We start from the raw sequence: 454950 nt of genomic DNA on the forward strand, positions 1-454950 counted from the left end.
CGGGTCTCCCCTAGTAGGCCGATATGCAAACAATCCAGACGCCGATGCGCCCAAACCGCCCACATATCCCTTCATAAAAACAGCAATGTCAAAGAGCGTTCCAGACACAAAACAAGCCGCACGCTGCTACCAGCGTCGCTTCCCGCCTTGCCTCCAGAGTTTTTTCGCTGCGGCTTCTGCCGCAACTTCCGTCCCCGTCGCACCGTCTTTCGGCGCCGCGTCGTCTTCGGTGAGCGGTTATCTACGTATCTCGCCGGGGGGCCGCAAGAGGAAAATGACGGGAAGATGACGATTTTTTCGGCAACCCAAGAAAACTTGGGGTTTGGACGGGGGCCGGGGCGCTTTTTCGCTTGGCCCCTTCCCCGCCTGCCCCGATGATTTCGCCTCCAGGTTGCCGGTGAGCGCGAATCCGGCCCGAGTCAGCCGGAATGCACCTCCTGATTCATCCACAGGTTATCGCGCGGATGCCCGCGATTCAGGCGAAACCCGGCCCTGCATGGGTCACCCGTCCCCCCGCCACGGTCAGCGCGATTCCCATCCCGCCGATGCTCTCTGCCGCCGTCGCCTCGATATCGCCGTCCAGCAGCACCATATCCGCCGCCATCCCCACCCGCAGCGTGCCTGTCACATCGTCCCAATGCCCGGCCCAGGCGCCCCCCGCCGTATAGGCATGCAGCGTCTCCATCAGGTTCAGCCGCTCATCCCCTGCCCCGTCATAAGGCACGCGCGTCAGCGCCGCCTGTATCCCCCGCAGCACCGAGACATCCGTCACCGGCCAGTCGCTGGCATAGGCCACCGGCGCGCCGTGATCCTTCAGCGTCTTCCACAGATAGGCGTCGCGCCACCTTGCGCGGTCAAAGACCGTGTCCATCGTGGACATCGGGAAGTCCATCGCCCCCGGCGGATGGGGCGGTTGCACGCTTGCCGTAATCCCCAGCGACCCCAGACGCGGCACATCCGCCCGGTCGATCAGCTCGATATGTTCGATCCGGTGGCGCATGTCGCGCAATCCGTTGGCCCGCCCCGCCGCCTCATAGCCGTCGATGGTCTGGCGCACCGCCGCATCGCCGATGGCATGGACGGCGATCTGCAATCCCCGCCGGTCGATCTCGGTGCAGATGGCATTGAACCGCTCCGGCGGAAACAGCGGATCGGCCCGATGCCCCGGGTGACCGGGATAGTCGTTGAGCATATAGGCCGTCCGGCTGTCCACCACGCCATCCATGAACATCTTCACGAAACCCGACCGCACCCAATCGCCATCGAATTCCGCCGCCATGGCGCTGGCCCGGTCCAGTTCCGACATCTCCATATGCGGTTTCATGTGGAAGGGCACGCGCACCCGCGCCGTCAGCCGCCCCTGTTCCTCCAGCGCGGCCAGCAACGCGCAGGTATAGCGGTTGCCGTCCATGTTCACCATCGTGGTGATCCCATGCGCCGCGCAATGCGCCAGCCCCGCCACCACCTTCTCCAGATCGGCGGCAAAGGTCGCCGCATCCGGCCAGGGCTCCGGCTCGCCCCCCGTGGCGATGCCCAGTTGCAGATGCGCCTCGCCCCCCAGCGCCAGCACAGGACCGAAGGCCTCGAATTCCCGCAGCTCGCCCGTGGCCGTGCCATCCGGCGCCATCACCACCTCATGCCCATGCGGCATCTGCGCCCCGTGCAAGAGCCCCGCCTTCTGCAAGGCCAGCGTATTGGCCCAGACCGTATGATGATCCGGCGCCATCATCGCGATGGGCCGGTCCGCGATCACCCGGTCCAGATCATGCCGCGTCACCGGCGCGCCCAAAATCTCATAGGCCGCCCCCTGCGCCATCAGCAGCGCGCGGTCGGGGTTCTGCGCCGCATAGCCCAGAAACGCCGCCTTCAGCGCGTCAAAACCCATGACGCCGCCGATCTGCAACTGCACCAGCTCCGCCCCGCCCAGCACCAGATGCAGATGGCTCTCCACGAAACCCGGCAGCAGCGTCCGCCCCCCCGCATCCACCACCCGCGTCCGGGGCCCCGCCAGCGCCGCCACTTCCGCGCCGCCCACCGCCGCGATCCGGCCCGCCCGCACCGCCACGGCTTCTGCGAAAGGCCGCCCGGCATCCATCGTGATGACCCGTGCATTCTTCACGATCAGATCAACGTCCATCCCTGCCCCCATCTTCATCTTGGTCAAAAATACTCTGGGGGGAGCGTCGCCGAAGGCGGCGCGGGGGGCAAGGCCCCCCATCTCCCGCCAGACACGCTCAGCCCCGCGCCGCCACCCGCTCCGCCATCACGCAGAGCAGTTCGAACATCAGCGAAATCCCCAGCCAGGCCGTCCCCCCCGACGGATCGAAAGGCGGGCTCACCTCCACAAGGTCCGCCCCCACCACATCGACACCCCGCAGACCCCGCACCACCTCCAGCGCAGCCCATGAATTCGGCCCGCCCACCTCCGGCGTCCCCGTCCCCGGCGCGAAGGTCGGATCGACGAAATCAATGTCATAGGTCACGTAAGTGGGCCCCGCCCCCACAATCTCGCGCGCCTCGGCCATCACATCCTCCACCCCCCGGCGGTGGAATTCGCCGATGGGGATGATGCGGATGCCGTTGGCCTCTGCGAAATCCCAATCCTCCCGCCCATAGGCCGTGCCGCGAATGCCGATCAGCACATAGCGCTTCGGGTCCAGAAGCCCCTCCTCCACCGCCCGGCGGAAGGGCGTGCCATGGGTATAGCGCCCAGTCCCGAAATAGACGTCGTTCAGGTCGGTATGGCTGTCGAACTGGATCATCCCCACAGGCCGCGCCTTGGCCACCGCCCGCAGGATCGGCAGGGTGCAGAGATGATCCCCGCCCCCGGTCAGCGGCAACACCCCCGCCGCCGCCACCCGGTCATAGAAGGCCTCCATCCGCGCCAGCGAATCCATCAGGTCCCCCGGATTGGGCGGCACATCCCCCAGATCGGCACAGCGCGCCAATTCGAAGGGCGCCACCCAGGTCGCCCCGTTCTGCGCCCGGATCATGGTGGACAGGTCGCGCAACTGCCGCGGCCCATGGCGGGGGCCGGGGCGGTTCGTCGTCCCGCCATCCCAGGGCGCCCCGATCAGCCCGATCTGCACCTCGGCCAGACGCGGATCGTCCAGGCCCACATGCGGCAACCGCATGAAGGTGGGGATCCCCGCGAATCGCGGCAGGTCAAAGCCCGAGACCGGCGTGAAAAACCCCTGCTCCGCCATGGCGACCCCTTCCCCGGACGTGATTCCCACCCCCATCCAATCGCCCCCGCGCCGGCTTGTCAGGTCCGGAACCGACATCCCCCTTCCCCGCCCTGCCGATTTCCCCGCCCCTTCCCCCCGCCCGACCCGACCCTCTTGACCTCCGCCCCCGCTTCCCCCCTTATCGACCCATCGCCCGGAGGACCGCATGTTCAGCAAGACAGACCCGATCGCCCCGCAGCCCGCCCCCGCGCGCAGCCCCGCCTCCGGCGCGGCAACCAATGCCGGGAAATCCGTCCTCGCCTCCGATCTGCGGATCACTGGCGAAATCACCTCCTCCGGCGCGGTCGAAGTGTTCGGCGATATCGACGGCACCCTCTCGGCGCGCAATCTGCTCATCGGCGGCGAAGGCGCGGTCAAAGGCACGGTCAGCGCCGAAACGGTCGAGGTGAAGGGCAAGCTTGACGGTCGCGTCTCCACCCAGGCCTTCACCCTCCGCGCCACCGCGCAGGTAGAGGCGGATGTGAACTACACCTCCCTCGTCATCGAATCCGGCGCCCAGATCGAAGGCCGCTTCACCCGCCCGAAATCCTGATCCCGGCGCAGGTCTCGCACAATCGCCTCCGACAGCGGCCCCCCTGCGGGGTCGTTTTGCTGTCGGCCGCACCCCTCCCGCAGGACTGCACCCTTTGGGATCAGGCCGCGGCCCTCCCCCCGCCCTCCTTCGCGGGCCAGACCTCCAGCAGGCCGCACAGGATCACCAGCGCCCCCCCGACCATCTCGCTCCCCGACAGGCTCTCGCCCGCGAAGATCGCCGCCGTCACCGCGCCAAAGACCACCTCCGTCATCAGCAGGATGCCCACCCGCGCCGGATCAAGCCGCACCGTCGCCCACATCAGCGCGGCAATCGACAACACCCACCACAGCCCGCCCGTGAACAGGACATGGCCCGCAATGCTGGCCAGGTCGCCGCGCGCGATCTCCGGCAAGGGCTCCAGCAGCGGCGCCAGCAGAAGCGAAGTCACCGTCGCGCCGAAGGCAAAGAGAAAGGCCGAAGGCAGCGGCGTCACATCGGATTTCAGCCGCATCCCCGCCGTGGCAAAGGCCCAGATCAGCCCGCCGATGAAGGCCATCCACTCGCCCAGGTTCGACGGAACCGGCAGCCCGCCATCCCCGCCCAGCATGATGAACAGTCCCAGCAACCCCACCGCGATGGCCACCAGCCGCAGCCGCGGCACCTGCAACCGCAGCAGATAGCGCGCGATCAGCACGCTCCAGACCGGGCTGAAGAACCACAAAAGCACCACCAGCGCGACCTTGCCGTAAAGAAAGCCGATGGAATACAGGGCGAAGGCCGCCCCCCCGAACATGATCGACACGATCCCCAGCGCATTCCTGCCGCGCAACGCGCCCTTGTCCGCGATGACGAAGGGCAACAGGAACAGCGCCGCCGCAAGGGTGATCGCCCCCGTGCCCCAGGCCCCGTCCAGCCCCAGATCGGCCAGCGCCCGCACCGGCACCCAATAGACGCCCCAGAAGATACCCGTCAGCAGCACGACCGCCGAGGCGAGAAAGGTGATGTTCATCGCACGCTCCGCCCTCTCCCGACCGTCCGGGCCGCCAACGATCCCGGCCCGCCCCCGGCCAGTCTATGCTCCCGGATCGGCCAGCGGTCCGCCGCCCGCCGACAGGACATGATCCCGTTGCGACAGCAGGCCGCCGCCGCAGCGCCCTCCCCCGTCACCCCGCCCCGCCCCCCGGCGGTATCGAATAGGTCATCGAGGCCCGCGCCACCGGCTCCGCCATCCCTTCGGAAAACAGCAGCGCATCCCCCACCGCCAGCACCCGGCCCAGCTTCAAAAGCCGCGCCTCCGCCCGCACATCCCGCCCCGCCGCGGGCTTGCGCATGAAATCCATGCTCGCATTCGTCGTCACGGCCAGCGCCACGGGTCCCAACCGGCTCAGGATCGCCAGATACAGCGCCACATCCGCCAGCCCGAACATCGACGGCCCCGACACCGTCCCCCCCGGCCGCAGATGCCGCTCCGCCACCTTCAACCGCAGCGTCACGCCGCCCGCATCGGCCCGGTCCACCGCGAAATCCGCCGCCACCTGCCCGAAATCCCGGATGAGGAAGGCCGTCAAGGCCTCGCGGTCCATCTTCAGGTCCATGCGCTTCCCTCTTCCCGTTCCTGCCCCTATCGTCTGGCAAAGCCAAAGGGGGGATGCAATGACCGATGATCTGATCCAGCGCGAAGATGCAGGCGGCATCGCCACGATCACCCTCAATTCCCCCCACAGCCTGAACGCCCTCTCCGTCGCGATGCTCGCCCGGCTGACAGCGGAACTGGACCGCCTCGCCGCCGACCGCGCCACCCGCGTCGTCATCCTGCGCGGGGCGGGCCGCGCCTTCTGCGCCGGCCATGACCTGAAGGAAATGCAGGCCGCCCGCGAAACACCCGACCGCGGCGCCGCCTTCTTCCGCCAGCTCTTCGAGGATTGCGCCGCCATGATGCAGCGCCTCCCCCTCCTGCCCCAGCCCGTCATCGCCCAGGTCCATGGCATCGCCACCGCCGCCGGTTGCCAGCTTGCCGCCTCCTGCGACATGGTCGTCGCCGCCGAAGATGCCCGCTTCGGCGTGAACGGGGTGAATATCGGCCTCTTCTGCTCCACCCCCATGGTGGCGCTCACCCGCAAGGTTCCCCCCGCCGTGGCCTTCGAGATGCTCACCACGGGCGAATTCCTCCCCGCCCCCCGCGCCCGCGAGGTGGGGCTGGTGAACCGCACCGCCCCCGCAGCCGACCTTTCCGCCACGACGCGCGCCCTGGCCGAGACGCTCTCGGCCAAGCTCACCGCCGCCGTGAAGATCGGCAAGCGCAGCTTCTACGATCAGATGGGCCTGCCGCTGGATCAGGCCTATGCCCTCACCGGGGCCGCGATGGTGGAAAACATGCTCTGGCGCGACACCGATGAAGGCATCCGCGCCTTTCTGGAAAAGCGCAAACCCGACTGGGCCTGAGGCCGAGGATGGGCGAAACCGCCCATCCTACCCGCCATGCCGCGTAGGATGGGCCATTCGGCCCATCCGCGCCGGAAGAGTCCTTGCCAGCGCGTTACCCCGCCGCGCGTGGCCACAGTTTGCGGCACAGAATGCGGCACAGCCTGCGGCACCGCCACAGCGCCATCCCTGCTCACAGATCGTAGATCGCCGCGAACTTCTCTTCGATATAGTCCAGGAGCGGCCCCTCCGTCGGCTCAAAGCCGCAGGCCGCGGCGATCGTCGCCCGCGGTTCCCGCAACCCCCCGTGGCGCTGGAGTTTTTCCCGCAACCACCCGGTCGCCGGCGCGGCGTCGCCCCGCGCCAGATGCGCGTCAAGATCGGGAATGTCGGCACGCAGCGCGCGGTGCAGGCAGCCCGCATAAACATTGCCCAGGCTATAGGTCGGAAAATATCCGAACAGTCCCGCCGACCAATGCACATCCTGCAACATCCCATGCGACGGCCGATCCACCGCCACCCCGAAATCGGCGGCGAACCGGTCGTTCCACGCCGCCTCCAGATCACCCACCGCCAGGTCGCCCCGGATCAGCGCCCGCTCCAGATCGAAACGCATCATCACATGCAGGTTGTAATGCACCTCATCGGCCTCGGTCCGGATGAAGCCCGGCTGCACCCGGTTCACCGCCGCGTGGAAATCGTCTGCCGACGTGATCCCGAATTCCCCGAACCGCTCCCGCATCTGCCCGAACATCCAGCCGGTAAAGGCCCGGCTGCGGCCAAGCTGGTTTTCATAGATGCGGCTCTGGCTCTCATGCACACCCATAGAAACGCCCGATCCCAACGGCGTCAGGCGATAATCCTGATCTATGCCAAGCTCATAGCAGGCATGACCCACCTCATGGATGGTCGAGTAGAAACAGTTGAACGGGTCCGTCTCCGCCACCCGCGTCGTGATCCGCGCATCATTGCCCGACCCCGACGAAAACGGATGCACCGCCAGATCCAGCCGCCCTCGCTCCCAGTCATAGCCAAAGGCCGTGGCCAGATCGCGGGCAAAGCGCATCTGCGCCTCTGCGCAGAAATTCCCTGATATACCAACGGGTTGCCGCTCGGCCCCCAGAACCTTCCCGCGCAGCGCCACCAGCCGGGGCCGCATCCGGTCGAACATCGCGCCGATGCTTTCCGCCGTCGCGCCCGGTTCGTAATCGTCAATCAGCGCATCGTAAGCATCGCCCCCCTGCGCAAGGGCGGCACCCTCTTCCTGCCGCAGGCGGATCACCTCCGCCAGCACCGGCAGAAACCCCGGCACATCCTCCCGCGCCCGCGCCTCGGCCCAGATGCCCTGCGCCATGGACGTCACCCGCGCGATCTCCTGCGCCAGCCGCGCCGGCACCTTCGTCGCCCGCGCATAACTCCGCGCAATCAAACGGATTTGCGCCGCTGCCACCGCATCCGCAGGCACCGCCGCCGCCAGCCAGTCGGCAATCCGCGGATCGGTGCGCCGCGCATGCAACACCCCCTCCATCGCGGCCATCTCCTCCGACCGCTGCTCCGCCGCGCCGCGCGGCATCACCGTCTCCTGGTCCCAGCCCAGCCGCCCCGCCACCTGCGCCAGCGCCTCGGTCTCGCGCTGGAACGCCATCAGATCGTCATAGGCCGTCATGCCGTCCCCTCCCGGATGGATCCCGCAACGGGATAGCCCGCCAGATGCCGCGCCCGCAGGATCAGCACCCACAGGATCACCGCCCCGATCTGATGGGTGATCGCCACATGCACGTGCGCCGCCGTCAGCACCGCCGCCACGCCCAGCACCATCTGCGCCACCATCATCGCCATCACGCCATGAAACGCCGCCCGCGTCGCCCCATGCGCCGACTTCCGCCCCCGCAGCCAGACAACCACCGCAAAGACGAACAGAAGATAGCCGCTCATCCGGTGCATGAACTGCACAAGCCCCGGATTTTCAAAGAAAGCATGCCAGACCGGCAGGCTCCCCCCGGCCCCGTCCGGCACATAGAAGGCATCCGCCGGGAAGAACTGCCCGTTCATCAAGGGCCAGGTCGGGAAGGCCCGCCCCGCATCAATCCCCGCCACCAGCGCCCCCAGCAGGATTTGCAGGAAGGCAAAATGCATCAGGCCCGTGGACATGGAGAAAAGCTTCGCCTCCCGCCCCCGCCGCGCCTGCATCAACTCCGCCTCAGACCGCCCCAGCAGGAAGACATACCAGGCAATCAGGCCAAGGATGACGAAGGCCAGGCCCAGATGCGTCGCCAGACGATAGGATTTCACATCCAGCATCGTCCCCGTCAGGCCCGAAGACACCATCCACCAGCCGATTGCCCCCTGAAGGCCCCCCAGCACGCCCAGCCCCAGCAGCCGCCCGGTCCAGCCCGGCGGGATCTGCCGCGCGACCAGAAAGCCCAGGAAACCCACCGCCCAGACCAGCCCGATCACCCGGCCCATCTGCCGATGGCCCCATTCCCACCAATAGATGACCTTGAACTCCTCAAGGCTCATCCCCTTGTTCTGCAACTGATATTCCGGGATGGCGCGATACTTCTCGAACTCCGCCTCCCAGGTCGCCTGATCCAGCGGCGGGATCGCCCCGGTCACCGGCCGCCATTCCACGATGGACAGCCCCGAATCCGTCAGCCGCGTCATGCCGCCCACGGCGATCATCGTCGCCACCAGCAGGAAAAGAGAGATCAGCCACAGCCTGATACCCCGCCGCGCCCCCTGCGCCTTGGCGGCGATCATGCCCCCCTGCGGCGGCGGGGCGGATGCCACCCCCTGCCCCACCTCTTCAAAGATGCTGCGCTTGCCTGCCATCTCGCCGTCTCCCTCATTCGGCGCGGAGGGTATGCCCACCCCCCGCCCCCTTCAAGGGGCTGCGGCGAACTGCGCCTCTCTTCTCGTCCCCGGCTTCATCTTGGCGAAAAATACTCCGGGGTCGCCACTGCGGCGCCACGGGTTCTAGCCCAGTGGCGACGGGGGCTGGCCCCCGGTCCGACGCTCTCCACCCGCGCCTCACTCCCCCTGCTTGCGCAGCTTGTAGGCGATCTGCCGCAGCATCCCGTGGAAGGTCTGCACCTCGGCCCGCGTCAGCCCGAGCCGCGCGAACATGTTGCGCATGTTCAGCTTCATATGCGGCGCCTTCTCCGGCGGATAGAAGAAGCCCGCCGCCTCCAGCCGCTCTTCGAAATGGTCCGACAGCCGCTCCACCTCCACCCGGCTGGCGAAATCGGTCCGCGCCAGACCCATCACCTCGGGCGGCACCTCGCCCATCTGCCGCCGCCATTCATAGCCCAAGAGCAACGCGCATTGCGCGAGGTTGAGCGAGGGGAAATCCGGGTTCACCGGCACCGTCACGATGGCATTGGCCGGCACGATATCCTCGTTCTCCAGCCCTGCGCGCTCGGGGCCGAACAGCACCCCCACGCGCTTGCCTTCCGCAACCATCGCCCGCGTCATCTCCATCGCGCGTTCGGGCGTCACCACAGGCTTCACCAGTTCCCGCCCCCGCGCCGTGGTGGCAAAGACGAAATCGCAATCGGCAATCGCCGTGGGGATGTCGGGGAATATCCCTGCCAGATCCAGCACCCGCCCCGCACCCGATGCCATCGCCACCGCCTTCGGATTGGGCCAGCCGTCGCGCGGGTCCACGATCCGCATCCGCTCCAGCCCGAAATTCAGCATGGCCCGCGCCGCCGCCCCGATATTCTCGCCCATCTGCGGGCGGACAAGGATGAAACAGGGCGGGATCGTCTCGGTCACTTGGGCGGCCTCCGGGCATCTCTCACCCGCGCCAGATACGCGCCCCTCCCCCCGCGGACAAGCCCAAGCCACCCTCGCCTTCCCCGGAAATCTGCGCTATTCCCCCCCAAACCCATGCCGGAGCGCCCTATGGCCGACCAAGACCGCCCGCAGATCTACCTCATCACCCCGCCCGAGCTGGACCTCGACACCTACCCCGACCAGTTGGCCGCCGTGCTGGACGCCACCGAAATCGCCTGCCTCCGCATCGCCCTTGCGACCCGCGACGAAGACCGCATCCTGCGCGCCGCCGATGCCATCCGCCTCACCGCCCATGCCCGCGACGTGGCCGTGGTCATCGAACGCCATGTCCTTCTGGTGGAACGCCTCGGCCTCGACGGCGTCCATCTCACCGATGGCGCGCGCTCTGTCCGCAAGGTCAGGAAGGACCTGCCCGATGCCATCATCGGCGCCCATTGCGGCACCACCCGGCACGAAGGCATGTCGGCGGGCGAGGCCGGGGCCGATTACATCTGCTTCGGCCCCATCGGTGCCACGCCCCTGGGCGATGGCTCCCGCGCCGACTGGGACCTATTCGAATGGTGGTCCGAGGTGATCGAGGTTCCCGTCGTCGCCGAAGGCGCACTGACGGCGGAACTGGTGGAAAAATTCGCCCCCGTCACCGATTTCTTCGCCGTCGGTGAAGAAATCTGGTCCAAGGACAACCCGGCCGCGGCACTCAAGACCCTGCTCGCCCCCTTGGGATGACGGCGGGGAGACCCCCGCCCTACAAGTGCCTCCCCTCCCCTGACTCCTGCCCAAACACCAAGCCTGGCCAGCGCCAAATGAAAGCCCCCCGTAGGGCGGGGTTCACCCCGCCCCCTCCGCACACCCCGTAGGGCGGGGTTCACCCCGCCCCCCCCCCCGAACGCGCGCAACACCTCCTACAACCGCCCCTCCAGCCCCTTCCTCACCTCCGCCTCGCAATGCGCAGCCAGCGCCTTGCGGTCGGGAAAGGCATCCACCGGCACGGGGTCATGGAACACCACCTCCACCCGCCCCTGCCGCTTCTGCGCCAGCACCATCAGCAGATGGCCCGCGAATTCCATATCCCCCCACCAGCCATAGAAACGCGGATCGCACCCTTCCGGCGCGCGATAGGCCAGCGTCACGGGCTGCACCCACATCACCTCTTCCAGCCCATGCGACCAGAAGGCGGCAAAGAGCGTGGACTTGAACGGCAACACCCGCACCGCATCCGTGCTCGTGCCTTCCGGGAAGAACATCAGGTGATGCCCCGCCCGCAGCCGATCCTCGAAAATCTGCTGCTGCTTCTTCGCCTCGCTCCCCTTGCGGGCGATGAACACCGTCCCCGTCGCCCGCGCCAGCCAGCCGATCGCGGCCCAGCGCTCCACCTCCGACTTCGCGACGAAATACCCCCGCTGCGCCGCATTCAGCGCAAAGATATCCAGCCATGACGCATGGTTGGCCACCACCGCGCCGCGCTGCCGCATCACCTGCCCCCGCACCACCAAAGGCAACCGCAGGATGACGAAGGCCGCCTTGCAGACGAATTGCGTGATATGGGGCGTCCAGGGCCGCTGCACCCCGAACAGGGGCCGCTCCATCAGCCGCAGCAACAGCAGGATCACCAGACAGCCATAGGTCACCCCACCCAGCAGCCCGCCCCGCCACAGCACCCGCAACCACCCCGCCGGGGTGATCGCCGGCACCGCCATCCGGGCGTCTTTCCAGCCGTCATCCTCTGCGGCAGAGCTCAATCCCGACCCCTCACACCCTGCCCCGCGTGTAATAGCCGCGATGCCGCTCGGACATCCGCGCCGTATCCATCACCAGACAGACATCCGTGGTGTTGAACGCCCGGTCGATGAAAGCCCCCTCGCCCACGAACCCGCCCAGCCGCAGATAGGCCTTGATCAGCGCCGGGGTCGCCGTCATCGCGTCCTTGCGATCCAGCGCCTCAGCCGGCAGCAGGTCCATCCGCTGATACCCCGCCCCCCGCGCCACCACGCGCAGCCCCGGCGGCGCCAGATGGTGATGGTGCAGATAGGCCAGCGACGGCGTCAGCCGCCCGATATCCGTGCCGTGGAAGCTCGCCACCCCGAACAGCACCTCGATCCCCCGCTCCAGCACGTAATCGGCCAGCGCATTCCACAGATGGAACATCCCCGTCCCGCCGCGATGGTCAGGATGCACACAGGACCGCCCTAGTTCCAGAAGCTTCCGCCCGCTCTCGCGCAGGGGCGTCAGGTCATATTCCCCTTCCGAATAGAACCGCCCGCCCGCCGCCAGCCGGTCCGAGGGCAGAAGCCGATAGACCCCCACCACATGGTCCAGCGCCGCAGGATCGCGCCGCGTGTCGATCAGCAGCAGATGATCGAAAACCTCGTCGAAATCATCCCGCTCCAGCCGCGCCGCATGGTCCACCAGCGGCCCATCCGCCCCCAGTTCCTCGACGAAGACGATATAGCGCAGCCGCTGCGCCGCCCGCAGGTCGGCCGCATCCCGCGCCAGACGCAGCGCATAGACGGATTCCTCGGAAATCATCCTGTCTTCCGGCACCCTGCCACCCTCCGTCCTCCTGCCGAGGATGTACGCAGTGCCCCGGCGCATTGCAACGTCCGCAACAGCCCCGCGCGGCATCCTGACCGGGGATTGCAAAAGCCGCGCGACGGTCCATCATCTGCCGGGATCGAAGACCACCGTCAGGTCCACCCGGCGGGCGTCGATCACCACCTTGCCCTGATGCTCGAAATTCACCGTGACCCGACCGCCGATGTTCGATTGCACCTGCCCCAGCCCCCAATCCGGCTCTCCGGGATGGCGCACGAACATGCCCGGTTCCAGAAGTTCATGCATCCCCAAGTCCTTTCCCAGTGCCGGAGTGTTCCATGTTTCCCCAGCCCGATCTCACCGCCCTGCTCGGCTCCCGTCTCTGCCATGATCTTATCGGTCCGATCGGCGCCATCGGCAACGGGGTGGAACTGCTCACGCTGTCCGGTTCCGGCACCTCCGACGAGGTCGCGCTGATCGCGCAAAGCGTCGCCACCCTCAACGCCCGCATCCGCTTCTTCCGCGTGGCCTTCGGCATCGCCCGCCCCGACCAGACCCTCTCCCGCGCCGAGGTGCAGTCGATCCTCGCCGATCTCCACCCTTCGGGCCGCCTCGCCATCGACTGGGCCAGCCCCGCCACCCTCGCCCGGATCGAGGTGAAGGCCGCCTTCCTCTGCCTGCTCTGCGCCGAAACCGCGCTCCGCAGCAACGGCCACCTCCGCGCCCTGCGCGACGAGGTCGGCTGGTCCGTCACCCTCACCTCCCCGCGCCTGCGCCACGATGATGGGCTCTGGTCCCGCCTCCTGACCCCCGACGCCGCCGGGGGCGATCCGCTCGACCCGTCCGAGGTGCATTTCCCCCTCGCCGCCGCCGCCATCGCCGCCCTCGGCCGCCGCCCCGATCTTGAACCGGGGCCGGGATGGCTCCGCCTCAGCTTCTGATCGTCCCGTCCCCGGTCACCAGATATTTGAAGCTGGTCAACTGCTCCGCCCCCACCGGCCCGCGCGCATGCAGCTTGCCGGTGGCAATGCCAATCTCCGCCCCCATCCCGAACTCGCCCCCATCCGCGAACTGGGTCGAGGCGTTGCGCATCAATATCGCGCTGTCCAGCCGCTGGAAGAACCGCGCAGCCGTAGCGTCATTCTCGGTCAGGATGCTTTCGGTATGCTGGCTGCCGTAACGGCGGATATGCGCAATCGCCCCGTCCACCCCCTCCACGATCCGCGCCGCGATGATCATGTCCAGGAATTCGCAGCCGAAATCCTCCGGCCGCGCCTGCACCGTGCCGGGGATCGTGAGCAGATCGCCCTCCGCCCGCACTTCAACCCCCCGCTCCAGCAGGTCCGTCACCAGCACGCCACCATGCTTCTCCCAGAAGGCCCGGTCGATCAGCAGGCATTCCGCCGCGCCGCAAATCCCCGTCCGCCGGGTCTTGGCGTTCACCACCACCGCCCGCGCCTTCGCAAGATCGGCATCGCCATCGGCATAGACATGGCAGATGCCCTCCAGATGGGCAAAGACCGGCACCCGCGCCTCGCGCTGCACCAGCCCCACAAGCCCCTTGCCCCCGCGCGGCACGATCACGTCGATCCACTCCACCGCCCGCAGCATGGCCTCCACCATCCCCCGGTCCCGCGTCGGCACCAGTTGAATCGCCGCCTCCGGCAAACCCGCCGCCCGCAGCCCCTCCACCATGCAGCCATGGATCGCGCCAGAGGAATGGAAACTCTCCGATCCCCCCCGCAGGATCACCGCATTCCCCGCCTTCAGGCAGAGGGCGCCTGCATCCGCCGTCACATTGGGGCGGCTCTCATAGATCACCCCCACCACCCCCAAAGGCGTGCGCACCCGCTGGATATGCAGCCCCGTGGGCCGATCCCATTCCGCGATGACCTCGCCCACCGGGTCCTTCTGCGCCGCCACCGCCCGCAACCCCTCGACGATCCCGGCAATCCGCCCCTCGTCCAGCTTCAACCGGTCCAGCATGGCGGGCGACAGGCCCTTGGCCAGCCCGAATTCCATGTCCCGCGCATTGGCCGCGATGATCTCATCCCGCCGCGCCCAGACAGCCTCCGCCGCCGTCTCCAGCGCCGCCCGCTTGGCCTCCGGCGCCGCATAGGCCAGTTCCGCCGCCGCCGCCCGCGCCGCCGCCCCGATCCCGGCCATCATGTCCGCGAAACTGCCGTCCATGCTCAAAGCCCCTTCATCTTGGCTGAAACACTCCGGGGGTCCGGGGGCTGGCCCCCGGTCCGCCACCGGCCTCCTCAGACCACCATATCATCCCGATGGATCAGCGCCGCCCGCCCGGCATAACCCAATATTCCCTCGATCTCCCCGGACTTGTGCCCAGCAATCGCCTTCGCCTCCGCCGCCGTATAGCGGATCAGCCCTTTGCCCAGCACTGCGCCGTCGGGTCCAAGGATCGCCACCGGCTCGCCCCGCCCGAAGGTCCCCTTCACCGCCCGCACACCCGCAGGCAGCAGCGACTTGCCCGCCCCCAGCGCCGTCACCGCCCCCGCATCCACAACGACCTCGCCCCTCGGCTTCATCGCGTTGATCCAGCGTTTCCGCGCCAGTTGCGGGTCCGCCCCCGGCACGAACCATGTCCGCGCCGCGCCCTCGGCCAGCGCCTTCAGCGGCCGCAGCACCGACCCTTCCATGATCGCCATGGCACAGCCACCGGCCACCGCCGTCTTGGCCGCCATCAGCTTGGTCTTCATGCCGCCCTTGGACAGGCCCGAAATGGGATCGCCCGCCATCGCCTCGATCTCCGGCGTGATCGTCTCCACCACCTCGAACCGCACCGCCGCCGAGTCTTCCTTCGGATTGGCCGAATAGAACCCGTCCACATCCGACAGCAGGATCAACTGATCCGCCCCCACCGTCACCGCGATCTGAGCCGCCAGCCGGTCATTGTCACCAAACCGGATCTCATCCGTCGCCACCGTGTCATTCTCGTTCACGATGGGCACCACGCCCAGACCCAGAAGCGTCTCCATCGTCGCGCGGGAATTCAGATAGCGCCGCCGATCCTCCGTATCCTCCAGCGTCACCAGAACCTGCGCCGTGGTGATCCCATGCGGCGCCAGCACCTCCTCATAGGCCCGCGCCAGCCGGATCTGCCCCACCGCCGCGGCGGCCTGCGATTGCTCCAGCGTCAACTCCCCCGCCGGCAGGCCCAGCACCTTGCGCCCCAGCGCAATGGACCCCGACGACACGAGCACCACATCCGCGCCGCGCACCTTCGCCTCGGCCACATCCATCGCCAGCGCCGACAGCCAGCCCTGCCGCAGCCCCGTCGCCCGGTCCACCAGCAGGGCCGACCCGATCTTCACCACGATCCGCTTCGCCGCGCGCACATCCGGCACGGCCGCGCGCGCCCCGCTCACGGCTGCCACGGCCCCGTCTCCTTCTCCGGCTCCGCCCCCTGAATCTCGGCATAGATGGCGCGCAGCACATCCTGCAACCCCATCCCCGCCGCGCCCGAAATCACATGCACCTTCCCGCCCGACGCCTTCTCCAGCGCCTTGCGCCGCGTGGTGATCGTCTTGGCGTCCAAAGCATCGCATTTGTTCAGCGCAAGGATGCGCGGCTTGTCCCCCAGCACCTCGGAATAGGCCTCAAGCTCATGCACGATGGTCCGGTAATCCTTGGTGATGGTGGATGACGTCCCATCCACCAGATGCAGCAGCACCTTGCAGCGTTCCACATGGGCAAGGAACTGCATCCCCAGCCCCCGCCCTTCAGAGGCCCCCTCGATCAGCCCCGGAATATCCGCCATCACGAATTCCCGCCCGTCCACGCCCACCACCCCGAGGTTCGGGATCAGCGTGGTAAAGGGGTAACCCGCGATCTTCGGGCGGGCATTGGACACGGCGGCAAGGAAGGTCGATTTCCCCGCATTGGGCAGCCCCACCAGCCCGGCATCGGCAATCAGCTTCAGCCGCAGCCAGATGGTCCGCTCCACCCCCTCCTGCCCCGGATTGGCCCGCCCCGGCGCGCGGTTGGTCGATGTCTTGAAATGCAGGTTCCCGAAGCCGCCATTGCCCCCCTTGGCCAGCAGCACCCGCTGCCCCACGGTGACAAGGTCCGCGATCACCGTCTCCTCATCCTCGTCGATGACCTCGGTCCCCACAGGCACCTTCAGGATGATATCCTCGCCCGATTTCCCCGTCCGCTGGCTTCCCATGCCCGGCTGGCCGTTCTTGGCAAAGAAATGCTGCTGATAGCGGAAGTCGATCAGCGTGTTCAGCCCCTCGACAGCCTCGGCCCAGACCGACCCGCCATTGCCGCCATCGCCCCCGTCAGGCCCGCCGAATTCCACGAACTTCTCGCGCCGGAACGACACGCAGCCCGCCCCGCCGCCGCCCGAGCGGATATAGACTTTGGCAAGGTCAAGGAATTTCATCTCATCAGGCTTTCATCAGGGCCGCCCGCGGCGACATTGCACCAAGGCGATAGTGGACAAAGGCCAAAGGCTCAAGCCTCCGCACCGAACGCCCCTTCATCTTGGCCCAAATACTCACAACCCCGCCCGCCAGAGGCGCCACGCGGCGGGCGTAGGAAGGGGGGGCTGCACCGCCCCCCAAGCCTCAATCCAGCTTGCGGATATAGGTCCAGGTCGGCACGCGCGCATTGCGCGCGACCGAAAACGTCTCGGCATCGCCCAGATACTGGAACCCGGCATTGGTCAGCACCCGCGCCGATCCCGCATTGTCCTGAAACACCTCGGCAAAGATCGTCCGGCTGCCCTGCGGATTGGCCGCGATCAGGGCGCGCACGGCCTCCGACGCGAAGCCGGTGTTCCAGAAGGCGGGCGCCACCCAATAGCCGATCTCGGACTGGCCGCGATCATACTTCGTCTCGTCCATCCGCTTCAGGCTGATCACGCCCAGCACTTCGGCAAGGCCCGAGGCCGCGCCATCCATGACCCAGACATCCTCATCCCCGCCCGCCTGCATGGCGCGCGTGACGAAAGCCTCCGCCGCGCCGGGTGGCAGCGGATGCGGAATGGACCGCGTCGCCTCGGCCACGCGCCGATCCCCCGCATACATCGCGAAGAGACCCGCATCCGATTTGCGCACCGGCCGCAGGATGAACCGCCCGGCAGCAATCGCGCCATCCGGCAGCGCAGCGATCTTGTCCAGCATCATGGCTTCCCTCCATCCGAAGCGCATGTCGGGGGCACTTCGGCCCCGTTCAAGTGTTACGGCACGAAAGGCCGGGAAATGAGCCCGGCTTCCGGCTTTTCCGTGACGAAGGCCCCGCCCCCGTCCCGGCCTGTTTCTCTCTCCTCCGCCCGCCCCACCGGCCCGCAGGCCGGAAAAAGCGAAGGGGACCGGCCTTTCAGCCGATCCCCCATCTACATTCCGAATGTAAAGGTTCGGCTTACTCGGCTGCCTCCGCAACCGGGAGGACCGAAATGAAGGTGCGGCCCTTGAGGCCTTTCTTGAAGGACACCTTGCCCTCGGTCACGGCAAAGATCGTATGATCCGTGCCCATGCCGACGCCCTGGCCCGGGAAGAAGGTCGTGCCGCGCTGGCGGACGATGATATTGCCCGGGATGGCGGCCTGACCGCCATAGAGCTTCACGCCCAGACGACGACCGGCGCTGTCGCGCCCGTTGCGGGAAGAACCGCCTGCCTTTTTATGTGCCATGGGGTGTTACTCCTTATTCCGCAACGGCTTCCGCGGCCTTCTTGGCGCGCTTCGGTTTCGCAGGGGCCTCGGCGGCCACGGGGGCGGCTTCGGCGTTATGGGCGGCGCGGCGCGCATCGGCGGTGCCGGTCGCGGCAGCAACGCCCGACTTCTCGGCGCCCGAGGCCAGCACTTCGGTCACGCGGACCAGCGTGAGCTGCTGACGGTGCCCCTTGGTGCGCTGCGAGCTGTGCTTGCGGCGGCGCTTGACGTAGTGGATCGTCTTCTCGCCCTTGATCTGGTCGATGACTTCCGCCACGACGCCCGCGCCCTTCACGGTCGGCGCGCCGACGGTCACGGTGTCGCCACCCACCATCAGGACCTCGTTGAACTGGATCTTGTCACCAGCATTGGCGGCCAGCTTTTCCACGCGCAGAACGTCACCCGCCTGCACCTTGTACTGCTTGCCACCGGTCTTCAGGACCGCGAACATGGGTCTTCCTCTTCCTTGCTCCGCGCCCTGTGGCCCCCATTTCTGGGCGTTCCGGGGTTTCCCCGCCTCGGACAGCGCGCCCTCACGGGCGTCATGAAAATGTGAACCCGGCCAGACTCGCGCCTCGCCGGGATGCGCGCTTATCGGGGCAAGCGCCCGCGAAGTCAAGCCCGATCCGGGCCCTGCTTTGGCTCAGATATCCTGCCCCTGCATCTGCCGCGCCACCGCCAGACCCAGCGCCTTCGAGACCGGCGTGAACACGTCGTCAAAGGCCGAAAACAGCGCCGTATTCAGCACCTGCCCCGCCGGGCTGGAGGAAAAGTCGATGTATTGCTGCAATTCCTCATCCGTCAGCGGCCCATAGGCCAGCGCCAGATAGGGATAGATCCAGTCCGAGGTCGAGGCGCGGATCTCCGGCTCCTGCGCCCAGGTGTCCGACAGCATCTGCTCTTCCGTCATCTCGTCGCCGAAGGCACCGCCCTCCGCCATCCCCTGATAGAAGGCAAGATTGGAATTCAGCGCGCCCATCACATTCGATTCGACAAGGTCATTCGCCGCCACGAAGGCTTCCAGCAGATCGACTCGCGCGCCCCCTTCTGCCGCCATTTCCTCCCAGGCGACCTTGGCCGCCTCTTCCGCCGCCTCGTCCAGCAGCGCCCGCCGCGCCTCGATCTCCAGATCCAGCACCTTCTGCCCCAGATCCGACCCGAAGAAGGCCCGCGCCTCCTCCGTCGCCGCCTCCTGCCCCTCCAGCGCAAGGTTGAGCGAGGCGCCAAAGGCCTCCTGCATCCGCCCGCCATCATAGATCAGCGCGACCGTCGCCTCCCAGCCCGAACCGCCCGCGCCGGGGAACATGTCCGCCTCCAGCGTGCGCCCGTAGTCGATCCCCTCCTCGCGCAGCAGCGCAACGATGTCGGCGATCCGCATCGTCTGCATCAGCCCGGCCACCTCGGGCCGCAGATCCGCCCCCTGCGCCTCGGCCTGCACCTCGGTCTCGGTCGCCGCCTCGGCCTCCGTCTGCGCCTGCGCAGGCAGCGGCAGGACAGGCATCAGCCCCCCGCCCATCAGCGCGGCCAGCGCAACAGCACGACACAGCGCCCCGATCCCGGACCCCATCGCTTCGGCCATGACCACTCTCCTTTCCTGCAACGCCCGACGGCTTGCCTCACAGCTAAGGAATGCCGCCCCGCTTGCCAAGCCACGGCAAGCCACAACAACGCGAGCCACGCCCGCCGTCGCCGCAAATTCTGCCCGATGCCCACGAAATCGGCCTTGCAAGCCCCGAATGACCCCGCTAGACACCCCGCACTGACGACCCCCCTAAAGCACGGAGAGGTGGCGGAGTGGTCGATCGCGCCGGTCTCGAAAACCGGAGTAGGTGCAAGCCTACCGTGGGTTCGAATCCCACCCTCTCCGCCAACGCAACCGGTGTCGAACTTTCTCTGGACGCAGGTGGGGTTCCTTTCGGACCGTTAACGCATTCTTGACTATGATCATGTCCAATGACCGCCATTTTCGGGGGGCAGGGACGGAATGCGGCACGAGAGCAAGTTCTCATCTTGGATCAGGGCGGGCGGACAGAGCACCTTCGTCTCGCCATTGACCAGCCTCGTCATTCTAGAGCGCAAGTCTTCTGTCGTGCCCGACCGATTGCTTGACAGCATCATTGATGATGCACTCGTGGCGGCGGTCAGTCGACTGAACCAATACCTCCCTAGCGGAGTCTCTGTCGACGTCAGCTCCGTCGAACTGACGCCCATCCGTGATCAACTTCGCGCCGAGGTCGCAACCCGTTTGACCGAAACAGGTGTGGCTGTTGGCCCGAATGATCCGGTCATAACTGCAATCATTGCCCGATATGCGGAAATCCTGAACGGCTTCCTTCAGGCAGAAGGCCTGCACGTTGATCGCTATATCTGGCGAAGCAGGGACGATTCCCGAGTTCGCGCGATACATGCGGCAAACGACGACCACATCTTTTTCTGGTCCAACCCTCCTGAAGGCGGTCATCCGGGTCAGAGCTGGAACTGCCGTTGTACCGCCGAGCCGATCATTTATCCTAGCGCCATCCCCGAGGGCGCGACCTGCGACATCCTTACCGGAGACCGACTGGCATCCGTGTTCCCTGACGCGGACAGTGAAAAGCTCTCAGCGATCGCGCGCGAGTTGGATTTGAGAGTCGTATCGGGGCAGCTCGATATACGGGAGCGCCTCATTCATTTTCTTGCTCAGATGCGGCATGAAGCCGGCGACGATGCGCGACTTGTCGAAGGTCTGAATTACAATCCCCAAGGACTGAGAAACACCTTCGACTATTTCCTGGATCATCCCGATGATGCTGATCTATATGGAAGAATGGACGTGCATCCGGCCGACCAAGTGTCCATCGCCAACCTTGCCTATGCCAACCGCCTGGGCAATGGTGATGCAGATAGCGGCGATGGTTGGGCCTACCGTGGCCGCAGTCTTTTTCAGCTAACCGGCCGTGCGAACTACCGAGCCTTTAGCGAGTGGCACGAAGCCAACTTCGGGGAAGGTATTGGTTTCGAGACCGAGCCAAGTCGCGCGGCCGAACCGGTCTATGCGGTGAGGTCCGCAGTCTACTTCTGGCTTAGCCACGATCTGCCGGGCCTTGCCGACGCGGAGCTTACCGACGAGGCGACCAACACGATCACGGCACAGATCAATCGACGAACCAGGATCTACGAAGATCGTCGAGAGTTGATGCGGAGCATTCGTGACGGAGGGAGGTTTGACGACATTTGCCGCTTCTCCGTTGCCAGCCCAAGATTCGAGGATGCGGAGTGAGATCACAGCTCGTCATGGCTTTTGTTGGTGGTGTCTACGCGGCATCCCTTTCCGCTCAAGAGCTTAGTCACTTTCAGACGCTTTTTGACGAGGACTCCGTGGAAACCCGGACGCTCATGATTCGATTGGACCCTGTGAACGATGATGTGCGCTTTGCCGTGACCCTGCGCGACAAGGAAACCGGGCTGGTCATAAGGCATGAATTCGACGGTCAAGGCACAAATGATCCTTCACCATTACTATTTGAGGAAAGCTATCTATGCGGCACCCCTGTCATCCTGCTGACCGTGCAATACCCCTGGCGCCACGCCTTGCCAGAATTCGTTCGTGTTCTCGATACCTTCGCACTCCGTCGAAGCGACTTCGCCTTCATCGATGTGGCATTCGGGCCATTGACCGATATCGCGCTGGCCGAGGACTCGGCCTACGACCCAGCAGACCTTGAAATGCTTCCGCCGATCCGGGTGCACTGCCTCACCGGTCAGGTTGAAAAACCCTTCGAATTCTTTCGGGAAGGAAACAAGTAGCGATATTCCAGCCCAGAGAAGGTTGGACCGCAGTCGCTTCCGCACCGCCAAGTCACCCGCCGTTCCTGCCGCGCCCCGCCTCGGCCTCCGCATGGGCGGGGCTGCGTCCCGGCCTCACTCGCCCTTCGCCCGGCGACCGCTTCCCAGCCAGAATGTCTTGGCCAGGATCACCACCACCACCACGCAGATCAGGATCACCGAGATCGCCGCGATGGCCGGGTCGATGTTGTCGCGCAACCCCATCCACATCAGCCGCGGCAGCGTCACCGCATCGACCGAGGTGATGAACAGCGTCACCCCGATCTCCTCCCAGGACAGCACGAAAGTCAGCAAGAGCGCCGACAGCACGCCAAAGCGGATGCTGGGCAGGATCACCGAAGTAATCCGCCGCGTCAGCGATGCCCCCATCCCGCGCGCCGCCAGGTCCATCCGCCGGTCAACCTGCGTCAGCGCCACCGTGATCAACACCACCGCATAGGGCGCCGTCATCACCGCATGGGCCAACGCCACGCCCGCCCAGGTGTCATAGGCGATCACGTCGTTGAACTGGCCCAGCGTGATCAGAAAGAAATAGAGCGTCAGCGCCGAAACCACCGGCGGCGCCACCATCGGCAGCAGGGCAATCCCCATCAGCAGCCCCGCAAAGCGCGGCTGCACCATCCAGATGCCCAGGCTGAAGGCCAGCGCCATCCCCGTCGCCAGCACCGAACTCACCACCCCGATGCCGATGGACAGGCCAAGCCCCTGCCCCCAGGCCGGGTTCTCGATCAGCACCCGGTAATGCCGCAGCGACCATTCCCCCTCGGGCAGCGAAAGAAACCGGCTCGGCGTGAAGGAAACGGGGATCACCGCGACCAGCGGCATCAGCAGGAAGACAGCGACCAGCGCCGCAAGACACAGGGCAAGGCGTCCGGGCGGGGTGGTCATCGCGGCCCCGCCCCGCGGGCATGCCGCATCATCAGCGCCAGCAGCGCCCCCACAGCCACCATCAGGATGACCGAGATGGCCGCACCAAGACCCCAGTTCGGGCTCTGGAAGATGCGCAGATAGATCAGTTCCGCCGCCATGACCGACCGCCCGCCCCCCAGAATGGCCGGGGTGACGAAAAAGCCCAGCGCGAAGACAAAGACGACCAGCGCCGCCCCCAGGATGCCGGGGCCGGTCATCGGCACGAAGACCTGAAGGAAGACCCGCGTCCGCCCCGCCCCCATCCCCCGCGCCGCCAGCAACACCCGCTCATCCACCGCCCGCATGGCGGAAGCCAGGGGGAAGGCCGCGAAGGGAATCAGGAAATGCACCATCCCGACCACCACGCCGAATTCGTTCCGCACCATCGTCAGGGGTTCCGTCAGAAACCCAAGGTTCTGCGCCCAGCTGTTCAGGATGCCCCGGTTCGACAGCAGCGCCAGCCAGCCGAAGGCGCGCGTCAGCACCGAAATCCAGAAGGGGATCAGGATGCACAGCTCGATCACCAGCCGCTGCATGGGCGTCCCGCGCACCCAGATCAGCGTGATCACATAGGCGGCGGCGACCGTCACCACCGTCACCACAAGGCAGACGCGGAAGGTCCGCAGGAACACAGATTGCACCAAGGGATCGGTCAGCGCCGCCTGATACTGCCCGATCCCCGGCTCCGGCAGGGTCACGCTCCAGGCCGCTACGCCAAGAAAGGGCAGCACATAGGTCAGCAGCATGAACCCCAGCAGGGGAAACAGCAGCCAGACAGGGCGGGGCAATCGGTGCATCACGGGGAATTCCGCAAAAGGGGGGGCACCCCGGCGCCGGGCCGGGATGCCCCTTCGCCTCAGGCCGAGATGATGGCGAGATAGGCGTCCAGCGCCGCCCCGTAATTCGCCTCATACCACTCCATGTTCAGCGGGATCTGCTTGGCCGCATTGGCCGGATCGACGGGGTTGAACCGCGCCTCCTCGGGCGGCAGCAGCGCATCGGTCGCCGGGTTCGCCGGACCCTGCGCCAGCAGGTTGAACATCACAAGCTGCCGCGCCGGGTCCTGGGCCGAGGCGATGAACTTCATCGCCGCCTCCGCCCCGCCCGGATTGCCCTTGATCACCGCCATGGACCCCGGCGCGATCAGGCCCTGATCCCAGATGAAGGTGATGTCGCCGCCCGAATCCTGCTCCAGCAGCTTGGCCCGCGTGGACCAGACCAGCACCATCGAGGCATCGCCATTCATCAGCATCGACTGGCTTTCCGCCCCGCCACCCCAATAGCCCGCGACATTGCCCTTGAAGGCCTCAAGCTTCTTGTGCGCCCGCTCGATGTCCAGCGGATAAAGGTCGGCCGGCGCCACGCCATCGCCCATCAGCAGGGCCTCCCACATCCCGGCCCCCCATTTGTACATCCCGCGCTTGCCGGGGAACTTCTCCACATCGAAGAAATCCGCCATGCTCTTGGGCGGGTTGTCCCCGTATTTGGTCGCGTCATAGGCGATGATATAGCTGTAGAAATAGCTCGACGCCGCATATTCCCAGCCAAAGCCCTCGCGCGTCTTGGTCTTGTCCACGACCGTATAGTCGATCGGCTCCATCATCCCCTTCTTGCCCAGCGCCTGTGCCGAGAAGGGATCGGCATCCACGATGTCCCAGGCGGGCTTGCCGCTTTCGAACTGCGCCTGGATGGCCCCCTCGCTGGGGCCGGAACCGTCCTGCTTCACCGTGATCCCGGACTCCGCCAGGAAGGGCGCGCCATAGGCCGTGTCATAGGCCGTCATCGCATCCCCGCCCCAGTTGACGAAGACCAGTTCGCCCGACTGGGCAAGGACGGGCGTGCCGCGCAGCGACACCGCAGCCGTCCCCATCAGCGCGACGGCAAGCTGGGTAAAGCTGCGGCGCGAAATCGCCCCGCTGCGGGCCTTCTGGGCGAGGATCTCGATCTGGTCGAGTTCGAACGGAGTATTCATGGCAGTCTCCCTTGTTGTGCGTTTGTTCTGGAGCCGGGTGGGTCCGGCTTTCGCGGCGGTCAGAGAAAGATCCCCTGGTCGGTTTCCCAGCCAAGCCAGCACTGCGCGCCGGGCGCGAGGTCTGGCGGAAGGCTGGCGGTGGGGCGGGACAGGGACAGGGGAACCCCGCCCGCCGTCCGGAAGGCAAGGTGGGTCTCCGCGCCCAGATAGGTCTGGTCGATAAGCGTGGCGGGAATCGCGTTGCAGTCGGTGGGGGCGAAACGGAAAAGGCTCATGCATTCCGGGCGCAGGGCCAGGGTGGCGGTGGGCGTTCCCAAAGCCGCCGCCAGCACCAGCGGCCGGCCCTCGAAACTGGCGCGGGCGCCGGGCACGTCCGGGCGGACGCCCTCAAGCGGCAGAATGTTGATCGACCCCAGGAATTCGGCAACGAAACGGTTGGCGGGGCGTTCATAGATTTCCCGCGGCGGCGCGATCTGCTGCAACCGCCCGTGATCGAATATCGCCACCCGGCTCGACAGCGCCAGCGCTTCGGACTGATCATGGGTCACGAAGACGAAGGTGGTGCCAAGGTCCCGGTGCAGGCGGCGCACCTCGTCCTGCATCTGCCCGCGCAGGTTCTTGTCCAGCGCGGAAAAGGGCTCGTCCAGCAACAGCACCGGCGGGTCATAGGCCAGCGCCCGCGCCAGCGCCACGCGCTGCTGTTGCCCGCCCGACAATCCCGCGGGCCGCTTGTGACAATGCCCGCCCAGCCCGACCATCTCCACCATCTCGGCCACCCGGCGGCGGATCTCGCCCGCCGACCGGCGCTGCACCTTCAGCGGAAAGGCGATGTTCTCCTCCACCGTCATATGCGGAAACAGCGCATAGCCCTGGAATACCATGCCGAAGGCCCGCGCTTCGGCCGGGGTCTGCGTCATGTCCCGCCCGTCCAGCGTCAGCCGCCCGCGCGTCGCGGCCTCGAACCCTGCAAGGATCATCAGAAAGGTCGTCTTGCCCGATCCGGACGGTCCCAGAAGCGTCAGGAACTACCCCCGGCCGATGGTCAGGCTGACATCGCTCAGCGCCGCAAATGACCCGAAGGTCTTGCAGATCCCTTCGGCACCGATCTCGGCGGCGCCGGCCCTTGCACCCGCCTTGACACCCACCTCGACGCTCGTCGCGGCCCTCGTGCTGGACACCCGGCGACCCCCATCCGTTCCCACAGCCTTGGGGAAATCCTAAGGGGGCAGGCCAAAGCCGCACAAACGATAGTTTTTCTTCTTAACGACAAAGGAAATTTGTCGTCACCGCGCCGCAGCCGCCATTCTCGGCGGCGGAAAGCCCTGCGCGCGCTCCGCCCGCAGCCAGGTGCGGAAGGCCATCACCGTCGGATTGTCCACCATCGCCAGCGGCACGGCCATGTAATAGGCCTTGGGCGACCGCACCTCCTGCTCGAAGGGCCGTACCAGTTGCCCGTTCTGCATCGCATCCTGCGACAGCACCACATCGCCCATGGCAATCCCCTGCCCGGCCAGCGCGGCGGAATAGACAAGATGCATGTCCGAAAACACCACCCCCGTCGCCGCCATCTGCGGATCAAGCCCGACCGAGGCGAACCACAGCGCCCAATCCGCGTAATCCGACAGATGCAGCAGCCCCAGCCGCAGCACATCCTGCGGCTCGGGCATCCCGCCCAGCCGGTTCACCATCGCCGGGCTGCATACGGGGGACGACACCACATCAAGGATATGCTCGCTCTCCATGTTCGGGAACTCGCCGTTTCCATAGGTGATGAACAGATTCACAAGCGGGTTGGACACCTCGCCCAGACGGCGCGGCGTGATGATCGACAGCGCCACATCGGGATGGGCCGCCGTGAACCGCCCGATCTTGTTGCATAGCCAGCCCGACGCAAAACCGGGCGCACAGCTCACCGTCAGGCTGCCCGCCACGCCGCGCCCGATATTGCGCGCCGCCGCTCCGGAAATCGCCAGCAGCGCCCGCCGCACGTCATCGGCATAGGCGCGCCCCTGCGCCGTCAGTTCCACCCGCGTCCCCACCCGGTTCAGCATGTGGAAATCCAGATCCCGCTCCAGCATCCGCAGCTGATGGCTCACCGCCGACCGCGTCAGGTTCAACTCCTCCGCCGCCTGCCAGACGGTGCCATGGCGCGCGAAACTGACAAGGGCGCGCAGGGCCTGGGTGGATGGAACTCTCATCGCCGTCATGCCTCTCCTGATCCTCCCACTATGGGCAGCTTCCGCCAGCGGGCAAGCGCTTAGGTGAAAACCGTTTGCCGAGCGCTGAAAAAGGTTTCACTTCCTTTGGCGCAGGCGCGCCGATTAGGCTTTGCGGGAAAGGATCGGCCGATGACCCCCAGCCCCGCCCAGATTTTCGCCATGGACGAGATCGCGCGTCGGGCCCCCGACCTGTCGGACTGGACGGCCACGATCTTCGGCTTCGGCGAAACCGCCTGGCGCGAATACCGCTCTGCCGCCTGGTATGTCGAACGCCTCCGCGCCGAAGGCTTCACGGTCGAGGAAGGCTCCGCCGGGATGCCCACCGCCTTCTGCGCCGACTGGCGCAACGGCGACGGGCCGGTGATCGGCCTCTATGCCGAATACGACGCGGTCCCGGGCAATTGCCAGGCCGCCTCCACGCGGCGCGAACCCCGCGCCGGTCTGGGGTTTCAGGCGGGCGGCCATACCGATCCGCATTCCGGCCTCGGCATGGCCGGGCTCGGCGCCGTCCTCGCCATCAAGGCCGCGATGACGGCCCATGGCATCCCCGGCGGCCTGCGCTTCACCGGAGAACCAGCCGAAAAGGTCCGCGGGTCCAAGCCCATCCACGCCGCCGCCGGATACTACGACGGGTTGGCCGCGATCCTCTCCTTCCATCCCTTCTACATGCTGCCCATGTGCAATACCGTCCGCTGGGACACGCATTGCGGCGCGGCCTATGCGATGATCTACCGCTTCCTCTGCGACGCGCCGGAAGGCTGGGGCCTTCACGATGGCGCGCCGATCCCGCAATCCCATTCCGCCGTGCGCGCACCGGGGGCAAATGACGCCCTCATGCTCATGTACCAGACGTCGAAATCCCTCCGCGAGTCCATGCTGCCCCATCAGGGCGGCTGGTCCATCTCCGAAGCGATCCTTACCGCCGGTCAGGCCACGGCCGACAACCTCCCCGCAGGCCTGGCCGAGTTGCAATACATGATCCGCACCCCGACCATCGCGATGGCCGATCAGGTGACGGCGGTGCTGGATCGCAACGCCGCCGCCGCCGCCGCCATGACCGGCTGCCGCTGGGAACGCCACTGGGTCTGCAAGTCGCGCCACGGGCTGGCCAATCACGCCATGGCCCGCACCGTCTGGAAAGCGATGCAACTGGTCGGGGCGCCGGTCTGGGACGAGGCGGCAAAGGCCATCGCCCGCGAGATGCAGGTCAATCTCGGCATGGTCCCCATGCTCGAACCCTTCCTCGACGAGATGACCCGCCTGATCGACCCCGAAGAGGCCGAAGCGATCCTGCGCCGCGACCTGCCGCCGTCACAGCTCAATTCCACCTCCGACGACTATACCGACATGACCTGGCACGCCCCCACTGCGCGCTTCTATGTCGCCCGCCCTGCCCTCAAGGCCCCGCCCGGCACGGCCTATCCGGCCTGGGTGATGAACGCCCTCGGCGGCATCCCGGCCACGATCGACCCGATGGTGCAGACGGCGGCCAAGATCCTCGCCCTCTCCGCCCTCCACCTGCTCGAAGATGCCGAGGCGCGCGAAGCCGCAATGGCCGAATTCCTGCACCGCACCGGCGGCGGCGTCGGCGGCAGCGACTGGACCGCCCCGCTCTGCGACTATCCTCCGCCCATCAATTTCCGCTGGCCTGAATATGTAACCACCCCGCGCGGGCAGGACTGGTGGATTCCCTCCGCCATGCCCGGCGCCTGAACCAGGAGAGACCTCGATGCAGACCTATCGCCACGGCTCCGAACCCTTCAGCCTGCAACGGCGCAATCCCAGGGGCGGCACGAAACCGCTCGAAGGCTGGGGTTTTCGCAACGAAACCGATCCGCTGACCGATGTGCTTCTGGGCAGCCCCGCCCATCTGCGCCACCTCTCCACCTCGTCCCTGTCGCGCAAGCACCTGCGCGAGGCGCCCTGCAACATCCAGGTCGGCCAGGCCCAGCATGCCGAGCTTGTCTCGGCCTATGAACATTTCGGGGTCAAGGTCCATATGCACAAGCCCAGCCCGGAACTGCCGATGCAGGTCTATGCCCGCGACAGTTCCGTGATGACCCCTTATGGCGCCATCATCACCGCGATGGCCAACTGGTGGCGGCGCGGCGAAAACTACGCCGCCATCCGCACCTATGAGGAACTGGGCATACCGATCTATGACATGGTCACCGCCGGCACCTTTGAAGGCGGGGATTTCAACGTGATCGAGGAAGGCTGCGTCCTCATCGGCTGCGGCGGCGCCCGCACACAGGAGGAAGGCGCCCGCCAGGTGCAAAGCTGGTTCGAGGCTGAAGGCTGGGAAACCCGCCTCGCCTTCATCGACGAATACTATGTTCACATCGACCTGATGGTCGTTCCAATCGCGCCCAAGCTCACCGCCGTCTGCCTCGACTGCACCGAGCCGGGCATCGTGGACTGGCTCAAGGCGAAAGGGCATGAAATCATCGACGTGCCCTTCCGCGATACGATGGCACTCGGCTGCAACTTCATGTCGCTCGGCCGCGACAGGGTGATTGCGCCCACGATCTCCAAGACCTTGATCGGGCAGTTGCGGGCGCGCGGCTTCGAAGTCGCCGCCATCGACATGTCGGAAATCTCCAAGACAGGCGGCGGCATCCACTGCATGGCCCAGGCCCTCCGCCGCGAAGCCGCCTGATCCAGGCACGGCGGCCCCCGCCCCCGGGGGCCGCCGCTGCGACGGCGCCGAAGCGGTTAAGTCAGACATTTCCGCCGCCCCCGGCCCCGCACGACGCCAAAGCCCCGCGCCGAACCCTGGGCAACACGGCCCGGCGCTTTCCTCATCGCGACGTCGAAGCCCTTGATCGCCGTTGAAAAACGCCCCGATTAATGATTGTGTCAAAACTGTGGCCGCGGGCTAGCCGCGGCACGGTGCGCGTTTGTGCTGGTATGCGTGGGGGCGAACGGCTTGCGCCATGTGATGGACGATGTGATCGTGGTTCCCGACAGCGCGGGTGCAGACCTGCGCCGCCATCTGGGCCTTGCCCCTTCCGCCCCCTTGCGTATCAGCTACATCCCCGGACCGGGTGACGTCGTAGGCACCTTCGATCAGTGGCGCGAAGGCCGCCACGAAACGCGGGTGCCGATCATCGCCTATTCCCTGATGTTCTACGAACTCATGCACAGGCTGGAAGCCGACTGCCAGATCATATCCCTCGCCCCCCCTCCCGCGCCGCGATCGCCAAGACAGGATGGACGGTTCCGCTTCGACCAGGTGCAAGAGCGCGCCGCAACGAACCGGTGGCAGTGGATATGGAGCCAGCACAGATTCGCCCGGGACGTCACCGCACAGGTCGCGCGATTCAGGCCGCATATCGTGCTCAATTCGACCCACACCCCTGCCGCCGCCTGGAAGGGCATGGCCAGGGGACGGAAGCTGATCCTGTCGGCGCATAACTCCTTCTGGCCTATGGGGCGGCCGCCCGCCGATCCGAAAAATCGCCTGCGGCGGGCGCTTCTCGCCGGGCAGGCCGCCGCATTGGATGGCGCGGTCTGCACCTCTCACGAATGCATGCGCCAGATCGCTGCGCTGACCGGAGGGCGGGTCAAAGGAGAGGTCGAACATCCCCAGATCGTGGATCGCTATCCGCTGCAACGGCGCGACAGACCCAGCAACCTTCTCTTTCTCGGCCGAACCGAACCCTCCAAGGGTGTCTTCCTGCTCCTCGATGCCTTTGAAAGGCTGGCCGGGAAGCATCCGGATCTGACCCTGACCTTTGCCGGCTCCGGCAGTTCCGAAGCCGCGCTCCGGGCACGCTGCGCGGCCTCGCCCCATGCCGGGCGGATCACCTTTCTGGGCAGGATCGGCTCGGCCCGCGTCCATGCCGCCATCGCCGCCTCCGACTTGGTCATCTGTCCCACGATGACATCTTTCAACGAAGGCCTCGCCGTCGTCGGCTTCGAAGCGGCCGCTCACGGCATCCCCTCGGTGCTGAGTTCGGTCGTCCCTGCGGCCGAGCTTCTCGGCGATGCCGCCTCGGTCTTCACCGCCGATGATGGCCAGGCCCTGGAGGGTCTCCTCCTGCACCTGCTGAACGATCCCGACACCTACCGCCGCAAATGCGCCGCGACGGCGCTGGTTCGGGAAAGGCTCTATGACCGCTCCCTGTCCTGGGGATCGGCCCTTTTCCGCAGCCTGATGTCCCTCTAGCCGCGCGCCCGGTCCCGAATCACCGCACCCCCGGACCGCACAGCCGCCCCCGCCAGGGCCCTCATTCCCACCCCCTGCAAGGGCCTTCCTCACGCCAGCCCGCCCCGAATTGGGGCCTTTCCCCCAATTCTCCGTAAACTTGCGGCAATATCCGGGCCATCCGCCCTATACCCCGCGACACAGCCCTCCCGCGCGCGCAGACCTAAACGGAAGTCAGAGCCGGATTGTCTTGCACCGCCCCGCGCCCGTCCGGCAGGCTAGGACAAAGGCCGTCTCGCCGCACCGTTCCAAGGGGTTTTCATGCACCGGTTCTTCGCGTTGCTCTCCGCAGCCATCTTCGTCCTGCTGCTCTCGACCGTCGCGCTGTTCCTCATGATCGTCGACTCGCGCGCCTCTGCCCCGGCGCCGCTGCCCGCCTCGGTCAGCCTGCACCTGCCCCCCCGTCCCGGCCGCAGCCGCAACACCCTGATCCCGCAGCCATTTCCGCCCCCGGCGCCACCTTTCGGAGACCGCCACCCCCCCCCGCAAAGGCGCAAGGAAAAAGGCCCGCCCCGGGGTCGCGGTGGCGGGCCTGTCGAATCAGGATGGAGGCAAGCCATCCCGGACAGGTCATTTATGCGAATGATTTGCATAATCATCAAGCCAAAACTGCGCCGCTGCATTTTTCTCATTCCGGCAACTTCCGCCACTCCCCGGGAAGGGCCGCCCGGCCGCCCTTCCCACCGCGATGGCCAGCCCCGCCTCCAACCGCGCTTCGCCAGTGAACAGGGGCTAGACCCTTGATCGCGCGCCTATTTCCACCGCAGCGTCAACTGACGACGCGCCAAAGGCGGGGGTCCGTGGCCTGATTTCCACCCCGACAAACAATCCCCGGTTGTTTTGATCTGGCGCAAAGCCACCCTCACGGCGGCCACGTAAAGATTCCTGAACAGACGGTTCTTCCCACGCCTTCCGGCCAGATGGACCGCCCCGAAACCGGATCGCCACAGGATCCGCCCGCAGGAAGACCGCATGACCGCCGAACAGACGGGACAGAACCGCCAGACCCTCCGCCATCCGCAGCGCGGACGCGGCCCGGATTGCATCCTCCTTCCGGCAATCCTCGCCCTCGCCGCCGCGCCGGGCCGGGCCGCAGCCTTCGCGCCCCCCTCGCCACCACCAGCAGCCCATGGCTCGCCCTCTCCCTCGCGCTCATCAGCCTCGCCACGCTCGGCGCGGTGCTGGTCCTGCGCGGGCGGCTGCGTCGCCTCGACCGTGCCCGCCGCGAGGTGGCCGAGGCGCTGCATCACCGCACCCGCGAACTCAATGGCCTCCATGCCGTCTTCCTCGCCACCGAAGACCTCTCCCGCCCGCCGCAGGATGTGCTGGCCGCCGTCGCCCTCGCCCTCGAAAACGGGATCGGCGCGCCGGGCCAGTTCGGCTTTCGCCTGCGCCTCTTCGACACGGTCCATGATCCGCGGCCGGGCGATTGGTCCTGGCTCTTCACCTCGCCCATGATGATCGAGGGCGTCGAGACGGGCGAGATCGAGGTCCTCGCCCCCAGCGGCCAGTTCGCCCATCTTCACCCCGAGGAACGGCTGCTCGTCGATCTGGCCGCCTCCCGCCTTGCCGGCCGCACCCTGGGCGCCCTCGCCACCCGCCGCCTCGCCCGCAGCGAGGAACGCTTCCGCCAAACCTTCCGGCATTCCGCCCAGGCCACCGCCCTGCTGCAAGACGGCGTCTTCACCGAAGGCAACGCCGCCGCCCATGCCATCCTCGGCTATCGCAACGGCGCCACCTTCCTCGGCCTGCGCCCCGACCAGATCTCCCCCGACCATCAGCCCGACGGAACCCGCTCCGCCGAAAAGGCCGCGCAGATCATCGACCGCGTCCTGCACGAAGGCAGCGTCAAGTTCGACTGGGAACATCTGCGCGCCGACGGCACCCCCGTCCTGATCGAGGTGCTGCTCACCGCCGTCCCCGATGGCGACCGCGTCGATATCCTGTCGATCTGGAACGACATCACCGTAACGCGCGAGGCAGAGGCCGCCCTCGCCAATCACCAGCGCACGCTCGAGGCGCAGGTCGCCCGCCGGACCGAAGACCTCTCCGCCCGCACGGATGAACTCCAAACCATCCTCGCCACCGCCGACAGCGGCATCGCCCTGATCCGCGACGGCCGCATCGCCACCTGCAATCCCGGCCTGTCCTCCCTGCTCATCTGGCCGCAGGATCAACTGACCGGGGCCAGTACCCGCCTCTTCCTGCCTGATCCCGACGAATGGTCGCGCCTGCGCGCCGAAGCCCTGGCCAGCATGGGCCGCGGCGAAACCTATCACGGCAGCACCGAACTGCGCTGCGGCGACGGCTCGCTGCGCTGGGTCCATCTGCGCGCCACCGCCATCGACCCGCGCGATCCCGCCGCCGGGGCGGTCTGGGTCCTCACCGATGCCGCCCGCGAACGGGCCGCCGCCGCCCAGCTTGCCCATGCCCGCGACATTGCCGAACAGACCGCGCGCCTGAAATCCGAATTCCTCGCGCAGATGAGCCATGAGCTGCGCTCCCCCATCAACGCCGTGATCGGTTTCGGCGACCTGCTCCTCGGCTCTCCCCTCACCCCGCATCAGCGCAACTATGTGGTCAAGCTTCAGGCGGCAGGCCAGCACCTGCTGTCCATCGTCAACGACGTGCTCGATCTGTCAAAGGTCGAGGCGGGCAAGCTCCGCATCGAACGCACCGAATTCGGCCTTGCCCCCGTCCTGCGCGCCGCCTGCGACAGCATCGCCGCCGCCGCCGCCGACAAGGGGGTGGAACTGATCCTCGACGCCGATCCCGCCCTGCCCCCCCGCCTCATCGGCGATCCGCTGCGCATCACGCAGATCCTGATGAACTACCTCTCCAACGCGCTGAAATTCACGACCTCCGGCGAAATCCGCCTCGACGTGGCCGCCGAAACGGAAGGGATGATCCGCTTCACCGTCTCCGATACCGGGATCGGCATGTCCCCCGAACAGATCACCCGCCTGTTCCAGAGCTTCTCGCAGGCCGAAGAGTCCACCGCCCGTCTCTACGGCGGCACCGGCCTCGGCCTCGCCATCTGCCGCCAGCTCGCCGATCTCATGCAGGGCGAGGTCGGCGTGGACAGCGCCCCCGGCGAAGGCAGCCGTTTCTGGGTGCGCCTGCCGCTCGACCCGGCCCCCGGCCCGGCCCTGCCGGTGCCGAAACCGCTGCGCGACCGCCGCCTCCTGATCCTCGATGACAATCCGCGCGCCGCCCTGGCCATTTCTCGCCCCCTCGCCGCCGCCGGGGCGCGGATCACCACCGCAGCCGATCTGACGGCAGCCATCGCCGCCCTGCGCCGCGCCCGCGTCGATGCCCTCTTGATCGACAGCCGCATGCCCGATGCCGATGGCCACCTCGCCGCCGCCCGCCTTCAGGCCGCCTGCGGTGCCGCGCTGCCGCCGCTCGTCCTCCTTTCCCATCGGGGCGGCCATGCGGCAGTGGAAGACGCCTATGACCACGGCTTCCGCGATCTCGTCCTGAAACCCGTCGATCCCGATATCCTGATCCCCCGCCTGACCGACATCTTCGCAGGCCAGGACCTGCGCGGTCGCCGAATGCCGGGGCAGGCCCCCGATTTCACCCCCGACCTCCCGCCGGACCCGGTGCCGCCCACCCCTTTCGCCGGCCGCAGCGCGCTCATCGTGGACGACAATCCGCTCAACCTCGAAGTGACCGCCGCCCTGCTGCAACATCAGGGTCTCAGGACCCTCACCGCCACCAACGGGGCCGAGGCGATCGAGACCCTGCTCGACCATGACATCGACCTGATCCTGATGGACTGCCAGATGCCCGTGATGGATGGCATCGACGCCACCCGCCGCATCCGCGCCCTGCCCGGCGCCCGCGCGGGCCTGCCCATCATCGGCCTCACGGGCCAGTCCGATACGGGCGACCGCGACCGGGGCCTCGCTGCGGGCATGTCCGATTACCTCGTCAAACCCGTCGCCCCCTCCGCCCTGCGCGCCGCGCTGGCCCGGCATCTGGAGCAGGCCCCCGCCGCCGCCAAGGCGGCTCAGGTCTCATAGGGCCAGGGGGCCTGCGAAAAGGTGCCGCCATCCACCCACAGCGTCTGCCCCGTCACATAGGCCGCCGCCTGCGAACAGAAGAACAGCACCGGCCCGGCAATATCCTCGGGCGTCCCCACCCGGCGCAGCGGCGTGATCGGCGCCCATTGCCCCGCATAATCCCCCGCCTCCGCCGCCGTCCGCTCGGTGGCAATCGCCCCCGGAGCCACGCAATTCACCCTTATCCCATGGGGGCCAAGCTCGCTCGCCGCGACCTTGGTGAACTGCTCGATCCCGCCCTTCGACGCGGTGTAATCCACCAGCCGCGGAAAGGCCCATTTGTTGCAGCCCGATCCGAGGTTGACGATGGACCCCGCCACCCCGGCCGCGATCATCAGCCGCGCCGCGGCCTGCGTGTTCAGAAAGGTGCCGCGCAGATTGGTGCGCATCACCGCATCCCACTGCTCCACCCGCAACTCCATCAGCCCGGCCCAGCTCTGGATGCCCGCATTGTTCACCAGGATCGCCGGCGCCGCCCCCGCCCATTCCGCTGCGCGGGCGTGAAAGGCAGGCACCGCCACCTCATCCCCCGCATCCACCTCCACCGCCAGACAGCGCCGCCCCAGCGCCTCCACCTCCGCCACCACCCGCGCGGCCGCCTCGGCGCTGCCCAGATGCGTCAGCGCCACATCATGCCCCGCCCCCGCCAGCGCCAGCACAAGGGGCCGCCCGATGGCCGAAGTCCCCGCCGTCACAACCGCCAGTGCCATGATCCCCCCTCAGCCCAGCATGTCCCAGACGAACCGCGCGCAGACCACCAGCAGGAAAATCCCGAACCCCGTCTCCAGCACCCGCTTGGGCAGGGTATGCGCCAGCTTCACCCCGAACCGCGTGGTCAAAAGCGTGGTGGGAATCGTCAGCGCAAAGGTCAAAAGGCTCACATAGCCCAGCGCATCCGCAGGCAACCCCGGCTTGCCCCAGCCCGCCAGCATGTAACCGATGGTCCCCGGCAGCGCGATCAGCACGCCCACCCCCGCCGCCGTCGAAATCGCCCGGCGGATATCATAGCCATGCAGCGTCAAGAGCAGGTTCGTAATCGCCCCCCCGCCGATACCCATAAGCGCAGACAATACCCCGATCACCCCACCATAACCGACCAGAACCTTCCGCCCCGGCAGACCCTCGGCCAGCCGCCAGCCCTTCCCCCCGGTCAGCAGCTTCGCCGCATTGGTCAGCGCCACCGCCACGAAGACCAGTTGAAACACCACCGGCTCGGCAAAGCGCGCGATCACCGATCCGGCCAGCACGCCCAGCACAACCGGCACCGCCCAGAGCTTCAGCAGATCCATATCCACCGTCCCCCGCAGGAAATGCCCCCGCGCCGAATTCAGCGAGGTCGGGATGATCACCGCCAGCGACGTGCCCACCGCCATCGGCATCCGCACCTCGTCGGGGTAATCCAGCACCCGGAACAGCTCAAAGAAGATGGGCACCGAAATCGCCCCGCCCCCGATGCCGAACACGCCCGCCAGCAGCCCGATCAGCGCGCCCGCCACGATCAGCGCCCCGATCACCGGCAAAAGCGCCGCCAGTTCGATCCCGTCCATGTTCCGCCGTCCCTTCCTGCTCCGGCCCCCGCAGGAAACCGCCCCGATCAGTCTTAGGCCGCGCCTCCGGCAAGGACAACCGCTTGCCGAAGCCGCCCGTCCCGCTACGCTTCCGCCCGCAGGCAGAAGGAGACGCCCCATGACCGTGAACACCGCCCCCATCTCGGCGGGCGAGGCGCTCGCCCTCCTCCGCGCCGCCCATCAGGCACAGGCCGCAGGCAGCCTCACCGCCGCATGGATGCTGCACGGCCGCCCCGGCATCGGCAAATCCGACATCGTGGCGCAACTCGCCGCCGAAACCGGCGCGCAGCTCTTCGACCTCCGCCTGACGACCATCGAACCGCAGGATCTGCGCGGCCTGCCTTTCTACGATCACAGCACCCGCCGCACCGTCTGGTATCGCCCCGAAGACCTGCCCGACGATCCCGCCCGCCCCGCGATCCTCTTCCTCGACGAACTCACCGCCGCCGCGCCCAGCCTGCAACCCACCGTCTATGGCCTGCTTCAGGAACGCCGCGTCGGCCGCCATCAGCTTCCCGCCTCCTGCTTCCTCGTCGCCGCCGGGAACGGCACCGATGATGGGGCGATTGCCTATGAGATGGGCACTGCCCTCGCCGACCGCCTGATCCACCTGCATCTCCGGGCCGAGGCGACGGACTGGCTCACCCGCTACGCCGTCCCGCGCGGCCTCCACCCCGCCGTCATCACCTTCATCCGCACCCGCCCCGACCTTCTGGAAAACTCTGAAGACGCGCTTCGCCGCGGCCTCACCATCGCCTGCACCCCGCGCTCATGGGTCCGCGTCTCCGATATCCTTCAGGCCATCCCCGACCCGCGCCTCCGCGCCCCCATGATCGCCGGCACTATCGGCGACGCCGCCGCCGCCGAATTCCTGCTGGTGGCCGAGGAAATCGCCGCCACCGTGCAGGTGGCCGACCTGCTCGATGCACCGAAGGCAAAACGCCCCGACCTCTACCCCCAGACGATGACCGGCCTCACCGCCCTCACCTATGCCCTGATCGGCACCGCCGACGCCGCCACCATGCCAAAGGTGATCGAGGTGATGGCCGACCTCCGCCACCTCCCCCGCCTGCGCCCCGATGCCCCCTTCGCCCGCCTGCCTTTGGCCGAGCTTTGCACCCACGGCTTCGAACTCCTGATCCAGAAGGCCCTGACCCAGAACCTCACCGACGCCTTCCGCACCTCCCCCGCCTATGCCGAATACCGCGCCGAACGGCAGGCGCAGGGGTTGGAATGATGGGTCTCGAATGATGGGGCTCGAATGACCACGCGCCACAGCACCCGCGCCACCACCGCGCTCCGCGCATTGAACGAACATGATCCGGCCATGGCCGCCCTCGCCCTCTGGTGCGACCACCGCGACCGCGACCACGGGCCAGCCGCCGAAACCACGGGTCAGTGCATCCATTACGGCCCCGAATTCGACACCCTCCCCCGGCACGAACAGATGGGCCTTGCCGCCCATCACATCCTCCACGTGGCCCTGCGCCACTCCCCCCGCCTCGCCGCCCTCGCCCTCCGTCTGGGCGACCGCTTCGATGCCCGCCTCTGGCAGATCGCCGCCGATGCCATCGTGAACGAAACCCTGCTCGCCGCAGGCTATGCCATCCCGCGCCCCGCCCTTACCCTGACGGGGCTGCTCGCCAGCGCCCTCGACACCACCGCCGCCCCACGTCAGGCCTTGGCCGATTGGGACGTGGACCGCCTCTATCATCGCCTGCGCGATACCACCCCCGGCGGCACGGGCGACGCGCAATCCCGCGCCCTCGCTTACGCCACCGCGCAGGGCTTCCAGCCCGACCTCAAACCCGATACCGGCCCGTCTGACGTCCCCGACCCGAAGACCGAGGCCGACTGGCACCGCCACCTCTCCCGCGCCCTCGATGCAGGCCGCATGGCAGGCCGCGGCATCGGCGCCGCAGGCCTGCGCCTTGCAGATATCCCCATCCCCGAAACCCCGTGGGAGGTGATCCTGCGCCGCCTCCTCACCCGCGCCACGCTGGACGCGCCCCAGCCCACGCACCGCCGCCCCGCCCGCCCCTTCATCGCAGCCATGGCGCAGGCCCAACAGGACCAGACCCCCGAACCCGCCTTCCAGCCCGGCACCGCCCGCCAAAGCCCCGCCCCCCGCGTGGTCATCGCGCTCGACACCTCCAGCAGCATCACCGATGACGCCCTCGCCCTCCTCATGGCCGAATGCACCGCCATCGCCCGCCGCACGCGGGCCGAGCTTCACCTCATCCCCTTCGACGACACCCCCGCCCCGGCGATCAAGCTCGACCCCGCCACCGCCGCCACCCAACTCCGCTCGATGAACGCCCCACGCGGCGGCGGCACCGCCTTCGCCCCCGCCTTCGCGGCGGCGGCGGCCCTCAGCCCCTCCATCCTCATCGTCCTCACCGATCTGGAAGCCCCGCTCCCGCCCCGACCCCGCTTCCCCGTGATCTGGGCCGTCCCCGACGCCCGCCACGCGCCCCGCGCCCCTTGGGGAACGATCCTCGACCTCGCGCGCTAACCGATCAGCGCCGCCAGCCGCGCATGGGCCGAAACGCCGCGCACGTCAAAAGCCACGTCCCGCAGACAGTCCCCCGCCGCCAGATTCACCCGCAAGAGATCGCGCTCCCCGAATTCCGCATCGAACAGCCCCGCCAGCAGCGCCCGTTCCTCGCCGGACAGCCGCACCACCTCTGGCCCGGAGTCCGGCCCCGCCTCGCTCTGCACCGAAACCAGCGTCAGGGGCGGCAATCGCCAGATTTCCGACTGCTCCACCACCAGATGCAGCCGCCCCTCCGCCAGCCCCCGCCCCGCCGCGATCTTCGACAGCACCGCCACCGCCCGCACGCGCAACAGGTCCAGCCCCCGCTCCACCTCCGCCGCGCTGGCCAAAGCCTTCGCCTTGGCCTTCGACAGCCGCAACACCTTGGCCTCGAACAGATAGACCACGATCAGCATCGGCAGCGGCGCCTGCGAAATCGCCAGCGCATAGCGGGGAAACAGCACCGCCCCCAGCAGGAAGGGCAACAGCGCCACCAGATAGCGCAGCACCTCCACCTCGAAGACCAGCCGCAGCCACAGGCCCAGCCCCGCCCCCCGGCGCGGGAAGACCATCACCCGCCCAAAGACGCGCCGCGGCACCTGCCGCATCTCCAAGGCTCCGGGATTCCAGATCGTCTCAGGTGTCAGGATGAACAAGGGGCAGCCTCCGACGCCGGAACTAGCGCCACAAGGCGCAGAACCCACCCCTCAGTGCGCCCCGTAATACAGCCCCACCACATGCTCGGCCTCGGCAAAGAACAGCCAGCGCTGCGCCAGCGCGCCCAGCAGATGCACCGCCACCGCCACGATCACCGCCGCCACGCCGGGAATGAACATCAGCGCCAGCACCGGCAGCATCACCGAACAGACCATCGCGATCATCCGCACCCGATCGGCATGCTTCCGCCCCACGACAAAGATCATCTCCCGCATCAGGTAATTCCCCCCCGTATGCGGCTGCTCAAAGACCGACACAGCCCCGATCCGGCCCAGCCCCGTGGCGCTCTCCATGCTCGCCCCCGCCCTGGCAAAGGCGCTCTTGCCGAAATGCCAGTGCAGCGCCAAGGCAATCCCCAGCAGCACCAGCATCCAGGCCGCATAGGGCCGCACCGCCCCCATCACCAAAGCCCCCGACAACGCATAGGCCAGAAACACCGCCGGCACTGTCCAGTGATGCCAGCGCGGCACCGCCCGGATCTGGGCATAGATCATCGACGTGCAATAAACCGTGACAAAGGCCATCGCCGCCCCCGCCATCCCGAAACCCCGCCCCCATTCCAGCCCCAGCCAATCCGAAACCGCCTGCGGCGCAAACAGCAGCAGCGTGACGACCGAAGCCCAGGCCTCCCGCGACAGCCAGCTTGTCCGCCACTGGGTAAAGGCCAACAGCGCCCGCTGCGGATTGCCAAGATGGAAGGTCGAGGCGACCAGCCCCGCCACCGCCAGCCCATAGCCCAGCGCCCAAAGGAAAAAGGCCGCCATCCCCGCCGACCCAAACACCCCCAGCAGCGCGAGAAAGCCGAATCCCAGCCCCGACAGAACTGTGAAGATGACAACGGAAGGCGCAGGATTCATTCAGATTTTCCCCAGAACCCGGTCCAGCCATCCAGCCAGCCCCGTGGCCTTGATATCCAGCAGCGGCGCCAGCAGTGACGCCTCCTCCGGCCGGTCCTTCTTCCTCGGCGGCAGATAGCGGTTCACCGGCTTCGTCCCCATCTCGGGCATCAGCGCAAACCCCTCCCGCTCCGCCGTCAACCGGCTGACCTTGCTCTCGGGGTCCGCGAAATCCCCGAAATGCCGCGCCCCCGTGGGGCAGGTCCGCACGCAGGCAGGCTCCCGGTCCTCTTCCGGCAGCGCCTCGTTATAGATGCGGTCCACGCAGAGCGTGCATTTCTTCATCACCCCCGCCGCCTGATCCAGTTCCCGCGCGCCGTAAGGGCAGGCCCAGGCGCAAAGGCCGCAGCCGATGCAGGCATCCTCATTCACCAGAACGATGCCATCCTCCGCCCGCTTGTAGCTCGCCCCGGTCGGGCAGACGGTGACGCAGGGCGCATCCTCGCAATGCAGGCAAGACCGCGGGAAGTTTATGATTTGCGCCGCAGCATCAACAAGTTGCACCGCATAGCTGTGAACGCGGTTGAGGAAGGTTCCCGAAGGATCGGCCCCATAGGGATTCTGGTCCGACAGAGGCACGCCATAGCCCTGATCATTCCACCCCTTGCAGGCCGTGACGCAGGCATGACAGCCGACACAGGTATCGAGGTCGATGACCAGACCCAGCTTCTTCTCGGTCCGCTCCGGCAACCCGGTCATCGCAGGCCTCCCCAAATCTTTTCGAAAAGATTTGCAAAATTCTTCGAAGAATTTTGTCTCTCCCCCCTCATGCCCGCGCCCTCCCCTTCGGCACCACTCGCGGCAGCATGTCAAAGGCGGGCTCCGCCCACTCTTGCGGCCCAACCCGCTCCACCCGCACCCGCAGGTCGAACCACGCCGCCTGTCCTGTCACGGGGTCCGAATTCGACACCCGCCCCTCGCCCGGCAGCAGTTCCGAAATCAGATGGTTCAGCAGGAACCCCTGATTGGCCTCCGGCGCCGCTTCGTCCAGCGCCCAGGCCCCCCGCCGTTTCCCAATCGCGTTCCAGGTCCAGACCGTATCGGGGTTCAGCGCCGCCATATGCGCCACCGGCACCACGATCTCGCCCGTGGGGGAGGTCACCCGCGCATAATCCCCTTCCGCAAACCCCTCCGCCTCCCAGATCTTCGACGGCAGGTAGAGGTAATTCTTCCCATGGATCTGCCGCAGCCAGGCATTCTGCGACCCCCAGCTATGATACATCGCCATCGGCCGCTGCGTGATCGCATGCACCGGAAAGCCCTCTGCCGCCGCCTCGCCAAAGGGCGGATACCAGATGGGCAAAGGGTCCATCGCGACCTTCAACCGTTCCCGCAGATGCTCGGGCGGTTGCAGGAAGCCATGCCCCTCCGCCGCAAGCTGGAACTTCCGCATCGGCTCGGACCAGATGGAAAACAGATAGGGCTGGGGCGTTTCATAGAAGGACGTCGCCACCGCCCAATCCTGATAGGCCGCATTCCAGGGTTTGTAATACTGCGCCCCCTCCGGAACATGGGCCTGATAAAATCCGCCATTCTCGATATAGCGCGCAAGCTGATCCGGGTTCGCCTCACCCCGCCCCTCGCTCTGCCCATCCGCGCCCCGGAACCCGATCAGCGGCCCCACACCGGGCCGGCGGATATGGTTCACCATGTAATCGGCGTAATCCCTGAACTTCGCCGTTCCATCCAGGTTCGTCATCCCCGGCAGGCCCAGCCTCACCCCAAGGTCCAGAAGCACCGACTGGAACCCCCGCACATCCCTGTCCGGCTCCACCACCGGCCAGCGGATCGCATCCCCCGCCGCATCCGGCTCGGAAATCGGGCGGTCCAGCAGCGAAATGCAATCATGCCGCTCCAGATAGGTCGTGTCGGGCAGGATCAGATCGGCATAGGCCACCATCTCCGACGCATAGGCATCGGAATAGATGATGCGCGGGATGACATACTCCCCGTCCTCCCCCTTATCCGTCAGCATCTCCATGACGCGGGCCGAATTCATCGACGAATTCCACGACATGTTCGCCATGTAGAGGAACAGCGTATCCACCTTGTAGGGATCGCCCGCATGGGCATTGGGGATGACCATATGCATCAACCCATGCGCGCTGAACGGGTTGTCCCAGGTGAAGCCCTTGTCGATCCGCCAGGGGCTGCCATCCTCCTTCAGCGCCAGGTTCTCCGGCCCCCGGACATAGCCCAGATGCGGCCCGCTCAGGGGTTTCCCCGGCGCCGCCACGAAATGCGGCGTGGGATGCGCCTCCACGGGCTTCGGATAAGGCGGCTTCAGCCGATACCCACCGGGAACCTCCACCGTCCCCAGCAGGATCTGCAACAGATGCAGCGCGCGCGCCGTCTGAAACCCGTTGGAATGGGCCGAAATCCCCCGCATCGCATGGAAACTCACCGGCCGCCCGGTCATGGACGCATGACGGTCCCCCCGGAAATCCACCCATTCCACCGGCAGTTCAAAGGCCTCATCAAAAGCCACCCGCGCCAGTTCTGCCGCCAGCCCACGTATCCGCCCCGCAGGCACGCCGCAGCGATCCGCCACCGCCTCCGGCGCATAGTCCTCCGCCAGATAGCGCTCCGCCATATGCTGGAACACCGTCCGATGCCCCTGCCACACCGCCCCCAGGTCCGGCTGCACCCCCGCCCCGTCCCAGGGCGCAGGCATCCCCGTGCGGCGATCAATCACAAAAGGCTGGCTCTCCGCATTCTTCAGGATCAGCCCCTTCTCCGGGCCTTCCGCCTCATTCACCAGAAGCGGCGCATTGGTCCAGCGGGCGAGGTAATCCAGATCAATCTTCCCCGCCTGCAGCAGGCAATGGATCAGCGACAGGATCAGCAGCCCATCCGTCCCCGGCGTGATCCCCAGCCATTCATCGGCAACCGCATTATACCCCGTCCGCACCGGGTTCACCCCGATGACCTTCGCCCCCCGCGCCTTCAGCTTGCCGATCCCGATCTTGATCGGATTGCTGTCATGATCCTCCGCCACCCCGAACAGGACGAACAGCTTCGTATGCGCCCAGTCCGGCTGCCCGAATTCCCAGAACGCCCCGCCGATCGTGTAAATCCCCGCCGCCGCCATGTTGACGGAACAGAACCCCCCATGCGCCGCATAGTTCGGCGTGCCGAACTGCTGCGCCCACCATCCGGTGAAACTCTGGCTCTGATCCCGCCCGGTGAAGAAGGCCAGCTTCTCCGGCGCCTCCTCTCGCAGCGGCTTCAACCACGACACCGCCGTCGCCAAAGCCTCTTCCCAGGAAATCTCCTCGAAGGCCCCCGATCCCCGCGGCCCCACCCGCCGCAGCGGCGCGCGCAACCGGCTCGGCGCCGTCACCTGCATGATGCCGCTCGCCCCCTTGGCGCAGAGCACGCCCTTGTTCACCGGATGGTCGCGGTTCCCCTCGATATAGGTCACCTTCCCGCTCGTCAGATGCACATTGATCCCGCAGCGGCAGGCACACATGTAGCAGGTGGTCTTGCGCACCTCGTCCGAAACTTTCGGCGATGTCTCCACCCTCGGCTGACCCATCACGCCCCCCCCGCCATCAGATGCATGGCCTCCATCGCAATCTGACGCTCTTCCTCCGCCGCGACTATCCAGACAGCGACATCCGCGCCTTGCGGATGCAGAACCCCCGCCCCCGCCGCATTCGCGCCCGCGTCAAAGCGCACCCCGGCAAAGGCCAGCCCCCGCAAAATCTCCGCCCGCACGGCCGCATCATTCTCCCCGATCCCGCCCGTGAAGGCGACCGCGTCCAGCCCCCCCATCGCCGCGATCAGGCTGCCCCCATGCCGCACCGCCCAATAGCAGAAATGCGCGATGGCAAAGCGCGCCTCCGCCGTCCCCGCCCGCGCCAATTCCCGCATGTCCGACGCGCCGCCCAGACCCAGAAGCCCGCTCTCCCGGTTCAGGATATGCGCCGCCCCCGCCACCCCATGCACCTCGGCCAGTCTCAGAACGGCATTCCCGTCCATCCCCCCGGCCCGCGTCCCCATCGTCAGCCCATCCAGCGGCGAATAGCCCATCGTCGTCGCCACCGACCGCCCCTTCACGATCCCGCAAGCCGATGCCCCATTGCCTAAATGGAACGCAAGCAGCCGCTCAGGCACCGATCCAGATCCTATTTCTTGCACTTTTCGAACAAGTGACGCGTAACTGATCCCGTGAAACCCATAGCGCCGCAGGCCCAGCGCTTCTGCCTCCGCAGGGATCGCATAGCGCGCCGCCACCTCCGGCACCGTCGCATGAAAGGCCGTGTCGAAACTCGCATATTGCGGCAGGTCCGGCACCAGCGCCGCCAGCGCCCGCATCCCCGTCAGGTTCGCCGGATTGTGCAAAGGCGCCAGCGGCACGCAGGCCTCCACCTCCGCCAGCACCGCCTCCGTCACCCGGCACGGCGCCACCAGCCCCGCCCCGCCATGCACCACCCGATGCGCCGCCGCCCGCAGGGAGGCCACCGGAACCCCCGCCTCCTCCATCCCCTCGAAGATGAGCGCCAGCGCCGCCGCATGGCTCCCCACCACCCGCGCGCCGACCAAAGGCCCTGCCTCCACCCGCGCCCGCGCCCCGCCGATCTCGGTCACCCGCCCCGCAAGGACCTCGCCCAGCCCCGCGTCAAACACTGCCACCTTCAGCGACGAAGACCCCGCATTGACGACCAGCACCGCCATCACATCACCGCCTTCACCAGCCCCATCCCCGCCAGCCCCGCCAAGAGCAGGATGGCAAAGCGGCGGAAATCCTGCGGATCGGTGGCCAGGAAATGCCGACTGCCCAGCCAGTTCCCCAAGAACGTCAAAGGCAGCGCAATCAGCGACGCCCACAGCGTGTCCCAGGTCACCAGCCCCGCATACCAGTAAAGCGGCGCGGAATAGAGGTCCAACAAAGGGAAATAGGCGATCAACGTCGCCCGGAACACCGCCGCCCGCATCGGCTGCGCGGCAAAGAAGGCCGCTACCGGCAGCCCCCCCATCCCCGGCGCATTGGCCAGCCCCGACACGAACCCCATGCCCAGGTTCGAACCGCCCCGCGCCTCGCGCGCCATCCGCCATCCGGCCAGCAGCACCAGACACATGACAAGGACATAGGCCGAAATCACCGCCCGCGCCGCATCCTCCGATATCCCCGTCAGCAGCCACAGGCCCAAGGGCAGCCCCACCGCCGCCCCCGCCAGCATCAGCCCCACCCGCCGCCAATCCACATCCGCCGCGATCCCCCGCGCCGCCTGCACGCTCATCGCCGTTTCAAGGATCACCACCACCGCCACCATGTTCAGCGGGTTCATCACAAGGGATGAGGCCGCAATCACCATGGCCGAATAGCCGAAGCCCGAATAGCCCCGGATGAAGGCCGCGCCCAGAACCGCGACCGCCATCCAGACTGTCCCGACAAGGGACAGATCAAAGGGCATCAGACTTCCTGCGGGCGCATATCCGCCTTGCTGATCCCCGCCACTGCGACGGGCTTCTTCATCGCATCGCGCCGGAAGGGCTCGCCCAGTTCCTGATTGATCAGCGCCTCGATCAGCGTCGTCTTGCCATGGGTCATCTGATCCTCAACCGCCTTGGCCAGCGCGTCGCGCAACTGCTCCATCGTCTTGGCCTGCACGCCCTGCAACCCGCAGGCCCGCGCGATCCCGGCATAAGACACCTGCGTATCCAGCTCGGTGCCCACGAAATTGTCGTCATACCACAGGGTCGAATTCCGCTTCTCCGCGCCCCATTGATAGTTGCGGAAGACCACCATCGTCACCGCAGGCCATTCCGGCCGCCCGATGGCCGTCAGTTCCGTCACCGCGATGCCAAAGGCCCCGTCCCCTGCAAAGCCCACCACCGGCACATCCGGGCAGGCGATCTTCGCCCCCACGATGGAGGGCAGACCATAGCCACAGGGGCCGAACAGGCCAGGTGCCAGATATTTCCGCCCTGCCTCGAAGGTCGGATAGGCATTGCCGATGGCGCAGTTGTTCCCGATATCCGACGAAATGATCGCCTCCTTCGGCAGCGCCGACTGGATCGCCCGCCAGGCCATGCGCGGGCTCATCCAATCCGGCTTCGCCGCCCGCGCGCGTTCGTTCCAGCTCGTGCCGGGATCGTCATCCTCATGGTCCATGCTGGCCAATTGCTGCGCCCAGCGGCTCTTCGTCGTGGCGATAAGGTCAAGCCGCGCCTGCCGCCCCGCCTCCCCGGCAGATGCCGACAGCTTCGCCAGGATGCCCTCGGCCACCTTTTTCGCATCCCCCACGATGCCCACCGTCACCCGCTTCGTCAGCCCGATCCGCGCCGGGTTGATATCCACCTGGATGATCTTGGCCTCCTTGGGCCAGTAATCCAGCCCATAGCCCGGCAGGGTGGAAAACGGATTGAGCCGCGTCCCCAGCGCCAGCACCACATCGGCGCGGCTGATCAGCTCCATCCCGGCCTTGCTGCCATTATAGCCCAAAGGCCCGGCAAAGAGCGGATGGCTCCCCGGAAAGGCGTCATTGTGCTGATAGCCCACGCAGACCGGGGCCGACAGCCGCTCCGCCAGCGCCATCGACGCCGGGATCGCCCCCCCGATCACCACCCCCGCCCCGTTCAGGATCACCGGGAACTTGGCCGCGGACAGCAGCGCCGCCGCCTCCGCCATCGCCGCCTCGCCCCCCGAGGGCCGCTCGAACTCCACCACGGCGGGCAGGTCGATGTCGATGACCTGCGTGAAGTAATCCCGCGGCATGTTGATCTGCGCCGGGGCCGAATGGCGCTTGGCATTCAGGATCACGCGGTTCAGCACTTCCGCCACGCGGTTCGGATCGCGCACCTCCTCCTGATAGCAGACCATGTCCTTGAACAGGGCCATCTGCTCCACTTCCTGAAACCCGCCCTGCCCGATCGTCCGGTTCGCCGCCTGCGGCGTCACCAGCAACAGCGGCGTATGGTTCCAATAGGCCGTCTTCACCGCCGTCACGAAATTGGTGATGCCGGGGCCGTTCTGCGCGATCATCATGCAGATGCGTCCGCTGGCGCGGGTGAAGCCATCCGCCATCATCCCGCCCGATCCTTCATGCGCGCAGTCCCAGAAGGTGATGCCCGCCTTGGGAAACAGGTCCGAAATCGGCATGAAGGCCGACCCGATGATCCCGAAAGCATTGTCGATGCCATGCATCTGCAACACCTTCACGAAAGCCTCTTCCGTCGTCATGCGCATGCGCCGTCTCCCTCACAATTCCGTCCGGCCCCGCAAGGCCGCTTTCCCCTTCTTCTACCCCCGCGCCGCACCGCAGGCTTAGGGCCAGAAGAAAAGGCCGCTTAAGTCCAGTTGCCCCTCCTGCCCCCTCGCCCCGCAACCTCCCATTAAGGTTAACGCCCCCTGACCCCACCGCGCGTGGCCACAGTCTGCGGCACAGAAAACGGCACAGAACAGGGCACGGCCCCGGCGGCCGGAACCCATGGATAAACCCAACGCCCGCAATACCTTGCAGAACGCCCCTCACACTTTCTGTCGAAAAACATCCTCGGGGGGTCCGGGGGGCGAAGCGCCCCCGGTCCAAGGCCAGACACCCGCGCGCCCGTCACCCCTCCCGCATCGCCTTCGCCACCAGCGCAATGCCTTCGGGGATCTTCGCCACCGGGATCGAACTATAGGCCAGCCGATAGAAATTCCGCCGCTCCGTGCCGGGGTGAAAGAACACCCGCCCCGGCTCGATCAGCACGCCCTCCCGCCGCAGCCGCAGGGCCAGCGCCTCGGTATCCACAGCCTCCGCCGCCTCCATCCAGAAGGACGACCCGCCAAATCCCCCCTGCCCCGCAACCCGCAGCCCATGCAGGGAAATCGCCTCCTCCATCGCCTTCCGCCGCTTGGCGAAAGCGGCCTTCATCCGGTTCACCAGCGCATCGTAATGTCCCAGCGAAAGGAAATGCGCCGCCGTCCGCTGCAACTGCCCCGGCGGATGGCGCAGCACCTGCGCCCGCAGCGCCCTTGCCTCGCGGATGAACGGCTCCGGCCCCACCAGCCAGCCCAGCCGCAGCCCCGGAAAGATCGACTTGGAGAAAGACCCCGCATGCACCACCCGCCCCCCGGAATCGAGGCTCTTGATCGAGGGGGAGACAGGCGTCAGAAAACTCATCTCGAACTCGTAATCATCCTCCACCACAAGGAAATTCCGCTCCTCCGCCGCCCTGAGCAGCGCCGTCCGCCGCGCCACCGGCATGGTCGCATTGGTCGGGCTCTGATGGCTCGCCGTGGTAAAGACCACATCCACCCCCTGGGGCAGCGCCTCCACCACCAGCCCCCCCTCATCCACCGCCACCGGCGTCACCCGCGCCCCCGCCTGCGCCACCATCGCGCGGAACCCCGGATAGCCGGGGTTCTCCACCACCGCATGCCCCCCGGGCCGCAGCAGGACCTGCGCCGCCAGCCACAGCGCATTCTGCGCCCCCATCGTGACCAGCACCTCGGAAGGCCGCGCCTCGATCCCCCGGCGCGGCAGGATGTTGCGCAGGAGGTACTCGATCAGCAGCGGATCATCCCGCTCATAGCGATCCGCCGTCAGCGTCTCGAACTCCCGCCGCCCCAGCGATTGCAGCGCGCAAAGCCGCCAGTTCTGATGGTCGAACAGCGCCGGATCCGCCTGCCCGTAGATGAAGGGATAGGGATAGGCCCGCCAATCCTCGGGCCGCTCCACCCGCTCCATCCGGGAAAACCGCCCCGCGCAAAGCGCCTCCCAATCCACCGTCCCCGCCGCCCGTGGCGCAGGGCGAAACTCCGGCTGCACCGGCACGCCGTCGCTGACGAAATAGCCAGACCGCCCCCGCGCCGTCAGGTAATCCGCCGCCACCAGTTCCGTATAGGCCAGCGTCACGGTGATCCGGCTCACCCCCAGATGCGCCGCAAGGCCCCGGGATGAGGGCATCTTCTCCCCCGTCCGGAACCGCCCCGTCAGGATGCCATCCGCCACCATCGCCCGGATGCGCTGCTGAAGCGTCCCGCCCCCGCCCTCGGCCAGATAGAAACGCTCCACCGGTATCGCCATCTGGACCTATCCCCCATCCAATCTGGCCATAAGGCGCGCCCCTCCTGCAGGCGTCAAGCCCGGTGGAACCGCTGCCGGGGGACTGTCTGCCCCCCACGGCCCTGCGGGCCTCCCCCCGAGAGTGTTTTTCCCAAGATTAAGACCCTGTCGCTTCATCTTGGCCCAAATACTCAAGAAAAACCTGAGCCGGAGCGCGTCCGCGCGCAGGCGAGGCAAAAGGAATGCGCGGCCCCTTCTTCAGGGGCCGCGCGCATTAACCTTAACGCCGCGTGAGGATCAGCCGAAGACGCGGGTCAGCGCGCCGTCGATGGCCCCGGTGATATGGTCGATGTCATCCTTCGTGGCGATCAGCGCCGGCGAGAGGCAGAGCGTGTTGTTCAGCCCCGGCAGGCTGCGGTTCGTGGCCCCGATGATCACGCCCTGCGCCATGCAATCGGCCACCACCGCCTGCACCTTCTTCTCGTCGGCCGGTTCCTTGGTCGCGCGATCCGCCACCAGTTCCGCGCCAAGGAACAGCCCCTTGCCGCGCACATCGCCGATGACCTTGTGCTTCTCCATCAGCGCCGCAAGGTTCGACAGGCAATAGTCGCCCATCTTCACCGTGTTCTCCAGAAGACCCTCGCGCTCGATGATGTTCATGTTCTCCAGCGCCGCCGCAGGCCCGCTGGTGCAGCCCCCGAAGGTCGAGATGTCGCGGAAATAGCTCATCGGATCGGTCGGATCGTCCTTGAACATCTCGAAGACCCGCTCGGTCGTCACCGTGCAGGAAATCGCCGCATAGCCCGAGGCGACGCCCTTCGCCATGGTCACGAAATCGGGCTGGATGCCGTAATGCTGGTATCCGAACCAGGTCCCCGTCCGGCCCACGCCGCAGACGACCTCGTCAATCGCCAGCAGGATGTCGTATTTCTTGCAGATCTCCTGCACCCGCTCCCAATAGCCCTTCGGCGGCACGATCACGCCGCCCCCCGCCGTCACGGGTTCGAGGATCAGGCAGCCCACGGTATCCGGGCCCTCGCGCAGGATCACCTCTTCGATGGCATCCGCCGCGCGCTCGCCATAGTTCTCCACATCCCATTGCTTGCGATACTCAAGGCAATGCGGCACCCGGACAAAGCCATCCGGGAAAGGCCCGTATTGCATCGCCCGCTGGTCCTGCCCCGCCGAGGCAAGCGCCGCGATGGTCGTGCCGTGATAGTCGCGGTCACGATAGAGGATCTTCCACTTCTTGCCGCCATGGTGCCGATGCGCGATCTGGCGCACCATCTTGTAGACCTTCTCATTCGCCTCGGAGCCCGAGTTCGAATAATAGACCCGCGTCATCCCCGGCATCTTCTCGATCAGACGCTGGGCAAAGATCGCGCCCGGCACGGACCCCGCCGCGCCCGCGAAATAGTTCATCTTGATGAGCTGGTCGCGCACCGCATTGGCGATGCTCTCGCGGCCATAGCCGACATTCACCGTCCAGACACCGCCAGAGACCGCATCAATATGCTCCTTCCCCTTGGCATCCCAGACCTTCATCCCCTTGCCTTCGACGATCACGCGGGGATCGACGCCGGTGTCATACTGCTTGTGCTGGCTCAGGTGATGCCAGACATGGGCGCGGTCGGCCTCGACCACTTCGGAAATGTCGTTGAACCGGTCCAACCCTTCCATGGGCGCGTCCTTTCCTGAAATGCGGCAAGCCCCCGGCGCAGGCGGGGGCGATCCCTTGCATCATCCCCTACCACGGCCCGCACCGATAGGGCCAGAGGGCAAGTCGCCATAAGGCCAGATGGCCGCGACTCACCCCCGGCATGGATTGGTTAACACCAGATCGCCGCGCGCTCCGTGACCACAGTTTGCGGCACAGAACACGGCACAGATCCCGGCACAGGGTCCACCGCCCCTTTGCGACCGTTACTCCAGCGTTCGCAAGGGGTTAGGCGGTGCGGGAAGAAATCGTTTGATTTTCATATGCGAAACCGTATGAACAACCCCAGCCGCCCCGCATCTCGGAGGCTGGCGAAACCCTGGTGACCGGGCCCCTCTGGCGAAAGTCCTGCGACGCTTTCGCGATGTCGGCACTGTGGAGCAACAGTCGCAAGGACCTGACCGACCCGCAGGATCGACCCGACGCATACCCGCGCCGCGCCCCGCCCGTCTGCCATCTCCGCCTCGGCAAGGGATATACCCATGACCACCCCTTCGGCACAGAAATCGACGCTGCAATACTTCACCTGGGCTTTTATCGTCACGGCTGCGGGCCTCGCGCTTGGCGCATGGCTGGGCTGGTCAAGCACCGGCACCCTCTCGGGCATGGCCTCGATCTTCTTCATCTGCTGCGTCCTCGCGGTGCTTGAAATCTCGCTCTCCTTCGACAACGCCATCGTGAATGCCAACAAACTCAAGGACATGCGCCCCGAATGGCAGCGCGCCTTCCTGACCTGGGGCATCCTGATCGCGGTTTTCGGGATGCGGATCGTCTTCCCGCTCCTGATCGTGGTGCTGGCCGCCAATATCGGCCCCTGGCAGGCGGTCGTCCTCGCCTCCACCCAGCCCGAGGAATACAGCCGCATCATGCATGAGGCGCATCTTCCCATCGCGGCCTTCGGGGGCGCCTTCCTGATGATGGTGGGCCTGACCTATTTCTTCGATGCCGAAAAAGACGTGCATTGGGTCCGCTGGCTGGAGGAGAAGGTCGCCGCGACCGCCACCATCCGCGGGATCGAGGTGGGCGTCGTCCTGATCACCATCCTCGTCTTCTCGAAATTCCTGCAAGGTGCTGAATCCACGGCCTTTGTCTCTTCCGCCATCTACGGCCTCGTCACCTTCCTCGTGGTCGAGACGCTGGGCGGCCTGCTGGACAAGTCGCAGGAAACCATGTCGGCGGCGGCCAAGGGCGGCCTCGGCGCCTTCCTCTATCTCGAAGTGCTCGACGCCTCCTTCTCCTTCGACGGGGTGATCGGCGCTTTTGCCTTGTCGAACAACCTCTTCGTCATCGCCATCGGCCTTGGCATCGGGGCGATGTATGTCCGCTCCATGACCATCATGCTGGTCGAAAAGGGTACGCTCGCCCAGTACCGCTTTCTGGAACATGGCGCCTTCTACGCCATCCTGATCCTGTCGGTGATCATGTTCTGCCAGACCCTGGTCCATATCCCCGAGGTCATCACCGGCCTTGGCGGCGCGATGCTGATCGGCCTGTCGCTCTGGTCCTCGATCCGCTGGAACAGGACCAATGGCGGCGTGGCGCTCGACCCGCGCTGAGCGGGCCCGAGGGCAGGCGCTCAAAGCGATTTGAGCGTCTCGCCCCGGCGAATCCTTGACAGGCCCGCATCTGCGCCCCTACCCCTCCCAAAGCGCTTTCAAACCTTGGGAGGGGTCCATGTCCATCCGCGTCACCGTCTGGGGCGAGAATGTTCACGAACGCAAGAACCGCATCGTGGCGGATCTCTACCCCGACGGCATGCATGCCACCATCGCCACGGCGCTGAACCGCGATCCCGATGTGACGGCCACCACCGTCACCCTTCAGGACCCCGACCACGGCCTGACCCCCGAACGGCTGGCGCAGACCGATGTCCTCATCTGGTGGGGCCATGCCGCCCATGGCGAGGTGCAGGATCACATCGTCGATCGTGTCTGCGATGCCGTCTGGTCCGGTATGGGCGCGATCTTCCTGCATTCCGCCCATTTTTCCAAACCTTTCAAGCGGTTGATGGGCAGCCCCTGCAACCTGACCTGGCGTGAGGCGGGCGAACGCGAACGGCTCTGGCTCACCTCCCGCAACCACCCCATCGCCGCGGGCCTGCCCGACAGTTTCGAACTGGAACACGAGGAAATGTATGGCGAACCCTTCGGCGTGCCCGAACCGATGGAAACCGTCTTCGTCTCCTGGTTCCAGGGCGGTGAAGTCTTCCGTTCCGGCCTGACCTACAAGCGCGGCGCGGGCAACATCTTCTACTTCCGCCCCGGCCATGAAACCTACCCGACCTATCATGACGCCAATGTCCAGCGCGTGATCCTGAACGCGGTGAAATGGGCGCATAACCCTGCCGCCCGTCTGGCCGATCCCAATGCCGCCCCGAATGTCCCGGTCGAGGTCGCGCCCGAACCGATCACCGAACGCGGCCCCCGCCTGCATCAGGCCGGCGAAGAAGGCTTCCGCTGATGCCCCGCACCATCCGCCTCCTCATTCTCGGCACTGGAGGAATGGCCGCCAACCACGCGGAACATTTCGCAAAAATTCCGGGCGTGCAGCTTGTGGCGGGCGTCGATACCCGCACCGAACAGCTTGGCCAGTTCTGCGACCGTTTCGCCATTCCTCACCGCTTCACCCGCCTTGATGATGCGCTGGCCTGGGGTCAGTTCGATGCGGTGACCAATGTCACCCCCGATGCCGCCCACCACTCGACCACCCTGCCGCTTCTGGCGGCGGGCAAGCATGTCCTCTGCGAAAAGCCCCTCGCCACCACCGCCGCCCATGCCGCGGAAATGGCCGAGGCCGCCGCCCGCGCGGGCGTCATCGCCATGGTCAATCTCAGCTATCGCAACGTCCCCGCCCTTCAGAAAGCCGCCCGGATGGTGGCCGACGGCGCCCTCGGCCCCATCCGGCATCTGGAGGCCTCCTATCTGCAAAGCTGGCTCGTCCAGCCGGCATGGGGCCCCTGGGACCAGCAGGCGCAATGGCTCTGGCGGCTGTCCACCGCGCATGGATCAAAGGGCGTGCTGGGTGATGTCGGCATCCATATCCTCGATTTCGCAACCTTCGCCGCAGGGCTCGACGTGGCCGATCTGTCCTGCCGCCTTGCCACTTTCGACAAGGCCCCCGGCGACCGGATCGGCGACTATGTCCTTGATGCCAATGACAGTGCCACGATCCAGCTCCGCCTTACGAACGGCGCGCTCGGCACCGTCACCGCCACCCGCTTTGCCACCGGGCACCTGAATGACCTGCGCCTCCGGCTGCATGGCGACAAGGGCGCGCTCGATGTGGCCTTCGAAAAGGGGAAAAGCCGCCTCACCGCCTGCCTGCCCCCCGATCTCGAAAGCGGCACATGGCGGCGCATCCCCTGCCCGCCCGTCCCCACCGTCTATCGCCGCTTCATCGCCGCGATCCGGGGGCAAGGCCCCGCCATCCCCGATTTCGCCCGCGCCGCGCGCCTGCAACAGATTCTCGACCGGGCCGAGGCCTCCCATGCCGAAGGGGCCCGCGCGCTGCCAGTCTGACCTCAGGCCAGTCTGACCTCAGGCCAGTCTGACCTCAGGCCATCCCCAGCAGGAACAGCAGCGGCACCACCGCCAGCATCATCCCCAACGCGTCGCCCCCGCCGAAGTCGAAATCATCGTCATCCTCTGCCCCGGCCCCATCCGGCATCGGCACAAGGGGAAGGTCATCCCCGTCCCCCTCCCCATCATCATCATCGCCCGGCCCCACCGCCGCGGCGTCAAGCATCACGATATCCCCGTCGCTGAACCCTGCGATCTCGGCCAGCCCGGCATCGGTCTTGGCAAAGGCCACGCGCACCACCTCGCCGGGCACGGAAAACGCGATCTGCACCCCGTCAGCCACCTGCCGCACCACAGCCGCCTGCCGTTCGCCCAGCGCGAAACTCCGCCCCTCGGCGCTTTCATCCACGTCGGGATTGTCGGGAATGTCAAACCGCGCCATCCAGTCGTCGGGAACGGCAGCGCGAAGCGAATCCGCCGCCACCTGCCGATAGGTCGTTCCCAGTCCCGGCAGTTCCAGCTTCACCCCGGCGGGCACCACCTCATCCGCCGCAAGGAACACCACCAGCTTGTCGTCATTCTCGAATCCATAGGCCCAGACGGCCTCCCCGGCCGCATTCGGCGCCCCGAAGTCCAGCGCCCGCGTCCCGCCCACGCTTTCGGCCATCATGTCCAGCATCCGCTGGCCGATGAAGTCCTGCGGCACCCCGTTGATATCGTTGAACGAAGTCCGCCCCGGATGGATCACGTCGGTCCCATAGACCGCCGCATGCGTCATCCCCTCGGCCCCGTATTCCGTCAGCATCTCCAGGATCAGGCGCGGATGCTCCGCCCCGTAATCACGCGCCGCCATGGCCTGCTGCCAGAAATTCTCAAACGCGGTCGTGGTCCGGCCCTCCAGATCCACATCTCCCGGCCCCAGCGACCCGCCCGCCGCCGCATCCGCCGCCAGAAAATCCCGCAACGCCTCGTCCCGCGTATAGGACCCCACGCCCCAGGAACTCAGAAACAGCCCCGGCCCCTCCTGCCCCAGCGCCGCAAGCTCCGCCCGCCAGGCCTCCATCACCTGCTGCACATCGTCCAGGCGTCCGTCGATCCCCTCCGCCTCCAGGGCGAAACGGCGATGGATGACATGATCCACCTCGCGCAAGGAGGCCTCGGACAGGCCCGCCCTGACCTCGGCATCTTCGCCAGGCGTCCGCCCCGCCTGCACGGCAATGTCCAGGTCCATCCCCGTCGTGTTCACCGCAGGATCGGCCAGCGCCGCCGAAATCTCCTGCACGAAGATCTCCGCCATCGCCCCGTATTGCTGCGCCGCCAGCGCCGGATCGGGAAAACTGGTATAGAACTCGCTGCCCACCTCAAGGATCAGCCGCTCCGGCGCAGGCCCATAGGCCCCGCCCAGCAGATCGCCCAGAAAAGCTTGCAGATCACTGCGCAGCGCCGCAGCCTCGCCCAGATAGCGCAGCGAGGGCAGCACCACCGCCAGCCCCGCCCCCCGCGCCACCGCCTCGGCCATCATCTCCCCCAGATCGGGGCGCGGCAGGGCCGGGTTGAACAGGCCCGGATATTCCATCCCATAGCGGTCGGGATGCATCTCGGCCAGAAACCCGCCCGGCCAGACCAACAGCCCGACCTGCTGATCGGCAAGCTGCGCCTCGAACCGGTCAAAGGACCGAAAGCCGGTATAGAGATAGCCGAACATCTCGGGGCCCCAGAGGGCACCACCGGCCACGGGTGCCGAAGCGCCCAGATCGAAAGTCATGGCCGTCATGCGCCGCCTCTTGGTCCGCCGTGCAGGGGTCTTGCCCCTTCCCCTTGCGAAAACCGTGCCGCCCGCCTCGCGCCAAAACCGCGCGCCCGCCTGTCGCCGCCGGAACAGACCGGCTTTCCCCGCCCCGCTTCACTGCGACCTGCCAGACAGGAGCCGCCCATGCGCATCACCCGCCTTGAAACCTTCGGAAACGAATTCCTCGCCTTCGTCCGCGTCACCGCCGAAGACGGCCTGACGGGCTGGGGTCAGGTCTCCACCTACAATGCCGACATCACCGCGCAGGTCTTCCACCGCCAGATCGCGCCCCATGCCCTCGGCACCGATGCCACCGACTTTGCCGACACCCTCGCCCTCATCGGGGAACGCGAACACAAATATCCCGGTTCCTACCTGCGCCGCGCCATGGCGGGCCTCGATACCGCGCTCTGGGACATGCAGGGCAAGCGCCTGAGTCAGCCCGTCGTCGCCCTGCTCGGCGGCACACCGGGCCGCCTGCGGGCCTATGCCTCCTCCATGAAGCGCGACATCACTCCGGAAGACGAGGCCGCCCGCTTCCGCGCCCTGCGCGACACGAAGGGCTTCACCGCCTTCAAATGGCGTGTGGGCCGCGAATGCGGCCGCGACCAGGACGAATGGCCTGGCCGGACCGAGGCGGTCATTCCCACCGTCTCCCGCGCGCTCGGCGACGGGATCGACAAGCTGGTCGATGCCAATTCCTGCTATTCCCCCGCCCGCGCCATCGAAGTGGGCAAGCGGTTGCAGGACGAAGGCATCGGCCATTTCGAGGAACCCTGCCCCTATTGGGAATATGACCAGACCGCCGAGGTGCGCGCCGCGCTCGATCTCGACGTGACGGGGGGCGAACAGGATTGCGAATTCGCAAGCTGGGCGCTGATGATCGCCCGGCGCTCGGTCGATGTGCTGCAACCCGATGTGATGTACATGGGCGGCATCACCCGCACGCTGGAAGTCGCCCGCATGGGCGCGGCGGCGGGCCTGCCCGTCACGCCTCATGCCGCCAACCTCAGCCTCGTCACCATGTGCACCATGCACCTGCTCAAGGCCCTGCCCAATGCCGGGCGCTATCTCGAACTCTCCATCGAAGGCCCCGACTACTATCCATGGCAGGAGGGGCTCTTTCTCGGCGATCCCTACCGGGTGGAGGATGGCCATGTCACCGTCCCCGACGCGCCCGGCTGGGGGGTGGACATCAACCCCGACTGGCTGTCACGGGCGACATGGCAGGAAACCGCGCTCACCTGACGGGCGCGGAAGACGGCAGGAAAAAGGGGCCGGGCTCCGCCATCGCGATGCCCGGCCCCATCTGTCTTGTCCTTTTCACTGCAAGGGTTTGCCCAGTCGCATCTCCAGCAGCGCCACGAATTTCTCGCGGAATTCCGGGCGGCCCGAAAGGATCGTCATCACCTCGTTCGCGCCCCAATCCTTCACATCCACCTGGCCGGTTTTGGCCCATTGTCCGATCAGGATCTGAAGTTCAGTCAGTTCACGGTCATACATTTTCTGTCTTTGCCACGTCGCCGGACGTGATCCGGCGCTGCGCCCCCGGCCGGTATCCCGGCCGGGGGCGTGTTTCATCAGAAGGAGAAGGACGAGCTGTCGAGGGTATGCGCCCCGCGCAGCGTGAGCGAGAAGTCGGCATCCGCATCGCCGTCGGTGAAGCCGTCGATGATCGTATCGACCCCATCCGCCGTCGCCACTTCGCGGATCACCAGGCTGCCCGCCGCCGTGGTGCCCTGGCCGGCCAGCGTGAAGGCCTGGTTGCCAGTCGTGCCCACCATCGCGTCGATCCCCGACAGGTCGATCCGGTCGCCCGGCTGGAAGTCGGTGATCACGTCGCCATCCGCCGCGCCGGCCGAGGCGAAGACGAAGACATCCTGCCCGTCGCCGCCCGTCAGCACGTTGATCGACAGGGACGCCTTGATCACGTCATTGCCCATCCCGCCGGTGGCGTTCTCGATGCCGACCAGATGGTCGGTCACGCCGCCGATGCGCGCCGTCCCGATCGCCGTATAGGCCCCGAGGTCGATCACCGCAGCTTCCGTCAGCGCCGATAGGTCGAGCGTATCGCTGCCCGCCCCGCCAAAGAGCATGTCCGCCCCGTCGCCGGACTGCGCCAGGAACACATCGTCCCCTTCGCCGCCCAGCAGGACATCGCGCCCTGCGCCGCCTTCGATCGTGTCGCCACCCGAGCCGCCGACGCCGACATCATTGCCGCCATTGCCCAGCACGATATCCGCCCCGCCCTTGCCGAGCAGCGCATCGCCCTGCTCGCCGCCGACGATCACGTCATCGCCCGCATCGCCGACCATGACACCCGCCGAAGAGCCCGGCATCAGCACCACACCCTCGACAACCGGCGCCGTCGTCCCGCCGCCCGTGCCGGAGCCGGAGCCCGAACCCGGATTGTCATCATCGTAATCTTCGTCATCCGATGCCGGAGCCAGCGTCGGCAGCGCCGACATCGACCCCGTGAAGGTCACCGAATGCGTGCCGTTCGACATGGTCACGGTGCCGTTGCCATTGGACGTCGGCACATAGCTTGCCGGGTCCACGCCCGCCGGAACCTCGATCACATCCTGCGGCCGCAGCGTGCCGACCACCGTGTCCACACCTCCCGCCGAGCGGAAGACGATCCGGTGCGCCGAACCGAGAGACGAGATGTCCACCGTGTCGTTCCCGACATCGCCATTGATCGTGATGGTCGAGAAGTTGAGGCTGGTCGTCGTGAAGTCGCCGATGATCTGAACAGTATCGCCGCCAATCGCGCCCCCATTCGGGGTGCCGTTGCCGTCATTGGCCGTGACATTGCCGTTGCCGTTGATCACGATCTCTTCGATCTCGGCCAGTTGCGCGATGACGTTCGCCTGGCCCGGCGTCAGCCCACCGTTACGGGTGATCACGATTTCTGCGCCCGATGCCACCGTCCGTCCGCCACCCAGCGCGAGCCAGGCCGTGGCCGTGTAGATGCGGAACGTCTCAGGCAAGCCGTTGCCGTTGATCTGGAAGGTGTCACCCAGCGCGCCCTCGGTTCCGCCGTTGATGACGTCGGTACCATCCGTGGGACCCACAACAACGGTTCCACTGCGCCAGATGATGGTATCATCGCCAGCCCCTGCGTTGACAATGTCATCGCCAGCCCCGGCCGTGATCACGTCATCGCCCGCCGTCCCCGTCACGGTCTGGCTGCCGACACCGGTCGTGATCGTGGTCCCCACAGCCTGCGTCGCCGCCGAAGTCACGGTTTCGACTGTCCCCTCACCATCGGTGAAGGTCACCTTGGCCCGCAGTTGCAGACCCGCCTGCGCCGCAAGGGGCGTGAAGGTCGCCGCCGTCGCACCGGCAATCGGTGTCCAGGTCACGCCATTGGCAGAGGATTCCCAGGCAAAGGTCAGCGGCGTCGTGGCCGGGTTGAAGCCGTTCGCATCGGCGATGGCCAGCGCGCTTGCGGTCAGCACCTGCCCCGTCTGGGGCGTGGTATCGCTGATCGTCAGGGCACCGGTCGGCGCGACGTTGGAGTCCACCACCGCCGTCGTCGCCGCAGAGAAGAGCGTCTCCAGCGTGCCGAACCCATCGACAAAGCTGACTTCCAGCCGCAACTGCGTGCCGACCTGTGCCTGCGAGGGCTGATAGGTCGCTGCGGTCGCCCCGGCGATATCCGTCCAGGTCAGGCCATCCGTCGAGGATTGCCACTGGAAGGCAAAGGTGCCCAGACCATTCTCATCCGCGATCGAAGTCAGATCGGCGGTAAGCACCTGGTTCTCCGTCGGCGTCGTGTCGCTGATCACCGGCGCCCCCGTTGCCGGGATCGGTACCGGCGGGTTGCCGCCTTCATCGGCGTTGGAATAGACCGTCTCGATGACGCCATCGGCATCCTTGAACCGCGCAACCGCACGGATCGCCAGACCCTCCTCCGCCGCCGAAACCGTGTAGCTCGCGCCGATCACCGGGGCGAATTCATCCGCCACGATCCGCAGGATGTCGGTGAAGACACCGCTGCCAGCCGCCGTTTCGACCTGCCAGGTGAACTCGACCCCGGCCGCGATGGCGCCTGTCGGATTTTCCACCGTCCGGTTGTCGCGGTCCGTGACCAGGGCCGTCGAAGCCACCAGCACCTGACCCGCCACCCCGACAGGCGCACCATTCAGGACCGGCGCACCATTGGCGGTAACCGAAACCCGGCCCTCGGCGATGGAGTTTTCATGCTCCGCGATCTTGATCGTGCCATCGGCAAAGAGGACGCGTTCGATGTTCTTCACGCGGTCCACGCCATCCGTGCCACCGGCACGCGTGTCGGTGATCGTGATCCAGCCGTCGCCATCCGTATCGGTGGCCACGCCGGTCAGTTCGTTGAAGCCTTCCACCGTGTAATCGGCCAGATTGCCCGAATACTCGGCCACGTCCACGTCGCCGACCTGCTGACCATTCGCGATTTCCCGATAGATGCTCAGCTCGCTCGCCTTGATCTCGCCGGTGAACATCTTGTCCTTGATCGCCGACATGCCCGACACGAAGTAGGACGGAGAGCCGTCGCTGGGCGTCACCAGGATCTTGGCGTTGATATAGCGGTCACCGTCGATCAGGTCATTGCCGCCCCGGCCTTCGATGATGTCGCTGCCGCGGCCACCCAGGATGATATTGCCCGAGCTGAAGCGGATTTCGCCAGCCTCATTGACATTGGTCAGGAAGGCATCCAGCCCGTTCACAAGCTGGACGTTGATGTCCATCAGCGCATGATCCGCCGTCAGATCGGTCTGGTCGTCGCCCCGCAGGATATCGGAATTCGCCGAACCCGACAGCGCCTCGGTTTGCGAGTAGCGGTCAAGAACCGTCGCCGGAGAGGCAGCCACGGCAGGCGGAGCGAAGAGCCGGTTCATCATGTCGGCCAGCACACCTTCCGGCGTATTGGCATGGCTGGCCCAGTCGAACCCAAGCTGACCGAAGTACTTGTTGGTGCCGCTGCCGCTGATCATGATGTCGTCGCCGGTTTCGGCGTCGAAGTCGTCATTGCCGCTGCCGCCGATCAGGACGTCATGGCCGACAATCGGGCTGTCCACGCTGCGCTTGACCGGCAGGCCCTGCACGAGGTCGCCATTGTCGCCCAGCAGCAGGTTGTTGGCTCCACCGGCTTCCAGCCAGTCATTGCCTTCGCCGCCCATGATCATGCCGCCGCCGACGCTGCCATGGCCAAAGTCATCGTCCTGACCCAGCAGCATTTCGTCGAAGTCGGGGCCGCCCCAGACAAAGTCCTTGCCCGTGTCGGTGATGATCAGGTTGAAGCCCTGACCCGCATTCACCACGTCATCGCCTGCGCCGGAGCGGACTTCATCATCGCCGAACTCGTCCGTGATGATGTCGTTGCCTGCACCGCCGAAGTGGAAGTCATTGCCTTCGCCGCCTTCCATGCGGTCATTGCCACCGTCACCCCAGAAGGTGTCGTCGCCCTTGCCGCCGATCAGGATGTCGTCGCCCTCGGTGCCGCCCAACACCACATGTTCGGCCCCGGTAAAGCGGACATAGTCCAAGGTTCCATCGCCGTCCGTATCGCGACGGATGACCTTGGGCAGGATCGACTGAAGGATGAGATCGCCCCCCCCCGTCGGGTCCGCGCTGCCAAGCCCGGCATTGAACTGCTTCGTCTGATCGACCTCGATGTAGAAGTCGGGGGTCGAGAAGACATCGCCCGGAAGGTGCGTCGCGGTCGTGTTCCGGTGGATCATGTCGGAGAACTTGTTGTTTTCCAACTGTGCCGTCAGGTTCAGGTTCGCAAGGCGGTTCAGGTAGTAGAACCGGTCCGCATCCTGAAGCGCCTCAAGCTGCACCTCGAAGACGAAGTTGAAGGTCGATCCCAGCATCCCGCCGAAGACCATCTTCTTCTCGGCCAGACCACCGATCCAGAAGTCCACGTTGTTCAGGCCGCCGAGGCTTCCCCCGGCCCAGTCCCCCGTCGCATTCAGGAATTCGAGCCGGTCAACGGGCGAGGCATCGCTTGCGAAGACGATGTTGGCTGCCGCCTCCCGCTTCGCTTCCAGGGTCGTCGCGGCGAGGATGGTCTCATGGGTGCCATAGGCCGCGATGAAGTTGATGATCGAGACCGGGTTCTTCAGGTTCAGCGCGAAGTCGAACCAGCTTTCATAGGGCTTGATCTGGCTGTCCTGCGACCCTGCAAAGAACTGCTTCCGCGCCTCGTTCAGCGACGGCACGCCAGTTTCGCGGCCACGGGCGATGTTGATCGCCGCAAGGTCAAGAGGCAGGCCGACAAGGTTGTTGCGCAGGGCTTCGGTCACGAATTCGTCGATCTCGTTGCCGCGCTGGCGAGTCATGCCGCGCGCCAGGGCGCCAGCCGCTTCTTCGGCATCAATCCCGCTGGTTGCGAACTCAACCGGGTTCAGGAAGGCCGAGATCAGGTCGATATGGTCCGGATTGTAGTCCGCATCATAGCGGTCCACGCTTTCATTCAGCATGGAATGGCCAAAGCGATAGACGGTATGGGCGAATTCGCCAAGGATGGCGGGGTCAAGCTCGCCGTCATAGTTGACGAAGACGTTCACGAAGGGCTGCACCTTCCGGGCGAACTCTTCAAAGACGAGGTGCTGATACTGCATCTCGGTGACGAACTTGGCCGACTGGAACAGCCGCGCCCCGTTCCAGGCAAGCGACTCGATCGTGGCCGCAGCCAGGTCCCCTGCCGCGCTCAGCGGCGTGGCCAGCCATTCGTTCAGGAAGGTCGTCGCAGCGACGATGTCGCCCGTGCCATCAAGAATGGCCTGCGCATCGGCAAGAAGGATATCCTTCATCAGCTCGACCTGACGGTTGTGCTCGGAATGGAACACATGGTGCACCGCGGTCAGGGCGATGTTCTCGTTGGCACGGCCGTCGCCGGCGATGTAGTGCCGGTCAAGCAACTCGTCGTCATAGGTGCCTGCTTCCTGACGGTCCGACGCCACGCTGAATTCAGTGTTGCCATCCGCGGTTTCGCCCGCATCCGGGTTCGCGTTATGGGCGATGTCGTCAAGGAAGGCCACGCCGGCAGAAACCGCACCCACCGTGTCCACGGGTTCGGCAAGGTTGCCTTCGATCAGAACCCGCTGACCATCCACGATCTTGACGATCTGCGGCAGACCATTCGCCCCCGGAATGAAGTTGCCATAGGGATCAGTGGCCAGCAGCGGCACGGAATGGACGTTCATGTCGTCCAGCCGGATCCCGAAAAGGTTCAATGCCTGCGCCTTCACATCGGCCCAGGTCGCCATCCCGCCACCGGACTCGGTGTTCCCGTTCAGCAGCCGCCCGGTCGAAACCAGCACGCCGTCAACAACGTCGTATTCACGCAGGAAGGCCTGATGCGACGGATGCGAGGTATAGGTCTGGTTCTGATCGACGAAGGGCGTGACCTTGTTCACCGCTTCCCCGTTCTCGGTCAGCGTCGCACGCGTCACCACCATGAAATTGGTGTTCGGCGTCAACGGGTTGTAAAGCGGGTCATCCGGCTGGAGCGGGATATAGACCGTCCCGAAACCGCCCTTCTGCACCAGATCGAGGCCATGGTCGAAGAACTGGCCGAAGATCGTCATCCACGAGTTGAAGGGGGCAGACAGCCCCTCATCCGGCGCGACGTTCGGCACGACGATCGTCAGTTTGGCCAGATCGCCGGAGGTGCTCGCCTCATAGGCCAATCCCGCCGTGTCCAGCGCGGACATGATATCCGCTTCCAGGGTCGCGGCATTGGTCGCATCGCCAAGCTCGACAGCCTGCTTGTAGGCCGAGAACAGTTCCTGGATGGCGGCCGCATCGGTATAGGGATCTTCGCTGCCCGCCACCTGGAAGGCCGAAATCAGGACCGCCGGGTTGTTCATCGTCTGATCGACGATCAGGTTGGAAATGATCCGCGGATCGGCATCGACGACATCGCCGGCCTGGATGGCACGCGGCCCCAGCGTCGGGTCATTCGGAAAGCGGATCGCATAGTCGTTGTTGTTCAGATAGGTCGCGGGAAGATCGCTCCCGTCCGGGCCAAGCCCGTTGTTCAGCGGGATATAGCCCGCCGGAACGCCCGGGAAGCCGAAATCGACCGGCTGGAAATCGGGCCCGAGGATCGGCGGACCGAAGCGCATCCCGTCATCGCCCTCGTTGACCCAGGTCGGTGTCGTCGCACGGGGAAATTCCTGCCCGGCCGACCCATAGGTGCCCTGCCCGGTCCCGAGGTTGTTGTTGCTGCCATCCACGCGCCGCAGACCCCAGGGGAGTTCCGAAGTCGGAAGATAGGTCCCCAGGATCTGCTCGCCGCGCGCATCGGCCTCAGCGATCTTGATCTGCTGAAGGATGAATTCGAGGTCATTCCTATTAACAGTAACCATGGCGTACGCCTCTTTCCTGAATTGCAATGAAGCCGGCGGCACGGTGCGAACCGGAATGATTTACATTCGCAAGTTGGGGATGCCCCTACAAACGTCGATGGTCCAACGTATCGTGCGTCAGCAGTCCAAGGCGGGATCAGACCTAGGTTAGAGGGGGGCCGACATCGCGCGCGCCCAGCGGAACGCCTCCCATGGCCCGGACCGCGCCGTCGCAAAACCCTGAAGTTCCTGTCTTTTCAGGCATGTCGGGGCAGCCTCACGCGCGACCACGCGCCTCGCGGGCCTGCGATCACCAGACACGGCCTCGCCGTCCGGTCCCCGCCCAAGGGCCACCGAGGGCAGCTCCATCACCTTCTTTCTGGCTGGACAGTGCCGTGACAAGGCCTTCCCAGCTGCCCCCTCCCCTAACCTAAGTCTGATCCGGTCTAAGACTGGTGACGCACGATATGTCGGACCATCGCTGTTTGTCGCGACAGCACGGAATTGCGAATGTAACTCATTCCCGTTCGCAACAGGCGGCCGGTTTCGTCGCAACTCAACCAAGAGGCGTGGCCGGGTTCGCCCTTCCGGCAGTGAATGTGAGACTGAAATGCCGAACTTCGTGCTTGTCGACGACCATCCGATCATCCTCTCCGGTCTCGCCGCCCTCTTTCGCACCCGGCCTCACTACCGCATTGTGGAAACTGGCGCGACAGCAGAGGAAGCGCTCCGCCTCGTGCGTGAGGTGAAATGCGAAATCCTTGTCACCGATCTGAACCTGATGGGCGAAGAGCTTGAAGGGATACGCCGCATCCGCGCCGAACGACCCGACCTCAAGATCATGATCTTCACCGAAGCCACCTCCCCGAGGACCTGCCTGCAAGTCATGAAGGCCGGAGCCGACGGCTTCGTCCTCAAGGGCAGTTCAACCGACGACCTTGCCGCCGCGATCGAGACAATCCTGTCAGGGCAGGAATTCATCTCCCCGCCTTTGGCGACAAGCATCACGCAGGAAAAGGAACTCGAAAAGCAAAGACGGCAGAAGCTTGCCTCCGTGGCGCTGAGTTCGCGGGAAAATCAGGTGGCGCATGAACTGCTCAACGGGGCGTCCAACAAGGAAATCGCCGTCAAGCTGAGCATTTCCTACAAGACGGTGAAGTTCTACATGAACCAGATCATGCGCAAATTCGATGTGCGAAACAGGCTGGAAGTCGTGCTGGAACTGCAACGGATGAACAGTTCCGCGCCCAGCCGCTCCCTCGATCCGTCGCGGTCCGTTCCTGCCCCATGCCGCTCTGTAGGGCCAGATGGCGCGCTCCACGCCGAAACCCCGCGCCCGATCCGCCGCCGCATTCATTAGCCCTTCACGCGGCGCCGGGTCGGCTGCCCCATGGGCGGTCCAGAAAAAAGGTGGGATGGTTCTGCTCTGGAGGCGGGTACCGGAATCGAACCGGTCTTCACGGATTTGCAATCCGCTGCGTAACCTCTCCGCCAACCCGCCGAGAGCATGGTTGACCTATACGACGCGCGGGGCGCGCGCAAGACCCGCGCGCCGCCATTTCATCCCTTACAGCGTCGCCAGCGTCTGCCCGCCATCCAGCAGGATGTTCTGACCCACGATGAAGGCCGCCTGCTGCGAACACAGAAAGGCGCAGGCCGCGCCGAAATGCGCCGGATCGCCATAGCGCCGCGCGGGAATCGTCGCCGCGCGCCGGGCGCGGGCCTCTTCCATCGTCACCCCTTCCGCCGTCATCACCCCCTTGTCCAGGGACACGGCCCGATCCGTGTCATGGATCCCCGGCAGAAGGTTGTTGATGTTCACCCCATGCGGCGCAACCTGCCGCGACGTGCCCGCGACATAGCCCGTCAGCCCTGCACGGGCCGAATTGGACAGTCCCAGAACCGCGATCGGAGCCTTCACCGATTGCGAGGTGATGTTGACCACCCGTCCCCAGCCCTGCCCGATCATCCCCGGCAGCAGCGCCTTCATCAACGCGATGGGCGTGAGCATATTGGCATCCAGCGCGCGGATGAAATCCTCCCGCGTCCAGTCCGACCACATCCCCGGCGGCGGGCCGCCCGCATTGGTGACCAGGATATCAACCGCCCCCGCCGCCTCCAACACGGTCTCGCGCCCGGCATCGGTGGTGATGTCGGCCGCCACCGCCACCACATTCACATTGTGCCGCGCCCGGATCGCCGCCGCCGTCGCTTCCAGCGCCTCGCCCCCCCGCGCATTCAGCACGAGGTCCACCCCCGCTTCCGCCAACGCCTCGGCGCAGCCCCGACCCAACCCCTTGCTCGACGCGCAGACCAGCGCCCGCTTGCCCCTGATGCCCAGATCCATCCCGGTCTCCCTTGCCTTTGTCCCCCAAGGCGTAACCGCCACTGCCTGCCCCTGCAACCCGCCTGACCTACAACCCGCCTGCCCCAGCAACCCGCCTGCCCAGTGGACGGCAGGCCCGCTTTCCGCTACATGCCCGCCATGCTGGACAACCGCCCCACCCTTCCGCCCGAAATCGCCCGCCGCCGGACCTTCGCGATCATCTCGCATCCCGACGCCGGCAAGACCACGCTCACCGAAAAGTTCCTCCTCTTCGGGGGCGCGATCCAGATGGCGGGCCAGGTCCGTGCCAAGGGCGAGGCGCGGCGCACGCGCTCTGACTTCATGAAGATGGAACAGGAACGCGGTATCTCCGTCTCGGCCTCGGCGATGTCCTTCGACTATCGCGACTACCGCTTCAATCTGGTGGATACGCCCGGCCACTCGGACTTTTCCGAAGACACCTACCGCACCCTGACCGCCGTCGATGCCGCGATCATGGTGATCGACGGCGCCAAGGGCGTGGAATCCCAGACCCAGAAGCTTTTCGAGGTCTGCCGCCTGCGCGACCTGCCCATCCTGACCTTCTGCAACAAGATGGACCGCGAGTCGCGCGACACCTTCGACATCATCGACGAAATCCAGCAGAACCTCGCCATCGACGTGACCCCCGCCTCCTGGCCCATCGGCATGGGGCGCGACTTCATCGGCGCCTATGACCTCCTGCATGACCAGCTGGAGATCATGGACCGCGCCGACCGCAACCGCGTGGCAGAGTCCGTCAAGATCGAAGGGCTCGATGACCCCAAGCTCGCCGATCACATCCCCGCCGACCTCCTCGCCAAACTGCGCGAAGAGGTAGAGATGGCGCGCGAACTCCTGCCCGCCTTCGACCGGGCGAGCTTCCTCAACGGCTCCATGACGCCCATCTGGTTCGGCTCGGCCATCAACTCCTTCGGCGTCAAGGAACTCATGGATGGCATGGGCGAATACGGCCCCACGCCGCAGCCCCAGAAGGCCGCCGAACGCCATATCTCCGCCGATGAAGGCCCGGTGACCGGCTTCGTCTTCAAGGTGCAGGCCAATATGGACCCCAAGCACCGCGACCGCGTCGCCTTCGTCCGCCTCGCCTCGGGCCATTTCGAACGCGGCATGAAACTCCTGCATGTCCGGTCCAAGAAACCCATGGCCGTTTCCAACCCCGTCCTCTTCCTCGCCGCCGACCGCGAACTGGCGGAAGAGGCCTGGGCCGGCGACATCATCGGCATCCCGAACCACGGCCAGCTCCGCATCGGCGATGCCCTGACCGAAGGCGAGGCGCTGCATTTCACCGGCATCCCCTCCTTCGCACCGGAACTGCTTCAAGGCGTGCGGGCGGGCGATCCGATGAAGGCCAAGCATCTGGAAAAGGCCCTGATGCAATTCGCCGAGGAAGGCGCCGCCAAGGTCTTCAAGCCGATGATCGGGTCGGGCTTCATCGTGGGCGTCGTCGGCGCCCTGCAATTCGAAGTGCTGGCCTCTCGCATCGAACAGGAATACTCCCTCCCCGTTCGCTTCGAACCCTCGCAATTCACCTCCGCCCGCTGGGTCTCCGGCCCCAAGGCCGAGGTGGAGCGTTTCGTCAATGTCAACAAGGGCCATATCGCCACCGACAATGACGGCGACATGGTCTATCTGACACGCCTGAAATGGGACATCGACCGCGTGGAACGGGATTACCCCGACCTTCGCCTCACCGCGACCAAGGAAATGATGGTCTGATCGGCGGCGGCCTCCGTCACCCCCGCGCTTGCACCTGCTTCAGCATCGCCGCCTTCGCGCGGCGGTTCTTCACGCGGCGCAGCCGCGGCATGACGAAAAGCACCAGCCCCGACAGCCCGAACACCACCAGCGCCCCGGCCGTGATATCCGCAAGCCAGGTGCCGAAGGTCGTCCCCACCCAGCCCCGCTCATGGATCGACGACAGCACCCGCGACCAGCGAAGGCGCGTATGCAGCCACTCTCCATCCGGCGCATAGGTCCGCGTCACATAGCGGCTGTCGGTCCAGGCAAAGCCCGTCGCCCGATCCACGATCACGTCATAGTCCCCGGCATCGAAGGTAAAGACGTCGCGATGGCGGAACCGGTCCTCCCCGTCATCAAGGAACAGATCCGCCCCCGGCGCGATCCGCAGGGCAATCGCCTCTGCCGCGGCCTCGTCGCGCGGCGCGGCCAGGGGCGAGGCATCGAAACCCGCCGTGTCGTAATGCTCCGTCGGAAACAGCGACAGGACCAGCTCGTCATGGTTCATGTAAAGCCCGGTGAAACCGATCGCCACCACCCAGGGAAGGATCAGCACCCCCAGCCAGGAATGCACGCTTTTCACCATACGCTCAAAGGACATCGGTCCCTCCGTTCCCGGGCAGCGAAGGCGACAGGCCGCCCCGCTCTGGCGCCATCCTGCGCGCATCCTCAGGCGCGCGCCATGCGACCGGAGGTGCAGCCCCCCCGGCTGTATCCGGAGTTTAGGCAACATTCAGGTGTCTGACGGCGATTTCTGCCCAATCCTTGACCCATGCACATATTTCCTCTATGTGCCTGTCAGGCCTTAGGGGCCGACACCGACGCCGGGGCGCCCGGACAGCAGCGTCCCTTCACCCATGCGGGCCGATCCCGCATCTTAAGGACGCTTATGACCAAATTCTCCGACCTCGCGCTCGATCCGCGCGTACTTCAGGCCATCGCAGAAGCGGGCTATGAAACCCCCACCCCCATCCAGGCCCAGGCCATTCCCCACGCGCTGCAAGGCCGCGACGTCCTCGGGATCGCCCAGACCGGCACGGGCAAGACCGCCAGCTTCACCCTGCCGATGATCACCCTGCTCGGCCAGGGCCGCGCCCGCGCCCGGATGCCGCGCTCGCTCGTCCTCGCACCGACCCGCGAACTCGCCGCCCAGGTGGCCGAAAACTTCGACATCTACGCCAAGCATACCAAGCTGACCAAGGCGCTGCTCATCGGCGGCGTCTCCTTCGGCGAACAGGACAAGCTGATCGACCGCGGCGTCGATGTGCTCATCGCCACGCCCGGCCGCCTGCTCGATCATTTCGAACGCGGCAAGCTTCTTCTGACCGGCGTGCAGATCATGGTGGTGGACGAAGCCGACCGCATGCTCGACATGGGTTTCATCCCCGATATCGAACGCATCTTCCAGCTTACCCCCTTCACCCGCCAGACCCTGTTCTTCAGCGCCACCATGGCGCCCGAGATCGAGCGGATCACCAACACCTTCCTGTCGAACCCGGCCAAGATCGAAGTGGCGCGCCAGTCCACCACCTCGGCCACCATCGAACAGAAGCTGATCCAGTTCCAACCGACCCGCAAGGATCGCAGCTTCACCGAAAAGCGCGCCGTCCTGCGCGCGCTGATCCGCGCCGAAGGCGAAAGCTGCACCAACGCCATCATCTTCTGCAACCGCAAGATGGATGTGGACGTGGTGGCGAAATCGCTGAAATCCCACGGCTTCAACGCCGCGCCCATCCATGGCGACCTCGAACAGTCACAGCGGATGCGGACGCTCGATGAATTCCGCGACGGCACGCTGCATCTTCTGGTGGCCTCCGATGTGGCGGCCCGCGGCCTCGACATCCCCGCCGTCAGCCATGTCTTCAACTTCGACGTCCCCTCCCACCCCGAGGATTACGTCCACCGCATCGGCCGCACCGGCCGGGCTGGCCGTCAGGGCAAGGCCTTCACCATCGCCGTTCCCTCGGATGACAAGTATCTTTCCGCCATCGAGTCCCTCGTGAAACAGGCGATCCCGCGCGGCGATCTGCCCGAAGGGCTGGACCTCGCCGCCGAAGGCTCCGACCGGCCGCGCGAAGATCGTGGCGGACGCAGCGGCGAACGTGGAGACCGTGGCGGCCGCGGCCGTGGCCGCGAGCGTGGCCCGCGCGAAGACCGCGCCCCGCGTGAAGACCGTCCCGCCCGCGAAGACCGCGCCGCGCGTGAACGCCGCGAGGAACCGGTAATCGAAACCGCCGAGATCGTGGACCTTGTCGAAGCCGCCGCCCCGCCGCCGCGCCGCGACGATCGCCCCCGCCGCGACGACCGTCGCGATGATCGCCGGGATGACCGCCGCGACCGTTACCGCGACCGCGACCGTGACGACCGGTCCGGTCCGCCGGTCATCGGCATGGGCGACCATGTGCCGGATTTCATCCTGCGCAGCTTCAAGATCGCCACCCCGTCGACGGATGAGGCGGAAGAGGACAGCCCCGCCAACGGCACGGACGGCTAAGCCGTCCGCGAAGATTTTTCGTACGAAAAATCTTCGCCCCCTGCCGATGCGGAACGCGAAAGGCCGGCCCCGCAAGGGACCGGCCTTTCGCTTTGCCGCAACGGCGGTTACTCCGCCATCAACCGGCTGACCACAACCGTCACTTCCGGCTTCTTGCCGATCTCTTCCATCCCCACCTGCCGCACGATGCGCCGCAGCGCCTCGTCCAGCTTGTCGTCATCCGACAGGATCTTGCGCCCGGCCCCGTCGAGGAAGTCGTTCAACTCCCCCTCGATCACCTCGGCCAGCACGCCCGACCGGCCCTTCTCGGGCAGGCCCATCGCCTCGACCCAGGCCTCTCCCAGCACCTCGTTGTCATCGTCCAGGATGACCGTCACCATCACATGCCCGTTCAGCGCCATGCGGATACGGTCGCGGATCACCCCGTCCAGCGCGCCCACGATGGCCGTGCCGTCCAGATAAAGCCGCCCGGTCTCCACATGCCCCACCGTCACCGGCGTCTCGCCCGTCAGATCGACGATCATGCCATTCGTGACCACCGCCGTGGCGATGCCCGCCTCGGCCCCGATCCGCGCATGTTCGCGCAGATGCCGATGCTCACCATGCATCGGGATCAGCATGTCGGGCAGCAGCAGCCGATGCACCTGCTCCAGATCGGGTCGGTTCGCATGGCCCGAGACGTGGTATTTCCCGCCCCCGTCATCCATCACATCGACGCCCATTTCCGAGAAGTTGTTCACGATGCGCAGCACTTCGCGCTCGTTTCCGGGGATCGTCTTGGACGAGAACAGGAACAGGTCCCCCGCCTTCATCTCCATTCCCAGATACTTGCCGCGCGACAGTTGCGCCGAAGCCGCGCGCCGCTCGCCCTGCGATCCCGTCACGATCAGCATCAGGTTGCCGCGCGGGATATCCGCCGCATCTTCCGGGCTGACGGTCCGGGGAAAATCCGTCAGCACGCCGGATTGCTCTGCCGCCGTCACCATCCGCTTCATCGCCCGCCCCATCAGGCAGACCGACCGGTCGGCGGCCTTCGCGGCCTCGGCCAGCGTCTTCAGCCGCGCCACGTTCGACGCGAAGGTCGTCGCCACCACCAGCCCGCCCCGGCTTGCCACCAGATCGCGGATCGGCTCGCGGATCGAACTTTCCGACCGTCCGGGATGCAGCGAAAAGACATTGGTGGAATCGCACATAAGCGCCTTCACCGGCCGCTCCTTTGCGATCTCGGCAAAACGCGCATCATCCCAGGCCTCGCCCACCACCGGGCTCGGGTCCAGCTTGAAATCGCCCGAATGCACCACCCGCCCCGCCGGCGTGTCGATGATCAGGGCCGCGCTTTCCGGGATCGAATGGCTCACCGGCACGAATTGCACCTTGAACGGCCCCACCTCCACCGTCTCGGGCCGCGCCTCCACGATATTGATCGCCTCGACGGGCAGTCCCTGCTCGTCGAATTTCAGCCGTCCCACCGTCGCGGTGAAACGCCGCGCATAGACGGGCTTCTGCAACCTTGGCCACAGATGCCCCAGCGCACCGATATGGTCCTCATGCGCATGGGTGATGAAGATCGCCTCCAGCCGGTCGATATTCTCTTCCAGCCAGGTCACATCCGGCAGGATCAGGTCCACCCCCGGGGTCGAGTCCATGTCCGGAAAGGTCACCCCGATATCGACAAGGATCAGCCGTTCCTTGTTCGCAGGCCCATAGCCATAGACATAGGCGTTCATCCCGATCTCCCCGGCACCGCCGAGGGGAAGGTAGATCAGCCGGTTCACAGTCATGCGCGTTCCAATTCCTTGTTGTATGCGTCGATGAGCATCAGACCATGCATGGTCAGATCATCCTCGACGCTGTCAAATAGCGCGGTATCCTGCGCGAAAAGGGAGGCAAGGCCCCCCGTCGCAATCACCTTCATCTCGCGGTCGCGTTCCTTGCGCACTTCGCGCACGATCCCTTCGACCAGCCCGATATAGCCCCAGTACACGCCCGATTGCATGCAGGCCACCGTATTCGTGCCGATGGCCTTGGCCGGACGGCTCACATCCACATGCGGCAGGGCGGCGGCGGCCATGTGCAGCGCCTCCAGCGACAGGTTCACCCCCGGCGCGATGACACCCCCGATATAGGCCCCGTCACTGTCCACCACGTCAAAGGTCGTGGCCGTGCCGAAATCCACCACGATCAGGTCGCCGCCATGCCGGTCATGCGCGCCCACAGTGTTGACCAGACGGTCCGGCCCCACCGTCGTCCCCTGATCCACGCGCGGCGGCACCGGCAGGCGGCATTCCGGCTTGCCCACCACCAGCGGGCGGCAGTCGAAATAGCGGTTGCACAGCACCCGCAGATTGAACACCACCCGCGGCACGGTGGACGAGATGATGGCATCGGTGATGGTGGCCTCGGTCTTCGTCAGCATCATCAGCGAAGACAGCCAGACGAAATACTCATCCGCCGTCCGCTTGTGATCCGTGGCGATCCGCCAGGTCGCGATGAACCGCGTCCCGTCCCAGATCGAAAAGACCGTATTCGTGTTCCCGCAGTCGATGGTGAGGAGCATCCCTTCCCCCCTGTCAGAAGAAAACCTCCGCCGCCGGAATGGCGACGGAACCCCGGCTCTGGCGCAGGATCAGCGCGCCACTGTCGTCGATCGTCTCGAATATCCCTTCGCGCGTCTCGGTTCCGGTCCGCGCCCGGATCGCCTCCCCCAGCCGCGCCGCATGGGCCAGCCATTCGGCACGCAAGGGCGCGAAACCCTCGGTGACGAAAGACGCCTCCCACCGGGCATAGGCCGGGGCCAGCACCTCCAGAAACGCCTCCGGCGTCACCCGCACCCCCGTTTCCGACAGCAGCGACACAGGCCGCACCGCCCCCGCCTCCACCAGCGCAGGATCGGGCGCCGCGATCAGATTCACCCCGATCCCGATGGCCAGATGCTGCACCCCCTGCCCGGCCCCGCTGCTCTCCAGCAGGATGCCCGCCACCTTGCCGCCGTTCAGCAGCACGTCATTGGGCCATTTCAGGGTGAAGGCCGCCCCCAGCCCCGTCACGGCGACAAAGGCCTCGCGCAGCGCCAGCGCCGCCGCAAAGGACCGCAGCGCCACCTGCGCCGCAGGCTCCGTGGGATGCAAAAGCAGCGTGCCGTGGAAATTCCCCCGCGGGCTGGCCCAGGCCCGCGCCCGCCGCCCCCGGCCCGCCGTCTGCTCGCCGCCCAGAATCCAGCAAGGCCCCGCGCTCTGCGGGGCCAGCCGGAAGGCTTCGGCATTGGTGCTGTCCACCGTGTCGAGAAGGCGGCGACCCACCCCCTCCGGCCAGGGCTCGCCTGACACCTTATCTGACAAGGGCTTCCGCCGCGACGGCGGCCACGGGCTCGATCCCGAACAGGTTCACGATGCCCGCCACCATGATGACCGACACCGCCACCAGCATCGCCCATTGCGCAGGCGCCATGCGGGATTCCACGCCCTCCGTCTCCTTGCCGAAATACATGAAGAAGACGATGCGCAGATAGTAGAAGGCCCCGATCACCGACGCCACCGCCCCGGCCAGCGCCAGCCATGTCATCCCGGCATCGACCGCCGCCTGCAACACGTAGAACTTCCCGAAAAAGCCCACCATCGGCGGCACGCCCGCAAGGCTGAACATCAGCACCAGCATCGCCAGCGCCTTCATCGGCTCCTTCTTGGAAAACATGTTCAGGCTGTCGATGCTGGTAACCGGACGCCCGTCCTTCTCCATCGACAGGATGAAGGCAAAGGTGCCCACATTCATCGTCACATAGATCGCCATGTAGATCAGCATGGCCTGCACGCCTTCCGCCGTGCCTGCCGCCAGACCCACCAGCGCATAGCCCATATGGGCGATCGACGAATAGGCCATCAGACGCTTGATGTCGCGCTGCCCGATGGCCGCCACGGCCCCCAGGAACATCGACATCACCGCCAGCGCCGCCAGAACCTGCGTCCAGTCCCCCGGAATCGCGCCAAAGGCATCCCAGGACAGCCGCGCCAGCAGCGCCATCGCCGCCACCTTCGGCGCCGTGGCAAAGAAGGCCGTCACCGGGGTCGGCGATCCTTCATAGACATCCGGCGTCCACATGTGGAAGGGCGCGGCCGATACCTTGAAGGCCAGACCCGCCAGCATGAAGACCAGCCCGATCAACAGGCCGATCGGCGCGCCCTCTTCCAGCGTGGACAGGATGCCCGAGAACAGCGTCGTCCCCGCATAGCCATAGGTCAGCGACGCGCCATAAAGCAGGATGCCCGACGACAGCGCGCCCAGCACGAAATACTTCAACCCCGCCTCGGTCGATTTCACGCTGTCCCGTCGCACGGCGGCCACGACATAAAGCGCCAGCGACTGCAATTCGAGCCCGATATACAGCGCCATCAGATCGCCCGCCGACACCATCATCATCATCCCCACGACGGCCAGCGCCAGCAGGATGGGATATTCGAACCGCAGCAGATCGCGCCGGATCATGTAATCCTGGCTCATGATCAGCACCGCCGCCGCCGACACAAGGATCGTCACCTTGGCGAACCGCGCGAAGGGATCGTCGATGAACATGCCCCCAAAGGCCGTCCGCTCCCCCGCCCCGCCCGCACCGATCCATAGCGCCAGCGCCAGGAACAGCCCCGCCGTCGCCCAGGAAATCAGGGGCGCGGCCTTGTCCTTCGTCGTATAGACCCCGAACATCAGTGCAGCCATCGCATAGACGGCCAGCACCACCTCGGGCAGGACGGTCGAAAAATCTTGCGGCGTCATCTCGAACGTCCCCTCAGTTCTGCGCCAGTTGCGTGCCGTCCACGACGGGCAGCGCAGCCTGGTAATCGGAAATCAGCGCCCCGACACTCGGCCCGATGATGTCGGTCACCAAAGACGGATAGACGCCAAGGATCAGGGTCATCGCCACCAGCGGCGCAAAGATCGCCCGCTCGCGCCGGGTCATGTCGGTGATGGATTTCAACGCCTCCTTCACCAGCTCGCCCATGACCACCCGCCGATAGAGCCACAGCGCATAGGCCGCAGACAGGATCACCCCTGTCGTCGCCACCGCCGCCACCCAGGTATTCACCTGGAACACCCCCATCAGCGTCAGGAACTCGCCCACGAAACCGGACGTCCCCGGCAGGCCCACATTGGCCATGGTGAAGAACATGAAGATCAGCGCATAGGCCGGCATACGGTTCACCAACCCGCCATAGGCGTCAATCTCGCGCGTGTGCATCCGGTCATAGATGACCCCCACGCACAGGAACAGCGCGCCGGAGATGAAGCCGTGGCTGATCATCTGGAAGATGGCCCCGTCGATCCCCTGCTGATTGGCCGAAAAGATCCCCATCGTCACATAGCCCATATGGGCAACCGACGAATAGGCGATCAGCTTCTTCATGTCCTGCTGGGCCAGCGCGACCAGTGACGTATAGACAATGGCAATCGCCGACATCCACAAAACCAGCGGCGCCAGCAGGTCCGACGCCACCGGGAACATCGGCAGGCTGAACCGCAGGAAACCATAGCCGCCCATCTTCAGAAGGATCGCCGCCAGAACCACAGACCCCGCCGTCGGGGCCTGCACATGGGCATCGGGCAGCCAGGTATGCACCGGCCACATCGGCATCTTCACCGCGAAAGAGGCGAAGAAGGCCAGCCACAGCAGCGTCTGCAACCCGCCCACGACATGCACGCCCAGAACCTGCATGTCCTCCGACCCGAAGTTATGCGCCAGCAGCGACGGGATGTCGGTCGTGCCCGCATCCATATACATCGCGATCATCGCGACCAGCATCAGCACCGACCCGAGGAAGGTGTAGAGGAAGAACTTGAAGGCCGCATAGATGCGCTCCTTCCCGCCCCAGATGCCGATGATCAGGAACATCGGGATCAGCCCCGCCTCGAAGAACAGGTAGAACAGCACAAGGTCCAGCGCACAGAACACGCCCAGCATCAGCGTTTCCAGCAGAAGGAAGGCGATCATGTATTCCTTCACGCGATGCTGCACATCCCAGCAGGCCGCAATGGTGATCGGCATCAGGAAGGTCGTCAGCATCACGAACAGGATCGAAATCCCGTCCACGCCCATCTTGTATTTCAGGCCCAGGATCCAGTCGTATTCCTCCACGAACTGGAACCCGGTGTCGTTCGGATCGAACCCGAACAGCACGAAAAGCGAGACGAGGAAGGTCGCCGTCGTGGCCAGCAGGGCCAGCCATTTCGCATTCCGCTGCGCCGCCGCGTCATCCCCGCGCAGGAACAGCGCAAGGATGGCCGCCGCCACCGCCGGAATGAAGGTGATGATGGAGAGGAGGTTTTCCATATCAGTGCGCGCCCCCCGAGAGCGTCATCCATGTGATCAGGGCAGCGATGCCCAGAACCATGGCAAAGGCATAGTGGAACAGGTAGCCGGACTGCGCGCGTGACGCGAGCCGGGTGAAGAACGGGATGATGCCCATGGCAACGCCGTTGATCGTGCCGTCGATCACCGCGCCGTCGCCCTTCTTCCACAGGAACCCGCCCAGCCATTTCGCCGGCCGAACAAAGATCCAGTCGTAGATCTCGTCGAAATACCACTTGTTCAGCAGGAACAGATACAGCGGGCGCTGCTGCTCGGCCAGTTTGCCGGGCAGGTCCGGGCGGCGGATGTAGAACTGATAGGCCAGCAGGAAGCCAAGGACCATCGCCACGAAAGGCGACACCTTCACCCATTTCGGCACCAGATGCGCCTCGTGCAGCACATGGTTGTCCGGCCCGATGAAGATCGCGCCCTGGCCGGGTTCCGGCTGCGGGAAGGCATGGGCCTTCTCGCCCTCGCCATGCCCTTCGCCCTCGGTCGCCGTGGTGGCCGCATGACCTTCGCCTTCGGCCGTCGCATGGGCCTCGCCCTCGCCATGCGCCGCATCCGCCGCATGTTCCGCCACCGGCAACCCGAACCAGCCACGCACCTTGCCTTCGTCCCCGAAGAACACGTTGTACCAGATCATCCCCGAAAAGACCGCGCCCAGCGCCAGCACCCCCAGAGGGATCAGCATCACCGTCGGGCTCTCATGCGGCTCGTGATGCCCATGGTCATCATGCCCGTGCCCGTGCCCATGATCGTCATGCCCGTGATGCCCATGCCCCTTCGCCCGGCTCTCGCCATAGAAGGTCAGGAACATCAGCCGCCAGGAATAGAAACTCGTGAACCCCGCCGCGACCACCAGCAGCCAGAAGGCGTACTGGCTGCCTACATAGGCGCTCTCGATCACCGCATCCTTCGACAGGAAGCCCGCGAAACCGTAATGCGTCAGCGGAATGCCCACGCCCGTGATGGCCAGCGTCCCTATCATCATCGCCCAGAAGGTCAGCGGGATCTTCTTCCGCAGGCCGCCGTAATTCCGCATGTCCTGCTCATGATGCGTGGCATGGATCACCGACCCCGCGCCAAGGAACAGCATCGCCTTGAAGAAGGCATGGGTGAAGAGGTGGAACATCGCCACCGAATAGACGCCAACCCCCGCCGCCACGAACATGTAGCCAAGCTGCGAACAGGTCGAATAGGCAATCACCCGCTTGATGTCGTTCTGCACCAGACCGACGGTCGCCGCGAAGAAGGCCGTCGTCGCCCCCAACACCGTGATGAAGGCCAAAGCCTGCGGCGCGAACTCATAGACCGGCGACATCCGGCAGACGAGGAAGACCCCCGCCGTCACCATCGTCGCGGCATGGATCAGCGCGGAAACGGGCGTCGGCCCCTCCATCGCGTCCGGCAGCCAGGTATGCAGCAGAAGCTGCGCCGATTTCCCCATCGCCCCGATGAACAGCAGAACCCCGATCAGGTTCGCCGCATTCCATTCCCCCCAGAGGAAGGTCAGGTTCGTCTCGGCCAGCGTCGGCGCCGCCGCAAAGACATCGTCAAAACGGATGCTGTCCGTCAGGTAGAACAGCGCAAAGATCCCCAGCGCAAAGCCGAAATCGCCGACCCGGTTCACCACGAAGGCCTTGATCGCGGCCGCATTGGCCGAGGGCTTCTTGTAATAGAACCCGATCAGCAGATAGGACGCGACCCCCACCCCTTCCCAGCCGAAGAACATCTGCACCAGATTGTCAGACGTCACCAGCATCAGCATCGAGAAGGTGAAGAACGACAGATAAGCGAAGAACCGCGCCCGATAGGGCTCATCATCCTTCCAGTTCTCGTCATGCGCCATGTAGCCAAACGAATAAAGGTGCACGAGCGCCGAAACCGAATTCACCACCACCAGCATGATCGCGGTCAGACGGTCGATGCGGATCGCCCATTCGCTGTCCATGCTGCCGCTCTCGATCCAGCGCATCAGCACGACCTTATAGGTCTCGCCATCGAAGGTCAGGAAGATGACCCAGGACAGGATCGCCGCCAGAAAGACAAGCGCGGTGGCAATCACCTGCCCCGCCCTCTCGCCCAGGATGCGCCAGCCGAAGCCGCAGATCAGCGCGCCGACCAGCGGCGCAAGGAGGATGATCGTTGCCATGGCGGCTTAACCCTTCATCACGTTGACGTCTTCCACGTCGATCGTCCCGCGGTTGCGGAAGAACACGACGAGGATGGCAAGGCCGATGGCGGCCTCGGCGGCGGCGACGGTCAGGACGAACATGGTAAAGACCTGTCCGACCAGATCGCCCAGATGGGACGAGAAGGCGACAAGGTTGATGTTCACGGACAGAAGCATCAACTCGATCGACATCAGGATCACGATGACATTCTTCCGGTTCAGGAAGATGCCGAAGATCCCGATGACGAACAGCGCCGCGGCGACCGTCAGGTAATGTTCAAGTCCAACCATTCTCGTTCCCTCCGGGCGGGTTGCCCGTTCAGTTCGTTTGCGCCGCCCCGGCGGCCAGTTTCGTGCAATGCTCCGCGCCCTGCCCCGCAATGCGGGTCACCGGCACGCCGGCGGCGGCCAGTGCGGCCTCGGTCTGCGCCAGATCGGCCAGCCCGACCCGCAGCCGCAGCCGCGCCTGCTCCACCTGGGTGCTGTAATTGTAATCCGCGCCCCGCCGCGCCTGATCGGCGCTCTGCCGGATCACGCCCGCCCGCAGGGTGGAAAGGCTGCCGCAGTCTATGATCTCCAGCGCCGTCTCGTTATAGCTGTCGCGCCGCGGCCCCTTGCAGACCTCGACATCGGTCCGCGTCACATAGCGCCCGGCCGGATCGCCCAGCTTGGCAACGGTCCCGTCCGCCTCGCATTGCGTGGCAAGGCCCATATCCACGGCCTGCTCATCCGAGATGCAGCCCGCCAGCGCGACCAGCGCGCCAAGCGCCAGAGCCGCGGCCATGCCGCGCCCCGCCTTGTCCGACTTCGTCCACTGTCCAACCATCTTCGGTTCCCTCGGGCCTTCGGCCCTATTCTTCTGTCGGGATGGGCCGATGGCCCATCCTACATCCCGTAGGGTGCGTGCTTGCACGCACCCCACCGCATCACAACCCCTGCCCCGGCTTCACGTCCTTCAACTCCATCGCCTTGGCCGGGTCACGCCACATCTGCGCCAGCACGTTCTGCCGCTTCACATCCTTGCGGTGACGCAATGTCAGCAGGATCGCCCCGATCATCGCCACCAGCAGGATCAGGCCGGACGCCTGGAACAGGTAGATGTACTTGTCATAAAGGATAAGCCCCAGCGCCTTGGTGTTCTCCACCTGCGCGGCATCCGGTGCCACCGCCTGCCGCAGCCCCAGCGCGCCATCCGCCTGCACCCAGGCGCCCACGCCCAGCGCGATCTGCATCAGCATCACCACCCCGATCAGAAGGGCAAGCGGCATGTATTTCGCCATCTCGCCCTTCAGCTCGGCAAAGTCGATGTCCAGCATCATCACGACGAACAGGAACAGCACCGCCACCGCGCCCACATAGACGATGATCAGAAGCATCGCCACGAACTCCGCCCCCAGCAGAACGAAGAGCCCCGCCGAAGACAGGAAGGCCAGGATCAGCCACAGCACCGAATGCACCGGGTTGCGGCTTACCGTCACCAGAAGCCCCGCCGTCACCGTGACGATGGCAAAGGCATAGAAGGCGTAATCTGCAACGCTCATGCGTCTTTCTCCTCGATCTCGCCGAAGACGGACTGGGCAATCTCCAGCGCCTTCTGCATGGCGGGCAGGCCGCCGAACATGCTCATCTGCCAGATCACCTCGGCGATCTCGCGCTGCGTGGCCCCGGCCTCCAGCGCATGGCGCACCGTCAGCTTCAGTTGCGGCTCGGCCTGCGCGCCCAGCACCGTCAGCGCGGCGATGGTCACCAGAAGCCGCGTTTTGGCATCCAGACCCTCGCGGTTGAAGGTCTTGCCGAACCACATCTCCATCATGTCCTTCGACATGGTGGGGAAGAACTGCTCGAACCCCTTCACCTGCATGTTTTCCAGCGCAGGATTGAAGGCGCGCACCATCTCCTGGCTGCTCTCCATCATCTGCTGGAACATCTTGGTGAAGGCGTCATTCATCACGGGTCACCGGTAGGGCGCGTCAAGTTCAAGATTGCGCGCGATCTCGGCTTCCCAGCGCGCGCCGTTTTCCAGAAGCTTTTCCTTGTTGTAGAAAAGCTCTTCCCGCGTCTCGGTCGAAAACTCGAAATTCGGCCCCTCGACGATGGCATCCACCGGGCAGGCCTCCTGGCAGAAGCCGCAATAGATGCACTTGGTCATGTCGATGTCATAGCGGGTGGTGCGGCGGCTGCCATCCTCGCGCGGTTCCGCGTCGATGGTGATGGCCTGCGCCGGGCAGACCGCCTCGCACAGCTTGCAGGCGATGCAGCGTTCCTCGCCATTCGGATAGCGGCGCAGCGCATGCTCTCCCCGGAACCGCGGCGACAGCGGCCCCTTCTCATGGGGATAGTTCAGCGTGGCCTTGGGGGCGAAGAAATACTTCATGCCAAGGGCAAAGCCCTTGATGAAGTCCTGCAACAGGAAATAGCGCGTCGCGCGGGTCCAGTCGATGTTTGCCATGATTACGCTCCGATCTTCTGTTCCAGATGCTCAACGCGCTTGTCGATCTGCCCGATCACCGTCGCAAGGCCGAAAAGCATGGTCTGCTGCCCCAAGAGGTCGCTCCGCACATCCCCGATTTCAGACCTGACATCCTGCAAATCCGACCGGATGCTGCTCAGATCCTCACGGATCAAGCTGCACTGCTCCAGCACGAGGTTGTTGATGTTCTCGCTCATCTCACCCCCCGATCGCCCAGCGCGCCCAGAAGCCGCCGAACACCTCGAATTTCGCAAGGAATGCCACGATCACGACCCAGGCCAGCGACAGCGGCAGGAACACCTTCCAGCCGATCCGCATCAGCTGGTCATAGCGGTAGCGCGGCGTGATGGCCTTCACCATGGCGAACAGGAAGAAGAAGAAGGCCATCTTCGCCACCATCCACCACCACCCGTCCGGCAGCCCCGGAATGGGCGACAGCCAGCCACCGAAGAACAGCAGGCTCATCAGCGCGCACATCAGGTAGATGGCGATGTATTCCCCCGCCATGAACAGCAGGAAGGGGGTGGAGGAATACTCCACCATGAACCCCGCCACCAGTTCGGATTCCGCTTCCGGCAGGTCGAAGGGCGGGCGGTTCGTCTCGGCCAGCGCCGACACGAAGAACAGCACCACCATCGGCAGATGCGGCAGCCAGAACCAGTTGAAAAGCCCCAGATCGCCATCCTGTGCCGCCACGATGGCCGACAGGTTCATCGACCCGGTGGAAATGATGATCCCGATGATGATCAGCCCCAGCGACACCTCGTAGGAAATCATCTGCGCCGCCGACCTGAGCGAGCCGAGGAACGGGTATTTGGAGTTCGACGCCCACCCGCCCATGATCACGCCATAGACCTCAAGCGAGGACATGGCAAAGACGAAGAGGATCGCCACGTTGATATTGGCCAGAACCCAGCCGTCATCGAAGGGGATCACCGCCCAGGCCATCAGCGCCAGCACGAAGGACAGCATCGGCGCCAGAAAGAAGACCGGCCGATCCGCGCCCGCCGGGATCACGATCTCCTTGAAGACGTATTTTGCTGCATCCGCCACCGTCTGGAGGATGCCCCACGGCCCCACCACGTTCGGCCCGCGCCGCATCTGCACCGCGGCCCAGATCTTCCGGTCGCCATAGACGAGGAACAGCATCGACAGCATCACGAACCCGACGAGCAGCAGCGCCTGCGCCGCCACCAGAACCGCCGTTCCCGTCCCCGTTGCGAAGAATTCGTTCATGATGCCTTTCCCTCAGACAGTCGGTATCCCAAGCGATCCGCAATCGCGCACCGTCACTTCGGCGTCGATTGTCCGCAATCCCTCGGGCAGCGCGGCCGAGATGGTATAGACCGCATCCCCCCGCCATGTTTCCCCAGCCCGCGCCACGGTCGTCCGCACATGACGTGCGAAGCCCGCGCCACGGATCAGCGCATATTGGGCCGCCGCGCAGCGCGCATAGGCCTCCACATCCCCGTTGCTCCGCGCGCCGGTCATCGCCACGCGGAAATTCACCAGATCGCCGTCCAGCAGGATCGTCTCGATCCCCTGATAGCCGGGGTCGAATGTCCCCCGCCCCGCGACCTCCGGCCCGGCTGCGGGCGCGCAGGCCGACAGGGCCGCTGCCGCGACCCCTGCCCATGCCATGCGCCCCATCATCCGTGCCATTTCTTGCCTCACTCCGCCGCCAGCGCAGGCTTGGCGCGATCCGCCGCCATCGCCGACAACTCGCCCATCAGGGCCGAGGCGCGGGCAATCGCATTGGTCAGATAAAAGTCGCGGATCGCCAGCCGGAACTCGGCCTTGGCCGGGGCCTTCACCTCCAGCGCCTGCCATTCGGCCTCCGCCACCTCATCCACCCGGCCCAGATGCGGATGTGCCGCCACCAGCGCGCGGCGCAGCGCCGCCATGCTGTCCCAGGGCAGCGCCGCGCCCAGTTCCGCCGACAGCGCCCGCAGGATCGCCCAGTTCTCCTTGGCCTCGCCCGGCGCGAACCCGGCGCGCAACGCCAATTGCGGGCGGCCTTCGGTATTCACGAAGAGCCCGTTTTCCTCGGTCCAGGCCGCGCCCGGCAGGATGACATCGGCGCGCATCGCGCCCCGGTCGCCATGGCTGCCCTGATAGATCACAAAGGGGCCCGGCGCGATCTCCACCTCATCGGCGCCAAGGTTGTAGATAACCTCCGCCCCTTCGGTCGCCGCGGCCAGACCGCCCTCAGTCACCGCGCCCACATCCATCGCGCCCACGCGCGACGCCGCCGTATGCAGCACCAGAAGCCGCGCCCCCGACGCCGCACACAGGGCCATGGCCTGAGACAGTACCGCCTCGCCATCCGCCTCGTTGATCGCGCCTTGGCCAAGGATCACCACGCCCGGCTTGCCATCCGGCCCGGCCTTCTGCGCCTCGGCCACCAGCGCCACCAGCGCCGCCCTGTCCGTCCCCGCATGATGGTAGTCATAGGTCAGATCGACCGCCGGACCCACCACCGCAACTGTCGCGCCGTTCAACCACGCCTTGCGGATACGCGCGTTCAGAACCGCCGCCTCCACCCGCGGATTGCTGCCGATCAGAAGGATGGACTTCGCCCCGTCGATATCCTCGATCGTCGCATTGCCCACATAGGCCGACCGGTTGCCCGCAGGCAGCCGCGCCCCATCCGTGCGGCATTCCACATGCCCGCCCAGACCCTCGACCAGCGCCTTCAGCGAATAGACAGCCTCTACCGGGGCCAGATCGCCCACCAGACCGGCAACCTTCTTCCCCTTCATCGCCGCCGCAGCCGCCGCCAGAGCCTCGCCCCATCCTGCCTTCCGCAGCTTGCCATTCTCGCGGATATAGGGCGTGTCCAGCCGCTGCCGCCGCAACCCGTCCCAGACAAAGCGCGTCTTGTCGGAAATCCATTCCTCGTTCACGCCGTCATGGTTGCGCGGCAGGATGCGCATCACTTCGCGCCCCTTCGTATCCACCCGGATATTGGACCCCAGCGCATCCATCACGTCGATGGTTTCGGTCTTGGTCAGTTCCCAGGGCCGCGCCGTAAAGGCATAGGGCTTCGAGGTCAGCGCCCCGACCGGGCACAGGTCGATGATGTTGCCCTGAAGGTTCGAATCCAGCGTCATGTTCAGATAGGAGGTGATCTCGCTATCCTCGCCCCGCCCGGTCTGGCCCATCTGGGTGATGCCCGCCACCTCGGTCGTGAACCGCACGCAGCGCGTGCAGGAAATGCAGCGCGTCATCTTCGTCGCCACCAGCGGGCCGAGGTTCAGGTCATCCGACGCCCGTTTCGGCTCGCGGTAACGCGAGAAATCCACGCCATAGGCCATGGCTTGATCCTGCAAGTCGCACTCGCCGCCCTGATCGCAGATCGGGCAATCCAGCGGATGGTTGATCAGCAGGAATTCCATCACGCCCTCGCGGGCCTTCTTCACCATCGGCGATTTGGTCTTCACCACCGGCGGCTCGCCATTCGGGCCGGGGCGCAGGTCGCGCACCTGCATCGCGCAGCTTGCCGCAGGCTTCGGCGGGCCACCCACCACTTCCACAAGGCACATCCGGCAGTTGCCCGCGATGGACAGCCGCTCGTGATAGCAGAAGCGCGGGATTTCCACCCCCGCCACCTCGGCCGCCTGGATGATCGTCATCGCCGGATCGACCTCGACCACGATCCCGTCGATGGAAATCGGCTTCAGATTAGACATGCGCCTCGTCCTTCCGCATCAGCCGCGCCACGGCGGCACGCAGCCAGCCCGCCGCCCCAAAGGCCGGGCGGACCGCGTCATCCTTCTTCTGTTCCGTGAAAACCGCCACGCCCTTCATCCGCGCCTCGGTCTCGCGCAGGGCCAGCTTGGGGTCGATATTGCCGTAACACATGATCCCTACTCCGCCGCAACCTGGGTGCAGCGGTGGTCCTTCCACAGCCGCGCCTCTTTCAGGAAGGCCCAGCCAAAGGCCTCTTCACTGTCCCCATGCGCCTCAAGATGCGCCAGCCGCGCCAGCGCCTCTTCCAGCGTGGGCCGATGCCCCGCAGGCACCCACCACATCACGAAATGCATCTTCCCCAGCACCTCGAACCATTCGGCCCGCCGCTCGTAAAACGCCCGATGCACCGTGTTCCAGACGAAATTCTCCAGCGTCTCGACGCTTTCCCAGACCGTCAGGTTCGACACGAATTGCGGATCGCCACCGATCTTCGCCTCCGTGTTCCCCGTCCCCGGCGCGCCCGACCCTTCCATCATCCACACGAATCCCGGCATCCGCTTGCCCAGACCGTTCACCCGGTCCAGCGCCGCCATGAACTCGGCCACGCGCGGGTCATCCGTCGGCGCCAGCAGGCGGCCCACATTCAACTCGGCCAGATGCATCCCTGCCCGCGTCATGCGCAGCCCTCCACGAACACCCAAGCCCCCGCCTCGAAGCGGTCATAGATCGAGGTCCGCAACGTGGCACCCTCGGCCGCGCAGGTCTCCATCGCCACCCGTCTGGCCGCCGCCCCCTCGTGATAGGCAAAGGGCAGCCCGCCATTCGTCACCCGCAAGGGCGCAGCCGGCACCCCCGTCCCCGCGCCTTGCGGGGCCGCGCAGGCCCCAAGGGCCAGCGTCAGGGAAAGGGCTGCCGCCATCCGCCTCACTCCGCCGCCACCGCCGACAGGCGGCCCGTCTTCTTCGCCTTGATCCGGTCCTCGATCTCGTCCCGGAAGGCCCGCACAAGACCCTGGATCGGCCAGGCCGCCGCATCGCCAAGGGCGCAGATCGTGTGGCCCTCCACCTGCTTGGTCACGCTCAGCAGCATGTCGATCTCCTCGACCTCCGCATCCCCCCGCACAAGGCGATCCATCACCCGCATCATCCAGCCCGTGCCTTCCCGGCAGGGCGTGCACTGGCCGCAGCTTTCATGCTTGTAGAACTTCGACAGCCGCCAGATCGCCTTGATGACATCGGTGGACTGATCCATCACGATCACCGCCGCCGTCCCCAGACCCGACCGCTGCTCGCGCAGCCAGTCGAAATCCATGATCGCGTCATCGCATTGCGCCTGCGTCAAGAGCGGCACCGACGACCCGCCCGGAATGACCGCCTTCAGGTTCTTCCACCCGCCGCGCACGCCGCCGCAATGCCGATCCAGCAATTCCTTCAGCGGAATGGACATCGCCTCTTCGACGACACAGGGGTTATTCACATGGCCCGAAATGCCAAAGAGCTTCGTCCCCGCATTGTTCGGCCGGCCAAAGCCCGCAAACCATTCCGGCCCCCGCCGCAGGATCGTCGGCACCACCGCGATGGATTCCACATTGTTCACCGTGGTCGGGCAACCATAGAGCCCCGACCCCGCCGGGAAGGGCGGCTTCATCCGGGGCATGCCCTTCTTGCCCTCAAGGCTTTCCAGCAGCGCCGTCTCCTCGCCGCAGATATAGGCCCCTGCCCCGTGATGCAGATAGAGGTCGAAATCCCAGCCCGACTTCGCCGCGTTCTTCCCCAGAAGCCCGGCGTCATAGCATTCGTCAATCGCCGCCTGAAGCGCCTCGCGCTCGCGGATATATTCGCCGCGAATATAGATGTAGCAGGCATTCGCCCCCATCGCGAAGGACGCGATCAGGCACCCTTCGATCAGGGTATGCGGATCATGCCGCATGATCTCGCGGTCCTTGCAGGTGCCAGGCTCCGACTCGTCGGCATTGACCACCAGATAGGACGGCCGCCCGTCGCTCTGCTTCGGCATGAAGGACCATTTCAGACCGGTCGGGAACCCCGCCCCGCCGCGCCCGCGCAAACCCGACGCCTTGACCTGGTCAATGATCGTGTCGCGGCCGCGCTTGATGATCTCGGCCGTGCCATCCCAATGGCCACGCTTCTTCGCCCCCGCAAGGCTGCGGTCATGCATCCCGTACAGGTTGGTGAAGATGCGGTCCTGATCCTTGAGCATCCCTAGCCCCTCAATTGCCCCGGCGCTTGCGCCAGATTCCGTATGTAACGACCAGCGCCCAGAAGAAGGCCGCCATCGCCGCCAGATCAAAGAGGAAGACGAACCGCGTCTCCCACCCCATCTGCCCGCCAAGGTATTGCGCCCCCATCCACAGGATCATCGTCCCGGCGATGACAAAGGCCACCAGCCTTGCCTGCCGGGCGATGTTCAATTCCTCTGGCGTAGGTTTGCGCATCCCCCCGGCCTCAGTAATCGTTCGTCTTGGCGCGGCGCAGGAATTCCTCCATCCCCACCTCGCCGATCAGCCTGGCCTGCGCCACCCACTTGTCACGGGTGACCCGGCCCTTGAACCCTTTCAGATTGCCATCCATCCAGGCCACTTCCGCCGGCCCCCAGGCCGCGATCTGGTCGATGTGATAGATGCCCAGCTCGTGCAGCAGCTTCTCCATCGCCGGACCCACGCCTTCCAGCACCTTCAGATCGTCGGCCTTGCCGCCGCGCGGGGCCGACAGGCCGGCAGGCTTCGCCTCGCCCGAGGCAGAAACCGCAGCCGGAGCGGCCACCGCAGCCGGGGCCGCCGCAGCCATGACCGGAGCAGCAACCGCAGCCGGGGCCGGGGCCGCAGCCGGAGCCGGTGCAGCCACAGCCGGAGCCGGTGCAGCCGCAGCCACAGGCGCCTCCGCCTCATGCCCATGGGCCGCCGCCTCCACCTTCGGAATGCGGTCTTTCGCACCCCATGGCATCCCCATCACAAGACCCGCGCCCCCCGTCACCAGCGCAGCAAAGAACCCGGATGTCGTGTAATCGAACTCACCCACAACCTTCGACACACAAAAGGCAATCACCCCCAGCCCGGCGGCGATGATCCAGCCGCTCAGTGAAGGCGCGTTCAGATTTTCAACACGTTTCATGGCTTCGTCCCTGTCTGGCGGGGGCTGCCCCCCCTGTTAAGGTCTTCCGTCAATCCTTGTCAGTCTTCTTCGCCCGCGTGGCGCGGGGTTTCGTCCCGGTGGCATCCGGCGCAACCTTCGCGTCTGCCGTCTTCGCGGCGGCCTTCGGCGCTGCCTGGGCCTTGGCGGCAGGCTTGGCCGCAGGGGCCGCCTCCGCGGCAACCGGCTCCGCCACCTGCGCTTTGGCCGCAGGTTTCGCCGCCTTGGCCTTGCCCAGCCAGGGCGTCAGGATCGGCACTTCCGTCCCGTCAATCCGCTTCACCGTATCGCCGATATCCACCGCGAGTTGGGCCGAGGCATTATGCGGCTTCCGCCCCGCCGCGAACTCCTTCAGCGAGGTCAGCCCCGACAGGGGCTCTGCCGCGTAACGGCCATTCTGCGGCCCCGGCACCGGCACCTCCCCCTTGGAGAAACGCGCGATCAGATCCCGCAGCTTCTCGGCGGTCAGGTCCTCATAGTAATCCTTGCCGATCTGGGCCATGGGCGCATTGGCGCAGGCGCCCATGCATTCCACTTCCTCCCAGGAAAACTTCCCGTCCTTCGAGAGGGTATGCGGCGCCGGCGCGATCAGCTCCTTGCAGACCGCGATCAACTCCTCCGCCCCGCAGATCATGCAAGAGGTGGTGCCGCAGATCTGCACATGCGCCACGCTGCCCACAGGCTGCAACTGGAACATAAAATAGAAGGTCGCCACTTCCAGCGCCCGGATATAGGCCATCCCCAGCATGTCGGCGACATGCTCGATCGCCGGACGGGTCAGCCACCCCTCCTGTTCCTGCGCGCGCCACAAAAGCGGGATGATGGCGCTGGCCTGACGGCCCTCGGGATACTTCGAAATCTGCCCCTTTGCCCATTCCAGATTGGCAGGCGTGAAGGCAAAGCTGTCCGGTTGGACGGGATGCAGGCGGCGCAGCATTAGCGGTCGATCTCCCCGAACACGACATCCATCGTGCCGATGATGGCGGATACGTCGGCAAGCTGATGCCCCTTGCAGATGTAATCCATGGATTGCAGGTGCAGATATCCCGGCGCGCGGATCTTGGCGCGATAGGGCTTGTTGGTGCCATCGGCCACCAGATAGACGCCGAATTCGCCCTTGGGCGCCTCGACGCAGGCATAGACCTCGCCCGCCGGCACGTGGAACCCTTCGGTGTAAAGCTTGAAGTGGTGGATCAGCGCCTCCATCGAGGTCTTCATCTCCCCCCGCTTCGGCGGCGTCACCTTGCCCCGTGCCAGAATGTCGGTCTTGGCCGCAGGCTCGCGCAGCTTGGCGCAGGCCTGCCGGATGATGTTGGTCGACTCCCGCATCTCCGCCATCCGGCACAGATAGCGGTCATAGCAATCGCCATTCTTGCCGACCGGGATCTTGAAGTCGAATTCGTCATAGCATTCATAGGGCTGCGCCCGCCGCAGGTCCCAGGCAAGGCCAGACCCGCGCACCATGACGCCGGAATAGCCCCAGTTCTGGATATCCTCTTCGCTGACGATCCCGATATCGGCATTGCGCTGCTTGAAGATGCGGTTCTCGGTCAGCAGCCCGTCGATATCATCCAGCACCTTGGGGAAATGATCCGCCCATTCCTCGATATCGTCGATCAGTTGCGGCGGCAGGTCCTGATGCACGCCGCCGGGCCGGAAATAGGCCGCATGCAGCCGCGCCCCGCAGGCGCGTTCGTAGAAGACCATCAGCTTCTCGCGCTCTTCGAACCCCCACAAGGGGGGCGTCAGCGCGCCCACATCCATCGCCTGCGTGGTCACGTTCAGCAGATGGTTCAGCACCCGCCCGATTTCCGAATACAGCACGCGGATCAGGCTCGCCCGGCGCGGCACTGCCGTCCCGGTCAACCGCTCGATCGCCAGACACCAGGCATGTTCCTGGTTCATCGGCGCGACGTAATCCAGACGGTCGAAATAGGGCAGGTTCTGAAGGTAGGTCCGGCTCTCCATCAGCTTTTCGGTGCCGCGATGCAAAAGCCCGATATGCGGATCGCAGCGTTCCACGATCTCGCCATCCAGTTCCAGCACCAGACGCAGCACACCATGCGCCGCCGGGTGCTGCGGCCCGAAATTGATGTTGAAGTTGCGGATCTTCTGTTCGCCCGTCAGCGCGTCGTCAAAGCTGCCGTCCATCGTCCTACCTCGCTTGGCGTTCGGCCCGCCCGTCACCGGACAGGCCCGCGCCCTCAGGCCTTTTTCTCGTCACCGGGAAGGATGTACTCGGCCCCTTCCCACGGGCTCATGAAATCGAACTGCCGGTATTCCTGCACCAGCTTCACCGGCTCATAGACCACCCGCTTCTGCGCCTCGTCATAGCGCACCTCGGTATAGCCCGTGGTCGGGAAATCCTTGCGCAGCGGATAGCCCCGGAACCCGTAATCCGTCAGGATGCGCCGCAGGTCCGGATGGCCCGAAAAGAGGATGCCGAACATGTCGAACACCTCACGCTCGAACCAGTTCGCGCTGGGATGGATCGCACTCAGCGACGGGACCATCTCCTCCTCGCCCACCGCCACCTTCAGCCGGATGCGGTGGTTCTGATACATCGACAGGAAGTGATAGACGAGATCGAACCGCTCCGCCCGGTTCGGATGATCCACCGCCGTGATATCGACCAGCGAGGTGAAGCGGCAGGCGCTGTCTGTGCGCAGGAACTCCACCAACGCCTCCAGATGCGCCAGCGACACCTCCAGCGTCAACTCGCCAAAGGCCACGCGCGATCCCAGCACCGCATCGGGCTGCTTGAAGCCGATATGGGCGGCCAGTTCCTCAAGGGCTTCGGACATGTCTCGCCCTCCTCAGCGCGTGATGGTGCCGGTGCGGCGGATCTTCCGCTGCAATTGCAGGATGCCGTACAGCAGCGCCTCCGCCGTGGGCGGGCAGCCGGGCACATAGACATCGACCGGAACCACCCGGTCACAGCCGCGCACCACGGAATAGGAGTAATGGTAATACCCCCCGCCATTGGCGCAGGACCCCATGGAGATCACGTAACGCGGCTCGGGCATCTGGTCATAGACCTTGCGCAGCGCGGGCGCCATCTTGTTGGTCAGCGTCCCGGCCACGATCATCAGGTCCGATTGCCGCGGCGAGGCCCGCGGCGCCGTGCCGAAGCGTTCCAGATCATAGCGCGGCATGGAGGTATGCATCATCTCCACCGCGCAGCAGGCCAGACCGAAGGTCATCCAGTGCAAGGACCCGATCCGCGCCCAGTTGATGATGTCCTCGGTCGAGGTCAGCAGGAACCCCTTGTCCTGCAATTCCCGGTTCAGCGCCTGGACCGCGACCTCATGGTCGCCGCCCGCCTGGTTCGGTGACGTGCTCACTCCCATTCCAGCGCTCCCTTCTTCCATTCATAGGCAAAGCCGACGGTCAGGATCGCGAGGAAGACCATCATCGACCAGAAGGCCGTCATGCTGATCTCGCCAAAGGCCACAGCCCAGGGGAACAGGAAAGCCACTTCAAGGTCGAAGATGATGAAAAGGATCGACACGAGGTAGAACCGCACGTCGAACTTCATCCGCGCATCGTCAAAGGCGTTGAACCCGCATTCATAGGCCGAAACCTTTTCCGGGTCCGGCCGCCGCACCGCCAGCACCGCCGCCGCCAGCATCAGGACAAGGCCAAGCCCCACCGCCAATGCCAGAAGAATGAGTATGGGAAGATACTCTCGGAGAAGTGGGTCCACGAGGCGCTCCTTCGGCTGGCGACATGCGAGCTGTGGCCACGTCCGGGCCACTTGTTCTCTTGGCGCTCCGTTTACTCTGCCCCCCGCCCGCGGTCAACCGAAGCCGGGTCGAAAAAGCCCACATGCGACAAGGGATTCCATGAATTGTATGCAACGGCACACCGTTCCCGCCTCACCGGACGCCCCCCGCCACCGCCGCCGCAGCGCCGAGTCGGCGCCCACGGACCGGGGCCGCGGCACAAAGCCGCTGGCCTTGCCCGGCGCCTTGCGCTTCACTCGGCCCCAGCCGACCGAGAAAGGAAGACCCATGCCCCGCACCGCCCGCCTCGCCCTGCTCCTCGCCACGTTCCTTCCCGCCCCCAGCCTCGCCGAAGAGGTCGGCCGCGTCGGGGTGGATTGGGTCGGCAATGATATCCTGATCGAGGCGCTCGCCGATCCCGACGTGCCCGGCGTCACCTGCCACCTCGCCTATTTCGACCGTTCCACGCTTGACCGGCTGATGCAGGGCAACTGGTTCGAAGACCCGTCAAACTCCTCCATCGCCTGCCGCCAGACCGGCCCGATCACGCTCGGCGACATCGACCGCAGCGAAACGGGCGAGGAAATCTTCTCCGAACGCCAGTCGCTCCTGCTCAAGACGCTCTCCGTGACCCGCATCTTCGATGCGAAGAACAACACGCTGATCTATGTGGCCCATGCCCGCGAAGTGACCGAAGGCTCGGCCAAGATGTCGATCTCGACTGTCCCCCTCTGGCGCGCGACCCAACCCTAGGAACGCAAAATTTTCCCCGAAAATTTTGCACAAAGGCGAAAATTCTTCACAGAAGAATTTTCCGATCCTGCCCGGCAGGATCGACCGGAAAAATTTTCGTACGAAAATTTTTCGCCCCGGCCTCAATCGGCCAGTGGCACCGCCACCGCCGCCTCTTCGCCCGTCTGCTGCACCGCCAGGACCTCGGCCCTGATGATCCGCGCGATCAGAGTGCAATCCTCGGGGGCAAAGGTCAGCGGCACCCGCATGTCGATCAGCCCCGCCAGCACCCGGTCGGTCGCCGGCAGCGGTGCAGGCTCGGCATAGCGCCAATGCTCATAGCGGCTGGTAAAGGCCACCGGCTCCGCCGCGCCGAACCACTTCAACTCCACCCCCCGCGCCGCGCAGCGCGCGATCAGCGCGCGGATGCGGCCCTCCGGCCAGTCCGGCAGGCGGAACTGGAAGGAAGACCCGACATAGGTCTCTTCCTCCGGCCGCGGGATCAGCCGCAGCCCCGGCACATCCTCAAGCCCCGCTTCCAGCGTCCGGTAAAGCCGCCCCCAACGCGCCACCCGTTCCTCCAGCAGGCGCAATTGCGGCCGCAGGATCGCTGCGCGCAGATTGTCCATCCGGCCCGAGATGTTGGGAACGTCCAGCCGCAGCCCCTCGAACACCTCCACAGGCGGGGCCGCGCGGTGCCGGGCATAGAGCATATAGGACCCCGACAGCAGCACCGCCCGCGCCGCCACCTCGGCCTCATCGGTGATGATGAACCCGCCCTCGCCGGAATTCACATGCTTGTAGGTCTGCATCGAATAGCATCCCACCCGCCCATGCCGCCCCGAGGGCACCCCCCGCCAGCTTGCCCCCATCGTATGGGCGCAATCCTCGATCACCGTCACCCCCAGCGCATCGCAAAGCGCCATCAGCCGGTCCATGTCGCAGACATGCCCCCGCATATGCGACAGCAGCAACACCTTCGCCCCGCTCGCTTGCGCCTGAACCTCCAGATGCCGGAAGTCGATGGTCAGATCTTCCGTCACCTCCACAAACACCGGCCGCGCGCCGACCGAGGCAATCGCCCCCGGCACCGGGGCCAGCGTGAAGGCATTGGACAACACCGCCTCTCCCGCCTTCACCCCCACGGCGCGCAGCGCGCAGGCCATCGCATAGCCGCCCGAGGCGACCGCGAGGCAGTATTTCGCCCCGGTCAGCGCCGCGAATTCCTCTTCCAGAAGGGCAGTTTCCGCCACCTCTCCCGGCGCGGTGTTGTAGCGGTGCAGCCGCCCATGCCGCAGCACCTCCAGCGCCGCCGCGATCCCCTCTTCCGGGATCGGCTCCTGCTGGGTGAAACTCCCCGTGAAGCGTTCCGAACCCTCGCCCGCCCCGTCCATCAGCGCACCAGCCTTTCCGCCAGTTCCGGCAGATCATCGAAATGATCCAGCACCGCCTCCGGGTCAAGGCGCGTGATCCCCCGCCCCTCGGGACCAAAGGTCACAAGCGCGACAGGCACCCCCGCCGCGATCCCCGTCCTGCGGTCCGTCTCGGTATCCCCCACCAGCATCGACCGCGCAACCACACCGCCCGCCCGCTGCACCGAGGCCAGATAGGGCGCGGCATCGGGCTTCCGCACCGGCAGCGTATCCGCCCCCACCAGCGCATCAAACAGCCCCCGCACCCCCAGCCGCTGCATCAATGTCTCGGCCAGCCCCTCGGGCTTGTTGGTGCAGATGGCCGTGGCGAAACCGCGCTCCCGCAGCAGCTCCACCGCCGCCACGGCACCGGGATAAAGCCGCGTCTCGCGGCAGATGCCCTCGGCATAGGCGGCCAGCAGGCGGGGATATTGCGCCTCCACCTGCACCTCTGACCCCGCAATCCCCAGCCGCGCGAAGCCCAGCCGCAGCATCGCCTTCCCGCCATGGAAGGCTGTCAGCGCATCGCCCCCGTCCAGCACATCGCCATGCCCCAGATCGCGGAAACAGGCATTGGCCGCCGCCAGCAGATCGGCAGAGGTATCCGCCAGCGTCCCGTCCAGATCAAAGACCACCGTCCGCCGCCCCTGCAACACCGCGAAATCCTCCGTGAAGCGGGCCTCTCTTGCGGCCCGGCCCAATGGGGGTAAAACGGGCGGCAAAAGAAGGAAAGGGGCAGCATGCCGGTTTCGCTCATCGTTCTCGCCGCGGGTCAGGGCACGCGGATGAATTCCGACCTGCCCAAGGTGCTGCATCAGGTGGGCGCCGCCCCTCTCCTCCACCATGCCCTCGCCGCCGGCCGCGCGCTGGAACCGGAGGTGACCGTCGTTGTCACCGGCCATGGCGCCGAACAGGTGGCAAAATCCGCCCGCGCCTTCGACCCCGATATCCAGACCGCCCTCCAGGAAGAACAGAAGGGCACCGCCCATGCCGTCCTCCAGGCCGCGCCGCTTCTGGAAGGCGTGGCAGGCGATGCCCTCGTCCTTTACGGCGACACGCCCTTCATCCGCCCCGAAACGCTTCAGGCCATGCTCGACGCCCGTCGTCGCCATGCCGTCGTCGTCCTTGGCTTCCACGCCGCCGATCCAGGCCGCTATGGCCGCCTGATCGCCGAAGGCGACACCCTCCACCGCATCGTCGAATGGAAGGACGCGACCGAGGACGAACGCGCCGTCACGCTCTGCAATTCCGGCGTCCTCTGCGCCGATGCCGCCACGCTGATGCGCCTCTGCGCCGCCGTGGGCAATGCCAATGCCGCAGGCGAATACTACCTGCCCGATATCGTGGCCCTCGCCCGGGCCGAGGGCCTCTCCGCCGGCCTCATCCTCTGCGACGAATCCGAAACGCTGGGCATCAACACCCGCGCCGAACTCGCCCGCGCCGAGGCCGCCTTCCAGTCCCGCGCGCGGACCGAGGCGCTGGAAAACGGCGTCACCCTCACCGCCCCCGAAACCGTCTTCTTCGCCCTCGACACCCATGTCGGCCGCGACGCGATCATCGGCCCCAACGTCCTCTTCGGCCCCGGCGTCACCATCGAGTCGGGGGCCGAGGTGAAAGGCTTCTGCCATCTCGAAGGCTGCCACATCAGCCGCGGCGCCACTGTTGGCCCCTTCGCCCGCCTGCGCCCCGGCGCCGAACTGGCCGAGGATGTCCATGTCGGCAATTTCGTGGAAATCAAGAACGCCATCCTTGAAGAAGGCGTGAAGGTCGGCCACCTCACCTATCTCGGCGATGCCCATGTCGGTGAACACACGAATATCGGCGCGGGCACCGTCACCTGCAACTATGACGGGGTGATGAAGCACCGCACCACCATCGGCAAACGCGCCTTCATCGGGTCCGACACGATGCTCGTGGCCCCCGTCACCGTGGGCGACGGCGCGCTCACCGGATCGGGCTCCGTCATCACCGAAGACGTCCCGGCCGAGGCCATCGCGCTGGGTCGCGCAAAACAGGTCACCAAACCGGGGCTCGCCCCGAAATTGTTCGAAAAATTAAAATCCATCAAGGCATCCAAGCCAAAAGGGCAAGAATAATGTGCGGAATTGTAGGGGTTCTTGGCAACCACGAAGCGGCGCCGCTGCTGGTCGAGGCGCTGAAACGGCTCGAATATCGCGGCTATGACAGCGCCGGGATCGCCACCGTCAACAAGGGCCGGCTCGACCGCCGCCGCGCCGTGGGCAAGCTCGTCAACCTCTCCGACCTGCTGGTCCATGAACCGCTCGCCGGCAAGGCCGGGATCGGCCATACCCGCTGGGCCACCCATGGCGCGGCCACCGTCGCCAATGCCCATCCCCACCGCGCCGGCCCCGTCGCCGTCGTCCATAACGGGATCATCGAGAACTTCCGCGAGTTGCGCGAAGAACTCGCCGCCGCCGGTTACGTGCAGGAATCCGAAACCGATACCGAAACCATCGCCCTCCTCGCCCAGCTTCACATGGACAAGGGCGCAACGCCCGTCGAGGCCGCGCGCCAGACCCTTCACCGCCTGCACGGCGCCTTCGCGCTCTGCTTCCTCTTCGACGGGCAGGACGATCTGATGATCGCCGCGCGCAAGGGCAGCCCGCTCGCCATCGGCCATGGCAAGGGCGAGATGTTCGTCGGCTCCGACGCCATCGCGCTCGCCCCCCTCACCGACCGCATCACCTATCTTGAAGAGGGCGACTGGGCCGTCATCACCCGCCACGGCGCGGAAATCTTCGATGCGCAGGATCGCCGCGCCAACCGCGCCGAAACCCGCATCCAGATCGAGGCCACCCGCATCGAAAAGGCGGGCTACAAGCATTTCATGGCGAAAGAGATCGCCGAACAGCCCGTCGTCATCGCCGATGCGCTCAAGCATTACATCGGCCCCGACGGCAGCACGCTCAACCTGCCCGCCGAGGTGGATTTTGCAGCCGTGGACCGCATCACCATGGTCGCCTGCGGCACCGCCTCCTATGCCTGCCACGTCGCGAAATACTGGTTCGAACAGATCGCAGGGCTTCCCGCCGAAATCGACATCGCGTCGGAATTCCGCTACCGCGAACCGCCGCTCTCCCCCACCTCCTGGGCGCTTTTCGTCAGCCAATCCGGCGAAACCGCCGACACGCTCGCCGCCCTGCGCTATGCGAAGGAAAAGGTGGCCAAGGTCGTCTCGGTGGTGAACGTCCCCACCTCCTCCATCGCGCGGGAAAGCGACCTGTCGCTTCCGATCCTCGCTGGGGTCGAGGTCGGCGTCGCCTCCACCAAGGCCTTCACCTGCCAGCTCACCGTCCTCGCCCTCCTCGCCCTCAAGGCGGCGGTGGATCGCGGACGAATGGATGCGGCGGGCCTTGCCGCCCACCTGTCCGCCCTGCGCAACCTGCCCGGCCTGATGAACCACGCGCTTGGCCTCTCGCAGGCCATCGCCGACATCGCCGAAGACCTGGCCGAGGCGCAGGATATCCTCTTCCTCGGGCGCGGCGCGATGTATCCCATGGCCCTCGAAGGCGCGCTGAAACTCAAGGAAATCAGCTATATCCACGCCGAAGGTTACGCATCGGGCGAACTCAAGCACGGCCCCATCGCCCTGATCGACGCCCGCGTCCCCGTCATCGTCATGGCCCCCCGCGACGCGCTTTTCGAAAAGACCGTCTCGAACATGCAGGAAGTGATGGCCCGCCACGGCAAGGTGCTGCTCATCTCCGATGCCCAAGGCGTGGCCGAGGCGGGCAGCGGCACATGGGCCACCCTCACCCTGCCCGAGGTGCCGCCCGCCTTCGCGCCCATCCTCTACGCGGTCCCGGCGCAACTGCTCGCCTATCACACAGCCATCGCCAAGGGGACGGACGTGGACCAACCCCGCAACCTCGCCAAATCGGTGACGGTGGAATGACCCACCCCACCCCCGACAGCGCGCTGGCAGAGCTTCAGGCGCTGGCCGATCCCGTGAAGGCCGCCGAAATGGCGGCCTATCACAAGGCCCCGCGCAGCTATCTCGGCATCGCCGTCCCCGCCATCGAGGACCGGGTCGCAGACTGGCGCGCGGCGCTTTCGGTCGAAGACCGCACCGCCCTCGCCGCCGCCCTGTGGGAGACCGACATTCACGAGGCCCGCATCGCCGCCGCAAAACTCCTAACGCAGGCCCGCCTACGCCCCGACGGCCCGGCCTGGGATCTGATCTGCCGCTGGGCTGAGGGCTTCGACGGCTGGGCGCTGGCCGATCACGCCACCATCGCCGGGCAGAAGCGCCTCCTCGCCGATCCCGCCCGCATCGAAGCCGTCGAAGCCTGGACCCGGCATCCCAATATGTGGACGCGCCGCGCCGCCCTCGTCATAACCCTGCCCTATGCCAAGATGAACCACCCCAAACCGGGCGACCTGGCCATCCGCGACCGCGCCCTGTCATGGGTCGAAAGCTATATCCCCGATCGCGACTGGTTCATCCAGAAGGCCATCGCCTGGTGGCTGCGCGACCTCTCGAAACACGACGCCGCCCGCAGCCGCGCCTTCCTCGACGGTCCCGGCACCGCGCTCAAATCCTTCGCCCGCAAGGAAGCCGCCCGCCATCTGGCCTGACCGCCGCAACAGGAAAGGGCCAGCATGAGTTTCGCAGGCATCGACTTCGGCACCTCCAACTCCACCCTCGGTCTGGCCGATGCCACAGGCGCGCGCCTTCTGCCGCTGGAAGGGGAGGACGTCACCCTCCCCTCCGCCGTCTTCTTCCACAGCGATGATCCGCAGGTCGATTTCGGCCGCGCCGCCCTCACGGCCTATCTGGAGGGCGAAGATGGCCGCCTCCTGCGCGGCCTCAAATCCACCCTCGGCTCCGGCCTCATCAACGACCGCACCGCCATCGGCGCCCGCGCCATCTCCTTCCGCGACGTGCTGTCCCGCTTCATCGGCCATCTCCGCACCCGGCTCGACGCCGCCGCCCCCGGCATCGACCGCGCCGTCTTCGGACGCCCCGTCCATTTCGTCGATGACGACCCGGCAGGCGATGCCGCCGCGCAATCCGTGCTGGCCGAGATCGGCCATGCCTGCGGCTTCCGCCATATCGAATTCCAGTATGAACCCGTCGCCGCCGCGCTGCATTACGAACAGGGCCTGACGACCGAGGAACTCGTCCTCGTCTTCGATATCGGCGGCGGCACCTCCGACCTCTCGCTCCTCCGCCTCTCGCCCGCCCGCGCCCGCGCCCCGGACCGCAGCGCCGATATCCTCGCCACCGGCGGCATCCGCGTCGGCGGCACCGATTTCGACCGTCTCCTGTCGCTGGCCGAGGCGATGCCGCATCTCGGCTACCTCTCCACCTCCAAACAGGGCGCAGGCATCCTGCCCCGCCATTATTGGCAGGATATGGCCACATGGCACCGCATAAACGCGCTTTATGCCCCGCGCGTGATGGCCGATCTCAAAGGTCTGCGGCACGAGGCAGACAGGCCCGACCTCATCGACCGCATGATCCATGTCGTCACCCACCGCCACGGCCACGCCATCGCGATGGAGGTGGAACGCGCCAAGATCGCCCTCTCCGACTCTGACGCCACGCGCCTCATGCTCGCCCCCCTCACCACCGGCCCCAACCCGATGATCCGGCGCGATGCCTTCGACGCCGCCCTCGCCGCCCCCGTCGCCCGCATCCGCGCGCTCATCGACAGCACCCTGACGGACGCCGCCCTCACCCCCGACCGCATCGCCACCGTCTTCCTCACCGGCGGCTCCTCCCAACTCCCCCTCCTCCGTGCCATGGTGGCCAAGGCCCTGCCGCAGGCCCGCCTCGCCACGGGCGACATGCTCGGCTCCGTCGGCACCGGCCTTGCGCTCGACGCCCGCCGCCGCTTCGCCTGATCGCGCTTGCACCCGTCCGGCACTCCGCTACGCTCTTGGCAAAGGAGAGCCCCCATGCCCGTCAAGAACCGCTTCGCCGAACTCCTCCCCGAAATCACCGCCTGGCGGCGCGATTTCCACGAACATCCCGAACTGCTCTTCGACGTCCACCGCACCGCCGCCAAGGTGGCCGACCTCCTCCGCCAATTCGGCTGCGATGAGGTGGTGGAAGGCATCGGCCGCACCGGGGTCGTCGGCGTCATCAAGGGCAAGACCGATACATCAGGCCGCGTCGTGGGCCTGCGCGCCGATATGGACGCGCTGCCGATCATCGAACAGACGGGCGTCCCCTACGCCTCAAAGACCCCCGGCAAGATGCATGCCTGCGGCCATGACGGCCACACCGCCATGCTCCTCGGCGCCGCCAAATACCTCTGCGAAACCCGCAACTTCGACGGCACCACCGTCGTCATCTTCCAACCCGCCGAAGAAGGCGGCGGCGGCGGGCGCGAGATGGTCGCCGATGGCATGATGGATCGCTGGGGGATCCAGGAGGTGTACGGCATGCACAACATGCCCGGCATCCCCGTCGGCCATTTCGCCATCCGCAAGGGCGCGCTGATGGCCGCCGCCGACCAGTTCGAAATCACCGTCACCGGCAAGGGCGGCCATGCCGCGAAACCCCATGACTGCGTCGATACCACCGTCGTCGCCGCCCATATCATCGTGGCCCTGCAAACCATCGCCTCGCGCAATGTCGATCCGCTGAAACAGGTCGTCGTCTCCGTCTGCACCGTCGAAACCGACTCGACCGCCCATAACGTCATCCCCCAGGTGGTGAAGATGAAGGGCACCGTCCGCACCATGGACCACGCCGTTCAGGATTTCGTCGAACGCCGCATCGCCGAAATCGTCTCCGGCACCGCCATGGCGCTCGGCGCCACCGCCACGGTCAACTACGCCCGCGGCTACCCTGTCACCATCAATGCCGAGGCCAACACCGACTACGCCGTCGAAGTCGCGCGCCAGGTCTCCGGCAACGTGGACCCCGACACCGCCCCCCTGATGGGGGCCGAAGATTTCAGCTTCATGCTGAACGAACGCCCCGGCGCCTATGTCTTCGTGGGCAATGGCGACACGGCGATGGTCCACCACCCCGCCTACAATTTCGACGACAATGTCATCCCCTTCGGCAGCAGCTGGTATGCCGGCATGGTCGAAACGAGGATGCCCGCCGCATGATCGGCGGCATCCTCACCGCCGCCATCGGCGCGCTGCATGTCTATATTCTGGTGTTGGAGATGTTCCGCTGGGAACATCCCCGCACCCGCCGCGCCTTCGGCACGAGCGAGGATTTCGCGCGCGCGACAAAGGTCCTCGCCGCCAATCAGGGCCTCTACAACGGCTTCCTCGCCGCCGGCCTCTTCTGGGCCGTCCTCGCAGGCACCACCACCGACGGCCGCCCCCTCGCCCTCTTCTTCCTTGCCTGCGTCCTGATCGCGGGCCTCTACGGCGCGGCCACCGCCAGCCGCCGCATCCTCTTCATCCAGGCGCTGCCCGCCGCCCTCGCCCTGGCCGCCGTCACGCTGCGCCTCTAGTCATAGGACAGCTTGGTCGCCTTCCCGCGAAAGATCACATAGGCCAGCACCGTATAGCCAAGGATCATCGGCAGCACGACCAGCGTGCCGACAAGGATGATCGACAGGCTCTCCGTCGCCGCCGCCGCCTCCCAGATCGTCAACTGCTCCGGCACGATATAGGGGTAAAAGCTGTAGGCCATCCCGAAGAAGCCCAGCACCATCAAGACCACCGCCCCCGCAAAGGGAAACCAGGAAAAACTGTCATTCGCCGTGGGCAACCGCCGCAACGACAGCCACAACAGCGCCACCAGCAGCCCCGACATCAGGGGCAAAGGTGCCAGCGCCACGATCTCGGGGAAACGGAACCACTTGTCGAAGATCCGCGCGCTCACCAAAGGCGTCGCGACCGACACCGCGCCCATCCCCAGCACCATCCCCCAGATGCCGCCCTTGGCCCAATCCACGGCCTTCCGCTGCAACACCCCGTCGGTCTTCAGGATCACCCAGGCTGCCCCGATAAAGCTGTAGGCCACGGCCAAAGCCCCCGCCGTCAGCAGCGAAAACGCCACCTTGGCCCAGGTCCATTCCAGACCCATCACATACATCCCCAACATGAAGCCCTGCGCCAAGGCCGTCATCAAGGACCCGGCCCAAAAGGCCACATCCCAAGGCCGCTTGTGCCCCAGCGGTGCCTTGGCGCGGAACTCGAACGCCACCCCCCGCAGGATCAACCCGATCAGCATCACCGCCACCGGCAGATAAAGCGCCGTCAGAATATCCCCATGCGCCACCGGAAAGGCCACCAGCAGGATGCCGATGGCCAGCACCAGCCAGGTCTCATTCGCATCCCAGAACGGCCCGATGGAGGCGACCATGCGATCCCGCTCCGCCTCCTCGGCAAAGGGAAACAGCAACCCGACCCCAAGGTCGAACCCGTCCAGCACCACGTAAAGCAGGATCGACACGCCCATCAGCGCGGCAAAGATCAGGGGCAAGGCCTGCGGATCAAACATCGCGCTCACTCCGCAGGCTGCATGCCGGGGCTGGCCACCGGCGCATCATAGCGCCCGCCCTTCCGCGCCAGATGGAAGATCACCCCCACATAGGCCGCCAGCAGCGCCAGATAGACCGCCACATAGGCAATCAGCGTCGAAAGAACCATGCCCCCCGCGATATCCCCCACCGCATCCTTCACCGTCAGCACCCCATGCACCAGCCAGGGCTGACGGCCGATCTCGGTCGTGTACCACCCCGCCAGCGTCGCGCCCCAACCGGCAAAGGTCATCCCCGTCAGGCCCCAGAGATACGGCTTCGGCAGCCCCTCCACCCCGCGCCGCCACAGCATCCAGGCACCCGCCCAGCTTGCCACCAGCATCAGCATCCCGATCCCCACCATGATCCGGAAGGACCAGAAGACCGGCGACACGGGCGGATGCAGCACCGTCCCATCCTCGGCAACAAAGTCATTCAGCCCCGGCACCACCCCCGCCGGGTCATGCTTCAGGATGACGGATGCCATCGACGGAATCCCGATCTCGAAGGCATTGCTGCGCGTCTCCTCATCCGGCAGCGCGAACAGCAGCAGCGGCACATTTCCTCGCGTCTCCCAGTTCCCCTCCATCGCCGCCACCTTGGCCGGCTGATGCTCCAGCGTGTTCAACCCATGCATGTCGCCCGCGAGGATCTGCACCGGGATCAGCACCGCCCCCAGCGCCACGCCGAAGCGCAGCCCCGTCGCCACCTCCGGCGCACGGTCCCCGCGCAGCCAGCGATAGGCCGACAGACCGGCGATCAGGAAGGCCACCGTCAACCCGCTCGCCAGCAGCATATGCGCCAGACGATAGGGCATCGACGGGTTGAAGATGATCGCCCACCAATCCACCGCATAGACGATGCCATCCCGCACCTCATGCCCCACCGGCGTATGCATCCAGGAATTCAGGACAAGGATCCAGAAGGCGCTCATCGTCGTCCCGAAGGCGACAAGAAAGGTCGCCAGCGTATGCAGCCATCCCGGCACCCGGCTCGCCCCGAACAGCATGATGCCCAGGAACACCGCCTCAAGGAAGAAGGCCGTCAGCACCTCATAGGCCAGCAAGGGCCCCGCCACATTCCCCACCACTTCCATGAAGCCCGGCCAGTTGGTGCCGAACTGGAAGGACATGGTGATCCCCGACACCACGCCCAGCGCGAAGGACAGCGCGAAGACCTTCACCCAGAACAGGTAAAGGTCCATCCACTTGCGGTCCCCGGTCCGGTTGAAGCGCAGCTTGAAGAACAGAAGCACCCATCCCAGCGCGATGGTGATCGTCGGGAAGAGGATGTGGAAAGAGATATTCGCCGCAAACTGGATGCGGGACAGCAATAGCGTATCCATGAGTCACCTTTCACAGTTACGGCCAAGATAGGCCGCCCCGCGCGCGATGCGAGGGGTCTGCGACCGGCTGCCCCATGCGACAGGCTGTCAATACGGCTTGCGGTTAACCCGATCCTACCCCGCCGCGCGTGGCCACAGTTTGCTGCACAGAATGCGGCACAGCTTACGGCACAGCCATTTTGCCGGAAATGCAACGATTAACCAACAACACCAAGGGCTTGGAAAAAACCGCCTCACCCCCCGGTATGGCTCATATGCCGCGACACCTGCCCGCTCACCGTCTGCCGCGAATAGTCGAAATCATGCCCTTTGGGCTTCCGCGCGATCGCCGCCCGGATCGCCTCTTCCACCAGCCCATCCTCGGCACTCGCCCGCAAGGGCGCCCGCAGATCGGCCATGTCCTCCTGACCAAGGCACATGTACAGCTCCCCGGTGCAGGTCAGCCGCACCCGGTTGCAGCTTTCGCAGAAATTATGGGTCAAGGGCGTGATGAACCCCACCTTCTGCCCCGTCTCCTCCAGCCGGACATAGCGCGCAGGCCCCCCCGTCCGCTCCGCCAGATCGGTCACCGTAAAGCGTTCGGCATAGCGCGCCCGAACCTCCTTCAGACTCCAGTATTGCCCCAGCCGATCCTCGCCACCCAGATCCCCCATCGGCATCACCTCGATCCAGGTCAGGTCATGCCCCTCCGCCGCGCACCAGTCGGTCAGCGAGAATTGCTCCTCCTCGTTGAACCCCTTCAGCGCCACCGCATTGATCTTCACCCGCAGCCCCGCCGCCTTGGCAGCCGCGATCCCCTCCAGCACCTGCCCCAGCCGCCCCCAGCGCGTGATCGCCGAAAACTTTGCCGTATCAAGGGTATCAAGCGAGACATTGATCCGTCGCACCCCGCATTCCGCCAGCTCGGCCGCATATTTCGCCAGTTGCGACCCGTTGGTCGTCAGCGTCAATTCGCGCAAGGCGCCCGTCTCAAGATGGCGCGACATGGCCCGGAAAAAGGTCATGATCCCCTTCCTGACCAAAGGCTCCCCCCCGGTGATGCGCAGCTTCTCCACCCCCAGCCGGACAAAGGCCGAACAGAGCCGGTCCAATTCCTCCAGCGTCAGAAGTTCCGCCTTGGGCAGGAATGTCATGTTCTCCGCCATGCAATAGGTGCAGCGGAAATCGCAGCGATCCGTCACCGACACCCGCAGATAGGAAATCGGACGGGCAAAGGGATCAATCAGGGGGGCAGCGCGCGCGGTCATGCGCAAAACCTTAAGGTTTCCGCCCCACCCTCGCAAGGCAGGTCACAAGCGACCCGACCCCGACCTTCGTCCCGCCCTGCCCGTCGCCCTGACCGTCGTCCTTCACCACCAAAGGTCCATAGGAAATCCCTGCCCCGCACAACCCATTAAGGTTAACGCCCCCGCCCTTTCACCTTGGCCCAAATACTCAAATCGACGCCCCCACCCGCGCCACGCCAGGAAGCAAACGGCCCAAGTCCCGCGACCACCAAACGGACCGGGCAATCCGGCCAATCCCAATGCCAAGCGTTTAGGAACCCTTAAGATTAACGCCCCGCCCCTTCACCTTGGCCCAAATACTCAAAAAACCCCCAACCCCAGGCACAAGGCCGAAAGGATCAGAGCGACGGCCCCGGCACCAAGGCCGACCCATCCGAAAACCGCGACAGGCGGAACCGCGCAAGGTCATGCCCCACCGCCTCCCCCGCCACCAGATCGGCCACCACCCGCCCCATGCCGGGCCCGATCCCGAACCCATGCCCGCTCATCCCCGTGGCGATCACCAGCCCCGGCACCGCCGCCACCCGGTCCACCACCGGCACCACATCCGGCATCGTGTCGATCATCCCGCCCCAGGCCGCCCGCAGCTTCGGCCGCCCCAGCCCCGGAAAGGCCGTCGCCATCGCCGCCTGCACCCGCCCGATCCGCTCCATGTTCGGCGCCGGGTTCAACACCCGCATCGCCTCGAAGGGCGACACCTCGTCGCCGCCCCAGCGCCGCTTCGTCCCCCAGGCGTCGGGATAGCCCGCCGGGGCCGCCGCCTTGAATGCCGTTGACCGGAAATCCTTTTTCAGAACAGGTAGATAGGTCCCGAAATTGCGAAACGCATCCGGCCCGACAAAGAAATCATGCCCCGATCCCGGCGCGATGGAATAGCCACCATCCTGCCGCCGCCGGAAGGCGAAATCATCGTCACAGGCATTGCCCGCAAAGACCTCCGCCATAGGCTCCGTCGCCGCCACACTGGCCAGCACGGCCAGTTGCGGGATGGCCACCCCTTCCGCCCGAAGGAACAGCGACGACCAGGCTCCCCCGGCCACCACCACCTGATCGCAGGCAATCCGCCCCTTCTCGGTAAAGACCCCCGTCACCCGCCCGCCCTGCACGTCCAGCCGCCGCACCGCGCAGCCTTCCAGAACCACCGCCCCCCGCGCCACCGCCCCTTCCACCAGCGCAGGCACCGCCGCCCAGGGCTCCCCCCGCGCATCCGACGGCGTCAGCAATCCCCCGGTCCAGCCCTTCACGCTGCCCTTCAACCGCTCCGCCACCGTGCCGGAACTCACCATCTGGCTGTCCACGCCAAAGGCCCGCGCCTCGGCAAGCCAGGCCGCGAAGCCTGCCATCTCGCGCTCGGTCTTGGCGAGGTACAACACCCCCTCCTGCCGAAACCCCAGCCTTTCGCCGAACTCCTGCGCCAGCGATTTCCAGATACGCATACTCTCCATCATGATGGGCAATTCGCCCATGTCCCGCCCCTGCTGGCGGATCCAGCCCCAGTTGCGGCTGGATTGCTCTCCGGCGATTCTGCCCTTTTCACAAAGGGTTACGCGCAACCCCTTCTCGGCCAGAAACCAGGCCGTCATCACCCCGATGACCCCGCCGCCCAGCACCACCACGTCACAGGCCCTGGGCGCCTCCCCCCCGAACCGGATGGGGGACGCCTCGGAAATCGGAAACCGCATCATGCCGCCAACTCCTCCAGCAGCCGCTCCATGAAGCGCTGCCCTGCCTGAAACTCGCTCACCGCCAGCCATTCATCGGCCTGATGCGCCTGCGCGATGTCACCCGGCCCGCAGATCGCGGCGGAATAACCCGCCTCCTGAAACTGCCCCGCCTCCGTGCCATAGGACACGACCCCCACCGCATTCCCCCCCGTCAGCCGCCGGATCAGCGCCTCGGCCTCCCCCTCCGTCTCCGGCACCAGCGCAGGCACCCCGAAGAACCGTTCCAGATGGATGCCCGCCTCCGGGCGCACAGCCTTCATCCGCGCCTCCACCCGCGCGACTTCGGAAAGGAAATCAGACACATGCGCCTCGATCTCCTCCCCCGGCACCACCCGCATCTCCAGCGCGAAACGGCATTCGGCCGCGGTGATGTTATGCGCCGTCCCGCCCGAAATCATGCCCACATGCAGCGTGGTGAAGGGCGGATCGAACCCCGCCGCCACCGGCGAAACCGCCTGCGCCTGAATCCAAGCATTGCGCTCATTCGCCCATTGGATCAGCCGCGCCCCCTCCATGATCGCCGACACGCCAGAGGGCAGCAGCGAGGAATGAACCTCGAACCCTTTCACATGGACATGGAACCCCGTCCCGCCCTTGTGCCCGTTCACCACCTGCATCCCCGACGGCTCGCCGATCACCGCCACGGCCCCCTTGGGCAGCACGCCCTGCATCGCCGCGATCATCGGCGGCGCGCCGGTGCAGCCCACCTCCTCGTCATAGCTCAGCGCGATCTGCAAGGGCCGCTTCACCCCGCGCCGCTGCGCCTCCACCAGCGCCCAGATGGCCAGCGCATCGAACCCTTTCATGTCGCAGGTCCCGCGCCCGTAAAGCCGCCCCTCCCGCTCCACCACCGTCCAGGGGTCCGATGTCCAATCCTGCCCGTCCACCGGCACCACATCCGTATGGCCCGACAGCACCACCGCCCCCTCCTCCCAGGGGCCGACATGGGCGAACAGCGCTGCTTTCGTCCGATCCTCGTTCCAGTGGCGATGGGCCGTGATCCCCTGCCCGGCCAGATAGTCCTCCACCCAATCCACCAGCGGCAGATTGCTGTCCCGGCTCACGCTGGGAAAGGCCACCAGACGATCAAGAATTTCACGAGGGGTCAGAGGGGCAGAGACAAGCGGGCGCGCGGACATTCGATGCTTTCCTGTGCAACCCGCCCACGTTGGCGGCTTGCCGCCGCAGGGTCAAGGGTGACAGGCCCGCGCTGATGATGACGCAAGGTAAGCCCGCACAAGCGGCTTGCGGGAGGGCGAAAAATCTCTAACACTCACCCCAACACGCCGGGACCAAGGGCAAAGCCACCCGGAAAAACAACAATAATCATGTGACCTTGGGGGGTCTTTTCATGCCCGACGGGGCTTCGCCCGTCCTCGATGTGCGGGGACTAAAGACCGTTTTCAAGACCCGCGGTGGCGAGATTCATGCCGTGAACTCCGTCAGCTTCCACCTGCGCCCCGGTGAACTTCTGGGCGTGGTGGGGGAAAGCGGTTCGGGCAAATCCGTCACCATGATGTCCCTGATCGGGCTCCTCCCCTCCCCACCCGCCGAGGTGCGCGGGGGTGAGGTGCTGCTCGGCGGGCGCGATCTCCTGAAACTCGCCCCCCGCGACCTTCAGGCCGTGCGCGGCGCCAAGGTCGGCTTCGTCTTCCAGGACCCGATGACCAGCCTCAACCCGGTCTTCACCGTGGGCAACCAGATCATGGAACCCCTGATGAAGCATATGGGGATGACCAAGGCACAGGCCACCAACCGCGCGGCGGAACTGCTCGATCTCGTCGGCATTCCCGATGCCCGCAAACGACTGAAATCCTACCCGCACCAGTTTTCCGGCGGCATGCGCCAGCGCGTGATGATCGCCATCGCCCTGGCCTGCGACCCCGATGTCCTGATCGCCGACGAACCCACCACTGCGCTGGACGTCACGATCCAGGCCCAGATCATCGAACTGGTCAAGGACCTGCGCCAGAAGCTCGGCATGGCCATCGTCTGGATCACCCATGACCTCGGCGTCATCGCCGGAATCGCCGACCGCGTCATGGTCATGTATGGCGGGCAGGTCGTCGAACAGGCCCCGGTGAAGGAGCTTTTCGCCAATCCCCGGCACCCCTATACCCGCGCGCTGCTGAAAACCGTGCCCGCCCTCACCGGCGCCCGCGCCGCGCGGCTGGAGGTGATCCAGGGCCAGCCGCCCATCCTTCAGGGCGAACCCGTGGCCTGCCCCTTCCGCGCCCGCTGCGCCCATGCCCTTCCGCGCTGCGAGGCGGAAAACCCCGCCCGCCGCGCCATCGACGGCCTGCCCGTCGGTCACGGCCATGATGTCGCCTGCCACTGGTCACCGGAGGCGGCCCATGCCTGAACCCCTCGTCAAGGTCCGCGACCTCAAGATGCACTTCCCCATCCATGCGGGCATCCTGCGCCGCAAGGTCGGCGCGGTGAAGGCCGTCGATGGCGTCAGCTTCGACATTTTCGAAGGCGAAACCCTTGGACTCGTGGGCGAATCCGGCTGCGGCAAGTCCACCGTGGGCCGCGCCCTCCTGCGGCTTTACGAACCGACCTCCGGCTCGGTCGTGATCGGGGGCGAGGATATCGCCACCCTCGCCCCCGACGCGCTGCGCAAGAAACGCCCCACCATGCAGATGGTCTTTCAGGACCCGCAGGCCAGCCTCAACCCCCGCATGACCGTCGCCGCCATCATCGGCGAACCGCTCGACGAACACACCGACTGGGACGAGGCGAAGAAGACTGAACGCGTCTATGAGCTGATGGATCAGGTCGGCCTCAACCGCCGCTTCGCCAACCGCTATCCGCACGAATTCTCGGGCGGCCAGCGCCAGCGTATCGGCATTGCCCGCGCCCTTGCCCTCAATCCCCGTTTCATCGTCTGCGACGAACCCATCGCCGCGCTGGACGTGTCGATCCAGGCGCAAGTCGTGAACCTCTTGGAAGACCTGCAAGACAGGCTCGGCCTCACCTATCTCTTCATCTCCCACGACCTTTCCATGGTCCGCCACATCGCCGATCGGGTGGCGGTCATGTATCTGGGCCAGATCGCGGAACTTTCCCCCCGCGACGCGCTCTATGCCGCGCCTCTGCACCCCTATGCACAGGCCCTTCTCTCCGCCGTGCCCGAAGCCGACCCCGCGGTCGAAGCGACGCGCCAGCGCATCATCCTCAAGGGCGACGTGCCCTCCCCTGCCAATCCGCCCAAGGGCTGCAACTTCTGCACGCGCTGCCCCAAGGTCATCCCCCTCTGCCGCGAGGAAAAGCCGCGCCTCTCCGAGGTGCAGCCGGGCCGCTTCGTCGCCTGCCATCTGGTCGCGGCAAATCAAGATACCGCCGGGGGGCATGCATCCCCCGGCCCCGAGGTGCGCGAGCACAACCAACAAGGAGAACTGTCATGAACTTCAGAACCGCCCTTCTGGGCGCTGCGGCGGCCTTCGTGCTGGCCCCGGCGGCCCATGCCGAACGGGGCGCCGACGGCGAGGTCAAGGTATTCTACTACCAGGCCGTCTCGACGCTGAACGCCTACCTGTCCTCGGGCACCAAGGACGTCGAGGCGGGCTCGCTCGTCCTCGAACCGCTCGCGGGCTTCGATCAGGACGGCCAGCTCTTCCCGCGACTCGCGCAGGATATCCCCACGGTCGAAAACGGCGGCGTCTCCGCCGACCTGACCTCGATCACCTGGAAACTGAAGGAAGGTCTCCTCTGGTCCGACGGCACCCCCGTCACCTCGGCCGACGTGAAATTCACCTGGGAATACTGCACCCATCCCGAAGGCGGCTGCGCCCAGGGCGCCAAATATGAAGGCGTGAAATCAGTCGATACCCCCGATGACCTGACCGTCGTCGTCACCTTCGAAAACCCGAAACCCTATCCCTATCAGCCCTTCACCGGCGGCACCGCGCCGATCCTCCAGAAGGCGCAGTTCGAAGCCTGCATGGGCCCGGCCGCCCAGACCTGCACCGAACAGAACTCCAAACCCATCGGCACCGGCCCCTTCATCGTCACCGACTTCAAGGTGAATGACGTGGTGACGCTGGAAGCCAACCCCAACTACCGCGACCCGGCCAAGCCCGCCTTCGCCAAGGTCACGCTCAAGGGCGGCGGCGACGCGCTGGCGGCGGCTTCGGCGGTCATGGAAACCGGCGAATTCGATTACGCCTGGAACACCCAGATCAACCCCGAACAGCAGGCCCAGATGGAAGCCGGCGGCAAGGGCACCTTCGTCAACGCCTTCGGCACGCTGGTCGAACGGATCGAGATCAACATGACCAACCCCGACCCGGCCCTGCCGGAAGGCGAACGGTCCACGATCAAGCATCCGCATCCGATCCTGACCGATGCCAATGTCCGCAAGGCGCTCTCCATCGCCATCGACCGTCAGACGCTCGTCGATGTCGGCTATGGCGGCGCGGGCCGTCCGACCTGCAACCTCGTCCCGGCCCCGGCTTTCCAGGCCTCGGACAACACCGCCTGCCTGACGCAGGATATCGAAGGTGCCAAGGCCCTGCTGGAAGGCGCCGGCTGGACCGACAGCGATGGCGACGGCATCCGCGACAAGGATGGCAAGAAGCTCAGCCTTGTCTATCAGACCACCGTCAACCCGGTCCGTCAGGACTTCCAGGCCCTGATCAAGGGCTGGTGGAACGAGATCGGCGTCGAAGTGGAACTGAAGGCAATCGACCCGTCGGTCTTCTTCGGCGGTGACGCGGCCTCGCCCGACACCTTCCAGAAGTTCTATGCCGACGTCGAGATGTATGCCAACAACTTCGACGGCACGGATGCCGAGCCCTACATGTCGCAATACCTCTGCGACAAGATCCCGGGCCCGGACAACCAGTGGCAGGGCGAGAACATCAACCGCTTCTGCGACCCGGCCTATGACGCGCTGGTCAAGGAGCTTTCCACCACCTCGGGCATCGAAGCCCGCGGCGCGCTGGTGATGAAGCTGAACGACATGCTGACCAAGGACAGCAACATCGTGATCCCGCTGGTGGACCGCGGCCGCTTCTCGGCCAAGTCCAACACGCTCGAGGGCTTCGTTATGAACTCCTGGGACACCGAGCTGTGGAACGCGCAGGACTGGACCCGCGCGAAGTGATCTGACGCTTCAGGGGCGCGCGGCGGCTTGGCCCGCCCGCGCGCCCCGCCCTTTCCGCCTCTTTCCCTGCCAGTATCCTTGGGACGTCCATGCTGACATTCACGCTCCGGCGACTGCTGACCGCGATCCCGACGCTGCTTCTCATCAGCCTCGTGATCTTCCTTCTGGTCGATCTCGCCCCCGGCAGCCCGCTGTCCGACGTCCCCCTCACGGTGCCCCCCGAGGTGCGCCAGAAGATGCTGGAAGCGATGGGCGCGGATCAGCCCGTGCTGGTGCGCTATCTGCTCTGGCTGAAACAGTTCTTCTGGATCGAACCGCTTTACGGCATCGACGCCCTCTTCGGCACCGATTTCGCCCAAGGCGCGCAGCGCATCATCAGTTGGCAGTCCAAGATGCCGGTGATGGACACGATCGGCGAACGCCTGCCCCAGACCCTCACCGTCGTCGGCACCGCCTATCTGATCGGCGTGCTGATCGCGCTGCCCATCGGCATCTATTCCGCCTATCGCCAGTATTCCTGGTTCGACCAGGCGGGTACCTTCTTCGCCATGGCGGGCTTTTCCGTCCCCACCTTCTTCACCGGCAACATCCTGATCCTGATCTTCGCGGTCAATCTGGGCTGGTTCCCCACCATCTACGACACCAATCTCGAAGTGGTGGACTGGGCCAGCTTCAAGCAGATGCTCGCCCAGATGGCCCTGCCCGTCATGGTGCTCGCCCTCTTCAACGCGGCCGAGATCAGCCGCTACACCCGCTCTTCCGTCCTTGAAAACCTTGGTCAGGATTACGTCCGCACCGCGCGGGCCAAGGGGATGGGCGAAGGCAAGGTCGTGCTGAAACACGTGCTGCGCAACTCGCTGATCCCGGTCGTCACCGTCATCGCGCTGGGTCTGCCCACCGTCTTCGGCGGTGCCATCGTGACCGAGCAGATCTTCAAGATCAACGGCATCGGCGCCATGCTGATCGGGGCGATCAACGTCTCCGACCTGCCCACGGTGCAGACCGTCACTTTCATCTTCGCGGTGCTCATCGTGATGTTCAACCTGATCGCCGACATCCTCTACGGCATCCTCGACCCGCGGATCCGCTATGACTGACACGACCCTCAATATCGAAAAGGTCCGCGGCCCCTGGGCCGACGTCTGGGCACAATTCCGCAAGCACAAGGGGGCCATGGCCGCCCTCGTCATGCTGGGAACCCTCGCCATCTTCTGCCTGCTCGGCCCGCTGGTCTGGCGGATCGACCCGAACTTCATCGAAAGCGACACGGTGAAGATGTTCAAGATGCGCAACCAGGGGCCATCCTTCGCCCATCCGCTCGGCACCGATCAGCTTGGCCGCGACATGCTGGCCCGCATGATGTTCGGCGGGCGCATCTCGCTCGCCGTCGGCACCGTGGCCATGCTGGTGGCCATCTTCATCGGCACCACGGTCGGCGTGATGGCAGGCTATTTCCGCCGCATCGACGGCCTGCTGATGCGACTCACCGATCTCTTCCTCGCCCTGCCGCTCCTGCCGCTGCTGCTGGTGATGATCTTCCTCTTCCGCGATCCCATCGCGGGCGTGCTCGGCCCCCGCCTCGGCACCTTCCTCCTCATCGTCATGGCCATCGGCCTGACAAGCTGGATGCAGGCCGCCCGCGTCGTGCGGGGTGAGGTGCTGGCGCTCAAGGAACGCGAATTCGTCCTCGCCGCCCGCTCCATCGGCACGCCTTCGCGCCGCATCATCACCCGCCACATCCTGCCCAACGTGCTCTCGCCCGTCCTCGTGGCAGCCACGCTCGGCATCGCGGCGGCGATCATCACGGAATCCGTGCTCTCCTTCCTCGGCCTCGGCTTCCCGCCCGATTTCCCGACCTGGGGCCGCCTCCTCTATGACGGCATCGCCGAGATCCGCACCTATCCGGAACGGGTGCTCTGGCCCGGCCTCGCCATCTCGCTCACCGTCCTGTCGGTGAACTACATCGGCGACGGCCTGCGCGACGCCCTCGATCCCCGCATCCGGGGCCGCTAGGGCGCAGGCAGGGGCCGATAGGCCGTCACCCGCCCCCGCCAATAGGGCTTCGTCCCTTCGGGCAGGACCCAGGACACCTCGCCGCGCATGGGGACCATCACCCCATCCCGCCGCTCATAGGCCCACCAGCGCCCTTCCCAGGGCGTCGGCACCATCTTCCCCGCCACCGTCCGGCCCCGCGCCTCGGCCCGGATCGACGTGACCAGATCATCCGCCCCGAAACGGAACAGCAACCGCACCTCCACCGCCCCATCCACCAGCCGCGCCTCGGCGCTGCGGTCATCGACGGCCCGCCACTGCACCCCATTGCCGGGCAGCAGAACGCCCGGATACCAGGGCGCCTCGGCCAGCCAGCGCAAAAGCTCGCCCTCCGCGATGGCTCCCCCACCCTCCAGCCGCGCCAGCGGCACCAGACCCAGGATCGCCGGCACCAGAACCCCCTCGCCCGCCACATAGGCGTCGATCACCCGCACCGGCAGCCCCGGCGCCATGACCACAGCCCCATCCCAGACGAAACCCGGCCGCCCCAGCGTCACCGTCTGGCGCGAGGTGAAGCGCTTCCAGTTGTCCACGCCTTCGCCCATGTTGAACCGCCCCTCATGGGCCATCTCCACCCGGCCCGGCAGATCACCCCCCGCCGGCAGCACCTTGCGCAGATAGCGCGCCACGGGCGGCGGCAGCCCGTCCAGCGCGGCAGGATCGAACCGACGCACCGCCAGACCGCGCTCCTCGGCCAGCATCCGCCGCAGCAGCGCCTCCACCTGCCCGGACCAGCGCCAGGCGCCCAGCGCCACGGCACCGCCCCAGATCAGCAGCAGAAGAAGGACCGCCCCCACGCCCAGTTTCGCCCAGACCATCGCGCACCCCCCAAATCGAACCGGGGGTAAGTCTGGCACAAGACGCGCAGCCGCGCCTTGATCCCGCGCAAGTCTCAGTCGAAATGGTTTCGGATACGCCGCACCATCAGCCAGACGCCGACCAGCACGACAGGCGTCAGGATTGCCAGCAACGCGCCATGCGACAGATGCACCCGATGCGCCAGCGGCTCCAGAGCATAGGCCGCCAGATTCACCGCGTAATAGCTGATCGCCACCGTGGACAGGCCTTCAACCGTGCGCTGCAACCGCAATTGCAAGTCCGCCCGCTTGTCCATGCTTTCCAGCAGCTTCTGGTTCTGCGCCGACCGCTCCACATCGACCCGCGTCCGCAAGAGTTCCGCCGCCCGCTGCGCCCGCTCCGCCATGCTCTTTAGCCGCGCCTCGGCGGATTTCACGGTCCGCATCGCGGGGTCATAGCGGCGCATCATGAATTCACCGAAGGTCTGCCGCCCCTGTATCCGCTGCTCCCGCATCACCTCGATCCGCTGGTTGACGATGGCCTCATAGGCCGCCGTCGCGCCAAAGCGGAAGGAGAACTGCACCGCAAGGCTCTCCAACTCGGCCGAAATCGTCAGCAATTCATGCAGCGCCGCCTCGGGCGACCGTTCCGTCGTATCCAGCGCCGACACCAGCGCCATCAATTGCGGGTCCAGCGCGTTCAGCCGCGCCGTCAACTGCCGCGCCCGCATCAGGCCCAGCATCGACATCGACCGATAAGTCTCCACCTCGCACAGCCGCTGCACGATCCGCCCCACGCGGCGGCTGCCCGTGCCGGGCCGCACGAAGACGGCAAAGCGCATATGCCCCGCCGGATCAATCCGGAAATCCCCCGCCACGATGGCCGCCCCATCCACCACACGGCTCACGGCAAGGCTTTCGGGAACGAACCATTCCTCCAGCTTGGCCATGACCGCATCGTCATCCTCCGGCAGTTCCTCGATCCGGATCAGCACCGAACAGATGCGCTTGCCCGGCGCGGCGGTCAGCCAATCCTCGGGAAAGACCTCCGCCTCTGCCGGGTCGAAGGGCCGCTTGGAAAGGCCGGGGCCGAAGGCGGAATAGGTGACGAACTCGGTATGGCTTTCCCATTTCAGGTCATGCCGCCCGATGGGGCCGGAAAAATGGGTCGCATCCGGCTGCGGATGGGCCGAGGCATGGCGATCCAGCAGCGCCAGAAGATGCGCGCGATCCTTGCTGCGGTCGCGGTTCGCGGCGTCCACCGGCTCCTTGATGGCCATATAGACGGCATGGCTCGGCACATCGAGCGACGGGAACGGCCGCGCGTGCAGCTCGTTCACAAGGGCATAGCGCAGCGGGTGGTCGGGGATCGTGGGCATGGTCGTCCTGCGTCTCTTTCCCGCGAGGTAGGGCGCGCCGCGCCGCGCTTCCAGTGAATTGCAGGAATACAAGGGTATGCAACCCGGATGTTGCAGAAAAGCCCGCCGCCTGTGCAGCCTTGCGGCCCTGATGCCGCGAAAAAGGCCCCGGTCTTGCGACCGGGGCCCCGTAGGATGGGCCATGCGGCCCATCCCGCGTCAGTCGATCATCGGCAGAAGCTGGTCGATGGATTTCTTCGCATCGCCATAGAACATCCGCGTGTTCTCCTTGAAGAACAGCGGGTTCTCGATCCCCGAATAGCCCGTCCCCTGCCCGCGCTTGGACACGAAGACCTGCTTCGCCTTCCAGCATTCCAGAACCGGCATCCCGGCGATGGGGCTGTTGGGGTCTTCCTGTGCCGCCGGGTTCACGATGTCATTCGACCCGATCACGATGGCCACGTCCGTTTCGGGGAAGTCCTCGTTGATCTCGTCCATCTCGAGAACGATGTCGTAAGGCACCTTCGCCTCGGCCAGCAGCACGTTCATGTGGCCGGGCAGACGTCCCGCGACGGGGTGGATGGCGAAACGCACGTTCTTCCCCTTCGCCCGCAGCTTCCGCGTCAACTCGCTGACCGATTGCTGCGCCTGCGCCACCGCCATGCCATAACCCGGGATGATGATGACGCTGTCCGCATCGTTCAACGCCGCCGCCACGCCTTCGGCATCAATCGCAATCTGCTCGCCCGTCACTTCCATCGCGGGGCCCGTCGTGCCCCCAAAGCCGCCGAGGATCACGCTGATGAAGGACCGGTTCATCGCCTTGCACATGATGTAAGACAGGATCGCACCGGAAGACCCGACCAGCGCGCCCACCACGATCAGCAGATCATTGGACAGCGAGAAGCCGATCGCCGCCGCCGCCCAGCCGGAATAGCTGTTCAGCATCGACACGACCACCGGCATGTCCGCCCCGCCGATCCCCATGATCAGGTGATAGCCGATGAACAGCGCGGCCAGCGTCATCACCAGAAGCGCCAGAGTGGAGCCAGACTGGAGGTAAACGAACAGCAGCACCAGCGAGATGATCGCCGCCCCCGCATTCAGCGCATGCCCACCGGGCAGCTTCTTGGCCTTGCCATCCACCTTTCCGGCCAACTTGCCAAAGGCGATGACGGAACCGGTGAAGGTCACGGCCCCGATGAAGACGCCAAGGAAGGTCTCCACCCGCAGGATGGCCACCTCGACCGCGGTCTTTTCGGCAACCTTCGCGGCAAAGCCCGTCAGCGCCTGCCGCGCTGCCTCGTCCATTCCGGCAATCGCGGTCAGTTCGATATGGGTGTTGAACCCGATGAAGACCGCCGCCAGACCCACAAGAGAGTGCATCGCCGCCACAAGCTGCGGCATCTCGGTCATCTGCACCCGCTGCGCCACATACCAGCCGATCACGCCGCCCACGGCGACCATGACCAGCGAAATCAGCCAGTTGCCCGCACCCGGCCCATAAAGCGTCGCCGCCACGGCCAGCGCCATGCCGACGATCCCGTACCAGACCGCGCGCTTGGCGCTTTCCTGGCCGGACAGCCCGCCAAGGGACTGGATGAAAAGAACAGCCGCAACGACATAGGCGGCGGTGGTGAATCCGTATTCCATCGCGCGCTACTCCTTACGACTTCTGGAACATGGCGAGCATGCGCCGGGTGACCATGAAGCCCCCGAAGATGTTGATCCCCGCCATGAAGACCGACAACGCCGCAAGGATGACAACCAGCCAGTTGCCCGACCCGATCTGCATCAGCGCACCAAGGATGATGATCGACGAAATCGCATTGGTCACCGCCATAAGGGGCGTGTGCAGCGAATGCGACACGTTCCAGATCACCTGCACGCCGACATAGACCGACAGCACGAAGACGATGAAATGCGACATGAAGCTTGCCGGAGCGTACAGCCCCGCCGCAAGGATCAACCCGCCACCGACCACAAGCATCGCCACCTGATCACGCGTCTGCTTCTTGAAGGCAGCCGCCTCCTGCGCCCGCTTCTCCTCGGGCGTCAGTTCCTTCGGCTTCTCCTTGGGCTTGGCCGCCGCGATAGCCGCGATCTTCGGCGGCGGCGGCGGATAGGTCACCGCGCCCTCATGCGCCACGGTCGCGCCGCGGATCACGTCATCCTCCATGTTGTGGTGGATCACGCCGTCCTTCTTGGGCGTCAGGTCCGTCAGCATGTGGCGGATATTGGTGGCATAAAGCGTCGAGGCCTGCGCCGCCATCCGGCTGGGGAAATCGGTGTAACCCACGACGGTCACGCCGTTTTCCGTGACGATCTTCTGATCCGGCACCGTCAGGTCGCAGTTCCCGCCGCGTTCGGCGGCAAGGTCCACGATGACCGACCCGCGCTTCATCATCTTGACCATGTCCTCGGTCCACAGCTTCGGCGCGGGCCGGCCGGGGATCAGGGCGGTGGTGATGACGATGTCCATCTCGGGCGCAAGCTCGCGGAACTTCGCCAATTGCTTCTCGCGGAACTCGGGGGAGGACGGGGCCGCATAGCCCCCCGTCGCAGCGCCATCCTGCGTCTGTTCGAATTCGAGGAAGACGAAATTCGCCCCCATCGATTCGATCTGCTCGGCCACTTCGGGCCGCACGTCGAAGGCATGCACGATCGCACCCAGGGACACGCTGGTCCCGATCGCCGCAAGCCCCGCCACGCCCGCACCGACGATCAGAACCTTGGCCGGGGGCACCTTGCCCGCCGCCGTCACCTGCCCCGTGAAGAAGCGGCCGAAATTGTTGCCCGCCTCGATCACCGCGCGATAACCCGCGATATTGGCCATCGACGACAGCGCATCCATCTTCTGCGCGCGGGAAATCCGCGGCACCATGTCCATGGCAACGACCGTCGCGCCGGCATCCGCCACCTGCTTCAGCAGGGCCTCGTTCTGCGCCGGCCAGAAGAAGGAAATCAGCGTCTGCCCCTTCTTCAGCAGCGCCGCTTCCGACGCTTCGGGTCCGCGCACCTTCACCACCACATCCGCCGCCGCGAAGACGGCCTTCGCATCCGGCAGCACTTCGGCCCCCGCCGCGCGATAGGCCTCGTCCGAGAACCCGGCCTTCGCCCCGGCCCCGGCCTCGATCACGCTCGTATGGCCCAGCTTGGCCAGCGCCTGAACCGAATCGGGCGTCATCGCCACCCGGTTCTCACCCTCGAAAATCTCTCTCGGTGCCCCGATCTTCACGCTATTTCCCCCGGTTTACGCTGCGGGTGCAGCAATTCGCTCTTTCTGACCGCGCCTTTACCACTGCGCAAGAATATTTCAAATCCCCGACGAACATCTTTTCGTCCATTGCCCAACCACCACGTTTCTCCTCACAGCCACCGCCGCACCCGCGCCGCCCAGACGTCGAAGGCCGCCCCGAACCCGGCGCGCAGCCGCGCCTCTTCCTCCAGGATGAACCGGTCCCGGATCACCCTCATGAACAAAGGCACCAGAAGCAGGCCCACCGGCACATCCAGCCACAGGATCGCCGCCAGCAGAAAGGCGACATCGCCCAGATAGATCGGATTGCGCGACAGGCCAAAAACCCCCGTCGTGACCAGAGCCGTCGCCGCACGATGCGGGATCACCGTCGTCCGCGCCCGCCCCATCTCCCACAACGCCCCGGCAAAAAGCCCCGCGCCCATCACCCCGAACACCGCCGCCAGCAAATCCCCCGTCCCCCCGAACAGCGGCATAGGCAACAGCCGATCCAGCAGCCAGACGGCCCCGATGAAAGCCATCAGCCAGACAGGCGGCAGATCGACGACTTTCGGCACCCGCGCATTCCCTTCCCCTGTCGAACGCCCTTTCTTCCCCGACACTCCGCGAATGGCAAGATGCGATCCTCCCCCAAGGCGGCAGCAGACAGCGCGTTGCCCGGACAACAGGCAGTTGTGCCGCCGCGCCGAAGCAGGCATGGAAGGACAGACGAACGGAGACCGCAATGACCACCGACTTCACCGCCACCCGCGCCGCCTTCGACCTGCCCGAGGGGATCATCTATCTCGACGGCAATTCCCTCGGCCCGCTGCCGAAGGCCGCCGCCGCCCGCGTCGCCCGCACCGTGACCGAGGAATGGGGCAACATGCTCATCACCGGCTGGAACAAGGCCGGCTGGATGGACCAGCCCGCCCGCATCGGCGACCGCATCGCCCGCCTGATCGGCGCCGAAGCCGGAACCGTGGTCATGGGCGACACGCTGTCGATCAAGGTCTATCAGGCCCTCGCCTCCGCCCTCGAACTCAACCCAACCCGCCGCGTCATCCTGTCGGATACCGGCAACTTCCCCTCCGATCTCTACATGGCCGATGGCCTCGTCCGCACGCTCGGGAACGGCTACAGCCTCCGCACCGTCGCCCCGGAGGAGGTGCTCGATGCCATCGACGACAGCGTCGCCGTCACCATGATCACCGAAGTCGATTACCGCACCGGCCGCCGCCACGACATGGCCGCGATCACCGCCAAGGCCCATGCCATGGGCGCGCTCACCATCTGGGACCTCGCCCATTCCGCAGGCGCGCTGCCGGTCGATCTGGCGGGAGTCGGTGCCGATTTCGCGGTGGGCTGCACCTACAAATATCTCAATTCCGGCCCCGGCGGCCCCGCCTTCATCTATGTCGCCCCGCGCCATGCCGAAACCGCCCGCCCCGCCCTCTCCGGCTGGCTCGGCCACGAATCCCCCTTCGCCTTCGACCTTGCCTATCGCCCCGGTCGCGGCATCGAACGGATGCGCGTCGGCACGCCCCCCGTCCTGCAACTTGCCGCACTCGAAGCCGCGATGGACATCTGGGATCAGGTCGATATGGCCGATCTCCGCGCCCGCTCCCTCGCCCTCACCGACCGCTTCATCGCCGGGGTGGAAGGCACCTGCCCCGACCTCGCCCTCGCCACCCCGCGCGACCATGCCCAGCGCGGCAGTCAGGTCAGCTTCCGCCACCCCGACGGCTATGCCATCATGCAGGCGCTCATCGCCGAAGGCGTCATCGGCGATTTCCGCGCCCCGGATATCCTGCGCTTCGGCTTCACCCCGCTCTATATCGGCTTTGACGAGGTGGATCGCGCCGTGGCCATCCTGGCCCGCATCATGGCGACCCGCGCCTGGGACCGACCCGAATTCAAGACCCGCGCCAAGGTCACCTGATGCCCCGCCCCGCCGCCCAGCAGCGTTCTTCGCGCCATCCGCTCTGCCGCCCGGCAGGCTGGATCGCGCTCTGGCGGCGCATCGGCAATCTCTCGGTCCAGAATGGAAGGGACCACCGCTCTCCCTGATCCCCCCAACCCAAGGAGAACGAGATGACCGATACCCCCTTCGACCCGTCCCGCGATGGCGCGCAAATGTCCTTCGACGGCCGTATGTCCTATGGCGACTACCTCCAGATCGACCGCATTCTGGGCGCGCAGCATTGCCTGACCGATGCCCATGACGAACTCCTCTTCATCATCCAGCACCAGACCTCCGAACTCTGGATGCGCCTCGCCCTGCATGAACTCGATGCCGCGCGCCGCTGCCTCGATGACGACCGCGCGCCCGAAGCCTTCAAGATGCTCGCCCGCGTCGCCCGCATCTTCGAACAGCTCAACTCCGCCTGGGACGTGCTGCGCACCATGACGCCATCGGATTACTCGCGCTTCCGCGATGATCTGGGCCAGTCCTCCGGCTTCCAGAGCTGGCAATACCGCCTGATCGAATTCGCCGTCGGCAACCGCAATCAGGCCATGCTCAAACCCCATGCCCACCGCCCTGACATTCTGGCAAGGCTTCAGGCGGAACTCGCCCGCCCCTCGCTCTATGACGCGGCCCTCGCCCATGTCGCGCGCTTGGGCCTGCCCGTCCCGCTGGCCATCCTGACCCGGGACCCCTCCCATTCCTGGACGGCCGATGACGGCGTCCGCGCCATGTGGGAACAGGTCTATCGCGATCCTGCGCGCCACTGGCAGGCCTATGAACTGGCCGAGAAACTGGTGGATTTCGAGGATTACTTCCGCCGCTGGCGGTTCAACCACGTCACCACTGTCGAACGGGTGATCGGCTTCAAGCGCGGCACGGGCGGCACGTCGGGTGTGTCCTATCTGCGACGGATGCTCGAAGTCCAGCTTTTCCCCGAGCTTTGGCAGGTCCGAACCACCCTTTGACGCTTTGACGCATGGCCGCCCGCTGGTTAGGATGGGAACAAGACATCCCGGCAGGGCGACCTCGCCCTGCGCCCACTCATGGACCACCGATTTATGCGCGCCCCTTTCCTTGCCATCCTCAAGACCTTTGCCGCTGTCGGCCTGATCGCCCTGCTCTCCGCCTGCGTCCAGCAAGGCGGCACTGCCGTCCCAAAGGCCAAACCCGGCGAACCGAAAGAGGTGCAGGGGGCCTATCTGGCGACCAAGGACGCCAATATCGACATTCCCGCCCTCCCGGTCGAGGAAATCCCCCAGCAGTTCCGCCGCCAGTCGGTCTATTTCGAAACCGCCGAAGCGCCCGGAACCATCATCATCAACCCTTCCCAGCGCGTGCTGCATTATGTGACGGGCAAGAACCAGGCGATCCGCTACGGCATCTCGGTCGGCCGCGCAGGCTTTGAATGGGCCGGCACCGCCATCGTCAGCGAAAAGAAACCCTGGCCGACCTGGACGCCGCCGCCGGAAATGATCGCCCGTGACCCGAAACTCGCCAAATGGGAAAAGGGCCAGCCCGGCGGTCCGACCAACCCGCTCGGTGCCCGCGCCATCTACCTCACCACCAACGGGGTGGATTACGGCTATCGCATCCACGGCACGCCGGAATGGCGCTCCATCGGGCGCAACGCCTCGTCCGGCTGCATCCGCATGATCAATCAGGACGTGATCGACCTCTACAACCGCCTTCAGGGTGGCGAAAAGGTCGTGGTCCTCACCCGCGATGGGCAATATCCGACGCGGCTGATCCTGCCGCCGCCGCAGCCGGTCAAGAAGGTGGAACCCGTCGTCGTGCCCGCGGCCATGCCGGCCTTCAACCCGCTTCTGCAAGGCGTGCCTGCCGCGCTTCAGGCTCCGGCAACCACGACGCCCACCACCACGGCACCGGCCACGACGACGACCACAACCACGTCGGGCGGCTGACCCGCGCTCCGGAATGCACAAGGGCCGCTGCGGCATCCCGCAGCGGCCCTTTTCCATTCCGGCCCGACCTCAGGCCAGCCAGCGATCGTAATCCGCCACCAGCAGATGCTTCGGCGCGACATCCTCCTCGATCTCCGAAAACCGGCCGATCTTCTTCGAGACGAAAACGTTGTCGGTCACGTCATCATTCACCGTGGACACTTCGCCGATCAGCACATCGCCCCCCTCTCCCCAGAAGGCATGCCAATCCCCCGGCAGCAGCGTCACGCTCTCGCCCGGCGACAAAAGCAGCACATCGCCGCCCTTGAAGGGGCGCGGCACGCCATCGCAATAGACCACCCCGCCCTGCGTCTCGGAAAAGGACCCGTCCGGGTTCGATCCGTTCAGCCGCACCGCCAGCTTCGCGCCGCCGCGATTGATGATGTCCTCGGCCTTGATCACATGGGTATGGCAGGGGGAATGCTGATCCTTCCGCGAAATCAACAGCTTCTCGGCATAGCACATGCCGCCCCCGCGTTGCAGGTCCGCCAGCTTGCCATTCCGCAGCGTGAACAGGAACAGCCCCAGCTCGTCAAAGGCCCCCTGCCCGTAATCGGTGATGTCCCACCCCATCCGCGCGGTGATGATCGCCTGCGCATCGCCCTTCTTCGCCTTGAACTCCTCCGGCGACCAATAGGCGAAGGGCGGCAGGACAAAGCCGTAATGACGGATCATCTCATCCGCCGCCGCCATGACCTCGTTGATGCGCGACCGTTTCATCCCGTCCTCCCCCGTGAAACCGTTTCCACCATCTAGACCGATGGCCTTTCCGCCAACAAGGCCGTTCTGCGCCAGAACCGCACCGTCAGCGCCGCCCCGGCCCCTGCCAGCGCAAGGATATAACCCGCCCAGATGCCCGAAGGCCCCATGCCGCCCCAATGCGCCAGCATATAGCCCAGCGGCAGCGCCACCGGCCAATAGGCGATGGCCGACACCATGGCAGGCCAGGCCGTATCCGACAGCCCGCGCAATGATCCCAGCATGGCCGACTGCACCGCATCGGAAACCTGCATCGGCGCAAAGACAAGGAAGATCGCCGCCGCCACCGCCACCACCTCCGGGTCATCGGTCACCAGCCGCGCGATGGCCTCCCCCTCCAGCGCCAGCACCACGGCCGCCGCCACCAGCCACACCCCCGCCACCGCCACGGCGGCCAGCGCGATGGGCCGCAACGCGCCAAGGTTCTCCGCCCCCCGCTCCTGCGCGACGCGGATCGCCACCGCCCCCGCCACGCCCAGGGGCAGCATGTACAGAACCCCGCCCACCGCCTGCGCCACCTGATTTCCCGCCAGCGCCACCGTGCCAAAAGCCCCGATCATCAGCGTCGCGATGCTGACCGACGCCGTCTCCACCACATACATCGCCCCCAGTGGCGCGCCCTCGCGGAAGGTGATCCCCATTTCGCGCAGCTTCACCTGTCGCCGCAGCCGCAGCCGCCGCATCGACGGCGCATAGCGCCACCAGAAAAAGGCCACCAGCAGGGCCAGCGTCTCGGCCAGGAACGAGGCGAGCCCCGCCCCGGTCAGCCCCAGTTCCGGAAGCGGCCCGATCCCCCAGATCAGCGCATAGTTCAATGGCACGTTGATCGCCACGCCCAGAAAGGCGAAGGCCGTGCCAAGCCATGGCTTCTCCACCGCCTCGAAGGCCGATTTGAACACGGTCAGGATCGCGAAGGGAATCAGGAAGGCGCAGATCCAGAACCAATAGGCTCCCATCGCCGCCACCACCTCTTCCGGCTGGCCAAGCAGCGGCAAGAGCGGCCACAGCGCCGCCATCACCAGCGCCGACCCCACGCCCACCAGCGCCCCCAGCGCAAGGCCCGATCGCAGGATGCCCGGAATGGCCAGCCCCTCCCCCGCGCCCCAGGCCGCCCCGATCCGCACCGACAGGGCCGAGAGCAGGCCGTAGATCGCCGCATAGAACAGAACCGCCACCGCCCCCGTCAGCCCGACCGCCGCCAACGGCACCGGCCCCAGCGGCGCCAGCATCACCGAATCTGTCACCCCGATCAGCGTGCTCGCCGCCAGCCCCATCACGATGGGCAGCGCCAGACCCACGATCCCGGGCACTTCCCGCCAGATCGCCCCGATCAATGCCCGCCCCTGCACTTGCCGCGCCCTTCCGTTTCACATACGATCCGTATGTGAATTCCCTAGCTCACATACGGCCCGTATGTCAATCTCGCCCCAACCTGCCCCTCCTTCCCTTCCCCGCCCGCAGGGCAGGGCCGAGGCCGCCGAACAGACCGCCGCGCGCCTCATCGCCACGGCTCGGCAGGCCTTCGCCACGCAGGGCTTCGCCCATGTCTCGCTTGACGCGCTCGCCGCCGAGGCGGGCGTCACCCGCGGCGCGCTCCACCACCATTTCCAGAACAAGGCCGGGCTGTTCGAGGCCGTCTTTCGCGCCGTCGATGCCGAAATCGGCCGCGAACTGGACATCATCTACGAGGCCGAGGATGACCCCTGGCGCGGCCTGACCGCCTGCTACCACGCCTATCTCGACCTTACCCTCAGCCCGGACCGCGCCCGCATCCTCTTCCGCGACGCGCCCGCCGTGATGGGCGCGCAGGCGATGGACATCTTGATGCAATCCGGCTTCGCGATGATCGTGGAAGACCTCACCTGCCTCATCGCCGCAGGCCGCCTGCGCCCGCTCGACCCTGTCGCCGTGACACATCTTCTGAACGGCGCTGTGATGGCACAGGCGCTCTGGCTGGCCGGCTGCGATGGCGGGACCGAAGCGCAGCGGGCCGCCGCCCATGCCGCACTCGATGCCACCTTCGACGGCCTCACCCTGCGCCCGTGAACGGTCCCCGCAATCAGGCCCGCCGCGCCACCGCCGCAGGCCCCGCCCGCCGCGCCTGCGCAAACTCTGCCACCGCCCTACCAAAGGCCGTGAACAGCGGCCGCGATACCGGATCGCTCGCCGCGTTCCATTCCGGATGCCACTGCACCGAAAGGGTGAAACCCGGCGCATCCTTCACGTAAATCGCCTCGGGCGTCCCATCCGGGGCCACCCCGTCGATCACGATCCCCTGCCCCGGCCGGGCGATCCCCTGCCCATGCAGCGTATTGGTCATCACCTCTTCCGCCCCCATCAGGCGATGGAACACGCCCCCCGGCGTGAACCGCACCGGATGGCGCAGGGCGAACTTCTCCTCGATCGTCCCGTCGGGCGGCATCCGATGGTTCATCCGCCCCGGCAGGTCGCGGATCTCCGGGTGCAGCGTGCCGCCCAGCGCCACGTTCACCTCCTGAAACCCGCGGCAGATGCCCAGAAACGGCTGCCCCCGCGCCACGCATTCCCGCACCAGCGGCAGCGTCACCGCATCGCGGCAGCGGTCAAAACTGCCATGGGCAGGCGTCTCCTCCTCGCCATATTCGCTCGGATGCACATTCGGTCGTCCGCCCGTCAGAAGGAACCCGTCGCACAGCTCCAACAGCTCTTCCACCGCCACGAAGGCGGGATTGGAAGGGATGATCAAGGGCAGACAGCCCGCCACCTTCGCCACCGCCTCGGAATTCATCGTTCCTCCGGCATGGACGGGATACTCGTTGTTGATCATGTTCATATTGCCGATGATCCCCACGACGGGGCGGCGGCCTGCGGCTGTCATGGCACGGTCATCCTTCCTTCATGGTAAGGATAGGCGTCCTTTCTGCACAAGCAAAGGGTCCAGCCGCCGCAACCCTGTGCGCCCGCGCAGGGCGCCGGTGCGCGCTGCCCGGCCGGGCAGCATTCCGCCCGCAGCGGGGCAGCCCGCGAAAAGTCACAGCGCCGTGTCTTGCCTTCCAGCAGGGGGAAGCCTCGACACATCGTTTCTCTCACGAATTCCAGAGGATGCCATGACCCGCCATTTCCCCCTCGCCGCACTCCTGGCCCTGACCCTCGCCGCGCCGCTCGCGGCCCAGACGACCGATCATTCCGGCCATGACATGGGGTCCGACCATGCGGCCCATGGCATGGGCACCGACAGCCCCGCCACCACCGCCTTCCGCGAGGCGAATGCCCGCATGCACAGCGGCATGGACATCCCCTTCACCGGCAATGCCGATATCGACTTCATCCGTGGCATGATCGCCCACCATCAGGGCGCCATCGACATGGCCCGCATCGTGCTGGACCACGGCACCGACCCCGAGGTGAAGAAACTCGCCACCGAGATCATTGCCGCACAAGAGGCCGAAATCACCTGGATGCAGGACTGGCTGGCAAAGAACGGCGGCTGACCAAGGCGGCCGGCAAAGGCGGTCAGACGACCGCCTTCCCCACCACCTCCGCCGCCGCGGCAAGGCCGCCGGGGCCGAAGGGGATGCCCAGGCTCACCATCCCCGCCTCCATCACCGCCAGCGCGCCAAGGGTCATATGGGCATTCACATGCCCCATATGCGCCACCCGCAGGAAGCCGTGATAGGCCGGGTCCGTGGCCGGGGCCATCCCCAGCCCGATCCCCAGCGTCACGCCCGCCTTGTGTTCCGTCCATTCCCGCAGCCGCGTCGCATGGGGCGCGCCCATCCGCGCCGCCGTGACCGACCGGCCCCGATGCACAGGCTCCGCCACGTTCAGCCCGATCGCCGGATTGCCCGCCGACCAGCAGTCAAACGCCGCCCAGACCGCCCGCGCCAGCACCTCATGCCGCGCCCAGACCGCCTCCAGCCCCTCTTCATCCAGGATCATCGTCAGGCTTTCGCGCAGGCCGAACAGGTGATGCGTCGGCGCGGTGCCGTTCCAGTATTGCCAGAACTCGCCCGCATCGGCGCGCGGCGTCCAATCCCAATAGGGCGTCCGCAGGTCCGACACCCGGCACCGCTCCCGCGCCTTCTCGGAAAACCAGACGAAGCCGATCCCCGGCGGCACCATCAGCCCCTTCTGGCTGGCCGCCACCATCACATCCACGCCCCAGTCATCCATGCGGAATGCGTCACAGGCCAGCGAGGCGATGCAATCCACCGCCAGCAGCGCGGGGTGCCCCACCGCATCCATCACCGCCCGCAGGGCCGGGATATCCGTCCGCACCGTGCTGGCCGTATCCACATGCGTCGTCAGCACCGCCTTGAACCGATGCCCGCCATCCGCCCGCAGCGCCGCCTCCACCCGCGCGAAATCGACGGGCGAGGACTTGCCGAAATCCAGCACCTCAACCTCGACCCCAAGCGCCCGCACCGACTCGGCCCAGGACAGCCCGAACCGCCCCGTCGCCAGAACCAGCGCCCGGTCCCCGCGCGAAAACAGGTTCATGTTCGCCGCTTCCCACACGCCATGGCCATTGGCGATATACAGCGCCACATTCTGCACCGTCCCCGCCACCCGCCGCAGATCGGGCCAAAGCGTCTCCACCATCTCGGGCAGCCGCCCCTCATAGATATTGGGCGCCGCCCGATGCATCGCCGCCAGCACCCGGTCCGGCATCACCGAAGGGCCGGGGATCGCAAGATAGGGGCGGCCATTCGACAGGGTCATCGCTCTCTCCTTCGGGAAACACTCCATGGCTATGCCTGCCGCCGGGGAAGGTCAACCAAGCTGCCCCGCCCAGTCCCACCGCTTGCCGCCCCGCCCCATTCGCGCTAGTCACATCCCCCAAGGGCCCCGCTGGCAGGGCCGCAGCCAAAGGCCCAGCCGCTTGCGCGAACCCCACCAGACACAGCCCATCGACCGGACCGGAGACGGCGACCCCGCCTATGCCTCCCGCCCGCTCTTCCGCAGGCTCTGGCAGGGCTATCTGCGCCCGCATCTCTGGCTGATGATCGCAGCCTTCCTCGTGATGGCGATCGAGGGCAGCACGCTCGGCCTCCTCTCCTGGATGATCGAACCCCTGTTCGACCGCGTCTTCGGCCCCGAAGGCGAAGGCGATATCCTCTGGGTCGGCCTCGCCATCCTCGGCCTCTTCGTGCTGCGCGCGATCACCACCATCGTCTCGCGCTCGCTCCTCACCATCGTCTCGGTCCGCATCGCCTCGGCCATGCAGGTGGACATGCTGGCCCATATCCTGCGCCAGTCGGGCAGCTTCTTCCAGAACCACCCCCCCGGCGCGCTGATGGATCGGGTGCAGGGCGACACCACCGCCGTCCAGGGCATCTGGCAGACCGTCATCGTCTCGGCCGGCCGCGACATCGTCGCCCTCATCGGCCTTTTCGCCGTCGCCATCGCCATCGACCCGCAATGGACACTGGCCGCCCTCATCGGCGCGCCGCTCCTCATCCTGCCCGCCGTGATCCTGCAACGCTATCTGCGCCGCAAATCCGTGCAACTGCGCGAGGCGACCGCCGCCCGCTCCACCCGGCTGGACGAGATCTTCCACGGCATCAACGCGATCAAGCTGAACCGGCTTGAGGCCTACCAATCAGGCCGCTTCCTCACCACCGTCCGCGCCCTCAACCGCGCCTATTCCAAATCCATCGTCGCGGCCCAGACCATGCCCGCCATGATCGACATCGTCACCGGCATCGGCTTCTTCGCCGTCCTCATGCTCGGCGGGCGCGAGGTGGCGTCGGGCGACCGCACGGTGGGTGAATTCATGTCCTTCTTCACCGCCATGACGCTCACCTTCCAGCCGATCCGCCGGCTGGGAGAGGTCGCGGGCACCTGGCAGATCGCCGCTGCCTCGCTCGAACGCATCTTCCGCCTGCTCGACACCGATACCGAGGAACGCCGCCCCGCCGCCTCCCCCCTTCCCGCCACAACCACCAGCCCCGGCCTCGAATTCCGCGACGTGCATTTCGCCTATCCGGGCGTCCCGGTCCTGAACGGCCTCTCCTTCACCGCCCGGCCGGGCCGGATGACCGCCATCGTCGGCCCCTCCGGCGCGGGCAAATCCACGATCTTCCACCTGCTCACCGCGCTGGCCGAACCCGATGACGGGGAAATCCTCATCGACGGCCGCCCCGCCACCACCCTTTCCCTCCCCGATCAGCGCGCCCTCTTCGCCACCGTCTCGCAGGACACAGCACTCTTCGACGAATCCCTGCGCGACAACATCCTTCTCGGCCGCCCCGGCATCCCCGCCGACCGCTTGACCCAGGTCACCGAGGCCGCGCAACTCTCCGACCTCCTCGCCACCCTGCCCGGCGGGCTCGACGCCCCCGCAGGCCCGCGCGGCTCTGCCCTCTCAGGCGGCCAGCGCCAGCGCATCGCCATCGCCCGCGCCCTCGTCGCCGACGCCCCCGTCCTGCTCCTGGACGAGGCCACCTCCGCCCTCGACAGCCGGTCCGAGGCTGCCGTGGCCGACGCGCTCGCCCGCCTCGCCAAGGGCCGCACCACGCTGGTCATCGCCCACCGCCTCTCTACCGTGCGCGAGGCCGACCATATCCTCGTCCTCGACAAGGGCCGCGTCGTGGAACAGGGCCGCCATGATGACCTGATCGCGCAAGGCGGCCTCTATGCGGGCCTGCACGCCTTGCAGTTCAAGGACTGACCCCTATCTTGGCCGCCGAAAGGATACCGCAGATGCATGGGGAAGAGGCCACCGACCGCAGAATCATCACCCTCGAAGGGGCCGATGCGCTGCATTTCCTTCAGGGCCTCGTCTCCAACGATGTCCGCCCGCTGGAGAAAGGCCCCGGCCTCGTCTGGGCCGCCCTCCTCACCCCGCAGGGCAAGTATCTGGCCGATTTCCTGATCGCCCGCCTGCCCGACGGAACCCTCCTCCTCGACCTGCCCGAAGCGCTGGCCGACGCGACCCTGCGCCGCCTCACCCTCTACCGCCTGCGCGCCGATGTCCGCCTGACACCCTCCCCCCTCCATGTCCAGCGCGGCCTCGGCCCCGCCCCCGACGGCGCCTTCGCCGATCCCCGCCACCCGGCCCTCGGCTGGCGGCTCTACACCCCCACCCCCGGCCAGACGCCGCAGATCGACTGGGACGCGATCCGCGTCGCCCATGTCATCCCCGAGGCGGGCCGCGAACTCATCCCCGATGACAGCTACATCCTCGAAGCCGGGTTCGAACGCCTCCATGGCGTCGATTTCCGCAAGGGCTGCTATGTCGGTCAGGAAGTCACCGCAAGGATGAAGCACAAGACCGAATTGCGCAAAGGCCTTGCCCGCATCCGCATCACCGGCGATGCCCCCTTCGGCAGCCCGATCACCGCCGAGGATCGCGCTGTCGGAACCCTCTTCACCCGGTCGGGCGACCGCGCCCTCGCCCATCTGCGGCTGGACCGTGCCACCGGCCCGATGCAGGCCGGAACCGCCACAATCACGCTGGACCCCGACGACTTGGCATGACCTTTGCCATGGTCACCGTGACGTGACGGGAAAAAGGCGGAAATGCGTTGAAGAATTATGAACTCTGCCTATATCCAGCGGACAGTTCACCGCTGATCCGACGATATATTGTATGGATACAGGAAAGTAATGCACCACATGCATGCCTGACCTGCTAAAAGGACAATACCGAATCGTGACCAAACGGTCATATTCGCCGGACGCCAGAAAAGACAAGAACAGGACAACGACGAGATGGTCGATTTCGTTGATGGCACCGCCTTCAATTACGAACAGGGTCAGCGGGCGCGCAAGCTCTTCGCTGCCGTGGTTCTCGCTGCGCTCGATGATGCGATCGCAGATGACAAGAAATACGGGAACGGCCCGGAACAGATCGCCCGTTGGGCGCGGTCGCGCGACGGGCGCGAGGTTCTGTCCTGCGCCGGGATCGACCCGAACGAGCGGGTCGTGAAAGGCCTGATGGATTTCGTGGCCAAGGGTGTCCGCACCTCCGTCGCGCTCTCGCGCGAGGAATCCGAACGCCGCCACGCGCTTGAGGCGGAACAGGCCGAAGCGGCCTGATCCCCCGCGCCTTGCCCCGGGCCCCGCAGGGGGCCGGAAACGAAAACGCGCCCCTCGGGGCGCGTTTTGCTTTTCCCTGCTGGCCCCACGGCCTATTCGAAATCCCGCACCGCCAGCGCACGTGCGATCTCGGCCCGCACCAGCTTGCGCACATTGCGCGTGATCCGCTCGCCCAGCGCCCCCTGCAATTCCTCGCGGATGATGTCGCGCACCAGATCGCGCAGCATCTCCTCGTCGAAATGGCGGTCGTCGTGGTCATCCTCCTCGAACCGGGCAAAGACCGTCGCCGTCGCCTCTTCCTCCAGTTCGCGCCGGATCTCCGCCTCGGCGGCATCGGCCCAGCCCGCATCGGCGCGGGGGGTGGCAGAAGGCGCGGCCACCGGCTCCGCCGTCACCACCTCCTCGGCCTCCGCTTCCATCCGCGCCCAGTCCGGCATCGCGGCAGGGCTCTCGCCCGCCATGTCGGCAGGCACAGGCCCGCCCAGATCCGTCGGGTCCTGCGGATGCGGCATCGCCAGCCCCTCCTCGCCACGCAGCTCCTCCTCCGTCGCCTCCGCGGCCGCAGGACGGTCGATCACCATCGGCTCCACATCCGACCAACCCGGATCATCCGGCTGCTCGGCCTCCATCGGCGCGGATTCGCCCGGCGCCGCCCAATTCGCCTCCGGCGCATCGGCGGCGGGCCAGTCCTCGGACACCACCGCCTCGACGATCTCGATCTCGCCCTCCAGCACCTCGGGCAGTGGCGCCTCCGCCGCTGCCTCGATCACCGGATCGGCAGGCTGTTCCACCGGGGCCACAGGCGCCTCCGACCAGGCCTCGCCCGCAGCTTCCACCGCAGCCTCCGCCTCCGTCGCCCAGTCTGACCGCGACGGCACCACCGCCTCGCCCACCGGCTCCCATTCCTCCTCCGGCATGGCGCGGGTCACACGGTCCACGACCGATGCCCCCCGCCCCTGCCGCACCGACTGGAAGGACGGCATCGCCGCCTCCGGTTGCGGGGCCGCGACCGGGGCCTCCGCCTCCGGCCCGATCCGCAGCGCAGGCGTCAGGATAAGCTTCTCGGCCTCTGCCGCAGGCGCGGCCACGGGTGCCGCCACAGGGGCCGCCGCGGGGGGGGCCACTTCGGCCGCCGGCTTGGCGCCGGGACGCAAATCCTCCGAAACCAGACGGCGGATGGAGGACAGGACATCCTCGATCTCGACGGAACTCAACCGTTCGGACATTTCGGTGCAGACCTCTCGGATGCGCAATGCGTGGATGCGATTCTATCGCCCACAACAGTGGCGATATCAAGGAAAGGCAACGGGCGGCACCGCAGCGCCGCCCGGCCGTGGCGTTCCTGCCAAAGGATCAGTCGCCGATCTTGTCGAGGATGCGCTGAAGCTTCTTGCCCTGCGGGCTGGTGATCGGCGCGTTCTTCACGGCGTTGTAATAGAGCGCCGGATCATAGGTCGGCACGCCCAGCCCCAGATGCTCCACCGACAGAAGGCCCATCGTGGACAACAGGTTATAGACGCCGATATAGCGCTGCGCCTCGGCCTGCAACTTGGTCGCCCGCGCGTCCAGCAATTCCTGTTCGGCGTTCAGCACATCCAGCGTCGTCCGCGCCCCCAGCGTGGCTTCCTCGCGCACCCCTTCAAAGGCCGTCTGCGCAGCCTCCACCTGAAGCGTGCCCGCCTGGATCGAGGCCGCCGCCACTTCCAGCGCCGACCAGGCATTGCCCACATTCTCGCCAACGGTGATCGTCGCCTGCAACAGCCCGGCCTGCGCGGCCTCCTTGTTGGCCAGCGCCGCGCGATGCGCCGAAGACAGCGCGCCGCCCGCATAAATCGTCTGGTTGAACGACAGCGAAACGCTGTCGCGCCGCGTGTCGGTGTCGATATTCTCGGCGATCCCGGCTTCCAGGTTGATCGACGGCCGCATTTCGGCCCGCGTCGCCTCGACCCCCAGTTCCGAGATCGTCACCTGACGCTGCGCCTGCAGGATATCCGGATGGGTCCGCAGCGCGATCATCCGCGCCTCGTCCAGCGATCCGGCGGTCTTCGGCAGCCGCGGCAGGCCCGCCAGATTGCCCGGATAGGCCCCGGTCACCGCCCGATACCGCTCCCGCGCCACCGCGAAATCGCCCTGCGCCGCCGCCAGGCCCGACCGCGCCGCAGCCAGACGCGCCTCGGCGATGGCCACATCCGTGCGCGTCACCTCGCCCACCTCGAACCGGTCCTGCGCCGCGCGCAGTTCCTGCGTGATCAGCCGGACGTTGTTCTGCCGCAGCGACACGATCTCCGCCTGCAAGCGCACATCCACAAAGGCGCTCACCGCCGAAAGCAGAACCTGCGCCTCCAGATCCTTCAGCGCCTCGCGCGTCGCCAGCACCGTCTCCTTGGCGATCTCGATCCCGGCGCGGTTGCGCCCGAAATCGAACACCGTCCATTGCGCCGCCAGCGTGAAGGTCGTCTGCAAGTCATCGGACCCTACCGTATCGGGGTCCGTATCGGTCGCCTGCGCCTCTGCGACGAAGTTGATCACCGGGCGCAGCGCCGCCACCGCCTGCGCCACATCCTCATCCGCCGCGCGCAGCAGCGCCTCGTTCTGATCCAGCAGCTTGGAATTCTTGTAGGCCGAGACCAGCGCATCGGCGAGCGTCTCTGCCTGCACGCCCCCCGCACCCAGTCCGAGGACGGAAACCGCCACTGCCGAAAGGAATCTGCGCATCATATACCCTGCCTCTTCAGTGGCGTGCCGCAAACCGGCCCGCGCCTCACGTCTTCCCCGCGCCAAACCCTGCGGGGCAACAACCGTCACGTCACAGAACAAATCCGCGTGCCGCGGCAAAACCCGGAAGAACCGGCGCCGCCGCATTGAACACCTGGCGCCAGGTCACCGCGCCGTCGATCTTGTATCCCACCCGCGCCACGCCCAGCGCGCCCTCCATGAAGACGGCACCGATCCGCCCGCCTTCCTTGAGCTGATCAAGGATCGCCTGCGGCACCACCTCAACCCCGCCCTGAATGGTGATCACGTCAAAGGGCGCATGGCGCGCATCGCCCGCCGCCAGCGACCCGACGACGACAGCGGCATTGTCCACGCCTTCCGCCGACAGGCTGCGCTGCGCCTCGGCGGCCAGCGCCTCATCCTCTTCCACCGCGACCACGGCATCGGCCAGACGCGCGATCACCGCCGTCGAATAGCCGAAGCCGCAGCCCAGATCGAGCACCAGCTCCGTCGGTTGCACATCCAGCGCGTCCAGCATCTTGGCCAGCGTCCGCGCCTCCAGCACCACCCGGCCCGCGCCGATGTCCAGATTCTCGCCCACATAGGCCGCCTCGCGCTTCGCCTGAGGCACGAAAACCTCGCGCGGAACCGTCAGCATCGCCTCGATGATCGGAAACTTGGTCACGTCGGACGGGCGCACTTGCGTGTCCACCATCATCACCCGCCGGGTCGCGAAGTCACTCATCGTCCTGAACTCATGCGTCTGGTCTAATTCGTAAACTTCTCTGCCATACTTCACCCGGGGGGGCAACGGGCCAAAGGTCCGAAGGCTGCGAACCGTTTGCGCCTTGTCGCAGCGCAGCAACGCTTTGCGACGCGGCAACCGGCGTGCCGAGGCCCCTTGCAAATCCGGCGCAACCGGGGTTCCCTGCCCGCGCCGAAAAGGGAGGAACGGATGAAACTGTTGCGCGTAGGTCAACCCGGGGCCGAAGTGCCGGCCATTGTCGATGCCGCAGGCCGCATCCGCAGCCTTCAGGGCATCGTGCCCGATATCGCGGGCGAGACGCTCACCCCCGAAGGCCTGGCCCGCCTCCGCAGCCTTGACCTCGCCACCCTGCCCGAACTGCCCGCCGATGCCCGCATCGGCCCCTGCGTCGGACGGGTGGGCAAGTTCATCTGCATCGGCCTGAACTATGCCGATCACGCGGCGGAATCGAATCTGCCCGTGCCGAAGGAACCGGTGATCTTCCTCAAGGCCAACTCGGCCATCATCGGCCCGAATGACGATGTGCTCATCCCCCGCGGCTCGAAAAAGACCGACTGGGAGGTGGAGCTGGGCGTGGTCATCGGCAAGCGCGCCTCCTACGTGACAGAAGCCGAGGCGATGGATCACGTCGCGGGCTATTGCGTCATCAATGACGTCTCGGAACGCGAATTCCAGATCGAACGCGGCGGCACCTGGGACAAGGGCAAGGGCTGCGACACCTTCGGTCCCCTCGGCCCCTGGCTGGTCACCACGGATGAAGTGGCCGATCCCCAGAACCTCTCCATGTGGCTCGAGGTGGACGGCCACCGCTATCAGAACGGCTCCACCCGGACGATGGTCTTCGGCGTGCGGCATCTGGTGCATTACGTCAGCCAGTTCATGACCCTGCATCCCGGCGACGTGATCTCCACCGGCACCCCGCCCGGCGTCGGCATGGGCCAGAAGCCCGATCCGATCTACCTCAAGGGCGGCGAGGTGATGCGCCTCGGCATCGAAGGGCTCGGCGAACAGCGCCAGACCGTCGGCCATGCCTGAACGGGCAGGATGGGCAGCATTGCCCATCCTACGCCACAGGCCGCCCGCGTAGGATGGGCGATCCCGCCCATCCCCCCCGAACTCAGACCAGACGCAGCCCCGGCCGCGCCGCCGCGCGCCGCCCGGTCGCCTGCCGCACCATCGCCGCGATGTCCTTCGCCGACAGGCCCGCCCAGTCATACATCTGCGCCGGGCTCGCCTGGTCGATGAACCGGTCGGGCAGGGTCATGGTCCGGATCGCCCGCCCCTTCTCCAGCCCGCCGCTATTGGCCAGATGGTGCAGCACCAGCGCGCCGAAGCCGCCCGTCGCCCCCGTCTCCACCGTGATCAGCGCGGGATGATCCTCGACCAGCAGGTCGATCAGCGCCGTATCCAGCGGCTTGGCGAAGCGCGCATCGGCCACGGTGATCGAAATCCCCTCGGCCTCAAGCATCTCCGCCGCCGCCAGTGCCTCGCCCAGATGCGCGCCATAGGACAGGATCGCCGCATCCGACCCCACCCGCAGCACCCGCCCCTTGCCGATGGTGATCGGCACGCCCCGCGCGGGCAGGTCCACACCCAGCCCCTCGCCGCGCGGATAGCGGAAGGCGATGGGTCCCTCGTCATGCGCCATGGCCGTGGCCACCATGTGGACGAGTTCCGCCTCATCCCCCGCCGCCATCACGGTAAAGCCCGGCAGATTGGCCAGAAATCCGATGTCGAAGGCCCCCGCATGGGTCGCCCCGTCCTGCCCCACCAGCCCCGCCCGGTCGATGGCGAAGCGCACCGGCAAGCCCTGCAACGCCACGTCATGCACGATCTGGTCATAGCCACGTTGCAGGAAGGTGGAATAGATCGCGCAGACAGGCTTCAGCCCCGCCGCCGCCATCCCCGCCGCCATGGTCACCCCATGCTGCTCGGCAATCCCCACGTCAAACACGCGGGATGCGAAGCGCCGCGCCATGATGTCCAGCCCCGTCCCCGAAGGCATCGCCGCCGTGATCGCCACCACCCGCGGATCGCGCGCCGCCTCTTCCGTCAGGGCATTGCCGAAGACCGTGGTATAGGAGGGCGCGTTGGACTTGGCCTTCGCCTGCTCCCCCGTCTCCGGGTCGAATTTCGACACGCCGTGATACTTGTCCGCCGCCGTCTCGGCAGGGGCAAAACCCTTGCCCTTCACCGTCACCGCATGGATCAGCACCGGCCCCGTCGCCCGCGCCCGTGCCGCCCGCAGCGTCGCCAGCACCTGCCCCATGTCATGCCCGTCAATCGGGCCGACATAGGAAAAGCCCAGCTCCTCGAACAGCGTCCCGCCGCCCGGCATCCCCGTGACCAGCGCCCGCGCCCGCCTGGCGCCATCCCGCACCGGCCCCGGCAGATGGCTCTCGAACTCCTCCGCCGCCGCCTTGAACAGCGCCAGCGGCCCCTTCGCCGCAATCTCGTTGAGGTATTTCGACAAAGCCCCCACCGGCGGCGCGATGCTCATGTCATTGTCGTTCAGGATCACGAACAGCCGCTTGCCCAGATGGCCCGCATGGTTCATCGCCTCATAGGCCATGCCCGCCGTGATCGCCCCGTCGCCGATCACCGCGATCGTGTCGCCCACCGGCATCCCCATCTCGCGCCCCACCGCAAAACCCAGCGCCGCCGAGATGGAGGTAGAGGAATGCGCCGCCCCGAACGGGTCGAATTCGCTCTCCGACCGCTTGGTAAATCCGGAAACGCCCCCGCCCTGCCGCAGCGTCGCCATCCGCTCCCGCCGCCCGGTCAAAATCTTGTGCGGATAGCACTGATGCCCGACATCCCAGATCAGCTTGTCCCGCGGCGTGTCAAAGACGGCATGGATGGCGACCGTCAGCTCCACCACCCCAAGCGACGATCCCAGATGCCCGCCCGTCCGGCTGACCACTTCAATCGTCTCGCGCCGCAACTCCCCGGCCAGCCGTCCCAGCTCCGCATCCGAGAGCCCCTTCAAATCCGCAGGCCCCGCCACACGGTCCAGGGTCGGCGTCCGGCTGTCGATGGTGGTCATGGCTTACCCCTTTCCGGGATGAAAAAAGTGCCGTGCAGGGGAAACCTACACGGCACCAGGTCCCTGTCGCCAACAGGAAGGGAACCGGGCTGTGGTTGCGCCCCGGATCCGGGCCGGCGAATTGGCCCGAATGATGGCGGGTCGGGCGGCTTTGCTCCGCCCGGACCCATGCTTGGATCAGGCGATCCCGGTCACGGCGGGGGCCGTGATCAGGAAGGCATTGGGATCGGGTGCCAGCTTGCTGTCTTCCGGCAGAAGCAGGCCGATCCCCCAGACCGCGAACAGAAGTGCCGCCACGGACAGGACGAACAAGGCCGCCCATCCCGCTCCGGCCATCATCTGGTACAAGGCCCAGGACCGCAGCGCCGCACCCGGCTTTTGCTGAAGGAAGTCGTTGTCAGACATCATTTCCCCCTCAATCCAGCGGCGCGTAGCCGTGGTCCTGTGCCCAGACGTACCAGTTGTCCACGACCGTCCCCGTAATCAGGATGCCGATCCCGCCTGTCAGCGTCACCAGCACCGCAAACCACCAGGCCCAGCGGTGAATACCTTCCATCGTCGCGTTGAAGCCCATGGTCCAGCGCCAGAACAGTGCCGCACGTTCCGATGCGGTGCCCCGGTCTGCGATCTGCTCCAGTTCCCGGTCCCCGCCGAAGCGCGACACCGCAAGAATGGTGGCGCCGTGCATCGCGAACAAGAGGGCCGAGCCGTAAAGGAACACGATGCTCAGCGCGTGGAACGGGTTGTAGAACAGGTTGCCATAGGTCAGGCTGAAGTTGTTGGTCCAGTCGAGGTGCGTGAAGATGCCGTAGGGCACTGCCTCGGACCACGATCCCATCAGGATCGGGCGGAACAGGCCCAGCACCAGGAACAGCCAGATCGCGCTGGCAAAGGCCCAGCTCACATGCTTGCCCATGCCCAGAGCCTGCGCCCGCAGATAGGTCCGCACCCACCAGGACAGGACCGAGATCAGCAGGAAGAAGGACGCGATCAGCCACAGACCGCCCTCCGCGATGGGCGCGAAGCCCAGACCGTATTCAGACGACGGCGGCTCAAGCGAGAACCAGAACAGGTCCCGCAGAAAGACCGCCGGGTTGAACCCGGCCTGATACCAGAACCACGCCCCGCAGAGCATAAACCAGACCGCGCCGGACATCAGCGAGATCACGCCCATGGTGCCCAGATAGACGGGCCCGAGCTGCGCATTTCCGAACCAGCCCGCAAGGGTCGAGAAAGAGGCCCCCTTGGTGCGGTTCGACAGTTCGACTTCTTCCACCATCCCCATTTCGGGGGCAGCCTGCACCTGAACCTGGGTGAAGATGTTCTGATACTCAGCCATTTACGCCTCCTGCGATGTCGGCCCACCACGGCAGTTGCAGCCACCAATCCCACCAGACAACCCACTGGTCGAACCAGATCGTGCCCGAGATGATGATGCAGACCGCGCTCCAGAAGCCGGCGTTCAGCGCCAGCAGAAGCCCGAGGCGGTGGATGCCCAGCGTGCCGACCGAATAGCCGATCAGGTCGCGGAAATAGGTGTCCTCGTGATCCGGCGTCCGCATCTCCTTGCCCTTCTCGGGATTGGCGGCGGACAGGATCAGGGCCCCATGCAGCGACAACGCCAGCGCGTTCGTGAAGAAGAACGACACCGCGATCATGTGGGCAGGGTTGTAGTGGAAGTTGCCGTAGGTATAGCCCGTGTTCGACACCCAATCGAGGTGCGTCCAGATGCCATAGGGGAAGCCGTAGCCCCATGCCCCCATCATCAGCGGCCGGAAGACCACGAGTGTCGTATAGGCAAAGATCGCGACGCCGAAGGCGAAAGGCACGTGAAAGCCCATCCCCAGCTTGCGACAGATCTCCACCTCACGCAGCGCCCAGGAAATGAAGGCACCATGGGCGCAGATCGTGATCAGCTGCCACAGTCCCCCCTCCATCAGGGGCGCAAAACCCAGCCCGTATTCCACGGGCGGGGGATCAATCGAAATCAGCCACGGGTTCCAGACGCCTTCCATGGCCGTGCCATAGAAGATCAGGATCGTGCCAAGCGCCGCGAAGAAGAATGTCGTGACGCCAAAGAAACCGACGTAGAACGGCCCGACCCAGAAGTCGAACAGGTTCCCGCCGATGAGCGTGCCCCCCGGCACGCGATATTTCCGTTCGAAGCTGAGCAGTGCCATGCTTCCCTCTCCGCTGTGTTGCGACCGGCGGTCCTTTGGTGGCCGTCGGATTTGCCCGTTCGGGTCGCCGCGGGCGAAGGGTCCTGCCCCCCGCCCGCAGCAAGGTGCCTTACGGCGTCACTCGGTTGCCGCGGGTGCGGCGCCACCGACGGCGGCAGCGGTCTGGAACCAGTTGATGCCGTTGCTCAGAACCACCAGGTGGATCATCGCAGCCAGCAGGAACAGGAAGACGCCCTGCGCGACGAAGACGCGACGGGGATCGAAGATGAGCCAGATCTTGTAGAATTTGGACATGTTTTGATCCTCCTCAGAACCACGGGCGCCAGATGTACGTGGCGATATGGGCGACGACTGCGATGGCCGTGAACAGCCAAAGCCCGCTCATATACACCGAGTGCAGTTCCTGCGCCTGCTCGTCGGTAAGACCTGTGAAGCTCAGGTCAGATTTATCAGCCATTCTATCCTCCGGATGGGCAGACTGACGCCGCAATCCCTGCGGCGGGGTTCACGGTCAGGCGGAATGCCCTTCCGAGTTCTCACCACCCCGCGATGGTCTGCGGGAGGGCGAAGGCGTGACGGGTCGGGCGCAACCCGGAGAAAGCTGTCCCCGCCCCTGCGGGCGGGCGTCCGGCCTCAGGGCCGGAAGATGTTCGGCGTGATCGACCCCGCCTCGCGCCAGGCGCGGGCCAAGGGGCCATGCACCGGCAGCCGCCGCTCAAGGATCGTCTGCACGACCCAGGCGATGGCGGCGAAGGGGATCGCCACAAGGAAGATCAGGGCGAAATAGACGTAGAACTCGGCGCGCGGTGCGCGGTGGGCGTGATGCCCGTTCTCGCCTGCGGTATGATCGCTCATGCAGTCCCTCCTTGTGCTGTCGTTGTCAGTGGCGCGCCCCTCAGGGCTTCCACGGTTTCCTTGACCACCCGCTCCGCCCCCTGATCGAGCGCGGCCTTCTCGGCCGCATCCCGCAGGGTCCGCGCAGCGGAGATCCGTGTCAGGATCGGATGTTCGGAAACGATCCGGTCCAGTTCTGCCTGCGCATCCGCATCCCAGGGGAAATCGCGGCGCAGGGTGGTGGGCGTGGCCGCCGCCGAGTCCATCTCGGACCCCAGCGGCAGGATATGGAACAGCGCCTCGAACAGACCGTTGCAGACCTCCTGCAACAGCCAGACGCAGCCGCCATATCCCATGACCGGCGTGCCGGTATGGCGGCGGATCGCGGCGCCCGGAAAGCTTGCCGCGATGAAATGCGGCTGCGGGCCATGGCCGGCCTTCAGCTCGGCCAGATACATCTTCTCGTTGATCGACCCCATCAGGATCAGCGGCCGATGCTGGCGGATCATCGCCCGCACCGCCTCGTTATTCGTCTTGGCCCCCGCCTGCCGCGCCACGGCAAAGGCGCAAGGCAATCCAAGATCGCTTTCCAGATAGGCCCTGATGCCCCGCGCATAGGTCTCGTTCGCCACGATGGCGAAATTGGCCGTGCCAAAGAAATCCTGCGTCACGCTGCGCCACAGGTCCCAGACCGGCTTCAGCGTCGAATGCTTCTCCCGCGCGATGAACGGCTCGGGGTCCAGCCCCAAGAGCTCGCCCAGTTTGCGCAGGAACTTCGTCGTGCTGTCCAGCCCGATGGGCGCCTGCAGGTAAGGCTTGCCCAGCACCTCGGCCAGACCGCGCCCGAATTCCCGATACATGACGATGTTCACATCGGCATTCACAAGGTTCCGCATCTCGGCCAGATGCGCGCCCAAGGGCAGCACCATGTTGACCTCTGCCCCGATGCCTTCCACCAGACGGCGGATCTCGGCCAGGTCCGACGCCATGTTGAAGACGCCATACATCGGGCCAAGGATGTTCACCCGCGGCCGGTCGCCATCCTCGCGCTTTTTCTCCACCGGCATCCGGCCCTTGGTCATGCCGAATTCCGTGAAGATCCAGGTCATCGCCCGGTCGGCCGCCTGCCACTGATCCTCGTCGATCGTGCGCGGCAAGAACCGCTGGATATTCGTGCCCATCGGCGTGACGCCGCCGCCGATCATCTCGGCGATCGACCCCGTCACCACCACTGCAGGCAGCGCCGGGTCCAGCGTCTTCCACGCCCGCCGCATCGCGCCCTCGGTGCCGTCGCGGCCCAGTTCCTCTTCGCCCAGCCCCGTCACCACGATGGGCAACTCATGCGGCGGCAAGGCATCCGTGTAATGCAGCACCGACGTCACCGGCAGGTTTTCGCAACCCACCGGGCCGTCGATCACCACCTGCAATCCCTTGACGGCGCAGAAGGCATAGACCGCCCCCCAATACCCGCCCGCGCGATCATGATCCTGGATCAACATCAGATCATCGCCTCCGCTTGCGCGGCCTTGGCGGCCTTTTCCAGCTTCTTCTGATGCGCGGCGCGGAAGTCGGGCCGCAGGTTCGGCGCACCTTCCCAGATGCCCGCCGTATCGCCGGTGCCGACGCCCTCGAAGAACTCTTTCATCCCGTCCATGCGCGCCTTGTTCGCCATGGCGGCATTCACCACCTGCGCCAGGGACCCCGCCCCCGCCGGCCCCATCAGGGGCCGCGCCGAAATCAGGTTGGTGAAATACAGCGCCGGGATGGCCAGTTCCTTGGCCTTCTGCACCACCGGGGTCGTCCCGATGGCCAGATCGGGCCGGAAGGCCTCCATCGCCGCGCAATCATCCTCCAGCGATGCGCGATACTTCACCACCACGCCCCGCGCCTCCAGCCAGTCGCGATCCGCCGCCGACCAGTCATTGCGTGCGCAGGCGCTGCCCACATAGGCCACATCCGCCCCGCTCTCGACCAGCAGCCGCGCCACCAGAAGTTCAGACCCTTCATAGCCCGACAGGGTGATCCGCCCGGCAATCGGATTGTCGGCCAGCGCCGCCTTGATCGCCGCGCCGAACCCGTTCTGCGCCGCCGCCACCCGATCCGCCGCCACGCCATAGGCGGCACCTATGGCCGCCAGCCAATCCATCGTCCCGTCATGGCCCACCGGGGCCGATCCCACGACCGTCCGCCCCGCCGCCTGAAACTCGCGGATCGCCGCCGTGTAGAAGGGATGGATCGCCGCCACCACGCCGCAATCCAGCGCCGCATAAAGCTCGCGCCATTCGCGGCACGGCACCACCGGCCCCGCCGCCAGACCCAGCGGTGCCAGCATCGCGCCAATCATCATCGGGTCCGCCGGGAACATCTCGCCCAGCAAAGCGACCGTCGGCCGATCCGACCGCCCGCGTTCGGGTGCCGCCACCGGCCCCGCCTCGATCTCGCGCCGCGCATAATTCAGCATCGCGCCCGCCAGCACATCCTTGGCCTCGGCATGGGTCGGCACGCCAAAGCCCGGCACGTCGATTCCCACGATGCGCACACCGTTGATTTCATTGGGAAGCAGCTTCAGCGGCACGCCGCTCGCCGTCGGCACGCAAAGGTTCGTCACCACCACCGCATCATAGCGTTCCGGGTCGGCCAGCTCATGCACCGCATCGCGGATGTCCTCGAAGAGCTTGCCGGTCACCAGCGTCTCGGAATTGAAAGGCACATAGCCCACCGACCGCCGCGCACCGTAGAAATGGCTCACAAAGGTCAACCCATAGACACAGCAGGCCGATCCCGACAGAACCGTCGCCACCCGCCGCATCCGCAACCCCACGCGGAGCGAGCCGAAAGCCGGGCACATGCTCTGCGGCTTGTCATGCGGGCCTTGCGGATAGTCGGCGGCATAGCGGTCGAGGATCTCGGAATTCCCCGCCGCCCGTGCCGCAGCCTCCATCTCGGCCGCCCCGGCATGGCATCCCAGCCCGTCCAGATTGGGGCCATCCGCCACAACCGCAGCGCCCGCCCCCACCTCGGGGCGCAGCCCCTCGGTCACGGGCGTCTCGGCAGCCTGGTCATAGCGGATCTCGCCAGCCATCACTTGGTCCCCTTCCGGGCCAGGGCGCGCAGCGCCTCTTCCAGTTTCTCAAGGGCGGAAAGGTCAAACATCGTCATAGACCACTTCCAGGGACTTCACCTCGCCCGCGAACTTGCCGCGCATGTCGGCATCATTGGCAGGCTCCAGCACGAAATCGGCCCCCGTCGTCTCGGCATCGAACAGGCCCAGCAGCCCATCCTGCGTCAGGGGCTTGGGGCGCAGCGGCGGCGCCTCGGCCACGTTCTCCGCCAGTTCCGTGAACAGCCCGCCCCATTGCGTCGCATGGGTGCCGACGATCTGGTAATTGGCCGACTTGCGCCGCAGGTCGTCATCCGCCGGGATCGAGGCCAGCACCGGGATATTCACCGCCGCCGCAAAGGCCGCCGCCTCGCCCGTGCCGTCATCCTTGTTGATGACCATGCCGGCGACGCCGACATTCCCGCCCAGCTTGCGGAAATACTCCACCGCCGAACAGACATTGTTGGCGACATAGAGCGATTGCAGATCGTTCGACGCGACCACGATCACCTTCTGCGCCATGTCCCGCGCAATCGGCAGGCCGAAGCCGCCGCAGACCACATCGCCCAGGAAATCCAAGAGCACATAGTCGAAGTCCCAGTCATGGAACCCCAGCTTCTCCAGCAGTTCGAACCCGTGGATGATCCCGCGCCCGCCGCAGCCCCGGCCCACTTCCGGCCCGCCCAGCTCCATCGCAAAGACCCCGCCCCGCTTGAAGCAGACATCGCCGATCTTCACCTCTTCCCCCGCCAGCTTCTTGCGGGTGGAGGTTTCGATGATCGTCGGGCAGGCCTTGCCGCCGAACAGCAGCGAAGTGGTGTCCGACTTCGGATCGCAGCCGATCAGCAGCACGCGCTTGCCATTCTCGGCCATCATGTGGCTCAGGTTGGCCAGCGTGAAGCTCTTGCCGATCCCACCCTTGCCATAGATCGCAATGATCTGCGTCTTCTTGGTCGGAGGGTCCGAAGGCACCTCCAGCGAAGGCTCCTCATGCGCCTCGTCGCGCAGGCGGGCGTCGAAATCCTTCAGGTTGGGAACGTCGTTCATGCCGTGGCCTTCCAATCGAGGATCATCTTCAGACAGGCCGCATCGCCAAAAGCCGTTTCATAGGCCTCGGGCGCGGCGGATGCCGGACGGGTGTGGGTAATCAGCCCCGACAGCGACAGCGCCCCGCTTTCGATCAGCGCGCGGGTGGCGGTCAGGTCATCCGGCTGCCATTCGCTGGCAATGCGGATGCGCGCCTCCTTCATGAAGGCGGGCGGGAAGGCAAAGGACACGGGCTCGGTATAGAACCCTGCCAGCACGGCCTCGCCCCCCTTGGCCAGCCGCATCACCAACTGGTCCAGCAGGCCCTTGGCCCCCGAGGCGTCATAGATCGCGCGGTAATCCCGGCGCGGGTCGTCTTCGGGCGCGATGCAGGCATAGCCTGCCGCGCCCTCGCGCCGCGCCGGGTTCGTTTCCCAGACCGTCGGCGCAGGCGCACCCGCCGCCAGCGTCAGCCGTGCCAGCAACCGGCCCAGCGTGCCATGACCCACGATCAGGTCGGGCAGCGCCGTGTCGAACCCCGCCAGCGCATGCCGCGCCGTCGCCGCCAGGGCCAGCAGCGCACCCTCGGCACCCATGCCGCCGTCGATCCGGGCCACGCGATGCGCGGGCGTCACAAGGTGACGCGACGCGCCCCCGAACAGCCCCTTCACATCGCCCGCAAAGCAATTGGCCCCCGGCACGAAGACCGTCTCGCCGACGCGATAGCCGCTCTCGGCCCCCGCCTCGACCACCACACCCGCCGCCTCATATCCCGGCACCAGCGGATAGCCCATACCCGGAAAGGGCGGCATCGTGCCGGTGTAGAACAGCTTCTCGGTGCCGGTGGAAATGCCGGAATGGGAAATCTCGACCACCAGATCACCCGCGCCCGGGGCGACAAGGTCCAGCACCTGAAGCGAAAGCTCCCTCGGGCCGGAAAGGATGACTGCGGTCGTTCTCACGTTTCTTCCCCCTGCGCCGCGACTCTCCTGGATGGGCGAGAGTCCTTGGCTGTGTGTAAGGATAGACTGACAACCAGCAGTGTCAATTTAATTAGACACTTTTTTGTGCTTTGTCGTCCGAAGGCTTCACCGCCGTCACGACCGAGGTGACATAGGGCCGGAAACCCTGCCGGAACTGGCAATCCACAAAGCCCGCATCGCCCAGCATCCGTTCGATTTCCGGGCCCGACCGTGTCCGCCCGGTCTGCATGGCCAAGGTGTACACGGAAAAGTACACATCCGTCGCCGGATCGGGCCGCGCGCCCCCCGCCATCGGCTCCGACACCACGATCCGCCCGCCATCGGGCAGCGCGGCCCAGACCGCCCGCAAAAGCTGCGTCACGGTGGAATCGGCATGGTCATAGAGAACCCGGATCAGCGAGATCGCATCCGCGCCCCCTGGCAGCGGATCGTCGCGAAAGGACCCCGGCACGATCTGCACCCGCCCCCGCATCCCCGCCCCCGCAAAGCGCGCCTCCGCCCCCGGCACCACGGCAGGCAGATCGAACAGCGTCATCCGCAGCCCCGGCACCGCCGCGCCCACGGCCGCCAGAAAGGCCCCCGTCCCGCCGCCCACATCCATCAGATGCCGCACGCCCCGGAAATCCACCAGGCGCAGCGTATCCGCCGCCACCAATCCCTGACTGTCGGCCATCAGCGCCGAATAGCGCGCGGCCAGGTCCGGGTCCGCCGCGCCCCCCGCGCCAAAGACATAGGGCCAGAACCCCGCCAGTTCCGGCTGCGTCTCGCCCCTGAAAAACGCCACCGGGTCCGCCAGATCGCGATAAAGGACGGGGTGATGCCGCACCATCGCCTCCAGCCCCGGCACGGCCAGGAACGCCGCCCCCCGCACTGTCAGCCGCCAGACCCCCCGCCGCTCGGCCATCAGGCCCAGCCCCGCCCCCGCCTTGCACAGGATCGCCATCCGCTCCATCGGCACGCCCGCAGGCCCGGCCAGCGCCGCCAAAGGCGCCGGCCCCTCGGCCAGCCGATGCAACACCCGGAACTCCACCAGCGCCAGCAAGGCCTGCGACTGCACGAACCCCTGCACGATGTCGAACAGCGCCGCCCCTTCGGCCCGCGCGACATGCTTCAACCCCGGCACCCGCGCGCAAAAGGCATGAAACCGCGGCGACAAGCCCAGACGCACCGCCCAGGGCTGCCGCGCCCGCGCCGGGCGGGCGGCAGGCCCTGCCGCCGCGTCGCTCATCCCCGCACCGGTTGCAGATCGACGGGCGTCATCCGCTCGGCATAGGCGCGCACCATCGCGGCCAGCATCGCCTCGCCGGGGCAGGACGGGATCGACGCAATCGCGCCCCCGAGAATGTCCTTCAGATGCGACACCGCCCCCAGAACCCCCAGTTCCTGCACCGCCGAGGGCCGCGCATGGGCCAGATCCTGCCCCGCAGGCTTGCCCATCTCGGCCTCGGTCAGCAGCGCATCCTTCAGATCATCCGCCACCTGGAAGGCCGCGCCGATCCGCGCGCCCAGCTCTTCCCAGGGCTCCGCCTCCTGCCCCGCCGCGATGGCCCCCATCTGCGTCGCCGCGATGAACAGCGCCCCGGTCTTCGCCCGGTGATAGGCGGCGACATTCACCTCCGCCTCGCTCTCCCATCCCTGGCCTGCGCAGATGCCGCCCGGCATCCCCGTCCTTTGCGCCAGCACCCGGATCAACTCCACCGCCCGCGCCGGATGATCCCCCGCCGCCCGCGCCAGCACCTCGAAGGCCAGTACGATCAGCGAATCCCCCGTCAGCACCGCCAGAGGCTCGCCATAGGCGCGATGCACCGTAGGCTTGCCGCGCCGGATATCGGCATCGTCGAAACAGGGCAGATCGTCATGCACAAGCGAGGCGCAATGGATCAGTTCCAGCGCCGCCGCCGCCGCATCCGTCAAGCCCGGGCGATCATCGCCACAGGCCCGCGCCACGGAAATCAGGATGGTGGGCCGGATGCGCGCCCCGCCGGGAAAGACTGCGTGATCCAGCGCCCCCCGCAGCTTCGGCGGCGCCTCGGCATTGCCCAAGGCCCCCTGCCCCAGCGAAAGCGCCGCAGCCACCGCCGCTTCGATCCGCGCGTCCATGCCGCCGTTCACACCGCTCACGCCCATGGCCGTCCCCTTCGCTGTCCTGCCGGGCAGTCTGTCACTGCCACTGCAAAGTGTAAACTAAATCTTACACCTTGTTGTAATTCAGGATGGACAACCTCAAGGGCTTCCCTAAACTCCCGCCATGGAACAGGACCGCATCATCGTGATCGGCGCCGGGATGGGGGGGCTCGCCGCCGCCATCCGCCTGGCCGCTTCCGGCCTCAAGGTCACGGTGCTCGAGGCCGCCGCCACGCCGGGCGGCAAGGCCCGGGCGATTCCCTCCCCCGCCGGCCCTGTGGATACCGGCCCCACCGTCCTGACGCTGCGCTCCGTCTTCGACACGCTCTTCGCGCTGAATGGCGAAAGGCTCGACGATCACCTCACCCTGATCCCCCAGCCGCTCCTCGCGCGCCACTGGTGGCCCGGCTCCGACGCGCTCGACCTCACCACCGACCGCGAGGCGAATGCCGAGGCGATCCAGGCCTTCGCCGGCCCGCGCGAAGCCGATGCTTTCCTGAAATTCGACGCCCTCGCCGAAGACCTCTTCACCGCCTTCGACGCGCCCGTAATGCAGGCCGCCCGCCCCGACCTGCCCGCCATCGCCCGCGCCGCCCTCGCCCGCCCGCGCCTCTGGCCCGCCCTCCTGCCGGGCCTCTCGCTGGAACGCTGGCTGAAAGGCCATTTCCGCGACCCGCGCCTTGTCCAGCTCTTCGCCCGCTACGCCACCTATGTCGGTGGCCGCCCCGGCCGCTCCCCCGCCGTCCTCTCGCTCATCTGGCGGGCCGAGGCGCGCGGCGTCTGGGCGGTCGAAGGCGGCATGCACCACCTCGCCGCCGCCCTCGCCGCCCTGGCCGAACGCATGGGCGTGACGGTCCGCTATGCCACCCCCGCCACCCGGATCCAGCGCCAGAATGGCCGCGTCACCGGCGTCCAGATCGCCGATGGCCACACGCTCCCCTGCCGCGCCGTCGTCTTCAACGGCGACCCCGCCGCCCTCGCCGACGGCCATCTCGGACCTGCCGCCGCCGCTGCCCTGCCCCGCAGCGCGACCCAACCGCGCAGCCTCTCCGCCCTCGTCTGGGCCTTCGCCTCGCAGGCGACAGGGCCAAGGGCCCCCGACCTCATCCACCACAACCTCTTCTTCACCGAAGACCCCGCCGCCGAATTCGGCCCCATCGGACAGGGCCGGATGCCCGCCGCCCCCACCCTCTATCTCTGCGCCGAAGACCGCGCCCGCGGCCCTGCCGCCGGCCCCGAACGCTTCGAGATCATCCTGAACGCCCCTGCGGGCCTGCCCGCCCTGCGCCCCGAGGATTTCCAGACATGCCGACAGATCACCTTCGACCGCCTGTCCCGCATGGGCCTGACGCTGACACCGCCGGGGCCGGAGGCACTCACCTCACCCGCTGTGTTGGACCGGCTCTTTCCGGCGTCGAAAGGCGCGATCTATGGTCGCTCCCCCGAAGGGACGATGGCGAGTTTCCAGCGCCCCCCCGCCCGGACCGCCCTGCCGGGGCTCTATCTCGCGGGGGGCGGGGCGCATCCGGGGGCGGGCGTGCCGATGGCAGCCCTCTCCGCGAAGCACGCGGTCGAGGCGATCATGCAGGACCGGACTTCCGCGTCGAGGTCGGCCCCGACGGCTATGCCTGGTGGTATCTCGACGGGGTCTCGGATGACGGGCGGCGCGCGGTCTCGGTCATAGGCTTCATCGGCTCGGTCTTCTCGCCCTGGTATGCCTGGAGCGGGCGGCGCAACCCGCAGAACCATGTCTGCCTGAACGTCGCCACCTATGGCCCCGGCGGCCGCTTCACCATGACAGACCGCGGCACCGCCGCACTCCGGCAGGAAAAGCACACCCTCACCATCGGCCCCAGCCGGATGCACTGGACCGGGCGCGAGCTGGTCATCGACGTGGACGAGGTCTCCTCGCCCCCCCTCATCTCCCGCGTCAGGGGCCGCATTACCCTCACCCCCTCTGCCGTGACGGGCGTGGAACTCGCCCTCCACCCCCGCCACCAATGGCGCCCCTTCGCCCCCACGGCCCGGATCAGGGTGGACCTGACCCAAGGCCAGAACTGGGAGGGCCACGGCTATTTCGACGCCAATTTCGGCAGCGCGGCGCTCGAGGCCGATTTCGATTTCTGGACATGGGGCCGCTTTCCCATGCAGGACCGCGCGCTCTGCCTTTACGATGCCACATGGCGCGACGGCACCCAGCGCGACTTCGCGCTCGAAGTCACCCCCTCCGGCGAAGCGCGAGAGGTGGCCGCGCCACCCCGCACCGCCTTCGCCCGCACAAATTGGCTCGTCCGCCGCGAAACCCGCGCCGATCCGGGCACGAAACCCCGCCAGGTCCTGCCCATGCTCGACGCGCCCTTCTATTCCCGCAGCCTGGTCGAAACCCGCCTGATGGGAGAGGTCACCCAAGGCGTGCACGAGGCGCTCGATCTCACCCGCTTCCGCCAGCCGCTCCTGAAACCCATGCTCGCCGTCCGCGTCCCAAGACGCGCAGGCTGGACCTTCTGACCCAAATTTCTTCGAAGAAATTTGCAAAATTCTTCGAAGAATTTTGTTCGGCACCGCCGAAAACCGTTGCGCGACAGGCCAGTTGACCGCGCGCCGCGTGGCAACACATTGCGGCACAGAATACGGCACGGTTTACGGCACACCCGTTTTCGGCCAAAGCCTTGAAATCTCAGGCCGCCACGTTGCGATACCACACCGACCGATTAAGCATCCCCGCCACCGTCACCCAGACCAGATAAGGCGCAAACAACACCCCCGCGATGGCGTCATGCTGCCAGAAGGCAACCATCGTCGCCGCCACGGCCAGCCACAGAAGGAAGATGATCACCAGCCCCGCCCCGATCCGCCGCAGCCCGAAAAAGACAGGCGTCCACAAGGTGTTAAGCGCGATCTGCACCGACCAAAGCGCCAACGCCTGCCCCGTGTCGGGCAGCATCGCCACCCGCGCCGCCGCCGCCGACATCGACAGGTAAAGCACCGTCCAGGCCACCGGGAACAGCCAGTCCGGCGGGGTCCAGCGCGGCTTGGCAAGCCCGCGATACCACTCGCCCGGCTGGAACATCGCCCCCGTCGCCGCCGCCGCCCCGCAGGCCGCGAGATAGGTCAGAAACAGCGTGAAATACTCCATCGCGCCCTCCGCATGGTTGCAGCGCGCGATCTAACCCGCCTCGGGGTTTCGTCCAAGAAAAACCTTGCGGCGCAAGGCCTTTAGGCACGGGGCCTTCAGGCCATGCCGCGATCCTGCGCCTCAAGCTGCGCCAGCACCGCCAGCAGCGCATCCGAACGCCCCCGCCGCGCCTCTCCCCGCGCCGCCGCCCGCACCAGGAACGCCACCTCCGGCTCCGGCGCCGCATGCAGCACCGCCGCCCGAGGTTTCACCGCCGACACCGCCGCCTTCCCCGTCGCCACCGCAAGCAGCGCCAGCTTCCGCCCCCGCCCCGTCCGCGCCCGGCCCGTCACGCTGTCGCCCCGCGCGCCGCGCACACAGGCCCCGATCGCGCCATAGATCAACCCCGCCGCATGGATGCCCGGACGGCAGGACAGCGGCAAGGACGCCACCCCCGCCTCGGCCCGCAGATACAGCCGATCCGCCTCCTCCAGCAGCCGCAAGGTCACCCGCGCCACCCCCGGCCAGGCCTTCGGCCGTGCCAGAAAGGCATCCGGATCAATGCCTTCCGCCCGCAGCCATCCCATCGGCAGATACATCCGCCCGGCCCGCGCATCCTCGCCCACATCCCGCGCGATATTGGTCAACTGCATCGCCAGGCCAAGGTCACAAGCCCGCGCCAGCGCATCGGCATCCCTGACCCGCATCAGCACGCACATCATCGCGCCCACCGCTGCCGCCACCCGCGCCGAATAATCCATCACCCCCGACAGCGTCTCATATCGCCGCCCCACCGCATCCCAGGCGAACCCTTCCAGCAGCGCCTCGGGCAGGGCGCGGGGCATCTCGAACCCTTCCACCACCGCCGCAAAGGCCCGGTCCGCTGGCGCATTGGCGGGCGTCCCGCGATAGACCAGATCCAGCCGGTCGCGCAGCGCCAGCACCGCCCCCGCCTTGTCGGCCCCCTCATCCACCGCGTCATCCGACATCCGGCAAAAGGCATAAAGCGCCAGCGCCGGGTCACGCACCGCCCCCGGCAACAGCCGCGACGCCGCATGGAAGGACAGCGATCCGGTCCGGATCGCCTCGCGGCAATGGGCCATGTCGCGCGGGTCGATCATTCCGCAGCCATCCTCAACTCCTCGCGCTGTTTCAACAGCTTGGGCGCATCCGGCACCAGTTGCCCCAGCACTTCCGCCGTCCCCACCACACCCGGCAGGCCCGCCCCCGGATGCGTCCCTGCCCCGGCCAGAAACAGCCCCGGCAATTCCTCGGATATGTTATGCGGCCGGAACCATGCCGATTGCAGGATGCGCGGCTCGATGGAAAATCCCGCACCGTACGGGGACAGGTAACGGTCGCGAAAGGTTTCGGGCGTAAAGGTGATCTCCTCGGTGATGCGGTCGCGGAATCCGGGGATCAACCGCTCTTCCAGCATCTGCGCCATCTTGGCGCGATAGCGCGGCTCTTCCTCGGCCCAGTCCACACCATTGTCAAACCCAAGATGGGGAACCGGCGACAGCGCATAGAAAGTATCATCGCCCTCGGGCGCGCAACTCGGATCGGTCACGCTCGGCCGATGCACGTAAAGGCTCATGTCATCCGCCAGTTTCCCGCGGATGAAGATATCCTTGATATGCTCGCGATAGCGCGGCCCCACGACGATGGAGTGATGCCCCACATCGCGCCACATGCCCTTGGTGCCCTTCGTCCCGAAATACCAGACATACAGCCCCATCGACCAGCGGGCATCCTTCACCTTCCGGTCGGTCCAGCGCTTCCTCGGCAGGTTGCGCAACAGCCGCGTATAGGTATGCCCCGCATCGGCATTGCTGACCACCAGCCCTGCGCGCATCACCTCGCCCGACAGCAGCCGAACCCCCGCCGCGCGCCCGTTTTCCGTAACGATTTCATCGACTTCCGTGTTATGGACAACCTCGCCCCCCTGCGCCGCGATCACCCGCGCCATGGCCTCGGCAATCGCCTGCACGCCGCCCATCGCGTAATGCACGCCAAAAGCCTTCTCCAGATGGCTGACAAGGATATACATCGACGTCACGTTGAACGGGTCGCCCCCGATGAACAGCGGATGGAAGGACAGGGCGAAACGCAGCCGCTCATCCTTCACCCGCCCCGCCGCATGGGCATAGACGGACCGGTCCGCCCGCATCATCCCGAACTTCGGCAGCACCTTGAGCAGATCGGCCAGCCGATGCATCGGCCGCCGCCCAAGGTCCTCATATCCGAACCAGTAGCGCGCCTCGCTGTCCTTCAGAAACTTCTCGTAACCCCTTGCATCACCGGGGGAAAGCCGCGCCACCTCGGCCTTCATCGCGGCCTCGTCCTGCCGCGCGGTGAAGGTGGACCCATCCTGAAACCGGATCTCATAGAACGGATCCATCGGCACCAGCCGCACATCCCGGTCAAAGTCCCGCCCGCAGACGGCCCAGAGATCGCGCAGACCCTGCGGCACCGTCACGATGGTCGGCCCCAGATCGAACCGGTGCCCGCCCTGCGTGATCGACGACCCGCGCCCGCCCACCCGGTCCAGCCGGTCGATCACCGTGACCCGCCAGCCCTTCGCGCCCAGCCGCATCGCCGAAGCCAGCCCCCCCAGCCCCGCCCCGATGACGATGGCATGATCCGCCTCGTCAGGGGCGGCAGGGGCAAGGGCGGGGCGAGGGCGCGGCATATGTTCCATGGACTCGATGATAGAGTGTCTAGTTTGATTTACAATATCACAGTACATCTCGTCGCAGAACGCCGTTTTCGCTTCCCCTTGGCAACACAAAATGTCAGAATAAGTTTACACCATCCGACAGGAGGGTCGCGCCATTCCCGTTACCAGCCTCAGCCTATTCCGCTTCGACGGGCTTCTCCCGCGCCTTTGGGTCATCGGGCAGATGGGCGCCGCACGTCTTGCCCTGCGCCGCGAACGCCGCGCGCTGTTCTGGAAGCTCTGCGGTTCCGGCACCGGCGAAGGCTTCACCCCCCGCCCCAACTGGGGCGTCTGGGCCATCCTCGCCACCTGGCCGGATGAGGCGACCGCCCGCAGCGCCATCGCCGACAGTCCCGTCTGGCAGACATGGCGCGCAAGGGCCGGGGAAAGCTGGACAATCTTCCTCGACCCGCTCTCGGCCCGTGGCCGCTGGGCGGGGGTGAACCCCTTCCTTCCCGAAACCCCGGGACAGCAGGCCAGCGGCCCCCTCGCCGCCCTCACCCGCGCCACGGTCCGCCCCTCCCGCGCGTTTAAATTCTGGGACCGCGTCCCCTCCATCTCGGCCACCATCGGCAGCGATCCCAATGTCGCCTTCAAGATCGGCATCGGCGAGGTGCCGCTCCTGCATCAGGTCACCTTCTCGATCTGGCCCGACACCGCCAGCATGGCCGCCTTCGCCCGCGGCGACGGCCCCCATGGCCGCGCCATCAAGGCCGTGCGCGACGGCAACTGGTTCGACGAAGAGCTTTACGCCCGCTTCCGCCTTCTGGGCAGCATGGGGAGCTGGAACGGCGGCGACCCGCTGGCCAGCCTGACCAGCGCCAAGGCGGCATGACCCCGGAAATCCCAAGATGACCCAAGACCTTACGGTAAGAACATGAAGCAACCCTTCCCCTTCTCCGCCATCGTCGGGCAAGAGGCGATGAAACAGGCCATGGTCCTGACGGCGGTCGATCCCGCCATCGGCGGCGTCCTCGTCTTCGGTGATCGCGGCACGGGCAAATCCACCGCCGTCCGCGCCCTCGCCGCCCTCCTGCCGGAAATCGAGGCCGTCGAAGGCTGCCCCGTCAACTCCGCCACCCCCGCGCAGGTGCCCGACTGGGCGCAGGGCGCAACGGGCCGGATCATCACCAAGCCCACCCCCGTCGTGGACCTGCCCCTCGGCGTGACCGAAGACCGCGTCGTCGGCGCGCTCGACATCGAACGCGCCCTGACGCGGGGCGAAAAGGCCTTCGAACCCGGCCTCCTCGCCCGCGCCAATCGCGGCTATCTCTATATCGACGAGGTCAACCTGCTGGAGGATCACATCGTCGATCTCCTCCTCGACGTGGCCCAGTCCGGCGAGAATGTGGTGGAACGCGAAGGCCTCTCCATCCGCCACCCCGCCCGCTTCGTCCTCGTGGGCTCCGGCAACCCCGAGGAGGGCGAGCTTCGCCCCCAACTGCTTGATCGTTTCGGCTTTTCCGTCGAAGTCACCTCCCCCCGCGACGTGGAAACACGGGTCGAGGTGATCCGCCGCCGCGACAGCTACGAGTCGCATTACGGGGCCTTCATGGAAACCTGGCGCCCGCAGGATGCCGCGCTCCGCGACCGCATCCTCGCCGCCCGCGCGGCGCTGCCGAAGATCAGCACGCCCAACACCGTCCTGCATGATTGCGCCAGCCTCTGCATCGCCATCGGATCAGACGGGTTGCGCGGCGAACTCACCCTCCTGCGCGCCGCCCGGGCGCTGGCCGCCTTCGAAGGCGACGATGCCGTCGGTCGCCTCCATCTCAAGGCCGTCGCCCCCATGTGCCTCTCGCACCGCCTGCGCCGCGATCCACTGGACGAGGCCGGATCGACCACCCGCGTCATCCGCGCCGTGGCGGAGGTTCTGCCCTGACCACGGAGGATCCCTGGAGCCGGGTCGAAACCGCGCTCGCCTGTCTCGCCCTCGATCCGGGCGGGCTGCGCGGCCTTTGGCTGCGCGCCCGCGCGGGCCCGGTGCGTGACCGGGTGACGGCGGGCCTCGACGCCCTGCCCCTGCCCCGGCGACGCCTGCACCCCACCATCGCGGATGACGCGCTTTTCGGCGGGCTGGACCTTGCGGCCACGCTGGCCACCGGGCAGCCCGTGATGCAGGCAGGCCTTCTCGCCCAACCCGCCGCCCTGATCCTGACCATGGCCGAACGCTGCCCACCGGGCCTTGCGGCCCGCCTTGCCACGGCGCTGGACAGCCCCGCCCATGCCCTCATCGCGCTGGACGAAGGAGCCGAGGCAGACGAAACCCTCGCCCCCGCCCTTGCCGACCGTCTGGCGCTCTTCCTCGACCTGACCGACATCTCCCTGTCGGAAAGCCGCGACATTTCCCTTGATCCGCAACGCCTTGCCGAGGCCCGCGCGCGCCTGCCCCGGCTCGCCCTGACGCCCGATCACCTGGACGCCCTCACCCGCGCCGCCGCCGAACTGGGCATCCCGTCGCTCCGCGCGCCGCTTCTGGCCGCCGCCACCGCCCGCGCCCATGCCGCATGGGCGGGACAGGACACCGTCACCGAAGCCGACCTCGCCGCCGCCGCCACCCTCGTCTATGGCCACCGCGCCACGCCCCTGCCCGATCAGGCCGAGGCCCCACCCGACGAACCGCCGCCCCCCGATCCGAACCCCGATCAGGGCGAAGCCCAATCCGAAGACCAAAGCCAGTCGATCCCCGAAGAAATGCTGGTCGAAGCCGCCCTCGCCGCCCTCCCCCGCGACCTGCTGGAGGCACTGGCCGCCGGCCGCGCTGCCCGCGCCGCCAAATCCGCAGGCGGCACCGGGGCAGAACGGGGCGGCAACCGCCGTGGCCGCCCTCTGCCCTCGCGCCCCGGACGCCTCACCCCCGGCGCGCGCATCGACCTTGTCGCCACCCTGCGCGCCGCCGCCCCGTGGCAACCGCTCCGCCGCGCCCAGACGCCCGGCCGCGACGCCGCCCTTCTGGTCCGCGCCGCCGATATCCGGCTGAAACGCTTCCGCGAAACCTCCGACCGCGTGCTGATCTTCGCCGTCGATGCCTCCGGCTCCGCCGCCTTCGCTCGCCTGGCCGAAGCCAAAGGTGCCATCGAACTCCTCCTCGCCCAGGCCTATGCCCGCCGCGACCACGTCTCCCTCCTCGCCTTCCGGGGCCATGCGGCGGAACTTCTCCTTCCCCCCACCCGCTCGCTCGTGCAGACCAAACGCCGCCTAGCGGGCGTCCCCGGCGGCGGCGGCACCCCCCTCGCCTCCGGCCTGCAACTGGCGCTGGCGACGGCGGCACAGGCGAAACAGCGCGGCCTGACCCCCACCATCGCCATCCTCACCGACGGGCGCGGCAACATCGCCCTCGACGGCACCGCCGACCGCCCAAGGGCCGAGGCAGAGGCCACCCTCCTCGCCCGCCAGATACGCCTTTCCGCCACCCCCGCCCTCGTGATCGACGTGGCCAACCGCCCGCAGCCCGCGCTGCGCACGCTCGCCCAGATCATGGATGCCCCCTACCTCGCCCTCCCCCGCGCCGATGCGCGCCGCTTGTCCTCGGTTCTGGGCGAAGCACTGGAAAGCTGACATGACCGCCCCCCGCAGGCCCTCGCCCAGCATGCCCCCGGACCGCATGCCGCCCGACTGGCCATTCCGCGATCAGACCCGCCGCGTCACCGCGCGCCCGCATGACTGGTGCGTCATCGACACGGGCGACGGCCCGCCTCTCCTCCTGCTGCATGGCGCGGGGGGCGCGGGCCACAGCTTCCGCAACCTCATCCCGCTCCTCTCACCGCATTACCGCGTCATCGTCCCCGATCTGCCGGGCCAGGGCTTCACCCGCTCCGGCGCGCGCAGCCGCTATGGCATCGACGCGATGGCCGAAGACATGGCCACGCTCTGCCAGACGCTGGACATCGCCCCCCATGCCATCATCGGCCATTCCGCCGGGGCGGCGCTCGCCCTGCGCCTTGCCCCGATCCTGGCACCGAAGGGCATCGTCGGCATCAATGCCGCCCTTGGCACCTTCGACGGCGCGGCGGGGGTGATGTTCCCCCTTCTCGCCCGCGTCCTCGCGGTCACCCCCTTCATCCCGCATGTGGTGGCAAAGCTCTGGGGAAACCCGGCAACCGTCGCCAAACTCCTCACCGCCACCGGCTCCCCGCTCGATGCCACGGGGCAGGCGCAATATCTGACACTGGTCCGCGACCCGGCCCATGTCGATGGCACGCTCGGCATGATGGCGCAATGGCGGCTGGAGGATCTGATGCGACAGCTTCCCACCATCGCCACGCCCACCCTGCTCATCGCCTCGGCAGGCGACCTCGCCGTCCCGGCCCGCATTTCGCGCGACGCGGCCCATCACATGCCCGCCGCCACCTATGTGGAACTGCCCGACCATGGCCATCTCGTCCATGAAGAGGCAGCCGAGGCCGTCGCCGCCCCCCTCCTGCCATTCCTCGCCGATCTGCGTCAGGACTGACCGTCCTGCCCCGCAAGCCCGTCGCGCCAGCCTCGCAAGGCGGGGTCAGCGCCCGGCGACCAGACTGCCGAAGATACGGTCCATATGGCCGTCCAGATAGATGCGCAGCCAGGGCGTGAACCGCTCCGGGTTCCGCAACACCTCTGCCGACAGGTCATACAGATCGACCCAGCGCACCGCCGCCACCTCTTCGGGATTGGGCACCACCGTCAGGCCAGGCCCGGCCTCGGCCACGAAGATATCCACCAGCTCATGCTCGACCATGCCGCCACCGACATCCGCGCGATACTCCACCCGGTCGGCAAAGGCGGGAAACAGCCCTTCGATCCCCAATTCCTCGCGCAACCGGCGCACTGCGCAGGCGGCGGGGTCCTCGTCCCAGCGCGGATGGGTGCAGCAGGTATTCGCCCAAAGCCCGGGCGTATGGTATTTCGTCAAGGCCCGCTGCTGGATCAGCACGCGCCGCCCCTGCATCACGAAGACGGACACGGCCTTGTGCCGCAGCCCCTTCAGATGCACCTCCATCTTGCCCACGGGCGCAAGACGCCCATCGACCCAGGCGGGAATGTTCTCTTCAAGGGCCGAAGCCGTGGGGGCCAGCATCGCCATGACCTCAGGTCCAGACCGGCGAGACGAGCCGCAACAGATGCGCCATGTTCTTGATCCCGATCTTCACATGGGCCATGGGCCGCGCCTTCACCAGCTTCTTGTTCATATAGGCCTCGAAGGTCAGCTTCTGCACATCCACATCATGGCAGAGGCTGACAAACCTCTCGCGCCGCTCGTCGCTGCGATAATAGGCATCCTGCATCGACCGCAAGACCCGGAATACCGTCCCATGCTCCCGCATGAACAGTTTCCGCGCGATCCGCAGGTCCGACGCCTTGCCCGAGGCCAGCACCGCCTGCGCCGCCGTGGCGGCCACCCGCCCCCCGGCCATCGCATAGAAGATGCCCTCGCCCGAGGATGGCGCCACCACCCCCGCCGCATCCCCCGCCAGCACCACATCCCGCCCATTGTCCCAGCGGTCCAGGGGCTTCAGCGGGATCGGCGCGCCCTCCTTCCGGATCGTCTCGCATTCCGTCAGACCCGAGGCCGCGCGCAGATCCGCCGTGGCCTTCTTCAGGTCCACGCCATCAAGGCCGGTGCCCATGCCCACACTCGCCTGCCCGCCATGCGGAAAGACCCAGCCATAGAAATCGGGGCTGATCCGCCCGTCATAGATCACGTCGCAGCGGTCGGGGTCATAGTCGGGCGAAGGTTCGGGCGCCTTGATGATCTCGTGATAGGCGATGACATAGGGGATCGTGCTCCCGCCCGGCACCTCTGCCCGCGCCACCACCGACCGCGCGCCATCCGCCCCGATCACGATCTTCGTCGCCGACCGCCGCTCCTCGCCCGTGGCCTTGTCGCGCCAGATGACATGGGTGCCGCCCGCGTCCCGCTCCACCCGCAGGAAGGTGCCGGTCAGCCGCTCTGCCCCCGCCTTGCCCGCCCGGACGCGCAGGTATTCGTCGAAATGCTCGCGGTCCACCATGCCCACGTAACCATTCTCGATCGGGATATCGACCATCCGCCCCGTGGGCGAAATCATCCGCGCCGTGGTGATCTTGGCCACGATCTGCGCATCGTCGATCTCGAAATCCTTGATCGCCCGCGGCGGGATCGCCCCGCCGCAAGGCTTGATCCGCCCCGCCCGGTCCAGCAGCGCCACGCTCTTCCCGGCCCGCGCCAGATCCTCGGCCGCCGTCGCGCCCGAAGGCCCGCCACCCACCACGAAGACATCATATCCCATGGGTCACTCCCCCGGTATCAGTTGCGCATCGGGCAGGCGCTGACCGCCCCGCCCTTCGATCACCCGCAGCGCGATCAGCGCCGCGATCACAAACAAACCCGCTTCGGCCAGAAAGACCGCGCCAAAGGCATCCTGAACCGGCATCACCAAGCGCAGCGCATCCGCCGCAGCCGCACCGACCAGCCCGCCGAACCCCGCCGCCAAAGCCTGCGCCGCGCCCCAAAGGCCCATGCGCGTGCCTTCCCGCGCATCCCGCCCCTGCCCGGCCAAAGCCATCATCGACCCGATGGCCGCCACAGCGAACATCCCGTTGAAAAAGCCCAGGGCCACCACCGCGGGCACCAGCGCGCCCCCCGTCTGCCCAAGGCCCGCCACCGCGATCAGGGACAGCGCCGATCCGACGCAGCCCCCCGTCACCCACATCCGCAACGTGCCAAGCCGCAGCCCCGTCGCCGCGATCCCCACCAGCAGCATGCCCACGAACACGCCGCCATTCTGCGCGCCCGAAAGCTGCGTGCTCTCCCCCGGCGCGAAACCGAAGACCAGCCCCGCATAGGGCTCAAGGATCAGTTCCTGCATGAAATAGGCGGTCATCGACAGGAAGATGAACAGGGTAAAGACCCGCGCCTTCCGCTCGGCCCAGACCTCGGCCATCCCCTCCCGGAAGGGCAGCGTCTCTGCCGCCCGCTCCGCCACCACGCGCCGCTCGATCCCCCAGACGGCCAGCACCGTCAGGATCACCGCGCCGAGGGTCACCACGCCCACGATCTCCAACAGCAGCGCAGGCGTATAGGGGTCCAGCAGCGCGCCCACCGTCCCCGCCGTCACCGCGATGCCAAGGATCATCATCAGCCAGGTGATCGTCGCCGCCGCCGCCCGCCGCCGCGGCTCCGTCGCCGTCGCCAGCAGCGCCAAGAGCGACGTCCCCGACGCCCCGACCCCCACCCCGATCAGCGCATAAGCGACAACCGAAAGCGCCAGACCAAGGGCAAAGCCCGCCGGGAACAGCACCACCGCCACCGCCGCCAGAAAGGCCCCAAGCGACAGCGCCGCCATCCCCCCGATGATGAAGGTCGTCCGGTTCCCCCTGGTGTCCGATCGGAACCCCCAATTGGGCCGCGTGATCTGTATCCCGTAATGCAAGGCCACCAGCAGCCCCGGCAGCACCGCCGGCAGCGCCAGTTCCACCACCATCAGCCGGTTCAGCGTCGATGTGGTCAGCACCACCACCGCGCCCAGACACATCTGCACCAGTCCCAGCCGGGTGATCTGGAACCAGCCCAGCTTCATGCCAGCCCCCGCAGCGCAAAGGCCGAAATCATCATGCCGGTGACATAGAGCACCACGCCCGTCCCGTTATACCAGGGCGCCTTGCCCTTCGGATCACGGAACAGCACCCGCATCGCGGCGACCTGCACCACCAGCACCGCCAGCACGCCAGCCGCATGCAAGGGCTTGCCCCACAGGACCAGCAGCGGGATCACCAGCGCCTGCGCCATGCCCATCACCGTGCAGGCGATCTTGGCCGCGACCTCCGGCCCCAGCACCACAGGCAGCGACCGCACGCCGTGCTGCCGATCCCCCTCCAGCGCCTTGAAATCATTCAGCGTCATGATCCCATGCGCACCAAAGGCATAAAGGCCCGCGATCACCACGACCTCGAACCGCGGCGCCGCCTGCAACAGGACTGCCGCCCCGGTGAACCAGGGCAGCCCCTCATAGGACAGCCCCACCAGCCCCGGCCCCCACCAGCCCGACCGCTTCAGCCGCACCGGCTCCGCGCTATAGGCCCAGGCCGCCACGACACCCGCCACCGTCGCCCAGAACCCCCAGGTCCCCAACAGCGACCCGACCCAAAGCGACAGCACGGTCATCGCCAAGGCGATATACAGCCCCCAGCGCCCCGGTATCCGCCCCGACGGGATCGGGCGATCCGGCTCGTTCACCGCATCCACATGCCGGTCGCACCAGTCATTCGCGGCTTGCGACATCCCGCAGACGATCGGCCCCGCCAGAACCATGCCCAGAAGGACCATCCCCCAATTGCCCGCCAGCGGCACCCCGGCCGAGACGGACCCGCAGAGATAGGCCCAGATCGGCGGAAACCATGTGATCGGCTTGATCAGCCGCAGCATGGCGCGCGGTTCGGGAAGGCGACGAGGCTGTATGGAAATGCTGACAGTCATGCGTCAACTACATAGTACATTGAAGAGTCGGGCAAGTGTCCTGACGCCGCATGTGTCAACTTTTTCTGACACACGCCCTTCATCTTGGCCCAAATACTCAAAATCCTCCGCCCGCCATCCCGCGCGAGCGTCAGGCATGGGGCAGCACTTCAAAGCGGCACAGCCCGTCCCCCGCCGCCACGCAGGCCACCTCCCGCACCACGCATCCTTTCCAGACCAGCCGCGCGAACAGCCGCTCGAACACCGCCGCATGCCAGTGGCAGGCGGCATGATCCGCCCGCAGCCCCGCCGCCAGCGGATTGCCCGCCACCTCGAAGGTCAGCGGCGTCCACCCCGCGATGCGGAACGCCCCCGACCCTGCAAAGGTCCAGCTATGCCGCGCAATCGCCCCCGCCAGAAGCCGCGCCCCCAAAGGCGCGGGCAGCGCCCGGATCACCCATTGCGCCCCCCTCGGGATACGATGCTTCAGGATGTAACTCCCCGTCGCCAGCCCCGCGAGGCGCAACAGCCCCTCCGCCCGCTCCGGCACCGCCATGCGCAGCGCCAGATGCACCGCCGCGGCGTCACCCTCGGGGATCATGCCCAGCGCCGGGTCTGGCACCGCCACCACCGCCGCCGCCATCACCTGATCGCGGAAGGCCCGCCCCTCCACCCGGTCCAGAACGGCCACCAGTTGCGTGATCGCATTCGGCCCGATCCGCGCCTCGGCCGCCGCGACCGGGGCAAAGCCGCCGTCCACCTCACGCCTCCTCGTCCATCTGCTCCTTGCCGCCACCGCAGGCCGCAACCTCGGGCATCTTGAAGGCCCGCCGCTCTTCCGCACGCTCGGCCATCTGCGCCTTCACCGCCGCCCGCCGCTCCGCCGCCTTGGCCGCCCTGTCCGCAGACGCCTCCCAATCCGCCATCTGGGCATCCGCAATGGTCCGCGTCTCGTCGAAATGGAAATCCACCTTCCCCTTGGTCTGCGGCCCCCAATAGCCCGCCTTGCCAAGGTCATAGAAGGTCCGCCCCACCCCGGCCTTCAGAAACGCCTTCAGGCAACCCAGCAAATAGCGCCGCCGGAACCCCGTCCCCCGCCACGGATAATGGAACAGCGCCTTCCGCATGTAGAAGCGGCGGTAATTCTTCATCACCCCGTCCAGCAATTCCCCCCGCGTCAGCGCGGCAGGCTTCATGATCGGCGTGACGAAATTGTATTTCGAGAAGTCGAAGACCTCCACCTGATCCCGGATTTCCTGAAACAGCGGGGTAAAGGGCCAGGGCGTGTACATCGACCAATTGGCAAGGTCCGGCTGCCAATCCCAGGCCATCTGGAAGGTTTCCTCCAGCGTCTCCTTCGTCTCGTTGTCCAGCCCCACGATGAACTGCGCCTCGACGAAGATATCCGCCTCGCGAAGCAGGCGGATCGCCTCCTTGTTCTCGGCGACCGTGGTCTCCTTGTTGAACATGTCCAGCTTCAACTGCGCCGCCGCCTCGGTGCCAAGCGACACATGCACCAGCCCCGCCTCGCGGTAGAACTTCAACAGGTCCCGGTCGCGGTAGATATCCGTCACCCGCGTATTGATCCCCCAGGTCACCCGCTTGTTCAGCCCCCGGTCGATCAGCTCCTGACAGAATTCCACGAATTTCTTCTTGTTGATGGTGGGCTCCTCATCGGCAAGGATGAAGAACCCCACCCCGTGATCCGTCACCAGCCGCTCGATCTCATCCGCCACCTTCTTCGGATCGCGCACCCGGTAATCCCGCCAGAACTTCCATTGCGAACAGAAGGAACAGGTGAAGGGGCAGCCCCGCGCCATGTTCGGGATCGCGACCTTCACCCCCAGCGGCACATAGATGTATTTCGACCAGTCAAGGATCGACCAATCCGGGTCAATCGCATCCAGATCCTTCACCGTGCTCGCCGCCTGCGTCGCGACGATCTCTTCCCCATCCCGGAAGGCCAGCCCCTTGATCCTGCGCCGATCCGCAGGCCAGCGCCCATCCCGCACCGCCTCCATCAGGTTGACAAGGATTTCCTCCCCCTCCCCCCGCACGATCACATCCACCCAGGGCGCCTCTTCCAGCACCTGCCGGAACATGAAAGTGGCATGGATGCCGCCCAGCACGCGCAGCGCCGAAGGCACCACCTCCTCGGCAATCTTCAGCACGCCCTCCGCCTCATAGATCGCGGGCGTGATCGCCGTGACGCCCACCACATCCGGGCGCAACTCCGCGAACCGAGCGCGCAACTCCTCCGGCCCGATGTGATGCGTCATCGCGTCGATGAAATGAATGTCCTGAAACCCCGCCCGCCGCAGATGGCCGGTCAGATAGGCCACCCAGGCCGGCGGCCAGTTGCCCGCGATCTCGGCCCCGCCGGAATGATAGTTCGGATGGACGAAAACGATCCGCATCTTGGCCTCCGCATCACTGTCAATTCAAGTTGACAGTTTTTGCGCGCGCGGCCTTGACACAGGTCAAATCCAACCGAAAACAAAGGGAAGAAAATGACAGCGAACGCCGATCAGGAGGGGGGGAACGATGCAAGGAAAACAAGGCCGCAGCCCCGCCATCTCAGCGATCTCTGCCTTCCCGTGGCGGGAAACGGCCCTATTCGCCGTCCTTGTTCAAAAGCCCGTATTTGCGCAGCTTCACATACAGCGACTGCCGCGACAGGCTCAGCATCTCGGCCGCCGCAACGCGGTTGTTCCGCGTCAGTTCCAGCGCCGTCTCGATGCACATCTTCTCGATCACATCGGTGGTTTCCGCCACGATGTCCTTCAGGGTGCTGGACCCGACCAGTTCCATCACATTGCGCACCCCGTCATCGGGCTGCCCGATCGGGCGGCGCAGCGTATCGGCCCGGCTCGCATCCCGCACCACAAGCGCAAGGATCGGATTGGGCCGGTCATTCAGCCAGGTCGCGGAAATCTCCACCGCGATCTGCCCCATGAAATCGGTCGTCAGCCGCGTCGCATAAAGCCGCAACTGCCCCGTGCGCTTCACATTGTCCAACAGCACCCGCAGGTCCACCGCCCCGCGCGCCAGGAAATCGGTCAGCGACCGCCCGCGCACCGCCGCGATATTCGCGGTATCCGTCAGGTTCAGGAAGGCTTCGTTCGCGGCGCGGATATTGCCGTCGCCATCGGCAAAGACGATGCCATCAACCCCCTCGTGATAGAGCCGCGCCAGACTGTCGCCCAGCTCATCCGTCGCGGCCATCCCGGCCTCGGAGGTGTCGATCTGGCACAGCAGCACGCGCTCACCGGCAGCGCGGAACACGGTCGGGGTGATGAAAACCCGCTTCTGTGACCGCTTCGCCGTCAATTCGATGGGGGCCGAACTTTCGGCAACCGCCATATTGGCCAGGCTTTCCAGGAACTCGCCGCGCCGCCGCCCCTCGAATTCCTGCGCCACCGCCACGCCGATCAGATCGGCCCGCTGCCCGCCCAGAAGCTGCGCCGCAGCCGGGTTGATATCCGTGATCCGCCCCGAAGACATCGACACAATCAGAACCGGATCGCGCATCACCTCCATGACCACGCGATAGCGCGTGTCCATCTCGCGCTGCGTCTCATAATCCCGTTCCAGCGCAAGCTGCGCCTGAACAAGCTGCTGCTGCACTTCCGCAATCGGCCGCAGATCGCGGCCAAGCATCAGGATCGAGTCGTCCGATCCGATCCGGTGCAGCGAATAGCGGACCGGAAACTCCCAATTGGACTGGTCGGAATGGTTCAACTCGACCGCGATATTCCCATGCCGCGCACCATTCATGCCGGTGATCCGCGCATCCAGCTTCTTCAGGCTCTCGGGCGCCAGCACATCCTTCAGATGCGCCCCCTCCCAATCCGTCAACTGGCCAAAGCTGCGGTGATGCGGGTTTACAAGGACCGAAATGATCCGTCGCGCAGGCGACACCAGAAGGGCAATGTCGGATGCCGTCGCAATGATCTCACTCAAGAGATCCGGCGCGATCAGCGGCAACTTCCCGCCATTCAGCAAATGTCTTCCGTCGGTCGTCACACTCTTTCCGATCCTCGGCCGCTTTTGGCTTTCGCGACCTCGAAAAAGGGTTAACTCGTTTCCAGTTCCGGCAACATTCCTGACATCACGCCCATCCCTTCCAGGGCAAGCACAATGTCATTCGTCACCACATCGGCACCGGTCAACCGCATTACGTTTTCATCAGCCCCGGCCAAAGCACCGCCGATGGCCACCCTCAGACCGCCATTACTTGCTTCCTTAAGCGTTTTCACAAGTTTCCGGCAAGTTTCAAGCCTGTCTTCGCAGGCGATAGAGATAAGCGCACCATCAAATGCGCGTTCGGCAACATAGTCGGCAAGTTCCGGCAGTTTCGGCGCGATCTGAACCGAAACCGAAATTCCCATCCGTCGCAGCCGCCCGGCAAGAACCATGGCCCCCAGCGTGTGCTGCTCGCCCTGCGGCAGGATCAGAAGCAGGGTCGTTGTGTCGGCCGGCTCGGCCATATCCGCAGACCAGTTGCTGCCGATCTCGCGCAACACGGCCTGAAGCCGCGCCACGCCCATGGTCACCTGCGCAAAGCTCAGGCTGTCCGTTTCCCAGGCCAGGCCCAGACGCCGCGCCGCCTCGGGAATGTACTGATCCGCCAGCATGGCCGCAGATACGCGCGCGCGACGCAGTTCAGGCTTCAGTTCCTCGAAAACCAGCGGGTCCAGCGACGACACCGCCGCCACGAACCTGCTCAGCAACTCCTCCCGCACTCCAGAGCCATCGGCAGCCTCCCGTGCGACGAGACGCGCCACGACCTCGGCGGCAAAGCGCGAAACACCGCCCTGCGAGCCTTCGGCCAAATGTGCCGACCCCAGATGAACTTCATGCTGCATTTCCGGCTCCTGAACCGGCGGACACCACGCATCAGTCATGCGGATGGCGTCCGGACGGCTCCTCCCAACTGTCCCCCTTTGGTTTTAGATTGTCAAAACAAATTGACACCCCCAGCCCAAAGAAAAAAATCCTCCGCCGGAAAAGACCGGAAATCATTCAACAAATACTCGCTTTTGCTGCCTTTTTTGGCATGAAACCCGAAAGCCGCATCGACTCGGCAAGGCAGGCGATGTATGTAAGTTTTAGTTGACACTTCGACCCTCCACGCTAACCTTTCACAGCGAGGAGACGAAAGGAGCGGCGTCTACCGATGCACCCCGGAACAGCCAGAACACCGCGCAAGCGGCTCTACACGGAAGAAGAACGCGCCCGGCGCGATGCCACCCGCTGGACCCTCGTCCAGGGCCTCCTGGCACCTGCCCAGTTCGTCGCCTTCGCCGTCTCCGTCGTGCTGGTGGTCCGCTTCCTGATGACGGGTGACGGCTACACCGCCGCCACCGTCTCGATCATCGTCAAGACCGGCTTTCTCTACGTTATCATGGTGACCGGCGCGATCTGGGAGAAAGTCGTTTTCGGCCAGTACCTTTTCGCCCCCGCCTTCTTCTGGGAAGACGTCTTCTCCTTCGCCGTCATCGCGCTCCACACCGCCTATCTCTGGGCGCTCTGGACCGGCGCGCTGACCCCCACGGAACTGATGCTCCTCGCCCTCGCCGCCTATGCCACCTACGTCATCAACGCGGGCCAGTTCCTCTGGAAACTGCGCATGGCGCGGCTGGATGCCGAGGCCGAGGCGATCGAGGAAAACCGCACCATGGCCGAGGTGGTCGCATGAGCCTCGATCTCCCCTCCACCGGCTGCCGCTCCACCCCCGTCCTCAAGGAACGCGGACAGCGCGAGGTCTTCTGCGGCCTGACGGGAATCATCTGGCTGCACCGCAAGATGCAGGATGCCTTCTTCCTCGTGGTGGGCAGCCGCACCTGCGCGCACCTCCTGCAAGCCGCCGCCGGCGTGATGATCTTCGCCGAACCCCGCTTCGGTACCGCGATCCTCGAAGAAAAGGATCTCGCCGGTCTCGCTGACGCCAATGCCGAACTTGACCGCGAAGTGGCCCGCCTCCTCGCTCGCCGCCCCGACATCAAGCAGCTCTTCCTCGTCGGCTCCTGCCCGTCCGAGGTCATCAAGCTCGATCTCGCCCGCGCCGCCGAACGGCTGTCCTCCGTCCATTCGCCCCATGTCCGCGTTTACAACTATTCCGGCTCCGGCATCGAGACGACCTTCACCCAGGGTGAAGATGCCTGCCTCGCGGCCATGGTCCCCACCCTGCCCGCCAGCACGGCGCGCGAACTCCTGATCGTGGGCGCCATGCCCGATGTGGTGGAAGACCAGTGCCTCTCGCTCCTGACGGCCATGGGCATCGGCCCTGTCCGTATGCTGCCCGCCCGCCGCGCGGGCGACCTGCCCGCCGTCGGTGCAAACACCGTCTTCGCCCTCGTCCAACCCTTCCTCGGCGACACCCATGCCGCCCTCACCCGGCGCGGCGCGCGGCACCTCGCCGCCCCCTTCCCCTTCGGCGAGGAAGGCACCACCGCCTGGCTGCGCGCCATCGCCGATGAATTCGGCGTGTCGCGCGACCTCTTCGAACAGGTCACCGCCGCCCCCCGTGCCCGCGCGCTCAAGGCCATCGCCACCCAGTCGCAGGAACTTCGCGGCAAGTCGGTCTTCTTCTTCCCCGACAGCCAGTTGGAAATTCCCCTCGCCCGCTTCCTCACCCGCGAATGCGGCATGACGGCGATCGAGGTCGGCACCCCCTACCTGCACGAAGGCCTCGTCGGCCCCGACCTCGACCTTTTGCCGCAAGGCCCGGTCATCTCCGAAGGTCAGGATGTCGAAAAGCAGCTTGACCGTCAGCGGGCCGCCCGGCCCGACCTGACGGTCTGCGGCCTCGGCCTCGCCAACCCGCTGGAGGCTGAAGGCTTCTCCACCAAATGGGCCATCGAACTGGTTTTCACGCCGGTCCATTTCTACGAACAGGCCGGTGATCTGGCGGGGCTCTTCTCGCGCCCCCTGCGCCGCCGCGCCCTCCTGAACAAGGAGGCCGCCGAATGAAACTCACCCTCTGGACCTATGAAGGCCCGCCCCATGTGGGGGCCATGCGCGTGGCGACCGGCATGAAGGGGCTGCATTACGTGCTGCACGCCCCGCAAGGCGACACCTATGCCGACCTCCTGTTCACCATGATCGAACGCAGGAACCACCGCCCGCCGGTCACCTTCACCACCTTCCAGGCCCGCGACCTCGGCGGCGACACGGCGAACCTCTTCAAGGATTCGGCCCGCGACGCCTATGCCCGCTTCCAGCCGCAGGCGATGATCGTTGGCGCCTCCTGCACCGCCGAACTGATCCAGGACGATCCGGGCGGTCTGGCCGAGGCGCTGGGTCTGCCCATCCCGGTGATCCCGCTGGACCTGCCCTCCTACCAGCGGAAAGAGAATTTCGGCGCGGACGAAACCTTCTTCCAGATCGTCAAGGCCCTGGCCAAACCGATGCCCCGGACGGATGCCATTACCTGCAACCTCCTCGGCGCAACCGCGCTCGGCTTCCGCCACCGCGACGACGTGGCCGAGGTGACAAGGCTACTGGGTCTGATGGGCATCGCCGTCAACGTCGCCGCCCCGATGGGGTCCACCCCGGCCGATATCGCCCGCATGGGTCAGGCGCATTTCAACGTCCTGCTCTATCCCGAAACCGGCGAAACCGCCGCCCGCCACCTCGAACGCGCCTGCGGCCAGCCCTATACCAAGGTCGTTCCCATCGGCGTCGGCGCGACGCGCGATTTCCTGCATGAAGTCAGCGGGATAACGGGCATATCTGCGAAAGTGGATGAATCCGGCCTGCGCCTGCCCTGGTGGTCGGCCAGCGTGGATTCGACCTACCTCACCGGCAAGCGCGTCTATATCTTCGGCGACGCCACCCATGTCATGGCCGCCGCCCGCATCGCCGCCACCGAGATCGGCTTCGAAGTGGTCGGCATGGGCTGCTTCAACCGCGAATTCGCCCGTCCCCTGCGCGCCGCCGCCAAGGCCTATGGCGTCGAACCCCTCATCACCGACGACTATCTGGAGGTGGAGGCCGAAATCGCCCGCCTGCAACCCGAACTTATCCTCGGCACGCAGATGGAACGCCATATCGGCAAGCGTCTGGGCATCCCCTGCGCCGTCATCTCCTCCCCCGTCCATGTGCAGGACTTCCCCGCCCGCTACAGCCCCCAGATGGGCTTCGAAGGCGCGAATGTGATCTTCGACACCTGGATCCATCCGCTCGTCATGGGGCTGGAAGAACACCTTCTGACCATGTTCCGCGAAGATTTCGAATTCCACGACGATGCCGGCGCCAGCCATCACGGGGCAAAGGCCGTCTCGCGGGTGGAAGCCGAGGAACTGGGGGTTTCACACCCCCAGACCCCCGTGGGATATTTGAAAACAGATGAAGACATGGGCGAGGCGAGGGAAATCCCCGTCGTTACGCCCTCGGGCGAGGTGGTCTGGCTCCCCGATGCCGAACGCGAATTGAAGAAGATCCCCTTCTTCGTGCGCGGCAAGGCCAAGCGCAACACCGAGAAATACGCCGCCGACCGGGGCGTGACCAGGATCAGCGTCGGCACCCTTTACGAAGCCAAGGCCCATTATGCGCGATGATCGCTACACATCGCCGGACTTGATGCCCGTCCCCGCCAGGGGCGACGGCACCTATCGCTTCGTCATCGTCACGCTGGACGCCCATGCCGCAGGCCCCGCCGCCCGCGTGGCCCCGGCGCTGGTCAAGGATTTCCCCGGCATCGAGGTCTCGATCCACGCCGCCGCCGAATGGGCCGAAAACCCCGCCGCCCTCGCCCGTGCCAAGGCCGCGATCCGCGCCGCCGACATCGTGGTGGCGAACCTGCTCTTCATCGAAGAACACATCACCGCCGTCATCGAAGACCTGCGTGCCGTGCGCGACGGGCTCGATGCCTTCGTCGGCGTCATCGCCGATCCGCAGATCGTCAAGATGACGAAGATGGGCGATCTCGACATGGCCAAGCCCGCCTCGGCGGCCATGCAACTGCTCAAGAAACTCCGCGGCTCCGGCGCGCCTTCGGGATCGTCCGGCGAAAAGCAGATGAAGATGCTGCGCCGCCTGCCCAAGATCCTCCGCTTCCTGCCCGGCAAGGCGCAGGACCTGCGCGCCTGGTTCCTGTCCATGCAATACTGGCTGGGCGGGTCCGACGACAACATCGAAGAGATGATCCGCTACCTCGTCTCGCGCTACTCGGCCAACCGCAAATGGAACGCGGTTTCGGCCAAACCCCCGGTCGATTATCCGGATGTGGGCCTCTACCACCCGGATATTCCTGCGCGCATCACCACGAACCCGGCGGACCTCCCCCGCCCCGTGGGAGCGGTCTCGACCGTGGGGCTCCTCATGCTCCGCTCCTATGTCCTCGCCTCCGATACCGCCCATTACGACGCGGTGATCCGGGCCTTCGAGGCGAAGGGCATCGCCGTCCTGCCCGCCTTCGCCGGCGGTCTCGACGGCCGCCCCGCGATCGAGTCCTTCTTCAAGGGCCGGACCGATGCCATGGTCTCGCTCACCGGCTTCTCCCTCGTCGGCGGCCCCGCCTATAACGACAGCCCCGCCGCCGTCGCGGCGCTGGAGGCACTCGACGTCCCCTACATCGCCGCCCATCCGCTGGAATTCCAGACGCTCGGCCAATGGGGCGCCTCGGGCGGCGGCCTCGGCCCGGTCGAAACCACCATGCTCATCGCGCTGCCCGAGATTGACGGCGCGACCAATCCCACCGTCTTCGCCGGCCGCCACGATCTGAACGGCTGCGCGGGCTGTTTCAAGAAATGCCGCCCCGCCAGCGAAGAGGCCATCGCCACCCGCGCCATGGCCCCCTGCTTTGAACGGATCGAGGCGCTGGCCGACAAGACCGCCCGCCTCGCCGCCCTGCGCCGGTCGCAAGTGGCAGAGCGCAAGGTCGCCGTCGTCCTCTACGGTTTCCCGCCGAATGCGGGCGCCGCAGGCACCGCCGCCTATCTCGGCGTCTTCGAAAGCCTGTTCAACACGCTGCACGCCATGGCCGCCGAAGGCTATGACCTCACGCCCCCCGCCTCGCTGGATGACCTGCGCGAGGCAGTCATGGGCGGCTCGGCCCGGATCTATGGCCAACCGGCCAATGTCCACACCATCATCCCCGCCGCCGAAGTCGTGGCCAAAACCCGCTGGCTCTCGGATGTCGAGCGCGTCTGGGGCCCCGCCCCCGGCCGCCTGCAAACCGACGGGCGCGGAGTCATGGTCCTTGGCGCGCAATTCGGCAAGGTCTTCATCGGCCTCCAGCCCGTCTTTGGCTATGAGGGCGATCCGATGCGCCTTCTCTTCGAAAAGGGCTTCGCGCCGACCCATGCGATGATGACCTTCTACCGCTGGCTGCGCGACGATTTCGGCGCGGATGTCCTGCTGCATTTCGGCATGCATGGCGCGCTGGAATTCCTGCCGGGCAAGCAGGCGGGCGTGTCCGAAACCTGCTGGCCCGACCGCCTGATCGGCAACATGCCGAATGTCTATCTCTACGCCTCCAACAACCCGTCCGAGGCGACGCTGGCCAAGCGCCGCTCCAACGCGGTGACGATCACCCACCTGACCCCGCCCCTCGCCCAGTCGGGTCTCTACAAGGGGTTGCAGGACCTGAAGGATTCCCTCTCCCGCTGGCGCGCGGCGGCAGATGACGCGCCGGATCGCGCGGACCTGTGGGAACTGATCGTCGAACAGGCCCGCGCCGTGGACCTTGATCCGACGGACCCCGCGCAACTCTGGGTGAAACTCCTCGAAACCGAAGGCGCGCTGATCCCCGATGGCCTCCACGTCCTTGGCCGCCCGATGGGGCCGCAGGAACGGCGCGACTATATCGACCTGATCGGTGCCACCGGGGCCGAGGCCGAGGCGCTGGATGCCAAACTCCAGGCCCAGACCGAGATTCCCGCCATCCTCCGCGCCCTGGGCGGCCATTTCACCAGCCCCGTGCCGGGCGGCGATCTGATCCGGTCCACCGACATCCTGCCTACGGGCCGCAACATCCATGCCTTCGACCCGTTCCGCATGCCCACCGCCTTCGCCCTGAAGGACGGGATGCAACAGGCCCAGCGCCTGCTCGACACTCACCCGAACCTGCCGCGCACCGTGGCCCTCGTCCTCTGGGGATCGGACAACATCAAATCCGACGGCGGCCCGCTCTCCCAGGCCCTCGCCCTGATGGGGGCAAAGCCCCGCTTCGATCATTACGGCCGCCTCTGCGGTGCCGACCTCATCCCGCTGGCCGAACTCGGCCGCCCCCGCATCGACGTGGTGATGACGCTGTCCGGCATCTTCCGCGACCTTCTTCCCCTGCAAACCCGGATGCTGGCCGAAGCCGCCTGGAAGGCCGCCATGGCCGAGGAACCGCTTGCCCAGAACTTCATCCGCGCCCATGCGCTGGCCTATGCCGAAGAGATGGGCGTGGACATGGAAACCGCCGCGCTACGCGTCTTTTCCAATGCCGAAGGGGCCTATGGGTCCAACGTCGACATCATGGTCGGCTCGTCGGCCTTCGGCGAGGAAGACGAACTGGCCGACGCCTATGAGAACCGCAAATCCTTTGCCTATGGTCGCAACGGCAAGCCCGTCCAGAACGCGGCGCTCCTGCAAAAGACGCTCAAGGATGTGGACCTCGCCTATCAGAACCTCGAATCTGTCGAACTGGGCGTCACCACGGTTGACCAGTATTTCGACACGCTGGGCGGCATCGCCCGCGCCGTGAAGCGCGCACGCGGCGGGCAGGAAACCCCCATCTATATCGGCGACCAGACGCGCGGCGGCGGCACCGTCCGCACGCTGAAGGATCAGATCGCGCTGGAAACCCGGTCGCGCAGTCTGAACCCCAAGTATTTCGAAGGCCTCCTGCGCCACGGTGCCGAAGGCGTGCGCCAGATCGAGGCGCAGGTATCGAACACCTTCGGCTGGTCCGCCACCACCGCGCAGGTGGACCCCTGGGTCTATCAGCGCCTGTCGGAAACCTTCGTGCTGGACGAGGCGATGCGCCGCCGCCTGGCCGCCCTCAACCCCGAAGCCTCCTCCCGCATGGCCCAGCGCCTGCTCGAGGCCTCGGATCGCAACTACTGGCAACCCGATGCCGAAACGCTCGCCGCCCTGCAACGCGCGGCCGACGAGCTTGAGGATCGACTGGAAGGGATCGCGGCGGAATGACCCAGACGCGCACCCAGACCAATCGTCGGACCGGGGGCCTGCCCCCGGACCCCCGGGATATTTTTGAACAGATGAAGACCAATTCGAAGGGAAGCGACGCATGAGCCCGAGAGACGAGATTCCCCTGCTGAAAGGCATGGATGGCGAAGGCTCGGTGCAGGTGCATCAGGACGCCTCGATGAAGATCGAAGGGGCCAAGGTCTTTTCCGTCTATGGCAAGGGCGGGATCGGCAAATCGACCACCTCCTCGAACCTGTCGGCGGCCTTTTCGGTGATGGGCAAGCGCGTGTTGCAGATCGGCTGCGACCCGAAGCATGACTCGACCTTCACCCTCACGGGCCGCCTGCAACCCACGGTCATCGACATCCTGAAAGAGGTCGATTTCCACGCCGAGGAACTGCGCCCCGAGGATTACGTCGCCACCGGCTGGAACGGCGTGAAATGCGTCGAGGCGGGTGGACCGCCCGCCGGCACCGGCTGCGGCGGCTATGTCGTGGGCCAGACGGTGAAACTGCTGAAACAGCACCACCTTCTGGAAGATACCGATGTGGTGATCTTCGACGTGCTCGGCGATGTGGTCTGCGGCGGCTTTGCAGCACCTCTGCAACATGCCGACCGCGCGGTGATCGTCACCGCCAACGACTTTGACAGCATCTACGCGATGAACCGCATCATCGCCGCCGTGCAGGCGAAATCCGGCAACTACAAGGTGCAACTCGCCGGCTGCGTCGCCAACCGCTCGCGCGAGACGGATGAGGTGGACCGTTACTGCGCCCGCGTAGGCTTCAACCGCCTCGCCCATATGCCCGATATCGACGCCATCCGCCGCTCGCGCCTCAAGAAGAAGACGCTGTTCGAGATGGATGACGAACAGGACATCGTCACCGCCCGCGCCGAATACCTGCGGCTGGCCGAAACGCTCTGGCGCTCCGTCGCCGGGGCCGGATCGACCCCCGACCCGCTGCCCGACCGCGAAATCTTCGAACTTCTGGGATTTGACTGAGAATGCAGGACTATTCCGCCACGCTCTCCCGCGTCGAAGACTATTTCGACCGCAGCGCCACCAAGGTGTGGGAGCGCCTGACCTCTGACGCCCCCGTCAGCCGCATCCGCCAGACCGTCCGCGAAGGCCGCGACCGGATGCGCGCGATCATGCTGTCGCGCCTGCCCGCCGATCTGAAGGGCGCCCGCGTGCTGGATGCCGGCTGCGGCACGGGGCTGATGACGGCGGAACTGGCGGCGCGCGGCGCCGACGTCGTGGCGGTGGACATCTCGCCCCAGCTCATCGCCATCGCCGAACAACGCCTGACCGAAGACCTCCGCCCCCGCGTCACCTTCGCGGCAGGCGACATGACCAGCCCGGCCCATGGCCATTTCGACTTCGTCATGGCGATGGACAGCCTGATCTACTACCGCACCCCCGATATCGCGGCGGCCCTGCGCAAGCTGGCCGACCGGACGCAGGGCCACATCACCTTCACTGTCGCCCCGCGCACGCCTTTCCTGATGACCTTCTTCACCATCGGCAAGGCCTTCCCCCGCGCCGACCGCTCGCCCACCATGATCCCGCAGGACTGGCGCGCCATCGCCCGCCACACCGGCGGCACTGTGGCGAAAGTCGAACGCGTCAGCCGCGGCTTCTACATTTCCGAATGTCTGGAGTATCGCGCATGATCCTCCGCAAGAAAGACCTGCAACGCTTCACCGCCAACTGGCTGCCCTTCGCGGATGTGGCCTCCGAAGGCCTGCCGCTCGCGCAACTCCTGCGGCTGTCGCTCTTCCAGGTCTCGGTCGGCATGGCACAGGTGCTGCTGCTGGGCACGCTCAACCGCGTGATGATCGTGGAACTCAGCGTTCCGGCCATGATCGTCGCCGCGATGATCGCCATTCCCGTCCTCGTCGCGCCCTTCCGCGCGCTTCTGGGCCACCGCTCCGATACCCACCGCTCTGCCCTTGGGTGGAAGCGCGTCCCCTATCTCTGGTTCGGCTCGCTCTGGCAGATGGGCGGCCTCGCCATCATGCCCTTCGCCCTGCTCGTCCTCTCCGGCGACCGGACATTCGAAGTGCCTTACGCAGGTGAAATCCTCGCCGCCATCGCCTTCCTGATGACCGGCCTCGGCATGCACATGACACAGACGGCAGGCCTCGCCCTCGCCTCCGACCGCGCCTCCGACGACACCCGCCCCCGCGTCGTGGCGCTGCTCTATGTGGCCAATCTCCTCGGCATGGGCATCTCGGCCCTCGCCATCGGCTGGCTCTTGCAGAACTTCGAACCGCTCCTCCTCGTCAAGGTCGTGCAGGGCTGCGGCCTTGCCACGCTGATCCTCAACCTCATCGCCCTGTGGAAACAGGAACGCTTCCGCCCGATGACCAAGGCGGAGCGCGAAGAACCCCGCCCGCGCTTCACCGATGCCTGGGCCGATCTGATGGCAGGCGGCACCGCCGGGCGGCTTCTGGTCGTCGTCGTCCTCGGCACGCTGGGCTTCAACATGCAGGACGTGCTGCTGGAACCCTATGGCGGCGAAATCCTGGGGCTCAGCGTCTCGCAGACCACCTTCCTCACCGCCATGTCGGCCCTTGGCGCGCTGACCGGCTTCCTCCTCGCCGCCCGCTGGCTGGCGCGCGGAACCGATCCCTACCGCCTCGCCGCGCGCGGCATCCTCGCGGGCATCGCCGCCTTCTCCGCCGTCATCTTCGCGGCACCCCTCCATTCCACCGCGCTCTTCTTCGCCGGTGCAGGCCTCATCGGCTTTGGCGGCGGCCTCTTCGCCATCGCCACCCTCACCGTGGCGATGAAACTTCCCGTCGGCACCCTCGCCGGGGCTGGCATCGCCCTTGGCGCATGGGGCGCGGCACAGGCCACGGCACAGGGCCTGTCCATCTTCATGGGCGGCACGATCCGCGATGTGGTGGGCCACCTTGCCACCTCGGGCCGCCTCGGCGTCGGGCTCTCGGACCCGTCGCTGGGCTATTCCTTCGTCTATCACCTCGAAATCGCGCTGCTTTTCGCAACGCTTGCCGCCCTCGGCCCGATGGTCCGCCTGCGGCCCCTGCACGACCCGAACGACGTCCCTTCCGGTGATGCGCGCCTGCGCCTTGCCGAATTCCCAACCTGACCCCGGAGGACCACGAACATGGTAGGTGTCAACTTCTTTGGAAACTTCGATCTGGCAAGCCTGTCGATCTGGCTCTTCTGGGCCTTCTTCGCGCTGCTGATCTACTATCTGCAAACCGAAAACATGCGCGAAGGCTATCCGCTGGAGATGGAGGACGGCTCGCCCGCCCCGAACCAGGGCCCCTTCCCGGTGCCAAAGCCCAAGACCTTCAAACTGCCGCATGGCAAGGGCGAAGTGACGGTTCCTTCCGCCGCGAACGAAGCCGCCCACCGCCGCACCGATCTGGCGCTGGCCCGTACCGCCGTCTCCGAAGGCTTCCCCCACGCCCCCACCGGCAACCCGCTGGCCGATGGCGTCGGTCCCGCCTCCTGGGTCCCGCGCCGCGACGAGCCGGAACTTGACGGCCACGGCCATGCCAAGATCGTCCCGATGGGACAGGCCAAGGGCTTCGTCATCAGCGCCGGGCGCGACCCGCGCGGCCTGCCCGTTCAGGCGGCGGATCTCGAAGTCGTGGGCCGCATCTCCGACATGTGGGTGGATGCCCCCGAACAGCTCGTCCGCTATCTGGAGATCGAGTTGAACGAGGGCGGCAAGCGTCTGGTTCCCATGACGCTCGCCCGCATCTGGCCGGATCGCGTCCGCATCCGTGCCCTGGCCTCGGACAGCTTCGCAGGCATCCCGCAGACCAAGTCCCTGACCACCGTCACCAAACTCGAGGAAGACAAGATCTCGGGCTACGTGGCCGGCGGCTGGATGTACGACGCCGACAAGCGCAAGCACGGCTTCTGATGACAAAGGGGGGCGGCCTGCGCCCGGGCCGCCCCGTCTTACCCCAGCTTACGGAGGGTCTGCACCATGTCAGACCATGATGATTTCGCCTTCGACGTGGCCCCCGGCATTCCCGCGCCACTCCCCAAAGGGGAAGAGGTCCTCTGGCAGGGCCGCCCCGACACCTCCGCCCTCGCGCGTGAGGCGTTCAAGATCCGCTGGATCGCCGCCTATATGGCGCTGATCGTGCTGTGGAAGGCGGGCGCAGGCTTTGCCGATGGCGGCCTGGCCCTCGCCCTGCTGCGCGGACTGCCCTATGTCGTCCTCGCGCTGGCCGCCGTCGCGGTGGTCTGGCTGCTCGCCTGGGCGCAGGCCCGCGCGACGGTCTATACCGTCACCTCGGCCCGCGTCCTGATGAAGATCGGCGCCGCCCTGTCGGTCACCTACAATATCCCCTTCGCGCAGGTGGCCACCGCGCGCCTTGACCTGAAACCCAAGGGCACCGGCACCATCGCGCTGGAAACGCTGGGCGAAACCCGCCTCGCCTTCCTCGCGCTCTGGCCGCATCTGCGCCCGGGTCGCCTGAAGAAGACCGAACCCGCCCTCCGCTGCATCCCCGATGCCGAACGGGTGGCCCGCCTTCTGGCCGAAGCCGCCGAAGCCCGCCTTGCCATGCCCGTCATCAGCCGCATCGACGCGGCGATGGGCGATGCCGTGGCCGCAGAGTGAAAGGGACGATCATGCAAACCCGTCAACCCGCCCTGCGGAACCAGAAGGCCGAGATGATCCCCACCGCCCTGCTGCGCGCCATGTTCGCGCTGGCGGTGACCACGCTCGCCATCACCACCGCCGCCGTCGTCTCGGACCGCCCCACCGTGGGCCAGCCCAAGGCCTCCGAAGTCGTGGAAAGCCGCGCGATCATCCTTCAGGGCCTCGATGCCCAGGCCGTCAAGGTGCTCAACCCCGACGGCACGCTACTTGCGGACCTGCCGCATGGCGGCTTCATCACCGTGATCCAGAACGCCATGGCGCGCGAGCGCGTGACCCACCGGATCGAAGGCAACCCGCCCATCAACATCGTCCGCTACGCCAATGGCCGCCTCGTCGCCGAAGACCCCGCAACGGGCTGGAGCGCCGAACTCTATGCCTTTGGTGCCGATAACAAAGCCGCGTTCGAACGGCTGCTCGATCAATAAAGGGAACCAAGAAATGGGACTTCTGACACGCGAGAAAGAACAGGTGCCCTGCACCGTCGAAGTGAGTCATCGCTTCGAAAGCCTGCACGCCCATGTGCGTTTCAACAACGGCGCCGTGGTCCATCCCGGTGACGAGGTTCTCGTTCACGGCACGCCCGTCATGGCGGCCTATGGCGAGGTCGTCATCGAGGACCGCACCGCCACGATCACCCGCGCAAGCTGGCTCGAACGCCAATGGACCCGCCTCACCGGCGACCTGGAGTTCATGGAGCTTTGCGAATTCTCCTTCTCCGAAGAGGTGACGCTGTGAACGCCCATACCCAACACCAGCACGACACCACCCATGGCGAGCTGCACGCCGAAATGTCCGACGCCTTCGACACCACCGCGATGGCGACCGAGACGACGCTCCTCAACCCGCGCTTCTACACCACCGATTTCGACGAGATGGACCGCATCGACGTCACCCCCGTCCGCGCGGAATGGGACAAGCTCCTGCAACAGATGAAGTCCGACCCGAACAAGGGCCACTTCAAGAAGAACGCCGATTGGGACACGGTCGATTGGCAAGGCATGGACCCCGCCCTGCGGGTGGAGTTCATCGACTTCCTCGTTTCCTCCTGCACCGCCGAATTCTCCGGCTGCGTGCTCTACAAGGAAATGAAACGCCGCGGCACCAACCCCGACATCTGCGAACTCTTCAGCTACATGTCCCGCGACGAGGCCCGCCATGCCGGCTTCATCAACGACGCCCTGCGCGAGGCGGGGGTGGCCGTCAACCTGGGCTTCCTGACCAAGGCGAAGAAATACACCTACTTCCGCCCCAAATTCATCTACTACGCCACCTACCTGTCGGAAAAGATCGGCTACGCCCGCTACATCACCATCTACCGGCATCTCGAGGCGCATCCCGAACACCGCTTCCACCCGATCTTCAAATGGTTCCGCGAATGGTGCAACGATGAGTTCAGCCACGGCGAGGCCTTCGCGCTCCTCATGCGCACCGACCCTGCGCTGACCCAAAGCTTCGCCAACAAGCTCTGGATCCGCTTCTTCCTGACCGCCGTCTACTCCACCATGTGGGTGCGCGATCATGCCCGCGTCGATTTCCACAACGCCCTCGGCGTCGATATCGACTGGTATGACCAGGAGGTCTATCGCAAGACCTCCATCATCGCGCGGCAGGTCTTCCCGGTGGAACTGGACATCGACCACCCGCGCTGGATCCCCGGCCTGCGCCGCATGGATCAGGCCATGCGCGACATGGACAGCGCCAAGCGCAAGGGGGGCATCGCAGGCTGGATCGGGCACAAGACCGCCTCCGCCCGCGCCATGCTCGCCTTCGCGGGCCTCTACCTGATCCCGGTCAAACACATGACGCCCCCGGCCAATGTCCGGCTGGAGCCGTCCTTTTGACCCCCAGACATGCATATCGCTGCGAAAGCGGCGGTTGCGGCGGCGGGATGGGCGCGTCCCACCGCCCGGCGCGGTCCCCCTCAGAAGGGGGGGGCCGCGCATGAATACCCCATGGATCGCCGCCGTCGCGGCCCTGTTCCTCTGGTGGTTCTCCACCGGCATCATCCTGTGGCGCGTCAAGCGCGCCGATCAGGAAGGCCGCGACGCCCATCTCTGGAGCGTGATCCTCGGCCTGCCCCTCCTCCTCGGCGGCTTCGTCGCCCTGCGCCACACCCTCCAGGACGGCACCGCCACCGGCGCCTTCACCGCCTTCGTCGCGGCGCTGGCGATCTGGGGCTGGCTGGAACTGGCCTTCCTCTCCGGCATCGTCGCAGGTCCGAACACCACGCCCTGCCCGCCCTACGCCCCCCTCTGGGAACGCTTCCTCCGCGCCGTGGGCACGATCCTCTGGCACGAACTGGCCCTCATGGGCACCCTCGGCGTCATCGCCCAGATCAGCGAGGGCGCCACCAACCGCTTCGCGCTCTGGACCTTCGCCATCCTCTTCTTCGCGCGCATCTCGGCCAAGCTGAACCTCTTCTTCGGCGTCCCGCGCATCCACACGGAATTCCTGCCGCGCCCCCTCGCGCATCTCTCCAGCCATTTCCGCCGCGCGCCGATGAACGCTTTCTTCCCGGCCTCGATCACCGCCCTTTCCTTCGCCAGCGCCTGTTTCCTCGAACGGCTCTGGACGGCCCAGACCGACGGTCAGGTGATCGGCTACACCCTCCTTTCCGCCCTGACGCTGCTCGCCCTCCTTGAACACTGGTTCATGGTGGTGCCGCTCCCCGATGAGAAACTCTGGCGCTGGATGCTTCCTGCCCAGCGCCCCGACGTGACCACAGCCAAGACACCGGGCCTCACAAGACCCGACCAGCCACTGACAGTGAGGAAGTGATCCCCATGGACTTCGACGCAATCTTCCAGGACCAGCTCGACAGGCTCAAGGCCGAAGGCAATTACCGCGTCTTCGCCGATCTTGAACGTCGCTGCGGGTCCTTCCCTCGTGCCGCCAATCACAAGGACGGCAAGGTGCGCGATGTCACCGTCTGGTGCTCGAACGACTATCTGGGCATGGGCCAGAACGAAACCGTGGTGAAGGCCATGGTCGATGCCGTGCAGACCTGCGGCACCGGCGCGGGCGGCACCCGCAACATCTCGGGCACCAATCACCACCACCTGCTTCTCGAACAGGAACTCGCCGATCTGCACGGGAAAGAGGCGGCGCTTCTCTTCACCTCCGGCTATGTCTCCAACTGGGCTGCCCTCTCCACCCTCGGCGCGCGCATCCCCAATGCGGTGATCCTCTCGGACGAGAAGAACCACGCCTCCATGATCGAAGGCATCCGCCATTCCCGCGCCGACAAGGTGCTGTGGCGGCATAATGACTGGCGCGACCTCGACCGCAAGCTGCACGCCGTGGGCGACCGGCCCAAGATCGTGGCCTTCGAAAGCGTCTATTCCATGGACGGCGACATCGCCCCGATCCGCGAAATCGTCGAGGTCTGCGAAGCCCATGGCGCCCTCTCCTATATCGACGAAGTCCACGCCGTCGGCATGTATGGCCCCCATGGCGGCGGCGTGACCGAAGAGCTTGGCCTCGCCCATCGCATCGACCTGATCGAAGGCACGCTGGGCAAAGCCTATGGCTGCGTCGGCGGCTATATCACCGGCTCCGCCGCGCTCTGCGATTTCGTGCGCAGCTTCGCCTCCGGCTTCATCTTCACCACCGCCCTGCCCCCGGCCGTGGCCGCCGCCGCCGCCGCCTCGATCCGCCACCTGAAACAGTCCGACGAGGAACGCCGCGCCCAGAAGGCCAATGTGGCCAAGCTGCGCGCCCGGCTGGATCGGGCGGGCATCCCGCATATGGCCAATGACAGCCACATCATCCCCGTGATGATCGGCGATCCGGTGAAATGCCGCATGGTCTCCAACATCCTGATGGATGACTGGGGCATCTATGTGCAGCCGATCAACTATCCGACGGTGCCAAAAGGCACGGAACGGCTGCGCATCACGCCCGGCCCCTTGCACTCGGATGCGGATATTGATCATCTCGTCACCGCGCTCGCCTCGCTCTGGCAGCGCTGCGCCGTGGCACATGCCGTGGCCTAGGCGGAAAACTTCACAACCCCATCACGAAGACTTGCCAGACAGCAGCGGCGAACCACATTAGACTGCGCCAAGAAACCGGGAGGATCCCCATGAAGACCAGACTGACTGCCCTTGCCGTTCTTTCCACCATCATCGCCGCCCCCGCATTCGCGGCCGGCGATGCCGAAGCGGGCGCCAAGGTGTTCAACAAGTGCCAGACCTGCCACGTCGTCGCCAACGAAGCCGGCGAAGTGCTGGCTGGCCGCAACGCGAAGACCGGGCCGAACCTCTACGGCGTCGTGGGTCGTGCCGCCGGCACCTACCCGGAATTCAAATATGGTGAATCGATCGTCGCTCTTGGCGCCGGCGGCTATACCTGGACCGAGGCCGATCTGGCCGTCTATCTCGCCGACCCGGCGAAGTTCCTGAAGGAAAAGCTGGGCGACGACAAGGCGAAGTCGAAGATGTCGTTCAAGCTGACCAACGAAACCGAAGCCGCGAACGTGGCCGCCTTCCTCGCCTCCTTCTCGGCCGCTCCGGCCGCTGCCGAAGGCGAGGCTGCGCCGGCCGAAGGCGAAGCGACCAACTGATCCGTCCCGACGGATGGATGAAGGCCCGTCTGCCCCTCGGCAGACGGGCCTTTTTCTTTGCCACGCGCTGCCCGCCCCCGACCGGCGGCCCCTTGCCAGAGGGTCACCCTGACCTGCGCTGCGTGGCCACAGTTTGCTGTACAGTTCGCGGCACAGGATACGGCACAGCCGTCGCGCCGTCCCAAGGTCCCCTCGCCCCCCTCGGGCGTTGCCGAAACCCCGTTCCGGCGTGCGCTGCGTGGCCACAGATTGCTGCACAGTTTGCGGCACAGGATACGGCACAGCCGGTGCGCCGTCCCAAGGTCCCCTCGCCCCCTCGGGCGTTGCCGAAACCCCGTTCCGGCGCGCGCTGCGTGGCCACAGTTTGCTGCACAGTTTGCGGCACAGGATACGGCACAGCCGTTGCGCCGCCCTTTTCCCTAGACCGAAACCGTTGCCCGCAGCGTGTCCTGCGACAGTTCCGCCTTCGTCCCCTCCAGCGCAACCGCCCCGCGCTTGAGCACATAGAACCGGTCCGCCAGCCCATAGGCGAAGTCAAAATACTGTTCCACCAATATGATAGCCATGTCCCCCTTGCCCCGCAGGTAGGAAATGACACGCCCGATCTGCTGGATGATATTGGGCTGGATGCCCTCCGTCGGCTCGTCCAGCAGCAGCACGCGCGGCTTCATGATCATCGCCCGCGCAATCGCCAATTGCTGCTGCTGCCCCCCGGAAAGATCACCCCCCCGGCGATGGCCCATGTCCCTAAGTACCGGGAAAAGCTCATATATTTCTTCGGGAATTCGATGTTCGGACTTCGGCAGCAGGGCAAAGGCGGTTTGCATGTTCTCCGTGACCGTCAGCAACGGAAAGATCATCCGCCCCTGCGGCACCACCGCCAACCCCCGCTTCGCCATCCCCTGGGGCGGCACCTTCGGCACCTCCTCCCCACCAAGGAAGACCTTCCCCCCCGACCGCGGATGCGTCCCCGCCAAGGCCTTGAGAAGAGAGGTTTTCCCCACCCCGTTCGTGCCCATGACGCAGGTCACTTCACCCGCCTTGGCCTCCATGTCGATGCCGTAAAGGATCTGCGACCCGCCATAATGCAGCGTCAGCCCTTCGGTCCTGATCATCACCCGCGCCCCAGATAGACTTCGATAACCTGTTGATTTTTCGTGACATGATCCAGCGACCCTTCCGCCAGAACCGCCCCCTCATGCAGCACGGTCACCTTGCAGTTCAGCCGCCGCACGAATTCCATGTCATGCTCGACCACCACCACCGCCCGCGTCTTGGCCATCTCGACCAGCAGCGCCGTCGTATGCTCCCGCTCCGCCAGCGTCATGCCCGCCGCCGGTTCATCCACCAGCAAGAGCCGCGGCTCCTGCGCCAAAAGCATACCGATTTCAAGCCATTGCTTCTGCCCATGGCTCAACTCTCCGGCCTTGCGCGGCAGATGTTCGGCCAGCCCCACCTCCTCGGCCAGCGCCTCGACCTTCGCGCGATCCTCGGGCCCTTCCTTCCAGAACAGCACCCGCCACGGCGCCCGTTGCGCCTTCAGCGCCATGGTCAGGTTCTCGGCAACCGACTGGTCCTCGAACACCGTCGGACGCTGGAACTTGCGCCCCACACCCACCCGCGCGATCTGCGCCTCCGACAGGGACAGCAGGGAAACCGAACGTTCTCCGAAGGTTACCGATCCTGTATCCGGCCGCGTCTTGCCCGTGACGATGTCCATGAAGGTCGTCTTGCCCGCGCCGTTCGGCCCGATGATCGCCCGCAATTCCTGCGCCCCGATGGAAAAGGACAGGTTGTTGATGGCGCGGAACCCGTCGAACGTGACGGACACGCCCGAAACCTCCAGCAGCGCGGTCATTTCAGCGCCTCCTTCTCCTGCAACGAGCTGTCATCCGGACCCAGCGCCGCTCCCTTGCGGTCCGGGGCGCGCCGCCCCTGCCACAGGTCGAACAATCCGCCGATCCCCTTCGGCGCGAACAGCGTCACCGCCACGAAGGACAGCCCCAGCAGCACCAGCCACCAGTCCACCCAGTTGATCGTGTAGAACCCGAGCGGAATGGACGGCGCCCGCCCCCCGGTGAACCACGAGGACAGCAGCGACACGAAGGCCGCCCCGATCACCGCCCCGTAAAGCCGCCCGCGCCCCCCGATGGCCACCCAGACCGCCAGATAGATCGACGCAATGGGGGCCAGTTCCGCCGGGTTGATGATCCCCGCCTGCGGATAGTAGAGGGCCCCCGCGATTGCCGCGATCACCGCCGTCAGGGTGAAGACGAAAAGCTTATATCCTTCAACGGAATAGCCGAGAAAGCGGACCCGCTGCTCGTCATCCCGGATGGCCCGGATGACCGACCCGAACTTGCCCGACACCACCCAGGCCAGCAGCACGTAGCCTGCGCCAAGCGCAAAGGCCGAGGCCCAGAAGAACCAGATCGACAGATCATCCTGCGACACATCCGAAAGACCGGGCAGGTTCTGCAACCCCGAAAGCCCGTTGTTCCCCCGCAAACCGCTGTCGTTCTGAAAAAGGTAAAGCGCCAGGGCCAGCGTCATCGCCTGGGTGAGGATCGAAAGATAGACCCCCGTCACCCGCGACCTGAAGGCCAGCCAGCCGAAGACCAGAGCAAGCACGCCCGGCACGGCGACGACAAGGAACATCTGCCCCCAGAAGGAATGCGCCAGCGCCCAGATCGGCGGAAACTCTGACGCGCCCACCACCCCGAAAATCTGCACGGCAATGCCCTGCCGCACCTCTTCAGGCGTGGCAGGCAGCCCCCCCTGCGCGAGCGCGGCGACCACGATCTCCTCGGTCCGCGCATATATCAGCCACATGCCCAGCATGTAGCCGCCCAAGGCGAAAAAGGCCATGTGGCCAAGGGACAGGATGCCCGCATAGCCCCAGATCAGGTCCATCGCCAGGGCGACCAGGCACAGGCACAGCGTCTTGCCCAGTGTCTTGACGAAGGAGGTGGAGATGAAGGCCACCCCATAGGCCTCGGACAGCACCGTCACGCCCAGCGTGAACAGCGCGAGGATCAGGATGAACCACAGGACGGAGGGGTTCTTCGCAAGGAAGGACCGTTCCACAAAGGTCTGGCGCGTCATGTCAGCCTCGCGCATAGGTCATCTGCGGGACCGGGGGTTTCACACCCCCGGACCCCCGTGGGATATTCTCGGACAGAAAGTGTCAGCGCCATCGGCTCAATCCCCCGCCGCGCGGCCCTTGAGGGCGATGATCCCCCGCGGCCGGAACTGGATGAAGAGGATGATGAACAGGATCATGTAGGTTTGCGCCGCCAGCGTGTTCGACGGGTTCAGCCATTCGATGCCCTTCTGCAACGCGCCGATCAACGCGGCACCGGCGAGGGTGCCCCAGATGTTTCCCACACCTCCGACGACCACGGTCATGAAGCTCTGCACGATGTAATCGGAGCCGAGTTCCGAGGTGACCTTGGCGAAGAGTCCGATGGCCGCGCCCGCGATCCCCGCGATCCCGGAGCCGAGACCGAAGGTCAGCATGTTGATCCGGTCAGGGTTGATGCCCATGGAGGCAGCCATGGACGGGTTCTGCGTCACGGCCCGCACCTCCAGACCAAGACGCGTGCGCTTCATCAGCCAGAGGAAGAAAAGCAGGAACACCATGGCCAGAACGAAGATCGCGATGCGGATATAGCTGATCGACACCACATCATTGAAGACCAGCGCCCCGTCGAGCCAGCCCGGCGCCGTCAGGGGACGGGCCTGTGTGCCAAAGATGTTCTTGGCGATCTGCTGCAAGGCGATGGAGATACCGAAGGTCGCAAGCAGGGTCTCAAGCGGGCGCTTGTAGAGGTGGCGGATCACCAGCCGCTCCATCGCCACGCCTGCGGCAAAGGTCACGGCAAAGGCCAGAGGCAGGGCGATCAGGATGGAAAGGGTGTAGTTCGTGATGAAGAGCTGGACCACATAGCCCGTATAGGCGCCCATCATGATGAATTCGCCATGCGCCATGTTGATGACCCGCATGACGCCGAAGGTGATGGCAAGGCCGATCGCCGCAAGGAAGTAGATCGAGGCCAGCGAGACGGCATCCAGCGCAAGGTCCGCCGCCTGCATCGCGCCGACCTTCATGGTGATCCCGTCCAGCGCCGATTTCGCGGCCGAGGTCACGGCCGGATCGGGTTCCTCATAAACCTCGACGAAGCGATGCGCCGCGATTGCCGCCGCAACCTCGGCATCGGTCGCAGCCGGCGGCACGGTTCCTGCCACTTCAAGCGCGGTATAGGCACGGTCCCGCGCCTCTTGCGTTCCAAGTTCCGCGACCGGCACACCGCCGACGGCACCATCCACGATGTTGGCCAGAAGGGCCGCCCGCGCCTCTTCAACGGTCAGCCGTGCCGGCGCCATGCCCGCGGCGACAAGGAGGTCATAGGCCTCTACCTCGGACAGATCCTTCCCGGGGACAAGGTCCCGCGCCAGATTGCTGCCTTCCGGAAGATCACCGGTGAAGGCAATGCGGGATGTGGCCAGCAGGGGATTGAGGGCTCCGCGCAGATCGAGGCCGAGATCCGCGCCGAAACCTTGGATCGCAGCTACACGGGCCGCGCTGTCGGTGTCGAAGCGCAGGGTCAGCAGGCGTTCCAGCCGCTCCTTCTGGGCCTTCAGGACGGGGTCCGTCTCTGTCGCCAGCGAAGCGCGCAGGGGCTGCAGATGGGCCTCTTCGGGGTCGCGCGCGATGGATGTCAGCGCCTCGGCCCGTGTTTCCGGATCAGGGTCCGAGAGGGTGAACTGCACCAGCGCCGTGGCGATCAGCCCGCGCACACCGGCATTGGGACGAAGTTCGACAATGTCGGATTTGGGTGCCGTTCCGGCATCCGCGCCTGTCAGATCGCGCAGAAGCCAGGTATCGCCGCTTGCCTCGATCAGAAAGAAGGTGCCGTCGGCCTTTCGCAGGCCAAGCCCCTTGTCGGCCCAGGCGGCCAGAACGGTGGCGGCGACCGGATCACCGCTGGCGGCAAGTGCCTCGATCACGGGCGCGATCTTCGCACGCGTCGGCTTTTCCACCAGGGATCGATTCTCGTTCAGGATATCGGTCGCAGTGCCTTGCGCCTGCGCCAGTCCCGGCAGGGCCAGCAGCAGCGCCGTGGCGAGGGAAAGAAGAAAATGTCGCATCACACCCTGCGGCAGAAAAAGGGGGGGCCGGATCATCCGGCCCCCCGCATGTCACGACCCGATCAGTAGTTGGACTTGATCTGGACGCAGGTCTTCGTCTCGGTGTTGTACATCCCGCAGTCGAGGGTCTGCCAGTCGGCCTCCAGCACCGCCGATTCCGGCAGGAAGTCGGTCCAGGCATCGCCCGGGACGGGTTCGGTCTGGCTGATGATGTCGAACTGGCCATCTGCCCGGATTTCACCGATCAGAACCGGCTTGGTCAGGTGATGGTTCGGCAGCATCTTCGCGACGCCCCCGGTCAGATTCGGCACTTCAAGGCCATACATCGCTTCGCGCACGGCATCGACATCGGTGGTCCCGGCCTTTTCGACAGCCTGCACCCACATGTTGAAGCCGATCACATGCGCCTCCATCGGGTCGTTGGTCACGCGATCCGGGCCGGCGAAGGCCTTCCACTTTTCGATGAAGGCAGCGTTTTCCGGCGTGTCGGCGGATTGGAAATAGTTCCAGGCGGCAAGGTGGCCAACGAGGTTCGAGGTATCCAGACCGGACAGTTCCTCTTCACCGACAGAGAAGGCAACGACCGGGATTTCGTCGGCAGAGACGCCCGCCGCGGCCAGTTCCTTGTAGAAGCCGATATTGGCATCACCGTTGATGGTCGAAATCACGCCGACCTTCTTGCCATCCGCGCCAAGCGCCACGACATCGGCGACGATCTTCGACCAGTCGGAATGGCCGAAGGGGGTGTAGTTCACGAAGATGTCTTCCTTCGGAATACCCTTCGAGATCAGGTAGGATTCCAGGATGTTGTTCGTGGTCCGCGGATAGACGTAGTCCGTCCCGAGAAGGGCGAACTTCTCGACCCCGAGTTCTTCCAGGAAGTAGTCCGTTGCCGGAATGGCCTGCTGGTTCGGCGCGGCGCCGGTGTAGAACACGTTCTTGGAGGATTCTTCACCTTCGTACTGCACCGGATAGAACAGCAGACCGTTCAATTCTTCGATCACCGGCAGCACCGACTTCCGCGAAACGGAGGTCCAGCAGCCGAACATCACATCCACATTGGACACGGTCAGCAATTCGCGCGCCTTTTCCGCGAAGAGCGGCCAGTCGGAGGCCGGGTCCACCACGACCGCCTCAAGCTGCTTGCCCAGCAGCCCGCCCTTGGCGTTCTGCTCTTCGATGAGCATCAGCATCGTGTCTTTCAGCGTCGTTTCCGAAATCGCCATCGTGCCCGACAGCGAATGCAGGACGCCGACCTTGATCGTCTCCTCCTGCGCCAGCGCGGTGGTGGCGAGGGCCATGCCCATCGCGCCGCCCAGCATCATCCCCTTGATCCCGTTCATGGATTATCCTCTCTCGAGGCCAGCCGAAGGCACCCTTCCCTTTCCGGGGGCGGGTGACTATCTTCGAGTGGCAACTCAGGTTGCACCCCGTGCGGCGGGGGCGGACTTCCACATCATGTCCCCTGCCGCACATCTTTTCTTTCACGGTGACCGCAGCGGCCCCGCAGGTGAAGAAGACCGCCTTCGCCGCGATGCGGCAACCGCTGCCGCCGGAAGAGGCAAGGCAGAAAGTCAAAGCCCGGCTTTTCGCACAAACCTTCCGCAATTCTGTCCGCCACGCCGCCTTTTTGTGCGCCCGTAAAGCCGTTCCCCGGCGACTCGGGCCGGATGTGGGCGACAAAGCGTCGGAAATGCGAAAGGCCGGGACGGAACGCCCCGGCCTTTCTTCTGCCTGCCCGTTCTTCAGGCAGCCAGCACAAGCCCGCCTTCACGGCACAGGAAATCGACCACCTCGGGCACGCCCAGACCTTGGCGCAGCCGGGCCATGACATAGGGACGTGCGCCCCGCGCGCGCTTCGTATCCTCTTCCAGCAGGACGGGATCGACGCCGACATAGGGCGCAAGATCGGTCTTGTTCACGACAAGAAGATCAGACCGCGTGACACCCGGACCACGCTTGCGCGGAATATCCTGCCCCGCCGCCGTGTCGATGACGTAGATCGTCAGGTCCGCCAGTTCCGGGCTGTAGGTCGCGGCCAGATTGTCGCCGCCGCTTTCGATCAGGATCAGATCGAGGTCTGGGAAGGCCCCGCGCAGATCGGCCACGGCGGCAAGATTTATGCTCGCATCCTCGCGGATCGCGGTATGCGGGCAGCCCCCCGTTTCAACGCCGCGGATGCGCTCCACCGGCAAGACCTGGGCGCGCATCAGGTATTCGGCATCTTCGCGCGTGTAGATGTCATTGGTGATGACGGCCATCGAACAGCGATGCGCCAATGCCCGACAGAGTTGTTCCGTCAGGGTGGTCTTGCCCACGCCGACCGGCCCCCCAATTCCCACCCGCAGCGGTCCGTTCGCCTTCATGTCTTGAAAATCCTCACATCCATCGCTTCGTGCTGCATCGCCGCAATATCGGCACCCAGGGCGGCGCTTTCGATCGCTTCCGGCCCGAGGTGTGCGGCCTCTTCGGCCAACCGCCCGATCAGCGGATGCAACCGCGCCAGTGCCGATTGCCCGTCGTTCTGGCCAAGGGGCACGAACCTCACCGCCACCGAAACAAGGTTCGATGCAAAGGCGTGCAGGTAAAGGGCGATAACCTGGGCTTTCTCAAGCCTGAGCTTTGACGCTGCCGCACCTACCGCGATGGGCAAGGGGCGCTCCGGCACCACCTCGCCGGTCAGGGCGGCCACCGTCCGCGCGAAGGCCGCGCCCTGCTCGGCCACTTCACGCAGCCGCTCGGCCGAGGGTTGAAGCGCGATGCAGAGCGAGGCCAGCCCGTCCAGATCCGCCCCCGGCTCCAGCGCGGCGGAGAGCAGGATCGCATCCTGCTTGCCCGCACCAAAGCGCAGAACATCCGAGAGCCACCCTTCCAGATCGGCCCCCGAGCAGATGCCCCCGTCTGCGATCACCTGCTCCATGCCGTGGGAATAGGCAAAGGCCCCCGTCGGAAAGGCCGGCGACAGCCATTGCACGAGTGTCATGAGGCCTGCCGTCACTCTTCCGCAACCTCCGGCTCGTCCTCGACCCGGCGGAAGGCGTGGGTCTGGACGTGCAGCGGCCCATGCGCATGGCCCAGCGCGAAGACATGCGGCACATGCCCATGGCCATGATCATGCCCCATCGTGCGCCCATGGCCATAGGCCCCGCCTTCGGGGCGGAACGGTGCCATGGCATGGGTGACCTGCGCACCGAGTTGCAGAAGCATGGCCTTCAGCACATGGTCATCCCGGATCACCAGCCTGTCTGGGCCGATCTCGCAGGGCGTATGGCGGTTGCCGATGTGCCAGGCAAGGCGCGGAAGATCACCCCGGATTTCCAGCACCGGCTCCGCCGCCGCCTCGATGGCGATCAGGCGTCCATCCATGAGTTCGAAGCAATCTCCGTGCTCGGCGCTTGTGGTTTCGGACAGGTTCACCAGTACGCCGCGCCCGGCTTCGGTCACCAGCCGCTTGCGCCGCAGGAAACGCTCTTCATACCCAAGAACCACCCGATCCATTGCCACCCGACCAGAGAGCGCCGCTGCCCTGACCAGGCCCATCGCATCCGGATAATCCGCCATTCTGCCCGTCCTTCCAAACCGACCCGAACCCACCTTAGCACCGACGCCATGCGAGTCGTTACGCCTCGTTAACCCGTTCCTGCGAGAGTTCTCCTGTTCAGGACAGGAGTTACCCATGCACCCCATCGCCCTTGCCGACGAACTTGCCGAAATCCGCGCCGAAATCGCCCGCCTCAAGGCCCGCGAAATGCAGGTGCGGGACCTGATCCTCGCGTCCCCGCCCGGGGGGCAGGCTGGCCGATGGCACAAGGCGGAGGTGACGGAACACCGGGTCCGCATGTTCGATGCCAGCCTTCTGCCACCGGCCATCCGCGAAAACCCGGCCTTCTGGCGCGAAAGGGTGCAGACCACGGTGCGCACCGTGCCGGTGCAGACCCGGACGCCCCGGCCCGGATGGCCGATCCGCCGCGCCGTGCAGGCTGGGGAAGCAGGACAGTCCATGCATTGAGGCGCGCTCCCTCGAACCGGCCTAGAACAGGAAATACCGCTGCGCCAGCGGCAGTTCCCGGGCCGGTTCGCAGGTCAGGAGCACCCCATCCGCCCGTACTTCGTAGGTTTCGGGATGCACCTCGATCTGCGGTGTGGCGTCATTCAAGCGCATGTCGCGTTTGCCGATGCCACGGCAGCCTTCCACCGCCAGCACATCCTTGGCGAGGCCGAGCGACCCTTTCACATCCGCCTCCAGCCCCGCCTTGGAGACGAAGGTCACCGCGTTCCGCTCCACGCTGCGGCCATAGGCGCCGAACATGGCGCGGGTATGCACCGGCTGCGGTGTGGGGATCGACGCGTTGGGATCACCCATCTGCGCCACCACGATGCAGCCGCCGATCAGCACCATTTCCGGCTTGGCCCCAAAGAAGGCCGGGGACCAGAGAACGAGGTCGGCCCGCTTGCCTTCTTCGATGCTGCCGATATGGGGCGACAAGCCATGCGCGATGGCCGGGTTGATGGTGTATTTCGCGATATAGCGGCGGACCCGGAGATTGTCGTTCGCGCCCTGCTCGCCCTCCAGTCGCCCGCGCTGCACCTTCATCTTGTGGGCCGTCTGCCAGGTGCGGGTGATGACCTCGCCCACCCGGCCCATGGCCTGGCTGTCCGAGGAGATTACCGAAAAGGCCCCGATGTCATGCAGGATGTCCTCGGCCGCGATCGTCTCACGCCGAATGCGGCTTTCGGCGAAGGCCACATCCTCGGGCACCTTGCGGTCGAGGTGGTGGCAGACCATGAGCATGTCGAGATGCTCTTCGATGGTGTTCACCGTATAGGGCATGGTGGGGTTCGTCGAGGAGGGCAGCACGTTCTGCGACGACACCACCTTGATGATGTCGGGCGCATGGCCGCCCCCGGCCCCTTCGGTGTGGAAGGCGTGGATCGTGCGGCCCCGGATGGCCGCCAGCGTGTTCTCGACAAAGCCGCTTTCGTTCAGCGTGTCTGTGTGGATCATCACCTGAACGTCCATCGCATCGGCCACTGTCAGGCAGCAGTCGATCGCGGCGGGGGTGGTTCCCCAATCCTCGTGCAGTTTCAGGCAGGATGCCCCGGCACGGATCTGTTCTTCAAGCGCGGCGGGAAGCGAGGCATTGCCCTTGCCAGCGAAGGCGAGGTTCATGGGGAAGGCATCCGCCGCCATCAGCATCCGCCCGATATGCCAGGGCCCCGGCGTGCAGGTGGTGGCGAGCGTGCCATGCGCGGGCCCCGTGCCGCCGCCGAGCATGGTGGTCAGTCCCGAATGCAGCGCATCGTCGATCTGTTGGGGGCAGATGAAATGGATATGGGCATCCATACCGCCCGCCGTCAGAATGCGCCCCTCGCCGGCGATAATCTCAGTTCCCGGCCCGACGATCACATCGACCCCGGGCTGGGTGTCGGGATTGCCCGCCTTGCCGATCTTCGCGATCCGCCCATCGCGCAGGCCGACATCCGCCTTGTAGATGCCCGTCCAATCCACGATCAGCGCATTGGTGATGACCGTATCCATCGCCCCCGCCGCGCGGGTGATCTGGCTTTGGCCCATGCCGTCGCGGATCACCTTGCCGCCGCCGAACTTCACCTCCTCGCCATAGCGCGGCGCATTCGCCCCGCCCGACGAGCGGTCGGCGATCAGGTCGCGTTCCACCTCGATGATCAGGTCGGTATCGCCGAGACGAACCCGATCCCCCACGGTGGGACCGTACATGTCGGCATAGGCAGCGCGGGGTATGGCGAAAGGCATCGGGCGACTCCTCGGTCAGGTATGGGCATCAGGGGCGGCGGAGGAACGGGTCATCCCCTGACCCGTCGCCTGCCCGACGGTGCGCAGATGTTTCCGGCACCGGGGGTGGAAGACGTGGCACCCGGCATCCACCACAGCGCCATCTGCCACGCACCGCTGACCATCTTCTGCTGCATGTCGAGCAGGCCGAAGGCCATTGCCATCTGCATCCGGATCACATCGACCGGCGTCATCCTGCCCCCTCCTCTGCCAGAAAACGTTCATCCACCGGCACCTGAAGCGCAGTGGCCAGCGCGTTGGTCTGCGATGCCATCGCGATCACCGCCATCAACTCGCCGTGCTGTGCCGGCGTCATGCCTTTGGCCTGTGCTGCCGCCGTGTGGGAATGGATGCAGTAGCTGCATCCGTTCGTGACCGACACGGCGATGTAGATCATTTCCTTGACCAGCGGGTCGAGTGCGCCGGGCGCCATGACCTGCTGAAGACGCTCCCATGTGGCCTTCAGCAAGGCAGGGTCCGCCGCCAGTGCGCGCCAGAAATGGTTCACATAGTCCGTCTGCCGCCTGGCGCGGATGTCGTCGAAGATGGCGAGGGCTTCCGCCCCCGCCTCCTCGTCCGAAAGGATCGGAACGACCGCCATCAGACAACCGCCATCACGCGGGCCGGGCCCCCGGTGCCGGTCTTGTGCTTGGGCGCGCCGATGAAGACGGTCGCACCGGCAGCGGGCAGACCGTCCAGCCCGGCAAGGTTTTCGATCCCGAAGCGGCCACCCGGCAGCCAGCTGAAATGCACCGCGAAATCGGCAGAGTTGCCCGGATCGAGAGAGAGCGTATCCACCCCGATACAGGCCACGTCGAGGCCCGCGAGCATGTCCGTCGCCGCCTTGGAGAAGCCGGGGAAGGCAAACTTGCCCTCGGGATCATTGCGGTAGGCGGGTTCTCCCACCTTGGCGGCCCAGCCGGAATTCATCGCCACACAGGCGCCTGCGGGGATCGCGCCATTGGCGCTGACATAGGCCTCGATATCTGCGGGCTCCACCATTGCATTCGGGTTTTCCGCAGCCTTCGCCTTGATGTCGATGATGCAGAGCGGGCAGACCAGCCGGTCGGGCGGCAAGTCGGCGACCGAGGTGCCGTCTTCGGTGAAGTGCAGGGGGGCGTCGATATGGGTGCCCGTATGTTCGAAGATCGTGAGTTTCCAGAGCTGGTAACCGGAATCGGCGAATTTCACCGCAGGCTCGTACAGGATGCCGGGATTGCCGTCGAAGGTGGGAAAGGCACCGTCATAGGCGTGGGTCAGGTCCACCACCTTGCCGGAGGCCTGCGCCAGCGCGGGCTTGGCCGTGGTCAGGCCGGAGGCCATAACCGCCGCCGTCGTGGCCGCCGCCCCGGTGAACAGCGCACGACGCGAAAGCATGGAACTTTTCACGGACTCGATCAGACAGGCATCACACATCGGTCAATCCTCTCTCTGCTGGTTTGAGCCGCGCGGCGCTTTCCCCTGCGCCCTGCGCGGCCTCCGCAGCGTTCCATCCGCATCGTCCCTGCGTCAAGCGCGCTTACAGCGGCCCCATCACATGGGCGTTGAAACCATAGACCACCCGATCCCCCGACAGGGGCACAAGCCGAACCTCGCGGCTTTGACCCGGTTCAAAGCGGACGGCCGTGCCGGCAGGAATGTCGAGGCGCTTGCCCAGCGCGGCGTCACGGTCGAAGGCGAGGCCGGGATTTGTTTCGGCAAAGTGGTAATGGCTGCCCACCTGCACCGGGCGGTCGCCGGTATTGGCGACCATGAGCACCGTCACCTCCCCCCCCTCATTGAGGATGATCTCACCTTCCGCCGGAAAGATTTCGCCCGGAATCATCGCGTCCCCCTATCCGAAAATCAGCGAAAGGCCGCCAAGCACCGTGCCGAGGCCCAGCATCCGCAGCACCCCCCGACCGGCAAGCGCGTTCAGCGCAAGCCCGATGCCCAGCCCTGCCATGTGCAGCGCCAGCGTTGCCAGGGCGAAGCCCGCCGCGAAGAGGGCCAGGCCGTCTTGCGGGCCTTCCATGCCATGCGCATGGCCATGGAACAGGCCGAAGGCCGCCACGCCCAGCGCGGCCCAGCCGAGCGGCAGGCGCAGGGCCAGCGCCGCAGCAACGCCCACGAGGATGACAGAGGCAAGGATCATCGGCTCCACCCCGGGCAGGGGAAGGCCGGCATGGCCCATCCCTCCGCCCGCCAGCATTGCCGTCACGAAGGCCAATGGCAGCACCCAGAGCGCCCGCCCGCCCAGCATCGCGGCCCAGAGGCCCACCGCCAGCATGGCAAGGAGATGATCGGTTCCGCCGATGGGATGCCCGGCGCCGGCCAGAAAGCCGGAGCCATGCCCCTCATGCGCCAGAACGGCCGCTGGCAGCGCGGCGAGAACCGCAGAAAGCAACAGAGAAGACCGGATCGCCATGATGGATACCTTTCAACGGATGGGATGGTGGACGGTCACCAGTTTCGTGCCGTCGGGAAAGGTCGCCTCGACCTGCACGGAATGGATCATCTCGGCGATGCCCTCCATGCACTGGTCGCGGGTGATGACATGGGCCCCCGCCTCCATCAGGTCGGCCACCGAGCGGCCGTCGCGTGCGCCCTCGACCACGTAATCGGTGATCAGCGCCACCGCCTCGGGGTGGTTGAGCTTCACCCCGCGCGCCAGACGGTTGCGCGCCACCATGGCGGCGAGACTGATCAGCAGCTTGTCCTTTTCCCGCGGGGTAAGGTTCATCGCCCATTCTCCTGAAACTGCCAGACGCGCGGCAGGACCGCCCCGCGCCGCAAGACCGATAGCGCCCGCGCGATCTGCCGCCGCATCGGCCAGCCGTCGCCTGCCATGAGCCGCAGCACCAGCCGTCCGTCGAAGGCCGAGACGGCGGCGGTGACGCCGGGCTCGTCAAGCACCTGACGCAGGGGCGTGAGCGCATCCGACACAGCCGGTGCGATCATGACGAGGCTGGCAAAGCAGCGCGCGCCGCCAAGCACCGCCCGACCTGCCCCGAGCGCGGCATCGCCCAGCGCCAGCGGCTCCAGATGCAGGATATGCCCGTCGCGCCAGATTTCGCGGCGGTCGCGGAAGGACAGGTGGTGGACCGTCTCGCCCATTGCGTGACGCCCGAGGACCACCGCTTCGAGCGCGAGGCAGCCCGCGCCCTTTGCAAGGTCGATGCGGGTACGACGGTCGAGCGCGGAGCCGTCGAAGAGGATCGTCTCCTGCGGCAGCCAGTCGATCCAGCCTTCGGCGCCGACCTCGATGCCGACCTCGACCCGCGCATTGCCCGAAGCGGCGCGATAGGCCCGTTCTGCCGTCTGGGTCGTCGCGACGGCGCGGACGCCTGCGCCGAGCGCGACGGAATAGGACAGACGATCTCCGCCCGTCAGCCCGCCCGAGGTGTTGAGGAAGACCACTTCCGGCCCGCCCGCGACGCGCGGCAGGATGGCCTTGGCCGAGCCCTGCTGGCGGAGGTCAACCAGGCGGACGATGGCGCCATCCTGACGCAGGCGCACCAGGACTTCGCCGCGGCTGCGCTGCATCGAGGTGGCGGGTATCGCGGTGAGGGCGGTCATGCGCATCGCTTCGGTTGCTGTCCGCCCCATCCAAGGCCCGGCTTGCCGCAGGTTCAACGCAGGGCCGGAGGTGGGGAGGGCAGCACCCCCGGCATCGGGCAGTTGCGCCCGCTTTATGTGCGCAACGATCAATTCCTGTGCAGTCAAGGAAAACCCAAGGCGCAGGGGGTGCTGCGGGGTTTCGGCCGGGTTGGCGGGTCCGGGGATGGTGGAACTTTTCCACAGAAGCTGTCTGGCGTCAGGGCCGATGGCAGAATGTGGCCCGGCAGAACGCTAACCGTGAGTAGAAGAGCCTTTATTTTTGTGGATAACTGCCGTTAACAGGTGGATAACCGGGGTGCATAGGCATTCCGTTTATCGCCGTTGTTCACTGTCCATGTACGTTAGCCTGCATCACAAATGTTTGTATGCAGAACAGGGACAATTCGAGAATGAACCGCATGAGCATGAGGGAATTCCCGAAGACCGCCATGAATCGGAAGGCCAGCGACGTCTATGAGGCGGCGTCTGTCGGGCCTGTCAGCCTGTCGGAACATGGCACCTCGCGTTTCGTCATCATGTCGCGCAGATATTATGACGAACATTTCGGACGTGGCACAGCCACCGTGCCGGTCGATCCGCTGAAACCGAGTATCGAGCAGGTGAAGATCGAGAATGTCGATCTCACGGATGAGGAGGCACAGCCTCTGGTTGAAGAGCTGGAACGCCTGATCGGCGCGAAGGAATGGGGCTAAGCCTCTGAAATAATTGTTTTTTATTGTTTCGGCCCGGCCGCAGCCGGGCTTTTTCGATCAGCTTGACAGGTAGTCGCGCAGCACCGCCCGCACGCCCCTCGCGCCCAGATCGGCCAGATAGGCCGCAAAGGCCGCCTGGACCGTCGGATCGCGGCCAACGGCGCCGTAGATGTCTGCCATTCCGAGCCAGGCCATGGGATCGGCCGTCGCGGCCCGCGCGGCGGCTTGCAGCCTGTCCCAGTTCGGATCGTTCGGCTCGATAACCTTGCCCGCATCCGAAAGCCCCATGCAGTAGCGGCACCAGAGCGCGGATTCGAGGATCAGCCCGCGCGGCAGATGACCCCGCGCCAGATTGTCGGCGATGGAGGGGATGATGAACTTCGGCTGGCGGTTCGATCCGTCAAGGCAGAGCCGGCGTTCGGTATCGGCAACCTCGGGGTTGGAAAAGCGGTCGCGGATCAGGGCGTAATAGGCGGCGAGGTCGGTGTTCGGCACGGGCGGGACGATGGGGATGATCTCGTCGCGTTCCACCTTGTCGAGGAAGCCGGAAATCAGCGGTTCGGCCATCGCCTCGTGCACATATTCGATATCGAGAAGCCCGCCGGGATAGGCGATGATCGCATGACCGCCATTCAGGATGCGGATCTTCATCATCTCATACGCATGGACATGGTCGGTGAAGGTGACGCCGACCTGTTCCAGCGGCGGGCGGCCTGCGGGGAAGTGGTCTTCCAGAACCCATTGGCGGAAGGGTTCGCAGGTGACGGGGACCGGATCGTCGCCCAGCCCGAAAGCCGCCGCCATCGCGCGTTCGCGCGGGCCAGTGGCGGGGGTGATGCGGTCCACCATGCCGTTGGGGAAGGCGACCTGCGCCTCGACCCAATCGGCGAGCGCGGGGTCGGAGAGGCGGGCAAGGCCCGCCACGGCGGCGCGGGTGACATGGCCGTTGCCGGGAAGGTTGTCGCAGGACATGACGGTGAAAGGCGCGATGCCCTTGGCGCGACGGGCCTTGAGCGCGGCGAGGATCGCGCCGAAGGCGGTGGCGGGGCGGTCCGGGCTGTTCGCATCGGCGCGGATATCGGGATGGGTGGGATCGAACCGCCCGGTGGCGGGATCGACGTAATAGCCGCCTTCCGTGACGGTGAGCGAGACGATCCGGATTTCGGGCCGTGTCATGGCGGCGATGAGGGCGGCATTGTCGGGCTGCACCTCGATGAAATCCACCATCGCGCCGATGCGGCGGGCGGTCTTTCCCGCCGGGTCAAGCTCGATCACGGTAGAGAGGCAATCCTGCGCCTTGAGCGCGTCGCGCATCCGGGCATCGGGCGCGCGGACACCTGCGCCGAGGATGGCCCAGTCCAGCGCCTCGCCCCGCGCGAAGAGATCATCCAGATAGACGGCCATATGGGCGCGGTGGAAATTGCCCAGCCCGATATGGACGATGCCAGGTGTCAGGCGGCGGCGATCATAGGCGGGAAGCGTGTAGGCGGGGGCGTCGGTCATGGCTGGCCTCGGGTCGGTGGGGCGAACCCCGGTGCCAAGGCTGCGGCAGCGGGGTTAACGGGATGTAGAGGGCGCGGGCGCAGACGGGGCATGGTCAGGCCATCCAGTTGCCGCCATCGACGCCGAAGCATTGGGCGACGATGTATTTCGCCTCTGCCGTCGCAAGGAAGATCGCCATGCCGGTCAGATCGGCGGCGGTGCCCATGCGGCCGAAGGGGACGGCGGCCCCCACCTCGCGCTTTTTCTGGCCGGGGGGTTTGCCCTCATACTTGGCGAAGAAGGCATCGACTCCGTCCCAATGTTCGCCATCCACCACGCCGGGGGCGATGGCGTTGACGTTGATGCCGTGGGAAATCAGGTTGAGGCCTGCCGATTGGGTGAAGCTGATGACGGCGGCCTTGGTGGCGCAATAGACGGCGACAAGGCTTTCGCCGCGACGTCCGGCCTGGCTGGCCATGTTGATGATGGTGCCGCCCTGCCCCCGGTCGATCATGTGGCGCGCGGCGGCCTGGGTGCAGAAGATGGTGCCTGCGACATTGACCGCGAAGAGGCGGTCGTAATCGGCGCGGGTGATTTCCGCGATGGGGGCGGCCGAGAAGAGGGCCGCGTTGTTGATGAGGATGTCGAGATGGCCAAGCTGCGCGATGGCGGTGGCGAAGCCTGCGTCGATGCTGGTCTGGCTGGTCACGTCCATCTGCACGGCCACGGCCTGCGGGCCGAGGGAGGCTGCGGCCTGCGCCACGGCTTCGGCATTGATGTCGGCCAGCGCCACGCGCGCGCCTTCGGCGATATAGGCGCGGGCGAATTCCAGGCCGATGCCGCGGGCGGCCCCGGTGATGAGCGCGGTCTTTCCTTGCAGCCTCATGCCAGTGCCTTTCCGGATGCGTCGAAGCGGTGGATCTTGCCGACCTGCGGGGCGAGGGCAATGCTGTCACCATGGCGCAGCGCGACCTCGCCACCGGCGCGGACGGTGAGGGTTTCGCCGGTGTCGAGCGCGACCTTGAGGAAGGTGTCGGAGCCCAGATGTTCGCTGAGGCCGACGGTGCCCTGCCAGGGGCCGCCCGCGCCGATCTCCAGATGTTCGGGGCGGATGCCGATGGTGGCGGCGCCGTGCTTTGCCGCCTCGGCCCCCGCGAGGAAGTTCATCTTCGGGCTGCCGATGAAGCCCGCGACAAACAGGTTCTGCGGGCGGTGGTAGAGGTCCAGCGGCGATCCCACCTGTTCGATCCGGCCTGCGTTCAGGACCACGATCTTGTCGGCCATGGTCATGGCTTCGACCTGATCGTGGGTCACGTAGATCATGGTGGTTTTCAGCGATTGGTGAAGTTCGGTGATCTCCTGCCGCATGCCCACGCGCAGGGCCGCGTCGAGGTTGGAAAGCGGTTCGTCGAAGAGGAAGGCCGCCGGTTCGCGCACGATGGCGCGGCCGATGGCGACGCGCTGGCGCTGGCCGCCGGAGAGTTGCCCCGGGCGGCGGTCGAGATAGGAGGTGAGGTTGAGCACCTTGGCCGCGCGTTCCACGCGGGCGGCCTGTTCGGTTTCCGACATGCCGGCCATCTTGAGCGGGAAGGCGATGTTCTTCCTGACCGTCATATGGGGGTAGAGGGCGTAGGACTGGAAGACCATGGCCAGCCCCCGCTTGGCAGGCGGCAGGTGGGTGGCGTCCTTGCCGTCGATGGCGATGGTGCCCGAGGTCGTGTCCTCCAGCCCCGCGATCAGGCGCAGGAGGGTGGATTTCCCACAGCCTGAGGGGCCAACGAAGACGACGAATTCGCCATCCTCGATCATCAGGTCGATGCCGGGGATGACATCCACCTCGCCGAAGGATTTGCGGACCTGTGTGAGCTGGATCTGTCCCATGTCTTCCTCACTTCACCGCGCCGAAGGTCAGGCCGCGGACGAGTTGCTTCTGGCTGAACCAGCCAAGGATCAGGATCGGCAGGATGGCCATGGCGCTGGCTGCCGAGAGTTTCGCGTAGAAAAGGCCCTGCGGGGCCGAGAAGCTGGCGATGAAGGCCGAAAGCGGCGCGGCCTTGGTCGTGGTCAGGGTGATGGTCCAGAACGCCTCGTTCCAGGCGAGGATGATGTTGAGGAGCATGGTCGAGGCGATGCCCGGCAGGGCCATGGGCGTGAGGACATAGACGATCTCGTTCCAGAGGTTGGCCCCGTCCATCCGCGCGGCTTCGAGGATTTCGGCCGGGATTTCCTTGAAATAGGTGTAAAGCATCCAGATGATGATCGGCAGGTTCATCAGCATCAGCGCGAGGATGAGGCCGAGCCGCGTGTCGAAGAGACCGATGCGCTGGAACACCAGATAGAGCGGGATCAGGACGGCCACGGCGGGCATCATCTTGGTGGACAGCATCCACATCAGAAGGTCCTTCGTCCGCCTGCCCGGCACGAAGGCCATGGACCAGGCGGCGGGGATCGCGATGGCGAGGCCCAAAAGGGTGGAGCCGATGGAGATGAAGACGGAGTTCCAGAAGAAGCGGGGGTAGTCGGAGCGCTGCCAGACCTCGGCGTAGTTTTCCAGCGTCCAGTCGGCCGTGAAGAGCTGCGGCGGCATGGCGACGGCGGAGGCTTCGGTCTTGAAGCTGGTCAGGATCATCCAGAGGACGGGGAAGAAGATCGTCAGCGCGACGCCCCAGGCGGCGAGCGTGGCGATCAGGCGACGGCGGGGGGATTGGGCGCGGGCCATGGTCGGTTCCCCTCAATTGTCCAGATGCCGCCCGATGCCGCGCATCAGGAAATAGGCCACGATATTGGCAAGGATGACGGCGATGATGCCCCCGGCGGCGGCGCGACCGATATCCTTGGCCACGATCGCCTGTTTGAAGATCATGTAGGGCAGCGTGGTGGAGGCGGAGCCGGGGCCGCCTTGGGTGGTGGTGAAGATCTCGCCGAAGATGCCAAGAAGGAAGATGGTCTGGATCAGGATGACGACGGTGATCGCCCGCGTCAGATGCGGCAGGATGATGTAGCGGAAGCGGTTGACGGGGGTGGCGCCGTCCATCTCGGCGGCCTCAAGCTGTTCGGACGACAGCGATTGCAGCGCGGTGAGGAAGATCAGCGTGGCGAAGGGCAGCCATTCCCAGGACACGATGCCGATGACGGACCAGAGGGGGTAATCTTCCAGAAACAGGATAGGTTGCATCCCGAAGCCCCGCGCAAGGGCCGAGAAAAGGCCGTTCTGCGGATGCATGAAGAGGTTTTCCCAGATCGAGGCCGCCACAGGGGGCATCACGAAGAAGGGCGAGATGACGAGGATGCGCAGCATCCCCTGCCCTTTCACCGGCTGGTCGATCAGCAGCGCGATCAGCACGCCGAGGATGACGGTGATGACCAGAACCCCGCCCACCAGCGCCAGCGTGTTGAAGAGCGCAAGCCAGAAATCGGGCGCGTTGAAGAACCACAGATAGTTGTTGAAGCCCACCCATCCCGTCCGGTCCGGCGTGAGCAGCCGGTAGAGGCGAAAGGAGAAGTAGAGTGTCATGGCCAGCGGCACGATCATCCAGATGAAGAGGACGATCACCGAGGGCGCCACCATCAGGCGCGCGGCGAGACGGGTGGACTGCGTGGACATGGGCGGTCTCCGGTTTCGGGGCGCGGGAAGGAGGTCGGGCCAGAGGGCGCGGACCTTGCGGCAGGGAAAGGGTAACCCCTGCTTAACCTTCAGGACAGACGACTGAAATCTTTTGGAAAACACGGGGCCGGCCCGAAGGCCGACCCCGGCCGGGAGGATTACTGGATGTAACCCGAGGCCTTCATTTCCTCGGTCACCGCGGCCTGCGCCTCGGCCAGCGCCTCATCCGCCGTTTTCTGGCCGGCAAGGGCCGCCGAGAAGATTTCGCCAACCGTCGTGCCGATGCCCTGGAATTCCGGGATGGCGACGAACTGCACGCCGACATAGGGCACCGGCTTGACCGTCGGATTGTTCGGGTCAGCCGCGTTGATGCTGTCGAGCGTCATCTTGGCGAAGGGCACTGCGGCATATTCCGGGTTCTCGTAAAGCGAGGTCCGGGTGCCCGGAGGCACGTTGGCCCAGCCTTCCTTGGAGGCGACGAGTTCCAGATATTCCTTGGAGGTCGCCCAGTTCACGAAGGCCTTGGCCGCATCCTGCGCATCCGACGAGGACGGGATGGCCAGCGACCAGGCCCAGAGCCAGTTGCCGCGCTTGCCGAGGCCGTTGTCGGGGGCCAGCGCGAAGCCGACCTTGTCGGCCACGGTCGAATCCGCGCCGGTGACGAAGGAGGCCGCGACGGTGGCGTCGATCCACATGCCGCACTTGCCCTGCTGGAACAGGGTCAGGTTTTCGTTGAACCCGTTGTTCGAGGCACCCGGGGGGCCATACTGGTTCATCAGGTTCAGGTAGAAGTCGAGCGTGGCCTTCCATTCCGGCTGGTCGAACTGGGGGTTCCAGTTTTCGTCGAACCAGCGCGCGCCGAAGGAGTTGGACATGGCAGTCAGGAAGGCCATGTTTTCGCCCCAGCCGGCCTTACCGCGCAGGCAGACGCCGTTGATTTCGGCATCGCGGTTGGTCATCGCGGCGGCGGCCTTTTCGATATCGGCCCAGGTCGGCGCGTCGGGCATCGTGAGGCCCGCGGCTTCCATCAGGTCCTTGCGATACATGACCATGGAGCTTTCGCCGTAGAAGGGCGCGGCATAAAGGTTGCCGTCCACGGTCAGGCCGCCGCGGATGGCGGGGAGAAGATCATCCACGTCATATTCGGCGGGCAGGTCGTTCAGCGAGACGAGCCAGCCCTGCTTGCCCCAGATCGGAACCTCGTAGGTGCCGATGGTCAGCACGTCATACTGGCCGCCGCCGGTGGCGATGTCGGTGGTCACGTTCTGGCGCAGGACGTTCTCTTCCAGCGTGACCCATTCGACCTTGATGTCGGGGTGCTTGGCATAGAAGTCGTCCATCAGGCCCTGCATGCGGATCATGTCGCCGTTGTTCACGGTGGCCACGGTGATGGTGGTTTCGGCCATGGCCGCCCCGGTCAGGGCAAGCGCGGCCGTCGCGCCGAGAAGCGCGCGCAGCGAAAGTGTCATTGGTTCCCTCCCATAGAAGCGACTGAGCATTTCATCGCTTAATGAGCAATTACCCACATCTTGCGGGGCTGCGTCAAGTCTGTTCCTGCGCGGAATTGCACCCTTTCGGCATAAAAACCGCGTGAAACTTCATCGCTTCGGGAATGAACAGGGTGATGCGGCCGGATTGACGGCCGGTTAACACAGCGGTTGCCGGATGCCGCGCTGCGGTATCAGCGGTGCAGCAGAATCGCCCGGGCGGTGGCTTCGTCGGTGACGATGCCGTTCAGGATGCCCGCCCCGAGCGCCGCACGGATCGCGGATATCTTGGAGGGTCCGGCGGCAACGCCGATGGCCGGGCGGGCGAGGCGCGGCTCGACCCGAACCCCGCCGTTGCGTGTATTCTCGGGCTTTTCCAGATAGTTGCCTTCGGCATCGAAGACCCAGCCCGCAACCTCGCCCACGGCGCCGCGGCGTTGCAGGGCGGTGAGTTCGGCGCGGGTGATGAAGCCGTCGGCGAGAAGCGGCGCGTCGTCGCCCATCTGGCCCACGCCGACGAAGATGACATCGGCGCGTTGGGCCAGTTCGCGGACGCGGGCGATGGGGCCGAGGGCGGTGAAGGCGGCAAACTCTTCCACCGTCGAGGAAATCACCGGCATGGCCATGGGATAGTGCGGGGCGCGGACCTTGTCGGCGATGCGCATGATGACATCGAAGAAGGAGGCGGAGCCGTCAGGGGCGATGTTGCCGATCATCGAGACGAGGCGGTGCTGGGGGGCGTCCATCGTCGTCATCGCATCCACCATCCCCCGCAGGGCGCGGCCCGTGCCGAGGGCGATCACCAGGGGATCGGGCATGGCGAGGAAGCGTTCCAGTTCCCGCGCGGCAGAGGGCGCGATGGCGCGGACGGCATCGGCGCCGGGGCCGAGGCCCGGGGCGACGCGGGCGCGGATCAGGTCGAAACGGTCGGTAAGTGCCTGTTCCAGTTCAAGACAGGCGGCAATGGGATGTTCGATGCGGACATGGATCAGGCCTTCGGCCATGGCGCGGCTGACGAGGCGTTGGGCGCGTTGGCGGCTGACGCCGAGTTCGCGGGCGATCTGGTCCTGCGTCATGCCGGCGACGTAGTAGAGCCAGCCCGCGCGGGCGGCCTCGTCGCTCTGGCTGGGTTCGGCATCGTGCAGGGTCATGGCGTCACTCGTTGGGCGGCGAACAGGGCCGGATGCGCGGCGCGCAGGGCGGCGAAGCTGTCGAATGTCGCCTCAGGAATGGCATCCTCGGGCGGGGTGAGGTCAAGCCCCTTCAGATGACTGCCCCCGGTGAAGTGCCAGACGCGCATCCCGGCGGCAAGGCCCGCGCGGATGCCGTTGAGGCTGTCTTCCAGCACGATGCAGGCGGCGGGGTCGGCTCCCATGCGGGCGGCGGCATGGAGGAAGAGATCGGGCGCGGGCTTGCCACGGGCGACTTCGGAGGCGGTGAAGGCGAGGCCATCGAAGAAGGCGGAAAGCCCCGTGATTTCAAGGGATTTCCGCATGCGTTCGGGGCTGGAGGAGGTGGCGAGGCAATAGGGGATGGCCATGGCGCGGAGCGTGGCGACCACGCCCGGCATCACGGTGAGGTCGCGTTCGAAGGCGGCGAGGAGGCGGGCGCGGTAATCGGCTTCGAAGCGGTCGGGAAGCTGCACGCCCCAGCGGTCGCGCACCTCTTGCAGGACGACCGGGTAGGAGCGGCCCAGGAAATGGCGGCTGACGAAGGCCATGTCCATCTCGACCCCGTAGCCCTTGAGTTCGGCGATGAGCTGGCGGGCGGAGATGACTTCGCTGTCGATCAGGACGCCGTCACAATCGAAGATGAGGAGCTGCGGGGTGGTCATGGGGGGAGAGTGGGGCGGGGTGGAGGGGCTGTCAACGGGGCTGTGGGGGCGGCGGGCAAGGGATTGGGAACGCTGGATTAATTCCGGGGAAGGGCGGAAAATGGCTGTGCCGCATGTTGTGCCGCATTCTGTGCAGCAAACTGTGGCCACGCGCGGTGGGGAAAGTGGGCGTTAACCAGCGGATGCCGCCGGGAATCGGGCCGGGGCCATAGCTTTGGGTTATGGCCTTGCGCCGGGTGATACGTGGGGTGGCGGAATTTGGCGCAAATTCCGCGCCGGTTTCTGACGCAGAAACCGGGGGGCAAGCGTCGGCGCAACGGGGAGAGGCGGAATTTGCGTCAAATTCCGTCGCGGTTCCTGCGTCAGGAACCGCTATCCCTGCGCGGCCAGCAGCGCCTCGATTTCGGCCCGCGAGGGCATGGCGGGGGCGGTGCCGGGGCGGGTGACGGAAATGCCTGCCGTGGCGCAGCCGAAGCGCACCGCATCGACCACGTCGCGGCCTTCGGTGAGTGCTACGGCGAAGCCGCCGTTGAAGGCATCCCCTGCCCCGGTCGTATCCACCACCTTGCCCGCGCTGATGACCGGCACATGGACCGACCGTGTCCGGTCGCGATAAAGCGCGCCCCTTTCGCCCAGCGTGATGAGGCAGGCCCCGACCCCGCGTGCAAGCAGCGCGTCGGCGGCGGCCTCGGCCTCGGCGATGGTGGTGACGGGCAGGCCCGTCAGGCTTTCGGTTTCCGACTCGTTCGGGGTGACGATGTCGCAAAGCGCGAGGAGGTCGTCCTCCAGCGGCGCGGCGGGGGCGGGGTTGAGGATGGTGCGCACGCCTGCGGCGCGGGCGATTTCCAGCGCGCGCTTGGCCGCGGGGATGGGCTGTTCAAGCTGGGTGATGAAGACCTTGGCGCCTTCGATCAGGGCGCGGCTGGCCTCGACATCCGCAACCGATATCCGGCCTGCCGCCCCTGCGGCCACGATGATGGCATTGTTGCCGGTGGCATTCTCGATGAAGATATAGGCCGCGCCCGTGTAGCTTTCGGCATCTTCGGTGACATGGGGCATGACCCCGGCCTTGGCCCAGGTGGCCCGCGCGATATCGGCAAAGGCATCCTTGCCGAGGCGGGTGATGATGCTGGTCTTCCCCCCGGCCATCGCGGCGGCGACGGATTGGTTGGACCCCTTGCCGCCGGGGCCGAGGATGAAGGAGGTGCCAAGGATGGTTTCCCCCATCTTCGGCTGCCGGTCGGCGCGATAGGCGGTGTCGGCCACGAAGATGCCGAGGATGACGATGTCGGACATGGGTCTGTTTCCCTGAGATCAGGCGTCGGGCGGGATCACGCCCTTGCGGAACATGAAGCAGCCGTAGAAGCGGCGCTCGCCCGTCTGGATGACGGCATAGGATTGCCGCGCCAGATCGTAGAAGGCGAAGCGTTCGATGCCGATCATCGGGCGCGGGCGGCCTTCGGCGCGGTCGATCTCGGCCTGCACCTCGGCTTGCACGGGCGGGATTTCGGCGGGGTTGCCGACCACTTCCATGCGCCCCGCGAAATCATCGACAAAGGTATCGAGCGGCAGGACGGAGAGGATGGCCTGCACGGCCTGCGCCGAGGTCAGGTTTTCCATCCGCAAAAGTTCGCCCGTGACCGTGGCGCGGGCGACGGAATCGGAAGGGAAGTTGGTATCGGCCACGATCAGCACATCGCCATGCCCCATGGCGCGCAGCACCCGCAGCACATCGGCATTCAGCCGGTGATCTAATCCCTTGAGCATGTGATCCTCCCTCGGCGGTGGTCCGCCCGTTCTGCCGCGAAACCTGCCGCGCGGGGGCGGCCGGGTCAAGGTCGCCCGGAGGGGCGCGGGTCAGAACCGCGCGCCGCTGGACTTGTCGAAGAGATGCACGCTGGCCGGATCGCCGGGGGCGAGCGTGATGGCATCGCCGGGGCGGTGGCTGACGCGGTCACGGAAGACGGCGGTGAGTTCGCGGCCTTCGATGCGGACGACGACATGGGTTTCGGCCCCGGTGGGTTCCACCACGGCAACGGTGCCCCTGATGCCTTCGGCCGCGGCCGCGAGGTTTTCAGGGCGGATGCCATAGATGATCTCGCGCCCCTCGGCGACCTTCATGCCGGGCGGGAGCGGCAGGGATGCCCCCCCGGCCCGGACCACGCCGCCCTGCACCACGCCTTCGATCATGTTCATGGAGGGCGAGCCGATGAAGGAGGCGACGAAGGTGTTGGCGGGCCGGTCGTAGAGTTCCAAGGGTGCGCCGACCTGTTCGATGCGCCCGCCCTGCATGACGACGATCTTGTCGGCCATGGTCATGGCTTCGATCTGGTCATGGGTGACATAGACGGTGGTGGTCTTGAGCCGCTGGTGGAGTTCGCGGATCTCGGTCCGCATCTGGACGCGGAGTTTCGCATCGAGGTTGGAGAGCGGTTCGTCGAAGAGAAAGACCTGCGGGTCGCGCACGATGGCGCGGCCCATGGCGACGCGCTGGCGCTGGCCGCCCGAGAGGGCGCGGGGATAGCGGTCGAGATAGGGGGTGAGGCCGAGCACTTCGGCGGCGCGTTTCACGCGGCTGTCAATCTCTGCCTTGTCCATCCCGCGCATCTTGAGCGCGAAGCCCATATTGGCGGCCACCGTCTTGTGCGGGTAGAGCGCGTAGTTCTGGAAGACCATCGCGATGTCGCGTTCCGAGGGGGGAAGGTTGTTCACCCGCCGCTCACCGATACGGATATCGCCCGAGGTCACCTCTTCCAGCCCGGCGATCATGCGCAGGAGCGTGGACTTGCCGCAGCCCGAGGGGCCGACCAGAACGACGAATTCGCCATCCGCTATGTCGAGATCCAGCCCGTGGACGACCTGAAGCCCGCCATAGGCCTTTTTCAGCGCGCGGATCGTGACTTCGGCCATGCCGCCCCTCCCAAGGTTTTGCACGATAGGTAGCCGCTCGTCCCGGGCCTGTCCACGGACTAATCATACTAACATGTTAGAAACTTGACAGGGGGCCGGGGTCGCGCCAAGGTTCGGCACAGGGAGTGCTGCCGCACGGGGTTGGGAGGCCCCACTGCCTGCATCCGGTCCGCGAGGGGCGGATCGCGGCATTCCGGGCGTCACGATCAATCAGAAGAGCCGGGACCGCAGGGCATCCGGCAGCCATCCTAGGGAGGATATCGACGTGAAGGTTGGAGCGTATGAAGTCATGCAGGCGCGGATGAGCCGCCGCCGCATGTTGCAAGGGGCGACGGCGCTTGGGGCCGTGGCCGCGTTGGGCCCGGTGGCCGGGTTCCGCCCGGCCTCGGCGCAGGAGAACCTGCGAGCCGAGATATTGAAGATCCCCGGCGTGGGGATGGGCAGCCCGACCGATGCCGACTGGCAGAAGGTGGGCGAGATGTGCCTGGGCGCGACCAAGGCCAGCGTCGCCGAGGGCGAATTCGCGGGGGTTGAGCTGACCTTCATGGGGCTGAACAACCAGAACCTGCACAACTTCCTGTTCCGCGGCTTCCTGAAGCCCTGGGAGGCCTATACCGGCGCCAAGATCAACTGGATCGACCTGGCGCAGGCCGATTACAACGCGCGTCTCCAGCAGTCGATCGCGACCGGCACCGTCGATTTCGACATCATCGAGATGGGCGCACCTTTCGAGGGCGACACGGCAGGCAAGGGCCTGCTGGACGAGATGCCCGACTGGGTGAAGACGCAGATCGAGGCGGATGACCTTGTGGGTTACCTCCAGCCGCCGGTCGGCACCTGGGATGGCAAGTCCTACCGGATCACCATTGACGGCGACTGCCACACCTTCGCCTATCGCACCGACTATTTCGGCGAGGGCGCCATCGGCGGGGCGACCGTGCCGACCACCTGGCAGCAGGTGAACGAGGTGTCGAAGGCGCTGATCGGGCAGACCGATCCGCTGACCGGGCAGCCGGCGCATGGCTATCTGGACCCGCTGAAGGGCTGGGGCGGCTTTGGCATGTATTTCATCGCCAACCGTGCGGCGGCCTATGTGAAGCATCCGGACGATCCGGCATGGCTGTTCGATCCCGATACGATGAAGCCGCGGGTGAACAATCCGGGCTGGGTGCAGGCCATCCAGGACGTGATGGACCTGATCGCCGCCGGCGCCTATCCGGCGGACCAGATCAACGCCGATCCGGGCACCACCGGGTTCAGCCAGTTCCTGGCGGGGACGGGGTCGATGCTGATGTGGTGGGGCGATATCGGGTCTTCGGCGCGGACCTCGGATACCTCGGTCGTGGGGGATGTGGTGGGCTTCGGGATCAACCCGGGTTCGACGCGCCGCTACAACTCGGCCGCCGGGGCCTGGGAAGAGACCGCGAACGAGGCGCCGCTGATGGCCTATATCGGCTGGGGCATCTATGTCACCAGCCGCGTGTCGGGCGACGAGAAGAAGCGCAAGGCGGCCTGGTCGGCGGCGGCCCATCTGGGCGGCAAGGACCTGTCGCTCTGGACGGCGGCCTATCCGTCGGGCTTCCAGCCCTATCGCAACTCGCACTTCAACTATGAGGAGTGGGAAGCGGCAGGCTATGACCGCGCCTTCATCGAGGATTACCTCGGGTCGAACGCGGACAGCTACAACCACCCGAACGCGGCCATCGAGCCGCGCATCCCGGGGATCTTCCAGTACTATTCGGTGGCCGAGGACGAGCTGTCCAAGGGCTTTGCCGGGCAGTATGCCTCGGCGCAGGAGACGGCGGATGCCATCGCCGCCGCCTGGGAGAAGATCACCGACCAGATCGGCCGGGACAGCCAGATCGCGCTGTATAAGGCAAGTCTGGGGTTGTGATCGGCCCCTGACGGGGAAGAATGAGAGCGCCCGCTGCGGGGAACCGTGGCGGGCGTTTTCCTTTCACGGCGATGGCAGGGTCAAGGTTGACCACGCCTCGCGGTAACTTTCGTAGTCCATCTTTACGCGCAGATGCTGGATACGGGTGAAGTGCTTGAAGGCGGTATCGTCCGACTCGGCCCGCGCGCCAAGATGAGTGCGGATGAAGTCGAGCGCCTCCATCGCCTGATCCAGCTTTGGGCCGTAGATGGGTTCGTGATGGGCGGCGCGGTTGCGCGCTTCGTGGATGGCCGCCAGAGCCTTGGACAGGTCGGCGCGCCGCAGCGATTTGTTGGGAAAGACCCGCTTGAGCGAAGGCTTCCAGAGCGTGGCCTCATACTCGCCCGAATAGAGCCGCCGCCAGAAGGCGAAAGTGGTTTGGGACAGGATTTGCCCGTGCGTGACGTTGATGGGTGGCGGGCGGCGGGGAACGGGTTGGCCATTCGCGCGCAGTTGCTCGTCCAGCTTGGACTGCGCGGCGCGGCGGGCATATGAGGTGGCATCCGCTATGGTTTGCTGCTCTCTCGGCTTCAGCGGAACGGCGTTGTTCCCCGGCAGAAGCCATAGGGCATCGCCGAAGTCTTCGATCAGGCGTTGGTTGGTGCTGTTGCGCAGCGCCAGTTCAAGCAGGGCGATCAGTGACATGAGCGAAGCGCCGAGTTGCAGGGTGTGGTTGTGCAGCGCAACCGCCCGCGCCTGGGAGTCGGTATGGCGTGCAAAGGTGCGAAGCCGTTCCGCCGAGATGAGGTCCACAACCTGCACGATACACCTAACCGCTCACTTCGCCTTGAATAGCAACCTTGATGCCGCTATGTCTATGCGCGTTGGGCCGGGGAACAGGTCGGCAGCGTCGCGCGAGCGGTGACGGACCCCCCGTCCTACTGATCAAGGCCCGCCCTTCGTGGCGGGCCGTTTCTTTTTCGCTGCGCGCCGTGCTGGCACGCTTGCCACCCACCCCGCCCCAAGACTAACATGCTAGCATGATCCGTGCGCCCCTCTGGCGCACCGTTCCGGGGGGAGCAGGTGAGCAGCGAAGGCGATCTTCTTCATGTCGTGACGAACGACAATATCCCCGAGGGGCGCAAGCGCTTTGGTCGGGCGATCATCTGGGGGACGGCGGGTCTGACGGTCCTTGTCGCGGCCTTGCAGGTGATGCAGGCCACCGGGCAGGCGGAGTTCGGCTTCGTCAACTGGCGGCCCACGCTTTACGCCTTCTGCACCTGGGCGGTCGCGCTCTGCTGGGGGCAGGTCCTGATCCGGGGGGAGCATGGCAAGCGCACGCTTTTCGTGCTGCCTGCGGCGATCTTCGTGGCGGCGCTGACGGTGTTTCCCCTGCTCTTCGGCCTGCTGATCGCCTTTTCCGACTGGAACCTGTCAAGCCCGACGGGCCGGCAGTTCAACGGATTGGACAATATCCGGCAGATGTGGACCGATCCCTTCTTCTGGAATGCGCTGTGGAACATGGTCCTTTATTCCGCGGCGATCCTTGTGGAATATGCCATAGCCTTCGGCCTTGCCCTCCTTCTGAACGCGCAGATCCGGGCGCGGAAGTTCTTTCGCGTGGCCTTCCTTCTGCCCCTGATGCTGTCGCCGGTCGCCGTGTCCTGGATGATCGGCAAGTCGATGCTGGAGGCGCGCTATGGCCCGCTGTCGCGGCTGGCGCGGTTCTTCGGGGTGGAGAACCCGTCCTTCTTCGGGTCGCCCGAAATCGCGCGGGCGACGATCATGGTGATGGATGCCTGGACCTATATCCCCTTCATGATGATCATGATTCTGGCAGGGCTTCAGGCCATCCCCAAGGAGCTGAACGAGGCGGCGAAGGTGGATGGGGCGAATGGCTGGCGGAATTTCTGGGAGGTGACCTTCCCCCTTATGCTGCCTGTGTCGATCACCGCGATCCTCATTCGCATCATCTTCAAGCTGAAGCTGGCGGATATCGTGATCAACGTCACCTCGGGCGGGCCGGGGGGGGCGACGGATACGGTGACCAGCTTCATCTTCCGTGAATATCGCGAGCGGTCGAATGTGGGCTATGGCACGCTGCTGGCCTTCGTGTACCTCGTCATCATCGTGATCGCGATGACCTTTCTGATGAAACTTGCCGACCGCTGGATGAGGCCCCGGACATGACCGCCACGACGCAGATCTTCCGGGACAGCGAGGCTGATCGCCGCCACCGCGCGAAATGGTGGACGAGCCGGATCGCCATCTATGGCGTGCTGATCCTGTGGACGATCATCTGCCTGTTCCCGATCTATTGGACGATCACCACCAGCTTCAAGATGGCGCCCAATGTGATGAAGGGGAACATGATCCCCTTCGTGGATTATCAGCCCGCCTGGCTGGGCTGGCGGTCGCTGGGCCTGTCGCCCGATACGATCTGGGCGGAAAGCACGGTGCGGGAGGAGTTCATGAAGCGTTTCATGAATTCGGCGGTGATCTCGGTCACCTCTTCGGCGCTGGCGGTGATCCTTGGCAGTCTTGCGGCCTATGGCCTGTCGCGGTTCAACTACCGCTTTGGCTATATGAGAAATTCCGACATCAGCTTTTTCTTCCTGAGCCAGTTGATATTGCCGCCTGTCGTGCTCGCCCTGCCTTTCCTCGTGCTTTACAAGGAATTGGCGCTGCTGGATACGCGGGTGGGGCTGATCCTGCTTTATACCCTGACGGTGTTGCCCATCGTCATCTGGATCATGCGCGACCAGTTCGGATCCATCCCGACAGAGCTGGAAGAGGCGGCGCTGGTGGATGGGCTGTCGGTCTGGGGGGCCTTTGCCACGATCATCCTGCCGATTGCCCTGCCGGGGATGGTGGCGGCCTTCATCCTGTCGCTGGTGCTGACTTGGAACGAGTATTTCTTCGCGGCGCTGCTGACCTCGACCCATGCCAATACGCTGCCGGTGATGGTGGCGAGCCAGACGGGTTCGCAAGGCATCTCTTGGTGGTCGATGGCGGCCCTGTCCTTCGCGGCGATCCTGCCCCTGATCGTGATCGGGGTGGTGCTGGAGAAGTTCATCATCAAGGGCATGGCGGCGGGCGCGGTGAAGTGACGTGCTGAAGGGGATCGACCAGAGGCTTTCGGCAGAGGTGGTGCATGTCCTGATGCTGATGGGGCATGGCGACGATCTGGTGATCTGCGACGTGAACCATCCGGCGGCGACGATTGCGGCGGAAACGACCTATGGGCGGCTGGTGGATATGGCGGGTTGCGACATCCCCACGGCGGCGCGGGCGATATTGTCGCTGATGCCGCTGGACAGCTTTGTGCCCGCGCCGGTGCGGCGGATGCAGGTGGTGGGGAACCCGGACGGGGTGGTGCCGATCTTCGCGCGGATGCAGGCGGTGCTGGACGCGGCCGAAGGGCGGCCTGTGAAGATGGAGGCGCTGGAGCGGTTCGCCTTCTATGCGGCGGCGAAACAGGCCTTTGCGATCATCCGAACGGCGGATAGCGGGCCATATGGCTGTTTCCTGCTGAAGAAGGGCGTGGTGGATTTGCCGGAACTGTAGGATGGGCAAGTGTGCCCATCCTACAGGCCAAGAACCTTCCGCAGATGGGCAAGCGCGAGGCTCACGCCTTCTTCCCCCTTTGCTGGCGTGGCGCGGGGGGCGGTTTCGGTCCACCAGGGATCGCCCTCCCCTGCCCTGTCCATAGCCACCGTGTCAGGGGCCAGCGCCAGCATCAGGGCCGTCTCGCCTTCGCCTGCGTGATCGAAGGGGAAGGTGTCGTTCCTTGGGAACAGCGGGTGCAGGCGGATCCAGTTGAAAGGGTCCGCCCCTTCGGCGTGCCGGGCGTAGTAATCGGCCATGTCGCGGCGGCCCCACCAGCCGGTGCCGCGTTCTGCTTCCAGATAGCGGAAGATGGCGTTGCGGGCGGCAAGGCGGAAGGCGAGGTCGGTGGGCATCCCCTGGGCGATGTTTTCCGACTGGTGATGGATCACCGCATGGATGTTGCGGAAACCCGCCTTGAGGAGCGCGGTGCAAAGCGCCTCGAAGAACGGGACCAGCGCGGCGGCGTCGATATGGAGCGTCGTGCCATGTTCCGGCCCGGCGACGGCATGGCTGGCCGCGCCATAGGCGAAGGGGGGAAGGGTGATGATGGCATCGCCCAGCCGGTCGAGGATTTCGGTCACGGCGAGCAGGTCCACCCCGGCGGGCAGGTGGCCGCCGTGATGTTCCATCACGCCCAGGGGCAGGACGACGGGCGTATTGGCGGCGATGGCCGCCTGCACCTGATGGGGGCGCATCCGGTCATAGCGCATCAGGGCTGGCCCAGTTCATGGGCGATGTCGCGGGTCTGGGTGTAGAGCCGCTTGAAGAGCGGATATTGCCGCGCATAGGCCGCCACCGTTTCCTGCCGCACCGTCCGGGCGACGGGGTTCCATTCGACGATCTCTTCCGGCATGGCCTTGCCTACGGCAGTGGCGGCGAGGAAGGCATCGCCGTAACTCGCCCCCACCGTCTTTTCGCAGAGGATCTGCACCGCGCCGCCGATATCCGACGTGGCCTGCATCCAGACCGCGTTCTTCGTCCCGCCCCCCACGGCAAGGATGCGCTGGGGGAAGGCGTCCAGCGCGCGATAGGTGTCCAGCACATGGGCGGTGCCAGCGGCGATACCCTCCAGCACCGCGCGGAACATGTCGCCGCGCGTATGGGTCAGGTCGAGGCCGAAGAAGGCCCCCTTGGCCTGCGGGTCATGGATCGGGGTGCGCTCGCCGCTGAAATAGGGCAGGCAGAGGAGGCCCTTGGCCCCCTTGGGGCTAGCCGCCGCCTCGGCGGCCAGTTCGCCGAAGGTCGTGTCACGGGCGAACTGGTCGCGGAACCAATGGGTCAGCGTGCCGGAGGTCGCCAGCCCCGCCATGGAGGCATGCATCCCGGGCCAGAGCCAGGGCGCATACCAGAGGCGCGCATCGCGGATCGGGTCCGACGTGACCTGAATGATGAAGATGGTGGAGCCATACATCATCATCATCTCGCCCGGTCGCTGCACGCCCACGCTGACGGCCTCGGCCGCCGCGTCGATCGTGCCGCAGGTGACGGGGGTGCCTTCGGCGAGGCCCGTCTCGGCGGCGGCGGCGGCGGTCACATGGCCTGCGATATCGGTGGACCACATGAGTTTGGGCAGCCTGTCCAAGGGCAGGATGTCGGGGGCCAGCGCATCGGTCCAGTTCAGCGCATTCACGTCATAGAGGGGCGAGAAATTGGCCGCCGTGTAATGGTCGATGACATGGGCCCCGGTCAGCTTCCAGGTGATATAGGAGGTTGAGGTAAGGACCTTGGCCGTCCGCGCGTAAAGATCGGGATGGGTGTTCTTCAGCCAGAGGATCTTTGGCCCCACCGATTGCGAGGTCAGCGCATTGCCGCAGATGGACATGATCCGGTCCGCACCGATGGCGGCGGTCAGATGGTCGATCTCGGCCGCCGCGCGGGTATCCACGCCATAGAGGACGCCATTCATCAGGGGGGCGCCCGTGGCATCGACGGGCAGCATGCAGGGGCCGATGGCTGAGGCCGCGACACAGGCAATGTCCCGGGGGTCGATCCCCGACTCGGCCAGAAGGGCGCGGGTGATATGGACGAAATCGCCCCACCAATCCTCCTCCGCGCGATGTTCGGCCCAGCCGGGGCGCGGCACCAGCATCTTGTGGGGCCGCGTGGCGGTGGCGACGATGCGGCCCGTCCCGTCCACCAGAACGCCCTTGGATTCGAAGGTGCCGATATCAATGCCGAGCGTATGGGTCATGGGGTCACCGGATCAGGTTGAAGCCGGGGGGGATGCGGGCAAGTGCTGCCTCCAGCAGGGTGACAAGCCCCGCCACATCGGCAGGGTCCACCACTTCCAGCGCGGAATGGGTGTAGCGCATGGGAAAGCCCACATCGAGGCAGGCCACCCCTTCCTCGCCCATGAACTGGATATAGGACAGGTCCGTCAGCGCCCCGGTATGGGCCGAGCGTTGCAGCGGCAGGCCCTCGGCCTGTGCCGTGTCCTCCATCAGCGCCACCAGCGCCGGATGCGGGATCACCCCGTTCAGCGTGCCGCGCCCGTGGAAGGAATAGAGGCTGATGCCGGGGCCGCCCCCCAGCGCCACATCCCCGCGCGATGCCATGTCGGGCGTGTCGCAGGCCAGAAGAAGGTCGATCTGGAAGGCAATGTCGGGCTTGGCGGCGGCGGCGGCGGGCAGGACGCCGCGCAGGTTGTATTCCTCTTGCACCGACCAGACGAGATGGACCGTCGGACCGGCGCGGCGGTCCTTCAGCCGCGCGGCAAGGTCCACCAGTGCCGCGCATCCGGCGCGGTCATCGGCGCTGGTCCCGGCAAGGCGGCCATTGGCGAGGTCCATGACATGGGGGCGATAGACCACCGGATCGCCGATGCGCAGGCCCGCCGCCTCGGCCTCGGCCTTGGAGGTGAAGCCGGCATCGACGTAAAGCTCGGCATAAGGCAGCACGCGGTATTTCTCTTCGGGCGTGGTGGCGTGGTGGCTCTTGTTGGCAATTACCCCCGGCACATCGCCTGCCCGGGTGCAGATCACCACCGCCTGCGCGGCCAGCGCCCGTTCCGGCACGCCGCCCAGCCGTTCCAGCCGGATCAGGCCCGATGGCTCGATCTTCCGAAGGATGAAGCCCAACTGGTCCATATGGGTGAAGACCAGCACCGACGGCGCCGCGGGATCGCCTTCCAGCGTGGCCGAGAGATTTCCCAGCCGGTCGGTCCGATGCGCGATGCCCAGCGCATCGAGATCGGCCTTGATGCGGGCGCGGATGCGGTCTTCATGCCCGGCAAGGCCGGGGATCAGCATGTAGTCGCGGATCAGGTCGCGCAGTGTCATTCCAGCCCCCTGCCCCCTTCATCTTGGCCCAAATACTCACAGGGGGTGAATGGGCCGCATGGCCCAGAGGGGGCGCGTGCGCCCCCTGATCGCGGAGGAGGCGCGCAGGCGCCGACGACAGGAAAGGCTTGCGCGCCAGCGCTCCGCTTCAGTGGCGTCGGGGGGAGGCGCATCAATAGCCCCTCGCGGCGCGGGCGCGGTCCATGAAATCCTTGGCGCGGTCGGGGTCCACGGCGGCCCAGGTGTCGCCGCCGACCTTGAGCGCGGAGCCGACGATGCAGCCATCGGCCACGCGCAGGACATCGGCGATGGTGGCGTGTTTCACGCCGGTATTGGCGAGGACCGGGGTCTTCGGCAGGACGCGCTTCACCGCCTCCAGATCGCGCATCTCGGCCGCCTCGCCGGTGATCGCGCCCGAAACGAGGACCGCGTCAGGGATGGAGGAGAAGACGGCCGAGCGCGCCCGGTCGGGCAGGCTGCGCGGATCGAGGGAGCCTGCGAATTCCGCCGAGACATTGTAAAGGAGCGCGCAGCCGGTATTGCCAAGGCGGTGCTGGTAGCGCTGGGCGGCGCCGGCATCGGGCGCCCAGATCCCCATGTCGGAGGCATAGGTGCCGGTGAAGATCTCGCGCAGGAAGGCAGCGCCCGTGGCGGCGGCCAGCGCGACGCTGGCCATCGGGTCCCAGAGCACATTGACGCCGAAGGGGACGGTGATGCGGTCGCGCAGGCGGCCGATCACATAGGCCATGGTGGCGGTGGAGGCGGTATCCACCTTCAATTCATAGGGGCGGTCATTCTCGTTCCCGAACATCACCGCATCGACGCCAGCGGCTTGCAGGGCCGCAAGGTCGCGGGCCGCGCCGTCGATGATCGCCTCGACCCCGCCTGCCGCATCATGCAGCGGCGTGCCGGGCAACGCGCCCAGATGGACCATGGCGATGACGGGCTTTCCTTGCCCGAAGACCTTTTCAAAACGAGACATGCGATCCTCCCCGGATGGGCGAAGGCTAGACGGAAAGGGATTTGACCGGAAGGGGGAACATACTAGCATGTTAGTGGGCAGCGGGAGACGGTCATGCAGGAGCGGCGGCAGTGGGACAGGCTGGGCAACGGGGGGCTGGACTTCACCACTCTGGGCTTTGGCTCGGCCCCGATCGGGAATCTGTTCCGGGCGATTTCCGATGAAGAGGCGCAGGCCGTGCTGGAACGGGCATGGATGGGGGGCATCCGCTATTTCGACACGGCGCCGCTATATGGCCTCGGGCTTTCGGAGACGCGGCTGAACCGGTTCCTGCGGGGCAAGCCGCGCGACGACTATGTGATCTCGAGCAAGATCGGGCGGCTGTTCCGGGTGACCACGCCGGAACAGCGCGACGGGATCGGGAAATGGTTCGAGGTGCCGTCGCGGCGCGAGGTCTATGATTACGGCTATGACGCGGTGTTCCGCTCGGTCGAGTTTTCGCTGGAGCGATTGGGCATAGACCGGATCGACATTCTTTATGCGCATGATCTGGATATCTTCAACCATGGCAGCCAGACGGCGCTGGAGGCGCGGCTGGAGGCCTTCATGGCGGGAGGATACCGGGCGCTGATGCAGTTGCGCGACGAAGGGGTGATCCGGGCCTTCGGGGCCGGGGTGAACGAATGGGAGCCCTGCCGCTGGCTGCTGGACCGGGGGGATTTCGACATCTTCCTGCTGGCGGGGGAATATTCCCTGCTGCGGACCGAGTCGCTGGAGGGGTTCATGAACCCTGCGGCGGCGCGGGGTGTGGGGGTGGTGGTGGGCGGTCCCTACAATTCCGGCATCCTGGCCACGGGGCCGCGACCGGGGGCACAGTATCGCTATAGTGACGCGCCGGACTGGGCGATGCAGCAGGCCGGGCGGTTGCAGGCCCTGTGTCAGGCGCATGGGGTGCGGCTGGTGGATGCGGCCTTCCAGTTCTGCACGCGGCATCCGGCGGTGGTGTCGGTGATCCCCGGCGGGCAGACGCTGGCCGAGATGGAAAGCAATCTTCAGGCGGCGGCGGCGGAGATTCCGCCCGCGCTCTGGGCCGCGATGAAGGCGGAGGGCTTGATCCACCCCGACGCGCCTGTCTGAGTGAGGAGAGACATGCAGATCGACGCGCATCAGCATTTCTGGCACCCCGCGCGGGGGGATTACGGCTGGATGCCGAAGGATGACCCGGTGCTGTCGCGGCCCTATGGCCCGGCGGAGCTGTGGCCGCAGATGCAGGCGGTGGGGGTGCAGGGGACGATCCTCGTGCAGGCCGCGCCGACGGTGACGGAAACGGAATACATGCTGGGGATCGCGGATGCGACGCCCTGGGTTCTGGGCGTGGTGGGCTGGGTGGATTTCGAGCGTCCCGCCGATCTGGCCGAGATGCGGCGGCTGGCGGGCCATCCGAAGATGAAGGGCCTGCGCCCGATGATCCAGGACATCCCCGATGATGGCTGGATGCTGCGCGAGGAGGTGCAATGGGCCTTTCGCGCCATGAGCGATCTGGGTCTGCGTTTTGACGCGCTGGGCTTTCCGCGCCATCTGGCCCCGTTCCTGACGATCCTGAAGCGCTATCCGACGCTACAGGTCGTGGTGGACCATTGCATGAAGCCGCAGATCCGGGAGAAGTCGGAGGCGCATTTCCGCTTCTGGGCCGAGGGCATGAACCGGATCGCCGGGGAGACGGCGGCGGTGGTGAAATTCTCGGCCCTGATCACCGAAGCGCAGGCCGATTGGACGGTGGAGGACCTGCGCCCTTACGTTGACCATGTCTTCGCCGTCTTCGGGCCGGAGCGGGTGATGTGGGGGTCGGACTGGCCGGTATGCCGCCTGCGCGGGGAATATGCCGATTGGCGGCGGGCGGCGCTGAGCCTGACCGAGGGGCTGACGGATGTGGACCGCGCGCTGATCTATGGCGGGAATGCGGTGGGGTTCTACGGCTTGTGAAGCGGAGCGCCGCGCGAAGGGCGCGGCGCAAGCCTTTTGCCTCGCCCGCGCGGCTGCGCCGCTTCGGCTCAGGCCGGGGGTTTCACACCCCCGGACCCCCGTGGAGTGTTTTGCCCAAGATGAAGTGGGAAGGATTTACGTAAATTACGTAATTCAGGCGCCGTAGAGGGCGGTGGCGATGCGGCGGGTGGCGGTGGCGGCATCCTGCCGCGCCATGGCGGCGGCGAGGATCGGGTCGTCGCGCAGGCCTGCGGCCACGTGGCGGAGGCGTTCGGTCAGGGCGAGGTTGGCGCGGGATTCCTCGACCGGGTCCATGCCGCCGTGATCGGGGAAAGTGTCGAAATAGATCACCCCGTCATAGCCGAGCCGGTCGAGCACCCAGAAGAGTTCGACCGTCTGGAGGGGATGGACGGTGCCTGCGATCAGGCCGTCGTCGCGTTTGGCATAGCCGTCGTTCAGGTGGACGCCCATGATCCGGCAATGGCGGGCGGCGAGGGTGGCGGATTTCGCCGGCATCTCGCCCGCGAAGAGCATGTGGCAGAAATCCAGCGTGACGCCGAGATTGGGGCGCGCGAGATCGCGGATGGCATGCAGCGTCGTGGCCATGTCGGGCAGGACGGACCAGGACCGCGGTTCGTTGGGCTTGTATTCGATGGAGATGTCGAGGGCGGGGTTGTGGTCGCAGATCTCGGCCAATCCGGCGAGCGTGTCGTCCCACATGCGGGCATAATCGCCCTGAAAGCTGTAATCGAACCCGTCCTGGCCGAGCCAGACGGTCATCACCGTGCCACCCATCTGCGCCAGCGCATCGAGGCCGCGCTTCGTGATGTCGATGGCGGCGCGGCGGACGGTTTCGTCGGGATGGGTGAAGGCGCCGAGGCGGAAGCCGGGATCGGTGTAGTAGCGCATGGCGAGGCCGTTCAGGGCCATACCGTTTTGTTGCAATATTTCGGCCAGTTCACCCGGGGTGTGATGGTCGAAATGGTCGGGAAAGTTCAAGTCTGCGGCGTTCAGCCCGCCCACCTGCCCGGCTTTTCGAAGCAGGTCGGCCACCGTATCGCCCTTGCGCTTGAAGGCATTCAGGCGCGTCGCGTAGCGCGGGCGGTTCGGAAGGGTCATCTGGGGTGCCTTTCAGGCCGGATCGAAGAGATCGGGCCGGTCGCGTTCGAGCGGTTCGAGATAGGTGATCAACTGCCGCAAATGCGCGCGGGTGGCAAGGCGTGCGGCTTCCGGATCGCGGGCCTCGAGCGCGGCGAGGATGGCGCGGTGTTCCTCCAGCGTGGCGGCGATGCGGCCGGGGACAGGCAGGATCAACTGCCGCGCGCGGTTGACATGGAGCCATGCCGTTTCGCTGACCTGCGCCAGCTTGCGGAAGCCGGTGAAGGAGAGGAGGAGTTCATGCATCCGGGCATCCTGCTGATAGAAGCCCGGCACGTCGCCATCGGCGATGAGGGCGGCCTGCACGGTGATGTTGCGGCGGAGCTGGGTGAGCTGATCCTCGGTGATCGTCTCGGCCACGCGTTCGATGGCGGCGACTTCTATGGCCTCGCGCAGGAAGGCGCCTTCGCGGATTTCCTCCATCGAGAAGCGGGCGACGAAGGTGCCCGCCTGCGGGACGACATCGACAAGGCCTTCTGCGGCCAGCCGGGCCACGGCATCGGCGACGGGGCTGCGCGACACGCCGAGCGCTTCGCAGATCTCGGGTTTGCGGAGGATTTCGCCGGGGCGGTAGGCGAGCGACAGGATCGCCTCGCGCAGGGTCTGATAGACGCGCTGGCCGAGGGAGCCGGTGAAACGGTCCAGAGGCGCGAGGCGCGCTTCGGAAGGCACTTGTGAAGGAGCTTCGGGGGGCTGTAACATGCTAACATGTTAGACATGTGCGGCCCCCTGTCAAGGAAGGGCTGGAGGGGGAGCGATGGCGGAAACGGGCGGCGTGATCCGGTTGCACGGGGCGGATAATGTGGTGATCGCGCTGGCCGATCTGGGCAAGGGGGCGGTGGTCGAAGGCGTGGCGCTGCCGGGGGCGGTGCCGCGCGGACACAAGATCGCGGCGCGGGCCATTGCGCGGGGCGAGAACGTGCTGCGCTATGGCCAGATCATCGGTCAGGCGACGGAGGAGATCGCGGCGGGGGCGCATGTGCATTCCCACAATCTGGGGATGGCGCCGCATACGGACGATTATGCCATCGGGTCGGAATGCCGCCCCCTGCCCCCGCTGCAACCGTTAGACTTCATGGGCTACCACCGCGCCGACGGGCAGGTGGGGACGCGGAACTACATCGGCATCCTGACGAGCGTGAACTGTTCGGGGTCGGTGGCGCGCTTCATCGCGGAGGCGGCGGAGAAGGACCCGGTGCTGAATGCCATGCCGAATGTCGATGGGATCGTGCCCATCGTGCATCAGACGGGCTGCGGCATGTCGGGGACGAATGAGGGGTATCAGACCCTGATGCGGACGCTGAAGGGCTATGCGCGCAACGCGAATTTCGGGGGTATCCTGCTGGTGGGGCTGGGCTGCGAGGTGATGCAGGTGCCGGACCTTGTGGGTCAGGGGCGGCTGCGGCCGGACGGGAATTTCCGCTACATGACGATTCAGGGCACGGGCGGGACGCGGGCGACGATTGCCAAGTCGCTGGAAATCCTGCGGGAAATGGCAGCGGTGGCGTCGAAGGTGGAGCGGCGGCCGGCGCCGGTGTCGAAGCTGGTGATCGGGCTGCAATGCGGGGGATCGGATGGCTATTCCGGGATCACGGCGAACCCGGCGCTTGGCCATGCGTCGGATCTGCTGGTGAGGATGGGGGGGACGACGATCCTGTCGGAGACGCCCGAAATCTATGGGGCGGAACATCTGCTGACCCGGCGCGCGGTCAAGGCCGAGGTGGGGGAGAAGCTTCTGGAGCGCATCCGCTGGTGGGAGGATTACACCGCCCGGAACGAGGGCGAGATGGACAACAATCCGAGCCCCGGCAACAAGAAGGGCGGGTTGACGACGATCCTTGAAAAGTCGCTGGGGGCGGTGGCGAAGGGCGGGACGGCGCCGCTGGCCGGGGTGTATAAATTCGCGGAACCCATTGATACCAATGGCTTTGTCTATATGGACAGCCCCGGATATGACCCCTGTTCGGTGACCGGGCAAATCGCATCGGGGGCGACGATGATCGTCTTCACCACGGGGCGGGGGTCGGTGTCCGGCTACAAGCCAAGCCCTTGCATCAAGCTGGCGACGAATTCCGAGATGTATGCGCGGATGTCCGAGGATATGGACATCAATTGCGGGGATATCCTGACCGAAGGGGTGAGCATCGAGGCCAAGGGGGAGGAGATCCTGGCCCGGATCGTCGAGGTGGCCTCGGGGCGGAAGACGCTGTCGGAGGAGCTGGGTTTCGGCGGGGCGGAATTCGTGCCGTGGCAGATCGGGGCGGTGATGTGAGACGTGCCGCAGTCTGTGCCGCAAACTGTGCCGCAAACTGTGGCCACGCGGCGGGCGGCGGGTTGACGGCGCGTTAAGGTTAACGCGGGGCGGGTTGGCCGGCTTCCCAAAGAGGGGTTGGCCGCGCGCTATAGGCTTGGCGGTGCCTGACCGGAAGCGCTTCGGTGGGTGAAGGCCGGCGGCATGGCGGAAGCGGTTCGGCGGGCGGGGGGCCGAGTGGCGAGCCTCCGGGTAGCCGTCCTTGCAGCCTGGCCTTGCCGTTTGGCGGTGATTTCTTCAGGCGGCGTTAAGGTTAACGCGGTGCCCGATGGAAATGCAGCGCGTTGGAGGGTGCGCGTGGAAGGGTGAGTGCGGGCGGGTGAGTGCGAGCGGGTGAGTGCGAGCGGGTGAGTGCGAGCGGGTGAGTGCGAGCGGGTGAGTGCGAGCGGGTGAGTGCGAGCGGGTGAGTGCGAGCGGGTGATCAAGTGGAGCGCGCCCCCCTACCGGGGGACGCGCAAGCCTTTGGGTCGCGGGCCGCGCGGGGCGCGCGTCCCGCTCCGCGTCAAGGGGCGTGCCGCCCCCTCTGTCCGCTGCGCGGCCATTCACCCCCTGCGAGTACTTTCGCCAAGATGAAGGGGGAAGGCTTTGGTCTTCATCTTGGCCCAAATACTCAAAACGCACCGCCTGCGCCGGGTGGGCGGTCAGGCAAGGAGGGCGGTGATCTCGGCCACCGCCTGTTCCACCAGATCGGGGCGGGCGCGGGATTCGACATTGAGGCGGAGGAGCGGTTCGGTGTTCGAGCCGCGCAGGTTCATCCGCCATGTGCCGAAATCGAGCGAGAGGCCATCGGTCAGGTCGCGGCTTTCGGCGCGCGGGGCATAGGTCGCGTCGATGCGGGCGATGGCGGCGGGGACGTCGGCGACGCGGAAGTTGATCTCGCCCGAGGAGGGGAAAGCGGCGCGGCGGTCGGCCAGAAGGGCGGCGAAGGGCTGGCCCGTCCGGCCGATGAGTTCGGCCAGCAGGAGCCAGGGGATCATGCCGCTGTCGCAGGCGTAGAAGTCGCGGAAGTAGTGATGGGCCGACATTTCGCCGCCATAGACGGCGCCGGTGTCGCGCAGGGCCTGTTTGAGGAAGGCGTGACCCGTGCGCGCCATCACGGCGCGGCCCCCGGCGCGGGCGATGGCGGCCTGCGTCGCGAGGATCACGCGGGGGTCGTGGATGATGGTGGCGCCCGGTTCCTTGGCGCAGAAGACTTCGGCCAGCAGGCCCACGACATATTCGCCGGGGACGAAGCGACCCTCGTGATCGAAGAAGAAGCAGCGGTCGAAATCGCCGTCGAAGGCCACGCCCAGATCGGCCTTGGCGGCGATCACCGCCTGTGCCGTGGCGGGCTGGTTTTCGGGCAGGAGCGGGTTGGGGATGCCGTTGGGAAAGCTGCCATCGGGCGCGTGGTGCATCCGGGTGAAGCGGAGGGGGGCGCCCCTGGCCTGCAAGGCTGCGGCCAGCGCGTCGAAGGTTGGGCCTGCCGCGCCGTTCCCGCAATTGACGAGGATGTGGAGGGGGCGCAGCGCCGCGATATCCACGAAGGACAGGACGCGGTCCACGTAAGGGATGCGGGTGGCGCTGGCATCGGTGACCTTGCCGCCGGGGCGCGCGAGGGCGAAGCCTTCCGTTTCGGCAAGCGCCCGGATCGCGGCCATGGCGGTGGCGGGGTCGAGGGGGGCGGCCCCGGCCTGCACCAGTTTCATCCCGTTGTAATCCATCGGGTTGTGCGAGGCGGTGACGCAGATGCCGCCATCCGCGCCGAGATGGCCGGTGGCGAAATAGACCTCTTCGGTGCCGCAGAGCCCGAGGTCGAGCACCTCGGCCCCCGTCTGCATCAACCCTTCGGCGACGGCAGAGGCGAGGCTTTCGGACGAGGCGCGGATGTCGCGGCCCAGCACGACGCGGCGGGCGCCCAGCACCTGCCCGAAGGCGCGGCCGATGCGGCGGGCGATATCGGGATCAAGGTCGATGCCAAGGCGGCCGCGGATGTCATAGGCCTTGAAGCAGGTCAGCGGTGCGGTCATCGGCGGCCTCCTCTTGCGCGACGGGGGGGTGGTAGCAGGCTGCGGGAGGGACGGGAAGGGGGCGATATCCTGAGTGAAAGAATCGGCTTTACAATTCCGACTGTTTCAATAAGGTAATCGGAAGACGCTCAGCCAGACCCTGTGGTCAGCCCGGTGCCCCTTTCCCCTTGCCCAGAGAGAGCCGGTCCCATGATCCGATCCCCGTTCCCTGCCCTGCCCCCCGCGCCCGAGGCGCAGCATGCCGCCCGTCCCGAGGCGGGCGAATGGCTGCGGCTTGCCGTCAGCGACTGGTTGCCGATGAGCGCCGGCCTTGCGCTTGAGACCTTGTTCGACCGGGTGGAGGGGCGGGCATGACGCTGCATTCCGATCCCCGCCGCCTGACCCTTGCCGGGACGGCGCTGCGCCCTGCCCCGGCGGGCGATGTGCGCCTTGCCCCGGCCCTGCCCCGGTCGGCGCTGGAGGCGGCCCCGCTGCATGATGCGCGGGTGCTGACGAAAGGGGGCGTGCAGGCGCGGATCGCGCTGGATGGGCAGGTCTATGCGCTGCGCATCACGCGGGCGGGCAAGCTGATCCTGACGAAGTAACGGCTGCGGTGACGCCGCCGTGGCACCGCCGTGACAGGGCGGGGATGGCGGTGTAAGGGTCGGGCATGAGCGATCCTTCCCCCCTGCCCTCTTCGTCTGGGCCCCCGTCTTCGCTGCCCGATGCGCCCGCGCTGGCGCTGTGGCGCGGGGTGACCTGGGCGCTGGCGCCTTTTGCGCCGCTGCTGCTGCGCTGGCGGCGGGGGCGGGGCAAGGAGGATGAGGCGCGCTGGCGCGAGAAGCTGGGCGTGGCGGGGGCGGCGCGGCCTGCGGGCGAGGTGATCTGGCTGCATGCGGTGAGCGTGGGCGAAGGGCTGTCGGTGCTGCCGCTGGTCAAGGCGCTGCGCGCGGGGCGGGCGGGGGCGACGGTCCTGCTGACCTGCGGGACGGTGACGGCGGCGCGGCTGCTGGCGGAGCGGGTGCCGGAGGGGGTGATCCTGCAATTCCTGCCGCTGGACCTGCCCGGCCCGGTGCGGCGGTTTCTGGACCATTGGCGGCCGGATGTGGCGGTGCTGGTGGAAAGCGAGTTCTGGCCCCGGCTGATGCGGGCGGTGGTGGCGCGGGGCGTGCCGCTGGTTCTGGCCAATGCGCGCATATCCGATCGGTCGGCGGCACGCTGGAGCCGGGCGCGGGGGGTGGCGCGGGCGCTGCTGGGGCATTTCACGGTGATCGGGGCGCCGGATGCGGCGATGGCGGCGCGGCTGGTGTCGCTGGGGGCGGATCCGGGGCGGGTGCGGGTGCTGGGCACGCTAAAGCGGGCGGCGGAGCCTTTGGCGGTGGATGAGGGCGAGCGGGCGCGGCTGGCGGCGGTCTTCGGGGAGGCGCCTTTGTGGCTGGCAGCCTCGACCCATGCGGGGGAGGAGGAGGCGGTGGCGGCGGCGCAGCTTGCCCTGCGCGCGGCGGTGCCGGGGGCGCGGCTGATCCTTGCGCCACGCCATCCGGCGCGGGCGGAGGCGGTGGCAGAGGTGATGCGGGCGGCGGGGCTGACGGTGGCGCGGCGGTCGCTGGGGGAAGGGCCGGAGGGGGCGGAGGTCTATCTGGCCGATACGCTGGGCGAGATGGGGCTGTGGTTCGCGCTGGCCCCGGTCAGTTTTCTGGGCGGGTCGCTGGTGGCGGATGTGGGGGGGCATAATGCCTATGAACCCGCGGTGATGGGATCGGCGATCCTGCATGGGCCGGGGGTGGGGAATTTCGCCGACCTTTACGCGCGGCTGGGCGCGGCGGGCGGGGCGGCCGAGGTGGCCGATGGCGCGGCGCTGGCGCAGGCGGTGGCGGGGCTGTGGGAGGACCCGGCGCGGCGCGGGGCGATGGTTCATGCCGCGCGCGGGGTGTTGGAGGCCGAGGCGGATGGGGTGGCGGCGACGGCGGGGATGATCCTGTCCTGCCTGGCCCTGCGGGGCGCGCCTCAGTAGAGGCGGTTCGACATCTTCCAGCGGCGGTGGGTCCAGAGCCACTGGTCCATATGGGTGCGGACCTGGGCTTCGAGGCTGTCGTTCAGGGCCTGGGTCATCTCTTCTGCGGTGGAATGGGGGATCGGCGCCTCGATCCGCAGGTCGAAGCCGCCATCGGGGCGGCGCAGGCCGTAGGTGGGCAGGACCAGCGCATCGTAGCGCAGCGCCATTTCGGCGGGTGAGAGGGAGGTGAGCGCAGGCTGGCCGAAGAAGGAGAGCATCGCCCCGTCCCCCATCGACTGATCCAGCACCACGCCGACCATGCCGCCGCCTTTCAGGAAGCGGATCATCTCGGCCAGGCCCTTGCGCCCGCGCGGGAAGAGCGGCGTGCCGATGCGCGAGATGGCGGCGACGTAATGTTCGTTGAAGAAGGCATTGTCCATCGGGCGGTAGAGGCCGCCCACCCGGTAGCCGCGCGCGATGAGGCCGCCGCGGATGGCGTCGTAATTGCCCAGATGGCCGGTGACGAGGAGGACGGGCCGGCCCGTGCGATGCGCCTCTTCCAGCGCGGGGACGCCGGGGCCTTGCAGCGGTTCGCGCGCCACGCGGGCGACGAAATCGGGGCCGGAATAGAGTTCGGCCAGGGTGCGGCCGATGCTGCGCGGCACCGCGCGTTCGAGGCGGCGGCGTTCGGCGTCGGGCAGGTCGGGGCGGACGAGGGCGAGGTTGTCGCGGATGCGGCGGCGCCAGCCTGCGAGCGGGGCCACCACATGGGCGATGAGGGCGGCGGCGAGGCGGCGGCGGGACTCGAAGGGCAGGCGCAGGACAAGCCAGAGCGCGGCCCGGATCATCCGATCGGTGAGCCAGTCGGCCAGCCTTTTTCCCCTGCTCTGGATCAGCGCCATTTCCGGTTCCGCATGGCGGGGGCGGCGGCCCCCGGACCGGGGCGAGATATAGCCGCGCCCTTGCCGCGCCACAACCCGCAGGGGACGGGGCCCGGCGGGCGCGGCGCGTTGACAGGGCATCGGAAGCGCGGTCTATGAGGCCAGCCCCGCAGGCGGGGCCGGAGCAGCAGGCAGGACAGGCGGATGACGGATCAGGCGCCCGAAGTTTACGTGACCAATTTCAACAAGCGGTTCACCGGTGTCTCTTCGACCCTGCGGGCGGTGATGCAGCAGCATATGGGGCGCTATCGCAGCGTGCTGGTCGGGGTGGGGCTGCCGGGTCTGCCTGAACCGATCACCAAGCGCGCGGCGCTGCGGCTGGCGCGGCAGAAGCCGGAGGGGCGGCCCTTCGCGATCTGGCATGTGCGGCGGAATACCGAGATGCAGCTTGCCATCCTGGCGCGCGACGTGCTGCGGCTGCCGATCCGGACGGTCTTTACCTCGGCCGCGAAGCATCGGCATTCGGCCTGGCCGCGCTTTCTGATTTCGCGCATGGACCGGATCATCGCGACGAGCGACGAGGCGGCGCGCTGCGTGGGGCGGCATGATGCGGTGATCCCGCATGGGGTGGATACGCGGCGTTTCTGCCCGCCGGAAGATCGGGCCGCGGAATGGGCGAAGACAGGCTTTCCGGGGACTTACGGGATCGTGACGGTGGGGCGCATCCGGCCCTCAAAGGGAAGTGACATCTTCGTCAAGGCGATGATCCGGGCGCTGCCCGATCTGCCGGGGGCTGTGGCGGTGCTGGTGGGGCTGGCCAAGCCCGAAGATCAGGGTTTTCTGGCCAAGATGAAGGCCGAGATCGCAGCGGCGGGGATGGAAGGGCGCATCTTCTTTTCGGGCAGCATTTCGGATGAGGCGCTGCTGACGATCCTGAAAGGGTCGCGGCTTCTCTGCGCGACGCCGCGCTATGAGCCCTTCGGGGTGACGCCGCTGGAAGGGATGGCCTGCGGCCTGCCCATCGTGGCGACGGCGACGGGGCATTTCGCGGAATGCGTGGGCGATCCGGGGAACCCGGAAGAGGCGGGGCGGATCGTGCCGCTGGAAGATGTGGCGGCGGTGGCCGAGGGCGTGCGCTGGGCGCTGGGCGATGCGGCGAATTGGGCGGCGCTGTCGGCGCGCGCAAGGGCGCGGGCGGAACGCATCTTCAGCATCGAGGGCGAGGCGGCGGGGATCGCCGCGATCTATGAGGCGCTCTGGGCGCGGGGCTAGGCTGCGGGGTGGTGCGTGCAAGCACGCACCCTACCCTTTCGCGCCCTGGCCCCGTGCATAGACATCCTCATAGCGGATGATGTCATCCTCGCCGAGATAGCTGCCGGTCTGCACCTCGATCAGGATCATCGGCACCTTGCCGGGGTTTTCCATCCGGTGTTTCGCCCCCAGCGGGATATAGACGCTTTCATTCTCGGTCACGAGGCGGACGCTGTCATCCACCGTCACCCGGGCGGTGCCGGTGACGACGATCCAGTGTTCCGACCGGTGCATATGCGATTGCAGCGAGAGTGCGGCGCCGGGTTTGACCACGATGCGCTTGACCTGAAAGCGGTCGGAGAGCGCCAGCGTTTCGAACCAGCCCCAGGGGCGGTGGTCGCGGGGGAAATGTTCGGCCTGTTTCGCGCCCTTGGCCTGAAGCACCTCGACCGCCTTCTTCACCTCCTGCGCGCGGGATTTGTGGGCCACGAGGACGGCGTCAGGGGTGGCGATGGCGATGATGCCCTCCAGCCCGATGCCGACGAGTTCCACGCGGTCATCCTCGGAGCGCAGGAGGGTATCGGTGCAGCCGATGGCGGTGGCGGCCCCGCCCAGCGCATTGCCCTGCGCGTCATGCGGCATTTCGGCGGCGACGGCATCCCAGCCGCCGAGATCTGACCAGCCCGCGCCGAAAGGCACGGCGACGAGGTTGGAACTGCGTTCCATCACGGCATAGTCGATGGAGATCGCCTCGGCGCCCGACCATGGCTCGGGCGCGAGGCGGAGGAAGCCCAGATCGGCCTGCGCCTTGTCCACCGCGGCAGTGACCGGGGGCAGGAGGGCGGGCGCGTGTTCGGTGAAGGCGGCCAGGATGGTGCGGGCGGTGAAGAGGAAGATGCCCGCATTCCACAGGTAGTTGCCGGCGGCGAGCATCGCCTCGGCCTTGTCGCGGGGCGGTTTCTCGACGAAGCGGGTGAGGGCGATGGCCTGCCCGTCCTGCGCGGGGGCGGAGAGTTCCAGCCAGCCATAGCCGGTTTCGGCGCGGGTGGGGCGGATGCCGAAGGTGACGATGCGGCCCGCGCGGGCGGCGGGCAGGCCCGCCATGACGGCGGCGCGGAAGGCGGCGGCATCGGGGACGACGTGATCGGAGGGGGCGACGAGCATCACCGCCTCGGGGTCGGTTCTGGCGAGGTGGAGGGCGGCGGCCAGCACGGCGGGGGCGGTGTTGCGCGCCGAGGGTTCGATCAGGACCGGGCCGGGATCGACGCCCGCGGCGAGAAGCTGTTCGGTGACGATGAAACGGTAATCCGATCCGGTGATGATGAGGGGGGGCGCGAAATCCGGCCCCGACAGGCGGCGGGCCGAGGCCTGGAACAGGCTTTCCGCGCCGATCAGGCGGGTGAATTGCTTGGGGAAGCTTTTCCGCGAGAGTGGCCAGAGGCGGGTGCCGGAGCCGCCGCAGAGCAGGACGGGATGGATCATCGGGATATTCTCGAACCGTTCGGGTGGTGCCATGGTTGGCAGGTTCGCGCAGCGGTGGCAACCTTTGCCGCCGCGCGACGGCGCGGGTCAGCCGGCCAGCGTGACATCGAGGAAGAGCATGACCACGAGGCCGACGGAAAGGCCCAGCGTGGCGCGGTTCTGATGGCCGGAGCGGTGGGTTTCGGGGATGATCTCGTGGCTGATGACATAGAGCATCGCCCCCGCCGCGAAGGCCAGCCCCCAGGGCAGAAGCGCGGAAGAGAGCGTGACGATGCTGGCGCCGAGGAGGCCGCCGATGGGTTCGACGAGCCCGGTCAGGGCGGCGACAGCCCAGGCGCGGCGGCCGGAATAGCCCTCGCCGCGCAAGGCGACGGCCACGGCCAGGCCTTCGGGAAGGTTCTGGAGGCCGATCCCCAGTCCGAGGGGCAGACCGCCCTGGAGGCCGCCCTGGCCGAAGCCCACCCCGACGGCAAGCCCTTCGGGCAGGTTGTGGATGGTGATGGCGATGACGAAGAGCCAGACCCGGCGCAGGCGGGGGGCCATGGGGCCTTCGGGACCGGCGGCGAAATGTTCATGGGGCAGCGCCTCGTTCAGCGCGGCGATGCAGCCCATCCCCATCAGCAGCGCGAGGCAGACGATCAGCGCCGGGATGGCGCGGCCCTCATGGGTGATGCCGGCCTGTGCCAGCGCGGGAATGATGAGCGAGAAGAAGGCCGCCGCCAGCATGACCCCGGCGGCAAAGCCGAGCAGCATGTCGCGGGTGGCGGCGGAAGGCACCCGCGCGCGCAGCACGGGCAACGCGCCAAGTGCCGTCATGCTGCCTGCGGCAAGACTGCCCAGCAGGCCGAGAAGGAGGGGGGATAGCGTGTCCAAGGGCGCCCGTCTTGTGACCTTTAATCATAGTTATTCGCAGAAGCCTGTGTTTGAAAAGCGGCCAGCGCGGGGCAAAGCTGGTGCGGTGGCACCTCTGCAACCGGCTTTGCCGCGCGGTGCCGTCTTCGGCGGGGCGGGGCGGGATGTCACCGCGCAGCAACATGGCGCGTGGATGGGGCGGCTGCGCAAGAAAATTTCGCATCCGGGGCGAAGCATCCCTTTGCAAGTCAGGTTTCAGTTCCCATCTGGCCATGACGAAAAAGGTGGTCGCCGCGGGGACCGCAGGTGAGGGGGTCCGGCGGCGCGCGTCGCGCGGCGGGTCGCCTTGTCGGCTGTGACATGCGCGGCACGAGTTCAGCGGGGGAAGCATGATGCAGTTGGAAGGGTTTGTCCGGTGGGCCGAGGGGCTGAACCGGATTGTCGGAAATGTGGTGTCCTGGATGGCGCTGGGGACGGTCCTCGTCTGCTTTGCGACCGTCTATACGCGCTATGCCCTGAACACGAATTTCACCTGGTTGCAGGACCTTTATGTCTGGCAGCACGCGGCGGTGATCGTGCTGGGCGCGGGCTATACGATGGTGATCGGCGGCTTCGTGCGGGTGGACATCTTCTATTCCAAATGGACCCCGCGCGGGCGGGCGCTGTCGGACCTGATCCAGACGGTGATCTTCCTGCTGCCTTTTGTGGCGGTCTGCGCCTGGGCCTTCTGGATCATGGTGCAGAATTCCTGGGCCGCCGATGAGGCCTCGCCCAATCCCGGCGGGTTGCAGAATTACTGGATCCTGAAGGGAACGCTGTTGGCCTTCGTCGCGCTGGTGCTGTTGCAGGCGGCGGCGATGGTGGCGCGGTCGATCCTTGTTCTGCGCGGGCGCGAGGAATTCGCCCCGGCCGCCAGCAGCCACTGAGCGGGGGGCATGATGGATTCCATGGTTCTGGGCCAGATTCTGGCCGGGCTGTTCTTCCTTGCCATCCTTGGCACGCTGATGTTCGGCTATCTGGTGGCCTTCGCCCTGGGCGGGCTTTCGATCCTTTTCGCGGTGATCGGCTGGATGGTCGGAGCGTTCGACATGAACCTTCTGTCGTCGCTGGCCACCCGGTTCTTCGGGGTGATCACGAACCCGGTTCTGATCGCCGTGCCGCTGTTCGTCTTCATGGGCGTGGTGCTGGAGAAATCGCGCATTGCCGAAGTGCTGCTGACCACGATGGGGCAGTTGTTCGGGACGCTGCGCGGGGGGCTTGGCTTTTCGGTGGTGATCGTGGGCACGCTGCTTGCCGCGTCAACCGGGGTGGTGGGGGCGACGGTCGTGACCATGGGCCTGCTGTCGCTGCCTGCGATGATGCGGGCGGGCTATGATCCGCGCATCGCGACGGGGGTGATCTGCGCGGCGGGCACGCTGGGCCAGATCATCCCGCCTTCGACCGTGCTGATCTTCGTGGCCGACATCCTGCAAGGCGCGAATGCGGCGGCGCAGATGGAGCTGGGGAATTTCGCGCCCGACACGATCTCGGTCGGTGATCTGTTCGCCGGGGCCTTCTTTCCCGGGATGGCGTTGGCCTTCCTTTACGGCCTCTACATCGCCTTCCGCGCCTTCATGAACCCGGCCGCCTGCCCTGCCCTGCCGATGACGGCGGAGGAAAAGCGCGGTCTGGGCCGCCGGGCCGTGGTGGCGCTGGTGCCGCCGATGGCGCTGATCATCGCGGTGCTGGGGTCGATCATCGCGGGCGTGGCGACACCGACGGAGAGCGCGTCGGTCGGATCGCTGGGCGCGATCTTCCTGATGATCGTGAAGATGCTGGCCGACCATCACCTGGATGACGGGTCGGGCAATGCCGAGGTTCTGGAAAAGCGGTTGATGACCTTCTGGCTGGGGTTCCTGGCCGTGCTGGTGGCGGTGGGCTTCTTTGGCGGGGCCTTCGGCCTGCTGACGCTGCTGATCGTGGCGGTGGCGGTGGGGTCTGTTGCCGTGCTGATGACGGGGGCGCTGCGCGCGCGCTTTGTCGAGGTGATCCGCGACACGAACAAATCGACCATGTCGATCACCTCGATGATCTTTATCATCCTGCTGGGGGCGACGGCCTTCGCGCTGGTCTTCACGCGGATGGGCGGGGGCGAGCTGGTGCAGGGGATGCTGGAGGACATGCCGGGCGGGCAGCTCGGCGCGCTGATCGTGGTGATGGCGATCATGTTCGTGCTGGGCTTCTTCCTTGATACCTTCGAGATCGTTTTCATCGTGGTGCCGATCACCGCGCCGATCCTTCTGATGATGGGGCTGGACCCGATCCTTCTGGGGGTGCTGATCGGGATCAACTTGCAGACCTCTTTCCTGACGCCGCCTTTCGGGTTTTCGCTGTTTTACCTGCGGGGGGTGGCGCCGAAGTCGATTTCGACGGGGACGATTTATCGCGGGGTGATCCCCTTCGTGATCATCCAGCTTGCGATGCTGGTCGTGGTTTACATGTTCCCCAAGACGGTGACCTGGCTGCCGGATTACCTGTTCCGGTCGCCCCCGGCTGTGGTGGCCCCGGCGGAGCCTGCGGCCGAGCAAAGCGGGGCCGAGAGCGATGCGGGCGGCGGGGCCTTCGATCTGGATGGCGGCACGCCGGAGGGGGAAGGCGGCGGTGCCTTCGACCTTGACGGTGGCGCACCGGAGGGTGAGGGCGGCGGCGGCGGTGCCTTTGACCTCGACGGTGGTGCGCCGGAGAGCGAGGGCGGCGGTGGCGGGGCCTTTGACCTGGACGGTGGCGCGCCGGAGACGGAGGGGGGCGGCGGTGGCGCCTTTGACCTGGACGGTGGTGCGCCGGAGACAGAGGGGGGCGGCTGACGCCCCCCTGCCCAGAGCGCCACAGGAAAAGGCCCGCTGCGATGCCTGGCGCATGCCGTCCGGCAGAGGATGCGAGTGTCCGCGCGACAGGCGCGGACACCGGGGTCGCCTCTTGTATCGCACCGACACGTCATCTACTTTGTTAGTGCATATGTCCTGTTGGGGGAGATAGGGATGAGCAATTTGACCATTCGGATGGACCCACAGGAAAAGCTCGCATTGGCGGCATGGGCCGAGATGAAGGGCGAAAGCGTCACCGAGTATATCAAGAGGCTCATCGCAAGCGACATGGCAGCGGGCAGCCCGCAAGCGCGCGCCGCGGCCTGGTATCGGGAAAATGCCTCTGCCCTTTCGGACGAGGCGCAGGTGATTGAGAGGGATGGGGTTCCCGGCTCTCATCTGGCCATGAACTATCCGGGACGGAATGAATAAGTTCGACGTCCTCGACATCGACCGTGCCTTGTATGTCGTTGTTCAGGCAGAGCATTTGCTTGAGATCAACACGATCATCGTCGCTCCGATCCGACCGGCAGGGCTTTTTCCGGCGTTGCGCCAGCTTACCGTGGACGTGGATATCAAGGGCGTCACATGGCGGGTGTTGAGCCATATGCCGCTGACTTTGGATGCGCGCCTGGTGCGACATCGCATCCCCGTCCATCGCCTGTCTGATGAGGAAGGGGCGAGGGTGATGGACGGTCTGAACGCGGTCTTGTGGGGTCTGTAGACGGGATCGCGCCCGCAACAGTCGGTGGCAATTCTGATGGGCTGCATCTGGCAATGCTGCGGGTCTTTCCCCTTGGCGACTTCGGGACGGGGAAGGGATCTTGGTCGGAAGCGGAGAGGAGGCGAGGGCGCGGGCCGCCCGCGCGCCCTGCCCGGCTGGCGGACTGTACAAAAGGAAAGGCCCGCAGCGGGGCTGCGGACCTTTCTTATCCTCGATCAGAGGAATCGGTCAGGTCGCGGCGGGGAAGGTGAATTCCAGCGTCCGTGCGTTCAGGAAGGCCTGCTCGTTGAAGCGGAGGGTGCGCATCGTCATGGCGCGCGAGGCGAGGTAGGACTGCCAGACCCGCTTGGTCAGGTCATCGCCGGTATCCATCGATTCCTGCACCAACTCGCCCGCCGCATTGCCGAGGCCCTGAAGCACCTCGTTCGGGAGGCGCATGAACTGCACGCCATGGTCATTCGCCAGCGTGGCCATCGCCTCGCCCGAGCGGATGTCATATTCTGCCTTCATGTCGATATAGCCTTCGGCGCAGGCCGAGCGGATGACCTGTTGCAGGTCTTCCGGCAGTTCCTGGAACTTGGCCTTGTTGACCATGAGCTGCACCGCGCCGCCCGGTTCCTGGATGCCGGGGCCGTAGCAGAACTTGGCCACCTGATGGAAGCCGAGGGCGAGGTCGTTGAGCGGGCCGATGAATTCCGCCGCGTCGATCGCGCCGGATTGCAGACCGGCGAAAATCTCGCCCGCCGGCATGACGACGGCGGACCCGCCGACCTTCTTGATGAGTTCCCCGCCAAGGCCGGGAATGCGCATCTTCAGGCCGTTGAAGTCCTGCATCGAGGTGATTTCTTTCTTGAACCACCCGAAGGACTGGCAGGCCGTCTGGCCGGCCGGGAAGGAGACGATGCCGAACTGATCGTTCAGTTCATCCCACAACTCCTGCCCGCCGCCGAAGCGGAACCAGGCGAGTTGTTCATCGGCGGTCATGCCGAACGGGACGGCGAAGAAGATGGAGAAGGCCGGATGCTTGCCCGAATGGTAGAAGGAGGCGTCATGCCCCATTTCGGCGGTGCCATCCATGACGGCATCCATGCACTGGAGCGCGGGGACGAGTTCACCGGCTGCGAAGGGGGTGATCTTCAGCCGCCCGCCCGAAGCGCGGGTGATGCGTTCGGCCAGACGTTCAGCCCCTGCGCCGACGCCCGGCAGGTTCTTCGGCCATGAGTGCACCATGCGCCATTCAAAGACGGTCTGCGCGATGGCGGGGGCTGCGAGGGTCGTGGCGGCCGCGGCGGCGGCGACCCCGAGGGTGGAATTCCTGAGAAACTGGCGTCTCTCCATTATGTGCTCTCTCCCTGTTGGGTTGCTGTCGTCGTTTCTGCCCCCTGGCCGGGCGCGGCAGAGGACACCGCCCGGTTCAGGCGGCAGCAGGGATGTGGAGAGCATGCGCAAGGATTTGAAGATGTGCGCGCAATTTTATTTCACATTCAAGAAAGCATTTGTTTTATTGTTTCGCCCCGGATCGGGTGGGTCGGGCGGGCATGGCGCTGCGGATCGCCCGCCTGGCAGCGGCCGGTGAGTTTGCACCAGGCCTCGAATTGCGAAACGAAGACCCGGCCCGAGAGATGGGCAAGGAAATCGGTCCGGCGCAGGCGATCCATCACCGGACCCTTCACCTCGGACAGGTGCAGGGTCACGCCCATGTCGCGCAGGCGATGATCGAGGCTTTCGAGTGTTTCGAGCGCGCTGAGGTCGATCTCGTTCACTGCCGAACACATCAGGACGACATGGCGCAGCGCGCCGTCTCCCGGCACGCGGGTCAGGATCAGGTCTTCCAGATGGCGGGTATTGGCGAAGTAGAGGCTTTCATCCACGCGCAGGGTGAGGATGGCGGGATCGGTCTGCACCGCGAAGCGGTGGATGTTGCGGAAATGCTCGGTCCCCGGAACAAGGCCGACTTCGGCGACATGGGGGCGCGAGGTGCGGAAGAGGTGGAGAAGCAGCGAGAGGAGGACGCCCGCAGAGATGCCCGCCTCTACCCCGGCGAGGAGGGTGACGGCCATGGTGGCGGCGACGGCGGCGAAATCGGCGCGGGAATAGGCAAAGGCGCGGCTGAGGATCGACAGGTCCACGAGGGAGAGCACGGCGAGGATGATGGTCGCGGCGAGCGTGGCCTTGGGCAGGAAGGCGATGAGCGGGGTAAGGGTGAGGGCGGCCAGCGTGAGGCCAAGGGCGGTGAAGGCCCCGGCGGCGGGGGTTTCGGCCCCGGCGTCGAAATTGACGACGGAGCGGGCGAAGCCGCCCGTGACGGGAAAGCCGCCGGTGACGGAGGCGCCCAGATTGGCCGCGCCGAGGGCGATGAGTTCCTGGTCGGGGTCGATCCGCTGGCGCCGCTTTGCGGCCAGCGTCCGGCCGACCGAGACGGATTCGACGAAGCCGATGAGCGCGATGAGGGCGGCGGGAAGCAGGAGGTCGCGCAAAAGCGCGGGGGCGAAGCTGGGCAGGGTGAAGGGCGGCAGGCTTTGCGGCACGGCCCCCACCACGGCGACGCCCCGCGCGGTGAGGTCAAGGCCCCAGACGGCAAGGCTGCCGCCCGCAATGGCCAGCACGGGGCCTGATTTGGTGAGGAGATCGGCCATGCGGGGGGCGAGGCCCGCCCGCAGGAGAAGGGGTTTCATCCCCTTGCGGACCCAGAAGAGGAAGGCGAGGCTGGCCGCGCCGATGGCCAGGGTGGGCAGGTTGATCTGCCCGGCCTGACGGGCAAGCGAGGCAAGCTGTTCGGCAAGGCCATGCCCTTCGGCCTTGAGCCCTGTCAGCGCGCCGATCTGGCTGACCGCGATCAGAAGGCCCGAGGCGGAGATGAACCCCGCGACGACGGGATGGGAGAGGAAATTGGCGAGGAAGCCCAGCCGCAGCACCCCCATCAGAAGAAGGATCGCGCCGGAGAGGAAGGCCAGCGTGAGCGCGGCCACGGCATAGCCCGCCGTGCCCGCCTCGGCCACCTGCGCGATGCTGGCCGCCGTCATCAGCGACACCACCGCGACAGGCCCCACCGCCAGCACGCGCGAGGTGCCGAAGAGCGTGTAGAGCAGCAGCGGCAGGATGGAGGCGTAAAGCCCCGCCTCGGGCGGCAGGCCCGCCAGCAGGGCATAGGCGAGCGATTGCGGGATGAGCATGACGGTGACGATCACCGCCGCCAGCAGGTCGCTGCCCAGGGTGGCGCGGTCGTAGCGCCGCCCCCAGTCGAGGATCGGCAGCCAGCGGGCAAGGGGGGCGCGGGTCATGGCCTGCGCCCCTTCAGAGACCGTTGACCGGCACCTTGAGCATAGGGCGGCCCGAGGCATCGGTCGGGATCTCGCCCGCGCGCATGTTGACCTGCAAGGAGGGAATGATGAGTTTCGGCATGGCGAGCGAGGCATCGCGTTCGGTGCGGAAGCGGATGAACTCTTCCCGCGTGCGGCCCTGGCCGACATGGATGTTATGGGCCTTCTCTTCGGCGACCGTGGTTTCCCAGGCGATGTCGCGGCCATTGGGGCCGTAGTCGTGGCACATGAAGAGGCGTGTCTCGTCGGGCAGTGCCAGCACCTTCTGGATGCTGTCGTAGAGTTCGCCCGCATCGCCGCCGGGGAAATCGGCGCGGGCGGAGCCGCCATCGGGCATGAAGAGCGTATCGCCCACGAAGGCCGCATCGCCGATGACATGGGTCATGCAGGCGGGGGTATGGCCGGGGGTGTGGATCGCGCGGGCGGTGAGGCCGCCGATGGCATAGGTGTCGCCATCCTTGAAGAGCGCATCGAACTGCGATCCGTCGCGCTGGAATTCGGTGCCTTCGTTGAAGATCTTGCCGAAGGTTTCCTGAACCTCGGTGATCTTTTCGCCGATGCCGATCCTACCGCCGAGTTTCGCCTGGATATAGGGCGCGGCGGAGAGGTGGTCGGCATGGACATGGGTTTCGATCAGCCAGTCGAGGCGCCAGCCACGGGCGGTGATGAAGGCGATGATCTCGTCGGCATGGTCATAGGTGATCCGCCCGGCCGCATAGTCGATGTCCATGACGGAATCGATCACAGCGCAGGCATCGGAGGCGGGATCGCGGACGACATAGCTGATGGTGTTGGTGGCGGGGTCGAAGAAGCCGTGCACCTCGGGCCGGGGGGAGAGGGAATGGGACGACATGAGAGACCTCCTGCTTCTGCCGCCCCCATATATTCACTTTATAGAATATCTCAAGACGGCTGCGCCCTGCCCTGCCGCAGGGCCGCGCCGAGATCGGCGGCGGCGCGGGTGACGGCGGCGACGAGCATGGCGCGGTCGGGCGAGTTCAGCCGCTGTTCGGGGGCGGCGAGGCTGAGCGCGGCGATGACATGGCCTTCGGCATCCAGCACGGGCGCGGCGAGGCAGCCGGCATGTTCGTTTGTCTCGCCGATCTCGACCGCATGGCCCTGGGCGCGGAAGGTGCGGATCTGGGCCATGAGGCGATCCACGTCGGTTTCGGCGCGTCCGGTGGGGGATGGGGCGACGGTGGCGGAGAGGAGCCGCCGCAGGGCGGCATCGTCGAGGTCGGAGACGAGGAGCCGCCCCGCAGCCGCCCAGTTGACCGGCACGCGGGAGCCGGTGTTGGAGATGATGCGGACGGCGCGGAAGCCTTCCTGTTTCAGCAGCACATGCATCAAGGGGCCGTCCATGGCGGAAAGCTGCACGGTTTCGCCGGTCTCGTCGCGCAGGGCCTGCACGATGCGGGTGCCTTCGCGCAGGATATCCACCTGCGCGCGGTAGCCCTGCCCGAGTTCGTGCAGCAGATGGCCCAGCGCGAAGCGGGTGCCATCCACGGGGGTCAGCAGGCCTTCGTCCAGCATGGCATGGACAAGGTCATAGGCGGTGGATTTGGGGATCGACAGGGTGCTGGCCATCTCGGCCACGGTCAGCGCCTCGCCCCGGCTGCGGATCAGGGACAGCATCCCCACCGCCCGGCGCAGGCTGCGGGCGCCCGATCCCGTGGGTTCCGGCCTCGGGCGGGACAGGGGTTCGGGCCGGTTCATCAATAGGTCGCCCGGCCGCCCGACAGGTCGAAGACCGCGCCGGTGGTGAAGCTGTTCTCGGCGGAGGCGAGCCAGAGGATCATGGCGGCGGCCTCTTCGACCTTCAGAAACCGGCCGCGCGGGATCTTGGACAGCATGTAGTCGATATGTTCCTGCTTCATCTGGTCGAAGATGCGGGTGCGGGCGGCGGCGGGGGTGACGCAGTTCACGCCGATATTCTCGCCCGCATGTTCCTTGCCCAGCGATTTCGTCAGGGCGATGACCCCGGCCTTCGACGCGGAATAGGCGGCGGCGTTGGGATTGCCCTCTTTCCCGGCGATGGAGGCGATGGTGATGACGCGGCCATAGCCCTGCGCCTGCATCTGCGGGATGAGCGCGCGGCAGCAGTTGAAGGTGCCGGTCAGGTTGATGTCGAGGATGCGCCGCCATTCGGCCGGGTCATAGGCCACGACCGGCCCGTTGGAGCCTGCAATGCCCGCCGAGGTGACGAGGATCGCGGCAGGGCCAAGCGCGGCCTCGGTCGCGGCGGCGGCGCGGGCCGTGGCCTCGGTATCGGAGACGTCGAGTGCGATGGCATGGCCGCCCAGACGGGCCGCCTCGGCCTCGGCCAATGGGCCGTCCATGTCCCAGATCGCCACTTTCGCCCCCGCCTGTGCCAGACGTTCGGCGACGGCGAGGCCGATGCCCTGCGCCCCCCCGGTGACCACCGCGACGCGCCCCGCAAGACCCATGCCGTCCATCCGTCCCCCTCCGCGCCTGTCGCGCTGCTTGACTCGTGGCTTGGGTCCACCTTACGCTGTTCGAAATCCCGGATGCAATTCCGAAATTTCGGAAAACGGGAGAGGGAGGGACGGATGTCGCGCGTGACCCTTTCCGACAGACCCTGCCGAGGCCGCGCGTGAGCGGGCTGCTGGCCGGCCTGACCTGTCTTGTGACGGGCGCCGGTCAGGGGCTGGGCCGGGGCATCGCCGCCGGGATGGCGGCGGAGGGCGCGCATGTGGTGCTGATCGACCTGAACCCCGAGACAGTGGCGGCGGCGGCAGAGGCGATCCGCGCGGCGGGTGGATCGGCGGAGGGCCATGCGCTGGATGTGACGGATGGCGCGGGCTATGCCGCGCTGGTGGCGGATGTGGCGGCACGGCGGGGGATCGACGTGCTGGTGAACAATGCCGGGATCAACCCGCCGCCGCGCAGCATCCTTGACGACAGCCAGCAGGATTGGGACCGCACCATCGCGGTGAATCTTGAGGCCGTCTGGCGCGGATCGAAACTGGTCGCGCCGCATATGGTGACGGCGGGGCGCGGGCGGATCATCCATATCTCATCCGTGCAGGGCTTCGTCTCCAGCGGGATGTGCGGGTCCTACAATGCCGCCAAGGGGGGCGTGATCGGGCTGACGAAATCCATGGCGGTGGAACTGGCGCCGCATGGCATCCTTGTGAATGCCGTGGCGCCGGGCTTCCTGCGCACCCCGATGGCGGTGGTGGACGGGGTGGATGAGACGGAAACCCCCGTCTTCCGCGACTGGTATGTCGGACAGGGGCGCATCCCCCTGCGGCGGGCCGGGGAGCCGGAGGATGTGGCCGGGACGGTGGTGTTCCTTGCCTCGCCGCTCTGCCGGTGGATGACCGGTCAGGTGCTGGTGGTGGACGGGGGAATGACCGCGACTTTCTGAGTGAACAAAGCAACAAGACCAAACAGGGAGAACGACATGACGACGACCGCAAGACGCTCGCCCACTGGTGCCGGGATGATGGACCGCCGCCGCCTGTTGCAGGCCGGGGCCGGGCTGGGGGCGCTGACGCTGACCGGGGGACTGGCGGGCCGGGCGCTGGCCCAGACGCCCACTCTGGACATGTGGTGGTGGGGCGAGCAGGAACTGCCGGGGTTGCAGGCCTATCTGGACAAGGCCATCGCCGCCTTCACCGAGGCGCAGGTGACGCCGATGTTGCAGGACACCGCCGTCGTGATTTCGCAATTCCAGACGGCGGCGGCGGCGGGCGAACCGCCGGACCTGCAATATCTGTGGAACGGCATCTATCACATGGAAAGCGTCTGGCTGGGCTATCTGGCGCATCTGGACGGGTTGATGGATGACGGATTGCTGGCCGCGTCGAACCACGGACCGCTGTCGCGCTTTGACGGCCATGTCTGGCGGATGGGATGGTACCCGCTGCCGATGCCCTGGTATTACAACAAGGACCTGTTCGACAAAGCCGGCCTGAATGCCGATGCACCGCCCGCGACATGGGACGAGTTGCTGGCCGCCTGCGAGGCGCTGAAGACCGCGGGGGTGGAACCTTTCGGCGGCGGGGTGCAGGATGGATATTGGGCGGAGTGGTACATCACGCACGGCCTGTCGCAGAACCTCGACAGTGTGGGGGATGCGGTCAACCTGTTCATCGGGGACCTCGACTTCCGCGAACCGCGCTATCACCAGCATTGGGTGAAGTTGCAGGAACTGCGCGATGCGGGTTTCCTGAACAAGGACATGGCCTCGCTCGGCCTTTATCCCGGCATCGACCTTTGCGTGAACGGGCAGTTGGGCATCTGTTCCTCCATCGGCACGCGGTTGCCCGCCGATGCCAAGACGACGAACGGGCGGATCGGCTGCATGGTGCTGCCCGTCTTCGGGCAGGGCGCGCTGGCAGGCCGCCCGGTGGTGGACATGCAGGGCATGGGCATCGCGGCAGGGTCCGAGGCGAAGGAGGCGGCGGCGTCCTTCCTGAACTTCCTGAACCAGCCCGCGCAATTGGCGAGCTTCTGGGAGGCGACGGGGTGGATACCGGCGGCATCGGGCTTTGACGACAGCGTGATCACGGATGCGTCGGTCAAGGACCTGTGGACGCGCTGGGGCAAGGGCGACCCGATCACCAACATCACCAACCTGATGCCCGGCCAGTTCTATGAACAGGCGGCGATCCCGACGGGGCAGAACATCATCACGGCGGGGATGTCGGGCGAGGAGGCGGGCGAGCTGGCCGCGCGGGTGGCGCAGGAATGGCGCGACTTCAACCCCGACCTTGTCGAGAAATACCAGCAATGGGCGAGCGAGCTTTCGGCTGGTTGATCTTCGGAGGGGCGGCCCGGACGGGCCGCCCCGCCCCTTTCCGGAAGGCCAAGGATGCGCCGCAACAGCCCGCTTGTCCCCTATCTTTTCGTCCTGCCGCTGATCTGCCTTCTGGCCTTCGTCTTTGGCCTCTCGCTGATCCGGCTGGTGGAGTTCAGCTTCAAGCAGGTGCGGGGCATCGACGGGCCGTGGATCGGGCTGCGGAATTACGAACTGGTGCTGGGTCAGCCGCTGTTCTGGGAAAGCGTGATTCATAACCTGAAGTTGTTTCTGACCATTCCGGTCATGGTGATGGTTGCGCTGGTGCTGGCGCTGCTTTTGTATGAACGGCTACCCGGATGGCGCATTCATCGGACGATCCTGTTCCTGCCCTATATCCTGGCCATCCCGATCATCGCCGTGGTGATGAAGGAGATGTTCCAGTTTTCCGGCCCGGTGAATGCCGTGCTGACGGCGCTGTCGCTGGATTTCATGGTGCTGGACTGGATCGGGTCGGCGGATGTGGCGCTGTGGACGGTGATGGGGTTGATCGTCTGGCGCGAGACGGCGCTGGGGGTGATCCTGTTCCTGTCGCGCCTGATGGCGCTGGATGAAAGCCTGATCGAGGCGGCGCGGCTGGACGGGGCAAGCTGGCGGCAGCGGGCCTGGCATGTGCTGATCCCGCAGATGCGCGGGGTGATCGAGTTCTTCGTGGTGATCAGCGCGATCACGATGCTGTCGGCGGTCTTTGCCTATGTCTATGTGATCGGCGGCGGGCGGGGCGGGCCCGGCACCGCGACGATGGTGATCGAGCTATATATCTTCAACGCGCTGATCCGCACCAGCCTGCCCGGCATCGCGGCGGCGGTGAGCGTGCTGCTGTTTGCGGTGTCGCTCCTGCTGATCTGGGCGCTGTTCCGGGTCCGGCGGCGGGAGGAGGCGTGATGCGGCTGCGCCCCCTGCCCCATCTGGCTTTGTCGATTGCCTCGGCCATCGCGCTGATCCCCACGGTTTTCATGCTGGTGACGGCGCTGAAGGCGCAGGAGGAGTATCAGGCCGACAAGACGGGCTGGCCCGATGCCTTTGTCTTTGACCATTTCCGCCAGATCCTGTTCGACACGCCGATCTTTCTTTGGATGGCGAACAGCCTGATCCTTGTGGCGGGGTCGGTCGGGCTGTCGCTGGTGGTGGCCTGCCTTGCCGCCTATGCCATCGCGCGGATGGAGTTTCGCGGGCGGGATGCGATCCTGACCGTTTCGACCGCGCTGATGGCGGTGCCGCCGGTGGTTCTGATCGTGCCGCTGTTCGTTCTTTACACGAGGCTGGGGCTGATCAGCACCTATGGCGGGGCGATCCTTATCTATGCCGGGCTGATCACGCCCTTTTCCGTCTATCTTCTGGTCACCTTCTTCCGGTCGCTGCCGCAGGAATTGATCGACGCGGCGGTGATGGACGGGGCCACGCATCTGCAGATCCTGATGCGGGTGGTGCTGCCCCTGTCGCTGGCGCCCTTGCTGACGCTGGTGATCGTCAATGCGCTCTTCGTGTGGAACGACCTGCTGATGGCGGTGATCTTCTTGCAGGACGATGCGAAGAAGACGGTGATGGCAGGGATCGCGGTCTTTCAGGGGCGTTATAACAACCAGATCCCGCTGACGATGGCGGGGATGGCGGTGGCGGCGGCGCCGATGCTGATCCTGTACCTCACCTTCCAGCGGCATTTCGTGCGGGGGCTGATGGCGGGGGCGGTGAAATGACCGCGACCGTGGTGTTGCAGAACGGAACCCTGTCGGCCGTTGTCACGCCGGGGATGGGGGGGACGGTGACAAGCCTGCGGCACCTGCCTTCAGGCGCGGAGGTGCTGGCGCGGCCGCCCTGGCAGGCGCAGGGCGGGTCATTGCCGGGGGGCGCGGCGGATGAGGCGGAGTGGCTGTCACGCTGGGCCGGGGGCTGGCCGGTGCTGTTTCCCAATGCGGGGGATGCTTGCCGGGATGGGGAGGTGCGGCACGGGTTCCATGGCGAAGGGTCGGTCACGCCTTGGGAGATGGGCTGGGCGGGCGAGGCGCTGGTGCTGCGCCGCCGCTTTGCCGCCGTGCCGGTGCGGATGGAGCGGCGGTTTGCCCTGGCCGGGGCGACGATGCTGCTGCATGAGGTGGTGGAGGCCGACGCGCCCTGCCGCGTGGTCTGGGGCCAGCATGTGACGCTGGGGGGCGATCTGCTGGCCGGGGCGGTGCGGGTGGAGACCGGGGCGCGGGGCCTGCGGGCCTGCGCGGCCTATGATCCGGCGGCCAATCCGCTGATCCCCGGCGGGGCGGGGAACTGGCCGCATCTGCCGGGCAAGGCGGGGGTGGTGGACCTTTCGGCCCCGCCCGACGGCGTGGCGCTGCTGGCTTGCCTGACGGATTTCGCGGAAGCGCCTTGGGCGCGGCTGGCGCGGGCGGATGGGTCGCTGGCGGTGCGGCTGGACTGGAGTGCCGATCCCTGGCCGTTGGCCTGGTTCTGGGTGGAGACGGGGGGAACCCCGGACGCGCCCTGGAACGGGCAGGCGCGGATGATCGGGCTGGAGCCGTGCAGCACATGGCCCGCCACCGGCCTTGCCCTTGCCCGTGCGGCGGGGGGCCATGTCATCACGCTTGCCGCGGGCGAAACGCGCCATGCGCGGCTGAGCCTGACCCTTGAGATGCCTGACCCCTGAGATGCCTGACAACAAGGACTGACCCATCATGCGTATCGAAGCCGTGGATTTCTTCTATCTTTCCATGCCGGAGGTGACGACCGCCGCCGATGGCAGCCAGGATGCGCTTGTGGTGCGTGTCGCGGCGGGGGGGCATGTCGGATGGGGGGAATGCGAGGCGGCGCCGCTGCCTTCCATCGCCGCCTGGGTCGCGCCGATGTCGCATGGGGCCTGCCGCCCGGTGGGGGCGTCGGTCCTGGGGCGGGACTTGAACGGGCCTGCCGATATCGCGGCCATGGCCGCCGATGTGGCCTATAACTCCATGGACCTTCTGCAAGCCTCGCATACCTGGTCTGGCGTGGAGATCGCGCTGTGGGACCTGCTGGGCAAGGCGCGGGGGGAACCGGCCTGGAAACTGCTGGGGCAGGAGAAGGCGCATCCGAAACTGCCCTATGCCTCGGTCCTGTTCGGGACGACACCGGAAGAGACGGGGGCGCGGGCGCAGGCGATCCGGGCGGCGGGGTTCACGGCGGCGAAATTCGGCTGGTCGCCCTTCGGGGCCGATCTGGCCGAGGATATCCGGCATCTGGAGGCGGCACGGGCGGGGCTGGGCGAGGATGGCATCCTGCTGATCGACGCGGGCCAGATCTTTGGCGAGGATGTGGAGGCCGCCGCCCTGCGCCTGCCGGCGCTGGAGGCGGCGCGGGCGGCCTGGCTGGAAGAACCTTTCGGCGGGTCGGCGCTGGGGGCCTATGCGGCGCTGGCGGCGCGGTCCAGGGTGCCGCTGGCGGGGGGCGAGGCCGCGCATAACGCGGATATGGCGGAACATCTGATCGACTTCGGCCGGGCGGGTTTCGTGCAGATCGACACAGGGCGCATCGGGGGCCTTGCCCCGGCGCGGCGGGTGGCGGAACGGGCGGCGGCGGCGGGGGTGACCTATGTCAACCACACCTTCACCTCGAACCTTGCGCTCTCGGCCTCGTTGCAACCCTATGTCGGGCTGGAACATCACCGCATCTGCGAATACCCGACCGGCCTGCAACCCCTGGCGCGCGACCTGACACTGACGCGGATCGAACCGGGGGCGGATGGGTTGATCCGGTTGCCCGAGGGGCCGGGGCTGGGGGTGGAGGTGAACCCCGAGGCGCTGATCCGCTATGCGGTGGAGGTGGAGATCAAGGTGGGGGGGCGGGTGCTCTTCGCCTCGGCCAAGCCATGAGCGGCGGGGTGGAGCGGCTGGCCGCTGTGGGCGCGCGGGTGGGGGAATCCCCGCTCTGGCTGCCGGAGCGGGGGGTTTGGCTCTGGCTCGACCTTCAGGGGCGGCGGGTGCATCGCTTTGATCCGGCGACAGGGACGGATGCCGTGATCGCCGAGGGATTCGCCGAGGATCTGGCCTGTCTGGCGCGCTGGACGGCGGAGGCGGTGCTGCTTGTGTCGGTGCGGGGGTTCCATCGGCTGACCCTGGCGGATGGGAGGGTGAGCCCCCTGCCCTGCCCCATCGACCTGCCGGAGGGGACGATCTTCAACGATGGCAAGGTGGACCGGCAGGGGGCGCTGTGGATCGGGTCTTCGGATGCGGGGGAGGCGGCGCCCATCGGGCGGTTGTGGCGGATCGCGGGGGGACGCGTGACGGAGGTGGCCGCCGGTTTCACCGTGTCGAACGGGCCGGCCTTCAGCCCGGACGGGCGGACGGCCTATTTCGCCGACACCTTCGGGCGGCGGCTGCTGCGCTTTGCGCTGGACGGGTCGGGACGGGTGGAGGCGCAGGCGGTCTTTGCCGAGGTCGCGGCAGAGGCGGGCTATCCCGACGGGATGACGGTGGATCGTGACGGGACGCTCTCTGTGGGCCATTGGGACGGCGCGCGGATCAGCCGCTGGACGCCGGATGGCCGCGCCCTGCCCGATCTGGCGATGCCTGCGCGCAATGTCACCGCGCTGGCCTTTGGCGGGGCGGGGATGCGGCAGGCGGTGGTGACGACGGCCATCCTCTTTCCCGGTCAGGCGGCGGAGGAGACCTTGCCCTGGAATGGCGACCTGCTGGGCTTTGCCTCTGACGTGCCGGGGCTGGAGGAACCGGCGCTGTCGCCGGATTGGGCGGGCTGAGCGCGGGCGGCGCGTCCGGGACGCGACCTCGACAGGGCGGGAACAGGCTATACGAGCGGGCGATTCCCGGCGCAGGATCGAAGGATGAAGCGCCGGGTCCGCCGACCCGGCGCAATCGGCACGGGGGCAAAAGGCGATGGGCTGGAGCGACGAGGACAAGCGGCTGGGGATGGATCGCGGGATCACCCGGCGGGATTTTCTGGACGGGGTGGCGCTGGCCATCGGGGCGGCCGCAATCGGCGGCTGGGGCGCGCGTCCGGCGGCGGCGCAGGCGGCGGCCTATCCGCCCGCCGGAACGGGGCTGCGCGGCCAGACGGATGCGGCGCAGAACGTGATGCATGCGATCCGCGATGGCGGTTTCTGGGAGGCCGGTCCGGCCGTGGCCGAGACGGGCGAAAGCTATGATCTGGTTGTGGTCGGCGCGGGCATCTCGGGGCTGGCGGCGGCCTTTGCCTATCAGCAGCAGAAGCCGGGGGCGACGGTGCTGCTGATTGATCCGCTGGAGGATTTCGGCGGCCATGCCAAGCGCAACGAATTCACCGCCTCGAACGGGCGGCGGCTGATCGGCTATGGCGGGTCGCAGTCGATGCAGACGCCGAGCTATTTCAGCCCGGCGGTGAATGCGATGCTGGCCGACATCGGGATCGAGCCTGCCAAGTTCGAGACCTATTACGATCAGGCCTGGGCCGAGACGCGGGGATTGAACGGCGCGGTCTTCTTCGATGCGGCGGTCTGGGGCGTGGACAAGCTGGTGGTGCAGTCGGGCGAAACGAAGGATTGGGTCGCCCAGACCCCGCTGAACGACAAGGCCAAGGCCGATCTGATCGCACTGATCGACGCGCCGGGCGACTATCTGCCCGGCATGACCCCCGAACAGCGGCTGGAGAAGCTGTCGCAGATCACCTACAAGGAATTCCTGCTGGATTACGTGAAGGCCGATCCGCAACTGGTGGATTACTTCCAGACCTCTACCACCGGCTATTTCGGGGTCGGGATCGACGCGACCACGGCGCTGGATGCGCGCGGCAACTGGAACCCCGGTTTCGACGGGATGGATCTGGGCGAGAGCGTGTCGAAGTTCCACAGCCCTTCGGGGCGGTTGGGATTCACCGACCCGGACCCCTATATCTACCACTTCCCCGACGGCAATGCCGGGATCGCGCGGCATCTGGTGCGGGCCTTGATCCCTGCGGCGTTGCCGGGATCGACGATGGAGGATCAGGTCACCGCGATGGTGGATTACGGCCAGTTGGACCGGGCGGAGAACCCGGTGCGGCTGCGGCTGAATGCAACGGTGGTGAAGGTCGCGCATGATGGCGACCCGGCCTCGGCCGAGACGGTAACGGTCACCTATGCCGGGGCGGAAGGGCTGGCTTCGGTCAAGGCGGGGCATGTGGTGCTGGCCTGCTGGCACAGGGTCATCCCCTATCTGACCGACGAATTGCCAGAGGCGCAGATCACCGCGCTGAACGATCAGCAGAAGGTGCCGCTGATCTATACCAACGTGCTGCTGAAGAACTGGAAGGCGCTGGATGCGCTGAAGATCGACGGCGCGCGGGCGAAGGGCAATTTCTGGAGCGGGTTCGAGATAGATTTCCCGGTCTCGATGGGCGATTACCGCTTTGCCGACAGCCCGGAGGACCCGGTGATCCTGCATCTGTCCAAGGTGATGGTCCAGCCGGGATTGCCTTCGCGCGAGCAGGCGCTGGCGGGCAAGCGGGCGATGATGAGCCTGAGCTTCGAAGAGATGGAACGGTCGATCCGGGAGTTGCTGACGAAGGCGCTGGCGGGAACGGGTTTCGACCCGGCGACGGATATCGAGGCGATCACCTGCAACCGGTGGAGCCATGGCTATGCCTATGAATACATGCGGCCCTGGGATGCCTTCTGGCCCGACGGCCCGCTGCCGATCGAGACGGCGCGCAAGCCCTGGGGGCGGGTGGCCATCGCGAATGCGGATTCGGGGGCCTATGCCTATGCCCATTCGGCGATGGATCAGGCCGTGCGGGCGGTGCGCGACCTGCTGGGAACGCCGGAGGGCGCGCCGGATTTCGCACGCTTTCCGGGCCCGCCGCTGGAGAAGCTGGGGCTGTAGGTCAGGCGTTCAGGTCCTTCAGCAGGCGGCCATGCTTGCGCACTTCGACCAGCACCTCTTCGAAGGTGCGGATGTCGCGGCCGCGCAGCATGGTGAGCATCTTGAGAAAGGCATCCGCTGTGGCCACGGCATCGCCCAGGGCGGTATGGCGGGCCTCTTCCGAGATGGTGATGCCGAGGCGCTGGGTCAGCGCGTCGAGCGAATGTTCGGCGTGCTGGCTGAAGACCACGGCGGAAAGCAGGACAGTGTCGAGGATCGGCATGTCGAAACGCTTGCCCAGCGCGGGTTCGGCACGGCGCAGGAAGGCCATGTCGAAGGGGGCGTTATGGGCCACCAGCACTGCGCCTTCGGCAAAGCGGTGGAAACGGGCCAAGGCCTCGGTCACCGGGGGGGCATCGGCCACCATGGCATCGGAAATGCCATGCACATCGGATGAGGCGGGCGGGATCGGGCGGCCGGGATTGACGAGGGTGTTGAAGACCTCGCCTTCCAGGCGGCGGCCGTTCACGATGCGGACGGCGGCGATCTGGACGATCTCGTCGCCCTGATGGGGCAGCAGGCCGGTCGTTTCGGTGTCGAAGACCACATAGGTCAGGCTGTCGAGGCCGCTTTTCAGGACATGGCCGCGCTTTTCCTGGGCGAGCAGGTCGAAATCATAGGTGACGCGCCGGATGACGGGTTCGGGGCGGCGCACGGCGCGGCGGGCCTGAAGGATGGGCAGGCAGAGCGACCCGGTCCCGTCGGGCAGGGTTTCGGGCCAGATGTCGGTGGCATGTTCGGCGATGACGGCGCGCCCCGTCGCCTCGGGGAGGGACGGATCAAGGGGCTGGTCGAGCAGGCGTTCCAGCGCGGTGACGGTAAGGGGCGGCCCTTGCCAGCACAGGCGCAGCGAGGCGCCGCCGAATTCCTCGTCCAGACGGAGGGTGAGGTGGCCGGGATTCAGCGCGGCGGCGACCCCGTCGCAGAGCCGTGCGACAAGGGCGACCATCTCATAGGCATTGCAGCCCACGAGCAGGTTGGACGGCGCGACCGTGATCGCCAGTTCAGGGCTTTCGGCCCGTGCCTTGATGCCGTCGAGCAGATCCTCGCCGCGCAGCAGGGTGAAGGGAAGGGTTTCGGGGCGGCGATCCTGATTGGTGGTGCCGATCTCGCGCATGGTGGCGACGAGACCGTCCACCTCGCGTTCCAGGGCCAGCGCCAGCGAAGCATCGCCGGTTTCGCTGGCGGCGGCGCGCAGGCTGGCGATGCCGGCCACGGCGCGGGAGATGCGTTCCAGCGCCTCGGCGATGAAAGCTTCGCGGCGGGCGGAGACGGCGTAATCCTGCGTCACATCGCGGAGGGTGAGGACATAGCCCCCTGCCCCGCCATCTAGAAGCCGCATCCGCCCGGCCAGCAGGACATTGCCGCGGATCGCGGTGCAGAGCAGATCGGAGGCGGCATCGGGCTGGCCGGTTTCGGTGAGACGGTGCCAGGCATCCTGAAGCGGGCCTTCGCGCAGATAGCCGAAGACGCTGCGCGCCAGCCCCGGCTGATCGGCGACATCAAGGCTGCCTGCGCCGAGGAATTCGGCGGCCTGCGAGTTGTAGAAGACAAGCTGATGGTCGCCCGCGCAGATGATGACGCCGACCGGCACGTCGGAGAGAAGCCGTTCCAGCCGGGCCTTTTCCTGCGTGAGGCGGGCGGTTTCGCGGCCGATCGCCTCGGCCAGGGCGCTGCGGGTTTCGGCGAGGCTGGCGGCGGCGGCGGAGGCGGCGGGGGCAAGATCGCCGAGATAGCGCGCGACCTCTGTCTCCAGCGGGCGTTCGACATCGGAATGGGCGCGGGCGCGCAGGGCGCCGGCCAGAAGGTCGATGGGGCGGGCGACGTTGGTATCGAAGAGGAACCAGACCCAGGCGATGAGGCCGGTGGTGAGGAAGCCCGCGACCAGCCCGATCTGGATCAGGGCCGTCATTTCCTGGTGCAGCGCGGGAAAGCGCGACAGCGCGACCCAGAGGCCCAGACCGATCGCCACCAGCGCCCCGCCCGCGAGGGCCGCGAAGAAGAGCAGGACGCGCAGGCGCAGGCCGAGGCGGTGGATCACATCCCGTCCTCCGGGGTGACGATGCGCTTGATTTCACCCCGCAGGGTGCCGAGGTCGAAGGGTTTCGACACGAAGCCATCCGCGCCCAGCGCCATGGCCTTGCGCTTTTCCAGCGCGGAGCCGCGCGCCGTCATCATCACGACCTTCACGTCGGAGAGCGAGGGATCGAGGCGGATCTCCTGGCAGATCTCGTAGCCCGAGACCGAGGGGAGCATGATGTCGAGCAGCACCACCTCGGGGTGGCGGCTGCGGATGAAGGGCATCACCTCGGCCCCGTCGGCGATGCGGGCATGGCCGTAGCCTTCGCGCTTGACCACATATTCCAGCGCGACGGCGATGTTGTCCTCGTCCTCCACGATCAGGACGAAAGGTGGTCTGCTGCGTTCAACCATCGCTTGCCCTCCCGCAGGCGACCTGCGCCGAGGCATCGCCTTCGGCCAGGGGTGCCCATTCCCCTCCGGTCAGGATGCCGGAGTCGTCGATCTTCGTCTCGGCTGTCAGCCGGACCGAGCGGTCGGCCGCGCAATCCACCACCAGCAGCGCCTGTTCGATGCCCTGCCAGCGCGCAAATCCATAGACTTCCGCAAGGATAAGGTCGGGGTTTCCCGGATGCGCCGCCAGCGACCGCGTATCCATGGCCAGAAAGCGGCTGGTCATCGGAAAGACCATCGTCCAGGGCCGCAGCGCCTGTGGCCGCTGATCCTCCCAGACCACGACAACCCCTTCGGGCAGCGCCCCGGCCTGGCGGCCATACCATCCGTATTCCATGACGACCGCAAAGCCGATCATCCCCGCGCCCGCCGCCGCCGGGACCAGCCATTTCGGCAGCCGCCCGCGCGACAGTCTGCGCAGCAGCATTGCGATGCCGGCGCAGGCGATGGCGGCGATGAAGGCGGCGATCAGTTCAAGGGCCATTCCGGCTTGCCTCAGCTTCTGGCGCCGCGGGACTGGCCCACGGCGGATTGCATGGTCCTGACGACGACGAAGGCGTCGCGCAGGTGGGATCGTTCGAAATCCGACAGGTCGGACGGGGGAAGGAAGTTGTCGGGCCGGTGCCCGGCCCGCACCTGGCGGGCCTGATGTTCAAGGCGCGTCCGGGCGATCAGGTCATAGGCATCCAGCAGGTCGCGGGCGCCCGAGGGCGAGATGATGCCGGCATCGGCCGCCGCTTCCAGCCGGGCGCGGGTGTTGACGGCGGGCAGCCGCCCGATCAGCGCATAGACGCGGCCCAGATCGGTGACCGGGACCACGCCGTTATGTTTCAGGTCGATCTGGTGCTTGTGTTCGCCCGAACGGATGGTGGCGAAGCCGCGCAGCAGGCCGAGCGGCGGCGCATGCTTGAGCGAATTGGCAATCATGTGGGCCACGAAGATGGAGTTCCGCGCCGCCATGTCGAGCGTGTCTTCCTGAAGGGCGCGGAAGAGGGAGGGATCGCCGCCGATGGGGCGCAGGTCGAACATCACGGAGGCGAGCATCTGGGCCATGGGATCGGGGGTGGCGACCCAGGAGGCGAAATAGTCGCGCCAGACGCGGAGCGGTTGGCACCAGCGCGGATTGGTGGCCATCATGTCGCCGGGGCAATAGACATAGCCGCAGGCATCCAGCCCGTCCGAGACGAATTTCGCCAGCGCGGCGAACCAGGGCATGTCGGCCCCGGTCACGGCATCGGACAGGATCAGGCAATTGTCCTGATCGGAAAGGCCGGTCTGTTCCTGCCGCCCCTGCGACCCGCAGGCCAGCCAGAGATAGGGCACGGGCGGCGGGCCAAGCCTCTGTTCCGCCAGCCAGAGCAGGCGCCGGGTGACGGTATCGGCGATGTCGGTGATCAGCCGGGTGACCACCTCATGCGCATTATGTGCGCCGACCAGTTGCAAGAGGAGGCGCGGGATGCGGGCGGTGACGCGGACCAGATCCTCCACCCCGTCGGCGGTGGCGGCATCGCGCACGAACTGGGCCGAGGAGACGGCCTGGAAGCGGGTCAGGTCGGTCTGGGTGACCATGCCGACGAGCGTGCCGTTCTCGACCACCGGCAGATGGCCGATGCGACGTTCCAGCATGATGTGCAGCACGTCGGAGCCCAGCGCCGAGGGCGGCAGGCTGACGGGATCGCGGGTCATCACCTCGGTCACCGGGCGGTCGGGGGACAGGCCCTCGGCCAGCACCTTTGCCGTCATGTCGCCCGTCGTGACGAGGCCGGCAAAGCGACCATCCTCGGTCACGCCGAGGCTGGAGACGGCGCGGTCGCGCATCCGTTCGGCGGCGGCGCGGATCGTGGTTTCGGCGGGCACGGTGATCGGGTCCGAGGCCATCAGCCGTTCCACCTTCTGCGAGGTGAGGTCGGCTTCGCGGTGTTCGGCGCCGCGGCCCCGCTGGAAGAAGCGTTCGAAGGCGGCGTGATCGGCGATGAGGCGGCGGAATTCGGCCACCGGCAGCATCAGAAGGACGGAGGGTTGCGTCGTGCGCGCGGTGGTCACGGCCAGCCCGTTGCGCATCAGCCCACGCTCGCCAAAGCTGTTGCGCGGCCCAAGAAGCGAGACGATGTTGCCCGAGGGTTCCAGCACCTCGACCGCGCCGCGCTTTACGAGATAGAGGCCCTTGAGCGGTTCGCCCGCGTGATAGACCTCTTCGCCGGCGGCGAATTCCCTGCGGCTGAAGGAACCGGCGACACGCGCCAGTTCGTCCTGCGGCAGGCCATCATAGGGATGCACCGTTTCGAGAAAGGCGATGATGGTCGCGAGCCCGTCATCCATCGCAAGTCTCCGGTTCCATCCTCGTCAACGAAAAAGGGGGAAGCCCCGGCCAGAGGGGCCGGGGCTTCCGTTTCTTGTCAGTGGGCCTGGGCCGCACCGGCGCCTTTCGGCACGCGGATCGACTGGATCAGGTCCTGCACGTCCTGCGGCGGAGCCTTGGTCATGCCGGACACGATATAGGCCACCGCGAAGTTCAGCAGCGCGCCGATCGGGCCGAAGGCCGCAGGCGAGATGCCGAGGAAGTGGGCATCCGGCGTGTTCGGGAACATGTTCGTACCCGGGACGAAGAACCAGCCCAGGTAGAGGAAGATGTAGACCGAGGTCGTGATCAGACCGACCAGCATGCCTGCGATGGCGCCTTCCTTGGTGACGCGGGTGGAGAAGATCCCCATCATCAGCACCGGGAAGATGGTCGCAGCCGCCAGACCGAAGGCCAGAGCAACCACCTGCGCGGCAAAGCCGGGCGGGTCGAGGCCGAGCCAGGTCGCCAGCACGATGGCGAAGGCCATCGAGATACGCGCCCAGAGCAGTTCGCCCTTCTCGCTGATATCGGGCTTGAGCGCGCCCTTGATCAGGTCGTGGCTGATGGCCGAGGAGATGGCCAAGAGCAGGCCCGCCGCGGTGGACAGAGCCGCCGCCAGGGCGCCTGCGGCGACCAGTGCGATGACCCAGCCCGGCAGCTTGGCGATTTCCGGGTTGGCGAGAACCATGATGTCGTTGTTCACCGTGGTCAGTTCGTTCCCGACGAGGCCCTGTTCGGCCAGCGACTTGCCGTTCAGGCCGTTGGCCGGATCGGCCAGCGCCGCGTCGAGAGCCGCCTTCGCCTCGGTCACCTTGGCTTCGAGCGCGGCCTTGTCGGCATCGGCCGGAGCCTCGGCCAGGGCCTTGTTCGCATCGGCCAGAGCCTTGTTGGCCGCCGCGAGTGCCGGCTTTTCGTTGAAGTACTGGATCAGGCCGTCGCCGTTCTTGTCTTCGAACACCAGAAGACCGGTTTTCTGCCAGTTCAGGATCCAGGACAGTTCCGGGTTGGTGTTGATCTCCTCGACCGAAAGCGCGGGCTTGTCGAAGGCGCTGCCCTCGATTGCACCCGGCCAGAAGGTCGTGGTGATGTTCAGACGCGCCATCGACCCCACCGCCGGAGCGACGGTGTAGAGCAGCGCGATGAAGACCAGCGCCCAGCCTGCCGAAGACCGCGCGTCCGAAACCTTCGGCACGGTGAAGAAGCGGATGATCACGTGCGGAAGGCCCGCGGTCCCGATCATCAGCGACATCGTCACGAGGAACATGTTGAACATGTTCGGCGTGTCGGCGGTGTAGGCGGCGAAGCCCAGTTCCGTCACGACCTGGTCCAGCTTGTGCAGGAAGAAGTCATCCGGCGTGCTGCTCGGGGCATAGCCGCCGATCAGGCCGAGCTGGGGCAGGAAGTTTCCGGTCAGTTGCAGCGAGATGAACAGCGCCGGGATCGTATAGGCGATGATCAGCACGACATATTGCGCCACCTGCGTATAGGTGATGCCCTTCATGCCGCCGAACACCGCATAGGCGAACACGACTGCCGAGCCGATCAGAAGGCCCGTCGTGGTGGACACTTCGAGGAAGCGCGCGAAGGTCACGCCGACGCCCACCATCTGCCCGATCACGTAGGTGATCGAGATCACCAGAAGGCAGATCACCGCCACCATCCGTGCAGAGGTGGAGTAGAAGCGATCACCCACGAATTCCGGCACGGTGAACTTGCCGAACTTGCGCAGATAGGGCGCAAGCAGCAGCGCCAGCAGCACATAGCCGCCGGTCCAGCCCATCAGGAAGACCGAGTTGTTGTAGCCCCCGAAGGCGATGAGACCCGCCATCGAGATGAACGATGCCGCCGACATCCAGTCGGCCGCCGTGGCCATGCCGTTCATGACCGGGGGAACGCCCTGGCTGGCGGCATAGAATTCCGACGTCGATCCGGCGCGCGCCCAGAAGGCGATCCCGAAATAAAGCGCGAAGGACGCGCCGACGACGATGAGATTGAGGGTAAACTGATCCATCTCTCGCCGCCCTTATTCCTGAACGCCGTGTTCTTTGTCGAGCTTGTTCATCTTCGCCGCATAGGCGAAGATCAGCACGAGAAAGACGTAGATCGAACCGTTTTGCGCGAACCAGAAGCCAAGATCGGCGCCGCCGATCGAGATGCCGGAAAGCGCCGGACGCAGGATGATGCCCAAGCCGAAAGAGCAGACGAACCAGATCACCATCGAGATGGTGATGACCCGGATATTCGCTGCCCAATAGGCGTTGGACGATGTCTTGTCCGCCATGAGTGCTACTCCCTGAGGTTTCTTTGTCTCCACCCGCGCCCCCCTGTTCCGGGGGAAGCGGCCTCCCTTCAAGTCACGCCGAGACGCGGCTCACGATGGCGGCAAGCGCGCTGCGGATCGCGGGGATGGGCCCCATCGCGTCGATCCGTTGCAGCACGCCCTTGCCATCGTAATAGGCGATCAGCGGTGCCGTCTGGGCGTGATAGGCCTTCAGCCTTTCCCGCACCGTTTCGGCGGTGTCGTCGGCCCGGCGCTTGAACGCCGTGCCGCCGCATTTGTCGCAAGTGCCCGCCACGGCGGGCTGCTTGAATTCGTCATGATAGCCTTCGCCGCAGGTCGCGCAGGTGAAACGGCCTGCCACGCGGCCGACCATCGCCTCGTCATCGACATCGAGGCTGATCGCGGCTGTCACCCGTTGCCCGTTGGCCGCCAGCAGCGCATCCAGCGCCGCCGCCTGCCCCGCCGTGCGCGGAAAGCCGTCGAGGATCACGCCCTGCGCAACATCCGGCGCCGCCATGCGGTCCTTGAGGATGGCGAGGACGATGTCGTCAGAGACGAGTTGCCCCGCCTCCATCACGGCCTTGGCCTGACGCCCCGCCTCCGTCCCCGCCGCCACCGCCGCGCGCAGCAGGTCGCCGGTCGAAAGCTGGACGAGGCCGAAATCCTCTTCCAGCATCCGCGCCTGTGTGCCCTTCCCGGCACCCGGAGGGCCGAGCAGGATCAGGACGGCAGGTTGGGCAAGGACCTCGGTCATGCCCGGTTCATCCGGTTTTCGATCAGTTCATCGACGACGGACGGATCGGCCAGCGTGGAGGTGTCGCCCAGCGACCCGAAATCGTTCTCGGCGATCTTGCGCAGGATGCGGCGCATGATCTTGCCCGAGCGGGTTTTCGGCAGGCCAGGCGCCCATTGGATGAGGTCGGGCTTGGCGATGGGGCCGATCTCGGTGCGGACCCAGGCCTCCAGCTCCTTGCGGAGGGCGTCGGTGGGTTCCTCGCCCTTCATCAGGGTGACATAGGCATAGATGCCCTGGCCCTTGATGTCATGCGGATAGCCCACGACCGCCGCCTCGGCCACCTTGGGATGGGCGACAAGGGCGCTTTCCACCTCGGCCGTGCCCATGCGGTGGCCCGAGACGTTGATCACGTCATCGACGCGGCCGGTGATCCAGTAATAGCCATCGGCATCGCGGCGGCAGCCGTCGCCGGTGAAGTAATAGCCGCGATACTGGCTGAAATAGGCCTCTTCGAAGCGGGCATGGTCGCCCCAGAGGGTGCGCATCTGCCCCGGCCAGCTATCGGCGATGCAGAGGACGCCGTCGGTTTCCGTCTCTTCCTGAACCTTGGCCGAGGCGGGGTCCAGAACGATGGGCTTGACCCCGAAGAAGGGCTTGGTGGCCGAGCCCGGCTTCTGCGGGATGGCGCCCGGCAGCGGGGTGATGAGATGGCCGCCGGTTTCGGTCTGCCAGAAGGTATCGACGATGGGGCAGCGGCCCTTGCCGACATGGGTGTTGTACCAGTTCCAGGCCTCGGGGTTGATGGGTTCCCCCACCGATCCCAGCAGGCGCAGCGAGGACAGGTCGTGCTTTTCCACCCATTCCGCACCCAGACCCATGAGCGAGCGGATCGCCGTCGGCGCGGTGTAGAACTGCGTCACCTTGTGCTTGGCGCAGACCTCCCAGAAGCGGCCGGCATCCGGATAGGTCGGCACGCCTTCGAACATGATCGTGGTCGCGCCATTGGCCAGCGGGCCATAGACGATGTAGCTGTGCCCGGTGACCCAGCCCACATCGGCGGTGCACCAGAAGATGTCGCCATCATGATAGTCGAAGGTCATCTGATGGGTCATCGCGGCATAGACGAGATAGCCGCCGGAGGTATGCACCACCCCCTTCGGCTTGCCCGTGGAGCCGGAGGTGTAGAGGATGAAGAGCGGGTCTTCGGCGCCAACCTCGGTATAGGCACAATAGGGCGCGGCCTCGGCCATCTCGGCGGTCAGGTCGATGTCGCGGCCTTCGGTCCAGTGGGTCTGGTCGCCGGTATGCTTGACCACCAGGCATTTCACCCGGTCCGAGCAATGCAGCAGCGCCTGGTCGGTATTGCCCTTGAGCGGGGTCTTCTTGCCGCCGCGCGGGGCGAAATCGGCGGTGATGACGACCTTCGCCTCGGAATCGTTGATGCGGTTGGCGAGGGCGTCGGGCGAAAAGCCGCCGAAGACGACCGAATGGATCGCGCCGATGCGCGCGCAGGCCAGCATGGCATAGGCCGCTTCGGGGATCATCGGAAGGTAGAGGACGACGCGATCGCCCTTCCTTACCCCGTGCTTCTTCAGCACATTCGCCATGCGGCAGGTCTGTTCCAGAAGCTGGGCATAGGTGATGTGGCGGGCGGGCGTCTTGGGATCATCGGGTTCCCAGATGATGGCGGTCTGGTTCGCCCGCTGCATCATGTGACGGTCGATGCAGTTCGCCGAGACGTTGAGGGTGCCATCCTCGAACCATTTGATGGACACATTGCCGTAGTCGAAGCTGGTATTCTTGACGACCGAGTAATCGCTGATCCAGTCGATCCGCTTGCCCTGTTCGCCCCAGAAGGCGGCCGGGTCGGCGACCGAGGCCGCGTACATGCGGTCATAGGCCGCTGCATCCACATGGGCCTTTGCAATGAACTCTGCGGGGGCCGAATAGACCCCCGTCTGCTGCACGGAATCTGCCATCTGTGTTCCTCCACCAGTCTGTCGCGCGTCGAGTGTGGCCGTCCTATCAGCCCGTGCCGAAGCTGACGATCACGCCCCCGCGATCAGATTTGATCCCAGTTAATCCACAACAAGTTATTGATGTCCATCAGTAATTTAGTAAATTCATTTACGAAATCCGGATTGATTTGTTATTTTATTTTCAATGCCGCCGGTAAGCCGCGCCGGAACTTGCAGAATCCGCAGCGCGGGCGGCGCGGGGAAGGGTGGCGCGCGCAGGGTTGCGGGCACGTTTTGTCGCAGCCCCGCAGGACGGCTTGGCCGGTGGGGCCCCCTGCCAAGCCGCCCCCCCCCTGCCCTCCTGCCGCGCGGGCGATGGCCCCCGACCGACTCGCCCGATGACCGTCCTCTTCCGGCCACGGCCTGCGGCGCGTCGGATGGCTTTCCTGTAACGGAATGGCCGCAGCCGCGAAGTGGCAGGCATGGACCCTGTCGCCGACGGAGGATCGGAGCGCATCGGCAGCCATTGCGGAGGCGGGTGACAGACGGCGCCGGACCCTTGCAGCGGCGGATCGCGCGGCTGCTGGGCCACGGCAAAGGAGACGGAACGAGGGGCAAGCGCGGCAAGGGCCGGGCGGGCCTGCAACAGGACGGAAGGCGCGGTTGGCATGGCCCGGAAAGGGGCCTGCGGAGCACTGGCCGCGCTCAGGGAAAGGCATCTGACATGAAGACCGAACACCTTGTCGCGGCACTGGCCGCCGACAGCCGGACGGAGGCGGCCCCTTGGGCGGCCCTCTGGCCTGCGCTGGCCACGGCGCTGGCCCTGGCGGTGCTGGCGGTCTGGGCCCTTCTCGGGCTGCGGGCCGATCTTCTCCGGTCGCTGGCCGATCCGATATCGGTCCTGCGCTTTGTGCTGACAGCCGCCCTCGGGGGGCTGGGCCTGCGGCTGGCGCTGGTGCTGGCCCGGCCGGAGGGGCGCAGTCTGGCGCGGCCTTGGCTGGTGACACTACCGATGGCGGCGGCGCTGGCGCTTCTGATCTGGGCCTATGTCAGCACACCGGCCGAGGGGCGGCAGATGGCGCTGGTGGGCAAGACGATGGCCACCTGTCTGGTGATGATCCCGCTGCTGTCCGTCCTGCCGGTGGCGGCGATCCTGATGGCCCTGCATCGGGGGGCCACCACCTCGCCTGCCCTTGCGGGCTTTGCGGCGGGGCTTGGGGGAAGCGGCCTTGCGGCCACGGCCTATGCGATGCATTGCAGCGAGGACAGCCCGCTTTTCTATGTGACCTGGTACGGCCTCGCGATGGGCGGGGTCACGATGCTGGCCACGATGATCGGGGCGCGGTTCCTGCGCTGGTAGCGCGGGGGTTTGGGCCGCGTCATGGGGCGGATTGCCCTGTAACGCCACCGCTCCGCCGGGCGAACTGCCGAAGATGGGAGGGCCTGCCGATGCCCCGCGCCGGGCGCCGTGTGAGGCGCTGTCCGGTCCGCGCGCGCCGGGGAGAGGGGGCCTGCCGCCGGGATCACGTCGCTGCGACGGGAGTGACACATGTGTAATGCCTCCCGCCCGGACCGCGAAGGGACGGGCGGAAACAACAGGAGTTTTCCATGTTCAAGATCAGCGCCCTTGCGCTTGCCCTCGTCGCCGCGCCGGGCGGGACCGCCTTCGCCGGCGAGCAGTATATCGACGCGACGGGCTTTGCCGTCTCGGGCTATGATGTCGTGTCCTATTTCGATCTGCCGCAGGCCGCGATCGGCCAGCCGCAGCCATCGCCCCTGCCCGGCAATGCGGCGATCACGGCAAGCTTCAACGGCGCGACCTTCGCCTTTGCCACGACGGAACATCGTGACGCCTTCCTGGCCAGTCCGGAGGCCTTCCTCCCGCAATATGACGGGCATTGCGCCTATGGGGTTGCCAAGGGGCGCAAGGTTCCCGGCAACCCGACCCTGTGGCGGATCGTCGATGACCGGCTTTACCTGAACATCACCGAGGCTGTCGTCGGAGACTGGGAAGAGGACATTCCCGGCAATCTGGCGAAATCCGGGGCGAACTGGCCGGGGATCGAGGCCGATGCCGCCGCGACCGACCGGATACCGGACTTCATCTCGGCCGCGCCGGTGGCCGAATGACCGGAGCGGAGCGATGAGCGGCGCCGCGCCCGGACCGGGTCCCGTGCAGGCCCTTGGCGGGCTGCGCGTGCTTGACCTGTCGCGCATCCTTGCCGGTCCTTCGGCGACCCAGCTTCTGGCCGATCTGGGGGCGGAGGTGATCAAGATCGAACGCCCCGGCACGGGCGATGATACGCGCGGCTGGGGGCCGCCTTTCGTCACCGATGACAGCGGGGCCGAAACCGGCGCCAGCGCCTATTTCCTGTCGGCCAACCGGGGCAAGCATTCGGTTGCCGTCGATATCGCCGATCCGCGGGGGCAGGCGCTGGTGCAGGCGCTGGCCGCGCGGGCGGATGTTCTGGTCGAGAATTTCAAGCCCGGCGATCTGGCGCGCTACGGGCTGGACGCGGCGCGGCTGCGGGAGGCCAATCCGCGCCTGATCTATTGTTCCATATCGGGTTTCGGCCAGACCGGGCCGAATGCGGGGCGGGCGGGATATGACTTTCTGGTGCAGGGCGAAGGCGGGTTGATGAGCCTGACGGGCCTGGCAGATGGCCCGCCGCTGAAGGCGGGGGTCGGCATCGCGGACCTGATCTGCGGCATGTATGCCGCCGTCGGCATCCTTGCCGCGCTTGCGGCGCGTGGGGAAACCGGGCGGGGCCAGCATATCGACCTTGCGCTGATGGATGCGCAGGTGGCGATGCTGGTCAATCAGGGGGTCGGCTATCTGGTGGATGGCAAGGTCCCGCCGAGGCGCGGCAATGACCACCCGACCATCGTGCCCTATGGCAGCTTTCCAGCGAGCGATGGCAGCTTCATCCTTGCCGTCGGCAATGACGGCCAGTTCGCCCGCTTCGCGGCGCTGGCCGGGGCGCCCGGTCTTGCGACCGATCCGCGCTTTGCCACCAATGCCGCGCGGGTGCGCAACCGCGAAGTGCTGATCCCGCTGATCGCCGCCCTGACGGCGGGCCGGACGGCGGAGGACTGGCTGGCGCTCTGCGCGGCGCAGAACATCCCGGCAGGCCCGATCAACGATCTTGCGCAGGTCTTCGCCAGTCCGCAGGTTGCGGCGCGCGGGATGACCGTTCCGATGACCCTGTCCGATGGCGCGGCGGTCAGGGTGATCGGCAATCCGTTGAAGATGTCGGAAACCCCTGTCACCTATGCAAAGCCGCCGCCTGCGCTCGGGGCGGATACCGGCGCGGTTCTGGCGCGCCATCTGGGGCTGACGCGGGCGGAGCTTTCCGCCCTTGCGGCGGCGGGCGTGATTGACGGAGAGATGGACGCATGACGACGACCGGCGCGGATATCATCGGGCAGGCCCTTGCCAAGGCGGGTGCCACCCATGCCTTCGGCATTCCCGGCGGCGAGGTGCTGGCCCTGATGCAGGGGCTGGATGCCGCAGGACTGACCTTCGTGCTGGTCAAGCACGAGAATGGCGGCGGCTTCATGGCCGAGGGGCTGTGGCACATGACGGGCAGCCTGCCCGTGCTGGTGGCCACGCTTGGCCCCGGCGTGGCGAATGCGGTCAATGTGGTGGCCAATGCGATGCAGGATCGCGTGCCGCTGATCTTCCTGACGGGCTGCGTGGATGCGGCCGAGGCGGAAACCTATACGCATCAGGTCTTTGACCATCAGGCGATGCTGCGCCCGGTTGTGAAGGGCAGCTTCCGCCTTGCGCCGGGCGCCATCGGGGCGGGCATGGCCAAGGCGATTGCCCTTGCCGTTTCGGGCCAGCCCGGGCCGGTTCATGTCGATGTGCCGATCACCGTCGCGGAAGGCGCGGCGGATGAAGCCCCTGCCCCGCCGCCCTGGACCGCTGCCCCCGGCCTGCCACCGCAGGGGGCGCTGGAGGAGGCGCTGGCCGCGCTGAGGGGCGCGGCGCGGCCGCTTGCCCTTGCCGGGGTGGATGCGGTGAACGAAGGGGCCGGACCGGCCATCGCCGCCTTCTGCCGCAGCCACGGCATCCCCCTCATCACCACCTACAAGGGCAAGGGCCTGATGGATGAGGCCGATCCTCTCTGCCTCGGCGGGGCGGGCCTGTCGCCGCGGGCCGACCGCATCCTGCTGCCGCTGGTCGCAGAGGCCGATACGGTGCTGCTCTGCGGCTATGATCCCATCGAGATGCGGATCGGCTGGCGCAATGCCTTCGGCCCGAAGCAGAGGGTGATCGACCTTGCCCCCTGCCGCCGCGACCATGGCATGCACCGGGCCGACATCCCGCTGATCGGCGGGATCGCCCAGACCCTTGCCGCGCTGCGCCATGACGCGCCGCCGCGATGGGCGGAGGGGCAGCCGCAGGCCGCGCGTGACGCGCTCAGATCGGCCTTCGCGGGCCGCGAGGACTGGGGTCCCCATGCCGTCTTTGCAACGCTGCGGGCGGTGATGCCCGCCCCGACCGTGATCACCGCCGATTCCGGCGCCCATCGCATCCTGCTCAGCCAGATGTGGGATTGCCCGGCGCCGCGCCTGATCCTGCAATCCTCGGGCCTTTGCACCATGGCCTGCGCGGTGCCGCTTGCCGGGGGGGCCAAGCTGGGCCGACCGGAGGCGCCGGTTCTGGCTTTTGTCGGCGATGCCGGGCTGGAGATGGGGGCTGGGGAACTGGCCACGCTTGCAGCCCAGAACCTGCCCATCCTGATCTGCGTCCTCGTGGATCACAGCCTGACCCTGATCGAGATGAAGCAGCGTGCCAGCCAGCGCCCGAATCTGGGCGTTGATTTCGGCGGGCCGGGCAAGGGGACCGATTTCGCGGCCCTCGCCCGTGCCTTCGGCGGGCATGGCGCGGATGTCTTCGACAGGGCCAGCCTCGCCCGCGAGGCCGCTGCCGCCCTCGGGCGCGACCGGTTCACCCTGATCGCCGCGCATATCCCGCGCCGGGCCTATGACGGGGCCTTCTAGGCCCGGCTGCATGACAAGGGCGTGAGGCCGCTGTCATAATCCGATCCGGCTGTAACAAAGCCGGGCAGCCCAGCGAAGCGCAGTGTATCCGCGCCTGCTGTTGCCGGTCTCCGCCCCATGCAGGCCTTCACTCCGCCGTGAAAGGTTTGCCCATGCACTTGTCAGATGACCTGAGTGGAACGCCCACCTCGCTTTCGCCGGAATGGATCGGCGACTGGAACAGGGTCATCAGGGGCATCCTGTCGCATGCGGCGAGCACCGGCCCCGATCTGAACCGCGTTCTGGCGGCCTGTCCCGATTTCGCGCTGGGACAGGCGATCCGGGGGATTTCCTGTCTTCTGCTGGGACGGGCCGAGATGGTGGAGATCGCGCGGCAGGCCTATGCCGCCGCCCTTGCCGGGGCGCCGGCCACGATGCGGGAAATCGCCTTCGTCCATGCGCTGGGCGACTGGTTGCAGGGCCGCCCGTCGCGCGCCGCCGCGCGGATGGAGGTGGTCCTGTCCCTGAACCCGCGCGATGCGTTGGCGATGAAGATGGTTCAGGCCATCCATTTCGTCATGGGCAGGCCCGAGGCGATGCGGGCCTCGGTCGAGGGCATTCTTCCGGCCTGGGACGATCATCCGGCGCGCGGCTATATCCTTGGCTGCCATGCCTTCACACTGGAGGAAACCGGCGACTTCGCGCGGGCCGAGCGGATCGGCCGCGAGGGCGTGGCGCTTGCCCCGGATGATGCCTGGGGTCTGCATGCCGTGGCCCATGTCTATGACAGCACCGGCCGGGCGCGGGCCGGTCTGGACTGGTTGACCGGCCGCGAGAGTGCCTGGGCGCATTGCAACAACTTCCGCTTCCATGTCTGGTGGCACCGCGCCCTGATGCATCTGGACCTGGGACAATACGAGACGGCGCTGGCGCTTTATGATGCCGATATCCGCGCCGAAAAGACCGATGACTATCGCGACATCTCGAATGCGGCGTCCCTTCTTGCCCGGCTGGAGCTGGACGGTGTCGATGTCGGGAACCGCTGGGAGGAACTTGCCGACCTGTCCGAACATCGTGCCGGTGACGGCTGCCTGGCCTTTGCCGACCTGCATTACATGCTGGCGCTCTGCGGCGGAGAGCGGGAACAGGCGGCGGCGGGACTGATTGCCCGGATGCAGGCGACGCGCGCGCCCGGCCATGAGGCGCAGCGCATCATCGCCCATCCCGGCCTGCATGTCGCACAGGGACTTCAGGCCTTTGCGGCGGGGGAATATGCCTCGGCCTGGATGCATCTGCGGGCCGGACGCGCCGATTTGCAGCAGATCGGCGGCAGCCATGCCCAGCGCGATGTCTTTGACCGCATCACCATCGAAGCCGCCCTGCGCAGCGGCTATGCCGATGCGGCAGAGGGCCTTTTGCGGGACCGCATGGCACGGCGAGCCGGGTCACTCGACGGCTATGCCGCCGCGCGCCTGTCGCTGATCGAGTCGATCCGCGTGAAGGCCGTCTGAGATGGCCCCGGCCCAGAAACAGCGCGACCTGCGCCTCGATTTCTTCCGCGGGCTGGGGATGTTCATCATCCTGATCGCCCATATCACCGGCAATCCCTGGACGCTCTGGATTCCGGCCCGCTTCGGCTTTTCCGATGCGACGGAGATGTTTGTCTTCTGTTCTGGCATGGCCTCGGCCCTGGCCTTCGGGGCGGTCTTTTCCCGTGCGGGCTGGGGGATGGGGACGCTGCGCATCCTGCATCGGGTCTGGCAGGTCTATTGGGTGCATCTGGGTGTCTTCTTCGTGACCCTGTCCCTGATGCTGGCGCTGAACCTGACGGGTGTTTTCCCGCGCAACGAGGTTTCGGCGCTGAACCTCACTCACTTCCTCGACAATACCGGCCCTAACCTGATCGGGCTGCTGACGCTGACCTATGTGCCGAATTACTTCGACATCCTGCCGATGTATCTGGTGATCCTTGCGCTGATCCCCGTGATGATGGCGCTGGCCCGTCACGACGCGCGGCTGGCACTGGCGGCTAGCGTGGCGCTGTGGATCGCGGCCACGGCTGGGCTGAACCTTCCTGCCGAACTCTGGTTCACCAACGGGTCCGAGCGGAGGTGGTTCTTCAACCCCTTCGCCTGGCAACTGGTCTTCTTCACCGGTTTCGCCCTGATGGCGGGCTGGCTTCCCGCCCCGCCGATCCATCGCGGGCTGATCTGGCTGGCGGTGGGGATCGTCGTCCTGTCGGTGCCCTTCGCCTGGGGCAAGGTCTATGCGCAGGTGGACATGCTGCGCGAGGCCCGCGCCTTGGCCGCGCCGCTGTTCAACAAGACGGATTTCGGCATCCTGCGCTATGTCCATTTCCTGGCCCTCGGCTATCTGGCCTGGGTCGCGGTCGGGCCGGGCGGCGCGCGGCTGCGGCAAGGGGGATGGGCGGGGAAGGCGATTGCCGTGATCTGCCGCGTGGGGCAGCAATCGCTGGCGGTCTTTGCCGCCTCCATGGTGCTGGCGCGGCTGCTTGGGGCGCTGCTGAAGCTGGCCGGGAACGGCCCCCTTGCCGCGCTGGCGGTGAATCTGGCGGGTTTCGCCCTGATCATCGCGGTGGCCTGGATCGCCGCCTATTTCAAGAGCCAGCCGTGGAAGACCGCCCCGGTCCGCAGCGCCCCGGGCGCGGCTGACATCGCGTGGCAGGCCCGGGTGCGGTCGTGACCTTTTCGCCGCGCGAGCTGCGGCCCGGACATCTTGCAGCGCTGCCGCTGGCGATGCCGGAGCAAAGCCTGACGGACCCTTTCCGCGATCCGTCGGCACCGGGTCTGCCCCGGCAGAGGTGGCGAGCAGCCTGCCGGGCCTTCGTGGGTCTGCTTCCGCTCGGTCTGACGGTCGCGCTGGTGTGGACGAGCCTCGACTGGTTCCGGCTGGACGGGCGGCTGACGGCGGCGGAGGGGGCGCTGGCGGGGCTGTCGGGCCTTGCCGTCTTCTGGATGGCCTTTGCCGTCGCCACGGCGATCCTCGGCCTTTTCTGGCGGCCCGAACCTGCGCCGCGCCCCTTGCGGCGGCTGACGGTCGCCATCCTGTTGCCGATCTATGGCGAACCCGCCGAGGAAACGATCGGCACTGCCGTGCAGCTTCTGGCCGGGCTTGCCGGGAAGGGCAGGCACGGGTTTTCGCTCCATGTCCTGTCCGACACCCGCCCTGCCGAGGCGGCGCAGCGTGAGGAAGCGGTGATGGCGGCGGCCCGCCTGCGGCATCCGGGCCTTGTGCTGTGCTATCGCCGCCGCGCCCGGAACAGCGATTACAAATCGGGCAATATCCGCGACTGGGTGGTCGCGGAAGGCCATGCGCATGAGGCCATGCTGATCCTGGATGCAGACAGCGTCATGGGCCCCGATACGGTGCTCCGCATGGTTGATGCGATGGCAAGGCAGGCGGGAACCGGGCTGATCCAGACCATCCCGCGCGTCCTGCCGGGCCGGACCGTCTGGCAGGGATTGCAGAGCTTTGCCTCTGACGTCTATGGCCTGAACATGGGCCGCGGCTTCGCCCTTTGGACCGGGAGCGAAGGCAATTTCCTTGGCCACAACGCCCTTGTGCGGATTTCGGCCTTTGCCGCCTCGGCGGGATTGCCGCATCTGCCCGGCCCTGCCCCGCGTGGCGGGGTCATCCTGAGCCATGACTTCGTCGAAGCCGCCCTTCTGCGCCGGGCCGGGTGGGGCGTGCAGATGATGCCCGAGGCCGAAGACAGCCATGAGGACACGCCCGAAACGCTGATGGGCTATCTGCGGCGTGACCAGCGCTGGTGTCAGGGCAATCTTCAGCATCTGCGACTGCTCTTCGTGCCCGGGCTGCATCCCGTGTCGCGGTTTCATCTGTTGCAGGGGGCGATGGCCTATCTTGCCTCGGTCTGGTGGCTGCTTCTGCTCCTGCTCTGGGCGCTGCCCGGCCGGGACGGGACGCCGCCGCCCCCGATGACGGAAGCGGGCATGGCCGCTGTCATCGCGGGGCTGCTGATCGCGCCCAAGATCCTGGGCATCATCGCCCATCTGCGCTGGCGTGGCCTGACGCCGGGTGAAGCCCCGCGCTTTGCCGGCCTTGTTCTGGCCGAGATCGTCATCTCGGCGCTGCTGGCCCCGGCGCTGATGGTGCAGCAGGTGCGGGCGGTGCTGCGTATCCTGCGGGGGCTGGATGGCGGCTGGGTGCCGCATGTCGCGGGCCGGTCCGACCTGCGCAGCCTCTGGCGCTGCCACAGGATCGAAAGCGGGCTGGGCGCGGCGCTGCTTGGCCTGTCGCTGGCCGGGCAGATCAGCCTCTGGCTTCTGCCCATCGGCATCTGCCTTTGCCTGACCATTCCGCTGGCGGCCCTGGTGCAGATGCCGCGCGCAAGCTTCACAATGCGCCGTGTCGCGCCGGAGACCACCGCATGATCCGCCGTTTCGCCCTCTGTGCCGTCGCCCTTGCCGCGATGCTCTGCGGTTCCATCGCGGCGGCCGAATGCAATGGCGCGCCGGAGCCCTGCCTGCTGCCCGATGGCAGCTATCACATCCTGCTGCCCGAGGGGGTGACGGGTCCCCGCCCGGCAGTGCTGCTGCTGCATGGCTATGGCGGCGAAGGGGAAGGATTCATGCGCCGGGACAGGATCGCCGGGCAATTCCTGGAGCGCGGCTATGCGGTCATCGCGCCGGATGGCCAGCCGCGCGACGATGGCAAGGGCCGATCCTGGGATTTTCACCCCGAGCGCCCTGCCCGCCGCGACGAGATCGCCTTCCTGACTGCCGTGGCTGATGATGCGGCGGCGAAATACGGGTTGACGCGGGAGGACATGCTGCTGGCCGGGTTTTCGATCGGCGGGTCGATGACAAGCTATGTCGCCTGCCGAAGCCCCGCCGCCTTCGCAGCCTATGCGCCGGTCGCCGGCAGTTTCTGGCGCCCGCATCCGGCTGCCTGCGCGGGGCCGGTGCGCCTGCTGCATACCCATGGCACCGCCGACCGGACGGTCCCACTTGCCGGGCGCGCGATCACGCCCGAATTCGTGCAGGGCAATGTGCCGGAGGCGATGCAAATCTGGCGCAAGGCCAATGGCTGCCGGTCGGAGGCGGCCGACCAGACCGAAAGCCGCGGGATCTATACGATCCGGAGGTGGACGGAGTGCGCCCCCGGCACGGACCTGATCTTCGCCCTGCATGGCGGCGGGCACAGCATCCCGAAAGGCTGGGCACAGATGGTGCTGGATTGGCATGAGGGGCGCGACTGACGCGGCAAACGTCGCGCAAGACGGGCCATGGCGTTCAGGTGCGGCGGGATGGGCGCGCGCCTTGCCATCGGGACGCCCCGGCGTGGATGTCCCCGGGCGAGGACGGGAAGACTGTCGCGAAAGTTTCTGTCGAGCGTCATCCCTCTGTCGCAGCCCGGCGTCATACCGTCGGTCATCCGGATGACTGACGGCAGGAGATTGGACCTTGGGGCGGGAAAGCTGGCGTCGCATCCGCGACGGACTTGCAGCAGAGATTGATGGCGGCGGCCTGCCGCCGGGCGCGCAACTGCCGACCGAATCCGCGCTTTGCGCGCAGTTCGAAACCGGCCGCCATTCCGTGCGGCGCGCCGTGCAGGCGCTGGCTGTCGAGGGGCGCCTGCGCGTGGTGCAGGGGCGCGGCACTTTTGTAGAGGCGGCGCCGATGGTCCGCTATGCCATCGGTCGGCGCACGCGGTTCCGGCAGAACCTTCTGGATCAGGGGCTTGCCCCCTCCGGAGAGCCGTTGGCCGCCGAGACTGTCCCCGCCCCCGCATCCGTCGCCGAAAGCCTGGGCCTGGCTCCGGGCGATGCCGTGCATCGGCTGTTGCGGCGCGGTCTGGCCGATGGCGTTCCGGTCAGCCTTGGCTTGTCATGGCATCCGGCCGGCCTGTTGCCGGGCTTTCTGGAACAGCGCAATGCCGGGCTTTCGGTGACGCAAGCCTATGCCGCCCATGGCATCGACGATTACTACCGCAAGCGGACCGAGATCTATGCCCGGCGCCCCGACCGCGAGGAGGCGAGGCTTCTGGCCCAGCATCCGGATCAGCCGGTGATGGTGGTCGTGAAGACCGACGTCACGCAAGAGGGGCGGGTGATTGGCCATTCCGAGGCAATCTGGGCCGCCGACCGCGTGCGCTTTACCATCGACAGCCTGGAGGCGGGGGATGCTTGATCGCGGCGAGGCCGGTGACCCCGGCGCCTTCCTTTCGGCCCTTGCCCGAAGCTGCCCCAAACGCCTGAAGGCGATGGCCGAGGCCATGCTGCCGCGGCTGGGTGCGGTCGAGGTGGTGCAGTCGCGGACGGGTCTGGTGATGCTGCCCTTCCGCGACACGGTGCGCGGCAAGGATTTCTTTCTGGGCGAGGTGCTGGTGGCCGAGGCCCATATCCGGGCCAGCGGGATCGAAGGCTATGGCATGGTGACCGGGCGCGATCTGGAACGGGCCATGGCGATGGCCGTGCTGGATGCGGGGCGCGCGCTTGGCCTGTCCGAGGTGGTGGCCTTTGCCGCCCGCGAAGCGGCGGTTCAGGCCGAAGAGGATACGGCCCTTCTGCGCCGGGTCGAGGCGACCCGCGTCGAGATGGAGACCTTCTGATGGCCCTGCCCCACCCCACCCCTGACGATCTGCGCGACACCGACGCCTTCGAGGCGCTGATGTGGGCGATGGCGCGGCCCGGCACGGTGCGCAGCCTGCCCGAGGGCGCAGCCGATCTGGCGCTGGCGCTTCTGGACCGGGAAACCCGCGTTCATGCCGAGGATCCGGAACTGGCCCGCCGCATCGCCGCAACCGGGGCTGCGCTGGTGACGCCGGACCGGGCCGATCACGCCTTTTGCACGACGGCGGCGGGGGCAATGGCCGCGCTGGCCGTGCTGCCGGTCGGGTCCGCGCTCTATCCCGATGAGGGCGCGACCCTGGTGATGCCCGCGATCATCGGCGCCGGGCCCCTGCTCGGCCTGACGGGCCCCGGAATCGAGGGGCAATGCAGGCTGCGGCTGGGCGGTTTGCCGGAGGGCCTGCTTGATCTGCGCAGTGCCCGCTGCCGCTATCCCGAAGGGATCGACCTCGTTCTTGTCGATGGGCGCCGCATCGTCGGCCTGCCCCGATCCGTCGCTGTGGAGGTGCTCTGATGGCCTATGTCGCAACCCGGGGCGGAGAACGCGCCATCGAGCAGGCCGAGCGGCTCTATCGCGAAGCGCTGGGTCCGATCACGCCCGAACGGGTGGCCGAACTGCGCCTGGCGCTGCCCCTTCTGGTGGACAGGGTGATGGGCGAGGCCTCGCTTTACGACCCTGACCTTGCCGCGCTGGCGCTGGCACAGGCGGGCGGCGATCTTTACGAGGCAGTGCTGCTGCTGCGGGCCTGGCGCACGACGCAGCCGCGCCTGACGATTGCAGAACCCGTCAGGCAGGCCGAAATCCTGACTCATCGGCGGATTTCGGCGGCGTTCAAGGACATTCCGGGGGGCCAGATCCTTGGGCCGACGCTGGATTATGCGCACCGCATCCTCGCGACCGAAGTGATGGAGGGAGAGACCTTCACCCCTGCCCCGGTGACCCCGGCTGCCACTCCGGCCCCGGCCCGGCAACCCAGTCTGGCCGATTGGCAAAGGGCCAATGGGCTGGTCGCCGACCCGCCGCGCAGCGAGGTCGCCCCGGATGACATCCCGGATGTCACGCGCGAGCCGCTGCTGTTTCCGGCCAGCCGGGCGCATAGCCTGCAATCGCTGGCGCGGGCCGATACCGGGGGCCTGCTGGCGCTGGGCTATTCGGCGATGCGCGGCTATGGCAATGCCCATCCTACCGTGAACGAGCTGCGCCTCGGCGAGGCCGAGGTCATGGTGCGCCACCCTTCGGGTGCGCTGTTCTCGGCCGGGCGGGTGCGGGTCAGCCAGGCGGAAGTCACGTCGAAGGGGAAATCCGGCCTGCTCGACCTTGGCTTCTGCGCAACCTTCGGCTGGAACGAGGTGAAGGTGATCGCCGGGGCCACGCTGGACCTGAACGCCTCCGGTGCCGCCAAGGGATCGCCGGTCGAGGAAGAATTCGTCCTCTATCATACGGAGCCGGTCGAGGCCTCCGGCTTCTGCATCCATTTCAAGCTGCCGCATTACGTGACCTTCCAGTCGTCGCTGGATGCGCTGCGGGGGGCAAAGACCGCGGAAAAGGACGAGGTGCCGGCATGACCCTTTCCACCCTGACCAGACCCTGGGCCGCGATAAGCTGGGGCTTCCTTGACGCATCGGCCAAGCGCGAGATGCGGCGCAAGATGATCAAGGCCATCGCCGTGCCCGGCTGCCAGATGCCTTATGCCAGCCGCGAGGTGCCGATGGCGCGCGGCTGGGGCACCGGCGGATTGCAGGTGACGCTGACGCTCCTGCGGACGGACTCCGTCGTGAAGGTGATCGACCAGGGAGCGGATGACAGCGTGAATGCGGCCTCCATCCGGCGGTTCCTGTCGCGCGTCTCTGCCGCGGCGGAAACCTGGGACACGCTGGAGGCGACGCTGATCCAGAGCCGCCACCGCGTGCCCGAGGAACGGCTGCGCGAGGATCAGGTTCTGGTCCTGCAAGTGCCGAACCCCGAGCCGCTGCGGCCCGTGCAGCCGAACATGTCGATCGCCCGGCAGATGCATGCCGACGCCGACTACGGACGGCTGTGGCTTGTGCTTTACGAGCAGATGGTCCGGTCGGGCCGGATCATGCAGGGCGCGGCCTATCCGGCGCTGGTCAATGGGCGGCATGTCATGACGCCCTCGCCCATCCCGCGCTGGGACGTGCCGAAGCTGCACATGGCGCGGCACCTGACCTTCCTGTCGGCGGGCCGCGAAAAGCGGCTTTACGCCGTGCCGCCCTTTACCCGGGTGGAACCCCTGGTCTTCTCGGATGTGCCCTATAAGGTCGAGGATCACGCCGATCTGGTCTGTCACCGGTCGGGTCTGCGGGGCGTGTTCATGAACGAGATTCCGCAGGACGGCGGTGGTTCGGCCTTCGAGGCTTCGGACAGCCATCTTGGCATCAAGGCGATACGCCGGGCCGAAGGTGCGGCCACGACCATCGGCCCGATGTGGTATGAAGAGGGAAGGTTCCGGCCATGACGATGATGGATCGGCTGCCACCGACGCTGGTGGCGGGTGCGCCCCTGCTGCGGATGACCGGCGTCTCGCGTCGCTTCGGCCGGGTGACGGCGCTGGAGGATGTGGCCGCAACCGTCTGGCCGGGCGAGGTTCTGGGGATCGTCGGGGAAAGTGGTTCGGGCAAGTCCACGCTTCTGCGGATGATGAACCTCGAGGACAGTCCGGATGCGGGCGACTATCGGCTGGCCCTGCCCGACACGGCGGGCAACCTGTTCGATCTGGACCGGTTTGCCCGCCGCCAGCTCTGCGCCCGGCGGATCGGGATCGTGTATCAGAACCCGCATCTGGGCCTGCTGATGGGCCATTCCTCTTCGGGCAATGTGGCCGAACGCCTGCTGATGGCGGGCGAGCGCAGCTTTGCCGCGCTGCGCGCCCGGGCAAGGGGCGCGCTGGAGGCGAGCGAGTTTCCCCTGACGCGGATGGATGACCCGCCGAAGCTTCTTTCCGGGGGAATGCAGCAGAGGGTGCAGTTGGCCAAGGCCATCGCGCTGGAACCCGCGCTGCTGTTGCTGGACGAACCGACCACGGGGCTGGATGTCAGCGTGCAGGCGCTGGTGCTCGATACGCTGAAGCGATTGCAGCGCGACCTTGCCATCACCATGGTCATCGTCAGCCATGATCTGGGCGTGATCCGGACCATGGCCGACCGGGTGATGGTGATGCGCCATGGCCGGGTGGTGGAGGAAGGTCTGGTTGACCAGGTCTTCCAGGACCCGCAGCACCCCTATACGCAGGAGCTGGTCCATGCCAAACTCTGAACCCGTCCTGGTGGTGGAAGGTCTGGCCAAGACCTTCACCATGCATCATCTGGGACAAAGCCTGCATGCCTTTTCCGGCGTCGGCTTTGCCCTGTATCCGGGGCAGTTCCTGCTGTTGAAAGGGCCGAACGGGGTGGGCAAATCCACCCTTCTGCGCAGCATCTGGCGCAGCTATATGCCCGATGCCGGGCAGGTCTGGTTCAGCCATTCCGGCGGGCGGATCGACCTTGCCCGCGCGGCGGATGTGGATATCGCCCAACTCAGGCGCAGCGACATGGGCTTTGTCACCCAATTCCTGATCGCACGGCCCCGCGTCTCGGCCGAAGAGATCGTGGCCGAACCCCTGCGCCGTGCTGGCCTTTCGGGCGAAGACGCCCTGGCCGATGCGCGGCATTGGCTGGCCACCTTTGGCGTCAAGCGCGATCTCTGGCGGGCCTATCCGACCAGCTTTTCGGGCGGCGAACAGCAGAAGGTCAATCTTGCCCGCGCGCTGATCCGGCCGCCGCGCCTGCTGCTTCTGGACGAACCCACCGCCTCGCTGGACGCAGGCGCGAGGGCCGCACTGGTGGCCCGCCTGCGTGAGTTGAAGGCGGCGGGCGTCGCCATGATCGGCGTCTTTCACCATCCGGGCGATGTGGCGGCGCTGATCGACGGCGAAATCGAATTGCAGGCGAAGGAGGTGCGTGATGTGGCTGTCTGATTTCCGTGTCGTGCTGGCAGACCGGGTGCTGCCGCGCGGCAGCCTGCGGATCGAGGGCGAGACCATCGCCGAGGTGTGCGATGGCATCGTCCCGGGTGCGGCCCTTTACGGCGAGGGGCTTTTGCTGATGCCCGGCTTCGTTGACATGCATGGCGACATGATCGAACGCGAGGTGGAACCGCGCCCCAATGTCAAGATGCCGATGGAACTCGGCCTGCGCGATCTGGACCGGCGGCTGAAGGTTTCCGGCGTGACCACGGCCTATGCGGCGGTCAGCTTCAACCCGAAATCGGCCTATGGCCATCTGCGCAGCTATGAGCATTCCCAGGAGATGCTGCGCGCCCTGAAGGCGCTGCGGCCGATCCTGAAGGTCGATCATCGCGTCCATGCGCGGTTCGAGATCAACTATCCCAACGCACTTGCCGTGGTGGAGGAGCTGATTGCCGATGGCACGGTCGATCTGGTCAGCCTGACCGACCACACGCCCGGCCAGGGCCAGTATCGCGATCTGGAGCATCTGGCGCGGCGCACGCAGCGCGATCTGGGCCTGACGCCGGAAGAGGCCGAGGCGCATATCCGCGAGCGCATCGACGAAAAGCGCGCGCATGCGGGTGACGTGGCGGCGACCCTGGCCGCGATGTCCGGGCTCTGCGCGGCGCATGGCATTCCGCTTGCCAGCCACGATGACGATACCGCAGAGAAGGTGGCGCTGATGCAATCGCTGGGCGCAACGATCAGCGAGTTTCCGGTCACAATCGAGGCCGCGCAGGCGGCGCGACAGCGCGGCCTTGCCACCGCGATGGGCGCGCCGAATGTGGTGCGGGGCCAAAGCTATTCCGGAAATCTTTCGGCGCGCGATGCACATGCGGCGGGCCTTCTGGATATCCTTGCTGCCGATTACCACCCGTCGGCCATCCTGCCCGCGGTGCTGGAACTGGCGAAGGCCGATCCTGAGGGGCTGGTGGGGGCAACGCGCCTTGCGACGGCGAACCCGGCGCGCGCGCTTGGCCTGGCCGACCGTGGCAGCATCGCCGCCGGTCTGCGCGCCGATCTGGTGATCGCCGATGACAGCGGCATCGGCCATGTCCGCGCCACGTTCCGCAACGGCCGCCAGATCTTTTCCGACGGGTCGCTGACGCTAGACATCGCCGCCTGATCCCTGTCCGAAAAGCGACGCGAAACCTTCATCCCGGCGTGTCGGAAAATTCATCCGGATGACGTGGCGGGGTTACCAAGTGGCGCGAGAGTGATGGGCATGGAACAGCACAGCCTCATCCTCTCCGACATCACCCGCCGCTTCGGCGAGACCACTGCGGTAAGCCGCGTTTCGCTGGAGATACCGCCCGGCCAGTTCGTCGGCGTCATCGGCCGGTCGGGGGCAGGCAAGTCCACCTTGCTGCGCCTGATCAACCGGCTGATCGACCCGAGTTCGGGCCGCATCACCCATGGCGGGCGCGAGATCACGGCGCTGCGGGGCCGCGCCCTGCGCGAATGGCGCCGCGACTGTGCGATGATCTTTCAGCAGTTCAACCTGGTGGAGCGGCTTGACGTGCTGTCGAATGTGCTGGTCGGGCGGCTGGCGGAACGCGGCTTTCTGTCCTCCATGGCCATGCGCTTCAGCGATGCCGAACGCACCGAGGCGCTGCGCGCGCTGGAGCGGCTGGACCTGTTGCCACAGGCCTTGCAGAAGGCGGGCACGCTGTCGGGCGGCCAGCAGCAGCGCGTCGCCATTGCCCGTGCGCTGGTCCAGAAGCCCCGCATCATGCTGGCGGATGAACCGATTGCCAGCCTTGACCCCGGCAACGCCACCCGCGTGATGGAGGCGCTGCGCAGCATCAATGCCGAAGACGGGCTGACGGTCCTCGTCAACCTGCACACGATCGACACGGCCCGCACCTATTGCCAGCGCATCATCGCGATGCGTGAGGGGCGTGTCTTCTTTGACGGCACCCCCCGGCAACTGACCAATGATGTCCTGCGCGACATCTATGGCAGCGACGGGCTGGCCGAATTCTCCGAATCCGTCACCTCGACCTCCGTCAGGGTCAAGGTGCCGGCCTGACCCCCGAACCGAAGCCTGAACCCCAGAAGGGAGCCCACCATGCGTCTGCTCGCCACCACCGCCTTCATCGCATTTGCCGCCGTTCCGGCCTTCGCCGAGGACTGGAGGGCCGATTACAAGGTCGTCAAGTTCGGCATTCTGTCGGGCGAGAACGAAAGCGACCGCATCGCCCGCTACACGCCGTTTCAGGAGTATCTTGAAGAGACGCTCGGCATCGAAGTCGAGATCTTCACGGCCGGAAACTATGACGGCGTGATCCAGGCGCTGGCGGCCGGGCAGATCGAATTCTCGTTCCTCGGTTCGTCGGCCTATGCCGCCGCCTATACGGAAACCGAAGGCGGCGTGATCCCCTTGCTGACCGCGGTTCAGGAAGACGACTCGACCGGCTATTACTCGATCATCGCGGTGCGCTGCGACAGCGGCTACAAATCGGTGGACGACCTGAAGGGAAAGACCCTCGCCTTTGCCGATCCCGACAGCACCTCGGGCTACAATGTGCCTTACTACAACCTGGTTCAGCAGGGCTATGTCCCGGAGGAATTCTTCGCGGCGATCCCCTTCTCGGGCAGCCACGAGGCGGGTGTGCAGGGCGTGGTCAACGGCCAGTTCGACGCCGCCGCGACCTATATCAACAACGAAAAGAACGGCATCCCGCAGCGGATGGAAACCAAGGGCATGATCCAGGAAGGCGAAATCTGCTGGATCTGGACCAGCCCGGAAATCACCTCGGGCCCGTTCACCGCCCGTGCCAACCTGCCGCAAGGGCTGATCGACGAGATGAAGGCCGCCGTCATGGCCGCACCCACCGCCGCGCCCGAGGCGTTCAAGCAGATGACCGGCGCAGAGGACAGCACGGCGAAGGGTTACATCGAGGTCAATCACGATCGCTATCAGTGGATCGTGGACATGCGCGAGTGGTTCAAGAACCAGCGCAAGTCCTGATCGTTCAAGGGGCGGCGCCTTCCGGGGGCCGCCCCGCTTTGATGGCGGACCGATGACCTATTCCCTCACCGATTTCGACCGCGACTACAGGGAGCACCGCCGCCGTTCGCGGATGGTGTTCTGGTCGGCGGCGCTTCTGCTGGCCGTGCTGACCTGGGTCACCTCGGCCCTGTCGGGTTTCTTCAAGGTCACGCAATACACCCTGCCCGACGGCAGCCGCGAGGAGGGTTGGGTGATTCCGGCAGGGTTGCCGCGACTTGGCGAATACCTGTCGAAGACCATCCCCGAATTGCGCTGGGAGTCCCTTCTTGCCGATATCGCCAACTGGTTCGGCCGTGGCGCGATCTGGGCCGAACTTTTGCTGGAAACCGTTCTCATCGGCTTTCTGGCCACGCTCTTTGGCGTGATCGGCGGGCTTCTTTTGTCCTTCGTGGCCTCGCGCAACCTGTCGCCCGCGCCCTGGATGCTGTGGGTCAGCCGCCGCAGCCTGGAGATCATGCGGACGGTTCCGGAACTGGTCTGGGCGCTGATCTTCGTCTTCTGCTTTGGCGTGGGGCCGATGGCGGGCGTGCTGGCCATTTCGATCCACGCGGCAGGCGCGCTGGGCAAGCTCTATTCGGAAGCCAATGAAAACATCGACATGCGCCCGGTCGAAGGGGTGAAGGCCGCGGGCGGAAGCTGGGCCGACCAGATGCGATGGGGCGTCTTCCCGCAGGTTTTGCCGAATGTCATCAGCTATACCCTGCTGCGGTTCGAAATCAACGTCCGGTCCTCTTCCATCATCGGCTATGTCGGCGCGGGCGGCCTGGGGCAGGAACTGCGCACCGCCATCAGCCTTCAGGAATACACCAACCTTTCGGCCCTGTTCCTGATCATCTTCGCCACGGTGATCGTGATCGACTGGGCATCGGAACGCATCCGCCACCGCATCATCGGGATTGTCACAGCATGAGCCTGTCAGACAGCGACATCGCCGACATGAAGGCCCGCATGCCGCTGGCCTTTCGCGCAAGCCCCGCCCAGCGCCTGCGCCGCACCCTGCTCTGGGCCGCGCTTGCGGGTCTGACGGCCTGGTGCCTTTACGCCTTCGACTTCTCGCCTGCCCGCATCTGGAACGGCCTGGCCCGACTCGGGAATGTGCTGTCCTTCATGTTCCCGCCGCATGTCTGGACCGATGCCCGGTCGTGGCAGGAGATTGCCAAGGGTCTGGGCGAGACGCTGTCCATGGCCTTTCTGGGCACCGTCCTTGGCGCGCTGGTGGCCTTTCCGCTGTCGTTTCTGGGCGCGAAGAACATCAACCGCCTGCCCTTCCTGCGCTTCACCCTGCGGCGCGGTTTCGACATGATCCGGGCGCTGGAGACCCTGATCCTCGCGCTGGTCTTCATCCGCGCCTTCGGCCTTGGCCCGCTGGCGGGTGTGCTGGCGATTGCGGTGGGGGAAGTGGGTGTGCTGGCCAAGCTTTATGCCGAGGCCATCGAGAACAGCTCGAACCGCCCCATAGAGGGGGTGGTCGCCGCCGGTGGCAGCCGCCCGCAGGCGATCCGGATTGGTCTTCTGCCTCAGGTCTGGCCGGTGCTGCTGTCGATCACACTCTACAATTTCGAATCCAACGTGCGGTCGGGAACGATCCTCGGCATCGTCGGTGCGGGCGGCATCGGCTTCCTGCTGTCGGATCGGATCGGCGCCTATCGCTGGGACGAGGCATGGTCGATCATCTTCCTGATCATCGCCATGGTCTATCTGATCGACTGGCTTTCGGGCCTGATCCGCGCCCGTTTCATCGGCAGATGGGAGGGTGTGCGGTGATGGCGCGGGGGATCAAGGTCGCCGGTCCCGAAGACGGGAGGCGGGATGTGCCGCCTGCCCTGAACCCCGAGGACGGGTCCGGGCGAGCCGTCGGTCCCTGGATGGGCCGTGCCCTGCCCGGAAAGGGTGGGGGCGATCTGAAGACCCTCGGCAAACCCATGGCGCCCCGGCCCGGTGGCCGGGCGCGCGGGTCCGACTGCCGGAACCCCTTGACCCCCCAACACAGAGCGGAAGCCAACGCATGAAGACCCTGACCGAAGCGCCGACCGTCCATGAGAGCGCAACCCTCATTGATTGCACTTTGGGCAAGTGGACCGAGGTCATGGCCCAAGTGACCATGCGCGAAGTGACCTTTGGCGATTACTCCTACATCGTCCGGGGCGGCAACGTGGTCTGGTCCACCATCGGCAAGTTCTGCTCGATCGCCGAAGGCGCGCGGATCAATCCGGGCAATCACGCGACCTGGCGCGCCGCGCAGCATCATTTCACCTATCGCGCCGCGCAGTTCGGGTTTGGCGAGGATGATGACGCGTTCTTCCAGTGGCGCCGCGACCATTGGGTGACCATCGGACATGACGTCTGGATCGGCCATGGCGTCACGATCCTTCCCGGCGTGACCGTCGGCACGGGCGCGGTGGTCGGCGCGGGGGCCGTGGTCTCGAAACCCGTCGCGCCCTATGAGATCGTCGGTGGCGTGCCGGCCCGCCACATCAAGTGGCGGTTCGACAGGCCTGAGGCGGAGGCACTGCAACGGATTGCCTGGTGGGACTGGGACCATGCGCGGCTGACGGCCGCCTTGCCGGATTTCCGGGCGCTGGACATTCATGCCTTCCTTGAAAGATACGCGTAATCTGCCGGGGCGCATTCGGGGGCATCGCGTGACATCTCTAGCGCGCATAGTGGCGGGGCTGTCGATCGGCGGCCTTGGCGGCTGTGTGTTCCATCTGCTTTCCATGCCGCTGCCATGGATGCTGGGGGCCCTGACCGCCACGATGGCCACCTCGGTCGCCGGCTGGCCCATCCGCGGGCCGGACCGGCTGAGACCGGTCATCGTCGCTGTCATCGGCGTCTTGCTGGGATCGCGTTTCACGCCGGGCATCATCGAACAGGCGGGCGAGATGCTGACCTCGCTGGCCATCCTTCTGGCCTATCTCGTGGCGGTGGGAGGCGTGATCGTCAGCTACTTCCGTCTGGTCGGGCGGCAGGACTGGACCACCGCCTATTTCGCCGGAATGCCCGGCGGCCTTTCGGAAATGGTTGAACTCGGAGAGGCAAGAGGGGCGAATGTTCCGGTGATCGTGCTGGCGCATTCGCTGCGGATCGTTCTGACGATCGCGCTGATGGCCATACTGTTTCGCCTTGTGCTTGGCCATGACGTGGGCACTGGGCCGGTCAAGCTTGACGCTGCCATCGGGCCAGTGGATGCGGCCCTTCTGATCGCCTGTGCGGTGATCGGGATGCCGCTGGGCAGATTGTTGCGCCTGCCTGCGCCGACCTTTCTGGGTCCGCTGATCCTGTCGGCTGCGGTGCACATGGCCGGGCTGACGGCCAGTGTGCCGCCCCTTCTGCTGGTGAATGCCGCGCAGGTCGCGCTGGGCACGATCCTGGGATGCCGCTTCCTTGGCATTTCTGTCCCCACCCTTGCGCGGGCCTGCGCCCTGAACCTTGGCGCCACGCTGATCACCCTGACCTTTGCCCTGGGCGGTGCGCTGGCGATGCAGCAGCTTGCAGGGGTGCGCCTTGACCAGGGATTTCTGGCGCTGGCACCGGGCGGACTGACGGAAATGGGCCTGATCGCCCTTGCCATCCAGGCCGATGTGGCCTTCGTCGCGCTGCATCACGTGATCCGCATTCTGGCTGTGATCGTCGTCGCCCCGCTTCTGCTGCGGCAGAGATAGGTTTGCCCGCCTGCAAAGGCCGGATGGAGCGCGGATGCGTGAAGACGGCCGAAAGCAGGATGCTGGAGCCCCGCGGGGATCAAGAAATGTCTTCCCCGATCCGCCCCCCGCCCAACAGGCCCCTTCTCCGACGTGCCGGGCCTTTGGAACGTCTTGATGCGCCCGGCATGTTAAGCTGAAAGCCGATCAGGTGAGTCGATTGTCCACGCGCCAGAATGGCATCCAGAGAGGTCCGAACCATGAGGAAACCCGTCTTCCCCGCAGTCAACCGCCGCGGCTTTGCGCTTGCGACCATCGCCCTTGTCGGTGGTCTTGTGGCAGGCCTCCCCTCGGTCGCTGTCGCCGAGACCCCCGACACCGCGCGCTGGGTGATCGACGCCGCGAAGGCGCGGGAAATGTTGGCCAATGGGGCGATCCTGCTGGATACGCGGGGGCAGGACCTGAAGGACGAGCGCCCCGTGGAGGGCGCAATCCCCGTCGTCTGGCAGGATTTCACCAATGCCGATCTGCCGAACAAGGGGCAACTCCTCGCCGATGACGCGGTCCTGACCGAAAAGCTGCGGGCTTTGGGCATATCGACGGCCATTCCGGTCGTGGCGATTGCCGACAGCGCGAAGGGCTGGGGCGAGGATGGGCGGATCGTCTGGACGCTGCGCACGCTGGGACATGAGAATACCTTCCTCGTTGATGGCGGGGTCGAGGCGCTGCTGGCGGAGGGCGACCTTGCGCTGAAGCCGGTCGCGGTGCCGGGCGATTTCACCGTGGCGCGGACGGATGCCTATGAGATCAAGAAGGAAGAGCTGGTCACGCTGATCGACAAGCCGGATGTGGTGATCCTCGACACGCGCGAGCCGCGCGAATATGCGGGCGAGACGCCCTATGGCGAAAGCCGGGGCGGCCATATCCCCGGGGCGCGGCACATCTTCTACAAGGATCTGGTCGGCGCGGACGGAAAGATCGTGGAAGGAGAGGCGCTGAAGGCGCGGCTGGCGGAACTGGGCGTGAGTGAAGATACCCAGGTCGTGTCCCACTGCACGGGCGGCATCCGGTCGGGCTTTGTCACGGCGGTGCTGAACGATATCGGGGTCAAGGCGCGGAACTATGCCGGGTCCATGTGGGAATGGTCGGCGCAGGATGCGGCCTCCTATCCGCTGGTGACGAACTGATCTTTCTGCCGCGGTCGGGGGGGCCTGACCGCGGCCATTTGCGGCGCGGGTGATCCGCGTCTTGGCGGATACCATGACACGCAAAGCTTCGCGCATCGCCGCCGTGGCGCTGTTGCTGGCCGTCGGCCTGCCGGGGGCGGCCTTGCTGCTGTTGCCCGATCTTCGGGCCGCCGTCGGGGCGGGCATCCACCTGCTGACCACCGCCGAGGTCGAGGCTGCGGTGGCGGGCCTGATCGACTATCTGCGATCCTTCGGCATCTGGGCCCCGGTCGTGTCTGCCGCGCTGATGGTGCTCCAATCCGTGGCGGCACCGATCCCTGACCTTTGCAAATGGCCTGCTTTTCTGCCGGTTCTGGGGCGCGGCGCTGTCCTCGTCCGCAATGGCTTTGGTTGGCCTTGTGCTGCCGGGCGTTCTGGCGTGGTCGGTCGATCTGCGGCACCTGCCAACAGGGTTGGTCGCGCGTGGGTCTGCCGCCTGGAACATCCGCTCGCTGAGCGGGAGATCCGCTAGACCACCTGCCCCAGCACGATCCGCCTTGCCAGCGATGCCGCCTGTTCGCGGATGTCCGGGATGGCCGTGATCTCCCAGAAGGCTGCCCGGCTCACGGGGCCGATTGCCGAAAGGCGGGGGGACGCCGTGCCGTCGGCCCGGATGACGGAGCCGTCATTGGCGATGTCGAGGCCGATGCGCAGCGTGTCCCACCGCGCGGTGCCCTGATCCAGCAACTGGGCGAGCAAGGGGGAGTCCGTCGGACGCCCGCGCAGACCGCGCGCGTCGATGGCGAGTGTCGCGGCCAGCGTTTCGGTCGCGGCCTTCCGGTAAGGGCGGTAGCGGGCGGTGATGCCCGATGCGGCAGGGTGGACCTGCAAGACATCCCCCTTGAGCAGGGTGAACTGCCCATCGGCCATGGCGGCAAGGAGGCGGGCTTCGGACCCGGGCGGCATACGGTGGCGGTGGATGTCCCACCAGCGCTGGCCATGGCGCAGGAAACGGGCGCGTTCCACGGGGGGCAGGCTGCGCCAGATGCGCCGCACGAAGGGCCGCACCGCATCCATCGCATCGCGCCATGTGCCGCCCTTGCCTTCCGCCTCGCGGGCAAGGCTCCGCAACCAGCGGCAAAGCGCGCTCATCGGTGCGCCGAAGGGCACATCCTGCGGGCCGAGGCGCAGCGGGATCGTCGGGCGATGCGCGCGGGGCAGAAGGCCACGGCGCGAGATGGCAAGGATGCGCCCTTCGAACCCGGAATCGAGGAGGGAGAGGACCTGATCCACCATGGTCAGCCCGGTCCCCAGGATCAGGACCGAGGCGTCGGAGGGCAAGCTGGGGATCGGGTCCCATGCGGGCTGGATCGCCCGGTCTGCGGCCGGGCGCGGCAGACTGTGGCCGGTGGCAAGGATGGCGTGATCCGCCAGTTGTACCGTGCCGTCATCGAAACTGGCGACGATGCCAGCGGGGTTTTCCGACAGGCCCGTGCAGATGCCGTGAACCCTACGGAACCGGGCAGGACGCTGTGCGCGCCCTGTGGACAGAAGATCGGCGAGGTATTCGCCATAGACCCGGCGGCTGACGAAACGGTCGGGGCTGCTGTCCTGCCCCTTCCCTGCCAGCCAGTCGAGGAAATGCCGCGGGTCGTCGGCCAGCGCGCTCATGTTGCCCGCGCGGACGTTCAGGAGGTGGTTCTGATCCGGGGTGGAATAGGCAAGCCCCAGACCGATGCGGTCACGCGGTTCGACCAGCGTCACGCGGGCCGAGGGATCGCTGCGGAGGATGTGGGCAGTGGCGAGGACACCGCTCGCCCCGCCCCCCACGACCAGGACATGGGGGCCGGGACGATCCGGCCCCGGGCCGGAGGAGGAAGATCGGTCGGGGCCGGGGTGATCCTTCATGCCGGGACGGTGAGAGCGATCACGGCAAGAAGAAGGGTGGAAACGAAGGCAGTCCATTCCAGCGGACCGGCCTCGGGTTCCGTGCCAAGCGGGTGTTCGGCAAGGAAGAGGGCCATGCCGGGATCATGGATGCAGGAGAACATCAGGGGGCTCCTTTCTGTGCCGTGCCGACGGTTTCGATCAGGATGGTCTGGCCGGGCGGTTCGGCCCGGAACTGGTCAGGGGCCACGATGACCGCCAGGGTGCCGAGATAGACGAGGAGGAAGAGCATCAGCGCCGGATAGCTGGTGCGGCGATGCGTGCGAAGGATGGCGGTCATGCGATGGCCCTCCGCCCGAAAAGGCCAACGCCCTTGCCTGCCGTGATGCCTGCACGTTCTGCAAGCTGGTCACGCAGGTCCAGCGCCACAGGCCAGGGGCCGAAGCCGCTGGCCACGTTGATGTGGCCGGCATAGCCGAGGTCCACCAGTTCGGCCTGCCACAGCTCGGCCAGATGGGTGCTTTGCTGGAAGGACATCCAAGGGTCGTTACGGCTGGCAACCACTGTGGTCGGCACGCCAAGCGGGCGTTCCGGAAGCCCGGCGAAGGAGGCAAGGCGACGGCTGAGCGCCGGGTTCGCGGGCGCCACCAGAAGGGCCGCCGAAACCTTCAATTGCGGCCAGCGCGTCAGGATGCGCGCGGCCAGCACCGCGCCCAGGCTGTGACCCACGAGGATGCAGCCCGGATGGTTCAGGATCGCCCCGGCAAGCTCGGCCTCCCATGCCTCATGCGTGGGTCTCGCCCAGTCCTGCTGTTCGACGGTCAGGGCGTTGGGGTCGGTCGCGGCCCACCAATGCTGCCAATGCGGCGCTGGCGATCCGTCGAGTCCGGGCAGGATGAGCGTCTTGGGCATGGGGCGACTCCTTTTCCCGCTAAAACACTATCATGTTTGTCGTGATTAAGTTTCCAAAGACGTGGCTGGAAAGAGAAAAGGATACTCTGGGGCTTACCTGTTGCGCGTATCCACGGGATAGGCGGTGGTGAACTTCATCCGCTCCATGGCGAAATGGCTGGTGACATTCTTGATCGGGACGGCATCGGTCAGCCGCTTGTAGAGCGCATCGAAGGACGCCATGTCGCTGACCGAGACGCGGAGCAGGTAATCCAGTTCGCCCGCCATGCGATAGACTTCCATGATCTCGGGGATTGACCCGACGGCGGTGGCAAAGGCCGCCCGCCAGTCTGGCGAGTGGTCCGGTGCCTCGATCCCGACAAAGACCGTCAGACCAAAGCCAAGCCGGGACGGATCGGCCAAGGCCACCCGCGAGGTGAGCACGCCCATCGCCTCCAGCTTCTGGATGCGCTTCCAGCAGGGGGTTTGCGACAGACCGGCCTTCTCGGCGATCTGGGCGATGGGCATGGTCGCGTCGCGCATCAGTTCGGCGACGATCTTCCGGTCGATGAGGTCAAGGTCCATCCTGCAAACGTCCCCTCTGCGATGATGCATGCAATCCGTTCCAGGAAGCATGCATGAAAAATACGATAAGTCTACTGTCTTGATCGTGTATTAATCCGCCCGGCGGATCACGCGCCGGGAAAGGGCCTTTCGCAACAGCGCGCTGTTCAAATGGCGGGTGGGCAAATGCCGACATTGATTCTCGTCTATCAGGGGCGTAACGCTTGGGCATGATCACGCAGAAGATGAAATACGCCCTCAAGGCACTTCTGGCCCTCGCGGACGAGGCCGAGAAAGGCCACCCCGAACCCCTGACGATCGAAGAGATCGCCAAGCGGTCCGGGACGCCGAAGCGTTTTCTCGAACATATCCTGCTTGAAGTGCGGAATGCCGGTGTCATCGCCTCGACCCGCGGGCGCTCCGGGGGCTATAGCCTGATCAAGAAGCCGAACGAGGTTTCGATCTCCGAACTCCTGCGGACGATTGACGGCCCCATCGCGCCGCTGCCCTGTCTGTCGCGCCGCGCCTATCAGCGCTGCGAAGACTGCACCGACGAAGCGACCTGCCGCATCCGCAAGGTCTTTGCCGATGTGTTCTGGTCCTACCTTCTCATCATCGAATCGCTCACGCTGGAAGACATGCTGCGCTCTGCGGAGGCGCAACAGCAAGTCATTGGCGAAACGCGATAAAATCCCGTCCCTTCTGCGGCCGGACGATTGCGGAAACTGACCGGATCACCCCCCCCTGCCCGCCTGCCGAGCGACAGGGAGAAGCCTGCCTTGCAGGAAATCCCTCCTTCTGCGGGAGAATAGGATTCTATAAACACGATCATTTTTGGCGTGTTTTTTCCGTTGCGATACTCGACTAACTGTGTCGTTATTTTAGACATAACGGGGCGCCGAAAGAGGCACCCCGCTGGTTACCGAGGAGACGCACGATGTCCGCTGCCACACTCTCGCCCGCCCTCACCGGAACGGCCGAACGGACGACCGCCGCACGCGGCGCGCCCCAGCCGCAGACCTGTGCCGTCCGTCTGATCGACCGCCGCACGGGCCAGACGCATCGCGTCAACGGCAGCCCGCTGCTGATCTTCACCAAGTCGCCCGGCGAGGCCGCCGAAGATCTGCTTGCCGGGCGTGACCGCGCCCTGTGGGAGGCTCGCATCGAACCGATTGGAGGCGCGTCGTGACGACCTTCACGCCCCACCCGCTTACCGTTCTGGGCCTCGTGCCCTTTACCCCTTCCGTCGCGCCGCAGGCGCGCCCGCAACAGGAGAAGACCATGCATGCCACCATCACGCTTGCCGGCACGATCACGGCGCAAGGCCCCGTCGCCGAAAAGCTCCCCGACGGCCGCGTCACCATCGCCGACGGTCTGCGCCGCCTTACCGGCTGGCCGGTTGCCCGCAGCCTGCGCGGCACCCTATCGGCCCTTGCCGTGGCGCTGCTGGCGCTCGGCTCTGCCCCGGCACCGGTTCAGGCCGAGAGCCTGCTGAATGTCAGCTATGACCCGACGCGCGAACTCTACCGTGAACTCAACGAGGCCTTCTCCGCCTGGTGGGTGGCCCAGGGCAACGAGGCGCCGCAGATCGAGGTCAGCCATGGCGGTTCCGGCAGCCAGGCCCGCGCCGTGATCGACGGGCTCGAGGCACAGGTGGTGACGCTGGCGCTGGCCTCGGACATCGACAAGATCGCCGAGGCGGGCAAGCTCCCGGCCGATTGGCAGACCCGACTGCCCAACAATTCCTCGCCCTATACCTCCACCATCGTCTTCCTCGTGCGCGAGGGGAACCCGAAGGGCATCGCCGACTGGGGCGATCTGGTGAAAGACGGCGTGCAGGTCATCACGCCCAATCCGAAAACCAGCGGTGGTGCGCGCTGGAACTACCTCGCCGCCTGGGCCTGGGCCGAGAAGAACGGGCAGGATCCGCGGGAATTCGTCGGCGCGCTCTACAAGAACGTTCCGGTTCTGGACAATGGCGCGCGGGGATCGACCACCACCTTCGCCCAGCGCGGTATCGGTGACGTGCTGCTGGCCTGGGAGAACGAGGCCTATCTCGCGCTGAAGGAAATCGGCGAGGATCAGTTCGACATCGTCGTCCCCTCCGTCTCCGTCCTTGCCGAACCGCCGGTCGCCCTGGTCGATGGCAATATCAAGTCCGATGCCCAGCGGGCGCTGGCCGAGGCCTATCTGAACTACCTCTACTCGCCCGAAGGGCAGGCGCTGGCCTTCAAGCACTTCTACCGCGCCTGGGACGCCTCCAAGGCCAACCCGGAAGACGTCGCCCGCTTCCCCAAGCTGGAGCTGGTTGACATCGCCTCCTTCGGCGGCTGGGCCAAGGTGCAGCCCGAACATTTCGGCGACGGCGGCATCTTCGACCAGATCTACGTCCCGAAATAAGGAACCGTGATGGGCAAACCTCTCATCCACCGATCCCCCATGCCCGGGCTGGGCCTGAGCATGGGGATCACCCTGACGATGCTGTCCCTTGTCGTGCTTTTGCCCATCGGCGCCCTTCTTCTGAAGGGCGCCCATTACGGTTTGGCAGGCATCTGGGAAACCGTGAACCGGGAACGCGTCTGGGCGGCGCTCTATCTGTCGTTCCGCCTGTCGCTCTTTGCCGCGCTCTTCAACCTGATCTTCGGCGTCCTCTTGGCCTGGGTCCTCGTGCGCTACCGCTTTCCCGGCCGCCGCATCCTTGATGCGGCAGTGGACCTGCCCTTCGCCCTGCCGACCGCCGTGGCGGGCATCTCGCTGACCGCGCTTTACGCGCCCAACGGCTTTTTCGGCCAGATGGCCGCCGAGATCGGCTGGAAGATCGCCTATACCCAATGGGGCATCTTCATCGCGCTGGTCTTCGTGGGCCTGCCCTTCGTCACCCGCACCGTGCAACCCGTGGTGGAAGAGATCGAGCGTGAAGTGGAAGAAGCCTCGGCCACCCTCGGCGCGTCACGCCTGCACACGATCCGCCATGTGATCCTGCCGATGCTGACGCCCGCCGCGCTGACGGGATTTGCCCTCGCGCTGGCGCGGGCCGTGGGGGAATACGGGTCGGTCATCTTCATCGCGGGCAACATCCCGCTGTTGACGGAAATCGCCCCCCTCCTGATCATCATTCAGTTGGAAGAGTTCAACTATGACGCGGCGGCGGCCATCGGCATCGCCATGCTGCTGATCAGTTTCGCGATGCTCTTGGTCATCAACCTGATCCAGGTCTGGAGCCGTCGGAGGATCGGATATGTCTGACGCCACCCAAATCCGGTTCCGCGCCGCGACCGAGGAAAGCCCCGCCACCCGCTGGACGCTGATCGCGCTGGCCTTTGCGGGCTTGGCCATCCTCGTTTTCGCACCCCTGATCGCGGTGTTTGTCGAGGCGCTGGCCGATGGCGCGGTCGAGGCGCTCAGAAGCCTCGCCTCGCCCGATGCCCGCGATGCGATCCGCCTGACCCTGACCATCGCCGCCATCTCGGTGCCGCTCAATGCCATCTTCGGCGTCGCGGCGGCATGGTTCATCACCAAGTTCGACTTCCGCGGCAAGGCCTTCCTGATCACCCTGATCGACCTGCCCTTCTCCGTCTCACCCGTCGTGGCAGGCCTCTGCATCGTGCTGATGTTCGGTGCGAATTCGGCCCTTGGCGGCTGGTTGGTGGCGCAGGGCTATCCCATCGTCTTCGCCATGCCGGGGATCATCTTGGCCACGATGTTCGTGACCTTCCCCTTCGTGGCCCGCGAACTCATCCCCGTGATGATCGAACAGGGCCGGGCCGAGGAAGAGGCGGCGCTGACCCTCGGCGCCTCCGGCTGGCGGGTGTTCTGGACGGTCACGCTGCCCAATATCCGCTGGGCGCTGCTTTACGGCGTCCTCCTTTGCAACGCCCGCGCAATGGGGGAATTCGGGGCGGTCGCGGTCGTCTCGGGCAAGATCCGGGGCGAAACCGCCACGATCCCCACCACGATCGAGATGCTCTATCAGGAATATCTCTCCGTCGCGGCCTTCAGCCTCGCCGCCGTCCTGACGCTTCTCGCGCTCCTCACCCTGCTTCTCAAGACGCTTCTGGAATTGCGCCATGCCGATCAGCTCGCCGCGAACCACCGCCATTAGGAGACCTGCCATGCATATCGAGATCGACGAAATCTCCAAGGCCTTCGGGACCACCGCCGCGCTGCATCCGGTGTCGCTCTCCATTCCTTCGGGTGCGCTGGTGGCGCTGCTCGGCCCTTCGGGATCGGGCAAGACCACGCTTCTGCGCATCCTTGGCGGGCTGGAATTCCCGACCTCCGGCCGCGTCCTCTTTGACGGGCAGGATGCGACGGGCCTGACGGTGCAGGAACGCCGCGCGGGCTTCGTGTTCCAAAGCTACGCGCTGTTCCGGCACATGACGGTGTTCGAGAACATCGCCTATGGCCTGAACGCCCGCCCCCGCGCGACCCGGCCCACCAAGGCCGAAATCGCCCGCCGCGTGACCAAGCTGCTGGAACTGATCCAGCTTCCCGATATCGGCGCGCGCTATCCGTCGCAGCTTTCTGGCGGCCAGCGGCAGCGCGTGGCACTGGCCCGGGCGCTGGCCATCGAACCGAGGATGCTGCTCCTCGACGAACCCTTCGGCGCGCTGGACGCCAAGGTGCGCAAGGAATTGCGGCAGGGCCTGCGCGACATCCACGACACGACAGGCCTGACCACGGTCTTCGTGACCCATGACCAGGAAGAGGCGATGGAACTGGCCGACCTCGTCGTCGTCATGTCGATGGGCCGGATCGAACAGATCGGCAAACCCGCCGACATCCGCGCCCGCCCCGCCACCGCCTTCGTGAAGGATTTCATCACGGCGTGAGGCGCCTTGACCGCGGGTGCTGGAGAGCTTCTGTGCTGCCCTGACGACGCCAGAAGCCGCCCCAGATGCTGCCCCTGTTCGCAGCGAGCATGAGATTCGGGGGAACATGTGGTGGTGCCGAAGGCCGTACGGGAGGCGCCTTGTGAAGGAGGAGGCGCCAACCTTCACAAGGGGCAGGGGTGGAGCTTTGCCCCCCGCCACGTTCCACGCTCGCCTTATCCAACGATAAAGCTGAGGCTATCCAATGGCTTAGAGAAGGAAGTGGTGCCGCTGAAGGGACTCGAACCCCCGACCCCATCATTACGAATGACGTGCTCTACCAGCTGAGCTACAGCGGCCTGGTGGCGGGCTATTAGCACCGCTCCCAGGCGGTGTGTAGCCCCCTTCGGCAGAAAAATGCACCCGGCGGGCAAAAGCCATCAGCGGGTGAAATCGTCGATCACCGCCACGCCGGGGGGCATCGGGCCGTCGAAGGCGCGCAGTTCGGCGCTGGCGCCAGAGAGGGGCACGGTGCGGGCGATCAGCGGGGACATGTCCACCACGCCCCGCGTGATCAGGTCCAGCAGCGAGGGATAGCGCCAGGCGGGCATTCCGCGCGTGCCATAGACGGCAAGCTGCTTCATGTAGATGGCGTTCATATGGACCTCCATCCGTGCGGTATGGCCTGTGGGCAAGCCCACCTGAACATGCCGCCCCAGCGGGCGCAGGCAGTCGATGGAGGCATTGGCCGTGGCGGCGATCCCCAGCGCCTCGATCGAGACATGGGCGCCGCCGCCCGTCGCCTCCACGATCCGGGCGGCCACATCGCCCTCGCGGGCGTCGAAGGCGGCCTCGGCACCGAGCGACAGGGCATGGGACAGCTTCTCCGGCACCACATCCACGACCACGACCCGCGCGCCCAAAGCGCGGCCGAGGATCAGCGCCGACAGCCCGATCCCGCCCGTGCCATGCACCGCCAGCCATTCGCCCGCCCGCAGATCGGCGCGGCCCGTGAGCGCGTGCCAGGCGGTCGTCACCCGGCAACCCAGCCCCGCCGCAAGCACCGGCGAAATCGCCTCGGGCAGGCGGGCAAGGTTATGGGCACGGGGAACGGAGATGTATTGCGCATAGGCCCCCGGCTCGCCGAAACCCGGCACGCGCTGGGACTTGCAGATGGTGGACTGGCCAGCCTGGCAATCGGGGCATTGGCCACAGGCGAGGATGAAGGGCGCGATCACCCGGTCGCCGGGCTTCCAGCGGGCGAGCGGCCCGGCCTCGACCACCTCGCCGCAGTATTCATGGCCCGGAATCGCGCCTGGCTTGACCTTTGGATGTTCGCCCACCCAGCCGTGCCAGTCGCTGCGGCAGATGCCGCAGGCCAGCACCCTGAGCACCACCCCATCCGCCTCGCAGGCCGGATCGGGGACGGTGTCGATTTGCAGGTCTTCGCGATAGGCGGTCAGGATGGCGGCGCGCATGAGGTATCCCTTGTCAGGGGGTCAGCCAAGCATCCGGCGCGGGCTCTGGCTATGCCCGGGCCGACGCGCCGCCGTCGCAAGCAGGCCGCAGGGTCAGAGAATTTCGACCCGATAGCTTTCGATGACCGTATTGGCGAGAAGCTTTTCGCACATCGCCTTGACCTCGGCCTCAGCCTTCGCGCGATCCGTCTCCGCCAGATCAAGCTCGATCACCTTGCCCTGACGCACGCCCTCCACGCCGGCAAAGCCGAGCGTGCCCAGCGCGTGGCGCACGGCCTCGCCCTGCGGATCGAGAACGCCGTTCTTCAGCATGACGGTGACGCGCGCTTTCATCTTCATTCCCCGGCCAAGGTTCGCTTCGCCCTGCCATAGCGCCCTGCCCCTGCCGGGGCAAGGCGTCTGTCCGGCGATCGCCTCAGTTGATCAGCGTGGGCTTCGTCGGGTGGGTGACGTTGGAGGGCAGCACGCCCAGCCGCCGTGCCAGTTCGGTATAGACATCCGGCAGCGGGCCGGGATCGCGCGTCACGCCCTCGCGTTCCATCGATTCCGCCGCGCCGCGCAGGTCCCAGAGACGGCAGCTGTCGGGGCTGATCTCGTCGGCCACGATCAGGCGCATGTAATCGCCATCCCAGATGCGGCCCACCTCGATGCGGAAATCCGCCAGCCGGATGCCCACGCCCATCATCACGCCCGACAGGAAGTCGTTCACCCGCAGCGCCAGCGCCACGATATCATCCAGGTCCTGCTGGCTGGCCCAGTTGAAGGCGAAGATATGCTCTTCGCTGACCATGGGCGTGCCGAGCCTTTCGTCCTTGTAATAGTATTCCACGATCGGCCGCGGCAGCGGGGTGCCTTCGGGGATGCCAAGGCGGCTGGAGAGTTCGCCCGCGGCGAAGTTGCGCACCACCACCTCCAGCGGGATGATCTCGGCCATCCGGACCAGTTGTTCGCGCATGTTGAGGCGGCGGATGAAATGGGTGGGCACGCCGATGGCATTGAGCCCGGTCATGAAGAATTCCGACAGACGGTTGTTGAGCACACCCTTCCCTTCCACCGCCGCGGGGGCGGGGGTGGCTGGCGTCGGGGCGCTGTCATCCTTGAAATACTGGATCAGAGTGCCCGGCTCCGGCCCTTCATACAGGATCTTCGCCTTGCCCTCGTAAACCTTCTTGCGACGTGCCATGAATGCTCCGGTCAATGCACAAGGCGGGGCAACCCCGAGGGTTCCCCGCCTGCTTGCTGCGGCTATAGTCCAAGCGAACCCGTCCCGCAAGGCGGCAGACCCCTTGCCAGGACGGATGCGGCGGCTTCTGCCCATGGCTGCGCCCTCCCCTTGCGGCGGGCGCGGGCTGGGGGCATATGAAGAGGCAAGCCGAAACCGCAGCAAGGGGCCGCAGATGACCACCTTCGACGATCGTGAACATGCCTTCGAGGCCAAGTTCGCCCATGATGCCGACATGCAGTTCCGCGCCGAGGCGCGCCGCAACAAGCTGGTGGGTCTCTGGGCCGCGGGCCTGCTGGGAAAGACCGGCGACGCGGCGGCAGAATACGCGATGAGCGTGGTCAGCGCCGATTTCGAAGAGGCCGGGATCGAGGATGTTGTCCGCAAGGTCGCGGGCGATCTGGCGGGCAAGGCCAGCGCCGATGACGTCCGCGCCAAGATGGCCGAACTTCTGCCGGTCGCGAAGAAGCAGCTGATGGACGAACTCTGACGAACTCTGACGCAGGCTGGGCAGAATTGCCCAGCCTGCGCGCTGAAAGGCACCCTGCGGGGTGCCTTTTCCATGCCCCTGCCCGAATCTTGGCCCATGGCTCAAGATCATCATGCGGAATATCGAATTGCCTCATGGCCCAGCGCATGGCAGACGGAAGACGAGACCCCCAGGAAAAGGTGCCCCATGGCCGATGCGCTGACCGAGCTTCTCTCCACCCGCGACTGGCTGATGGCCGATGGCGCGACGGGGACGAACCTGTTCAACATGGGCCTGTCTTCGGGCGAACCGCCCGAACTCTGGAATGTCGATGAACCCGACAATATCCGCAAACTCTATCGCGGCGCGGTGGAGGCGGGGTCGGACATCTTCCTGACCAACACTTTCGGCGGCAACGCGGCGCGGCTGAAGCTACACAATGCGCAGGGGCGGGTGCGGGAACTCAACCGCGTCGGCGTGGCACTGGGGCGCGAGATCGCCGATGCCTCGGGGCGCAAGGTGGTGGTGGCCGGATCGGTCGGCCCGACGGGCGAGATTTTCGAACCGATGGGAAGCCTGACCCACAAGGACGCGGTAGAGATCTTCCATGAACAGATGGAAGGCATGAAGGAGGGCGGGGTCGATGTCCTCTGGATCGAGACGATCTCCGCCCCCGAGGAATATCGCGCGGCGGCCGAGGCGGCAAAGCTGGCCGGTCTGCCCTGGTGCGGGACCATGAGCTTTGACACTGCGGGGCGGACGATGATGGGCGTCACCTCTTCGGCGCTGGCCGATCTGGTGGAAAAGCTGCCCAATCCGCCCATCGCCTTTGGCGCGAATTGCGGGGTGGGCGCGTCCGACCTGATGCGCACGGTGCTGGGCTTTGCCTCCACCGGAACGGAACGCCCGATCATCGCCAAGGGCAATGCCGGGATTCCGAAGTATCACGATGGCCATATCCATTATGACGGCACGCCGGACCTGATGGCCGAATATGCCGTGCTGGCCCGCGATGCCGGGGTGCGGATCATCGGCGGCTGCTGCGGCACCATGCCCGAACATCTGCGCGCCATGCGCGCCGCGCTGGAAAGCCGCCCCAAGGGGCCGCGCCCGACGCTGGAGACGATCAGCGAAAAGCTGGGCGGCTTCTCCTCTGCCTCGGACGGGACGGGCGATGATGCGGGCGCACCCCGCCGCGAACGTCGTGGCCGCCGGGGCTGACCCGGCCCAATAGCGCCCTTGCACCCCGCCCCGCCCCGCCCTAAGAAGCGCGCGGAATTCGGGCCTTGCGGGGGGGATGCATGCCGCTTCTCGTGATGAAATTCGGGGGCACCTCGGTGGCCGATCTCGCGCGCATCGAGAATGCCGCGAAGAAGGTGCGGAAAGAGGTCGAGCGCGGCTATGACGTGATCGTCATCGTCAGCGCCATGTCGGGCGAAACCAACAAGCTTGTGGGTTACGTCGAAGGCACGTCCAAGCTTTATGACGCCCGCGAATACGATGCCGTCGTCGCCAGCGGCGAGAACGTGACCGCCGGGCTGATGGCGCTGCGGTTGCAGGAGATGGGCATTCCCGCGCGGAGCTGGCAGGGCTGGCAAGTGCCGATCCAGACCACGGCACAGCATGGCTCGGCCCGCTTCGTGGATATCCCCCGCGCCAATATCGACGCGAAATTCGCCGAAGGGTTCAAGGTCGCGGTCGTGGCGGGCTTCCAGGGCGTCAGCCCCGAAGGCCGCATCACCACGCTGGGCCGGGGCGGTTCCGACACCACCGCCGTCGCCTTTGCCGCCGCCTTCGGGGCGGAGCGCTGCGACATCTATACCGATGTGGACGGCGTCTATACCACCGACCCGCGCGTGTCGTCCAAGGCGCGCAAGCTGGACAAGATCGCCTTCGAAGAGATGCTGGAACTGGCCTCGCTGGGCGCGAAGGTCCTGCAAACCCGCTCGGTCGAACTTGCCATGCGCTACAAGGTGCGGCTGCGCGTGCTGTCGTCCTTCGAGGATACCGATGAAACGTCCGGCACCCTTGTGTGCGACGAGGAGGAAATCATGGAATCGAAAGTCGTCTCTGGCGTCGCCTTCTCGCGCGAGGAGGCCAAGATCACCCTCTTCACCATCGAGGATCGCCCCGGCGTCGCCTCGGCCATCTTCGGCCCGCTGGCCGATGCGGGCGTGAACGTGGACATGATCGTGCAGAACATCAGCGAAAAGGACTATGACGACGCCCATCCCGGCGCCGTCACGGACATGACCTTTTCCTGCCCGATCAATCAGGTGGACCGCGCCCGCAAGGCGATGGAGGATGCCAAGGCCGCGGGCCTGATCGGCTATGACGAGCTGATCGTCGATACCGATGTGGCCAAGGTATCGGTGGTGGGCATCGGGATGCGCTCGCATGCCGGCGTTGCGGCGAAGATGTTCAACGCTCTGGCGGCCGAAGGGATCAACATCAAGGTCATCTCCACCTCCGAGATCAAGATTTCCGTCCTGATCGACCGGAAATACATGGAACTGGCCGTGCAGGCCCTGCATGACGCCTTCGAGCTGGAAAAGGCTTAAGGCAGCAGCCGCGACAGCAGGGCCGCCAGCGGCCCTGCCTCATCCCCCAGCGGCGCACCAAGATGGCGCTGGATCGCCGGGCCATAGACCGCCCACATCCGACCCCGCATCGCACGCCCCGCATCCGTCACGCTGATAACCTGCCCGCGCCCGTCCCCCGCAAAAGGCGCGCGTGCGATCAGCCCCGCCCCTTCCATCCGGTCCAGCAGGCGCGACACGTTGTGCTGCGCCAGCAGAAGCCGCCCCTCAAGCTCCAACGGGCGCAGGGGTTCGCCCGCCCGCTCCAACTCCAAAAGCACGTCATACCATCCAAGCGGCGGCAGACCCGCCGCCTTCAACTCGGCCTCCACCGCGCCCAGCACCACGCGCTGCGCCCGGATCAGGCGCGCCCAGGCCGTGACGGCATCCTCTGTCGGTTCTTCGGTCATGCAGCCTGCCTAGCAGAAAGATGCAACTGCATCAACATTGACATCTAGATGCAAGTGCATCCATATAGATGCACCTACATCCAGAATCGGAACAAGCCCCATGCAACACGAACTTGCCAAACTTGCCGACATTCCCGAAACCGGCAGCATCCTTATCCCCTTCTTCGGGCGCGAAGTGCATGTCTTCCGCGCGGGCGGCGAACCCCGGGCCGTCGCCAATGCCTGCACCCATATCGGTGGCCCGCTGGAGTGCCGCGACGGGAAATTCATCTGCCCATGGCATGGCGCGACCTTCTCGATGGAAGACGGCGCGCGGCTGGATGGACCCGCCCCCGCAGGCAGCCGCCTGATGCGCCTGCCCACCCGCGTGATCGACGATGCGCTGGTCTATGTCTGGGGGCGGGACTGATGGAAAAGCTGACGCTCGTCTCCTTCGACCTCTGCCCCTATGTGCAACGCGCGGTGATCGTGCTGGCGGAAAAGGGCATCCCCTTCGACCGGATCGACATCGACCTTGCGGCAAAACCCGACTGGTTCCTGCGCCTGTCGCCCACGGGTCGCGTGCCGCTTCTGAAGGTGGGTGAGGAGGTGCTGTTCGAAAGCGCGGCCATCATCGAATACCTCGACGAAACCCACGGACCGCGCCTGCATCCCGAGGACCCCGTCACCCGCGCCCGGCACAGGGCGTGGATGGATCAGGGATCGGCCCTGCTGGGTGATCTCTGGACGCTGGAGACCACGAAGAATGCCGCAACCTTCGACGCCACCTGTGCCACTATCCGCACCCGCCTTGCCCGTTTGGCCGAGGCATTGGGGCATCGCACCTGGTTCGGCGGCGACAGCTTCTCACTGGTCGACGCCGTCTTCGCCCCTGCCTTCCGCTATTTCGACACGTTTGAAGTGGCGGCAGACCTGCACCTGATCCCTCCCGAACTGGCGGGCTGGCGCGCAAGGTTGGCCGCACGACCCTCCGTCAGGGGCGCTGTGGGGACGGACTACGCCGACCGCCTGCGCGCCTTCATCAAGCGGCAGGAGGGGGTCATGGCGACACGGATCGCGTGAAGCCGGTTTGTGCGGGGAAATCCGCACGTATTCCCGAAGCGTTCGGTCCCGTCCCCGCAGGGACGGGATTCCGCGTCGCAGGCTCTGTCCGCAGGTTGACAGGGGGTTCCGCAAGCCCCGGTCCTGTGGTCTAAAGACGGCAACAGGGACAAGAACAACCATGCCGGAACGGACCGAAAGCGAAAGCCGCAAGCTGCTGCGCCGGTTGCGCGACACGCTCGCCACCACCGGGGGCGGGCAGGACAGGCTCGACCGCATCACCCATCTGATCGCGGATTCGATGGGGACCGAGGTCTGTTCCATCTATCTCTTCCGCGACACCGACACGCTGGAACTTTGCGCCACCGAAGGGCTGAAGGCCGAGGCCGTCCACAAGACGCGGATGAAGCTGGGCGAAGGCCTCGTGGGCCGCGTCGCGCGCAGCGGCCTGCCGGTGAACACCGCCAATGCACCACAGGAAAAGGGCTTTCGCTACATGCCGGAAACGGGGGAGGAGCTCTATTCCTCCTTCCTTGGCGTGCCGATCCAGCGGGTCGGGGAAAAGCTCGGCGTGCTGGTCGTCCAGTCGCGGACGGCACGGGAGTTTTCGGAAGACGAGGTCTATGCCCTCGAAGTGGTGGCCATGGTTCTGGCCGAGATGACGGAACTGGGCGTCTTTGCCAGCGACAGCGACGGCATGCGGGCGCTGCACAAGCAATCGGTGATGATCCGGGGCGGCACCGGGCAGGAGGGCGCGGCCGAGGGGCGCGTCTGGCTGCACGAACCGCGCGTCGTCGTCACGAACCCCGTGGCCGACGATCCGCTGACCGAGATCGAGCGCATCCGCGCCGCCGTGGGCAAGCTGCGCGTATCGGTGGATGACCTTCTGTCGGCGGAAAGCCTCGACAAGGATCAGAAGGCGGTGCTCGAAGCCTATCGCATGTTCGCCAATTCGCGCGGCTGGCTGAAGCGCATGGAAGATGACATCGCCCGCGGCCTGTCGGCCGAGGCGGCGGTAGAGAAAGAGCAATCCGCCACCCGCGCCCGCCTGGAACAGGTGCCCGACGCCTATCTGCGCGAAAGGCTGCACGATCTGGATGACCTGTCGAACCGCCTTCTGCGCATCCTGACGGGACAGGGCACCGACACCGGCGCGACCATGCCCGAGAACCCGATCCTCGTGGCGCGCAACATCGGGCCTGCCGAACTGCTCGATTACGGGCGCAAGCTGAAGGGTGTGGTGCTGGAGGAAGGCTCCGTCGGCAGCCATGCCGCCATCGTGGCCCGCGCGCTGGCCATCCCCCTTGTCATCCATGCCGACCGCATCGTGACCGAGGCGCTGAACGGCGATCCCATCCTTGTCGATGGCGATCAGGGCATCGTCCATCTGCGCCCCGAGGAAACGGTCGCCCGCGCCTTCCGCGACAAGATCGCCATGCAGGCGGCGGCGCAGCAGCGCTATGCCAGCCTGCGCGGCCTTTCGGCGCAGTCGAAATGCGGGACGGTCACCGCGCTGATGATGAATGCGGGCCTGATGGCCGATCTGCCCAGCCTCGAAGGATCGGGCGCCGAGGGCGTGGGGCTGTTCCGCACCGAGTTGCAATTCCTCGTCCGCAACAAGATGCCCCAGCGGGCGGAACTGGCCGCCCTTTATGCCCGCGTGATGGATGCCGCGAAGGGCAAGCGGGTGGCCTTCCGCACGCTCGATATCGGGTCGGACAAGGTGCTGCCCTATATGAAGCCGCAGGATGAGCCCAACCCCGCGATGGGCTGGCGCGCGATCCGCGTGGGGCTGGACAAGCCCGGCGTGCTGCGGATGCAGTTGCAGGCACTGATCCGGGCGTCGAAAGGGCGCCCGCTGACGGTGATGTTCCCCTTCATCACGGAACTGTCGGAATTCACCACCGCCCGCGCGCAGGTCCTGCACGAGCTGGAGCGGGAAAAGGCGCTTGGCCACACGATCCCCGCACGGGTGGAGATCGGGGCAATGCTGGAAACCCCGAGCCTCGCCTATGCGCCGCGCGCCTTCTTCGAACTGACGGATTTCGTTTCCATCGGCGGCAACGATCTGAAGCAGTTCTTCTTCGCCGCCGACCGCGAGAATGAACGGGTGCGGCGGCGCTATGACACGCTGAACGTGTCCTTCCTGAACTTCCTGTCGCAGATCATCGCCCGCTGCGCCGAGACCGGCACCCCCCTGTCCTTCTGCGGCGAGGATGCCGGGCGGCCGATCGAGGCGCTGGCCTTCGCCGCGCTGGGGCTGCGGGCGCTGTCGATGCGGCCGGCCTCCATCGGGCCGGTCAAGGCGCTTCTGCGGCGGGTGGATCTGGGCGAGGCGCGGGCCGTGATCGACCGCGCCATCGCCGAGGGGGCGGAAACCGTCCGCCCCGCCCTGATGGCCTGGCTGGCGGATCAGCCCGAACAGCCCTAGTCGCGGGTCGAGCGGATCAGGTCGAGGATGCGCCGCGCCGCCTCGGGGATATTGGTTCCGGGCCCGAAGATCGCCTTGACTCCGTTGTCATAGAGGAACTGGTAATCCTGCTGCGGGATCACGCCCCCGCAGATGACGAGGATGTCTTCGGCCCCCGCATCCTTCAGCGCCTGCACCAGTTTCGGCGCAAGCGTCTTGTGCCCCGCGGCCTGGCTGGAAATCCCCACCACATGCACGTCATTGTCGATGGCATCCTGCGCCGCCTCTTCCGGCGTCTGGAACAGAGGGCCGACATCCACGTCAAAGCCGATATCGGCAAAGGCCGTGGCGATGACCTTCGCGCCCCGGTCATGGCCATCCTGCCCCATCTTGACGACCAGCATCCGGGGACGCCGCCCCTCGGCCTCGGCAAAGGCTTCCACGTCCTTCTGGATGCGGGCAAAGCCTTCGTCGCCCTCATAGGCCGACCCATAGACCCCGGCCAGCGTCTTCACCTCGGCCCTGTGCCGCCCGAACACCTTTTCCATCGCGTCCGAAATCTCCCCGACCGTGGCCCTTGCGCGGGCCGCCTCCACCGCTGCTTCCAGAAGATTGCCACCCTCGCTTGCGCGCCGGGTCAGCTCGGCCAGCGCCGCCTGCGCGCGGGCCTCGTCCCGCGCGGCGCGGGTCGCCGTCAGTCGGGCAATCTGCGCCTCGCGCACCGCCATATTGTCGATGTCGAGGATGTCGATGGGTTCTTCCTTGTCCTTGCGATACTTGTTCACCCCGACGATGACCTCTTCCCCCCGGTCGATCATCGCCTGCCGCCTTGCGGCGCTTTCCTCGATCCTGAGCTTGGGCATCCCCGTCGCGACGGCCTTGGTCATGCCGCCCATCGCCTCGACCTCTTCCATCAGCTTCCACGCCTCGTCGGCAAGCTGCGCGGTCAGTGCCTCGACATAGTAGGATCCTGCCAGCGGATCGACGACCTTGGTCACCCCCGTCTCTTCCTGAAGGATCAACTGGGTGTTCCGCGCGATCCGCGCCGAAAACTCCGTCGGCAGGGCAATCGCCTCGTCCAGCGCGTTGGTGTGCAGCGATTGCGTCCCGCCCAGCACCGCCGCCATCGCCTCATAGGCCGTGCGGATGACGTTGTTGTAGGGGTCCTGCTCCTGCAAGGAGACACCGCTCGTCTGGCAATGCGTCCGCAGCATCAGGGATGACGCCTTCTTCGCCCCAAACCCTTCCATGATCCGGTGCCAGAGCATCCGCGCCGCGCGCAGCTTGGCCGCCTCCATGAAGAAGTTCATCCCGATGGCGAAGAAGAAGGACAGCCGCCCCGCGAAGTCATCCACATCCATCCCCCGCGCCAGCGCGGCGCGGACATATTCCCGCCCGTCGGCCAGCGTGAAGGCCAGTTCCTGCACGAGGTTCGCCCCCGCCTCCTGCATGTGATAGCCGGAGATGGAGATGGAATTGAACTTCGGCATCTCCTTCGCGGTGAATTCGATGATGTCCGCGATGATCCGCATCGAAGGTTCGGGCGGGTAGATATAGGTGTTGCGGACCATGAACTCCTTCAGGATGTCGTTCTGGATGGTCCCTGACAGATCGGCGCGCGAAACCCCCTGCTCCTCCCCGGTCACGATGAAATTCGCGAGGATCGGGATCACCGCGCCATTCATCGTCATCGACACGCTGACCTTCTCCAGCGGGATGCCGTCGAAAAGGATCTTCATGTCCTCGACGCTGTCGATGGCCACGCCCGCCTTGCCCACATCGCCCAGCACGCGGGGATGGTCGCTGTCATAGCCGCGATGGGTGGCCAGGTCGAAGGCGACCGATACCCCCTGCTGCCCGGCGGCCAGCGCCTTGCGGTAGAAGTTGTTCGATTCCTCGGCGGTGGAAAACCCCGCATATTGCCGGATGGTCCAGGGGCGGCCCGCATACATCGTGGCCCGCACCCCCCGCGTGAAGGGCGCCAGCCCCGGCAATTCACCCATCTGGGGCAGCCCCGCCACATCGGCAGCGGTGTAAAGCGGCTTGACCGCGATCCCTTCCAGCGTGTTCCAGGTCAGGCTGTCAGGGTCCGCGCCCTTGAGTTCCTTGGCGGCCAGCGCGCGCCATCTGGACAGGTCTTCCGACATCTTTCTTCCTTCCATCACGCCAGTGTGGGCACCCGGCATATCCCTTGGGTTTTCAGGCCCCTGCCCTATATTGGGGGCAAAGGGGAACCGCATGAAAACGCTTCGATCCTTGCTTCTCGCGGCCGTGCTGCCGCTGTCTTCGATGGCCGCCGCGCAGGAGGCGGGCGGTTTCCTTCCCAATCAGGCGGCCGATGTCGTTCTGGGCGACCTGCTTTATGTCAAGCGGCCCATCGCCGTCTTTGCCGACAGCCCCAACGACCCGAATTTCATCCGGCAGATGGAACTTCTGGCCCGCGATCCCAAGGCGCTGGAAAGCCGCGATGTGATCGTGGTGGTGGACACCGATCCCGAGGCGCGCAGCGAATGGCGCCAGAAACTGCGTCCGCGCGGCTTTTCCCTCGTCCTGATGGACAAGGACCTGAAGCCCGTCATCCGCAAACCCCTGCCCTGGGAGGTGCGCGAGATTTCGAACGCCATCGACAAGTTCCCGCTGCGCCGGCAGGAAATCCAGCAGGGCGCCGGACTGGGCATGGGGGGATGACCCCCCTGCCCTATCGCCCCCCGGACGGGCGGGCGGTCCTGACGATTGGCGGGCGCAGAAGGGCATCGCTCACTCGAATTCCATGATCACGTCATCCACCTTCAAGCTTGCCCCGGCGGATGCGGCGATCTTCTTCACCACCCCCCGCCGTTCGGCCTTCAGGATGTTCTCCATCTTCATGGCCTCCACCGTCGCCAGCGCCTGCCCCTCCTGCACCTCGTCGCCCTCGGCCACGTTGATCTTCACCACCAGCCCCGGCATCGGGCAGAGCAGGAATTTCGACGTGTCGGGGGGCAGCTTTTCGGGCATCAGCAGCGAAAGCTGATGCTGGCGCGGGCTGCGCACGAAGCATTTCAGATCCGCGCCGCGCACCCGCAGGCGAAAGCCCATCGGCACCTTGCCCACTTTCAGCACCAGCGGCGCGCCGTCCACTGTCAGGCGGGCCAGTTGCTGGCCCGGCGTCCAGTCGCTTTCCACCCGATGCGCGATGCCCTCGGCAAAGGTGACGGTCGATCCGGCCTTGTCGGCGGCGATAGTCACGGGGAAGCTTTCGCCCTGAAGGCTGACCACCCAGTCATCGCCCACCCGGCGCTGATGGTTGTCCATCGTGCCGGAAATCCGCGTGCGCCGGATTTCCGCCACCCGGTTCATCGCCGCCGCCGCCGCCGCCACGCGGCGCAGCATGGCCGCATCCAGCGCCACCCCGTTGAAGCCTTCGGGATATTCCTCGGCGATGAAGGCCGTGGTGATGTTCCCGCTGGTGAAACGCGGATGGTCCATCACCGCCGAACAGAAGGGCAGGTTATGCCCGATCCCCTCCACCTCGAACGTGTCCAGCGCCAGCCGCATCTCCTCGATCGCCGCCGCGCGGGTTTCGCCCCAGGTGCAGAGCTTGGCGATCATCGGGTCGTAATACATCGAAATCTCGCCGCCCTCATAGACGCCGGTATCGTTGCGCACGATCCCGCCGCGCGCCGTCTTGCCCTCGACCGGGGGACGATAGCGCGTCAGACGGCCGATGGAGGGCAGGAAGTTCCGATACGGGTCTTCGGCGTAGAGGCGGCTTTCCATCGCCCAGCCGTTGATCTTAAGGTCGGATTGCCGGAAAGGCAGCGGCTCGCCCGCCGCCACGCGGATCATCTGTTCCACCAGATCGACGCCGGTGATCAGTTCGGTGACGGGATGTTCCACCTGCAACCGGGTGTTCATCTCAAGGAAATAGAAGTTGCGGTTGCCATCCACGATGAATTCCACCGTGCCGGCGCTGGTATAGCCCACCGCACGGGCCAGGGCGCAGGCCTGTTCGCCCATCGCCTTGCGCGTCGCCTCGTCCAGGAAGGGCGACGGCGCCTCTTCGATCACCTTCTGGTTCCGGCGCTGGATCGAACATTCCCGTTCGTGCAGATAGACATAGTTGCCATGCTTGTCGGCCAGCACCTGAATCTCGATATGCCGAGGCTGGGTCACGAATTTCTCGATGAAGATGCGGTCATCGCCAAAGCTCGCCGCCGCCTCGTTCTTGGACGACTGGAACCCCTCTGCCGCCTCCTGATCGTTCCAGGCGATGCGCATCCCCTTGCCACCGCCGCCCGCCGATGCCTTGATCATCACCGGATAGCCGATCTGGCGGGATATTCTCACCGCCTCCTCGCTGTCGGCGATCAGGCCCATATAGCCCGGCACGGTCGAAACCCCCGCCTCCTGCGCCAGTTTCTTCGAGGTGATCTTGTCCCCCATCGCCTCGATCGCCGGGCTGGGCGGGCCGATGAAGACGACGCCCTCCTTTTCCAGCGCCGCCGCGAAATCCATCCGCTCGGACAAGAAACCGTAACCGGGATGCACGGCTTCGGCCCCCGTGGCGCGGATCGCCTCCATGATCTTGTCGATCACGATATAGGACTGGTTCGCCGGCGGCGGCCCGATATGCACCGCCTCATCCGCCATCTTGACGTGCAGCGCATTGCGGTCGGCATCGGAATAGACGGCAACCGTCTGGATGCCCATCTTCCGCGCGGTCTTGATGACGCGGCAGGCAATCTCGCCCCGGTTGGCGATCAGGATCTTCTTGAACATCTCTCTCCCCTTCCACCGCGCCCGGGCCGGGGCGCGGAAATGACAAGGGCCACCGGGGCGTGCTGCCCCGATGGCCCGTTGCGATGCGTGTCAGGCCGCCCGATGGCGGCCGTCAGATCAGTAGCGGCGGCAGGGCGGCAGCCCCGGCAGACCGCAGGATGCGGCACCGGCAAGCGCGCCAAGGGCCGCGCCCGCGACCATGTTTTCATCCATTGCGTCAGCAATGGCCGCCCCGGCGACGGCGCCGCCAAGGCCGCGCTCGGTCGGGGTGGACATGCAGCCCGAAAGGGTGGTGGTCGCAAGGGCGAGAATGACAAGATACTTATGCATGGCTCGATGCCTCTCTGGGTTGTCGTTGCGGCATGTTCTACCGCATGCCACATATCATGAAAGAGGAAAGCGTCAGCTTCCAGCCTCCCCTCCACCGCATCGGCGGTTGTGCGCGCATCGGGCCGCGCCGGGAAAAGGCCCGGCCTGCCCCGCAGGGGCGAAGGCCGGGTAAAGGCGGAAGGGGTACAGTCACGGCAGTCTCTGCAAGGGCAGAGGCGGGGGCCAAGGGACCGGGACCCCGCATGGGGGAAAGCCTGACCGAACGATCCTGCCGTGACAACGATCATCGCCGCCCTCTGTGACGGCTGTGCGAAACCCTGCCAGATGCGCGGAACGATCGGCGAATGCATGCCTACCTCTCGTCCTCGTCGTCGAAATCCCCGGTAAAATCATCGTCATCAAAGCCGAAATCGGGGGCATCGGCGGCGAAGATTTCGGGAAAGCTCGCTTCGGCGCGCTTGCGGTCGATCCTGAGCAGCGCGTCATAGGAACAGGGGTCGAACGGGTCTTCGGCCGGCACCACCTCGCGCCCGAAGAGCCAGCTCAGCCGCCCCGCATCCAGATTGCCCCGTTCAAAGGGCTCTTCCCCGAACTGCGCCCAAAGCGCCGCCATGAAGCCCTGATCGGCCATCCGGTCGGCATGCTTGCGGTCCTTGAACCGCTCGCGCCGGACGATCTTGGTCGCGCCATCCTTCTTGTTGGCGCGGCGGATGGTGAACTGGAAATCTGTGCCGGGAAGGCGGCCCGGAAAGCCGCGATGTTTCAGCATGGTCTGCCCCTGTCGATGCCAAGGGGCGCGTCATGGCCGATCAGACGCCCGGCGTCAAACCGGACGGCAGACAGAATAAGGGCGGGCCGGGGCGCATCCGCCCCGCAGGCCCGCCCAGATTCATTACTTGTATTTGCCGGTGTAGGTGGGTTCGGTCGAAACCGGTTCTTCCACGTAAACGACTTCTTCTTCCTTGGCGGCGCAAGCCGCGACAAAGGCGACCATGCAAAGGGCCAGCAGGGTCTTCGTGCTCTTCGACATCCTCTACTCCTATTTTCTTGGAGGGTCGGGTCTGACGACAAGCCGCCATCCCGCCCTCGATGCGAGGCATAGGCCGCTTGGGTTCGGCCTGAGGGCACCTTAGCGGAAAAAACCGGGAAAGGACACGCAAGCGAAGCCAAGTTGTCGGCCTGTGGCACTGCTACATCACGCAAGGGCGCGGCGGCAAGAGGCTTGGCCATGGCATAGGCGGACATCAGAACATCTCCCACTGACAGGCGCCGTCCTCGATCCGGTAGGATTCGAAGTATTGCACCGCCTCGGGGGCTGCCTCGCCGAAGGGGACCGCGACATCGGAAAGCGAGATGACGATCTGCGCGGGGGCAGGGCCGAACTCCGCCACCCGCGGCAGGGCATAGCTGTCGCAGAGATACTGCATCGCCTCGCTCGCCGCCTCGAATTCCAGCCCGCCACCGGGCGCGATGGCCGGGGTGACAAAGCGGAAGCGCAGCGCCATCCCCTCGGGCCCCGGCACGTTCCAGATGACGTCCTGAAGCACCGCCTCATGCCCGGAGGGCAGCACGACCACCTCGCCCGCGCCATCAACCACCTGCGGCCCCTCTTGCGCGGGGACCGGCAGCGCAAGCAGCGCGGCAAAAGGCAGGATCAGGACGGGGCGGCGCATCTTCGGGCCTTCAGAGCGGGATGTTGTTGTGCTTCTTCCAGGGCGTTTCCTGCCGCTTGTTGCGCAGGCTGGCAAAGGCGCGGGCAACACGGCGGCGGGTGGAATGGGGCATGATCACCTCGTCGATGAAGCCCTTCTCGGCGGCAACAAAGGGATTGGCAAAGCGGTCCTCGTAATCCTTCACCCGCGCGGCGATCTTTTCCTTGTCGGACAATTCGCTGCGGTAAAGGATTTCCACCGCGCCCTTCGCGCCCATCACGGCCACCTCGGCGGTGGGCCAGGCATAGTTGAAATCGCCCCGCAGATGCTTGGACGACATCACGACATAGGCCCCGCCATAGGTCTTGCGCGTCAGAACCGTGACCTTCGGCACCGTCGCCTCGCCATAGGCAAACAGCAGCTTCGCGCCATGCTTGATGACGCCGGCATATTCCTGCCCCGTCCCCGGCAGGAAGCCCGGCACATCGACCAGCGTCAGGATCGGGATCTCGAAAGCATCGCAGAAGCGCACGAAACGCGCGGCCTTGCGGCTGGCGTCGATATCGAGGCAACCCGCCAGAACCATCGGCTGGTTCGCCACCACGCCCACCGTCTGGCCTTCCAGCCGCACGAAACCGGTGATGATATTGCCCGCGAATTCCTTCTGGATCTCGAAGAAATCGCCCTCGTCGGCGATCTTCAGGATCAGTTCCTTCATGTCATAGGGCTGGTTCGGATTGTCCGGCACCAGCGTATCAAGGCTCATCTCCACCCGCGCCGGATCGTCGAAGAAGGGCCGCACCGGCGCCTTCTCGCGGTTGTTCAGTGGCAGGAAGTCGAACAGCCGCCGGGTTTCGGCGATCAGTTCCACGTCATTCTCATAGGCCCCGTCCGCCACCGAGGATTTCTTGGTATGGGTCGTGGCCCCGCCCAGTTCCTCGGCCGTCACATGCTCATTCGTCACGGTCTTCACCACGTCAGGACCGGTGACGAACATGTAGGAGGAATCCTTCACCATGAAGATGAAGTCGGTCATCGCCGGGGAATAGACCGCCCCCCCGGCGCAAGGCCCCATGATGAGGCTGATCTGCGGCACCACGCCCGAGGCCATGATATTGCGCTGGAACACCTCGCCATAGGCGGCGAGCGAGGACACGCCCTCCTGAATCCGCGCCCCGCCCGAGTCGTTCATCCCGATGACCGGCGCGCCGTTCTGGATGGCCATATCCATGATCTTGCAGATCTTCGCGGCATGGGTTTCCGACACCGAACCGCCCAGCACGGTGAAATCCTGCGAAAAGACATAGACCATGCGGCCGTTGATCGTGCCCCAGCCGGTGACCACGCCGTCGCCGGGATGCTTCGTCTCTTCCATCCCGAAATCGGTGCAGCGGTGCTGCACGAACATGTCGAATTCCTCGAAGCTGCCCTCGTCCAGCAGCAGGTCGATCCGCTCCCGCGCCGTCAGCTTGCCCTTGGCATGCTGCGCCTCGACCCGGCGCGCACCGCCCCCGGCACGGGCCACGGCACGGCGGTCTTCCAGTTCTTGCAGGATATCCTTCATCGGCGCTCTCCCCCCGAATTTCGCGGGAACATAGCGGGGCGGGCGGGGCTGTCCAAAGGGAGTCTGGCATATTTGCAAATTATTGGCAGATCACATACCGCAAATTGCGATACTGCAAATCACTCGCCTTCGCCACAGCGGCGCGCTAGAACCGCCCGGCGCAGCGCCCGCCCCTACCCAAGCCCTTCATTTTCTGTCCGGAAACATCCACGGATGGGTCCGGGGGGCCGTCGGCCCTCCCGGGGTCGCCCCCTCTGCGCGCCGCCCGAGACGAAGCCAGACCCAGCGAGGCCATCATGTCGCAACTTCCCGTCCCCGTCGTCACCATCGGCCTTCTGCTGGCCTCGAACATCTTCATGACCTTCGCCTGGTACGGGCATCTGAAATACAAATCCGCCTCGCTCGTACTGGTGATCCTTGCGAGCTGGCTCATCGCCCTGCCGGAATATGCGCTGCAAGTGCCCGCCAACCGCATCGGGCATGGCCATTTCTCGGCCGCCGAACTCAAGACGATACAGGAGGTCATCACCCTGTCGGTCTTTGCCGTCTTCTCCGTCCTCTATCTGAAGGAACCGCTGGGATGGAACCATGCGCTGGGTTTCGGTTTCATCGCGCTGGGGGCCTTCTTCATCTTCCACAAATGGGCGTGAGCTGCACAGCCCCCACCGCACAGTCCCCTGTGCATCCCCGCCATGGACTTCCCTGCCGGTCCGGCGTAGCGCTGACCCATCATGACCGGCTCCCGCTTTCTTGACCGCCGCACGCCCCCCCATATTGCCACGCTCATCATGCTGGCGGGGCTGTCCGCGCTGACGATGAACATCTTCCTGCCGTCGCTGCCCGGCATGGCGGCATGGTTCGATGCGCCCTATGCCCTCATGCAGCTTTCGGTCGCGCTCTACCTCGCGCTTTCCGCCGTGTTGCAGATCGTCATCGGCCCCGTGTCCGATCGGTTCGGGCGCCGCAAGGTGCTGCTCGTGTCGCTGGTCCTTTTCCTGATCGCCACCGTCGGAACGCTGATCGCCCCCGATGCCGCCACCTTCCTTGCCTTCCGCATGGCGCAGGCGGTCATCGCGGCCGGCATGGTGCTGTCCCGCGCCGTGGTGCGCGACATGGTGCCGGATGCGCAGGCGGCCAGCATGATCGGCTATGTCACCATGGGCATGTCGATCGTGCCAATGATCGGCCCGGTCATCGGCGGGGTGCTGGACGAACAGTTCGGCTGGCAAGCGAATTTCGCGCTGCTGCTGATCCTTGGCACCGCCACGCTGGCGCTGGTCTGGGTCGATCTGGGAGAAACCGCAACGCCGCGCCGCATCAGCCTGATGCAGCAGATCCGCACCTATCCGGGCCTGCTGACCTCGCGCCGTTTCTGGGGCTATGTCGGCTGCGCGAGTTTCACCTCGGGCTCCTTCTTCGCCTATCTGGGCGGTGCGCCCTATGTCGGCAACGTGGTCTTCGGCCTGTCTTCCTCCGAGGTGGGCCTGCTCTTCGCCATCACCGCCGTCGGCTATGCAGCCGGCAACTTTGTCGCCGGCCGTTTCTCCGTGCGCGTGGGCATGAACCGCATGGTGCTCTGGGGGACGCTGGTCTGCATCGCGGGCCTTGGCGCGCTGACGCTGGTCACGCTGGCGGGCGTGCATTCCCCCTATGTCTTCTTCGGCTTCACCCTCGCCCTTGGCCTTGGCAACGGGATGACCCTGCCGAATGCCAATGCCGGGATGCTGTCGATCAAGCCCGAGCTTGCAGGCACCGCCTCGGGCCTTGGCGGGGCGATCCAGATCGGCGGCGGCGCGGCGCTGGCGGCACTGGCCGGGGCGCTGCTGACCGAAGGCGCGACCGAGATGCCGCTGGTCCTCTTGATGCTGGCCTCTTCGGTCTGTGCGCTGTTCTCGATCCTCGCGGTGATCCGGCGGGCCAGGGCCCTCGGCCTTTCGGCCTGAGGCCTCCCTCTTGACGCACCCCTTTTGCAAAGCGGATAACCCGCTTTGCAAACGGAGGCCGCCATGCCCACCCAGAAACTCTATGCCGGGGCCAAGCTGCGCGAAATCCGCGCCCGCCTGTCGCTGACCCAGAAATCCTTTGCCGACAAGCTGGGCGTGTCCCTGCCCTATCTGAACCAGATGGAAAACAACCACCGCCCCGTCTCGGCCGCCGTGGTGCTGGCCCTGGCGCAGGAATTCGGGCTGGACGTGACCGAACTGACAGTTGGGGAATCCGAACGGCTTGTCTCGGACATGCGCGAGGCGCTGGCCGATCCCGTTTTCGCGCAGGCCGCCCCGCCGCTCGCCGATCTGCGCCTTGCCGCCTCCAATGCCCCCGCACTGGCCCGCGCCTTCCTCGACCTGCACCGCGCCTATCGGCAAAGCCATGAACGCCTCGCCTCGCTGGACGAGGCGCTGGGGCGCGAAGACGCCGCCCTGCGCCCCTCGCCCTGGGAAGAGGTGCGCGATTTCTTTCACTATTGCGACAATTACATCGACGCCGTGGACCGGGCAGCCGAACATTTCGCAGCCCCCGGAGGCGTGCTGTCCGACATTGCGCGCAGCGCCGCCGCCGCGCTGGAAAAGCGCGGCATCACGCTGGCCTTCACCGACCAGACCGAAACCCGCCGCTACGATCCGGCAAGCAAGCGGCTGACCCTGTCCAACCGCACCGCCGCCCCGACCCAGCGCTTCCAGTTGCTGCTCCAGGTGGCGCTTCTCACCCAGAACGACCTGATCGAGGCAACGCTCGACCTTGCCCGTTTCGCTACGCCCGAGGCGCGGGATATCGCCAAGATCGGGCTGGCCAATTACTTTGCCGGGGCGGCCCTCCTGCCCTATCGCGCCTTTCAGGCGGCGGCGCTGGAAACACGGCACGATCTGGAACGGCTGGCCGATCTTTTCGGCGCTTCCATCGAACAGGTGGCGCACCGGCTTTCCACCCTGCAAAGGCCGGGCGCGAAGGGCATCCCCTTCTTCTTCGTCCGCGTCGATCAGGCCGGCACGATCACCAAGCGCCACTCCGCCACACGCCTGCAATTCGCCCGTTTCGGCGGGGCCTGTCCCCTGTGGAACGTCCATCGCGCCTTTGAAACGCCGGGCCAGTTCCTGCGCCAGCTTGCCGAAACCCCGGATGGCGTGCGCTATCTCTGCCTTGCGCGCGACGTGTCGAAACCCGGCGGGGCCTTCCTCGCCCCGGTCAAGCGCTATGCCATCGGTCTGGGCTGCGAGGTGCAGCATGCGGCGCAACTCGTTTATGCCGATGGGCTGGACCTCAAGGGCCATTTCGAACCGATCGGCATCTCCTGCCGCATCTGCGAACGCCCCGCCTGCCATCAACGGTCTGTCCCGCCGCTGGAACGCCGCCTGAAGGTGGACCCGGATCGTCGCGGCCTGCTGCCCTACGAGATCGCGGAATGACACAGGCCCCGGATCGCGCCGGGGCCTGCTCCGGGCCATCCCGGCTGTCAGACGGCCAGCATCCGCGAAATGTCGTCCTTCAGTTTCATCCTGGTCCGGCGCAACTCCGACTCATGTTCCGACGACAACACGTCCAGCCGCGTCTCGGCCCGATGCACGGCACGGTTCACGGCGTGATATTCGTCCACCAACCGCGCGAAATGGGCATCCTTCGCCTTAAGCGCATGGATCGCCTGCACCTTTTCGGGGAAATCCTCGTAAAGGTCATGGGGGGTATTCGACATGGGTCTTCTCCTTCGCGTCGTTTCGTCCCGACCTTAGGAAGGTTGCGGCAAGCCCGCCTTGACCTTGGTCAAGTTCAGCGCGCCGCGCGGCGAAAGCCTGCCGCCCGCGCCTCGGCCTCGGTGCAGAACCAGGCCTCTCCGGCCCGTTCATTGATGCGTGTCGCCTCGTAATCCGCCTGCCCCGGCAGGTGATAGATGCGCTTGCCGCTGCGCCCGATATTGCCCTTGATCACGCATTTGTCCGCAGGGATCGGATCGACGCCCCGCCCCTCGGCCCGGTACTGTTCCGGCTGCACATAGGTCGAGGTCCAGAGCCCCAGCCCCTCGGACCGCGCCGCCGCCTCGGCATTCACATAGCGGCCCGAATAGCGGCGATAGGCGATGGCCATGCCCTCGCGCACCATCAGCGCCGCGACATCCTCGCCCCCGGCTGTGCAGGTGGCCACGTTGCGGCCATAGCGGTCAATGTCCTGCACCGCGCAGGCCAGACGCTGGCGCCCGACAATCTCGGCCAGCCTGTCGCGCGCCGCCTGACCACAGGCCCAGCGTCGCCCCGACTGGTCGCAGTGCTGATCAAGTTCCGGCGCGTCGATCCCGAAAAGCCGGACCTTCTGCCCTGCCACCTCCAGCGTGTCGCCATCCACGGCACGGGCGCGGCCCGTCAACTCCATCGCCGGCGCCGCAAGCGGCAGCATCAGCGCCACCAGAACGAGAAGGGAACGAAACGTTAATGCCATACCCCGATGTCCCCCGCGAAAGCGGCGAAATCAAGGTTAACATTAACACTTCCTTAATTGGTTAAGCACAAAGCGCGAACATCACCGCTGCGCCGTGCGCCAGTTCGGGTTGATCCAGGGTTCCTGATTGGAGCGCGACAGCGGCGCGCGGCCCAGCAGGTGGTCGGCAGCCTTTTCCCCCACCATGATCGAGGGCGCATTCAGATTGCCGTTGGTCACCTGCGGAAAGATGGAACTGTCGGCCACGCGCAGCCCCTCCACCCCGATCACCCGGCATTCCGGATCGACCACGGCCATCGGATCGTCGCGCCGCCCCATCCGGGCCGTGCCGCAGGGGTGATAGGCGCTTTCCACATGCTCGCGGATGAACTCGTCAAGCTGCGCATCCGTCTGCACGCCCGCGCCGGGCTGGATCTCGTGCTTCACGAATTCCGCCATCGCGGGCTGGGCGAAGATCTCGCGCGTGAGGCGGATGCAGGTGCGGAAATCCTCCCAGTCGTCGGGGTGGGACATGTAGTTGAACTGGATCCTCGGCGCGACGCGGGGATCGCCCGAGCGCAGCGTGACCGCCCCGCGCGACTTCGACCGCATCGGTCCCACATGCGCCTGGAAGCCATGCCCTTCGGCACTGGCCTTGCCGTCATAGCGCACGGCGATGGGCAGGAAGTGATACTGGATATCCGGATACTCCACCCCGGGCTTCGACCGGATGAAGGCGCAGGCCTCGAACTGGTTCGACGCGCCCAGCCCCTTGCGGGTAAACAGCCACTGCGCCCCGATCACCGCCTTGCCCCAGAGGTTCCAGTATTTGTAAAGCGTGATGGGCTTCTTCGACGCGAATTGCAGGTAAAGCTCCAGATGATCCTGGAGGTTCGCCCCCACCCCGGGCCGATCCGCCACCACCTCGACCCCATGCTCCCGCAGATGCGCCGCCGGACCGATGCCCGACAGCATCAGGATCTTCGGCGTGTTGATGGACGAGGCCGACACGACCACCTCATAGCGCGCGGCGATCACCTCGATCCTTCCGCCGCGCTCCACCTCTACCCCTGTCGCCTTGCCGTTCTCGATCACCACGCGGCGGGCCAGGGCGCGGACAACCTCCACATTCCCCTTCTTCATCGCGGGTTTCAGATAGGCATTGGCGGCAGACCAGCGTTGCCCGTTGAAGATCGTCGCCTCCATCGGGCCAAAGCCTTCCTGCTGCTGCCCGTTGTAATCGCGCGTCACCGGATAGCCCGCCTGTTCGCCCGACCGGATGAAGGCCTCGAACAAGGGATTCTCGCGCGGCCCCCGCGTCACATGCAGCGGGCCGTTTGCGCCCCGCCAGGCCGGATCGCCGCCATCGCCCTGCCCGTGCCAGTTTTCCATCCGCTGGAAATAGGGCAGCACATCGGCATAGGCCCAGCCCTGCGCCCCCAGTTCGGCCCAGGTGTCGAAATCCCGCGCATGGCCGCGCACATAGACCATCCCGTTGATGCTTGACGACCCGCCGATCACCTTGCCGCGCGGCGTGGCCAGCACGCGCCCGCCCAGATGCGGCTCTGGCTCGGTATGAAAGCCCCAGTCATACATCGCCATGTTCATCGGATAGGACAGGGCGGCGGGCATCTGGATGAACGGCCCCGCATCCGTGCCGCCATGTTCGATCACGATCACCCGCGCCCCGGCCTCGCCCAGACGATAGGCCATGGCCGACCCGGCCGACCCCGCCCCGATGATCACGAAATCCGCCTGCATGTCCCCGGCCCTTCCCTTAGCCCTGCATCCGTGCCGCCCGCGCAAGGCATTCGGCAAAGCGGTCAAAGGCGATGTTCCCGCCCGAGGCGATGACCAGCACCACCTTCCCCGCCACCGGCACCACGCCCGCCAGCACAGCCGCCAGCGCCACCGCCCCCGACGGTTCCAGCACCAGCTTCAACTCCTCGAAGGCGCGCGCCATCGCGCGCACCACCGGCCCATCCCCGACCGACACGCCCTGAACACCGCCCGCCTGACAGGCCGCCAGCGTGGCAACCCCCGGCATCGGCGCCTGCAAGGCATCGCAGAGCGTGGGGCCGCCCGGCGCCGCGACCCTCGCTCCCGCCCGCAGGGACCGGCCCATGCCGTCATGCCCCTCCGGCTCCACGCCCCAGATCGCCACATCGGGATGCGCCGCCCGCACCGCGAGCGACACCCCGCCCATCAGGCCGCCGCCGCCCACGGGGCTGGCCACCACCTCGGGCATCGCCCCAGCCTCGGCCATCTGGGCCAGCGCCTCCAGCGCCGTGGTCCCTTGCCCCGCCACAACATCCGCATCGTCGAAAGGATGCAGCAGCGTCAGACCCCGCGCCTCCGCCAGGTCCCGCGCCAGCGCCGCCGCCACCACCTCGCGCGGGGCGTCGCCATGATGCGACAGCACCACCTCCGCCCCCAGCGCCTCGGTCGCGCGCCGCTTGCTGGCAGGCGCATCCACCGGCATCACGATGGTCACCGGGACTGAAAGTTCGCGCCCCGCCGCCGCCAGGCCTTGCGCGAAATTGCCCGATGAAAAGGCCACCACGCCCCGCGCCCGCGCCGCATCATCCAGTTGCATCAGCCGCCACAGCGCCCCGCGCAGCTTGAAGGACCCGGTCCGCTGCAACCCCTCCGCCTTCACGAAAAGCCGCGCCGCGCCGGACTCCTGCGCCAGCACCGGCGATTCAAGCAAAGGCGTCTCGCGCACGACATTGCGCACCCCCCGCAGGGCGGCGGCGATCCGGTCCGGCGACGGCAAATCGCCGGGGCGCAGAGAGGGCAGGTCAGTATGGGGCATCCACCGGCCCCATGCCCACATAGACCGATTTCACCTGCGTATAATGCTCCACCGCCGCGCGCCCGTTCTCGCGCCCGACACCCGACATCTTGGACCCGCCGAACGGCCCTTCCACCGGCGTCAGGTTATAGGCGTTGATCCAGCAGGTTCCCGCCTCCAGCCGCGCAATCACCCGATGCGCCCGCGTCAGGTCCGCCGTGAACACCCCTGCCGCCAGACCGAATTCGGTGTCATTGGCCCGCGCGACGACCTCCTCCTCCGTCTCGAAATCCAGCACCGCCATCACCGGGCCGAACACCTCTTCCCGCGCCAGCTTCATGGCGTCGGTCACATCGGCAAAGACCGTGGGCTGCACGAAGAACCCCGTGTTCAGCGCCGCCCGGTCGCCACCGCAGACCAGCCGCGCGCCTTCCGCCTTGGCCGTGGCGATATAGCCCAGCACCTTTTCCATTTGCGCCGCACTGACCAGCGGCCCCATCTGCGTGGCAGGGTCCAGCGGATCGCCCAGGGTGATCCCGGCTGTCCGCGCGGCCAGCCGCTCAAGGAAACGCGCCTTGATCCCCTTCTGGACAAAGACCCGCGTGCCGTTGGAACAGACCTGCCCGGTGGAATAGAAATTCCCCAGCATGGCCGCCCCCACCGCATCCTCGACCGAGGCATCGTCAAAGACGATCAGGGGCGACTTGCCGCCCAGTTCCATCGTCACATGCCGCACGCCATCCGCCGCCGCGGCATAGACCCGCCGCCCCGTCGGCACCGACCCGGTCAGCGATACCTTGGCCACGCGCGGATCGGTCACCAGCGCCGCCCCCACCGCGCCGCGCCCCTGCACCACGTTGAACAGCCCCGGCGGAAGCCCCGCCTCGACGAAGATTTCCGCCAGTTTCAGCGCACCAAGCGGCGTCACCTCCGACGGCTTGAACACCATCGCATTGCCGAGCGACAGCGCCGGCGCCGCCTTCCAGCAGGCGATCTGGCTGGGATAGTTCCAGGCCCCGATGCCCACGCAAACCCCCAGCGGTTCCCGGATGGTATAAACAAAGTCGCGCCCCAGCGGGATCGTCTCGCCCGTCACCGTCGGCGCAAGCCCCGCGAACCATTCCAGACTGTCCGCCCCGCTCGGCCAATCCGCGACCAGCGTCTCCTGAATCGGCTTGCCGGTATCCAGCGTTTCCAGCCGCGCCAGGTCATCGCCCCGGTCGCGGATGATCTCGGCCGCGCGGCGCAGGATGCGCGCCCGCTCCACCGGTTTCATCGCCGCCCATGCGCCCTGCGCCCGGCGGGCCGAGGCCAGCGCCGCCTCCACCACCGCCGCCGTCGCCTCATGGACGACCGCGATCACCTCGCCCGTGGCGGGATAGACCACCTCGACCGGCGCGCCCGCCTTGTCCTCCAGATAGGCGCCATCGACGAAATGGCTGGCCTTGGGTTGCGCGATCATGCGGTCTTTCCCTTCAGTTGCACGTTCAGATAATCCAGCGCCGTCTGCACCGCCGCGCCCGCATCGGGCGGCCCGGATTTCAGCACCTCGCGCAGGTAAAGCCCGTCGATCAGCGCCCCCAGCCCTTCCGCGATCTCGGAGGCCCGCCCCCCGGCAAGCGGCCGCAGACAGGCCAGAAGATTGGACCGCAGCCGCCCCTGATAGATCGCCAGCAGCCGCTTCGCCTCTGGCACCGTCTGCGCCAGCACGTAGAAATTCAGCCAGGCCCCCACCACCTCGCGCCGGAAGTTCCCGGCGCTGAAGCTCGCCGCAAGGATGGCCCTGAGCCGCGCCTCCGGCCCCTCCGCCACCGCCAGCGCGCCCCGCACCTCGGCCCCGTAAAGCGTCAGGACATGGCGCATCGCGGCCAGGAAAATCTCTTCCTTCGATCCGAAATAGTGATGCGCCAAGGCGCTCGACATGCCCGCGCGCTTGGCGATCTGGCTGACCGTGACATCCAGCGAGCCGACACGCCCGATCTCGCTGATCGTTGCTTTGACCAGCGCCGCCTTTCGGATAGGCTCCATTCCAAGCTTCGGCATGTCCGGTTCGGCGTCCTGAGAAAATGCTTGCCAAACCGAATAAGCGTGAAGTCTATTGACTCGTCAATCAACAAAAACCGACAGGGAGACTGCCATGTTGAAATCCACCCTCCTCGCCGGCGTCGCGACGCTCGCGATGGCTGGTGCCGTCGCTGCCGAGGGCTGCGACACCGTGATCTTCTCGGATGTGGGCTGGACCGACATCACCGCCACCACCGCCGCCACGACGCTGATCCTCGAAGCGCTGGGATACGAGACGGAAACCAAGGTCCTGTCGGTGCCGGTCACCTATACTGGCCTCGCGGAAGGCGATATCGACGTGTTCCTGGGCAACTGGATGCCCTCGATGGAGGCCGACATCGCCCCCTATCGCGACGCGGGCACCGTGGAAACCGTCCGCGCCAATCTGGAAGGCGCGAAATACACGCTGGCCACCAATGAACACGGCGCGGCGCTGGGCATCTCGGACTTCGCCAATATCAAGGATCACAAGGACGCGCTCGGCGCACAGATCTATGGCATCGAACCCGGCAATGACGGCAACCGTCTGGTGCTGGAGGCGATCAACGCCCCCGAATTCGGGATGGAGGGTTTCGAACTGGTCGAATCCTCGGAACAGGGGATGCTCGCCGAAGTCGCCAGCAAGACGGAATCGGGCGAACCCATCGTCTTCCTCGCCTGGGAACCCCATCCGATGAACGCGAATTTCAAGCTGACCTACCTGACCGGGGGCGATGCGCTCTTCGGGCCGGATTTCGGCGGCGCGACCATCTATACCAACACCCGCAAGGGCTATGTCGCGGAATGCCCGAACACCGGCAAGCTGTTGCAAAACCTCGTCTTCACCCTGCCGATGGAGAACGAGATCATGGGCGCCATCCTGAATGACGGCGCCGACCCGCGCGATGCCGCCAAGGCCTGGCTGGCGGCCAACCCGACGGTCTGGGAACCCTGGCTTGACGGCGTCACCACCAAGGATGGCGGCGACGCCAAGGCTGCCGTCACGGCCGCGCTCCAGTAAACCGTTCCGCTCCGCGGCGGCAACCGGGGGCTTCGCGCCCCCGGACCCCCGCGGAGTATTTCCGCCAAGATGAAGGGGGAAGGCTGCGGATGGAGTGGCTGACCGATTACAAGATCCCGGTGGGCAAGGCCGCGAAGGCCGTCTTCGACTGGATGAACACCCATCTGGGCTCCCTCTTCGACGCGATCTCGCTGGTGATGGAGGCGATGATCGACGGCATCCTCTGGGTGCTTCAGACGCCCCATCCGCTGATCATCATCGCGGCCTTCCTCGGCCTGACATGGTATCTCCAACGGTCCTGGAAGGTCTGTCTCGGCGCGCTGATCGGCTTTCTCTTCATCCTCAACCAGGGCTATTGGGAAGAGACGACCGAAAGCCTGACCCTGATCCTCGCCGCCTGCGTCGTCTGCATGGGGCTTGGCGTGCCCATCGGCATCGCCGCCGCGCATCGCCCGCGCCTGTACCGCGCGCTGGTGCCAGTCCTCGACCTGATGCAGACCCTGCCGACCTTCGTCTATCTGATCCCGGCCATCGTCTTCTTCGGCCTCGGCATGGTGCCGGGCCTGATCGCCACCGTGATCTTCGTCCTGCCCGCGCCCATCCGCCTGACGCATCTGGGCATCTCCACCACCCCGCAGGCCCTGCTGGAAGCCGCCACCGCCTTCGGCGCCACTCCGCGCCAAACCCTGTGGAAGGTGGAACTGCCCTGGGCGCTGCCGCAGATCATGGCCGGGCTGAACCAGACCATCATGCTCTCTCTTTCCATGGTCGTGATCGCCGCGCTGGTCGGGGCCGATGGCCTTGGCGTGCCGGTGATCCGGGCGCTGAACTCGGTCAATACCTCGCTCGGCTTCGAATCCGGCTTCATCATCGTTGTGGTCGCCATCCTGCTTGACCGGATGCTGCGCATCGGAGGCAGCAGATGACCCGCATCAGCGACCCGAAAGACACGGCCGGTCTTGCCGTGCGGTTCGACAATGTCTCCATCGTCTTCGGTGACAATCCCCAGCGCGCCCTGCCCCTGATGGATGATGGCAAGACGCGGGCCGAGGTGCAGACGGCCACCGGTCAGGTCCTTGGCGTGCATGATTGCAAGCTGGACGTGGCCGAGGGCGAAATCCTCGTCCTCATGGGCCTGTCCGGTTCGGGCAAGTCCACCCTCCTGCGCGCGGTCAACGGGCTCAATCCGGTCTGCCGGGGCGCGGTCTGGGTCTGGGACGGCAACGCTCAGGTCGATATCACCCATGCCGACCCCGCCACCCTGCGCCGGATGCGCCTGACCCGGATCGCCATGGTGTTTCAGCAATTCGGCCTCCTGCCCTGGCGCACGGTGCGCGAGAATGTGGGGCTTGGCCTCGAACTCGGCGGGATGCCAGAGAAAGACCGCCGCGCGCGGGTGGATGCGCAACTGGAACTCGTCAACCTCACCCATTGGGCCGAACGCAAGGTGGGCGAATTGTCGGGCGGCATGCAGCAAAGGGTCGGACTGGCCCGCGCTTTCGCGACAGAAGCGCCGATCCTCCTGATGGACGAACCGTTTTCGGCCCTTGATCCCTTGATCCGCGCCAAGTTGCAGGACGAACTCCTTGACTTGCAGGCCAAGCTGAAGCGCACGATCATCTTCGTCAGCCATGATCTGGACGAGGCGTTCAAGATCGGCAACCGCATCGCCCTGATGGAAGGGGGCCGCATCGTGCAATGCGGCACGGCGCGCGAGATCATCGCCAATCCGGTTTCGGATTACGTGGCCGAATTCGTGGCCCATATGAACCCGCTGAGCGTGCTGACAGCACGCGACGTGATGGCGCGAGGCCATGCGGCGGCGGGCCATGCGGTGGATGCCGAAACACCGGTCCGCGCGGTGATGGAAATGCTGCGCGATGGCGCCACCGAACTTTCGGTCACAGAGGGTGGCCAGCCCATCGGGGCGATCCGCGCCGCCGATGTCATGGCCCGCCTGATCAACCCGCGCGGGGCCTGATCCCCCGCGGGCCGGGACCACCGCCTCAGTCGATCACGCGCTCGAAATCCACCACGCCGAAATCGCCCGACAGGTCGCGCAGCGACAGGCGCGCGTCGTCGATGAATTCCAGGCCCCAGCAGGCATCCGCCCCCGGATCGTCGCCATGGCGATAAAGGCTGATCGCCATCCCGGCATAGACCACCCCATCGGCACAGGCATCGCCCACCGACATCATGAACCGGTCCTGCTCCTCTTCCATCAGGATCTCGACCCAGTCCATGCCATAGATGCCGATGAGGAAGGGGTTCGCCTCGCCCACCGGCCGCCAGTCGCCCTGCATGGCTTGCAGATTGCCCTCGTAAAGGTCATCCGCCACCCGTTCCACCGCCTCAAGGTGCAGCGCGGCGGAACTGTCGCCGATCTCCGACAGCGTCCCGCGGAACTCCACTGCCGCCAGCATCGGCAGATCGGCCAGCATCGCCGCGCCCTGATCCGCCGCCACGAAAAGATCGAACCCCGCCGCGTTCAGGAAACACCCTTCCTCGCCGCAGGCGATGAAATACCCCCGGCCCTCAAAGGGCTCCTGCGCAAGAGCAGGAAGCGGGGCAAGACCCGCCAGACCAAGAACAACCACCGAAAGACGCACCGCAAACCCCTGCACAACGCAACACATGCCCCCTCCCTAGCAGAGGACGCGCGCCCTGTCGCCTATCCGCAAGGGATCAGGCCTTGGCTGCCTTTGGCTTGGCAGCAGCTTTCGGCTTGGCAGCCGCCTTCGGCTTCGCGGCAGCTTTCGGCTTCGCGGCGGCCTTGGGCGCGGCGGCGGCCTTGGGCGCGGCGGCGGCCTTCGGCTTCGCCGCCTTCTTTCCCCCAGACTTTCCAGCCTTCTCAGCGATCAGGGCCAGCGCCTCGTCCAGTGTCACCGCCTCGGGCTCCACACCCTTGGGCAGGGTGGCATTCACCTTGGCCCATTTCACGTAAGGCCCGTATTTCCCGGGCATCACCTGAACCTCGCCCCCATCGGGATGCGCACCCAGCACCCGCAGCGGGCCGACCGGGGCAGAAGCGCCGCGCCCCCGTGTCGCCTTCTGCGCCAGAACCTCGACCGCCCGGTTCATCCCGATGGTGAAGACCTCTTCCACATCCGGGATATTGGCATAGACCGGCCCATGTTTCACATAAGGCCCGAACCGCCCGATCCCCGCCTCCACCAGCACGCCATCCGCCGGATGCGGCCCGATGGGACGCGGCAGGGCCAGCAGTTGCACCGCCCGCTCCAGCGTCATCGACTCGGGGCTCCACCCCTTTGGCAGGCTCGCCCGCGGCGGCTTGGGATTGGCCTCGCTCGCCTCGCCCTTCTGCACATAGGGGCCGAAACGGCCCGCCCGCAGGCTGATTGGCTGGCCATCCGCATCCTGCCCCAGCACCGTGCCATCGCCCGAGATCGCGCCCCCCTCATCCCCGCCGCCGATGGGGCGGGTATAGCGGCAGTCCGGGTAATTCCCGCAACCGATGAAGGCCCCGCCCGACCGCGCCGTCTTCAGATGCAGCCGCCCGCTGCCACAGACCGGGCAGGATCGCGGATCGGACCCGTCCGCCCGCGCCGGGTAAAGATGCGGGGCAAGGAATTCGTCGATCTTGTCCAGCACCTCGCCGATCCGCAGATCGGCCGTCTCGGCAATCGCCGCGCTGAAATCCCGCCAGAAGCGCGACAGCACCTCCTTGTAATCCCGTTCCCCCGCCGACACGTCGTCAAGCTGCGTTTCCAGATCGGCGGTGAAGTCGAAATCGACATAGCGGCGGAAGTAATTGGTCAGAAAGGCCGTCACCAGCCGCCCCTTGTCTTCGGGGATCAGGCGGTTCTTGTCCTTGCGCACATATTCGCGGTCCTGGATCGTGCCGATGATGCTGGCATAGGTGGAGGGGCGGCCGATCCCCAGTTCTTCCATCCGCTTGACCAGCGTCGCCTCTGTATAGCGGGGCGGCGGCTGGGTGAAATGCTGCTCGGGCGTGACCCCGCTCTTTTCCACCCCTTCGCCCTGCATCACCTGCGGCAGGCGGCCTTCATCCTCATCCTCGTCGTCGCGGCCTTCGTCATAGACGGCAAGGAACCCGTCGAACAGCACCACCTGCCCATTGGCCCGCAGCATCACCTCGCCATCCGCCGACCCGACATCGACCGATGTCCGCTCCAGCCGCGCCGCCGCCATCTGGCTGGCGATGGTCCGCTTCCAGATCAGTTCATAAAGCTTCTTCTGATCCGCCTCGACCAGGCGCAGCTTCTCGGGCCCCGCCGACATGTCGGTCGGGCGGATGCATTCATGCGCCTCCTGCGCGTTCTTGGCCTTGTTCTTGTACATGCGCGGGCTGTCCGGCACATAGGTCGGCCCGAAGCGGCGCTTGATCTCGTCCCGCGCGGCCATCACCGCCTCGGGTGCCATGTCGATGCCATCGGTCCGCATATAGGTGATGTGGCCCGCCTCATAGAGACGCTGCGCCGCGCTCATCGTCGCCTTGGCGCCCATGCCATATTTCCGGCTCGCCTCCTGCTGGAGGGTCGAGGTCATGAAGGGCGGCCAGGGGTTGCGCGTGGCGGGCTTCGCCTCGACCGATTTCACCGCCAGAGTTCGGGAAGTGACAGCCTTGACCGCCAACTCCGCCGCTTCCGCCGTCGGAATGTCGAATTTTGACAGTTTCTTTCCGCCCAGAACCGTGAGCGTGGCCTCGAACTCCTGCCCGCGCGGGGTGGTCAGCACGGCCTTCACCGTCCAGTATTCCTGCGCGCGGAAGGCCTCGATCTCCATCTCGCGTTCGACGATCAGGCGCAGGCAGACGGATTGCACCCGCCCCGCCGATTTCGCCCCCGGCAGTTTGCGCCACAGCACCGGCGACAGGGTGAAGCCCACCAGATAGTCCAGCGCGCGGCGGGCGAGATAGGCATCGACCAGCGCCTCATCCACCTCGCGCGGTTCCTTCATCGCCTTGGTCACCGCATCCTTGGTGATGGCGTTGAAGGTCACCCGCGCGACGGTCTTTCCCTTCTTGAGAGAGGAGGCCAGCGCCTCCTTCAGATGCCAGGAAATCGCCTCGCCCTCGCGATCGGGGTCGGTGGCAAGGATCAGCGTGTCGTCGGATTTGAGCGCCTCTGCAATCGCGCGCACATGTTTCTTCGACTCCGGCGCGACTTCCCATTCCATGCGGAAATCCTGCTCGGGATCGACGGACCCGTCCTTTGCCGGCAGGTCGCGCACATGGCCGTAAGAGGCCAGCACCGTGAAATCCGAACCCAGGTATTTGTTGATCGTCTTCGCCTTGGCCGGACTTTCCACAACGACGACAGCCATCAAAATTCCTTCCAAGAGGCCCCGAACAACAGCGCGGCACCATGTGGGCGAAGCGGCGCGCTTGTCAATGCAGCCAGATGCCTGGGGTCCGCCCGCCCTTCGACCGCCGTCGCCCCGCACCGCCGCCGCAGGAGGCGCCGCCCGGCTGCCCCCACTTTCTGTCCGGAAATATCCACAGGGGGTGAATGGGCCGCATGGCCCAGAGGGGGCGCGTGCGCCCCCTAAACGCGGAGCCGGACGCGCGGCACGCGCGGGAGGCGACAGGAAAGGCCTGCGCGTCCCGCCCGCGGGGCGCGCTCCGCCGGATCACCGCAGGGCAAGGCTCACGCAGTTTGGCCCGGCGCAAGGTCAGACCGGCGCAAGGTCAGACCGGCGCAGGGTCAGGCCGGCGCGGGGTCAGGCCGGCGCGGGGTCAGGCCGGCGCGGGGAAAAAACCGGCCCGGGGTTAGGTCGGCACTGGGTCAGACCGGCGCTGGGTCCGGCCGGACACCGCTCTCGCCCCCTCCCTCCCCCGCCCGATCCCCCTGACCGAGTCGCCACCCGATCCTCCTGCGCAAGCCATCGCCCGAGTCGCCACCCGATCCCCCTGCCCAAGCCACTGCCCAAGCCGCCGCCCGATCCCGCACAGCCGTCACGCCCGCGACAGCATCCCCCCGGCCTGACGGCGCACCTGCCCCTCCATCTCCAGCGCCACCAGACCCCGCGCCACGGCTTCTGCCGGAAGGGCGAGGTCGCGAATCAGCTGATCCTCCGCCACCGGGCTCGGCCCCAGCCGCGCCAGGATCTGCCCATGCAGCGCGGCCATATCCGCCAGCGGACGGCGCGGCGGCACCGGCCCCGGCAGGCTGTCGATCACCTCGGCCTCCTCCAGCTTCGCGGGTTCTGGCGCCGTCCCCAGCGCCTCCATCACATCCTCGACATGGCGCACAAGCACCGCCCCATCCCGGATCAGCAGGTTGCACCCCGCCGCCCGCGCATCGAAGGGATGGCCCGGCACCGCCATCACCTCGCGCCCCATGTCCAGCGCGTCCCGCGCCGTGATCAGCGATCCGGACCGCGCCGCCGCCTCCACCACGACAACCGCCCGCGCCAGCCCCGCGATGATCCGGTTGCGCAGCGGGAAATGCCGCGCCTGCGGCAGCAATCCCATCGGCTGTTCCGAAATCAGGCAGCCCGCCTCGGCGATCCGCCCGGCCAGCGCGGCATTCTCTTCGGGATAGACGACATCGACGCCACCGGCCATCACCGCCACCGTTCCCGTGGGCAAGGCCGCCTCATGCGCCTCGGCATCAATGCCGCGCGCAAGGCCCGACACCACCACCTGCCCTTCTGCACCCAGCCCCTGCGCCAGCCGCCGCGCCATCCGCAGGCCCAGCGACGACGCGTTCCGCGCCCCGACCATGGCCAGCATCGGCCGCGCCAGTAGCCCCGCATCGCCCCGCAGCCACAGGACCGGCGGCGCATCCGGCAATCCGGCCAGCAGATCGGGATAGACACCATCGCCCGGCACCACCATCCGCGCCCCGGCCAGCCGCGCCTGCGCCATCTCGTGGCGCGCCACCTCCACCGGGCAGGGGCTGTACTCCTCCACCCCCGCCGCCCGCGCCACATCGGGCAGCGCGGCAAGGGCCGCGGCCACCGACCCGTGTTCCGCCACCAGCCGATGATAGGTCACCGCCCCCACCCGCCGCGACCGGATGAGTCGCAGCCGATCCACGGGATCATCCGCACCCGGGTCGCGGGGCACAGGCGCAGGCATCGGAAAATCGCGCATCGGAACATACCTTCTGTCGTCCACGTCCCTCATTTTGCCCCAGCGAATCTTAAGGCCGGATTAAACGCGGCCAATCGTCGCCAAGGGACGGATTCCGCCGCCGCCCCGTCGCCTTCGTCATTGAAGCCCGCCGCAAAGTTTGATCAAATGCCCGGCAAATCAGGGTCCGCGCCGGACCCCATGGATGGAGCCTTGCCATGCTGAACGCAGACGTCGCCCGCCGCCGGGATGAAGCCATCTCCCGCGGCGTGGGCATGATGACACAGATCTATGCCGATCGCGCGCTGAACGCGGAAATCTGGGATATCGAGGGCAACCGCTACATCGACTTCGCCGCCGGCATCGCCGTCGTGAATACCGGCCATTGCCACCCCAAGGTGATGGCGGCCGTCACCGCCCAGATGGCCAAGTTCACCCATACCTGCCATCAGGTCCTTCCCTATGAGAATTACATCCGCCTTGCCGAACGGCTGAACGCCGCCGTTCCGGGCGATTTCCAGAAGAAGACGATCTTCGTCACCACCGGGGCCGAGGCCTGCGAAAACGCGGTCAAGATCGCCCGCATCGCCACTGGCCGCAACGCCGTCATCGCCTTCGGCGGCGGCTTCCATGGCCGGACCTTCATGGGCATGTCCCTGACCGGCAAGGTCGAACCCTACAAGAAGGGCTTCGGCGCGATGATGCCCGATGTCTTCCACGTCCCCTTCCCGATGGGGCCGCATGGCATCTCGACCGAGGATTCGATGAAGGGCATCGAAAAGCTCTTCAAGGCCGATCTCGATCCGGCCCGCGTGGCCGCCATCATCTTCGAACCCGTGCAGGGCGAGGGTGGCTTCTACGAGGCCCCCACCGACCTTGTCCGCGCCATCCGCGCGCTCTGCGACAAGCACGGCATCGTGATGATCGCCGATGAGGTGCAGACGGGCTTTGCCCGCACCGGCAATCTCTTCGCGATGCAGATGCATGGCGTCGCCGCCGACCTCACCACCATGGCCAAGGGCCTTGCGGGCGGCCTGCCGCTCGCCGCCGTCACCGGCAAGGCCGAACTGATGGATGCGGCCAATCCCGGCGGCCTCGGCGGCACCTATGCGGGCAACCCGCTGGGCATCGCCGCCTCGCACGCCGTCCTCGACGTGATCGAAGAGGAACAACTCTGCGCCCGTGCCAACGAACTTGGCTCGCGGCTGAAGCAGCGGCTGGAATCCATCCGCTCCACCACCCCGGAAATCAGCGATATCCGCGGTCCGGGCTTCATGGTGGCGGTGGAATTCGCCAATCCGGGCAACAAGGAACCCGATGCCGGCTTCACCGGGCGCGTGCGGATGGAGGCGCTGAAGCGCGGCCTGATCCTGCTCACCTGCGGCGTCTATGGCAACGTGATCCGTTTCCTCGCCCCCATCACCATCCCCGACGCGCATTTCGCCGAAGCGATGGACATCCTCGAAGAGGCCGTGGCCGCAGCGCGCCAAGGCTGATCGCGCAGGGGGGCAGGTCTGCCCCCCGTCGGATCGGTGCAGACGGAAAATGAGCGGGGCCGTTTCTTCTGGAACGGCCCTTTTGCTTGAGTTAATCGCGGAACATGGCAGCAGCAGGCGCACAAGGGGAAAGCGGCATCGTCCTTCAGGGGGCGTCCTTCGCCATCCGCGGCATTCCTGTCCTGTCAGACCTGACCCTGACCCTCACGGAACCGCGCATCGGCATTCTTGGCCGGAACGGATCGGGCAAGACCACGCTCCTGCGGCTGATGGCGGGGCTGATCACGCCCAGTTCCGGCACCGTCAGGGTCGAAGGGATCGACCCCGCCCGCGACCGCAAGGCCATGCTGACGCGCCTCGGCATCCTGTTCCAGAACCCCGACCAGCAGATCCTCTTTCCCACCGTGGCCGAGGAACTCGCCTTCGGCCTGCGCCAGCAAGGCCATGCCGACGCCGAGACAGCCGCCCGCGCGGCCCTCGCCGCCGAAGGCCGCGCGGAGTGGGCCGACCGCCCTGTCAGCACCCTGTCGCAGGGGCAAAGGCAATGGCTCTGCCTGCTGGCCGTCCTCCTGATGAAACCCGGCACGATCCTTCTCGACGAACCCTTCGCCGCGCTCGACCTGCCCACCGCCGCCCGCCTCTCGCGCCGCCTTGCCGCCCTGCCGCAGCGACTGATCACCATCAGCCACGCCCCCGCCGCCCTGTCGGGCTGCGACCGCCTGCTCTGGCTGGAGGCCGGGCGTCTGCGCCTTGACGGCCCGCCCGATGCGGTGATCCCCGCCTTCACCGCCGAAATGGCAAGACTGGGAGAGGCCGATGCTGACCCTGACCTCCCCGGTTGACACACCGCTCCACCGCTGGCCCGCGGGCGTGAAACTCGCCGCCCTCTGCCTCTTCACCCTGCTCCTCTTCCGCCTGTCCGCCCCCCTGCCCCTCGCCGCCATTGCCATGGCGCTCGCGGGCCTCCACCTCGCCTTTGGCCGGGCCTTCGCGGCCGGAGCCCTGCGCCAGTTGCGCCCGCTCTGGCCTTTCCTGCTGATCCTCGCGCTCTGGCACGGCGTCACCGGCGATCTGTCCGGCGGGGTGGCCATCGCCCTGCGCCTGATCACCGCCATGGCCGCCGCCAACCTTGTCACCATGACGACACGGCTGTCTGACATGCTCGCCGTGCTCGACCGCATCACCGCCCCCCTCGCCCGGATCGGCCTTCCCGCCCGCCGCCTGTCGCTTGCCATCGCGCTCGCCATCCGCTTCATCCCCGTCCTGTCAGAGCGGATCGAGGCGATCCGCAGCGCCTGGTCGGCCCGCAGCCCCCGCCCACCCGGCTGGCGCATCCTGGTTCCCGCCGCATTGGCGGCGCTGGACGAAGCGGATCATGTCGCCGAAGCCTTGCGCGCCCGGGGCGGCGCAGGCTAAACCCGCAGGCCAGGATCAGGAGCCCGCCATGGAACGCAGCCTTTCGCATATCGCCCTCTTCGCCGCGCTGATTGCGGTTCTGGGCTTCGTGCCGCAGATCATGCTGCCATTCGGCGTGCCGATCACCGCGCAATCGCTTGGCATCATGCTCTGCGGCACGGTGCTGGGGGCAAAGCGCGGGGCACTGGCGGTGTTGCTCTTCCTCGGCCTCGTGGCACTGGGCCTGCCGCTGCTTTCCGGCGGGCGCGGCGGTCTGGGCGTCTTTGCCTCGCCCACCGTCGGCTTCCTGATCGGCTTCCCCATCGCGGCCTTCGTCGCGGGTCTGGTGACCGAGAAGCTGAAACTCGCCATCCTGCCCGCCGCGGCCATCGCGGCCTTCCTCGGCGGGGTGGTCACGCTCTATGCCTTCGGCATCCCGGGCCTCGCGCTGATGCTGGGCAAGTCCTTGCCGGAGGCTGCCCTGATGGTCACCGCCTTCCTGCCCGGCGACCTGATCAAGGTCGTGCTTGCCGCGCTCATCACCCAGGGCATCGCGCGCATGCGCCCCGATGCGCTGCTCTCGCGCGCCTGACCCGTAGGATGGGCAATATTGCCCATCCTACGCCTCCAACACCACCGCCGTCCCGATCCCCCCCGCCGAGGCGATGGCGGCCAGTCCCGCCCCTGCCTCCTGATCCTGAAACAGCCGCACCGCCAGCACGGCGCCCGAGGCGCCCACCGGATGCCCCCGCGCCAGCGCCCCGCCCTTCAGGTTCACCCGGGACGGATCCAGCCCCGCCCCCTCGACACAGGCGATGGCCTGCACGGCATAGGCCTCCATCACCTCCGCCCGCTCCAGCCTGCCTGCCGCCAGCCCCGCCGCCGCCAGCGCCTCGCCGATCGCGGCGACAGGTGCCAGACCCGGCTCCCAGGGCACGCCCCCCCGCGTGACGCCTGCCGCAATCCGGCAGGCCCGCCGCGCCCGGGCCGCGACACGTTCCGAAACGACCAGAACAAAGGCCGCCCCATCCGCCGCCACCGCCGCATTGGCCGCCGTCACATCGCCACTGACCTGCCGCGCGCGCCCCGCCACCACAGGTGACAGGGCCCGCGCAAAGTCATCCCGCGCCAGACCCGCAACCGGCACGATCTCGCCCGACAGATCGGCATGCAGCGCCTTGCGATGGCTCTCCACAGCCCAGGCATCCGCCCTTGTGCGAGAGATGCACAACCTCCGGCCCAGCGCCTCTGCGGCTGCCGCCATCTCGGGATCGCGCTCCAGCCAGGGGGTAAAGGGGGCCTGCGCATAGGGGGCAGCCGCCCCCGGCATCCGCCGCTCCGGCGCCTGGGAATAGCTCTCCACGCCCCCCGCGACCACCACCTCCGCCAGGCCCGCCAGCACCAGCGCCCGCGCCAGCAGCAGTGCATCAAGGCCCCCCGCGCATTGCCGATCCACCGTCAGCCCCGCCACCCGCTCGGGCAGGCCCGCCGCCAGCGCGACCCGCCGCGCCACATTGCCCCCCGGCCCTATGGCGTTGGAAATGATGACCTCGTCCACCGCCCCGGGCTCCAGCCCGGCCGCCGCAAGCAGCGCCCCCACCACCGGCGCGGCCAGCGCCTCGACCGACAAGTCGCGGAAAGCCCCGCCACGCGGCACCACCGCCGTCCGCCGCGCCGCGATCACAAAGGCGCTCATGCCCATCCCCCGCAGAAAGGCCCCGCCCCGACATCCCGGCCCAAAGCCTCAAGGGACCGCCCCCCCCGCAGCACAGCCCGCCCCATCATAGCCCCGCCTCTGCCGCGATCCGCGCGAGATCGGCCTTGCCCGAAGCCAGCTCCGGCCAGTCCGCGCGCCAGATCACCGCCTTGGGCGCCTTCAGCGCCCCCAGCCGCGCCCGCGCCGCGCGCAGGATTGCCGCCTCCTGCGCCGGATCGCCCTGCACCACCGCCACCAGCACATGGCCCCGCATCAGATCGGCGCGTGGCAGCACCGCCACCCGCCGCACCCCCGGCAAAGCGGCCAGAAAGGCCTCGATCTCTTCGGGGAACACGTTCTGATCCGCCACTGTCAGCATCCGCCCGATGCGCCCGGCCAGGAAAAGCTCCCCCCGCTCCATCCAGCCCATCTCGCCGACCGAGAGCCAGCCCGCCCGCCGCAACGCAGGCATCCCCCGCCCCCCGGCATAGCGGTCGCAAAGATAGGGCGACCGCACCCAGACCTCGCCCAGCCCGCCGGGCGCCAGCACCGCACCATCCGCCGCCCGGATTTCAACCTGCACGCCCGGATAGGGTCGCCCCACGCTGCCCTCCGCAGATCCGGCATCGGTCAGGGTGATGAAACTCGCCTCCGCCGCGCCATAGAATTCCCGCACCTCCGCCGCCGGGGCCAGCACGGCCAGCGCCGCCCGCAAGAGGACGTCCAGCTTCGACCCTCCGACAAGGACAACCCGCAGATCCGGCAAGCGCTGCCCCCCGGCCTCGGCGATCAGGCGCAATTGCGCGGGCGTGGCATAAAGCACGGCAACCTTTCGCGCCAGCAAGGCCGCCACCTGGGCATCCGGGCGCAGTCCGGCCAGAAGATGCACCTCCGCCCCGAGGCAGGCCCCTTCCAGCGCGCCGTAAAGCGACAGGGAATGCACCATCCGCCCCGGCACCGCGACCCGCACCCCCGGCCCGATCCCGAAGAGGCGCTGGTTCACGAGGAAACTCGCCCACCAGCTGCGCTGACTGCGCCGGATGCGCCGTGGCACGCCCATGGAACCGGAGGTCAGCGTCTCGAAGACCGGGCGGGACCGCGGCCGCGCCCCGGCTTCCGGTGGCGCAAGGTCGGGGGCGCCGATACGGAAGGGCAGCCCGCAGGCGGCCCGGGCCAGCGCCGCCGCCACGGCCGCTCCGCAGGGGGATTCGGCGATGATCGCCGAGGCCCCGGCGGGGACCGGCGCCGCTTCGCGCCCCTCCGGCCCGATCAGCCGGGCATCCGGGTGCCAGCGAAACCGATCCGGGATCGCCGCCGCCCGCACCACACCCCTCACTCCGGACGAAACCGCGCCGCCAGCCCGCGCGCCGCCTGCGCCAGAAGGGCGATGTCCATGCCGACAGCCGTGAAACCGGTCCCCCAGTCGATGCAGCGCCGCGCGAATTCCGGGTCCAGCGTCAGGATTCCGGCAGGCTTGCCCGCGGCCCGGATCGCCCGGATCGCCCTCTCGATCGCCGCCACCACCTCGGGATGGCCGCTATTGCCGGCATGGCCCATGCTTGCTGCAAGGTCGGCCGGACCGATGAACAGCCCGTCCACCCCATCCACCGCCGCAATCTCGGGGATCCGGTCCAGGGCATCGGCGGTTTCCACTTGCAGGATCAGGCACAGCTCCTCTTCCGCCCGCGCCGCATAGCCCGCGACCTGGCCGAAGAGCGTGGCCCGCGTCATCCCCGCAACCCCGCGGATGCCGCGCGGCGCATAGCGGATCGCCGCCACCGCCGCCCGCGCCTCCTCGGCATCCTGCACATAGGGGATGATCAGCGTCTGCGCCCCGAGATCGAGCAGCCGCTTGATCAGCACCGGATCATTCGCCGCGGGCCGCACCACCGCATGGGTGCGATAGGGGGCCATCGCCTGCATCATCGCCAACGTGTCGGGAATATCGGTCACCGCATGTTCGGTGTCGATCACCACCCAGTCGAAACCGCAGGTCGCCAGCAGTTCCGAGGCCAGCGGACCGGGAAGCGAATTCCAAAGCCCGATCTGCTGCCGCCCCTCGCGCAGCGCCTTCTTAAACCGGTTCTGCGGCAGCATCATTTCGACACCAGCGTCTTCATCCGGCGCAGCGCCAGCAGATAGCCCTCGGTCCCGAAACCCGCGATCACGCCCTCGGCACGCAGGCTCACATAGGAATGGTGCCGGAAGGACTCGCGCTTGTGAATGTTGGAGATATGCACCTCCAGCACCGGCCCCTCGAAGGCATTCAGCGCATCGAGAATGGCGATGGAGGTATGGGTGAAGGCGCCGGGGTTGATCACGATGCCCGCCCCGGCCCCCCGCGCCTCGTGGATCCAGTCGATGATCTGACCCTCGTGATTGGACTGGTGGAAGCGGATCGACAGACCCAGCTCCTCGGCCAGGGCACCGCAGGCCTCGGCCACGTCCTCCAGCGTCTCGCGCCCATAGATCTCGGGCTGGCGCAGGCCGAGCAGGTTCAGATTCGGGCCGTTCAGAAGGAAGATGGGCTTTGCCACGTGTCGCGTTCCCCGGGTCGCTGTCGCGGGCGAGGTTAATGCGCCCCTGTCCGGGCCGCAACCGCGCCCGCCCCCCGCGCAGCCCCGAAAATTCTTCCTCCGAAGAATTTTCCCCGCAGGGGCCGGTCAACCGGCCCCCAAAACTCTTCTCCGAAGAGTTTTCCCCCGGCGCGCCAAGGCGCGCCCGAAAATTCTTCGTCGAAGAATTTTCGCCTGTCGCGGATCAAAAACGGGCGCCCGGTCCCTGCGGGCGATCCGGTCCACCACCCTGCGGGAGCCGTGCAGGAGATGGCAGGCCGGATCGGAACCGGGCGCCCAGTCAGCCACTCCTCTGGGGACAGAGAAGTTCCAGAAGCCTCAGGCCACCTTCTCCAGCGCGACCTCCGGGGTGATCCCCAGCGCGCGCACCACGGCCTGTGTCAGATGCGGGCGGTTCAGCGTGTAGAAATGCAGGTCCTCCACGCCGCCCTCGATCAGCCGCGCGCAAAGCGTGGTGCAATGGGTCAGCGCCAACAGGTCCTCGCGCCCGTCACGCGCCGCCACGCGGAAGGCCTCGTCCAGCGCGCCGGGCACATGCGCCCCGCAGCGGGCGGCAAATTTCTTCGCCCCGTCCCAGGAAATGATCGGCAGGATGCCCGGAATGATCGGCACGTCGATCCCTGCGGCCACACAGGCATCGCGGAAGCGGAAATAGGTATCGACGTTGAAGAAGAACTGGGTGATCGCGCTCGTCGCCCCCGCATCCACCTTGCGCTTCAGGTGTTCCACATCCGCCCCCGCAAAGCCCGCATCGGGATGCGGTTCGGGATAGGCGCCGACGCGGAGCTTGAACTTCCCCGTCTTCGCCAGCGCCTCCACCAACTCCACCGAAGAGGCAAAACCCTCGGGATGGGCCGTGAACCGCTCCGCCCCTTTGGGCGCATCGCCGCGCAGCGCCACGATCTCGGTCACACCCGCCGCCGCATAGGCCTCGGCGATCTCCAGCGTCTCGGCCTTCGTCGCATCGACGCAGGTCAGATGCGCCGCGACATTCAGCCCGTAGTTGCGCCCGATCGCCCCCACCGCCTCATGCGTCAGCTTCCGCGTCGTCCCGCCCGCCCCATAGGTGACCGAAACGAAGGACGGCTTCAGCGGCGCCAGCATCTGCACCGTTTCCCACAGCCGGAAGGACGCATCCAGCGTCTGCGGCGGGAAGAACTCGAAGCTGATGCGCGGGGTCGTCATGGGAAACACCTCATCCTTGATGCCCCCTTGTCTCATATCGCGTCATGTGAGACAAATTCATAATACTCATCATCAACATGAATCCGTCGCATCATCCATGCATCTCGAATTCCGCCATCTCCGCACCATCCGCGCCATCCATCAGGCCGGCGGCCTCGCCCGCGCGGCCGATATCCTGAACATGACGCAATCCGCCCTCTCCCATCAGGTGAAGGGGCTGGAAGATCAGGCGGGGATCGAGCTTTTCGTCCGCCGCTCCAAACCCATGCGGCTTTCGGCGGCGGGCCTCCGGATGCTGAAACTCGCCGAACGCATCCTGCCGGAAATCGACGCGCTGGAAGAGGAATTCCGCGCCCTGAAATCCGGCAAGACCGGGCGGCTGCACATCGCCATCGAATGCCATGCCTGTTTCGACTGGCTCTTTCCCGTCCTCGAACAGTTCCGCCACGCCTGGCCGGATGTCGATGTGGACATCCGCGCGGGCCTTGCCTTCGACGCCATCCCCGCCCTGCTGCGCGAGGAGGTGGATCTCGTGATCTCCTCCGATCCCCTCCGCCTCGACGGCGTGGTCTACAACCCGCTCTTTGACTATCACCCCACCTTCGTCGCCTCGAAGGACCACCCGCTCGCGAAGAAGGACTGGGTCGGGGCCGAGGATTTCCGCGATGAAATCCTCATCACCTACCCCGTCGCCCGCGACAAGCTCGACATCTTCACCGAACTGCTGACACCGGCGAAGATCGAACCGCGCGGCCAGCGCCCGGTGGAACTGACGGCAGTGATCCTGATGCTGGTCGGCTCGAACCGCGGCGTGGCCGTGCTGCCCGACTGGGTGCTGCGCGACGTGCGCAGCCATGCCGATTACATCACGCGGCCCTTGGGCCCCAAGACGATCACCCGCCGCCTCTATGCTGCAACGCGGGAAGAGGATGCCGCAAAACCCTTCATGGCGCATTTCCTGCGGCTGGGCCGCACGGAACCGGTCAAGCTGCAACGCCCGTAAATCCGGGGCTCCCCGCCACGGCACCGCCGATAAATCGGGTCTCCCCGCGACCCAAACACCCGTTGGGCGGGGTTAACCCCGCCACGCCACCGCCCATCAATCGGCGCCCCCCGCCGCCGAAACACCCGTAGGGCGGGGTTCACCCCGCCACGGCACCGCCCGAAAAATCGGCGTCCCATACGCCACGCCACCGCCCAAAAATAGGCACCCCCGCCGCCGCAACGCCCGTAGGGCGGGGGTCTCCCCGCCACGCCACCGCCCTCCCCGGTAGGATGGGCAATCCTGCCCATCCCCCGCGCCCCTCACGCCCGCCAGACCTCCGCCCGTTCCCGCGCCAAGGTCGCCGCCTCCACCTCCCCCAGCCGCCGCAAGGCGCCTTCCACCCCCGACCGCCGCACCTCCCGCTCCCAGACCCGCCGCGCGCTCTCTGCCGACCAGGGCAGCGCGGCCTCCTTCAGCCAGAGCCGCAGCGGCGCGGGCAGCGCGTCATGCGCCCGCATCGGGCAGCCGTGCCGCCACCGCGCCCTGGGCGACCGCAGGTTGCCGCTCATGCCGCGCGCCACAGCGGGAAGGGATCGGCCATCGCCTCCCAGGCCTCGGGCGCGAATTCCGCCGCGGGCACCAGCGCCGCCTCCAGCGCGGCAAGGATCGCCGCTTGGTTCATTCCATGCCCGATGAAGACGATCTCCTGCCGCCGGTCGCCCCAGGGCTCCACCCACTGCGCCCGCACCGCCGCCAGCCCCTCGCCCCCCTGCGGCCAGCGCGCCTTCGGCACCGCAGCCCACCACCGTCCCAGCGGCGATACCGAAGACACCGCCCCTGCCAGCGAGAATTCCGCCGCCCAGTCGGGCCGCGTGGCCAGCCAGAAATGCCCCTTCGCCCGGATCACCCCCGGCAGATCGCCATTCAGCACCGCATGGATGCGCGCCGGATCAAAGGGCCGCCGCGCCCGGAAGACGAAGCTTTCGATCCCGTATTCCTCGCTCTCCGGCACATGCGAGGCGAAACCATAGAGTTCCTTCGCCCAAAGCGGATGCTCCGCCGCCTTGTCGAAGTCGAACAGCCCCGTCCCCATCACCGCGCGCAGGTCCACCGCACCGTGATCCACCTCGATCACCCGCGCATCCGGGTTCAGCGCCGCGATGATCTTGCGCGCCGCATCCACGCGCTCGGCCCCGGCATCCGACACCTTGTTCAGCACCACCACATTGGAAAACTCGATCTGCTCGGTCAGCAGATTGACCAGCGCGCGCCCGTCGCCCTCCGGCGTTTCCACCCGCGCGGCCAGGAAATCGTGGCTGGAGAAATCCTTCAGCAGGTTGATCGCATCAACCACCGTCACCATCGTATCCAGCCGCGCCACATCCGACAGGCTTTCCCCTTCCGCATCGCGGAAGTCAAAGGTCGCGGCCACCGGCAGGGGTTCCGAAATCCCGCTCGATTCGATCAGCAGATGGTCAAAGCGCCCCGCCTCGGCCAGCTTCCGCACCTCGCTCAGCAGGTCGTCGCGCAGGGTGCAGCAGATGCAGCCATTGGTCATCTCGACCAGCTTCTCCTCCGCCTGATGCAGCTCCGCCCCCGCGCGGATCAGATCGGCGTCGATATTCACCTCGGCCATGTCATTGACGATCACGGCCACCCGCAGCCCCTGCCGGTTGTTCAGCACATGCGACAGAAGCGTGGTCTTCCCCGCCCCGAGGAACCCCGACAGGACGGTGACGGGAAGGCGGCTGTCTCTCTGAGCGGCAGATGGCATGGCAGCGACTCCATTATGTTATACTATAACGTATCTGCCGCAAAGCGGCGCCGCTTGTCCAGCCCCCCATCAACCGCCCCGGCAGCGCAGGGTGAACGCCCCGGCAAGGCACCGCGCGTGACCACAGTTTGCTGCACAGTTCGCGGCACAGCAGGCACCACAACCGATTTCGGCCCCTGAAAGGAATCAAGCTGTCCCGGCAAGGCCTTGGCCCGGCCGCATCGCACCCCGCGCCGCCCACCAGGCCGCCACTTTCCGCTGCCCGGCGGTCAACCCGATCCCCAGCGCGATGCCGCCCACAATCGACAGCGCCGAAAAGGCCCATCCCGGCAGCACATCCGCCCAACCCGCCATCACCACCTCGGGCAGCAGGCGATGGGTCAGGTAGATGAGATAGCTTGACGCCGCCACCGGCAGGATCGCCCCCCGCAGCCAGTCCGGGCAGGACAGGCGCGGCACGAACAGAAGCAGCGCCAGCACCCCGAAGATGCAGCCATATTTCAGCCAGGCCCCGTACCAGTTCCCGCCCAGCCAGGCGACCAGCGGCATCACCACCGCCGCCAGCCCCAGCACGATCCACTTCCGCCGCCGCGTATCCGCGCAACCGATCAGCCAGCCAAAGCAGGCCAGATAGGCCACCCAGGGCAGCGTGAACAGCTTCCGCCCCCCAAGGCCCAGCAGATCCGCCCCCCAAAGCCGCAGGGCCATCGCCCCCGCCAGCGCATAAAGCCCCGCCCGGAAAGGATTTTCCCGCACGACCCGCCGCACCCCGGGCAGCAGCGCCAGCCCCGCCAGCAGCAAAAGCATCTGCACCCAGACCTCGACGAACCAGTAAAGAAAGGGCAGCCGGTCATGGGTCACCGGATCGCCGATCCCGAAATTCGACACCAGCAACGCCGATCCCCAGGGCACCTGCCCCCAGGCGACAGAATAGCCGGTCAGGATCAGGTAATAGGGCAACAGCACCCGCCCCATCGGCCGGATCAGCGCCGCCCAATCCCCGGCGGCAATCGCGGCGCGCTGGAACCGCGCCCACATCAGCCCCACCAGCACCACCATCGCCGCCGCACCGCCATAGACGGGCCACAGCGTCTCATGCGTCACCACCACCGCGACAATGGCCCCGGCCCGCACCGCGATCTCGGTCGCAACACCCTGTTTTCCCGCGCCTTTCTCCATCCGCGCCAAGGCCGCGACCGGCATCTCCTCCCATCCCTCCGGCACATGGCCCAGCGCCTTTTCCAGCGCCAGCACCAGTTCCACATGGCGCAGCGAATCCCCCGCCAATCCGGTGAACGTGTCCCCCGGCCCGACTGGCAACGGATGAAAGCAGGCCCGGAAGGCGGCGGTCACGCCCGTCTCCGCCTCCGGCACCGCCACCCGCCCCAAGGCCGGGTAATCCACCTTGCCCGAGGCCAGCCGCGGCAGGGCCTCCACCGCAAAGGCATCGACATGCCGACGCATCACCCCCGCCACCTGCGCGGCCAGGTCCGCCACATCCGACGCCCGCTCCGCCCCTTCATAGGCCACGCGCAGCCCCTGGTCCCCGCCAAAGACCGCCACCCGCAGCCCGCGCTCGGCCAGCGCCGCCTCCACCGCGTCATGCCCGATCCGCACACCCGCGATCTTCGACATCCGCCGCTTGCGCCCGACGATCCGGTAAACCCCATCCGCCTCGCGCCGCGCGACATCCCCCGTGGCCAGCGCGCAAAGCGTTGATCCCAGGGCAAGATCAGACCGCGCGCTGGCGTAACCCATCATCACGTTCGGCCCGCGATACTCCAGTTCCCCTTCCTCCGCCTCCTCCCGCCCGCTCTCGTCGCGCAGCGTCAGATGCCCCCCCGGAACCGCAAAGCCGATGCACCCTGCCCGCGTCACCGCCATCTCCGCCGGAAGACAGGCGATCCGCGCCACCGCCTCGGTCTGGCCATACATCGCATGGAACCGTCCGCCCCGCGCCGCCATGGCCTCGGCGAAGCGCCGCTGCACCGCAGGCGCCAACCCGCCCCCCGCCACGGCCAGGAAACGCAGGCCCGGCCAGGCCACATCCGCGAATCCCGCGCGGTCCAGCAGGTCATACCCCATCGGCACGGTCTGGATATTCGTCACCCCCAACGCCGCTGCGCGGTCAAGAAACCCTTCCGCCCGGATGCCGCCCTCGGCCAGCCAGACCGACGCCCCCGCCGCAAGATGCGAGGTCACGACCGACAGCCCGAAGGAATATTGCAAGGGCAGCACCAGCGCCGCCCGATCTGCCGCCGTGATCTCCAGCACCTCGGCAATCTGGGCCGCATTCGCCGCCACCGCCGCCGCCGACAGCCGCACAGCCTTGCCATGCCCCGTTGACCCCGAGGTCAGCATGAGCAGCGCCAGATCGGGATGCAACGGCCCCGCCCCACGCCCGTCCAGCGTCAACCGCCAGCGCCCGCCCGCCAGTGCGAACACGGCTTCGGGCGCGAAATCCCGGCGGAACCGCTCCATCGCCGCGCTGTCGCCGGGCGGCAGCAGCGCCACCGCATGGCCCGCCGACCAGGCGCCCAGCAGCGCGGCGATGCTTTCGGCGCAGGTCACCGCCTCCAGCGCCACAAGCTTTCGCCCCGCCCCCAGCCGCCGCGCAAATCCTGTGGCCCGCTCTGCCAGCGCCGCCCGCGACACCTGCCTCCCATCCCCAAGGACCAGGGCCACCGCCTCGGGCGACCCGGAGAGGAAAGAGGCAAGCGCAGCGAAGGACATGGCGGGATCACAGGGGATGAAGACCCCAACCCCTATGATATCCGACCTTTTTAATCAACTGTTAATTTCCGACGGAAATAATCGGAAAACGGATCATTGCAGCTCGAAATCCGCCACCCGCAACGCGGTCACCCCGGTCAGCGTCGCCACCATCACCGCCGCCGCCTCCGTCCCCGTCCCATCGGCATCCCAGAAAAGCTGCCGGGTGGCCGTGTTGAAATAGAACCAGGACTCCCCGCTTCCCCCCGCAGACGTCCCGTTGCGGAACCGCAGCACCGTGTCCATCCCCTCGAAATTCACGGTGTTGAAGACGAAAGCATCCACCCCGCTGGCAAAATCCGTGATCGTGTCCCCGGCGGGGTTGCCGCCATCCCAGGTGTTGTAGAAGAACCGGTCCCGCCCCGACCCGCCCGTCAGGACATCCGCCCCCTCGCCGCCGACGATGCTGTCATTTCCGGCCCCGCCCGAAAGCGTGTCGCTGCCGAAATCCCCCTCCAGCCAGTTGGCCAGCCGGTTCCCGGTCATCCGGTCGCCCAGCGCGGTGCCATAAAGGTTCTCGATGCTGACCAGCGTCTCGACATTGCCGAACCCGTCATTCTGCACCTGCCCGCTGCTCCGCGACAGATCGACCACCGCGCCCGTCTCGACGGTCTCTTTCCAGAACTCCATCGTATCCAAGCCCGCGCCCCCGTTGATCGAGTCCCTGCCATCCCCGCCGATGAACCAGTTGTCGGCCCCGTTCCCCGTGATCGCATCGCCAAAGCGCGTGCCGAACACCCCCTCGATGTTCAAGAGCGTGTCCTCCTGTCCCCATCCATCCCGGGCCACGCCTGTGGCAAGGTTGACGTTCACCCCGCGCAGCCCGCCAAAATCGGCATCCCGATCATAGCGCACGGTGTCATGCTCCCCGCCGCCGTCGATGGTGTCGCGCCCCTTCAACCCGGAAAAGCGCTCCGCTTCCGCCGATCCGGTGATCTGATCCGCGAAACGCGACCCTTCCACCCTTTCGACAGAGGTCAGCGTATCCGTGCCGCCCCAACTGTCTGTCGCCGTCCCCGTTTGAAGATTGACCACCGCCCCCCGGAAGGCCGTCCTGTCAAAGAAACTTTCCTGAAGCGAATAGGTGTCCCGGTCCGCTCCGCCGTCGATCACGTCATTTCCGGCACCCGCATTGATCCAGTCAAAGCCCGCACCGCCAAAGATCGTGTCATTGCCGGGGTTCTGCCCGCCGATCAGGTCATCATCCGCATCGCTGCCAAGGATCCGGTCATCCCCCCGCAGCAGGGCTGTCCAGAAATCGAAGGCATCACCCGGCCGGTACTGCCCCCGATGCATCCAGCCCAGCCAGAGATGGTCCATCACCTCGGCCGGCAGGTCCAGCGATGTCGCCCGAAGCCAGGTGGCACCGCCGACCTTCACCGTCATCCCGGTCAAGCTGCCCTCGACCAGCCGCGCCCCATCCGGAAAGGTCCCGTCACTATAGGTCAGGCCCGTGCCGCTGAACCGGATCTCCACCGTGCCCCAATCCTCGGATTGCCAGGTCACGATGAAACTGCGCGACGTCCTCGAGACCGTCGTCCCACTGTCCAGAAAGTTCACGTCAAACAGGTCGGGCCAGTAAATTCCCCCGTTGCCGGGGTTCGAAATCGTCACGACAGCCATCACTCGCACTCCCAAAATCACCAAAGCCGACACAGATCACGGCCCCGTGATCCTGCCCCGAATCGCCCGTCTCAGGCAATGCCCGGGGTGGCGGCCCCCATCCCCCCTTCCCTTCCCGCCCGCCCGCGTGTAATGCCCCTGCCCTGACCCTTCCCTCCCCGGAGCCCCTGCAATGCAAGGCAGCGCGAACCTCAACCTGATGATCAAGGCCGCCCGCAAGGCAGGCCGCTCGCTCGTCAAGGACTTCCGCGAGGTCGAAAACCTTCAGGTCTCCGCCAAGGGTCCCGGCGATTTCGTCACCAAGGCCGACCGCGAGGCGGAACGGCTTATCCGGGACGAACTCATGGGCGGCCGCCCCTCCTATGGCTGGCTGGGCGAAGAGACCGGCACCCAGGACGGCCAGGACCCGACCCGCCGCTGGATCGTCGATCCGCTGGACGGAACCACGAACTTCCTGCACGGGATGCCGCATTGGGCCGTCTCCATCGCGCTGGAACACAAGGGCGAGATCGTCTCCGCCGTCGTCTATGACGCCGCCAAGGACGAAATGTTCTGGGCCGAAAAGGGCGCAGGCGCCTGGATGAACGACCGCCGCATCCGCGTCTCGGGCCGCCGCCATCTGCATGAGGCTGTCTTCGCCACGGGCATCCCCTACGGCGCCAAGGCCACGCTGCCCGCCATGCTCAAGGATCTCGCCCGGCTGATGCCCGCCACGGCCGGCGTGCGCCGCTGGGGCTCCGCCGCGCTCGACCTCGCCTATGTCGCCGCCGGACGCTTTGACGGCTTCTGGGAACGCGAATTGAAGGCCTGGGACATCGCCGCCGGCCTGCTTCTGGTGAAAGAGGCGGGCGGCTTCGTCACCGGCCTGCGCGAGGGCGATGACCCGCTGGAAAAGGGCGCGCTCATTGCCTGCAATGACGCCCTCTACACCCCCTTCGCCACGCTGCTGCGCGACGCCTGACCGCCCGCCTGCACGGTCCCACCGCGCCCCTTCCGCACCCGTTCAGCGCGCATCCCATGGCCCCGGCCCGCCCCGCCTGACCCGGGGAATGCGGCTCTTCACCACCGCGTAATCCGCCACCGGATGCGGTGGCGCGCCATGCGTCCGCCCCCAATAGCCCGGCCCGCCCCGCCGCAGCCAGACCGGCACCGCCATGGCCAGCCCCGCGATGAACCCGCCCGCATGCGCCCAATAGGCCACCCCGCCCTGATCGGCCGCCGTGGCCCAGCCACTGCCCAACTGGATCGCGAACCATATCCCCAGCACGAGGAAGGCGGGAATCGGGATCACCCGGAAGAAGACCACGAAGAAAAAGAACACATCCACCCGCGCCTTGGGGAACATCAACAGATAGCCCCCCATCACCCCGGCAATCGCGCCCGAAGCCCCCACCATCGGGATCATGGACGCCGGATCGGCCAGATATTGCGCCCCCGCCGCCGCCACGCCGGAGGCAAGGTAAAAGAGAAGAAAGCCCAGATGGCCCATCTCCTCTTCCATATTGTCACCAAAGACCCAGAGGAACAGCATGTTCCCCGCCAGATGCATCCAGCCGCCATGCAGGAACATCGAGGTGAGGAAGGTCAGATAGCCCTCGCCATAGCTGATCCGCGCCGGCACCAGCCCCCAGACCATGTAGAACTGCCCCAGCGCCGCATCCGAAGCCAGCAGCGACCAGTAAAGCAGGAAGAACCCCACATTCGCCGCGATCAGGACGAAGGTCACATAGGGCACCCGCCCCGAGGGGTTGTGATCGCGGATCGGAAACATCGCGAAAGGCTTGCCGAAGCCCGCCTCCCGGTCAAGGTCCCACGTCGCCCTCCAAAAACCGCCCCCACCCGGCAGCCGACACTTTCTGTCTGAAAATATCCTCAGGGGGTGAATGGGCCGCATGGCCAAGAGTGGGCGGAACGCCCCCTGCCCCGCCTTGGTCCGCGCGCAGGCGCGGGCCAAGGGAAAAAGGCTTGCCTGCGGGGGCGCCCGCCCCCGCAGGCTCCGCTCAATTCGCCTCGACCAGCAATTGGGCATTCCCGCCCGAGGCTGTCGTGTCGATGCAGACATGCCGCTCCAGCCGCGCATGGCCCCGGTCGGGCCTCCCGCCGATCAGCGGCAGGATCGGCCCCGTCCGCCCGGCCAGCGCCTGCGCATAGGGTCTCCCCGCCTCTGCCCCGCCCCACCAGACCGCCCCGGCAAAACCCGCCAGCCGCCCCAGCGCCGCAGGCTCCAGCGACGGCGCCTCCACCGCCACGCCGCCCAGCGCCCGGATCGCCGCCGCCTGGTCCGCCGCCGCCGCCGCCGTCGGCCCCAGACAGAGCACCGGCTCCCGCGCAACGCTGGTCAGCCGGTTCGACTCCCCCGTCGGCCCCGGCAGGTCATGGCTCATCGGCCCCGGCGCAGGCACAGCCCCCGCCGCGCGCAGCGCCGCCGCCACCTCGGCCTCCGTCGCCGCGCGCCCGTCTCCGGCCACCTCGGCCACCTCCACCCGCGTAAAGCGCATCAGGTAATCCGGCCCCCCCGCCTTCGGCCCCGTCCCCGACAGCCCTTCGCCGCCAAAGGGCTGGCTGCCGACCACGGCGCCGATCTGGTTGCGGTTGACATAGGTATTGCCCACCCGCAGCCGCTCCACGATCCGCTGCACCCGGTCGTCGATCCGGGTATGCAGCCCAAAGGTCAGGCCGTAACCAGTCGCATTCACCGCCTCCACCACCCGGTCGATCTCATCGGCGCGGAAGGTGGCGACATGCAGCACCGGCCCGAAAATCTCGCGCGTCATCGCCGCGATCCCGTCCACCCGGATCACCGCAGGCCCCACGAAGGTTCCCGCCAAAGGCGCCGCCATCTCCTTCACCACGCGCCCCGCCGCCCGCGCCGCCGCCACATGGTCGCGGATCGTGCCAGCCGCCTCGGCGTCAATCACCGGCCCAACATCGGTGGTCAGATCCCACGGATCGCCCAAGGCCAGCTCATCCATCGCGCCCGACAGCATCTCCAGCACCGTCTCGGCCACATCCTCCTGCACGTAGAGGCAGCGCAGGGCCGAACATCTCTGTCCCGCCGACTGGAACGAGGACGCAAGGATATCCCGCACCGCCTGTTCCGGCAGCGCCGTCGAATCCACCAGCATCGCGTTCAACCCGCCCGTTTCCGCGATCAAGGGCGCGGTCGGGTCCAGATGGTCCGCCATCGCGCGGCGGATCATCAGCGCCGTCTCGGTGGACCCCGTGAAACAGACCCCACCCACGCGCGGGTCAGAGGTCAGCATCCGCCCCACCACCGGCCCCTCGCCGGGCAGAAGTTGCAGCGCCGTCACCGGCACCCCCGCCTTGTGCATCAGACCCACGGCGAAAGCCGCGATCAGCGGCGTCTGTTCCGCAGGCTTGGCCAGAACCGCATTGCCCGCCGCCAGTGCCGCCGCGATCTGCCCGGTGAAAATCGCCAGGGGGAAGTTCCAAGGCGAAATGCAGGTGAACACCCCCCGCGCCGGGGCCGTCAGCCCCGCCGCCCCATCGGCATAGTAGCGCAGGAAATCGACGGCCTCCCGCAACTCCGCCACCGCATCGGCCAGCGTCTTGCCCGCCTCCCGCGCCAAAAGCGCGAAGATCGGCCCGAACTCCGCCTCATACAAATCCGCCACCCGGCGCAGCACCTCTGCCCGCTCCGGCACAGCCGCCGCCCAGGGTTCGGCCAGCCGCAGCGCCGTCTCCACGTCCGGCGCGCCCGCCTGCACCACATGCCCCACCAGATCGCCCGTCGCAGGGTTCCGCACCTCCACCCGCAGGCCCCCCGCAGGCCGCCCCGCAATCATCGGCCCCGCCTCGAACCGCTGCGTGGCAAAGGGCGCGCGCGCGGCCTCGATCGCCGCCAGATGCCCCGCATCCGTCAGATCGAACCCCTTGGAATTCACCCGCGCGCCAAACAGCGCAGGCCCCGTCTTCAGCGCCGGATTGGCGACCGCCGCCATCCCCTCCATCGCCGTCAGGGGGCAGGCCGCCACCACCTCCGGCGGGACCTCGTCATTCACGATCTGGTTCACGAAGGACGAATTCGCCCCGTTCTCCAACAGCCGCCGCACCAGATAGGCCAGCAGGTCCCGATGCGCTCCCACCGGCGCATAGATGCGGCAGCGCGTCCCCTCATCCGTCAGCACCAGATCATGCAGCCGCTCGCCCATCCCGTGCAGCCGCTGGAATTCAAAGGCCCGCTTGTCCGCAGCCATCTCCAGGATCGCCGCCACCGTATGCGCGTTATGCGTGGCAAATTGCGGATAGATGCGGTCGGTCATCCCCAGCAATTTCCGCGCATTGGCGATATAGCTCACATCCGTCGCCTGCTTGCGCGTGAAGACCGGGAAGGATGTCAGCCCCATCACCTGCGCCCGCTTCACCTCGGCATCCCAATAGGCGCCCTTCACCAACCGGACCATGATCTTCCGATCCAGCCGCGCGCTCAGCGCATAAAGCCAGTCGATCACCGCCCCGGCGCGACGGCCGTAAGCCTGCACCACCACGCCGAACCCGTCCCAGCCCGCCAGCGAGGCATCCGACAGCACCGCCTCGATCACCTCCAGCGACAGCGCCAGCCGATCCGCCTCTTCCGCGTCGATGTTGAAGCCCAGGCCCGCCGCCTTGGCCAGCCCCGCCAAGGCCCGCACACGCGGCACCAGTTCCGCCATGACCAGTGCCCGCTTGGCCACCTCATAGCGCGGATGCAGCGCCGACAGCTTCACCGAAATCCCCGGATTGGCGCGGATATCCGCGCCCTTCGCCGCCGCTGCAATCGCGGTGATCGCCTTGGAATAGGCCAGGTGATAGCGCCGCGCGTCCCCTTCCGTCCTCGCCGCCTCGCCCAGCATGTCATAGCTGTAGGTGTATCCCTTCGCCTCCAGCTCCGTCGCCCGCTTCATCGCGGCCTCGATCGTCTCGCCCAGAACGAACTGCCGCCCCATCTCCTTCATCGCCTGCGCCACCGCGCGGCGGATCACCGGTTCGCCCAGCCGCTTCACGGCGGCGCGCAAATGGCCCACCACCCCCGGCTCGCGATCCTCCAGCACCTTCCCGGTCAGCATCAGCGCCCAGGTGGACGCGTTCACCAGAGACGAGGCCGATTTCCCCAGATGCCGCCCCCAGTCGGAAGGCGCGATCTTGTCCTCGATCAACGCATCCATCGTCTCGGCATCCGGCACGCGCAGCAGCGCCTCGGCCAGACACATCAGCGCCACGCCCTCTTCGGTGGACAGCCCGTATTCGGCCAGGAAAACCTCCATCAGCCCCGGCTTCACGCTGTCACGGATGCGGCGCACCAGCCCCGCCCCGGCGGCGGTGATCCGCGCCCGCGCGGCATCGTCCAGCCCCGCCTCGGCGATCAAACGCCGCACCAGCGCCGCCTCATCGGCAAGGCTTTCCAGGGCGATCACGGACCAGGGTTCAGAAGGAATGTCGCGGGGCATGGGCTTTTTCTCCGATTTGGCCTATGATACCGCAGGTTTGCCGGGTCTTTCTCCCGAAGATCATCTGAACCCATGTCGTTTCGCCTGCAATTCAGGGGCCATACATGCCGATTGAACGCGTCCCGCTCGACCGCTTTGACGAAGTGATCCTGCGCATCCTCGCCACCGATGGCCGGATCAGCGCCACCGAACTCGGCCGCCGCATCGGCCTGTCCAAATCCCCCACCCAGGCGCGGCTGAAAAGGCTGGAAGACAGCGGAATCATCACGGGATATCGCGCCCTTCTCGACCCGATCCGCATGGGCCAGGCCCATGTCGCCTTCGTCGAAGTGCGCCTGTCCGACACCCGCGAAGCGGCGCTTCAGGCCTTCAACAAGGCCGTGCTGGCGGTGCCCGAGGTGGAGCAATGCCACATGATCGCCTCGCGCTTCGACTATCTGCTGAAGGTGCGCACCGCCGACATCCTGGATTACCGCCGCGTGCTGGCCGAACGAATCAGCGCCCTGCCGCATGTCGCCTCCACCTCCACCTATGTCGCGATGGAGGCGGTGAAGGAAAGCTTCTGATCCCCCCGTGCTCCCCTGGTACCCGCGGCCGGACTCGAACCGGCACGGCCTTTCGGCCTAGGGATTTTAAGTCCCCTGTGTCTACCATTCCACCACGCGGGCCGCGGGGACGCGCGCCTTGCTAGCAAGCCCGCCGCCCAAGGGAAAGCCCACGCTTCCCCGCCCCCCTTTGCGGCAGCGGCGCGTCCGGCCTATCCTGCCCCCCAAGGTGACCGGAGACGTCCAGATGACCCGCAGCTTCCCCCTGCTCCTTTGCGCAACGCTCGCCCTGCACGCCCCGCTTCCGGCCACGGCGCAGGACGGCGCGGCGGTAGCCCCCCCGCCGGGCATCACGCTTCCCCTTACCGCCCGCGGCAATGAACCCTTCTGGTCCGTCGAAGCCACGGTCGAAGGCCTCCGCCTGTCCGAACCCGAAGGCAAGGGCAGCCTCCGCATCCTGCCCTTCACGCAAGAGACGGAAGGCGACAGCCTGATCCTGATCACCAGCGACTTCACCCTCCGCATCGACCCGCAGCTCTGCCGCGACAGCATGTCGGGGATGCCCCATCCCTATCGCGCCACCCTCACCCGCGCCTCGGCCGGGCTGAACGGCTGCGCGGGCGACCCGGCCGCGCTCCTCGCGGGGGACTGGACCGTGACCCGCCTCGGCCCTGCCCCCCTTGCCGATGTCAGCGGCGTCATCCTTGCCTTCGCCGACGGGCAAGTGTCGGGCAATTCCGGCTGCAACCGCCTCACCGGCAGCTACAGCCTGACGGGCGAAAGCCTTTCCCTCGGCCCCATCGCCACCACCCGCATGGCCTGCCCCGCCCCGCAGATGGAAACTGAACTGGCCGTGCTCGCCGCCCTCGCCTCCGTCACCGGCTTCGACATCGCCGAAGACGGCACCCTCCTCCTGACCTCCGGCGAAGGCATGGCAGCCCTCTCCGCCCGCCGCTGAGGCCCGTGCCGCAGCGCGGCAATTGACACTCCCCGCGCCCCGGTTCCATATGACGGGCGAGAATTTGCGGGGGAGACATCGCGCATGAAAAAGGTCTATCCCAGCGCCGAAGCCGCGCTGGACGGCGTCCTCTTCGATGGCATGACCATCGCCTCGGGTGGCTTCGGCCTCTGCGGCATTCCCGAACTTCTGATCGCCGCGATCCGCAAGGCCGGGACGAAGGACCTCACCGTCGCCTCCAACAATGCGGGCGTCGATGGCTTTGGCCTCGGCATCCTCCTGGAAAGCCGTCAGGTGAAGAAGATGATCTCCTCCTATGTGGGCGAGAATGCCGAATTCATGCGGCAATACCTGTCGGGCGAGTTGGAGCTTGAATTCAACCCGCAAGGCACGCTGGCCGAACGCATGCGCGCCGGCGGCGCGGGCATCCCCGGCTTCTACACCCGCACCGGCGTCGGCACCGTCATCGCCGAGGGCAAGGAGCACAAGGACTTCGACGGCAAGACCTATATCCTCGAACGCTCCATCGTCGCGGACCTCTCCATCGTGAAGGCCTGGAAGGCCGACCCCTCGGGCAACCTCGTCTTCCGCAAGACCGCCCGCAACTTCAACCCGCCCGCCGCCACCTGCGGCAAGATCTGCGTGGTGGAGGTGGAAGAGATCGTGCCCCTGGGCGCGCTCGACCCCGACGCGATCCACCTGCCTGGCATCTATGTCCATCGCATCGTGCAGGGGCAGCACGAAAAGCGCATCGAACAGCGCACCGTCCGGAAGAAGGAGAGCGTGTAATGCCGTGGGACAGAAACCAGATGGCGGCACGGGCCGCGCAAGAGCTTCAGGACGGCTGGTATGTCAACCTCGGCATCGGCATCCCGACGCTGGTGGCAAACTACATCCCCGAAGGCGTGAACGTCACCCTGCAATCGGAAAACGGCATGCTCGGCATGGGCCCCTTCCCGTTTGAGGGCGAGGAAGACCCCGACCTGATCAATGCCGGCAAGCAGACCATCACCGAACTGCCCCAGACCGCCTTCTTCGACAGCGCCACCTCCTTCGCCATGATCCGGGGCGGCAAGATCGCCATGGCCATCCTCGGCGCGATGGAGGTGGCCGAAAACGGCGACCTCGCGAACTGGATGATCCCCGGCAAGCTGGTGAAGGGGATGGGCGGCGCGATGGACCTTGTGGCCGGCGTGGGCCGCGTGGTCGTGGTGATGGACCACACCTCCAAACATGGAGAATCCAAAGTGCTGAAGTCCTGCACCCTGCCGCTGACCGGTCAGGGCGTGGTCAACCGCATCATCACGAATCTCGGCGTCCTCGATGTCGTCCCCGGCGGGCTGAAGATCGTCGAACTGGCCGATGGCGTGACCGAAGCCGAGCTTCGGGCCGCGACCGAAGCGACCCTCGTCAACTGACGCCGCGCATCAGCGAAGAATTTTCACCGAAAATTCTTCGCCCCAGCCCCCCCCGAAAAATCTTCGTCCGAAGATTTTTCGCCCCTCACCCGCAAAATTTTCCTCCGAAAATTTTGCGCTTCCCGATCGGAGCAGGCCATGACCCACGAGGTGCAGCGCGAACACGGGGCCAGCAAGGGCCGCTACGTCATCCGCCAGAACGGCGAAGAGGCGGAACTGACCTATTCCATCACCTCCCCCACGCTCATCATCGCCGATCACACCGGCGTGCCGGACAGTTTCCGGGGCACGGGCGCAGGTCTTGCGCTCGTCACCCGGATGGTGGCCGATGCGCGGGCGGAAGGGTTCAAGATCATGCCGCTCTGCCCCTTCGTGAACGCGCAGCGCAAGAAACATCCCGAATGGGCCGACGCCTTCGCCGTCTGATCCCGAGAGGGCCCGCCCCCAGCCTCCGCCTACTGGCTGGCCTGTAGGATACGGAAGACGCAGGGATCGCTCACCACCACGGGCGGCGTGGCACAGAGCCCCTGCGCCACCTGCCAGGCCGCCAGCACCTTCGGCACATAGTCCCGCGTCTCGGCATAGGGGGGCACACCGCGATTGGCGCGCACCGCCCCCTCGCCCGCATTATAGGCGGCCAGGACGAGGATCGGGTCGCGGTCGAATTCCTTCATCAGCCAGTCGAGATAGGCGATGCCGCCGCGGATGTTCTCTTCCGGGTCCAGCGCATCGCGCACGCCGAACCGCTCCGCCGTCGCGGGGATAAGCTGCATCAGGCCCTGTGCCCCTGCCGAACTGACGGCATCGGCCCGCCCCGCGCTTTCCACCGCCATCACCGCCAGGGCCAGAGCGGGCGAAACCTCCGTGCCCACCGTCGCCATCAGCAGCGCCGTGCCATGGTCATCGGCCATCTTCTGCATCTGTTGCAGGCGCGGCGCGGTCACCGACTTTCCCTGCGGCCCCTGTGCCAGCGCCGCCATCGCGGCATCGAAACGCCCCGCCGCCTGATCCATGCCCGGCGGCACAAGGTCCCAGAACCAGCCATAGGTAGAGGCCGCGCCCGGCACCGGCCCCTGCGGCCGGTCTGCGGCCGCGACGCCCACCGGGGGCAGCGGCTCGGGTTCGCGCGGCGGTTCGGCCTTGGGCAGCGCCGCCAGTAGCCGCGCCTGCTCCGCCGGATCAATCTGCACGGTGATCCGCTGGCCCGGAAGGCCCTCCCCGACCTTGACGCGGCGGAAGGTGAAATCGCGCTCCGGCGACAGGCCCTCCGCAGCCGCGGGGGGAATCGCGGCAAGACTCGCCGCCATAGCCAGAACTGCTGCCCGGACGTGCATCTCTGACGGATGCCTTTCCTGTCTTTGCCTCTTGCAGGGAATCATGCACCAAAACGCCCCGTCTGGCCACTCCCCCCAGGGGGAACGTGGCAGAACGGCCAAGCTTTCACCTAAAGTGTTAATTTTTCAGGAGGATTTCAAATTTTTTCCGATGTTTTTCAATCCTCTGCGGCGCCGTGCAAGAAAATGCAAAGCCGATGCAAAAGCCCAAACTCGTCCAAACTGCCGCCACCGTTCGCAGGCCATATGTCCTCACACCGAACGGCAGACGGACGGACGATACGGACGGACGGAAACCGGGGCGGTTGGAACCAAGACCTGTAACGAGTAACGAGGAAACGACCATGAAACTGCTGAACCTCTTCAAATCCTTCAAGAACGACGAATCCGGCGCCGTGACGGTTGACTGGGTCGTGCTGACCGCCGCCGTCGTCGCCCTGGCCATCGTGGTGGGTGGCACCGTCCGCGGCGCGATCACGTCGGAAGCCTCCGAAATCGCGGGCGAAATCACCAGCAGCAACTGATCGGCCGTTGCGGGTCTTGTGCGGCCGGGCCCCCGGTCGGGCCGCACAAGGGGCGGGGCGCAGCATCCCTCCCCCCGCCCGCTTCCCCGCGACCGGCCCGATCCTGCGGTCATCCCCCGCGAAAACGTGGCAAAACCGCCAAAATTGCCACCCAACGGATATGTGTCACCGACGGAAGTATGGGTTCATTAAGATTGTTTAAAGCAATTTCAATGACTTAAGCCCCCATCCCCCGGAAATCCGCAGTTGACCGAAAATGCCCACCCGATTCCCAACTGCCGCCACGATTCAGGGGCCATATGCCTCCATACCGAACGGAAGACGGCGCCCGGAAGAACGGACCGACAGACCCCGGCACGGTTGTGAGCAAGACCTGAAACCTGAACCAAGGGAAGACGACCATGAAACTGCTGAACATCTTCAAATCCTTCAAGAACGACGAATCGGGCGCCGTGACCGTTGACTGGGTCGTGCTGACCGGTGCCGTCGTGGCCCTCGCCCTCGTGATCGGCACCACCGTCGGTGGCTCGATCTCGACCGCTGCCGGCAACATCGCCGAAGACGTCGTCGCAAACTCGGGCGGCGCCGAAGAGTGATCGCGCCACTGGCATGATCGGCCATGCGGCCAGGTTTCGGCCTGGCCGCAGTCACAAGTAACGAGACGGACCGGTTTCGTTATTCAGGCGGTGCCCGGCCGCAAGGTCCGAAAAGCCGGAGTGCGAACATGACCGAAACGACACTGATCGACGAAGCGCGGAGCTTCCCGAAACAAGAGGATGGCGCCGTAACGGTGGACTGGGTGGTGCTTGCCGCTGCCGTCGTTCTCCTGGCCATCCCGATCGGGATCACCGTTGGCAACTCCGTGGACACCTCCGCAACCGACATCGGTGAACGGGTGGTGGACGCGACAGACGACTGAATTCCTGCCGGTCCGCCCTCGGGCGCGACCGGCCCATTTGCCGTTCAAGGGCACAAACAAAGGCAGAACCGACATGCGCATGATCTTCGGATTGGTCCTTATCGCCGGCATGGCCTTGGCCGGTTTCGCCGTCTTCATGGCCCAAGGCTATATCAACCAGACGGAATCCGCCCTGGTGAAGGAACGCGAGTTCCGCCAGAAGGTCGGCGACCTCGTCGAAGTCTATGTCGTGACAGAGCGGCTCGATTTCGGCGATCCGCTCCTGAAGGAAAACGTCCGCACGATCTATTGGCAGGCCTCGGCGCTGCCCGAAGGCACTTTCTCGGACGAGGCCGAACTCTTCCCCCCGGGGCAGGAACAGCCGCGCTATGCCCTGCGCCTGATGGAACCGTTCGAACCAATCCTGAAGGTCAAGGTGACCGAACCGGGCGAATCCGCAGGCCTCACCTCGCAGCTTGGTGAAGGCATGCGCGCCTTCGCGATCCGCGTCGATGCCTCTTCCGGCGTGTCGGGCTTCGTTTATCCGGGCAACTATGTCGATGTCTATTGGACCGGCAGCAATGGCATGACCGAAGTGACGAAACTGATCGAGACCGGCATCAACGTCATCGCCATCGACCAGACCGCCGCCGGGGCCGCCACCGGCGAGGCGACCATCGCCCAGACCGTCACCGTCAAGGCCACGCCGGAACAGGTGGCCCGCCTCGCACAGGCCCAGGCAACGGGCCGCCTTGCCCTCTCGCTCGTGGGTCGCTCGGGCGAAACGATCGAAGGCCGGGTGGAAGTGGACAGCGACTCCCTCCTCGGGATCGAGACCGAGGAAGTGATCGAGGTCGAGGCCGAACGCGTCTGCACCATCCGCAACCGCAAGGGCGGCGAAGTGGTGGAAATTCCGATCCCCTGCACGAACTGAGGCTGCGACAGAGCGGAGCACCCCAAAGGTCAGGCGACCACAGCCTGACAGCGCACAACTCCAGATAAGCTGCGGCCAGACCCACCGCATATGGTGGGTCTGGCCTTTTCAACACGCGACCAATGGTCGGGGCACCCCCCTGTGTTGCCAGTTATCCACATCAGGAGTTTCCGTTAAGGCAATGATTCTTGCAAAGAAACTGGTATTGAGGCATGTTAACGGTTGGAGCGGGCAGTAAGACCCGCGTCACGAGGTGTGATCGAAAGGGCAGGTCACCGATGCAGATGCGAAAGCTGATGGCCGCCGGCGCAATGGGCGCCGCCTTGGCCTTCGTGCCTCCGGCCATGTCCGGGGCAGAAGTGCTGCGGGTGGTTCAGGGCACGGCGTCCCAGGCGCTGGAAGTGCCGATGAACCGCGCCGTGGTTCTGGAAAGTGATGTTCCCTTCGCCGAACTCTCGATCGCCAATCCCGGCATCGCCGACATTTCCACCCTGTCCGACCGGTCGATCTATGTGTTGGGCAAGACGCCCGGCCGCACCACGCTGACGCTCCTGTCGGCCGAGGGCGAGCTGATCACCAATGTCGAGGTGCAGGTCGTCACCGACATCGCCGAATTCAAGGAACGGCTGAACCAGATCCTTCCGGGCGAAAAGATCGAGGTGCGCACCGCCAATGACGGCATCGTGCTCTCGGGCACCGTCTCCTCCACCGCCCGGCTCGCCCGCGCGCTGGACCTTGCAGAACGCTACGCGCCCGACCGCGTGTCGAACCTGATGACGGTGGGCGGCACCCAGCAGGTGATGCTGAAGGTGCGCTTTGCGGAAATGCAGCGCTCGGTCGCCAAGAACCTGTCCTCCTCCATCGCCATCGGCGGCACCAATGACGCCGTCGAAACCGGCACCTGGCTGAACGGCGACAACGGGCTCAACAACCCGATCGAAGTGCGCGAGAATGTCGTCGGCGCGGGCCTTCTCGGCTTCACCACCGGCTCGCTGCAAATCGGCATCCTGCTCGAAGCGCTGGAAACCAAGGGGGTCGTCCGCACGCTGGCCGAACCCAACCTGACCGCCCTTTCGGGGCAAGAGGCTTCCTTCCTCGCGGGCGGCGAATATCCCGTGCCCGTGTCGGATGACGGCACCATCACCGTGGAATACAAACCCTTCGGGGTCGAGATGAAGTTCACCCCCACCGTGGTGGATGGCGATCTCATCAACCTGCAAATCGCCGCCGCCGTCTCGTCGGTGGACGGCACGGTCACGCAGGAAAGCAACGGCATCCAGCTCGCCGCCTTCAAACGCCGCGAAACCCAGACCACGGTCGAGATGCGCGATGGCGAAAGCTTTGCCATCGCGGGCCTCCTCCAGGACGACTTCCGCGACCTCAACGGCCAGATCCCGTGGCTCGGCGATATCCCGGTGCTCGGCACGCTGTTCCGCTCGGTCGAATACCAGCAGTCGCAATCCGAACTGGTCATCATCGTCACCCCGCATCTCGTCACCCCCACGCGGGGCGAGGCGCTGGCGCTGCCGACAGACCGGGTCCGCCTGCCGACGGAACGTGAACTCTTCCTCTTCGGCGAAGTCGGCAAGGCCGCCACATCCGGGGCGGCGGGCGAAGTGGCCCGGCAGGACTTCACCGGCTCCTACGGCTATGTGATGGAATGAGGGGACAGGCCATGAAGCCCACGCATCTTCTGTCCGCCCTCTCGCTTCTGGCCCTAGCGGCCTGCGGCAGCGAAATCATCGGGTCCAATGTCGATGAAGGCGGCTTCGGCAATTCCACGATGAACAACTTCATGGTGCAGACCGGGCAGATCAATCCGGTCCAGGCGCTCGGCGAACGGTTCGCCCGCGAAGTGCCGTCCACCATCACCTTCGCCTTCAACAGCGCGCAGCTCTCGCCCGAGGCGCGGGCCACGCTCGACCAGCAGGCCAACTTCATCCGGCAATTCCCGGAAGTCCGCTTCCGCGTCTATGGCCATACCGATGCCGTCGGCTCCGATGCCTACAACCGCCGCCTCGGCCAGCGCCGGGCCGAAGCCGTGGTCGCCTATTTCTCCAGCCGCGGCATCTCGCGCTCGCGGCTCGAGGCGCTGGTCTCCTATGGCGAAACCCAGCCGGTCATCCCCACCCCCGGCCCCGAACAGCAGAACCGCCGCACGGTGACCGAGGTGTCGGGCTTCGTGCAGCGCCACCCCTCCGTTCTCGACGGCAAATATGCCGAAATCATCTTCCGCGAATACATCGTCAGCGCCGAACCCACCCCCGTCCTGACGGCCGGAAGCGGTGGCAGCGGCGGTGGCGGGGAAGGCGGCGGCGCCGCCACCGGCGCAACCGGCGCGCCCTGACGCGCCTCTGGCACAACCCTTGCACGAACCGGACAGGCTGCTGCGGCAGCCTGTTTCCGTTTCCGGCTGCGCCGCCCCTGGTCGGCTGCGAACACTTCCCTTTGCTGCCCGTATAAAGTCGCCAGATTTCAAACAATCTCGCGTTTCTAGCCCAAGAATCGCCACCATTCCCCTCCAGCTTTTCCCGTGACTGGGAACAATCTCACGGCAATGCCCGTGCGGGGTCCCCCGGTGGCAATCGCCTTGCCCGGCCGCATGTGGTGGCGGGAGGCTTGCCCATCGGACCCCCGGCAAGGAAGGACGACTAGGCGATGAACACCGCTGCCAACATGCTGCCCGATCCGGCGCCGATCCTGGCCTGCACCATCTCGCGGGACATCCAGAACTTCGATCTGCTGATCGACGACATGGAGCTCGAGATGGGCGAAAGCTGGGGCGACCTGACCTTCGAGGACGCCCAGGAATTCCTGACCCAGCCCGATGCGCAAAGCCTTGAATTCGTTGCCATTGCCGTCAACAGCGAAGACGAAAGCGACCTGACCCGCATCACCGAGGTGATCAAGGCCGCGACCCTGCGCCAGATCAAGGTCATCCTCATCGCCGACCGCATCAGCCCCGCGGGCCTGCATCAACTCCTGCGCCTCGGCGCCGATGACTTCGTCCCCTACCCGCTCCCCGATGGCGCGCTCAAGGAGGCGATCGAACGCATCCGCAAGCCGTCCGCCATCCCCATGCCGGCGACCCCTGCCACGGTCACCCATCTCCATGCCGTCCCCGACGCCGCCGCCCATGCGCCCAGCTTCAAGGCCAAGGGCGACCGCGACGGGGTGGTCCTGCCCGTCCATGGCCTGTCCGGCGGCTCGGGTGCCTCCACCTTCGCGGCCAATCTCGCCTGGGAACTGGCCACGATCGAAAAGACCAACGCCCCGCGCGTCTGCCTTCTGGACTTCGATTTCCAATACGGTTCGGTCGCGACCTATCTCGACCTGCCGCGCAAGGAAGCGGTGTTCGAACTGCTCTCCGACACCGCCGCCGCCGACAGCGACGCCTTCCTTCAGGCCATGCTGACCTATGGCGACAAGCTCTATGTCCTCACCGCACCTGCCGACATGCTGCCGCTCGACATCGTGACGCCCGAGGACATCGCCCGCATCATCGACATGGCGCAGTCGAATTTCGACTTCGTCATCATCGACATGCCGAAAACCATCGTGGCCTGGACGGAAACCGTGCTCTCGCGCGCCCATGTCTACTTCGCCACGATGGACCTCGACCTTCGCTCCGCGCAGAACGTGCTGCGCCTCGTGCGGGCGCTGAAGGCCGAAACGCTGCCGCATGAAAAGCTCCGCTACATCCTGAACCGCGCGCCCAAATTCACCGACCTCTCTGCCAAGAGCCGGGTGAAGCGCATGTCGGAAAGCCTCGACATCCGTCTCGAGGTGCAGATCCCCGACGGCGGCGCACAGGTGACGCAGGCGAACGACCACGGGCATCCGCTGGCCATCAGCGCGCCCAAGAACCCGGTGCGCAAGGAGCTGCAAAAGCTTGCGCGCTCGCTCTTCGACCTCAACCGCGCCGTGGAAACCGGCCGGTCCTGACCTCAAACCCGATAGGACTGCCTGGCCTGGGGGGCCTTCCTGATGTTCTCACGTTTCAAGAAACCTGACGCTGCCGATCCCAAACCCGCCCTGCGCCCGGTGGCACCTCCCGCCGCCGCCGTGGCCGCGGCCACACCCGCGCCGAAACCCGCCGCGCCCGCCGCCGCCGCACCGCCCAAGGCGGTGCTTGGCGCACGTCCCGCCGCCGTCCCCGCCACGCCCGAAGCCGCCGCCGCGGACAAGGAGAAGAAGCGCAAGGAACGGCTGATGGAACTGAAGGTGGAGCTGCACAAGCGCCTCCTGGAAAACCTCAACCTCGCCGCGCTGGAACATGCCTCCGAATCCAGCCTGCGCACCGAGATCGCGGAAATCGCCTCCGAGGCGCTGTCGGAAATGTCCGTCGCCCTGAACAAGGACGACCGCGCCACCCTCAACCAGGAACTCTATGACGAGGTGATGGGCCTCGGCCCGCTCGAACCGCTCCTGAAGGACGAAACCGTCTCCGATATCCTGGTGAACGGCCCGCAGCGCATCTTCGTGGAACGTGGCGGCAAGCTGACGCTGACCGACATCACCTTCAAGGACGAACGCCACCTGTTGCGGATCATCGACAAGATCGTCTCCGCCGTGGGCCGCCGCGTCGATGAATCGAACCCCTATTGCGACGCCCGCCTTGCCGATGGCTCGCGCTTCAACTGCATGGTGCCGCCGGTCGCGGTGGATGGCTCGCTCGTCTCGATCCGGAAATTCAAGAAGGACAAGCTCGGCATCGCCGATCTCGTCCGCTTCGGCGCCTTCACCGAAGAGATGGCCGCCTATCTTCAGGCCGCCGTCTCCACCCGCCTCAACATCATCGTCTCGGGCGGCACGGGCTCGGGGAAGACCACCACGCTCAACGCCCTCTCCTCCTTCATCGACAACACCGAACGCGTGCTGACGATCGAGGATACCGCCGAACTCCAGCTTCAGCAGGTCCATGTGGGCCGCATGGAAAGCCGCCCGCCGAACGTCGAAGGCAAGGGCGCGGTGACCCAGCGCGACTGTCTGCGCAACGCGCTGCGGATGCGTCCCGACCGCATCATCGTGGGCGAAACCCGCGGCGAGGAAGTCATCGACATGCTTCAGGCCATGAACACCGGCCATGACGGGTCCATGACCACGATCCACGCCAACTCCGCCCGCGACGGCATCTCGCGTCTCGAAAACATGGTCGCCATGGCGGGCATCGACATGCCGATCAAGGCCGTCCGGTCGCAGATCGCCAGCGCCGTCAACCTGATCGTGCAGGCATCGCGCTTGCAGGATGGTTCGCGCCGCATGGTCTCCATCACCGAAATCACCGGCATGGAAGGCGAAGTCATCTCCATGCAGGAAATCTTCCGCTACGAAAGGCTCGGCGTCGAACCCTCGGGCAAGATCATCGGCCGTTTCAACGCCACCGGCGTGCGCTCGCACTATTCCGACCGCTTCCGCCAGTGGGGCTATGACCTGCCCGCCTCGATCTACGAACCGATCGTCTGATCCGAACCCGCAACCCCCAATCTTCTGACCAGGTAGTCACAACATGGAATTCAGTGCCGCCCCGATCATCTATATCCTGATCTTCGTGGCCGTCGTCGTTCTGGTCGAGGGGCTCTATCTGACCGTCTTCGGCAAGTCGATCAGCCTCAACTCCAAGGTCAGCCGCCGCCTCGCGCTTCTGGAAAAGAACCAGAACCGCGAACAGGTGCTGGAACAGCTCCGCAAGGAAATGTCGCAGCACATGCATGCGCGCGGCATCCCGCTCTACAAGATCCTTGCCTCCAAGGCGCAGAAGGCCAACATCGCCTTCTCGCCCAAGCAGCTTGTCCTCATCATGGCCGTCCTGGCAGTGGTGGCCTATGTCGGCCTGACCTTCGCCACCCAGGCCGAAACCCCGGTCCGCATCGCGCTGGCCATCGGCATGGGCGTGGGCGGCGTCTATTTCTGGGTCTCCAAGAAGGCCAAGAAACGGATGATGCTGCTGGAGGAACAGCTTCCCGATGCCGTCGAACTGATGGTGCGCTCGCTGCGCGTGGGGCATCCCTTCTCGAACGCCGTCGCCATCGTGTCCAAGGAAGTGGCCGATCCGCTCGGCACCGAATTCGGCCTGATCGCCGACGAGGCGACCTATGGCCGCGACATCTCGGAAAGCCTCCGCGCCTTTGCCTCGCGGATGGAAAACCAGGACCTCCACTTCCTCGCCGTCGCCGTCTCGATCCAGCAGCAATCGGGGGGCAACCTTGCCGAAATCCTCGACGGTCTCGCCAAGGTGATCCGCGCCCGGTTCAAGCTCTTCCGCCGCGTCAAGGCCATCACGGCCGAGGCGAAATGGTCCGGCATGTTCCTGTCGGGCTTCCCGATCGCGGCGATCGTGCTGATCCAGATGCTCAAGCCCGACTATTACGATGGCGTGCGCGAAACGCAGTATTTCGTTCCCGCTGCGCTCGTGGTCGTCGCCTTCCTCGTGGTCAACGTCATCTTCATGAAGATGATGGTCAACATCAAGGTCTGACCCATGATCGACTCCCTGAACGCCCTCATCATCGGCCATCTGGGGCCGCAGGGCCCGCTCCTGCTGGCAGGCGGTCTCGGCCTGATGCTCATCATCATCGCGCTGCCCTTCTTCCTGCGGCGCGAGGCCGAACCCTTCGACAAGCTCAAGAAAGAGGCCCGCAACCAGTCGCAGGCCCGCGACCGCGAGTCGCGCGAAGGCGCGCTGCGCCGCTCCGGCGACAAGTCCGACAAGCTGAACCGCTTCGCCCATTTCCTTGAACCGAAGGACAAGGAACAGATGTCGGCGGCGCGGCTCAAGATGCTGCGCGCCGGCTATCGCGGCAAGAATGCCGTCCGCATGTTCCACGCGATGCAGTTCCTGCTGGCTTTCGGGATGCTGATGCTCGGCGTGATCTACGCCTATCTCGTCAGCCGCTCGCAGCCGCTCGACATGCAGGGCATGGCCATGTCCACCCTGCTGCCCGCTGCCGCCGGCTATTACCTGCCCACCTACTGGGTGCAGCGCCGCCTCCAGACCCGCCAGCAGCTCATCACCGAAGGCTTCCCCGACGCGCTCGACATGATGCTCGTCTGCGTCGAGGCGGGCCAGTCGCTCGACCAGTCCATCGCCCGCGTCGCCAAGGAGATCGGCCCCGCCTATCCGGACCTGGCCGAAGAGCTTGAAATCGTCAGCCAGGAAACCCGCGCCGGCAAGGAACGCGTCACCGTGCTGCGCGACCTGTCCGAACGGGTCGGCCTGCCCGACATCACCTCCTTCGTCACCACGATGATCCAGTCCGCCACCTTCGGTACCTCGATCGCCGAGGCCTTGCGTGTCTATTCCGCCGAAATGCGGGACAAACGCGTGATGCGCGCCGAAGAGAAGGCAAACACCTTGCCCACGAAGCTGACCCTCGGCACAATGTTCTTTACCGTCCCGCCGCTGATGGTGATCCTCATCGGACCCTCGCTGCATGGCGTCGTGAAGGCATTTGGAGGCTGACCGAAGGGTGCGACCGAAACTCTGGCCTGTTCTTGCAGCAGGCGCCCTGCTTCTGGCCGCCTGTCAATCGACGGGCGGCCGAACCGCATCTGACGGGCTGACCCCGCCCGGCGTGGACCGCCGCGCCACCGGCGAGGACGGGCTCATCGTCGGCCATCGCCTGATGGATTCCGGCGAATATGAACTCGCCCTGCGCGCCTATATGCGCGCAGCGGGCGAGATCGGGGTGAATGCCGATGTCCTCTCCGCCATCGGCTCGGCCAACCTGCAACTCGGCCGCCTCGGTCAGGCCGAAACCATCCTCCGCCAGGCCGTCAAGGAAGACCCGACCTTCGTGCCCGCCCTCAACAACCTCGGCGTCGTGCTGATGGAACGCGGCAAACCCGGCGAAGCCCGGCGCATCTTCCAGCAGGCCTTCGCGCTCGACAGTGGCCAAACGGACTCCATCCGCGAAAATCTGCGCCTCGCTATCGCCGAAAGCGAAACTTCGGTATATGATGGGCCGCAAGAAGAACCGAATTTTACCCTCGTGCGGCGGGGCCAGGGGCGTTTCGTCCTCCTCTCGCAGCTCTAGGGACCAAGAGGTCGAGCAGCAAAAGGACGCAGCAACATGCGCCACCCGGTCATCGTCGCCCTGTGCCTTGCAGGCACCGTGGGCCTTTCCGCCTGCAACAGAACCTCGGATGCCGAGGTGCAGCGCGCCATCCAGAGCGTCAACGTCATCGACGAGACGAACCTCAACGACATCATGCTCACCGTGGGCGACCCGAACGAGGCCGTGGCCTATTTCACCAAGGCCTCGACCGAGAACCCCGACCGCATCGACCTCAAGCGCGGCCTCGCCAAATCCCTGATCCGCGCGAACCGCCCCGCCGATGCCTCCACCGTCTGGGCCGCCGTCGCCGCCTCGCCCGAAGGCACGCTGGATGACCGCGTCTCGCTTGCCGATTCCTACATCCGCCAGAACGACTGGAAAAAGGCCGAGGCGGAACTGAACCGCATCCCGCCCACCCATGAAACCTTCGAACGCTACCGGCTCGAAGCCATGGTCGCCGACAGCAAGAAGGACTGGAAGAAGGCCGACAGCTTCTATGAAACCGCCGCGGGCATGACCACCAAACCCGCCGGCGTCTATAACAACTGGGGCTTCTCCAAACTCTCGCGGCAGGATTTCGCCGGGGCCGAACGGCTGTTCGTGCAGGCCCTCACCTATGACGACAGCCTCTTCACCGCCAAGAACAACCTCGTCATGGCGCGCGGCGCGCAGCGGAAATACGACCTTCCCGTCATCCAGATGACCCAGACGGAAAAGGCCGAACTGCTCTACACCCTCGCCCTCACCGCCATCAAGAAGGGCGATGTCTCGGTGGGCAAGGCGCTGCTTCAGGACGCCATCTCCACCCACCCGCAGCATTTCGAGGCTGCCGTCCGCAGCCTTGCCGCGCTCGAGGCCTGATCCGGCATGATGACGACCGATCTGCCGCCCGTCTGGACGGCGCTGTGGTTCCTGGTTCCGGTCCTGCCGATCAGCCTCTGGGTCGCCTGGTCCGACATGAAATTCATGCGGATCCCCAATATCGCCGTGCTGACGCTGGCCGCCGCCTATGTCCTCTTCGGCCTGATCGCCCTGCCCTTCGACCTCTATCTCTGGGGCTATGCCCTGGGGGCCATCACGCTGGTCGCGGGCTTCCTCGCCTCCACCCTGCGGATGGTCGGCGCGGGGGATGCGAAATTCGCCGCCGCCATGGCGCCCTTCTTCGCAGGCAGCAGCCCCGGCCTCGTCTTCACCCTTTTCGGCGGCTGCCTGCTTGCCGCCTTCGCCGCCCATCGCCTGATGCGCGCCATCCCCGCCATGCGCCGCGCCACGCCCGATTGGGCAAGCTGGACGCATCGCAAATTCCCCATGGGCCTCGCCCTTGCGGGCGCGCTCAGTTTCTACTTTCTGCTCGGTCTCCTCATCTCTGCCTGAATTTCTCCACGAATGGGGGATAATCCACCCGGGATGATGCCCAAGACCGGAGTCCCGCAGGCATGACCGCCCAGACCGCCTCCCTCTCCTCCGCCCCCCTCCCGCAGGCCGCCACGGCCGAGGCTCCCGTCCTGCACGCCCCCCCGGCCGGGGTCCCGGCCCCGCCGCAGCCCAAGACGCTGGCCGAAACCGGCCTCTCGCCCGTCCTGCTGCGCGACCTGCTGCTCAAGACCATGTTCCGCACGAACAAGGAACATATCTCCGATCTGTCGCGCGTGATCTGCCTTCCCGTGACCCTGATCCAGGAACTGATCGACCTCGCCCGCAGCCAGCGCTATGTCGAGGCGACGGGGACACTCCACGCCACTTCCGGCAACGAAATGGGCTATCAGCTCACCGATGCCGGCAAGGCCCGCGCCCTCGATGCGCTGGCGCAGTCGGAATATTACGGCGCCGCCCCCGTGCCGCTGGAGGCCTACAAGGAACAGGTCAAGCGGCAGTCGATCCGCAACATCACCCTGACCCGGCAGGAACTGCTCAAGGGGATGGGTCATCTCATCCTGCCCCCCGACCTGATCGACAATCTCGGCCCCGCCGTCACCTCCGGCCGGTCCATCCTGATGTATGGCCCACCCGGCAACGGGAAATCCTCGATCTCGAACGGCATCCGCGATGCGCTGGGTGACAAGATCTATGTCCCCCGCGCCATCGAATATGCGGGCCAGATCATCACGGTCTATGACCCGATCGTCCATTCCGCTGCCGAAGAGCAGATGGACGATCCCAATTCCATCCGCCGGTCGGGCAACCGCTACGATCCCCGCTACGTGCGCTGCGAACGCCCCACCGTCATCACCGGCGGCGAACTGACGCTCGACATGCTCGACCTGAAATACAACCCCACCGCCCGGACCTACACCGCCTCCCTGCAACTCAAGGCCACCGGCGGCATCTTCATCATCGACGACCTCGGCCGCCAGGCCGAACCGCCGCAAAAGATCGTCAACCGCTGGATCGTGCCGCTGGAAGAAAGCCGCGATATCCTGGCCCTGCAATCGGGCGAGAAATTCACCGTCCCCTTCGACACGCTGGTGATCTTCTCCACCAACTTCCACCCGAACGAGATTTTCGACGGCGCGGCCCTGCGGCGGATCTTCTTCAAGATCAAGATCGACGGCCCGAGCCAGGAGAATTTCCTGAAGATCTTCGCCCTCGTCGCGCGCAAGAAGAAGATGCCGCTGGACGAAAAGGCGCTCGTCCATCTGCTGAAGGTCAAGTATCCGACCATCAACAACAACTACGCGAATTACCAGCCGGTCTATCTTATCGACCAGATGATCTCCATCTGCGAATTCGAGGGCATCCCCTACCAGATGACCCCCGACCTGATCGACCGCGCCTGGGCCAACATGTTCGTCCGCGACGAGAAGATCGCCAAGTAATCCGCCTTGCGCGGGTTGAAACGGCAGGACCGGGGGTTTCACACCCCCGGACCCCCGTGGGATATTTTCAAACAGATGAAATCAACTCAGGGAAAGTGGCGGATGCCCGCCTCCGTCACGATCACGTCCAGCCGCTGATCGAAGTCATCAATCGGTACCTCCGGCACTTCCTGCGCCGCGAAGGCAAAGCCCACCGCCAGAACCGTATGCCGCGCCCGCAACCTCGCCAGCGTGCGGTCATAGAACCCCCCGCCATAGCCCAGCCGATAGCCCCGCGCATCAAAGGCCACGAGCGGGACAATCACCACCTCCGGCTCCACCCAGGCCCCCTCAGCCGGGATCAGCGCCCCGAACTCCCCCGCCACCATGGCGCAGCCCGGCGACCATTCGCGAAAGCGCAGCGCCTGCCCCGGCCCGAGGATCACCGGCACCCCCACCGGCCCCTGATGCGCCGCCATCGCCGCCATCGGGTCGATCTCGGTCCGCATCGCCATATATCCCGCAAGGGCCTTCCCCCGATGCGGGGCCAGCACATCGGCCAGCAGTTCCGCCGCCTGCCCCTGCCCCCTGGCAAAGGCCTCTTTCCGCGCCGCGAAAGCCGCCTTCCGCGCCGCCGCCTTCTCCGCCTCGATCGTCATATCAGCACCAGCGTCGCCAGCCCGAGGAAAGCCAGGAACCCCATCACATCCGTCAGCGTCGTGACAAAGGTCCCCGAGGCCAGCGCCGGGTCCAGCCCCAGCCGTTCCAGCGTCAGCGGCACCAGAACACCCCCCAGCGCCGCCACGATCTGGTTCACCACCATCGCCATGGCCAGCACCCCCCCGATCCAGGGATCGCCAAAGATCGCCCATCCCGCCAGCCCGATGATCACCGCCAGCGCCAGCCCGTTCAACGCCCCCGCCGCCAGTTCCCGCAGCACCACCCGCCGCGCATTGGCCGCCGTCAGGTCCCGCGTCGCCAGCGCCCGCACCGCCACGGCCAGCGACTGCGTCCCCGCAATCCCCCCCGTGGACGCGACAATCGGCATCAGCGCCGCCAGCGCCACGATGGCCGTGATCGTCGCCTCGAAGCGCGAGATGACGAAGGCCGAAATCGACGCCGTGAACAGGTTGACCACCAGCCAGGGCAACCGCTGCCGCACCGTGGCTAGGGGGCCGTCCAACACGCTCGCCTCCTCGCCCACGCCGGCCAGACGCAGCATGTCCTCCTCATGCTCCTCATCCAGCACGTTCATCGCATCGTCGATGGTGATGACGCCGACCAGCCGCCCCCCCGCATCCACCACAGGGCAGGAAATCAGGTGATACTGGTTGAAGATATAGGCGACCTCGGCCTCCTCCTCCGTCGCCTCCACCGTGCGGAAACTGTCCTCCACCAGATCCCGCAGAGCCACCTCGCGCCGCGCCGAGAGGATTCGCCCCAGCGTGACATAGCCCAGGGGCTTCATCCGCGGATCGACGAGGATCACGTGATAGAACTGGTCGGGCAAGACCTCCGCCCCGCGCAGGAAATCAATCGCCTCGCCCACCGTCCAGTGTTCGGGTGCCACCACCACCTCGCGCTGCATCAGGCGGCCTGCCGACCCTTCCGGATAGGCCATCGCCTGTTCCACCGCCACCCGGTCGGCCATATCCAGCGCATCCAGGATGCGCCCCTGCGCCGGCGCCTCAAGGTCCTCAAGGATATCGACCACGTCATCGGTATCCAGATCGCGCACCGCCTCGGCCACCACCTCGGCAGGCAGGGCCGCGATCACCTCTTCGCGGATCGTCTCGTCGATCTCCGACAGAAGGTCGCCGCCGAACGCGCCGGAATAGAGCGCAAGGAACTCCCGCCGCTCCCCCGCGTCGATCTGTTCCAGAAAGTCGGCGATATCGGCGGCATGCAGCGGCTCCACCAAGCCAAGGACAAGCGCCCGATCCCCAGCCGACACCGCCGCCCGGATCGCCTCCACGCGGGCATCGTCCAGTTCGATCTCTTCGACCGCTGCCTCGTTTTCCGCCATCCCGCACCCTGCCCGATTACCCCCAGCCTAGCGAAAGCTGTTTCTGCGAAACAGGGGGCATGGGGAAATTTACCCATGCGCCGAAAGACCATAGGTTTGCAAGCGATGCATGACGCGCCAAAAGCGGCGGGAACAAGGGGCAGCAGATGGCCGATATTCTTCTGGGGCAGGTGCTCCGCTTCACCGCCGATCCCTTCGCGGCCGGCGAAACCGCCGCCCAGCACGAAAGCCATGGCGCCATCCTCATCGAAGGCGGCCGCATCACCGCGACCGGCCCCGCCGATGACCTGCGCCGCCGCCACCCGCAGGCGCGTATCCATGACTATGGCCGCAGCCTCATCACCGCAGGCTTCATCGACGCCCATGTCCACTACCCCCAGACCGCCATCATCGCCTCCTGGGGCAAGCGGCTGATCGACTGGCTGAACAGCTATACCTTCCCCGAAGAGATGCGGTTCAAGGATCCCGCCTATGCCGAGGTCATCGCCAACCGCTACCTCGACCTCGCCACCGCCCATGGCACCACCACCGTCTGCACCTATGCCACGATCCATCCCGCCAGCGTGGACGCCATCTTCACCGCCGCCCAGACCCGCGGCATGCGCCTCTATGCCGGCAAGACCTGCATGGACCGCAACGCCCCCGAAGGCCTGCGCGACACCGCCCGATCCGCCTATGACGACAGCAAGGCACTCCTGGAGAAATGGCACGGGGTGGGCCGCCTCTCCTATGTCATCACCCCCCGCTTCTCGCCCACCTCCACCCCGGAACAGCTTGCCGCGCTGGGCGCGCTCTGGCGCGAATATCCCGATTGCCTGATGCAGACCCACCTCTCCGAACAGACGGATGAGATCGACTGGGTCCGCGCCCTCTTCCCCCAGTCCCGCGACTATCTCGACACCTACGAGGCGCAGGGCCTCCTGCGCGAAGGCGCACTCTACGGCCACGCCATCCACCTGACCGACCGCGAACGCGCCCGCCTGATCGAGGCCGGGGCCAGCCTCGTCCATTGCCCCACCTCCAACAGCTTCATCGGCTCCGGCCTCTTCGACATGTCCCTCGCCCGGCAGCTCCGGGTGGGCCTTGCCACCGATACCGGCGGCGGGTCCTCCTTCTCCATGCTGCACACGATGGCCGCCGCCTATGAAATCGCCCAGTTGCGCGGGCAGGCGCTGCATCCCTCGCAACTGATCTGGCTCGCCACCGTCGGCTCCGCCCGCGCCCTCCACGCCGAAGACCGCATCGGCAACATCGCCCCCGGGATGGAAGCCGACCTGACGATCCTCGACCTCGCCTCCACCCCCGCCATCGCACAGGCCAGCGCGCGGGCCGAAACGCTCTGGGAGGCGCTCTTCCCCACCATCATGATGGGCGATGACCGCGCAATAAGGTCCGTCTGGATCGGCGGCAAACCCCTGCGGCAACCCCTTGAACTAACCTAGGGTTTAATTCCATCAGAAAGAACAACTGAAGGTTATCCCCGCAGATCACCCGACCACCCCCTACCCGACCAGACCGCCCCCGCACCGCCCGACTCGTCCCGCCGTCCCGCCGCCCCGCCAAAACCCATCGAAATTCCCTTAAACTCCAACCCTTTAACCTTAACGCCCCGCCCCATCTTCATCTTGGCGAAAAATACTCTCAGGGGGTGAATTGGCGCAAAGCGCCAAGAGGGGGCGGAACGCTCCTTTCCCTCTGCCCCACCAAGCGCGGCCTGTCCCCCACCCCCGCAAGCCGCCCCACCCCGGCCTCCGTCCAAGCCGCAGATCACCGCCAGAACCCAAACACTTCCCCCAAACCCCAACCCATTAACCTTAACGCCCCGCCCCATCTTCATCTTGGCGAAAAATACTCTCAGGGGGTGAAATGGCGCAAAGCGCCAAGAGGGGGCGGAACGACCCTTTCCTTCTGCCCCACCAAGCGCGGCCTGTCCCCCTCCCCCGAAAGCCGCCCCACCCCGGCCTCCGTCCAAGCCGCAGATCACCGCCAAAACCCCAACACTTCCCCCAAACCCCAACCCATTAACCTTAACGCCCCGCCCCAGTTTCATCTTGGCGAAAAATACTCTCAGGGGGTGAATTGGCGCAAAGCGCCAAGAGGGGGCGGAACGCCCCCTGACCTTTCTCCCACCGGCAGCGCCCCGCTACTTCCCCGCCATCGCCGGATAGGCCAGGCGATAGGCCAGCGCCACGCCCCCCGCCCCGCCGATCACATTACCAAGGCTCACCCAGAGCAGGTTCCCCACGGCCCCCGCCAGCGACACCTCACCCCCCGCAATCCAGCCCAAAGGCAGCAGGAACATATTGGCCACCGAATGTTCCAGCCCCAGCGCCACGAAAGCCGTGACCGGCCACAGCACCGCCAGCACCCGGTCCGTCACCGACCGCGCCGCGAAACTCAGCCAGATCGCCAGACAGACCAGCGCATTGCACAGCGCCCCCCGGACCACCGCCTCGACCGGCCCGAGCCCCGCCTTGGCCTCCGCCGCCCGCAGCGCCGCCGCCCCCATCGGCCCCTCGGCCAGCCCCGCCATCCCGAAGGCCAGCGCCAGCCCCGCCGCCCCGATCAGATTGCCGATCCAGACAATCCCCCAATTCCGCAGCAGCGCCCCCACCGTGATCCGCCGATCCACCGCCGCCATCACCATCAGCGCATTGCCGGTGAACAGCTCCGCCCCGCCCACCACCACAAGGATCAGGCCCAGCGCAAAGACCACCCCGCCCAGCACGCGGCCGGGGCCGAAACCGGGGTCCACCCCCGCCATCGCCACGCACCAGACCGCCGCCCCGAACCCGATGAAACACCCCGCCAGCACGGCCAGCACCAGCATCCGCCCGGCGGGCAGCGCCGCCTTGGCCACCCCCGCCGTCTCGATCAGCGCGCCGATCTCGGCGGGTCTATAGGCATCCAGCGGTTCCGGCATCGCATCCCCCCGTTGCGCACCGCCTCAATGGGCCGCACGGCGCGTGACCACAGTTTGCGGCACAAAACACGGCACAGCCGATAATGGTGCAACCCTACTCGGCCAGTTCCCAGCCATCGGGATAGAAATCATGCGCCAGCGCAATCTCGGTGGCCAGCCGTTCCTTGTCCCAGATCGCCTCGGGCGTCACGGGGATGGGGCCGAAACTGGCGATGACCGTCTCGCCATCCCCCACCCGCCTTGTCTTGAAACCCCTTGCTTTCAAGGCCTTTTCAAAGGCCCCCCAATTCGCATCCGTCTCTTCGACAAAGAAGATGAAGTCGATCACGGATTGCGCGGGCAGGCCCTTCACCCCCTTGAAGGTGGCAAAGGTCTCGCGGCGCTGGGCTTCGAAATTATGCGACATGGCCCCCGCCTATCACCCCATCAGCCGCGCCGCCAGACGCATCTGCCGCTCCACCACGCGGGGCAGGTCGATCGTCACCATCTCCCCCTCCCGAACCACCTGTTTTCCCTCGACAAACAGATGCTTCACCCGCGCAGGGCCGCACAGAAGCAGCGCCCCCACCGGGTCCCAGCTCCCCGCCGATTCGACCCCCGAAACATCCCAGACGGCCACATCCCCCCGCTTGCCCACCTCCAGCGATCCGCAATCGCTCCGCCCCAGAACCCGCGCCCCGCCCAGCGTCGCGATCTCCAGCGCCTCGCGCACCCCCATCGCATCCGCCCCGCGCGCCACGCGCTGCAACAGCATCGCCATCCGCGCCTCGCCCACCAGATTGCCCGCATCGTTCGACGCCGACCCGTCCACGCCAAGCCCCACCTTCACGCCCCGATCCCGCATCGCCCGCACCGGCGCGATACCCGACCCCAATCGACAATTCGAACAGGGGCAATGCGCCACCCCCGTCCCCGACTGCCCGAAAAGTTCAATTTCAGAACCATCCAGCTTCACGCAATGCGCGTGCCAGACATCCTCCCCCACCCAGCCCAATTCCTCCGCATATTGCCCCGGACGGCAGCCGAATTGGGCCAGCGAATAGGCGATATCCTCGTCATTCTCCGCCAGATGGGTATGCAGCATCACCCCCTTGTCCCGCGCCAGTACCGCCGCCTCCCGCATCAGGTCGCGGCTGACGGAGAACGGCGAACAGGGCGCCAGCCCCACCCGCACCATCGCCCCCTCGCGCGAGTCGTGAAAGGCATCCACCACCCGGATGCAATCCTCCAGAATCGTCGCCTCCCGCTCCACCAGCGCATCCGGCGGCAGCCCCCCGTCACTTTCCCCGATGCTCATCGCCCCCCGCGTCGGATGGAACCGCAGCCCCACCTCGGCGGCGGCGGCAATCGTGTCATCCAGCCGCGATCCGTTGGGATAAAGGTAAAGATGATCCGAGGTCAGCGTGCAGCCCGACAGCGCCAGTTCCGCCAGCCCCACCTGCGCGGAAACGAACATCTCCTCCGGCCCGAACCGCCCCCAGATCGGATAGAGCGTCTTCAGCCAGCCAAAGAGCAGCGCATCCTGCCCCCCCGGCACCGCCCGCGTCAGCGTCTGATACAGGTGATGATGCGTGTTCACCAATCCCGGCGTCACCACGCAACCCGCCGCCTCCACCACCTCGCCCGCGCTGCCCAGCCCCTCCCCCACGGCGGCCACCACGCCCCCGCGGAGCAGCACATCGCCCCCCGCAATCTCGCGCCGCGCGCCATCCATGGTCACGACCGCCGCCGCGCCGCGGATCAGAATCTCTCTCTCAGGCATGGAATGCTCCCTTCTCGCCCACCCCCTTCGGTGGATCGGGAACGGCGGGCGACAGAAGGGGGAAGGACTCGGCCCGCACCCGGCCAGCCTAGCCCTGGCCGCGCCGCAGGCCAAGCCCCGCCCGCAGCAAAACCCCTGCCCCTGCCAGCTTCATCTTGGCCCAAATACTCAAAAAACCACGGCCAGACCCAGGCGCAACGCCGCAGGTCTAGCCCCGCAACAAGGCCAGCGCCGCCGCATGCACCTCGCGGTTCGCGGCGGCCAGCACGCGGCCCCCGTCCGGGCAGGGCCGCCCCTCCCAATCGGTGACGATGCCCCCCGCTGCCTCGATCACCGCAATGGGGGCCTGCACGTCATAGGCCTGCAACCCGGCCTCGATCACCAGATCCACCATCCCCGCCGCAATCAGCGCATAGCCATAGCAATCCGTGCCATAGCGCGTCAGCCGCACCTGCGGAACGACACGCCGGAAGGCCGCGCCCTCTTCGGCCGTGCCCACCTCGGGAAAGGTGGAAAAGAGAATCGCCTCCGTCAGCGGCCTTGCCCCCCGGCAGCGCAACGGCGCCCGCCCCGATGGCCCGTTCACCTCGGCCCGGCCCAAGCCCCCCTCGAACCGTTCGCGGATATAGGGCTGGTCGATGATCCCGTAGATCGGCCCCTCTGCGTCCCGCACCGAAATCAGCACCCCCCAGGTCGGCGTCCCCGACAGATAGCCGCGCGTCCCGTCGATCGGGTCCAGCACCCAGGTCAGCCCGCTCGTCCCCGCCTCGGCCCCGAATTCCTCGCCCAGAATGCCATCCTGGGGACGGCGGCGCTTCAGGATGGCGCGCATCCGCTCTTCCGACAGCCGGTCGGCCACCGTCACGGGATCGAACCGCTCCGTCTCCTTGGTGTCCGCCGTCAGGTCGGCCCGCCGGAAATGCAGCAGCGTCGCCTCCCGCGCCGCATCCGCCAGTTCCGCCGCCGTGGCGATCAGCTCCGCCGCTTCCCGTTCCGACACCCGCATCCCGCATCCCCCAAAAAGCATGTCCCCCCGCGCTATCCGCACGAGGGGACCCTGGTCAAGCATTCGAAGCCGGGGTGGCAGCCCCGGCAGGGGGATCAGGCCGCGTCGCTCAACACGCGGGCAAGGTCGAACAGGCGGCGGCGCTGCGCTTCGGGGATCGCGTAATAGGACCGCACCAGTTCCAGCGCTTCCTTGTCGGCCATGAAGTCGCCCTCGGCCGCCTGCGCGCTTTCCCGGCTGTCATCCAGCCCTTCGAAGAAAAAGCCGATCGTCACACCCAGCGCATCCGCGATGTCCCACAGCCGCGAGGCCGAGACGCGGTTCATGCCGGTTTCGTATTTCTGAATCTGCTGGAACTTGATCCCGACCTTGTCGGCAAGTTGCTGCTGCGTCATGCCAACCATCCAGCGCCGGTGGCGGATACGCTTGCCAACATGGGCGTCCACGGGATGTTTCATTTGGTACTCCTCGACATCGTCCCCTACCATGTTACAAGCAAATTTGATGCCGAAAATTACCACCGGGCAGTTTTCCACAAGATTCGACACCGAAGAACGCAAAAACCTGTCGTTTGGGATAGTTCATTTTATACGAACGAAGAACAAGCTTTGCCCGAAAGGCCCCGCTGAACCGCAGGCTTAGCCAGGATCGACAGACTCGCGCACAAAGATTTTTGCATTTTGCATTTCGTTTTGCAACTGTCGCGCAGTGCTTTTCGCGGAATGCAACAAATTTTACTTTGGTGGCTGCCTATCCTTGCGCTATCTGCGCAAGGGACACGCCTAGGGGGAAAGGTAACCGGATGCGCGCCTGGCAGATCGAAGTCCTGGGCCAGCCTGCACGCCTCCTCGACCTTCCCGATCCCCAGCCAGGCCCGGGCGAGGCGCTGGTCGCCATCCACGCCTGCGGCCTGAACTTCGCCGATCTGCTGATGGCAGAGGGCAAGTATCAGGACAAACCCGCCCTCCCCTTCATTCCCGGCCTCGAACTGGCCGGAACCGTCCTTGCCCTCGGCCCCGGCACGGCCGGCCCGCCCCCCGGAACGCGGGTCGCGGTCTATGCCGGCCATGGCGGCCTTGCCGAACGGGGATGCTTCCCCGTCGAAAGCCTGCTGCCCCTGCCCGACAGCCTGCCCTTCGCCGAAGCCGCCGGCTTCCAGATCGCCTATGGCACCTCCCACCTCGCCCTTTCCCACAAGGCACGGCTCCAGCCGGGCGAAACGCTGCTCGTCCTCGGTGCCGCCGGGGGCGTCGGCCTCACGGCGGTCGAGATCGGCCATCTGATGGGCGCCCGCGTCATCGCCTGCGCGCGCGGGGCCGAGAAATGCGCCATCGCCCGCGCCGCCGGGGCGGATGAGGTGATCGACAGCGACACGCCCGACCTCAAGGCCGCGCTCAAGGCGCTGGGTGGCGTGGATGTGGTCTATGATCCCGTCGGCGGCCCCGCCTTCGACGCCGCCCTCCGCGCCACCCGCCCCGATGGCCGCCTTCTCGCCATCGGCTTCGCCTCGGGCAGCGTCCCGCAGGTGCCTGCCAACCTGCTGCTGGTGAAGAACCTCACCGTGATCGGCTTCTGGTGGGGTGGCTACCTCGCCGTCGCACCGCATCTGCTGCGCGACAGCCTCGCCACCCTGCTGCTCTGGCAGGCCGAAGGGCGGCTGAAGCCGCATGTCTCCCACCGCCTGCCCTTCGAGGCGCTGCCGCAGGGCCTCGACCTGCTCCGCAGCCGCGCCGCCACCGGCAAGGTGGTGATCGACATCACCCCCGAAACCGCCCGCTGACCCCCGCGCCGTGCCCTAGCAGCAATAGGCGTTGCGGATCTCCTGCCGCAGCAGCTCCGCCGCCTCCCCCCGCAGGGTCGGCGCCGCATAAAGGCAGATCATCTGCGCCCCCAGATCGGGCAGCGTTCCCCGCGTCTCGATCGGGAAAAGCCCCTGCGGCATCGCATTCGTCAACCGGGCCGAAATCGCCAGATCCGCCGCCACCGTCGCCTCGATGGCCTGCTCGCTCTCGCCATCCACGGCCATCTCCCAGGGAATGCCCGCCGCCTCCAGCGCCGTCACCGCCTTGCGCCGAAAGATACAGGTATCCTTGAAGCCGATCCGCAACGGCCGCTTCTGCCAGACCTGCCCTTCCTCTGCCCCGACCCAGACCAGCGGCCTGACCGCCAGTTCCTCGCCACCCTGCCCTGCCGCATCCTCGGTGGTCAGGATCAGGTCCAGCTCGCCCTTCGCGAAGGACTCCTTCAACAGCACGGTGAAGGACGACACCAGATTCACCCGCACCCGGGGAAACTGCGCCGACAGCCGCTTCAGAATGCCGGGAATCGCCGGATAGACGATGTCATGCGGCACGCCCAGGCGGATTTCCCCCTCGAAACTCGATGAGGTCAGCCGCGCCAGCGCCTCGTCATTCAAGGCCAGCATCCGCCGCGCAAAGCCCAGCAACTGCTCCCCCTCCGGCGTCAGGGTCAGCTTGCGCGCCGCCCGCGCGAAAAGCCCGAGGTTCAGCGACTCCTCCAGCCGTTTCAACTGCATCGACACCGCCGATTGCGTGAGGTTCAGCAACCCCGCCGCCCGCGTCACCCCCCCGGCATCCACCACCGCGACAAAGGACCGAAGCGCCACCAGATCCAGCACCCGCGCCATCATCACACTCCCTTATGCAGGTCCAAACAATCATTCATTTTTCAACTGCCACATCTTCCGGCATGTTTCAACCATCCTGATCGGAAAAGCCAACAGCATCATCAATCGGAATGGAAATCCTCATGCCCCGCCTCATCGCCTCCAGCCTGCGCCACGCCCCCGTCCGCGCCCGCCTGTCGCCCCTGCGCCTCCTGCGCCGGCTCATCGCCTTGCGCCGCCAGCGCCGCACGCTGGCCCAGCTCGACGACCACCTCCTCGCCGATATCGGCCTGACGCCCGAAGCCGCTCGGATCGAAGCCGAACGCCCGGTCTGGGACGTCCCCGCGCATTGGCTGCGCTAGGGGCGGAACCCACCGGAATGCGGGGAAAAAACCCGACTCGGGAATACAGCGTTTCCTGCACAAGCGTCTTGAAATCCAAGGCACGGCTTCCGATATTCGCAGCATCCGGCCTGTGGGATGCCAACCCGCAGCCGAAGGCTCAACATTCGGAGGCTTCACATGGCTGAATACCAGACGATCCGTTCGGTCGGCGCAGGCGCCCGGACCGCTCAGATCGACGCAGGGCTGCGCGCCCACATGAACAAGGTTTACGGGCTGATGTCCGTGGGCATGCTGCTGACCGGCGGCGTGGCCTGGGCAGTCGGCACCTCGGACGCTCTGTTGTCCATCTTCCGCGATCCCGTCACGCTCTCGCCCAATATCCTCGGCTGGATCGTGATGTTCGCGCCCCTCGCCATGGTCTTCGCCTTCGGCGCGGCCATCAACCGCCTGTCGCAGGCGGCGGCGCAGCTCTTCTTCTACGCCTTCGCGGCGGTGATGGGTCTTTCCATCGCCTGGATCTTCAAGGCCTTCACCGGCGTCTCCATCGCGCAGACCTTCCTCGTGACGGCGATCGCCTTCGCGGGCCTGTCGCTCTGGGGCTACACCACGAAGAAAGACCTGTCGGGGATGGGCACCTTCCTGATGATGGGCCTGATCGGCCTGATCGTCGCCTCGATCGTGAACATCTTCCTCGGCTCTGGCGCGCTGGCCTTCGCGATCTCGGTGATCGGTCTGCTGATCTTCGCCGGCCTGACCGCCTTCGACACGCAGAACATCAAGAACACCTATATCCAGCACGCGCAGTATGGTGATGAAGAATGGCTCGGCAAGTCCGCCATCATGGGCGCGCTCAGCCTCTACATGAACTTCATCAACATCTTCATGTTCCTGCTGCAATTCCTCGGCAACCGCGAGTGACGCAGTCAGGGCACGGAAACGGAAAGGGCCGGTCGCAAGACCGGCCCTTTTCCATTCCGCCACCCTCGCCGCTCAGGGGCTGATCTGCCGCATCATGCGCACCGCCGGAAAGACGATCCCCGGCGCCAGCGGCACATCCACCTCATGCAGCACGCGAAAGCCCAGCGCATCATAGAAAGGGATCGCCGTCCGCGTGGACAGGCAATCCAGCCAGCGGATGCCATGCCGCAGCGCATCCACGATCACCTCGCTGATGACGGCGCTGCCCACCCCCTGCCGCAGCCGCGCGGGGTCCACCGCGACCTGCCGCACATGGGCGGTCTGCGCGGCCTCCGCTCCCAGCCCGGGCAGCGCCGCGCTCCACCCGCCGGCCCCGATCACCTGCCCCTCTTCCGTCTCCGCCAGGAAGTAGCGCCCCGAAGCCAGAAGCTCCGGCTTGGCGCGCGAGATGAGGGGAAGCGCAAGCACCTGAACCGACGGCGCGTAATCCTGCTTCAAGAGCCGCGGATAGCTCCGCCCAAGCAGCCGGTCCACGGCGGCAAGGTCCGAAGGCTTGGCACGGCGAAGGGTAAGGATGTGATCCATCGCGTGCAGCTAGCGCAACCTGCGCGCGAGGAAAGGCCCATGGCGAAAAAGAAAAGGCCGCCCCGAAGGGCGGCCCGATCCCGAATGTCAGGCAAGACCTTACTTGATCTTGCCTTCCTTGTATTCCACATGCTCGCGCTTGACGGGGTCGTACTTCTTCACGACCATCTTCTCGGTCATGGTGCGGGCGTTCTTCTTGGTCACGTAGAAATGCCCGGTCCCCGCCGTCGAGTTCAGACGGATCTTGATCGTCGTCGGCTTCGCCATAGTCGTCTCTCCTAGAACGGGGAAACGCACAGGCCCCCGCGAAATCTCTTGAAGCCCGCCTTTTACTTGGGGAGGCGGCAGAGTCAACAGCCAAACCGCCCGCCTTCCATCAAATTGCGCGCCATGCGGCGCAAGTCTTTCAGGTCGCCTGCGCGGCCTGCGCCGCTTGGCTCCGCCGGGGGTCCCCCCCGGACCCCCGGAGTATTTTCCACCAAGATGAAGACAGCGTGAGACCGGCCCCCTGCTTCATCTTGGCCCGAAATACTCCGGGGGTGAGCCGCGCCGCGCGCGGCGAGGGGCCAAGGCCCCCTGTTCGACGCCGGTCAAGGGAAATGCGCGGATGGCCTATAAGCCGGATTCTGTCCCCCCCGGACCGTGATCCGGGGCTGGATGACCATTCCTCTGCCGCACGTGTCACCACGGCGGTCAAGCTGCCAACCCGGGCCCCTGGGCTGAAGCGTCCCTGCGGAGGTCTCTGCCGAGGCAGACCTTTCCGCGCGAGGCCCCTATTCGGCATTGCTCCGGGTGGGGCTTGCCGTGCCGTCCCGGTTGCCCGGTCCGCGGTGGGCTCTTACCCCACCGTTTCACCATCACCCCGGATCAAATCCGGGGCAGACTCTTCTCTGTGGCGCTTTCCCTGGGGTTACCCCCGCCGGGCGTTACCCGGCACCCTTGCTTCATGGAGTCCGGACTTTCCTCGGAACATACGCCCCGCGGTCATCCGGCCATCCGCGCGCCGCCGGGCTTACGCCGCCCCCGTGGCTGCGTCAACCGGGAAGCGCCGCGCAAGATCCGCCGCCATCCCCGCATCCACCGCATCGAGTGGCCCTTCCACCCCGGGCCGGAACCGCAGCCGGAACGCCCGCAGCAGCAGCCCCTCCTCCACATCCGGATATCCGAAGCGGCGCGCATGGCCGAGGAACTCGGCCGGCCGACCGCCGCTTCGCGCCTCGGGCCAGACCGACAGACCGCTCCGCGCCAGCCTGCGCCAGTCGAACCGCGGCCCCGGATCGGATTTGCGCGCAGGGGCCATGTCGGAATGCCCGATCACCCGCTCGGGCCTCACCCCCCAGCGCCCCATGATCCCGGCCAAGAGCCGCTCCAGCGCCGCCATCTGCGGTTCAGGAAAGGGCTGCGCGCCGCCATTGGCCAGTTCGATCCCGATGGAGCGTGAATTGACATCCGTCACCGCCCCCCAGGCCCCCGCCCCGGCATGCCAGGCCCGCAGCGCCTCATCCACAAGCTGCTCGGTGCCGCCATCCTCGGCAATCAGCCAATGCGCCGAAACCTCATGCGCCGGGTCGCAGAGCCGTGCCCGCGCCTCTGCCACGCCCGCCATGGCGGTATAGTGGATGACCACAAGGTCGGGCCGCGCCCCGCCGCGCCTTTCGCCGCAATTCGGCGAAGGGAAGCTCACTGCAAACGGAAGGGCCGCGGGTCCCAGGCACAGGCGAAGCCGTCGCCATCCGGGTCCAGCCCGCGGCGATCCCGCTCCGGCCCACCGGCCTCCAGAAAGGCCTGCTGCGCCAGATCGGGCGAGGCATAGCGCGCACAGGCGGCCTGCGGATCGGTGAAGCGCAGCGATGACCGGGAATGCACCTGCGTGCCGGGGTTATGCGTGGTGGACAGCGCATAGGCCACGATATTCGGCCCTGTCTCCGTGCGTTCCGGCACGGCCGTCGGCTGGATCACCGTGTATTGCGCCCGGTTCCGCGCCAGCCGTTCGGCATCGCTCTCGATCGTCTCGCGCTGCGACACGGCTGCGAAATCCTGCTCATCGGAAATGCCGGTATTGTTATGCACCATCTCGCCCGCTTGCGGCGCGATGGTCGCGGGCGCATTGCCGCGCGGCCGGTTCGGATCGTTCGGATCAAAGGCCGCCACCGCCGTCCCCGCGCCCTGGGTCATCGGATCGCCGATCACCACCGGCTGCGGCGCCGTGGCCGAAAGCGGGGCTGCACCGGTCGCCCGGTCGATGGCCGCCGCCGCCAGATCGGGCGAAAAGCCGCCCGCCGGGGCCGTGGCCGGGGCCATGGCCGTGCCGAAAGGCGCGACCGGCGTCACCGGCGTCGCCGCCCGCGGGGCCGAGGCCGCCTGTTCCCGCAGATAGCTGTTGTAGTCATTGAACCCGACCCCGGCGCCCGAATCCGGAACGCTGGAGGTGCAGGCGGCCATGGCCGCGGTCAGGGCAAGCATCACAACAGATCGCATCATCGCGCCTCGACTTTCCTCGATCCGGCGAATTACCACCATTTGGCTGGCTTTGCCACAAAGCCCGCCGCCCGTTCCAGCACATAAGCGTGATTCAGCAACCCGCCCTCGTCCCAGGGACGTCCGATCAGTTGCAAACCCAGCGGCAGCCCCTGCTTGTCCAGCCCGACCGGCACAGAAATCCCCGGCAGCCCCGCCAGGTTCACCGTCACGGTAAAGACGTCGTTCAGATACATCTCGATCGGGTCCGCCGATGACATCTCGCCAAGGCCGAAGGCCGCGCTCGGCGTGGCGGGCGTCAGGATCGCATCCACCCCGTTTGCAAAGGCCTCGTCGAAATCCCGCTTGATCAGCGCCCGCACCTTCCGCGCCCGGTTGTAATAGGCGTCATAGAACCCCGCCGACAGGACATAGGTCCCGATCATCACCCGGCGCTGCACTTCCTTGCCAAAGCCTTCGGCGCGGGTCTTCTCATACATCTCGGTTATGCCATCGCCCGCCGCCAGCTTCGCCCGATGCCCATAACGCACCCCGTCATAGCGGGCGAGGTTCGATGACGCCTCCGCCGGCGCGATCACGTAATAGGCCGGCAGCGCGTATTTCGTATGGGGCAGCGAGATATCCACGATCTCCGCCCCGGCATCCTTCAGCATCGCCGCGCCATCGGCCCAGAGCTTTTCGATCTCCGACGGCATCCCCTCCATGCGGTATTCGCGCGGCAGGCCGATCTTCTTGCCCCGGATATCCCCGGTCAGCGCCGCCTCGAAATCCGGCACCGCCAGATCGGCCGAAGTGCTGTCCTTCGGATCATGCCCCGCCATGGCCTGAAGGAAGATCGCCGCATCCCGCACGCTCTTCGTCATCGGCCCCGCCTGGTCCAGGGACGAGGCAAAGGCCACGATCCCCCAGCGGCTGACGCGCCCATAGGTCGGCTTGATCCCCACGATCCCGGTAAAGGCGGCAGGCTGGCGGATCGACCCGCCCGTATCCGTCCCCGTCGCGGCCAGGCACAGGTCGCCCGCTACGGCGGCGGCAGACCCGCCCGAGGAACCGCCCGGCGTCAGCTTGCGCCCGTCCACCTTCCACGGGTTCACCGCATGGCCATAGCAGGAGGTTTCGTTGCTGGACCCCATGGCAAACTCGTCCATGTTCAGCTTGCCCAGCATCACCGCGCCCGCTTCGAACAGCTTCGCCGTGACAGTCGATTCATATTCCGGCCTGAACCCGGCAAGGATGTTCGATGCCGCCTGCGACGGCACACCCTTGGTGCAGAACAGATCCTTGATCCCCAGCGGAATCCCGCACATCGACGGCGCATCCCCCGCCTTGATCCGCGCATCCGCCGCCCGCGCCTGATCCAGCGCGATCTCGGGCGTCTTGTGGACAAAGGCCCCCAGCGCATCGCCCGCATCCATCGCCGTCAGGCAGGCCATCGTCAGGTCGGTGGCCGAAATCTCGCCCTTGCGCAGCGCATCCCGCGCCGCCGCGATCGTCCAAGTGTTCGCGCTCATTCCACCACCTTCGGCACGGCAAAGAACCCCTCGCGCGCATCCGGCGCATTCTTCAAAACCTGCGCCTGGATATTCCCATCCGTCACCTCATCCTTGCGCCGCTTCAGGCGCATCGGCGTGACCGATGTCATCGGCTCCACCCCCGTCACATCCACCTCATTCAACTGCTCCATGAAGGTCAGGATGCCCGAAAGCTCCCCGGCCAGCGCCGGCAGATCGGCCTCTTCCACCCGGATCCGGGCCAGCTTCGCCACGCGGCGCGCGGTGTCGATGTCGATGGACATGGGTCTTTCCCCTGTTCTGATCCCCGCCCGTTTAGCCCCCCGCCCCCAATCCCGCAAGGGCATCAGGCGGCTTCAGGCCGGACAATCCCCGCTCATGCACAGGGTCTGCGCCCGCAGCGGCATTCCCATTCCGTCCGCGCCCGCTAGCTTGGCCCGGACAAGCGACCATCCGACCAGATCCCCGACCAGATCAAGGAGACAGACATGCAGATCACCTGGCTCGGCCATTCCGGCTTCCGCATCGAGATCGAGGGGGCCACCCTCCTGATCGACCCCTGGCTCACCGGCAATCCCCTGTTCCCCGCCGACCGCCGGGCCGAGGCGCTCGCAGGCGCGACCCATGTCCTCCTCACCCATGGCCATGGCGACCATGCCGCCGATGCCGCCGCCATCTGCAAGGAACTGGGCATCCCGCTGGTGGGCATCTATGACCTCGTCAGCTATCTCGAAGGCCGCGACGGCATCGCCAGCATCGGCTTCAACAAGGGCGGCACCGTCGATCTGGCCGGGGCCAGGGTCACCATGGTCAATGCCTGCCACTCCTCCACCCTCTCGGGCGCGGCGGGCCCCGTCGCCGCAGGTTCCGAAGCTGGTTACATGATCGCGGGCGAAGGCCACACGATCTATGTCTCGGGCGACACCGACATCATGGCCGACATGCAATGGATGGGCGAACTTCACGCCCCCTCCATCGGCATCCTCTGCGCGGGTGGCCATTTCACCATGGACATGAAACGCGCGGCCTGGGCGGCGCGGCGCTATTTCAACTTCAAGACGGTGATCCCCTGCCACTACCGCACCTTCGGCGCGCTGGAACAAGATGCAACCGACATGGTGGTGGAACTGCCCGGCGTGCAGGTGATCGAACCCCAGGTCCTCGACCCGATCCGTTTCTGACGGCCTGCAAGGGCGGGGGGAGGGGGGGGCCGCCGCCCCCCTTCACCGCTTCGCGGCAAAGAACCCTTTCAGCAGCCGCTCCGCCTCTGCCGCCCCGATCCCGTCATAGACCTCCGGCACATGATGGCATTGCGGATGCGAAAACACCCGCGCCCCCACCGCCACGCCCCCGCTCTTGGGGTCCGCCGCGCCATAATACAGCCGCCCGATCCGCGCCGCCGAGATCGCCGCCGCACACATCGGACAAGGCTCCAGCGTCACGTAAAGATCATGGCCCGGCAACCGCTCCGCCCCCAGCGCCGCGCAAGCCGCCCGGATCGCCAGCACCTCGGCATGGGCCGTGGGGTCGCACAACTCCCGCGTCCGGTTCCCCGCCCGCGCGACCACCGCACCGGCAGGCGACACCACCACCGCGCCCACGGGAACCTCGCCCCGCGCGCCCGCCGCCCGCGCCTCGTCCAGCGCCAACTCCATGAAAGACCGGAACTCCATACCCCTTCCTGCCCCGCCAAACACAAAGGCGCAACCTTGCCCCTTCATCTTGGAAAAAATACTCTCCGGGGCCAGACGCCGGATTCGCCACCGGTTCAAGAACCGGCGGCCGACGGGGTGGAAAACCCCGGCGGGTTCCGCTAGGCGCAACCTTGCCCCTTCATCTTGGAAAAAATACTCTCCGGGGGTCCGGGGGTGGAAAACCCCCGGGGGTTCCGCTAGGCACCACGCTTGGCCCTTGAAGGACAACCCCATGACCCGCCCGCCGAAATCCCCCAGCGCCAGGCCCGCCCCCGAAGGCGACCGCATCGCCAAGGTGCTCTCCCGCGCCGGCATCGCCTCCCGGCGCGAGGCGGAACGCATGATCGCGGCGGGCGAGGTGGCGGTGAACGGCAAGGTCATCGACAGCCCCGCCCTCAATGTCACGGCGAAGGATCGCATCACGGTCAACGGCCAGCCCCTGGCCCCGCCCGAACCCCCGCGCCTCTGGCTCTATTACAAACCCGAAGGGCTGGTGACCTCCGCCGCCGATGAAAAAGGCCGCGACACCGTTTTCGACCACCTGCCCGAAGACATGCCCCGCGTCATGTCCATCGGGCGGCTGGACCTCAATTCCGAAGGCCTCCTCCTTCTGACCAATGACGGCGAGTTGAAACGCCGCCTCGAACTCCCCTCCACCGGCTGGCTGCGCAAATACCGCGTCCGGGTGAAGGGCAACCCCACCGACCCCGATCTTGAACCGCTGCGCCAAGGGATCACCGTCGAAGGCGAACGGTTTCAGCCGATGCAGGTCGCGCTCGACCGCCTTCAAGGCGCCAATGCCTGGCTCACCGTCGGCCTGCGCGAAGGCAAGAACCGCGAAATCCGCCGCGCCATGTCCGCCATCGGCCTGACCGTGAACCGGCTGATCCGCGTCAGCTACGGCCCCTTCCGCCTGAACGAGTTGCAGCCCGGCGAGGTGGAGGAAGTCCGCCCCCGTGTCCTGCGCGACCAGCTCGGTTTCGCCCCCGACCTCTTCACCGCGACCGATGCAGCGCCCCGCAAACCCGCCCCGGCGCGCCCCGCCAAACCCGCAGCGCGCAGCGACAGCGCCCCCCGCCCCGCCCGTGGCCCGAAACCCGACACGCCCACGACACGCGGCCCGATACCCGGCCCCCGGCCCGACAGCAGCGCCCCGCGCCCCGCCCGCGGCCCGAAAGCCGAAGCCAAAACCGCCCGCCCCACCCGGGGCGGCAAACCCTCCGCCCCGCGCGGCACACTGGCCGATGCCCCCGCCCCCCGCCCCGCGAAACCCGGCCCCGCGAAAACCGGCCCCGCCAAGCCCGGCCCGCGCAGCCCCGCCAAGCCCAAACCGCAATCCACCCGCAACCGCCCCGACGCCGCCCCCGGCCCCCAAGGCAAGCCCCGCCCCGCCGCCCCCTCGGGCGGCAAGCCCCGCCGCCCCCCGCGCGGCTGATCGGCACAGCCTGCCCCCTTCCCCCCTGCCCCCGCCCTCGCCTATACTCCGCCCGCAGAAGTCGGCAGGGGGCGGAACAGGCAGATGACAGGCACCGGACTGCAAACCCTCGCCTATTTCGTGCTGCTCGCCCTCATCCTCTACACCGCCGGCAGCGGGGTGCAGTGACATGGCCCAACGTTTTGGCGGCAAGTACAGCCCCGATCCCGAACGCCGCGGCGATGCCGACGAACGCCGCGCCGCCCGTGGCCAGACCGGGCCGGGCGGCCCGCAAGGCCCCGAAGGCCCCCATCGCTTCGACGGCAAACGCCCGATCCGCAAGGGCGCGCGGGTTAACTTCTTCTTCTTCATCTCGCTCACCATGCTCATCCCCGCCTTCTCCGGCGGGCCAGAGGCGCTCTTCCCCGGTCTCGGGGCGACGGGCCTCCTGCTCCTGTCCGCATGGCTCACCCGCGAAGGCACCCGCGCCCATCAGGAATATGACGACCGCCGCATCGCCCGCCGCCCCGCCATCCCGCGCAAGATCTTCGGCGCCGTCCTGACCGGGGTCGCCCTCGCCCTTGCCGCCTCGATCAGCCAGCCGGGCCTCCTCCCCTTCGCCTTCGGCGCCCTGGCTGGCCTTCTCCACCTTTTCGCCTTCGGCCCCGACCCGCTCAAGGACAAGGGCGCCGAGGGCATCGACAGTTTCCAGACCGACCGCGTCGCCCGCGCGGTGGACGAGGCGGAAAAGCTGGTCGCCGGCATGAAGGACGCGATCCTGCGCGCCAATGACCGCGCCCTCGAATCCCGCGTGGACCGCTTCGCCGATACCGCCCGCGCCATGTTCCGCACCATCGAGGCCGATCCCCGCGACCTCTCCTCCGCCCGGAAATACCTCAGCGTCTATCTGGCAGGGGCCCGCGACGCGACGGTCAAATTCGCCGATTTCTACGCGCAAAGCCGCGACGCCAAGGCGCGGGCAGATTATGAATCGCTGCTCGCCGATCTGGAAACCAACTTCGCCTCCCGCACCCGCGCCCTGATCGAAGACGGGCGCACCGATCTCGATGTCGAAATCGGCGTGTTGCGCGAACGGCTGCAACGCGAAGGCTGACCCCTTCCCAACCCGCCCCGCGATGCGCTAAGGCGCGGGCATGGCCAAGCTCTATTTCCACTACTCCACGATGAATGCAGGCAAATCGACCCTGCTCCTGCAAGCCTCGCACAACTACCGCGAGGGGGGCATGGCGACCTATCTCATCACCGCGCAATTCGACAACCGCGCGGGCGAGGGCCGCATCGCCTCCCGCATCGGGATCGGGGAAGAGGCCGACACCTTCGCCCCGGACGAAGACATGTTCGAAAAGATCAGGAACCGCCTGTCCCAAGGCCCCGTCGCCTGCATCTTTGTCGATGAAGCGCAATTCTTGTCAAAGGATCAGGTCTGGCAACTCGCCCGCGCCGTGGATGACCTGAAGGTCCCCGTCATGTGCTACGGCCTGCGGGTGGATTTCCAGGGCAATCTCTTCCCCGGCTCCGCCGCCCTGCTCGCCTGGGCCGATGAGATGCGCGAGGTCCGCACCATCTGCCATTGCGGGAAAAAGGCCACCATGGTCATCCGCCGCGGCCCCGATGGCCGCGCCCTGACCGCGGGCGAACAGGTGGTGATCGGCGGCAACGAAACCTATGTCAGCCTCTGCCGCAAACATTGGCGCGAAGCCGTGGGCGATCTCTAAGACCAAATTTCTTCGAAGAAATCTGCAAAAATCTTCGAAGATTTTTGTCCCACCCTACCGACAAAACCATCGCCCCAGCCGCCCGTAGGGTGCGTGCTCGCACGCACCAAACCCGACCCCTCCACCACCTCCACCCAACACAACCATCGCCCCAGCCGCCCGTAATGTGCGTGCTCGCACGCACCAAACCCTACCCCTCCACCACCTCCACCCAACACAACCACCGCCCCAGCCACCCGTAGGGTGCGTGCTCGCACGCACCGAACCCTACCCCTCCACCGCCCTCGCCCGCAGCGCGATCATCGACCCCGCCGCCACGATCAGCACCATCCCCAGCACGGCCAAAGGCGCCAGCCCCGTCCCCCACAACACCCAGGTCCAAAAGGCCGAGGCGGGCAGGATCACATATTCCAGCACGCTCGCCTTCGACGCATCGGTGATCTGATAGGCCCGGATCATCATCCCCACCCCGACCAGCGACCCCGCCGCCTGCACGAAAGTCCAGAAGTAGAAGGTCCCGCCCGGCCAGACCGGCCCGCGCTGCAAGAACCCTTCCGCCCCCGCAGGCACCGCAATCGGGGCCAGCCAGAGCACCGCCATCCCCACCGCCCCGATCACCCCCAGCGCGGCAAAGAACCCCGCCAGCAGCGTCTCGGCGCTTTCCTGCGCGCACCATTCCCGCGTCGCGATATTGCCCATCGCATACATCGCCCCCGCCAGCACCGGCAGCACCGCAGGCAGCGATGCCCCGGCCAGCGCCTCCGGCCCCAGCACCAGCACCACGCCGACAAATCCCAGCACCACCGCAACAATCCGCACCGGCCCGATCGCATGGCCATAGACGAAACGCGAAATCAGCAGCACCCAGATCGGCGCGGTGAACAGCCCCGCCGCCACCAGCGCCACATCCAGAAAGGCCAGCGCCCCGAAATAGATCACCATCGCCGCGCCATGGATCGACGACCGCGCCACCACCGCGCCCCATCGCACCGGCCGTAGCTTCAGCTTCAAGGGCACCATCGCCAGCGCCAGCAGCACCGCCGCCATCAGGCTCCGCGTCAGATGGAACTGCCACAGCCCCGCCTCTTCGGCGATCACCCGCACGTAATTGTCGGTGAAGCCGATCACCATCGCATAGACAAGGATCAACCCCGCCGCCGCCAATGTCCTGTCGGAACTGCCCATGGAAATGCCTTTTCCGCCCTCTCGCCTCCCGTGTGAACCCTGCTACCTTCCGCATTGCGCGCCCGAAAACGACATGCACAGAAGAATTGACGGGGGAGGGACAAGAATGGGCTGGCTGGCCGATGAAACCGGATTGGAAAAATGCGCGGCGAATTACGTGCCGCTCACGCCGCTCTCCTTCCTGAAACGGGCGGCGGATATCCACGCCAACCGCACGGCGGTCGTCTGGAAATCCACCCGGCTGACCTATGCCGCCTATGCCGAACAGGTCTCCCGCCTTGCATCAAGCCTTGCCCGCCGGGGCATCGCGCCGGGCGATGTGGTGGCCACGCTCCTGCCCAATATCCCGCCGCAGGCCGTGGCCCATTTCGGCGTCCCCGCCGCGGGCGCGATCCTGAACACGATCAACACCCGCCTCGATGCCGATACCGTCGCCTATATCTTCGGCCATGCCGGGGCGAAGATCGTCCTCTGCGACACGGCCTTCCTGCCTCTGGCCGAAGAGTCGATCCGCCGCATGGAAGGCCCCGCCCCCCAGATCATCGAGGTGGCGGATGAAGGCTTCACCCCCTCCGGCCATTACCTGACCTATGACGCGCTTCTCGCCGAAGGCGATCCCGCCGCGCCCTGGGTGATGCCCGAAGACGAATGGGAATCCATCGCCATCAACTACACCTCCGGCACCACCGGCCGCCCCAAGGGCGTGGTCTATCACCATCGCGGGGCCTATCTCTCGGCCACGGCCAATATCCTCTCCTGGCGCATGGTGCTGCACCCGGTCTATCTGACCATCGTGCCGCTTTTCCACTGCAACGGCTGGACCCATACCTGGATGACCCCCATCCTCGCCGGCACCCTCGTCTGCTGCCGCGACATCACCGCCAAGGCGATCTATGACGCCATCGCCGATGAAGGCGTCACCCATTTCGGCGGCGCGCCCATCGTCCTGAACACCATCATCAACGCCCCCGAAACCGACCGCCGCCCCTTCGACCATATCGTCGAGGTTTTCACCGCCGGCGCCCCGCCCCCTGCCGCCACGCTGGCCGCCTTCGAACCGCTCGGCTTCAACGTGACGCAGGTCTATGGCCTGACGGAAACCTACGGCCCCGCCACCGAATGCACCTGGCGCGCGGAATGGGACGGCTGCGCCAAGGATGACCGCGCCGCCTACAAGGCCCGCACCGGCGTCGCCATGCCCATGCTCGAAGGGGCCGAGGTGCATGACACCCACGGCACCCCCGTCCCCCGCGATGGCCAGCATCTGGGCGAGATTGCCATGCGCGGCAACATGGTGATGAAAGGCTATTACAAGAACCCCAAAGCCACGGCCGAGGCCTTCAAGGGCGGCTGGTTCCGCTCCGGCGACATCGCCTTCCAGCACCCCGACGGCTATATCAAGATCACCGACCGCGCGAAGGACATCATCATCTCGGGCGGCGAGAATGTCTCGTCGGTGGAGGTGGAAGGCGTCCTCATGCACCACCCCGCCGTCCTCCTCTGCGCCGTGGTGGCCAAGCCCGACGAAAAATGGGGCGAGGTGCCCTGCGCCTTCGTCGAACTGAAACCGGGGCAGACCGCCACCGAAAAGGACCTCATCGCCTTCTGCCGCGAAAGGCTGGCGGGCTTCAAGACGCCCAAACATGTGGTCTTCTCCGACCTGCCCAAGACCTCCACCGGCAAGATCCAGAAATTCGAACTCCGCGCCGTGGCAAAACTCATGGGCCAACCCGCCTGATCCGCCCTGCCGACCCCCGCTCAGGCCAGGCAGGGCTTGACAAAGTTGTGCCGCCCCTGTCCCTGCGCTATCGTCCCGCCCGACCGCAATGGAACGGCCGGACCAACCGCCGCAGGACCGCAGGCAAGGCATGACCGCGCTGAAGAAATACCAGAGGCTGGAAAGCCCCGGCCTCTGGCGTGACGGACCCCAGTCCCAGCGCCGCGAGGTCGTCGTCGCCTTCCGCGAGGCGACGCTGGTCCTCTCCGACCCGCGCACGGAACTGGCCCTCTCGCATTGGTCGCTGCCCGCCATCGAACGGATCAATCCCGGCACCCTGCCCGCCCTCTACGCCCCCGGCCCGGATGCCGAGGAACTGCTGGAACTCGACGATCCCGACATGATCGCCGCGCTGGAAACCATCCGCAGCGCCGTGCGCCGCCGCACCCCGCGCCCCGGCCGGTTGCGCGGCACGCTGCTGATCGGCACCACGCTCGCCATCCTCGGGATCGGCGCCTATTTCGTCCCCGACGCGCTCATCCGCCACACCGCCGCCGTCCTGCCCCCCGCCACCCGCGCCCAGATCGGCGAGGCGGCGCTGGCCGATATCGCCCGCCTCACCGGCGCGCCCTGCGGCACACCGCTGGGCGACCGCGCGCTCACCCTCCTGTCCGAACGCCTCTTCGGCGGCGCCGGCATCCGCTTCGCCGTCCTGCGCGAAGGCCTGCCACAGGCGGCGGTGCTGCCCGGCAACCTCGTCCTCCTCGGCCTGCCCATGCTGACCGGGGCCACCCTGCCCGAAGCGCCCGCAGGCTTCGCCCTGGCCGAAACCCTGCGCGCCGAAAGCGAAGACCCGATGCAGCCCATCCTGCGCCATGCAGGCCTTGCCGCCACGGTCCGCCTGCTCACCACCGGCACCCTGCCCGCCACGGCCCTCGAAGGCTATGGCGAAGTCTTCCTGAACACCCCGCGCCCGCCGCCGCCCGAAGAGGCGCTTCTCGCCCGTTTCGAAGGGGCGGCGGTCTCTTCCGCCGCCTATGGCTTCGCGCTCGATCCCACGGGGGAAAGCACCCTCACCCTGATCGAGGCCGATCCCTATCGCGGCGGCAGTCCCCGCGCGCTCCTGAACGCCGAGGACTGGAACAGCCTCAAGGCCATCTGCGGCGGCTGAGGGTCACTTCACGAAAGCATCGCCGAACCCGGCACCCCGCGCCGCGCGCAAGGCCGCCTTCGCCGCCCCGCTGTCGCCGAACGGCCCGGCCAGAATCACCTGCACCGGCTTGCCGCCGATCCGGCCTTCCGACCGCGCCACCGGCAGGCCCAGCGCCGCCAGACGCCCCGCCGCCCCTTCGGCATTGGCCGGCACGCCGAAACTGCCCACCTGCACGAAGAACCGCCCCGCCACCACGGGCTTGGCCGCCGCCGCCACAGGCTCCGCTACAGGCTCCACCGCCCGCTCCACCGCCTGCTCTGCCGCCACCGCCACCCGCCGCGGCGCATTCTTCGCCCCGACACTGACCGAAACCTCGCGGGCCGACCCTGCCGCCGCCGCCTCTTCCACCGGCTCCGCCGGAATGTCGCGCGTCCAGATCAGATCCTGCGCCGCCTGCCCTTCCGCCGTGCCGACCCCGCGCAGCGGGTTCAGCCGGTCATCCCTCCAGGCCAGCTTGTATCCTTTCGGCACTGGCACCGCCGGGGCGGCCACCTGCGCCCCCGCCACGCCCGTCCCGATGGCCGCAGGCTGGCCCAGCGGCACCAGCCGCGACGCGCCCGACAGCGACGCCCCAACCCCCGAACCCTCCGGATAGATCGGCGCGCGCAACCCTTCCAGCGTGCCATCGCCACGCGAACAGACCACCACCGTCCCGCCATTCGTCAGCCGCAGCCGCACCGGCACCGGGGCCGATGTGGTGCAGCCGATCTGCCGCCCCGTTCCCGCCCTCGCCACGGGCGGCGCGGCAGGCGCAACAGGGGCCGCCGCCACCGGTTTCGGCACGGCCACCGGTTTCGCCACCGCCACAGGCTTCGGCGCCACCGTCACAGGCCGCAGCCCCGCCACCGGCGCAGGGGTATAGCTTTCGGGCGGCGGCTCCCCCGCCATCACCCTCGGCGCGGGCGCCACCACAGGCGCCGCCGCCACCGTCTCGCCCCCGCCGAAGGTCGGCGGATAGCCGCACATCGCGCGCCGGTCGCGGTCCACCCGCGGCACCCAGTTGACCCGCCCGCCGATCCCGGCACGCAGGAAGACGCAGCCGCGGCTGTCCACATATTGCTGGCCGGAAAAACTCGCCGGAGGCAGCTCACGCGGCCCCCCGATATCGGATGCGGATTGTGCAAAGGCGCAACCCGCGCCCAGAGCAGAGGCCAGGAACGCCCCCCTCAGAACCTTCACGAACATGACTACCCCCCAGTAGCGTGACGGCCAGAATGCGCGAGGATTGTTGCCTCGTAAAGGGGGGCAATAGCCTATTTTGTGCCGAACATGCGGTCACCCGCATCGCCTAGTCCCGGAACGATATAACCGTTCTCATTCAAGTGACTATCGACCGAAGCTGTCACAATCGGCACATCGGGATGCGCCTCCTTCATCCGGGCAATTCCTTCCGGCGCGGCCAGCAGGCAGAGGAACCGGATTTCCTTCGCCCCCTTGGCCTTGATCAGGTCCACCGCCGCCGCGCTGGAATTGCCCGTCGCCAGCATCGGATCGACCACGATGGTCACCCGATCCTCCAACTGCTCCGGCAGCTTGCAGTAATACTGCACCGGTTGCAGCGTCTCATGGTCGCGATACAGCCCCACGAACCCCACCCGCGCCGCCGGGATCAGTTCCAGAATCCCGTCCAAAAGCCCGTTCCCCGCCCGCAGGATCGACACCAGCGCCAGCTTCTTGCCCTCGATCGCCGGCGCATCCATCTCGCACAGCGGCGTCTCGATCCGCTTCGTCGTCATCGGCAATTCGCGCGTCACCTCATAGGCCAGCAGCAGGCTGATCTCGCGCAGCAACTGCCGGAAGGAGGCGGTCGAAGTGTCCTTCTCCCGCATCAGCGTCAGCTTGTGCTGGACGAGCGGATGGGTCACGACGGTCAGGTGCTCAAGCATTCCGGCTCTCCAGCTTCTTGGCGATACGGTCCCGCGTATCGCCATCACAGAAGGCGGCGTCAAGCGAGGTCCGCGCGATCCCCTCGAAAACCCCCTCGTCCCAATCGAAGGCGGCATTCAGCATGTCATATTCCCGCGCCATCGTGGTGTGAAAGAAGGGCGGATCATCGGTCGAAACCGTGACCTTCACCCCGCGCCGCCACAATTCGCCAATCGGATGCTTGCGCCAGCCCGGATAGAGGCCCAGCGCGATGTTCGACCCCGGACAAACCTCCAGCACCACGCCCCGCTCGGCCAGTTCATCCACCAGCGCAAGGTCCTCGATGGCGCGCACGCCATGCCCGATCCGCTCCACCCCCAGATCGCGCACGGCATCGCGCACCGACTCCGGCCCGCCCCATTCCCCCGCATGGGCCGTCAGCCGCAGCCCCGCCTCCCGCGCGCAGTCGAAGGACCACAGGTAATCCTTTGGCTTGCCGATCTTCTCGTCCCCGGCAATGCCGAATCCCACGATCCAGTCCCCCGCCGTCTCGGCGGCGCAGAGCGCCGTCTCCCGCGCCTTGTCGGGGCCGAAATGCCGGATGCAGGTGACGATGCCGCGCAGGGTGATGCCCATCTCCCGCTCGGCCTTGTCCGCCGCCTCGCGCATCGCATGCAGATATTCCCGCCAGGCCCCCACATCCCGCCCGCCACAGAAATCGGGGCTCAGGAAAGTCTCGGAATAGACGACGCCCGACTTGGCGCTTTCCTCCAGCACCGCCAGCGTCAGACGCGCGTAATCGTCCGGAGAGGTCAGCACCGATGTCGCCGCCTCATAGACCTTCAGGAAATCCCAGAAATCCTTGTACTTGTAATTCCCCCGCTCGTCGAAGATGCCGCCGATATCGGCCTTCTTCTCCTTGGCCAGCCCCCGGATGAAGGCCGGCGGGGCCGCCCCTTCCAGATGCAGATGCAACTCCACCTTCGGCATGTCGGTGATCACAGGAAACTCCTCCCCGGCCCTTCCGCCGCCACCCCCAGATGCGCCGCGACCGAAGCCGCCACATCCACAAATCCGCACAGCCCGAAGGACCCCGCCCCCGCCCCGTGACAGACCACCGGCACCCGCTCCCGCGTATGTTCCGTACCGCGAAAGGTCGGATCATTGCCGTGATCGGCGGTCAGGATCGCCAGATCGCCCGGCCCCAGCCGCGCCAGAAACGGCCCCAGCCGCGCATCGAACCATTCAAGCTGCCGCGCATATCCCGCCACGTCGCGGCGATGGCCGAAATTCGTGTCAAACTCCACGAAGTTCGCAAAGGTCAAGGACCCCGCCTCCGCCTCGCCCGCCAGCCGGTCCAGATGATCGAAAAGGGCAGCATCATCCTTGCCCTTGTGCAGATGCGAAATCCCCCGATGGCTGAAGATATCGCCGATCTTGCCAATGGCATGGGTCACCCGCCCCGCCCCCTGCACCCAGTCCAGCAGCGTGGGCGCAGGCGGGGCAATCGCGAAATCCCGCCGGTTCCCCGTCCGCCGGAAATCCCCCGGCACGCCGACAAAGGGCCGCGCAATCGCCCGCCCCACCTTCATCCCATGCAGCCTCGGCGCAAGGTCGCGGCACAGGGTCACCAGCCGCTCCAGCCCGAACACCTCCTCATGCGCCGCGATCTGGAACACGCTATCCGCACTGGTATAGCAGATGGGCCAGCCCGTCCGCAGATGCTCCGCCCCCAGCCGGTCGATGATCTCGGTCCCCGAGGCATGGCAATTGCCCAAGACCCCGCCAACCCCCGCCAGACGGCAAACCTCCGCCACCAGATCATCGGGGAAGGCAGGCACCCGATCCGGGAAATAGGTCCAGTCCCACGGCACGGGCACCCCCGCCAGTTCCCAATGCCCCGAGGGCGTGTCCTTGCCCCGCGACACTTCCGTCGCCGCGCCCCAGCGCCCCACTGGCACCGCCGAAAGCCCCGGCATCGCGGCCCCCGAGGCCAGCCGCACCGCCGCCCCCAATCCCAGCGCATCAAGGTTCGGCACCCGCAGCGGCCCGCTCCGCCCCTCCTCCGCCCGGCCCGCCGCACATTCCGCCGCGATATGGCCCAGGGTATTGGCCCCCGCATCGCCAAAGGCCGCCGCATCCGGCGCGCCACCGCAACCGACCGAATCCATCACGATCAGGAAGGCCCGCGCCATCACCCCACCCGCTTCAGCACGAGGGGCGGCTCCTCCGGCGCCGAGGTGGCGATGCGATAGGCCGCCTGCACCGCCTTCACCGCCGCCTCCGCCGCCGCCTCATCCGCCGCATGGACAAGGGCCAGCGGCACATCCCGCGCCACCCCCTCGCCCAGGCCCGCCATATCCGAAAGCCCCACCGACGGATTCACCCGGTCACCCTCGCGCAGCCGGCCGCCGCCCAGATGCACCACCGCCTCGCCCAGCGCCCGCCCGTCGATGGCCGCCACGAACCCATCGCTGGCCGACAGCACCTCCACCACCACCGGCGCCGATGGCAGCCGGTCGGGCCAGCGCTCCACGAAATCCGCAGGCCCGCCCTGCGCCGCCACCATCCGACCGAACCATTCCGCCGCCTGCCCGTTCTCCAGCACCGCGATGATCCGCGCTTCGCCATCCTCGGCATCCGCCGCCAGCCCGCCCAGCGCCAGCGCCTCGCCCCCCAGCGCCGCCGTCAGGTCCCAGAGTGCCGCATTGACCGACGTCCCGGTCAGCGTCTCCATCACCTCGATCACCTCCAGCGCATTGCCCGCCGCCGTCGCCAGCGGCTGGCTCATGTCGGTGATCAGCGCCCGCGTCATGCAGCCCGCCCCCTGCGCCGTGGACACCAGCGCCTGCGCCAGCGCCTCCGCCTTCTCCAGCGTGTCCATGAAGGCGCCCGATCCGCATTTCACGTCCAGCACCAGCGCCTCCAGCCCCGCCGACAGCTTCTTCGACAGGATCGAGGCGGTGATCAGGTCCACGCTCTCCACCGTCGAGGTCACGTCGCGGATCGCATAAAGCCGCCGGTCCGCCGGCGCGATCTCGGCACTCGCCGCCACGATGGCACAGCGCACCTCGCCGATCTGCCGCCGCAACTGCTCCTCGCTCAGCCCGGTCCGGAAACCGGGGATCGCTTCCAGCTTGTCCAGCGTCCCCCCGGTATGGCCCAGTCCCCGGCCCGAAATCATCGGCACATAGGCCCCGCAGGCCGCCAGCGCCGGGGCCAGCAGCAGCGACACGCAATCCCCGATCCCGCCCGTGGAATGCTTGTCCACCACCGGCCCGTTCAGATCCCAGTCCAGCACCCGGCCCGAATCCCGCATCGCCTTGGTCAGCGCCACGCGCCCCTGCTCGCCCAGCCCTTTCAGCAGCACCGCCATGGCAAAGGCCCCGGCCTGCGCATCGCTCACCGCGCCATCGGCCAATCCTCTGGCGAACCAGCCCAGTTCCGCCGCCGAGGGCTGCCCCCCATCCCGCAGCTTCGCGATGATCGCCCGCGCGTCCACGCTCAGGTCCGGTCCATATGCGCGGCGGTAAAGACCCCCGGCAAAAGCTCCGCCACCGTCATCACCTTCTGCTTGCCATCCGTGGTGCAAAGCGTGACCCGCACCTCCTGCCCCGCGAATTCCGCGATCTTCTGGCGGCACCCGCCGCAGGGCGGCACCGGCTCGGGGCTGTCGGCGATCACCAGCACCTCGGCAATCCGCGTCTCGCCCCCCGCCACCATGGCCGCAATCGCCCCGGCCTCGGCGCAGGTGCCTTCGGGATAGGCCACGTTTTCCACATTGCAGCCGACATAGACCGTGCCCGCGCTGGTCCGCAGCGCCGCCCCCACCTTGAAGCGGGAATAGGGCGCATAGGCCTTTTCACGAACCTCGGTCGCGGCGGCAAGAAGGGACATGGGCAGGCTCCTGCGGGAATTCTGGCCCATCAGTCTGGAAGCCCGCGCCCGGAATGGCAAGCGGTCCTGCAAGCCCCGCCGTCGCAGGGGGGCTTTGCGCCCCCCTCGCCGCGTGCCGCGGCTCACCCCCCGCAGGATATTTTCAGACAGAAAGTGAACAGGACGCAGGCCGTTAAGGTTAACGCGCCGCCCTCGCCTCACTTTCTGTCTTCAAATATCCTCGGGGGTGAATTGGCCGCAGGCCAAGAGGGGGCAGACAGCCCCCTGCACCGGCCCCCCACAGGCGACACGCCGCAGGATCAGACCCGCACCGTCGCAGGCGCCCCCGGCAAGGTCACCTCCAGCAATTCCAGATTGTCTGACGGACCCGCGTATCGCGTGGCCATCCCCGGCGGGATGACGAAGGCATCCCCCGGCGACAGGCGGAACGGGTCCTTCCCCTCGCCCTCCAGCGTGAATTCCCCCGCCATCACGAAGGTGAAGAGGATATCCCCCTCATGCCGCGTCCAGACGGTCTCCCCCCTATCCGGCCGCGCCACCATGACCGAGGCCACGCCCTTCGTCGCATCATGAATGCCGGTATCCCGCGCCACGAAACCCGGCAGGCGGAAAGGTCGGAACACCCCCTCAGCCCCCCGGTCATGGACGAAGCGCTGCCCCTGCCATTCCCGCTCGGGGCGCAGATGCGGCGTCGGCAGTTCCATCTCATGGTCGATCTCGGTGATATGCTCTGCCGGAACGCCGATCTCGATCACCTCGATCCCGTCGCTGGCATGCAGCACCCGATGGCGGATTTCCGGCGGCTGGATGAAGCAATCCCCGGCCGTCAGCCGGATCGGTGGCCCCTGATCCTCATAGACCACATCGACCCAACCGTTGATGCAGAAGATCAGTTGGAACCCCACCTTGTGGAAATGCACCATATCCGGCACCGGCCCGCCATCCGGGATGCGGATATGGCTTGCAATCATCGCGCCGCCCAGCCGCGAGGGCACGAGGTCGCGATACTGCATCCCCGCCCGCCCGATGATCCAGGGCGCCTGTTCCGCCAGCCTGCGCACCACAAAGGCATGTTCCGTCCTGGGCAGCACCAGCGGCGGATTGGCCCGGTCGATCTCCACCCGCGTCCCGTTCGGCGCGATCAGCAGCCGCTCCCCCCCGGCAAAGCCCTCTTCATCCGTCAGGATGCGCACCGTGCCGGGATGCTCCGCCGCCCCCTTCTGGATGCGCAGCCTGAGGCCATGCCCGGACAGCACCGCCACCTCCGGGTTGTCAGCCGGATAGATCATGTCCAGCCGGAACCCCAGTTTCTTCGTCCAGAAGGGCAGGTCATCCCGCAATTCCTGCGTCGGCAGCCGCATCTCGGCCCGGGTTTCGCCTTTGACTTCGAACATCTTTCCCTCCCCTGTCCCCGCGAAGAATGGCCGCGCCCTTCGGGGATTTGCAAGACGGGGCGAAAACGCCTATTGGAAAGAGAGGGAAATGGTTCGACAAAAAATAGTTTAACGTTGAACAAACTGGTGGAGGGGGCGATGGAAGATCACGTCAAGGGCGACGGACGGCAGGAAAACGCGCGTCAGGCGGCACTCGACTATCATGAATTCCCCAAGCCCGGAAAACTCGAAATCCGCGCCACCAAGCCGCTGGCCAATGGCCGCGACCTCTCCCGCGCCTATTCCCCCGGCGTGGCTGAGGCCTGTCTCGAAATCAAGGCTGACCCCGCCACCGCCTCGCGCTACACGGCCCGCGGCAATCTCGTTGCGGTCGTCTCCAACGGCACCGCCGTCCTTGGCCTTGGCAATATCGGCGCGCTGGCCTCCAAGCCCGTGATGGAAGGCAAGGCCGTCCTCTTCAAGAAATTCGCCAATATCGACTGTTTCGACATCGAGCTGAACGAACCCGATCCGGTGAAACTCGCCGATATCGTCTGCGCGCTGGAACCCACCTTCGGCGCGATCAACCTTGAAGATATCAAGGCCCCCGACTGCTTCATCGTCGAAAAGCTCTGCCGCGAACGGATGAACATCCCCGTCTTCCACGATGACCAGCACGGCACCGCCATCGTCGTGGGGGCCGCCGCCACCAATGCCCTCATCGTCGCAGGGAAAAGGTTCGACGAGATCAAGGTCGTCTCCACCGGCGGAGGCGCCGCGGGCATCGCCTGCCTCAACATGCTCCTGAACCTCGGCGTGAAACGCGAAAACGTCTGGCTCTGCGATCTCGCCGGTCTGGTCTATGAGGGCCGGCATGACCAGATGACCGCCCAGAAGGAGGAATTCGCCCAGGGCACCACCCCCGCCACGCTGGCCGACGTGATCGAAGGGGCCGACCTCTTCCTCGGCCTCTCCGGCCCCGGGGTGCTGACGCCCGAGATGGTGGCGAAGATGGCTCCCCGCCCCATTGTCTTCGCCCTCGCCAATCCCACGCCCGAGATCCTGCCCGATCAGGTCCGCGCCGTGGCCCCCGATGCGATCATCGCCACGGGCCGGTCGGACTTCCCCAATCAGGTCAACAACGTTCTCTGCTTCCCCTTCATCTTCCGCGGCGCGCTCGACGTGGGCGCCACCGTCATCAACAAGAAGATGGAGCTTGCCTGCATCGAAGGCATCGCCGCCCTCGCCCGCGCCACCACCAGCGCCGAGGCCGCCGCCGCCTATTCCGGCGAGAAGCTTTCCTTCGGCGCCGATTACCTGATCCCCAAACCCTTCGACCCGCGCCTGATCGGCGTCGTCGCCTCCGCCGTCGCCAAGGCCGCGATGGACTCGGGTGTCGCCACCCGGCCCATCGACGACATCGACGCCTACAAGCGCAAGCTGGACGGCTCCGTCTTCAAATCCGCCCTCATCATGCGCCCGGTCTTCGAAGCGTCCAAGGTCGCCGCCCGCACCATCGTCTTTGCCGAGGGCGAGGATGAACGCGTCCTGCGCGCCGCCCATGCAATGATGGAGGAAACCAACGACATCCCCATCCTCATCGGCCGCCCCGAAGTGGTGGAGATGCGCTGCGAACGTGCGGGCCTTCCCATCCGCCCCGGCCGCGACGTGCATCTGGTGAACCCGGAAAACGATCCCCGCTACCGCGATTACTGGGGCACCTATCACGATCTGATGGCCCGTCGCGGCGTCTCGCCCGATATCGCGCGGGCCGTGATGCGCACAAACACCACTGCCATCGGCGCGGTCATGGTGCATCGGGGAGAGGCCGACAGCCTGATCTGCGGCACCTTCGGGCAATATCACTGGCACCTCAACTATATCCGTCAGGTTCTGGCACGCGGCGGGCTGCATCCCGTGGGCGCGCTCTCGCTCATGATCCTCGAAGACGGCCCGCTCTTCATCGCCGACACGCAGGTCAACCCCGAACCCACGCCGCAGCAGATCATGGAAAGCGTGATCGGCGCCGCCCGCCATGTCCGCCGCTTCGGCCTGACGCCCAAGATCGCGCTCTGCACGCAAAGCCAGTTCGGCAACATGGACAATTCCGCCGCCCAGCGGATGCGCGCCGCGCTCGAACTGCTCGACGCCCGCGAACCCGATTTCTGCTATGAAGGCGAAATGAACGTGGACTCGGCGCTGGATCAGTCGCTGCGCGACCGGCTGCTGCCGAATTCCCGCATGGAAGGCCCGGCCAATGTCCTCGTCTTCGCCTCCACCGATGCGGCGGCGGCCACGCGGAACATCCTCAAGATGAAGGCCAACGGGCTGGAAGTCGGGCCGATCCTGATGGGCATGGGCAACAAGGCCCATATCGTGACCAATTCCATCACCGCGCGTGGGCTTCTGAACATCTCCGCCCTCGCAGGCACCCCGGTCACCCATTACAGCTAGGGCCGCCCCCGTAGGATGGGCCATCCGGCCCATCCCGCGCCCCCAAAGGTAGGATGGGCAATACTGCCCATCCTACGCCTGAGTCGCCGCAAACTTTGCAAACCCCGCCCCGCTTCGCTGTCCTCCGCGAAGCCGCGCCGGAATTGCAAAATTTTGCAGACCACACTTGCAATAATCTGCAAACATATTGCCGCACCCGCCCGCTGTTTCCGGTAACAGCGTTGCGTCACGCCCCCCGCCTCGCGTAACACAACCCAACTCGTGGAGGAGGGCATACAATGGCATACCGTGAACTCTATGCGAAATGGCAGGCCGATCCCGAAGGCTTCTGGCTCGACGCCGCCGGGGCCATCGACTGGATCGAACGCCCCGTCTCGGCCCTCAACGCCTCCCGCGCCCCGCTCTATGAATGGTTCACCGATGCCCGCGTGAACACCTGCTGGAATGCGGTGGACCGCCACGTCATCGCCGGGCGCGGCCAGCAGCCCGCCATCATTCATGACAGCCCCGTCACCGGGACCAAACATGTCATCACCTATGCCGAATTGCAGGACCGCGTCGCCCGCCTCGCCGGTGCCTTGCGCGCCAAGGGCGTCACCAAGGGCGACCGCGTCATCATCTACATGCCGATGGTCCCCGAGGCGCTGGAAGCCATGCTCGCCTGCGGCCGCCTCGGCGCGATCCATTCCGTGGTCTTCGGCGGTTTCGCGGCCAACGAACTCGCCGTCCGCATCGACGACTGCACGCCCAAGGCCATCATCGCCGCCTCCTGCGGGATCGAGCCGAACCGCGTCGTGCATTACAAGCCGCTCCTCGATGCCGCCATCGACATGGCCGCGCACAAGCCCGACTTCTGCGTCATCCTCCAGCGCGAACAGGAAGTGGCGAAACTGATCGAAGGCCGCGACGTCGCCTGGCACAGCTTCCAATATGGCGTAGACCCCGCCGATTGCGTCCCGGTGGAAGGCAACCACCCCGCCTATATCCTCTACACCTCCGGCACCACCGGCGCGCCCAAGGGCGTGGTGCGCCCCACCGCAGGCCATCTCGTGGCCCTGGCCTGGACCATGCGCGCCATCTACAATTGCGGCGTGGGCGATGTCTTCTGGGCCGCCTCCGATGTGGGCTGGGTCGTGGGCCACAGCTATATCTGCTATGCCCCCCTCATCGCGGGCTGCACCACCATCGTCTATGAAGGCAAACCCGTCGGCACCCCCGATGCCGGGGCCTTCTGGCGCGTCATCGCCGAACACAAGGTCCGCGCCTTCTTCACCGCCCCCACCGCGCTCCGCGCCATCAAGCGCGACGATCCCGAAGGCCATCTCGTCAAGAACTACGACCTGACCAATCTCCAGGCCCTCTACCTCGCCGGGGAACGCGCCGATCCCGATACCGTCAACTGGGCGGGCCGCCATCTGGGCGTGCCGGTGGTCGATCACTGGTGGCAGACCGAAACCGGCTATGCCATCGCGGCCAACCCCCTGGGGATCGAACATCTGCCCATCAAGGTCGGCTCCCCCTCCGTCGCCATGCCCGGCTTCGACGTGCAGGTGCTGGACGAAGGCGGCCATCCCGTCGCGCCCGGCCAGCTCGGCGCCATCGCGATCCGGCTGCCCTTGCCCCCCGGCACCCTTCCCACCCTCTGGAACGCCGAGGACCGCTTCCGCAAATCCTACCTCTCCCATTTCCCCGGCTTTTATGAAACCGGCGATGCGGGCTATATCGACGAAGACGGCTATCTCTACATCATGGCCCGCACCGACGATGTCATCAACGTCGCAGGCCACCGCCTGTCCACCGGCGCGATGGAAGAGGTGCTGGGCTTTCACAAGGACGTCGCCGAATGCGCCGTGATCGGCGTGTCGGATGACCTCAAGGGCCAGTCACCGCTGGGCTTCCTCTGCCTCAACAAGGGCTGCACCCGCCCGGCGGAAGAGATCGTGAAGGAATGCGTCGCCCTGATGCGCGAAAAGATCGGCCCCGTCGCCGATTTCAAGCGCGCCGTGGTGGTGGACCGCCTGCCCAAGACCCGCTCGGGGAAAATCCTGCGCGGCACCATGGTCAAGATCGCCGACGGGCAACCCTTCAAGATGCCCGCCACCATCGACGATCCCGCCATCCTCGACGAGATCCGCACCGCCCTGCAAAGCCTCGGCCTCGCGCGCGGATAGCCGCGCACCGCCGGGCCGCGGCGTCCCGGCACTGGACAAAGACCGGCGCACCGATACTCTGGCGCGCATGCAGGATCTGCAAGCGCGCCGCCCCATCCCTGTCCGCATCCCGCCCCGCGCCCCATGCCGAGGCGTGCAGCCATGACCCATGCCCCAGCCGCCGACATAATCGGCGATGGCCAGAGGCTCTCCGACATCCTCGCCCTCGCCGGACCCGACACCGCCCCCCTGATCCTGCGCCAGATGCAGGCCGATCTCGCCTCCGTCGCCACCGCCCTCACCGCCGCGCTCGACGCCGGGGACTGGACGGTCATCCGCGCCCAGACCCATGTCCTCATCTCCCTCGCCGGCACGATCGGCGCGGATCGGCTGCATGCGCTGGCCATCGACCTGAACACCGCCGCCCATGGCCGCAGCGAACGCCAGGCCGCCGCCCTCTCGGCCCCGCTCCTCGCCGATCTCGACAGCCTGCGCCGCCTCCTCGCCGCCCGCCCGCCCTGCGCCACCACGCCCGCCACCACAACCGCCAGCACGCCCCCCCGCAAGACCGCGCCATGACCGACCAGCCCCCCCTCCTCCTGATCGAGGACACGCCCTCGCTCCAGATGGTCTATCGCTCGGTCCTCGCCAATGCGGGCCACGCCGTCCGCTGCGCCGGCACCGCCCGCGAAGGCCTCGCCGCCTTCCGCGAAAGCGGCGCGACGGTGGTCCTCCTCGACCTGATGCTCCCCGACCGTGATGGTCTGGAACTGATGCAGGACATGCTCACCCTCCGCCCCGAGGTGAATGTCATCGTCATCACCGCCAACGGCTCCATCAACAAGGCGGTCGAAGCGATGCGCGCCGGCGCGCATGAATTCCTCGTCAAACCCTTCGACGAAACCCGCTTCCTCGGCGCGGTGGACAATGCCCTCGCCGGGCGCAGCCCCCGCCGCGGCACGGCCGCCGCCGCCGCCCCCCCCGTCACCACCAGCCCGCCCCGCCCGGCCGCCATCGCCGCCGCCCTTCCCACCAGCCAGCAGCCCCCCGCCCCCGGCGGCATCTTCGTCGGCACCTCCGACACGATGGCCCGCATCCATGCCAAGATCCGCTCCGTCGCCCGCTCCATGGCCACCGTCTTCATCACCGGCGAAAGCGGCACCGGCAAGGAACTCTGCGCCCTCGCCGTCCATGACAATTCCCCCCGCGCCACCGGCCCCTTCATCGCGCTCAACTGCGGCGCCATCCCGCAGGATCTGCTCGAATCCGAAGTTTTCGGCCATATGAAAGGCAGCTTCACCGGCGCCATCTCCGACAAGCCCGGCGCCGCCGCCGCCGCCGATGGCGGCACGCTCTTCCTCGATGAAATCTGCGAGATGGCCCCCGCCCTGCAGACCAAGCTCCTGCGCTTCCTGCAAACCTCCACGGTGCAGCCCGTCGGCGCCACCCGCCCGCGCAAGGTCAATGTCCGCATCGTCTGCGCCACCAACCAGGACCCGCTCGATGCCGTCCGCCGCGGCCAGTTCCGCGAAGACCTCTACTACCGCCTCTTCGTCGTGCCGATCCACATGCCCCCCCTGCGCGAAAGGGGCGACGACGTCATCGAGATCGCCGAAGAGGCGCTCGCCCGCTTCGCCGCCGAGGAAGGCCGTCACTTCGACGGCCTCTCCCCCGAAGTGGCCGCCCTCTTCCGCCGCCTCCCCTGGCCCGGCAATGTGCGCCAGCTTCTGAACGTCATCCGCCATGTCGTGGTGATGAACGAAGGCGGCCGCGTCACCCTCGACATGCTGCCCCATATCGTCGCTGATGACGGCAACCGGCAGGCCCCCGCCGCCAGCACGGCCCTCGCCCCGCCCGAACCCATGGTCGAAGGGCTGGTCGGCAAACCCCTGGCCGAAATCGAACGTCTGGTGATCGAGGCGACGCTGCGCCGCTTTGACGGCTCTGTCCCCAAGGCCGCCCGCGTCCTCGACCTCGCGCCCTCCACCCTTTATCGCAAGATCGAAGGCTGGAAAGACGCGTAGGATGGGCGATACCGCCCATCCTGCCGTCGCGCAGGGCGGGGTTAACCCCGCCCTACCCGATCACGAAAACACCCGCCGCAGCGCGGGAACCTGCCGCAACAGCACCAGATCCAGCAGGATCACCGCGGCAATCGCCGCACCGCCCAGCGGGAAGGCGATCCCCAGCACCACGACCAGCGCCGCCGCCCCCCACCAGAAGGCCAGCCCCTGCGGCGCAGGCGGCGCGGCAAGGCGCAAGGCCCCCTCGGGCCGCCGCTTCCACCACATCACCAGCCCCGACACCGGCAGGAAGATCATCGACAGGCAGAAGACCGTGTTCAGCGCCAGGTTCCACACCCCCATGTCGCCCTCGTGGAAGGCGATGCCATAGGCCATCGCCTTGGCCCAGGGGCTGTAATCGGCATAGCCCACATCGGCCAGCACATTGCCGGTATACTGGTCCACATGGATCGTGCGATCCGCGCTCGGGTCCGGCCCGTCATTCGACATGCTGTCATGGCTGATCGTCCAGACCGCCGTCTCGTCGCCCGGAATGGCAAGCTGGAACCGCCCGTTGAACCCAAGGCTCCGCGCGAAGGCGACCAGCCCGTCGATATCCACCGCGCCGGTCACCGCCTGCGTGCCGGCAAGCGACCCACTCTCCGGCAGCGGCGTCTGTTCCAGACCCCAGGGCACTTCCTTCGCCGCGCCATGGTTCATCTCGGCATGGGTCTTGTCCGACAAGGGCACCGCATCCCATTTCTCCGCCGGGAAGGTGGACCAGGCCTGCACCATCTTGCCGCCCCAGATGCCCGCCCAGCTCAGGCCGGAAATCAGGAAGACCAGCAGGATGACCGACATCCACATCCCCACCGCGCCATGCAGCGCCTTCCAGGCCCCGCGCGAGGTGAAGGCAATCTTCGGCAACAGCGTCTCGCGCCATCCTGCGCCCCGGCGCGGCCAATGCAGCCAGACGCCCGTGACGACAAGGATCACCCCCAGCGACGCCGCCGCCTCGATCAGCCAATCGCCCAGATCACCGATCAGCAGCGTGCCATGGATCTCGGTCGCGAAATCATACCAGCCCGCGCGCCAGGGGAAGGTCTCCACCACCTCGCCGGTATAGGGGTTCAGGACCACGGTCACATCGCCCGCCTCGCCCGCCACCTGAAAGACGGCGACGCGATCCGCCGCCATCGGCTCGATATAGGTCACCGCCGCGCCACCCGGCACCGCGGCCTCCGCCGCCGCCTCCAGCGCCGAAACGGCCATCGGCGCTTCGCCCGGCACGATCACCGTCCGCTCGCCATTGATCTCCGTCATCGCCGAAATCCACAGCATGATCAGGCCGGTCACCGCCAGCATCATCAGGAAGGGAAAGACGTAGAGAGAGCAGTAGAAATGCCAGCGCCACACCGTGAAATAGCGCCGTTCCGTCGCCGCTGCGGCGACATTGTCCGTCGTGGAAACCATCGCGGTTCCTCCTTGTCCAGAAGCCGGCCGCCGCACCGCGCGGCAGCCTGAAAGTCGCATCAGGAAAGAAGGATGGACGGCGGCCCCCGCGCCGGGGGGAACAGAACGGGCGATGCAGGTGCAACAGGGTCGGCCTGGGCAAAGGCCAGGGTCTCGGCCCGTCCCATCGGCGCAGGGCTCACGCCCGCCGCCACGGCGACCAGGACACCCGCCTTCTGCAACATGCAGGCCGGGCACTCGATCAGCGCATGGCCACCGCCATGCCCCTCTTCGCCCGCCACATGGCAAAGGTCCTCCAGCGACCCGCCCGCCTGAAGGAACAGCGCCAGCGCCGCCGCTTCGCCCGGACGTTCCACCGGACGATGCGCCGCCCCCGTCCCGGCCAGAACAAAGGCCAGGATCAGGGCCAGACAGGCCCGCAGGAGCCAAGGGAAACGCGCCAACACCATGCCGTAGCGCTAACGCAGCTTATCCCCGCCGATCAAGGGCCAAAGGTCCAACAATCCGCCACAGATTCAGGTTATGGCCTGGCCAGGTGGTCATAGTCACAGCACGGCGCCAAGGCCCCGCAGCCCCCGACTCACCCCCCGCAGAATGGTTAACGCCCGCTTTCCCCACCGCGCGTGGCCACAGTTTGCGGCACAGAATGCGGCACACAATGCGGCACGGCCGTTTCCCGCAAATCCGGACAGTAAACCCAGCGCGCGCAAGGGGTTACCGGTTGGAGATTGGGGGTTAGACAAATTGCTCGTTGATCAGCCGCTCTTCCAGCCCATGCCCCGGATCAAAGAGTATCCGATGCCGCACCCCCGGCTCCGACCGGATCTCCACACTCGCCACCTCGCGCACCGATCCCCGGCTGTCGGCATCCGCCATCACCGGACGTTTCGCCGCCTCCAGCACCTCCAGCCGCACCACCGCCGTCTTGGGGATCAGCGCCCCCCGCCACCGCCTTGGCCGGAAGGCCGCCATCGCCGTCAGGGCCAGCACATCCGCCCCGATGGGCAGGATCGGCCCATGCGCCGAATAGTTGTAAGCCGTTGATCCCGCAGGCGTCGCCACCAGAGCGCCATCGCAGACCAGTTCTTCCATCCGCACCCGCCCATCCACGATCACCCGCAGCTTGGCCGCCTGCGGCCCGGCCCGCAACAGGCTCACCTCATTGATGGCCAACGCCTGATGCACCGTCCCATCCACCCCCACGGCGCGCATCCGCAGCGGATTGATCACCGCCTCCTCGGCCGCCGCAAGCCGCTCCGGCAGGTCGCCCGGCTGGTAGGTGTTCATCAGAAAGCCGATCGTCCCGCAATTCATGCCATAAACGGGCAGAGCCATCGCCTGCGTCTCATGCAGGGTCTGCAACATGAATCCGTCGCCCCCAAGGGCCACCACCACATCGGCCTTTTCCACCTCCGCCTGCCCATAGCGCGCCGTCAGCACCCGCAGCGCCTCCACCGCCGCCGGTGCCGTCGATGCCCTGAAGGCAATCCGTCCAAAGGCCATCGCCAGTCCCCTTTTCCCGCAGGCCCTGCCCGCCCCCCATCCTTGCGGGGCAAGCGCCGCAAACTCAACCCCCGCCCGCCGCTCCCATCGGCGCCGATCCGCCCGCCACGCACAATTATTTCGCACGAGCCACGTTTGGAGTCGTTTTCCTGCCTTCCCGCAGCCCACCCGTTGCGCTAGATGCTGCCCAAGCCCGCAAATGCCGTCCATCGTCATGAGGAGTGCCCATGAACGCCCCCCACCGCGACTCCGGATTCTTCACCGAACCGCTTGCCACCCGCGACCCGGAGCTTTTCGGCGCGGTCACCCAGGAACTCGGCCGCCAGCGGCACGAGATCGAACTCATCGCGTCGGAGAACATCGTCTCCCGCGCCGTGATGGAGGCGCAAGGCTCCGTCATGACCAACAAATATGCCGAAGGCTATCCCGGCAAGCGCTATTATGGCGGCTGCCAATACGTTGATATCGCGGAAAATCTCGCCATCGAACGGGCCTGCAAGCTGTTCGGCTGCGGCTTCGCCAACGTGCAGCCCAATTCCGGCTCTCAGGCAAATCAGGGCGTGTTCCAGGCGCTGATCCAGCCCGGCGACACCATCCTCGGCATGTCGCTCGATGCCGGTGGCCACCTCACCCACGGCGCCGCGCCCAACCAGTCGGGCAAGTGGTTCAAGGCCGTGCAATACGGCGTGCGCAAACAGGACCTCGAACTGAACTACGATCAGGTCGCGGAACTCGCCGCCGAACACAAGCCCAAGCTCATCATCGCCGGCGGCTCCGCCATCCCGCGCGTGATCGACTTCAAGCGGATGCGCGAAATTGCCGATAGCGTCGGCGCCTATCTCCTTGTGGACATGGCACATTTCGCGGGCCTCGTGGCGGCGGGCCTCTACCCCTCGCCCTTCCCGCATGCCCATGTCGCCACCACCACCACGCATAAAACCCTGCGTGGCCCGCGCGGCGGCATGATCCTGACCGACGATGAAACCATCGCCAAGAAGGTCAATTCCGCCATCTTCCCGGGCATCCAGGGCGGCCCCCTGATGCATGTCATCGCCGCCAAGGCCGTCGCCTTCGGCGAGGCGCTGCGCCCCGAATTCGTCACCTACCAGAAGCAGGTCATCGCCAATGCCAAGGCCCTGGCGGATGAGCTGATGAAGGGCGGTCTCGACATCGTCACCGGCGGCACCGACACGCATCTGATGCTGGTGGACCTGCGCCCCAAGGGTGTGAAGGGCAACGCCACCGAAAAGGCCCTCGGCCGCGCCCACATCACCTGCAACAAGAACGGCATCCCCTTCGACACGGAAAAGCCCACCATCACCTCCGGCGTCCGCCTCGGCACCCCCGCCGGCACGACGCGCGGCTTCGGTGAGGGCGAATTCCGCCAGATCGGCCGCTGGATCACCGAAGTCGTGGACGGCCTCGCCGCCAATGGCGAAGACGGCAACTCCACCGTCGAAGCCAAGGTCAAGGCCGAGGTGGAGGCGCTCTGCCAGCGCTTCCCGATCTATCCCAACCTCTGATCCCTCTGCATTCGCAGGGAAAAAGGGGCGCAGGCCGCAGCCTGCGCCCCTTTTCGCATTGACGCCTCCCCCGGCGGCGGGCCACCCTTGACGGCAAGGTCAGCCGCAGGTCCGCATGCCCCCCGATCCCCGCTATGCCCCGCTGTTCCAGCCGCTTCGGATCGGCCCCGTCACCGCCCCCAACCGCTTCTGGCAGGTTCCCCATTGCTCGGGCATGGGCAACCAGCACCCCGCCACCCTCGCCGCCATGCGCGGGGTCAAGGCCGAAGGCGGCTGGGGCGTGGTCAACAGCGAATACTGCTCCATCCACCCCAGTTCGGACGACACGCCCGCCCCCTATTGCAGCCTCTGGGACGAAGGCGACACCGCCAACATGGCCGCCATGGCCGATGCCGTCCACGCCCATGGCGCACTGGCGGGGGTGGAACTGTGGCATGGCGGCGGGCGCAGCGCGAATGTCCTCAGCCGCGCGGCGGCGCTTGGCCCCGAAAGCATCCTCGCCGAAACCGGCCCCTGGCAAAGCCAGCGGATGGATCGCAAGGATATCAAAGACCTGCGCGACTGGCACCGCGCCGCCGCCCTGCGCGCCAAGGCCGCCGATTTCGACATCGTCTATGTCTATGCCGCCCATACCTACCTGCTGGCGCAATTCCTCGACCCCGCGCTGAACCGCCGCGCCGATGACCACGGGCGCGATTTCGACGCCCGCACCCGCCTGATCCGCGACCTCGTGTCAGACACCCGCGATGCCGTGGGCGACCGCGCCGCCATCGCCATCCGCATCGAGGTGACGGATGAAGACGGCACCGGCAGCGCAGCCCGCGCCGAATTCCTGGGCCGCATCGCCCCCCTTGTCGATGTCTTCGACGTCACGATCCCGGATTACGGGGTGGAAATGGGCCCGTCCCGCTTCGTCAAGGAAGCCGCGCTGGAATCCCATATCGCCCATGTCCGCAGCGCCACCGGCAAACCCGTCGTCTCCGTCGGGCGCTTCACCAGCCCCGACACGATGCTTTCGCAACTCCGCCGCGGCATCCTCGATTTCATCGGTGCCGCGCGCCCCTCCATCGCCGACCCCTTCCTTCCCGCCAAGATCCGCGACGGCCGGCTCGACGACATCCGCGAATGCATTGGCTGCAACATCTGCTACGCCCATGACGGCCTCGGCGCCCCCATCCGCTGCACGCAGAACCCCACGATGGGCGAGGAATGGCGTCAGGGCTGGCATCCCGACCGCGTCCCCGCCCTCATCGGCACCGCAGACCCTGTCCTGATCGTGGGGGCAGGCCCCGCAGGGCTGGAGGCCGCCGTCACCCTTGGCCAGCGCGGCATCCCCGTGGTTCTGGCCGAGGCGGGCGAACCCGGCGGCCGCGTCACCCGCGAGGCGCGGCTTCCCGGCCTGGCGGAATGGGGCCGGGTGATCGACTGGCGGCTCACGCAAATCGCCAAGCTGCCGCAGGTCACCCTCTATCCCGGCAGCCGGATGACCCCGGACGACATCCGCGATACGGGCCTCTCCCATGTCATGATCGCCACCGGCAGTCTCTGGCGCGCCGATGGGCGCGGGCGCAGCCATCCGGGCGGCGTGCCCTGCTTTGCAGATCCCCGCACCCTGACCCCCGATCATATCCTCGACGGCACCCGCCCGCCCGGCGGTCCCATCGTGATCTTCGACGACGAAGGCTATCACATCGCCGCTGGACTTGCCGATCTGCTGGCGGCAGAAGGCCATGATGTCGCTTATGTTTCTCCCGCAGGCAGCGTAGCGTCCTGGACCTCCTACACCGTCGAACAGTCCCGCCTTCAGGCCCGGCTGATCGACCGGAACGTCACCCTCCGCCTCGGCCAGATCGTCTCCGCCCTCGGACCCGGCACCGCCACCCTGGCCTGCGCCCATACCGGGCGCGAGACGATCATCCCCTGCACGACCCTGATCCCCGTCACCTCGCGCGAACCGCAGGATGCGCTCTATCTCGCGCTCCAGGACAGGGGCCTCACAACCCTGTCCCGCATCGGCGATGCCCGCGCGCCCGGGCTCATCGCCCATGCCATCCATGATGCGCATGGCGTCGCCCGCGCCCATCTGACCCCCGCCCCGCCACCGCGCCGCGAACGCCCCGTCCTGCCGCGCCGATGACCCTGCGCGACACCCGCAGCCTCGAACACCGCCTCGGCGACGCCGCCCGCGCCCGCCTGCCGTTGCCCCTGGCCGAATTCGCGCTCTTCGTCCTGAAACAGGGCTGGGCCTGCCTCTTCGGCGGCCTGATGCTCGCCGCCATAATCGGATCGAAACTGATCTGGCAGCCCGACTGGCCGCTTCACCGCTATGACGCGCTCTTCCTCTTCGCCCTTGCCACGCAGGCGGCCTTCCTCTGGCTGAAGCTGGAAACCTGGGAAGAGGCGCGGGTCATCCTCCTGTTCCACCTCACCGGCACGGCGATGGAATGGTTCAAGGTCGCCGCAGGGTCCTGGGACTATCCCGAACCCGCGCTGCTCAAGCTGATGGGCGTGCCGCTCTTTTCCGGCTTCATGTATGCCGCCGTGGGCAGCTACATCGCCCGCGTGATCCGCATCTTCGACATGCGCTTCACGCCCTATCCGCCCTTTGCCCTGACCCTGATCCTCGCCCTGGCGATCTACGCGAATTTCTTCGCCCACCACTATCTGCCGGACATCCGCTTCGGGCTTTTCGCAGCAACGCTGATCCTCTTCGCCCGCACCCGCGTCTGGTTCCGCATCACGGACAGGCACCACTGGATGCCCATGCCCCTCGCGGCCTTCCTCGCCGCCCTCGCGCTCTGGATCGCCGAGAATGTCGGCACCCTCACCGGCACATGGCTCTATTCCGGGCAGGTGCCGGGGCAACTGGTCAGCCTCGGCAAGCTCGGCTCCTGGTATCTGCTGCTCTATGTCTCTTTCGCCACCGTGACGGTGGTCAGCCGGGGCGCACTGGGCGGCCCGGCGCCCGGGCCTCAGATCAGGCCCGCATAGGCCAGCCCCGCATAAAGCATCAACAGCGACAGAACCGCCGTCAGCCCGCCCTGCAACAGACCCCGCAACAGGCCCGGTCCGTGGCTGCCGGGACGGATCTCCTGGATATGCCGCAGGCAGAGGCGGTAATCGTCGTCAAAGCGATGGGCGTCGATATCCACGATCCCGCCCGTCTGCGCCTTCCGTTCCGCCACGGCCACCCGCCGCGCCGCCCGGCGCGCCTCGGAGGGCAGCATCCGCGAGGCCCGGCGCAGGCGAGGCCCCAGACGCGGGCCGGTCTCCGGCCCCTTGACGCCGACACGTTCCTCCAGCAACTCGGCTATGCGTCCTGCCTTTTGCAGGATGATGATCGCACTCGCAGCCATGTTCGCACCCCTTAACGGATTGTGGCAGAATAATGGCCTGATTGCGGCGGAACAATGCCAAGGGGCGGAAACGACCCTGTCACCAATTGGAAACAATGCTGAACCTGATCCATCACCCCGCCGCCGAAACCGCCGAGAAGCCGCCCCTCGTCATCGCCCATGGCCTCTTCGGATCGGGCCGCAACTGGGGTGTGATCGCCCGCCGCCTTGCCGACCGCCGCGCGGTCTTCGCCGTGGACATGCGCAATCACGGCGACAGCCCCCGCGCAGCGTCCCACCGCTATCCCGACCTCGCCGCCGACCTGGCCGAGGTGATCCGCCATATCGGCGCGCCCGCCGATCTTCTGGGCCATTCCATGGGTGGCAAGGCCGCAATGCAGCTTGCCCTGACCCAGCCCGACCTCGTCCGCCGCCTCGTCGTCGCCGACATCGCCCCGGTCGCCTATACGCATGACCAGACCCGCCATATCGACGCGATGCGCGCACTCGATCTGGCCGATCTCACCTCACGGGCCGAAGCAGACCGCCGCCTCGCCGCCACGGTCGAAGACCCGGCGCTGCGGGCATTCTTCCTGCAATCGCTGGACCTCAAGGCCGAAGGCGGGCCGCGCTGGCGGCTCAATCTCGATGTGCTGGAGGCCGAGATGCCCCATATCGTCGGCTGGCCCGGCACAACGGGCCAGTTCGACCGCCCCACCCTCTTCCTGACCGGCGCGCAAAGCCATTACGTGCGGCCCGAACACCGCGACAGGATCCGCGCCCATTTCCCCGCCGCCCGCTTTGCCCGCATCCCCGATGCGGGCCACTGGCTTCATGCCGAAAAGCCCCGCGAATTCGAGGAAACGGTGCGCGTCTTCCTCGACGCGCCCGATCGGGCCTGACGCGGCACAGCTCAGAACAGGATGTCGTCCAGCGTTTCCTCCGCCACGGCCTCCTGCGGCGCCACCACGGGGGCAAGGCCTGCCCCGATCACCCCGTCATGGATCGCCCGCTCCGCCTGCATCGTATAGCGGGCCCGCTGGCGGGCCAGAACCTCGGCCTCATGCGTGCCTTCGACCATGGGCAGCACCGGATCGGCCAGCATCATCCGCCGCAGCAGAAGGCTGCTTTCCAGCTTCGCCAGATCATCCAGCGCCCGCCGGAAGGTCTCCAGCCGCTCCGCCGCCTGACCCAGCTTGAGGGGCAGCGCCTTGCCGCCCGCATCGAAGCCGCGCGCCGTGTCGCTGACAACCCGGTCGATCTGGCCCATCGCCTCGTTCAGCGCCTCGGCATCGCCGATGAATCCCGACAGCGCCCCTTCCAGACGGTCCACCCCGGCCTGACCGGCCTCGCGGGTGCGGTTTCGCGTCTCGGCCAGATTGCCCTGCAACCGCTGCACGATGGCATCGCTCTCATCGGTCAAGGTCCGCAGCCATTGCGCCAATTCCCGCAGCGACCGCCCCTCCTCGCCCAGCTTGGCGCAGATCAGCACGGCGTTCAGCCCCGACAGACGCACCTGCTGCGCGATCTGCCGGATCGTCGCCTCGTGCTTCAGGATCAGGTCCAGCCGCCCGCGCAACTCTTCCGCCCTTGCGCGCATCACCGAAAGGTTCCGCCGCACCCGCGCCAGACTGGCCGACAGCGCCTCGGCATCCCCCGACGTGCCATCCGCCGCCGTTCCTGCGCCATTGCGCCCGGCCTTGGCGAAGTAAAAGCTCCGCGCCGCCTGCATCGCCTGCTCGGCGCTCGACCGCACCGCCGCAAGTGCCGTGACCGACACGCCGACCTCGGACTCCGCATCCTCCCGCGCCGCCGCCGAAAGCGCCCGCGCCAGATCGACCAGCACCGCCTCCAGCCCCGATCCGGGCACCATGGACGCCTCGGCCAGCACCTCGCGCACCCGATCCAGCCGCTGCCGCGTGCTGTCGCCGGTCTGCAAGGCCATGATCATCCGCGACACTTCCGAAAAGACGGTGCGCATCCGCGTCGCCAGATCGGCACTCATCCGCGTCATCTCGGCCCGGCCATCCTGCACCGATTGCGCGATGGCGGCAAAGCGCGTCAGCCGCGGCAGGACATGCAGCATCAGTTCCTGCCGCAATTCCTGCAACGAGGCTTCCATCGCCCCGGTGTCATGCCCGATCCCCACCATCGCATCCTTCACCTCGGTCAGGATGCTTTCGGCCTCCGAGGCCATCACCGCCAGCCGCTCGATGAAGGAATTCACCTGCGGCCGCGGCGGCACCAGCCCGTTGCCCTGGATGCGCGCATTGATCGACACGTTGGAAATGGTCCGCACCACGCGGTCCAGTTCGTTCACCTCCACCCGCACGCTGCGCACCGCGCCGCGCAGCGCCTCGGCATCGCGGCTGAACATGTCGAAATCGGCCCGGATCACCTCCACATTGGCAAAGGTCTCCTCGATCAGCGAGGCAAGCTGCGCGCTCGTCTCATCGCCCAGCGTCACGTCCAGACGGGCGAAAAGCTGCTCGGTCCCGCGCAGGATCTCCACGGCCCCCGAAAGGGCATCGCCCGCCTGGACGAAGGTCTCCTCGCTGATCCGCAGCACCCCTTCCAGAGGGTCGGCCAGCGGCTGGCGCAGCTTCGGGGTCGGGATGGGGGTCGCGATCGTCATGCCTGCACTCCTGCCCTGTGGCGGCGGGCGAAATTCATGATCGCAGCCGCCATCTTGTCGAGGGGCAGGGTCTGCCCCGCACTGCCCATCCGCACCGCCTCGCGCGGCATTCCGTAAACCACCGAACTCGCCTCGTCCTGCGCGATGGTCGTGCATCCGGCCGCCTTCATCTCGCCCAGGCAGCGCGCTCCGTCATCGCCCATCCCCGTCAGGATGACGCCCAGGGCATTGGCCCCCGCCGCTCCAGCCGCCGACCGGAACAGCACATCGACCGAGGGGCGGTGACGGCTGACATAGGGCCCCTGCACGACCGACACGCGATACCCGCCCGTCAACCGGCGCAGCACCATATGCTGGTCGCCCGGTGCAATCAGCACCTCGCCCTGTCCGACCGAGGCACCATCCACCGCTTCCGAAACCTTCACCTTGCACAGCCCGTCCAGCCGCCGCGCGAAAGCGGCGGTGAAACCGGCGGGCATGTGCTGGACGATGCAGATCGCCGGCGCATCCGGCGGCAAGGCCACCAGCACCTGCCGCAGCGCCTCGGTCCCCCCGGTCGAGGCGCCGATACAGACGATGGGCTCCGTCGTCGGCACCGGGCGCGAAAGGTTCGGCGGCGGCAGGATCTCGTCCGCCGTCAGCTTCGGCCCCGGCGCCCGCAGCGCTCCGGGCAGCAGGCCCGCGCGTCCGCCCCGCGTCTGCGCCGCCGCACGCAGCGCATCGCAGATGCGCACCTGCGCCTCGGCCCGCGCCCGTTCATCCCCGGCCGAAGGCTTCAGGATCACGTCCACCGCGCCCGCCTCCAGCGCCGCGATGCTCTGGTCCGACCCGCGCGCCGTCAGCCCCGAACAGATCACCACCGGCAGCGGCTTCTGCGCCATGATCTTCTTCAGGAAGGTCATCCCGTCCATGCCCGGCAGTTCCAGGTCCAGCAGGATCACGTCAGGCAGCCCGTCGCGCATCACCTTGGCCGCCTCGAAGGCATCAATGCACATGGCCATCACCGAAAGCCCCGGATCGCTTTCGACGATCGCCCGCAGCATCGCCCGCGCCGACGCGCTGTCGTCCACGATAAGGACCTTAGCCGTTTCCGATGATTTCAGGGGCATGTCACACCTTCTTGAAAATCGTGGGGCGGACCTGCCGCAGCATGGGGTGCCGCACCACCATGCTTTCGGCATGACCGACGATCAGGTAACCACCGGGCAGCAGATGCCCGGTCAGCCGGTCCACCACCCCCTCCTTGTCCGCCTGATCGAAATAGATCAGGATGTTGCGCAGCATCACCACATCGACATCGCGATCGACAGGATACCGCTTGTCCATCAGGTTCAGGTGGCGGAACCGCACATTGCGGCGCAGCTCCGGCACCACCCGCGACTTTCCCGCGACACTGGGATCGTCCGACGTCAGGAAATACCGCCGCTGCAAGGCCTGCGGCACCGTGGTCAACTGATCATTGGCATAGATCGCCGCCTGCGCCCGCTCCACCATCCGCTGGCTCAGATCGGTGCCGAGGATCGCCCAGTCGCAGCCCTTCCCGGCCCGCCGCGCCTCTTCCAGCACCATCGCCGCCGTATAGGCCTCCGCCCCTTCCGACGCCGCCGCCGACCACAGCTTGAACCGCGCGGACGCACCGGCCCGGACCTGCGCCATCTTCTCGGCCAGGACCACATCGGTCAGGAAGGTGAAATGCTCCGCCTCGCGGAAAAAGCTCGTAGTATTGGTGGTGATCAGGTCGATGACCTGTCCCAGCTCGTCCTTGGGCAGCGCCCCGGCAAGAAGCTGCGACAGATAGGCTTCCGTATCCGGCAAGCCGAAGGCCACGACGCGACGCCGCAACCGCTGGTCGATCATCTGCACCTTGTGCGGGGGCAGGCTGATCCCCGTGATCGACCGGATCAGGTCGCGAAACCGGTCGCTGGCCTGTTGAACATTCTCACTCAGCATAGCCCCATTCTCATCTGGTCTGGGCCGTTACGGCCGTGGCGCTGTCGCCCCCCGGACAGGCCGGGGGGCAGTTCGGGCAGAACGCAGGGCTCAGGCCGCCACGCTGTCCAGTTCGGCGCGGGTGCCCCCGCCCGCCGCGGCCACGATGTCGGGCTTGGCAAACAGCCGGTCCAGATCAAGCACGCTCACCACCGCACCGCGGCAGCGCGCGATGCCGGCCACCGCGCTGCCTGTCCAGCGCAGCAGTTCCGCCTCCGCCAGCGGCTTCAGCTCCGGCTCGTCCAGGGCCGTCACCTCGATCACCCGGTCGGTCTTGATGCCCAGGACGATCTGCACGCCCTCATGGGCGACCTGCACCACAAGGATACGGCTCTGCGCCGTATCCTCGGTGTCCGGGCGCCCCAGCAGGCGGCGCAGGTCCACCACCGGGACATTGGCCCCCCTCAGGTCGATCACCCCCAGAAGATAGGCCGGGGTGCTCGGCAGCGGGGCCACCGGGCGCAGGTCCAGAATTTCCTGCACCCGACCGACAGGCACCGCATACAGCGCCTCATCGGCAACGAAGGTAACGACAGTCGCGCTCTCGCTCATCTTCCCTCCTCAGGCCGCATCGCGGCGCTTGAATCTAGCATCCAGATCATCGGCCGACTCATGGCCCAGATCGAAATCGAACCCACCCTCGACCGGTGCCGCCGCCTTGGCCCGTGCCGCAGGCCGCGCCTCGACAGGGGCCTTGGCCGTCACCGCGCTGCGCCCGGCCTCTTCGCCCGTGCGGAAGAACGCGATCGCCTCGGCCAGCATCTCGGCCTGGCTCGCCAACTCCGTCGCGCTGGACGACAGCTCTTCCGAGGCCGAGGTGTTCTCCTGCGTGACCTTGTCGAGCTGCTGGATCGACAGGCTGATCTGCGACGAACCGGTCGCCAGTTCGCGCGAGGCGGTGGAAATCTCGGTCACCAGCGCCGAGGTCTTCTCGATGTCCGGCACCAGTCCCTGAAGCATTTCGCCCGCGCTGGCCGCCGTGCGCACCGTGCTGGCCGACAGGGACGAGATTTCCGCCGCCGCCGTCTGGCTGCGTTCGGCCAGCTTGCGCACCTCGGCCGCCACCACCGCGAAGCCGCGGCCGTGCTCGCCCGCCCGCGCCGCTTCCACCGCCGCATTCAGCGCCAGAAGGTCGGTCTGCCGCGCGATTTCCTGCACGATCATGATCCGGTCCGCGATGGTCTGCATCGCCTGCACGGCTTCCGCCACGGCCTTGCCGCTGGCCCGCGCATCCTCGGCCGACTTCACCGCCATCTTCTCGGTGATGGTCGCATTCTCGGCGCTCTGCTTGATGTTCGCCGCCATCTGCTCCACCGCCGACGACGCCTCTTCGGTGGACGAAGCCTGCTCCGTCGCGCCCTGGCTCAGTTCCTGCGAGGTCGAGGCCATCTGCGTGGACCCCGACGCCACATTGCGCGCCGACTGGTTCACGCGGGCCACGACGTCGCGCAGCTTCACCACCATCTCGTTCTGCGCCTTCAGCAGATCGGCAATCTCGTCATTGCTGCGCAGGTCCGCCGTCTTGCGCAGATCGCCCTCGGCAATCGACGACGCCAGTTCGACCGACTCTTTCAACCCGCGCGACAGCCCGCGCATGATCCAGAACGCCGCCGCCGCAGACACGACGGCAGACGCCGCGAACAGCGCGATCATCACGGTCCGGGCCGAAGCATATTCCGCATTCGTCAGGTCCTCGTTCTCCGTCGCAATGCCGCGGATGATCGTCCGCAACTCGCCCAGAACGCGGACGATGTTGTCCCCGATCACGTCCAGGTCCTTGTGATAGAGCGTGTTGGCCTGATCGCCATTGCCCGCCAGCTCAAGGGCGATGATCTCCTTGTTCATCGCATAGGCGGCCTTGTGCAGCGCCTCGAACTCGTCGATCTTGGCGAAGATGTCCTCGCGGGTCGTCTGCGACCGCAGATCGGCAATCAGTTCATCCACCCGCGCCGCCCCGGCATCCACCGCCGCGACCAGATCCGGAATATGGTTCGGCGGCGCATCCGGCAGCCCGATCAGAACCAGCCCCACATTCTGCCGCACCATGAGCTTTTCCGTCACAATGTCCTCGACCTCAAGCAACCGCGTGATGTCGCGGTTCACCGTCTCGGCGTAGCGGTCATTCGCACCGCCCAGATACATGACGGCCATACCCGTCGATGCGCCCCAAAGCGCAAAGACAAGGGCGAAGGTCGCCGCCAGCTTGGTCTTGATCGTCAGTCTCATTTCTTGATGCTCCTTCAGAGCGTTAGGCCATTGGCCTCTGTGCCAATGCGGAAAGGATCTGGTCGAGGTCGGGCATCAGCACGAACCCCGCCCCTCCCCTGTAAAGCCCGGTCAGGTATTCCGGCGGCCAGGCGCTGGCCGTCGCCGGAACGGGTTCGATGATCGCGGTCTCGATGGTGGCCACCTCATGCACCGCATCGGCCTCCATCGCGACGACCGCAGGCTCGCCCGCAATCGTCACATCCAGCACCAGGATGCGGCGGCGGTCATCCGCCTCGGTCTCGGGAATGCGCAGCACCTGCTTGAGGTTGGCCAGCGGCACAACCGTCCCCCGCACGTTCAGCACGGCCGGCACCAGAGGCCCCGCCCCCGGCACCCGCGTCACCGGCATCGGGTCCAGGATCTCGCGAAGCCGCACGGCCGGGATGGCCAGCACCTGCTTGCCCAGGGACAGCGTCACCAGCGTGATCTGCCGGTCTTCCTTCAGATGATGGATCGTCATGCCAGAACCTCCTGCCGCGCCGCCTGCGGCGCCTCACCCTGCTGCCGCGACATCCCCACGAGGTGCCCCACGTCGAGGATCAGCGCGATGGACCCGTTGCCCAGAAGCGTCGCCCCCGACAGGGCGCGCACCCCGGAATGCAGCTTCGACATCTGCTTGATCACCGTCTGGTTGGTGCCGATGATCCGGTCCACCACGATGCCCACCCGCGCGTCGCCCGCGCGCACGATCACCACATTCTGCCCCGGCCCCGGTTCGCCCGCGCAGTCGAACAACTGGCGCAGCCGCAGGAAGGGCACGAACCCGCCGCGCACATCGAGGAAATCCTCGGTCCGGCTCGGCTCCACCTTCTCGGGCGGCAGTTCCACGATCTCCTGCACGTTCGGCATGGGCAGGATGTACTGCTCGCCCGCCACTTCGATCTGAAGCCCTTCGATGATGGCCAGCGTCAGCGGCAGGCGCAGCGTGACCGTGGTCCCGCGTCCCAGCGCGCTGTCGATCTGGATCGTCCCGCGCAGCGCGTCGATGGTCCGGCGCACCACATCCATCCCCACGCCGCGCCCCGACAAGTCGGTCACGGCCTCGGCGGTGGAAAAGCCCGGCTCGAAGATCAGCGCGAAGATCTGCGCCTCGGTCATCTGCGCCTCGGGCGTGATGATCCCCTTGGCAATCGCCTTCTCGCGCAGCTTCGCAGGGTCCATCCCCTTGCCGTCGTCGCGCACCTTGATCAGGACCTCGGCCCCCGCATGTTCGGCGACCAGTTCCACCAGACCTTCGCGCGGCTTGCCCGCCGCGACGCGCGCATCGGGCAGTTCCATCCCGTGATCCAGCGCGTTGCGCAGCACATGGACCAGAGGATCGGCCAGCTTCTCGATCACCGTCTTGTCAAGTTCGGTATCCTCGCCGGTCACCCGGAATTCCACCGGCTTGCCCAGCTTGTCCGACAGGTCGAGCACAAGGCGACGGAACCGCCCGACCAGAGACCGCATCGGCACCATGCGCATCGTCATCGTCGCATCGCGCAGGCCACCCGCCAGACGGGTGATCTGCTCCGCCGTGGCGATCAGCGCCGGGTCGCGCAGGTCGCGCGCCAATTGCGTCAGCCGCGCCTCCGCCGTCACCAGTTCGCCCACCGCATCCATCAGCGCATCCAGCCGCTCGGCCGGAACCCGGATCGTCGCACCCGCGTCGGACTTCGCGTCCGACTTGGTCTCGACCTTCGCCTCGACCTTCACCTCCGGCTTCACCACGGCACCCGCCGCAACCGGAGCCGCCTTGGCCGCCGCCACCGGCGCGGCCTCGGCAACCGCCGGGGCCGCCTCCGTCGCGGCGCCTTCCAGCGACCATTCGGCATCGACGAAGAGGAACACTTCCTCCACCTGCGCCGCCGTCACCGAGGCGGGCAGCACCATCTTCCAGCCGATCGCGCAGGCTTCCACATCCAGCCGGTCCAGCGGCGGCACATCGGCCAGATCGGCCTCGACCGCCACCGCGCCCAGACCGCGCAATTCGTCCAGCACGATCTCGGGCCGTGCGCCCATCGCCAGCGCCGCGCCACTCAGCCGGAAGCTCAGCCGCATCACACCCTCGCCGGCCGCAACCGCCTCGCCCGCATCCGCCTCGCCGGCACCCGCCTCGGCCGGGGCCGCAGCGACCTCGGCCTCCGCCGCGACCGGCCCGCCGCCCAGCAGGCCCTGCAAGCCCGACAGGATGGCCACACGCCGCCCCTCGGGATCGGCCTCGCCCTCCACCAGGCCGGGGATCTCGTCCTTCGCCGCCAGCGCAAGGCGCAGAAGTTCGGGACCAATCGCCAGATTGCCCGAACGGACCTGATCGAAGACCGTCTCGAACTCATGGATGAAGGCGGCCAGTTCGGAGAAACCGAACATCGCGCCGCTGCCCTTCACCGTATGCAGATCGCGAAAGACCTGGTTGACCAGCCCCATATCCTCGGGCCGCGATTTCAGGTCCAGAAGCCCGCGTTCCAGGCTCTCCAGAAGATCACGCACTTCCTCGCGGAAGATCGCCGTCATGTCATCCATCATCAGCCCAGAACCTTCTTGATAACAGCCAAAAGCTTGTCCTGCGTGAAAGGCTTCACCATCCAGCCCAGCGCCCCGGCATCGCGCGCCTGCGCCTTGAGGTCTTCGGCAGAGTCAGTCGAAAGCACCACGATCGGCACGCCCTTGCCCTGGGGGTGCTGCCGCAGCGCCCGGATGAACCCGAGCCCGTCAAGATTGGGCATGTTCTGGTCGGTGATGATGGCATCCATCGGCTGGGCCAGCGCCTTGTTCAGGCCGTCCTGTCCATCCACCGCCTCGACGACATCATAGCCTGCCTCCTGCAAGGTCATCGCGATCATCCTGCGGATCGACGGCGAGTCATCGACGGTCAATACTGTCTTGGGCATCTTGCTGCACTTTCCTCACTACAATTCTTCGCAACGATCACCGGCCCTCAGGCCGAAAGGGCCTTGCCCATCGCCAGCCGGTCCAGCATCGCCGCCAGCACGCCATCCTCCGGCATGTCGATCTGCAATTTCCGGTCCATCTGCGCCGCCGTCGCCCGCGCCGCCACAAGCACCTGGATGATCGAGGCATCCACCGCCGTCAGCCCGGCCGTCTTGATGCGAAGGCTTCCCTTCGCCAGCGCCGCCGCCAGCTCGTCGCGCAATTCGGCGGCTGCGCCTGCGCGCAGATCGCCGGACAGTTCCTTGCTCTTGATTGCCATGGCTTCCCTCTGTCCTGCTGCCAGAGCCCCGCACCTTTGGCGGGGCGACCTTCACGCATCAGGACGACAGGTCAGGCAAGAGTGTTAGCCGCAGGAACCCGCAGCCCCGCCAGACGCGCCGCGCAAATGGGGCAGCGACCTGCGAAAGTCTGTGCCCGCCTCGACAGAAGGATGGGATCGCACCTCAGAACCGCAGCCGCCAGCCCAGCGCCGCGACCTGATCGGTCTGCCCGGCCACATGCCCGGCATTGCGCCGCAGGGTCCAGCCCAGGATCATCTCGCCCCGCTCCGACAGGGGCAGGGCATATTCCACGCCGAAATTCACTTCGCGCGCCTGCGGCACCAGGGACAGGTCCACAGTGTCAAAGCCCGAGGCCGCCACCGCGCCATCCGCCGCCACGGCCGAGGCCTGCATCCCCGCCAGCGTCGGCACCGTCACCTGCGCCGCCCCGTCCACCGCCCCCAGCGGCGTCTCGACAAAGATCGACAGCCGGTCCCCCTGCCGCCAGACCGACCGCTGCGCCAGTTCCACACCCGCCTGCGCATAGGCCAGCCCCGAGACATCGCTCACCAGCCCGCCGGTCGTCAGGTCGATGCGCCCGACCTCACCCTCCAGCGCCAGTTCGATCCCCGACCCCAGCTCCTGCCGCAGGCCGATGCGCGCCGCCACGGCCTCTGCCGCGCCCGATCCGCCCAGATCCATCCCGAACAGCCCGTCCGTGCCACGCATCGCCGACAGTTCCATGGTGACGCGCCCCGATCCCGTCTCCCAGTCGCGGCCCAGCGCGATGCCCGACCGCGCCCCGGACCCGTCCGTCAGCGCCGCCAGATGCCATCCCGCCTCGCCCTCCAGCAGCGGCACCCGCGCCAATCCGTTGACCGCCGCGCCATCCGGCACCGTCAGCAGCCGCCCCTCCGTCCCTCGGCTCCAGGCCGTCATCGCCACGGCCGCCACATCGACCGGCACCGCCGTCGCCACGAAACCCGCCATCGGGGTTGCGAAACTCCCCGCCATCTGGTCGCGGAAGCCGAGGTTCACCCCCGCCAGCCCCGCCGCCAGCGCATCCCCGGCCAGCACGCCCCCCGCCAGCGTCACCTCGTCCAGCGGCAGCACCACGCCCGCCGCCGTTGCCGTCACGCTCTCGCCGATGGGCAGCAGCGCATCCCGCACATTCAGGAAGCCATGCCCGAATTCCTCGTTATAGCCGTGGCTCACCCCCGGCACGAATTCCAGAACATGGGTCGGGGTGAAAAAGGAATTGTCCGCGCTGGCCAGCAGCCGGTTGCGCAACTGCGCGGGGGTCAGGCCCGGAAAGGCCTGCGCCAGCAGGCCCAGCGCCCCCGTCACCTGCGGCGCGGCATAGGACGTGCCCGAACCCACCGCATAATCCGTGTCGCTGTCCACATCCGCTCCATACAGATACCCGGTCGCCCCGATGCACCAGCGCGCCGCCTCCAGACAGCCCAGCGACCGCCGCCGGACCGCCGTGATCCGGTCCGCTGCCACGTCATAGCTGGCCACCAGATTGATCACGGCCAGCCAGCCCTGTTCCAGTTCCGGCACCTCGGCAGGCAAGCCGGCCAGAAAGGATGAACTCGTCTGGGTGGTGTCGTTGAACTGGGCAAAGACCACCACGCCCTGATCCACATAATCCCGCAGCGCCGCCAGATAGGTGGCGAAATTCGCCCCCATCGTCGTGATCCCGGAATTGGCCACCGTCGCAGGCACGCCGCCCGAAGACACGGTCCAGGAATTGTTCACCGCCACCGCACCCGCCGCCCGCGCCCCATCCATGATCGCGCCAAGCGACAGGTAATTCAGCGACGCGCCCGGCGCATAGGAGATCTGCCCCGCATAGATCCGCGCCTCGGGCGCATAGCCCATGATCGGCGCAGGCGCGCCGCTGCCCCCCGTCCCCGCCATGATCGAGGCGACGAAGGTGCCATGCTCATCCCCCGGATCGTTGACCCCGCCCCCGCCCGCGATGAATTTCCCCGCCTGGGTGGCGAATTGCTCATGCGTCGAAAGGACAGGGCTGTCGATCATCCCCAGCACCACGCCCGCCCCCGTCAGGTCGGGCAGGCCGTCCGGCGTGTCGGCCACCCCGTCGGTGACCCCGGACTCGCGGTCGATCGCGCGCACCCAGTCAAGGCGGCTCGCCTGCAAGGGGCGGACATTGTTCAACCCGTTCACCCCGCTGAAGAGGTTCGACACAAAGGCCTGTTCATTGCGGACCACGGCCAGCCGCGTCTGAAAGGCGGTGGTCCGCATCTCCGCCGGGGTGATGAAGGCCGCATCCAGCGCCGTCTGCATCTGCGCCAGCGCAGACCCGGTCAGGTTCAGCGTGAACTGCGTGACCGCACCCAGGCCCCCTTCGCCACCGCCGCCCCCGCAGGCCGACAGAAGAAGCAGCGCCATAAGGGACGGCACCGTCCGTCCGCCCCGCCCCATCCCTGCCGATCCCGCCATCAGACTGCCCCGCCCAAGTTTCCATTGCGTAGCCAAAGGCGCAAGAACCGTGCCAATCGTCCTGTCGCTGGAAAAAGCCCCCCACCAGACCTTGCAACCGCAAGCCGCCCCTCCGGCCCGCGATCATCCGCTAAAGAAGTTTACGAAACGCTCGTTAACCTCTCCGGAATGTTATCCCGGTTGCAAGTCATGGTAGCCTGTATGACCGCAAGTTGTGTACTCCCCATAGGCCACGCGGCGACCCCTGACCGGGCTGCCGCCGGGGCCTTGCGCCTCCGCCGGGCGGTCCCGGATGGATGCCCCGCCGCATCGCGCGGCGGGCGGGCATCTCTGCAATCGGGCCCCGCCTTCACGGCCTTACGAAAGTCACCCCCCTTCAACCCGGCCCGCGCGGATAGCCTCCGTTAAGCCTCTAACCCCGTGCTGTTCTGTCACCATGGACGCCGAAGGATGCAGCACATCCCTCCCCGTCGAAAGGATTGCCCGATGAAACTCTCCCTGAAGGCCAAGCTTGGCGCGATCTTCACCATGCTTCTGGTCCTGACCGCCGCCCTCGGTGGCGTCGCGCTGTATCAGATGATCCTGATCAAGGATCAGACCCGCGTCATCACGGAAAGCTGGCTGCCCAGCGTCAACACCGCAAACGCGATCAATACAGCCACGTCAGATTACCGTCTGCTTCAGTTCGAACACCTGAACGCCCGCTCTCCGCAGGAAAAGCAGGTCATCGAGGCGGAGATGGAACAGATTGCAGCCTCGATCACCGCGAATATGGACACCTACAAAGGGCTGATTTCCTCCAAGCAGGAAGAGGCCATCTTCGGCATGATGTCGGGCAGCATCAACCAATACATCGACGAAAACACTCGCTTTCTCAAAATCTCGCGCTCCAGCGATCTGGCAGGGGGACGCAGCTTCCTCCTCGACCAGACCACGATTTTCGACAGCCTGAGCAAGGATGCCCTGACGCTTGTCGAAATGAACGCCAAGGGCGCCGCCGAAGCCCGTGCGACCTCCGACACTGTCTACAGCACCGCACAGATGGTGGTCGCCGGCTTTGTCGCCGCCGCGCTCGTCCTCGGCATCGGCTGTGCCGTCCTTCTGGTGCGCAACATCCTGCGCACGCTCGGCGGCGAACCGGACTATGCCCGCGAGGTGATGCGCGAGCTTGTCGCCGGCAATCTCGATGTCGAGGTCAAGACCCGCAAGGGCGACACGGACAGCCTTCTCGCAGGCACCCGCGACATGGTGACGAAGCTGAAAGAAGTGGTCGCCACCATCGTCACCGCCGCCCGCAACGTGGACAGCGGCAGCCAGGAGCTTTCCGCCGCCGCAGAGCAGCTCAGCCAGGGCTCAACCGAACAGGCCTCCTCCACCGAAGAAGCCTCCGCCGCGATCGAGCAGCTTGCCGCGACGATCAAGCAGAACGCCGAGAACGCGATCGAAACCGAATCCATCGCCCGCAAATCGGCCGAAGACGCGGCCCAGAGCGGCGAGGCCGTCACCAAGGCCGTCACCGCGATGGAAACCATCGCCGAGAAGATCCTCGTCGTGCAGGAAATCGCGCGCCAGACCGACCTCCTCGCCCTCAACGCGGCGGTCGAGGCGGCCCGTGCGGGCGAACATGGCCGCGGCTTCGCCGTGGTCGCCTCCGAGGTGCGCAAGCTGGCCGAACGCTCGCAGGCCGCCGCGCAGGAAATCTCGTCCCTCTCGGGCGAAACCGTGCGCGCGGCCCAGACGGCAGGCGGGATGCTGACCCGACTGGTGCCCGACATCCAGCGCACCGCCGACCTGATCAAGGCCATCTCCACGGCCACCAGCGAACAGGATGCCGGCGCGTCGCAGATCAACATCGCGGTGCAGCAGCTTGACAAGGTCACGCAGCAGAACACCTCGGCCTCCGAACAGATCGCGTCCACCGCCGGGGAACTGGCCGGCCAGTCCAGCCGCCTGCAAGACGTGATCGGCTTCTTCAAGCTCGATGCCGCGCAGGACGCCCCGGCCGCTGCCGAAACGGCCCCGGCCGCAGAAGCCACCACCCCGGCCCCCCGGTCGGAACGCAAGCCCTCGACCGCCCGCAGCCTGGGCAAGGAAGATGGCGGCGGCTTCGCCTTCGATCTGGACGGGAACGACGATCTCGACACCCGCTTCACCCGCCACAAGGCCGCCTGACGCCTCCGTCATCGCGCGCCCCTCAGGACGGGCGGCCACTTTCCCGGTGGCCGCCCGTCCGCTTTTCCGCAGCCCGCCCTTGCCTGCGGCCCCGCCGCCTTGCTAGGGCTGGACCGGGCAATCCGGGTCCGAAGGGATGCGCCATGGACGTCTCCGCCACCTGCGAATTGATCCGCACCGCCCCCGGCGCTTTCCTTCTGGCCGATCACGTCCGCTGCCCTGCGGGCAACCCCGCCTTCCGCCCCGTCCCCCATTTCCACCCGCAGGCCGAACTCGTCTGGTTCCGCAAGGTGACGGGCGAGATCCGCCTCGACGGCCAGACCCATCCCCTTGCCGATGGACAGGCCGTCTATCTGCCGCCGATGCAGGTCCATGCCTTCGCCACCGGCACCGGGGCGCGCGATTGGGTCCTGATCCAGTTCGACCCCGCCCTCATCGAAGGCCGCCTGCACCAGCCGCCCTTCCGCAGCCTCGCCCGGCCCGCCCTCCTGTCTCCCGCGCCCGACATCGCCGCACGGATCGACCTGCTCTGCACCTGGCTCGCCGGGATCGCGGGCAGCGCCGACCGGATGGCCGAGGCGCAGCGCCTGCTCGACCTGATCCTCATTCTTCTGGCCGATGGCGCCACGAAGGCCGCACCCCTCCTCCCCGACCGCGCCGCCCCGCCCGATCGCCTGCGCGACGTCCTCGCCGCGATCCATGCCGCGCCCGGCACGGCCCCATCCCTCGCCCAGGCCGCCGCCATCGCCCGCCTGTCGCCCGCCACCTTCTCGCGCCGGTTCAAGGCCACCATCGGCCTCGGATACGCGGCCTATCTCCAGATGCACCGCCTCAACCTCGCCGCGCGGCACCTTCTCACCGATCCGGGCCATGTCGCGCAGGTCGCCTATGGCCTCGGCTTCTCCTCGGCGGCCCATTTCTCCACCCTCTTCACCCGCCGCTTCGGCACCACCCCCCGCGACTGGCGCCGCCGCGCCGGCCTGCCCCCCGGCCCCGCGCAGAAAAACGAAAACGAATGACCGGATCACCAAAGTCGTTTTCCTTGATCCCTCCCCGCCTCTTCGGCCTATCCTGACCGCACCCGCACCAGAGGAGATGCCGCTTGCCCGCCCTCACCTTCCACCTGCCCGATGGCAGCACCCGCCGGCTCGAAGGCCAGACCGGCACCCTCATGGAACTGGCCCGCAATGCCGGCATCCCGGGCATCGTCGGCGAATGCGGCGGGGCCTGCGCCTGCGGCACCTGCCATGTCCGCCTCTGCCCCGAGGCGCTCGCCCATCTCGGCCCGGCCACAACGGACGAACGCAACATCCTCGATTTCGAAGACAGCGCCGCCCCCGACAGCCGCCTCGCCTGCCAGATCTCCCTCGCCGCCCTGCCCGACGGGCTGACCTTCACCCTGCCCGGCTCCCGCCAGGAGGAGGCGACATGACCCGTTTCCCCGTCCTGCGCGACCCCGTCGATGGCGATGACATCGTCCAGATCACCGGCTATCGCGACCTGCGCGCCGTCGCCCGCGATTGGTCCCGCTTCAGCAGCGATGCCCTCGGCCGCATCCAGATCCCCGCCGAAGACCAGACCCGCGACTTCCGCCAATATCCCATCGAATCCGATCCGCCCCGCCATATCGGCTATCGGTCGCTGATCCAGTTCCTCTTCAACAAACCCCTCGATCCGGCCTATGCCGCCCGGATCGAGGCGCTGGTCGATGACATGGTCACCCGCGCCCTCGCCGCGCCAGAGGTGGAAGTGGTCGAAGGCTTCGCCCTTCCGCTGCAATCGCGCGCCCTGGCCCATCTCCTCGGGATGCCGCAATCCGAGGCCGATCGCTGGATCGGATGGGGCCTGCACGCCTTCCGCACCGAGGCAGGCTATGACCTCGTCCGCGCCCGCCATCTGGTCGAATATCTGCAAAGCTGCCTCGACCGCGCCCCCGATCTCTGGCCCGACAGCCTCTTCGCCTTCCTGCGCGACGCCCGCATCGACGGTCGCCCCCTCACGCGCGACGAACAGATGGGATATTCCCATCTCGTCTTCGCCGGTGGCCGCGACACCGTGATCCGCCTCATCTCGGGCGGCCTCGCCCATCTCGCCCAGACACCCGAGGCGCTGGCCCGCCTGCGCGCCGATCCGGCCCTCGCCGCCACCGCGACCGAGGAACTGGTGCGCTACCTCTCGCCCCTGCCGCTTCTCGGCCGCATCTGCCGCCATGACACCGATCTCGACGGACAGCCCATCGCCGCCGGCCAGCGCCTCGCGCTCTGCTTCGCCCAGGCCAACCGCGACCCCGACATCTTCCCCGATCCCGACCGCCTCCAGATCGACCGCCGCCCCAACCCGCATGTCGGCTTCGGCAGCGGCCCGCACAGTTGCCCCGGCTCCGGCCATGCCCGGCTGCTGTCCCGCACCGTCCTGCTCGCCATCGCCCGCCGCGTGCAAGGCATCGCCCCAGCCCCCGGCGAAAATGCCACCGGGCTCGGCTTCTCGCGCTTCCGCATCCGCCTGACATGAAACTTCAGGCCCATCACATCCGCGCCCTCAAGGGCAACCGCCAGCTCGTCCAGATCAATGTCGCCGACGCCGATCAGGCCGCCGCCGCCGCCGAGGCCGGCATCGACATCGTGGTGAACGGCGATCCGGCCCGCTGGTCCGGGATACGCGCCGCCGCGCCCGACACCCATCTCTGCCTCTCGCTGCGCCACGGCCAGGCGGCAAGCCGCGGCGAAGCCCTGAAACAGGCCTTCGCCGCGCTGGAGGCCGGGGCCGAGTCCGTCTATTGCTCCCTCTCCCCCCGCTTCATCGAGGCGCTGTCCCGCGAAGGCATCCCCGTCTGCGCCCATGCCGGGCTGGTGCCGCCCAAGGCCCGGCTCACCGGAATGCGCGGCTTCGGCAAGACCGCCGCCGAGGCCCGCGCGGTGTTCGAGGCAGTAAAGGCTTTCGAATCCGCAGGGGCGGTGATGGTGGAGCTGGAATGCCTCGCCGCCCCCGTCACCGCGCTGATCACGCAGGCCACCACGCTTTCCACCGTCTCCATCGGATCGGGCGCCGGGGCCGACATCCACTATCTCTTCGGCTGCGACATCCTCGGTGAACCGGGCCGCCGCCCCCGCCATGCCCGCGCCTTCGACGATTTCGCCGCCGAATATGCCCGTCTCCAGACCCGCCGCATCGCGGCCTTCACCGCCTTCCGCGACGCCGCACGGGGCGGGGACTTCCCCGCCGCAACCGAGACCGTCGCCATCCCGTCAGATGAACTCGACCGCTTCGCCGACTGGCTTCAGGCCTGCCCGCAGGGCTGACCCGGCCCTCGCCGCCGGCGGCACTTCGCAGTTGGCGCAAGCCGCCCCCGCCCCTACCTTCCAGCCAGACGAACAGGGACAGGCGCACAGATGACGGATGACAGAACAGCATCGGATGACAGGGCCCGCGCCACCGATCCCGCCGCCAGCCTTGCCAGCCGCCTGCGCGCCTTCCCGATCTTCTCCGCCCTCTCGCCCGAAACCCGCACCGCCCTCGCCCAGGGCATGCGCGAGGAACGCTGGCCCGCCGGTCGGTTGATCTTTTCGCGCGGCGATGCGGGCGACCAGATGTTCGCCCTCACCTCGGGCCGCATCCGCCTCGCCCTCTCCACCCCGCAGGGCCGGGAAATCGTCCTGCGCAGGCTCGGCCCCGGCGATATCCTGGGCGAGATGGCCCTGATCGACGGTGAACCCCGCTCCGCCGATGCCACCGCCGCCGAGGCGACAACCTGCCTCGTCCTCTCCCGCGCCCGCTTCGACAGCGTCGCAAGCCAGCGCCCCGATCTGGGCCTCGCCATGGCGCGCCATCTCTCCGCCCATCTGCGCCGCACCAATTTCCAGATGGAATCCATCGCCCTCTATGACCTTCAGACGCGGCTGGTGCGCTTCCTGCTCCACAGCCTCGCCCAGATGCCCGATCAGACGGCGGATCAGAACGCGGACCTCAGAAAGGGCAAGGGTCCGGTCGCGCCCCTCCGCCGCCTGACCCTCGGCCTGAACCAGAGCGATGTCGCCGCCATCCTGGGCGCCTCCCGCCCCAAGATCAGCCAGGCCTTCCAGACGCTCATCGCCCTGAAGGCGATCCGCCGCGATGGCGACGGCTGGCTCTGCGACATGGCAACCCTCACCACGCTCTCCGAAGGCCAGGACCCCTAGCCCCGCCATGCTCCGCAAGGCCATGCCCGCCCCCGCTTCGCAGCGCTGCCCAAAATCTTTCACATCTGCAACTAAATCCTTCGGTAATCCGGCGTAAGACAGGATAGGCTGCAAGCGGGGACCGGAGGATGAACCGACATGCTGGCGCTCCTCCATGGAGCTGAACAGATAAGATGAGCAGGGCGCAGAGACTCGGCGCACGCCTGCGTGCAGAGACGCAAGTCCTGCGCCCCATCGACATGCGCGATATCGGCAAGCGCCTTGCGATGGCGGGCTTCTTCCTGCTGCTGATCTTCTGGCTCGACAAGGTCCAGGAAGCCCTCACCGCGCTCGTCGCGATCATCCTGCTCGAGACGGTCTCGCATCTCCTCTACAAGCGCGAAATGGCCTGGGCAGACCGCCTCCCGCTGGGCTGGATCCTGCTCCACTGGTCGCTGAACGCGCTCCTTGCCTTCGTCTACATGATCCCCGGCATGGTGATGGCAGGCCATCCCGACCTCGCCATCGTCGCGCTCAGCCTGATCTGGACCTGCGGCGTCTTCATCCACATCACCAATGCCTTCGGTCGCCTGCCGCTCTACAAGGCCAATCTCATGGTGCCGGTGCTGGCAGCCACCTGCGTCGTCATCCTCTCCGTCGCCCAGAACGATGTCAAACCTGCCGGCCCCCATGGCCTTCTGCTGCTCATCCTCGCCTTCATCCTCTACAGCTACAACATCCTCGAAAACCTCTACAAACAGACCCGCGCCGACTCCGCCCTCTCCGCCGCCCTGCTGGAATCCAACCAGCGGCTCTCGGCCCTCGACACGACAAGACAGCAACTCCTGAACGCCGTCGAAGCCCTGAATGATGGCTTCGTCTATTTCGACCACGAAGATCGCCTCGTCCTCGCCAATCGCCGCTTCCGCGAACTCTACGCCCTCAGCGCCGATGCCATCGAACCCGGCGCCCGTTTCGAAGACATCCTGCGCCACGGCCTCGCCCGCCAGCAGTTCCTCGATGCCATCGGTCGCGAAGAGGACTGGCTGCAAGAGCAGTTGAATGTCCAGACGGCCCAGGCCGTGGTCCGCCAGCACCTGCCCGACGGCACCGTCCTTCAGGTGATGGAACGCCGCACCTCGGATGGTGGCCGCGTCGGCCTGCGCGTCGATGTCACCGACATCACCCGCGCCCATGCCGCCGCCGAGGCGGCCAGCCGCGCCAAATCCGAATTCCTCGCCAATATGAGCCACGAGATCCGCACCCCGCTGAACGGTGTCCTCGGCATGGCCGACCTGCTTGCCGGCACCTCCCTCGATGCCGAACAGAAATCCATGCTCTCGGTCATCCGCTCCTCCGGCTGGAGCCTGCTGACCCTCCTGAACGACATCCTCGACCTCGCCCGCGTCGAATCGGGCAAGATGGTGCTGGAAGACCGCGAATTCGACCTGCAAACCTCCATCGAGCGGCTGGAGGCGCTGCACGGCGCCACCGCCCGCGCCAAGGGGATCACCTTCGAAATCTGGCACTCCGCCAATGGCCGCTACCTGCGCAGCGGCGACGAGACGCGCATCATCCAGATCCTGCACAACCTCGTGGGCAATGCCATCAAGTTCACCGAAAACGGCTCCGTCCGCCTCAAGATCCGCGCCAGCCAGCCCGACCAGCTCATCTTCGAGGTGGTCGATACCGGAATCGGCATGACCGAGGCGCAGGTAGAGCGCATCTTCGACAGTTTCGAACAGGCCGATGCCAGCACCGTCCGCCGCTTCGGCGGCAGCGGTCTGGGCATGACCATCGTCCGCCGACTTGTCGATCTGATGCAGGGCGACATCACGATCCGCAGCGCACCCGGACAGGGCACCCGCGTCACCGTCACGCTCCGCGTGCCGACCGCCTCCGAAGCCGCGCTCCCGCTCGCGGCGGGACGGGCCTGACCGCCCGCACCACCCCGCCCGGCCCCGCCGATCTTTCCGCCCGCCCCCGGCCTCCCGGTCCTTGTGCGAATCGAGACGGCCCAGTAGCGGTAAATCCATGTTAATCATGGAGGTGATGATGAAGGCCCTGGTGTCGCTCGCGGTCAGTCTTGTCCTGATGGCGTCCACCGCACAGGCGGCCGTCTTCCTCACCTCGGACTCGCATGGCTATTCCGGGCCGGTGCTGAACATGACCGGCTATACTGGTCCCTTCATCAAGTTCGACGAACCCATCACCCTCGCCGACGGCACGACGGTCATCCCCGCGCCCGGCGCCTCTCCGGGCGGATCCATTGCCGGCGCCGGCCTGATCGACCCCTATGCCTTCGACCAGAACGGCATATCGCGCACCACGCCGCTGATCGGATCGAACGCCCGCAGCGGCTTTCTGGAGCTGCGCTTCACCAGCCTGATCTCCTCCTTCGGCGGCTTCTGGAACTATGCACGCGGCGACCGACCGAATAGCTGGGGCGACAACCCCGTCATCGCCGCCTTCGACAGCCTCGGCAATGAACTGGGCTCCTTCGATCTGGCCCGTCTCGCGCCGATCTCCACGCCGGGGCAGATCGACTCCTTCGCCTTCCGCGCCATCCAGTCGGACAAGGCGGATATCGCCACCATCCGCTTCGGCGGCTCCTTCCTCGCCTATGCGCCCTCGGTCGCCGCCGTTCCCGTGCCCGCCGCCCTGCCGCTCCTGCTCGCAGCCTTCGGCCTCCTCGGCCTCATGGCCCACCGCCGCAAGGCCTGCTGATCCCGGCCCGGCGCGAAGGCCCTCCATACCGCCCGCCGCCACGGCGGTCGATCGGCAAACCAGCGCCAGGGCCAGAACGGCCCCGCCGCGCGGCAAGCCGCAATTCACAGTGGATTTTGAGGATTGGTGGAGCAGAGGGGGATCGAACCCCTGACCTTATCATTGCGAACGATACGCTCTCCCAACTGAGCTACTGCCCCATCCGCGCGCGCCTTCTCGCGCAAAGCCGATGCCTTGTCAAGCGACCCCAAGGTCACCCCGGCGGCCGCCCGGAAGGCCGCTCAGCCCGCCGCCGCCCCGACATGCGACCGCACAAAAGCCGCGATCTCCGCCGCGGGCCGCGCCCCTGCCAGCCGCGCCACCTCGCGCCCGCGATGATACAGGATCAGGGCCGGAATCCCCCGGATACCCGCCCGCTGCGCCACCTCGGGAAAGGCCTCGGTGTCCAGCTTGGCCAGCCGCACCGAAGGCGCCAGGGCCTTCGCCGCCTTGGCAAATTCCGGGGCCATCATCCGGCACGGCCCGCACCAGGCCGCCCAGTAATCCACCAGAAGCGGCAGGTCATCCCCCCGCACGGCCTTGTCATGCGCCGCCCGGTCCAGGGTCATCACCCGCCCGTCGGCCAGGGCCGCGCCGCAAGTCCCGCATTTCGGTCCCGCCGCCAGCCGAACCGCTGGCACCCGGTTCATCTGCCCGCACTCCGCACAGCACAGCTTCACCGCCTCGGTCATGGCACCCCCAACAAATTCCACTCCCGGCATATGTCGTAAGTCCGGGCCCCGTCTTCAACCCTTCATCTTGGCCCAAATACTCACAGGGGGTGAATGGGCCGCATGGCCCAGAGGGGGCGCGTGCGCCCCCTGACCGCGGAGGAGGCGCGCAGGCGCCGACGACAGGAAAGGCAGGCGGCGGCACGCCGCACCGCATGGCAACGGCAGACTAAAGGAAATCGCTCTCCACTTCCGTCACGTCGATCCCCAGCGCCTCCAGCCCCGCCTCAAGGTTCTCGGCCAGATGCGGCATCCCCATCAGATACTGGTCGGTCGGGATGGTCGCCTCGGTATAGGCCGTCTCCACCGCCGTCTGGTAATCCTCCGGCTCAAAGGCCCCCCGCCCAACCCAGGCGATGGCGGTCAGATGCGCCTTCTCGTCATCGTTCAGACTGTCGATGAAGGCATGCAGCTCCTCTTCCGCAGCATCCCCCTCGCGGAACTGGAAAATGATATGCACCACCTTTTCCGGGCTGATCTCCAGCATGGCACGACTCCCCTGGGTAGAAAGCCATCGTCGCCCCACCCGCCCGGCCATGCAAGCCCTAACCCGCCAGGGCAAAGCCCGCCGCATAGGCCAGCGCGCCCCCCAGCGTCGCCAGCACGACCGACCGCCGCCAGAGCCAGACCGCCACCACGGCCCCCGTCCCCGCCACCGGCGCCAGCACCGCCCCCGCCTGCACGAAGGGCAGGCTCGACGCCACAAAGAGCGTGGCAATCGCCGCAGGCCCCACCGCCGCCAGAAACCGCGCCAGCACCCCGCCCCCACCCCCGGCTCCAAGGCCAAACCGGATGGGCAGCGTCCGGAACCCCCAATTCGCCGCCCCCACGACCAGGGCCAGCAGCAGCACCTCCCCGCTCATGCGCCCCTCCGCAACAGCCCGGCCAGCGCCCCGGCCACCATCCCGCCCAGAATCCCGGTGGTAGAGGACACGGCCAGCGTCCCGCCCACGCAGGCCAGCCCCGCAACCACGATCACCGGCACCTGCGGCCGGGTCAGGATCGACAGCAGCAGTGCAAGGAACAGCGCGGGCAGCAGGAAGGAGAACCCCGCCTCCACCACCGGCCACCCGGCCAGCGCCCCATCCCCCGCCAGCGCGCCCGCCAGCGTGCCGCCCACCCAGGCCGCATAGGCAGGCAGACCCAGCCCGAACATCCAGGCCTCGGCAAAGCGGCGTCCGCGCGCCAACTCCCCCAGCGCCGCGCCAAAGACCTCATCCGTCAGACCCCAGCCCCAGGCCCAGGCGTGCCGCTTCCCCACCCCCTCCCCCGCCGCCTTCATCAGCGCCGGGCCATAGAGCACATGCCGCAGGTTCATCGCGATCAGCGTCAGCGCCGCCACCGGCAGCGCCGCACCCGAGGTGATCAGCGCCAGCGCCAGGAATTGCGATGCCCCCGCATAGATGATCACCGACAGCGCCGTCGCCCCCAGGGGCGAAAGCCCCGCCCCCACCGCCGCCACGCCAAAGGCAAAGGCGATGGGGAAATAGCCCAGCGCGATCGGCACCGCCGCGACCAGTCCCGCGCCGAAGGTCTCTCCCTGCCTGTCGTCCAAGATACCCCCCGCGCCCGCCGGATCGCAGGGCTACCCGCCCCGCGCGACCGCGTCAATCGCGCCCGCCTTCGCGTAGGATGGGCAATGCTGCCCATCCACCGTCAGAAATCACCCGTGCATCCACGCACAGAACCCGACTGAACGCCGCCCAAGCTGCGCCAATCGGTATGTACACCTGTCTGCACAGTTTGCGGCACAGGTTGCGGCACAGGTTGCGGCACAGCCGTTGCGGGGGCGCAGCGTCACTCCGCCGCCTGGGCATAGCTCTCCACAGGCGGGCAGATGCAGATCAGGTTGCGGTCGCCATGGACATTGTCCACCCGCCCCACGGGGGGCCAGTACTTGTCCACCCGGAAGGCCCCGGGGGGGAAGCACCCTTGCTCGCGGGGATACTTCCGCGTCCAGTCCGCCACCAGATCCTCCACCGTGTGCGGCGCATGGCGCAGGGGGCTGTCCTCGGCCGAAATCTCTCCCTTTTCAACGGCTTCGATCTCGGCCCTGATCGCCATCAAGGCGGTGATGAACCGGTCGATCTCGGCCTTCGTCTCGCTTTCCGTCGGCTCCACCATCAATGTCCCCGCCACCGGCCAGCTCATCGTCGGCGCGTGGAACCCGTTGTCGATCAGCCGCTTGGCGATGTCATCCACCGTCACGCCAACATCCGCAAAAGGCCGCGTATCCAGGATGCATTCATGCGCCACCCGCCCCTTGTTGCCCATGAACAAGATCGGATAGGCCCCCTTCAGCCGCGCCGCGATGTAATTGGCATTCAGGATCGCCACCCGCGTCGCCTGCGTCAGCCCCTCGCCCCCCATCATCAGGCAATAGGCCCATGAAATCAGCAGGATGGAGGCAGACCCATAAGGCGCAGCCGACACCGGCCCTTCGCCCTGCGCCCCCTCCGGATGCCCCGGCAGATAGGGCGCCAGATGCGCCTTCACCCCAATCGGCCCCATCCCCGGCCCACCGCCGCCATGCGGAATGGCAAAGGTCTTGTGCAGGTTCAGGTGGCTCACATCCGACCCGATCTCGCCGGGTTTCACCAACCCGACCAGGGCATTCATATTCGCCCCGTCCAGATAGACCTGCCCGCCATGGTCATGCGTGATCTTGCAAATCTCCCGCACCGTCTCCTCGAACACCCCATGGGTGGACGGATAGGTGATCATGCAGGCCGCCAGATTTTCTCCAGCTTCCTCAGCCCTTTGCCGGAAATCCTCCAGATCCACATCGCCATTCGGGGCGGATTTCACCACCACCACCTGCATCCCCGCCATCTGCGCCGAAGCCGGGTTCGTCCCATGGGCCGATACCGGGATCAGGCAGATGTTCCGGTGCCCCTCGCCCCGCGCACGGTGATAGGCCTGAATGGTAAGCAATCCCGCATATTCCCCCTGAGCCCCACTATTGGGCTGCATGGAGAAGGCATCATATCCCGTCACCTCGCAGAGCTTCTCCGTCAGATCGGCAATCGCCTCGCGATAGCCCGCTGCCTGATCCGCCGGCGCGAAAGGATGCAGAGTGCCGAATTCCGGCCAGGTGATCGGCATCATCTCCGCCGCCGCGTTCAGCTTCATGGTGCAAGACCCAAGCGGGATCATCGCCCGGTCCAGCGCAAGGTCGCGGTCCGACAGGCGGCGCATATAGCGCATCATCTCGGATTCCGCGCGGTTCATGTGGAACACCGGATGGGTCAGATATTCCGTCTGCCGCACCATATCCTCAGGGAAACCAAGGCTCGCCCGATGCGGCGGCACGCCTTCGATGCCAAAGGCCCGCAGCACGCGGATCAGCACCTTCTCATCCGTCGTCTCATCCAGCGAAATCCCCACCCGATCCGTCCCGATCTTGCGGAAATTCAACCCCTCATGCCGTGCCGCCGCCAGAATACCGGCCTGCCCCACGCCCACTTCCACCGTGATCGTGTCGAAAAACGCCTTGGGCGACACTTTCGCCCCCGCCGCCTTCAAGGCCCGCGCCAGACGGTTGGTCAGGAAATGCACCCGTTCCGCAATGGCGCGCAGGCCCTTCGGCCCGTGGAACACCGCATAGAAGGACGCCATCACCGCCAGCAAGGCCTGCGCCGTGCAGACATTCGATGTCGCCTTCTCGCGCCGGATATGCTGCTCGCGCGTCTGAAGCGACAGGCGATAGGCCTTGTTCCCCCGCGCGTCGATGGAAACCCCGACAATCCGCCCCGGCATCGCCCGCTTGTAGTCGTCCTTGCAGGACATGAAGGCCGCATGTGGCCCGCCATAGCCCAGCGGCACGCCAAAACGCTGGCTCGACCCGATGGCAATATCCGCCCCCATCGCGCCCGGTTCTTTCAAAATCGTTAACGCCAGCAGATCGGTCGCCACGATGGCCACCGCCTTCGCCGCATGAAGCGCCGCGATTTCCTTCGTGAAATCAATCACATGGCCATAGGTCCCGGGATACTGGAAAATCGCGCCGAAGACCTGCTCCGCCACCATCTTCGCCGGATCGCCCACGATCACCTCAATCCCCAAAGGCACCGCGCGGGTCTTGATCACCGCAATGGTTTGCGGATGGCAGCCATGATCGACAAAGAAGCCCCGCGCCTTGGACTTCGCCACCCGCTCCGCCATCGCCATGGCCTCTGCCGCCGCCGTCGCCTCGTCCAGCAGCGACGCATTGGCCACCGGCAACCCGGTCAGGTCCGCAATCATCGTCTGGTAATTCAACAGCGCCTCAAGCCGCCCCTGCGCGATTTCGGGCTGATAGGGAGTATAAGCGGTGTACCAGGCCGGGTTTTCCAGAATGTTCCGCTGGATCGCGGGCGGCGTCACCGTGCCGTAATAGCCCTGCCCGATCAGGCTGGTCATCACCTTGTTCTTCGCACCCACCTCCCGCATCCGCGCCAGCAACGCATGCTCCGACAAGGGCGCCCAGCCCAGCGCGACCTTCTGGCGGATCGAGGCCGGCACCGTCTGGTCAATCAGCTCGTCCAGCGTCTTGACCCCCACGACCTTCAGCATCTCGGCCATCTCGGCGGGCGAAGGGCCGATATGGCGGCGATTGGCGAAATCATAGGGATTGTAATCGACAGGGGTATAGCTCATGGCGCGAACCTCGGATTGGGGGAAGACGGGCGCACCCGCGCCCGCCAAATTCCTTCGAAGGAATTTGCAAAAGTTTTCAAAAAACTTTTGCCTTTCAACGGCCTGACCGGATCACCCGATCAGGTCGGCATATTCGTCCTCGTCCATGAACTGGTCCAGCACGTCCAGATCATCGACCTTCATCTTGAAGAACCAGGCCGATCCCGTCGGGTCCTCGTTCACAAGGCCGGGGTTATCCACCAGCTTGGAATTCACCGCGACGATCTCGCCATCCACCGGCGCCAGGATGTCCGAGGCGGCCTTCACGCTCTCGATCACCACCACCTCATCGCCTGCGGCGACCATGGTCTCCGTCTCGGGCAGTTCGACGAACACCACATCGCCCAGTTGCGTCGCGGCATGTTCGGTGATCCCGACCACGACCAGATCGCCCTCGACCCGCAGCCATTCATGTTCTTCGGTATATTTCATCGCGCATCCTCAACGCTTGTAGGTGGTAGGATTGAAAGGCATCTCGGCCACGGCGACGGGCAGGCGCTTGCCGCGCACCTCCCCCTCGATCACCGTCCCGGTTTCCGCATAAGACGCAGGGACATAGCCCATGGCAACAGGGGCCTCGACACTTGGCCCGAACCCGCCCGAGGTGACCTTGCCCAGCGGCGTGCCATCGGCGGCGAACAACTCCACCCCTTCGCGCATCGGCGCCCGGCCTTCGGGCCGCAGGCCCACGCGCCGCCGCTCGGGTCCCTCGGCCAGTTCCCGCAGGATGCGCGTCGCGCCGGGAAAGCCGCCCTCCCGCGCGCCCCCCGCCCGCCGCGCCTTCTGGATCGCCCAGGACAGCCCCGCCTCCACCGGGCTCGTGCCCGTGTCGATGTCATGCCCGTAAAGGCACAGCCCCGCCTCCAGCCGCAAACTGTCCCGCGCGCCAAGGCCGATGGGCGCCACCCCCTCCTGCGCCAAGAGCGCCCGGACAAACCCTTCCGCCTGCGCCTCCGGCACCGAAACCTCGAACCCATCCTCGCCGGTATAGCCAGAGCGCGACACCCAAAGCGCCGCCCCCTGCCAGCCGAAAATCCCCACATCCATGAAGCGCATCGCCGCCACGCCCGGCACCAGCGCCGCCAGCGCCGCCTCTGCCCCCGGCCCCTGCACCGCGATCAGCGCGCGGTCGGCCAGAAACTCCACCTCCGCCACATCCCCCAGATGCGCCCGCAGATGCGCCACATCCGCCTCCTTGCAGGCGGCATTGACGACAACGAAGAGATGATCCCCCCGATGCGCGAACATCAGGTCATCCAGAATCCCCCCCGTCTCATTGGTGAACAGCCCATAGCGCTGCCGCCCTTCGGCCAGCCCAAGCACATCCACCGGCATCAGCGCCTCGAAGCCAAGGCACAGCGCCTCCATCCCCCGCTTCGGGCGCAGGATGACCTGCCCCATATGGGACACGTCGAACAGCCCGGCGGCAGAGCGCGTATGCAGATGTTCCTTCATCACGCCTGCGGGATATTGCACCGGCATCTCATAGCCGGCGAAGGGAACCATCTTCCCGCCCAGTTCCACATGCAGGTCATGCAGACCCAATCGCTTCAGGTCGGACAATCGTCCTTCTCCTTCCAAAGCGCCGGTCTTTTCAACGCGGCACCGTCCGGACAGGCCGATCCCTGTCCCACGATGCCCCCTCTGTCCCTGCCCGTCACGGGCGCCTGAGATCGTTATCCCTTCGGCGGGCGCATCCGCGCCACTCTCCAGAGTTCTTCGCCAGCAACGGTCCTGTTGCCTGAGAGTTTACCGGGGCGGTTGCTCCTTCGGCACCGGCTCCCACGGGGTTGCCCCCGCGCGCCGGATTCTCCCGATGCTGACGCATCCTGCGTAACCCGCCGCCCCCGCCGCAGGCAAGTGGAAATTCGAATACGACTGCATACAATCCGAAAACGGCAAAATCTGCCGCGCCCGCCCTCAGACCCGCGCCCCCGCTGCCACCCGGTCGATCACCCGCAAGGCCAGCGCCACCGCAAGGATGCCGAAGATCACGCCGCCCACCGCCTGCCCGATCAGCACCCCTTCCGCGCCCCACCACATCCCGAAGGCAAGGGCGAAAGGCACCGTCCCGATGGTGTGCCGCCCCCAGTTCACCATGGTCGATTGCATCGCCGCCCCCAGATTGTTGCAGGCGGCATTGGCCACAAAGATCAACCCGTTGAAGAAGAACAGCAAACTCAGCGGCCCGCAGAACAGGTAGATCAGATCGCGCGTCAATCCCTCGGCATGGAAGGCATCCGCGATGGCCCCCCGTGAAAGGAAAAGCACCGCCGACATCACCACGATCACCAGCCCGGCAAACAGGATCGAATCCCAGAAGGCCCGCCGCACCCTGTCCATCTTTCCTGCACCGAGGTTCTGGCCAAGGATCGGCCCCACCGCCCCCGACAGCGCAAAGATGATGCCAAAGGCCACCGGCGTCAGCCTCCCCGCAATCGCCATCCCCGCCACTGCCGCCTCGCCATAGCCCGCCACCATCCGCGTGACGACCGCCTGCCCCACGGGCGTCGCCAGTTGCGTCAGGATCGCCGGGCCAGAGATGGCGAACAAAGGCACCGCCGCCGCCACGACACTCGCCCCCGAGGGCCGCCCGAACCCGCCGTAATGCCGCCAGATCGGCCACAGCGCCATGCCGGCAATCGCCGCCCGCGACCCCCAGCCCGCCAGCGCCGCACCCGTCAGCCCAAGATCGGCCCAGAGGATCAGCACCGGGTCCAGCGCCGCCAGCACGATCGCCCCCCAGACCGTCACCATCATGCCGCGCCGCGCATCCCCATGCGCCCGCAGAACCCCCGCCCCGATCATGCCGATCATCAGCAAGGGCTGCGACGGGATCAGCACCCGCAGGTAATGCAACGCCTCCGCCGCCGTCTCGCCCGTGGCCCCCAGCAACGCCACGATTGGCGGCAGAAAAACCCAGACCAGCGCCGCAAAACCCGCCCCGAAAGCCGCGCCCAGCAGCAGCCCCTCCGTCGTCCGCTGCCGCGCCAGTGCGATATCCCGCGCCCCCACCGCCCGCGCCACCAGCGCCGACACCCCGACCGAAAGCCCGATCCCGAAGGCCGTGGTGAAGAACAGCACCGCCCCGGCATAGCCGATGGCGGCCGTCTTCTCCGGATCCTGCAACCACGAGATATAAAGCATGTTGATCAGGTCCACGACGAAGATCGCCATCAACCCGACCGACGAGGTCAAAGACATCACCGCCACATGGCGGAACAGGTTCCCCGTGACGAACTTCCCCACCACCGGGGCCGCCCCGACAGCCGCCCCCGCCTCGCCTTCGACCGTTGCCGCCACCACTGCCCCCATGACCGGGACTCCGGCCCCGTCGTCCAACTGCACTTTCTGTCTTCAAATATCCCACGGGGGTCTGGGGGTGTGAAACCCCCAGTCCGCCCTTTCGACCATCACAAGGTCGGGAACGGCGCGGCGCAGACCGGTCCCTAGCCCGCCTTCACCACCTTCAGCAGCGGCATCACATCGGCCATCTCCGGCCCGTTCGCCCGCCCCGTCAGCGCCTTGCGCAAGGGCATGTAAAGCTGCTTGCCCTTCCGCCCGGTCGCGGCCTTGACGGCTTCCGTCCATTCGCCCCAGGTGGCACTGGTCCAGGGCCGCGCCGGCAGCATCGCCATGGCCTCCCGGATGAAATCCTCATCCCCCGCCTCGACCATCGGCTCGGCCCCTTTCGAGAACAGCTCCCACCATTCCCCCAGATCGGCCAGCACGGTGATGTTGCCCTTGGCCACGTTCCAGAAGGCCTCCGCCTCCGCCTCCGGCACGCCCAGCGCCGCGATGCGGTCAGCAACGGCCGCAAAGGGAAGCCCCTGCACATGCGCCCGCGTCAGCGGGAACAGGTCCTCGGCATCGAATTTCGTCGGCGCCGCGCCAAAGCTGCCCACATCGAACCCGTCGATCAGGTCCTGCATGCTCGACGCCAGTTCCACCGGCTTTGAAGACCCCAGCCGCGCCATCAGCGACATCAGCGCCAGCGGCGCCACCCCCCGCGCCCGCAGGTCGCGCAAGCTCAGAACGCCCAGCCGCTTGGACAGTTCCTCGCCCTGAGGCCCGGTCAGCAGGCTGTGATGGGCAAATTCCGGCGGCGTGCCGCCCAGTGCCTTCATGATCTGGATCTGCGTCGCCGTATTCGTCACATGATCGGCACCCCGCACGATATGGGTGACCCCCATGTCCACATCATCCACCGACGAGGCGAAGGTATAGAGCACCTGCCCATCCGCCTTGATCAGCACCGGGTCCGACACGCTCGCCGCGTCGATGGAGATATCTCCGATGATCCCGTCCCGCCACTCGATCCGCTCCTGATCCAGACGGAAGCGCCAATAACCCTGCCGCCCCTCGGCGCGGTAGGCGGCCTTCTGCTCCTCGGTCAGGTGCAAGGACGCCCGGTCATAGACCGGCGGCTTGCCCATGTTCAGAAGTTTCTTCCGCTTCAGGTCCAGTTCCGTGGGCGTCTCGAAACACTCATAGAACCGCCCCGCCGCCTTTAGCTGCTCGGCGGCCTCGGCATAGCGCGCCAGCCGCTTCGACTGCTGCTCCACCCGGTCATACTCGATACCGAGCCAGGCCAGATCCTCCTTCAGCCCGTCGATATATTCCTGCTTCGACCGTTCCTGATCCGTATCGTCCAGCCGCAGGATGAAGGTCCCGCCCGCCTTGCGGGTAATCAGGTAATTCATCAGCGCGGTGCGCAGGTTGCCCACATGGATATATCCGGTGGGCGAAGGCGCGAAACGGGTGGTGACTTTCGACGGCGTGGTCATGGGAAAGGGCTCCGTTGGACCCCCGTTCCTCTTTCACAGGCCCGCGCTTTTGTCCATATCTGGGGGGAAAGCGAGGGTGCCATGACCACAGCCGAAACCGACGACGCCCAGCCCCCCGGCTGGGACGCCTTCACCGCGCCCGACCTCGCGCTCTTCGAACAACTCGCCCATGACGCGGTGGCGAAGCTGCCCCAGCCCTGGCGCGACCACGCCGCCCGCGTGGCGCTGCGCATCGTCGATTTCCCGCCCGATGACGTGCTCGAGTCGATGGGGATGGAAGACCCCTACGAACTGACCGGCCTCTACGAAGGCATACCGCTGACCGAGAAGTCGGTGATGGACCAGCCCACCCATCCCGATATTGTCTGGCTCTTCCGCCGCCCGATCCTGGAGGAATGGATCGACCGCGGCGATGTCGGCCTCGGCGACCTGATCGCCCATGTCGTGGTCCATGAACTCGCCCATCATTTCGGCTGGTCCGACGACGACATCGCCCGCATCGACCCCTGGTGGGAGTAGGGCGGGGTTCACCCCGCCAACCCGCACAACGCATGTGCGCCGACGCGCATGCCCTGACAAAGGCGTGAATGGCCCCTCCCGCCCAAGGCCCTATCCTTTCGCATAGTCGAACCCACGGAGGATGCCATGACGACCCCGACCCTGTCGCGCCGGATGGCGCTGTTTGCCGGTGCCGCCCTTCCCCTCGCCGCCCCCGCGCTGCTCAGCGCCCGCCCTGCCCTCGCCGCCGCCCCGCAGCAAGGCGCGATGCACGCCCCCTTCCACCGCGTGAAACTCGGCGGGTTCGAGGTGACCACCGTCCTCGCCGGCACCCGCGCCGGCGACAAGCCGCAGGAAACCTTCGGCATGAACGTCCCGCCCGAAGAATTCGCCGCCGTCTCCGCCGCGAATTTCATCCCGGCTGACAAGACCTTCAACTTCTTCACCCCCGTCGTGGTGAACACCGGGACCGAACTGGTCCTCTTCGACACCGGCCTCTCCGCCGAAGGCACCACCGCCGCCCTCGCCAGCGCCGGGATCACGCCTGACCAGATCGACATCGTGGTCATCACCCATATGCATGGCGACCATATCGGCGGCCTCTCCGCCGAAGACGGCACCGTCACCTATCCCAATGCCCGCTATGTGACCGGCGCCACCGAACACAACACCTGGTCCACCGCCGCGAACGAGAATTTCGACGCCAAGGTCAAACCGCTGAACGACAAGTTCACCTTCCTCGACGATGGCGGGGCCGTGGTCTCGGGCATCACCGCCATGGCCGCGCCCGGCCACACGCCCGGCCATTTCACCTATATGCTGGAATCGGGCGGCTCGCGCATGGCGATCCTCGCGGACACGACCAACCATTATGTCTGGTCGCTCGCCTATCCCGATTGGGAAGTGCGCTTCGATCAGGACAAGGCGCAGGCCGCCGCGACCCGGCGCCAGATCCTCGGCATGCTCGCCACCGACCGCATCCCCTTCGCGGGCTACCACATGCCCTTCCCCGCCATCGGCTTTGTCGAGACGAATGGGGACGGCTTCCGCTACGTCCCGGCCAGCTATCAGCTCATGCTCTGAAACAGGCGATTTCTGACACAGAAAACGCCCCGAAATCTGCACACAGATTTCGACGCGGAATTTGCCTCAAATTCCGCATTCCCCAAAACCACGGGGGGCAGCGCTTGCCCCCCGCACTCCGTTAGCGCTATCATGTCGGCCATCCCCAGACGAAGGGCCGCATCATGCCTGACACTTCCGCCCCCCGGCAGGCCCCGATCCTGACGCTCACCCTCAACCCCGCGCTCGACATGGCCTCTGCGGTGCCGGTCATGGTGCCGGACGAAAAGCTCCGCTGCTCCGACCCCCGGCTTGATCCGGGCGGCGGCGGTCTGAACGTCTCCCGCGCCGTCCATGCGCTCGGCGGCGAATCCCTTGCCCTCGTGGCCCTCGGCGGCCTCACCGGCGACCGCCTCGCCGAACTCATCCGCCGCGAAGGCGTGATGTTCCTCGGCATCACCGGCCCGGGCGAGACACGGCAAAGCCTGACCGTCACCGAAAGCTCCACGGGCCGACAATACCGCTTCATGCTGCCCGGCCCCGTCTGGCACCAGGAGGATCAGGACCGCGTCTTCATGCTGCTGCGCGCCGCCGGAAAACCGGGCGGCTTCGCCGTCATCTCGGGGAGCCAGCCGCCCGGCGTGCCGATCGACTTCCCCGCCCGCCTCGCCGCCGCCATGGCCGGGATGCGGGTGGTGCTCGATACGTCGGGCGCGGCCCTGACCCAGGCGGTCGATCATCCCATCCCCGATCTCGACCTTCTCCGCATGGATGGCGAAGAGGCAGAGACCCTCGCCCAGCGCCCGCTCGACAGCCGCGCCGACACCGCCGATTTCGCCCAATCCCTCGTCCGTCGCGGCGTGGCCCGCAATGTCATCGTCGCCCGTGGTGCCGATGGCTCGGTCCTTGCCGATGCCGACAACCGCCTCTTCGCCAAGGCCCCCAAGGTGAAGGTGAAATCCAAGGTCGGCGCGGGCGACAGTTTCGTCGGTGGCTATGTCCTTGCCCTCGCCCGCGGCCTGACCAAGGCCGAGGCGCTGTCCCAAGGGGTTGCCGCCGCCGCCGCCGCCGTGATGTCCGACGCCACCGAACTCTGCCGCGCCGCCGATGTGACCCGCCTCCTCCCCGAGGCGGCGGTCAGCACCGTCTGACCGCCCCGCACGGCCTTCATTTTCCTTGCCGACAGCGCGCCCTGTCGTCCATCCTTCACGCAAGACCGCCAGACTGCGCCTGCAACCACCTGCCGGGGGATGACCGATGCGCCTGCTGCTGCCCTTGCTCCTTCTCGCGCCCCTCACCGCCAATGCGCAGGAAGAGACGCGCCTAAAGGTCCTCAGTTTCAACATCTGGTATGGCGGCGATCAGGTCAGCTTCGCCAAGGTGATCGAGGCGATCCGCCTCTCCGATGCCGATATCGTCGGCCTTCAGGAACCCGACGGCCGCACCGCCGAGATCGCCGCCGCCGCAGGCTACCCTTACGTGGACACCCGCCGCCACATCCTTTCGCGCTATCCGATCTTCGATTCCGGCGCGGGAGAGACGACGGCGACCGAAGCCCCGCCCTATTCCATCGCCGGGCTCGACCCCGATGCGCTGCACGCGCTGGTGCAGGTCGCCCCCCACCGCGTGGTGGCCGTGGCCAATACCCACCTTACCTCCGATCCCTACGGCCCCGAACTCCTGCGCGACGGCGCCACGCCCGAAGAGGTGCTGGCCAACGAAGCCGAAACCCGCCTGCCCGAGGCAGAGGCGCTCATCACCGGCCTCGCCCCCGTTGTCGCGGCAGGCATCCCCCTCATCGTCACCGGCGATTTCAACAGCCCCTCGCATCTGGATGAAAGCGGCGAAGGCGCGATCCCCTGGCCCGTCTCCACGGCGATGGAGACCGCCGGTTTCACCGATGCCTTCCGCGCCGCAAACCCCGATCCCGCCGCCCAGCCGGGCATCACCTGGACACCGGGCCGCCCCTATCCCTCCCTGCCCGAAGGCGAAACCCTCGACCGGATCGACTTCGTCTTCATCGCCAATGCCACCGCCACCGCCGCGCTGGTGATGGGCGAGGCGGGCAATCCCCAGAACGGCCTCTCCGTCACCCCCTGGCCGTCAGACCACCGCGCGGTGCTGGCCGAGCTTGCGCTCACCCCTGCCCCGGCCCCCGCCCGCATCGCCGTCGAACCCCGCCCCCTGCGGATGGGCGACAGCTTCACCCTGCGCGCCCTGCTGCCGGAACCGGGCCTCTGGTCGGGCTATGTGGTCCCCCGCGGCGCAGGTCCCGAGGCCGCAATCACCGGCATCGCCGATGTGGACAGCGCCGACAGGCCCACGGTCCGCCTCTCCACCCTCGGCCTTGAACCCGGCGATTACGACGCGCTGCTCCTGAACGCCGACGGCACGGAAATCGCCCGCAGCGCCTTCACCCTGCAACCCGCAGGCGCGACCGCGACACTGGAAGTCACCGCCCCCGTCACCCCCGGCAGCGATGTCTCCCTCCGCTTCACCGGCGCGCCGGGGTTCAAGCTCGACTGGATCGGCATCTACCGCAAGGGCGACCCCTCCGCCTACAATTACCTCGGCTTCGCCTATACCGGATCGCGGCTTTCAGGCGACCTGACCTTCCCGGCGGATGAGCTTTACGAGGAACTCACCCCCGGCGATTACGAGGCGCGGCTGATGTTCGATGACCATTACCGCGTCATGGCCATCGCCCCCTTCACGGTCACCGCGCCCTGAGACCGCCCGTAACTTCGGCTCCTGGCTCCACCCCCCGGGGTTTCACCCCGGACCCCAGAGTATTTTCGCCAAGATGAAGACCGCCCGCAGATAGCCCGGACCGCCTCAGCCCGCCCCGCTGCCATCCCGCCAGCGCATCACCATCGGATAGCGGCGGTCCAGCCAGAAGGCCTTCTGCGTCAGCCGCACGCCGGGGGCGGACTGAAAGCGTTTCCATTCGGAGGTGTAAAGCAGCCCCTCCACCCGCTTCACCGTCGCCAGATCATGCCCCTGCGCCACGATCTCGGCCACCGAAAGCTCCTTCTCGACCAGCCCTTCAAGGATCGCATCCAGCACCGGATAGGGCGGCAGCGAATCCTCGTCCTTCTGGTTGTCGCGCAACTCCGCGCTCGGCGGCTTGTCGATGATCCGGGGCGGGATGACTTCGCCCGCAGGCCCCTTCATCCAGGGCCTGTGGGTCGCATTCCGCCAGCGGCAAGTGTCGAAGACCCGTGTCTTCCACAGGTCCTTGATCGGGTTATAGCCCCCGTTCATGTCGCCATAGATCGTGCAATAGCCCACCGCCACTTCGGACTTGTTCCCCGTGGTCAGCAGCATCGCCCCGAACTTGTTCGACAGCGCCATCAAGAGCAGCCCGCGCAACCGCGACTGGATGTTCTCTTCCGTGATCCCCGGCTCCGTCCCGGCGAAGAGCGGCGCCAGCGCCTCCCCCACAGCCTCCTGCGGCCCGGTGATGGGGATCGTGTCCAGACGGCAGCCCAGCCGCGCCGCGCAATCCGCCGCATCCTCCAGCGAATGGGCCGAGGTGAATCGCGACGGCAGCATCACGCAATGCACATTCTCCGGCCCCAGCGCATCGGCGGCGATCGTTGCGACCAGCGCCGAATCGATCCCCCCCGACAGGCCCAGTACCACTTTCGAAAACCCCGATTTCCCCAGATAGTCCCGCAGGCCCAGGGTCATCGCGTGATAATCCGCCTCGGCCACCGGCGGCACCGCCGCCAGCATCCCCCGCTCTGCCACCCACCCGTCCGGCCCCCGCCGGAACTCCACATGGGTCACGCAATCCTCGAATTGCGGCATTTGCACTGCCAGATGTCCGCCGGGGTTCAGCACCATGGAACAGCCGTCGAAGACCTGATCGTCCTGCCCCCCGGTCATGTTGAGGTAAACCAGCGGCAGCCCCGTCTCGACCACCCGCGCCACCATCAGGTTCAGCCGCAGGTTGGGCTTGCCCCGGTGATAGGGCGAACCGTTCGGCACCAGCAGGATCTCCGCCCCCGTCTCGGCCAGGGTCTCGGCCACATCCGCATGCCAGCTATCCTCGCAGATCGGCGTGCCGATCCGCACCCCGTTCACCACATAGGGCCCATGCACATCGGCCGGCGCGAAAAGCCGCTTCTCGTCGAACACCCCGTCATTGGGCAGATGATGCTTCAGCACCGTCGCCGTCACCTGCCCGCCCTGCAAGACGTAATAGGCGTTGTATAGCCGCCCCTCCCGCAGTGCCGGCCCCCCGATGCCCAGCGCGGGGCCATCCGCGCAGTCCCGCGCCAGGGCCTCCACCGCCGCCACCGCATCGGCCACGAAGGCGGGCTTCAGGATCAGATCCTGCGTCTGGTATCCGGTGATGAACATCTCGGTCAGCGCGGCCATGTCGGCCCCGGCCGCCTTCGCCTCGGCCCAGACGCCGCGGGCCTTCGCGGCATTGGCGTCAATCGCCCCCACCGTGGGGTTCAACTGCGCCAGCGTAAGGCGGAAGGTATCGGCCATGCGCGGAAATTCCCTGTGATCTCCGACACGTTCTAGCAGAACCCTTGCCGAGGGAAAGGTGCCCGGCTTGCGGCAATCCGGGGCGGCGGCTAGGCTTGCGGTCAAGACAGGTCAGGGGCAGGTGCAGACGATGCGGATCGGACAGGTGATGGTGGCCATGGCGCTCTCGGCGGCCTTGGCGGGAACAACCGCCGCGCCCGCCATCGCCCAGGACGAGGGCGAGGTCATCACCAAGCAATATGACGACGGCTCGGTCTATGAAGGCACCTTCCGCAACGGCCTCCAGCACGGCACCGGCACCTACCGCCTTCCCAACGGCTATGAA

The 454950-nt window shown here is 66.7% G+C and carries 428 protein-coding genes, 5 tRNA genes, 1 other RNA gene, 1 pseudogene and 1 riboswitch (1 of these 436 only partly in view); of the genes and pseudogenes, 187 read left to right on the top strand and 248 right to left on the bottom strand.

Annotated features, from left to right (window positions below; all coding sequences use genetic code 11):
• Window positions 1–475: 475 nt before the first annotated feature.
• Both C0V75_RS09930 and C0V75_RS09935 read right to left on the bottom strand, forming a co-directional pair.
• A complete protein-coding gene (locus tag C0V75_RS09930; protein ID WP_101921262.1) occupies window positions 476–2137 on the bottom strand; it encodes an amidohydrolase in 1662 nt (553 codons plus the stop codon).
• A 97-nt stretch (window positions 2138–2234) separates the two neighbouring features.
• Complete coding sequence (locus C0V75_RS09935; protein WP_101921263.1) at window positions 2235–3206, bottom strand: agmatinase; 972 nt, start codon at window positions 3204–3206, stop codon at window positions 2235–2237.
• A gap of 187 nt (window positions 3207–3393) precedes the next feature.
• On the opposite strand from C0V75_RS09935, the gene C0V75_RS09940 reads away from it, so the two are divergent.
• Window positions 3394–3780 carry a polymer-forming cytoskeletal protein gene (locus C0V75_RS09940; RefSeq protein ID WP_101920804.1) on the top strand — a complete coding sequence of 129 codons (387 nt, stop codon included), beginning with the start codon at window positions 3394–3396 and terminating at the stop codon, window positions 3778–3780.
• A 100-nt stretch (window positions 3781–3880) separates the two neighbouring features.
• Here C0V75_RS09940 and C0V75_RS09945 read toward each other — a convergent pair whose 3' ends face one another.
• Window positions 3881–4771: a DMT family transporter gene (locus C0V75_RS09945; protein ID WP_101920805.1), complete on the bottom strand. Its 891-nt coding sequence runs from the start codon at window positions 4769–4771 to the stop codon at window positions 3881–3883.
• Between the two features lie 154 nt (window positions 4772–4925).
• A complete protein-coding gene (locus tag C0V75_RS09950; protein ID WP_101920806.1) occupies window positions 4926–5357 on the bottom strand; it encodes a PaaI family thioesterase in 432 nt (143 codons plus the stop codon).
• 58 nt (window positions 5358–5415) lie between these two features.
• Here C0V75_RS09950 and C0V75_RS09955 point away from each other — a divergent pair, with 58 nt between their 5' ends.
• Window positions 5416–6204: an enoyl-CoA hydratase gene (locus C0V75_RS09955; RefSeq protein WP_101920807.1), complete on the top strand. Its 789-nt coding sequence runs from the start codon at window positions 5416–5418 to the stop codon at window positions 6202–6204.
• Between the two features lie 172 nt (window positions 6205–6376).
• Here C0V75_RS09955 and C0V75_RS09960 read toward each other — a convergent pair whose 3' ends face one another.
• The 3 genes from C0V75_RS09960 to C0V75_RS09970 all read right to left on the bottom strand — a co-directional run bounded on the left by C0V75_RS09960 (window position 6377) and on the right by C0V75_RS09970 (window position 9915).
• Window positions 6377–7849, bottom strand: a complete 1473-nt coding sequence (locus C0V75_RS09960; RefSeq protein WP_101920808.1) for a carboxypeptidase M32 — start codon at window positions 7847–7849, stop codon at window positions 6377–6379.
• Entirely contained in the window at window positions 7846–9015 is a 1170-nt protein-coding gene (gene ctaA / locus C0V75_RS09965; RefSeq protein WP_101920809.1) for a heme A synthase, read from the bottom strand. The genes C0V75_RS09960 and ctaA overlap by 4 nt, the downstream gene beginning before the upstream one ends.
• Window positions 9016–9213: 198 nt before the next feature.
• The gene (locus C0V75_RS09970; RefSeq protein ID WP_101921264.1) at window positions 9214–9915 is read right to left on the bottom strand and encodes an RNA methyltransferase; all 702 of its coding nucleotides are present in this window, start codon (window positions 9913–9915) and stop codon (window positions 9214–9216) included.
• Window positions 9916–10089: 174 nt separating this feature from the next.
• On the opposite strand from C0V75_RS09970, the gene C0V75_RS09975 reads away from it, so the two are divergent.
• A complete protein-coding gene (locus C0V75_RS09975; protein WP_101920810.1) occupies window positions 10090–10707 on the top strand; it encodes a thiamine phosphate synthase in 618 nt (205 codons plus the stop codon).
• A gap of 176 nt (window positions 10708–10883) precedes the next feature.
• On the opposite strand, the gene C0V75_RS09980 is transcribed toward C0V75_RS09975, so the two are convergent.
• The 3 genes from C0V75_RS09980 to C0V75_RS09990 form a co-directional block, all read right to left on the bottom strand.
• Complete coding sequence (locus tag C0V75_RS09980) at window positions 10884–11678, bottom strand: 1-acyl-sn-glycerol-3-phosphate acyltransferase (protein ID WP_101920811.1); 795 nt, start codon at window positions 11676–11678, stop codon at window positions 10884–10886.
• A gap of 52 nt (window positions 11679–11730) precedes the next feature.
• Entirely contained in the window at window positions 11731–12507 is a 777-nt protein-coding gene (locus C0V75_RS09985; protein WP_101920812.1) for a GNAT family N-acetyltransferase, read from the bottom strand.
• Window positions 12508–12639: 132 nt separating this feature from the next.
• On the bottom strand, window positions 12640–12819 hold the full coding sequence (locus tag C0V75_RS09990; protein WP_101920813.1) for a DUF3553 domain-containing protein: 180 nt from the start codon (window positions 12817–12819) through the stop codon (window positions 12640–12642).
• Window positions 12820–12851: 32 nt separating this feature from the next.
• On the opposite strand from C0V75_RS09990, the gene C0V75_RS09995 reads away from it, so the two are divergent.
• Window positions 12852–13454, top strand: coding sequence for a histidine phosphotransferase family protein (locus tag C0V75_RS09995; protein WP_101920814.1), 603 nt, complete (start codon window positions 12852–12854; stop codon window positions 13452–13454).
• On the opposite strand, the gene C0V75_RS10000 is transcribed toward C0V75_RS09995, so the two are convergent.
• From C0V75_RS10000 to C0V75_RS10030, 7 genes are all read right to left on the bottom strand, one after another.
• Window positions 13444–14703, bottom strand: coding sequence for a glutamate-5-semialdehyde dehydrogenase (locus tag C0V75_RS10000; RefSeq protein WP_101920815.1), 1260 nt, complete (start codon window positions 14701–14703; stop codon window positions 13444–13446). The genes C0V75_RS09995 and C0V75_RS10000 overlap by 11 nt on opposite strands.
• Window positions 14704–14777: 74 nt before the next feature.
• The gene (gene proB / locus C0V75_RS10005) at window positions 14778–15881 is read right to left on the bottom strand and encodes a glutamate 5-kinase (protein WP_101921265.1); all 1104 of its coding nucleotides are present in this window, start codon (window positions 15879–15881) and stop codon (window positions 14778–14780) included.
• Between the two features lie 17 nt (window positions 15882–15898).
• Window positions 15899–16921 carry a GTPase ObgE gene (gene obgE, locus C0V75_RS10010; RefSeq protein WP_101920816.1) on the bottom strand — a complete coding sequence of 341 codons (1023 nt, stop codon included), beginning with the start codon at window positions 16919–16921 and terminating at the stop codon, window positions 15899–15901.
• Between the two features lie 184 nt (window positions 16922–17105).
• On the bottom strand, window positions 17106–17666 hold the full coding sequence (locus C0V75_RS10015; protein ID WP_101920817.1) for a GNAT family N-acetyltransferase: 561 nt from the start codon (window positions 17664–17666) through the stop codon (window positions 17106–17108).
• Between the two features lie 235 nt (window positions 17667–17901).
• Entirely contained in the window at window positions 17902–18171 is a 270-nt protein-coding gene (gene rpmA, locus C0V75_RS10020; RefSeq protein ID WP_101920818.1) for a 50S ribosomal protein L27, read from the bottom strand.
• Between the two features lie 13 nt (window positions 18172–18184).
• Window positions 18185–18643 carry a 50S ribosomal protein L21 gene (gene rplU, locus C0V75_RS10025; protein WP_101920819.1) on the bottom strand — a complete coding sequence of 153 codons (459 nt, stop codon included), beginning with the start codon at window positions 18641–18643 and terminating at the stop codon, window positions 18185–18187.
• Between the two features lie 192 nt (window positions 18644–18835).
• On the bottom strand, window positions 18836–19771 hold the full coding sequence (locus tag C0V75_RS10030) for a DUF2059 domain-containing protein (protein ID WP_254216434.1): 936 nt from the start codon (window positions 19769–19771) through the stop codon (window positions 18836–18838).
• 201 nt (window positions 19772–19972) lie between these two features.
• Between C0V75_RS10030 and C0V75_RS10035 the strand changes: the two genes are divergently transcribed.
• The 3 genes from C0V75_RS10035 to C0V75_RS10045 all read left to right on the top strand — a co-directional run bounded on the left by C0V75_RS10035 (window position 19973) and on the right by C0V75_RS10045 (window position 21978).
• Window positions 19973–20062: transfer RNA gene (locus C0V75_RS10035), tRNA-Ser, on the top strand.
• Window positions 20063–20176: 114 nt separating this feature from the next.
• A complete protein-coding gene (locus C0V75_RS10040) occupies window positions 20177–21451 on the top strand; it encodes a phage minor head protein (RefSeq protein ID WP_101920820.1) in 1275 nt (424 codons plus the stop codon).
• Between the two features lie 14 nt (window positions 21452–21465).
• Window positions 21466–21978, top strand: coding sequence for a hypothetical protein (locus tag C0V75_RS10045; RefSeq protein WP_101920821.1), 513 nt, complete (start codon window positions 21466–21468; stop codon window positions 21976–21978).
• Window positions 21979–22092: 114 nt separating this feature from the next.
• Here the strand turns inward: C0V75_RS10045 and C0V75_RS10050 are convergent, their stop codons facing one another.
• The 6 genes from C0V75_RS10050 to C0V75_RS10070 form a co-directional block, all read right to left on the bottom strand.
• A complete protein-coding gene (locus tag C0V75_RS10050) occupies window positions 22093–22905 on the bottom strand; it encodes an ABC transporter permease (RefSeq protein WP_101920822.1) in 813 nt (270 codons plus the stop codon).
• Window positions 22902–23723, bottom strand: a complete 822-nt coding sequence (locus C0V75_RS10055; RefSeq protein ID WP_101920823.1) for an ABC transporter permease — start codon at window positions 23721–23723, stop codon at window positions 22902–22904. Before C0V75_RS10055 ends, C0V75_RS10050 begins: the two co-directional genes overlap by 4 nt.
• Window positions 23724–23782: 59 nt before the next feature.
• Window positions 23783–24898, bottom strand: coding sequence for an ABC transporter substrate-binding protein (locus C0V75_RS10060; RefSeq protein ID WP_101920824.1), 1116 nt, complete (start codon window positions 24896–24898; stop codon window positions 23783–23785).
• Between the two features lie 59 nt (window positions 24899–24957).
• Window positions 24958–25920: an ABC transporter ATP-binding protein gene (locus C0V75_RS10065; protein WP_371410682.1), complete on the bottom strand. Its 963-nt coding sequence runs from the start codon at window positions 25918–25920 to the stop codon at window positions 24958–24960.
• A gap of 3 nt (window positions 25921–25923) precedes the next feature.
• The gene (locus C0V75_RS23565) at window positions 25924–26076 is read right to left on the bottom strand and encodes a hypothetical protein (RefSeq protein ID WP_254216436.1); all 153 of its coding nucleotides are present in this window, start codon (window positions 26074–26076) and stop codon (window positions 25924–25926) included.
• Window positions 26077–26181: 105 nt separating this feature from the next.
• Window positions 26182–27105, bottom strand: coding sequence for a LysR substrate-binding domain-containing protein (locus tag C0V75_RS10070; RefSeq protein ID WP_216821437.1), 924 nt, complete (start codon window positions 27103–27105; stop codon window positions 26182–26184).
• 141 nt (window positions 27106–27246) lie between these two features.
• Between C0V75_RS10070 and C0V75_RS10075 the strand changes: the two genes are divergently transcribed.
• From C0V75_RS10075 to C0V75_RS10090, 4 genes are all read left to right on the top strand, one after another.
• On the top strand, window positions 27247–28830 hold the full coding sequence (locus C0V75_RS10075; protein WP_173861063.1) for an amidohydrolase: 1584 nt from the start codon (window positions 27247–27249) through the stop codon (window positions 28828–28830).
• A gap of 16 nt (window positions 28831–28846) precedes the next feature.
• The gene (locus tag C0V75_RS10080; RefSeq protein ID WP_101920825.1) at window positions 28847–29776 is read left to right on the top strand and encodes a dimethylarginine dimethylaminohydrolase family protein; all 930 of its coding nucleotides are present in this window, start codon (window positions 28847–28849) and stop codon (window positions 29774–29776) included.
• A 282-nt stretch (window positions 29777–30058) separates the two neighbouring features.
• Entirely contained in the window at window positions 30059–31288 is a 1230-nt protein-coding gene (locus tag C0V75_RS10085; protein WP_101920826.1) for a glycosyltransferase family 4 protein, read from the top strand.
• A gap of 1079 nt (window positions 31289–32367) precedes the next feature.
• Window positions 32368–35355, top strand: coding sequence for a response regulator (locus C0V75_RS10090; RefSeq protein ID WP_101920827.1), 2988 nt, complete (start codon window positions 32368–32370; stop codon window positions 35353–35355).
• Here C0V75_RS10090 and C0V75_RS10095 read toward each other — a convergent pair.
• Entirely contained in the window at window positions 35343–36104 is a 762-nt protein-coding gene (locus C0V75_RS10095; protein ID WP_254216437.1) for an SDR family NAD(P)-dependent oxidoreductase, read from the bottom strand. The genes C0V75_RS10090 and C0V75_RS10095 overlap by 13 nt on opposite strands.
• 9 nt (window positions 36105–36113) lie before the next feature.
• The gene (locus tag C0V75_RS10100; RefSeq protein WP_101920829.1) at window positions 36114–36941 is read right to left on the bottom strand and encodes a sulfite exporter TauE/SafE family protein; all 828 of its coding nucleotides are present in this window, start codon (window positions 36939–36941) and stop codon (window positions 36114–36116) included.
• Window positions 36942–37080: 139 nt separating this feature from the next.
• Here C0V75_RS10100 and C0V75_RS10105 point away from each other — a divergent pair, with 139 nt between their 5' ends.
• A complete protein-coding gene (locus tag C0V75_RS10105) occupies window positions 37081–38199 on the top strand; it encodes an AAA family ATPase (RefSeq protein ID WP_101920830.1) in 1119 nt (372 codons plus the stop codon).
• Window positions 38200–38223: 24 nt separating this feature from the next.
• Complete coding sequence (locus C0V75_RS10110; protein ID WP_101920831.1) at window positions 38224–39477, top strand: VWA-like domain-containing protein; 1254 nt, start codon at window positions 38224–38226, stop codon at window positions 39475–39477.
• Here the strand turns inward: C0V75_RS10110 and C0V75_RS10115 are convergent.
• The 9 genes from C0V75_RS10115 to tpa all read right to left on the bottom strand — a co-directional run bounded on the left by C0V75_RS10115 (window position 39474) and on the right by tpa (window position 51790).
• Window positions 39474–40106 carry a hypothetical protein gene (locus C0V75_RS10115; protein WP_101920832.1) on the bottom strand — a complete coding sequence of 211 codons (633 nt, stop codon included), beginning with the start codon at window positions 40104–40106 and terminating at the stop codon, window positions 39474–39476. The genes C0V75_RS10110 and C0V75_RS10115 overlap by 4 nt on opposite strands.
• A gap of 99 nt (window positions 40107–40205) precedes the next feature.
• A complete protein-coding gene (locus C0V75_RS10120; protein ID WP_101920833.1) occupies window positions 40206–41072 on the bottom strand; it encodes a DmsC/YnfH family molybdoenzyme membrane anchor subunit in 867 nt (288 codons plus the stop codon).
• Window positions 41073–41810, bottom strand: a complete 738-nt coding sequence (locus C0V75_RS10125; RefSeq protein WP_101920834.1) for a 4Fe-4S dicluster domain-containing protein — start codon at window positions 41808–41810, stop codon at window positions 41073–41075.
• Window positions 41811–41877: 67 nt separating this feature from the next.
• The gene (locus tag C0V75_RS10130; RefSeq protein WP_101920835.1) at window positions 41878–44649 is read right to left on the bottom strand and encodes a molybdopterin-dependent oxidoreductase; all 2772 of its coding nucleotides are present in this window, start codon (window positions 44647–44649) and stop codon (window positions 41878–41880) included.
• Window positions 44649–45791, bottom strand: coding sequence for an acetate/propionate family kinase (locus C0V75_RS10135; RefSeq protein ID WP_101920836.1), 1143 nt, complete (start codon window positions 45789–45791; stop codon window positions 44649–44651). Before C0V75_RS10135 ends, C0V75_RS10130 begins: the two co-directional genes overlap by 1 nt.
• Complete coding sequence (locus C0V75_RS10140) at window positions 45791–46531, bottom strand: sulfite exporter TauE/SafE family protein (RefSeq protein WP_101920837.1); 741 nt, start codon at window positions 46529–46531, stop codon at window positions 45791–45793. The genes C0V75_RS10135 and C0V75_RS10140 overlap by 1 nt, the downstream gene beginning before the upstream one ends.
• Window positions 46531–48306 carry a sulfoacetaldehyde acetyltransferase gene (gene xsc / locus C0V75_RS10145; protein ID WP_101920838.1) on the bottom strand — a complete coding sequence of 592 codons (1776 nt, stop codon included), beginning with the start codon at window positions 48304–48306 and terminating at the stop codon, window positions 46531–46533. The genes C0V75_RS10140 and xsc overlap by 1 nt, the downstream gene beginning before the upstream one ends.
• Window positions 48307–48670: 364 nt before the next feature.
• Complete coding sequence (locus C0V75_RS10150; protein WP_101920839.1) at window positions 48671–50131, bottom strand: PLP-dependent aminotransferase family protein; 1461 nt, start codon at window positions 50129–50131, stop codon at window positions 48671–48673.
• A 276-nt stretch (window positions 50132–50407) separates the two neighbouring features.
• Window positions 50408–51790: a hypotaurine--pyruvate aminotransferase Tpa gene (gene tpa / locus C0V75_RS10155; protein WP_101920840.1), complete on the bottom strand. Its 1383-nt coding sequence runs from the start codon at window positions 51788–51790 to the stop codon at window positions 50408–50410.
• A gap of 519 nt (window positions 51791–52309) precedes the next feature.
• On the opposite strand from tpa, the gene C0V75_RS10160 reads away from it, so the two are divergent.
• The 3 genes from C0V75_RS10160 to C0V75_RS10170 all read left to right on the top strand — a co-directional run bounded on the left by C0V75_RS10160 (window position 52310) and on the right by C0V75_RS10170 (window position 55345).
• Window positions 52310–53383 (top strand): DUF475 domain-containing protein, encoded by a 1074-nt coding sequence (locus C0V75_RS10160; RefSeq protein ID WP_101920841.1) that lies wholly within the window; start codon window positions 52310–52312, stop codon window positions 53381–53383.
• A gap of 118 nt (window positions 53384–53501) precedes the next feature.
• Window positions 53502–54287, top strand: coding sequence for a ThuA domain-containing protein (locus C0V75_RS10165; RefSeq protein WP_101920842.1), 786 nt, complete (start codon window positions 53502–53504; stop codon window positions 54285–54287).
• Window positions 54287–55345: a Gfo/Idh/MocA family protein gene (locus tag C0V75_RS10170; protein WP_101920843.1), complete on the top strand. Its 1059-nt coding sequence runs from the start codon at window positions 54287–54289 to the stop codon at window positions 55343–55345. The genes C0V75_RS10165 and C0V75_RS10170 overlap by 1 nt, the downstream gene beginning before the upstream one ends.
• Window positions 55346–55379: 34 nt before the next feature.
• On the opposite strand, the gene C0V75_RS10175 is transcribed toward C0V75_RS10170, so the two are convergent.
• Window positions 55380–57119 (bottom strand): hypothetical protein, encoded by a 1740-nt coding sequence (locus C0V75_RS10175; protein ID WP_101920844.1) that lies wholly within the window; start codon window positions 57117–57119, stop codon window positions 55380–55382.
• Between the two features lie 159 nt (window positions 57120–57278).
• On the opposite strand from C0V75_RS10175, the gene C0V75_RS10180 reads away from it, so the two are divergent.
• Window positions 57279–58382: a mandelate racemase/muconate lactonizing enzyme family protein gene (locus tag C0V75_RS10180; RefSeq protein WP_101920845.1), complete on the top strand. Its 1104-nt coding sequence runs from the start codon at window positions 57279–57281 to the stop codon at window positions 58380–58382.
• 75 nt (window positions 58383–58457) lie between these two features.
• Here the strand turns inward: C0V75_RS10180 and C0V75_RS10185 are convergent, their stop codons facing one another.
• Both C0V75_RS10185 and C0V75_RS10190 read right to left on the bottom strand, forming a co-directional pair.
• Window positions 58458–58637, bottom strand: coding sequence for a hypothetical protein (locus tag C0V75_RS10185; protein WP_101920846.1), 180 nt, complete (start codon window positions 58635–58637; stop codon window positions 58458–58460).
• Between the two features lie 77 nt (window positions 58638–58714).
• Window positions 58715–65494 carry a peroxidase family protein gene (locus tag C0V75_RS10190; protein ID WP_101920847.1) on the bottom strand — a complete coding sequence of 2260 codons (6780 nt, stop codon included), beginning with the start codon at window positions 65492–65494 and terminating at the stop codon, window positions 58715–58717.
• Between the two features lie 601 nt (window positions 65495–66095).
• Between C0V75_RS10190 and C0V75_RS10200 the strand changes: the two genes are divergently transcribed.
• Window positions 66096–66833 (top strand): response regulator transcription factor, encoded by a 738-nt coding sequence (locus tag C0V75_RS10200; protein ID WP_158241822.1) that lies wholly within the window; start codon window positions 66096–66098, stop codon window positions 66831–66833.
• A gap of 67 nt (window positions 66834–66900) precedes the next feature.
• Here the strand turns inward: C0V75_RS10200 and C0V75_RS10205 are convergent.
• Both C0V75_RS10205 and C0V75_RS10210 read right to left on the bottom strand, forming a co-directional pair.
• Window positions 66901–66974: transfer RNA gene (locus C0V75_RS10205), tRNA-Cys, on the bottom strand.
• A gap of 66 nt (window positions 66975–67040) precedes the next feature.
• Entirely contained in the window at window positions 67041–67820 is a 780-nt protein-coding gene (locus C0V75_RS10210; protein WP_101920850.1) for an SDR family oxidoreductase, read from the bottom strand.
• A 138-nt stretch (window positions 67821–67958) separates the two neighbouring features.
• Between C0V75_RS10210 and C0V75_RS10215 the strand changes: the two genes are divergently transcribed.
• Window positions 67959–69557, top strand: a complete 1599-nt coding sequence (locus C0V75_RS10215; RefSeq protein WP_101921269.1) for a peptide chain release factor 3 — start codon at window positions 67959–67961, stop codon at window positions 69555–69557.
• A gap of 16 nt (window positions 69558–69573) precedes the next feature.
• Here C0V75_RS10215 and C0V75_RS10220 read toward each other — a convergent pair whose 3' ends face one another.
• Window positions 69574–70179, bottom strand: a complete 606-nt coding sequence (locus C0V75_RS10220) for a PepSY-associated TM helix domain-containing protein (protein ID WP_101920851.1) — start codon at window positions 70177–70179, stop codon at window positions 69574–69576.
• Between the two features lie 288 nt (window positions 70180–70467).
• Here C0V75_RS10220 and C0V75_RS10225 point away from each other — a divergent pair, with 288 nt between their 5' ends.
• Window positions 70468–72072: a DEAD/DEAH box helicase gene (locus C0V75_RS10225; RefSeq protein WP_101920852.1), complete on the top strand. Its 1605-nt coding sequence runs from the start codon at window positions 70468–70470 to the stop codon at window positions 72070–72072.
• Window positions 72073–72179: 107 nt separating this feature from the next.
• Here the strand turns inward: C0V75_RS10225 and C0V75_RS10230 are convergent, their stop codons facing one another.
• The 26 genes from C0V75_RS10230 to C0V75_RS10360 form a co-directional block, all read right to left on the bottom strand.
• The gene (locus tag C0V75_RS10230; protein ID WP_101920853.1) at window positions 72180–73853 is read right to left on the bottom strand and encodes a ribonuclease J; all 1674 of its coding nucleotides are present in this window, start codon (window positions 73851–73853) and stop codon (window positions 72180–72182) included.
• Complete coding sequence (locus C0V75_RS10235; protein WP_101920854.1) at window positions 73850–74629, bottom strand: type III pantothenate kinase; 780 nt, start codon at window positions 74627–74629, stop codon at window positions 73850–73852. Before C0V75_RS10235 ends, C0V75_RS10230 begins: the two co-directional genes overlap by 4 nt.
• A 13-nt stretch (window positions 74630–74642) precedes the next feature.
• The gene (locus C0V75_RS10240) at window positions 74643–75398 is read right to left on the bottom strand and encodes a biotin--[acetyl-CoA-carboxylase] ligase (protein WP_101920855.1); all 756 of its coding nucleotides are present in this window, start codon (window positions 75396–75398) and stop codon (window positions 74643–74645) included.
• Between the two features lies 1 nt (window position 75399).
• Window positions 75400–76836, bottom strand: a complete 1437-nt coding sequence (gene nuoN, locus C0V75_RS10245; RefSeq protein WP_101920856.1) for an NADH-quinone oxidoreductase subunit NuoN — start codon at window positions 76834–76836, stop codon at window positions 75400–75402.
• Between the two features lie 13 nt (window positions 76837–76849).
• On the bottom strand, window positions 76850–78388 hold the full coding sequence (locus C0V75_RS10250; protein ID WP_101920857.1) for an NADH-quinone oxidoreductase subunit M: 1539 nt from the start codon (window positions 78386–78388) through the stop codon (window positions 76850–76852).
• Between the two features lies 1 nt (window position 78389).
• The gene (nuoL, locus tag C0V75_RS10255) at window positions 78390–80561 is read right to left on the bottom strand and encodes an NADH-quinone oxidoreductase subunit L (protein ID WP_101920858.1); all 2172 of its coding nucleotides are present in this window, start codon (window positions 80559–80561) and stop codon (window positions 78390–78392) included.
• Window positions 80562–80567: 6 nt separating this feature from the next.
• The gene (gene nuoK, locus C0V75_RS10260; protein ID WP_023665161.1) at window positions 80568–80873 is read right to left on the bottom strand and encodes an NADH-quinone oxidoreductase subunit NuoK; all 306 of its coding nucleotides are present in this window, start codon (window positions 80871–80873) and stop codon (window positions 80568–80570) included.
• A gap of 28 nt (window positions 80874–80901) precedes the next feature.
• On the bottom strand, window positions 80902–81408 hold the full coding sequence (locus tag C0V75_RS10265) for a hypothetical protein (protein ID WP_101920859.1): 507 nt from the start codon (window positions 81406–81408) through the stop codon (window positions 80902–80904).
• 100 nt (window positions 81409–81508) lie between these two features.
• Entirely contained in the window at window positions 81509–82123 is a 615-nt protein-coding gene (locus C0V75_RS10270; RefSeq protein ID WP_101920860.1) for an NADH-quinone oxidoreductase subunit J, read from the bottom strand.
• Window positions 82120–82530, bottom strand: a complete 411-nt coding sequence (locus tag C0V75_RS10275) for a carboxymuconolactone decarboxylase family protein (RefSeq protein WP_101920861.1) — start codon at window positions 82528–82530, stop codon at window positions 82120–82122. Before C0V75_RS10275 ends, C0V75_RS10270 begins: the two co-directional genes overlap by 4 nt.
• A gap of 6 nt (window positions 82531–82536) precedes the next feature.
• A complete protein-coding gene (gene nuoI, locus C0V75_RS10280; RefSeq protein ID WP_101920862.1) occupies window positions 82537–83031 on the bottom strand; it encodes an NADH-quinone oxidoreductase subunit NuoI in 495 nt (164 codons plus the stop codon).
• Between the two features lie 2 nt (window positions 83032–83033).
• Window positions 83034–83249 (bottom strand): hypothetical protein, encoded by a 216-nt coding sequence (locus C0V75_RS10285; RefSeq protein ID WP_101920863.1) that lies wholly within the window; start codon window positions 83247–83249, stop codon window positions 83034–83036.
• Between the two features lies 1 nt (window position 83250).
• The gene (gene nuoH, locus C0V75_RS10290; protein WP_101920864.1) at window positions 83251–84288 is read right to left on the bottom strand and encodes an NADH-quinone oxidoreductase subunit NuoH; all 1038 of its coding nucleotides are present in this window, start codon (window positions 84286–84288) and stop codon (window positions 83251–83253) included.
• A gap of 12 nt (window positions 84289–84300) precedes the next feature.
• Window positions 84301–84705: a hypothetical protein gene (locus tag C0V75_RS10295; protein WP_101920865.1), complete on the bottom strand. Its 405-nt coding sequence runs from the start codon at window positions 84703–84705 to the stop codon at window positions 84301–84303.
• Between the two features lie 17 nt (window positions 84706–84722).
• Window positions 84723–86744 (bottom strand): NADH-quinone oxidoreductase subunit NuoG, encoded by a 2022-nt coding sequence (gene nuoG, locus C0V75_RS10300; RefSeq protein WP_101920866.1) that lies wholly within the window; start codon window positions 86742–86744, stop codon window positions 84723–84725.
• Window positions 86737–86916: a hypothetical protein gene (locus tag C0V75_RS10305; RefSeq protein ID WP_101920867.1), complete on the bottom strand. Its 180-nt coding sequence runs from the start codon at window positions 86914–86916 to the stop codon at window positions 86737–86739. Before C0V75_RS10305 ends, nuoG begins: the two co-directional genes overlap by 8 nt.
• A gap of 5 nt (window positions 86917–86921) precedes the next feature.
• The gene (locus C0V75_RS10310) at window positions 86922–87422 is read right to left on the bottom strand and encodes a DUF3291 domain-containing protein (protein WP_101920868.1); all 501 of its coding nucleotides are present in this window, start codon (window positions 87420–87422) and stop codon (window positions 86922–86924) included.
• Window positions 87419–87664: a hypothetical protein gene (locus tag C0V75_RS10315; protein ID WP_101920869.1), complete on the bottom strand. Its 246-nt coding sequence runs from the start codon at window positions 87662–87664 to the stop codon at window positions 87419–87421. The genes C0V75_RS10310 and C0V75_RS10315 overlap by 4 nt, the downstream gene beginning before the upstream one ends.
• Window positions 87665–87669: 5 nt before the next feature.
• Window positions 87670–88965, bottom strand: coding sequence for an NADH-quinone oxidoreductase subunit NuoF (gene nuoF, locus C0V75_RS10320; protein ID WP_101920870.1), 1296 nt, complete (start codon window positions 88963–88965; stop codon window positions 87670–87672).
• Window positions 88966–88975: 10 nt separating this feature from the next.
• Window positions 88976–89200, bottom strand: a complete 225-nt coding sequence (locus C0V75_RS10325) for a DUF5337 domain-containing protein (RefSeq protein WP_101920871.1) — start codon at window positions 89198–89200, stop codon at window positions 88976–88978.
• A 10-nt stretch (window positions 89201–89210) separates the two neighbouring features.
• Window positions 89211–89876: an NADH:ubiquinone oxidoreductase gene (locus C0V75_RS22955; RefSeq protein ID WP_158241823.1), complete on the bottom strand. Its 666-nt coding sequence runs from the start codon at window positions 89874–89876 to the stop codon at window positions 89211–89213.
• A gap of 49 nt (window positions 89877–89925) precedes the next feature.
• A complete protein-coding gene (nuoE, locus tag C0V75_RS10340; protein WP_101920874.1) occupies window positions 89926–90831 on the bottom strand; it encodes an NADH-quinone oxidoreductase subunit NuoE in 906 nt (301 codons plus the stop codon).
• Window positions 90831–92045 carry an NADH-quinone oxidoreductase subunit D gene (locus C0V75_RS10345; protein WP_101920875.1) on the bottom strand — a complete coding sequence of 405 codons (1215 nt, stop codon included), beginning with the start codon at window positions 92043–92045 and terminating at the stop codon, window positions 90831–90833. The genes nuoE and C0V75_RS10345 overlap by 1 nt, the downstream gene beginning before the upstream one ends.
• Before the next feature lie 53 nt (window positions 92046–92098).
• A complete protein-coding gene (locus C0V75_RS10350; RefSeq protein WP_101920876.1) occupies window positions 92099–92698 on the bottom strand; it encodes an NADH-quinone oxidoreductase subunit C in 600 nt (199 codons plus the stop codon).
• Between the two features lie 12 nt (window positions 92699–92710).
• Window positions 92711–93244, bottom strand: coding sequence for an NADH-quinone oxidoreductase subunit B family protein (locus tag C0V75_RS10355; protein WP_101920877.1), 534 nt, complete (start codon window positions 93242–93244; stop codon window positions 92711–92713).
• A complete protein-coding gene (locus C0V75_RS10360) occupies window positions 93235–93600 on the bottom strand; it encodes an NADH-quinone oxidoreductase subunit A (protein ID WP_101920878.1) in 366 nt (121 codons plus the stop codon). Before C0V75_RS10360 ends, C0V75_RS10355 begins: the two co-directional genes overlap by 10 nt.
• 307 nt (window positions 93601–93907) lie before the next feature.
• Between C0V75_RS10360 and C0V75_RS10365 the strand changes: the two genes are divergently transcribed.
• Window positions 93908–94372, top strand: a complete 465-nt coding sequence (locus C0V75_RS10365) for a CreA family protein (protein ID WP_101920879.1) — start codon at window positions 93908–93910, stop codon at window positions 94370–94372.
• A 122-nt stretch (window positions 94373–94494) separates the two neighbouring features.
• Here the strand turns inward: C0V75_RS10365 and C0V75_RS10370 are convergent, their stop codons facing one another.
• A complete protein-coding gene (locus C0V75_RS10370; RefSeq protein WP_101920880.1) occupies window positions 94495–95745 on the bottom strand; it encodes a DegT/DnrJ/EryC1/StrS aminotransferase family protein in 1251 nt (416 codons plus the stop codon).
• A complete protein-coding gene (locus tag C0V75_RS10375) occupies window positions 95745–96419 on the bottom strand; it encodes an HAD hydrolase-like protein (protein WP_254216460.1) in 675 nt (224 codons plus the stop codon). Before C0V75_RS10375 ends, C0V75_RS10370 begins: the two co-directional genes overlap by 1 nt.
• Window positions 96420–96503: 84 nt before the next feature.
• Between C0V75_RS10375 and glmU the strand changes: the two genes are divergently transcribed.
• The 6 genes from glmU to C0V75_RS10405 are packed head-to-tail and all read left to right on the top strand — an operon-like array spanning window position 96504 to window position 103211.
• The gene (gene glmU, locus C0V75_RS10380) at window positions 96504–97859 is read left to right on the top strand and encodes a bifunctional UDP-N-acetylglucosamine diphosphorylase/glucosamine-1-phosphate N-acetyltransferase GlmU (protein ID WP_101920881.1); all 1356 of its coding nucleotides are present in this window, start codon (window positions 96504–96506) and stop codon (window positions 97857–97859) included.
• Entirely contained in the window at window positions 97859–99679 is a 1821-nt protein-coding gene (gene glmS, locus C0V75_RS10385; RefSeq protein WP_101920882.1) for a glutamine--fructose-6-phosphate transaminase (isomerizing), read from the top strand. Before glmU ends, glmS begins: the two co-directional genes overlap by 1 nt.
• Complete coding sequence (locus C0V75_RS10390; protein WP_101920883.1) at window positions 99676–100362, top strand: DNA alkylation repair protein; 687 nt, start codon at window positions 99676–99678, stop codon at window positions 100360–100362. Before glmS ends, C0V75_RS10390 begins: the two co-directional genes overlap by 4 nt.
• Before the next feature lie 24 nt (window positions 100363–100386).
• Window positions 100387–101634 carry an Hsp70 family protein gene (locus C0V75_RS10395; protein ID WP_101920884.1) on the top strand — a complete coding sequence of 416 codons (1248 nt, stop codon included), beginning with the start codon at window positions 100387–100389 and terminating at the stop codon, window positions 101632–101634.
• A gap of 54 nt (window positions 101635–101688) precedes the next feature.
• Window positions 101689–102855: a M20 aminoacylase family protein gene (locus tag C0V75_RS10400; RefSeq protein WP_101920885.1), complete on the top strand. Its 1167-nt coding sequence runs from the start codon at window positions 101689–101691 to the stop codon at window positions 102853–102855.
• On the top strand, window positions 102852–103211 hold the full coding sequence (locus tag C0V75_RS10405) for a DUF1304 domain-containing protein (RefSeq protein WP_101920886.1): 360 nt from the start codon (window positions 102852–102854) through the stop codon (window positions 103209–103211). Before C0V75_RS10400 ends, C0V75_RS10405 begins: the two co-directional genes overlap by 4 nt.
• Here the strand turns inward: C0V75_RS10405 and C0V75_RS10410 are convergent.
• The 5 genes from C0V75_RS10410 to argE all read right to left on the bottom strand — a co-directional run bounded on the left by C0V75_RS10410 (window position 103208) and on the right by argE (window position 109719).
• Entirely contained in the window at window positions 103208–104206 is a 999-nt protein-coding gene (locus C0V75_RS10410; RefSeq protein ID WP_101920887.1) for a cytochrome d ubiquinol oxidase subunit II, read from the bottom strand. The two genes, C0V75_RS10405 and C0V75_RS10410, sit on opposite strands and share 4 nt — an antisense overlap.
• Window positions 104207–104211: 5 nt before the next feature.
• Window positions 104212–105570, bottom strand: coding sequence for a cytochrome ubiquinol oxidase subunit I (locus C0V75_RS10415; RefSeq protein WP_101920888.1), 1359 nt, complete (start codon window positions 105568–105570; stop codon window positions 104212–104214).
• A 233-nt stretch (window positions 105571–105803) separates the two neighbouring features.
• Window positions 105804–106817 (bottom strand): GTP 3',8-cyclase MoaA, encoded by a 1014-nt coding sequence (moaA, locus tag C0V75_RS10420; protein WP_101920889.1) that lies wholly within the window; start codon window positions 106815–106817, stop codon window positions 105804–105806.
• A gap of 377 nt (window positions 106818–107194) precedes the next feature.
• Window positions 107195–108538 (bottom strand): FAD-binding oxidoreductase, encoded by a 1344-nt coding sequence (locus C0V75_RS10425; protein WP_173861070.1) that lies wholly within the window; start codon window positions 108536–108538, stop codon window positions 107195–107197.
• Window positions 108538–109719, bottom strand: coding sequence for an acetylornithine deacetylase (argE, locus tag C0V75_RS10430; protein WP_101920891.1), 1182 nt, complete (start codon window positions 109717–109719; stop codon window positions 108538–108540). Before argE ends, C0V75_RS10425 begins: the two co-directional genes overlap by 1 nt.
• A gap of 212 nt (window positions 109720–109931) precedes the next feature.
• On the opposite strand from argE, the gene C0V75_RS10435 reads away from it, so the two are divergent.
• The 5 genes from C0V75_RS10435 to C0V75_RS10455 all read left to right on the top strand — a co-directional run bounded on the left by C0V75_RS10435 (window position 109932) and on the right by C0V75_RS10455 (window position 115700).
• Entirely contained in the window at window positions 109932–110942 is a 1011-nt protein-coding gene (locus tag C0V75_RS10435; RefSeq protein ID WP_101921271.1) for an ABC transporter ATP-binding protein, read from the top strand.
• Window positions 110935–111987 (top strand): ABC transporter ATP-binding protein, encoded by a 1053-nt coding sequence (locus C0V75_RS10440; protein WP_101920892.1) that lies wholly within the window; start codon window positions 110935–110937, stop codon window positions 111985–111987. The genes C0V75_RS10435 and C0V75_RS10440 overlap by 8 nt, the downstream gene beginning before the upstream one ends.
• Window positions 111984–113687 (top strand): peptide ABC transporter substrate-binding protein, encoded by a 1704-nt coding sequence (locus C0V75_RS10445; protein ID WP_101920893.1) that lies wholly within the window; start codon window positions 111984–111986, stop codon window positions 113685–113687. The genes C0V75_RS10440 and C0V75_RS10445 overlap by 4 nt, the downstream gene beginning before the upstream one ends.
• Window positions 113688–113776: 89 nt before the next feature.
• On the top strand, window positions 113777–114784 hold the full coding sequence (locus C0V75_RS10450) for an ABC transporter permease (RefSeq protein ID WP_101920894.1): 1008 nt from the start codon (window positions 113777–113779) through the stop codon (window positions 114782–114784).
• The gene (locus tag C0V75_RS10455; RefSeq protein WP_101920895.1) at window positions 114777–115700 is read left to right on the top strand and encodes an ABC transporter permease; all 924 of its coding nucleotides are present in this window, start codon (window positions 114777–114779) and stop codon (window positions 115698–115700) included. The genes C0V75_RS10450 and C0V75_RS10455 overlap by 8 nt, the downstream gene beginning before the upstream one ends.
• Here the strand turns inward: C0V75_RS10455 and C0V75_RS10460 are convergent.
• From C0V75_RS10460 to C0V75_RS10480, 5 genes are all read right to left on the bottom strand, one after another.
• A complete protein-coding gene (locus C0V75_RS10460; RefSeq protein ID WP_101920896.1) occupies window positions 115697–116557 on the bottom strand; it encodes a DUF6544 family protein in 861 nt (286 codons plus the stop codon). The genes C0V75_RS10455 and C0V75_RS10460 overlap by 4 nt on opposite strands.
• Before the next feature lie 74 nt (window positions 116558–116631).
• The gene (locus C0V75_RS10465; protein ID WP_101920897.1) at window positions 116632–117915 is read right to left on the bottom strand and encodes a DUF3422 family protein; all 1284 of its coding nucleotides are present in this window, start codon (window positions 117913–117915) and stop codon (window positions 116632–116634) included.
• 198 nt (window positions 117916–118113) lie between these two features.
• The gene (locus tag C0V75_RS10470) at window positions 118114–119547 is read right to left on the bottom strand and encodes an NAD(P)(+) transhydrogenase (Re/Si-specific) subunit beta (protein ID WP_101920898.1); all 1434 of its coding nucleotides are present in this window, start codon (window positions 119545–119547) and stop codon (window positions 118114–118116) included.
• 13 nt (window positions 119548–119560) lie between these two features.
• Window positions 119561–121132, bottom strand: coding sequence for a Re/Si-specific NAD(P)(+) transhydrogenase subunit alpha (locus C0V75_RS10475; RefSeq protein WP_101920899.1), 1572 nt, complete (start codon window positions 121130–121132; stop codon window positions 119561–119563).
• A gap of 131 nt (window positions 121133–121263) precedes the next feature.
• The gene (locus C0V75_RS10480; protein WP_254216438.1) at window positions 121264–121710 is read right to left on the bottom strand and encodes an isoprenylcysteine carboxylmethyltransferase family protein; all 447 of its coding nucleotides are present in this window, start codon (window positions 121708–121710) and stop codon (window positions 121264–121266) included.
• Window positions 121711–121877: 167 nt separating this feature from the next.
• Here C0V75_RS10480 and kynU point away from each other — a divergent pair, with 167 nt between their 5' ends.
• The 4 genes from kynU (at window position 121878) to C0V75_RS10495 (ending at window position 125023) form a co-directional block, all read left to right on the top strand.
• The gene (gene kynU / locus C0V75_RS10485; RefSeq protein ID WP_101920900.1) at window positions 121878–123074 is read left to right on the top strand and encodes a kynureninase; all 1197 of its coding nucleotides are present in this window, start codon (window positions 121878–121880) and stop codon (window positions 123072–123074) included.
• Window positions 123074–123202: a hypothetical protein gene (locus tag C0V75_RS23960; protein ID WP_256377162.1), complete on the top strand. Its 129-nt coding sequence runs from the start codon at window positions 123074–123076 to the stop codon at window positions 123200–123202. The genes kynU and C0V75_RS23960 overlap by 1 nt, the downstream gene beginning before the upstream one ends.
• Before the next feature lie 24 nt (window positions 123203–123226).
• On the top strand, window positions 123227–124066 hold the full coding sequence (gene kynA, locus C0V75_RS10490; protein ID WP_101920901.1) for a tryptophan 2,3-dioxygenase: 840 nt from the start codon (window positions 123227–123229) through the stop codon (window positions 124064–124066).
• Window positions 124067–124159: 93 nt separating this feature from the next.
• Complete coding sequence (locus tag C0V75_RS10495) at window positions 124160–125023, top strand: L,D-transpeptidase (protein WP_101921273.1); 864 nt, start codon at window positions 124160–124162, stop codon at window positions 125021–125023.
• Window positions 125024–125092: 69 nt separating this feature from the next.
• Here C0V75_RS10495 and C0V75_RS10500 read toward each other — a convergent pair whose 3' ends face one another.
• Window positions 125093–125782 (bottom strand): D-lyxose/D-mannose family sugar isomerase, encoded by a 690-nt coding sequence (locus C0V75_RS10500; protein ID WP_101920902.1) that lies wholly within the window; start codon window positions 125780–125782, stop codon window positions 125093–125095.
• A gap of 32 nt (window positions 125783–125814) precedes the next feature.
• Window positions 125815–127155 (bottom strand): MATE family efflux transporter, encoded by a 1341-nt coding sequence (locus tag C0V75_RS10505; protein WP_158241824.1) that lies wholly within the window; start codon window positions 127153–127155, stop codon window positions 125815–125817.
• Window positions 127156–127234: 79 nt separating this feature from the next.
• Between C0V75_RS10505 and C0V75_RS10510 the strand changes: the two genes are divergently transcribed.
• Window positions 127235–127867: a TetR/AcrR family transcriptional regulator gene (locus tag C0V75_RS10510; RefSeq protein WP_158241825.1), complete on the top strand. Its 633-nt coding sequence runs from the start codon at window positions 127235–127237 to the stop codon at window positions 127865–127867.
• A gap of 13 nt (window positions 127868–127880) precedes the next feature.
• Here the strand turns inward: C0V75_RS10510 and C0V75_RS10515 are convergent, their stop codons facing one another.
• A complete protein-coding gene (locus tag C0V75_RS10515; RefSeq protein ID WP_101920905.1) occupies window positions 127881–128678 on the bottom strand; it encodes a gamma-glutamyl-gamma-aminobutyrate hydrolase family protein in 798 nt (265 codons plus the stop codon).
• 229 nt (window positions 128679–128907) lie between these two features.
• On the opposite strand from C0V75_RS10515, the gene C0V75_RS10520 reads away from it, so the two are divergent.
• Window positions 128908–129291 (top strand): DUF305 domain-containing protein, encoded by a 384-nt coding sequence (locus C0V75_RS10520; RefSeq protein WP_101920906.1) that lies wholly within the window; start codon window positions 128908–128910, stop codon window positions 129289–129291.
• Between the two features lie 22 nt (window positions 129292–129313).
• Here C0V75_RS10520 and C0V75_RS10525 read toward each other — a convergent pair whose 3' ends face one another.
• Entirely contained in the window at window positions 129314–130522 is a 1209-nt protein-coding gene (locus C0V75_RS10525) for an alanine--glyoxylate aminotransferase family protein (RefSeq protein ID WP_101920907.1), read from the bottom strand.
• Between the two features lie 187 nt (window positions 130523–130709).
• Here C0V75_RS10525 and C0V75_RS10530 point away from each other — a divergent pair, with 187 nt between their 5' ends.
• From C0V75_RS10530 to C0V75_RS10540, 3 genes are all read left to right on the top strand, one after another.
• Entirely contained in the window at window positions 130710–132473 is a 1764-nt protein-coding gene (locus C0V75_RS10530; RefSeq protein ID WP_371410683.1) for an ABC transporter ATP-binding protein, read from the top strand.
• Between the two features lie 32 nt (window positions 132474–132505).
• Window positions 132506–133282 (top strand): folate-binding protein YgfZ, encoded by a 777-nt coding sequence (locus tag C0V75_RS10535; RefSeq protein ID WP_101920909.1) that lies wholly within the window; start codon window positions 132506–132508, stop codon window positions 133280–133282.
• A gap of 234 nt (window positions 133283–133516) precedes the next feature.
• On the top strand, window positions 133517–133843 hold the full coding sequence (locus C0V75_RS10540) for a DUF6280 family protein (protein WP_101920910.1): 327 nt from the start codon (window positions 133517–133519) through the stop codon (window positions 133841–133843).
• 92 nt (window positions 133844–133935) lie between these two features.
• On the opposite strand, the gene C0V75_RS24070 is transcribed toward C0V75_RS10540, so the two are convergent.
• The 3 genes from C0V75_RS24070 to C0V75_RS10555 all read right to left on the bottom strand — a co-directional run bounded on the left by C0V75_RS24070 (window position 133936) and on the right by C0V75_RS10555 (window position 137303).
• Complete coding sequence (locus tag C0V75_RS24070; RefSeq protein WP_101920911.1) at window positions 133936–135069, bottom strand: hypothetical protein; 1134 nt, start codon at window positions 135067–135069, stop codon at window positions 133936–133938.
• A 127-nt stretch (window positions 135070–135196) separates the two neighbouring features.
• Entirely contained in the window at window positions 135197–136558 is a 1362-nt protein-coding gene (locus tag C0V75_RS10550) for a TolC family outer membrane protein (protein ID WP_101921274.1), read from the bottom strand.
• 91 nt (window positions 136559–136649) lie between these two features.
• On the bottom strand, window positions 136650–137303 hold the full coding sequence (locus tag C0V75_RS10555) for a protein-L-isoaspartate O-methyltransferase (RefSeq protein ID WP_101920912.1): 654 nt from the start codon (window positions 137301–137303) through the stop codon (window positions 136650–136652).
• Window positions 137304–137513: 210 nt separating this feature from the next.
• Here C0V75_RS10555 and C0V75_RS10560 point away from each other — a divergent pair, with 210 nt between their 5' ends.
• The gene (locus C0V75_RS10560) at window positions 137514–138359 is read left to right on the top strand and encodes a fumarylacetoacetate hydrolase family protein (protein ID WP_101920913.1); all 846 of its coding nucleotides are present in this window, start codon (window positions 137514–137516) and stop codon (window positions 138357–138359) included.
• A gap of 82 nt (window positions 138360–138441) precedes the next feature.
• On the opposite strand, the gene dxs is transcribed toward C0V75_RS10560, so the two are convergent.
• The 13 genes from dxs to C0V75_RS10625 form a co-directional block, all read right to left on the bottom strand.
• Window positions 138442–140370, bottom strand: a complete 1929-nt coding sequence (dxs, locus tag C0V75_RS10565) for a 1-deoxy-D-xylulose-5-phosphate synthase (RefSeq protein WP_101920914.1) — start codon at window positions 140368–140370, stop codon at window positions 138442–138444.
• A 177-nt stretch (window positions 140371–140547) separates the two neighbouring features.
• Window positions 140548–140775 carry an RC-LH1 core complex protein PufX gene (gene pufX, locus C0V75_RS10570; protein ID WP_101921275.1) on the bottom strand — a complete coding sequence of 76 codons (228 nt, stop codon included), beginning with the start codon at window positions 140773–140775 and terminating at the stop codon, window positions 140548–140550.
• A gap of 10 nt (window positions 140776–140785) precedes the next feature.
• On the bottom strand, window positions 140786–141709 hold the full coding sequence (gene pufM / locus C0V75_RS10575; protein WP_101920915.1) for a photosynthetic reaction center subunit M: 924 nt from the start codon (window positions 141707–141709) through the stop codon (window positions 140786–140788).
• Window positions 141702–142550 carry a photosynthetic reaction center subunit L gene (gene pufL / locus C0V75_RS10580; protein WP_101920916.1) on the bottom strand — a complete coding sequence of 283 codons (849 nt, stop codon included), beginning with the start codon at window positions 142548–142550 and terminating at the stop codon, window positions 141702–141704. Before pufL ends, pufM begins: the two co-directional genes overlap by 8 nt.
• 117 nt (window positions 142551–142667) lie before the next feature.
• A complete protein-coding gene (pufA, locus tag C0V75_RS10585; RefSeq protein ID WP_101920917.1) occupies window positions 142668–142844 on the bottom strand; it encodes a light-harvesting antenna LH1, alpha subunit in 177 nt (58 codons plus the stop codon).
• 13 nt (window positions 142845–142857) lie between these two features.
• Entirely contained in the window at window positions 142858–143007 is a 150-nt protein-coding gene (gene pufB / locus C0V75_RS10590) for a light-harvesting antenna LH1, beta subunit (RefSeq protein WP_101920918.1), read from the bottom strand.
• A gap of 176 nt (window positions 143008–143183) precedes the next feature.
• Entirely contained in the window at window positions 143184–143405 is a 222-nt protein-coding gene (gene pufQ, locus C0V75_RS10595) for a cytochrome PufQ (RefSeq protein ID WP_101920919.1), read from the bottom strand.
• A complete protein-coding gene (bchZ, locus tag C0V75_RS10600; RefSeq protein ID WP_101920920.1) occupies window positions 143402–144883 on the bottom strand; it encodes a chlorophyllide a reductase subunit Z in 1482 nt (493 codons plus the stop codon). The genes pufQ and bchZ overlap by 4 nt, the downstream gene beginning before the upstream one ends.
• Window positions 144883–146466 (bottom strand): chlorophyllide a reductase subunit Y, encoded by a 1584-nt coding sequence (gene bchY / locus C0V75_RS10605; RefSeq protein WP_101920921.1) that lies wholly within the window; start codon window positions 146464–146466, stop codon window positions 144883–144885. Before bchY ends, bchZ begins: the two co-directional genes overlap by 1 nt.
• A gap of 63 nt (window positions 146467–146529) precedes the next feature.
• On the bottom strand, window positions 146530–147531 hold the full coding sequence (locus C0V75_RS10610) for a chlorophyllide a reductase iron protein subunit X (RefSeq protein WP_101920922.1): 1002 nt from the start codon (window positions 147529–147531) through the stop codon (window positions 146530–146532).
• Complete coding sequence (gene bchC / locus C0V75_RS10615) at window positions 147528–148472, bottom strand: chlorophyll synthesis pathway protein BchC (RefSeq protein WP_101920923.1); 945 nt, start codon at window positions 148470–148472, stop codon at window positions 147528–147530. The genes C0V75_RS10610 and bchC overlap by 4 nt, the downstream gene beginning before the upstream one ends.
• Before the next feature lie 91 nt (window positions 148473–148563).
• Complete coding sequence (locus tag C0V75_RS10620) at window positions 148564–149721, bottom strand: methyltransferase (RefSeq protein WP_101920924.1); 1158 nt, start codon at window positions 149719–149721, stop codon at window positions 148564–148566.
• Entirely contained in the window at window positions 149718–150620 is a 903-nt protein-coding gene (locus C0V75_RS10625; protein ID WP_254216439.1) for a polyprenyl synthetase family protein, read from the bottom strand. Before C0V75_RS10625 ends, C0V75_RS10620 begins: the two co-directional genes overlap by 4 nt.
• 121 nt (window positions 150621–150741) lie before the next feature.
• On the opposite strand from C0V75_RS10625, the gene crtD reads away from it, so the two are divergent.
• Both crtD and crtC read left to right on the top strand, forming a co-directional pair.
• A complete protein-coding gene (gene crtD, locus C0V75_RS10630) occupies window positions 150742–152301 on the top strand; it encodes a 1-hydroxycarotenoid 3,4-desaturase CrtD (RefSeq protein ID WP_101920925.1) in 1560 nt (519 codons plus the stop codon).
• On the top strand, window positions 152298–153125 hold the full coding sequence (crtC, locus tag C0V75_RS10635; protein ID WP_101921277.1) for a carotenoid 1,2-hydratase: 828 nt from the start codon (window positions 152298–152300) through the stop codon (window positions 153123–153125). Before crtD ends, crtC begins: the two co-directional genes overlap by 4 nt.
• A 169-nt stretch (window positions 153126–153294) precedes the next feature.
• Here crtC and C0V75_RS10640 read toward each other — a convergent pair whose 3' ends face one another.
• The 3 genes from C0V75_RS10640 to C0V75_RS10650 form a co-directional block, all read right to left on the bottom strand.
• Entirely contained in the window at window positions 153295–153753 is a 459-nt protein-coding gene (locus C0V75_RS10640; protein ID WP_101920926.1) for a TspO/MBR family protein, read from the bottom strand.
• A 95-nt stretch (window positions 153754–153848) separates the two neighbouring features.
• Entirely contained in the window at window positions 153849–154853 is a 1005-nt protein-coding gene (gene crtB, locus C0V75_RS10645) for a 15-cis-phytoene synthase (protein ID WP_101920927.1), read from the bottom strand.
• Window positions 154850–156424, bottom strand: coding sequence for a phytoene desaturase (locus tag C0V75_RS10650; RefSeq protein WP_216821449.1), 1575 nt, complete (start codon window positions 156422–156424; stop codon window positions 154850–154852). Before C0V75_RS10650 ends, crtB begins: the two co-directional genes overlap by 4 nt.
• A gap of 142 nt (window positions 156425–156566) precedes the next feature.
• Between C0V75_RS10650 and crtA the strand changes: the two genes are divergently transcribed.
• From crtA to bchO, 4 genes are read left to right on the top strand one after another with little or no spacing between them, the layout of a single operon-like run.
• Window positions 156567–157286 carry a spheroidene monooxygenase gene (crtA, locus tag C0V75_RS10655; protein ID WP_101920929.1) on the top strand — a complete coding sequence of 240 codons (720 nt, stop codon included), beginning with the start codon at window positions 156567–156569 and terminating at the stop codon, window positions 157284–157286.
• A gap of 42 nt (window positions 157287–157328) precedes the next feature.
• A complete protein-coding gene (gene bchI / locus C0V75_RS10660) occupies window positions 157329–158333 on the top strand; it encodes a magnesium chelatase ATPase subunit I (protein WP_101920930.1) in 1005 nt (334 codons plus the stop codon).
• On the top strand, window positions 158330–160009 hold the full coding sequence (locus tag C0V75_RS10665; protein WP_101921278.1) for a magnesium chelatase subunit D: 1680 nt from the start codon (window positions 158330–158332) through the stop codon (window positions 160007–160009). The genes bchI and C0V75_RS10665 overlap by 4 nt, the downstream gene beginning before the upstream one ends.
• A 31-nt stretch (window positions 160010–160040) precedes the next feature.
• Complete coding sequence (gene bchO / locus C0V75_RS10670; RefSeq protein ID WP_101921279.1) at window positions 160041–160904, top strand: alpha/beta fold hydrolase BchO; 864 nt, start codon at window positions 160041–160043, stop codon at window positions 160902–160904.
• Between the two features lie 45 nt (window positions 160905–160949).
• On the opposite strand, the gene idi is transcribed toward bchO, so the two are convergent.
• From idi to C0V75_RS10710, 8 genes are all read right to left on the bottom strand, one after another.
• Complete coding sequence (gene idi / locus C0V75_RS10675; protein ID WP_254216440.1) at window positions 160950–161513, bottom strand: isopentenyl-diphosphate Delta-isomerase; 564 nt, start codon at window positions 161511–161513, stop codon at window positions 160950–160952.
• Window positions 161514–161517: 4 nt separating this feature from the next.
• Window positions 161518–162699, bottom strand: coding sequence for a geranylgeranyl diphosphate reductase (locus tag C0V75_RS10680; protein WP_101920931.1), 1182 nt, complete (start codon window positions 162697–162699; stop codon window positions 161518–161520).
• Between the two features lie 3 nt (window positions 162700–162702).
• On the bottom strand, window positions 162703–163989 hold the full coding sequence (locus C0V75_RS10685; RefSeq protein ID WP_101920932.1) for a BCD family MFS transporter: 1287 nt from the start codon (window positions 163987–163989) through the stop codon (window positions 162703–162705).
• Window positions 163986–164885 (bottom strand): chlorophyll synthase ChlG, encoded by a 900-nt coding sequence (gene chlG, locus C0V75_RS10690; RefSeq protein WP_101920933.1) that lies wholly within the window; start codon window positions 164883–164885, stop codon window positions 163986–163988. Before chlG ends, C0V75_RS10685 begins: the two co-directional genes overlap by 4 nt.
• 130 nt (window positions 164886–165015) lie before the next feature.
• Window positions 165016–165624 (bottom strand): bacteriochlorophyll 4-vinyl reductase, encoded by a 609-nt coding sequence (gene bchJ, locus C0V75_RS10695; RefSeq protein ID WP_101920934.1) that lies wholly within the window; start codon window positions 165622–165624, stop codon window positions 165016–165018.
• Between the two features lies 1 nt (window position 165625).
• Window positions 165626–167281 carry a magnesium-protoporphyrin IX monomethyl ester anaerobic oxidative cyclase gene (bchE, locus tag C0V75_RS10700; RefSeq protein WP_101920935.1) on the bottom strand — a complete coding sequence of 552 codons (1656 nt, stop codon included), beginning with the start codon at window positions 167279–167281 and terminating at the stop codon, window positions 165626–165628.
• Between the two features lie 196 nt (window positions 167282–167477).
• Window positions 167478–168869 carry a transcriptional regulator PpsR gene (ppsR, locus tag C0V75_RS10705; protein WP_101920936.1) on the bottom strand — a complete coding sequence of 464 codons (1392 nt, stop codon included), beginning with the start codon at window positions 168867–168869 and terminating at the stop codon, window positions 167478–167480.
• Between the two features lie 71 nt (window positions 168870–168940).
• The gene (locus tag C0V75_RS10710) at window positions 168941–169732 is read right to left on the bottom strand and encodes a B12-binding domain-containing protein (protein ID WP_101920937.1); all 792 of its coding nucleotides are present in this window, start codon (window positions 169730–169732) and stop codon (window positions 168941–168943) included.
• Between the two features lie 311 nt (window positions 169733–170043).
• Between C0V75_RS10710 and bchF the strand changes: the two genes are divergently transcribed.
• The 15 genes from bchF to C0V75_RS10785 all read left to right on the top strand — a co-directional run bounded on the left by bchF (window position 170044) and on the right by C0V75_RS10785 (window position 186230).
• The gene (bchF, locus tag C0V75_RS10715; RefSeq protein ID WP_101920938.1) at window positions 170044–170565 is read left to right on the top strand and encodes a 2-vinyl bacteriochlorophyllide hydratase; all 522 of its coding nucleotides are present in this window, start codon (window positions 170044–170046) and stop codon (window positions 170563–170565) included.
• Window positions 170562–171839 (top strand): ferredoxin:protochlorophyllide reductase (ATP-dependent) subunit N, encoded by a 1278-nt coding sequence (locus C0V75_RS10720; RefSeq protein WP_101920939.1) that lies wholly within the window; start codon window positions 170562–170564, stop codon window positions 171837–171839. Before bchF ends, C0V75_RS10720 begins: the two co-directional genes overlap by 4 nt.
• Window positions 171836–173428 (top strand): ferredoxin:protochlorophyllide reductase (ATP-dependent) subunit B, encoded by a 1593-nt coding sequence (gene bchB / locus C0V75_RS10725; protein WP_101920940.1) that lies wholly within the window; start codon window positions 171836–171838, stop codon window positions 173426–173428. The genes C0V75_RS10720 and bchB overlap by 4 nt, the downstream gene beginning before the upstream one ends.
• A complete protein-coding gene (locus C0V75_RS10730; protein WP_371410678.1) occupies window positions 173418–177011 on the top strand; it encodes a magnesium chelatase subunit H in 3594 nt (1197 codons plus the stop codon). Before bchB ends, C0V75_RS10730 begins: the two co-directional genes overlap by 11 nt.
• Before the next feature lie 100 nt (window positions 177012–177111).
• Window positions 177112–178014 (top strand): ferredoxin:protochlorophyllide reductase (ATP-dependent) iron-sulfur ATP-binding protein, encoded by a 903-nt coding sequence (bchL, locus tag C0V75_RS10735; RefSeq protein ID WP_101920941.1) that lies wholly within the window; start codon window positions 177112–177114, stop codon window positions 178012–178014.
• Window positions 178015–178016: 2 nt separating this feature from the next.
• Window positions 178017–178685, top strand: coding sequence for a magnesium protoporphyrin IX methyltransferase (gene bchM, locus C0V75_RS10740; RefSeq protein ID WP_101920942.1), 669 nt, complete (start codon window positions 178017–178019; stop codon window positions 178683–178685).
• A complete protein-coding gene (locus C0V75_RS10745) occupies window positions 178682–180127 on the top strand; it encodes a PucC family protein (RefSeq protein ID WP_101920943.1) in 1446 nt (481 codons plus the stop codon). Before bchM ends, C0V75_RS10745 begins: the two co-directional genes overlap by 4 nt.
• 18 nt (window positions 180128–180145) lie before the next feature.
• The gene (puhA, locus tag C0V75_RS10750) at window positions 180146–180916 is read left to right on the top strand and encodes a photosynthetic reaction center subunit H (protein WP_101920944.1); all 771 of its coding nucleotides are present in this window, start codon (window positions 180146–180148) and stop codon (window positions 180914–180916) included.
• A 66-nt stretch (window positions 180917–180982) separates the two neighbouring features.
• Window positions 180983–181624, top strand: a complete 642-nt coding sequence (gene puhB, locus C0V75_RS10755; protein ID WP_101920945.1) for a photosynthetic complex putative assembly protein PuhB — start codon at window positions 180983–180985, stop codon at window positions 181622–181624.
• Between the two features lie 11 nt (window positions 181625–181635).
• Complete coding sequence (gene puhC, locus C0V75_RS10760) at window positions 181636–182091, top strand: photosynthetic complex assembly protein PuhC (protein ID WP_101920946.1); 456 nt, start codon at window positions 181636–181638, stop codon at window positions 182089–182091.
• 13 nt (window positions 182092–182104) lie between these two features.
• On the top strand, window positions 182105–182401 hold the full coding sequence (locus tag C0V75_RS10765; RefSeq protein WP_101920947.1) for a hypothetical protein: 297 nt from the start codon (window positions 182105–182107) through the stop codon (window positions 182399–182401).
• A 53-nt stretch (window positions 182402–182454) separates the two neighbouring features.
• Window positions 182455–183507, top strand: a complete 1053-nt coding sequence (acsF, locus tag C0V75_RS10770; protein WP_101921282.1) for a magnesium-protoporphyrin IX monomethyl ester (oxidative) cyclase — start codon at window positions 182455–182457, stop codon at window positions 183505–183507.
• 100 nt (window positions 183508–183607) lie between these two features.
• Window positions 183608–184444 (top strand): putative photosynthetic complex assembly protein PuhE, encoded by an 837-nt coding sequence (puhE, locus tag C0V75_RS10775; protein WP_101920948.1) that lies wholly within the window; start codon window positions 183608–183610, stop codon window positions 184442–184444.
• Window positions 184445–184449: 5 nt separating this feature from the next.
• Window positions 184450–185661 carry a 5-aminolevulinate synthase gene (gene hemA, locus C0V75_RS10780; RefSeq protein WP_101920949.1) on the top strand — a complete coding sequence of 404 codons (1212 nt, stop codon included), beginning with the start codon at window positions 184450–184452 and terminating at the stop codon, window positions 185659–185661.
• An 89-nt stretch (window positions 185662–185750) separates the two neighbouring features.
• Complete coding sequence (locus C0V75_RS10785) at window positions 185751–186230, top strand: cytochrome c family protein (RefSeq protein ID WP_101920950.1); 480 nt, start codon at window positions 185751–185753, stop codon at window positions 186228–186230.
• Between the two features lie 419 nt (window positions 186231–186649).
• Here C0V75_RS10785 and urtE read toward each other — a convergent pair whose 3' ends face one another.
• From urtE to C0V75_RS10825, 8 genes are all read right to left on the bottom strand, one after another.
• Window positions 186650–187345 (bottom strand): urea ABC transporter ATP-binding subunit UrtE, encoded by a 696-nt coding sequence (gene urtE, locus C0V75_RS10790; protein ID WP_173861065.1) that lies wholly within the window; start codon window positions 187343–187345, stop codon window positions 186650–186652.
• Entirely contained in the window at window positions 187345–188088 is a 744-nt protein-coding gene (gene urtD / locus C0V75_RS10795) for an urea ABC transporter ATP-binding protein UrtD (protein ID WP_101920952.1), read from the bottom strand. The genes urtE and urtD overlap by 1 nt, the downstream gene beginning before the upstream one ends.
• Entirely contained in the window at window positions 188085–189317 is a 1233-nt protein-coding gene (gene urtC / locus C0V75_RS10800) for an urea ABC transporter permease subunit UrtC (RefSeq protein ID WP_101921283.1), read from the bottom strand. Before urtC ends, urtD begins: the two co-directional genes overlap by 4 nt.
• A 114-nt stretch (window positions 189318–189431) precedes the next feature.
• On the bottom strand, window positions 189432–191381 hold the full coding sequence (urtB, locus tag C0V75_RS10805) for an urea ABC transporter permease subunit UrtB (protein WP_101921284.1): 1950 nt from the start codon (window positions 191379–191381) through the stop codon (window positions 189432–189434).
• Between the two features lie 62 nt (window positions 191382–191443).
• Window positions 191444–192724 carry an urea ABC transporter substrate-binding protein gene (urtA, locus tag C0V75_RS10810; protein ID WP_101920953.1) on the bottom strand — a complete coding sequence of 427 codons (1281 nt, stop codon included), beginning with the start codon at window positions 192722–192724 and terminating at the stop codon, window positions 191444–191446.
• A gap of 402 nt (window positions 192725–193126) precedes the next feature.
• Entirely contained in the window at window positions 193127–193747 is a 621-nt protein-coding gene (ureG, locus tag C0V75_RS10815; RefSeq protein ID WP_101920954.1) for an urease accessory protein UreG, read from the bottom strand.
• Window positions 193744–194379 (bottom strand): urease accessory protein UreF, encoded by a 636-nt coding sequence (locus tag C0V75_RS10820; RefSeq protein WP_101920955.1) that lies wholly within the window; start codon window positions 194377–194379, stop codon window positions 193744–193746. Before C0V75_RS10820 ends, ureG begins: the two co-directional genes overlap by 4 nt.
• Window positions 194376–194942 (bottom strand): urease accessory protein UreE, encoded by a 567-nt coding sequence (locus C0V75_RS10825; RefSeq protein WP_101920956.1) that lies wholly within the window; start codon window positions 194940–194942, stop codon window positions 194376–194378. The genes C0V75_RS10820 and C0V75_RS10825 overlap by 4 nt, the downstream gene beginning before the upstream one ends.
• Window positions 194943–195057: 115 nt before the next feature.
• On the opposite strand from C0V75_RS10825, the gene C0V75_RS10830 reads away from it, so the two are divergent.
• On the top strand, window positions 195058–195390 hold the full coding sequence (locus C0V75_RS10830) for a hypothetical protein (protein ID WP_216821438.1): 333 nt from the start codon (window positions 195058–195060) through the stop codon (window positions 195388–195390).
• 21 nt (window positions 195391–195411) lie between these two features.
• Here the strand turns inward: C0V75_RS10830 and ureC are convergent, their stop codons facing one another.
• The 8 genes from ureC to C0V75_RS10870 all read right to left on the bottom strand — a co-directional run bounded on the left by ureC (window position 195412) and on the right by C0V75_RS10870 (window position 200751).
• On the bottom strand, window positions 195412–197154 hold the full coding sequence (gene ureC, locus C0V75_RS10835; protein WP_101920957.1) for an urease subunit alpha: 1743 nt from the start codon (window positions 197152–197154) through the stop codon (window positions 195412–195414).
• Window positions 197155–197204: 50 nt separating this feature from the next.
• Window positions 197205–197387, bottom strand: coding sequence for a hypothetical protein (locus C0V75_RS10840; RefSeq protein ID WP_101920958.1), 183 nt, complete (start codon window positions 197385–197387; stop codon window positions 197205–197207).
• The gene (locus tag C0V75_RS10845) at window positions 197384–197794 is read right to left on the bottom strand and encodes a carboxymuconolactone decarboxylase family protein (protein ID WP_101920959.1); all 411 of its coding nucleotides are present in this window, start codon (window positions 197792–197794) and stop codon (window positions 197384–197386) included. The genes C0V75_RS10840 and C0V75_RS10845 overlap by 4 nt, the downstream gene beginning before the upstream one ends.
• Window positions 197794–198609, bottom strand: coding sequence for a cyclase family protein (locus C0V75_RS10850; RefSeq protein WP_101920960.1), 816 nt, complete (start codon window positions 198607–198609; stop codon window positions 197794–197796). Before C0V75_RS10850 ends, C0V75_RS10845 begins: the two co-directional genes overlap by 1 nt.
• Window positions 198610–198712: 103 nt before the next feature.
• Entirely contained in the window at window positions 198713–199018 is a 306-nt protein-coding gene (locus C0V75_RS10855; protein ID WP_101920961.1) for an urease subunit beta, read from the bottom strand.
• A 9-nt stretch (window positions 199019–199027) separates the two neighbouring features.
• A complete protein-coding gene (locus tag C0V75_RS10860; protein WP_101920962.1) occupies window positions 199028–199600 on the bottom strand; it encodes a HupE/UreJ family protein in 573 nt (190 codons plus the stop codon).
• Window positions 199601–199612: 12 nt separating this feature from the next.
• On the bottom strand, window positions 199613–199915 hold the full coding sequence (locus tag C0V75_RS10865; RefSeq protein WP_101920963.1) for an urease subunit gamma: 303 nt from the start codon (window positions 199913–199915) through the stop codon (window positions 199613–199615).
• Window positions 199912–200751: an urease accessory protein UreD gene (locus C0V75_RS10870; RefSeq protein WP_101921285.1), complete on the bottom strand. Its 840-nt coding sequence runs from the start codon at window positions 200749–200751 to the stop codon at window positions 199912–199914. The genes C0V75_RS10865 and C0V75_RS10870 overlap by 4 nt, the downstream gene beginning before the upstream one ends.
• 470 nt (window positions 200752–201221) lie before the next feature.
• Between C0V75_RS10870 and C0V75_RS10875 the strand changes: the two genes are divergently transcribed.
• Complete coding sequence (locus C0V75_RS10875; protein WP_158241826.1) at window positions 201222–201485, top strand: hypothetical protein; 264 nt, start codon at window positions 201222–201224, stop codon at window positions 201483–201485.
• Window positions 201486–201542: 57 nt separating this feature from the next.
• Here C0V75_RS10875 and C0V75_RS10880 read toward each other — a convergent pair whose 3' ends face one another.
• The 11 genes from C0V75_RS10880 to C0V75_RS10930 all read right to left on the bottom strand — a co-directional run bounded on the left by C0V75_RS10880 (window position 201543) and on the right by C0V75_RS10930 (window position 212802).
• Window positions 201543–202988: a mannitol dehydrogenase family protein gene (locus C0V75_RS10880; protein ID WP_101920965.1), complete on the bottom strand. Its 1446-nt coding sequence runs from the start codon at window positions 202986–202988 to the stop codon at window positions 201543–201545.
• A 94-nt stretch (window positions 202989–203082) separates the two neighbouring features.
• Complete coding sequence (locus tag C0V75_RS10885) at window positions 203083–203853, bottom strand: L-iditol 2-dehydrogenase (RefSeq protein ID WP_101920966.1); 771 nt, start codon at window positions 203851–203853, stop codon at window positions 203083–203085.
• Complete coding sequence (locus C0V75_RS10890; protein ID WP_101920967.1) at window positions 203850–204848, bottom strand: ABC transporter ATP-binding protein; 999 nt, start codon at window positions 204846–204848, stop codon at window positions 203850–203852. The genes C0V75_RS10885 and C0V75_RS10890 overlap by 4 nt, the downstream gene beginning before the upstream one ends.
• 7 nt (window positions 204849–204855) lie before the next feature.
• Window positions 204856–205686: a carbohydrate ABC transporter permease gene (locus tag C0V75_RS10895; protein ID WP_101920968.1), complete on the bottom strand. Its 831-nt coding sequence runs from the start codon at window positions 205684–205686 to the stop codon at window positions 204856–204858.
• Window positions 205687–205698: 12 nt separating this feature from the next.
• Window positions 205699–206571 carry a carbohydrate ABC transporter permease gene (locus C0V75_RS10900; protein ID WP_101920969.1) on the bottom strand — a complete coding sequence of 291 codons (873 nt, stop codon included), beginning with the start codon at window positions 206569–206571 and terminating at the stop codon, window positions 205699–205701.
• A gap of 158 nt (window positions 206572–206729) precedes the next feature.
• The gene (locus C0V75_RS10905; RefSeq protein WP_101920970.1) at window positions 206730–208040 is read right to left on the bottom strand and encodes a sugar ABC transporter substrate-binding protein; all 1311 of its coding nucleotides are present in this window, start codon (window positions 208038–208040) and stop codon (window positions 206730–206732) included.
• 212 nt (window positions 208041–208252) lie between these two features.
• Window positions 208253–209209: a sugar-binding transcriptional regulator gene (locus tag C0V75_RS10910; protein ID WP_101920971.1), complete on the bottom strand. Its 957-nt coding sequence runs from the start codon at window positions 209207–209209 to the stop codon at window positions 208253–208255.
• On the bottom strand, window positions 209206–209892 hold the full coding sequence (locus C0V75_RS10915; protein ID WP_101920972.1) for an HAD family phosphatase: 687 nt from the start codon (window positions 209890–209892) through the stop codon (window positions 209206–209208). Before C0V75_RS10915 ends, C0V75_RS10910 begins: the two co-directional genes overlap by 4 nt.
• Window positions 209893–210264: 372 nt before the next feature.
• Window positions 210265–211188, bottom strand: coding sequence for a ribokinase (rbsK, locus tag C0V75_RS10920; RefSeq protein ID WP_101920973.1), 924 nt, complete (start codon window positions 211186–211188; stop codon window positions 210265–210267).
• Between the two features lie 18 nt (window positions 211189–211206).
• Window positions 211207–211659: an RbsD/FucU family protein gene (locus tag C0V75_RS10925; RefSeq protein ID WP_101920974.1), complete on the bottom strand. Its 453-nt coding sequence runs from the start codon at window positions 211657–211659 to the stop codon at window positions 211207–211209.
• 90 nt (window positions 211660–211749) lie between these two features.
• Window positions 211750–212802, bottom strand: a complete 1053-nt coding sequence (locus C0V75_RS10930; RefSeq protein WP_101920975.1) for an ABC transporter ATP-binding protein — start codon at window positions 212800–212802, stop codon at window positions 211750–211752.
• Window positions 212803–213067: 265 nt separating this feature from the next.
• Here C0V75_RS10930 and C0V75_RS10935 point away from each other — a divergent pair, with 265 nt between their 5' ends.
• Window positions 213068–214696: an extracellular solute-binding protein gene (locus C0V75_RS10935; RefSeq protein ID WP_101920976.1), complete on the top strand. Its 1629-nt coding sequence runs from the start codon at window positions 213068–213070 to the stop codon at window positions 214694–214696.
• 63 nt (window positions 214697–214759) lie between these two features.
• On the opposite strand, the gene C0V75_RS10940 is transcribed toward C0V75_RS10935, so the two are convergent.
• Window positions 214760–215497 (bottom strand): hypothetical protein, encoded by a 738-nt coding sequence (locus tag C0V75_RS10940; RefSeq protein ID WP_101920977.1) that lies wholly within the window; start codon window positions 215495–215497, stop codon window positions 214760–214762.
• 261 nt (window positions 215498–215758) lie between these two features.
• Here C0V75_RS10940 and C0V75_RS10945 point away from each other — a divergent pair, with 261 nt between their 5' ends.
• From C0V75_RS10945 to C0V75_RS10955, 3 genes are read left to right on the top strand one after another with little or no spacing between them, the layout of a single operon-like run.
• Complete coding sequence (locus C0V75_RS10945) at window positions 215759–216865, top strand: carbohydrate ABC transporter permease (RefSeq protein ID WP_216821439.1); 1107 nt, start codon at window positions 215759–215761, stop codon at window positions 216863–216865.
• Window positions 216862–217785: a carbohydrate ABC transporter permease gene (locus tag C0V75_RS10950; protein ID WP_101920978.1), complete on the top strand. Its 924-nt coding sequence runs from the start codon at window positions 216862–216864 to the stop codon at window positions 217783–217785. Before C0V75_RS10945 ends, C0V75_RS10950 begins: the two co-directional genes overlap by 4 nt.
• 1 nt (window position 217786) lies before the next feature.
• The gene (locus C0V75_RS10955; RefSeq protein WP_101920979.1) at window positions 217787–218242 is read left to right on the top strand and encodes an RbsD/FucU family protein; all 456 of its coding nucleotides are present in this window, start codon (window positions 217787–217789) and stop codon (window positions 218240–218242) included.
• A 20-nt stretch (window positions 218243–218262) separates the two neighbouring features.
• On the opposite strand, the gene C0V75_RS10960 is transcribed toward C0V75_RS10955, so the two are convergent.
• The 4 genes from C0V75_RS10960 to C0V75_RS10975 all read right to left on the bottom strand — a co-directional run bounded on the left by C0V75_RS10960 (window position 218263) and on the right by C0V75_RS10975 (window position 222544).
• Window positions 218263–218994: a creatininase family protein gene (locus C0V75_RS10960; protein WP_101920980.1), complete on the bottom strand. Its 732-nt coding sequence runs from the start codon at window positions 218992–218994 to the stop codon at window positions 218263–218265.
• The gene (locus C0V75_RS10965; RefSeq protein ID WP_101920981.1) at window positions 218994–220475 is read right to left on the bottom strand and encodes an FGGY-family carbohydrate kinase; all 1482 of its coding nucleotides are present in this window, start codon (window positions 220473–220475) and stop codon (window positions 218994–218996) included. The genes C0V75_RS10960 and C0V75_RS10965 overlap by 1 nt, the downstream gene beginning before the upstream one ends.
• A 4-nt stretch (window positions 220476–220479) precedes the next feature.
• Entirely contained in the window at window positions 220480–221562 is a 1083-nt protein-coding gene (locus tag C0V75_RS10970) for a M42 family metallopeptidase (protein ID WP_101920982.1), read from the bottom strand.
• Between the two features lie 172 nt (window positions 221563–221734).
• Window positions 221735–222544, bottom strand: coding sequence for a BtpA/SgcQ family protein (locus tag C0V75_RS10975; protein WP_101920983.1), 810 nt, complete (start codon window positions 222542–222544; stop codon window positions 221735–221737).
• A gap of 93 nt (window positions 222545–222637) precedes the next feature.
• Here C0V75_RS10975 and C0V75_RS10980 point away from each other — a divergent pair, with 93 nt between their 5' ends.
• Complete coding sequence (locus C0V75_RS10980) at window positions 222638–223660, top strand: aldo/keto reductase (protein ID WP_101920984.1); 1023 nt, start codon at window positions 222638–222640, stop codon at window positions 223658–223660.
• Between the two features lie 12 nt (window positions 223661–223672).
• Complete coding sequence (locus C0V75_RS10985) at window positions 223673–224506, top strand: amidohydrolase (protein WP_101920985.1); 834 nt, start codon at window positions 223673–223675, stop codon at window positions 224504–224506.
• 153 nt (window positions 224507–224659) lie between these two features.
• On the opposite strand, the gene C0V75_RS10990 is transcribed toward C0V75_RS10985, so the two are convergent.
• Window positions 224660–225625: a sugar phosphate isomerase/epimerase family protein gene (locus tag C0V75_RS10990; protein WP_101920986.1), complete on the bottom strand. Its 966-nt coding sequence runs from the start codon at window positions 225623–225625 to the stop codon at window positions 224660–224662.
• Between the two features lie 12 nt (window positions 225626–225637).
• The gene (locus C0V75_RS10995; protein ID WP_101920987.1) at window positions 225638–226366 is read right to left on the bottom strand and encodes a GntR family transcriptional regulator; all 729 of its coding nucleotides are present in this window, start codon (window positions 226364–226366) and stop codon (window positions 225638–225640) included.
• Window positions 226367–226421: 55 nt separating this feature from the next.
• Between C0V75_RS10995 and C0V75_RS11000 the strand changes: the two genes are divergently transcribed.
• Window positions 226422–227936, top strand: coding sequence for a UxaA family hydrolase (locus C0V75_RS11000; RefSeq protein WP_101920988.1), 1515 nt, complete (start codon window positions 226422–226424; stop codon window positions 227934–227936).
• Window positions 227937–228616: 680 nt separating this feature from the next.
• Here the strand turns inward: C0V75_RS11000 and C0V75_RS11005 are convergent.
• On the bottom strand, window positions 228617–229984 hold the full coding sequence (locus C0V75_RS11005; protein ID WP_101920989.1) for a phosphomannomutase: 1368 nt from the start codon (window positions 229982–229984) through the stop codon (window positions 228617–228619).
• Window positions 229985–230173: 189 nt separating this feature from the next.
• Here C0V75_RS11005 and C0V75_RS22960 point away from each other — a divergent pair, with 189 nt between their 5' ends.
• From C0V75_RS22960 to C0V75_RS24075, 3 genes are all read left to right on the top strand, one after another.
• Window positions 230174–230338 carry a hypothetical protein gene (locus C0V75_RS22960; RefSeq protein ID WP_158241827.1) on the top strand — a complete coding sequence of 55 codons (165 nt, stop codon included), beginning with the start codon at window positions 230174–230176 and terminating at the stop codon, window positions 230336–230338.
• Window positions 230339–230424: 86 nt separating this feature from the next.
• On the top strand, window positions 230425–230568 hold the full coding sequence (gene hemP, locus C0V75_RS23580; RefSeq protein ID WP_371410684.1) for a hemin uptake protein HemP: 144 nt from the start codon (window positions 230425–230427) through the stop codon (window positions 230566–230568).
• Window positions 230569–230633: 65 nt separating this feature from the next.
• Window positions 230634–231977, top strand: coding sequence for a 3-deoxy-D-manno-octulosonic acid transferase (locus C0V75_RS24075; protein WP_101920991.1), 1344 nt, complete (start codon window positions 230634–230636; stop codon window positions 231975–231977).
• Here C0V75_RS24075 and C0V75_RS11020 read toward each other — a convergent pair.
• Complete coding sequence (locus C0V75_RS11020) at window positions 231971–232861, bottom strand: lysophospholipid acyltransferase family protein (protein WP_101921287.1); 891 nt, start codon at window positions 232859–232861, stop codon at window positions 231971–231973. The genes C0V75_RS24075 and C0V75_RS11020 overlap by 7 nt on opposite strands.
• Window positions 232862–233044: 183 nt before the next feature.
• On the opposite strand from C0V75_RS11020, the gene C0V75_RS11025 reads away from it, so the two are divergent.
• Complete coding sequence (locus C0V75_RS11025) at window positions 233045–234112, top strand: glycosyltransferase family 4 protein (protein ID WP_101920992.1); 1068 nt, start codon at window positions 233045–233047, stop codon at window positions 234110–234112.
• A 30-nt stretch (window positions 234113–234142) separates the two neighbouring features.
• On the opposite strand, the gene C0V75_RS11030 is transcribed toward C0V75_RS11025, so the two are convergent.
• Both C0V75_RS11030 and C0V75_RS11035 read right to left on the bottom strand, forming a co-directional pair.
• A complete protein-coding gene (locus C0V75_RS11030; protein ID WP_101921288.1) occupies window positions 234143–235573 on the bottom strand; it encodes a mannose-1-phosphate guanylyltransferase/mannose-6-phosphate isomerase in 1431 nt (476 codons plus the stop codon).
• An 87-nt stretch (window positions 235574–235660) separates the two neighbouring features.
• Window positions 235661–236446 carry a ZIP family metal transporter gene (locus C0V75_RS11035; RefSeq protein WP_101920993.1) on the bottom strand — a complete coding sequence of 262 codons (786 nt, stop codon included), beginning with the start codon at window positions 236444–236446 and terminating at the stop codon, window positions 235661–235663.
• A 368-nt stretch (window positions 236447–236814) separates the two neighbouring features.
• Between C0V75_RS11035 and C0V75_RS11040 the strand changes: the two genes are divergently transcribed.
• From C0V75_RS11040 to C0V75_RS11055, 4 genes are all read left to right on the top strand, one after another.
• Window positions 236815–237351 carry a TRAP transporter small permease subunit gene (locus C0V75_RS11040; RefSeq protein WP_101920994.1) on the top strand — a complete coding sequence of 179 codons (537 nt, stop codon included), beginning with the start codon at window positions 236815–236817 and terminating at the stop codon, window positions 237349–237351.
• A 9-nt stretch (window positions 237352–237360) separates the two neighbouring features.
• Entirely contained in the window at window positions 237361–239268 is a 1908-nt protein-coding gene (locus C0V75_RS11045) for a TRAP transporter large permease subunit (RefSeq protein WP_371410679.1), read from the top strand.
• A gap of 174 nt (window positions 239269–239442) precedes the next feature.
• Window positions 239443–239700 carry a hypothetical protein gene (locus C0V75_RS11050; RefSeq protein ID WP_143710409.1) on the top strand — a complete coding sequence of 86 codons (258 nt, stop codon included), beginning with the start codon at window positions 239443–239445 and terminating at the stop codon, window positions 239698–239700.
• Window positions 239693–239992, top strand: coding sequence for a CcdB family protein (locus C0V75_RS11055; protein WP_101920996.1), 300 nt, complete (start codon window positions 239693–239695; stop codon window positions 239990–239992). The genes C0V75_RS11050 and C0V75_RS11055 overlap by 8 nt, the downstream gene beginning before the upstream one ends.
• Before the next feature lie 228 nt (window positions 239993–240220).
• Here the strand turns inward: C0V75_RS11055 and C0V75_RS11060 are convergent, their stop codons facing one another.
• The 5 genes from C0V75_RS11060 to C0V75_RS11080 all read right to left on the bottom strand — a co-directional run bounded on the left by C0V75_RS11060 (window position 240221) and on the right by C0V75_RS11080 (window position 245768).
• Complete coding sequence (locus C0V75_RS11060; RefSeq protein ID WP_101920997.1) at window positions 240221–241330, bottom strand: TRAP transporter substrate-binding protein; 1110 nt, start codon at window positions 241328–241330, stop codon at window positions 240221–240223.
• A gap of 146 nt (window positions 241331–241476) precedes the next feature.
• Entirely contained in the window at window positions 241477–243273 is a 1797-nt protein-coding gene (locus C0V75_RS11065; RefSeq protein ID WP_101920998.1) for a SulP family inorganic anion transporter, read from the bottom strand.
• 13 nt (window positions 243274–243286) lie between these two features.
• Window positions 243287–244165, bottom strand: coding sequence for an MBL fold metallo-hydrolase (locus tag C0V75_RS11070; RefSeq protein WP_101920999.1), 879 nt, complete (start codon window positions 244163–244165; stop codon window positions 243287–243289).
• 50 nt (window positions 244166–244215) lie between these two features.
• Entirely contained in the window at window positions 244216–245028 is an 813-nt protein-coding gene (locus C0V75_RS11075) for an IclR family transcriptional regulator (protein WP_101921000.1), read from the bottom strand.
• On the bottom strand, window positions 245028–245768 hold the full coding sequence (locus C0V75_RS11080) for an SDR family NAD(P)-dependent oxidoreductase (protein WP_101921001.1): 741 nt from the start codon (window positions 245766–245768) through the stop codon (window positions 245028–245030). Before C0V75_RS11080 ends, C0V75_RS11075 begins: the two co-directional genes overlap by 1 nt.
• 158 nt (window positions 245769–245926) lie before the next feature.
• Here C0V75_RS11080 and C0V75_RS11085 point away from each other — a divergent pair, with 158 nt between their 5' ends.
• From C0V75_RS11085 to C0V75_RS23965, 8 genes are all read left to right on the top strand, one after another.
• Window positions 245927–246703 (top strand): SDR family NAD(P)-dependent oxidoreductase, encoded by a 777-nt coding sequence (locus C0V75_RS11085; protein WP_158241828.1) that lies wholly within the window; start codon window positions 245927–245929, stop codon window positions 246701–246703.
• A 36-nt stretch (window positions 246704–246739) separates the two neighbouring features.
• Window positions 246740–248098 carry an ABC transporter substrate-binding protein gene (locus tag C0V75_RS11090; RefSeq protein WP_101921003.1) on the top strand — a complete coding sequence of 453 codons (1359 nt, stop codon included), beginning with the start codon at window positions 246740–246742 and terminating at the stop codon, window positions 248096–248098.
• Window positions 248099–248152: 54 nt separating this feature from the next.
• Window positions 248153–249022 carry a carbohydrate ABC transporter permease gene (locus tag C0V75_RS11095; protein WP_101921004.1) on the top strand — a complete coding sequence of 290 codons (870 nt, stop codon included), beginning with the start codon at window positions 248153–248155 and terminating at the stop codon, window positions 249020–249022.
• Complete coding sequence (locus tag C0V75_RS11100) at window positions 249022–249834, top strand: carbohydrate ABC transporter permease (RefSeq protein ID WP_101921005.1); 813 nt, start codon at window positions 249022–249024, stop codon at window positions 249832–249834. Before C0V75_RS11095 ends, C0V75_RS11100 begins: the two co-directional genes overlap by 1 nt.
• On the top strand, window positions 249831–250772 hold the full coding sequence (locus tag C0V75_RS11105; protein ID WP_101921006.1) for a hypothetical protein: 942 nt from the start codon (window positions 249831–249833) through the stop codon (window positions 250770–250772). Before C0V75_RS11100 ends, C0V75_RS11105 begins: the two co-directional genes overlap by 4 nt.
• A 28-nt stretch (window positions 250773–250800) precedes the next feature.
• Window positions 250801–251970, top strand: a complete 1170-nt coding sequence (locus tag C0V75_RS11110) for a mandelate racemase/muconate lactonizing enzyme family protein (RefSeq protein ID WP_101921007.1) — start codon at window positions 250801–250803, stop codon at window positions 251968–251970.
• Window positions 251967–252854: an SMP-30/gluconolactonase/LRE family protein gene (locus C0V75_RS11115; protein ID WP_101921008.1), complete on the top strand. Its 888-nt coding sequence runs from the start codon at window positions 251967–251969 to the stop codon at window positions 252852–252854. Before C0V75_RS11110 ends, C0V75_RS11115 begins: the two co-directional genes overlap by 4 nt.
• 136 nt (window positions 252855–252990) lie before the next feature.
• Entirely contained in the window at window positions 252991–254949 is a 1959-nt protein-coding gene (locus C0V75_RS23965; RefSeq protein WP_101921009.1) for an NAD(P)/FAD-dependent oxidoreductase, read from the top strand.
• Between the two features lies 1 nt (window position 254950).
• On the opposite strand, the gene C0V75_RS11125 is transcribed toward C0V75_RS23965, so the two are convergent.
• The 8 genes and pseudogenes from C0V75_RS11125 to acs all read right to left on the bottom strand — a co-directional run.
• Window positions 254951–257029 (bottom strand): exonuclease domain-containing protein, encoded by a 2079-nt coding sequence (locus C0V75_RS11125; protein ID WP_101921010.1) that lies wholly within the window; start codon window positions 257027–257029, stop codon window positions 254951–254953.
• The gene (locus tag C0V75_RS11130; RefSeq protein WP_101921011.1) at window positions 257026–257421 is read right to left on the bottom strand and encodes a response regulator transcription factor; all 396 of its coding nucleotides are present in this window, start codon (window positions 257419–257421) and stop codon (window positions 257026–257028) included. The genes C0V75_RS11125 and C0V75_RS11130 overlap by 4 nt, the downstream gene beginning before the upstream one ends.
• On the bottom strand, window positions 257414–257944 hold the full coding sequence (locus C0V75_RS11135) for a hypothetical protein (protein WP_101921012.1): 531 nt from the start codon (window positions 257942–257944) through the stop codon (window positions 257414–257416). Before C0V75_RS11135 ends, C0V75_RS11130 begins: the two co-directional genes overlap by 8 nt.
• Window positions 257945–257955: 11 nt before the next feature.
• Window positions 257956–259779: a DUF294 nucleotidyltransferase-like domain-containing protein gene (locus C0V75_RS11140; protein ID WP_101921013.1), complete on the bottom strand. Its 1824-nt coding sequence runs from the start codon at window positions 259777–259779 to the stop codon at window positions 257956–257958.
• Window positions 259780–259856: 77 nt separating this feature from the next.
• A complete protein-coding gene (locus C0V75_RS11145) occupies window positions 259857–261812 on the bottom strand; it encodes a sodium:solute symporter family protein (RefSeq protein WP_101921014.1) in 1956 nt (651 codons plus the stop codon).
• A 12-nt stretch (window positions 261813–261824) separates the two neighbouring features.
• The gene (locus tag C0V75_RS11150; RefSeq protein ID WP_101921015.1) at window positions 261825–262082 is read right to left on the bottom strand and encodes a DUF4212 domain-containing protein; all 258 of its coding nucleotides are present in this window, start codon (window positions 262080–262082) and stop codon (window positions 261825–261827) included.
• Window positions 262083–262155: 73 nt separating this feature from the next.
• Window positions 262156–262836 (bottom strand): adenylate kinase, encoded by a 681-nt coding sequence (locus C0V75_RS11155; RefSeq protein WP_101921016.1) that lies wholly within the window; start codon window positions 262834–262836, stop codon window positions 262156–262158.
• Window positions 262833–264863 (bottom strand): annotated as a pseudogene (acs, locus tag C0V75_RS11160) (acetate--CoA ligase); the annotation flags it as partial. The gene C0V75_RS11155 and the pseudogene acs, both read right to left, overlap by 4 nt.
• A gap of 637 nt (window positions 264864–265500) precedes the next feature.
• Here acs and C0V75_RS22965 point away from each other — a divergent pair.
• From C0V75_RS22965 to C0V75_RS23285, 24 genes are all read left to right on the top strand, one after another.
• A complete protein-coding gene (locus tag C0V75_RS22965; RefSeq protein WP_158241829.1) occupies window positions 265501–266136 on the top strand; it encodes an NrsF family protein in 636 nt (211 codons plus the stop codon).
• 248 nt (window positions 266137–266384) lie between these two features.
• Entirely contained in the window at window positions 266385–266906 is a 522-nt protein-coding gene (locus tag C0V75_RS11170) for a YHS domain-containing (seleno)protein (protein WP_101921019.1), read from the top strand.
• Window positions 266907–266919: 13 nt separating this feature from the next.
• Window positions 266920–268176, top strand: coding sequence for a CaiB/BaiF CoA-transferase family protein (locus C0V75_RS11175; protein ID WP_216821440.1), 1257 nt, complete (start codon window positions 266920–266922; stop codon window positions 268174–268176).
• Window positions 268173–269786: a thiamine pyrophosphate-binding protein gene (locus C0V75_RS11180; RefSeq protein WP_101921021.1), complete on the top strand. Its 1614-nt coding sequence runs from the start codon at window positions 268173–268175 to the stop codon at window positions 269784–269786. Before C0V75_RS11175 ends, C0V75_RS11180 begins: the two co-directional genes overlap by 4 nt.
• A gap of 158 nt (window positions 269787–269944) precedes the next feature.
• The gene (locus C0V75_RS11185) at window positions 269945–271276 is read left to right on the top strand and encodes a tetratricopeptide repeat protein (protein ID WP_101921290.1); all 1332 of its coding nucleotides are present in this window, start codon (window positions 269945–269947) and stop codon (window positions 271274–271276) included.
• Between the two features lies 1 nt (window position 271277).
• Window positions 271278–272468, top strand: coding sequence for an OpgC family protein (locus tag C0V75_RS11190; protein ID WP_101921022.1), 1191 nt, complete (start codon window positions 271278–271280; stop codon window positions 272466–272468).
• A complete protein-coding gene (gene mdoH / locus C0V75_RS11195; RefSeq protein ID WP_143710410.1) occupies window positions 272465–274180 on the top strand; it encodes a glucans biosynthesis glucosyltransferase MdoH in 1716 nt (571 codons plus the stop codon). Before C0V75_RS11190 ends, mdoH begins: the two co-directional genes overlap by 4 nt.
• Complete coding sequence (locus C0V75_RS11200; RefSeq protein WP_101921024.1) at window positions 274177–275007, top strand: PHB depolymerase family esterase; 831 nt, start codon at window positions 274177–274179, stop codon at window positions 275005–275007. Before mdoH ends, C0V75_RS11200 begins: the two co-directional genes overlap by 4 nt.
• 205 nt (window positions 275008–275212) lie before the next feature.
• Window positions 275213–275938, top strand: a complete 726-nt coding sequence (gene phnF, locus C0V75_RS11205) for a phosphonate metabolism transcriptional regulator PhnF (protein WP_101921025.1) — start codon at window positions 275213–275215, stop codon at window positions 275936–275938.
• The gene (locus C0V75_RS11210) at window positions 275931–276359 is read left to right on the top strand and encodes a phosphonate C-P lyase system protein PhnG (protein WP_101921026.1); all 429 of its coding nucleotides are present in this window, start codon (window positions 275931–275933) and stop codon (window positions 276357–276359) included. The genes phnF and C0V75_RS11210 overlap by 8 nt, the downstream gene beginning before the upstream one ends.
• Complete coding sequence (phnH, locus tag C0V75_RS11215) at window positions 276359–276892, top strand: phosphonate C-P lyase system protein PhnH (protein WP_101921027.1); 534 nt, start codon at window positions 276359–276361, stop codon at window positions 276890–276892. The genes C0V75_RS11210 and phnH overlap by 1 nt, the downstream gene beginning before the upstream one ends.
• Window positions 276892–277944 (top strand): carbon-phosphorus lyase complex subunit PhnI, encoded by a 1053-nt coding sequence (locus tag C0V75_RS11220; RefSeq protein WP_101921028.1) that lies wholly within the window; start codon window positions 276892–276894, stop codon window positions 277942–277944. The genes phnH and C0V75_RS11220 overlap by 1 nt, the downstream gene beginning before the upstream one ends.
• A complete protein-coding gene (locus C0V75_RS11225) occupies window positions 277941–278855 on the top strand; it encodes an alpha-D-ribose 1-methylphosphonate 5-phosphate C-P-lyase PhnJ (protein WP_101921029.1) in 915 nt (304 codons plus the stop codon). Before C0V75_RS11220 ends, C0V75_RS11225 begins: the two co-directional genes overlap by 4 nt.
• Window positions 278852–279652 (top strand): ATP-binding cassette domain-containing protein, encoded by an 801-nt coding sequence (locus C0V75_RS11230; protein ID WP_101921030.1) that lies wholly within the window; start codon window positions 278852–278854, stop codon window positions 279650–279652. The genes C0V75_RS11225 and C0V75_RS11230 overlap by 4 nt, the downstream gene beginning before the upstream one ends.
• Window positions 279639–280352 (top strand): phosphonate C-P lyase system protein PhnL, encoded by a 714-nt coding sequence (locus C0V75_RS11235; protein ID WP_101921031.1) that lies wholly within the window; start codon window positions 279639–279641, stop codon window positions 280350–280352. The genes C0V75_RS11230 and C0V75_RS11235 overlap by 14 nt, the downstream gene beginning before the upstream one ends.
• Window positions 280339–281508: an alpha-D-ribose 1-methylphosphonate 5-triphosphate diphosphatase gene (locus C0V75_RS11240; RefSeq protein WP_101921032.1), complete on the top strand. Its 1170-nt coding sequence runs from the start codon at window positions 280339–280341 to the stop codon at window positions 281506–281508. Before C0V75_RS11235 ends, C0V75_RS11240 begins: the two co-directional genes overlap by 14 nt.
• Before the next feature lie 93 nt (window positions 281509–281601).
• Entirely contained in the window at window positions 281602–282414 is an 813-nt protein-coding gene (gene phnC, locus C0V75_RS11245; protein ID WP_254216441.1) for a phosphonate ABC transporter ATP-binding protein, read from the top strand.
• Between the two features lie 39 nt (window positions 282415–282453).
• Window positions 282454–283356, top strand: coding sequence for a phosphonate ABC transporter substrate-binding protein (gene phnD / locus C0V75_RS11250; protein ID WP_101921033.1), 903 nt, complete (start codon window positions 282454–282456; stop codon window positions 283354–283356).
• 52 nt (window positions 283357–283408) lie between these two features.
• Window positions 283409–284308: a phosphonate ABC transporter, permease protein PhnE gene (phnE, locus tag C0V75_RS11255; protein ID WP_101921034.1), complete on the top strand. Its 900-nt coding sequence runs from the start codon at window positions 283409–283411 to the stop codon at window positions 284306–284308.
• Window positions 284305–285162, top strand: coding sequence for a phosphonate ABC transporter, permease protein PhnE (gene phnE, locus C0V75_RS11260; RefSeq protein ID WP_101921035.1), 858 nt, complete (start codon window positions 284305–284307; stop codon window positions 285160–285162). Before phnE (C0V75_RS11255) ends, phnE (C0V75_RS11260) begins: the two co-directional genes overlap by 4 nt.
• A 241-nt stretch (window positions 285163–285403) precedes the next feature.
• The gene (locus C0V75_RS11265; protein WP_101921036.1) at window positions 285404–286012 is read left to right on the top strand and encodes a DapH/DapD/GlmU-related protein; all 609 of its coding nucleotides are present in this window, start codon (window positions 285404–285406) and stop codon (window positions 286010–286012) included.
• Window positions 286013–286040: 28 nt separating this feature from the next.
• Entirely contained in the window at window positions 286041–287060 is a 1020-nt protein-coding gene (locus C0V75_RS11270; RefSeq protein ID WP_216821441.1) for an AbrB family transcriptional regulator, read from the top strand.
• A 239-nt stretch (window positions 287061–287299) separates the two neighbouring features.
• A complete protein-coding gene (locus tag C0V75_RS11275; RefSeq protein ID WP_101921038.1) occupies window positions 287300–288226 on the top strand; it encodes a sulfurtransferase in 927 nt (308 codons plus the stop codon).
• Between the two features lie 73 nt (window positions 288227–288299).
• Window positions 288300–288737, top strand: a complete 438-nt coding sequence (locus C0V75_RS23285; RefSeq protein WP_216821442.1) for a hypothetical protein — start codon at window positions 288300–288302, stop codon at window positions 288735–288737.
• On the opposite strand, the gene C0V75_RS11285 is transcribed toward C0V75_RS23285, so the two are convergent.
• The 5 genes from C0V75_RS11285 to C0V75_RS11295 all read right to left on the bottom strand — a co-directional run bounded on the left by C0V75_RS11285 (window position 288734) and on the right by C0V75_RS11295 (window position 291568).
• On the bottom strand, window positions 288734–290113 hold the full coding sequence (locus C0V75_RS11285; RefSeq protein ID WP_101921039.1) for an FAD/NAD(P)-binding protein: 1380 nt from the start codon (window positions 290111–290113) through the stop codon (window positions 288734–288736). The genes C0V75_RS23285 and C0V75_RS11285 overlap by 4 nt on opposite strands.
• Window positions 290110–290256, bottom strand: coding sequence for a hypothetical protein (locus C0V75_RS22970; RefSeq protein WP_158241830.1), 147 nt, complete (start codon window positions 290254–290256; stop codon window positions 290110–290112). The genes C0V75_RS11285 and C0V75_RS22970 overlap by 4 nt, the downstream gene beginning before the upstream one ends.
• Complete coding sequence (locus C0V75_RS22975) at window positions 290256–290432, bottom strand: hypothetical protein (protein ID WP_158241831.1); 177 nt, start codon at window positions 290430–290432, stop codon at window positions 290256–290258. Before C0V75_RS22975 ends, C0V75_RS22970 begins: the two co-directional genes overlap by 1 nt.
• A complete protein-coding gene (locus tag C0V75_RS11290) occupies window positions 290429–291004 on the bottom strand; it encodes an alpha/beta hydrolase (RefSeq protein ID WP_101921040.1) in 576 nt (191 codons plus the stop codon). Before C0V75_RS11290 ends, C0V75_RS22975 begins: the two co-directional genes overlap by 4 nt.
• A 93-nt stretch (window positions 291005–291097) precedes the next feature.
• Entirely contained in the window at window positions 291098–291568 is a 471-nt protein-coding gene (locus tag C0V75_RS11295; protein WP_101921041.1) for an Lrp/AsnC family transcriptional regulator, read from the bottom strand.
• Window positions 291569–291777: 209 nt separating this feature from the next.
• On the opposite strand from C0V75_RS11295, the gene C0V75_RS11300 reads away from it, so the two are divergent.
• The 6 genes from C0V75_RS11300 to C0V75_RS11325 all read left to right on the top strand — a co-directional run bounded on the left by C0V75_RS11300 (window position 291778) and on the right by C0V75_RS11325 (window position 296379).
• Entirely contained in the window at window positions 291778–292236 is a 459-nt protein-coding gene (locus tag C0V75_RS11300) for an Rrf2 family transcriptional regulator (RefSeq protein WP_101921042.1), read from the top strand.
• Window positions 292237–292484: 248 nt separating this feature from the next.
• On the top strand, window positions 292485–292736 hold the full coding sequence (locus tag C0V75_RS11305; protein ID WP_101921043.1) for a hypothetical protein: 252 nt from the start codon (window positions 292485–292487) through the stop codon (window positions 292734–292736).
• Window positions 292737–292828: 92 nt separating this feature from the next.
• Window positions 292829–293947, top strand: a complete 1119-nt coding sequence (locus C0V75_RS11310) for a sulfate ABC transporter substrate-binding protein (RefSeq protein ID WP_371410685.1) — start codon at window positions 292829–292831, stop codon at window positions 293945–293947.
• A gap of 9 nt (window positions 293948–293956) precedes the next feature.
• Window positions 293957–294793 carry a sulfate ABC transporter permease subunit CysT gene (gene cysT, locus C0V75_RS11315; protein WP_101921044.1) on the top strand — a complete coding sequence of 279 codons (837 nt, stop codon included), beginning with the start codon at window positions 293957–293959 and terminating at the stop codon, window positions 294791–294793.
• On the top strand, window positions 294786–295649 hold the full coding sequence (gene cysW, locus C0V75_RS11320; protein ID WP_101921045.1) for a sulfate ABC transporter permease subunit CysW: 864 nt from the start codon (window positions 294786–294788) through the stop codon (window positions 295647–295649). The genes cysT and cysW overlap by 8 nt, the downstream gene beginning before the upstream one ends.
• 10 nt (window positions 295650–295659) lie before the next feature.
• Window positions 295660–296379: a sulfate/molybdate ABC transporter ATP-binding protein gene (locus tag C0V75_RS11325; protein WP_101921046.1), complete on the top strand. Its 720-nt coding sequence runs from the start codon at window positions 295660–295662 to the stop codon at window positions 296377–296379.
• 262 nt (window positions 296380–296641) lie between these two features.
• On the opposite strand, the gene C0V75_RS11330 is transcribed toward C0V75_RS11325, so the two are convergent.
• The 4 genes from C0V75_RS11330 to C0V75_RS11345 form a co-directional block, all read right to left on the bottom strand.
• Window positions 296642–296717, bottom strand: a tRNA-Thr gene (locus C0V75_RS11330).
• An 81-nt stretch (window positions 296718–296798) separates the two neighbouring features.
• Entirely contained in the window at window positions 296799–297836 is a 1038-nt protein-coding gene (locus C0V75_RS11335) for a zinc-binding dehydrogenase (RefSeq protein WP_101921047.1), read from the bottom strand.
• A gap of 93 nt (window positions 297837–297929) precedes the next feature.
• Window positions 297930–298169 (bottom strand): phosphoribosylformylglycinamidine synthase subunit PurS, encoded by a 240-nt coding sequence (gene purS, locus C0V75_RS11340; protein WP_101921293.1) that lies wholly within the window; start codon window positions 298167–298169, stop codon window positions 297930–297932.
• 82 nt (window positions 298170–298251) lie between these two features.
• On the bottom strand, window positions 298252–299019 hold the full coding sequence (locus C0V75_RS11345; protein ID WP_101921048.1) for a phosphoribosylaminoimidazolesuccinocarboxamide synthase: 768 nt from the start codon (window positions 299017–299019) through the stop codon (window positions 298252–298254).
• A gap of 214 nt (window positions 299020–299233) precedes the next feature.
• Between C0V75_RS11345 and C0V75_RS11350 the strand changes: the two genes are divergently transcribed.
• The 3 genes from C0V75_RS11350 (at window position 299234) to C0V75_RS11360 (ending at window position 302088) form a co-directional block, all read left to right on the top strand.
• Window positions 299234–299548, top strand: a complete 315-nt coding sequence (locus C0V75_RS11350) for a DUF1476 domain-containing protein (protein WP_101921294.1) — start codon at window positions 299234–299236, stop codon at window positions 299546–299548.
• A gap of 186 nt (window positions 299549–299734) precedes the next feature.
• Entirely contained in the window at window positions 299735–300748 is a 1014-nt protein-coding gene (gene bmt, locus C0V75_RS11355) for a betaine--homocysteine S-methyltransferase (protein ID WP_101921049.1), read from the top strand.
• An 80-nt stretch (window positions 300749–300828) separates the two neighbouring features.
• Window positions 300829–302088 (top strand): aspartate kinase, encoded by a 1260-nt coding sequence (locus C0V75_RS11360; protein ID WP_101921050.1) that lies wholly within the window; start codon window positions 300829–300831, stop codon window positions 302086–302088.
• Here C0V75_RS11360 and C0V75_RS11365 read toward each other — a convergent pair.
• Window positions 302085–302516: a MarR family winged helix-turn-helix transcriptional regulator gene (locus tag C0V75_RS11365; RefSeq protein WP_101921051.1), complete on the bottom strand. Its 432-nt coding sequence runs from the start codon at window positions 302514–302516 to the stop codon at window positions 302085–302087. The genes C0V75_RS11360 and C0V75_RS11365 overlap by 4 nt on opposite strands.
• Window positions 302517–302616: 100 nt before the next feature.
• On the opposite strand from C0V75_RS11365, the gene C0V75_RS11370 reads away from it, so the two are divergent.
• From C0V75_RS11370 to ptsP, 3 genes are all read left to right on the top strand, one after another.
• Window positions 302617–302925, top strand: coding sequence for a Rieske (2Fe-2S) protein (locus C0V75_RS11370; protein WP_101921295.1), 309 nt, complete (start codon window positions 302617–302619; stop codon window positions 302923–302925).
• Complete coding sequence (locus C0V75_RS24190) at window positions 302925–303578, top strand: glutathione S-transferase family protein (RefSeq protein ID WP_216821444.1); 654 nt, start codon at window positions 302925–302927, stop codon at window positions 303576–303578. The genes C0V75_RS11370 and C0V75_RS24190 overlap by 1 nt, the downstream gene beginning before the upstream one ends.
• A 160-nt stretch (window positions 303579–303738) precedes the next feature.
• Entirely contained in the window at window positions 303739–305988 is a 2250-nt protein-coding gene (gene ptsP, locus C0V75_RS11380) for a phosphoenolpyruvate--protein phosphotransferase (RefSeq protein WP_101921052.1), read from the top strand.
• On the opposite strand, the gene scpA is transcribed toward ptsP, so the two are convergent.
• On the bottom strand, window positions 305985–308114 hold the full coding sequence (scpA, locus tag C0V75_RS11385) for a methylmalonyl-CoA mutase (RefSeq protein ID WP_101921053.1): 2130 nt from the start codon (window positions 308112–308114) through the stop codon (window positions 305985–305987). The two genes, ptsP and scpA, sit on opposite strands and share 4 nt — an antisense overlap.
• Before the next feature lie 91 nt (window positions 308115–308205).
• On the opposite strand from scpA, the gene C0V75_RS11390 reads away from it, so the two are divergent.
• Window positions 308206–308655 carry a DUF4174 domain-containing protein gene (locus tag C0V75_RS11390; protein ID WP_101921054.1) on the top strand — a complete coding sequence of 150 codons (450 nt, stop codon included), beginning with the start codon at window positions 308206–308208 and terminating at the stop codon, window positions 308653–308655.
• Between the two features lie 69 nt (window positions 308656–308724).
• On the opposite strand, the gene C0V75_RS11395 is transcribed toward C0V75_RS11390, so the two are convergent.
• The 6 genes from C0V75_RS11395 to C0V75_RS11420 all read right to left on the bottom strand — a co-directional run bounded on the left by C0V75_RS11395 (window position 308725) and on the right by C0V75_RS11420 (window position 314274).
• Window positions 308725–310728, bottom strand: coding sequence for an acetyl/propionyl/methylcrotonyl-CoA carboxylase subunit alpha (locus C0V75_RS11395; protein WP_101921055.1), 2004 nt, complete (start codon window positions 310726–310728; stop codon window positions 308725–308727).
• Window positions 310729–310845: 117 nt separating this feature from the next.
• A complete protein-coding gene (locus tag C0V75_RS11400) occupies window positions 310846–311058 on the bottom strand; it encodes a hypothetical protein (protein ID WP_101921056.1) in 213 nt (70 codons plus the stop codon).
• Window positions 311059–311410: 352 nt separating this feature from the next.
• Window positions 311411–311827 (bottom strand): hypothetical protein, encoded by a 417-nt coding sequence (locus C0V75_RS11405; RefSeq protein WP_101921057.1) that lies wholly within the window; start codon window positions 311825–311827, stop codon window positions 311411–311413.
• Between the two features lie 123 nt (window positions 311828–311950).
• Window positions 311951–312088 (bottom strand): hypothetical protein, encoded by a 138-nt coding sequence (locus C0V75_RS11410; RefSeq protein ID WP_101921058.1) that lies wholly within the window; start codon window positions 312086–312088, stop codon window positions 311951–311953.
• 214 nt (window positions 312089–312302) lie between these two features.
• A complete protein-coding gene (locus tag C0V75_RS11415) occupies window positions 312303–312731 on the bottom strand; it encodes a DUF6497 family protein (protein WP_254216443.1) in 429 nt (142 codons plus the stop codon).
• Window positions 312732–312741: 10 nt separating this feature from the next.
• Complete coding sequence (locus tag C0V75_RS11420; protein ID WP_101921059.1) at window positions 312742–314274, bottom strand: acyl-CoA carboxylase subunit beta; 1533 nt, start codon at window positions 314272–314274, stop codon at window positions 312742–312744.
• 296 nt (window positions 314275–314570) lie between these two features.
• Here C0V75_RS11420 and C0V75_RS11425 point away from each other — a divergent pair, with 296 nt between their 5' ends.
• The 3 genes from C0V75_RS11425 (at window position 314571) to C0V75_RS11435 (ending at window position 317678) form a co-directional block, all read left to right on the top strand.
• Window positions 314571–314924, top strand: coding sequence for a DMT family protein (locus C0V75_RS11425; protein WP_101921060.1), 354 nt, complete (start codon window positions 314571–314573; stop codon window positions 314922–314924).
• An 81-nt stretch (window positions 314925–315005) separates the two neighbouring features.
• Window positions 315006–316217, top strand: a complete 1212-nt coding sequence (locus C0V75_RS11430) for a multidrug effflux MFS transporter (protein WP_101921061.1) — start codon at window positions 315006–315008, stop codon at window positions 316215–316217.
• A 63-nt stretch (window positions 316218–316280) separates the two neighbouring features.
• The gene (locus tag C0V75_RS11435; protein ID WP_101921062.1) at window positions 316281–317678 is read left to right on the top strand and encodes a short-chain fatty acyl-CoA regulator family protein; all 1398 of its coding nucleotides are present in this window, start codon (window positions 316281–316283) and stop codon (window positions 317676–317678) included.
• Between the two features lie 47 nt (window positions 317679–317725).
• Here the strand turns inward: C0V75_RS11435 and C0V75_RS11440 are convergent, their stop codons facing one another.
• The 6 genes from C0V75_RS11440 to betI all read right to left on the bottom strand — a co-directional run bounded on the left by C0V75_RS11440 (window position 317726) and on the right by betI (window position 323515).
• Window positions 317726–317962 (bottom strand): YdcH family protein, encoded by a 237-nt coding sequence (locus tag C0V75_RS11440; protein ID WP_101921063.1) that lies wholly within the window; start codon window positions 317960–317962, stop codon window positions 317726–317728.
• A gap of 74 nt (window positions 317963–318036) precedes the next feature.
• Entirely contained in the window at window positions 318037–318699 is a 663-nt protein-coding gene (locus C0V75_RS11445) for a thermonuclease family protein (RefSeq protein ID WP_101921064.1), read from the bottom strand.
• 81 nt (window positions 318700–318780) lie between these two features.
• Window positions 318781–320439, bottom strand: a complete 1659-nt coding sequence (gene betA, locus C0V75_RS11450) for a choline dehydrogenase (protein WP_101921065.1) — start codon at window positions 320437–320439, stop codon at window positions 318781–318783.
• 16 nt (window positions 320440–320455) lie between these two features.
• A complete protein-coding gene (locus tag C0V75_RS11455) occupies window positions 320456–321493 on the bottom strand; it encodes a threonine/serine dehydratase (protein ID WP_158241832.1) in 1038 nt (345 codons plus the stop codon).
• Complete coding sequence (gene betB / locus C0V75_RS11460) at window positions 321480–322934, bottom strand: betaine-aldehyde dehydrogenase (RefSeq protein WP_101921067.1); 1455 nt, start codon at window positions 322932–322934, stop codon at window positions 321480–321482. The genes C0V75_RS11455 and betB overlap by 14 nt, the downstream gene beginning before the upstream one ends.
• Complete coding sequence (betI, locus tag C0V75_RS11465) at window positions 322931–323515, bottom strand: transcriptional regulator BetI (RefSeq protein ID WP_101921068.1); 585 nt, start codon at window positions 323513–323515, stop codon at window positions 322931–322933. The genes betB and betI overlap by 4 nt, the downstream gene beginning before the upstream one ends.
• Window positions 323516–323609: 94 nt before the next feature.
• Between betI and choX the strand changes: the two genes are divergently transcribed.
• The 3 genes from choX (at window position 323610) to choV (ending at window position 326517) form a co-directional block, all read left to right on the top strand.
• A complete protein-coding gene (choX, locus tag C0V75_RS11470; RefSeq protein ID WP_101921069.1) occupies window positions 323610–324536 on the top strand; it encodes a choline ABC transporter substrate-binding protein in 927 nt (308 codons plus the stop codon).
• 89 nt (window positions 324537–324625) lie between these two features.
• Complete coding sequence (gene choW / locus C0V75_RS11475; RefSeq protein WP_101921070.1) at window positions 324626–325462, top strand: choline ABC transporter permease subunit; 837 nt, start codon at window positions 324626–324628, stop codon at window positions 325460–325462.
• Entirely contained in the window at window positions 325459–326517 is a 1059-nt protein-coding gene (gene choV / locus C0V75_RS11480) for a choline ABC transporter ATP-binding protein (protein ID WP_101921071.1), read from the top strand. Before choW ends, choV begins: the two co-directional genes overlap by 4 nt.
• Window positions 326518–326542: 25 nt before the next feature.
• Here choV and C0V75_RS11485 read toward each other — a convergent pair whose 3' ends face one another.
• The 3 genes from C0V75_RS11485 to dprA form a co-directional block, all read right to left on the bottom strand.
• Window positions 326543–327172, bottom strand: a complete 630-nt coding sequence (locus tag C0V75_RS11485; RefSeq protein WP_101921072.1) for a hypothetical protein — start codon at window positions 327170–327172, stop codon at window positions 326543–326545.
• A 49-nt stretch (window positions 327173–327221) separates the two neighbouring features.
• Window positions 327222–329843 (bottom strand): type I DNA topoisomerase, encoded by a 2622-nt coding sequence (gene topA / locus C0V75_RS11490; RefSeq protein WP_101921073.1) that lies wholly within the window; start codon window positions 329841–329843, stop codon window positions 327222–327224.
• 631 nt (window positions 329844–330474) lie between these two features.
• On the bottom strand, window positions 330475–331617 hold the full coding sequence (gene dprA, locus C0V75_RS11495) for a DNA-processing protein DprA (protein WP_101921074.1): 1143 nt from the start codon (window positions 331615–331617) through the stop codon (window positions 330475–330477).
• A gap of 197 nt (window positions 331618–331814) precedes the next feature.
• On the opposite strand from dprA, the gene C0V75_RS11500 reads away from it, so the two are divergent.
• The 4 genes from C0V75_RS11500 to C0V75_RS11515 all read left to right on the top strand — a co-directional run bounded on the left by C0V75_RS11500 (window position 331815) and on the right by C0V75_RS11515 (window position 335079).
• Window positions 331815–333092 carry a 4-aminobutyrate--2-oxoglutarate transaminase gene (locus C0V75_RS11500; RefSeq protein ID WP_101921075.1) on the top strand — a complete coding sequence of 426 codons (1278 nt, stop codon included), beginning with the start codon at window positions 331815–331817 and terminating at the stop codon, window positions 333090–333092.
• A 104-nt stretch (window positions 333093–333196) separates the two neighbouring features.
• Window positions 333197–333934 (top strand): energy-coupling factor ABC transporter ATP-binding protein, encoded by a 738-nt coding sequence (locus tag C0V75_RS11505; protein WP_101921076.1) that lies wholly within the window; start codon window positions 333197–333199, stop codon window positions 333932–333934.
• Complete coding sequence (locus tag C0V75_RS11510) at window positions 333909–334508, top strand: energy-coupling factor transporter transmembrane protein EcfT (protein ID WP_101921077.1); 600 nt, start codon at window positions 333909–333911, stop codon at window positions 334506–334508. The genes C0V75_RS11505 and C0V75_RS11510 overlap by 26 nt, the downstream gene beginning before the upstream one ends.
• 28 nt (window positions 334509–334536) lie before the next feature.
• Entirely contained in the window at window positions 334537–335079 is a 543-nt protein-coding gene (locus tag C0V75_RS11515; protein WP_101921078.1) for a biotin transporter BioY, read from the top strand.
• A gap of 27 nt (window positions 335080–335106) precedes the next feature.
• Here the strand turns inward: C0V75_RS11515 and C0V75_RS11520 are convergent, their stop codons facing one another.
• From C0V75_RS11520 to metF, 5 genes are all read right to left on the bottom strand, one after another.
• Window positions 335107–336183: an acetyl-CoA C-acyltransferase gene (locus tag C0V75_RS11520; RefSeq protein WP_101921298.1), complete on the bottom strand. Its 1077-nt coding sequence runs from the start codon at window positions 336181–336183 to the stop codon at window positions 335107–335109.
• A gap of 85 nt (window positions 336184–336268) precedes the next feature.
• Window positions 336269–337519, bottom strand: a complete 1251-nt coding sequence (locus C0V75_RS11525) for an AMP-binding protein (protein ID WP_143710411.1) — start codon at window positions 337517–337519, stop codon at window positions 336269–336271.
• Window positions 337516–338283, bottom strand: a complete 768-nt coding sequence (locus C0V75_RS11530; RefSeq protein ID WP_101921080.1) for an aldolase/citrate lyase family protein — start codon at window positions 338281–338283, stop codon at window positions 337516–337518. The genes C0V75_RS11525 and C0V75_RS11530 overlap by 4 nt, the downstream gene beginning before the upstream one ends.
• Window positions 338280–338720 carry a type II 3-dehydroquinate dehydratase gene (gene aroQ, locus C0V75_RS11535; RefSeq protein ID WP_101921081.1) on the bottom strand — a complete coding sequence of 147 codons (441 nt, stop codon included), beginning with the start codon at window positions 338718–338720 and terminating at the stop codon, window positions 338280–338282. Before aroQ ends, C0V75_RS11530 begins: the two co-directional genes overlap by 4 nt.
• A gap of 357 nt (window positions 338721–339077) precedes the next feature.
• Window positions 339078–339944 (bottom strand): methylenetetrahydrofolate reductase [NAD(P)H], encoded by an 867-nt coding sequence (gene metF / locus C0V75_RS11540; protein WP_101921299.1) that lies wholly within the window; start codon window positions 339942–339944, stop codon window positions 339078–339080.
• 97 nt (window positions 339945–340041) lie between these two features.
• Here metF and C0V75_RS11545 point away from each other — a divergent pair, with 97 nt between their 5' ends.
• Window positions 340042–340947: a LysR family transcriptional regulator gene (locus tag C0V75_RS11545; RefSeq protein ID WP_101921082.1), complete on the top strand. Its 906-nt coding sequence runs from the start codon at window positions 340042–340044 to the stop codon at window positions 340945–340947.
• 302 nt (window positions 340948–341249) lie between these two features.
• Here the strand turns inward: C0V75_RS11545 and C0V75_RS11550 are convergent, their stop codons facing one another.
• The 4 genes from C0V75_RS11550 to C0V75_RS24090 form a co-directional block, all read right to left on the bottom strand.
• Window positions 341250–341498: a DUF6525 family protein gene (locus C0V75_RS11550; protein WP_101921300.1), complete on the bottom strand. Its 249-nt coding sequence runs from the start codon at window positions 341496–341498 to the stop codon at window positions 341250–341252.
• Complete coding sequence (locus C0V75_RS11555; protein WP_101921083.1) at window positions 341495–342703, bottom strand: GTP-binding protein; 1209 nt, start codon at window positions 342701–342703, stop codon at window positions 341495–341497. Before C0V75_RS11555 ends, C0V75_RS11550 begins: the two co-directional genes overlap by 4 nt.
• 186 nt (window positions 342704–342889) lie before the next feature.
• A complete protein-coding gene (locus C0V75_RS11560) occupies window positions 342890–345436 on the bottom strand; it encodes an AMP-binding protein (RefSeq protein ID WP_101921084.1) in 2547 nt (848 codons plus the stop codon).
• Window positions 345437–345529: 93 nt separating this feature from the next.
• Window positions 345530–347098 (bottom strand): calcium-binding protein, encoded by a 1569-nt coding sequence (locus C0V75_RS24090; protein WP_143710412.1) that lies wholly within the window; start codon window positions 347096–347098, stop codon window positions 345530–345532.
• A 172-nt stretch (window positions 347099–347270) separates the two neighbouring features.
• Here C0V75_RS24090 and C0V75_RS11570 point away from each other — a divergent pair, with 172 nt between their 5' ends.
• Window positions 347271–348059 carry an inositol monophosphatase family protein gene (locus C0V75_RS11570; protein WP_101921086.1) on the top strand — a complete coding sequence of 263 codons (789 nt, stop codon included), beginning with the start codon at window positions 347271–347273 and terminating at the stop codon, window positions 348057–348059.
• 42 nt (window positions 348060–348101) lie between these two features.
• Here C0V75_RS11570 and C0V75_RS11575 read toward each other — a convergent pair whose 3' ends face one another.
• Window positions 348102–348869: a rhomboid family intramembrane serine protease gene (locus tag C0V75_RS11575; RefSeq protein WP_101921087.1), complete on the bottom strand. Its 768-nt coding sequence runs from the start codon at window positions 348867–348869 to the stop codon at window positions 348102–348104.
• Window positions 348870–349098: 229 nt separating this feature from the next.
• Window positions 349099–352545, bottom strand: a complete 3447-nt coding sequence (gene putA / locus C0V75_RS11580; RefSeq protein ID WP_101921088.1) for a bifunctional proline dehydrogenase/L-glutamate gamma-semialdehyde dehydrogenase PutA — start codon at window positions 352543–352545, stop codon at window positions 349099–349101.
• A gap of 104 nt (window positions 352546–352649) precedes the next feature.
• Between putA and C0V75_RS11585 the strand changes: the two genes are divergently transcribed.
• Complete coding sequence (locus C0V75_RS11585; RefSeq protein WP_101921089.1) at window positions 352650–353111, top strand: Lrp/AsnC family transcriptional regulator; 462 nt, start codon at window positions 352650–352652, stop codon at window positions 353109–353111.
• Window positions 353112–353127: 16 nt separating this feature from the next.
• On the opposite strand, the gene C0V75_RS11590 is transcribed toward C0V75_RS11585, so the two are convergent.
• Window positions 353128–353213 (bottom strand) — tRNA-Leu (locus C0V75_RS11590).
• A 124-nt stretch (window positions 353214–353337) separates the two neighbouring features.
• Between C0V75_RS11590 and C0V75_RS11595 the strand changes: the two genes are divergently transcribed.
• The 4 genes from C0V75_RS11595 (at window position 353338) to C0V75_RS11610 (ending at window position 355892) form a co-directional block, all read left to right on the top strand.
• A complete protein-coding gene (locus tag C0V75_RS11595) occupies window positions 353338–354048 on the top strand; it encodes an META domain-containing protein (RefSeq protein ID WP_101921090.1) in 711 nt (236 codons plus the stop codon).
• A gap of 84 nt (window positions 354049–354132) precedes the next feature.
• Window positions 354133–354837 carry a CoA transferase subunit A gene (locus C0V75_RS11600; protein ID WP_101921091.1) on the top strand — a complete coding sequence of 235 codons (705 nt, stop codon included), beginning with the start codon at window positions 354133–354135 and terminating at the stop codon, window positions 354835–354837.
• Window positions 354837–355466: a CoA transferase subunit B gene (locus C0V75_RS11605; RefSeq protein ID WP_101921092.1), complete on the top strand. Its 630-nt coding sequence runs from the start codon at window positions 354837–354839 to the stop codon at window positions 355464–355466. The genes C0V75_RS11600 and C0V75_RS11605 overlap by 1 nt, the downstream gene beginning before the upstream one ends.
• 138 nt (window positions 355467–355604) lie before the next feature.
• Window positions 355605–355892 carry a GNAT family N-acetyltransferase gene (locus C0V75_RS11610; RefSeq protein ID WP_101921093.1) on the top strand — a complete coding sequence of 96 codons (288 nt, stop codon included), beginning with the start codon at window positions 355605–355607 and terminating at the stop codon, window positions 355890–355892.
• Window positions 355893–355921: 29 nt separating this feature from the next.
• On the opposite strand, the gene C0V75_RS11615 is transcribed toward C0V75_RS11610, so the two are convergent.
• Window positions 355922–356773, bottom strand: coding sequence for a lytic transglycosylase domain-containing protein (locus C0V75_RS11615; protein WP_254216444.1), 852 nt, complete (start codon window positions 356771–356773; stop codon window positions 355922–355924).
• Window positions 356774–357144: 371 nt separating this feature from the next.
• On the opposite strand from C0V75_RS11615, the gene C0V75_RS11620 reads away from it, so the two are divergent.
• From C0V75_RS11620 to C0V75_RS11685, 14 genes are all read left to right on the top strand, one after another.
• Window positions 357145–357324: a hypothetical protein gene (locus C0V75_RS11620; protein WP_101921095.1), complete on the top strand. Its 180-nt coding sequence runs from the start codon at window positions 357145–357147 to the stop codon at window positions 357322–357324.
• Window positions 357325–357725: 401 nt separating this feature from the next.
• Entirely contained in the window at window positions 357726–357920 is a 195-nt protein-coding gene (locus C0V75_RS11625) for a Flp family type IVb pilin (RefSeq protein WP_173861066.1), read from the top strand.
• A gap of 128 nt (window positions 357921–358048) precedes the next feature.
• On the top strand, window positions 358049–358243 hold the full coding sequence (locus tag C0V75_RS11630) for a hypothetical protein (RefSeq protein WP_101921096.1): 195 nt from the start codon (window positions 358049–358051) through the stop codon (window positions 358241–358243).
• A gap of 73 nt (window positions 358244–358316) precedes the next feature.
• The gene (gene cpaB, locus C0V75_RS11635) at window positions 358317–359156 is read left to right on the top strand and encodes a Flp pilus assembly protein CpaB (protein ID WP_101921097.1); all 840 of its coding nucleotides are present in this window, start codon (window positions 358317–358319) and stop codon (window positions 359154–359156) included.
• Window positions 359157–359434: 278 nt separating this feature from the next.
• A complete protein-coding gene (locus tag C0V75_RS11640; RefSeq protein ID WP_101921098.1) occupies window positions 359435–360820 on the top strand; it encodes a type II and III secretion system protein family protein in 1386 nt (461 codons plus the stop codon).
• 11 nt (window positions 360821–360831) lie between these two features.
• Window positions 360832–361503, top strand: a complete 672-nt coding sequence (locus C0V75_RS11645) for an OmpA family protein (RefSeq protein ID WP_101921099.1) — start codon at window positions 360832–360834, stop codon at window positions 361501–361503.
• A 311-nt stretch (window positions 361504–361814) separates the two neighbouring features.
• Window positions 361815–363101: an AAA family ATPase gene (locus tag C0V75_RS11650; protein ID WP_101921100.1), complete on the top strand. Its 1287-nt coding sequence runs from the start codon at window positions 361815–361817 to the stop codon at window positions 363099–363101.
• A 42-nt stretch (window positions 363102–363143) separates the two neighbouring features.
• Window positions 363144–364622, top strand: a complete 1479-nt coding sequence (locus C0V75_RS11655) for a CpaF family protein (protein ID WP_101921101.1) — start codon at window positions 363144–363146, stop codon at window positions 364620–364622.
• Between the two features lie 43 nt (window positions 364623–364665).
• Window positions 364666–365634: a type II secretion system F family protein gene (locus C0V75_RS11660; RefSeq protein ID WP_101921102.1), complete on the top strand. Its 969-nt coding sequence runs from the start codon at window positions 364666–364668 to the stop codon at window positions 365632–365634.
• Between the two features lie 3 nt (window positions 365635–365637).
• Window positions 365638–366618 carry a type II secretion system F family protein gene (locus C0V75_RS11665; RefSeq protein ID WP_101921103.1) on the top strand — a complete coding sequence of 327 codons (981 nt, stop codon included), beginning with the start codon at window positions 365638–365640 and terminating at the stop codon, window positions 366616–366618.
• 7 nt (window positions 366619–366625) lie between these two features.
• Window positions 366626–367192, top strand: a complete 567-nt coding sequence (locus C0V75_RS11670) for a tetratricopeptide repeat protein (RefSeq protein ID WP_254216446.1) — start codon at window positions 366626–366628, stop codon at window positions 367190–367192.
• Between the two features lie 36 nt (window positions 367193–367228).
• Entirely contained in the window at window positions 367229–368074 is an 846-nt protein-coding gene (locus C0V75_RS11675; protein WP_101921104.1) for a lipopolysaccharide assembly protein LapB, read from the top strand.
• A gap of 6 nt (window positions 368075–368080) precedes the next feature.
• Entirely contained in the window at window positions 368081–368587 is a 507-nt protein-coding gene (locus C0V75_RS11680) for a prepilin peptidase (RefSeq protein WP_371410680.1), read from the top strand.
• A 62-nt stretch (window positions 368588–368649) separates the two neighbouring features.
• The gene (locus C0V75_RS11685; protein WP_254216447.1) at window positions 368650–370029 is read left to right on the top strand and encodes an ATPase; all 1380 of its coding nucleotides are present in this window, start codon (window positions 368650–368652) and stop codon (window positions 370027–370029) included.
• Between the two features lie 86 nt (window positions 370030–370115).
• Here C0V75_RS11685 and C0V75_RS11690 read toward each other — a convergent pair whose 3' ends face one another.
• Together C0V75_RS11690 and mgtE are read right to left on the bottom strand one after the other, a co-directional pair.
• Window positions 370116–370667 (bottom strand): 5-formyltetrahydrofolate cyclo-ligase, encoded by a 552-nt coding sequence (locus C0V75_RS11690; RefSeq protein WP_101921105.1) that lies wholly within the window; start codon window positions 370665–370667, stop codon window positions 370116–370118.
• Window positions 370664–372034, bottom strand: a complete 1371-nt coding sequence (gene mgtE / locus C0V75_RS11695) for a magnesium transporter (RefSeq protein ID WP_101921106.1) — start codon at window positions 372032–372034, stop codon at window positions 370664–370666. The genes C0V75_RS11690 and mgtE overlap by 4 nt, the downstream gene beginning before the upstream one ends.
• Before the next feature lie 146 nt (window positions 372035–372180).
• On the opposite strand from mgtE, the gene guaD reads away from it, so the two are divergent.
• Window positions 372181–373476, top strand: coding sequence for a guanine deaminase (gene guaD, locus C0V75_RS11700; RefSeq protein ID WP_101921107.1), 1296 nt, complete (start codon window positions 372181–372183; stop codon window positions 373474–373476).
• Window positions 373477–374177: 701 nt separating this feature from the next.
• Here guaD and C0V75_RS11705 read toward each other — a convergent pair.
• The 5 genes from C0V75_RS11705 to C0V75_RS11725 form a co-directional block, all read right to left on the bottom strand.
• Window positions 374178–374957, bottom strand: a complete 780-nt coding sequence (locus tag C0V75_RS11705; RefSeq protein WP_101921108.1) for a formate/nitrite transporter family protein — start codon at window positions 374955–374957, stop codon at window positions 374178–374180.
• A 94-nt stretch (window positions 374958–375051) separates the two neighbouring features.
• Entirely contained in the window at window positions 375052–375363 is a 312-nt protein-coding gene (locus C0V75_RS11710; protein ID WP_101921109.1) for a hypothetical protein, read from the bottom strand.
• Window positions 375364–375375: 12 nt separating this feature from the next.
• Window positions 375376–376719: an 8-oxoguanine deaminase gene (locus C0V75_RS11715; RefSeq protein ID WP_101921110.1), complete on the bottom strand. Its 1344-nt coding sequence runs from the start codon at window positions 376717–376719 to the stop codon at window positions 375376–375378.
• Between the two features lie 208 nt (window positions 376720–376927).
• Entirely contained in the window at window positions 376928–377725 is a 798-nt protein-coding gene (locus tag C0V75_RS11720) for an inositol monophosphatase family protein (protein ID WP_101921305.1), read from the bottom strand.
• 95 nt (window positions 377726–377820) lie between these two features.
• Window positions 377821–378183, bottom strand: a complete 363-nt coding sequence (locus C0V75_RS11725; RefSeq protein ID WP_101921111.1) for a helix-turn-helix domain-containing protein — start codon at window positions 378181–378183, stop codon at window positions 377821–377823.
• Between the two features lie 344 nt (window positions 378184–378527).
• On the opposite strand from C0V75_RS11725, the gene C0V75_RS11730 reads away from it, so the two are divergent.
• A complete protein-coding gene (locus C0V75_RS11730) occupies window positions 378528–379505 on the top strand; it encodes an NADPH:quinone oxidoreductase family protein (RefSeq protein ID WP_101921112.1) in 978 nt (325 codons plus the stop codon).
• Window positions 379506–379520: 15 nt separating this feature from the next.
• Here C0V75_RS11730 and C0V75_RS11735 read toward each other — a convergent pair whose 3' ends face one another.
• Complete coding sequence (locus C0V75_RS11735; RefSeq protein ID WP_101921306.1) at window positions 379521–380372, bottom strand: LysR family transcriptional regulator; 852 nt, start codon at window positions 380370–380372, stop codon at window positions 379521–379523.
• 122 nt (window positions 380373–380494) lie between these two features.
• Between C0V75_RS11735 and C0V75_RS11740 the strand changes: the two genes are divergently transcribed.
• Window positions 380495–380713, top strand: a complete 219-nt coding sequence (locus tag C0V75_RS11740) for a DUF1127 domain-containing protein (protein ID WP_101921307.1) — start codon at window positions 380495–380497, stop codon at window positions 380711–380713.
• Between the two features lie 159 nt (window positions 380714–380872).
• Window positions 380873–381613 carry a Bax inhibitor-1/YccA family protein gene (locus C0V75_RS11745; RefSeq protein WP_101921113.1) on the top strand — a complete coding sequence of 247 codons (741 nt, stop codon included), beginning with the start codon at window positions 380873–380875 and terminating at the stop codon, window positions 381611–381613.
• 72 nt (window positions 381614–381685) lie between these two features.
• On the opposite strand, the gene C0V75_RS11750 is transcribed toward C0V75_RS11745, so the two are convergent.
• The 7 genes from C0V75_RS11750 to gatC form a co-directional block, all read right to left on the bottom strand.
• Window positions 381686–382198: a GNAT family N-acetyltransferase gene (locus tag C0V75_RS11750; protein WP_101921114.1), complete on the bottom strand. Its 513-nt coding sequence runs from the start codon at window positions 382196–382198 to the stop codon at window positions 381686–381688.
• Window positions 382199–382297: 99 nt separating this feature from the next.
• Window positions 382298–382465, bottom strand: a complete 168-nt coding sequence (rpmG, locus tag C0V75_RS11755; RefSeq protein ID WP_023666545.1) for a 50S ribosomal protein L33 — start codon at window positions 382463–382465, stop codon at window positions 382298–382300.
• Window positions 382466–382797: 332 nt separating this feature from the next.
• Window positions 382798–383198: RNase P RNA component class A (gene rnpB / locus C0V75_RS11760), an RNA gene on the bottom strand.
• Window positions 383199–383210: 12 nt separating this feature from the next.
• Window positions 383211–383882: an N-acetylmuramoyl-L-alanine amidase gene (locus tag C0V75_RS11765; protein ID WP_254216448.1), complete on the bottom strand. Its 672-nt coding sequence runs from the start codon at window positions 383880–383882 to the stop codon at window positions 383211–383213.
• Window positions 383879–384661, bottom strand: coding sequence for a hypothetical protein (locus tag C0V75_RS11770; protein ID WP_254216449.1), 783 nt, complete (start codon window positions 384659–384661; stop codon window positions 383879–383881). The genes C0V75_RS11765 and C0V75_RS11770 overlap by 4 nt, the downstream gene beginning before the upstream one ends.
• Before the next feature lie 47 nt (window positions 384662–384708).
• Window positions 384709–386187 (bottom strand): Asp-tRNA(Asn)/Glu-tRNA(Gln) amidotransferase subunit GatA, encoded by a 1479-nt coding sequence (gene gatA, locus C0V75_RS11775; RefSeq protein WP_101921115.1) that lies wholly within the window; start codon window positions 386185–386187, stop codon window positions 384709–384711.
• Window positions 386184–386471 carry an Asp-tRNA(Asn)/Glu-tRNA(Gln) amidotransferase subunit GatC gene (gene gatC, locus C0V75_RS11780; protein ID WP_101921116.1) on the bottom strand — a complete coding sequence of 96 codons (288 nt, stop codon included), beginning with the start codon at window positions 386469–386471 and terminating at the stop codon, window positions 386184–386186. Before gatC ends, gatA begins: the two co-directional genes overlap by 4 nt.
• A gap of 204 nt (window positions 386472–386675) precedes the next feature.
• Here gatC and C0V75_RS11785 point away from each other — a divergent pair, with 204 nt between their 5' ends.
• Window positions 386676–387368 carry a metal-dependent hydrolase gene (locus C0V75_RS11785; protein ID WP_101921117.1) on the top strand — a complete coding sequence of 231 codons (693 nt, stop codon included), beginning with the start codon at window positions 386676–386678 and terminating at the stop codon, window positions 387366–387368.
• Between the two features lie 42 nt (window positions 387369–387410).
• On the opposite strand, the gene C0V75_RS11790 is transcribed toward C0V75_RS11785, so the two are convergent.
• Window positions 387411–387860, bottom strand: a complete 450-nt coding sequence (locus C0V75_RS11790) for a nucleoside deaminase (RefSeq protein ID WP_101921118.1) — start codon at window positions 387858–387860, stop codon at window positions 387411–387413.
• Window positions 387861–388113: 253 nt separating this feature from the next.
• Here C0V75_RS11790 and C0V75_RS11795 point away from each other — a divergent pair, with 253 nt between their 5' ends.
• From C0V75_RS11795 to C0V75_RS11805, 3 genes are all read left to right on the top strand, one after another.
• On the top strand, window positions 388114–389316 hold the full coding sequence (locus tag C0V75_RS11795; protein WP_101921119.1) for a pseudouridine synthase: 1203 nt from the start codon (window positions 388114–388116) through the stop codon (window positions 389314–389316).
• Between the two features lie 169 nt (window positions 389317–389485).
• Window positions 389486–390409: a 5-bromo-4-chloroindolyl phosphate hydrolysis family protein gene (locus tag C0V75_RS11800; RefSeq protein ID WP_101921120.1), complete on the top strand. Its 924-nt coding sequence runs from the start codon at window positions 389486–389488 to the stop codon at window positions 390407–390409.
• Window positions 390410–390449: 40 nt separating this feature from the next.
• Entirely contained in the window at window positions 390450–391031 is a 582-nt protein-coding gene (locus tag C0V75_RS11805; protein ID WP_101921121.1) for a thymidine kinase, read from the top strand.
• 267 nt (window positions 391032–391298) lie between these two features.
• Here C0V75_RS11805 and C0V75_RS11810 read toward each other — a convergent pair whose 3' ends face one another.
• Window positions 391299–392216, bottom strand: a complete 918-nt coding sequence (locus tag C0V75_RS11810) for a DMT family transporter (RefSeq protein ID WP_101921122.1) — start codon at window positions 392214–392216, stop codon at window positions 391299–391301.
• A gap of 106 nt (window positions 392217–392322) precedes the next feature.
• Between C0V75_RS11810 and C0V75_RS11815 the strand changes: the two genes are divergently transcribed.
• On the top strand, window positions 392323–393954 hold the full coding sequence (locus C0V75_RS11815) for an AMP-binding protein (protein WP_101921123.1): 1632 nt from the start codon (window positions 392323–392325) through the stop codon (window positions 393952–393954).
• A gap of 130 nt (window positions 393955–394084) precedes the next feature.
• On the top strand, window positions 394085–395104 hold the full coding sequence (locus C0V75_RS11820; protein WP_101921124.1) for a hypothetical protein: 1020 nt from the start codon (window positions 394085–394087) through the stop codon (window positions 395102–395104).
• 3 nt (window positions 395105–395107) lie between these two features.
• On the opposite strand, the gene C0V75_RS11825 is transcribed toward C0V75_RS11820, so the two are convergent.
• The 7 genes from C0V75_RS11825 to C0V75_RS11855 form a co-directional block, all read right to left on the bottom strand.
• On the bottom strand, window positions 395108–396331 hold the full coding sequence (locus tag C0V75_RS11825; protein ID WP_101921125.1) for an SPOR domain-containing protein: 1224 nt from the start codon (window positions 396329–396331) through the stop codon (window positions 395108–395110).
• 68 nt (window positions 396332–396399) lie between these two features.
• A complete protein-coding gene (gene upp / locus C0V75_RS11830; RefSeq protein WP_101921126.1) occupies window positions 396400–397032 on the bottom strand; it encodes a uracil phosphoribosyltransferase in 633 nt (210 codons plus the stop codon).
• On the bottom strand, window positions 397025–398002 hold the full coding sequence (locus C0V75_RS11835; protein ID WP_101921310.1) for an adenosine deaminase: 978 nt from the start codon (window positions 398000–398002) through the stop codon (window positions 397025–397027). Before C0V75_RS11835 ends, upp begins: the two co-directional genes overlap by 8 nt.
• A gap of 8 nt (window positions 398003–398010) precedes the next feature.
• A complete protein-coding gene (locus tag C0V75_RS11840) occupies window positions 398011–399207 on the bottom strand; it encodes a phosphopentomutase (protein ID WP_101921127.1) in 1197 nt (398 codons plus the stop codon).
• On the bottom strand, window positions 399207–400514 hold the full coding sequence (locus C0V75_RS11845) for a thymidine phosphorylase (RefSeq protein WP_101921128.1): 1308 nt from the start codon (window positions 400512–400514) through the stop codon (window positions 399207–399209). The genes C0V75_RS11840 and C0V75_RS11845 overlap by 1 nt, the downstream gene beginning before the upstream one ends.
• 2 nt (window positions 400515–400516) lie before the next feature.
• Window positions 400517–400909 (bottom strand): cytidine deaminase, encoded by a 393-nt coding sequence (locus tag C0V75_RS11850; protein ID WP_101921129.1) that lies wholly within the window; start codon window positions 400907–400909, stop codon window positions 400517–400519.
• Between the two features lie 299 nt (window positions 400910–401208).
• A complete protein-coding gene (locus C0V75_RS11855; protein ID WP_101921130.1) occupies window positions 401209–402303 on the bottom strand; it encodes a cupin domain-containing protein in 1095 nt (364 codons plus the stop codon).
• A gap of 138 nt (window positions 402304–402441) precedes the next feature.
• Between C0V75_RS11855 and C0V75_RS11860 the strand changes: the two genes are divergently transcribed.
• From C0V75_RS11860 to C0V75_RS11875, 4 genes are all read left to right on the top strand, one after another.
• Complete coding sequence (locus tag C0V75_RS11860) at window positions 402442–404736, top strand: NADP-dependent malic enzyme (RefSeq protein WP_101921311.1); 2295 nt, start codon at window positions 402442–402444, stop codon at window positions 404734–404736.
• 278 nt (window positions 404737–405014) lie between these two features.
• Complete coding sequence (locus tag C0V75_RS11865) at window positions 405015–406907, top strand: propionyl-CoA synthetase (protein ID WP_101921131.1); 1893 nt, start codon at window positions 405015–405017, stop codon at window positions 406905–406907.
• Between the two features lie 141 nt (window positions 406908–407048).
• Window positions 407049–407465: a hypothetical protein gene (locus C0V75_RS11870; protein WP_101921132.1), complete on the top strand. Its 417-nt coding sequence runs from the start codon at window positions 407049–407051 to the stop codon at window positions 407463–407465.
• Window positions 407462–408910: a sigma-54 dependent transcriptional regulator gene (locus C0V75_RS11875; RefSeq protein WP_101921133.1), complete on the top strand. Its 1449-nt coding sequence runs from the start codon at window positions 407462–407464 to the stop codon at window positions 408908–408910. Before C0V75_RS11870 ends, C0V75_RS11875 begins: the two co-directional genes overlap by 4 nt.
• 60 nt (window positions 408911–408970) lie before the next feature.
• Here the strand turns inward: C0V75_RS11875 and C0V75_RS11880 are convergent, their stop codons facing one another.
• From C0V75_RS11880 to C0V75_RS11890, 3 genes are all read right to left on the bottom strand, one after another.
• Entirely contained in the window at window positions 408971–410362 is a 1392-nt protein-coding gene (locus tag C0V75_RS11880) for a PepSY domain-containing protein (RefSeq protein WP_101921134.1), read from the bottom strand.
• A gap of 59 nt (window positions 410363–410421) precedes the next feature.
• Window positions 410422–410811, bottom strand: a complete 390-nt coding sequence (locus tag C0V75_RS11885) for a hypothetical protein (protein ID WP_101921135.1) — start codon at window positions 410809–410811, stop codon at window positions 410422–410424.
• 286 nt (window positions 410812–411097) lie between these two features.
• Window positions 411098–411865, bottom strand: coding sequence for an NAD kinase (locus C0V75_RS11890; RefSeq protein ID WP_101921136.1), 768 nt, complete (start codon window positions 411863–411865; stop codon window positions 411098–411100).
• A 227-nt stretch (window positions 411866–412092) separates the two neighbouring features.
• On the opposite strand from C0V75_RS11890, the gene glyA reads away from it, so the two are divergent.
• The 3 genes from glyA to C0V75_RS11905 all read left to right on the top strand — a co-directional run bounded on the left by glyA (window position 412093) and on the right by C0V75_RS11905 (window position 416379).
• Window positions 412093–413388 (top strand): serine hydroxymethyltransferase, encoded by a 1296-nt coding sequence (gene glyA / locus C0V75_RS11895; protein ID WP_101921137.1) that lies wholly within the window; start codon window positions 412093–412095, stop codon window positions 413386–413388.
• 115 nt (window positions 413389–413503) lie between these two features.
• A complete protein-coding gene (locus tag C0V75_RS11900; protein WP_101921138.1) occupies window positions 413504–415525 on the top strand; it encodes an NAD(P)-binding protein in 2022 nt (673 codons plus the stop codon).
• Window positions 415522–416379 (top strand): DUF817 domain-containing protein, encoded by an 858-nt coding sequence (locus C0V75_RS11905; protein ID WP_101921139.1) that lies wholly within the window; start codon window positions 415522–415524, stop codon window positions 416377–416379. The genes C0V75_RS11900 and C0V75_RS11905 overlap by 4 nt, the downstream gene beginning before the upstream one ends.
• Here the strand turns inward: C0V75_RS11905 and C0V75_RS11910 are convergent.
• A complete protein-coding gene (locus C0V75_RS11910) occupies window positions 416361–416744 on the bottom strand; it encodes a hypothetical protein (RefSeq protein ID WP_101921140.1) in 384 nt (127 codons plus the stop codon). The two genes, C0V75_RS11905 and C0V75_RS11910, sit on opposite strands and share 19 nt — an antisense overlap.
• A gap of 95 nt (window positions 416745–416839) precedes the next feature.
• Here C0V75_RS11910 and C0V75_RS11915 point away from each other — a divergent pair, with 95 nt between their 5' ends.
• Complete coding sequence (locus C0V75_RS11915) at window positions 416840–417625, top strand: alpha/beta fold hydrolase (protein WP_101921141.1); 786 nt, start codon at window positions 416840–416842, stop codon at window positions 417623–417625.
• 11 nt (window positions 417626–417636) lie between these two features.
• Here the strand turns inward: C0V75_RS11915 and C0V75_RS22980 are convergent, their stop codons facing one another.
• From C0V75_RS22980 to C0V75_RS11965, 10 genes are all read right to left on the bottom strand, one after another.
• Window positions 417637–419358, bottom strand: a complete 1722-nt coding sequence (locus C0V75_RS22980) for a hypothetical protein (protein WP_158241833.1) — start codon at window positions 419356–419358, stop codon at window positions 417637–417639.
• Window positions 419355–420467, bottom strand: a complete 1113-nt coding sequence (locus C0V75_RS11925; protein ID WP_101921142.1) for a chemotaxis response regulator protein-glutamate methylesterase — start codon at window positions 420465–420467, stop codon at window positions 419355–419357. The genes C0V75_RS22980 and C0V75_RS11925 overlap by 4 nt, the downstream gene beginning before the upstream one ends.
• 1 nt (window position 420468) lies before the next feature.
• Window positions 420469–421308: a protein-glutamate O-methyltransferase CheR gene (locus C0V75_RS11930; RefSeq protein WP_254216450.1), complete on the bottom strand. Its 840-nt coding sequence runs from the start codon at window positions 421306–421308 to the stop codon at window positions 420469–420471.
• 90 nt (window positions 421309–421398) lie between these two features.
• Entirely contained in the window at window positions 421399–421899 is a 501-nt protein-coding gene (locus C0V75_RS11935) for a chemotaxis protein CheW (protein WP_173861067.1), read from the bottom strand.
• Between the two features lie 9 nt (window positions 421900–421908).
• Window positions 421909–423573 carry a methyl-accepting chemotaxis protein gene (locus tag C0V75_RS11940; protein ID WP_101921143.1) on the bottom strand — a complete coding sequence of 555 codons (1665 nt, stop codon included), beginning with the start codon at window positions 423571–423573 and terminating at the stop codon, window positions 421909–421911.
• 22 nt (window positions 423574–423595) lie between these two features.
• Entirely contained in the window at window positions 423596–424075 is a 480-nt protein-coding gene (locus C0V75_RS11945; RefSeq protein ID WP_101921144.1) for a chemotaxis protein CheW, read from the bottom strand.
• Window positions 424072–426120, bottom strand: a complete 2049-nt coding sequence (locus C0V75_RS11950) for a chemotaxis protein CheA (protein ID WP_254216451.1) — start codon at window positions 426118–426120, stop codon at window positions 424072–424074. The genes C0V75_RS11945 and C0V75_RS11950 overlap by 4 nt, the downstream gene beginning before the upstream one ends.
• Entirely contained in the window at window positions 426120–426485 is a 366-nt protein-coding gene (locus tag C0V75_RS11955; protein ID WP_101921147.1) for a response regulator, read from the bottom strand. The genes C0V75_RS11950 and C0V75_RS11955 overlap by 1 nt, the downstream gene beginning before the upstream one ends.
• Window positions 426486–426532: 47 nt before the next feature.
• Complete coding sequence (locus C0V75_RS11960; protein WP_101921149.1) at window positions 426533–426805, bottom strand: STAS domain-containing protein; 273 nt, start codon at window positions 426803–426805, stop codon at window positions 426533–426535.
• Between the two features lie 184 nt (window positions 426806–426989).
• Complete coding sequence (locus tag C0V75_RS11965; protein WP_101921150.1) at window positions 426990–429275, bottom strand: S8 family peptidase; 2286 nt, start codon at window positions 429273–429275, stop codon at window positions 426990–426992.
• A gap of 486 nt (window positions 429276–429761) precedes the next feature.
• Here C0V75_RS11965 and C0V75_RS11970 point away from each other — a divergent pair, with 486 nt between their 5' ends.
• The 8 genes from C0V75_RS11970 (at window position 429762) to C0V75_RS12005 (ending at window position 438328) form a co-directional block, all read left to right on the top strand.
• The gene (locus C0V75_RS11970; RefSeq protein WP_158241834.1) at window positions 429762–431447 is read left to right on the top strand and encodes a methyl-accepting chemotaxis protein; all 1686 of its coding nucleotides are present in this window, start codon (window positions 429762–429764) and stop codon (window positions 431445–431447) included.
• A gap of 143 nt (window positions 431448–431590) precedes the next feature.
• The gene (locus C0V75_RS11975) at window positions 431591–432466 is read left to right on the top strand and encodes an AraC family transcriptional regulator (RefSeq protein WP_101921152.1); all 876 of its coding nucleotides are present in this window, start codon (window positions 431591–431593) and stop codon (window positions 432464–432466) included.
• An 83-nt stretch (window positions 432467–432549) separates the two neighbouring features.
• A complete protein-coding gene (locus C0V75_RS11980; RefSeq protein WP_216821445.1) occupies window positions 432550–432879 on the top strand; it encodes a 2Fe-2S iron-sulfur cluster-binding protein in 330 nt (109 codons plus the stop codon).
• Window positions 432876–433958 carry a cytochrome P450 gene (locus C0V75_RS11985; protein ID WP_101921153.1) on the top strand — a complete coding sequence of 361 codons (1083 nt, stop codon included), beginning with the start codon at window positions 432876–432878 and terminating at the stop codon, window positions 433956–433958. The genes C0V75_RS11980 and C0V75_RS11985 overlap by 4 nt, the downstream gene beginning before the upstream one ends.
• Complete coding sequence (locus tag C0V75_RS11990) at window positions 433955–434746, top strand: 3-methyl-2-oxobutanoate hydroxymethyltransferase (RefSeq protein ID WP_101921154.1); 792 nt, start codon at window positions 433955–433957, stop codon at window positions 434744–434746. The genes C0V75_RS11985 and C0V75_RS11990 overlap by 4 nt, the downstream gene beginning before the upstream one ends.
• A 90-nt stretch (window positions 434747–434836) precedes the next feature.
• Window positions 434837–435622: a Crp/Fnr family transcriptional regulator gene (locus tag C0V75_RS11995; protein ID WP_101921155.1), complete on the top strand. Its 786-nt coding sequence runs from the start codon at window positions 434837–434839 to the stop codon at window positions 435620–435622.
• Window positions 435623–435795: 173 nt separating this feature from the next.
• Window positions 435796–437538 carry a HAMP domain-containing sensor histidine kinase gene (locus C0V75_RS12000; RefSeq protein WP_101921156.1) on the top strand — a complete coding sequence of 581 codons (1743 nt, stop codon included), beginning with the start codon at window positions 435796–435798 and terminating at the stop codon, window positions 437536–437538.
• 115 nt (window positions 437539–437653) lie between these two features.
• Complete coding sequence (locus C0V75_RS12005) at window positions 437654–438328, top strand: PEP-CTERM sorting domain-containing protein (RefSeq protein ID WP_158241835.1); 675 nt, start codon at window positions 437654–437656, stop codon at window positions 438326–438328.
• 124 nt (window positions 438329–438452) lie between these two features.
• Here the strand turns inward: C0V75_RS12005 and C0V75_RS12010 are convergent.
• The 10 genes from C0V75_RS12010 to gltX all read right to left on the bottom strand — a co-directional run bounded on the left by C0V75_RS12010 (window position 438453) and on the right by gltX (window position 448562).
• Window positions 438453–438528: transfer RNA gene (locus tag C0V75_RS12010), tRNA-Ala, on the bottom strand.
• An 81-nt stretch (window positions 438529–438609) separates the two neighbouring features.
• The gene (locus tag C0V75_RS12015; RefSeq protein WP_101921314.1) at window positions 438610–439059 is read right to left on the bottom strand and encodes a co-chaperone YbbN; all 450 of its coding nucleotides are present in this window, start codon (window positions 439057–439059) and stop codon (window positions 438610–438612) included.
• A 208-nt stretch (window positions 439060–439267) separates the two neighbouring features.
• Complete coding sequence (locus C0V75_RS12020) at window positions 439268–439585, bottom strand: DUF3775 domain-containing protein (protein WP_101921158.1); 318 nt, start codon at window positions 439583–439585, stop codon at window positions 439268–439270.
• Between the two features lie 58 nt (window positions 439586–439643).
• Entirely contained in the window at window positions 439644–439961 is a 318-nt protein-coding gene (locus tag C0V75_RS12025; protein WP_101921159.1) for an AzlD domain-containing protein, read from the bottom strand.
• Complete coding sequence (locus C0V75_RS12030; RefSeq protein ID WP_254216452.1) at window positions 439958–440653, bottom strand: AzlC family ABC transporter permease; 696 nt, start codon at window positions 440651–440653, stop codon at window positions 439958–439960. Before C0V75_RS12030 ends, C0V75_RS12025 begins: the two co-directional genes overlap by 4 nt.
• A gap of 242 nt (window positions 440654–440895) precedes the next feature.
• Window positions 440896–443736, bottom strand: coding sequence for an aminomethyl-transferring glycine dehydrogenase (gene gcvP, locus C0V75_RS12035; RefSeq protein WP_101921315.1), 2841 nt, complete (start codon window positions 443734–443736; stop codon window positions 440896–440898).
• A gap of 111 nt (window positions 443737–443847) precedes the next feature.
• The gene (gene gcvH, locus C0V75_RS12040; protein ID WP_101921161.1) at window positions 443848–444207 is read right to left on the bottom strand and encodes a glycine cleavage system protein GcvH; all 360 of its coding nucleotides are present in this window, start codon (window positions 444205–444207) and stop codon (window positions 443848–443850) included.
• Between the two features lie 9 nt (window positions 444208–444216).
• On the bottom strand, window positions 444217–445338 hold the full coding sequence (gene gcvT / locus C0V75_RS12045) for a glycine cleavage system aminomethyltransferase GcvT (protein WP_101921162.1): 1122 nt from the start codon (window positions 445336–445338) through the stop codon (window positions 444217–444219).
• Window positions 445339–445494: 156 nt separating this feature from the next.
• Window positions 445495–445601: riboswitch (glycine riboswitch) on the bottom strand.
• Window positions 445602–445695: 94 nt separating this feature from the next.
• Entirely contained in the window at window positions 445696–447090 is a 1395-nt protein-coding gene (locus C0V75_RS12050; protein WP_101921163.1) for an MATE family efflux transporter, read from the bottom strand.
• A gap of 134 nt (window positions 447091–447224) precedes the next feature.
• Window positions 447225–448562 (bottom strand): glutamate--tRNA ligase, encoded by a 1338-nt coding sequence (gltX, locus tag C0V75_RS12055; RefSeq protein WP_101921164.1) that lies wholly within the window; start codon window positions 448560–448562, stop codon window positions 447225–447227.
• A gap of 81 nt (window positions 448563–448643) precedes the next feature.
• Between gltX and C0V75_RS12060 the strand changes: the two genes are divergently transcribed.
• The 4 genes from C0V75_RS12060 to C0V75_RS12075 all read left to right on the top strand — a co-directional run bounded on the left by C0V75_RS12060 (window position 448644) and on the right by C0V75_RS12075 (window position 452852).
• Window positions 448644–449081, top strand: a complete 438-nt coding sequence (locus C0V75_RS12060) for a metallopeptidase family protein (RefSeq protein ID WP_101921165.1) — start codon at window positions 448644–448646, stop codon at window positions 449079–449081.
• 126 nt (window positions 449082–449207) lie between these two features.
• A complete protein-coding gene (locus tag C0V75_RS12065) occupies window positions 449208–450143 on the top strand; it encodes an MBL fold metallo-hydrolase (protein ID WP_101921166.1) in 936 nt (311 codons plus the stop codon).
• 164 nt (window positions 450144–450307) lie between these two features.
• Window positions 450308–451273: a 1-phosphofructokinase family hexose kinase gene (locus tag C0V75_RS12070; RefSeq protein WP_101921167.1), complete on the top strand. Its 966-nt coding sequence runs from the start codon at window positions 450308–450310 to the stop codon at window positions 451271–451273.
• Between the two features lie 106 nt (window positions 451274–451379).
• Window positions 451380–452852 carry an endonuclease/exonuclease/phosphatase family protein gene (locus C0V75_RS12075; RefSeq protein WP_101921168.1) on the top strand — a complete coding sequence of 491 codons (1473 nt, stop codon included), beginning with the start codon at window positions 451380–451382 and terminating at the stop codon, window positions 452850–452852.
• A gap of 105 nt (window positions 452853–452957) precedes the next feature.
• Here the strand turns inward: C0V75_RS12075 and C0V75_RS12080 are convergent, their stop codons facing one another.
• A complete protein-coding gene (locus C0V75_RS12080; protein ID WP_101921169.1) occupies window positions 452958–454625 on the bottom strand; it encodes an NAD+ synthase in 1668 nt (555 codons plus the stop codon).
• 130 nt (window positions 454626–454755) lie between these two features.
• Here C0V75_RS12080 and C0V75_RS12085 point away from each other — a divergent pair, with 130 nt between their 5' ends.
• Window positions 454756–454950: the 5' portion of an MORN repeat-containing protein gene (locus tag C0V75_RS12085; protein WP_101921170.1), read on the top strand. 1326 nt of this gene lie beyond the right edge of the window; the window shows 195 of its 1521 coding nt (coding positions 1–195); its start codon is at window positions 454756–454758; its stop codon lies off the right edge, out of view.

Origin of the sequence: Tabrizicola sp. TH137, assembly GCF_002855575.1 — a bacterium.
Taxonomy (GTDB): domain Bacteria; phylum Pseudomonadota; class Alphaproteobacteria; order Rhodobacterales; family Rhodobacteraceae; genus Paragemmobacter.

What these genes read in the sequence shown, in the direction of transcription:
- C0V75_RS09930 (WP_101921262.1), bottom strand. Translation starts at nt 2,137, where the DNA reads ATGGACGTTGATCTGATCGTGAAGAATGCACGGGTCATCACGATGGAT.
- C0V75_RS09935 (WP_101921263.1), bottom strand. Translation starts at nt 3,206, where the DNA reads ATGGCGGAGCAGGGGTTTTTCACGCCGGTCTCGGGCTTTGACCTGCCG.
- C0V75_RS09940 (WP_101920804.1), top strand. Translation starts at nt 3,394, where the DNA reads ATGTTCAGCAAGACAGACCCGATCGCCCCGCAGCCCGCCCCCGCGCGC.
- C0V75_RS09945 (WP_101920805.1), bottom strand. Translation starts at nt 4,771, where the DNA reads ATGAACATCACCTTTCTCGCCTCGGCGGTCGTGCTGCTGACGGGTATC.
- C0V75_RS09950 (WP_101920806.1), bottom strand. Translation starts at nt 5,357, where the DNA reads ATGGACCTGAAGATGGACCGCGAGGCCTTGACGGCCTTCCTCATCCGG.
- C0V75_RS09955 (WP_101920807.1), top strand. Translation starts at nt 5,416, where the DNA reads ATGACCGATGATCTGATCCAGCGCGAAGATGCAGGCGGCATCGCCACG.
- C0V75_RS09960 (WP_101920808.1), bottom strand. Translation starts at nt 7,849, where the DNA reads ATGACGGCCTATGACGATCTGATGGCGTTCCAGCGCGAGACCGAGGCG.
- ctaA (WP_101920809.1), bottom strand. Translation starts at nt 9,015, where the DNA reads ATGGCAGGCAAGCGCAGCATCTTTGAAGAGGTGGGGCAGGGGGTGGCA.
- C0V75_RS09970 (WP_101921264.1), bottom strand. Translation starts at nt 9,915, where the DNA reads ATGGGCGAGAATATCGGGGCGGCGGCGCGGGCCATGCTGAATTTCGGG.
- C0V75_RS09975 (WP_101920810.1), top strand. Translation starts at nt 10,090, where the DNA reads ATGGCCGACCAAGACCGCCCGCAGATCTACCTCATCACCCCGCCCGAG.
- C0V75_RS09980 (WP_101920811.1), bottom strand. Translation starts at nt 11,678, where the DNA reads ATGGCGGTGCCGGCGATCACCCCGGCGGGGTGGTTGCGGGTGCTGTGG.
- C0V75_RS09985 (WP_101920812.1), bottom strand. Translation starts at nt 12,507, where the DNA reads ATGATTTCCGAGGAATCCGTCTATGCGCTGCGTCTGGCGCGGGATGCG.
- C0V75_RS09990 (WP_101920813.1), bottom strand. Translation starts at nt 12,819, where the DNA reads ATGCATGAACTTCTGGAACCGGGCATGTTCGTGCGCCATCCCGGAGAG.
- C0V75_RS09995 (WP_101920814.1), top strand. Translation starts at nt 12,852, where the DNA reads ATGTTTCCCCAGCCCGATCTCACCGCCCTGCTCGGCTCCCGTCTCTGC.
- C0V75_RS10000 (WP_101920815.1), bottom strand. Translation starts at nt 14,703, where the DNA reads ATGGACGGCAGTTTCGCGGACATGATGGCCGGGATCGGGGCGGCGGCG.
- obgE (WP_101920816.1), bottom strand. Translation starts at nt 16,921, where the DNA reads ATGAAATTCCTTGACCTTGCCAAAGTCTATATCCGCTCGGGCGGCGGC.
- C0V75_RS10015 (WP_101920817.1), bottom strand. Translation starts at nt 17,666, where the DNA reads ATGATGCTGGACAAGATCGCTGCGCTGCCGGATGGCGCGATTGCTGCC.
- rpmA (WP_101920818.1), bottom strand. Translation starts at nt 18,171, where the DNA reads ATGGCACATAAAAAGGCAGGCGGTTCTTCCCGCAACGGGCGCGACAGC.
- rplU (WP_101920819.1), bottom strand. Translation starts at nt 18,643, where the DNA reads ATGTTCGCGGTCCTGAAGACCGGTGGCAAGCAGTACAAGGTGCAGGCG.
- C0V75_RS10030 (WP_254216434.1), bottom strand. Translation starts at nt 19,771, where the DNA reads ATGGCCGAAGCGATGGGGTCCGGGATCGGGGCGCTGTGTCGTGCTGTT.
- C0V75_RS10040 (WP_101920820.1), top strand. Translation starts at nt 20,177, where the DNA reads ATGCGGCACGAGAGCAAGTTCTCATCTTGGATCAGGGCGGGCGGACAG.
- C0V75_RS10045 (WP_101920821.1), top strand. Translation starts at nt 21,466, where the DNA reads ATGGCTTTTGTTGGTGGTGTCTACGCGGCATCCCTTTCCGCTCAAGAG.
- C0V75_RS10050 (WP_101920822.1), bottom strand. Translation starts at nt 22,905, where the DNA reads ATGACCACCCCGCCCGGACGCCTTGCCCTGTGTCTTGCGGCGCTGGTC.
- C0V75_RS10055 (WP_101920823.1), bottom strand. Translation starts at nt 23,723, where the DNA reads ATGCACCGATTGCCCCGCCCTGTCTGGCTGCTGTTTCCCCTGCTGGGG.
- C0V75_RS10060 (WP_101920824.1), bottom strand. Translation starts at nt 24,898, where the DNA reads ATGAATACTCCGTTCGAACTCGACCAGATCGAGATCCTCGCCCAGAAG.
- C0V75_RS10070 (WP_216821437.1), bottom strand. Translation starts at nt 27,105, where the DNA reads ATGACGGCGATGAGAGTTCCATCCACCCAGGCCCTGCGCGCCCTTGTC.
- C0V75_RS10075 (WP_173861063.1), top strand. Translation starts at nt 27,247, where the DNA reads ATGACCCCCAGCCCCGCCCAGATTTTCGCCATGGACGAGATCGCGCGT.
- C0V75_RS10080 (WP_101920825.1), top strand. Translation starts at nt 28,847, where the DNA reads ATGCAGACCTATCGCCACGGCTCCGAACCCTTCAGCCTGCAACGGCGC.
- C0V75_RS10085 (WP_101920826.1), top strand. Translation starts at nt 30,059, where the DNA reads ATGGACGATGTGATCGTGGTTCCCGACAGCGCGGGTGCAGACCTGCGC.
- C0V75_RS10095 (WP_254216437.1), bottom strand. Translation starts at nt 36,104, where the DNA reads ATGGCACTGGCGGTTGTGACGGCGGGGACTTCGGCCATCGGGCGGCCC.
- C0V75_RS10100 (WP_101920829.1), bottom strand. Translation starts at nt 36,941, where the DNA reads ATGGACGGGATCGAACTGGCGGCGCTTTTGCCGGTGATCGGGGCGCTG.
- C0V75_RS10105 (WP_101920830.1), top strand. Translation starts at nt 37,081, where the DNA reads ATGACCGTGAACACCGCCCCCATCTCGGCGGGCGAGGCGCTCGCCCTC.
- C0V75_RS10110 (WP_101920831.1), top strand. Translation starts at nt 38,224, where the DNA reads ATGACCACGCGCCACAGCACCCGCGCCACCACCGCGCTCCGCGCATTG.
- C0V75_RS10115 (WP_101920832.1), bottom strand. Translation starts at nt 40,106, where the DNA reads ATGCGGCAGGTGCCGCGGCGCGTCTTTGGGCGGGTGATGGTCTTCCCG.
- C0V75_RS10120 (WP_101920833.1), bottom strand. Translation starts at nt 41,072, where the DNA reads ATGAATCCTGCGCCTTCCGTTGTCATCTTCACAGTTCTGTCGGGGCTG.
- C0V75_RS10125 (WP_101920834.1), bottom strand. Translation starts at nt 41,810, where the DNA reads ATGACCGGGTTGCCGGAGCGGACCGAGAAGAAGCTGGGTCTGGTCATC.
- C0V75_RS10130 (WP_101920835.1), bottom strand. Translation starts at nt 44,649, where the DNA reads ATGGGTCAGCCGAGGGTGGAGACATCGCCGAAAGTTTCGGACGAGGTG.
- C0V75_RS10135 (WP_101920836.1), bottom strand. Translation starts at nt 45,791, where the DNA reads ATGGCGGTGCTGGTCGTCAATGCGGGGTCTTCGTCGCTGAAGGTGGCA.
- C0V75_RS10140 (WP_101920837.1), bottom strand. Translation starts at nt 46,531, where the DNA reads ATGCCCTTTGATCTGTCCCTTGTCGGGACAGTCTGGATGGCGGTCGCG.
- xsc (WP_101920838.1), bottom strand. Translation starts at nt 48,306, where the DNA reads ATGCGCATGACGACGGAAGAGGCTTTCGTGAAGGTGTTGCAGATGCAT.
- C0V75_RS10150 (WP_101920839.1), bottom strand. Translation starts at nt 50,131, where the DNA reads ATGGCGATACCGGTGGAGCGTTTCTATCTGGCCGAGGGCGGGGGCGGG.
- tpa (WP_101920840.1), bottom strand. Translation starts at nt 51,790, where the DNA reads ATGGAAGGGTTGGACCGGTTCAACGACATTTCCGAAGTGGTCGAGGCC.
- C0V75_RS10160 (WP_101920841.1), top strand. Translation starts at nt 52,310, where the DNA reads ATGACCACCCCTTCGGCACAGAAATCGACGCTGCAATACTTCACCTGG.
- C0V75_RS10165 (WP_101920842.1), top strand. Translation starts at nt 53,502, where the DNA reads ATGTCCATCCGCGTCACCGTCTGGGGCGAGAATGTTCACGAACGCAAG.
- C0V75_RS10170 (WP_101920843.1), top strand. Translation starts at nt 54,287, where the DNA reads ATGCCCCGCACCATCCGCCTCCTCATTCTCGGCACTGGAGGAATGGCC.
- C0V75_RS10175 (WP_101920844.1), bottom strand. Translation starts at nt 57,119, where the DNA reads ATGACGGCCATGACTTTCGATCTGGGCGCTTCGGCACCCGTGGCCGGT.
- C0V75_RS10180 (WP_101920845.1), top strand. Translation starts at nt 57,279, where the DNA reads ATGCGCATCACCCGCCTTGAAACCTTCGGAAACGAATTCCTCGCCTTC.
- C0V75_RS10185 (WP_101920846.1), bottom strand. Translation starts at nt 58,637, where the DNA reads ATGTATGACCGTGAACTGACTGAACTTCAGATCCTGATCGGACAATGG.
- C0V75_RS10190 (WP_101920847.1), bottom strand. Translation starts at nt 65,494, where the DNA reads ATGGTTACTGTTAATAGGAATGACCTCGAATTCATCCTTCAGCAGATC.
- C0V75_RS10210 (WP_101920850.1), bottom strand. Translation starts at nt 67,820, where the DNA reads ATGGATCTGGGCATCAGGGGCAAGCGGGCGCTGGTCTGCGCGTCGAGC.
- C0V75_RS10215 (WP_101921269.1), top strand. Translation starts at nt 67,959, where the DNA reads ATGCTGGACAACCGCCCCACCCTTCCGCCCGAAATCGCCCGCCGCCGG.
- C0V75_RS10220 (WP_101920851.1), bottom strand. Translation starts at nt 70,179, where the DNA reads ATGTCCTTTGAGCGTATGGTGAAAAGCGTGCATTCCTGGCTGGGGGTG.
- C0V75_RS10225 (WP_101920852.1), top strand. Translation starts at nt 70,468, where the DNA reads ATGACCAAATTCTCCGACCTCGCGCTCGATCCGCGCGTACTTCAGGCC.
- C0V75_RS10230 (WP_101920853.1), bottom strand. Translation starts at nt 73,853, where the DNA reads ATGACTGTGAACCGGCTGATCTACCTTCCCCTCGGCGGTGCCGGGGAG.
- C0V75_RS10235 (WP_101920854.1), bottom strand. Translation starts at nt 74,629, where the DNA reads ATGCTCCTCACCATCGACTGCGGGAACACGAATACGGTCTTTTCGATC.
- nuoN (WP_101920856.1), bottom strand. Translation starts at nt 76,836, where the DNA reads ATGACGCCGCAAGATTTTTCGACCGTCCTGCCCGAGGTGGTGCTGGCC.
- C0V75_RS10250 (WP_101920857.1), bottom strand. Translation starts at nt 78,388, where the DNA reads ATGGAAAACCTCCTCTCCATCATCACCTTCATTCCGGCGGTGGCGGCG.
- nuoL (WP_101920858.1), bottom strand. Translation starts at nt 80,561, where the DNA reads ATGGCAACGATCATCCTCCTTGCGCCGCTGGTCGGCGCGCTGATCTGC.
- nuoK (WP_023665161.1), bottom strand. Translation starts at nt 80,873, where the DNA reads ATGGTTGGACTTGAACATTACCTGACGGTCGCCGCGGCGCTGTTCGTC.
- C0V75_RS10265 (WP_101920859.1), bottom strand. Translation starts at nt 81,408, where the DNA reads ATGGTTGGACAGTGGACGAAGTCGGACAAGGCGGGGCGCGGCATGGCC.
- C0V75_RS10270 (WP_101920860.1), bottom strand. Translation starts at nt 82,123, where the DNA reads ATGAGCGTTGCAGATTACGCCTTCTATGCCTTTGCCATCGTCACGGTG.
- C0V75_RS10275 (WP_101920861.1), bottom strand. Translation starts at nt 82,530, where the DNA reads ATGAATGACGCCTTCACCAAGATGTTCCAGCAGATGATGGAGAGCAGC.
- nuoI (WP_101920862.1), bottom strand. Translation starts at nt 83,031, where the DNA reads ATGGCAAACATCGACTGGACCCGCGCGACGCGCTATTTCCTGTTGCAG.
- C0V75_RS10285 (WP_101920863.1), bottom strand. Translation starts at nt 83,249, where the DNA reads ATGAGCGAGAACATCAACAACCTCGTGCTGGAGCAGTGCAGCTTGATC.
- nuoH (WP_101920864.1), bottom strand. Translation starts at nt 84,288, where the DNA reads ATGAACGAATTCTTCGCAACGGGGACGGGAACGGCGGTTCTGGTGGCG.
- C0V75_RS10295 (WP_101920865.1), bottom strand. Translation starts at nt 84,705, where the DNA reads ATGATGGGGCGCATGGCATGGGCAGGGGTCGCGGCAGCGGCCCTGTCG.
- nuoG (WP_101920866.1), bottom strand. Translation starts at nt 86,744, where the DNA reads ATGTCTAATCTGAAGCCGATTTCCATCGACGGGATCGTGGTCGAGGTC.
- C0V75_RS10305 (WP_101920867.1), bottom strand. Translation starts at nt 86,916, where the DNA reads ATGTGTTACGGCAATATCGACCCCAAGCTGGCCCTGCGCGAGACCGAG.
- C0V75_RS10310 (WP_101920868.1), bottom strand. Translation starts at nt 87,422, where the DNA reads ATGACGCGGGCAGGGATGCATCTGGCCGAGTTGAATGTGGGCCGCCTG.
- C0V75_RS10315 (WP_101920869.1), bottom strand. Translation starts at nt 87,664, where the DNA reads ATGGCGGCAGCCCTTTCCCTGACGCTGGCCCTTGGGGCCTGCGCGGCC.
- nuoF (WP_101920870.1), bottom strand. Translation starts at nt 88,965, where the DNA reads ATGCTCAAGGATCAGGACCGCATCTTCACCAACCTGTACGGGATGCAT.
- C0V75_RS10325 (WP_101920871.1), bottom strand. Translation starts at nt 89,200, where the DNA reads ATGCGCAAACCTACGCCAGAGGAATTGAACATCGCCCGGCAGGCAAGG.
- C0V75_RS22955 (WP_158241823.1), bottom strand. Translation starts at nt 89,876, where the DNA reads ATGAAACGTGTTGAAAATCTGAACGCGCCTTCACTGAGCGGCTGGATC.
- nuoE (WP_101920874.1), bottom strand. Translation starts at nt 90,831, where the DNA reads ATGCTGCGCCGCCTGCATCCCGTCCAACCGGACAGCTTTGCCTTCACG.
- C0V75_RS10345 (WP_101920875.1), bottom strand. Translation starts at nt 92,045, where the DNA reads ATGGACGGCAGCTTTGACGACGCGCTGACGGGCGAACAGAAGATCCGC.
- C0V75_RS10350 (WP_101920876.1), bottom strand. Translation starts at nt 92,698, where the DNA reads ATGTCCGAAGCCCTTGAGGAACTGGCCGCCCATATCGGCTTCAAGCAG.
- C0V75_RS10355 (WP_101920877.1), bottom strand. Translation starts at nt 93,244, where the DNA reads ATGGGAGTGAGCACGTCACCGAACCAGGCGGGCGGCGACCATGAGGTC.
- C0V75_RS10365 (WP_101920879.1), top strand. Translation starts at nt 93,908, where the DNA reads ATGCCCCGCACCGCCCGCCTCGCCCTGCTCCTCGCCACGTTCCTTCCC.
- C0V75_RS10370 (WP_101920880.1), bottom strand. Translation starts at nt 95,745, where the DNA reads ATGGACGGGGCGGGCGAGGGTTCGGAACGCTTCACGGGGAGTTTCACC.
- glmU (WP_101920881.1), top strand. Translation starts at nt 96,504, where the DNA reads ATGCCGGTTTCGCTCATCGTTCTCGCCGCGGGTCAGGGCACGCGGATG.
- glmS (WP_101920882.1), top strand. Translation starts at nt 97,859, where the DNA reads ATGTGCGGAATTGTAGGGGTTCTTGGCAACCACGAAGCGGCGCCGCTG.
- C0V75_RS10390 (WP_101920883.1), top strand. Translation starts at nt 99,676, where the DNA reads ATGACCCACCCCACCCCCGACAGCGCGCTGGCAGAGCTTCAGGCGCTG.
- C0V75_RS10395 (WP_101920884.1), top strand. Translation starts at nt 100,387, where the DNA reads ATGAGTTTCGCAGGCATCGACTTCGGCACCTCCAACTCCACCCTCGGT.
- C0V75_RS10400 (WP_101920885.1), top strand. Translation starts at nt 101,689, where the DNA reads ATGCCCGTCAAGAACCGCTTCGCCGAACTCCTCCCCGAAATCACCGCC.
- C0V75_RS10405 (WP_101920886.1), top strand. Translation starts at nt 102,852, where the DNA reads ATGATCGGCGGCATCCTCACCGCCGCCATCGGCGCGCTGCATGTCTAT.
- C0V75_RS10410 (WP_101920887.1), bottom strand. Translation starts at nt 104,206, where the DNA reads ATGTTTGATCCGCAGGCCTTGCCCCTGATCTTTGCCGCGCTGATGGGC.
- C0V75_RS10415 (WP_101920888.1), bottom strand. Translation starts at nt 105,570, where the DNA reads ATGGATACGCTATTGCTGTCCCGCATCCAGTTTGCGGCGAATATCTCT.
- moaA (WP_101920889.1), bottom strand. Translation starts at nt 106,817, where the DNA reads ATGACCGCGCGCGCTGCCCCCCTGATTGATCCCTTTGCCCGTCCGATT.
- C0V75_RS10425 (WP_173861070.1), bottom strand. Translation starts at nt 108,538, where the DNA reads ATGCGGTTTCCGATTTCCGAGGCGTCCCCCATCCGGTTCGGGGGGGAG.
- argE (WP_101920891.1), bottom strand. Translation starts at nt 109,719, where the DNA reads ATGTCCGCGCGCCCGCTTGTCTCTGCCCCTCTGACCCCTCGTGAAATT.
- C0V75_RS10435 (WP_101921271.1), top strand. Translation starts at nt 109,932, where the DNA reads ATGCCCGACGGGGCTTCGCCCGTCCTCGATGTGCGGGGACTAAAGACC.
- C0V75_RS10440 (WP_101920892.1), top strand. Translation starts at nt 110,935, where the DNA reads ATGCCTGAACCCCTCGTCAAGGTCCGCGACCTCAAGATGCACTTCCCC.
- C0V75_RS10445 (WP_101920893.1), top strand. Translation starts at nt 111,984, where the DNA reads ATGAACTTCAGAACCGCCCTTCTGGGCGCTGCGGCGGCCTTCGTGCTG.
- C0V75_RS10450 (WP_101920894.1), top strand. Translation starts at nt 113,777, where the DNA reads ATGCTGACATTCACGCTCCGGCGACTGCTGACCGCGATCCCGACGCTG.
- C0V75_RS10455 (WP_101920895.1), top strand. Translation starts at nt 114,777, where the DNA reads ATGACTGACACGACCCTCAATATCGAAAAGGTCCGCGGCCCCTGGGCC.
- C0V75_RS10460 (WP_101920896.1), bottom strand. Translation starts at nt 116,557, where the DNA reads ATGGTCTGGGCGAAACTGGGCGTGGGGGCGGTCCTTCTTCTGCTGCTG.
- C0V75_RS10465 (WP_101920897.1), bottom strand. Translation starts at nt 117,915, where the DNA reads ATGCCCACGATCCCCGACCACCCGCTGCGCTATGCCCTTGTGAACGAG.
- C0V75_RS10470 (WP_101920898.1), bottom strand. Translation starts at nt 119,547, where the DNA reads ATGGAATACGGATTCACCACCGCCGCCTATGTCGTTGCGGCTGTTCTT.
- kynU (WP_101920900.1), top strand. Translation starts at nt 121,878, where the DNA reads ATGACCACCGACTTCACCGCCACCCGCGCCGCCTTCGACCTGCCCGAG.
- C0V75_RS23960 (WP_256377162.1), top strand. Translation starts at nt 123,074, where the DNA reads ATGCCCCGCCCCGCCGCCCAGCAGCGTTCTTCGCGCCATCCGCTCTGC.
- kynA (WP_101920901.1), top strand. Translation starts at nt 123,227, where the DNA reads ATGACCGATACCCCCTTCGACCCGTCCCGCGATGGCGCGCAAATGTCC.
- C0V75_RS10495 (WP_101921273.1), top strand. Translation starts at nt 124,160, where the DNA reads ATGCGCGCCCCTTTCCTTGCCATCCTCAAGACCTTTGCCGCTGTCGGC.
- C0V75_RS10500 (WP_101920902.1), bottom strand. Translation starts at nt 125,782, where the DNA reads ATGAAACGGTCGCGCATCAACGAGGTCATGGCGGCGGCGGATGAGATG.
- C0V75_RS10510 (WP_158241825.1), top strand. Translation starts at nt 127,235, where the DNA reads ATGTCAATCTCGCCCCAACCTGCCCCTCCTTCCCTTCCCCGCCCGCAG.
- C0V75_RS10515 (WP_101920905.1), bottom strand. Translation starts at nt 128,678, where the DNA reads ATGACAGCCGCAGGCCGCCGCCCCGTCGTGGGGATCATCGGCAATATG.
- C0V75_RS10520 (WP_101920906.1), top strand. Translation starts at nt 128,908, where the DNA reads ATGACCCGCCATTTCCCCCTCGCCGCACTCCTGGCCCTGACCCTCGCC.
- C0V75_RS10525 (WP_101920907.1), bottom strand. Translation starts at nt 130,522, where the DNA reads ATGACCCTGTCGAATGGCCGCCCCTATCTTGCGATCCCCGGCCCTTCG.
- C0V75_RS10535 (WP_101920909.1), top strand. Translation starts at nt 132,506, where the DNA reads ATGCATGGGGAAGAGGCCACCGACCGCAGAATCATCACCCTCGAAGGG.
- C0V75_RS10540 (WP_101920910.1), top strand. Translation starts at nt 133,517, where the DNA reads ATGGTCGATTTCGTTGATGGCACCGCCTTCAATTACGAACAGGGTCAG.
- C0V75_RS24070 (WP_101920911.1), bottom strand. Translation starts at nt 135,069, where the DNA reads ATGTCCGAACGGTTGAGTTCCGTCGAGATCGAGGATGTCCTGTCCTCC.
- C0V75_RS10550 (WP_101921274.1), bottom strand. Translation starts at nt 136,558, where the DNA reads ATGCGCAGATTCCTTTCGGCAGTGGCGGTTTCCGTCCTCGGACTGGGT.
- C0V75_RS10555 (WP_101920912.1), bottom strand. Translation starts at nt 137,303, where the DNA reads ATGAGTGACTTCGCGACCCGGCGGGTGATGATGGTGGACACGCAAGTG.
- C0V75_RS10560 (WP_101920913.1), top strand. Translation starts at nt 137,514, where the DNA reads ATGAAACTGTTGCGCGTAGGTCAACCCGGGGCCGAAGTGCCGGCCATT.
- dxs (WP_101920914.1), bottom strand. Translation starts at nt 140,370, where the DNA reads ATGACCACCATCGACAGCCGGACGCCGACCCTGGACCGTGTGGCGGGG.
- pufX (WP_101921275.1), bottom strand. Translation starts at nt 140,775, where the DNA reads ATGTCTGACAACGACTTCCTTCAGCAAAAGCCGGGTGCGGCGCTGCGG.
- pufM (WP_101920915.1), bottom strand. Translation starts at nt 141,709, where the DNA reads ATGGCTGAGTATCAGAACATCTTCACCCAGGTTCAGGTGCAGGCTGCC.
- pufL (WP_101920916.1), bottom strand. Translation starts at nt 142,550, where the DNA reads ATGGCACTGCTCAGCTTCGAACGGAAATATCGCGTGCCGGGGGGCACG.
- pufA (WP_101920917.1), bottom strand. Translation starts at nt 142,844, where the DNA reads ATGTCCAAATTCTACAAGATCTGGCTCATCTTCGATCCCCGTCGCGTC.
- pufB (WP_101920918.1), bottom strand. Translation starts at nt 143,007, where the DNA reads ATGGCTGATAAATCTGACCTGAGCTTCACAGGTCTTACCGACGAGCAG.
- pufQ (WP_101920919.1), bottom strand. Translation starts at nt 143,405, where the DNA reads ATGAGCGATCATACCGCAGGCGAGAACGGGCATCACGCCCACCGCGCA.
- bchZ (WP_101920920.1), bottom strand. Translation starts at nt 144,883, where the DNA reads ATGTTGATCCAGGATCATGATCGCGCGGGCGGGTATTGGGGGGCGGTC.
- bchY (WP_101920921.1), bottom strand. Translation starts at nt 146,466, where the DNA reads ATGGCTGGCGAGATCCGCTATGACCAGGCTGCCGAGACGCCCGTGACC.
- C0V75_RS10610 (WP_101920922.1), bottom strand. Translation starts at nt 147,531, where the DNA reads ATGAACGACGTTCCCAACCTGAAGGATTTCGACGCCCGCCTGCGCGAC.
- C0V75_RS10620 (WP_101920924.1), bottom strand. Translation starts at nt 149,721, where the DNA reads ATGAGCGACGCGGCGGCAGGGCCTGCCGCCCGCCCGGCGCGGGCGCGG.
- C0V75_RS10625 (WP_254216439.1), bottom strand. Translation starts at nt 150,620, where the DNA reads ATGGGCGTGAGCGGTGTGAACGGCGGCATGGACGCGCGGATCGAAGCG.
- crtD (WP_101920925.1), top strand. Translation starts at nt 150,742, where the DNA reads ATGGAACAGGACCGCATCATCGTGATCGGCGCCGGGATGGGGGGGCTC.
- C0V75_RS10640 (WP_101920926.1), bottom strand. Translation starts at nt 153,753, where the DNA reads ATGGAGTATTTCACGCTGTTTCTGACCTATCTCGCGGCCTGCGGGGCG.
- crtB (WP_101920927.1), bottom strand. Translation starts at nt 154,853, where the DNA reads ATGATCGACCCGCGCGACATGGCCCATTGCCGCGAGGCGATCCGGACC.
- C0V75_RS10650 (WP_216821449.1), bottom strand. Translation starts at nt 156,424, where the DNA reads ATGCCGCGCCCTCGCCCCGCCCTTGCCCCTGCCGCCCCTGACGAGGCG.
- bchI (WP_101920930.1), top strand. Translation starts at nt 157,329, where the DNA reads ATGAAGCAACCCTTCCCCTTCTCCGCCATCGTCGGGCAAGAGGCGATG.
- bchO (WP_101921279.1), top strand. Translation starts at nt 160,041, where the DNA reads ATGCCCCCGGACCGCATGCCGCCCGACTGGCCATTCCGCGATCAGACC.
- idi (WP_254216440.1), bottom strand. Translation starts at nt 161,513, where the DNA reads ATGGCGATGCTGGCCCCCACGGCTTCGGCCCTTGAAGAGAACATTCCC.
- C0V75_RS10680 (WP_101920931.1), bottom strand. Translation starts at nt 162,699, where the DNA reads ATGGGATATGATGTCTTCGTGGTGGGTGGCGGGCCTTCGGGCGCGACG.
- C0V75_RS10685 (WP_101920932.1), bottom strand. Translation starts at nt 163,989, where the DNA reads ATGAAGCTGGGCTGGTTCCAGATCACCCGGCTGGGACTGGTGCAGATG.
- chlG (WP_101920933.1), bottom strand. Translation starts at nt 164,885, where the DNA reads ATGACTGTCAGCATTTCCATACAGCCTCGTCGCCTTCCCGAACCGCGC.
- bchE (WP_101920935.1), bottom strand. Translation starts at nt 167,281, where the DNA reads ATGCGGATCGTTTTCGTCCATCCGAACTATCATTCCGGCGGGGCCGAG.
- C0V75_RS10710 (WP_101920937.1), bottom strand. Translation starts at nt 169,732, where the DNA reads ATGCAGCATGAAGTTCATCTGGGGTCGGCACATTTGGCCGAAGGCTCG.
- bchF (WP_101920938.1), top strand. Translation starts at nt 170,044, where the DNA reads ATGCACCCCGGAACAGCCAGAACACCGCGCAAGCGGCTCTACACGGAA.
- C0V75_RS10720 (WP_101920939.1), top strand. Translation starts at nt 170,562, where the DNA reads ATGAGCCTCGATCTCCCCTCCACCGGCTGCCGCTCCACCCCCGTCCTC.
- bchB (WP_101920940.1), top strand. Translation starts at nt 171,836, where the DNA reads ATGAAACTCACCCTCTGGACCTATGAAGGCCCGCCCCATGTGGGGGCC.
- C0V75_RS10730 (WP_371410678.1), top strand. Translation starts at nt 173,418, where the DNA reads ATGCGCGATGATCGCTACACATCGCCGGACTTGATGCCCGTCCCCGCC.
- bchL (WP_101920941.1), top strand. Translation starts at nt 177,112, where the DNA reads ATGAGCCCGAGAGACGAGATTCCCCTGCTGAAAGGCATGGATGGCGAA.
- bchM (WP_101920942.1), top strand. Translation starts at nt 178,017, where the DNA reads ATGCAGGACTATTCCGCCACGCTCTCCCGCGTCGAAGACTATTTCGAC.
- C0V75_RS10745 (WP_101920943.1), top strand. Translation starts at nt 178,682, where the DNA reads ATGATCCTCCGCAAGAAAGACCTGCAACGCTTCACCGCCAACTGGCTG.
- puhA (WP_101920944.1), top strand. Translation starts at nt 180,146, where the DNA reads ATGGTAGGTGTCAACTTCTTTGGAAACTTCGATCTGGCAAGCCTGTCG.
- puhB (WP_101920945.1), top strand. Translation starts at nt 180,983, where the DNA reads ATGTCAGACCATGATGATTTCGCCTTCGACGTGGCCCCCGGCATTCCC.
- puhC (WP_101920946.1), top strand. Translation starts at nt 181,636, where the DNA reads ATGCAAACCCGTCAACCCGCCCTGCGGAACCAGAAGGCCGAGATGATC.
- C0V75_RS10765 (WP_101920947.1), top strand. Translation starts at nt 182,105, where the DNA reads ATGGGACTTCTGACACGCGAGAAAGAACAGGTGCCCTGCACCGTCGAA.
- acsF (WP_101921282.1), top strand. Translation starts at nt 182,455, where the DNA reads ATGTCCGACGCCTTCGACACCACCGCGATGGCGACCGAGACGACGCTC.
- puhE (WP_101920948.1), top strand. Translation starts at nt 183,608, where the DNA reads ATGAATACCCCATGGATCGCCGCCGTCGCGGCCCTGTTCCTCTGGTGG.
- hemA (WP_101920949.1), top strand. Translation starts at nt 184,450, where the DNA reads ATGGACTTCGACGCAATCTTCCAGGACCAGCTCGACAGGCTCAAGGCC.
- C0V75_RS10785 (WP_101920950.1), top strand. Translation starts at nt 185,751, where the DNA reads ATGAAGACCAGACTGACTGCCCTTGCCGTTCTTTCCACCATCATCGCC.
- urtE (WP_173861065.1), bottom strand. Translation starts at nt 187,345, where the DNA reads ATGATCAGGACCGAAGGGCTGACGCTGCATTATGGCGGGTCGCAGATC.
- urtD (WP_101920952.1), bottom strand. Translation starts at nt 188,088, where the DNA reads ATGACCGCGCTGCTGGAGGTTTCGGGCGTGTCCGTCACGTTCGACGGG.
- urtB (WP_101921284.1), bottom strand. Translation starts at nt 191,381, where the DNA reads ATGCGACATTTTCTTCTTTCCCTCGCCACGGCGCTGCTGCTGGCCCTG.
- urtA (WP_101920953.1), bottom strand. Translation starts at nt 192,724, where the DNA reads ATGAACGGGATCAAGGGGATGATGCTGGGCGGCGCGATGGGCATGGCC.
- ureG (WP_101920954.1), bottom strand. Translation starts at nt 193,747, where the DNA reads ATGAAGGCGAACGGACCGCTGCGGGTGGGAATTGGGGGGCCGGTCGGC.
- C0V75_RS10825 (WP_101920956.1), bottom strand. Translation starts at nt 194,942, where the DNA reads ATGGCGGATTATCCGGATGCGATGGGCCTGGTCAGGGCAGCGGCGCTC.
- C0V75_RS10830 (WP_216821438.1), top strand. Translation starts at nt 195,058, where the DNA reads ATGCACCCCATCGCCCTTGCCGACGAACTTGCCGAAATCCGCGCCGAA.
- ureC (WP_101920957.1), bottom strand. Translation starts at nt 197,154, where the DNA reads ATGCCTTTCGCCATACCCCGCGCTGCCTATGCCGACATGTACGGTCCC.
- C0V75_RS10840 (WP_101920958.1), bottom strand. Translation starts at nt 197,387, where the DNA reads ATGACGCCGGTCGATGTGATCCGGATGCAGATGGCAATGGCCTTCGGC.
- C0V75_RS10845 (WP_101920959.1), bottom strand. Translation starts at nt 197,794, where the DNA reads ATGGCGGTCGTTCCGATCCTTTCGGACGAGGAGGCGGGGGCGGAAGCC.
- C0V75_RS10850 (WP_101920960.1), bottom strand. Translation starts at nt 198,609, where the DNA reads ATGTGTGATGCCTGTCTGATCGAGTCCGTGAAAAGTTCCATGCTTTCG.
- C0V75_RS10855 (WP_101920961.1), bottom strand. Translation starts at nt 199,018, where the DNA reads ATGATTCCGGGCGAAATCTTTCCGGCGGAAGGTGAGATCATCCTCAAT.
- C0V75_RS10860 (WP_101920962.1), bottom strand. Translation starts at nt 199,600, where the DNA reads ATGGCGATCCGGTCTTCTCTGTTGCTTTCTGCGGTTCTCGCCGCGCTG.
- C0V75_RS10865 (WP_101920963.1), bottom strand. Translation starts at nt 199,915, where the DNA reads ATGAACCTTACCCCGCGGGAAAAGGACAAGCTGCTGATCAGTCTCGCC.
- C0V75_RS10870 (WP_101921285.1), bottom strand. Translation starts at nt 200,751, where the DNA reads ATGACCGCCCTCACCGCGATACCCGCCACCTCGATGCAGCGCAGCCGC.
- C0V75_RS10875 (WP_158241826.1), top strand. Translation starts at nt 201,222, where the DNA reads ATGAATCGGAAGGCCAGCGACGTCTATGAGGCGGCGTCTGTCGGGCCT.
- C0V75_RS10880 (WP_101920965.1), bottom strand. Translation starts at nt 202,988, where the DNA reads ATGACCGACGCCCCCGCCTACACGCTTCCCGCCTATGATCGCCGCCGC.
- C0V75_RS10885 (WP_101920966.1), bottom strand. Translation starts at nt 203,853, where the DNA reads ATGAGGCTGCAAGGAAAGACCGCGCTCATCACCGGGGCCGCCCGCGGC.
- C0V75_RS10890 (WP_101920967.1), bottom strand. Translation starts at nt 204,848, where the DNA reads ATGGGACAGATCCAGCTCACACAGGTCCGCAAATCCTTCGGCGAGGTG.
- C0V75_RS10895 (WP_101920968.1), bottom strand. Translation starts at nt 205,686, where the DNA reads ATGGCCCGCGCCCAATCCCCCCGCCGTCGCCTGATCGCCACGCTCGCC.
- C0V75_RS10900 (WP_101920969.1), bottom strand. Translation starts at nt 206,571, where the DNA reads ATGTCCACGCAGTCCACCCGTCTCGCCGCGCGCCTGATGGTGGCGCCC.
- C0V75_RS10905 (WP_101920970.1), bottom strand. Translation starts at nt 208,040, where the DNA reads ATGACACTTTCGCTGCGCGCGCTTCTCGGCGCGACGGCCGCGCTTGCC.
- C0V75_RS10910 (WP_101920971.1), bottom strand. Translation starts at nt 209,209, where the DNA reads ATGACCCTGCACGATGCCGAACCCAGCCAGAGCGACGAGGCCGCCCGC.
- C0V75_RS10915 (WP_101920972.1), bottom strand. Translation starts at nt 209,892, where the DNA reads ATGACCACCCCGCAGCTCCTCATCTTCGATTGTGACGGCGTCCTGATC.
- rbsK (WP_101920973.1), bottom strand. Translation starts at nt 211,188, where the DNA reads ATGTCCGACATCGTCATCCTCGGCATCTTCGTGGCCGACACCGCCTAT.
- C0V75_RS10925 (WP_101920974.1), bottom strand. Translation starts at nt 211,659, where the DNA reads ATGCTCAAGGGATTAGATCACCGGCTGAATGCCGATGTGCTGCGGGTG.
- C0V75_RS10930 (WP_101920975.1), bottom strand. Translation starts at nt 212,802, where the DNA reads ATGGCCGAAGTCACGATCCGCGCGCTGAAAAAGGCCTATGGCGGGCTT.
- C0V75_RS10950 (WP_101920978.1), top strand. Translation starts at nt 216,862, where the DNA reads ATGACCGCCACGACGCAGATCTTCCGGGACAGCGAGGCTGATCGCCGC.
- C0V75_RS10960 (WP_101920980.1), bottom strand. Translation starts at nt 218,994, where the DNA reads ATGCGCTATGACCGGATGCGCCCCCATCAGGTGCAGGCGGCCATCGCC.
- C0V75_RS10965 (WP_101920981.1), bottom strand. Translation starts at nt 220,475, where the DNA reads ATGACCCATACGCTCGGCATTGATATCGGCACCTTCGAATCCAAGGGC.
- C0V75_RS10970 (WP_101920982.1), bottom strand. Translation starts at nt 221,562, where the DNA reads ATGACACTGCGCGACCTGATCCGCGACTACATGCTGATCCCCGGCCTT.
- C0V75_RS10975 (WP_101920983.1), bottom strand. Translation starts at nt 222,544, where the DNA reads ATGTCTCGTTTTGAAAAGGTCTTCGGGCAAGGAAAGCCCGTCATCGCC.
- C0V75_RS10980 (WP_101920984.1), top strand. Translation starts at nt 222,638, where the DNA reads ATGCAGGAGCGGCGGCAGTGGGACAGGCTGGGCAACGGGGGGCTGGAC.
- C0V75_RS10985 (WP_101920985.1), top strand. Translation starts at nt 223,673, where the DNA reads ATGCAGATCGACGCGCATCAGCATTTCTGGCACCCCGCGCGGGGGGAT.
- C0V75_RS10990 (WP_101920986.1), bottom strand. Translation starts at nt 225,625, where the DNA reads ATGACCCTTCCGAACCGCCCGCGCTACGCGACGCGCCTGAATGCCTTC.
- C0V75_RS10995 (WP_101920987.1), bottom strand. Translation starts at nt 226,366, where the DNA reads ATGTTACAGCCCCCCGAAGCTCCTTCACAAGTGCCTTCCGAAGCGCGC.
- C0V75_RS11000 (WP_101920988.1), top strand. Translation starts at nt 226,422, where the DNA reads ATGGCGGAAACGGGCGGCGTGATCCGGTTGCACGGGGCGGATAATGTG.
- C0V75_RS11005 (WP_101920989.1), bottom strand. Translation starts at nt 229,984, where the DNA reads ATGACCGCACCGCTGACCTGCTTCAAGGCCTATGACATCCGCGGCCGC.
- C0V75_RS22960 (WP_158241827.1), top strand. Translation starts at nt 230,174, where the DNA reads ATGATCCGATCCCCGTTCCCTGCCCTGCCCCCCGCGCCCGAGGCGCAG.
- C0V75_RS24075 (WP_101920991.1), top strand. Translation starts at nt 230,634, where the DNA reads ATGAGCGATCCTTCCCCCCTGCCCTCTTCGTCTGGGCCCCCGTCTTCG.
- C0V75_RS11020 (WP_101921287.1), bottom strand. Translation starts at nt 232,861, where the DNA reads ATGGCGCTGATCCAGAGCAGGGGAAAAAGGCTGGCCGACTGGCTCACC.
- C0V75_RS11025 (WP_101920992.1), top strand. Translation starts at nt 233,045, where the DNA reads ATGACGGATCAGGCGCCCGAAGTTTACGTGACCAATTTCAACAAGCGG.
- C0V75_RS11030 (WP_101921288.1), bottom strand. Translation starts at nt 235,573, where the DNA reads ATGATCCATCCCGTCCTGCTCTGCGGCGGCTCCGGCACCCGCCTCTGG.
- C0V75_RS11040 (WP_101920994.1), top strand. Translation starts at nt 236,815, where the DNA reads ATGATGCAGTTGGAAGGGTTTGTCCGGTGGGCCGAGGGGCTGAACCGG.
- C0V75_RS11045 (WP_371410679.1), top strand. Translation starts at nt 237,361, where the DNA reads ATGATGGATTCCATGGTTCTGGGCCAGATTCTGGCCGGGCTGTTCTTC.
- C0V75_RS11050 (WP_143710409.1), top strand. Translation starts at nt 239,443, where the DNA reads ATGAGCAATTTGACCATTCGGATGGACCCACAGGAAAAGCTCGCATTG.
- C0V75_RS11055 (WP_101920996.1), top strand. Translation starts at nt 239,693, where the DNA reads ATGAATAAGTTCGACGTCCTCGACATCGACCGTGCCTTGTATGTCGTT.
- C0V75_RS11060 (WP_101920997.1), bottom strand. Translation starts at nt 241,330, where the DNA reads ATGGAGAGACGCCAGTTTCTCAGGAATTCCACCCTCGGGGTCGCCGCC.
- C0V75_RS11065 (WP_101920998.1), bottom strand. Translation starts at nt 243,273, where the DNA reads ATGACCCGCGCCCCCCTTGCCCGCTGGCTGCCGATCCTCGACTGGGGG.
- C0V75_RS11070 (WP_101920999.1), bottom strand. Translation starts at nt 244,165, where the DNA reads ATGTCGTCCCATTCCCTCTCCCCCCGGCCCGAGGTGCACGGCTTCTTC.
- C0V75_RS11075 (WP_101921000.1), bottom strand. Translation starts at nt 245,028, where the DNA reads ATGAACCGGCCCGAACCCCTGTCCCGCCCGAGGCCGGAACCCACGGGA.
- C0V75_RS11080 (WP_101921001.1), bottom strand. Translation starts at nt 245,768, where the DNA reads ATGGACGGCATGGGTCTTGCGGGGCGCGTCGCGGTGGTCACCGGGGGG.
- C0V75_RS11090 (WP_101921003.1), top strand. Translation starts at nt 246,740, where the DNA reads ATGACGACGACCGCAAGACGCTCGCCCACTGGTGCCGGGATGATGGAC.
- C0V75_RS11095 (WP_101921004.1), top strand. Translation starts at nt 248,153, where the DNA reads ATGCGCCGCAACAGCCCGCTTGTCCCCTATCTTTTCGTCCTGCCGCTG.
- C0V75_RS11100 (WP_101921005.1), top strand. Translation starts at nt 249,022, where the DNA reads ATGCGGCTGCGCCCCCTGCCCCATCTGGCTTTGTCGATTGCCTCGGCC.
- C0V75_RS11105 (WP_101921006.1), top strand. Translation starts at nt 249,831, where the DNA reads ATGACCGCGACCGTGGTGTTGCAGAACGGAACCCTGTCGGCCGTTGTC.
- C0V75_RS11110 (WP_101921007.1), top strand. Translation starts at nt 250,801, where the DNA reads ATGCGTATCGAAGCCGTGGATTTCTTCTATCTTTCCATGCCGGAGGTG.
- C0V75_RS11115 (WP_101921008.1), top strand. Translation starts at nt 251,967, where the DNA reads ATGAGCGGCGGGGTGGAGCGGCTGGCCGCTGTGGGCGCGCGGGTGGGG.
- C0V75_RS23965 (WP_101921009.1), top strand. Translation starts at nt 252,991, where the DNA reads ATGGGCTGGAGCGACGAGGACAAGCGGCTGGGGATGGATCGCGGGATC.
- C0V75_RS11130 (WP_101921011.1), bottom strand. Translation starts at nt 257,421, where the DNA reads ATGGTTGAACGCAGCAGACCACCTTTCGTCCTGATCGTGGAGGACGAG.
- C0V75_RS11135 (WP_101921012.1), bottom strand. Translation starts at nt 257,944, where the DNA reads ATGGCCCTTGAACTGATCGCCGCCTTCATCGCCGCCATCGCCTGCGCC.
- C0V75_RS11140 (WP_101921013.1), bottom strand. Translation starts at nt 259,779, where the DNA reads ATGGATGACGGGCTCGCGACCATCATCGCCTTTCTCGAAACGGTGCAT.
- C0V75_RS11145 (WP_101921014.1), bottom strand. Translation starts at nt 261,812, where the DNA reads ATGGATCAGTTTACCCTCAATCTCATCGTCGTCGGCGCGTCCTTCGCG.
- C0V75_RS11150 (WP_101921015.1), bottom strand. Translation starts at nt 262,082, where the DNA reads ATGGCGGACAAGACATCGTCCAACGCCTATTGGGCAGCGAATATCCGG.
- C0V75_RS11155 (WP_101921016.1), bottom strand. Translation starts at nt 262,836, where the DNA reads ATGACCGAGGTCCTTGCCCAACCTGCCGTCCTGATCCTGCTCGGCCCT.
- C0V75_RS22965 (WP_158241829.1), top strand. Translation starts at nt 265,501, where the DNA reads ATGAAGACCGAACACCTTGTCGCGGCACTGGCCGCCGACAGCCGGACG.
- C0V75_RS11170 (WP_101921019.1), top strand. Translation starts at nt 266,385, where the DNA reads ATGTTCAAGATCAGCGCCCTTGCGCTTGCCCTCGTCGCCGCGCCGGGC.
- C0V75_RS11175 (WP_216821440.1), top strand. Translation starts at nt 266,920, where the DNA reads ATGAGCGGCGCCGCGCCCGGACCGGGTCCCGTGCAGGCCCTTGGCGGG.
- C0V75_RS11180 (WP_101921021.1), top strand. Translation starts at nt 268,173, where the DNA reads ATGACGACGACCGGCGCGGATATCATCGGGCAGGCCCTTGCCAAGGCG.
- C0V75_RS11190 (WP_101921022.1), top strand. Translation starts at nt 271,278, where the DNA reads ATGGCCCCGGCCCAGAAACAGCGCGACCTGCGCCTCGATTTCTTCCGC.
- C0V75_RS11200 (WP_101921024.1), top strand. Translation starts at nt 274,177, where the DNA reads ATGATCCGCCGTTTCGCCCTCTGTGCCGTCGCCCTTGCCGCGATGCTC.
- C0V75_RS11210 (WP_101921026.1), top strand. Translation starts at nt 275,931, where the DNA reads ATGCTTGATCGCGGCGAGGCCGGTGACCCCGGCGCCTTCCTTTCGGCC.
- phnH (WP_101921027.1), top strand. Translation starts at nt 276,359, where the DNA reads ATGGCCCTGCCCCACCCCACCCCTGACGATCTGCGCGACACCGACGCC.
- C0V75_RS11220 (WP_101921028.1), top strand. Translation starts at nt 276,892, where the DNA reads ATGGCCTATGTCGCAACCCGGGGCGGAGAACGCGCCATCGAGCAGGCC.
- C0V75_RS11225 (WP_101921029.1), top strand. Translation starts at nt 277,941, where the DNA reads ATGACCCTTTCCACCCTGACCAGACCCTGGGCCGCGATAAGCTGGGGC.
- C0V75_RS11230 (WP_101921030.1), top strand. Translation starts at nt 278,852, where the DNA reads ATGACGATGATGGATCGGCTGCCACCGACGCTGGTGGCGGGTGCGCCC.
- C0V75_RS11235 (WP_101921031.1), top strand. Translation starts at nt 279,639, where the DNA reads ATGCCAAACTCTGAACCCGTCCTGGTGGTGGAAGGTCTGGCCAAGACC.
- C0V75_RS11240 (WP_101921032.1), top strand. Translation starts at nt 280,339, where the DNA reads ATGTGGCTGTCTGATTTCCGTGTCGTGCTGGCAGACCGGGTGCTGCCG.
- phnC (WP_254216441.1), top strand. Translation starts at nt 281,602, where the DNA reads ATGGGCATGGAACAGCACAGCCTCATCCTCTCCGACATCACCCGCCGC.
- phnD (WP_101921033.1), top strand. Translation starts at nt 282,454, where the DNA reads ATGCGTCTGCTCGCCACCACCGCCTTCATCGCATTTGCCGCCGTTCCG.
- phnE (WP_101921034.1), top strand. Translation starts at nt 283,409, where the DNA reads ATGACCTATTCCCTCACCGATTTCGACCGCGACTACAGGGAGCACCGC.
- phnE (WP_101921035.1), top strand. Translation starts at nt 284,305, where the DNA reads ATGAGCCTGTCAGACAGCGACATCGCCGACATGAAGGCCCGCATGCCG.
- C0V75_RS11265 (WP_101921036.1), top strand. Translation starts at nt 285,404, where the DNA reads ATGAAGACCCTGACCGAAGCGCCGACCGTCCATGAGAGCGCAACCCTC.
- C0V75_RS11275 (WP_101921038.1), top strand. Translation starts at nt 287,300, where the DNA reads ATGAGGAAACCCGTCTTCCCCGCAGTCAACCGCCGCGGCTTTGCGCTT.
- C0V75_RS23285 (WP_216821442.1), top strand. Translation starts at nt 288,300, where the DNA reads ATGACACGCAAAGCTTCGCGCATCGCCGCCGTGGCGCTGTTGCTGGCC.
- C0V75_RS11285 (WP_101921039.1), bottom strand. Translation starts at nt 290,113, where the DNA reads ATGAAGGATCACCCCGGCCCCGACCGATCTTCCTCCTCCGGCCCGGGG.
- C0V75_RS22970 (WP_158241830.1), bottom strand. Translation starts at nt 290,256, where the DNA reads ATGTTCTCCTGCATCCATGATCCCGGCATGGCCCTCTTCCTTGCCGAA.
- C0V75_RS22975 (WP_158241831.1), bottom strand. Translation starts at nt 290,432, where the DNA reads ATGACCGCCATCCTTCGCACGCATCGCCGCACCAGCTATCCGGCGCTG.
- C0V75_RS11290 (WP_101921040.1), bottom strand. Translation starts at nt 291,004, where the DNA reads ATGCCCAAGACGCTCATCCTGCCCGGACTCGACGGATCGCCAGCGCCG.
- C0V75_RS11295 (WP_101921041.1), bottom strand. Translation starts at nt 291,568, where the DNA reads ATGGACCTTGACCTCATCGACCGGAAGATCGTCGCCGAACTGATGCGC.
- C0V75_RS11300 (WP_101921042.1), top strand. Translation starts at nt 291,778, where the DNA reads ATGATCACGCAGAAGATGAAATACGCCCTCAAGGCACTTCTGGCCCTC.
- C0V75_RS11305 (WP_101921043.1), top strand. Translation starts at nt 292,485, where the DNA reads ATGTCCGCTGCCACACTCTCGCCCGCCCTCACCGGAACGGCCGAACGG.
- C0V75_RS11310 (WP_371410685.1), top strand. Translation starts at nt 292,829, where the DNA reads ATGCATGCCACCATCACGCTTGCCGGCACGATCACGGCGCAAGGCCCC.
- cysT (WP_101921044.1), top strand. Translation starts at nt 293,957, where the DNA reads ATGGGCAAACCTCTCATCCACCGATCCCCCATGCCCGGGCTGGGCCTG.
- cysW (WP_101921045.1), top strand. Translation starts at nt 294,786, where the DNA reads ATGTCTGACGCCACCCAAATCCGGTTCCGCGCCGCGACCGAGGAAAGC.
- C0V75_RS11325 (WP_101921046.1), top strand. Translation starts at nt 295,660, where the DNA reads ATGCATATCGAGATCGACGAAATCTCCAAGGCCTTCGGGACCACCGCC.
- C0V75_RS11335 (WP_101921047.1), bottom strand. Translation starts at nt 297,836, where the DNA reads ATGCGCGCCGCCATCCTGACCGCCTATCGCGAAGACCTGCAAATCGAC.
- purS (WP_101921293.1), bottom strand. Translation starts at nt 298,169, where the DNA reads ATGAAAGCGCGCGTCACCGTCATGCTGAAGAACGGCGTTCTCGATCCG.
- C0V75_RS11345 (WP_101921048.1), bottom strand. Translation starts at nt 299,019, where the DNA reads ATGGCACGTCGCAAGAAGGTTTACGAGGGCAAGGCGAAGATCCTGTAT.
- C0V75_RS11350 (WP_101921294.1), top strand. Translation starts at nt 299,234, where the DNA reads ATGACCACCTTCGACGATCGTGAACATGCCTTCGAGGCCAAGTTCGCC.
- bmt (WP_101921049.1), top strand. Translation starts at nt 299,735, where the DNA reads ATGGCCGATGCGCTGACCGAGCTTCTCTCCACCCGCGACTGGCTGATG.
- C0V75_RS11360 (WP_101921050.1), top strand. Translation starts at nt 300,829, where the DNA reads ATGCCGCTTCTCGTGATGAAATTCGGGGGCACCTCGGTGGCCGATCTC.
- C0V75_RS11365 (WP_101921051.1), bottom strand. Translation starts at nt 302,516, where the DNA reads ATGACCGAAGAACCGACAGAGGATGCCGTCACGGCCTGGGCGCGCCTG.
- C0V75_RS11370 (WP_101921295.1), top strand. Translation starts at nt 302,617, where the DNA reads ATGCAACACGAACTTGCCAAACTTGCCGACATTCCCGAAACCGGCAGC.
- C0V75_RS24190 (WP_216821444.1), top strand. Translation starts at nt 302,925, where the DNA reads ATGGAAAAGCTGACGCTCGTCTCCTTCGACCTCTGCCCCTATGTGCAA.
- ptsP (WP_101921052.1), top strand. Translation starts at nt 303,739, where the DNA reads ATGCCGGAACGGACCGAAAGCGAAAGCCGCAAGCTGCTGCGCCGGTTG.
- scpA (WP_101921053.1), bottom strand. Translation starts at nt 308,114, where the DNA reads ATGTCGGAAGACCTGTCCAGATGGCGCGCGCTGGCCGCCAAGGAACTC.
- C0V75_RS11390 (WP_101921054.1), top strand. Translation starts at nt 308,206, where the DNA reads ATGAAAACGCTTCGATCCTTGCTTCTCGCGGCCGTGCTGCCGCTGTCT.
- C0V75_RS11395 (WP_101921055.1), bottom strand. Translation starts at nt 310,728, where the DNA reads ATGTTCAAGAAGATCCTGATCGCCAACCGGGGCGAGATTGCCTGCCGC.
- C0V75_RS11400 (WP_101921056.1), bottom strand. Translation starts at nt 311,058, where the DNA reads ATGCATAAGTATCTTGTCATTCTCGCCCTTGCGACCACCACCCTTTCG.
- C0V75_RS11405 (WP_101921057.1), bottom strand. Translation starts at nt 311,827, where the DNA reads ATGCTGAAACATCGCGGCTTTCCGGGCCGCCTTCCCGGCACAGATTTC.
- C0V75_RS11410 (WP_101921058.1), bottom strand. Translation starts at nt 312,088, where the DNA reads ATGTCGAAGAGCACGAAGACCCTGCTGGCCCTTTGCATGGTCGCCTTT.
- C0V75_RS11415 (WP_254216443.1), bottom strand. Translation starts at nt 312,731, where the DNA reads ATGCGCCGCCCCGTCCTGATCCTGCCTTTTGCCGCGCTGCTTGCGCTG.
- C0V75_RS11420 (WP_101921059.1), bottom strand. Translation starts at nt 314,274, where the DNA reads ATGAAGGATATCCTGCAAGAACTGGAAGACCGCCGTGCCGTGGCCCGT.
- C0V75_RS11425 (WP_101921060.1), top strand. Translation starts at nt 314,571, where the DNA reads ATGTCGCAACTTCCCGTCCCCGTCGTCACCATCGGCCTTCTGCTGGCC.
- C0V75_RS11430 (WP_101921061.1), top strand. Translation starts at nt 315,006, where the DNA reads ATGACCGGCTCCCGCTTTCTTGACCGCCGCACGCCCCCCCATATTGCC.
- C0V75_RS11435 (WP_101921062.1), top strand. Translation starts at nt 316,281, where the DNA reads ATGCCCACCCAGAAACTCTATGCCGGGGCCAAGCTGCGCGAAATCCGC.
- C0V75_RS11440 (WP_101921063.1), bottom strand. Translation starts at nt 317,962, where the DNA reads ATGTCGAATACCCCCCATGACCTTTACGAGGATTTCCCCGAAAAGGTG.
- C0V75_RS11445 (WP_101921064.1), bottom strand. Translation starts at nt 318,699, where the DNA reads ATGGCATTAACGTTTCGTTCCCTTCTCGTTCTGGTGGCGCTGATGCTG.
- betA (WP_101921065.1), bottom strand. Translation starts at nt 320,439, where the DNA reads ATGCAGGCGGATTTCGTGATCATCGGGGCGGGGTCGGCCGGGTCGGCC.
- C0V75_RS11455 (WP_158241832.1), bottom strand. Translation starts at nt 321,493, where the DNA reads ATGCCCCATACTGACCTGCCCTCTCTGCGCCCCGGCGATTTGCCGTCG.
- betB (WP_101921067.1), bottom strand. Translation starts at nt 322,934, where the DNA reads ATGATCGCGCAACCCAAGGCCAGCCATTTCGTCGATGGCGCCTATCTG.
- betI (WP_101921068.1), bottom strand. Translation starts at nt 323,515, where the DNA reads ATGCCGAAGCTTGGAATGGAGCCTATCCGAAAGGCGGCGCTGGTCAAA.
- choX (WP_101921069.1), top strand. Translation starts at nt 323,610, where the DNA reads ATGTTGAAATCCACCCTCCTCGCCGGCGTCGCGACGCTCGCGATGGCT.
- choW (WP_101921070.1), top strand. Translation starts at nt 324,626, where the DNA reads ATGGAGTGGCTGACCGATTACAAGATCCCGGTGGGCAAGGCCGCGAAG.
- choV (WP_101921071.1), top strand. Translation starts at nt 325,459, where the DNA reads ATGACCCGCATCAGCGACCCGAAAGACACGGCCGGTCTTGCCGTGCGG.
- C0V75_RS11485 (WP_101921072.1), bottom strand. Translation starts at nt 327,172, where the DNA reads ATGTGTTGCGTTGTGCAGGGGTTTGCGGTGCGTCTTTCGGTGGTTGTT.
- topA (WP_101921073.1), bottom strand. Translation starts at nt 329,843, where the DNA reads ATGGCTGTCGTCGTTGTGGAAAGTCCGGCCAAGGCGAAGACGATCAAC.
- dprA (WP_101921074.1), bottom strand. Translation starts at nt 331,617, where the DNA reads ATGCGCGATTTTCCGATGCCTGCGCCTGTGCCCCGCGACCCGGGTGCG.
- C0V75_RS11500 (WP_101921075.1), top strand. Translation starts at nt 331,815, where the DNA reads ATGCTGAACGCAGACGTCGCCCGCCGCCGGGATGAAGCCATCTCCCGC.
- C0V75_RS11505 (WP_101921076.1), top strand. Translation starts at nt 333,197, where the DNA reads ATGGCAGCAGCAGGCGCACAAGGGGAAAGCGGCATCGTCCTTCAGGGG.
- C0V75_RS11510 (WP_101921077.1), top strand. Translation starts at nt 333,909, where the DNA reads ATGCTGACCCTGACCTCCCCGGTTGACACACCGCTCCACCGCTGGCCC.
- C0V75_RS11515 (WP_101921078.1), top strand. Translation starts at nt 334,537, where the DNA reads ATGGAACGCAGCCTTTCGCATATCGCCCTCTTCGCCGCGCTGATTGCG.
- C0V75_RS11520 (WP_101921298.1), bottom strand. Translation starts at nt 336,183, where the DNA reads ATGAGCGCCTTTGTGATCGCGGCGCGGCGGACGGCGGTGGTGCCGCGT.
- C0V75_RS11530 (WP_101921080.1), bottom strand. Translation starts at nt 338,283, where the DNA reads ATGATGCTGCCGCAGAACCGGTTTAAGAAGGCGCTGCGCGAGGGGCGG.
- metF (WP_101921299.1), bottom strand. Translation starts at nt 339,944, where the DNA reads ATGACGACCCCGCGCATCAGCTTCGAGTTCTTCCCGCCGCAGACGCTG.
- C0V75_RS11545 (WP_101921082.1), top strand. Translation starts at nt 340,042, where the DNA reads ATGCATCTCGAATTCCGCCATCTCCGCACCATCCGCGCCATCCATCAG.
- C0V75_RS11550 (WP_101921300.1), bottom strand. Translation starts at nt 341,498, where the DNA reads ATGAGCGGCAACCTGCGGTCGCCCAGGGCGCGGTGGCGGCACGGCTGC.
- C0V75_RS11555 (WP_101921083.1), bottom strand. Translation starts at nt 342,703, where the DNA reads ATGCCATCTGCCGCTCAGAGAGACAGCCGCCTTCCCGTCACCGTCCTG.
- C0V75_RS11560 (WP_101921084.1), bottom strand. Translation starts at nt 345,436, where the DNA reads ATGTCCTTCGCTGCGCTTGCCTCTTTCCTCTCCGGGTCGCCCGAGGCG.
- C0V75_RS24090 (WP_143710412.1), bottom strand. Translation starts at nt 347,098, where the DNA reads ATGGCTGTCGTGACGATTTCGAACCCCGGCAACGGGGGAATTTACTGG.
- C0V75_RS11570 (WP_101921086.1), top strand. Translation starts at nt 347,271, where the DNA reads ATGCAAGGCAGCGCGAACCTCAACCTGATGATCAAGGCCGCCCGCAAG.
- C0V75_RS11575 (WP_101921087.1), bottom strand. Translation starts at nt 348,869, where the DNA reads ATGTTTCCGATCCGCGATCACAACCCCTCGGGGCGGGTGCCCTATGTG.
- putA (WP_101921088.1), bottom strand. Translation starts at nt 352,545, where the DNA reads ATGCCCCGCGACATTCCTTCTGAACCCTGGTCCGTGATCGCCCTGGAA.
- C0V75_RS11585 (WP_101921089.1), top strand. Translation starts at nt 352,650, where the DNA reads ATGCCGATTGAACGCGTCCCGCTCGACCGCTTTGACGAAGTGATCCTG.
- C0V75_RS11595 (WP_101921090.1), top strand. Translation starts at nt 353,338, where the DNA reads ATGACCCGCAGCTTCCCCCTGCTCCTTTGCGCAACGCTCGCCCTGCAC.
- C0V75_RS11600 (WP_101921091.1), top strand. Translation starts at nt 354,133, where the DNA reads ATGAAAAAGGTCTATCCCAGCGCCGAAGCCGCGCTGGACGGCGTCCTC.
- C0V75_RS11605 (WP_101921092.1), top strand. Translation starts at nt 354,837, where the DNA reads ATGCCGTGGGACAGAAACCAGATGGCGGCACGGGCCGCGCAAGAGCTT.
- C0V75_RS11610 (WP_101921093.1), top strand. Translation starts at nt 355,605, where the DNA reads ATGACCCACGAGGTGCAGCGCGAACACGGGGCCAGCAAGGGCCGCTAC.
- C0V75_RS11615 (WP_254216444.1), bottom strand. Translation starts at nt 356,773, where the DNA reads ATGGCGGCGAGTCTTGCCGCGATTCCCCCCGCGGCTGCGGAGGGCCTG.
- C0V75_RS11620 (WP_101921095.1), top strand. Translation starts at nt 357,145, where the DNA reads ATGAAACTGCTGAACCTCTTCAAATCCTTCAAGAACGACGAATCCGGC.
- C0V75_RS11625 (WP_173861066.1), top strand. Translation starts at nt 357,726, where the DNA reads ATGAAACTGCTGAACATCTTCAAATCCTTCAAGAACGACGAATCGGGC.
- C0V75_RS11630 (WP_101921096.1), top strand. Translation starts at nt 358,049, where the DNA reads ATGACCGAAACGACACTGATCGACGAAGCGCGGAGCTTCCCGAAACAA.
- cpaB (WP_101921097.1), top strand. Translation starts at nt 358,317, where the DNA reads ATGCGCATGATCTTCGGATTGGTCCTTATCGCCGGCATGGCCTTGGCC.
- C0V75_RS11640 (WP_101921098.1), top strand. Translation starts at nt 359,435, where the DNA reads ATGCAGATGCGAAAGCTGATGGCCGCCGGCGCAATGGGCGCCGCCTTG.
- C0V75_RS11645 (WP_101921099.1), top strand. Translation starts at nt 360,832, where the DNA reads ATGAAGCCCACGCATCTTCTGTCCGCCCTCTCGCTTCTGGCCCTAGCG.
- C0V75_RS11650 (WP_101921100.1), top strand. Translation starts at nt 361,815, where the DNA reads ATGAACACCGCTGCCAACATGCTGCCCGATCCGGCGCCGATCCTGGCC.
- C0V75_RS11655 (WP_101921101.1), top strand. Translation starts at nt 363,144, where the DNA reads ATGTTCTCACGTTTCAAGAAACCTGACGCTGCCGATCCCAAACCCGCC.
- C0V75_RS11660 (WP_101921102.1), top strand. Translation starts at nt 364,666, where the DNA reads ATGGAATTCAGTGCCGCCCCGATCATCTATATCCTGATCTTCGTGGCC.
- C0V75_RS11665 (WP_101921103.1), top strand. Translation starts at nt 365,638, where the DNA reads ATGATCGACTCCCTGAACGCCCTCATCATCGGCCATCTGGGGCCGCAG.
- C0V75_RS11675 (WP_101921104.1), top strand. Translation starts at nt 367,229, where the DNA reads ATGCGCCACCCGGTCATCGTCGCCCTGTGCCTTGCAGGCACCGTGGGC.
- C0V75_RS11680 (WP_371410680.1), top strand. Translation starts at nt 368,081, where the DNA reads ATGATGACGACCGATCTGCCGCCCGTCTGGACGGCGCTGTGGTTCCTG.
- C0V75_RS11685 (WP_254216447.1), top strand. Translation starts at nt 368,650, where the DNA reads ATGACCGCCCAGACCGCCTCCCTCTCCTCCGCCCCCCTCCCGCAGGCC.
- C0V75_RS11690 (WP_101921105.1), bottom strand. Translation starts at nt 370,667, where the DNA reads ATGACGATCGAGGCGGAGAAGGCGGCGGCGCGGAAGGCGGCTTTCGCG.
- mgtE (WP_101921106.1), bottom strand. Translation starts at nt 372,034, where the DNA reads ATGGCGGAAAACGAGGCAGCGGTCGAAGAGATCGAACTGGACGATGCC.
- guaD (WP_101921107.1), top strand. Translation starts at nt 372,181, where the DNA reads ATGGCCGATATTCTTCTGGGGCAGGTGCTCCGCTTCACCGCCGATCCC.
- C0V75_RS11705 (WP_101921108.1), bottom strand. Translation starts at nt 374,957, where the DNA reads ATGCCGGAACCGCTGGATGCCTATAGACCCGCCGAGATCGGCGCGCTG.
- C0V75_RS11710 (WP_101921109.1), bottom strand. Translation starts at nt 375,363, where the DNA reads ATGTCGCATAATTTCGAAGCCCAGCGCCGCGAGACCTTTGCCACCTTC.
- C0V75_RS11715 (WP_101921110.1), bottom strand. Translation starts at nt 376,719, where the DNA reads ATGCCTGAGAGAGAGATTCTGATCCGCGGCGCGGCGGCGGTCGTGACC.
- C0V75_RS11720 (WP_101921305.1), bottom strand. Translation starts at nt 377,725, where the DNA reads ATGCGGGTGTCGGAACGGGAAGCGGCGGAGCTGATCGCCACGGCGGCG.
- C0V75_RS11725 (WP_101921111.1), bottom strand. Translation starts at nt 378,183, where the DNA reads ATGAAACATCCCGTGGACGCCCATGTTGGCAAGCGTATCCGCCACCGG.
- C0V75_RS11730 (WP_101921112.1), top strand. Translation starts at nt 378,528, where the DNA reads ATGCGCGCCTGGCAGATCGAAGTCCTGGGCCAGCCTGCACGCCTCCTC.
- C0V75_RS11735 (WP_101921306.1), bottom strand. Translation starts at nt 380,372, where the DNA reads ATGGCGCGGGTGCTGGATCTGGTGGCGCTTCGGTCCTTTGTCGCGGTG.
- C0V75_RS11740 (WP_101921307.1), top strand. Translation starts at nt 380,495, where the DNA reads ATGCCCCGCCTCATCGCCTCCAGCCTGCGCCACGCCCCCGTCCGCGCC.
- C0V75_RS11745 (WP_101921113.1), top strand. Translation starts at nt 380,873, where the DNA reads ATGGCTGAATACCAGACGATCCGTTCGGTCGGCGCAGGCGCCCGGACC.
- C0V75_RS11750 (WP_101921114.1), bottom strand. Translation starts at nt 382,198, where the DNA reads ATGGATCACATCCTTACCCTTCGCCGTGCCAAGCCTTCGGACCTTGCC.
- rpmG (WP_023666545.1), bottom strand. Translation starts at nt 382,465, where the DNA reads ATGGCGAAGCCGACGACGATCAAGATCCGTCTGAACTCGACGGCGGGG.
- C0V75_RS11770 (WP_254216449.1), bottom strand. Translation starts at nt 384,661, where the DNA reads ATGCTTGCCCTGACCGCGGCCATGGCCGCCTGCACCTCCAGCGTTCCG.
- gatA (WP_101921115.1), bottom strand. Translation starts at nt 386,187, where the DNA reads ATGAGCGCGAACACTTGGACGATCGCGGCGGCGCGGGATGCGCTGCGC.
- gatC (WP_101921116.1), bottom strand. Translation starts at nt 386,471, where the DNA reads ATGTCCATCGACATCGACACCGCGCGCCGCGTGGCGAAGCTGGCCCGG.
- C0V75_RS11785 (WP_101921117.1), top strand. Translation starts at nt 386,676, where the DNA reads ATGCAGATCACCTGGCTCGGCCATTCCGGCTTCCGCATCGAGATCGAG.
- C0V75_RS11790 (WP_101921118.1), bottom strand. Translation starts at nt 387,860, where the DNA reads ATGGAGTTCCGGTCTTTCATGGAGTTGGCGCTGGACGAGGCGCGGGCG.
- C0V75_RS11795 (WP_101921119.1), top strand. Translation starts at nt 388,114, where the DNA reads ATGACCCGCCCGCCGAAATCCCCCAGCGCCAGGCCCGCCCCCGAAGGC.
- C0V75_RS11800 (WP_101921120.1), top strand. Translation starts at nt 389,486, where the DNA reads ATGGCCCAACGTTTTGGCGGCAAGTACAGCCCCGATCCCGAACGCCGC.
- C0V75_RS11805 (WP_101921121.1), top strand. Translation starts at nt 390,450, where the DNA reads ATGGCCAAGCTCTATTTCCACTACTCCACGATGAATGCAGGCAAATCG.
- C0V75_RS11810 (WP_101921122.1), bottom strand. Translation starts at nt 392,216, where the DNA reads ATGGGCAGTTCCGACAGGACATTGGCGGCGGCGGGGTTGATCCTTGTC.
- C0V75_RS11815 (WP_101921123.1), top strand. Translation starts at nt 392,323, where the DNA reads ATGGGCTGGCTGGCCGATGAAACCGGATTGGAAAAATGCGCGGCGAAT.
- C0V75_RS11820 (WP_101921124.1), top strand. Translation starts at nt 394,085, where the DNA reads ATGACCGCGCTGAAGAAATACCAGAGGCTGGAAAGCCCCGGCCTCTGG.
- C0V75_RS11825 (WP_101921125.1), bottom strand. Translation starts at nt 396,331, where the DNA reads ATGTTCGTGAAGGTTCTGAGGGGGGCGTTCCTGGCCTCTGCTCTGGGC.
- upp (WP_101921126.1), bottom strand. Translation starts at nt 397,032, where the DNA reads ATGCTTGAGCACCTGACCGTCGTGACCCATCCGCTCGTCCAGCACAAG.
- C0V75_RS11835 (WP_101921310.1), bottom strand. Translation starts at nt 398,002, where the DNA reads ATGCCGAAGGTGGAGTTGCATCTGCATCTGGAAGGGGCGGCCCCGCCG.
- C0V75_RS11840 (WP_101921127.1), bottom strand. Translation starts at nt 399,207, where the DNA reads ATGGCGCGGGCCTTCCTGATCGTGATGGATTCGGTCGGTTGCGGTGGC.
- C0V75_RS11850 (WP_101921129.1), bottom strand. Translation starts at nt 400,909, where the DNA reads ATGTCCCTTCTTGCCGCCGCGACCGAGGTTCGTGAAAAGGCCTATGCG.
- C0V75_RS11855 (WP_101921130.1), bottom strand. Translation starts at nt 402,303, where the DNA reads ATGTTCGAAGTCAAAGGCGAAACCCGGGCCGAGATGCGGCTGCCGACG.
- C0V75_RS11860 (WP_101921311.1), top strand. Translation starts at nt 402,442, where the DNA reads ATGGAAGATCACGTCAAGGGCGACGGACGGCAGGAAAACGCGCGTCAG.
- C0V75_RS11865 (WP_101921131.1), top strand. Translation starts at nt 405,015, where the DNA reads ATGGCATACCGTGAACTCTATGCGAAATGGCAGGCCGATCCCGAAGGC.
- C0V75_RS11870 (WP_101921132.1), top strand. Translation starts at nt 407,049, where the DNA reads ATGACCCATGCCCCAGCCGCCGACATAATCGGCGATGGCCAGAGGCTC.
- C0V75_RS11875 (WP_101921133.1), top strand. Translation starts at nt 407,462, where the DNA reads ATGACCGACCAGCCCCCCCTCCTCCTGATCGAGGACACGCCCTCGCTC.
- C0V75_RS11880 (WP_101921134.1), bottom strand. Translation starts at nt 410,362, where the DNA reads ATGGTTTCCACGACGGACAATGTCGCCGCAGCGGCGACGGAACGGCGC.
- C0V75_RS11885 (WP_101921135.1), bottom strand. Translation starts at nt 410,811, where the DNA reads ATGGTGTTGGCGCGTTTCCCTTGGCTCCTGCGGGCCTGTCTGGCCCTG.
- C0V75_RS11890 (WP_101921136.1), bottom strand. Translation starts at nt 411,865, where the DNA reads ATGGCCTTTGGACGGATTGCCTTCAGGGCATCGACGGCACCGGCGGCG.
- glyA (WP_101921137.1), top strand. Translation starts at nt 412,093, where the DNA reads ATGAACGCCCCCCACCGCGACTCCGGATTCTTCACCGAACCGCTTGCC.
- C0V75_RS11900 (WP_101921138.1), top strand. Translation starts at nt 413,504, where the DNA reads ATGCCCCCCGATCCCCGCTATGCCCCGCTGTTCCAGCCGCTTCGGATC.
- C0V75_RS11905 (WP_101921139.1), top strand. Translation starts at nt 415,522, where the DNA reads ATGACCCTGCGCGACACCCGCAGCCTCGAACACCGCCTCGGCGACGCC.
- C0V75_RS11910 (WP_101921140.1), bottom strand. Translation starts at nt 416,744, where the DNA reads ATGGCTGCGAGTGCGATCATCATCCTGCAAAAGGCAGGACGCATAGCC.
- C0V75_RS11915 (WP_101921141.1), top strand. Translation starts at nt 416,840, where the DNA reads ATGCTGAACCTGATCCATCACCCCGCCGCCGAAACCGCCGAGAAGCCG.
- C0V75_RS22980 (WP_158241833.1), bottom strand. Translation starts at nt 419,358, where the DNA reads ATGACGATCGCGACCCCCATCCCGACCCCGAAGCTGCGCCAGCCGCTG.
- C0V75_RS11925 (WP_101921142.1), bottom strand. Translation starts at nt 420,467, where the DNA reads ATGCCCCTGAAATCATCGGAAACGGCTAAGGTCCTTATCGTGGACGAC.
- C0V75_RS11930 (WP_254216450.1), bottom strand. Translation starts at nt 421,308, where the DNA reads ATGCTGAGTGAGAATGTTCAACAGGCCAGCGACCGGTTTCGCGACCTG.
- C0V75_RS11935 (WP_173861067.1), bottom strand. Translation starts at nt 421,899, where the DNA reads ATGAGCGAGAGCGCGACTGTCGTTACCTTCGTTGCCGATGAGGCGCTG.
- C0V75_RS11940 (WP_101921143.1), bottom strand. Translation starts at nt 423,573, where the DNA reads ATGAGACTGACGATCAAGACCAAGCTGGCGGCGACCTTCGCCCTTGTC.
- C0V75_RS11945 (WP_101921144.1), bottom strand. Translation starts at nt 424,075, where the DNA reads ATGACGATCCATCATCTGAAGGAAGACCGGCAGATCACGCTGGTGACG.
- C0V75_RS11950 (WP_254216451.1), bottom strand. Translation starts at nt 426,120, where the DNA reads ATGATGGATGACATGACGGCGATCTTCCGCGAGGAAGTGCGTGATCTT.
- C0V75_RS11955 (WP_101921147.1), bottom strand. Translation starts at nt 426,485, where the DNA reads ATGCCCAAGACAGTATTGACCGTCGATGACTCGCCGTCGATCCGCAGG.
- C0V75_RS11960 (WP_101921149.1), bottom strand. Translation starts at nt 426,805, where the DNA reads ATGGCAATCAAGAGCAAGGAACTGTCCGGCGATCTGCGCGCAGGCGCA.
- C0V75_RS11965 (WP_101921150.1), bottom strand. Translation starts at nt 429,275, where the DNA reads ATGGCGGGATCGGCAGGGATGGGGCGGGGCGGACGGACGGTGCCGTCC.
- C0V75_RS11970 (WP_158241834.1), top strand. Translation starts at nt 429,762, where the DNA reads ATGAAACTCTCCCTGAAGGCCAAGCTTGGCGCGATCTTCACCATGCTT.
- C0V75_RS11975 (WP_101921152.1), top strand. Translation starts at nt 431,591, where the DNA reads ATGGACGTCTCCGCCACCTGCGAATTGATCCGCACCGCCCCCGGCGCT.
- C0V75_RS11985 (WP_101921153.1), top strand. Translation starts at nt 432,876, where the DNA reads ATGACCCGTTTCCCCGTCCTGCGCGACCCCGTCGATGGCGATGACATC.
- C0V75_RS11990 (WP_101921154.1), top strand. Translation starts at nt 433,955, where the DNA reads ATGAAACTTCAGGCCCATCACATCCGCGCCCTCAAGGGCAACCGCCAG.
- C0V75_RS11995 (WP_101921155.1), top strand. Translation starts at nt 434,837, where the DNA reads ATGACGGATGACAGAACAGCATCGGATGACAGGGCCCGCGCCACCGAT.
- C0V75_RS12000 (WP_101921156.1), top strand. Translation starts at nt 435,796, where the DNA reads ATGAGCAGGGCGCAGAGACTCGGCGCACGCCTGCGTGCAGAGACGCAA.
- C0V75_RS12005 (WP_158241835.1), top strand. Translation starts at nt 437,654, where the DNA reads ATGATGAAGGCCCTGGTGTCGCTCGCGGTCAGTCTTGTCCTGATGGCG.
- C0V75_RS12015 (WP_101921314.1), bottom strand. Translation starts at nt 439,059, where the DNA reads ATGACCGAGGCGGTGAAGCTGTGCTGTGCGGAGTGCGGGCAGATGAAC.
- C0V75_RS12020 (WP_101921158.1), bottom strand. Translation starts at nt 439,585, where the DNA reads ATGCTGGAGATCAGCCCGGAAAAGGTGGTGCATATCATTTTCCAGTTC.
- C0V75_RS12025 (WP_101921159.1), bottom strand. Translation starts at nt 439,961, where the DNA reads ATGAGCGGGGAGGTGCTGCTGCTGGCCCTGGTCGTGGGGGCGGCGAAT.
- gcvP (WP_101921315.1), bottom strand. Translation starts at nt 443,736, where the DNA reads ATGAGCTATACCCCTGTCGATTACAATCCCTATGATTTCGCCAATCGC.
- gcvH (WP_101921161.1), bottom strand. Translation starts at nt 444,207, where the DNA reads ATGAAATATACCGAAGAACATGAATGGCTGCGGGTCGAGGGCGATCTG.
- C0V75_RS12050 (WP_101921163.1), bottom strand. Translation starts at nt 447,090, where the DNA reads ATGGGGGCAGTGGTGGCGGCAACGGTCGAAGGCGAGGCGGGGGCGGCT.
- gltX (WP_101921164.1), bottom strand. Translation starts at nt 448,562, where the DNA reads ATGACCACGCCGTCGAAAGTCACCACCCGTTTCGCGCCTTCGCCCACC.
- C0V75_RS12060 (WP_101921165.1), top strand. Translation starts at nt 448,644, where the DNA reads ATGACCACAGCCGAAACCGACGACGCCCAGCCCCCCGGCTGGGACGCC.
- C0V75_RS12065 (WP_101921166.1), top strand. Translation starts at nt 449,208, where the DNA reads ATGACGACCCCGACCCTGTCGCGCCGGATGGCGCTGTTTGCCGGTGCC.
- C0V75_RS12070 (WP_101921167.1), top strand. Translation starts at nt 450,308, where the DNA reads ATGCCTGACACTTCCGCCCCCCGGCAGGCCCCGATCCTGACGCTCACC.
- C0V75_RS12075 (WP_101921168.1), top strand. Translation starts at nt 451,380, where the DNA reads ATGCGCCTGCTGCTGCCCTTGCTCCTTCTCGCGCCCCTCACCGCCAAT.
- C0V75_RS12080 (WP_101921169.1), bottom strand. Translation starts at nt 454,625, where the DNA reads ATGGCCGATACCTTCCGCCTTACGCTGGCGCAGTTGAACCCCACGGTG.